The following is a 461,373-nucleotide window of genomic DNA, read 5'->3' as shown; positions in this document are numbered from 1 at the left end:
GGCAGTGCTAACCCGGGTAAATAACCAAGAGTCGTTTGTGCGCACGCTAAGCTCGGTGGGCGGGCCTACGCGTAACTCGTTAACGACGCGATTGACTTTTTCAATTTTGGCAATGCGTTGGGCTGCCGCGAGTTTGTCGGCTTCGGTGGGAACATCGCCCGTTAATAGCACGAGCCCGCCATACGAGGAGGTGTTAATACGCCCTTGTTTGTTTTCCAGCAGCTTGCGGTTTTCGGAGCCGGCTTTCATGACAATGGTTTTGTCATCCACTTGTTCGCCCGCTGTGCGCCGGTCAGTGGCTACGAGAGCTGTTGTGGCAGCGGTGCCTCCAACTAACAATAGCCCGCAGGCAGATAAGGTGCTAACAGTAACGCCAGCTAAGGCGGCCATTAAGACATAACGTGGCAGCTTGGTGCTCATAGGGTGTCTCCGAGTAAGAGCGCATCAATACCGTCGCACATGGCGTGCAAAAGAATGATGTGTACCTCTTGGATACGCATGGTTCGGTCATGGGGCACACAGAGATGGATATCTGTGTCGGATAAGATTTCAGCAATTTTGCCGCCGCCTTTGCCTGTGAGTGCAATAACGACCATATCGCGTTCGCGGGCTGCTTGTATAGCCTTGATGACGTTAGGAGAGTTGCCACTGGTAGAAATGGCGACGAGGATGTCACCGGTGTGGCCTAGGGCACTGACTTGACGCTCAAAAATAGCATCGTAACCGTAGTCGTTGCCAACTGCCGTTAAGATGGCGGTATCGGTATTCAGGGCAATGCCAGCCAAGGGTAAGCGATCGCGTTCGAAGCGGCCTACTAGCTCGGCAATAAAATGCTGCGCATCGGCAGCTGAGCCCCCATTCCCACATGCCAAAATCTTACCGTCGTTGGCTAATGTGGCGAAAAGCAGCTCTACGGCGCCCGCCAAGGGTTCAGCCAGTTCGCGTGTGCTGGCTTTGATGGTGTCGACTGAGTCGTCGAAGTGCGAAGTCATTAAGGCTATTAGGTCCATGTCCGCAATTATCGCATGGAGTAAAAAGGAGTGGGTTGACTGTAGAGTTTCAAACGTAAAAAAGCAATCTATTCTGCAAGATTCGGACAGTTTTGTTACGAGAAGGTTCCTAATTCTGTGACATAGCCACTTTGTTTTGTTATTCGCTTACAAATGCGTGACGTATCCAAGTGATGGTTTCGCCTTGTATGGCGACTACGTCGAAGCGGCAAGGGGGGCAGGCCGGTAACGCTAACTGTGTGGGCAGTGTATTGAGTAAGTATTGCGCGGCGCGAATGAGCTTTTCTTGCTTATTACGATCTACACTGGCGATTGCCCCACCAAAACGTGAGCTACGGCGTGAACGCACTTCAATAAACAGTAAAGTGTGATGATGCCAGGCCAGTAGGTCTATTTCGCCTAAGCGTGTATGTAGGTTCTGTGCCAATATTTGCACGCCTTGCGCCGTTAGATAGCGTGCTGCTCGTTGCTCGGCGGCGCGTCCGCGCTGTTGTTGTGCAGATAGGCGCGGTACACATTGACGTGGTAGGACGGTTTTGGCGCGGCGGCGACGTATGGCTTTTTGCTGGGCGCGGCGGGCGACATCAAAAGCAAACTGAGACATGAAGCGAGCGGCTCGTGTTGTTAAGGATATGGGAATGAGCAATCAGGGACAGCAGGAAACGTGGGCGTTATTAAGCGAAAAAGTGCAGGCGCAAAGTTGGCCAGCGTCATGCCTTTACGTGGTAGCCACACCTATAGGAAACTTGGGCGATTTGAGTTTGCGCGCTTGGCAAACCTTATTGCGCTGCGACATTATCGCCGCAGAAGACACGCGTGCCAGCCGTCAGTTATTACAGGCTTGGGGGGTAGCCACTCCCCTAATGGCAGCGCACCGGCACAACGAGGCAGCGGCTGCCCAAGCCATCATTGAGCGCCTACACCAAGGTGAGCGTGTGGCCTTGGTGTCCGATGCTGGAGCTCCGGCGGTCAGTGATCCCGGTGCGCGTATTGTGCGGGCGGTGCGTGATGCGGGTTTTCAAGTCGTGCCGATACCCGGCGCTTCGGCGGTTATTACAGCCTTAATGGGCAGCGGCGCTACTAGCGACGAGAACCCTGCTTTTTGCTTTGCGGGTTTCGCCCCTTCCAAGGCGCAAGCGCGTCGTAAGTGGTTGCAGCAATGGGCACAACAGTCCATGCCTGTGCTGTTTTTTGAGTCACCACACCGTGTGCTTGATACGGCACAGGACTTAGCCCTGGTGTGTGCCGACCGACAGGTGACGATCGCACGTGAACTCAGTAAACGCTTTGAACAAATTCACACTTTGGCGGCGGATCAGGTGGTCGAGTGGCTGCAAGCAGATAGCCATAGGCAGCAAGGCGAGTTTGTGCTGATTTTGCATCCGGCCACGCCTAGCGCGCTAGACGACGAAGACATTCCTGCCGATACTCAGGCGTGGATGCGTGCGTTACTTGAACATATGTCGGTGCGTGATGCGGCTCGCTTGGCCAGTAAGGTCAGCGGCATCAGCCGTGATGTGCTGTATAACTGGGCCTTGGCGCAAAAGGCTTAACGTACGGCTAAGCTGGGTTTTTCGCCTGTGTGTTGTTGTATGCGCAAGGCAGCGTTAACGGCTTCGGTACGGGTTGGATAAGGGCCTATTTGCACGCGGTACAGGGTGTTGACGGCCTCGACTTCAGCACTACGTACTTCAATACTGCGGATTTGCTGATTCAAGCGTGAAGCAAGGTTAGAGGCATTTTGTGGGGCTGAAAAAGCACCAAATTGCAGATAAATGCCGGTTCCGTTGGTAGAACTGGGCCTGTCAGATGGGCGGATCGCTAACTGTTGATCTTCTTGGTTGCGGCTCCAGCTTGGCGTATTGTCGGTTTCTTCAATGAAACTATCATCGGTTTGGGCCGTGTCGCTCACGGCAGAGGCGGCGATTAGTGCCTCAAGGCCGTGTTGGTCGCGATCAGGTTCTAGGTGTAAGCCATTGCCAGCAGGTTTGGGTGGGGGCGCCTCGGGGGCAGTGTTGTTGCCGTAGTTGCCGGCTCTTATTTCGTCGGGGGTAATGGCTTGCACCACCACCGTACCGCTTCCCGGGCCAATTAAGCCTAGTTTAGCGGCCGCCACGTACGATAAATCAATGATTCGCGAGCTATGAAATGGCCCTCTGTCGTTGATGCGTACGATGACCGACTGACCTGAGCCTGGCCGAGAAACCTTGGCGTAGCTGGGTATAGGTAAGGTAGGGTGGGCAGCCGTCATGGCGTACATATCGTAGGTTTCGCCATTGGCCGTTTTTTGACCGTGAAATTTGCGCCCGTACCATGAAGCGGTACCGGTTTGACGAAAGCTGCGGTGGTCGGTTAGCGGAGTAAAACTTTTGCCCAGTACGGTATAGGGGCGTGTATTGGCTTTGGCTAACGGTTCTATGCGAGGTACTGCATTAGGGATAAGGTGTATGTCTTTTGGAGGGGAGCTGCCCGGGCCATCGTCTTTATAGTAACCGCCGCCTTGTGTCGTCACGACGCGCCCACCGCTGCTTTTGCGCGGGCCGCTGGAGCAGGCGGCGAGTATGGCGCAAGCAAGTAAAAGGGCAGGAAGCAGGTAAAGGCGACGGCGTAGGCTCATAATACGGGATCAACTGCAGGCTGGTTGCGATGCCGTATCAGTAGCGGTGAGTGGTCGGCAAATTGTATGGCCAGTTGTTCGCACACATATACCGAGCGATGTTGTCCGCCGGTGCAGCCAATGGCTACGGTTAAGTAGTTGCGCGTGTCCTGCATATAAAGCGGTAGCCAACGACGGATGAAGGTGGCGATGTCATCGATCATTTTTTCTACCGAGCCAAATTGCTGCAACCATTGAGCCACGGGCTCGTCTTTGCCTGTTAACGGGCGTAGGGCTTGGTCGTAATGCGGGTTGGGTAAGCAGCGTACATCAAACACCAAGTCAGCGTCTCCGGGTACCCCTCGCTTATAGGCGAATGACTCGAAGGTTAATACCAGTTGCAGTCGGTCGGCTTGAACGAGATCACGTACCCAAGCGCGTAGTTGACCGGGGGTAAGGTCAGTGGTGTCGATGACATGTTCTTGCTCGCGCAGTTCGGCGGTGATTTCACGCTCTACGCGTATGCACTCTTCCAGCGATGGGGCGCGTCCGTCAGTGCGTAGACGTTCTGTTAGTGGATGGCGTCGGCGTGATTCTGAGTAGCGCTGCATGAGCGCGTGATCGCTAGCATTTAGAAAAATGACGCGCAGTGGATAGCCTTCATCGCGCAGTTCACGAATCAAGGCAGGTAGACCGTGTAGGTCGTCTAGGCCTCGTACGTCGATGGCCACAGCGACGCGTTCTTGGCCCTGAGCAACAGAGTGTGCCAGGAATTCAGACAGAAAGCGGGCAGGGAGGTTGTCTACACAGGTATAGCCTGTGTCTTCTAGTAAGCGTAGTGCTACGGATTTGCCTGAGCCGGAAATGCCGGTAATCAGTACGACTTTCAGCATAGAAGTATCACTTAGCGTGGTGCGACCTACCGATGACTGGGGTAGGTTGCGGGTTTATGTCGGGCCCTGCTTAGTCTTTACGATTATTCATAATGGCCAAAGCTTGGCGTTCTATGAAGTCGCCCATGGTATCAATACCACGGAAGGTTAATATCGTATTGCGAACCGCCGCCTCAACCAGTACGGCTAAGTTACGGCCCGCAGCCACTTGCAGCATGACGCGAATAATAGGGATACCCAGTATATCCACGGTCTCGTTTTTTAGGGGCAGGCGCTCGAAGTTTTCCGGATTGCTGCGCACCAAATGTACGATGAGCTTAAGCTTCATTTTACGCCGTACAGAGGCTTCGCCAAATATGGTGCGTATATCGAGTAGGCCTAAACCGCGGACTTCGAGCAGATTTTGCAATAAAGGTGGACACTGGCCTTCAATAATATTGGGAGCCGTGCGTAATAATTCGACTGCGTCATCGGCCACCAAGCCGTGCCCACGTGAAATAAGCTCAAGAGCCAGTTCGCTTTTCCCTAGGCCAGATTCGCCTGTAATTAACACTCCCATGCCTAGTACGTCCATGAAGACGCCATGCAGGGTGGTTTTTGGAGCCAGGCGTTTACCTAAGTAAATACGCAATAGATCAATGAGCTGAGCCGCCTCGATGGGGGTGCAAAGTAATGGCACCCCATTTTTTTCGCAAAAATCTCGCAGATCATCGGGGGGCTGCTCGTTGTCGGCAATAAAAATGCCGGGCACGCCACCTTGCCGCAGCTCATCGAGATGGTGCAGCTTGCGTTTAAGATCAAAGCGGTTGTAGTAGGACACCTCGGCTTCACCAAACACCTGAATACGGGCCGGGTGAATGAGGTTGAGATGGCCAATTAAGTCAGCAGCCGATGTGCCGTTAGCGAGGATAACGCGATCACTGGCGTTTTTCCCCGCCGCCCATATCATGGGGATTTTGTCGTGGTTGTCACTGACTAGTTCTTGAACTGTCAACATGACTGTCATCCGGTTGAGCTGCTTGGGGATTGGTCAAAATGTGGTGTATGAGCGCGGGGTCGGTTTCGCTTGATAACTGATGGCGTATTTCCGGGTCGGACATGAGCCTGGCAATTTCGGCTAGTAGGTCTAGGTGAGTTTGCGTGGCGGTTTCTGGCACCAGTAGAAAAAACAGCAGGCTGGCGGTGCGGCCATCACTGGGGTCAAATCGAACGGGCTCAGCAAGACGCATAAAGACGGCACAGGGCTCTTTGAGATCTTTGATGCGGCCATGCGGCACGGCAACGCCGTGACCTAGTGCGGTTGAGCCTAGACGTTCACGGGCAATGAGGCTGTGGAAAACAGTAGTACGGGCGATGCCGTGCTGATTTTCAAAAATTAGCCCAGCCTGCTCAAAAGCCCGCTTTTTGCTAGTGGCTTCTTGATCCAGTACGATATTTGCAAGAGGTAGAATGCGCGACAGGAGATTCATGACTGCTATTATAGGGGGGTTGCAGGGGTCCTGAACACATGACGAATGGCAGTAGTGTGCCATAAAACACAAAGCCCCGTCCTTATTGGTAGCGGGGCTTAGTTTATTACAGAAAAAAAACAGTACGTCCGTTAGGTAGCAGGGATCTCTACACGCTTCAGAGGCTCATGCACATGGTTCTGTGTTTTCTGTTTGTACTTAATGACCTGACGATCAATTTTATCTGCTAGCAGATCAATCGCAGCATACAGGTTTTCGTCTTCGGCAGCACAATGTATGTCTTTGCCTGGTACGCGTACCGTGATTTCTGCGTTGTGTCGTAGGCGGTCGATGGAAAGCATCACCTGGGAATCGACAACGTTATCAAAATGCTTATTGATACGGCCAATTTTTGTTTTTACATAATCGCGAATGGCGGGGGTGACTTCGAGGTTGCGACCACTGATATTAAGGTTCATATGGGCTCTCCAGTTGAAGATGTAACAATGACGTTTTAAGGCGTCGGTGTGAATACTGAACAGGCTCCTTGTGTAGTCTTGTTAAGTTCAGTATACCCATATGTCAGAAAAATGACATGACTTTAATCAAAGAATTGGTCGCTAGTGCTTTCCCTTAGTGAGTGTATTTGGCTACTGTTTACATACGGAAGTCGCGGCCTAAATATACTTGGCGCACGGCTTCGTTATGAATGATTTCGGAGGGGTGTCCGCTGGTAAGTACCTTGCCTTCGCTAATGATGTAAGCGCGATCACAAATACCCAGGGTTTCGCGCACGTTATGATCGGTAATCAGTACGCCAATATTGCGATTTTTTAAAAACTGCACAATGCGTTGAATTTCAATGACGGCAATCGGGTCTACACCGGCAAAAGGTTCGTCTAGCAAGATAAAGCGCGGATTAGTGGCTAGGGCACGCGCAATTTCTACTCGTCGCCGTTCGCCGCCTGATAGCGAGATGGCATTGTTGCGTCGGATATGGCCGATTTGCAGTTCTTCGATGAGCTGCTCAAGTTGTTCGTGGATAGCCGGCGCTTTGAGTTTATGTCCGCGATCATCCAGTTGTAGCTCAAGGACTGCGCGTATGTTCTGCTCTACGGTAAGGCGCCTGAATACTGAGGCGTCTTGGGGCAGGTACGATAGCCCCAGGTGTGCCCGTTTATGCATGGGCAGGGCAGTGATGGGGGTGCCGTCGATACTAATACGCCCGGCATCGGCATGCACAATGCCTACAATCATGTAAAAACTGGTGGTTTTACCTGCGCCATTGGGCCCAAGCAGGCCAACGACTTCACCGCTGTCTACGGACAGTGAAACATCTTGCACAACGGTGCGCTTGCCATATGTTTTACGTAAACCTTGAGCAATCAGGCTGCCTGATTGGGTGGCCTGAGCGCGTACAGCGTGATGGGTAAGGGAGGTCTGTTGCATGGTAAGCGATGAGCTAGTTTTTGGATTTGCGTTGGCATGTGGCGATAGCAGCATCGGCCTTGCTGCGAGGGCGTGACACTGAGCGCACGCGGCCATCACGGATAGGTGATTGGGCGCCACCAAAGGCTTGATAGGTGCTGGTTTTTTGGTGGTAAATAATGCGTTCGCCTTGCATGGTATCCAGTAGCTCGCCGCAAATATAGCGATTCACAATCGCTTGTCCGATGAGTTCTATGGCATCGTCTTGGCCGCTGTACTTTGCCTGAAGACCTTCTGCGGTAACTAGTTCGTAATTGCTGGGGTCTTCTTGGCGTATGCGTACGCGCGGATTTTGCTTCATGGTGGCCAATCCGTGCTGATTACCTGCTTCATCTTGGGTAACGGTGAGCTCGTCAGACAAGAGGGTTAAATTGCCTCGTGTCAGGATGACATTGCCAGTGAACGTGCTTTTTTTGGTTACGTCGTCGTAATTTAAACTGTCAGACAAAATAGAGGTGTCGGGCTCAGGTTCGCTTTGTGCGTGCGCGGGTAGCGACAAACTGCTTACCCCCAGCGCCAATAAGGTAGCGGATAAAAGTGGCAGTAGGCGTTTCATGGTTGTTGTTCCTTGTTTTCTTGGCGTTGCCTGGATTGCTGAGTTTGTTCGCCTGAGATAGTAACGTCTGTGGCTGCATGCACTTGTAGCTGTCGGTTACGGTTATCGTAGCGCATACCCTTGCCACGCATCGTGGATTTACCGTTGATGACTAAAGCGGGTTCGTTGGTGTAAATCAGATCGGCTTCTGGCTCTATGATAAGCACTTCGCTTTTGACATCTAGCATTTCGTCGTTGTCCGAAGGTAGCCGGACCGCATGTGCGTTACCCAACATAGTAATCGTTTCGGCCCCTTCACTGACGATAGCTGTGTTTGACGTGGCGATGGTCATGGGGTTGCCAACACGATTGGCGATGGCAACAGGGTCGATGATTTCGTAAGTGTCATCGTCGGGGTAATGATAAAACTTTAAGCCTTCTAAGCGGTTAGCGGCGTAGCCCGCAGGGTCGGTGCTGACTATAGTAAAGACATCGCCCCAGGCGTCGGGTTCGTGTGTCACACGTCGTGGGGGGTCCATATTTACTGAGCTTTGCGTATGGTCGACAGCCCATTTAGTGGCAAGCACTAAAAGAGCCAGCAGCAATATCGCAATGATAGAAGGTAGTCTTTCACGCATAAGGGACTTTATTGTGCAGCGGCGGGAGATTTTAAACTAAGGCCATTAATATAGTGGCCCAGACGTCCGCGTGCGGCTAAGATAAGATCACAGCATTCGCGCGCGGCGCCTTGCCCACCTGGCAGGCATGACACCCAATGAGCCCGTTGGCTGACGTAGCTGGGGGCATTGGGCACACTGGCTGCAAAGCCAACTCGTTGCATGGTGGGTAAGTCAATTAAGTCATCGCCCATATAGCCTATTTCGCTCAGGGTAATGTGCTGCTGCTGTGCAATTTCTTGAATGAGCGCGAGCTTGTCACGCACGCCTTGGTGCACAATGGATATCCCTAGCTCAGCACTTCGTCGGCTAACGATGGCGCTTTCACGGCCTGTCACGATAGCCACTTTTATGCCGCTTTCGTTCAGTAAACGCAAGCCATGGCCATCTAGGGCGTGAAAGCCCTTAAATATTTCGCCGTTTTCACCGTACCAAAGCTTGCCGTCAGTAAGCACCCCGTCTACGTCAAATACCATTAAGCGCAGACGTTGTAAGCTTTGCTGCACGGCCTGGGCAACCTTGGCTAAGATTAAGGCTTCCGCAGGATGGGTGAGAGAAGAGGGGGTGTTCATCATGGTCAGATTACCTTCGCAGCTAAAAGATCATGCATATGCAGAGCCCCTAATAATAGCCCGTTTGCGTCCCTTACCAGCATTTGATGTATGCGGTGCTCATCCATAACACGTGCTGCATTCACGGCTAAGGCATCAGGGCTAATGCTACGAGGGTCAGGTGTCATGCCGGTTTTGACAGGTAAATGACGAATATCACCGACTTGAGCAATTAAGCGTCGTAAGTCGCCATCGGTAAAAATCCCTGTGGCTTGTCCCTGAGCATTATTGATGATGATCATGCCCATGCCTTTGGCGGACATAATAGATAGTGCGTCGGGAATCAATGTGTCTTCTTGTACGATGGGTAGGGCGTCACCTGTACGCATAATGTCGCGTACATACGTAAGTAGGCGCCGGCCTAAGGCTCCGCCCGGATGTGAGCGGGCAAAATCTTCGCGGCTAAAACCACGTGCTTCGAGGCAGGCCACGGCGAGTGCGTCGCCTAGCACTAAACAGGCAGTAGTGCTGGCAGTAGGCGCAAGGTTTAGCGGGCAAGCCTCTTGTTCTACGTGAACATTTAGGTGCAGGTCTGCATTGCGTGCTAGTTCGGAATTGCTATCGCCTGTAAAGGCAATTAAACGCGCGCCAAGACGTTTAATGGTATGCAAAGAGGTGACGAGCTCTTGGGCGGTGCCCGAGTAGGAAATGGCAATAACGATGTCTTGGCCCGTAATCATCCCTAGGTCGCCATGTATAGCTTCGGCGGCATGCATAAAAAAAGCAGGCGAGCCGGTAGAGGCTAAGGTTGCGGCTATTTTTCGCCCTACGTGGCCTGATTTACCGATTCCCGTGACCACGACGCGGCCGGTGCAATGCAAAATCCACTCGCAGGCCAAACTAAAGTTGTGGTCCAGACGTAAGCTCAACGCTTGTAAAGCCTCGGTTTCTATACTGAAAGTGCGCTGAGCCGAGGCTAGCGCCTGCTCGTGCGTAAAGTGTGCCTGTGCGTTCATGCTTGGATTGTAAAACGGAAGTGATGGACGGTAATAAATGTCGCGCTTTAGCATTTTAATCCAGACACTGTTGAGCACGATGATTTTGGGAGTATGATAGTGTTTTCTCTGATTTCAGTAATTACTGAAAATTCAATACATCATGAATCTTGAGCCTCAAGTAGAGCGGTTTGTCCTTCATTTTGGTGAAATGGGGGGGCGGTGGGGGGTGAATCGCACCGTAGGGCAAATTTACGCTTTGTTGTTTTTATCGCAAGAGCCCCTGCATGCTGACGCAATCGCCGAAACCTTAGGTATCTCACGCTCTAACGTTAGCATGAGCTTACGTGAGCTACAGTCTTGGCGACTCTTACAACAGTCTAGTCGTATCGGCGATAGGCGTGACTATTATTCGGCGCCGCAGGATGTCTGGTTAATTTTTCGCACCTTAGTAGAAGAAAAGCGTAAGCGTGAAATTGATCCCACATTAAGTCTGCTCCGCAGTACGCTAATGGAAGCCCCTCAGGATGAAAATGAAGCCTATGGGCAAAAACGTATCGCCGAGATGCTCGAGCTTATTGAGCTTTCTTGTTCGTGGTTTGACGAGGTACACGATTTGCCACCCGAAACATTGCAAAATTTGATGCGTCTGGGTAGCAAAGTGCAGAAGGTGTTAGGGTTCGCTGGAAAATTTCGTAAGTCAGATTTGATTAGGGGTGATCATGATAGATCTTGACGTAGTTACGTTATCGCGCTTGCAGTTTGCATCGACCGCGATGTTTCACTTTTTATTTGTACCACTTACTTTAGGTTTGTCGTTTTTGCTGGCCATCATGGAAAGCGTGTATGTCATGACGGGCAAAGACATATGGCGCCGCATGACTAAGTTCTGGGGCGTGCTGTTTGGTATTAACTTTGCGTTGGGGGTGGCAACGGGTATTGTGATGGAGTTCCAGTTCGGTATGAACTGGGCCTATTACAGTCATTATGTGGGTGATATTTTTGGTGCTCCCTTAGCGATTGAGGGCCTAATGGCTTTCTTTCTCGAGGCCACTTTTGTCGGCATATTCTTTTTTGGCTGGGACCGTTTGTCTAAGGTAGCCCACCTCTGTGTGACCTGGTTAGTAGCTATAGGTACTAACTTATCCGCTTTATGGATTTTGATTGCGAATGGTTGGATGCAAAACCCAGTGGGAGCTGTGTTTAATCCAGAAACCATGCGGATGGAAATGACCGATTTCGCGCAAGTTATTTTCAATCCTGTTGCGCAGGCCAAGTTCGTTCATACCGTCAGCGCAGGCTATGTGTTGGCCGCTATTTTTATCATGGGTATCAGCGCCTGGTATTTATTGCGTAACCGCCATATAGACTTAGCCAAGCGCTCCATGACGATTGCCGCTAGTTTTGGTTTGGCTTCGGCTTTATCGGTTGCGGTGTTGGGTGATGAAAGCGGTTACTTAACAACCGAACATCAAAAAATGAAGTTGGCTGCTATGGAGTCCATGTGGGAGACCGAGCCGGCACCTGCTAATTTTAATTTATTTGCCATTCCCGACCAAGAAGCCCGGAAAAACAGTTTCGCGATTGAAATCCCTTGGTTGATGGGCTTAATCGGTACGCGCTCTGTCGATACTCCCCTTGAGGGCATCAACGAGTTGGTAGCGAATGCAGATAAAAAAATACGCAGTGGCTTAGTGGCGTATGAGGCGTTACAAACTGTCCGTGCTGATCCCGCGGACACGGCAGCGCGCGCCGTGTTCGATGAGCATTGGCAAGACTTGGGTTATGCCTTGCTGCTAAAGCGTTATGACACTGACATTCGTCAGGCAAGCGATGCACAAATTGCTCAAGCCGCTTGGGATACCGTGCCTCAAGTCGCTCCTTTGTTCTGGGCTTTCAGGCTGATGGTCGGCTTGGGAGTGTATTTTATTCTGTTCTTTGCCGTATCCTTTTATTTAGCCTCGCGTGATCGCTTAGATCATCATCCACGCTTTTTAAAGTTGGCTTTATTTAGTATTCCCTTGCCATGGGTAGCGATTGAGGCAGGTTGGTTTGTGGCTGAATTCGGACGTCAACCGTGGAGTATTGAAGGGGTATTGCCTACCTTTTATGCTGTCTCGGGTTTATCTGTGGTCGATCTAGCGATTAGTTTAGCGATCTTCGTCTCGCTGTATACGACCTTGGCAGTTATAGGTGTAAAGGTAATGTTGCATGCCATACGTAAGGGGCCAGACGAGCCTAAAGGTGCACCGACACTACCCGCCTTGGATTTGGCTTCTCGTCACGCGCCGTTGTTGCGTCACTAAAAGGGAGAATCAGCGATGAGTTCTTTAATTTTGCTCGATTACGATACCTTGCGCATTGTTTGGTGGGTGCTGCTTGGTGTATTGTTGGCAGCTTTTGCCATTATGGATGGGGCCGATTTAGGCGTAGCGGCAATCCTGCCCTTGGTGGCCAAAACAGATGACGAGCGGCGTGTGCTCTATAACGTCATTGGCCCCGTCTGGGAAGGTAATCAGGTTTGGCTTATTACCGCGGGTGGCGTGGTGTTCGCTGCATGGCCCTTGCTGTATGCCATGGCGTTTTCCGGTTTTTATTTAGCCATGATGCTTTTGTTGGTGGCCCTAATTGTGCGGCCCGTGGCAATTAAGTATCGCGGTAAGTTAAGCTCCCGACGCTGGCGTCGTAACTGGGATGCCATCTGGTGTGTAGCGGGTATTGTTTCGGCATTGGTGTTTGGTGTGGCCATTGGTAACACTATTTTGGGCGTGCCTTTTACCTTTGAAGCGACTACCTTACGCCCCATGTACGAGGGTGGGTTTTTGGGTTTGTTCCGTCCGTTTGCGTTGCTAGCCGGTTTACTCAGCGTGACCATGATTGCCTTTCAGGGGGCGGCGGTATTGGCCTGGAAAGCGACTGACAACATTGCGCGTCGTGCTAAGTCGTGGGCAATGGTGTTTGCCTTAATCTCTGTCGTGCTGTTTGCGGCGGGTGGGTTTTGGGTCACTGCCTTAGATGGTTTTCATATGGCATGGCCAGAGGTGGCAGGGCGCTTATCGAATCCCTTAAACAAAACGGTTACCACGGTTCAAGGTGGTTGGCTGCATAACTACCAGCAGTGGCCTGCGTTGTGGGCTGCCCCAGCGGTAGGTTTTGTAGGTTTTATTGGGGGGGCTTTACTAGCAGGCCGCGGCCGGGGCCTTTTAGGGCTACTGTTTTCTTCACTTGCCTTGGCAGGGGTGATCTTCACCTTTGGCTTTGCTGTGTTTCCGTTCTTGTTGCCGTCGTCGTTAACCCCCAGTGCGAGCCTAAGTTTATTTGATGCCTCAGCCAGTCATCTGACTTTATGGATAATGCTGCTGGTAACAGTGGTATTCTTGCCCTTGATTATTTTGTATACCTCTTGGGTATATAGTGTCATGCGCGGTAAGGTAACGACTAAAAGCGTTTCTGAAGCGTCTCATTCTTATTAAGGAGGCTAGCCATGTGGTATTTCTCTTGGGTATTAGGTTTGGGTTTGGCGTGCGCCTTTTCAATCCTGAATGCAATGTGGTTTGAGTTGCGTGCAGCCTCCTTAAAAGAGCAGCAAGCTGCCGCTGGACAGTAAATTAACGGGCAGTGAAAAACTCACTTAATCATGTAGCGGCCGCCGATTGGATGCGGTCGCGTTCGCGCTGGGCCCGTAGCAAATTGCTGTGGGCCTGGTTGGCGCCAGTGCTGGCTGCAGGGGTGTTTGTTTGGCAGGCTTGGCTTTTAGCGACGGTGGTGCAGTCAATTGTCGTCGACCAACTCCCTTGGCGAACGCAGCTTCCCGCTTTGGCGGGTATTGCCTTGTTTTTAGTCTTGCGCGCGTTACTGTTAATTAGCGCAGAGTGGGCGGGTAATCGTTTAGCCGAACATATCAAGCTGGATTTACGTCGTAGCTTGTGGCGACGCCTCTTGGGCTTGGACTTACTCACATTAAGGCAAAAGCTCAGTGGTGAGTTATCGGCATCGGTGGTGCAGCAGGTTGAAGCTCTAGAGGGCTTTTTTGCTCGTTATTTGCCCGCCATGTATGTGGCCGTGCTGATTCCTTTGTTGTTGCTGGCCTTTGTCATGCCTGTCGACTGGATCGTGGGCCTATTGTTGTTGTTTAGTGCCCCCATGATACCCGTTTTCATGGCCCTTATTGGTTGGCGAGCGCAAGTGGCAAGCGAGCAAAACCAAAAAATGGGTTTGCGGTTATCTGGCTTTTTTGCTGATCGCTTGCGGGGTATTTTTACCCTGGCTTTGTTAGGGCGCCGCGAAGATGAATTAGCGCGCGTGCATCAAGCCAGTAACGATCTAAAAACTAGCACGATGCGTGTCTTGCGTATCGCATTTTTGTCATCGGCCGTACTAGAGCTTTTCGCCGCCTTAGGCGTGGCTGGTGCAGCGGTGTACATAGGTTTGGGTTATTTAGGTTATTTAGGCAGTTTTTTTACTGGCCTAAGTTTGCAACAGGGTTTGTTTTGTTTATTGCTCGCGCCCGAGGTGTATCAACCGTTGCGGCAGTTGGCGGTGCATTATCACGATAGGGCCGATGCTAAAGCCGCGCTTGAGCAACTTGAGCGTTTGTGGGGGCCCTTGCCATTAACCGCCCCTCAGGCTCCCCTTGCGCCGCTAGCCGCGCCACCCGCCGATATTGCTGCTGGATTAGGCCTAGATCAGGCATGTTTATTTCTTCCGGGCAGCGAGTATGAGCTACTTAGGGTAGAGCACCTGCGTTTTGAACCAGGCTGCAGTTATGCCCTAATGGGCGAAAGCGGGTCGGGTAAAAGCACTTTGCTTGAGACCTTAGTAGGTTTGCGTCCCCTGCCTCAGGGGCAGCGTCACTATGCAGGGCAAGTCTTGCAGCATGAATTGCTAAGTGTCTCCCAGGGGGTGGTGTTACAGACTCAACGTCCTTTTATGGCTGCCGGTACTGTGGCTGATACCTTACGTGTTGCCAACCCACTGGCCACCGAGGCTGAGCTATGGCAAGCCCTAGAGCACAGTCAAGCCGCTCAGTTTGTGCGGGCTTTACCGCAGGGCTTACAGACGGTGTTAGGGCGTGGAGCCTTTGGGCTGTCTGGTGGGCAAATCCAGCGTTTAGCGCTGGCTAGGGTTTTTTTGAGTCAAGCTAGCTTTATTCTGCTGGATGAACCAACGGCGCATGTGGATGCGCAAACACGCGATTTAATTATGCAGGCCTTATTAACGTGGGGAGCGCAGCGCTGTCTTGTGATTGCTACCCATGATCAGCAGGTGGCGCAACAATGCCAGCAAATTTGGCAGATTGAACAGCAGCAATTACAACGGGTGGTTGGACTATGAGTGCGTGGTGGCGGTTGATGTGGCCTGCTTTACGCTTGCGTCGTGCTTGGTGTGTGGCTGCTTTGTTGCTGGCTTTAAGTACTCTGTTGGCCGGGGTGGGGCTTTTGGCGGTAGCTGGTTGGTTTTTAACCGCAACCTTTTTGGCCGCCGGGCAAATTATGTTTAATTTGTTTGTGCCCTCTGCGCTGATTCGCGGGCTATCGCTGGGACGCATTGTGTCGCGTTATGGCGAGCGTATTGTTGGGCATATTGTGACGCTAGATTTGCAAACTGACGTACGCACCTCAGTGTTCGCGCGTTTGTGCCAGTTTAGTCAAGCCAGGTTGGCCCGTTATCGCGAAGGTGAGTTAAGCCAGCGGCTGGTTTCTGATGTAGCCATGCTGGACACGGTTTTTTTACTGATCTTAAGCCCTTTGTTTAGCGCACTAGGCGCTGGTTTATTGTTTAGTGCCTTGCTGGGGCAGTGGTTGCCTCAAGTGGCTTGGGCGGTATTGTTGTGTTTGTTGTTTGCGGCCTGCCTAATTCCTTATGCCTTGGCACGTATGTCGCGGCAATCGGCCCGGCAGTTACACCAAGCCGAAACAGATATGCGTGCCTTAACGCATCATGCGGTAGCCGGCTTTGCGGATATTCAAGTCTGGGACGCCAAGGCAAGTTTGGATCAGGCTTTTGAGGCCGCTAGTCAGCGTATTGCCAAGGCTCGGGCTCGAGTGCAGGGTTTTGGCTTATTAGGGCAGTTTTGTCAGCATGTCATGATGGGGATGGCGTTGGTGCTGTGTGCCGTATGGGGCGCGCAGGCTGTTGCCAGTGGCCAGCTAAGCGGCCCTATATGGGTGGGAGCTTTGCTGGCAATTCTTGGCTTGTTCGAGGTCGTGGCGCCCATGATGCGTGGCGCTGCACGCTTAGGTGGTGTGCAAAACGCCGCGGATCATTTGCTCGAGTTATTGGATGAGCCCACAGACACCAGCGAGGCACAGGCGCAGCCTTTAGCACCAGATCAGGCGCCAGAGCTTAGGCTACAGGGGCTTAGCTTCGCGTACGCTGACCACACTGTGCTACAGGATATTAGTTTGACAGTGGCCCCAGGGGATAAGGTGGTGTTAACCGGCCCCAGCGGCTCGGGTAAATCTACGTTGTTACAGGTATTGATGCGTATCCTGCCCGTATCTCAGGGACAATATTTGATTCAAGGGCAGGCTGCGACGCATTGGCAAACAGCCAGTTGGTTTAATGTGTGCACGTTATTGGCACAAGACTCCCCTTTGTTTCTTGGTACTGTGCGCGACAATTTATTAATGGCCAACCCAACGGTGGATGACGCACGTTTGTGGCAGGTGCTGGAACAGGTGCAATTAGCAGAAAAAATTCGTGATTTGCCACAGGGGCTCGAGGCGTGGCTAGGCGAAGGAGGGAATCAACTTTCTGTGGGGCAGGCAAGACGCTTATGTTTGGCCCGCACTATTTTGACTGATGCTCACATCTGGTTTTTAGACGAGCCATGCGCCGGCCTAGATGTGTTAACGGCCCAAGCTTTATTAAATGACATTATGTTGGCGGCGAAAGATCGCACGGTTATTCTAGTAACGCATGGGCTGGTGCCTGAACATTTATTTCAACACCACTGGCAGCTTTACGAGGGACGTTTGCAAGGTTAAGTCTGTCTATTGCTTAGCAAGCAAGCTAGGCGTAGTCTATGCGCAACGCTTGTAAAGTTTATGGGAGATTCCCTATTTACAGGGATACGATTGTGTACACTTGCTGGCGTGTCTGTGTTTTACAGGCTTCTGTTTTTACTTTGAATTTGCCCAAAATACTATGCGTATAGATCCTGCTGCTTATGTCCGTCAAACCATACGTAATGTGCCTGATTGGCCCAAGCCTGGTGTGACTTTCCGTGATATTACGCCAGTGTTGCAGGACCCCCGTTCGTTTCGAGTCTTAATCGATCTATTCGTTTATCGTTACATGGGGCAAAAGTTAGATTTAATCGCCGGGGTAGATGCCCGAGGCTTTATTGTAGGCTCCGTGTTAGCGTACGAATTGAATCTAGGGTTTGTGCCTGTGCGTAAACAAGGCAAGTTGCCTTTTAAAACGGTCGCTGAAGAGTATTCCTTAGAATACGGGAATGCTACCGTGGAAATGCACATGGACTCTGTGCGCCCTGGTCAGCGCGTATTGCTGATTGATGATTTGATCGCTACGGGTGGCACTCTTATGGCTGCGACGCGTTTATTGCAACGCTTAGGTGCCAATGTTATTGAAGCGGCGGCTATTATTGACTTACCCGAGCTGGGTGGCTCTCAAACTATCGAAGCCACAGGCTTGCCGGTTTATACGGTGTGTAGTTTTAACGAGTCCGATCGCTAGGCGTCTGTCTCTATAAAAAACCCAGGTTAATAGCCTGGGTTTTTTGTGTAAGGGGTCAACCTTTATGCTTGTTTTTGATGCGCTTGCAGCAGGCCAGGCAAGGCCAACAGAGCGCATAGTATGGCCATCTCGCGCTGTGCATCACCAATGCTGTCGTAGGGCATCAGAAAGTTAACGGTGCCTAAGCATTGTTGCCTGAACCTTACGGGTACATTAATAACAGAACGTAGCCCCAACTGTTGAATCAGCACATGGTCGTCAAACGCCCAGCGTAGTGCTTCTGGGCCTTCTCCTATATAAACTCTCCCTTGTTGTAGGACATGCGCGCCCCAAGGCACCCCTTTTTTGTTCTTGCTGCCCCCGATGGGATAGGCTTGCGTATTCGAGCTGTATAGTCGCGTGAGTTGCTCTAGTGGGGCCTGGTACAGGTTAATCGTTAATAGCTGGTGCTGTAGTACGGCGTGCGCGCTGTGGTCCAGCAACTGAAATAAGGCCTGCGGGTCTTCCCCCCCGCTTGCCTGGGCAATGGCGCAGGCAGTATCTAGGGGGAAATGTGCACTTGTGATACGACTACTTGTGCTTAGGTTACTCAAGGCGTATACCTAGCTCTTTGATTAATGCATCGTATTTGATGGCATCGCTTTGTAGATCTTGTGCAAACTGCTCGGGTGTACTGTCCAACAGTTGTACGGCCATGGATTCCATTTTTGCAATCACATCAGGTTGTTGCAAGGCTGCATTAATCTCGTGGTTCAGTTTTTTGACGATATCGTCAGGCATACCAGCAGGGCCGAAGAATCCATACCATACGCTTAGCTCATAGCCGCTTACGGTTTCCGCCACAGTGGGTACGTCAGGAAGGCTTGGGGCACGTTGATCTTCGGTGACAGCAAGCAATTTGAGCTTGTTTTCTTTGACAAAAGGTAGGGACTGCGTGCCTGCGGTAAATAGCAATTTAGTTTGATTACCCACCGTGTCCAACACAGCGGGTGCACCACCACGATAGGGAACGTGTAATAGGTTAATGCCGGTTGCTTTTTCAAACATCGCGGCGCTCAGGTGGTTGGTTGAGCCCGGGCCCGCGGACGCATAGGCAATAGCATCTGGGTTGGCTTTCGCGTAATCAATGAACTCTTGTACGGTGTTAACGGGCAGGCTAGGGTTGACGACCATGGTATTGGTCACCAAAGCAACTTTAGCAATCGGGGTGAAATCCTTCACGCCATCAAATGGCATGGTGGGATACATGGCTTGGTTCATGGTGTGGGTGCTCATCGATCCCACTAATAAGGTGTAGCCATTGGGTTTTGCTTTGGCCACTAAATTGGTGCCTATATTGCCCGAGGCACCTGAGCGATTTTCAACAACGAAAGGTTCGCCTAATGACTGGCTTAGTTTTTCGGAAATGACACGGGCTAAAATATCAGTGGATCCCCCTGCGGCCCAAGGCACGATAACCGTCACGGCTTTATCTGGATAGGATGACTGAGCTTGTGCACCGAGCGCCGAGGTCAGTAGAAGGGAACCTGCTAAGCAGGCGGTCAGTAAAGGTTTAAACATGTTGTACTCCTCTTGGTTTTTGCTTATTGGGTGGCTTATCGACCAACGGCATACGATTGCATGCCGCGCGGGTTGGCAGCCGCTTTCAGCAGTCGCCTCCCAGAACTGGTTATTTCTTGGCTACAGGCGCTAATCCGGCCTTCAGACCAAGGTTGACCAATATGTAGGTCATGGCCTCGTTGCCTTAGCTCTTCCTGGGTGTGAGGCGGCAGGCGAGATTCAATAACAAGCCGGTTGTAGCGTACGTCTCGTGGCCAAAAGGAAGCAGGAAAGTGCTCACTATGCCAAGCGGGGGCGTCAATGGCTTGTTGTAAGTTCATACCAGCATGGCAATGCCTCAGTAAAAAGGCGAGGGTCCATTGATCTTGTTGATCACCACCGGGGGTGCCGAACGCAAGGTAAGGCTGACCATCGCGTAACGCCATGCTGGGCGATAAGGTGGTGCTGGGGCGTTTACCAGGCATCAAATAACCCGGGGAGGCAGGATCCAGCCAGGTCATTTGCAGCCTGGTATTTAAAGAAAAGCCCAGCTCAGCGATCGTGGGGCTGGATGAGAGCCAGCCCCCTGACGGTGTGGCTGAAACCATATTGCCTTCTTTATCAATAATGGCTAAATGGCAGGTGTCGCCCACAAACACTTCTTCATCACGCCAGGTGTCCAAAGGAGGTAGGGTAGCGAAGGTAGGTTCACCACTGCCATACTGCAGTTGGGCTTGCGCCAAGGTGCGTTGTGCGATCTGCAGGTCAGGCATATACGCTGTTTGGCCGCCAGGGTTGCCTGGACGTAGCTCAAGGCTTGCTTGTAGGCCAATGCTGGCTGCGCGTTGGCGGTTGTAATCATCCGACAACAACTGGGCAAGCGGCACGTTAACAAAATTTGGATCACCATACCAGGCTAAGCGGTCAGCCATGGCAAGCTTACTCGCCTCGGTAAGGTAATGGACAAACTCGGGTGAACTGGGATCTAAATGGCTGATTGGGCAGTGTTTGAGTAGCGCCAATTGCTGGAGGAAAACCGGGCCTTGTGACCACGCCCCACATTTGGCAACAGTGTGATGGCCGTAATCATAATAAATCGGGTCTTCATAGCTGCTTTGCCATTGAGCCATGTCGTCATACCGTAATAGGCCGCGATTTTTTTCTCCTGTGCAGTCCCATAAGTATTCGTTTTGGTAAAACTGATCTATCCTCTTGGCTACAAAGCCTTGATACCACAAGCGTAGTGCCGCATCGATGCGGGCCTTGCGGTCGGTGCCTGCGCTGGTGGCTTCTTGGGCAATACGTTGATACGTGTTTGCGAGGGCGGGGTTTCTAAATAGAGAGCCTGGCCGCGGGACGCGTTGATTGGGCAACCAAACGTGGGCAGACTCCGACCATTGCTGTTGGAATAAATCCCGTACCGCGAGTATGGCTTGTGTAGTGCGGGGCAAAATGGGGAAGCCATCACGGGCGTATTCAATCGCGGGACGTAAAATATCGTCTATTTCCCATGTGCCATAGTCGCGCAGCATCGTTAGCCAGGCACCGAAGGCACCCGGTACGGTAGCAGGTAACATGCCCACGCCAGGAACTAGCTCTAGCCCTAACTGCTGGAAATAGCTGGCGCTCGCTTGTGCTGGAGCGTATCCCTGGCCACATACTACGCGCATTCTTTGTTCTGCTTGGCTCCATAGCATAATCGGTACTTCCCCACCGGGGCCATTTAGGTGCGGCTCGACGACCTGCAAGACAAAACCAGCGGCGGCCGCGGCGTCGTAAGCATTTCCCCCACGCTCTAAAACACTCATCCCCACTTGTGAGGCAAGCCAGTGGGTGCTCGACACGACACCAAATGTGCCAATGATTTCCGGACGTGTAGTGAATGAATTGCTCATGTGTAAGCTCCGTGCGTGCCTAGGGTAGGTTTTAGTATAGGAAGTTTAGATAACTGCAAATTCGTAATAATTGATATATTCATAACCTTATGGTTATGAATGCTTGGGGTAGAAATGAGCCATTCCGTTTTACTGAGTCGTTTAAAACTACGTCATTTATCCTTGTTGCAAGGTATTAAGCGCTGGGGGACGTTAACTCGTGTGGCAATAGAAATGGGTATTAGCCAGCCCGCGGTGACTAAGGCCTTATCTGAGGCCGAGGATATTTGCGGCGGGATGCTTTTTGTCCGAACGGGCCGAGGCTTAGTGGCTACGCGTCTTGGTGAGCTGGCAATTGCTAAAGCGGAACTTATTTTGCAAGAGCTCGAGGTTTGGGGTGCGCAAATACAGGCCGTGCAACACGGCTACGCGGACAGGCTGCGCATTGGCGCTATGCCTTATGTGTCCGTTGAGTTATTAACTCAAGCGGTTCAGTTGTTGTACTCACGGCATGGGATTGCCAGCAGTATTACGCAATTGACGTCTAATTTTTTAGTACAGGCCCTGACTAAACGTGAGCTTGATTGTGTCATTGGCCGAGCGACGGCCTTAACGGGCTTAGAGGGAGTGAGTTATGAGATTTTATATGAGCAGCAGGTTGCCTTAATTGCCCACCAACAGGTGGTGCGACGCTTGCAACATCGACAAATAAGCTTGGCTGATTTTGTAGATATGCAATGGATATTGCCATCAGAACAAACACCTGTAGGGCGCAAAATCGCTGAAATGTTTCATAAGGCCAACCTGACCTTACCTGTGCCGGTGGTGGAGACTTATGACCCTGGCATTATTTTGCGCATGCTACGCCATAACGAGCGCTTGCTGGCGATTGTGCCACTAGATTTGGCGCATGACTTAGAGCGCCGCGGCGGTGCAGGCATCGTGCCTTTAGCGTTTGATTGGAACTTGCCCGCCATTAGTTTAATACGTCGCACTGATAGCAAATTGCCCTCTTCCGAAGAGTTATTTGCCCAGATTTTACGAGAGCTTAGCGCTGCGCAGATCTGGTCAGTGTGATGCAGGTAGGGTGCTGCACGACTGCTACAGCATCTAGCATCTAGCATCTGCGAGGTAGCCCAAGGGTACCGGCAACAAACGGGACGTATCTACGGTTGGGACACTATTTGTTCAAACTTAAATATTATAGTAGGCAAGATAAGGGAAAACCCCGCGCAACGGCTATTGACCTGAGTCGGCGAATGCTTGAAGATTCTCTAATCAGAGAATTCTCAATACAGAGAATTCTCGTTTACGGGAAATTAGAGGTAAGCAGAGGAAATGGCAGGTCAGGATATATACGATTTCGTCGTTGTCGGCGCTGGTATGGCAGGGGTTTCTTTAGCTTACCGAATTGGGGGTATGGCGCGCACGTTAGTGCTAGAGGCCGAGACTCAACCAGGATACCACTCGTCCGGGCGTTCGGCAGCCATGTTCATGGAGACCTATGGCACCCCGACTACCCGTGCCTTAACTCGCGCCAGCCGTCGCTTTTTTACTCAACCGCCGGAGCAGTTTAGTGAACATCCTTTATTAACGGATCGCGGGGTGTTGTACCTAGTACGAGAGGGGCAGGAAAAACTCAAAGAAAATTTTCTGCTGGACGCGCGTGATTCGGGCAATCGCATCCGAGAGATTAGCGCGGAGGAGGTGCTGCGCCGTGTCCCTTGCGTTCAAGCCGAGGGTTTATTAGGTGCGGTCGAAGAGCTGGACGCTAAAGACGTGGATGTGCATGCTTTGTTGCAAGGTTTTTTACGCGGCGCCCGCCAGCAAGGTGTGGAGTTCTTATTTAGTACCAAAATTACGCATAGCCTTCGTGAGAATGACCTATGGGTGTTGCAACTTAGTAACGGCACGGAGGTACAAGCACGTACCGTGGTTAATGCCGCCGGCGCTTGGGCTCAGGAGGTGGGGGCGCAGTTTGGGGCGTTAGAGGTAGGCTTGCAGCCAAAGCGCCGCAGTGCTTTTACCTTTAAGGCGCTGTGCAATGGCAATTCCGAACCTATACCCGCAGCAGAGTTTGAAGCCTGGCCTGCGGTGGTAGGTATTGATGAGTCTTATTATTTTAAACCTGATGCAGGGCAATTGATGGGTTCGCCCGCCAATGCCGACCCCGTGGATGCGCATGATGTGGTGCCTGAAGAGTTAGATATTGCTATTGGAATAGATAGAATTACTAGCGCCACCACCTTAGATATTCGTCGGCCTACTCATACATGGGCAGGCTTGCGCTCGTTCGTAGCAGATGGTGATTTTGTGATCGGGTGGGACCCTCAGCTAAGCGGTTTTTTCTGGTTAGCAGGTCAGGGGGGGTATGGCATACAAACAGCGCCTGGGGCCTCACTCTTGGCCGCTAATATTCTCTTAGAGCAAGAGCTGGACCCGGTCTTAGTGCAAGAGCAGGTGGAACCCGATGCGTTGACACCGAAACGATTTCAGACTCAGTCGGCCCTATAAATTAAGGATGGAAACCATGACTATTGAACGTTACCCCTCCCCATTGGGATTGCCTTTTTCTCGCATGGTAAGGGCCCAAGGCTTTGTGTTTTTTTCTGGGCAAATACCCATGGATGAACAAGGTCAGGTTGTACGGGGGGATATACGCACCCAGACGCATGCTGTAATGGGCCGATTGCAAGACAGCTTACGTGAAGTGGGCTTAGGGTTTGGGGATGTGATTAAGGCCACCGTGTGGTTAAGCGACTTGGCTATGTTTGCGGATTTTAACGACGTATATGCCAGCTATTTCAAAGATGGCTTACCCGTCAGGTCTACCGTGCAAGCTCAATTAGCCATGGGCGTAGATTTGGAAATTGAAATTCAGGCCATTGAGCGCTAGGAGAATCAGATGCGATTATTTGCTGCTGGTTTATCCACAGAAACCAACACGTTTTCACCTATTCCTACTGGCATCAATGCCTTCAAAGAGCGGGGCTACTATCCTGCAGGCACGCATCCAGACAGAATGTTGCAGTACTCAGGCCCACTATGGGCGGCACGCCAGCGCGCGCAAGAGCATGGCTGGACGCTGCACGAAGGGGCGGTAGCAGGGGCGGTGCCCGCCGGCTTGACCACCCGTTTAGCGTATGAGGCCTTGCGTGACGAAATCCTTTCTGACTTGGAACGTGCAGGACCCGTAGATGTGGTGCTGTTGGGCTTGCACGGGGCAATGGTGGCCGAAGGCTATCCCGATTGCGAGGGCGACTTAATTAGCCGTGTCCGTGCCATGGTGGGGCCAAATGTCATTATTGGGGCAGAGCTGGATCCACATTGTCATATGACGGCTGAAATGTATGAGCAGGCCGACTTTTTGGTGTGTTTTAAGGAGTATCCACATACCGATATTCTGGAGCGTGCTTACGAGTTGGTGGATCTGTGCGCAGCGAAGTACCAAGGAAAAATAAAGCCAACCTACGCCTTGTATGACTGCCAGATGATTTCGATCATGCACACTAGCCGTCAGCCTATGCGTAGCTTTGTCGATCATTTGTTTGAACTAGAAAAGCAAGCGGGGATTTTATCGATTTCTGTGGTGCATGGGTTTCCTTGGGGAGATGTGCCTGGAATGGGTAGCAAGCTGCTGGTGTATACCGATAACGATGCCGATGCAGCCGCCCAATTGGCCGAGCGTTTAGGGCAGCAACTTATTGCGTTGCGCGACGACTTGCAGGCAGAGTATTTACCTCTAGAGCAAGCCTTGGCTAACGCCGATCAAGAACAACAGTATCCCGTGGTGTTCGCAGACTCTGCCGATAATGCAGGGGGTGGCGCGGCCAGTGATTCCACGTTCGTTTTGCAGTACCTGTTAGAGCATGGTATTACGGACGCCGCTATAGGCCCGATATGGGACCCCGGTGCGGTGGGTTTGTGTATGAATGCCGGTGAAGGTGCTGTCTTGGATTTACGCATCGGTGGTAAGGTGTCGCCCGCCTCAGGGCAGCCAGTGGATGCGCGATGCACGGTGCTGGCCATACGCGAAGATGCTTATATGACTGGGCTGGCTAATACTCGCGTGTCTCTCGGTGACACAGCAGCGGTGGAGGTCAATGGGATTGTTTTAATTCTGACCAGTAATCGTAATCAGGCCATTAGTGCCGATTTGTTTACGCAATTTGGGGTCGATTTAGGGGCGCGTAAATACATAGTGGTCAAGTCATCACAGCATTTTTATGCGGACTTCTCGACTGTGGCCAAGCGTGTACTGTATTTGAGTACCCCGGGCTCGGTCAGCCCCGATATTACGACGCTACCTTATCAGCATATTGTTTATCCCAAGTGGCCTTTGAGCAATCCGGCCTAGGTTTTAATTTTTCTCAGGATTTTAGAGCATGAGTTCTTTTTCCGTTTTTACGCCCAAACGAGTATTGGCCGCTGTGCTAGGTAGTGTATTTCTGGCCATCGCCGCTCCTTCTGTCAGTGCCAAGAGCACCTTGCGTCTTGCACCCACGGCTGACTTGAAAACGCTAGACCCTTTGTTTAATACGGCCTATATCACTCGTAACCACGGTTATATGGTGTTTGATACCTTGTTTGGGCAAGACAGCAAAGGTATGCCACAGCCGCAAATGGTCGAGAGCTGGACCACTTCAGATGATGGGTTGACATGGCGTTTTACCCTACGCGACCAGTTGCAATTTAATGATGGTACGCCCGTGACTTCTGAGGATAGCATTGCCTCGATTCAGCGCTGGGCTAAAAAAGACACCTTGGGCAAATTGCTTATGCAATATGGCGCAGCCTTTAAGGCCATCGACGATAAAACGTTTGAGCTCACCCTAGAGCAACCTTTCGGGTTAGTTTTGGAGGCTTTGTCCAAGCCCTCGGGTATGCCTCCTTTTATTTTGCCTAAGCGTCTGGCCGAGACCGACCCTAACGAACCAATTACCGAAATGGTAGGTTCCGGTCCCTTCCTTTTTATGCAAGAGGAATGGGTGCCAGGCAATAAGGTGGTGTACGAGAAAAACCCGAATTACGTTCCTCGTAGCGAGCCTGCAGACGGGCTAGCGGGTGGCAAACATGTCAGCCTGGATCGCGTGGAGTGGATTTACATTCCGGATGCTAATACGGCTGTCGCTGCTTTGCAAAACGGCGAAGTGGACATGATTGAAAGCGTAACGCCTGATTTTCTACCTGTATTGGAAGGGAATAGTGAGGTAAAGCTGACTCCAACGGTGGCCTCGCAGGGCATGATTGTGCCTAACTTTGCGAACCCGCCCTTTAACAACCCACTAGCGCGCCAAGCTCTATATCACTTGGTCAATCAAGAGGAAATGTTGGCTGCGGTGGGCTATAGCGGTGATTACGCCACTCAGTATTGTCCTTCTATGTATACCTGCAGCTCGCCATTGAGCACGGATGCCGGTGCAGCTCCTTTTGCAAAAGTTAATATCGACCGTGCGAAAGAGTTGCTGAAAGAAGCAGGCTATCAAGGTGAGAAAGTGGTGATTTTATATCCTACTGATAACGTGAACTCGCCTGCGAACTTGGTGTTGAGCGAAGCCCTAAAGAGTGCCGGGGTGAATGTGGATTTGCAGGCGATGGACTGGGCGACAGTGGCGTCGCGTCGTTTGAAGAAGGACTCCGTGGCGGATGGAGGCTGGAATATTTTCATCACTCATGGTGGTTACTTTGATGCAGGCACGCCTGTGACTAATCCGTGGCTGTCTGCACCATGCGGTAACGGATTGCCAGGCTGGCCATGTGACGAAAAGCTGGATGAGTTGCGCAGTCAGTGGATTGCAGAAGGGGATGCCCAGAAGCGTATTGAACTTGCTGCGGACATTCAGGCGCGTGCCTATGAGTCCGTGCCTTATGTGATGTGGGGTGAGTTCAAACCAGTCATGGCCACGCGTGGCTTGTCCAACACAGACCTGCTGCAGTTTGGTATTCCAGTAATGTGGAATATCAGCAAGTAAGCATTGTGCTTTCGGAAGCGAACGGGGAGTTGATTCCGTGTTTTATTTAGCTCGACGTGTGGCGGCCACCATCCCTGTGATGGTGGTTGTTGCGATTTTTGTTTTTATGCTGGTGCATTTGACGCCTGGCGATCCGGCGGCAGTACTAGCAGGGGAACACGCAACGGTGGAAGACGTACAAAAGATTCGTGCCTCCATGGGTTTAGACAAACCGCTAACGGAGCAATTCTTTAGCTGGGCGGGTGGAATCGTGCAGGGTGATCTAGGTGTCTCAACCTCTACTAAAGTTAAGGTGAGCACACTTATCCATCAACGTATGGGCCCTACGATTTCTATTGCTCTGTTTACCATCGTCTTTGCCGTGCTGTTCGCTATTCCTTTGGGGGTAGTGGCGGCCTGGCATGCCGGAACGTGGGTAGATCGGCTGATTATGTTCGTTTCCGTGTTGGCATTTTCTGTGCCTGTCTTTTTGATCGGGTATGGATTGGTCTACGTGTTTTCGATCAAGTTAGGCATGTTGCCGGTACAAGGTTATCGCCCTTTATCCGAAGGCTTACTCCCCTATGTGCGGCACCTTATTTTGCCCTGTATTTCTTTAGGTCTTGTGTATATGGCCTTACTGACGCGCATGACACGCGCCACGATGCTAGAGGCGCTGTCTGAGGACTACATTCGGACGGCGCGCGCCAAAGGGTTGGGCTCACGCAAGGTGATTTGGCATGCTTTGAAAAATGCGGCTAACCCTATTATTACCACCGTAGGCGTAGGGGTGGCGATGCTCATAGGAGGGGTAGTGGTCACCGAGACTGTTTTTGCCATACCGGGTTTAGGTCGCCTGACTGTCGATGCTGTACTGCGTCATGATTACCCCGTGATCCAAGGCGTTCTCTTGATCGCTTCTGGGGTCTATGTATTGATTAATCTCCTGGTGGACTTGAGCTACAGCTTGTTTGATCCACGGGTAGAAGGCTGATGGAAAGGCAGAGTCATGATGAAGCGTAGTAAGCTCTGGTACCGTTTTCGTCAGCAACCGCTGATGTTTATTGGTTTGGCCGTATTAGTGGTCTTAGCGTTGATGGCCCTTTTAGCGCCGTGGATAGCCACCTATTCGCCCACGAGTATTAATCCTTTGGCACGTATGAAAGCGCCTAGTGCACAGCACTGGTTCGGGACTGACGCTTTAGGCCGTGATGTGTACTCACGTGTTGTGTGGGGCGCGCGGGTCTCGCTGGTAGTGGCCTTGGCAGTATCTGTCGTTAGTTTGTCTGTCGGTACGTTGATCGGCATTTTGGCAGGTTATTTCCGCAAGCTGGATATGGTGCTGATGCGCATCATGGATGGCCTCATGGCGATTCCTAATATTTTGCTGGCGATTGCATTGATGGCCGCTTTTAGAGGCGGTCTGTTAACCGTGATTATCGCTATCGTGATCCCAGAAGTGCCACGTGTTGTGCGGTTGGTGCGCGCCTTGGTGTTGGGTTTGCGTAATCAACCTTATATGGAAGCGGCCTATGCCTTGGGTACTCGCACGCACAAAGTGCTGGTCTTGCATGTGCTGCCTAATTTGTTTGCGCCCTTAATGGTGCAAGCCACTTTTATCGCCGCTTCGGCCATTATCACGGAAGCCGTGTTGAGTTTTTTAGGCGTGGGTATTCCTCCCGAAATGCCTAGTTGGGGCAACATCATGGCTGACGGTAGAAATTTCTTATCCTTAGCATTTCATATTATTTTGTTTCCCGGCCTTTTCTTAGCCATGACGGTGTTGGCAGTGAATATGGTGGGAGATGGTTTACGCGATATGCTGGATCCTAAACTGGCCGGTAAGCTGTAGGTGAGCCATGAGAGAACAAGAAATCTTATCAGTGCGTGACCTGAGTATTCAGTTTCGAGGCTTCGAGCGTACTGTGCAGGCGGTCAGTGGTTTGTCGTTTGCGGTACGTGCAGGCGAAACGCTGGGTATTGTGGGTGAGTCAGGGTGTGGGAAAAGTGTTAGCTCCTTAGCCATTATGGGCTTATTAGCTAAGACAGCACGTATTACTCAAGGGCAAGTCTTATTTGAAGGCCAGGACTTACTTAACATGCCAGAAAAGCGCATGCGGCAAATTCGGGGTAATCAGGTTTCCATGATATTTCAGGAGCCCATGACCTCATTAAACCCCGTCTTTACGATTGGTGTTCAAATTGCCGAGTCTATCCAGTTACACCAAGGTAAAAGCCGGCAGCAAGCTTTGCGTGATGCGCAGGATTTGCTGGAGCTGGTGCAAGTGTCTGATCCGGCAAAACGCTTAACGCAGTACCCGCATGAACTGTCAGGTGGTATGCGTCAACGGGTGATGATTGCGATGGCCTTAGCTTGTAAACCCAGGGTATTGATTGCGGATGAGCCTACGACGGCTTTAGATGTGACCATACAAGCTCAGATTTTGCAGATCCTTAAAGACATACAGGTCGAACTCGGGACGGCAATTGTCTTGATTACCCATGATTTAGGGGTAGTGGCAGAAACGTGTGACCGCGTGTTGGTAATGTATGCCGGCTCAATGGTAGAGGAAGGAGCAGTGGCAGATGTGTTGTACCGCTCTCGTCACCCTTACACGCAAGCACTTATTAGGTCTTTGCCCGGTTTCGTGGATGCGCAAGGGGAAACGGGGCAACGTCTGGCCGAGCTGCCTGGCATCGTCCCGATTAGGTCACCCGATGCACAAGGCTGTGCTTTTGCGTCGCGTTGTGTCGCACGTATCGAGCAATGTGAGCGCGAGGCACCGCGTATGCTGACGGCCGAGACAGGGAGTCGTTACTGGTGTCGCTCTGGCGTTTGAGGGCGGCCAACGTCCGAACGGAAAAGATATGAAAGAACTCAATAGTGATGTGCTCGATGGCTCAGTACAACTGCAGGTGCAGGGGCTCAGTAAGCATTTTGATGTGAAGCATCAAAAGCGTAAAGCCACTTTGCGAGCGGTGAATGAGGTGTCTTTTGAGGTGCGTAAAGGCGAAACCTTTAGCGTGGTGGGTGAGTCAGGCTGTGGTAAGTCGACGCTAGGGCGTTGTATTGCGCGCTTGATAGAACCTAGCGCGGGTAAGGTTTTTTTTGAAGGTGAGGATATAGGTGGTTTGCGCAGTAACGCTTTGAGGCAGTTGCGCAAGCGAGTACAGTTTATTTTTCAGGACCCTTACTCGTCCATGAATCCACGCATGAGGGTCAGAGCCATACTGTCTGAACCCTTGCGTAATTTCGACCATTCCGAAGAGTACATTGAGCAACGCTTGCTAGAGTTGTTGCAATTGGTCAGTTTGCACCCTGACGCCTTGGATAAGTTTCCCCATCAGTTTTCAGGTGGGCAACGGCAACGCCTTGTGATTGCGAGGGCTCTGGCTTTGGAGCCCAGCTTTATTGTTTGTGATGAGCCTGTTTCAGCCTTAGACGTATCCGTACAGGCTCAGGTGATTAATTTGTTAGGTGATTTGCAAAAAAGCTTGGGGCTCACCTATTTGTTTATCTCTCACGACTTAAGTGTGGTCCGACATATCAGCCATCGGGTGGCTGTGATGTACTTAGGGCGCATTGTTGAGCTAGGCACTAGTCAAGAATTGTTTGCTAACCCTCAGCATCCTTATACCCAAGCGCTGATGGCAGCTGTGCCACGCTTTGAGGAAGGCGCGCGGGGAGCGCCGATCGGTGAGCGCTTGAAAGGGGAAATTCCCAGCCCCTTGAATCCGCCGTCGGGGTGTGCTTTCCGTACTCGCTGTCCGCGGGCGCAAACCATTTGTGCCCAAACGGTTCCTCCTGTGGTGCGTTTTAGTGACGACCACAGCGCTGCTTGCCATTTATTATAAATTTTGTGCCCTATGCTGGGCGCAAACCTCGGTTATATTCAGGAGTAGACATGTCAGTAGACACTCGTGCATTTGATTTGATCTTGGCAGGGGGGACGGTATTAGATGGTACGAATGCCGAACCATTTAAGGCTGATGTGGCCATACTCAACGATAAAATTGTGGCAATCGGTGAGTTTGCGTCAAGTGATGCACGTGAGTTTATTGATATTAGTGGCAAGGTGCTTGCGCCTGGTTTTATCGACTCGCATACGCATGACGATAATGCACTGTTGCGTACGCCTGAAATGACACCTAAAGTGTCGCAGGGGGTCACGACCGTTATTACCGGCAATTGTGGCATTAGCCTAGCGCCTTTGAAGCATATCACTCCTCCTTCCCCCTTAGATTTACTCGATGCAGGGGGGAGCTATGTGTATGGCAGCTTTGCTGAGTATTTAGAAGCGGTGCGTGATGCCGAGCCTACCGTTAATTGTGCCTGTATGGTGGGGCATTCCACCTTACGCGCAGCGGTCATGGGTGAGTTAGATAGGCCTGCCAACGAGGATGAAATACAGGCCATGCGAGCCATGGTAAGTGAAGCGCTAGAGGCCGGAGCCATTGGTGTGTCTACGGGCACTTTCTACCCCCCTGCGGCGGCGGCCAGCACGGCCGAGATCATTGAAGTGTGCCAGCCCCTGAGCCAAGCTCAGGGTGTGTATGCCACTCATATGCGTGATGAGGGCGACGAGATTGTTGCAGCGCTAAATGAAACTTTTCATATTGGCCAAGCCTTGCAGGTACCGGTCATTATTTCGCACCATAAACTGATGGGGCAGCAAAATTTTGGACGTTCGGTTGAAACGTTGGCTTTGATTAGCCAAGCTATGCAGACACAGTCCGTATCCCTGGATGCCTATCCCTACGTGGCAGGCTCGACCATGCTAAAAAAAGATCGCGCCTTGTTGTCTGCGCGTACCATTATCACGTGGTGCACACCATTTCCTGAGTACACGGGTAAAGATTTGGATGAGATTGCCCAAGAGCGGGGTAAGTCGCGTTGGGACGTGGTCGACGAACTAATGCCAGCTGGGGCGATTTATTTCATGATGGACGAAGAGGATGTGCAGCGCATTATGGCTTTCCCCGACACCATGATCGGCTCAGATGGTCTACCGCATGATACCCATCCGCATCCTCGTTTGTGGGGTACTTTTCCTCGAGTGCTCGGGCATTACAGCCGCGATCTGGGTTTATTCCCCTTACATACGGCAGTATGGAAAATGACTGGGTTGACCGCGCAGCGATTTGGCCTACAAAACCGCGGTGTGATTGCTGTTGGTGCATTTGCTGATTTAGTGGTGTTTGACCCTGCCACCATCGCCGATGTAGCCACTTTCGAGGCGCCTATGGCCCGCTCGAAGGGAATCCATCAGGTCTATGTGAATGGTGTTCAGGTATGGACTGAGGGGGGCGCAGCCACAGGCGCTCGGCCAGGGCGCGTGCTTGAGCGTCAGGCCACACATTAATGGATATTAGGAGACAAACCAAATGAAAAGAACATTACATTTAGCGGTGGCGCAAACAGGCCCCATACAAGCACACCATAGCCGCAAAGAGGTGGTGGCTCGTTTGTGTGAGTTGTTAAAAGAGGCAGCTTCACGAGGCGCGCGGTGGGTTGTCTTTCCCGAGTTAACGCTGACCACCTTTTTCCCTCGTTGGAGCATGGACGACCCTGCACAGGTACGCTCCTATTTTGAGGCAGAGATGCCCAGCCCGGAGACATTGCCACTTTTTGAGCTGTCGCGCGATTTGCAGGTGGGTTTTTATCTTGGGTATGCCGAGTTGGCCGGAGAGCGCCAGTTCAACAGCAGCATCTTGGTCGATGGTGGAAAAATTATCGGTAAGTATCGTAAGATTCATATTCCCGGGGATGCCCAAGCACAAGAGAACTATCCTGTGCAACACTTAGAGAAAAAGTATTTTGAAGTGGGTGATTTGGGCTTTCCGGTTTTTGATGCGGGTGAGGCGCGCATCGGAATGTGTATTTGTAACGACAGGCGCTGGCCGGAAACGTACCGAGTCATGGGGCTGCAAGCGGTTGATATTGTGATGGTGGGTTATAACACGCCGGTGGCATACGGCCGCTTAGGGGAGCCAGCCCATTTGCCCGCTTTGCAAAATCAATTGCCGCTTAAAGCGTCTGCCTATCAAAACACGTGTTGGATTGCAGCGGCAGCCAAAGCAGGGGTAGAAGAGGGTATACCGATGATAGGTGGTTCGTGTATCGTAGCCCCCACCGGTGAGATTGCGGTACAGGCCTTATCAGAAGATGATGAGGTCATTAACTACGTGTGCGATCTCGATTTGGCGAACGGTTATCGGAATAATATTTTCAACTTTGCTCGTCACAGGCGCCCAGAGCATTACAAGGCGATTGTGGAGCGCACCGGCGCAGACACGACGCCATTGTAATAAAAGAGGGAGTATGACCACTGGTGTGAAAGGTTCTCCACAGCCCGGCATTGTCTCTAAAGATGCAGTGGGCGCGCGTCTGCGCGCCCTGCGCAAGAGCAAGGGATTTACGCTCAAACGCCTCTCAGAGGCTTCTGGTGTGCCTGTTTCAACCTTATCGAAAATTGAGTTGGCTCAAACCGCTCTGAGCTACGATAAGTTTCGGGCAGTGGCACAGGCCTTAGAGGTAGATATCGCCGAGTTGCTGCAAGCCAAGAACCATCAGGCTGAGCAAGCTTTTGGGTCTGGTTTAGTGCTTAAAGCCAGTATTGTCGAGCATGATGAGTACACGTCTGATAATTATCAGCATAAGTTTTTGTTTAGCGAAACGCGCGGCAAGGATATGACGCCTATTGTGGCGACGGTGAACTCACGCGAGGTGAATGACTTTAGCGAGTTTATTAAGCATCCTGGCCAAGAGTTCGCGCTGGTGTTGGCGGGTGCCGTGCGTATATTATTTGAAGACGGCACCTCTATTCATCTGAAGCGCAATGAGGCCGCTTATTTTGATAGCTCAGTTGGGCACGTGTACTTGAGCTCTAGTAAAACTCCGGCACGGGTTTTGGCCGTTTGCAGTGACCGCTAAGCCTGTGGCTTAGTGGCTAATTTGCCGTAAGGTTGCTAAGGCCTGCTCTAATGTTAAGGTGCGTGCGGCGCCAAAGCCTGCTATTTGGCGTACCCGTATGGGTTCTAACAGCACAAAGTGGAAGTCGGTAAATTCCGTCATGAAGGCGGCCTCGGGAAAGCGAGCCAGATAACTGTCGCGCGCGGTTAACCAAGGTGTTGAATCGCGTTCTAGCTGGTATGCCTGGGTTTGCAGTGTCACTCGGGGCAGCTCATGGACCGCTTGAGTCGCTTCGGGGCTTTGACAAATCATCAGAGAGGAACGCGGGTCGCGCTGTAGCGCCCGTGTGTGCGCAGCCAGCTCACTAATATGAATAATCAGACCCGCGCTAGCGCGATCTACGGCATACGGCACCATACTTACTGCTGGCCAGCCCTGCTGGCTCAACGTGCCCAGCGCGGCATGTCGTTCGGTATGTAAGAGTTTCTCTAGGCTACGCAGTAATGCTAAGTCGCCAGACATGATGCTTCCTGATAAGGCTTAGGCGGTGTAATGCTTATCTTCGTTTCGAATGGATTTAGGGGCTTAAGCCCCGCCCCAGCAGCCCATCTGAAACAGATGAGCTGCTTTTTTGGTGCTTCTACAAGCTTATACTAATACGCGTTCAATACCGCCGTTGTTGGCGGACTTGACGTAGTCAGGCATCCAGTTCTCGCCCAGTATGTGCTTGGCCATTTCAACCACGATGTAGTCGGCCTCTAGGCCGGTATCGCCTTGATAACGGGCTAAGCCTTGCAGACAAGACGGACAGGACGTCAATACTTTGACCTCGCCCTGATGCCCACTTTCTTGTACGGTGAGTTGGTTTTTTTGCAACTCTTCGTGTTTACGAAAGCGAATTTGGGTAGAGATGTCGGGGCGACTGACGGCCAAGGTGCCCGACTCGCCACAGCAACGGTCGGTTTTAATCGTGCTATCGCCCACCAAGGACTTCACTGTCTTCATGGGGTCTTGCAGTTTCATGGGCGTGTGGCAAGGGTCGTGATACATGTAACGTACACCTTGCACATCGTCCAATTTCAAGCCTTTTTCCAGTAGGAACTCGTGTATGTCGATGAGCCTGCAACCGGGGAAAATTTTGTCGAATTCGTATCCGGCTAATTGGTCGTAACAGGTTCCACAGCTAACGACTACGGTTTTGATGTCGAGGTAGTTCAGCGTGGTTGCCATACGATGGAACAAGACACGGTTATCAGTGATGATTTTTTCGGCTTTGTCATTCATGCCGTTACCGCGCTGAGGGTAGCCACAACACAAGTAACCAGGAGGCAATACGGTTTGCACCCCTGCATGCCATAACATGGCTTGGGTGGCTAAACCTACTTGTGAGAACAGGCGCTCGGACCCGCAGCCTGGGAAGTAGAAAACGGCTTCGCTGTCTACGGTAGTCGCTTGTGGATTGCGAATAATGGGTACGTAGTTAGCGTCTTCAATGTCCAGCAGTTTACGAGCCGTTTGCTTGGGTAGGCCCCCAGGCATTTTACGGTTAATAAAATGGATGACTTGTTCGCGTATGGGAGCTTTGCCGGTGGTAGCCGGAGGGGCGCTGTTTTGCTTTTTCGCGGGTGCAGCCAAGATGTCGTGAGCTAAACGCTGCGCCTTATAGCCTACCTCTATCATGGCTTTACGGGTGGTTTTAATCACACGCGGGTCTTTAGCATTCAGAAAGAACATTGCCGCGCTGGTGCCCGGATTAAACGATTTCTTACCCATGCTGCGCAATAGAGAGCGCATCTGCATGGATACATCACCGAAGTCGATGTCGACGGGACAGGGGTTATAGCATTTGTGGCACAGTGTGCAGTGATCGCCGATGTCTTCGAACTCTTCCCAGTGTTTTAAGCTAATGCCACGGCGGGTTTGTTCTTCGTACAGAAAGGCTTCAATGAGTAAAGACGTACCCAGGATTTTATTTCGCGGCGAATACAATAAGTTGGCACGCGGTACGTGGGTAGCACAGACAGGTTTACATTTACCACAACGCAGACAGTCTTTAATAGCATCGGCGATAGAGCCGATTTCACTGCGTTGCATAATGAGCGACTCATACCCCAGCAAGTTAAAACTGGGTGTCCACGCCCGGCTAAGGTCAGCGCCAGGCATAAGTTTGCCCGCGTTAAAACGGTTTTCGGGGTCGATTTCGCGTTTATAGTCTTGGAACGGTTGTAGTTCTTCTTGGGTTAAGTATTCGTACTTGGTCAGACCAATACCGTGTTCACCCGAGATGACGCCGTCAAGACGCCGTGCAATCTGCATAATGCGTGCAACCGTGGCGTTGGCTGTTTGCAGCATTTCGTAGTCGTCGGAGTTAACGGGGATATTGGTGTGTACGTTGCCGTCGCCTGCATGCATATGCAAGGCCACAAATACTCGACTTTTTAGCACGCGGTCGTGAGTCGCTTGAATTTCAGCGAGTACTGCCGCACAGTCGGCACCTGAAAAAAACTGCTCAAGGTGAGAGCGGATTTCTGTTTTCCAAGAGGTGCGCAGGGTGTGATCTTGCAGCAGTTGCAAAATCGTGACGTCTGGCTCTTGGGCTAGTCGCGCCTGCTGTTCTTCAAGAGTATAAGGAATTTGCAGGCGAGCAATATCCTCACTGGCTTGAGCTAAGGGTAGCTCAAGGTTATCTACTAACCATTGCCAGCGATCCCGTACGCGATGAATAAGCTGTAAGGCATCTTCCCGGCGGGACTCTAGAATTTCTTCACGGGTATGGCTGGCATCGGCCGCATCTTGGCTTTTGCCTACGGGTAAGTCGCCGCACAAAAACTGTTCTAGTTCACGAGTTAACCGTAGCTTATTGGCCGCAGACAGTTCAATATTGATGCGTTCGATCTCGTCGGTATACTCGCCCATACGATTTAAGGGGATGACCACGTCTTCGTTAATTTTAAAGGCGTTGGTATGGCGAGCAATGGCCGCTGTGCGCGCACGGTCTAACCAGAATTTTTTCCGGGCTTCAGCACTGACGGCGACAAAGCCCTCACCAGAGCGGCTGTTGGCAATGCGTACGACTTCTGAGGCGGCAGTGGCAATGGCGTCGGGGTCGTCACCGACGATATCGCCAATAAGAACCATTTTAGGTAGGCTGTTGCGTTTGCTTTTGGTGGCATAGCCTACTGCGCGTAGATAACGCTCGTCTAAGTGTTCTAGGCCGGCCAAAACAGCGCCTAGCTGTTTTCCTGGGCCGTTCAGGTAGTCGATGACCTCAACGATAGAGGGAACGGCGGTTTTGGCTGGTCCGAAAAACTCCATACATACGGTGCGAGTGTGCGCAGGCATACGGTGCAGCACCCAACGAGCCGATGTAATCAGCCCGTCGCAACCTTCTTTTTGGATACCCGGCAGACCAGAAAGGAATTTGTCGGTAACGTCTTTGCCAAGGCCTGCTTTACGGAATTTACGCCCTTCGATTTCCAGGGTTTGGCTGCGCAGTGGACGCTCACCCGGAGCGTATAAGCCATCGGACCATTGCAAATCAAAGCGTGCAAGGTCTACATCGTGAATTTTGCCCATGTTGTGACCAACACGGGTGACTTCCAGCCAGTTGCCTTGGGGGTCTACCATGCGCCACCAAGCGAGGTTATCGAGAGCGGTACCCCATAGCACCGCTTTTTTACCGCCGGCGTTCATTGCAATATTTCCGCCTATGCAGGAAGCATCGGCAGAGGTTGGGTCGACTGCAAACACGGCACCGGCCGCTTCTGCGGCATCGGCCACACGTCGTGTAACCACGCCAGCGCCGGTATGTATGGTGCTGACTGGGCTATCTAGGCCAGGTAGTAGTTGGCTTTCTACAGAGCCAAGGGTATCGAGTTTTTCGGTATTAATGACCACCGAGCGAGGCGTGAGAGGAATTGCTCCACCCGTGTAGCCTGTGCCACCCCCGCGGGGGATGATAGTGAGTTTTAGCTCTATACAGGCACGTACTAAGGCGGCGATTTCGCCTTCACGGTCGGGGGTAAGTACGACAAAAGGATATTCAACACGCCAGTCGGTGGCATCGGTCACGTGCGAGACACGGGATAGGCCGTCGAACTTAATATTGTCTTTTGCAGTGATTGCGCTTAGCTTGCGCGTGACTTCAGTGCGTAACTGATTCGTTTCGGCAAACTCACGCTCAAAAGCGGCGACCGCCTCGCGAGCTGCGCGTAATAAATACAGAACTTTGGCATCGCGCTCGGGAATGTGCGTATCACGGCGTTTATCAATTTCACCTAGCCGATGGTTTAAGGCTTCGATGAGTTGATATTGTCGCTTTGGATTATGCAGTAGGTCATCTTGCAAATAAGGGTTGCGCCGGACGACCCAAATATCGCCCAGCACCTCAAACAGCATGCGGGCCGAGCGGCCTGTTCGACGTTCAGTGCGTAATTCAGACAGTTTTTCCCACGCCTCGGTGCCCAACAGGCGCATCACGATCTCGCGGTCGGAGTAAGAGGTGTAGTTGTAAGGAATCTCGCGCAGACGAGGTGCGTCGGCGTTAACTGTTTTAGAGGCCAGATACTGACTAGCGATGGGGGCGTTCATAATGTGATATCAAACTTACCCTGAGAAGGGGCTCTGCAAAGAGCTGGATGCAAAAAAATAGTGTAAACGAAACTGGCTGCTAAGGCGCTATTTGCCTGTCTGTGACTAAGGACACAAAGGCGTAGAGTGTCGTTTATTGGAACCCTAGATACGGGTAAATCCATACTAATAGGGCAGTTAACGTGAGGTAACGTAAAAATTTGCCAACTGCCATATAAAACACGCTGGGCCAAAAGCTAAGTCTGAGCCAGCCTGCTACCGCACATAGGGGATCGCCCACCACCGGTAACCATGATAATAACAGGGCGGGCGGCCCAAGGCGGGATAACCAGCGTTGGCTTAGGGCATGCCAGCGGCCAGCCGCTTTTTGCTTTAGGGCTTCGCCTTGCTCGTCAGACTCGTGCTCTGGCTGGCTGTGACGCCACTTTTCGTAGGCTTTCTCGGCTCCTACCCCCATGGCATAGCTAATCGCTCCGCCTATGGTGTTGCCAAGCGTTGCGACAATAATGGCGACCCAAAACATATTGGGAGCTAGTTGTACGTAGGCAAATACGGCTGGCTCTGAGCCCATCGGAAGCAAGGTGGCCGATACCAGGCAGACGATAAAAATGGCACTTAAACCTACCTGAGGCAAGGAAAAAGCGTGTAAAAAAAGCTGAATAGATTGTTCGAGCCAGATTTCCATGGTGTTAAAGCCTGTAGAAGCAGAAACGCTGCTGTTCTGTAGCGTAGCTATGGTATTCTTTTTTGAGTAGGTTTGCTGCCGCTTTGATGGCGGCTTTTTTCTTCTTGATCGCTTGTGGCGGTCTTTTTTGTATAGTGCACGGAATTATGTCGAACGATTATCTGAAGCGAGTCCTGACCTCGAAAGTTTACGATATAGCGGTTGAAACCCCCCTAGAACAGGCTCCACAGGTATCGGCACGAATTAGTAACACGGTACTGCTAAAGCGAGAAGACTATCAACCTGTGTTTAGTTTCAAGCTGCGCGGTGCCTACAATAAAATGGCGCACATGAGCGCGGCTGAGCTTAAGCGTGGCGTAATAGCTGCATCAGCGGGCAATCATGCTCAGGGTGTTGCTATGTCAGCGCGTCGTTTAGGTTGTCGAGCGGTGATAGTCATGCCCACTACCACGCCACAAGTAAAAGTGGAGGGGGTAAAAAACTTGGGTGGTGAGGCCGTCCTGTTCGGTGATAGCTATTCAGATGCTTACCAGCATGCCTTAGAACTAGAGAAAGCCCAAGGGCTCACGTTTGTGCATCCCTTCGATGACCCTTATGTGATTGCTGGCCAAGGCACCGTGGGAATGGAAATATTGCGTCAACACACTGGTCCCATCGATGCTATTTTTGTACCGATAGGTGGCGGTGGACTGATTGCAGGGATAGCGGCCTATATCAAGCAGCTACGTCCGGAAATTAAAATTATCGGTGTGCAAACCGAGGATTCCTGCGCCATGGTGCGCAGTATAGAAAAGGGACGGCGCGTTAATTTAGCGGATGTAGGCTTGTTTTCTGATGGCACAGCAGTAAAGCAAGTGGGCAGCGAGACCTTTAAGTTGGCGCGTGAGTATGTGGACGACTACGTCTTGGTGGATACAGATGCGATATGTGCGGCAATTAAAGACGTATTCCAAGATACACGTAGTGTGTTGGAGCCTGCTGGTGCGCTGGGTTTGGCGGGTGCTAAGCGCTATGCGGCCTTGCATAAGTTAAAAAATAAAACATTGGTGGCGATTACGTCGGGCGCCAATATGAACTTTGACCGTTTGCGTATGGTGGCTGAGCGCGCCGATGTCGGCGAGTTCCGCGAGGCGCTTTTTGCGCTGACTATTCCTGAACGACGTGGTAGTTTCTTGCGTTTGTGTGAGGCTTTAGGTAATCGCTCGGTGACGGAGTTTAATTACCGTATGAGCGATGCTGAGCAGGCTCACGTGTTTGTGGGCATGAGCATTGCTGCCGAAGCAGAAATGACCAAGTTAGAAAATAGCTTTGTGAAAAAAGGCTTTTCTACGCTGAACCTGACCGGCGATGAAATGGCCAAAACTCATCTGCGCTACATGATAGGCGGGCGCTCAGCGTGTGCCGACAATGAAGTTCTATTACGGTTTGAGTTTCCCGAGCGTCCCGGTGCTTTACGCCGCTTTTTGAGCTCCATGAATCCCGAATGGAATATCAGCCTGTTTCATTATCGCAATGAGGGCGGCGATTACGGGCGCATTTTGGTAGGTATTATGGTGCCCCCCGCCGACAAAAAAGAGTTCCGATTGTTTTTGGATACCCTTGGGTACCCTTACTGGAATGAAAGCGAGAACCCAGCCTATAAGTTATTTCTGTAAGGCTGGATAATCCCTTTTATGGCCCAGTTAGTTTGCTTAATTGGGCCCGTAAGCTTTCTAGGCTACTCGATAAACGTTGCAAGGCCGACTCGCGTTGCTGATCTAGCTGGGCGGCTTGCTCTGCTCGAATCAGCTCAAAGCTGACGTTGGTTCCAGGTAATAGTTGAGCTAGCTGGGGTAAATCCACCGCCGCTATTTGCCCTATTTTTGCGTAACCGCCCGTGGTTTGCCTATCGGCCATCAAAATTATAGGTTGTCCATCGTTGGGTACTTGTACGGTACCAAAGCTGGTGGGGGCCGACAGCAGTTCAAGGTCATGTTGGCGAAATAGTGGTTTGCCTTCTAACCTGTAGCCCATGCGTTCAGAAGAGGTGGCAATACGATAGTTTTGCCCAAATAAACGTTGCTGCGATGAGGCCGCAAAAAGACCTAGGTGCTCACCGGGTATCAGACGAATTTGATCGCGCGCTGCCGGGTTTAAGGCGGCGGGCATATAAATACGCTCAGCCCCTAAAAACTCTTCCAGTTGCTGTTGCGAACCAGGCGTAAGGTGTAACGGTGTACGCACGGGCACTTGGTCATCGCGCTCTAGCTTACGTCCTTGCCAGCCGCCAAACTTGCTGCGCAACAAGGTGGACTGACTGCCAAGCACAGGTTCAACGGCAAAGCCTCCGTGCACGGCTAAGTAAGCGCGCATGCCCGATAAGCGACCTTTAAAGCTAAGAGTGGAACCGGGTAATGCCAGAATGGGACGTTTGCTTGGAATGGCTTGATCATTCAAGCGGGCTTGGAGATCCGCGCCGCATAGGGCAAACAAACAAGCTTGTTCAAAACGCAGAGTGGGGCCTTGGAGCGTAATTTCTAGGCTAGCATAATCTTGCGTATTACCTACCAGCAGGTTTGCCATGCGATGGGCGAGCTCATCCATTGCCCCACTGGGTGATACGCCCAAGTGTTGGTAACCGAAACGACCACGATCTTGCAAGCTAGTACATAAACCAGGTTTCAGGACAGTAATACTCATGTCGGTGCAGGCCAGTTCTGAAATTGTTCGGGGCTGATTGGTACAAAGCGCACTTGATCTCCTGGGCCAAGGAGGGTGGGGGGAGTTTGACCGGGTTGAAATAAGGTCAGGGGAGTGCGCCCAATGACATGCCAGCCACCGGGGGATATATTGGGGTAAATAATTGATTGGCGGTTGGCGATGGCCACCGAGCCAGCAGCAATGTGGGTGCGTGGTGTAGCACGCCGTGGCACGTCAAGCTCTGGTTCGTGGATACCCATATAGGGAGCGCCTGGGGCAAAACCAACCATAAATACAAGAAGCGGCTTTTGGCTATGGAGTTGTATGACTCGTTCCTGACTGACGCTCAGCAGTTGAGCCAAGTCTTCTAGGTCGGGGCCCCATTCCTGACCATAGCACACCGGAATGTCTACGATCCTAGGTGTGGGCAAGTTAGCTGTCTTAGAAAACACATGGAGCAGTACTTGCTCAATATGTGTTTGTAGAGCAGCCTGTGAAAGCTCACCAGGTAGGTGATGCACGACAACGGCATTGAAGCTGGGCACGATATCGACGACGCCCGGCAGGGCGCTGTCACGTAGGGCTTGGGCTGCTTGTACACACAGTTGGCCGATCTCTTGCTCGATGACTTCATGGTCTGAGAAGCGAATCAGTAGGCTGCGGTCCCCTTGTGGGAGGTAAGTCCATTTAATATGAGCGGGAACAGACATAGTAACTACTTGGCAAACAAGGAATCCAGATTGTGAAAGGCTTTGAACTCCAGAGCATTGCCGGAAGGATCTAAGAAAAACATGGTGGCTTGTTCGCCGGGCTCGCCTTTAAAGCGTATGTAAGGCTCTATGACGAAGTCCGTTTTGGCTGCGACTAGGCGATCAGCGAGTGTCTGCCAGGTGTCCATATCAAGGACTACGCCAAAATGTCGCACCGGTACATTGTGGGCGTCGACCGCACTAGTGCTGCTGGTGCCGCACTCATCGGGTGCTAAATGAGCCACAATTTGATGGCCGTAAAAATTAAAATCTATCCACTGGTCCGAGGAGCGTCCTTCTGGACAACCCATGCGTTCACCGTAAAATTCGCGCGCCGCTTTTAGGCAGTGAACAGGAAAGGCCAAATGAAAAGGACGTAAAGAGGGGCTGCTCATGATTGTCTCCGCAGTAAACATGTCATTTTACTGTCACTGTAGAGCGTTTCAGTCGCTAAGGCTAGCAGTATACGTTTCTGACGTGTGTACTAGGGCTAGCCGTACTAGAAAGCTAACGGTAGAAGCTTTTAGCTGGAGCAAGGCATAGCGCGCACTCTGCTGGCGGGGAAGCGAAGTGAGAAGCGGCTTCCCGCACCTAAGCGGCTTTGGATTTGCAGCTCGGCGTTGTGGCGCATCATGATATGTTTAGTAATGGCTAGACCTAGGCCCGTGCCACCTGTAGAGCGTGAGCGTCCTTTATCGGCACGGTAAAACCGCTCGGTTAGCCGAGGAATATCTTGTGGAGCAACCCCTATACCGGTGTCTTGCACCGTGTAATAGGCGTCTCCGTTAGCGCTGCTTTGCCAACTGACAGTAATTGTGCCGTCTTTGGGGGTATAGCGGATGGCATTGGTGAGTAAATTGGAGATAGCAGAGCCTAATTCGCTTTCTATGCCCACAATGCCTAAGTTGGGGTCAATATCTTGAATAAATTGATGCTGACCACCTGATAGGGCCTGGCCTTGGTTCAGGGCGCTATGAATGAGATTGCTAATGTTGACCGGCTCACCCTCTATGGTGGGGGTGGACTCAAGGGTAGATAAGGTGAGCAAGTCGGCCACAATGGCTTGCATGTGCTGAGTTTGCTCAAGCATCATTTCTTCGTAGCGCAAGCGTTGCTCAAGGGAAATGCTTTCAGCGGGGATATCACGCAAAGTTTCTAAAAAACCAAGTAACACCGTAAGTGGAGTGCGCAGTTCGTGTGACACATTGGCGACGAAGTCTTTACGAGTAGTTTCTAGTTTTTCTACTTGAGTGATGTCGCGAGTGACAAGTAGATACTGCCCTAAACCGTACGGGGTTAGTTGCAGTTGTACTGTTTTGCTAAGGCCGTCACGATTAATGTGCATGATTAACGGAGCGTCCCAACTGCTTTGCTTTGCATAGGCTACTAGGGAAGGGTCGCGCAAAATATTAAAGATGCGTTGGTGCCTATCAGTGGCCAAATTTAAACCTAGATGTTCACAGGCCGTGCGGTTGCACCATTGCAACTCCATGTCTGCATTCAAGGTTATGGCTCCGTCGGGCAGGGCTTCGGCGGCCATCATGATGGCGCTGACCTGACGGTCTAGTTCGATTAGCTCTTGCCGGTCGCGTCGGAGTTGTCGATAAATGGGCGATAAAATGTTGTCCCATGGCCCTACTGAGGGCGGTGGAGGCTGCTCTAAATTGCCGACCCAGCGTGCAATGCGGGAAATATGTAAACCGCTAACCAACACCATAAGCAGTAAACCAAATGCCAGCACACCCAAGCCTGCAGCAGGGCCTAGCCACCATCCTATTAGTGAGGCCGTTAAGGCCCAAAGGCCGATGGATGATAAAGTGCTGAGCATAAGGCTTAATTAGATGAGATTTTTTCTACAGGGGTGACGGCGAAACGATAGCCTGCTCCACGTATGGTTTCAATATGTTTATCGTGTTCTGTTGGTTCTAGGGCTTTACGCAAACGGCGAATGTGCACGTCAACGGTGCGTTCCTCGACAAAGACGTGATCCCCCCACACTTGGTCTAGCAACTGCGAGCGTGAAAAAACACGTTCAGTGTGCGTCATGAAAAAATGTAATAGGCGAAATTCAGTAGGGCCTATATTAAGCGCCATTTCATTGCCAAAGACCCGGTGCGTGCTGGGATCAAGCTTGAGCTGACCGATGGAAATGACATCGTCGGTAAGCTGAGGGGCCCGGCGACGCAACACGGCTTTAATGCGAGCGATGAGCTCTTTGGGAGAAAAAGGCTTGGTGATGTAATCGTCAGCGCCAGATTCCAAACCATCTATTTTGTCTTGCTCTGCGCCTTTGGCGGTGAGCATAATAACGGGGATATGGCGTGTGCGCTCATCACTGCGCAGTTTGCGTGCAAGGTTAATGCCTGATGTGCCCGGCAGCATCCAGTCTAATAAAATGAGATCGGGTAGTTCAGCTCGGATCAGGATCTGTGCTTGCTCTGCATCGAAAGCACGTAGCACTTTGTGACCAGCAAAAGACAGGTTAACGGAGATGAGCTCCTGGATAGCTGGTTCGTCTTCAATAACTAAAATACTTGTACTCATGAATATATATGCTCAGATAAGGGTTGGCGACGGTGTACCCCACAATAGGCATCATCATATGGAACTAATGTTGCAAGTATGTGAAAGTACACAATACTGCAATATGTCTTTTGTTTTTCAGATTAGGGCAAATTGAGCTACGATTACACCATCATGCAAAATACCGATCATCGACCTGAATCTACTGGGGAAGCCCAAACGCATTTTGGCTTCCAAACTGTCAAATCCGAGCAAAAAGCCAGCAAGGTGGCTGACGTCTTTCACTCGGTGGCCCAAAACTACGACATCATGAATGATTTGATGTCTATGGGGCTGCATCGCGCCTGGAAAGTGTTTACTGTTGCTCGGGCCGATGTGCGCCCCGGCATGAAAGTGCTAGACATTGCCGGGGGAACAGGCGACTTAGTCAAAGCGTTTGCGAAGCGCGCCGGTTCAAGCGGCGAGGTGTGGCACACTGATATTAATAGCTCCATGCTGCGTGTGGGGCGTGATCGTATGCTGGATTTAGGTATTTTGACGCCCTTGGCAGTGTGTGACGCTGAAAAGCTGCCTTTCCCCGATGCTTATTTTGATCGCGTTTCGGTCGCGTTTGGCCTACGTAACATGACCCACAAAGATAAAGCTTTAGCGGAGATGCGGCGGGTGTTAAAGCCGGGTGGTAAGTTATTAGTGTTGGAGTTTTCTCAGGTTGCTAAGCCCTTGCAGGCCCCCTACGACTGGTACTCCTTCAATATCATGCCAAAAATTGGCAAATGGGTGGCTAAAGACGAAGAAAGTTACCGCTACTTGGCTGAGTCCATACGCATGCACCCCGATCAAGAAACGCTGGCGCGGATGATGCGCGAAGCTGGCTTAGAGCGCGTGAATTACTTCAACATGACCGGGGGCGTGGCCTGTTTGCACGAAGGTGTTCGACTAGAGTAAAACGCGGTTGTCTTATTGATTAGCGTGAATGTCAGCATTTTTGTTCAGGAAAATGTAATATTTGTAGTCGGATAGGCTGAGTCATGATAATGTTCAGCTTTCCGTAAGCTAGTATTGCGCGCTTGTCGAAAAATGAAAGTCGCGCTTGCTTGATGGTTGTTGTTTCAGCCTGGAGTCTGAATTTATGTCTCGACGTTTATCCCGTCTTTTTTTAGTAGCAGTATTGTCTTTTAGTACGACAGCAATGATGTCCCTGTCTTACGATGCAGAAGCTAGACGCAGCATGGGCAGTAGTATGGGTCGTCAGTCCTCTAATGTCACCCAGCAGCGTGCACCAGCGCAAGCTCCGGCAGCCAATACTACTGCGCGTACTAATCAAGCAGCCGCTCCAGCAGCAGGTGCTGCGGCAGGGGCCGCTAAAAGTGGCATGTCACGTTTCTTAGGACCTTTGGCAGGGATTGCTGCAGGCTTGGGAATTGCCGCCTTGCTCTCTAGCCTAGGATTAGGCGGTGCCCTACTAGAGATGCTCTCGAGCATGCTCCTAATTGGTATTGTGGTGTTTGCCGTAGTGTTTTTGGTACGTCGTTTGCGCGGTGGCAGTGCCCGTCCAGCTACCCAAGCTGCCGGTGCTCAGCCCATGATGCGTAATCAAGAGCCCGCCGCGGCGTGGAATCGTCCTGAAAACCCAGCTCCTAGTGCCGCCTTTGCGGCTGCTCCCGCCGAAGTACCGGCAGCGCCTGTGGACGAAAGCTGGTTTATCCCAGGTGATTTTGATACGCCTACTTTTTTGGCCAATGCCAAGCAGCAGTTTGTGGAAGTGCAAAAGCTGTGGGATCGCGGTGACGTAGAACAGATGCGTAATTTCCTTACCGACGATTTGCTGGCCGAAGCGGCTCCTCAGATTGAGCAGCGTGGTGGCGAGGGCTATACCGAAGTTGTCTTGCTGAATGCCGAGTTATTAGGCATAGAGAAAGTGGCTGATGGACACTTAGCTAGCGTACGTTACTCGGGTATGCTGCGTGAGGAACCCGGTACTGAGGCATTCCGCTTCGAAGAGGTTTGGAATCTATTCAAAGCTGATGGTTCGGGCTGGTTGCTGGCCGGTATTCAACAAATCCCCGTTGACGCTGCGAGCTAACCTCAGGGGCAGATGTGCTGCCTGTGCAATAATTTCAGGCACAGGCAGGCTCTGCACAAAAAAGTGTTAGGTTTTAGCTTTCTAGTTCTATGCATCGAACTATGGCTGTGTCGGGTTAAACTGGGTGTTTTCATTTAACGGCTTGTTGCCTCAAGCAATGAGCATACCGATGCGCATGTTTGCTCTCCCTTTGCTTCCGCAGCCCACTCAGGTAGCGGCCCGTCTGTTGAACGCATTGTTACGGCGTGAAGACTGGGCCAGAAGCCGCTTATCTGATTATTCAGGTAAAACGGTGTGTCTAGCGCTCGGTAATTGGCCTCTTTCTTTGTCGATTGCGCACGATGGCTATGTACAGGTATCTGACCCTGCCGTACGTGCTGACGTGGTATTGAGCTTGGCTGCCGATAAGTTGCCCGATTTACCTAGCTTGATACGAGGCGGTGACTTTAGCCAAATCAGTGCGTTAATGCATGTTCAAGGCGAAGCTGGTTTGGCCAATGTGGTGTCTCAGCTAGCGCGCGACTTACGTTGGGACTATGAAGATGATTTAGCGCGAGTGGTCGGCGACACCTTGGCTTTACGCCTAATTAGTGGTGTGCGCACCCTAGGCCACGGCGTGCGGGCAGCCGGAGATCGTTTGCTAGAGAACGCTGGTGAGTTTCTGGGCGAAGAAAGTGATATGCTGCTGTCGCAGTCTATTATGCGACGTGGGGTGCAAGAGCTTGAGCAAGCGCAGCAGCGCTTGCAGCAACTTGAGGCGCGAGTTAGCCGCTTGGAGGCAACGCGTTAATGTTTCCGTTCTATCGTCTGTTTACCATTGTTGTTGTCGTGTTGCGTTATCAGCTAGACGAGCTAGTCTTATCTGGCATGAATCATCGCTGCGCACGATTTTTACTCAAAGTGGTGCGTCTAGGGCGTCAGCCTAAGTTAGCCCGTGGGGTACGCCTGCGTTTGGCCCTAGAGACCTTAGGCCCCATATTTGTAAAATTTGGGCAGGTCTTATCTACTCGACGAGATTTAATCCCCCTGGATATTGCCGAGCAGCTGTCTTTACTGCAAGACAGGGTGCCCTCTTTCCCCTCTGCCATTGCGGTGCAAACGATAGAAAAAGCTTTGGGGGCGTCGCCTGATGTGCTTTTTAAGCAGTTTTCCATGGAACCCATCGCTTCGGCCTCGATAGCGCAGGTGCACTTTGCTCAGTTGCACGATGGGCGTGACGTAGCAGTGAAGGTGTTGCGCCCAGGCATGCTCAAGGTCATCAATAAAGATTTGGCGTTAATGCGTATTTTAGCCTCCTGGGTAGAGCGTTTGGCACCCGATGGAAGGCGCCTAAAGCCACGCGAGGTCGTCGCTGAGTTTGATAAGTACTTGCACGACGAGTTAGATCTTGTGCGCGAGGCGTCTAATTGCAGCCAGTTGCGGCGTAATTTTGAGCTAAAAGATCGTGCCGGCTTATTGTTGGTGCCAGAAGTAGTGTGGGAATACACTGCCTCCACGGTTTTTACTATGGAGCGTATGCAGGGTATACCTATTAATCAGGTCGAGCGCTTACGTGCCGCGCAGGTGGATTTAAAAGACCTTGCCCGTAAAGGGGTGGAAATATTTTTTACACAGGTGTTTTCGGATGGGTTTTTTCATGCCGATATGCACCCAGGTAATATTTTGGTGTCGGAAAAACCAGAAAGCTTAGGCCAATATATAGCTTTGGATTTCGGCATAGTGGGTTCTTTGTCAGAGTTCGATAAGAACTATTTGGCACAAAATTTTCTTGCTTTTTTTCGCCGTGATTATCGACGTGTAGCACAATTGCACATCGAGTCAGGCTGGGTTCCAGCAGACACACGCGAGGAAGAGCTGGAAGGGGCCGTCAGGGCGGTATGTGAGCCGTACTTTGATAGGCCGTTGTCGCAAATCTCTCTGGGGCAGGTTTTATTGCGCTTGTTCCAGACGTCGCGCCGATTTAACGTGGAAATTCAACCACAACTCGTATTACTGCAAAAAACCTTGCTTAATGTTGAGGGTATGGGAAGAGATCTAGACCCTGAGCTCGATCTCTGGGACACCGCTAAGCCTTATTTGGAAAAGTGGATGTACCAGCGTATTGGCCCTAGTGGCCTATATAAGCGCATGAGCCAAGAGGCTGGCCAATGGGCTCAGCTATTGCCTCAAATCCCACGTTTGATTGTCAGTAATCTAGATAGGCCCGACCACTCCGTACGTCTTAATCAAGAACTAACACAGCTCAGACAGGCTTATCAGCAGACGAATCGTTTGCTAACCGTCTTGTGTGTCATTTTGCTCTTGGCGATCGGAGTCGTGCTCAAAGCCATTTGGTAAGGCGATTGAGCCAAAGCGCAATAATAACGAGTCATTCTGCACGAGCAAAATGACATATTTTTTGATCAACGCAGTAAAGCAGTACGTTAGTTTTGTAAGAGATTGCCAATGGCCTAGGCCTTTTGTCAGTCATCAGTGCGGACGAGTTGCTTTGCTGTCTAGATTTCTCTTGAGGAATCGTTATGCTTTACCACGAGTTGTTCAAGTCTATGGAGTCCGTCCGCTGGAATATGTCACATGACATTCCTTGGGACGATTTTGACGGTAGCAAGCTTACTGATGAGCAAGCCTACACGATAAAAATGAACGCCATCACTGAGTGGTCGGCTTTGCCCGCCACAGAAATGTTTTTACGCGACAATAAAGATGACAGCGACTTTTCCGCTTTCATGTCCGTATGGTTCTTTGAGGAACAAAAACATTCATTGGTGCTAATCGAGTATTTACGTCGCTTTCGTCCCGAGTTGATGCCAACCGAGGAAGAGCTACATAACGTACGCTTTGAGTTTGATCCGGCGCCTCCGATGGAAACGCTGATGCTGCACTTTTGTGGCGAAATTCGTCTTAACCATTGGTACCGTCGTGCTGCAGAGTGGCACACAGAGCCTGTGATTCAAGCTATTTACAAGATTATCGCCCAAGATGAAGCGCGTCATGCCGGTGCTTATTTGCGTTATATGAAGCGTGCACTGACACAAAAAAATCAAGATGTTGGGCATCAAGCACGTATCGCCTTCTCTAAAATTGGCGTGCTGATGGCCTCGGCTAATCGTACCGCACAAGCTTTGCACCCCACCAATCTGCACGTTAATAAAGCATTGTTCCCGAACGATACCGTGCAGTCTAAATTGCCCTCACCCGATTGGCTAGAGAACTGGTTGGATACGCAAATTCTTTTTGATAAAGAATGGGAGCAGAAAGTGTGCACGCGTATTTTGCATAATATGTCGTTATTGATGGGTACTGAGTTTTCCTCGGCGCAGGAGCTCAACCGTTACCGTAAAGAACTCATCAAAAATGCGCCTATGCAAACCACCGAGTCTGGTATTTTGTTGGCCTAATATGACGGCTCGCTTCGAAAGCAAAATCATGACGCCAGCGCAGGCGCAAGCAGCGCTGGCGGATGGGCGGCTGCCCAGGCCCTTGGTTTTTACGAATGGGGTGTTTGATCTACTTCATCGTGGTCACGTCACTTACTTGGATGAGGCTGCCCAGTTGGGGGCAAGCCTTATTGTAGGCGTGAATAGTGATGCTTCCGTGCGGGGGCTCAATAAGGGGCCAGAGCGGCCGATTAACTCTGAGCACGATCGAGCGGCTTTGTTAGCAGCCTTGGCCAGTGTCAGCGCGGTGGTTATCTTTGGTGAGCATACGCCCGAGGCGTTGATCGAGGCGTTACGCCCCGATCTTATCGTCAAAGGGGGCGATTATGATATGGAATCCTTACCTGAAACGGCGTTGGTACGCAGTTGGGGTGGGGATGCTAAAGCTATTGCTTTTGAGTTCCAGCGCTCTACTACGGCGTTGGTCAAGCAACTGCGTCAGTGAGGCGGACAAGGGCTGCCTTAAGGGGCAGCCTCTAGCATGTCATTGACAGCCTGCAAATCCGTTTCGTTTAACGCGCCGGTGCTGGCTTTTAGGCGTAGCCCATTTAGCACCGTGTCGTACCTAGCTTTAGCAAGGTCTCGCTGTGTTTGATAAAGCTGCTGCTGTGCATTGAGCACATCGATATTGATACGCACCCCTACCTCGTAGCCTAATTGGTTCGCTTCGACGGATAGCTTGCTGGAGTGTTCTGCAGCTGCTAGCGCTTGAATGCGCGCGAAGCCAGTATGTAGCCCAGAGTAATAGCGTTGACTGTCCTGAATGGCTTGTAGCCGGGCTTGCTGGTGTTCGTGTCGCGCTTGCTGCATACGCGAGCTTTGCTCTCGTATGAGGGATGAGGTGCGACCACCTGTATAGAGGGGGATACTAAGTTCTAGACCGACAGAACTGTTTAATGAACGCGAGCCGCCTTGCTGCCCATATAAGGCTTGATCGCTAGCACTGCCTGTTTGCGCCTTTAGGGCAAGGGTAGGTTCGTGTTCAGCCGAGGCTGATGCGAGCTTTTTAGCGCTTGCCTCGGCCAGCAATGCCCGCTTGTGAACTTCTAAATTATTCAGACTGGCTTGCTCTGTCCAGGCGACGACATTATTGGGTTCGGGCTGAGGCAATACTGCTTCGGAGCGTAGCGCAGCCAAATTTTGGGCAGGTTCTTGCGTTAGGCTTTGCAACGTATCCTGAGTGATACGAAGCTCGTTTTCGGCATGAATGATTTGCGCTCGAACCAGATCTAACCGAGATTGTGCTTCGTAGGTGTCGGTAATTGTTGAGCCGCCCAACTCAAACATTTGTTCCGCTGCCCGTAATTGAGTCAGTATGGCGTCGCGCTGTGCATGGAGCGTTTGCAGGTTGTCTTGCGCGGCCAATACGTCAAAATATGCTTGGCTAAGCGTGAGCATAAGGTCTTGACGGGTTTGTGCTAACTGTACGTCTGCAGCCTGCGCCTGAAGCTGTGCCTGGTCTAAGGTATACCAAGCAGAGCGATCCACAATAGATTGGCTAAGGCTTAATGACCACGTGGCTCGTTGACTATTATTATGTTTCGAGAGCTTACTGGTTTGCCGGCGGTCTAGTTGTTCGCCACCTGCCTGTGCTTGTATTTGGGGCAGTAGGTTTGAGCGTGCTTGGGGAACTTGCTCTTGTTCGGCTTGACGCCCCGCCTGTGAGGCCGCATACGAGGGCGCGCGCGCCTCGGTTAAGTTCCAGGCTTGGAGTAAGTCCAGCGCCTGTGCTGGGTGGGATAGCGTTAGCGCTATAGCTAATGCACCCCCTACACGCAACAACAGTCGCTGGCTAACTTTGGCCATAAGAAAGTTTAGAACTTGAATTGCGAGACAGCTGTGCCACGCAGTGGTTTGATTGAGGTATCAAACAATGGAGTGGTTTCAAAGCTTGCCGCGCTACTGCGGGTGACACGTACGGCCGTCATGACTGGGTTTTGACCTACGACGATAACCAGACGCCCACCAATACAGAGCTGATACTTGAGCGAGTCAGGAATAACCGGCACAGAACCAGTGACCAAAATGGCATCATATTCGGAGGTGCCCCATCCTTTATGTGCATCGCCCACTTCTACTTTTACATTACGCACATTGTTGCGTTGTAGGTTCTCTTGGGCAAAGGCTGCTAATTTGCTATCGATTTCGATGCTCGTTACTTGCTGTGCCAGATGAGCGAGCAACGCGGCTTGATAACCCGAGCCAGTACCAATTTCAAGTACATCGTCAGTGGGTTTTAGTTGTAGCTCTTGTGCTAGCTTAGCTTCCATTTTAGGAGCGAGCATGGTTTCATTCGTGTTAACCGAGTGCACGGTTAATGGCAGTTCGGTGTCCGAAAAAGCCATGGATTGCAGATTAGCGGGTACATAGCGTTCGCGTGGCACCACCATTAGGGCTTGCAGTACGTTTTCGTCAAAGACGTTCCAAGGGCGAATTTGTTGTTCGACCATGTAATAGCGTGAGCGCTCAAGTTCAGACATCGCAGTGATGAAGTTCATAGCTTTCAGAAACCAAAATCTTCGGAAGAGTCGATTATAAGCCAGGACTGTGGTTTGTATCCGTCCTGGTCGTGGTAGTCGCTGCCTCTGGTTGAATAAACGGAACCATGGCGTGTAGCAAAGCGCTTGCGTTGCGCGCCGCGATGGTTAGAAACTGTTGGAAATCAAGTTGGGCAGCATGGTTGGCCTGGTCAGAAATAGACCGGATAGCAATAAAGGGTATCTGGTTAAGACTACAGACCTGAGCTAGGCTAGCGCTTTCCATTTCGCAAGCCAACGCTTGAAACGTGTGTGCCAACCTTTGTATTTTATCGTTACAGGCGATAAATTGGTCACCAGTAACAATTATTCCGGTGTAACTACGCTGAGCGGTAATGCCGTGCGCCGCCTGTTGGGCTAATTGCAGTAGTTGGGGATCAGCGTCATAAGCCAAGCTGGGCATACGAAACATATGTCCTGGAGCCAAACCTAGGGCTTGGAGGTCTACATCATGTTGAATGAGTTGGCCGCCAATGACAATGTCACCCATCTGGAGGTGGCCCTGTATTGCCCCGGCTACCCCTATATTGATCATGTGGCTGATGTGAAACTCTGAAATCAGCAACTGTGCACAAGCCGCGGCATTGACTTTGCCCACCCCGCAGACCACTACCACAACGTCTTGCCCTAAGTAGGTGCCTTGATGAAAACACATGCCAGCACGAGTGACGGTTTGAGCTTGTTGCAGTTGAACGAGGATCTGTTCCTGTTCCTCTTGCATGGCTACGACGATCGCCAGACGAATGTGAGAGACCGTCGTGGTCTTGTTTTCAGCTTGTGCAGGCATGTTGTTCGGTGTTATTTCCATACATTATGGAAATGGTGCACGGGGCCATGCCCACTGCCTACCGAGAGTTCGCCCGAGCGGGCGATGGCGGTGTACAGGTAGTTTTTCGCCGCTAGCGCTGCATCCGGCACCGCACTGTGTTGCGGTAGCAAGGCCGCTAAGGCCGCTGACAGCGTACAGCCCGTACCGTGAGTGTTTTTGGTCGCGATACGTGGTGCTGGCATTTCTATCATGCGGTCGCCGTCGTGTAGCAGGTCTATGCATTCAGAACCCGGTAAATGGCCCCCTTTTAAAAACACCCAGCAGTGTTTAGAGTCATTCATGAGGCGGCGTAAACGTTCAGCAGCCTGACGCATTTCTTTAACGGTTTCTACTGGGCGTGCATCCAATAACACCCCCGCCTCGGGCAGATTCGGGGTGATCATGGTGGCTTGGGGCAGTAGCGCTTCACGGAGTGCACTTACCGCGGAACGTTCGAGTAAGTGGTCTCCGCTTTTGGCGATCATGACCGGATCGAGCACTAAGTGTTGTGGCGCGAAGTGAGCCATGCGATTTGCCACCACCTCGGTGACGGCCTCTTGGCCAAGCATGCCAATTTTGACCGCATCGATGCGTACATCCGCAAAAAGGGTGTCTATCTGGAGTTTTACAAACTCAGCGGGAACTGGCGAAATGCCCGTTACGCCTTGAGTGCTTTGAGCCGTGAGCGCAGCGACCACCGCGTTCGCGTAGGCACCTAAGGCGCTCATGGTTTTGACATCGGCCAGTATGCCGGCGCCGCCGGAGGGGTCAACACCGGCAATAGTCAGGGTATTAGGAATCATGGAGGATCAAGATGAACGAGAGTGAATCAGCCCTTCAGTGGGGGAGCTGGGGTCGGCATCGTAGTACTTGCGCGGCACACGGCCTGCCAAATAGGCATTGCGGCCAGACTCTACGCCTTGTTTCATGGCCAAGGCCATACGCACAGGATCACGAGCGCCTGCAATAGCGGTGTTCATGAGTACTCCGTCGCATCCTAACTCCATGGCGATGGTGGCGTCAGAGGCTGTGCCGACACCTGCGTCTACCAGAACAGGCACTTTGCTTTGGTCTAGTATGAGACGTAAATTCCATGGGTTGAGGATGCCCATCCCCGAGCCGATTAACGAGGCCAAGGGCATGATGGCGACGCAGCCTATGTCTTCGAGCATGCGTGCTTGGATAGGGTCGTCAGCACAATACACCATGACCTTAAAGCCGTCATCCACTAAAGTTTTAGCTGCCTTGAGGGTTTCAGGCATATTCGGGAATAGGTTGCCTGGGTCGCCCAGTACTTCTAGCTTAACTAAATCGTGGCCGTCGAGAAGCTCGCGCGCCAGACGTAAGGTGCGTACGGCGTCATCTGCGCTATAGCAGCCGGCGGTATTGGGTAGCAATGTGTACTGGGATGGCGGTAGGTAATCGAGCAGGCTGGGTTCATTGGCATTTTGCCCAATGTTGGTACGGCGTATGGCGACAGTAATAATTTCAGCGCCGCTCGCATCGATGGCAAGACGTGTTTCTTCGAAGTCTTTATATTTGCCTGTACCGACTAATAAGCGTGATTGATAGGTTTTACCGGCAAGTACGAATGGGTCGTGTTGGCTAGTGAGAGTCATGATAAAACGGGTAAGCGTAAAAGCAATAATGACTGCAAAGCAGTCTTCGAAGAGGAATGCTACAAGGATAATCTATTTCTACCCTGAGCGTCTTTCTTGTTTCGCTCCCAAGAGCGCTAAGGCTGATTAAGCCTATATTGTTGCAATCGATCGCACAACTGATCAACGGCCTTTAGTAGTCTGGGGCCAGGGCGGTATAGTTCATCGGGGTTAAAGTTAATGACGGCCGTAGAGGGTAAGTTCAGCTTGTTTTGCCAAAATTGCTGCCGTTGGGCGATAAGGGCTGGGTCTTTATGTGCCGTAATAATCAACTCTGGCTTTTTGCTGAGTACGTCTTCTAAGTTCACCATGGGGGCGGCTATTGCATGTTGGGCGTACACATTATGAGCCCCACAGGTGTGCATGACATCGCGAATAAGTAAGTCGTTGCCGATTGTATATAAAGGCTCTGTTCCTGCTTCAATGAATATCGTGACAGGGCTTTGCTGAGGGTACCGTGCCTGTAAGGCGTTGAGTTCGGATTGAAGGGTATCGGCATAGGCTTGTGTAGCGGCGCCTAAATGAAACTCCTCCCCCGCTAGACGTACCGCGGCCACGATGTCTTGCAGTGACTCAGGGGAGATAAATCTAACTTTGCTCCCTAGGCGGTTGAGTTGTGCGACTAAGTCGGGTGCTAGTTGCTGGGGTTGCCATGCCCACACGATGTCAGGACGCAGTGCTAACAAGGTCTCGTGATTGATCTGTAGAGCATTGCCCACTTTGCGCTTGGATCGTGCCGCCTCGGGGTAGTCGCTGTAGTTATCCACCGCCAAGATATGTTCCTGGGCTCCGGCGGCATACAGGATTTCGGTAGTATGCGGAGCCAAGCTGACGACATTGGGGCGTGGAGTATTGGCAGGAGTTGCCCCGGCGGTAAAGCAGTAGCCCGCTAGTAGCAGGCTGCCCCACCTTTGTAAGGCTGCCCTCCATAGCGAGGTCAGGCTAAAGCAGTGCTTCAGCCTAGGTTGCGCCTGTTGTCTACGCGTCAACGGCCGCTCCTTGTTACATGCGCCAGGCTAGGTTAAGAAAGATGTTAGAGCGCTCGGTGTTATAACCTTTCACGTATTCGTAGCGTTTATCAAGTGCATTGTTCCAACGTAACTGTGCCTCTAGGCTAGAGGTAATAGGCAGAGATGCCGTTAGATTGAGCAGACCATAGCCCCCCAAGCGTACTGTATTGTCTGCGTCGCTATAACGGTAGCTAGAGAACTGATACTCAGCGCCCAGCGTGGCATGTTGAAAGGTATGCTCTACACCCACTTTGTATTGCTGCTTTGCACGTTGCGTCAAGAGCTTACCTGTCTTGGTGTCTTTAGGGTCTTTAAGGTCTAGACTGGCATAGACACGAGTTTGCTCTAGGCTGTGTGATCCACTGAGGGTTAAGCCACGGATGCGTGCACGCTCTGTGTTGCTGGTTGTGCAAGGATAGCTGGAACAGTCATACGTGTTGATTAAATCTTTAATGGTATTTTGATAAACAACGAGACCGACGTTCGTGGTGTCGTCGGCATAGCTTAGGCCCGCCTCGACGTTACGTGACTTCTCTGGTTTTAGATGCGGGTTGCCCTGAAATCCCCAAGCCAAGGGATAGTACAAGTCAGCAAAAGTAGGTGTTCTAAAGCCTGTGTTACCTGCTATGCCTGCTGTCCAGTGATTATTGAGATCGAAATCATAGGCTAGGCCACCGGTAACCTTATTACCAAAGCCGGAGATATTGTCGTTACGCACACTGCCCTGTAAATGGTGCGGGCCCATATCGCCACGGTAAAGCAGACCCACAGCATTGGTGTTACGTTTGTCGTGGTTATGTAGTGATGCGCTGGTCATACGCTCCTCTAGGCGCTCAGCAATCAGAGAGAGGCGTTGCCCGGCGATAATGTCCACATCGTTTTGCCAGCTGTACTGACGTTGGATAAAGGCGGTGTCAGTGGAGCCGGGGCGTATTTCCAGGCCATTTTTACTAAAGCCTGCTGAGAGTTTACTCGCCCAGTGCTCAGTGATTTTATTGGTGCTACTGACGGTATAGGCCTGTTGACGCTGCAAGGCGTGCTCCACGCCCAAGGAGAAAGGCCCTACATAAGCACCATCAATATAGGTATCAGAGCCACTGAAACCTAGGTGTTGATCCTTAGCCCACTCATAACCTAAGGTGCCGCTGACGCCATGCTGTGTATAGCCAGTGTTGGGAGTACCAGGCTTATCGAGGCTGGCAAAGCCATCGCTATCGGCGTAGCTACCGCTGAAACTATAGTCCCAGCTATCGCTTGCGCCACTGATGCCCGCGCTGGATTTAAAAGTACTGTAGCTGCCGAAACCTACGTTTGCCCAGGCGCTTATGGGACGCTCTTGAGCGCCTTTTTTGGTGATGATATTAATGACACCACCGATGGCGTCAGAGCCATACAGGCTACTGGCTGCACCACGCACCACTTCAATGCGTTCAATTAAAGCCGGGTCGAGTGCCGCCCAAGCTGTCGAGCCAGTAGCCGCATTGTTGATACGCATGCCATCTATCATGACGCGTGTATGTTGCGGATTCGTGCCACGCAGGTAGATACCCGTGGTGTTTTGAGGGCCGCCGTTGGTATAGATTTCAATACCCACTTCGCGCGCTAGTATGTCGGCGACGCTATCTTTGCCTGCCTTGTCTAACTTCTCTTGACCAATAATAGTGACATCACCAATAGCGCTATGTAAGGGTTGCGCGCCACGTGCCGGGGTGACCACGATTTGATCTAACTGATTGACGGGTGTTGTTTGAGCGTGAGCCATGAGCGGCAAAGCGCCGGCTACAGCGACCAATACAGGTCGAAGGTAAAGTGCAGACATCGAGTTTCCTGTTAGATATGCGTCCCCGCATATCGAAAGTACAGCCCTTGTAAAGTACAAGGACAAAGGAGGCAGGTTGGAGTAGGGCTGGTGTCGGGCTCCGCGATGTAGCGGGTACCGTTGCGGGGGCAGCACGATTGAGCTCATAGGCTTTGTCGTTTCCCATTTAACTTGTGGCTTAAGGCTGGTTCAGAGGCCTGTTGGGCGCACAAGCACCTTTTCCGAGCGACAATTGTTACATGGCTGTGGCGTAAAGGCTAAGGGTTTGCGGCAGATTAGGGGCACAAAGCGCTACAATTGTGGCGTGAATCCACCAAACTAACGGTACTGCTGTGCACCGTGCCGTGGACAGTCTTTTTACTAATTTTGGGGTTTTTAGTGTCTTATCCTGCCTTGCCTTATCCTATTGCTGCTTACACGCGGGGAGGTGAATTTGCCGCCCGTTTGGGCCGCCAGATTCTTATCTTGGATGGTGCCATGGGCACCATGATTCAACGCTATAAGTTGGGCGAGGCAGATTTCCGCGGTGAACGCTTCAAAGACCATCCTAAAGATGTCAAAGGCGATAACGAGCTGTTGTCTTTGGTACGTCCTGACATTATTCGTCGTATTCATGATCAGTATTTGGAAGCGGGCGCAGACGTTATTTCCACTAATACGTTTGGTGCGACCGAAATCGCTCAAGGGGATTATGAAATCTTCGGTTTGGCCTACGAGCTAAATCTTGAGTCAGCCCGCATTGCGGCGGCCTCACGTGATCAATACAGTACGCCTGAGTGGCCAAGGTTTGTAGCGGGCGCTTTAGGCCCGCAGCCCAAAACGGCATCTATCTCCCCCGACGTGAATGATCCGGCCGCCCGTAACGTTACTTTTGAGCAGTTACGCCAGGCTTATACCGACCAGCTCAATGGTTTGATCGACGGCGGCATTGATATTGTGCTGGTCGAAACTATTTTTGATACCTTAAATGCCAAGGCCGCTATTTTTGCTATCGAATCCGTCTTTGAAGAGCGTGGTGTGCGTTTGCCCGTTATGGTGTCGGGTACCGTTACTGATGCGTCGGGTCGAATTTTATCTGGCCAAACAGTCGAGGCTTTTTGGAACTCGGTCCGCCACGCACGCCCTATTACCATAGGTTTGAACTGTGCCTTAGGCGCTGCCTTGATGCGCCCTTATGTGGCTGAGCTGTCCAAAATCAGTGATACCTATGTGTGCGTATACCCGAATGCCGGTTTACCCAACCCTATGGCTGAAACGGGCTTTGATGAAGCTCCGGCTGATACGTCGGGTCTCTTGCAAGAGTTTGCACAGGCCGGTTTGGTGAATATGGTGGGGGGGTGTTGCGGTACCACTCCTGAGCACGTCGCGGCCATCGCTGCTTTGTGTCGTCAACTGCCCCCACGGGTAGTGCCTGATATCCCCGTTATGACTCGCTTGTCTGGTTTGGAAGCGTTGAATTTTGATCGCGATACGCTGTTCATTAACGTGGGTGAACGTACCAACGTGACGGGCAGTAAGGCCTTTTTACGTTTAATTCGTGAAAATAATTACGAAGAGGCTTTGTCGGTGGCGCGCCAGCAAGTAGAAAACGGCGCGCAGATTATTGATATCAATATGGACGAGGGGATGCTGGATTCGGCGGCGTGTATGCACCGTTTCTTGAACATGATTGCCTCCGAGCCTGATATTGCGCGTGTGCCTATCATGATTGACAGCTCCAAATGGGATGTCTTAGAAACAGGCCTGCGTTGCGTACAAGGTAAGCCAGTAGTGAACTCTATCTCCATGAAAGAGGGGGAGGCAGAGTTTATTCGACACGCCAAGCTGTGCCGTAAATATGGCGCAGCGGTGATTGTGATGGCCTTCGACGAAAAAGGTCAGGCTGATAATTATCAGCGTCGCATCGATATTTGTACTCGCGCGTATCGTTTGCTAGTGGATGTGGTTGGTTTCCCGCCCGAAGACATTATCTTTGACGCCAACGTCTTTGCCGTTGCAACCGGCATCGATGAGCACAATAACTACGGTTTGGATTTCATTCAGGCCGTGGGCTGGATACATAAAAACCTTCCCCATGCGCGTACTTCAGGGGGTATCTCTAATGTGAGCTTCTCGTTCCGCGGTAACGAGGCGATGCGTGAAGCGATTCACACCGTATTCCTGTACTACGCCATTCAGGAAGGCTTGACCATGGGCATTGTCAATGCCGGTCAGCTTGGGGTGTACGCGGACATTGATGCCGTCCTGCGCGACTTAGTCGAAGACGTCATACTGAACCGCGATGAGCCGGTGGGCAAGAAAGAGGACGACGATGAGCGCAGCAATACTGAGCGCTTGGTTGAAATGGCCGAAAACGTGAAGGGCTCGGGCAAGAAGAAAGAAGAAGACTTAAGGTGGCGTGAGGCCAGCGTCGAAGATCGGCTCATTCACTCATTGGTGCAGGGCATTACTACTTTCATTGTCGAAGATACTGAAGAGGTCAGACAGAAGATTGCCGATCAGGGCGGCCGTCCCATTAGCGTGATTGAAGGCCCGCTCATGGATGGTATGAACGTCGTAGGCGACTTATTTGGCCAAGGCAAAATGTTCTTGCCTCAAGTGGTTAAATCGGCTCGGGTAATGAAGCAGGCCGTTGCCCATTTAATACCCTTTATCGAAGAAGAGAAGCGTCAAATTGAGTTAGCCGGCGGCGATGTACGCTCTAAGGGCCGCATGGTGATTGCTACGGTGAAGGGGGATGTGCACGATATCGGCAAAAATATTGTGACCGTGGTGATGCAATGCAATAACTTTGAGGTCGAAAACATGGGGGTCATGGTGCCTTGCGCTGAAATTTTGGCTAAAGCTAAAGCAGTAAATGCAGACATCATCGGCTTGTCCGGTTTGATTACTCCTAGCTTGGAAGAAATGAGTTATGTGGCCTCGGAGATGCAGCGTGACCCGTATTTTCGTGAGCGCGATGTGCCTTTAATGATAGGCGGGGCCACCACGAGTCGGGTCCACACGGCTGTAAAAATTGCCCCTCATTATGATGGCCCTGTAATTTATACCCCCGATGCCAGTCGTTGCGTGGGGGTGGCCACGACCTTAATGTCAGATAGGCGCGATGAATTTTTGGCAGAGTTACGTGACGAGTACGAGCTGGTGCGTCAGCGGCATGCCAATCGTAAAGCTACGCCGTTAATTAGCTTAGAACAGGCGCGTGCAGATCGCCCCAAAATAGACTGGGCCAACTACACGCCTCCTCGTCCTAAGTTTATTGGTCGTCGTTTATTTAAAAACTACGACTTAGCCGACATAGCACAATTTATCGACTGGACACCTTTTTTCCAAACATGGAGTCTATTCGGACGCTTCCCTGGCATTCTGGACGATAAAGTGGTGGGAGAACAGGCTAAAACTCTGTACGCAGAGGGGCAGGCGATGCTGAAAAAAATCATTGAGGGGCGTTGGCTGACGGCCAATGGCGTGATTGCTTTTTACCCAGCCAATACGGTGAATGATGAAGATATTGAACTCTACACCGATGAAAGCCGTAGCGAGGTTTTGTTCACCTATCGAAACTTGCGCCAGCAAGGAGTAAAGCGTGAGGGGGTAGATAGCAAATGTTTGGCTGACTACATTGCGCCCAAAAGCTCAGGTGTGGCCGATTACATCGGTATGTTTGCAGTGACCGGTGGCTTGGGGATGGAAAAGCATTCAGAGCGTTTTCAAGCGGCGGGTGATGATTACTCTGATTTAATGATAAAGGCGTTGGGTGACCGCTTTGCGGAAGGTTTTGCCGAGTGTTTGCACGCCCGGGTACGGAACGACTTATGGGGTTATGTGCACAATGAGCAGTTGAGTAATGAAGAGCTCATCGACGAAAAGTACCAAGGTATTCGGCCCGCCCCTGGCTATCCGGCCTGCCCCGAGCATGTGGTCAAGCACGATATGTTCCGTGTGTTGCAGTGCGAGGAAATAGACATGCATATCACTGATAGTTTTGCCATGATTCCAGCCTCTAGCGTGTCAGGTTTTTATTTCAGCCATCCTCAGTCGCAGTACTTTAACGTGGGCAATATAGGTGATGATCAGTTGCAAGACTACATTCGCCGTAGTGGCCGTAGCGAGGAGGATGTGCGGCGTACGTTAAGCTCGGTCTTGTCTAGCTAATGAGTCCAGCTAGCCAACAAGCTCATTTGATGCCTGATGGAGGGCAAGCTGCACTTGCCTCTCGTCGTCAGGCGTTAGGGCATTTTTTGCGGCAAGCTCGAGAGCGCACCAGCCCGGAATCTGTGGGTCTGCCCGCCGGAGTGCGGCGGCGCACGCCCGGCTTGCGCCGCGAGGAGCTGGCGCTGTTGTGTGGCATCAGTACTACTTGGTATACCTGGATAGAACAGGGACGTGAGGTGACGGTTTCTGCCCAAGTATGTGCCAGTTTGGCTGAGGTACTGGGCTTAGGCAGGGCGGAAAGGCAGTATTTATTTGAGCTAGCTGATTTGGCTGATCCCTACCACGGCATGGCGAACACCCAGGCTTTGCCCCCAGGGTTAAGTGCTTGTGTGGACAGCATTCAGGGGCCCGCGTATATCCTTGATCGTAGCTGGCATGTTTTAGCGCGCAATGATGCCTTGTTACGTTTGTTTGATGGCTGGCCCGATCGCAGTGAGCGAGCCAATTTATTGCGTTATATTTTTCTGGACCCTCTGGCGCGTGAACTCGTGGTCGACTGGGAACAACGCGCTAGCCGCGTAGTGGCAGAGTTTCGCGCCGACGTGGGAGCTCATGCGGATGAGCCTGAAATACAGGCTTTGTTGCAAGAGCTGCTACAAGATAGTAGCGTTTTTGCGTATTGGTGGGGGCGGCAACTGGTAGTAGAGCGTGAAGGGGGGCGGCGCGAGTTTCGCGATAGCCTCGGTCACATTAGCGCTTATCAGCAATTTACGTTTCGCTTGGCGATTAGGCCGGACTGCAAACTGGTGATGCTTTTAGCGGATACGACGGGCTCACCGCAATGAGCCCGTTAGGATGGGTTACTGCAGCCCTTGACCGTCGTTGGCTTGTAAACGCATAAAAGACAGTGCTGAGGCACTGGTAATTACGCCTAACACAATAAAACCCCACATCACATCTACGCTACTTAATTCCTGAGCCTGACGCAGGCTCATGCTGATATGTAGTGTTACCGCCGCGCAGGCCACCCCTAAACTGATGGCTAGTTGTTGGGCCATCGAGGCGAAGCTACTGGCGCGGCTCATGGCTTTTTCATCAAGATCGGCATACGTAAGCGTATTGATTGCGGTAAATTGTAATGAGCGGAAAAAACCGCCTAAGGTGAGCACGCTAATCATGATCCAGATGGGAGTTTGGGCTTGAAATAACGCACACAGGGCAATGAATAAACCGGTGAAAAAAGCATTGTAAAACAATACTTTCCGGTATCCAAAACGGCGAATAATTGGCGGTGCAACGAGCTTCATGAGCAAGGCTCCGATGGCACCGGTAAAGGTAATCAAGCCTGCATTCAGCGCACTCATACCAAAATTAACTTGTAATAATATTGCGAGCAAAAAGGGTGCGGCGCCCAACGAGAAGCGACATAAGTTACCGCCCAACACCGAGATGGCAAAGGTTCGAGTACGTAATAACGATAAATCTAAGATGGGGTAAGGGGTGCGTTTGGCGTGCCAGATATACCAAAGCCCAGACACCACCCCTACAGTGACCATCGCAGCTAAGGTGCGCCAGTCAAAAGTGCCGTGCCCCATGTTTTCAAAGGCGGTCACTAGGGTGGCTAAGGCAACTGCGCTAAGTAGGAAGCCGCGCCAGTCTAAGGGGGTGGGATCCAGTGGGTAATCTGAGCGTATGTAGCGCAGTACCAGCCATATTCCCAGTAGGCCTACAGGTAAATTAATCAGAAAAATCCAGTGCCATGAGGCATAGGTAACCAGTACACCTCCTACGGGTGGCCCTATAATAGGCCCCATTAAGGCGGGTAGGGTGAGCACTGCCATGGCTTGTAGAAGTTGGTCTTTCGGTACGCGGCGCAGTAAAATAATGCGGCCTACGGGTACCATCATGGCTCCGGCCATGCCCTGTACTACGCGTGCTAGCGTCAGTTGTAATAATGTTTGTGAGGCGGCGCAGGCAACAGAGCTGGCCGTAAAGAGTAAAATAGCCGCTAGAAAAATGCGACGAGCACCGAAACGGTCTGCCGCCCACCCACTAATAGGTACGAATACCGCTACAGCCAGTAAATAGCTGGTGATGATCATATTCATATTGATGACGTTCGTGCCCAGTGAGCTAGCCATTTGCGGTAAGGCAGTGGCAACCACGGTAGAATCTAACATCTGCATGAATAGGGCGCAGCCGACGATATAAGGTATCATGCGCGCAGCGCGTTTTTCTCGTGTAGATAGTTCTGTGGATGGGGGCGGTTCGGGTAACTCGGCGTCATTCATGCAGTCAGGCTCCGGCCTATCAGGGGCATTACGTTTAATTAATGGTGTAGTCAACTAATTGGGCATATAGGTATTATGACAAAGAATTACGAGTCCGAAATTACTCAGTTCATTAAGCAATACAAAGATGAGCACCCCGAAACCGACGCGAGTCAGCGTGATGGGCGCAATCGTTTGTGGGATAAGCAGTTAGATGCTGAGCAGCAAGAGGGCTTTAAACAAGCTCGTGTGCCTCAAGCTCCCTATGTTTATTACCAAAACGATTAATATCTTCGCAGGCTAATGACCGATAAATCAGCGGTCGCTGCTAAGCCAGAGCTGCATCAAGACACAGCCACCTCCGCCGCCGAGGTGGCTTTGGCACGTCTGTATGGTGAGCCTTTATTTACTATACCCCAAGACTTATATATCCCCCCCGAGGCACTGGAAATTATCCTGGAAGCATTTGAGGGGCCATTGGATTTGCTGCTCTATCTGATTCGCAAGCAAAATTTCAATGTGTTGGATATCCCCATGGCTCAAGTGACCGCTCAGTATTTGGCCTATGTTGAGCAAGTACGGTTACATAATCTAGAGCTAGCCGGCGAATATTTACTGATGGCTGCGGTGCTGATTGAAATTAAATCCCGCATGTTGTTGCCAGTGCGTAAGTCAGACACCGGTGAAGAGGTGGAAGATCCACGCGCTGAGTTGGTGCGGCGGTTGTTAGAGTACGAGAGAATTAAGTCGGCGGCGCAGCAGATCAATGAGTTCCCACAGCAGGGAAGGGATTATTTAGTTGCAGCCGCTCATCTTGAAATTGTGATGGAAGAGCTGTTGCCAGAGGTTAGCGCAGATGATTTACAGCAAGCCTGGCTCAGTGTTATAAAGCGCGCTAAATTGCATGCCAGCCATAAAATTACCCGCGAACAGTTGTCGGTTCGAGACCACATGACACAAATTTTACGCCGCTTGCAAAGCGTGCGTTTTATGGAGTTTACCGAGCTGTTCATGGAGAGGATCGAGCATGGCGATGGTGCTGCGATCTTGGTTGTGCACTTTTTGGCCATGTTAGAGCTGGCGCGCGAGTCGTTGTTAGACATTACACAGGCTGAGCCTTATGCCCCGATCTATTTACGTCTCAGTTATGATCGGGCTTTAGTTTGAATTGGCATAAGGATATGCCGCTTCCACGTGGAGATTTTTTTGAAAGTCGTCGATAACATTCAAGAATTACGCGACCAGCTTCAAGGACAATTGCGGGTGGCGTTTGTGCCTACTATGGGTAATTTACATCAAGCCCACTTGTCATTGATGAAAATGGCGAGACAGCACGGTGACCCCTTAGTGGCTAGCATTTTCGTTAATCGTTTGCAGTTTGGTCCCAACGAGGATTTTGATCGTTATCCTCGCACCTTGCTGGATGATATAGCCAAGATGGAGCAAGAGCGCGATGTTTATGTGTTATTTGCGCCATCGGAAAAAGAGCTTTATCCCGAGCCCCAGAGCTTTCGGGTGCAACCACCTGATCATTTAGGCCGTATTTTGGAAGGCGAGTTTCGCCCAGACTTTTTCGAAGGGGTCTGTACGGTGGTGTTAAAGCTGTTTTCTTGTGTGCAGCCTAAAGTGGCCGTATTTGGGAAAAAAGATTACCAGCAACTTATGGTGGTGCGCAGCATGTGCCGGCAGTTTCAATTGCCCGTTGAGATTCTGGCGCATGAAACCGTGCGTGAAGAAGATGGTTTGGCGATGTCTTCCCGCAATCGCTTTTTAAGTGCGGAAGAACGTGCCGAGGCACCTGCCTTGTACCAAACATTGCAACGCATGCAGCAGCAAGTGCGTGAGCAGGTCTTAGATGCCCATCAAATTGAAGCCCAAGCCTGTGAGCATATGCGCGCACGGGGCTGGGATGTGGACTATATGGCCCTACGCCGTCAATCAGACTTGCTCGAACCCACAGCCGAGCAATACGCTCAAGGCGAACCCTTGGTCGCCCTGGCAGCAGCACGTATAGGGGCAACGCGCTTAATTGATAATCTGGAAATTTAGGCTCGCTTTATCCGCAGGTAAAACCTAGGGTGTAGTAGGTTCATTTAGACCTCCCTATCGTGACAGGGTAGGGGTGAAAACTGATACTTTTAGCAGCCGTCAGTTCAGTAGTAATTAGTAATAATTGAGTTTTACCTACTGAATGAGGTGTCTGATGGCTACTAACTGTACCTTAGGGGTGGTTGATTTACTTCAGCGTTTAACGCCGCGTGAGCAAGATGTATTAGCGTACGTGGCGTTGGGCAAACCTAATAAAATTATCGCAGCAGAACTAGGCGTCTCTACACGCACTGTAGAAGCACATCGGGCGCGTATGTTTTATAAAATGCGAGTACGCAATGCCGTGGAGTTGGCGCATTGCGTATTGAATGAACCCGAGCTAATGAATAGTATCAGTGCACGCGCTTTATGTTTATCGGATGGCTCACAGGCTTCTGGATAACATCAAGAGCAAGCAGGTGCTGCGCTAGTGTCTAGCTCGTCAATAGGGTCGATGTCCGCTTGGCGAGTTAGGCTAGTGCTTAAGGTAGGGCGCTGCTGGTTATAGCTGTTTACGAGCAGCACATTGTTGTTGCTAAAGCTTAGGTCTGCCATAACAGTGTCTTGGGCATTGAGCAAAATAATACGGCGCGGGCTTACGGCGGTGCTTACCCAGCATCCCATGCTGCTTAGGCCCGACTCAGATATCGTTTGACCTTGCGCATCAATGGTTTGAGCACGTAAACGCCATTGTCCTGTGGGCGCTAAGGTAACCGTGAGTTTTTGTAAGGCACAGGTATCAGCCCCTGCGCAAGGTAAGGTGCCCAAAAACGTTTTTGCCTCTTTGAGCTCGGGAATGAATGTATTAGTGCTTGTTTTGGCGAGCTGCTCAGACTCTAGGGGCTTGTCTTGCTTATCTAGGCCAAACTGTAGCTGAGAGTTCGCCCGCAGCGCATCGCGTCCTTGTGCTATTTTTAAGGCATCGGTTTGGGTGCTGCCGCGCCCGCTTTGGGTGTCACTAAGCGGACTCTGCGCGCAGGCCGTTAGCAGTACTGCACTCACGCTAAGTGCGAAAAAAACTGGAGTACGAGCAAAAGTTCGTAGGATGAGAGACATGGTCGGGTTCCGTCTACAGATAGAGCTTAGATTCTACGCATTTCGCGGCCAATAAGTAATAGTTACAGGCGTTTGAAACGCCCCCCTAGGGCTTAGGGATCAATTTACTGCTATTTTTCCGTAAATAAGTACAAATTTGTAGTGTAGTGGTGGCGATAAACCTTGAGCTTGCGTTAAAGTGCAGTTTTCAAGGCTACATAAATCATATGCTAAAGATAGGACTAACTGGTGGAATAGGCTCAGGTAAAAGCCAAGTTGCCGATTTTTTGCAGGCTTGGGGGGCTGCTGTTATCGATACGGATCGTATCGCTCATCAGCTCACCTTGCCCGGTGGGCGTGCCATAGCGCCTATTGCTGATGCGTTTGGTGCCGACTATATTCAGGCTGATGGCGCTTTGGACAGGAATAAGATGCGTGAGACGGTATTTAATGACCCCTCTGCGCGACAAAAATTAGAGTCGATTATTCATCCTCTGATTACAGTTGTCACAAACGCACAAGTACAGAGTGCTCAAGGGTGTTATCTTGTCATTGTCGTGCCGTTGTTGATTGAGTCAGGACGCTGGCAAGAGCGTGTCGATAGAGTATGTGTGGTAGATTGCGATCCCGAGACACAAATTCAGCGGGTACAACTGCGCAGCGGCTTAAGTGCCTCGACAGTGACCCAAATTATGGCGGTACAGGCGAGTCGTGAGCAACGCTTGAGTGCCGCTGATGACGTGATTTTGAACGATATACATACTACTTTAGATGACTTAGAGCGACGTACTAAGGTTATGCACGAACGTTGGCTCGCTCAATCCTCTTTAGCTTAAGGGTAGTTTCTTAAGTTAATTATTTTGTTTTTGTACCTAATAAGGCTGCATTTCGCGTGACATTGTACGAATACCCCTGTAATGAACGTGTTAGAGCACTGCTCCGGGTGGAATATCTGTTTGAGCGTCTTTTTCATTTTGCCCGCCACTCGGATGTGCATTCGCATCAGGTCGCTGTCGCAACGTTATTTGATTTGCTGGATATCTCTGATCGCACCGATTTACGTGGCGCGGTATTACAAGACTTAGAGCGCCAGCGTACCGCCCTGGCGGCATTGCGTGAGCACCCCGGAGTAGCAAAGCATACGCTGGATGAAATGCTAGCGGAAATTTCTGCCGCAAGCCAAGGGCTGGCCGGGCAGGGGCGTATTGCACAAGGCCTACGCGAGAATGACTGGTTAAATAGTTTACGTGGCCGTGTGGCATTACCGGGCGGCACATCGCCTGTCGATATGCCCTCTTACTACTCATGGCAATTGCGTAGCGATGCTGAGCGGGACGAGGATATTCGACGCTGGATAGAGCCCTTTCGTCCTTTATACCGTGGGTTAGGGGTGATTTTGCAACTGTTGCGGCGCGCTGGCGATGCCGTTGAGTTGATAGCGCGTCAGGGCGCCTATCAAGAAATGCTGGCAGGCAAGTCGTTCCAGTTATTAAGGGTTTGGGTGCAGGAAGGAGCGCGTATCTTTCCGGAAATGAGCGCAAATAAGTATGTGATCTGGGTACGCTTTGCTAAGCAGAACACTGAACTTAAACCTCAAGCGATTACCGATGATGTGTCATTTCGTTTGGCACGCTGCAATATAGGGTAAAAAATCTTGCTGTAGTCTGTGTCGACTGACTAAGCGCATTAAATATTCATCACGGGTTCAGATAAGCAATTATATACTTTGCATGCTCGTATTAAGCTGCGTGTTATGTACCAGTCTGGTGTTTACGTAGTGTTGATCGTGCAGTGGCGCGAATATAATTTTGCTTTTGTGGAGAGTATGCATGTCTGAGCCCGGCGCTATAACAAAAAATCGCAACAAAAAGTGGCGTTGGTGGGTGGTCTTTCTGCTGTTGGCGGTGGGTGCTTACTATTGGTGGGCCGCAGACACGGATAACACTGCATCCGACACGCGAGCAATCGGTTGGAATGCTAAAGTGCCAGTGCGTACGGTGAGCGTGCGACAAGGCGATATAGAGCAAAGCTTGACGGCCATCGGTACGGTCATACCGCTTAACACAGTGGCTGTTCGTAATCAGGTTGATGGTGAGCTGGTTAGTGTGTTGTTCCGCGATGGCCAAGCGGTGAATGCGGGTGACGTATTGGCGTTAATTGACCCCCGTGCTTATCAGGTGCAGCGTGATCAAGCACAGGCACAGTTGCTACAAACACAGGCACAGCTCAAAGGCGCCCAAACGGAGCTGCAACGACACAAGGTATTGTTTCAGCAGAATTCGATTTCTCGTCAGGCTTTAGAAATCAAAGAAACAGCCGTGCAGCAGTTGAGCGCTCAGGTGAAAGCGAATCAGGCAGAGGTTGCCCGCACACAGCTACAGCTAGACCACACGCGTATTACTGCACCTATTAGTGGTCGCTTGGGTTTACGACGGCTAGATCAAGGTAATTTAATTTCTGCTGCCAGCACAGATGGTTTAGTCACGATTAGTCAGTTGTCGCCCATAGCGGTAGAGTTTTCCGTGCCACAAACCCAATTGGGTTTGTTAAGTCAGCGTTTACGCCATAGCGATAGTCCGATCTCGGTCACGTTAACGGATCAGTTGGGTAAGGATTTAGGCGCGGTGGGGCAGATTGTGGCGTTGGATAACCAGATTAACGTAGCAACGAGCTCTTTACGTATCAAAGCTGAATTTCCTAACCAAGATGAGGTTTTATTTCCTAATCAGTTTGTGAATGTGCGCGTTTTGTTAGGGGTTGAGCAGGGCTTGTTAATTCCTTCTTATGCGGTGCAACGGGGCGCGGTTGGTACTTTTGTATACGTGGTGAGTGATGACAATAAGGTGCGTGTACAGCCTGTCACGCTAGGTATTTCTAATAGCGACACCACGCAGCTTATCGATGGAGTGCAAGCTGGCGAGCGCATTGTGGTTGATGGCGTAGATAGGTTGCGCGAAGGATCTACCGTGGAACTTGTGGAGCACGATGGGCAAGCGCAGGAGCCTTCTGCTGCCAGTGAAGCCACTACAGGTGAGCGCAAACCTAGATCCCCAGGAGCTGCACGCAGTCCGAGAGCGGGGCCGTAAGCGTGAATATTTCTCGGATTTTTATTTTACGCCCTGTGGCTACCACCTTAGCTATGTTGGCGTTGCTAGTAACGGGGTTGTTGGGCTATCGCATGTTGCCCGTATCAGCCTTGCCGCAGGTGGACTACCCCACCATACAGGTAGTAACTCAGTACCCTGGTGCGAGCGCGGATGTCGTGGCGGCGCTCATTACCTCACCCTTAGAGCGTCGTTTTGGCAGTATGTCGGGCTTAAGCCAAATGAGCTCTTCAAGTTCGGGTGGTGCATCGCGTATAACCTTACAGTTTGAGTTAGGTTTATCGTTGGATGTGGCGGAGCAAGAGGTACAAGCTGCGATTAGTGCTGCGCAAAATATGTTGCCTAACGATTTGCCCGCACCGCCCATTTACAACAAAGTGAATCCGGCAGATACCCCGGTTTTAAGTTTGGCGATTAGCTCGCCGACCATGCCTTTGCACGAGGTGCGCGACCTGATCGACGTGCGTGTCGCGCAAAAACTTTCCCAGGTTACCGGGGTGGGTTTGGTGAGTATCGCGGGCGGCCAACGGCCTGCTGTACGTATCCAAGCGGATCCCACCGCTTTAGCGGCCAGCAATTTAACGTTGTCTCAAGTACGGCAAGCGGTGGTTGGTGCCAATGTGAATCAACCTAAAGGCAGTCTAGATGGGCCGCAGCGATCCACCAGCATTAGCGCTAACGAGCAGTTAAGCTCGGTAGAAGATTATGAAAAACTCATCATCGCTTATAAAGACGGGGCGGCCATACGCTTGGGGCAGGTGGCCACGGTATTGCGTGGAGCCGAAGATATACGGCAGGCGGCGTGGGTGGGAGGCCAACCAGCAATATTGTTGAATATTCAACGTCAGCCTGGTGCCAACGTTATCCGTGTTGTGGATAGCATCACTGAACGTCTTCCCGAGCTGCAGCGCGCTTTGCCTACAGGTGTTGAAATTAGCATTGCTAGCGACAGAACACACACCATACGCGATTCCGTGCGTCACGTGCAGCAAGAGATGCTGATGGCGGTGGGGTTGGTGGTGTTAGTCACCTTTGTGTTTTTGCGCACCTGGAGTGCTACGCTAATTCCCAGTATCGTCGTACCGATTTCCTTGATTGCCACGTTTGCTGTCATGCATATGTTGGGGTTCAGTATTAATAACCTCACTTTAATGGCGCTGACTATCGCTACAGGTTTTGTGGTGGACGATGCGATTGTCATGATGGAAAATATTTCGCGCTACATAGAGAAAGGCGAGAAACCTTTGCAGGCGGCCTTAAAAGGGGCTGCACAGATAGGCTTCACTTTGCTGTCGTTGACGATTTCTCTGGTGGCGGTACTGATTCCTTTGCTGTTCATGAGCGATGTCATAGGACGCTTATTCCGCGAGTTTGCCTTGACCTTAGCCGCGGCGATATTGCTGTCTTTGTTTATCTCTCTCACCTTAACGCCCATGATGTGCGCACGGATGCTGAAAAGTGCAGAGCAAGAGCGTCCAGGACGTCTGGCCCTGTGGTGTGGCGCGCAGTTAGATGCCTTGATTCATCAATATGATCGCGCGTTAAAGTGGGTGTTACGCCATCAAACGCTGACTTTACTGGGTGCCGTAGGAACGTTTGTGTTCACGGCCTTGCTTTACATCATGGTGCCGAAGGGCTTTTTCCCGCAACAAGATAGCGGCATGATTCAGGTTATTACTCAGGGGCCACAAACCGCTTCTTTTAGCGCCATGAGTCGCTTGCAGCAAGAGGCGGCCGAGGTGATTGTGGATGACCCGGATGTAGCGGCGGTCACGGCATTTATCGGGGTAGACGGCACCAATACCACGTTAAACACGGGGCGTTTGCAGATCGCTCTGCACGAGCAAGGTAGTGGCCGGGCTTCAGCTGGCAAGGTGATTGAGCGTTTACAAGAAAAATTAGAAAAACTGCCAGGCTTGCGTAGCTATATGCAGCCAGTGCAGGAACTGACGGTGGACGATCAGGTCAGTTTGTATACCTATCAAATGGCCTTGTCGGACCCTGATTTGGCTGTGTTGCAAGATTGGGTCCCCAAGTGGCTTACTATTTTGCGTGATTTGCCTGAAATTGCAGCCGCTGGTAGTGATATGCAAACTCAAGGTTTGCAGGTCATGCTCGATATAGATAGGGATGCCGCCGCACGTTTGGGTGTGACAAAAGCCCAAATAGATGATGCTTTGTATGACGCTTTTGGTCAGCGTTTAATTTCGACTATTTATACGCAATCAGCCCAGTATCGCGTGGTATTAGAGGTTGACGAGCGTTTTAGGCAGCAGCCCAAAAATTTGGGTGATATTTATGTGGCGTCTAGCTCGGGCGGCGTTATTCCGTTAACCACTTTAGCGCGGGTAGATATTTTACCTGCCACCTTGTCCATAGAACGCTTAGGGCAGTTTCCTGCGGTGAATGTGTCTTTCGATGTGGCTCAGGGCTATTCGTTGTCCGATGCCGTCGAAGCGATTGCCCAGGCACAGGTAGAGCATGATTTCCCACCGTCTATCGATATGCGTTACTTGGGGGCTGCCAAAGCGTTTACCGCCTCCTTAAGTAATACCTTGTGGTTGATGTTGGCGGCGGTCATGACCATGTATATCGTGCTGGGTATTTTGTACGAAAGTTACATCCATCCCATTACGATTTTATCGACCTTGCCTTCGGCCACTATAGGCGCTCTGTTGGCCTTGATATTGGTGGGACGCGATCTCGACATGGTGGGCATCATAGGGATTATCTTATTGATTGGTATTGTGAAAAAAAATGCCATCATGATGATAGATTTTGCACTCGAGGCTCAGCGTACCTTGGGAGTGTCCGCACAGCAGGCCATACACGAGGCGGCATTGTTACGTTTTCGTCCGATTCTTATGACGACCTTAGCGGCTTTGTTTAGCGCTATCCCTTTAATGTTTGCCAGTGGTTCAGGAGCAGAGCTACGGCAGCCCCTGGGGCTCGTCATGGTGGGCGGTCTGGTGTGTAGTCAGGTGCTCACTCTTTTCACCACACCCGTCATTTATCTTTGGTTTGATCGTTATAACCGGCGCAGTACGAGTGCAGGGCAGGTGCAGCAGGAGTCTCTATGAGGCGTTTGCTTAGCTTGTTTGTTTTTCGTCCTGTAGGCTCAAGCTTGCTATGTCTGGCCATGGTGTTAAGTGGCGTGTTGGCCCTGCGTTTGTTGCCGGTTGCCCCCTTGCCCGAAATGGAATTTCCGGTTATTGCTGTCACGGCTAGTTTGCCGGGGGCCAGTCCGGAAACTATGGCCTCTAGCGTAGCGACCCCGCTAGAACAGTCGTTGGGATCTATAGCGGGTATTTCTGAAATGAGCTCGCGTAGCAGCGAGGGCTCGACGCAGATTATTCTGATATTTGATCTTGACAGAGATATCGAGGCGGCTGCTCGGGATGTGCAAGCGGCAATTAACCAAGCACGTCCTATGCTGCCTTCGGGGATGTCAGATGTGCCCACCTACGAGAAGGCGAACCCGTCGTCCGTACCTATTATGGTGCTCGCGCTTACTTCGCCTACCTTAACCCAGGCGCAGCTCTATGATATGGCTAGCGCGATTGTGCAGCAAAAGCTATCGCAAATCAGTGGGGTAGGGTCGGTGGATGTAGGGGGCGGCTCGTTGCCGGCGGTGCGGGTAAGCGTTAATCCTAAGGCTTTATCGGCTGCTGGTATAGCCTTAGATGATATTCGCACGGTTATCAATGGTGCTAACAGTTTGCGCCCCAATGGCTATCTTGAAGACCAAGAGCAACAGTGGCAACTGAACTCGGGACGCCAGTTGAGTCGAGCACAGCAGTTCGAGCCGTTGGTGCTACGCGCGCAAAATGGCGATATTGTCCGCTTGCAAGATGTCGCTCGGATTGAAGATTCAGTCGAAAATTTGCACAGTTTAGGTTTTTTGAATCAAGAGCCTGCCGTGTTGTTGATCGTGCGACGGGAGGCACAGGGCAATATTATTGACACCGTCAATACTATTCACGAGCAATTGGAGTCCATCGAGGCGATGCTGCCGGGCGATGCCCGCCTATCCGTGGCACAAGATCGTACGCCTAGTATTCGTGCCGCCTTACTTGAGGCGCAGAACACCTTGCTGATTGCCGTTTTATTGGTTGTCTTGGTGGTGTTGTTATTCCTGCGTGATTGGCGCGCAGCGCTTATCCCCGCGATTGCTGTGCCAGCTTCGTTGATGAGCACCTTTGCCTTCATGTACTTTTTTGGCTTTACCTTAAATACCATTTCTTTAATGGCCCTGATTGTTGCCACGGGTTTTGTAGTGGACGATGCCATTGTGGTCTTAGAGAGTATTATGCGCTACCGCGAACGCGGCCTAAGCCCCAAGAGATCGGCTTTACGAGGTGTGCGTGATGTGGGGTTTACGGTGACGGCGATGAGCTTGTCGTTGGTCGCTGTTTTTATTCCTTTATGGCTAGTGGGCGGGCTAGTCGGGCGGCTGTTTATGGAATTTGCTGTCACTTTGTGTACCGCTGTATTGGTGTCGCTGGTGATTTCCTTGGTGTTGACTCCAATGATGTCGGCGTTATTATTGCGCGACCCTAAAGATCAGCAGCGCCGCGTTTCATACGTGGAGCGAGGCATTATGCTAGTAGGGGGTTGGAGCGCGACGGCGTATCGGGTCACCCTTGAGTGGGCCCTACGTCACCATCGCATCACGCTATTGTCTTTAGTGGCCACCATCGGGCTGAATTTTTACTTGTATGCCGTGGTTCCCAAAGGCTTATTTCCTCAGCAAGACACCGGTCAATTGATGGGTTTTTTTCGTGTTGATCGCGGTATGTCGTTCGAGGCAATGACGCCTAAGCTAGAGCATTTTCGCTCGATTATTACCCAAGATCCGGATGTGAAGTCTTTAGCTGTCTTTGCCGGTGGGCGTGGAGGCAGTACCTCTTCTTTTATGTTGGTGGAACTGACCCCTTTAGGTCAGCGCGAGGCCTCAGTTACGGATGTGGTTAATCGTTTACGGGATAAGTTTAATGATACACCCGGCGCGCGATTGTTCCTGGTGCCCCAAGGGGATATTCCCACAGGGGGGGGAGGTGGTGGGCGTGAGGGTTCCTATGACTACATGCTGTTGGGTAGCGACATAGAGTTATTACGCCATTGGGCTCCTAAGGTGCGCCTTGCTATGTCTGAGTTGCCTGAACTCGTGGATGTGGATGATAGTCGAGAGGATCGCAGTGGACGCGTAGAGCTTGAAATTGATCGAGATAGAGCGACTCGTTTAGGGGTGGACATGGCCTTGGTGGCTTCAACTTTAAATAATTCGTTTAGCCAGCGTCAGGTCTCCCTCATCTACGGTCGGCTCAACCAGTACAACGTGGTCATGGGTGTCGAGCCGGAGTTTTCCCAAGATGTTCAGGCTTTAATGGAACTCGAGGTGATTACCCGTGATGGTAACCGCGTGCCATTAGCGGCATTCACTAGTTTTAAAACTGGAGTCTCGCCGCTTAGTGTGAACCACCAAGGTTTGATGGTGGCCGATTCGGTATCATTTGGGCTGGCGGATGGCGTTACCTTGGCACAGGCTGAGGCGGCAATTGAACAAGCTGTCGCTCGTATTCAACTGCCCACCCGAGAGATTCAAGCCGGTTTTGAGGGCAACACGCGCACGATGAGTGATGCGGTGGCTAAGCAGCCACTTATGTTTTTGGGTGCGTTAGTGGCCTTGTATATTGTGTTGGGGATGTTGTATGAAAGCTATATGCATCCCTTAACTATTTTATCGACTTTGCCGTCCGCCGGTGTCGGAGCCTTGCTGGCCTTGATGTTAACAGGCGGAGACTTTAACTTTATTGCCATGTTGGGCATTTTCTTACTCATTGGAATTGTTAAGAAAAATGCCATCATGATGGTGGATTATGCTCTGCAGCTTCAACGGCGCGACGGGCTAGATTCACAGGCCGCTATTTATCAAGCCTGCTTAGTACGCTTTCGCCCCATTATGATGACAACCTTATCGGCGATATGTGGCGCATTACCCTTGATTTTTGCTTCTGGGGCTGGGGTGGAAATGCGTCAACCGTTAGGGGTTACGATTGTGGGTGGATTGGTGTTAAGTCAATTATTGACACTCTATACCACGCCTGTCGTCTATCTTTATCTAGACCGTTTGCGCTTGCGCTTTGGCCGCAAATTTTTTGCTACTTCTTTGTCACAGTGATGAACATGCCCTTGTTACCTGCTTTCGCTTTGCGCGGCGCGGCCGTATCTGCTTTAGTGCTTTTGTCTGCTTGTGCGGTAGGGCCAGACTATGTGCGTCCACAAGTGGATGTAGGTAGCCATTTTTTGCAAACGCCTACGCAAAGCTCAGCGTTTGGCACATGGCAGCAAGTACAGGCCCAAGGGGCCGTTCAGGTGCCAGATACCCACTGGTGGCGGATATTCCAAGACGCTGAGCTGGATCGTTTGATGCGGGCCTTGAATGACTCTAACCCTAGCTTAGAACAAGCGCAGGCACGTTATCAGCAGGCGCAAGCTAATTTACGGCAAACGCGTTCCACACTTTTTCCTCAGCTAGATCTGGCCTCTAATACCAGCCGAGCCGGGGAGCAAAGTAGGGTCGGTAATAGCTATGGCCTGAATGCCAATGTTTCGTGGGAGTTAGATGTGTGGGGGCGGATACGACGGCAAACGGAGTCGGGTGCTGCCGCTGCTCAGGCCAGCCAAGCAGATTTGGCCGCCATACAATTGAGCTTGCAGGCTAATTTAGCGCAAACCTATTTGAGATACCGCGCCCACGAGGCCACCGAACGTTTGCTCGAGCAAACTGTGCAGGCTTACCAGCGCAGCCTGGAAATTAACGAAAGTCGTGTCGCAGCCGGCTACTCGCCGTTAAGTGACGCTGCATCAGCATTGAGCCAACTTGAAAATGCTCGTACAAGCTTATTGGCCCATGCTCGTCAAAAGGCGCTGCTTTTTCATAGTATGGCGGTGCTGACTGGGCAAGTGCCAGCTGATTTTGTCTTGCAAGCCGGGGCAAGCTGGCCGGAGCAGCCTAGCATCCCCGTGTCCTTACCATCAGTTTTATTAACTCAACGTCCTGATGTCGCTGTCGCTGAGCGAAAAATGGCTCAGGCTAACGCAGAAATAGGGGTAACCCAAGCGGCCTGGCTGCCCAGTTTTAGCTTCTCCGCCACGGGCGGCTATCGTGCAGCGCACCTAAGCGACTGGCTAACTGCACCGTCCCAGTTTTGGTCTTTAGGGCCGGCCCTAGCACTAACGCTATTTGATGCTGGTGGACGAGCCGCACGGGTAGATGCGGCCAAAGCGGGGTATGCGCAGCAGGTAGCGGCATATCGTGAAGTGGTGCTGACGGCGATACGCGAGGTCGAGGATGCCCTAGCCGAACTCTATGGTTATGAGCAGGAGCAGCTTAGTAATGCACGTTCTTTGAAAGCAGCGCGCGAGTCTTTGGTGTTGATGAGAAATCAGTTCGAAGCAGGTCAGGTCGATTACTTAAGTCTGGCGCAAGTGGAGACGAATCAGTTGTCAGTAGAACGTACCGCTCTAGACTTAGCTTCTGAGCGTATGCAGGCAGCGGTACGCTTATTGGTCGCTTTGGGGGGAGGCTGGCAAGAAAGCCTGCTTGAGCAGGATCCTGCCAGCTAAAACTTGTCCAAGGGGGTTAATCGCTTTGCATCCAGCTTAGCAAGCCATCTACCCATGAACGGGTTGCGAAACCCCAAGCTTGTTCTAATTGTGCTGCCCGTTCATACAACACGTCAAAATCTATGCTGGGGGCCTGTTTGAAAGCGATGACGACAATATTGCCGTCATGTGTTTCGGGTAGCCAGACAACGGCGTCAAAGTGCGCTTGTAGGGCCTGAATATTGCGTGCGTGAACAAACGAGCTACCTAGCACATTGACCGTTAATATGCCGTCCTCGGATAAAGCATGTGAGCAGGCCTGGTAAAACGCTGAAGACTCTTCAGCAGGGTGGTCAGCTTGATCTGAGTACAGATCCACCTGCAACACATCCAGCGATTTTCCCTCTTGAGCGAGTGTGGTTAGCCACGTGTGGGCATCGGTCTGCAGTACGTGTAGACGACCGTCATTGGGTGGTAGCTCGAACAGGAGATGACAGGCACGTATCACTTCGGGGTTTAGCTCAATGGCGCTGATTTGAGCCTGAGGGTAATGCTGGTAGCAGAACTTAGTGAGACTGGCCGCACCAAGCCCTAATTGGGCAATGTGACGCACATCTTGGCGAAATAAACTCCAAAGCATCATCTGCTGTATATATTCTAGCTCCAGTTGCCACGGGGTCTCGAGGCGCATGGCACCTTGTACCCAAGGAGAGCCTAAGTGCAGGTAACGTACGCCTTCATGTTCCGAAATAGTCGCCTGAGGTAAGGTCATGCTTGGCCCACTAGGTGACGAATGCCCGCAATGCCATGGGCACCATGCGCTTGAGCAGTGGCTAAGGTCGAGGCAGACTGCCCCCCTATTGCGTATACCGGACAGGCTGCATGCTGTTGCTGCTGTTCAAATTGTTGCCATCCCATGCCGGCCAAGTTGGGGTGCGAGGGGGTATCCAGCACGTGCCCGAGCACAATAAAGTCCGTGTTGAGTGCGCGGGCTACTTGTATGTCTGCCTCGTTATGGGTGGACATAGCCAGTAAGCCCTGCCGTTGGCTTACGTCATGACTAAAACGACTCTGCCAAGCGCTCGCATCGTTGCTACGCAGATGCAGTCCATCGGCTTGTGGCCACCAGGCCTCTGGGTGCACGCTATTGATCAGGCACAGAGCTTGATAGCGATGGCAAAGGCTCAGGACTTGTTGGAAGGCGGCATGGATCGCCTGGTTTTGTCCGGTCTGTGCGGCCCAAGCAGGCTCGCGAAATTGCACCATACGCAGCCCCGACTGTAGTGCTTGCTCCAGCTTTTGTAAGTAGAGGGGGAGCTGCTCAGCCTCACCGATGGAGGTGAGCAGATACTGCTCGGGTAATTGCAGCCAGCGTAATGGGGGTAAGGCCGCAGGCAATAGGGGGCCACTGGTAGAGGGGTTACGGGGGTCTACCCATTTAATTTCTTGGCCTTCTAGGCCACGCGGTTCACCTTGCCAATTATGAATACGATAAAAATGCAGCCGCACGGTGTTTTTAGGATATTCATGGGTGTATATCACCCAAGGTTCGGCGTGCGTGACGCTAATATCCAGCTCTTCTTTTAATTCTCTAGCCAGGGCTTGGAGCACGGTTTCGCCTGCCTCGATTTTGCCACCCGGTAGCTCCCACCAGCCTTCCCAAGGTTTCCCTGCGGGTCGGCTGCCCAGTAACACATGGCCATCGTGACGCAGAATAACGCCTACCGCGACCTCTAGGTGGGGTTTAGACATGGCGTGCAGTCCAGTCGCGGGCGAACTGGCGCGCTACCCGGCCTGAGCGTGAGCCGCGTTCAAGTGTCCACTGTAGCGCTTCGGTACGCGAGGATTCGATATGCTCAGCAGGGCAGCCCAACTCTTTGAGCCAGTAGTACACAATGTCTAGATAATCGTCTTGGCGGAAGGGGTAAAACGACAACCACAGGCCAAAGCGTTCGGATAAGGATATTTTTTCTTCTACCGCTTCACCTGGGTGAATCTCACCATTGGCCGACGTGCTACTAGACAGGTTTTCTTGCATGTACTCAGGCATTAGATGACGGCGATTAGAGGTGGCATAAATTAGTACGTTGTCCCCGGGAGAAGCTATCGAGCCGTCTAGCGCAGATTTTAAGGCTTTGTAGCCGGCCTCGCCTTCTTCAAACGACAGATCATCACTAAAAATGATGAATCGTTCAGAACGTGTTTTGGTGAGATCAATAATTTCGCCCAAGTCTCCGAGGTCATCTTTGTCGACCTCAATAAGGCGTAAGCCTTGATCGGCATATTGCGTCAGCATGGCTCTGACTAAAGAGCTTTTCCCTGTGCCTCGTGCGCCAGTCATCAAAACATTATTCGCAGGCTTGCCCTCTAGAAAAAAGCGGGTGTTGCGATCTAATATGGATTTTTGGCGGTCGATGTGTTGCAAGTCTGCACTAGCTATGCTGGCCACATTGTGAACACTTTCCAGCCAGCCGCGTGCACCAGTCTTGCGCCAACGAAACGCATGAGCATCCCAGTTAATGGCTGGAGGGGCGGCAGGCAACCATGCCTCGAGTTGGGCTAGCACGCGTTCGGCACGTTGAATTAGGTTGCTTAGGTCTGGGGTATTCAAATGAGTCTCCGTGTAATCAAGCGATAAAAACGTTATTATCGCCAATTTAGGTCTGAAGCAGAGCGATTAACGCAGAGTGGATGTGCAGATTGGGGCCCAGTAAGCTGTGCAAACTCGTATAATTCAGGCTTGTGCATAGACCGAACTATTTTTGGTCAGGCAATTCTTGTGTGGAAAATTGTTTTGAATCTCTCAGACCTGATTGAGCCCATAGCCGACGACATGCGAGCACTTGACGTCGTCATTCGTGAACGCCTGGATTCGGATGTAGTCTTAATACGAACTATAGGTGAGTACATAGTCAGCGGGGGAGGGAAGCGCATGCGGCCCGCTCTGTTGTTGTTAGTTGCTAAAGCCTTAGGGTATCAGGGCAGTACCCATCATCTATTGGCAGGGGTGGTGGAGTTTATCCATACCGCCACCTTGCTGCACGATGACGTGGTCGACGACTCAGATATGCGACGTGGGCGCCAAACCGCTAATGCGGTATTTGGTAATGCAGCCAGTGTTCTGGTTGGCGACTATCTTTATTCGCGTTCGTTCGAAATGATGGTTGAGTCCAACTCTATGCGCGCAATGGCTATTCTTTCTGGGGCCACCACAGTCATTGCTGAGGGCGAGGTGCTGCAACTGCTGAACGTGCATGATCCAGATGTCTCGCTAGAGCGTTACTTGCAAGTGGTTCGTTATAAAACCGCCAAACTTTTCGAGGCGGCGGCACAAGTCGGGGCCATTGTAGCGGGTGCGTCATCCGAGCAAGAGCAGGCTATGGCTGCTTATGGTCGTCATTTAGGTACGGCCTTCCAATTGATTGACGATGTACTCGATTACACCGGTGACGCTGACTCCTTAGGTAAGAACGTAGGTGATGACCTGCGGGAAGGTAAGCCTACCCTGCCATTGATTCGTGTCATGGAGGTCGGAACTCCTGAACAAGCACAATTGATCAAAAGTGCGATCGAAACAGGCGAGGGCGATTTTGATGCTGTTGCTGAGGCCATCAGGCAGACCGACGCACTGGCCTACACCCGTCAGGCCGCCGAGGCCGAGGCACAGTTAGCGTTGGAAGCGTTGGCAGGCATACCGGCAGGACCTTATCAGCAGTCTTTGTTACAGTTATGCCATTTTTCTGTGACGCGAGACCGTTAATTTGTTACGTACAGTGTGAGGCCGGGATATATGGGGTCAGATACTCCCCATAAAGGTAACGGTAAGGTTAGCGTCAGCTTAGGTGGGTAGTCTCGTCTTCTTTCGTTTTTTAGTAGGCGCTTGTTGACCTGTTGATGTAGCCTTGTTGTGCTAACAGAAAATTAAGAGCAGGCGTAGCTCGCTAGGAGAAGAGATTGGTGCTGATTGAATTAGATATGGCGCAAACATTTGGCGTTGCGGCCGTATTTTTGGTGCTGGGTGAGTACATTAAAAATCGCGTTAGCATACTGTCACGCTATTTTATCCCCAGCCCTATTATTGGTGGCTTAATTGTTTCTATCATTTCCCTGATAGGTTATTTAAACAATACGTTCACGCTTGAGTTTAATGGCGATATACGCGATTTTCTACTGATCATATTCTTTACCACGATAGGTTTTTCAGCGAGCTTCGAATTGCTGAAAAAGGGTGGTGTGGCTGTTGGTTTATTTCTAGGCTGTGCGGTTACCTTGGTCGTTTTACAGAACTTGCTGGGTGTCAGCTTGGCAACGTTATTAGGAGCTAACCCTTTAATTGGACTTGCAGCAGGCTCTATTTCCATGACTGGTGGGCATGGAACCTCTGGTGCGTTTGGTCCTATGCTGGAAGCTGCTGGCGCGGTAGGTGCGTTGCCAGCCGCAATGGCTGCTTCCACCTGGGGTTTAGTCATGGGTTGTATTATTGGCGGCCCTTTGGGTTTACGCTTAATGCGTCATTACAAAATCGTGTCGCCGCGGAAAGCCCGGCCTCATATGCATTTTGGCGCAAAGCACGCTCAAGACTCCTCAGATGCCAGTATCATCGATTCGACCGATGAGCCTAAGAAAGGTGAAAACAGTGCAGACATGGCCCTGTATTCAGTTGTGCTTCTGGCGGTCTGCGTCGGCATAGGCAGTGTGTTGGTGTCTTATTTAGCATCGCTAGGTACGGTTTTTCCCCCTTATTTAGGGGCCATGCTGGTGGCGGCCATAGTACGTAATATTATTGATGTAAAAAAATATGCTTTGCCCGCTCGTCAGTTTGAGATAATGGGTGAGGTATCCTTGGCCTTCTTCTTGGTCATGGCTTTGATGTCCATGAAGTTATGGGAGCTAGCCGACGTGGCTGGTCCATTATTGGTCATTTTGGTAGCCCAAACGGTGTTAATGTTTGCCTTCGCCTACTTGGTGACGTTCCGCATAATGGGCAAAGATTACGATGCGGTGGTGATTTCTGCCGGGCATTGTGGTTTTGGTATGGGTGCTACGCCTAATGCCATGGCTAATATGCAAGCCTTTACGGATAAAAACGGCCCCTCAGCCAAAGCTTTTTTTGTGATTCCATTAGTGGGTTCGCTTTTTATTGATTTTTTCAATACCGTTATCATCACCGGTTTTTTCGACTATTTACGTCCTTAAATCTTAGTGAGTAAAGCTTTAAAAGCCTTCAGAAGCTACCGCATTATGCGGTAGCTGGCGTGGCAGGCGAGCTTTCTATGGGGGCTAAATTGTCTAAAAAGCCTTGGCTAGTTTGGGACCATGAAAACTGCTTGGCGTAATCCGCGGGAATACTACGCGGTATCTTTAACGCTTTAATACAGGCGGTACGTAAGTCGTCGTCAATGTGCCCTGCGCCTGAATTGCCTAAGACATACTGCGTTGATACGGCAGGTAAGGCTGCTACAGGGCAGCCACAAGCCATAGCTTCAAGTAGCACTAGACCGAATGTATCCGTTTGGCTAGGAAAGACAAAAACACTGGCCATACGATAAAAATGGGCAAGTTCAGCATGCGTTTTTGCCCCTGCAAAATATACTTCGGGATAACGTTTTTCCAGTTTTTCCCTTAGTGGTCCATCACCTACCACCCACTTCTTTCCGGGTAAATCCAGTTTCAAAAAAGCCTCTATGTTTTTTTCTATGGCTAATCGCCCTGCGTATAAAAAGACAGCCGACTCGCCATCATGGGCAGGCGTACAGGTTTGGGTTTCAGAGTGCGGATGGAAAAGCTGCGTATTCACGCCCCGAGTCCATAAGACTAGCTTGCTGGCATCGAAGCTTTGCCTTAAGAGGTCGGAGCGAACTCCGGGCGAGGGAACTAGAGTGCGAGTGGCTGCTCCGTGAAAGCGCCTAAGCCAACAATAGCTCAGGGCTGTAGGCAAGCGTAGGCGAGCATGCAGGTATTCGGGAAAACGGGTGTGATAGGCAGTGGTAAAGTTTAGGCGATGACGGGTCGCATAGCGCCACGCTGCATAGCCTAATGGCCCTTCCGTTGCAATATGTAAGGCATCCGGTTTGAATTGGCGTATTGCCGCGGCAACTTGACGCCCCGCGCCAATAGCTAGCCGAATCTCCGCATAACCGGGGCACGGCATGGTGCGGAACAAGCCCGGATGAATGATCTTTACATCGTGCCCGAGCTGAAGTAGCTGTTGGCTAACTTGTTGCAAGGTAACCACGACACCATTGACCTGTGGTGCCCAAGCATCGGTGATAAGCATAATTTTCATAGGCGGGGGGAGATTAGACTCCAGTCAAGAATTTCCAATTGACCATCATGGTGTTCAACTAGGGCAGTCAGGCTTTCTACCCAGTCGCCATCGTTGCAGTAGAGTATGCCGTCCACTTCACGCATTTCAGCTTTGTGAATATGACCGCATACCACTCCGTCATATCCGCGGCGGCGAGCCTCGTTAATCAGTACTTGTTCGTAGGTATAAATGAATGCCACAGCGTCTTTGACCTTGTGCTTAAGGTATTGAGACAAGGACCAGTAACCCAACCCCATACGATTGCGGGCACGATTAAACCAGTGATTCAGCGCAAGAATAAAGGTATAGAGTTGGTCGCCAAGATAGGCTAACCACTTGGCGTATTGGATGACGCCATCAAATTGATCGCCATGTGTTATCCATAACCGTCGACCATCAACAGTGGTGTGTTCCGCCTCAAGACGAACTTCGATGCCACCGAAAAACTGTTGATCGAATTGCCGTGCAAACTCATCGTGGTTACCAGGTATATAAATAACCTTTGTGCCTTTCCTGACTTTACGCAGCAATTTTTGCACGACGTCATTATGTGCTTGAGGCCAAGCCCAACGTTTCTTCAGACGCCAGCCGTCGACGATATCGCCCACTAGATACAGGGTGTCCGCATCATTACGTTGTAGGAAATCGAGTAAGTGCTCAGCCTTGCAGCCGGCTGTGCCTAAATGTATGTCGGAAATCCAGATGGTTCTGTAGTGGGTGATAGGAGACGTGGTGGGCATAGAAGGGCGGCAACGAGTCTATCGAGTGGTAGCTTGTATTAAGCCATCTAGGTGTGACTTTCATATGTATGTGATATGACTAATCGATGACATGAGATAGTTGCCATCGTCTTGTCATGCCTGCCACGTAGCCTTGGCTTAGCGTTAAGCAATCAGCCTAAAGGAGCGTTCAACGATGAAAATAGCGGTGGTAGGTACGGGTTACGTAGGGTTGGCAAATGCCATGCTATTGGGCTTGCAGCACGAAGTGATTGCCCTAGATGTCATACCCGATAGGGTAAAGAGTCTCAATGCAGGCCGATCGCCCATTCAAGATCAAGACATCGTCTCCCACTTGGCTAAGCCCGAGCTGCGGTTCAGCGCCACGTTAGACCCCGTGCAGGCTTATACGCAGGCCGATTATGTCATTATCGCTACACCTACTAATTACGACCCTCATACCAATCGCTTTGATACCAGCAGTATTGAGGCCGTTGCCCAAGAGGTCATGCGTATTTGTCCTAGTGCTGTCATGGTGATTAAATCTACCGTGCCGGTAGGGTACACGCGCAAATTGCGTCAGCGCTTGGGCACGCGTAACTTATTTTTCTCGCCCGAGTTTTTACGCGAGGGCAGCGCTTTACGAGATAATTTGTATCCGTCCCGTATTGTGGTTGGGGAGCGTTCGGCACGTGGCATGCAGTTTGCCAAGCTGATGCAACAAGGAGCATTGAAAGCGGATGTGCCGGTTTTATTGACCGGTTCCACCGAAGCGGAAGCCATTAAGCTGTTTGCTAATACGTATTTAGCTATGCGGGTTGCGTATTTCAATGAGCTCGATAGTTTTGCCGAAACCCACGGTTTAAATACCCATCAGATTATTTCTGGAGTCGGGTTAGATCCGCGCATCGGGCAGCATTACAACAACCCTTCTTTTGGCTACGGAGGGTACTGTTTACCTAAAGATACACGACAACTTCTAGCAAATTATGACAAAGTGCCCAGTAATTTAATTCGCGCTATTGTCGAGGCGAACAGCACGCGTAAAGATTTCATAGCGGCGTCTGTATTAGCGCGGGAGCCTAAGGTAGTGGGCGTCTATCGCTTAGTCATGAAAAGCGGGTCGGATAACTTCAGAGCCTCTGCGATACAAGGGGTGATGAAACGCATTAAAGCTCGCGGCGTGCCTGTAATTGTGTATGAACCCAGCTTGCAGCAAGCGCTATTTTTTAACTCCGAAGTCACTCATGATTTAACTGATTTCAAAGCGCGCAGCGATGTGATTCTTGCTAACCGTCCCACCGCAGATCTGGATGACGTACGAGACAAAGTTTATACGCGCGATCTATTTGGACAGGACTGACAGGAGGACATTTTTGTGTCACTTTCTAAGATATGGTGTCATTTTTACCAATAGTGTCATTTTGTTTCGAGTAGTAATATTGAGGCGTATTCTCTCTGTTATTCCAGTTAAGGAGTCAGTAGTATGCGTTTCCACATTGATTGTGCTTTGCTAGCCGCCAATAACGACTGGGCTGAACATTTAATTAAAAGCTCCGAGCCTTGTGAACGTTTGCGTTTACAAGTATTACCCTTACCGGATAGCAGCCTCGAACACTCTTATCTTTTTTTGCAGCGTCAAGTGTCCGTATTGCAGCGCTATGATGCCTGTTTGCTGCCTATTAGCACGGCTAATTTAGTTTGGGTACGGCGCGCATTAAGTGCTTGCGCTGGGCAGTTGAAAGTGCCCGTGATTGGTTTAACTCATCAGCTCAAAGCCGCTGCATTGTCCGATTTGTACGCCCTAGGCCTATCCGATTACTTGCGCGCTCCGTTGTGCTTACAAGATCTGCGTGCGCGTATATACAAAATACGCTTGCCCACGATGCAATTAGTGCAAGAAGTGGGAGCAGGTACATTACAATATGGCTCGGCTTATGATTATGCCCGTACCCCGCAACCTAGGGTGCAGGCTTTAGGCGAGCACCATGGGCGACCAGAAGATAGCAGTTTAGATGCTTACGCACAGTCAGTAGCCTATCGTTATGCTACTGAGCATGCTTCTTTCAAAGAGGCCAAGGGACAAGTGGTGGCTCGTTTTGAACGGGCGTATTTGTGCGCTGTGCTGGATAGACATCGAGGCAATATTGCCCAATCGGCACGGTTCGCCCAGAAGCACAGGCGGGCTTTTTGGGGGCTAATGCGCAAACACCAGATTGATGCAGATAAATTTCGCTCTGGTGGCGCCAGTCTTCCATCAATCTTAAACGGTACCGAGCCATAACATGCTGCAAACAGTGTGGTTCCTGTGCGTTACCTGTGCAGCTAGGCGGGCTCGGCTACACTATAGGGCTGGGCGCGTTAATCAAATAAGCAAAGATGACCGTTCCTCTTGTGGTTAATCAAGCTCGGGCAGAGATAACCCACTATCAGTTGGTTAGAATCTACAGGCACTTTTGAATAGGGATTGCTGTGTCTTTACCTCAACTTAAAAACGATACTTTACTCCGTTCTTTTTTGCGTCAAAAAGTGGACTACACCCCAGTCTGGCTAATGCGCCAAGCAGGGCGGTATTTGGCTGAGTATCAGGCCACGCGCGCTCATGCGGGTTCATTCATGGCGTTGGCACAAAACCCTGAGTTGGCTTGCGAGGTTACCTTACAACCGCTGCGCCGCTTTGATTTAGATGCTGCCATTTTATTCTCCGATATCCTGACTATCCCCGACGCCATGGGCCTAGGGCTAGACTTTGTCGCAGGTGAAGGTCCTCGCTTTGCGCACCCTGTCCGCACTGAGGCAGATGTGATGAAGCTCAGTGTCGCCGATATGTCTAGGCTACAGTATGTGTTTGATGCGGTATCGTTAATCCGCAAAGAGCTGGACGGTAAAGTACCGCTGATTGGGTTTGCGGGCAGCCCTTGGACGATTGCTTGTTATATGGTCGAAGGTCAGGGCTCTGATGATTATCGTTTAGTCAAAAGCCTCATGTATTCTCGCCCCGATTTAATGCATCGTATGTTAGAAATCAACGCGGAAACCACCGCTCTTTACCTGAATGCTCAAATTCAGGCAGGAGCTCAGGCGGTCATGATTTTCGACAGCTGGGGGGGGGTGTTATCCGACTCACTTTTCCAAGAGTTCTCCTTACCTTACACTAAGCGTGTTGTTGATGCCTTAATTCGTCATAACGATGGACGCCAGGTGCCTGTGGTTGCCTTTACTAAAGGGGGCGGTCAGTGGCTGGAAGATATAGTAACTTGTGGTGCCGATGCGTTAGGTGTTGACTGGACGGTTAATCTTGGTAAGGCGCGTCAACGCGTCCAAGATACGGTGGGTTTTCAAGGCAACCTTGACCCCATGACTATGTTTGGTGGCGAGCAAGCGATACGTAGTCAAGTACGTCGTGTGCTTGACGACTTTGGGCCTGTTGGAGCGGGTGGCCACGTGTTTAATTTTGGCCATGGTATCTCTCGTTTTACGGATCCTGCAGCCGTCAGTATTTTGGTGGATGAAGTCCATACATACAGTCCTCAGTTCCACACGCCTTAGTTTATATAGGCTTAGAAGGCAGCCAAACTGTCCACAGGCTGCCTTTGTTATGCACAGAACGAGGGCCAGATTTTTTTCTTTATGCTTTTATAAATAGCTTGCGCTTATCCTTGTAGGTCATTGATTTTTAATGATTTATTTGTTTTGGCTAAGAGTGTGCAATTATTTTGTATCTGCACTTGCTATTTTTTAAAACTTGTCCCTAGGCTTTTCCCCAAAGTTATCCACATGCTGTGCGTCTAAGCAGTAGCTTATTATTTTGACTACTTAGTGCCTCAAGGGTCTCATGAGTACATCTGTTTCGTTGAGCGTTACTTTGCCAGCTGAGTCCAAAAATAGCGGTTCAGAGCACCATTGGCTGCATGTCGCCCTCGATGTACCCCTAATGGGTGTATTTGACTATAGTCATACCCAGCCGGTAGCTGTAGGCATGCGAGTGATAGTGGGGTTTGGGCGTCGTAAAATGGTGGGGATAGTGGTGGCTAACCCTGCTGTTCCTGATTACCCTGCTGAGCAAGTGAAAGCCATTGACGCGGTGTTAGACGACCTACCGCCCTTACCTGCAGATTGGCTACGCATGGCTCACTTTGCAGCGGCCTATTATCAACGCCCTTTAGGCGAGGTTATGTTACCTGCTTTGCCAGGGCCTTTGCGTAAGGTGGCCGCTTATCAGGGTAAGCGTTCTGCCGGTGGGCCCGTGATGCGCCTAGAGCGTCGTAAAGCACCCAAAGCAGTTTTGGCCTCAGCGGATACGTCACATGAGCTCAATGCCGAACAGGCACATGCGGTAGAACAAATAAGTCAAATACAAGGTCACACAACAGTATTGTTGCATGGTGTCACGGGCAGTGGAAAAACCGAAGTGTATATGCGTGCTTTGGTGCAGGTACTGGAAGCAGGCAAGCAGGTCTTGTTCATGGTGCCAGAAATTAACCTGACACCACAATTTGAGCAGGTGTTGCGAGCACGCTTGGCCAGTGTGGCGCAGGGTGACGTATTGGCCGTATTACATAGTGGGCTGGCCGATGGTGAACGTTTACGCAATTGGCTGCGTACCAGTCGAGGCGAGGCGCGCGTTTTGCTGGGCACGCGCCTATCTATTTTTACGCCTATGCCAGACTTGGGCTTGATCATCGTCGACGAGGAACATGACACGTCGTATAAACAACAAGACGGCTTGCGGTATTCAGCGCGTGACTTAGCTATTTGGCGTGGGCATGATAGACAAGTGCCTGTCGTTTTAGGCTCGGCGACTCCTTCTTTAGAGTCATGGAATCACGCCCAGCAAGGGCGTTACCACTTACTTAGCTTAACCCAACGCGCCCGAGCAGTATCGCTACCCCGTATCCGTTTGGTAGATACGCGCTATCTGCGTTTAGAGCAGGGTTTCTCACCTCAGTTACTCGATGCCTTAAAAGAGTGTTTAGCACGTCAAGAGCAGGCCCTAGTGTTTCTCAACCGGCGTGGTTATGCTCCGGTATTGCATTGCGTGTCCTGTGGTTGGCTCTCTCGCTGTCCCCGTTGTTCGGTGTATGCCGTGTTGCATCGGGTTAACCAAAAGCGGCATTATTTGCAATGCCACCATTGCGGACATCAAGCGCCTGTGCCGCGTGCCTGCCCTGATTGTGGCGATCAAGACTTGCAGGGTATGGGAAGGGGAACACAGCGAGTCGAGGAATACTTGGCTGAGCATTTCCCGCAGGCACGTATTATGCGTATTGATGCAGATAGCACACGCTTGAAAGGAAGTGCACAGCAACTGTTTGAACAGGTGCATGCGGGCGAAGTGGATATTATGGTGGGTACCCAGATGGTGGCGAAAGGGCACGACTTCACACGCTTAAGTGTGGTGGGGGTGCTCAATGCCGATAATATGTTATTTGCCCACGACTTTCGAGCCCCAGAGCGTTTATTTGCCCAACTGATGCAAGTGGCAGGGCGAGCTGGGCGGCACACTGAGGGAGCGGACGTTATTATTCAAACCGCCTATCCTGAGCAGCCCCTGTATCAAAACTTAATTCGCCATGACTACATAGGCTTTGCCCAAGCAGGCTTGGCCGAGCGAGAGTCTATAGGCTTGCCCCCGTATGCGTATCAGGCGCTGTTAACCGCCGAGGCGGGCCAGTTAAGCCAAACCTTGCAGTTTTTGAGCGCTGCACGCCAATTGCCCGAACAGTCAGCAACGCCCTTACCTGGAGCAGAGCACGTGTTTCTTTATGACCCGGTCCCCTTACGAGTGGTCAGGGTTGCTCATGTGGAGCGAGCACAGTTGTTGGTAGAAAGTGCGCGTCGTCCTGCTTTACAAGCTTTTTTACAGGCCTGGGAGCCTGCATTGGCGTTATTGGCTAAACAAAATAAAGTTCGTTATACCGTTGAAGTGGACCCACTGGAGATTTAATTCTTATGGCTGGCTCAGCATCTGAACTAACGCCTGGTTACACCGTCGATCCGTTGATGAATGCGATGCAAAGGCAGGCCGTCTTGTACATGGATGGGCCTTGTTTAGTGTTAGCGGGGGCGGGTAGCGGTAAAACACGGGTAATTACGCAAAAAATAGCCTACTTAATTCGTGAGTGCGCGTATCAGGCGCGCCATATCGTGGCATTGACGTTTACCAATAAAGCAGCGCGTGAAATGAACGAGCGCATTCGGGCGCTCGTCGAACCGCGTCTGCTACGAGGCCTTACGGTTTCCACTTTTCACTCCTTGGGCTTACGCATATTACGAGAAGAGTGTGCTTTGGTGGGGCTGAAACCTAGCTTTTCCTTATTGGATGCCAATGACGCTTTGGCAATTATTCAGGAGCTACTAGCAACCACTGATAAAGCACGTTTACGTGCTGTACAACAAGAAATTTCGCTCTGGAAAAATGCCCTGATTGAGCCCGAGCAAGCAGAAAAATTGGCCATGACACCCAGCCAAATTGAGGCGGCCCATGTATATCGCAGTTATGCTGCCACTTTGGTGGCATACCAGTCGGTAGATTTTGATGATTTGATTCGTTTGCCTGCCTTGCTTCTTGAGCAACACCCGCCAGCGCGTGAGCGTTGGCAGCGGCGCGTACTTTATTTATTAGTAGATGAGTACCAAGATACCAATCAGTGTCAGTATCGGCTATTGCAACATTTAGTGGGTGAACGCGCTATGTTCACGGCGGTAGGGGATGATGATCAGGCCATATATGCTTGGCGTGGCGCAACAGTAGAAAACCTAGCCAAGCTAACTGAAGACTATCCTTCTCTTAAGCTGATCAAACTAGAACAAAACTACCGTTCGGTGCAGCGGATTTTGCATGCGGCCAACAATGTTATTGCGCATAACCCAGTGGTATTCGGCAAAAAACTATGGTCAGACTTAGGGGCCGGTGAGGCCATACAAGTACTTCCTATGGACGATGAGCAGTCTGAAGCTGAAGGGGTGGCGATTCGGTTGTCGGCGGAGCGTTTTGAGCGCCAGGCCCAGTGGCGGGATTTTGCGGTGTTATACCGTGGTAATCATCAAGCTAAAGTATTTGAGCAAGCTCTACGAAATTTGCGTATACCCTACACCATTTCAGGCGGGCAAAGTTTTTTTGATAAGGCCGAGGTACGTGATATTTTGGCGTATTTGCGTGTGGTGGCCAATGCAGAAGATGACCCCGCATTTATACGGGCTATCACCACACCACGACGCGGTGTAGGGCAATCCACGTTGGCCGTCTTAGGTCAGTTTGCCGCCGAGCGGCAATTGTCTTTATTTGCCGCTACGCAATATATAGGCAGCACACAATTGCTGGCCGAACGCCAGTTAGAGCCCCTACTAACTTTTGCTCATTTTATTGAGCGCTTGCAACAGCGTGCAGATCGAGTGAGTTCCGATCACCCCGATTATGATTCGGCTGCCAGTGAGCTTTTAGATGAGTTGTTGCGTGCTATTGAGTATGAGCGTTATTTGTACGAGATGTTCGACGAGCGCCCCGCGCAGGTGCGGTGGGAGCATGTCTTAGAGCTGGTTACCTGGCTCAGGCGTAAAGCAGATGAAGAGCAGTTAAGTTTGAATGAGCTAGTGCAGCGGGTAGCCCTCATTACCATGCTAGAGCGCAATGAGGAAGAAGATCCTGATGCGGTCAAGCTCTCTACCTTGCACGCGTCTAAGGGCTTAGAGTATCCGCATGTTTTCTTAGTTGGGGTCGAGGAAGGCCTTTTGCCTCATATAGGGCGCGACGATGAAGACATTGACCCAGAAAAAGAAGAAGAGATACGCATACAACGTATCCAAGAAGAGCGTCGACTGATGTATGTAGGCATTACGCGAGCTCAGCGTAGCTTGCGCCTAACATGGTGTAAAAAACGACGTCGTGCGCGAGAAAATCTTGTGCGTGAGCGATCAAGGTTTATTGACGAAATGGCGCTAGAGGATCGTCGCACACAAGCGCTGCCTCAAGACCCCAGCTTAAGCCCTAAGCAGAGGCTGGACATGCTGAAAAACTTGCTAAAAAAGCCGTCCGCGCAGTAAGCAACCTGGGCCTAGAGGGTAGGGCACTATGAAAAATAAAAGCCTGCAACAACTATGCAGGCTTGTGGTTTGAGGGCAATGCTAGCCCTTACTTCATACGGCTGGAGCGACGAATTACTTTATTACCAGTAGTAGTAACCGACTTGGTGCGCGTTTTCTTTGCGTGCACGGTGCAGATGCTCTGTAACGTCTTGTAGATAGTTGACAGCAGCGCGAGCAATACGATGAAACACTGTTTTGCCTTTATCCTGGTCTTTGCTACTGACCGACACTGGCTCCCAATTTTCTTGAGCCTGTTGCGTTACATCATGCTCAAGTACGTCACTCCAGCGTATGTATTGCGTATAAGTGGTCATGGTCGACATGCGATTTGCCTTTTTAGGTAAATAACTGACTAGGAACCTTTATTATAGGGTTTACCCTAGCCCATAGCAAGGGTAAACCCTAGTATTTGCCTAATGCACGGCATATCGTCGCTTTCAAGGGAAAACCCTAGTTTTTTGCTTTCTTCACCACACCGAGGGCCTGCCTACGCTTTCCTTCCAGCTAGGTATACCCGCTCGGGTGATTTCCATGTACAGTTTCCTATGCCAATCTAGATATAGGGCATGTTTTATAGCGTTAAAAAATAGAATCATTAAGCAGGAGGGGCCGATGGTCCGTGGGTGAGTCCGCTAGCCGGTCATAAAAGTGTTGATCGGTCACGCATAGTGCCAAGCAGCGTACTCTTTTATATAACTTATTCTTTACCATGAAACGTATGACTGAACCTATGATGGAACGTACCGCTCCTTTGGCAGGTATTCGAGTATTGGATTTAACGCGTGTCTTAGCTGGCCCTTGGTGCACCCAGAATCTAGCGGATCTGGGCGCCGAGGTCATTAAGATAGAACGTCCGGGCAGTGGTGATGATACGCGAGGCTGGGGGCCGCCCTATGTACGCGATGAGCATGGGCAGGACACCTCTGAGGCCGCTTATTACAGTTGTGCTAACCGTAATAAGCATTCTGTAACGGTTGATTTGGCTAGCGAACAAGGTGCAGAGGTTATTCGGCAGTTGGCACGGCACTGCGATATTTTGGTGGAGAATTTTAAGGTAGGCGGATTAAAAAAATATGGTTTGGATTATGAAAGCTTGAAAGCCATCAATCCAGCCCTTATTTATTGCTCTATTACCGGTTTTGGGCAAACGGGTCCTTATGCGCAGCGCCCGGGTTACGACTTCATGATTCAAGGCATGGGTGGCCTAATGTCTGTAACAGGCGAGAAGGACAGCATGCCTGGAGGTGGGCCACAGAAGGCCGGAGTGGCCGTGGTGGACTTGATGACAGGTATGTATGCCACGGTAGGCATATTAGCCGCCCTGAATGAGCGGCATCGCAGTGGACTAGGGCAGCACATTGATACAGCCTTGCTAGATTGTCAGGTTGCCATGATGGCGAATCAGAGTTTGAATTACCTAGCCTCTGGACAAGCTCCTGTGAGGGCCGGCAATGCACACCCGAATTTAGTGCCTTATCAAGTGTTCGCTGCAACAGACGGGCACTTGATTGTTGCAGTGGGCAACGACACGCAATTCAAACAGTACTGCCGTGTTTTGGGATGCCCAGAGCTTGCTCTAGACGTCCGCTTTGCCACCAACGCTGCCCGAGTCAGGCACCGTAGCGAGCTTATTCCCGTATTAGAGCAATATATGCTGACTCGCGGGCGAGATGAGTGGCTGGACGTGCTTGAGCAGGCAGGTATTCCGGCTGGGCCTATCAATACTCTTGCGCAAGTATTTGAGGATCCCCAAGTGCAAGCCCGTGGCATGCAACTGGCCTTGCCTCATCCATTGGCAGGTACTGCTCCCGCGGTAGCCAGCCCTTTACGTTTTTCTGCTACTCCGGTGCAGTATAAAAAGGCTTCGCCTTTGCTGGGCGAGCATACGTACGAAGTCCTAGAGCGTATTTTGGGTATGGATAAGGCGGCGGTAGACGCGTTAAATCTATCCTGAGCGAAATGTGTTTTTGGTTAAAAAGAATGGAGTGAGACAAAGTAAATGATGAAGCACATTCAGTCTGTGGGGGTAGTGGGTGCCGGGGCCATGGGCCAAGGTATTGCCCAAATTGTGGCGCAAGCGGGTAAGCGGGTTTATCTGTACGATGTTCAGGCTCAAGCGGCCCAAAAGGCCGTGCAAGCATTGCAGGCAATATGGCAACGTTTGGCCGATAAAGGGCGGATGACGGCAGAACAGGTGCTGGCAGCGACGCAGGCCGTAACCGTTGCCGATTCCTTAGAGCAGTTGTATCAGGTAGATCTGGTCGTGGAGGCCATCGTTGAGCGCCTAGAGGTGAAGCAGCAACTGTTTGTGCAGTTAGAGCAGGGCGTGGACGATGATTGCATACTGGCTTCCAATACGTCGTCATTGTCCATTACCAGTATTGCGCAAGCTTGTCGTCTGCCAGCCAGAGTGGTGGGATTTCACTTTTTTAATCCCGTGCCGCTAATGAAAGTCGTAGAGGTGATAGAAGGTTTGCGCACCGCTACGCACACGGCTGATGCCTTGATGGCGTTGGCGCGAGAGTTAGGGCACACACCTGTGCGCGCTAAAGATATGCCTGGTTTTGTGGTGAATCATGCGGGGCGTGGTATGAATATAGAGGGGCTCAAAGTAGCTCAAGAATGCGTCGCCCCTTTTTATCAAATTGATGCCATTATGCGCGATCAAGCGGGCTTTCGCATGGGGCCCTTTGAGCTCATGGACTTAACTGGTCTGGACGTTTCGCATCCCGTCATGACCTCTATCTACGAGCAGTTTTTTGATGAGCCGCGTTTCCGACCTTCACCGATTACCGCCGTGCGTCAGGCAGGCAAATTATGGGGGCGTAAAACCGACGCTGGTTTTTATACCTATGATCAAGCGCAGAAAATAATCCCACCTCAGCCCGAGGTACCACCCCTCACGCCTCAGGTGCCTGTTTGGCTGGCACATTATCATCAGAAGGGCTACGAGCGTGCAGCAGCCTTGTTAAGTGCTCTAGGAGTGACTGTTGAGACGGGGAGCTCGCCCAGCGAAGAGGCGCTGATTTTGATCACGCCATTCGGGCAAGATGTGGCAAGCGTCGTTGTTGAGCATCAGCTCGATCCTGTACGTACGCTTGCCTTAGATACTTTATTTGGCTTGGAGCCGGGTAAGCGCCGCGTCCTCATGTGCTCGGTGGCAACAGGACAGAACTGGCGTGATCAAGCATGGGCTTTGTTGGCCAGTGATGGGACGCCGGTCAGTGTGATCGAGGACTCTAGTGGGTTTGTTGCTCAGCGTATCGTTGCGACTATTATTAATGTGGCGGCCGACATTGCCCAACAACAGATCGCCACGCCTACCGACATCGATAATGCTGTGCGTCTTGGTCTTGCTTACCCGTACGGGGGGCCACTTTCCATGGGAGACCACTGGGGCGCTGATCTTATTTTAGAGATTTTGAGCAATATGTATGCGAATACTGGTGATATGCGTTATCGTTCCAGCCCATGGTTGCGTCGACGTGCGCAATTAGGTTTGTCCTTATGCGCTGAAACCGCATGCGCGGCGCAGTAGAGTAAGTCAGTGAGCCAGTTATGTGGCCTGCTGACGTGCAGGCCACATTATCTGAGTGGGTGATCTGGTTGTGAGGCAAGGCAGACCAATATTAATAATTTATGCTTTGGCCTCTGGGGAGTGGTGGTAGGTGTCCGTTTTAGCTATTTTTTCTTTATCCGCCTTCGTGGTCTTTACCTCTTTTCTGTCCGGCGTGTTCGGTATGGCAGGAGGTATGGTATTGATGGGCGGCTTAGTGTTTTTGCTGCCTGTTGGTCATGCGATGATTTTGCACGGTTTTATCCAAGCTTTCGCTAATGGTTGGCGTGCTGTGATGTGGCGTAAGCATGTGCAGTGGGGCATTGTGCTACGTTTTGTGTTGGGCCTTGTCGCAGTGACAGCTGTCATGAGTTGGGTCAGTTTTAGTCCTGCGATGAGTGTGGTGCTTATTGCTTTGGGTATCGTGCCATTTCTGGCCCTGTCTATTCCTAAGAAATGGGTACCGCAAGCCACGAGTCGTGGCGGGGCAGAGTTGTGCGGTGCTTTGTGTACGTTCTTTCAACTGCTTTCGGGGGTTTCCGGCCCAACGTTAGATGTGTTTTTTGTACGTGAAACGTATAATCGCCATCAGGTTATTGCCACTAAGGCAGCTTGCCAACTGTTTGGTCATTTAGGCAAACTTATTTATTTTGGTCTATTAGTAGTAGCCGTTCCCGATGAGTTCCCAGTAGCGTATTGGACTTTATGTTTATTTGCGCTCTTGGCGATTTGGGGCACATCGCTAAGTAAGGTCGTACTTGAACGCTTAACAGATCAGTCGTTCAGAAAGTATACACAATGGATCGTTGCCGCTATTGGAACCGTGTATTTAGTACGTGGCTTGAGCGCCTACTTAGGCGCTTGAGGCTTGTTCGATTCGGTAAGCAATGGCTTGGTGCCAAGAGGTCTATAAAGAAACGAGTCATCGTATAGACGTCAAAAAGCCAGCTAGGTAAGCACCTAAGCTGGCTTTTCTGTACTTAGTGGGGCGAGTGATTACTTGGCTGCGTCAACCATGTACTGCACGGCAGATTTGATTTCTTCATCTGACGCTTGTGACCCACCACGCGGGGGCATCGCTCCGACACCGTGGATGGCTTTTTGTACCATCGTGTCTAAACCGGTTTCGATATAAGGCTTCCATGCGGCTTGGTCGCCGAACTGGGGGGCGCCAGGTACTTTCGTGGCGTGACAGGCAAAGCACACGCTGTCGTATAGTTTTTTGCCAGCCGCTAAGTCAATGCTGGCGTCTACGGGTGCTGTAGCGCCTGCGCTTGGCGTGGTGGCCGCAGCATCATTGGTAGGAGCAGGCTCTTCTTTGGGTGTGTCTTCTTTAGCTGCTTCGTCAACGACGGTAGGGGCTTCGAATGTGGCGCCAGCTTGGTTTGCCATAAAGGCTACTGCACGGGCAACTTCGATATCGTCTAAGTTGGGATTGCCACCCCGAGCAGGCATACCGCGGATACCATTGATGGCGGCGTGTACAAGCTCATCGTAGCCTAGCTGAATGAGAGGTTCCCATGCACCTTTGTCACCTGTTTTAGGTGCGCCGGCTATCCCTGTGCCGTGACAGGCAATACAGGTGCTTTCGTAGACTTGTTCACCTGTTTTTAGTTCGATGACTGCGTTAGCGTCAACGAGCTTAAAGCCAGCAACGGGTTGAATACGTTCAGCAATAGCGTCGAAAGACATGGCATCAGAGCCTGCACCTGAGCTCATCGTGGCGCTTACGAGCTGTGCCAGCATGATGATAACGGCAACGGGCACGATAAAGGCCAGAGCCACGGTGACGAGCAATTGCTGTGGGGTTTTAATCATGGCTGGACGCCCCTGGAGATTTTCTACCGGTTTTTGTTCCGTGTTGCTCATTATCGGATCCTGCAAATGCATACAAGAATGAATGTAGGACCAAGGCATGCGCTTTCGCCTGAACGGCACGACGGGTACTTGGTTTCTACTCTTAAACCTGCGTGATTAATTACTTTGCGCCATTTTACACGGCCACGCAACCTGTGATTATAGCGAACTGCGCGGCTCTTGTATTACTCAGTTTGTAGTAGATACTGTGCTCGGCGTAAATAGGGGGTGAATTAAATCTGTATTCACGCTAAAATCTGTGGCTTGGCGCCCGTAGTTCAATGGATAGAATTAGAGTTTCCGAAGCTCTCGATACAGGTTCGATTCCTGTCGGGCGCGCCACAGCCTTCATTTATAGCCTATCTGGCTTTGCTTACATTTAGTGCACACTACGCACTTCGTAGATAATGACTTATTCAACGTGGCTCAATTTACATGGGCTCAGCAGCGATGACATAGTCATAGCCGTGACGTAGTCCGCCTTCTGCCTCACTAAAAGACAAAGAACGGCGTCGCAAGTGCGCGATATGTTCACTCATGGCCACGGCGAGCGTACGATCCTTAAAACGTTGCGTACGCTGCATGCACATATCAAGCTGACTGTTAATAAAACGCTCTCCGTAGCGTATGGCGAAACGTTGAGCGTCAAGGCAGCGCAAGCCTGCTTGGCGTAAATGTCGTAACACCCAGTCCATTGGATATTCACGATAGGGGCGCTCCCCTGCCAATAATAAGCAGGCGTCGCGCAGACGCCCTATCTCTACGACCAGGGTTCCTGCCGGATCAGAGCTTGAGTATGGCACATAGGGTTCGAGACCAATAAGGTAAAAGCGTTGTTTTACTAAGGGGCGTAAACGACCAAAAAGTAAATCTTGTGCATAGGGTGAGAAGCCGTCCATGGCACCCAGTAAGTAATCGGCAAGGACTGTCTCATAGCGTTGCCCGGCGAGTAGTTCGGGGTCGCTCCAATTGCCTACCAGTAGTTTATCTTGGGGGCGTTGCCTGTTACCGAACTCTCGTTTGACCTGATCAGCCATACTTTGTGCACCGGTCACTGCAGTCCAGCTAGTCGTGTGCAGACTCAGTAACCAGTTCATGGAACTACGCCCTGTTCCTGCATCGAGCACATTGCCCCATGGGCGATCGGCCTGCATATCGGTGATAACTTGAAAAAGGCGGCTATCTGTGTGGATTTTAGGCGTACTCAAAACTCGATCCTTAGCCCAGCGGTGATGTTGCGACCTTGGAATGGTGCGTGACGGGAGATAAATGAGGTGTGGTTATAGGCCAGTTTATTCAGTAAGTTACTGCCTTTCAAGTAAACCGTGTAGTCGGTTTGAGCGACACGATGGGTATAACTAACGCCCATGCTTAACATGCCAAATGAAGCGGTATCACGCTCGAACTCAGCACTTCTATGTTGCGCCAAGGTTTGGGTGTAGGAGACATAGGCTGCCCAGTTTTGCCAGTTCAGATCACTGCGTACCCCTAGGCGTGCAGCAGGCATACGGGGTAAGGCCCGATCGGGGTGAAGCAGTTTGCCGCGCACTAGATCGCCATATACGCTGAGACTCACCGCCGAGGTTAAAGGATAGGAGGCCTGTGCCTCTAGCCCCCAGAACTGGGCCTCATCTTGACTGTAGCGAATTAAACGAAAGTCTTCAGATTGGTCAAGCGTACGCGCATAAATATAATTTTTGTTGCGGTTATAAAAGGCGCGTGCTTCGAGCCGCAGATCGCCTGTGTGTTTGCTCACACCGATGTCGATGTTATTGCTGGTTTCACGCTCAAGATGCGGGTTGCCTTGTTCATAAGTAAGTGTTGCAAAATGTACGCCTTTAGCAAAAAGCTCTTGGGCGTTAGGCAGTCGCTGAGAGCGAGAAAGGGACAGGCTGGCTGAGTACTCTGGTGCGAACTTCCAGGTGGTTCCAACGGATAATGAGTTTGCTTGGCCTTTATGTCGGCGCAGTGTTTGACTATCGGGTGTAATGGTTTGCCATTCATGGCGAGCGCCGAACTCCACCCGCCAGTTGTCCCACTGTATATGCTCCAGTAAAAACAGGCCTTGATTACGAGTGCGAGTTTTAGGAATAAAGTTCTCGTGGCCATCTTTAGAGGCAAAGTCAGACAAAGACGTTTGTAGCCCCACTACACCTTTTAATTGACCGATGGGCTGATGGCTCAGTTCTAAACGAGTGTCATAGCCGCGATTGCTAAAGCGTGTGCCCGCTTGGCCATTTTCTTTTTCTACATGGTGATAGTCGGTATAGGCGGCACGTAGTCGAGCGTACTCGAATCCGGGCAAAGGGTCACGTAACTCTCCCCGTAGGTCAAAGCGTTGATGGCGTAAATGGGCGGAGGCATTATGCTCGTCATGTTCGTGCTCATGCTCATGCTCATGTTCGTGTTCATGCCCATGCCCGCCGCAGTGAAGCGAAGAACCATGCGGATGGCAGCTTTCGTACTCGTGGGTATGCCCAGGTAAGCCATAGGTGTCCTCTCGGTACGAGTAGGCCCCCCCTAAATAGCCCTGATCACCGATGAAAGACAAACCCAAGCTCATTGCATCACTGCGTGAGCGTGAGTCGTTAACATGACTATCATGCCACTGAGGAACACGATAATCTTTGTTTTTGTGATGTGAGCCCTCTATGTGTAGGGCAATATTATCTGCCCCGGTGGTTAATTCGACCGCGCTGGCACGCCCTTGGTCTACGCTAGAGCCTTCAACGTGTAGCGCGCCTTCTGGACGGTCGGGTATATATGTGGGCACTTTGCGATCAATTACGTTGACCACCCCTCCGATTGAACTGCCACCAAACAACAAGGATGCCGGGCCACGTAATATCTCTACGCGCTCGGCTAGCCAAGTATCGATCGTAATAGCGTGATCAGGCGAGACATTGGATGCATCCATAATTTCTGAGCCATCGCTTAGCACTTTTACGCGTGGTGCTGTTTGTCCTCGAATTACAGGACGGCTAGCCCCGCTGCCGAAAGTGTCTGAGTGTATGCCGGGCTGAGACCCTAGTAGCTCGCCCAAGCTAGGAGCGCGATTCAGGTTTAATTGCGGGCCTTGCAAGATGGTTGCGGGCGATACCATTTCTTGAGCGCTTACATTAAAAGGAGAAGCCGAGATACGGATGGGATCTAGCATCTGTGCAGGTGAAGACGCATATACAGGGGTCACCAGAGCGACGTTTACTGCCCAGGCAAGTGGGGATAGGGACAATTTCATGACAGATAGAAATAGATTAAACATGTTATGTTATAACATTACACGTTTGTGTGTCATATATTCTTTGCTCGTGTTTGTCGCAGGGTAAGCACGCAACAAAAAGGCCACACATGGTGGCCTTGAGAAAGGGGCAGAAAAATTTAGCTACGTAGCGCTAAGGGAGGGGTGAGGTTGCGTTCATAGCGGGCTACGTATTCAGCGAAGCTTTCACTGGGCGTTGCTTCGAGAACTTGTTGCGCTTGAATAGAGGCACTGGCAGCACGTTCGTATTGTTGCAGTCGTTCGGCACTTAAAGGGCTTGCGAGCAAGTGCTGTTGGTGCTCTAGGCTGCTTTGTAAGGTAAATGCCTGAAAGCTTTGTTGTGTGCTGCGCAGCAACTCATAGAGCTGAGCTGAGGGGGTGTGTTCGGCGTTCTCGAGTTTGGCATACTGAGCTTGCACAGCTTCTTGATGGGCCGTGCCCCCAAAGGATTCGTCGAGCAGTTCAGCGTAGGCTTGCATGCCATCCAGAATAGAGCGTCCCCACGCAGGCAAGGAAACCGTTTCTTTATGCTGATTGATCAACGTTAGCCCTGGTTTTCTGCCCTCTTTTACCACACTGGCAAAGTTGGTTTTGCTGTCTTGGCAAAAGCCGCCGTCAGGGAAATAGGGGCTGTCTTCTACCGCACAGTACAGTAAAAAAGTGTCGAGGAAGTGGCAGGTCTGGGCTGAAATACCCAACGGCGCGGTCGGATCGATATCCATGCAGCGCACTTCGACGTACTCTACGCCACGCTCGGCCAAAGCGGTAGCAGGGCGTTCGCACGGCCCTGTTGTGCGCTTAGGGCGTATGCTGGAATAGTATTCGTTTTCAATTTGTAGAATATGCGTATTGAGCTGAATCCACTCGCCATCCCGATGTGTACCTATTGCTTCATAGGCAGGCCAGGGCGTTACCGCAGCGTGGTACATACGCATGATAAACGTGTCTAAGTCGTTGTAGCAAAGTTGCAATTCAGCCTGAGCTTCTTTGTTCTGGTAGCCTAAGTCGCTCATGCGTAAACTCGTTGCATACGGAAGCGCGAGTGTGTCGGGCGCAATTTGGCTTAGTTGACTGCTAGCGCCCTGTAGGAAGTTTTTGGAAATGGCGGGAGAAGCGCCAAACAAATACATGAGCAACCACGAATAGCGAGTGAAGTTACGTATTAGAGACAGGTAGCCCTTAGATCGTTGCTCTTGTAAATCTTGGCCGCACTGTCCCAGCACACCCCACATTTCATCGGGTAAAGAAAAATTGTAATGTACGCCTGCTATGCATTGCATGGTTTTACCGTAACGTTCGGCTAGACCACGACGGTAGACATGTTTGAGCATGCCTGTGTTTGAGCTGCCGTACCAGCCTATGGCGATGTCTTTTTCGTCTGGTAATAGCGCTGGCATGGACTGATTCCAGACAATTTCGCCCTGTAGCTTAGAGCCTACAAAGGTATGCAGCTCTTGCAGTTCGGTGAGTAAACCGGCAACCGTATCATGTGGACTGGTGATGAGCTCCAGCAAGGCTTCGGCATAGTCCGTTGTTACGTGTTCATTGCTTAGGGCTGAGCCTAATGCACTGGGGTGGGGCGTCTGGGCAAGCTGTCCCTGCTCATTGACGCGTAGGCCCTCTTTCTCGATACCACGCAAGATAGAACGCAGTATATGGGGGTGTGCGCGTAACGCGGCGAGACGGTGTTGGCGAGTAGTCATCTACTGTATTCCAGTAAAAAATCGTCACCTAGGATGTAGGTAGAATGGTTAGGCAGCTTACCCGATAGTGGGCGGGTAGTGCCAGTGTTATTGGAGTTATCGAGTGTTTTATAACGATAGGTCTAGGTCGCGAGTATAAAGCCAGGTTTACCGTATAGCGGAAGAAACATTAAAGAAAACACTGTTTTTTACTTACGCGATACTTCACTATTACCCTTAAGGTGCTTTATGGCGTTTCTCGAACGCTTTCCGACAGCCTTTAAGAGATGGGTGGCATACCGCTAATTCTGCCCTCTAGTAGGGCTTTCGCGATAGCCGCTTGGCGTTTTCTGACTCCCATCTTGCCACAGGCATTTTGAATGTGAAAATTCACTGTACGCGCTGATATATTCAATATGAGACCGATTTCAGTGCTGGTTTTACCTTGAGCAACCCAATTGAGACAAAGCTCTTCGCGTGTCGTTAAGTGCAACATGGATGATAGCCTTAATGGAGAAGGAGGAAAGGAAGAAGTAGTCGTATTGTGCCTATGCTTTGTCTGAAACTAAATGATACAAATCAAAGGCAAGTGGTTTAGCTGCTTTTATAGAGAAAACCTAAGTTGCGCAGGAAGATTTTGGAGTAGGCATGGATTCGCTTTCGCTAGGGTGCTAAACTACAGCTGTTTTGCGCCGATTTGCCTGATCCGCTTGCGGGCGCTCCTATAAATCCAGCTAAAGAGGTCCGTATGGTCACTTCTTCTATTAAGACCCTAGAAGGGTCTATTTCTTGTTCTCCTGAGCTACCCCAAGGATCGGTGGGTTATGTCAGGCCACAGTCCCTGTTTTTTGATGAGCCCTTGCCTTTGAGCAGTGGGCAGGTGCTGCCTAGCTATACATTGGCATTTGAAACCTATGGGCAGCTTAACGCCGATGCGTCCAATGCCGTGTTGATTTGTCATGCCTTAAATGCTTCCCATCATGTGGCAGGCTTGTATGAGAATGAAACGAAAAGCACAGGCTGGTGGGACAATATGGTGGGGCCGGGAAAAGCGGTGGATACCGACCGCTTTTTCGTCATCGGTGTGAACAATATTGGTTCCTGCTTTGGCTCTACAGGGCCAGCCAGCCCACACCCTATAACCGGCAAACCATGGGGCGCTGAGTTTCCGGTGCTTACCGTTGAAGACTGGGTTCTTGCCCAAGCTCGTTTGGCTGACTATCTTGGGATAGAAAAATTTGCAGCCGTCATGGGTGGTTCTTTAGGTGGAATGCAGGCGCTTAGTTGGGCGATCAGTTGCCCCGAGCGGGTAGCCAATTGCGTTGTGATTGCCAGTACCCCCCGATTAAGCGCTCAAAATATTGCGTTTAATGAAGTGGCCCGTAGCGCTATTTTGTCCGATCCTCAGTTTCATGGCGGCAACTATTACGAGCATGGTGTTGTCCCTCAAGCGGGGCTAGCGGTAGCGCGTATGGTAGGACACATCACCTATCAGTCCGATACTGTTATGGCGGAAAAATTTGGTCGTACGCAACGGGCACCGGCTGAAGATGGCGGGTACCATTATGGCTACGGTGTGGAGTTCGAAGTCGAATCTTACTTGCGCTATCAAGGGGAAAAGTTTTCGCGTTATTTTGATGCAAATACCTACTTGATTATCACGCGTGCCCTCGATTACTTTGATCCTGCGCGCCCCTATCAAGGCGATTTAAATAAAGCTCTTGAAGGGGTTCAGGCAAATTTTCTGGTGGTTTCTTTTACTACAGATTGGCGCTTTTCTCCGGAACGCTCACGCGAAATTGTGCAGGCCTTATTGAAGAACAAGCATCGCGTCAGTTATGCCGAAATTGATGCCCCGCATGGGCATGATGCATTTTTACTCGAAGATGCGCGCTATCATGCCGTGGTGCAAGGCTATTATGACCAGATCGCCGCAACTTTGGGGTTAGGTACGCGTCAAAGAACCACAGGAGTGCTGGCAGCATGAGTTCGGCTGTACAAAAACCGATAAGCTTACGACAAGATTTACAGCGTATAGCGCAATGGATAGAGCCTGGTTCCAGAGTGCTGGACTTAGGGTGTAGTGATGGCGAGCTATTAGCCTATTTGCGCGATCATAAACACACCGATGGAACCGGCGTTGAGCTTGACGATTATTCGGTTATTGCTAGTGTAAAACGCGGGGTCCCCGTTATTCAGCAAAACTTAGAAGAAGGGTTAGCCTTATTTGCCGACCAGCACTTTGATACGGTGGTACTGTCTAAAACTTTGCAGTCAATGTTGCACACCGAACATATATTGCGTGAAATGGCACGCGTCGCGCATTATGGCATCGTTTCTTTCCCCAACTTTGGTTATTGGCCTCATGGTTGGGCAATCTTGCGCGGACGCATGCCCGTAACAGGGGAAATGCCGTATCAGTGGTATGACACGCCCAATATTCATTTGTGCACATTGAAAGATTTTCAGGACTTGGCTGCTTCCTTGGGCTTGCGCATTACGCATCGGGCTGCCTTTAATGACAAGGCCGAGGTATCCTTTATGCCTGGGTGGCGCAGTACGCTGGCCGTCTACCGATTTGAATCACCGTATTTTAAAGCGGCGTAAGGCTCTTTTACTGTGTCCTTTGTTTATTTCAGCCCCCGCGTATTTCCTTTGTTGGTGCTGGGTTTTGCCAGTGGCCTGCCGCTGGCATTAGTCAGTGGCACGTTGCAGGCGTGGTTAACCACAACAGGCTCGCCTGAAGAGCAAATTGGTTTGCTTACCTTGGCGGGCTCTGCTTACACATTGAAGTTTTTGTGGGCCCCCTTGATCGATAGGTATTGCTTGCCTTTCTTGGGCCGCAGGCGCGGCTGGATGCTGCTAACTCAAGTTTTATTAGCCATCTCGCTATTGCTGATGAGCCGCTTAGATCCAAGCACACAATTGGGCTTGGTCTTTGCCTTAGCGTTTTGGATCGCTTTTCTTTCCGCTACTCAAGATATCGCTTTCGATGCGTATAGCACCGATGTGTTGCAAGCGGATGAGCGTGCCGCCGGTGCGGCTGTGCGAGTCACGGGTTACCGCATAGGTATGATTATGTCCGGTGGGTTGGCCATGGTCTTGGCCGCGCAGGTTGGTTGGGAAAATACCTATGCCACGATGGCTGCCATTATGGCCTTGATGACCTTGGCGACTCTTAAGGCGCCTGAGCCAGAAGTACAGCGCCGCGCTCCACGTAGCTTGTACGAAGCCGTGCAAGCTCCCTTTACAGAGTTTTTCTCCCGTCGTGGCGCCTTAGCCATGCTTTTACTTATCGTGCTGTATAAGTTGGGGGATTCTTTCGCCAGTGCGTTGTCCACGACTTTCCTGTTGCGCGAAGCGGGTTTTTCGTTAGAGGCAGTGGGCTATGCGAACAAAGTAGTCGGGCTGGCTGCGACGATATTGGGTGCTTTGCTTGGGGGCGCCTTAATGGTGCCTTTGGGCTTATATCGAGCGTTATTATTGTTTGGCGTGCTGCAAGCGGTATCTAATTTTGGCTACTGGTATTTATCCATCCAACCTGAGTCGAGCATTTGGCTGATGGGCGCGGTGATTTCGATTGAAAACCTATGTGGTGGTTTGGGTACAACGGCCTTTGTCGCGTTAGTCATGGCACTATGCAATCAAAGCTATTCTGCGGCACAATTTGCGTTGCTCAGCGCTTTGTCAGCCGTAGGACGTACGTATTTAGCGGGACCGTTAAGTGGCTATATGGTGAAGTCATTTGGTTGGCCAAGTTTTTTCCTTAGTACGGTGCTCATAGCCCTACCGGGGCTAGTAATGCTTTGGCACTATCGTTCTGTGATACGTGATTTAGACCTAGGTACGCGAGACTCGGGATGATCATATTACTCATGTATTTAATTGCTATCACCGCCGAGGCGATGACAGCGGCGTTGGCAGCAGGCCGGCGTGATATGGATTGGATTGGGGTATGTATCATTGCCTGTATTACTGCTTTGGGCGGGGGCTCAGTGCGTGACGTGTTGTTAGGTCACTATCCGTTAACTTGGGTAAAACACCCCGAGTATTTATGGATGACGGCAGGAGCAGCGATTATTACCGCCTTAATTGCGCCGGTGATGCGACGCTTGCACAGTTTGTTTCTCTTGCTGGACGCGATGGGTTTAGTCGTGTTTACCGTTATCGGCTGTCAAATAGGCATGGAAATGGAGCTGCCGATCACCATCGTGCTGCTCAGTGGCATGATCACCGGCTGTGCTGGGGGAGTCTTACGAGACGTCTTGTGTAATGACATTCCTTTATTACTTCGCAAAGAAATGTATGCCAGTGTCTCTATGCTAACCGGTGCCTTGTACTTAGGGGCTTTGCACCTTGAGTTAAACGAAAACGTAGCAGTACTCGGCCCGATGGCAATAGGTTTATGTTTTCGTATGCTGGCATTGCGTTATAACTGGCAAATGCCCCGCTTTGTCTATAGAGATGAATGGCGTTAAGCCCTTAAGGGCATGCCACTCATTACTATGACAGCACCCCTAAAAAAGCAAGCAACAAAGGCAGCAAGGGCATCAACATAGCCGTTAAGATGCCGTTAAGGCCCATGCCCAAGGCCGCAAATGCACCTACTTTTTCATGCACTTGTAAAGCACGTGCGGTGCCAATAGCGTGGGCGGTCACACCCAAAGCAAAGCCTCGGGCGGCAGGGTGTTGAACTTTAAATAGTTTGAGCAATGGATGGGCAATAATCGTGCCGCTAATGCCGGTTAAGGCAACGGCGACAGCAGCCAACGATGCTTGTCCGCCGAAGTGATCCGCCAAGGCCATAGCAATAGGCATCGTTGCCGAACGCGGTGCTAACGATACGATGGTTTCTAACGAGCCCCCTAAGGCCCATGCAATGAGCGTTGTGGACACAATAGCCGTGACTGAGCCAGCGATTAAGGCGATGCACACTGGGCGCCATATTTTCTTCAGTTGCTGGAGTTGTCCATATAAAGGAATAGCTAGAGCAACGGTTGCTGGCCCTACCATGAAGTGTATGAATTTTGCCCCGTCAAAATAAACGGGGTAAGGGGTATCGGTCAGCAGCAAGATACTGACTAGCGCTAGCACCGATGTCAGGACGGGGAGCAGAAAAGGTGTTGAGCCAGCCTTACGATAAAGTGTCACCGAACCAGCATAGATAGTTAGGGTAAGGGTGAGCCATAACAAAGGTGAGCTAGCCAGAAATACCCAAATTTGGAAAATGCCGTCTTTCATGCTTGCTCCTCCTTGTTCAGCAAGTAATTGAGCACCACGCCCGTAACCACTAAGGTCAACACGGTACCCCCTAAGGTGGCCAGCAAGAAAGGACGCCACTCACTGGCTACGCGCTCAAAGTACATCATCACCCCAGTCACTGCAGGGATAAATAAGAGCATTAGGTGTTGAAGTATATGGTTAGCGGTGTTTTCTAGAGGTTCCGGCACTTGGTTGCGGATGAACAAGGCTACTGTTAACAACAACATTCCTGCTAAGGGGCCGGGCAAAGGTATGCCCAAGAGTTGTACTAGGACTTCGCCCAGTAATTGAAAAATAAAAAGGGCGGTAATCGCAAAAATCATGGTGGTGCCTGTATCAGTAAGCAAGACGTAGACAAGAGAGCTACGCCTAAGAAGGCTGGGACTGACCAGAGGGAGATTCTCTGGCTAATCGGCAAGTTTGCCATATTTATACCAGCTAAGGTATTGGGTAGCTCATATGGAGTTAGTTATACCTGTGGGAGCTGAACAGGTGGTTTAAACGTATTCGTCTAGCCATGCTTATACTAGTATGTAAAGGATGCTTTATTTTTCTATAGGTTCTAGTACTTGCTCATCTTAGTCGCTGTAATTTTCCATGGACGACAGAAAAGGCTAACTACCTATCAGGGATTAGGGTAAACGGGGGGTATAGGGGTATAAAAATGTTTATTTATTCCCATGCCTTTACCTATTGAGATTGAATTAGTGATAGTTTTATGGTCAAAGTGTAGAGTTAACAAAAAGTGCTAGTACTCGTGCTAGTTGAACATCCTCGGAGGAGAAAATGTTAGATGGGTTTTTGCAGCATGTTGATCAGCAAAGTAGCTTAGCGTTAGCCGACGGCGTTTTATTACCTGTGCAGGCACAAGAGCGTCATGTTTCAGAGAAAAATATGCGGTTTCTTGTACGTTGGGTTTCTAATCTTGCTGTGAAGGATGCCAGTAAGCAGTCTGTGCCCGGAGGGCCTCGCGACCCAAATTTTAATCCGTTCCTGCCGCCGGACCCAGCCTTAACAGTAGGGGATTACTTCGCCACTCATAATACCGTTTTAAATAAGTTCGCGTTAAGTGCTCAGCATTTAGTGCTCGCAAGTAAACAGTTTGCTGAACAACTGGAACCCCTGAGTCTGGCGGAGTTTACCGTCTTGTCCAAGATATTAAATGCTTATGGTGGCTTGGGTTTCTATAATGGAGGCGAAGCCGGAGGAGCGAGCCAGCGACACAAGCATGTGCAATGGATACCTGACTTAGATAATAATCCATCGCTGCGCTTGTATTTAAGCGGGCTGCCTCAAGTGGCTTTGCCGGGTGAGCGTCATCAGCACACAGGCTTAGACTTTGCCCATATTTTTATTCGCTTGCCTTATGACTCCCTGCAAGGGTGGGGCAATGCGGATCACTTAGCTGCCGCTTTACTTCAGGCTTATGAGACCGCTTGCGTCGTCTTGGGCCTGCGGCCAGATGCCTCGGGGTTGCTCCCTGCGCATAACATTTTAATAGGGCAGGGATGGATGTTACTGGTGCCCAGACAGCAAGAAATGGCGTATGGAATCTCGATTAATGCCTTGTCTTATGGGGGCTGTATCTATGTCCGTGAGCCGGAACAGTTAGATCTAGTACAAAAGCAAGGGCCTTTGCATATATTGGCTCAAGTGGGCGTGCGGGCTTAGTGGTTATCATTTCTTAATAACTGAAGTAGTAAATCTGTGAATTTCTAAATTTTTTATATGCATAATAATTGTGTTAATTATGCGTTATTTGTAATATTTGCAGAATTTGTTGCTTTTTTATTCGATATGTCAGCACTAAATTCAAAAATAACACTATAGTTGTGTAGTGTCAGTGATGTTAAAAGTTTTTCATCGCTTTCACTGTAAGTATGTCCTGGTAATAATTATTAACACCTCGATAGTTCAAGTTGCAAATTATAAAATACATGCTAAGCCGGGGGGCAACTATTAGTATGTTTCGGAGTGCCATTGGTTTGGTTAATAGAGTTTGTCGGCTTCTGTGCTGAATGGCACTAGCTGCATGACTCCGGGGCGGTAGTTGAGAGCTTTTTATAAGCATAATGCTATGCCGCCTTGCTATTGTTAGCATATTGGGAGGCACAATGTTAGAACGCGTATATATGATTTACGAGGAAAAGGAGAGTGTGGCTCAGCTTTCCAGACACCTGCAACGTTGGGGCATACAGTTACTAGAGGTTTCCTCATTAGATGAGTGTATTAAACAGGGCGATCAGGGACATAATAATTCAGTCACTTTATTACGTGCAGAAACCGCTTCTTTGTTTTTGGTGATAAGTCAGTTACGGCAATCGTTTCCCGTGGCGGGAATTTTAGTATTACAGGCCTTATCGGAGAATGATTTACGTATAGGGCATGTATTATTATCTGGTGCCGATTCTAGTATGGATATCAGCGTTCCCATCCCTGTTATCGTGTCGGCGATTCAAGCGCTTCAGCGTCGGGGGCAAGCATTTAAGAGTTGGGCATCGCAACAGTCCTCGGCTTTGGATAGCAACGTTTCTGTGCCGGGTTCAGCCTCATCATCGTTAACTACCGCTTTTGGGGAAAAATTGTCGTCTCGGCCTTGGCAACTGCTTGATGATGGTTGGAGCTTGTGCGCACCCGATAAAAGCACGTTTAGGTTGACGCGTGGTGAGCGTTTTGTTTTGCAAGCTTTGATATCTTCGGCTCCTGAGCCTGTCGATAGAAAAGATTTAGCTCCCGAGCACGATAGCACTGGGAGGGCGGTAGATGTATTAATTAGCCGCCTGCGCCGTAAAGTAGGTCGTATCGGCGAAGATTTGCCCATACGCTCGGTAAGAGGGGAAGGTTATGTGTTTGTGGGAGCGGGATCTAATTAGTGCGGGATAACAAGGCGACTCACTGTTGCAGAAACGAGCAGTAGTCACTTTGTTCGCACTAGACCCCTTGATCTAGCATGACTAAACCCGCGGAGCGGGGCGTTGTTAATAGGTAAGCATATAAGCGCTATGCCTTAGCATGAGAGCAAAATGGATGTTGCTGTCATCTAGACCTTCGTGTCATATACCGTTATACTAGCCAACAGAAAATATAATTTAGTTAAGTATCAATGGCTTATGGCCTTTGTTATTTAGGCTATTCACTTGGCTGCGCACAGCGGCCCGACTTTGAATAAAGTCGAAACACCCATACCCGGCCCAATGGTCGCGGAACAATTAGCTGGTTAAGCATTAACCAGCCAGCATGCGTTTGCATTGATGCATCACCATCGCCTGGTCTCTGTTTCAATGCAGCCAAGGTACAAAAAGGTGCCTATCTTTATGCCATGAGTGGCAGCGCTAGTCTTTTATGAAGGCAGGTGGAACTGCGCGTGTGCGATGTCTGGGTATCGGTGTTTCGGCAGGTTTTTGAGGGAAGCGTCGCCCTCGTCAGTTTGGCGAGATGACGCTTATAACATTATTCATGCTGTCTTGGTGGGGCGTTGTCAACGCACGAGCAGCAGAAAATAAAGGACGACAAAAACATGCAGGAACCAGAGTTTTTTCAATTGTCAGGATTAACGGCCATATTGCTGTTAGTAGGTTTTTATGGGGCAACTTTTATCATGTCCCTATTCATAGGTAAAAAGAGGGAGAACGTAGATGGGTATATGGTCTCCAATAGCTCAGTAGGTTTTGGCTTGTCCGCCGCCAGTATGATAGCCACCTGGATCTGGGCTGCTTCTTTTTACGCCAGCGCTACCTCTGGATATAAGTATGGCTTATCAGGGCCGTTACATTATGGTTTTTGGGGAGCCTTAATGATTTTATTCATCTATCCCTATGGGCGCCGGTTCCGTAAATTAGCTCCGCAAGCACATACCTTAGCTGAGGTCATTCATGCCCGCCATGGCACATCCAGTCAAATGATCATGGCCATTTCTAATATTGTAGGTAGTTGTATTAGCTTGATGGTGAACTTTACCGCAGCGGGAGCACTGGTATCGGTGTTGAGCCCCTTAAGTTTCATTCAGGGTGTGCTCATTGCTGGCTTTGGTGTGTTGTCCTACACCCTTTGGTCCGGTTTTAGAGCCTCGGTGATGACGGACTTTGCGCAGTTGGTAGCGATGATTTTGGCGGCTGTCATTATTATTCCCCTGATCTTCTTTAATGCTGGTGGCACGGAGATGCTGCATAGCAATATGTGGCGGTTAGATAGTGAGCAAGCCAACTTTTTTTCTAGTAAAGCAATTTTAGAGCAAGGAGCGCCTTATTTCGTCGCCGTTTTAGCGTATGCAATTGGTAATCAAACGATTGCCCAGCGTTTATTTGCTGTTCGTGAAGATTTGATTAAGCCTACCTTCCTAACGGCGACGATAGGTTATGGAGCCGTGGTGATCGGCTTAGGCATGTTGGGCTTATTGGCGCTATTTACGGGGCTTGAGCCTGTAGATGGCAATATGAACAATATTATTCCCCAGATGGCGTCCACGTACTTGCCTCCGGTAGGTATCGCCTTATTCTTTATCTTGGTCGTGGGCTCTTTATCGTCTACCGCCGATTCTGATTTAGCTGCTTTGTCTGCTATTTTTATGACCGATATCTACGCTAAGAATATCGCTCGTGGTCGACCCAATCCGCAACGCATGTTGTGGTGGGGTCGTGCATGCATGGTGTTGGCAACGATGCTAGGTGTGGTGTTTGCTAGCTTGCGTTTAGATATTTTGGTGATGTTGGTGTTTGTCGGGGCGCTGTGGGGGGCGATCGTTTTCCCAGTGATTTCTAGTTTTTATTGGCACCGTGTTTCTAATCGTGCCTTCACCACTTCCGTGATCAGCGCAGTGATTTTGTTTACTATCGTGCGTTTTGAATTGGTACCTATTACCGGTGTGATTGCCGTGTTTTTTGAGGTTTGTTCGGCCATTGGCGGTGGTGTAGTCATAGGCTTAATGGCTTTTGCCTTTTTGCGTGCACGTATTGCCATTGTAATTGGTGTGATCGCCGCTTTCGTGATGTTGCCTTTCTTTATTGGTCAGTTGCGAGACTATTTAGTGCTTGCTGGGTCGTTAACGGCGTATGGCGTCAGTACGGTGCTGTGTGTGGTATTGAGTTTGCGTGATAATGAAAACTTTGATTTCGATTTGTTGGCTAAACGAGTGAAGTCGTTCGATTATGAGCCTGCTAAGGTCAAGGGAAAAAGCGTAGGCATGCGTCCGGCTCGGGCTTAATTGATCAAGGAGAAAATGATGCTGACAGTGTATTTTTTAGTATGGCCGGTGATCTCTGCGGGCATCTTGTTGATGCTGATCGTGTCGCTGGTACGTGATATAAGTGATGCCCGTAAAACGGGCAAGAAGATGCTCTAACCTTACACCCTGTGGGTTATTTTTCAAGCCCCTATTGCTGTTAATGGTGATAGGGGCGTTTGCTTTTTAGAGCGGTAACCCAACTAGCGATTAGCCCGCCATAATACATCAGGTTGACCTGCACTGCGGTTGAGGTAGCGTGCCAATACAAACATCAGGTCAGATAAGCGGTTTATATAGTGCCTAGTGGCTACTTCTATGGGTTCGTGCTCGTGCAAAGCCAGTATGCTGCGCTCTGCTCTGCGAGCAACGCTACGAACAATATGTGCGCTGGCTGCCGCCGCTGTGCCGCCCGGTAAAATGAATTCCGCTAAGTTCCCTAGTTTCGCATTGTAGTGTTGTAGGGCCTCGTCTAGGGCTAAAACATGTTGTTCGGTCAGCGCCTGGTGGCCAGGTATGCACAGTTCTGCCCCCATATCAAATAAGTCATGTTGAACGGTGGATAGTAATTGATCAACATTGCTAGGCAGAGTTTCTGAGCGCAACTGGCCTAGAAAACTATTGAGTTCATCCACATCTCCAAGAGCATGAATGCGTAAGGCGGTTTTGGGCACCCTTGTGCCATCGCCTAGGCTAGTAGTACCTTGGTCGCCTGTGCGAGTGCTGATAATGGAAAGACGTGTAGACATGGTTAGCGTAGTAAATTCAAAGAGCCAGAAGTTAGGAGGCTAGTTTTTGTAAGGCATCACCGGTGACGCGCACGATTCGCCAGTCTGGTAGTATTTCTGCCCCATGGTGCTCATAGAAGTCGATAGCATTCTGATTCCAGTCTAGTACTACCCATTCAAAGCGTCCGCAGTTGTGGGTAAGGGCAAGATGAGCCAGATGCTTTAATACGGCAGAGCCTAAACCTTGTCCGCGGTGTGCGGGGTCGATATAGATATCTTCCAGGTACAGGCCGCGCTTATCCAGAAAGCTTGAGTAGTTAAAGAACCACATTATGTAGGCAATGGGTGTGTCGGGTTCAGCGTCGCTGGTAATAACCAAACAATTTGCACTAGCAGGTTCCGCAAAGAAGCTACGTTCTAATGAAGAGGGCGTCGCTTGAAAAATATCGGTGAGTTTCTCAAACACTGCCATGTCCCACATGAGCTTGTGTATGCCAGGTAGGTCAGATTTTTTAGCAGGTCTTAGTTGATAACCAGAAATAAAAGTGTTCATGTTGCTACGGGTGGTTTTGCGTTATGCTTAGTTGCATAGTAGCAGCTAAGCGGGGCCGTCGTGACGCCCTTACAGAAAAAAGCAGGAGTCGTATTATGTTTGCAGTGAATACCCGCCATATTGCCGCCGCTGTGCTGGCAGGGTTAGGCATGGTGACCACGATTAGTGCGCAGGCACAAGAAGCACGTGCTAAAGGTGAAGTGCGTCGCATTGACGCAGCGAATGGGAAAATAACCATTAAGCATGGCGCTATCGGACAGTTAGAGCTACCCGCCATGACGTTGGTGTATTTAATTGAGCCTGCGCTGTTGGTAGGTATTGCGCCGGGTGACACGGTAACGTTTGTGGCTGCCCGTAAAAATGATCAGTATGTGGTAGTCAGCATCAGTAAATAGCCAGTGGGAATACTGATATGAAAACAACCCGGCCAGTGTAGATTGGCCGGGTTGTTTTGTTCTTATACTAAAAGCAGGCTTATAGTACGTAGCGTGCCAAGTCTTGGCTGGCGACGGTTTCTTGCAATTGTTTGTTCACGTATTCTGCGTCAACGACAACATGCTGTTCACCACGGCTGCCTGCCTCAAAGGATAAGTCTTCCAGCAGTCTTTCCATGACGGTATAAAGCCGGCGGGCACCTATGTTCTCGGTGCGCTCGTTAACTTCAAAAGCCAACTCGGCCAAACGTTGAATACCTTCTTCACGGAAGTCCAAATGCACACCTTCTGTGCCCATCAGAGCGGTGTACTGTTTCGTCAATGAGGAGTCTGTTGTGGACAAAATCTGCACGAACTCTTTGGCCGTTAAGGACTCTAGCTCGACACGAATGGGAAAGCGGCCTTGTAGCTCAGGAATAAGGTCTGAGGGGCGGGACAAGTGAAACGCACCAGAGGCAATAAACAAAATATGATCTGTTCGCACTACGCCGTATTTGGTTGTTACGGTTGTGCCTTCCACTAAAGGCAGCAAGTCACGCTGTACGCCTTGGCGTGAGACATCACCGCTGCTAGAGTTCTCGTGGCGGGTAGTGATTTTATCGATTTCGTCCAGAAATACGATACCGTTCTGTTCAGCATTCGCCACGGCAGCTGCTCGTAACTCATCTTCGTTCACGCGCCGCGCTGCTTCTTCTTCGGTAATTTGCTTAAAAGCTTCTTTGACCGAAATTTTACGTGCTTTGGTTTTGTCCTGATTCATGCCCGAGAACATACTACGTAACTGCTCGGTCATTTCCTCCATGCCTGGAGGCGCCATTATTTCCATACGTGGCATTTGCTGCGACATTTCGATTTCGATTTCGGTATCGTCGAGCTGGCCTTCGCGTAGACGCTTGCGAAATACTTGTCGTGTACTACTTTCCTGGCGCTCGGGTAGGCCATGGGCATCACGAGCAGGCGGCAATAACGCATCTAAAATACGCTCTTCTGCCGCTTCCTCTGCTTGGGAGCGCACACGGCGCATTTCAATTTCGCGCGTTTGCTTAACAGAGGCATCTACGAGGTCGCGAATAATCGTTTCTACATCGCGGCCGACGTAGCCGACCTCGGTAAATTTGGTGGCTTCCACCTTAATAAAGGGTGCATTGGCCAATTTCGCTAAACGGCGGGCGATTTCTGTCTTGCCCACGCCGGTAGGCCCAATCATAAGTATGTTTTTCGGAACAATTTCGTGGCGGAGCGGTTCAGCCACTTGCTGACGGCGCCAACGATTACGTAGGGCTACGGCCACCGAGCGCTTAGCTTTGGCTTGTCCCACGATGTTTTTGTCCAGTTCGGAGACAATTTCTCCTGGAGTCATGGTGCTTGCTGACATAGTCTTGGTCGTATGCCTGTTCAAAGGGTTTCTATAGTGTGATGCTGGTTCGTGTAAATACACAGATCACCCGCTATTTCCAGAGACTTTTTAACAATCTCGGCAGGACTGAGTTCAGTATTTTCGAGTAGGGCACGTGCGGCAGATTGAGCAAAATTGCCCCCAGAGCCTATAGCGGCTAGGCCGTGCTCAGGCTCTAATACATCGCCATTTCCCGTCAGCACTAAAGTGTGCTCTTTGTCGGCAACTAAAAGCATGGCTTCAAGGCGACGCAATACTCGGTCAGTACGCCAGTCGCGAGTAAGCTCAACGGCAGCGCGCAATAGATTTCCTTGATGCTTTTCAAGCTTGGCCTCAAATCGTTCTTGCAAGGTGAATGCATCGGCGGTCGCTCCGGCAAAGCCGGCCAAGATGGTGCCGTTGTACAAGCGCCGAATTTTGCAGGCCGTACCTTTAATAATGGCGTGGCCCAAGGTAACTTGGCCGTCGCCGCCTATGGCGACCTGATTGCCGCGGCGTACACAAACTATAGTGGTAGCGTGAAATTGTTCCATGTGTGTCCTTCCTTTAGATCTAACAGGTGGGGATGAGTCTAGATCTTTCAAGAGGCGGTTTTTGCTAAGACAAAAAAAACCGCCTGAAATAATCAGGCGGTAGTCAGACTAGAGAGTGTTAGTCGCCAAACATTTTCTGGCGTTTTTCTCGCCGCTCTTGGGCTTCAAGGGAGAGCGTGGCGGTAGGGCGAGCCAGCAAACGGAGTAAGCCTATGGGCTCGCCCGTTTCTTCACACCAGCCATATTCGCCTGAGTCAATCAAGGCAATAGACTGCTGCACTTTCTTAAGTAATTTGCGCTCGCGGTCGCGCGTGCGCAATTCTAGGGCGTGCTCTTCTTCGATGGTGGCGCGATCGGCAGGGTCAGGCACGAACTGAGTTTCCCTAAGGTTCTCAGTGGTCGCACCCGCATTTGCCAAAATTTCTAATTCCAGAGTGCGCAACCGGTCTTTGAAGAACTCCAATTGTACGGAGTTCATGTAGTCCGACTCGGGCATCGCCAAAAGTTCCTGCTCAGTCGGCAGCTGAGTTGTACTGCCATTCGACTTTGTTGTCATGATGGTTCCCTCTTGTTGACGTCTTGGAGCCCGTAACTCTCGTCACGCGCTGTCGCTCCGCATATGACTTGTTGCGTATGATTTTCAGACCAGGCAGTTCTCCAGGCCTTGAGTGAAAATCTCTTGGGGTAAATGACGGCCAATAAAAACCATCTTGCTACCCTTTTTATCTTTTGCTAGCCACGCTTTGCCTGGCTCAGCACTCATTAGCATATGTACGCCTTGAAAAAGCATGCGGCGATTGATGCCTTTGAGATACAAAATGCCTTTGTAACGCATGAGGTCCGGACCAAACACTTGCACGATGCCGGAAAGAAAATCTTCTAGGCGCTCGGGGTCGAAAGGTCGGTTCGAACGAAATACAAACGCACCGATGTCATCACTGTGCGCTTTGTGGTGGTGCTCATGGTGTCCGCAGGCTGGACTGCAGTCGCCATCATGCTCATGCGCGTGCGCGTGCGCGTGATCATGACTATGGTCGTCTGCGGCATCCGGGTGATCGCTTTCTAGGAAGTCAGGATCTACATCCAAGATTGCGTTCAGATTAAAACCGCTTACGTCTAAGATGGACTGTAAGTCGGTTTCGCCGAAGTTTACCGGAGTAATCGTTGCACGGGGATTAATCTTGATCAAACGGTGGCGTAATGTTTGGTAATCAGCTTCGTTAACCAAATCTTTTTTGGATATTAGCAGGCGATCAGCAAAGCCAACTTGTTTTTGAGCTTCTTCTTGTTGATCTAGAGTGGTCATGCCGTGCTTGGCATCGACGATGGTGACGACAGCATCAAGACGATAGTAGTCGGCGATGTCATCGTCCATGAAAAACGTTTGGCAAACGGGGCCTGGGTTAGCCATGCCAGTGGTTTCAATAATGACGCGTTCAAAGTTCAGCTCGCCTGCTTGGCGGCGTTCGCGTAGGTTGTTTAAGGTGCGCATTAAGTCGCCGCGCACTGTACAGCAAACGCAGCCGTTATTAAGCTCGACAATCTCTTCGTCCAGATCCTGAACGAGCAGGTCGTTATCGATACTTTCTGGGCCAAACTCATTTTCAATTACGGCAATGCGTTTGCCGTGATATTCAGTAAGAATACGTTTGAGTAGAGTGGTCTTACCAGCTCCTAGAAAGCCAGTCAGTATTGTGACAGGTACCATGGACTTGGCATTTAAGTCGGCATTCATATTTCGCCTCGCAAAAACGCTGGTAGAGGACGGGCTTTGAGGTCAATAGGCGCTTCTACCGCGTGCAAAAACAAGCAGCGATTACATCACAGCCTAGCGGATAGGGCAAATGGCTTTTGACGTATGCTAGCAACTGTTCGTTAGCAGATCGCAAAATATATACTGATTAGCTAAAAAACGCTATTTTTTGCTACCTTTTTCAGGGTTTTCATGGTCCTGACATGTACTGCAGATAGCACGTAGCTCAATTTCGTGGTTACCCATGGAAAATCCAGCGTCGGCGACATAATTGGCCAGTTTGTGGCTTAAGGCCGGTGCGCTGAGTTCGGCAACCGTTCCGCATTGGGTACATACCACTAATAAATCATGGGGATGACCCCCGGCATCGACGCAGGCCGTCCATGCATTGACCGCATCCAGTCGGTGGATCAGGCCTTCTTCAGTCAGAAAGTCTAGGGCACGATAAACAGTGGGCGGCGTAGCGCCGGGTAAGGTGCCGCGTATCATGTCAAGGAGCTCATAGGCTTTCAGACTACGCTGGGCACGTAGCAGAATTTCCAATACATGCTTGCGAATGGCAGTCAGGCGTTTACCACGCTCTAGGCACAGCTTTTCCGCGGTAGCAAGTTGCTGCTCAATTGCTAATGGTGTAAGAATGTGAACGGGCATAGTGCAATGAGCCTTGGCGGCGAGGATTGTTATGTTATAACATATTGAAAAAACAGCCTGTGTTGCTGTGCTAACTCTTATTATCGCTCATTCATGTCCTGCCCTCAATTTCCACCACCGTCCCCAAGCGCCTACCGAGGCACCATACTACTACGTTCAGCGTGGCGACGTTTTGTTTTTGCATTGTTGATTTCTGCTGCGTTGTGGAGCTTAACAGCCTACGCCATAGGGTGGATTGCCTAATGGGGGTGCCTTTAATTAGTCTAGATCAGGTGTTTCTAGGCTGGCGTGACAAAATTGCTGTGCGCAATATAAGTGGTGTTTTTACTCAAGGTTCACTCACCGCTGTCGTGGGGCCTAACGGGGCCGGAAAATCGACCTTATTTAAAGGCTTAACCGGACAAATCAATCCTTTGCGTGGGCATATCCATATAGCACGAGAAGTCGAGGCTCGAATGGCCTTATTGCCACAGATGGGTGATATTGATAAAAGTTTCCCGATTTCGGTGTATGACATGGTCGCCATGGGGGCCTGGCGGCGGGTAGGGGCTCTGGGTGGTTTCTCGCAGCAAGAGCATGTTTCGGTGGGAGTGGCCTTAGCGCAGGTGGGGTTAAGTGACTTTGCTCGTCGCCCTATCGGCACCTTGTCAGGGGGGCAGTTGCAGCGTGCTTTATTTGCACGATTAATTTTGCAGCAAGCGGATGTGTTGTTGTTAGACGAGCCTTTTGCTGCCGTAGACAGGGCGACAACGGAAGATTTGATGCGCTTGATCTGTCAATGGCATGAACAAGGTCATACGGTGATTACCGTTTTGCATGATTTGGATTTGGTACGGGAGTTTTTTCCGCAAACATTATTGCTCGCGGGGCAGACGGTTGCGTGGGGGCCTACAGACTCAGTGCTGACTACAGAGAATTTGCACATGGCCAGACATCTTTGTGCTGGGGATTATCTATGAGCGAGCTCTGGCACTATTTAGCCCAACCATTTTTCGAATACAGCTTTATGCTGCGTGCGCTGGCAGGCTCGTTTGCTTTGGCTGCGGCTGCAGGCCCCTTAGGTGTGTTCTTGGTGTTGAGACGCATGAGCCTGATGGGGGATGCGATGGCACACGCCATTTTACCGGGAGTCGCGGTCGGTTTTCTCACCGCAGGCTTGTCGTTGGGGGCCATGGCATTAGGCGGTGTGATTACTGGGATTGTGGTGGCCTTACTAGCAGGTTTAGTAGCTCGGATCACCCCCTTGCGCGAGGATGCAAGCTTTGCAGCGTTCTACTTAGTATCTCTAGGCCTAGGTGTGTTGCTCGTGTCCATACGCGGCTCGAATATGGATTTACTCCACGTTTTGTTTGGCACGGTATTAGGGTTGGATGACGACTCGCTCTTATTGGTGACGGGTGCTAGTACCTTAAGTTTGCTGGTGCTGGCCGTGATTTATCGACCGTTGGTCATGGAGTGCTTGGACCCTATCTTTTTGCGCACGCAACGAGGGGGTGGATCGTTAGCGCATATGGGTTTTTTGCTTTTGTTAGTCATCACCCTAGTGGCGGGCTTTCAAGTGTTAGGGACTCTGATGGTAGTAGGAATCATGATGTTGCCCGCGGCCTCTGCCCGCTTCTGGGTGCATTCTGTGGCGAGCCAAATGTCGGTATCAGGCGCACTCGGCATGCTGAGTGCTTATGTCGGTTTGTTGCTGTCTTATCACTATGATTTGCCTGCCTCGCCAGCCATTATTTTGGCGGCTGGTCTATTTTATTTTTTATCTCTTGGCTTCGGCCCCCATGGCGGCTTGTATCGGACGATATTGGCCATGAAAAGCCGTCGACGCCGTTTGACCTCAATATTGGAGCAAGACTGATGCCTACCCCCTCACTGCAAGGTTTCGTGTGTAATGGGCTGCTGATGGCTATCATGGCAATACCCGGAGCCGCTCAGGCGCAGGCTGTTGAGCCTTTACGGGTGGTGGCTAGTTTTTCCATTTTAAGCGATATGGTTCAAGAAATAGGTGGAGACAAAATTGCTTTAAGCACGATAGTGGGTCGTGACGCCGATGCCCATACCTTCGAGCCCACACCCAGTGACACTAAGGCCTTAACACACGCCCAACTGCTGATAGTGAATGGCCTCGACTTTGAGGCTTGGATTCCTCGTTTGGTGCAGTCATCAGGCTACCAAGGCCCGCAGTTAGTCGCCAGTGCAGGGATCACACCTTTAGATTTTGAACATACCGCCGATAATAACCACGACCACGACCACGACCACGAGGATCACGACCATGGCCATTCGCATGGGCAACACGACCCTCATGCATGGCAGAGTTTGCAGCAGGCCCAAGTGTATGTAAAAAATATTGCCGTGGGCCTGGCACAGGCTGATCCGGCAAATGCCGATTATTATCAGGCTCGTGCGCAAGACTACGCCCAACGTATGCAAAGTCTGGATCAACATTGGCGTGCACAGTTTGCTAGGGTGCCATCTGACAAACGGCGTGTGATTACGTCGCACGATGCGTTTGCCTATTTTGCTAAGGCTTACGACATCCAGTTTTTGCCGCTTTTAGGTGTGTCGAATATGGCTGAGCCTTCGGCCAAAGAGATGGCTACTCTTATTAAGCAAGCTCGCGATGAACATATAGCCGCTATTTTTACGGAAAATGTGGTCAGCCCAAAATTGGCTCAACAAATGGCTCGTGAGGTCGGCACTAAGCTGGGGGGGGTACTGTATTCAGATGCTTTAGGCCCAGAAGGTAGCGAGGCAGGGACTTATTTGGGCATGATGGATTGGAATGCTAAGCAGGTTTATGAAGCATTACAGCCTTAGTCGGTTTTTTTACGGCGGGCTCGTGGATGAGCCTGATCGTATACGTGGGCGAGGTGCTGAAAATCTAAGCGTGTGTAGATTTGGGTAGTGGAAATATTGCTATGCCCTAATAACTCTTGTACTGCGCGTAAGTCTTGCGAGGACTGTAATAGGTGACTGGCGAAGCTGTGGCGTAAGCTGTGCGGGTGTACTTGCATGGGAAGGCCGACTTGCCGTGCCATGTTTTCTAGCCGCTGTTGCACAATACGAGGATGAATGCGCGCTCCGCGAGCCCCTAAAAACAGAGCTGCATCGGCGTCCGGGTTAGCTTGTTGGCCGGCGAGTTGAACGCGCACTGCTAACCATTGTTGCAATGCTTTTACTGCCTGTTCGCCTATAGGCAATAAGCGGCGCTTACCCCCTTTGCCGTGCACCGAGAGTTCCCGCGAATCTAGTATCAGCCAGCTTTGTGACTCATAGTGTGGGCTTTTGCGGTAATGCATATCTAGGCTGACAAGCTCTGCTAAACGCAGACCGCAAGAGTAAAAGAGTTCGAACATGGCCTGATCACGCTTGTCTTGAGCATGATCGGGTGCGGGTAGGCCTTTACGGTCTAGAAGCGCTTGGGTCTGATCGATAGATAGCGCCTTGGGTAACGATTTGGGACTGCGTGGTGCTTTAAGTGCACTAGCCGGGTTGCGTGGCCAGTGTTCTTGCAGACTACGCCATTGGTAGTAGCTGCGCCAAGCCGACAATATACGCGCTAGGCTACGGGGCGCCATGCCTTCTTTGTGTAGTTGTGCCAAGCCTTGCCGCAGCTCAGCCTCTTGCAGGGTGTCTGGGTGAACGTGTGGGAATAAGGTCACGAGTTGACGCAGATCACGGTGGTAGTTGCTTAAAGTGTGCGGTGAATAGCGCTGGTCTTGCTCTAGATGCACTAGCCACTCTTGGATGCTGCTGGGTAAGCTAGGGTTAAGAGGTTTGCTCATCAGTGTTTGCTGGCAGGCGTTGCAATGTGGCGCTACAGATTTGGCCAATTTGCGTTAAAAAAGTGGTATCCATGTCGCGTGTAAAGCGAGTGGCATCATTGGCGCCTAGCAACAGGACGCCACGCAGTATTTCGCCCTGAAAGAGGGGGATAGTAGCCACGGAGAGTGCGTTATCTTGTAGATCTTGCCAGCATGCCTCGCTGTGCGCGGGGCCACAATAGACGCGGTTGTGCTCTTGTATATGCTGCCGTAGCTCGGCGTAGTCAGTGGTTTGGTCCCATAGCGCGAGCTTGCATATCGGTAGTTCAAAGATATCTTGTAGGCTATGGCAAATATGTGTGGGCAGAGCCTGCTCTGAGGGCTCGGCCAGCATACGGCAATACCATTGATGGAGCAGTTGATTGATTTTTTCATTGCGCCGGGCATTGTGTAGCAGTGTATTAAGTTGCTTGTCCAAGTACTTATTTTTTTCGCGGAGCACTAGTATTTGTCGCTCACCCAAAGAAATGGCTTTAGCGTGCTGGGGGTGGGGTACCGTCATGCCGGCAAAGATATCGGCATACTGTTGAAAAAAATCGGGCTGAGTTTTCAAGAACTCAGCGATTTGTGTAGCGCTTAAGGTCGGTGCTGTATCCATGACAAATCGCTTTCCTTTTAACAAGATGAGGCGGTGAGACGTGCAATATCAATTTGACCGCTAAACACAGTGGCTACCGGACCACTCATGGTTAATTTGTTGTCTTCCCATTGTACGCACAGAGTGCCCCCACGCGTTTGTACTTGGACTGGGCTTTGCAGTAAACCTTGTCGTATGCCTACGAGTACAGCGGCACAAGCGCCCGTGCCACAAGCCAAGGTTTCCCCTGCGCCCCGTTCGTAGACGCGTAAGCGAATGTGATGCAAATCTAGAATTTGCATAAAGCCTACATTCACCTTTTGTGCAAAACGAGGGTGAGATTCGATATAGGGGCCTAACTGCTCCACCTTGGTGTGCTCGGTATCGCGAACAACCATAACCGCATGAGGATTAGAAATAGACGCTAAGGAGATCGCTAGTGTGCCCAACTCAGGGCTGATGGGTAATTCCCAAAGGGTATCTTGTCCTATCGCGGTGTAGGGCAGGCCTTGGCAGTCAAAGTGCACAGATTGCGGGGTAAAAGCGCAGGGGCCCATGTCTACCCATACGCCTTGCCCAGCGTGGTCGTGTAGTTGAATTAAGCCGCCGGCAATTTCAGCTATCAGTGGATTGGCCGTTGACAAGCCTTGCTCGTGTACAAAGCGTACAAAACAGCGAGCTCCATTCCCGCAATGTTCAACCTCTTGGCCGCTGGCATTAAAAATACGATAACGAAAGTGCGCTTGAGGGTGTTGGCTGGGCTCAACCAGTAGAATTTGATCCGCTCCTATTCCCAAGTGTCTGTTGGCTAAAGCTCTAGCACGTTCAGGCGTTAGCTTGATGGCCTGCCGTACTCCATCAAGCACGACAAAGTCATTTCCTGCGCCGTGCATTTTGCTAAAACGCCATATCTGGTTCATAGGAGAAGAATGGCTCATGTTAGTAAATGCGTTCCTCGCCCTCTGGACGGGTTTTAAAGCGTCGGTGTACCCAATAATACTGGGTTGGGTCGACGCGTATGCAGTCTTCAATTAAGGAGTTAATACGCGCCGTCGCTATTTCGGGGTCTGGCCCAGGAAAGTCCTCTAATGGAGGCATGACTTCCGTGGTGTATTGCCCAGTTTCTATATTAAGGCGACCTATCACCGGGATGACGACGGCATCTTGCTTGGCCGCTATTTGGGCCGTAGTGAGCAAAGTGGCGGCGGGTACACCAAAAAAGGGTGTGAATATACTGCCTGCGATTCCAAAGTCCATATCGGGTAAGTAAAAGACCGGTGCCCCTTCATGCAGGGCGCGTACGAGCTGACGTATGCCTTTTTTTCTGTCCATAAGTGGATAACTGGTAAAGCGACTGCGGCCTTCAAAGACAAGCCTGTCTACATCAGGGTCAGATTGGCGAGCAAAAAAACACGCCAATGGATCGATAGACATAGACAGGCGAGTGCCGACGGCGTCCATGCTAACGAAATGTGGGACGAGTAGCAGCACACGCTTGTTAGCCGCCAATGCTTCTTCAATATGATGCAAGCCTTGAAGTGCGACGGTGTTGAGAATGGTGGATTCTAGGCCGAACCATAATAAACCTCGATCTATCAGTGATTGCCCCAGCAAACGGAAGTGCTTTTGTTGCCATCGATCACGGGTGTCTTGGTCCACCTCGGGAAAACAGAGGGCTAAGTTAGTGTGCACAATTTGTGCTCGACGACGAGCTACGCGTGGGATTAACCAGCCCAGTGCAGCTCCCCAGCGTAAACGAGTCGCAGTGGAGCAGTGGCCGAAGTAACGAAACAGTCGTTTTAAGAGGGGGTATTTATTCAGTTTCATAGCGTTGTACGTCAGGGAGGGGCGGCGCATCGTGAGGCACCTTGTAGCGGTTATAGCTCCACAAATACTGGGTAGGAAAACGGCGTATCAAGATTTCCATGGATGCATTAATGAGTGCTGCCATGGCGGCCTGGTCTTTAGGGTAGGGCTCAGGCAAGCGCAAATAATGTATGCGCCAGCCTTGCCCCTTAGGTAAGCGCTCACCCGCTGTTAGTACCACCGGCACTTGCGCTTGTAAGGCCAGTTTTCCCGCTAAAGTCATGGTAAGAGCAGGCCGCTTGAAAAAAGGGGCCCAAGTGCCGTCCCCGCCACTAGGGACTTGGTCGGGCAACATGCCTACTGCTCGCCCCTGGCGCAGAGCTTTAACAAACTCGCGTACGCCGCGCATGTTGGCAGGAACGGCATGTAATTGAGGCAATTCCCTAGCGGCAACCATCACCGGTTCGAGAAAAGCTTGTCGAGGCGGCCTGAACATCACCGTTAAGGGGCCATGTTTGAGCAAAAATCGGGCCGTGATTTCAAAGCTTCCTAAGTGAGGTGTCAGGTACAAAATTCCGCGATTTTCTGCTAAGGCTTGATGCACAACCGCCTCATCGTCACTCTGACAGAGCGCTAGACTGTCTTGCGTACGCAACCAGATTTTGGGAGTTTCCATAATCATGGCGCCTGTTTCGGCAGCGGCTTGACGAAAGAAAGCCGGGGAGTCGTAGCCGGCTTGCTGACAGTTTTTTTGCAGACGTTGGCGGTATTTGCCGGGAAATGCGTATACTAGCAGGCCGATAAGGCGTCCTATCCGGTGCAATAACGATAACGGCAGACGGGCAATTAGTCGCAATAGTAGTAGCAACATGAGGCCTCAGCACTCCCAGAAAAGTGGTTACTCTTAAACTAAACGCTATTTTCGCTTAAAATGCATTGTATCGCTGAGTTAAACGACAACTTGCGGAGCGATGGGCTAGGCCCGTAAATACCGCTAAAGCGTCGCGCCCCGTATCGACTTTTAAATTACGTTGGTGGTCCCGAGGTGCTACGCCATTTTTAATTAAACAAGCCTGCCATGAAACAGGCATGCGTAAAGGTGCACCACTGTGATTAATAATGACTTCCTATTCACTTCTGAGTCTGTCTCTGAAGGTCATCCGGATAAAGTGGCTGACCAAGTCTCTGATGCGATTTTAGATGCCATTTTTACTCAAGATCCTCATTCGCGAGTAGCAGCCGAAACCCTATGCAATACTGGATTAATTGTACTCGCTGGTGAAATTACCACCACCGCCAATGTGGATTACATCCAAGTGGCTCGCGATACGATCAAGAAAATAGGCTATGACAATGGCGATTATGGTATTGATTACAAATCGTGCGCGGTATTGGTAGCGTACGACAAGCAGTCTCCTGATATTGCTCAGGGTGTAGACCGTGACGAGGCGGAAATCCTCAATCAAGGCGCTGGCGACCAAGGGTTGATGTTTGGTTATGCTTGCGATGAAACACCTGATTTAATGCCAGCTCCCATTTGGTATGCTCACCGCTTAGTCCAGCGTCAAAGTGAGTTGCGCAAAGATGGTCGCTTGAGCTGGTTGCGTCCGGATGCCAAGTCTCAGGTCACTTTTCGCTACGTCGATGGACGGCCGGTGGAAGTCGACACCATTGTATTGTCTACTCAGCACGCGCCTGAGGTTTCTCAAGAAGAAATCCGGGAAGCGGTGATCGAACATATCATTAAGCCAAGTATTCCAGAGGATTTGCTGGGCGCTAAAACCCGCTTTTTAGTCAATCCTACGGGTAAGTTTGTGATTGGTGGGCCGCAAGGTGATTGTGGTTTAACCGGCCGTAAAATTATTGTTGATACGTACGGTGGCGCTTGCCCTCATGGGGGGGGCGCTTTTTCGGGTAAAGACCCTTCCAAAGTTGACCGTTCCGCTGCCTATGCCGCGCGTTATGTGGCAAAAAATATTGTCGCCGCTGGTTTGGCACGTCAATGTCAAGTGCAACTGAGCTACGCAATCGGCGTGGCTGAGCCTATCAATATCACGATTTATACGGAAGGCACCGGGGTGGTTTCCGATGAGCAGCTTGCCCTGCTAGTGCGTGAGCATTTTGATTTGCGTCCTAAAGGCATTATCAATATGTTGGATTTGCTGCGTCCGATTTACTCCAAAACGGCTGCTTATGGTCACTTTGGCCGCAACGAGCCGGAGTTCAGTTGGGAAGCTACCGACAAGGCGCATTTGCTGCGTCAGTCTATTTAACTACTACGGTTTTTCGAAGGCTGCTGCCCCAGTGCGGGTGTCGGCCTTTTTTCATCTTGGGTACAAGGGTTAAGCACAGGCTTTGGGTAGAGGGGTGCTATGATTGATTTATGTCTAGAGTATTGATGTCCTCCTTGCCCACCGCTGGCGAAGATTATAAAGCCACGCGTCGTGATTCGCCTTGCGTAGCGGTCTGTTCGACCCTGTATGACGATGTTTGCCGCGGTTGTGGGCGTACCGCAATGGAAGTGGCGAATTGGGTATTTATGAACCAAGACGAAAAAGATCTGGTGTGGGAGCGCATTACCGAGCAGGGCTATCCACGGCGTAATAAATATTAGGATATGTGTTTTTCTTACAAGGGCTGCTCCCATTTGTAGGTGAAACGAGTACAATACCTAGCATTATTTCAACGTCCCTGAGGAGCGTTGCGACGAATCAATACGATGTTGATTTGCCAGGCTCAGGGCGCGTCAGGTTCATTACCTTTACAAACTACGCTCGCCATTACTTGCATAGCAGGCTGACGGCGGGTGTTATCTCTCTAGCAGTCTGTGTGCCGTTTTACCGGAGCTCAAACTGTGACGACTTTTTCCGATTACAAAATTGCTGATATTTCTTTAGCTGACTGGGGACGCCGAGAGCTTGCCGTCGCTGAAACTGAAATGCCAGGCCTGATGGCAACACGGCAAGAGTATGCTGCCTCTCAGCCCCTAAAGGGCGCGCGTATCGCCGGTAGTTTGCATATGACGATCCAAACAGGCGTGCTCATCGAGACGCTAGTGGCTTTGGGTGCCGAAGTGCGCTGGGCTTCATGCAATATTTTCTCCACTCAAGATCACGCGGCTGCAGCAATTGCTGCACGCAACATTCCTGTATTTGCCGTGAAAGGCGAAACCCTAGCGGAGTACTGGGAATACGCCCATGAAATATTCAATTGGCCCGGCGAACAGGCCAATATGATTTTGGACGATGGTGGTGACGCCACGGTGCTATTGCACTTGGGCGCCAAGGCAGAGAAGGACCTAAGCGTATTAGACAACCCTAGCAGCGAAGAGGAGCGTGCTTTGTACGCCTCGATACGCGCACGCCTGCAAACTGACGGTAGCTGGTACTCCACTCGTTTAGCGCAGATTCAGGGCGTAACCGAAGAAACGACCACAGGTGTACAGCGTTTGTACCAAATGGCGCGTAAAGGCGAACTGGCCTTCCCAGCGATTAACGTCAATGACTCAGTAACGAAGTCCAAGTTTGACAACCTGTATGGGTGCCGCGAGTCCTTGGTGGATGGTATCAAGCGTGCCACTGACGTTATGGTGGCAGGTAAAATTGCGGTCGTTTGCGGTTTTGGCGATGTCGGTAAAGGGTGTGCCCAGGCCTTAGTGGCGTTACGTGCGCAAGTATGGGTGACTGAAGTGGACCCCATTTGCGCCTTGCAGGCCTCTATGGAAGGTTATCGTGTAGTGACCATGGAGGAAGCCGCCGATAAAGCCGATATTTTTGTTACCGCTACGGGCAATTACCATGTCATTGATCGCTCGCACATGGAACGCATGAAAGATCAGGCTATTGTTTGCAATATTGGTCACTTTGATAACGAGATCGACGTGGCGTCCTTGGAAGATCTAGAGTGGGAAGAGATTAAGCCGCAGGTTGATCATGTTATTTTCCCTGACGGCAAACGTATTATCCTGCTCGCTAAAGGTCGCTTAGTGAACTTAGGTTGTGCTACTGGGCACCCTTCGTTTGTGATGTCTGCATCATTTACTAACCAAACCATTGCACAGATCGAGCTATTTACGCGTGGTAATCAGTATGAAACAGGTAAAGTATATGTTCTGCCTAAGCATTTAGACGAAAAAGTAGCTCGTCTGCATTTGAATAAGCTAGGCGTGAAGCTGACTACCCTTACCCCAGAGCAGGCCAATTATATTGACGTGCCTGTTCAGGGGCCATTTAAGGCAGATCACTACCGTTATTAAATCGATGTGCACCCACACACTTTAGGAGTCATACCATGGCCTCATTACTACTCATTTGGATCTTGAACGCTGTTGCTTTACTGGTGGTTGCTTATGTGTTGCCCGGCATTACCGTGGCATCGTTTGGTTCAGCACTGATTGCCGCGATTTTATTGGGTCTGTTGAATGCCTTGGTCAAGCCCATCTTAATTGTGCTGACTTTGCCCATTACCATCGTCACCTTAGGTCTATTCCTGTTTGTGCTCAATGCCTTGGTATTTTGGCTCGCAGGGTCGATTATTAAAGGCTTTGTCGTCAATGGTTTCTGGTGGGCTGTGTTGGGTGCCATTATTTATAGCCTTGTTTCGGGCTTATTGATTGGGCTTGTACAGAAATGACAACAAAGCAAACGCTGAGTCTCGAGTTTTTTCCCCCGCGTGATACAGAAGCGCAGGAAAAGCTAGTGCGCTCAGCGAAAACGTTGCAAAGTTTGCGCCCAGCTTATGTCAGCGTAACATTTGGAGCGGGGGGTTCTACCCGCTCCGGCACCTCTGGTACCGTGCGCACTTTGCAAAACTTAGGTTTTGATGTGGCTCCGCACTTGTCCTGTATGGGTGCTGGCCGCGAAGAGCTGACTCAGTTGTTGGATGAATACCAGCAGGTCGGGGTAAAACGTATTGTTGCCTTGCGAGGAGACTTGCCTTCCGGGATGGGGGGCGTAACAGGTGAGTTACGTTACGCGAGTGATTTAGTGAAATTTATTCGTGAGTATAGCGGTGATACTTTTCACCTCGAGGTGGCCGCTTATCCTGAAATGCATCCCGAGGCCAATAGCTTGGCGCAAGATATTGATCACTTTGTTCACAAGGTGAAGGCTGGCGCAAACAGTGCGATTACTCAGTACTTTTTCAATGCGCAAGCTTACTTCGACTTTGTGGCCAGGGTGCAAGCCAGAGGGCTGGACATTCCTATTACCCCAGGCATTATGCCCATTACTAATTCGACCCAGCTATTGCGATTTTCCAATATGTGCGGCGCGGATGTTCCACGCTGGATTCGGCAACGGCTGGCTGACTTTGGTGACGACAGGGCTTCTATCCGTGCGTTTGGCATTGATGTTGTTAGCCGGCTATGCCAAGACTTGCTCGATGGTGGAGCGCCCGGTTTGCATATGTATACCTTAAATGGCACCGAGGCCAGTTTGGGGATAGTCTCAGGCTTAAGCTGGCGGTAAATGTAGCCGGTGCCCGTAGGGTTCCGGCTGGGTAAGCTGGCAAAGGAATAAAAACCTTATAGTTCAGGAGCAGGTACTGCCCAGCCTTTGTCTGTCAGGATGGCATCTAGGCGTTGATCATGCGCAGCGGGCTGGTAGTCGGTGCCGCTTAGGTCACCTACCGCCCAAGCGATGCCCAAAGCAATAAAGTGGTGCCCCTGCTCGCGCCATTGAGCCAGCGTACGATCGTAATAACCTTTGCCGTAGCCCACGCGGTCTCCCTGTCGGGTATAACCTAGGGTCGGTACCAGGACGATATCGGGCAAACTAGTAACGGGCTCCGATTGTGGCACGTCTATTCCATATTTACCGGTTTCCATGGGCGTTTCAGGCGTCCATTGGTAAAATGTTAAGGGGGCCTCATCAGTGGTGACCACGGGTAGGGATAATTGCAACCCTTCTTCCTCTACCCATTGGTTTAATAAGGGAAATAAATCAGGTTCGCCCGCCATAGGATAAAAAGCAGCAATATGGCGCGGTACTGGTTTCCCCTGTTGGAGCAGACGGGTGCGGTTGGTCGCAAACCAAGTAAAGAGCCTGCCGCGAATCAGTAAAGCGCCGCGATTGGTCTCTATAGTAGCTTGTTGTGCGCGCAGCTCTTTTAGTCGCTTGCGCAGGTCGTCTGCGTTATGCTTTACGTTGTGATTCATGGTGTTTTTTATGGGCTCGAAAACGATGGTAATTAAACAGCAACAGTGCGTAGTGATGCAAGAGCAGAGGCGATTCTTATCGCACAAACGTAGCGTAGGTGCTGTGCTGCTAGCATCGTTGAGTCTGTTCGCTTGTGCCTCTGCTAATACGCCTGAACAGCAGGTACAGGTAAAGAGTGTAGCCGCAATAGCACCACAAGCCCAAGCCACCGATATGCGTCCCGCCTTAGAACCTGTTCGGCGCTGGACAAGTCTGCCTGCTGTGCCTACCGTAGCACGTGATTCGTTGGTGCAAGCACGTGAGGCAGTGAATAAAAAGCGCTGGGCTGAGCTGGGGCGTCTAGTGTCTGCGGCAAGTGCTGATCCTGTGCTAGGCGCCTACGCCCAGTATTGGCAACTACGTCGCATGCTTCAAGATGCCACGCAAATTATTCCACGTGATCAGCTACGCTCTTTTTTAGCCAATAATCAAGATGAGTATTTGAGCAACCGCTTAAAGTCAGACTGGATCCTAGCTGCGGCACGACAGTCTGACTTTGAACAAGTCAATCGCTTATGGCCAGTGGTGAATCCTAGCTCTCAAGTTCGTTGCGCTTATTTGCATGCGCAGTATGTCACCGGCCATAAAGTTCTGCCCGAACAAATTATTGATGCCTTTAGCGCTGGGCAGGCGTGTTGGTCGGCACTGGATCAGTTTTACAGCAGTGGCGTCGTCAGCTTTGTGCAAGTGCGCGATTTAATGCGTGACGCCCTAGAGTCCGCGCGCACGGCAGAAGCCCGTCGATTAGCGGCAATTATCTTTAGTGCGGCGCAAATGCGCGATTACACTGCCCTGATGGCAGATCCGCGCAAGTGGCTCAATGCACAAAGCTCGGCACAGGGGCAAGGAAAAACAGAGCTGATTACCTTAGCCTTGTCACGTTTAGGCAGAGGAGATCGCCAAGCCAATGCCGCTTATATAGAAAACCAGTGGGCGAAAAAACTACCCAAAGCTGATATGGATTGGGTGTGGGGGCAGTTCGGTTTAGTCAGTGCCTTACGAGTCGATCCTGATGCTGCGCGCTGGTATCGTAAAGCAGGCAGTACGCCCATGACAGATTACAACCATGCTTGGCGTGTACGTGCCGAGCTGCGTGAAAATAATATTGATTGGAAACACGTGCAGGCCGCGGTGGAAAAAATGGGTGCCTCCCAACGCGCGGAACCGGTCTGGGTGTATTGGCACGCCCGTGCCTTGCAAGCACAAGGTCAGCAAGAGCAAGCGAAGGCCGAATTCGAGTCTATTACGAACGATTTGAATTTTTATGGGCAGTTAGCCATCGAGGAGCTGGGGCGTACTCCTAGCCTACCCCCTACGCCCAGCCCATTAAGCACTGCTGAGATGCAAGATATACGTACCCACGCAGGGCTATTGCGTGCCATCGAGCTTTTTAAGTTGGGGTGGCGTCCTGAAGCGGTGGGAGAGTGGGCTTTTGCTTTACGTGGTATGAACGACAGGCAACTGCGTGCGGCAGCTGAACTGGCCCGTGAGAATCAAATCTACGATCGAGTCGTCAACACCTCTATGTTGACTAAACAAGAGGTCGATTTCAGCCAACGTTTTATCGCTCCATTCGAAGGTAGAGTAACGGCGCAAGCGCGCAATATTGCCCTAGATCCCGCTTGGGTTTATGGCTTGATTCGCCAAGAGTCGCGATTTATTACCGATGCGCGATCTGGAGTAGGCGCATCAGGCCTTATGCAGCTTATGCCGGACACAGCTCGTCATGTGGCCAAGCGTATTAATATGCAAAACTTCACGTTGAATCAAGTCAATGACTTTGAAGTTAACACCATATTAGGCACAAACTATTTGAATATGGTGCTTCAGCAATTAGATGGTTCACAAGTATTGGCTTCGGCCGGTTATAACGCTGGGCCAGGGCGTCCCATTAATTGGCGTTCCCGCCTGGGCAACCCCGTAGAAGGGGCTATCTTTGCAGAAACCATCCCTTTTACTGAAACCCGTTTATACGTGAAAAACGTATTATCGAACGCCACCTACTACTCTATGATGTTTAGTGGTCAGCCGCAGTCGCTCAAAGAGCGTTTGGGTACGGTAGCACCTAAGTAAACAAGGATACTGCAGTGACCACCACAGCACAGTTAAGCGATCAGCAACAGCAAGCCTTACAGCAATTACTCAGCGTTGCTGATCGTACTGATCCTTTATTGGACGGGCTAGAAGTGTATATTGTGGGTGGAGCGGTACGTGATGCGCTCCTTAACTTGGCCGCCGGCGATCGAGACTGGGTTGTGGTGGGGGCTTTGCCTGAGGATCTTGCTCAGCGCGGCTTTATCCCCGTCGGCGGAGACTTCCCCGTGTTTTTGCATCCCCGCACGAAAGAAGAGTTCGCTTTGGCGCGCACTGAGCGTAAATCAGGCAAAGGTTATAAAGGCTTTACCTTTTATACTGGGGTAGATGTTTCCTTAGCCGATGACCTGAAACGCAGAGACTTAACGGTGAATGCCTTAGCCTACAGTTTAGATGGGCGACTGTGCGATCCTTTAGGTGGTTGGGCGGATATACAGCAGCGGTGTTTGCGCCATATAGGGGCTGCTTTTAGTGAAGATCCCGTGCGACTTTTACGCTTGGCTCGTTTTGCCGCACGCTTTCATGATTTTTCGATTGCCGCTGAAACATTAGCACTGGCCCGAGACTTAGTGCGCCTAGGAGAGGTAGACGCCTTGGTTCCTGAGCGTGTTTGGCAAGAGTTTGCTAAGGGCTTATTGACAGCCGCTCCGGGGCGGATGCTACAGGTGTTGCAAGACACGGAAGCCTTAGCGCATATTGCTCCAAGCTTGTTGTATACCCCTGCCTTAGACTCTGTTTTGGCATGGGCGAGTAAGCAGAATCTACCATTATCAAGCCGTTACGCTCTGTTGTGCTCGCAATCCCCCGAGCTGGACAGTATTGCCAAAGCGTTGTGTAGCCCGCGTGAGGCGAAGGATATGGCACGTTTGCTACAGCTTATGCTGTCTAGTTCAGCCTTCAGCCTAGGTGCAGGGCCAGAGCAGTATTTAGAACTGTTCGAGCAGTGTGATGCCTTGCGTCGCCCAGATCGTTTTGAACAGTTACTGCATGCTGCGCAAGGTCTTATTACGCTTGATGAAAAAACATGGATGGGGCGTTTGGAGGCAATACGCCAAGTAGATGCCACAGCCATAGTACAAAAGTATAAAAACCAGGGCCAGCATATTAAGGCGGCCCTACGCCTGGCGCGGTTACAGCGCCTAGGCTCGGTGTGATCGATACGTTTTTACAGTCTATCGCGTCGGTCACCGCTACTAAAGCCTAGCAGAGGCGGGTCTATATCTTTACCCAAGGCGATGACCTTAAAAAGCTCGCCCATTTCTGCTTCAGAAAGCAGTTTTTGCGCCTGAGAAATCTGCTGGTTCCAGGCTATGGCACTGGCGCTATTATCGCGGCTCTCTGCGTCAGGGCTAGCAGCGGCTAATAAGCCCGGTAGTCCGCAGTTCATTAAGAAGCGAGCCTGCGAGGTATAGCCCAGCACATCTAAGCCGCTCTCTAGCGCGGCGTCGGCCATAGCGGTGAAGTCCACATGAGTGGTGATGTCTTGCATGCCTGCCAGTATCAAAGGCTGAGCATGGGCTAAATGGCGAAAGTGGCACATCAAGGTGCCTTCGGCACGTTGCTCGTGATAGTACTCGCGTTGTGGGAAGCCGTAGTCGATGAGTAACGCCGCCCCCTTGTGTAGCCATTCCCCCATACTACGTACCCACGCCTCAGCATTCAGATTGAGCTCGGATTGATAGGTGGGCAGACGGGGAACGCGCTCTAGCACCAATTGCTGTATATGCTCTGGGGCGGGACGGGCCGCCAAGACAAAGGGGGCTGGCAGCCCCGCAGCAATGTCGTCACTAGCCGCCTGCACGCCCAGCTCCATAATGTTGAGGTCCTCATCAATATGAAACAAGACCGCAGGCATAGCGTCCAGCACTTCATTTGCCAGCACACAGCCGACGAATTGAGTGGGTAGCTCGTCCAGCCACACCACATTGGCCTGTAGTGCGGTAAGGCGCTCTTGTTGGCGTTGACGCAGGTCGGGGGAGAGCTCCAAAATTTGATAATGAGGTTCTATCCCAGCACTGCGTAGGGCTGGAATGAGGGTTGCGGCAAGTGCGCCACTACCTGCGCCGAATTCGAGCACGGTGACGGCATCGCACTGTTGTAGTATTTGAGCCACCTGTCGGGCCAAGGTTTGACCAAATAAAGGGCTTAATTCGGGTGCTGTGGTGAAGTCCCCAGTGGGAGTGTTGCCACCAAACTTGGTGCTTCCTGCCGTGTAATAGCCTAGGCCGGGAGCATATAAAGCGGTTTGCATCCATTGATCAAAAGGCAAGAAACCATATGCTGCCTCGATTTGAGCGTGCAAATACTGGTGAACTTTAGCCTGATGCTCAAGCAAGGCCGCCGATAAGGGTGGGAGTCCATGCGGTAAAGAGGGAATAGCAAGTACAGTCATAAGTTCTACTCAGTAGGGTCGTCAGGGGGTTGGCGAGTAGCCTGTGCTTGAGAAAGTTGATACAGACTACGCAACATACCTATCAGCATGCCAATGAGGATGGCACTGATCAGGGCGAGAATAAAGTTGCCGATGAGTATCCATAGCGGCAGCAAAAGCAGTGCCATGACTAATAAGGGTTTTTGTAGCAAGGCTTTCATAAACACAAGCAGAGTCAATCGGGTAGTGTGTTCGATTGTACTGTAAGGGGAGGCGTGACCGCTTGCTAGAGCTTGGGCAATAATAGTGTTTTATGGTGGAACAAAAGGTAGGGTATGCCAGAAACAGCAAGCGTAAGTGAGTGGGTAGCACGCTGGGCGCATTTGCTCGTAGTGCCTGGTACGGTGTTAGATGTGGCCTGTGGGCGAGGGCGCCATACACGTTGGCTGGCGCAGCGGGGCCACATTATGATAGGCGTGGACCGTGACCCAGAGTCTGTCGTAGCGAGCAGTCCGTACGGTGAGATCGTTCAGGCTGATATTGAGAATGGCCCTTGGCCTTTTGCTGGCCGTCGCTTTAACGCTGTGGTGGTCTGTAACTATCTATGGCGACCGTTATGGCCCGTGATTCTTGATAGTCTTGAGCCGGGCGGTATGTTGATTTACGAAACCTTTGCTCAAGGCAATGAAATGTTTGGTCGTCCCCGGAACCCTGAATTTTTACTGCAACCGGGTGAGTTACTAGAGCGTTGCCAGGGAATGCATATCATTGCGTATGAACATGGCTTATTGCCAGGGCCCGAGCGGGTGGTACAACGCATTGTGGCACAGCGTCCCGATTTAACTGGGCCGGCGTTTTCCTCGTTAACAGCCTAGCTTGTTAAGCGCTTAGACTTTTGATCAGTAGGATGACGGCTACCACTGCAGTGAGTATTGAAAAGCCTTGTTGCAAGGTATGTGCAGGGATATGACTGGCAATAGCTCGCCCGAATAGCATCCCCAGCAACGCCGCCCCGGTAAACAACCAGCCTAGTGTAGGGATATGTGCACCGCTGCTCAACGCCACGGCGGCACCGCTTAGCGACACCAGAGCAATGAGTAAAAGCGACGTGGCTACGATGCTATGCATGGATAAATTACTATAACGACGCAACGACGGAACGATAAGGAATCCGCCGCCTACCCCCAACATCCCCGAGAACAAGCCTGCACTGGCGCCTATAGTGGCCAGCGTGGCACTGCTGCGTGCTGTCCAGTGAAAACGTCCTGTTTCAGGGTTCAATAGGCAAGGTTTTGTGTGTGGGATAGCTTCTTTTGCAGCACTGCGCAGCATCTTAGTGGCAATCCAAAGCATGAGCAGGGCAAAGGCGATCAGCAAGTAGCGTTCAGGCAAATGATGACCTAACCATAAGCCCATTTTTGTACACAGCGCCCCTACTGCCGCCATAAACAGGGCGGCACGGTAGCGCACAATATGTTTTCGGAGTCCATCGACAGCGCCAAGTAAGGCGGCGCAGCCTACGGCTAGTAAAGCAATAGGGGTGGCAGTGCTAAGGCTAAGCCCTAAGCCCAAGACTAAGGCAGGGATGGCCAGGATGCCACCGCCTGCACCTGTTAAGCCTAGGCTGAGGCCAGTCAGCGCCCCTAAAAGTAGAGCAAGCATACAGTTAACTCAAAAAGGGAAGTCAGACTGACTGCCAAGGCAGCCAGTCTTTTTAATCTCTTTTAGAAATTAACATATATCTTGAAGTAATAACAGGGGGATGTTAGCCAGAGTTACGCAGTCCCGCTGCAATACCGTTAATAGTTAGGTGAATAACGTGTTCGCTATTGACGCTATTGGCCGCTTTTTTACGTGCTTTAGGGGCACTGCTGTCCCGATAGCGACGTAGTAGCTCTACCTGCAAATGATTGAGTGGATCAATGTAGGCAAAGCGTTCGGCCAGAGCGTCTTGCAAGGCTTGGTCTTTAGCGAGTAGGTCGTGGCCGCAGATTTGTTTGAATAGGGCGACGGTGAGTTCGTATTCGGCTTTAATTTGCTCAAATACGCGTTCGCGTAGGGCGGCGTCCGCAACGAGATCGGCATATTTACTGCCAATGTCCAGATCTGTTTTGGCCAGCACCTGTTCCATGTTCGACAGCAAGGTGCTAAAGAACGGCCAATTTTGCGCCATTTCCTGCAGTTGCTGCAGACGTTGCTCAGGGGTGCTTTGGTCTTCGCCCGTGCCGTATTGCAGATACTCGTTTAACGCTGTACCTACCCCATACCAGCCTGGAATAGGCAGGCGGCACTGAGCCCAAGAGAACCCCCACGGTATCGCCCGCAAATCTTGTATGCTTTGCGTGGCTTTCCGAGAGGAAGGACGCGAGCCAATATTGAGCTGTGCAATTTCTCGGATGGGCGTTGATTCAAAGAAGTATTGATCAAAGCCGGGCGTACCGTACACCAGATCTCGATAGCTGTGTTCGGCTTTGGCGGACATCCAAGCCATGGCTTTACCATACCGACTACTATGTGCTTCGTCTGTTTGAGCAGCCTGCTTGGGGGCGGCTAAGCTGGCCTCAAGGGTGGCTGAAACAAAAAGCTCTAGGTGCCAGCGGCCCACCTCGGCGTCTTTGTACCGACCTTGAATCATTTCGCCTTGCTCGGTCAGACGGATCTGCCCGTTTACGGTGCCGGGGGGTTGGGCCAAAATAGCATCAAAACTGGAGCCACCCCCACGACCTACGGAACCCCCTCGGCCGTGGAACAAGCGCAAGCGAATTTTGCGACGACTAAAAACCTTAGCAAATTCGCGTTCAGCCTGATAGAGAGTCCAGTTAGAGGTGAGATAGCCACCATCCTTATTGCTGTCTGAATACCCCAGCATGACCTCTTGAACGCTACCATGTACATCACGAATACGGTGTCGGATCTCTGGCAAGTCTAGCCAGCGAGTCATAATGCCGGGCCCACGTTCTAAGTCAGGTATCGTTTCAAACAAGGGCACCACCATCAAGCCGGTTTCATTAGCCTGCTCTGAGCCGGGCACGATGAGACCGGTTTCCTGCTGTAGCACCAGCACCTCCAGCAAGTCACTCAGCGTTTCAGTATGGGAAACAATACTTTGTTCGATAGCACGCGCGCCAAAACGAGCGCGACACTGAGCTGCCATGCGTAAGATAGACAGTTCTTTTTCGGTTTCAGGGCTATAGCGATACCACGGTGATACGAGGGGGCGGCGATCTTTCAGCTCTTGGCGTAAGAGCGTAATACGATCTTCCTCGTCCAGCTTATGGTATTGCACCAATTGGCCCTTGTATTCGGTACCGGCGACCCGGAACAACTCATCTAGCACTCGTTCATGTACATCCGAGCTTTGACGTAAGTCTAGGGTAGCTAAGTGGAAACCGAAGACCTCTACGGCTTGTATTAGCGGTTGTAAACGCAGGTCTGCAATGGCACCGCCATAATGAGCAGATAAGGAGTCCGAGACGATTTTCAGGTCGGCCAGCAATTCTTGGGGGGTGTGGTAAGGCTGGGTGTCGTAAGTAGTGCGCTCGGCCAGTTGGCGGCCCAGCAAATGTACAGAGGTGGCTGCTAAACGGGCATAAATGTGGATCAGACTACGACGGTAGGGTTCGTCGATGCGGTGCGGAGAGGGGTCTAGACTGGTTTGCGACAACTTGCGCAAATCCGCGCTGACTTCTGTTAATCCGTCGGAAACAGAAATTTCAGTGGCGAGTGCCTTGACCTCTTGGAGATAATGGCGCAAGGCATATGCACTTTGGCGCTGCAAGGCCTCTTGCATGGTGTGTTGATCCACATTGGGGTTACCGTCACGGTCGCCCCCGATCCAACTGCCCATGCGCAAAAACGGTGGTAAAGCAGGGCTACTGGCTTCTAACGGAGACCGGGTGGGTTTGGACAGTAAAAGATCTAAGTCCTTGTAAACTTGAGGGATAGACGGTAAGAAGGTGGTGTTGTAGTAGGCTAATGCATTATCAATTTCATCTAACACATTCAGCTTATGATCACGCAACATGCGTGTTTGCCACAGTAGCGCCACTAAGCCGTTCAGACGCGCTTGGGCTTGGTGATTGCCTTGTTTGTGCTGGCTGGCATCAAGCTTGCGTAGTTGCTCGGCGATAGCCATATGCACGGCCAATGTGCTTTGACGCTGCACCTCGGTAGGGTGGGCGGTGAGCACAGGCATAACACATGCCTCTTGCAGATAGCGACGAATGCGGTTGGCACTTAGGCCTTGATCTAGCAGGGTTTTGACTGCATGTTGCAGGCTGCCGGGAGTATCTTCTGGATGTGCCGCATGACGACGGCGGTTTTGGTCGCGGTCTTCAGCTATATTAGACAAATGCAGGAAGTAGGCGAATGCGCGGGCGACGGAACGGGCTTGGGTATCAGAGAGCTTGGGAATGCTTTTTTCTAGAATCTCTGCCATAGCCGGGTCGTGTTCACGACGAAAGCCCACCGCAGAGCGGCGTAACGCTTCGATCATATTAAATGTTGCGCGACCTTCCGTTTCGCGAATCACATCGCCCAGAGCTTTGCCTAGAAAACGGATATCTTGACGTAGCGGTGAGGATACCCCGTTTGCCTTGTCCTGCATGTGGAACTCCTTGCTAGAGTTGAGTAAATCGTTCAATGTATGAGATATAGTCGTAGTATTACAGGAAAACTCGCATAGGTAGCAGTGATGTTCTGCACATAAATGCGCTTACCCGATTATCATAATCGTCTTTACATCTTTTTTTGGCCAGAGATTGCAATGCCTCAGTATCGTTCTCGTACGTCCACGCATGGGCGAAATATGGCCGGCGCGCGTGCCCTGTGGCGCGCAACCGGCATGAAAGATGATGATTTCAACAAGCCTATTATCGCGGTGGTGAACTCATTTACGCAATTTGTGCCCGGTCATGTGCATTTGAAAGACATGGGGCAGTTGGTTGCGCGTCAGATTGAAGCAGCCGGTGGGGTTGCTAAAGAATTTAATACCATCGCAGTCGATGATGGTATTGCCATGGGGCACGGCGGTATGTTGTATTCGCTGCCTTCTCGCGAACTGATCGCTGATTCCGTCGAATACATGGTGAATGCACATTGTGCCGATGCCATCGTGTGCATTTCGAACTGCGATAAGATCACCCCCGGTATGCTGATGGCCGCTATGCGCTTGAACATTCCGGCGGTGTTTGTGTCCGGCGGCCCTATGGAGGCCGGTAAAGTCTATTCGCCAGACGGCAAAACCGTCGTACAAAAGTTGGACTTAATCGACGCCATGATTCAAGCCGCTGATCCTAACATCAGCGATGAGCAGGCCGCTGAGGTAGAGCGCAGCGCCTGTCCTACCTGTGGTTCGTGTTCCGGTATGTTTACCGCTAACTCCATGAACTGTTTGACTGAAGCTTTAGGCTTAGCGTTGCCAGGAAACGGTTCCATCGTTGCCACGCATAAACGTCGTCAAGGTTTATTCGAGCGTGCAGGGCACTTAATTGTGGACTTGGCTAAACGCTATTACGAGCAGGATGATGAGTCGGTGCTGCCCCGTAGTATCGCCAGTTTTAAAGCATTTGAAAACGCCATGACACTGGATGTTGCCATGGGTGGCTCCACCAATACGGTGTTGCACCTGTTAGCGGCAGCTCAAGAGGCCGAGGTGGATTTCACCATGGCCGACATTGATCGTATCTCGCGTCGTGTGCCGTGTTTGTGTAAAGTTGCACCAGCTACGCAGCAGTATCACATGGAAGATGTACACCGCGCGGGTGGCATTATGGGCATTTTGGGTGAATTAGGTCGTGCGGGTCTGCTCAATCTGGACGAGGGTAACGTTCATGCCGGAACCTTAGGCGAAGCGATACGCCGTTGGGACGTGATGGGTGAGAACGTGAAAGCGGTGAGCGATTTTTATCGTTCTTCCCCAGGTGGTATACCCACACAAGTGGCCTTTAGCCAAGATCGCTACTATGAAACACTCGACACTGATCGTGTGAATGGTTGTATTCGTGATAAGGCCCATGCTTATTCGCAAGACGGCGGGTTGGCGGTGTTGTACGGTAACGTCGCCATCAACGGATGTATCGTGAAAACCGCTGGGGTGGATGAAAGTATCCTCAAATTCACCGGTAAAGCCCGTGTGTTTGAAAGTCAGGAAGACTCGGTCAGTGCGATCTTAGATGGCGTCGTTCAAGCTGGCGACGTGGTGATTATTCGCTACGAAGGCCCTAAAGGCGGGCCAGGCATGCAGGAGATGCTCTATCCCACCTCGTACCTCAAGTCTATGGGTTTAGGTAAAAGCACCGCTTTACTAACCGACGGCCGTTTTTCCGGTGGTTCCTCGGGCTTGGTCATCGGGCATGCCTCACCCGAAGCCGCTGAAGGGGGCAACATCGGCTTGATTCAAGACGGTGATACGATAGAAATCGATATCCCTGCACGAACAATTCACCTTGCGGTAAGCGATGAAGAACTAGCGCAGCGTCGTGAGCAAATGCAAGCGCGTGGTCGTGACGCTTGGAAACCAGTAGGCCGAGAGCGTGTGGTATCACAAGCTTTGAAAGCCTATGCCGCCTTAGCCACTTCTGCAGACCGTGGTGCGGTGCGCGATATTAGCCAGCTAGATCGTTAGCGCTGGTAAGTTGATCTGCAATACCCCGACAGCGCAGTGCTGGCGGGGTGTTTTTCTTTCAGGGTTACAACTTTATTCCTGTCCGTCTTTTACAATATTGTTGTATGTCACTGTCTCTATGAGTAGCTTATGACTGAAGACCGCCTTCGTGTGCAACAAGAAATCCGCCAAGATTTAGGCGTGACCGAAGAATTTGATGTTCAGGCTGAGTTGGATAAACGCATTGCGTTTTTGCAAACAGCTATGCGCAACACGCGTTGTTTTACCCTTGTTTTAGGGGTAAGTGGCGGCGTTGACTCTTTAGTGGCGGGTTGCTTAGCGCAACGCGCAGTCGCTGGGTTGCGTGCCCAAGGGCAAGCGGCGCAATTTATTGCGGTGCGCTTGCCGTATGGTGTACAGGCCGATGAGCAAGATGCTCAAGGTGGATTACAGGTCATACAGCCCGATCAAACCCTAGTGGTGAATGTGCAGCCGGCAACTGATGCGATGTTGGTCGAATTATTACATTCAGGTTTACAGTTTCGAGATGCGGCTCATCAAGATTTTCTCGTGGGTAATATTAAAGCTCGTCAACGTATGGTGGCGCAGTACGCGATTGCTGGCGCTCACGCTGGCTTGGTCGTGGGAACGGATCACGCTGCTGAAGCCTTAATGGGCTTTTTTACTAAATACGGCGATGGTGCGGCGGATCTAATGCCCTTAGGGGGCTTAAACAAGCGTCGTGTACGAGCTTTGGGTACCGCCTTAGGGGCAAGTCATGCCTTGGTCTATAAAGTGCCCACGGCCGATCTAGAGTCTTTAACTCCCCTCAAACCAGACGAAGAGGCTTTTGGCGTAACCTACGAGCAAATTGACGACTTCCTTGAAGGTAAAGCAGTGCCCAACGAAGCGGCTGAGATTATTATTCGTACCTACTATGCGTCGGCGCATAAACGGGCGGTGCCGCCAGTTCCCTAATAGCGTCACGGTGTGAGCTAGCTTGTTTTTTAGTAGGTTTACAGGCTTGCTTGATGGTTTTTTAGTTAGGCGGGAAGGTCTGTCCCGTGCTATGGTCAAAACCTACTTCCTGACAGTTAGTTGAATCCCCCCATTATGCAGCCTGTACTTCCCGCATATTTAATTGCTCGCTGGCTACTCATACTAGTCCTGTTGGTCGGTCTTTATTTTTTGAGCGGCTTTCTCGTCCCGGTATTAGCCGCTCTCATCATAGGCTTGGCTTCATGGCCAGCTTATAAACGCTTATTAGTGCATTGCAAAGGGCGCACGGCCTTAGCGGCCAGCATTTCGTTGGTGCTCATCGTCGTCGTATTGATTGTGCCCTTGTCATTGGCGTTGTCGTTTGCCATTAAGGAAGCCAGTGGGTTTATTACTTGGGCCTTAAGTGTGAACCGTTTTGGCGCTCCCGTTCCCGAGTGGATTAAGGCCTTACCGCTGGTGGGCGAGCGCTTAGGTGAGTATTGGCGTCTTTACCTCGGTGAGCCGCACGCCCTAGGCGAACTGGTGGAAATGGTTAGTGGCCAACATTTGGGTAATATTTATCGTATGGTTTTATCTGCCACCGGTAACGTTTTCCACTTGTTGTTAACGGTTCTATTTATGCTGATCACCTTGTTCTTTATTTATAAGGACGGTGATCGATTGCTAGGTCAGCTAGATATTGTGGGCGAACGCATCTTGCCTACACGCTGGCAGCGCTTCTCGCGTGTCGTGCCGGCAACGATTAACTCTACCGTAACAGGTATGGGCTTAATTGCCTTGGGCGAGGGGGTAGTGCTAGGCATTGCTTACTGGATAGCCGGAGTCCCTTCCCCCGTATTGCTGGGTGTTATTACTGGTTTTATGGCATTGATTCCAGGCGGCGCACCCTTGTCCTTTACCTTAGTATCAATCTACTTGCTAGGCTCAGGCCAGGCCGTAGCCGGAATTGCTCTGTTCCTATGGGGCTCTATCGAGCTTTTCATTGTCGACAAGACCCTACGACCACGGCTAGTAGGCGGGCCGGTCAAACTTCCTTTTTTACCTACCTTTTTTGGCCTAGTCGGTGGTGTTCAAACCATGGGGCTGGTGGGTCTGTTTATAGGCCCTGTGCTGATGGCTTTATTAGTGGCTATTTGGCGCGAATGGATACGGAACGGGCGTAGTGTAGACGAGGAAGAGGCCGAGGCTTGGCAGAAAGAATAGAGCGATAGCAAGTCGAGGCGTTAGCATGTAAAGCAAACAAGGGCCTGTTAAACGGGCCCTTGTTGTTTTGTTTACAGCTCCCATAGTCATTGACTCTGGATTTGACCTGACAGCTCACACTGCCTTATTCGTATCGAAGCGTGTATAGATAGCTTAGTTGATCGTTACCGTTTACAACTAGAAATCCCGAGTAAAGAGTAAAGAGGGCATAGTCGAAATAACCCTGTCAGTAAGGGTATGATCCCGATCCACCCCCACCAGCCTATGGTTTGGGTAGACACCAAAATGAGCAATATCAAGCCCACAGCTATGCGCAATACTCGATCCAAACCGCCAACATTCGCCTTCATACAAACCCCTTGAAATCATCATGGTAGACAGTCAAACTAGCGTGCTTATTATCTCCCACCTATACAGTTGCTGGGCGTACTGAGCAAAGCACTAGTATTAAGCATGAGATAGCGCAAAAAAGACATAAAATATTTCCACAACGTTAAAATTTTATGTATAATAATTTTCTTTCTTACCACACCCTAGTTAAACCCAACTACGGTGTCGCTTCCCCAGCCCGGGTGGTGAAATTGGTAGACGCAGGGGACTCAAAATCCCCCGCCGCAAGGCGTGCCGGTTCGATTCCGGCCCCGGGCACCACTCAAAAATCCCTAGTGTTCACAAGCACTTAGCGCGATTCAAGCCATAGCCCCAATACTGGGGGATTTTCCTCAACGTTCGTTTCGTTACACTGACGCAGCGCAATGCGTAGCGGCATCACGTCTTATAAAACATAGACAAGAACTGTGATCTGGCTACCGGCGGCTCAATCAATGCTAAGTGACGTGCACCGCTGGTGCCATTTTGTTTATCGAGGTGAATCTTTCCCTACGCTTTGCTTGGGTAACATCTTTGGTTGCATCCCGCATCTACTCTTGCTTGACAGGTTACATGGTCTCCAGGTGCGTTAAGGGTGAAGGGGGGCACGGCGATCGGGACCGCAACCCCTACCTCAGAGGCACCCGCCGGTGAGGGTAGAGAGCCTAGTGAAGCAAAACCTCTTTGGGAAGTGGCCATCATGGATGGCAGCCAATACTGCCGCAAATCGGAAAATCTAGTGATAGCCACAAAAACAAGGCAATTTCTGCGTGAAACCTTATTTGCTGGTTTTCCCTACAAATCAAGTACGCTCATCCCTGTTCTACACGGCGTTACATTCGAAGAAGTCAAAGAGTACAGCGGAATTCTGACCGATCTTGCTGAATTTACTACAGCAAGGGACTCTATCAATGTGATTGCTGAAAAAATTGCAGCGGTAGTTCAATAGGTTCTGGACGACATCTAAATCTATTTAATAGCCAATACACAACGATGAGCGAGATCAACTACCGAACAAGCCTCAAGCTAGTACTGTACCGAAACTTAGGTACAGTACAGGTACAGTGACCAGTTTTCACCAATTCAGGTGAAATTCTCTAACTAACTGATTTGAAACTGGTTTTACCTATTTCAACCTACACTAGAATTGACTCTATTTCCCCGTGGAAACGCTGTAGATCACCGACTCAAAATCCCCCCGCAAGGCCTGCCGGTTCGATTCCGGCACCTTCAATAGCTTGTTCTAGGCAGGTTCAAGCAGCACAAGTTAATAATAAAATCTTGCGTTGCGGGTAGTTTGGAAACTTAAGCCATGAGATCTCATCGGATTTCAACAAGGCTTAAGTTTACGCGGCCTCCAATGGGTTTTCTGATTGATCTTAGAATACGCGCGCCTATTTTTCCGTTGATTAATTGACGCTTAAAACACGTTATAAACCTCGCATAAAACGCGACGAATATGTTTGGTAATCGCCGCGTGGTTTTAGATAGTCGGGATATTATTTACCGCCTTGCTACGCCTCTGTAAAAGAGTCGGTTCAGCATATAGAGCCTTCAAATACTTGCCTGGCTGTGCTACATATCGTATAAGTAGTATTACGCATATGGACTGGCACCCGTGACCAAACAAAAAGACGCTCCGCAAACAGAACCCCTTATCGACGTAGCTCCTTTAAGTCGCGCATTAGAAAAATTTGCTACAGACCGCGACTGGGCACAATTTCACTCTCCAAAGAACTTGGTTATGGCACTGACGGGAGAGGTCGGCGAGTTGACGGAAATTTTTCAATGGATGACCGAGGAGCAGTCGCACACGGCGGGCATTAACCCTGAGACAGCACAAGCGGTTAAAGAAGAGCTAGCAGACGTACAACTTTATCTTGTCCGCTTGGCGTCTGTGCTTGGAATTAACCTGAACGAGGCCGTTGAGCATAAGCTTCAAAGAAATGCCGAAAAGTATCCTGCCGACAAAGCCAGAGGTTCGAGCAAGAAATACACCGAACTCTAAGATCGGCTACTGCCAGGGAAAACAACAATGATCGTCTACGAAGCCGATAAAAAACAATTCCTACAACAGTCTGACTACGACGATATTGAAAACATCATTCTTGCGAGCTTCAGGGCAGCTACTGGTAGGCGCGTTAATGACTCAGAAATCCGATCATGGAGAGAGTCCCTACGCCATGTTGCCATGGTACTGCGCGACGATGAAATCCCCAACGAAATGGGGATTGCGGTTGAGCTACACATTCCACAATCATCGAAACGAATTGATGTCACGCTAACAGGCAGGGACGACGCTGGAAACAAGAACGCCGTCGTCATTGAGCTCAAGCAATGGGAAAAAGTCACTGCGACCGATAAAGACGCCATCGTGGTGACCTATCTGGGAAAAGGACAAAGAGAAGTCGTTCACCCTTCCTATCAGGCATGGTCATACGCCTCATTGCTCGAAGGCTTCAATGAAGCTGTATACGATGGTGGCATCTCCATCAAGCCCTGCGCCTACCTGCATAATTACGATCGCGACGGTGTGATCGATGCGCCCCACTACTCCGGATACACACTGAAAGCCCCGCTGTTTCTTAAAGGCGCACAAGAACGCCAGCAACTTCGGGATTTCATCAAGAAGCATGTCAAATATGGCGACTCTAAGGAGGTTTTGTATGAGCTTGCCAATGGCCGTATACGACCATCCAAGGCTCTAGCCGATGCCCTTAAAGGCCTTCTCACAGCCAAACCAGAGTTTGTCTTAATCGACGAACAGAAAGAAGTATTTGAAGCCGCTCAGGCATCAGCTCGGACAGCTTCACCACAGTTACCGAGAGTCGTTATTATCGAAGGAGGTCCGGGCACCGGTAAGACGGTACTAGCCATCAACCTTTTGGTGCGTCTGACTAGTGCAGGGTTGTTCGGCCAATACGTTTCGAAAAACGCGGCGCCCCGTGAGGTGTACCAATCTAGGCTGGTTGGAACCCTCACCAAGACAAAGTTTTCAAGCATGTTTACAGGCTCAGGAAGCTTTTGTAACGTAGAGCCCAATACCTACGACTTTTTGGTGGTTGATGAAGCCCATCGCTTGAACGAAAAAAGTGGTCTGTACGGAAATCTGGGAGAGAACCAGGTCAAGGAATTAATCAACGCCTCGGCATGCACACTATTCTTCATCGACGAAGACCAGCGCGTAGCACTGGCTGACATCGGTACGAAGCAGGCAATTCGCGCCTTTGCTGCCGAGAGAGGAGCACAGGTTGAAGAGTACGAACTAGCATCGCAATTTCGGTGCAGCGGCTCAGACGGTTATTTGGCATGGCTGGATAACGTACTTGACATCCGTCCGACTGCGAACCAGGAGCTTGATACAACAGCATATGATTTCCAAGTGTTCGATTCGCCACAAGCACTGCATGAGGCGATCGAGGCTAAGAACGCGCAAAATAAAGCACGAGTCGTTGCTGGCTATTGTTGGCCCTGGCTAAGTAAGAAAAACCCCAAGGCAGACGATATCGTGATTGGTGATTACCGTCGCCAGTGGAACTTGGACAAGGATGGCAGTCTCTGGATTATTGCACCGGAGTCCATTGAACAAGTAGGCTGCATCCATACTTGCCAGGGCCTGGAGGTGGATTACATCGGCGTAATAGTTGGCCCAGACCTCATCGTACGTGACGGTAAACTTATTACCGTTCCCGAAGAGCGAGACCGTCACGACAAGACGATTCGCGGATACAAGAAGCGTCTGAAAATAGATCCTGAGCAGGTACGGGCGGAGGTTGATCTACTCATCAAAAACACTTACAGGACGTTAATGACCCGAGGGATGAAGGGGTGTTATGTGTACTGTACTGATGAGGAGACCTCAGAGTATTTTTCTTTAGCCACTAGCCAATCATCGTAAGCTAACGTGCTAAAGCACAGCAGGTCTGGCGTTGTAAAAATTTGATCAGCTTAAGATTCTTTTGCGCATCTGGCTATCCATAAGGTAGCAGCTGAATGGTGCAAGCTAGCTTCCTGCGCCTCCCCGTCTGTTTAGACGGTGCGTGAATGACTCGGCTCTGATTATAGTGTCTGAGCATTGCAGCACCTACTTCAGGAGAAATCATGAGCTCGACACATACGGTTGGCGTACTAGCTTTGCTGGCAGCCCTTTTATTTGGTGGCCTTCAGAGTGCGCAGGGTCAGGAAATACCGCCGCGCAAACCCGGCTTGTGGAAGCAAACTCAGCATGAGAGCCAGAATGGCGGCTCGGAGCAGGTAGAGGTGATTTACCAATGTGCAGATCAAGCTAGTGATAAGAAGATGCATCAACTTGCAAGGGAGATGGGCTCTTGTACTGAAGAGCCATTGAAACGCAAGGGGGAAACCTTGGCCGGTCGAAGTGTCTGCAACTTGATGGGCTCAAAGGTTGCCGTGGATTACGTTATCACGGGTGACATGGATTCAGAGTATAGGGTTGAAACGCGCAGCAAGATCGAGCCCCCTTTGTTTAATCAGTCAGGTGGTCGCTCCGTGTTAGTGGCTCAGTGGCAAGGCCCGTGCAAACCGGGCCAAAATCCCGGTGACATGATCGTGCAAGGCGACGGCGGTGAAGAGACTCTTAATATGAACGCATTAACGGATGCTAAGGGGATGGAGGCAGCGAAGGAGCTGATGCAGTCGCAGGGAATAGGGCAAATGATGGAGCAGTTGCAAAAGCTGCAGGGCCCAGGGTCTGGCGAGGCAGTCGACATGCAAGCAATCCACAACATGCTGGAACAGCTAGGTCAACAACAAAAGCCACAGAAGTAATGTGGGGTAGCCGCCGTGCAGGCAAGGTGAAAGTGATGAAGAACTGGCTTCGAAACTACTGCCGAGTGGGTCTGGCTTCGATCTTCCTTGCAGGTACGCACTTATTAGGTGTTGCTCAGCCTATCGTTCACGATGTCGAGCCTAACGACACCCCCGACACATTCCAGCCGATTTCAGGTGATGTCAAGATTATGGGGCTTATGCCATCGGGGGACCAAGACGGATTCTTGTGGACGGTCGAAGAGGAACAAAGCTTGCTGCCTTGGACATTCACGCTTCAAGGCATTCCTGGCGCGTTGACAATGGTTGATGTATTGCAATTGCAGTATGCTGAAGACGGCCAAACCCTCACAGGCACCAAAAAACTCTTTATGCTCGGGTCGCGTGACGGTTCGCGACCTATTACCCAGTCTGGCTTATTGTTTGAGCCCGGCGAGTATGTGCTGGGATTTGCTCGTGCTGGTGGCGATGGTACGCGCCCGCCGTTGGTCTCCGGTGCCTTTGCCACAATGGGTGAAGCCTTTGTGGGAAAGCCAGAAGAGGTACAGCCTAACCCTGTAAGTGGCCTGTCACCCGATGAAAATGAGTCGGCCCACGCACCAAACTTACTTGAGGAGCAGCCGCTGCACGCCAACGGCTATCGGTTGAACATTACTCAGGCAAGAGCTTTACGCTTAAATCGTGCTGGCTCGACCGATCCCACACGCGAAGCCCCCTTGAGTGTTCGACTTAACAGCCCCGAGGCCTGGCTGGCACCCGCGAAAATCAGTTGGTATCGTTTCAAACTTAACGAAGCAGATGCGCAGCAACGATGGAACATTTCTATCGGCACCCCCCTTGGGCAAGTTCTTAAGGCTAGTCTGGAAGACGCTGCTGGGAAGCAACTGGCTTTTGTCAGCGTAAATGCCTTGGGTCAGGCTGAGCTTGCTGATTTGAGTCTCCCTGAAGGCGAGTATCTTTTACGGCTCGAAGGTGAGCTAGACGTCTTGCAGCTTATTGCTGTAACAGCAGCCGGTCTGAAGGTAAAAGGGGAAGAAGCCGAGCCCAACGATAAATGGAGTTCAGCCAACAAAGTGGATCTGTTCGAGGGAGTAAGCGGGCGCTTCCAGGTGGATCGTGACGAAGATGTTTATCGCTTCGAGTTATCTGAGGAGCAGGCAGATCAGCGCTTAGCCTTACGCTTGGACACCAATATTGCAGAACCTTATACCGTCTGTCTGCTTGATGACGCAGGCGCCAATATCCAGTGTCGCGAGCCTAATGGTGACTGGCTCATGGAGGGCATCGCATTGGAAGCTGGACGCTATGGTGTCAAGCTCTTGCGTGGCAAAACGGGTATGCAGTATCGCCTAAGCTTGCAAGGCGATGGCAAACATGACCACAACGTAGAGGCAGAGCCCAACGATGATTTGAATTGGGCCACGACTATCAAGCTTGGTAAGCGCCTGCGCGGTGAGTTTGACGCCAGCAACGATCACGACTTCTATCGCGTGGATGTCGAGGGAACCCCTCAGATGTGGCGCTTCCAGGTCAATGGCGACACGATTAAGGAAATGTCGTATTACGACGGCCGCGGTCGTCGCTTGCAGACCACGCACGCTAATAGTCACGCTAAACGTCTCATGCTGGATCGTTTGTATCTCGTCCCTGGGACACATTACATTTCTGTTCGTGGCAGCGATAAGGGCGACTACGTACTATTGACTCGTGCTCAAGGCATGCCCGATCCGAATGCGGAAAGCGAACCCAATGATAGCGAGCAAAACATGCTGGGGCTCAGAACCGGCCAGACACGTACGGGGGGCTTTCATGATGCCAAAGACAAGGACATGTATTACTTTCAGCTTGCTAACTACGAGCATATACGTTTGACGCTTAAGGCGCCGCTGGATGCGGACGTAAAAATGCGTGCCGTGTTGGCGTGGGAAAACAGTGTCTTGAAAGAACTGGATCTGGGCGGTAAAGAAGAAGTTAGTTTGCAGGGAGTATATCCCCCAGGTAGTTATGTCCTGACCTTGTTCACTAACCAGCCTACAGAAGACCAATATCAGCTAAGTTTGCAGCGCCTGCCCCGATATAGTTGTGATGTGGACTGTGAGCCCAATCATAATGCCGCATTTAGCAACTCTTTGCCGATCGACGGATATATCAATGGGCGTGCTGACCCGACGTTGCGGGGAGATATCGATTGGTATCGCCTGCCGGTTCAAGATCAAGCGACGGACTGGCATTTTGAAACGACGTCTCCAGCCCAACTGGCCATACATATTGAACAAGACGATAAAGAGCATCGCTTAAAGCGAGAGTCGTCCGAGCAGCCCTATCGCTTCAGTGTCCCTGCGGGCGAACAGGGCTATTTGGTCGTGAAGACAAATGCAGACTATCAGATTCAGGCGCGGCCTGATGGAGGCGGGCTGAGTCAACCGCCCTTAGTTGAACTGGATGAGGTGTCGATGTCCTTGCATTTACCTGTGAACCAGTTTGCCGCCTACGCACAGTTAGGGCAACACGTTGCAGGCACGATCCGGCTACAGAACGCAGGCTCCCAAGACGTCACCTTGAACGTAGATGTCGTCGCTAGCGACCTTAACTGGCAAGTGACCCCTGAAGAGAGCATGGTTGAGCTGCCGAAAGGCGAAAGCCGGGAGATTGCGCTCAACATACGCGCGCCGGCCGATCTACGTGCTATACCGACACAAGTCAGTGCCCGTGCTGCGCATGCGTCCGGTGCGTTCATCGCTGCAGAGATCGCAATCGACGTAATGTCCGACGCGGCACATGTTGGGCCTGAGGCGCACTGGAGCGTGCCCTTGGCCGTGCGAGGTGGTCTGAACTTGGCGGCTGCTTCGCTAGGGGGCAAGGTTCTTGCCGGAGAGCAAAGCAAACTTTACCGTAATGTAGACAGCCTGATTGACGGCATGCACGGAACAGCCCACGATTTCGAGTGGCGTCAGCAGTCTTTGCCCTATACGGCTAGTGTTACGGTTCAGTTAGCCGGAGACGGAACACAAGCCATTGCTGGCTTCGGCCTGAATGCGCACAGTCATGTGGTCATGCATAGAGCGCCGCAACATTTCAGCGTGGAGCTATCTGATGATGGCAATCGCTTCGAGACCGTGTTACGAGGAATACTTGAGCCGATAAGGCACACTCAATACTTCGTGATGGAGACGCAGCGTCCCGCGCGGTACGCTCGGCTCATTGTTCATCAAAATTACAATGGCGACTGGGGGGGCAACACGGCGATTGGTGAATGGCAAGTTATCGCCAAGCCCGGCACAACAGTGGACGAGCAGCCCTTCAACCTAGCCGCACCGCGCCATGGGGGGCACGTCGTACATGCTCAACCCACCGCAGGACGCAATCCATCTTGGATCGACCCAGAAGTCAAAACGCATTCCGGAGGGGGAGTTGTTGATGTCAGCCCCAAGCAGCAAGCATATTGGGTCCTTGGCTTTCGAGACAACCGTGCCGCTCGAGTCGATCGTATCGTGTGGGAAAAGGCTCGTGAAGATAAAAGAGAGTCATTCGACGATATCGACGTACAGATCAGTTTGCAAGGCCCAGTCGGACCGTGGACGTCCGTTGGGCGGATTCAGCCCAATGTGGATCAAGACGTCGAATTGCAACTGCCCGAACCGGTATGGGCACGGTTTATTCGCTTTGAGTTGCTGCCGGTCGCCGATACCCGCCGACGCGTTGCTGCGCCGAAATCCGTGCAGGTCTATGAAGCACAAACCAACGAGCAACACCTTACTACTCTGGGCGTATGGGGTGGAGGGCCGGAAGCAATTTATGAGTCGCTCTATCCCGACCCCATTACTACCGACATAGCCTCAAGCCCATCGTATGGCAGGCGTGAGACACCCAAAACACTAGAGCTAGGGCATCCGGTTGAAGCAAGAGTGCAACTCGCTGTCCAAGAGCATTGGTATCGAGTGCGTGTCCCTGAGGGCAATAACCAGCTTGATCTTCATCTTTCTGATCCTCATTACCTTAAGGCGGCCTTGTCAGTGGAAACACCCGACGGGGAGCCGGTGGCCCTGGTGGCAGAACAAGCGCAGGGTAACCAGCGACACTGGATAGTATCGGCAGAACCGGGCTCAGAGTTATTAGTCAAAGTTTTTGAGCCACCCCGTAACGTTATTTTTGCCTGGGACACAAGTGGTAGTGTCAGGGCCTACCGCGAGCAAATCCGCAATGCAATGAGTGAATATGCTCGCGGTTTAGTACCTGGACGCGATATGGCCAACCTATTGCCTTTCGGCGGAGCATTACAGTTACAGCAGTGGAACAGCGATCCCTATTTGATGCTGCAGGCGCTCAATGAGCACACTGATACGGATTCCAGCAGCGCCGAAAGTACGCTTCACACGGCGAGCCAGGCGTTGGCTAAACGTAGCGGAAGTCGAGCCGTGATCTTGATTACGGACGCCGAAACGCCTACTGACCCGACTTTGTGGCCAGCATTAGAGCAAGGGCAACCGCAAGTTATTGCTTTAGGGCTGGGCGCTGCACAAAGAAGCATCCATGGGAATTCGAAGCTTGAAAAGCAACTGATGCTGAACTGGTCATTGGTCAACGGGGGGTACTACAGTAAAGTCCACGATATTAATGACATGGCTCATGCATTTGAGAGAACCTCGGTGTTGTTGCGCCAACCTGCGAGCTATCGCCTGCAGGTTGATGCGACGTTCGTGGAGCCACCAGCGCACGGCACCTTAAGCGTGGTTGCTGCGTCAGTGCCTAAGAGTCCCAAGCAGACTGCCCGTCCCGGTCCGGCGACGGCTATTATTTTGGATGCTTCGGGGTCCATGTTGCAGCGCCTGGGGGGCGAGCGTCGTATCGAAATCGCCAAGCGCGGTCTATTGCAGGCGGTATCGCAGAAAATCCCACCTGGTACACCTGTGTCATTAAGAGTATTCGGACACAAAGAGGCGGGCAGTTGCCGCAGCGACCTTGAGTTGCCATTGAAACCGCTCGATATTGGCGCCGCGCGCCAAATCATCAGCTCAATTCAGGCCCGAAACCTCGCTCGAACGCCCATCGCCGACTCCTTGGCGTTGGTTCGGCAGGATCTGGCTCAGGCAAAAGGGCCGCGCACCATCGTATTGGTCACCGACGGTGAGGAAACCTGTGAAGGTGACCCCGAGGCGGTAATTCGTGAGTTAATTAGCGAGGGGTTTGATGTGAGGTTGAACATCATTGGTTTTGCTCTCGATGACCCTGATTTGGAGCAGACTTTCGGTAAATGGGCGCGTTTGGGTGGTGGTGAGTATTTCAGTGCTACAGATAAACAGAGTTTTGATCTTGCCGTTGCGAAGGCATTACAGGTTGCCTACACGGTCATTGACGCAAGCGGCACGGCGATTGCGCATGGCAATATGGGCGGTGATCCGGTTGCCTTACCTCCGGGGAACTATCAAGTCAGAGTAGGGCTTACGCCTGAAGTGGTGTTAGACGCTGTGCAGGTGAAACCGGAAGAGGCCACTGTTGCTGAAGTCCATTGAGTAAAGCGGGCAGGGCCGGTGGGGCACAGCCCGCCGACCGCTACAGGTCCGCGCGATTGAGTATAGCCGGGCCGAGTTAAGGCATGGTGGTACACATGCCCAGCCTTAACTACGGAAGCAACTTGGAAGAGAAACGGGAAGGTTACTGGTGGCAGGATGTGTGGCTAGCGTCCCGACTACACCAACACCCGAAAAAAGAGCCCCCCATATTGTTGGACCTAACGCGGCCCCCGCGGCACCGGCACCGGTAACGATGCCAGAAACAACCATCGCGGTTCCAAGACACTCTGCGAAGCTGCACGAGTTATCGGAGCCATAGCAAAGGGCCGTGCCAGCAATCGCTGAGGTACTGAAAGCCGAAACAGTGAGAGCATGCTGGTACTCTGACAGTGCTTGACCACGCCCATCAAGAGCTCTACCCAAGGTTTCACCCGTTTGCGGTTGAATGCGCCACCAAACCATGGGAACATCGGCAGCAGGGGCCTCAGCCAGCACGACGTACCCTCTACTTAAGTCCTGCTCCAACGCAATACGGGTTGGCTCGTCTACGGCGGTAGTGAGTAAGGTCGTAGCATCTGTCGGTGTTTTCAGTAGAAGGGGTGTTTTTGTCCCTTCCGTTTGATACATGCGATTAGCGGAGATAAACTTGGTAGACGGGCTGGAGTGCCAAAAAGACTCACGTGCCTGCAACTCTACTTGTTCGACGATGGTATCCCACACGCCTAATCGTATCGCCTCGGTCGGATCGAACTGCACCCGGGATGCACCAACATATAGCACCGTACGGCGATTGTGCAGAATATCTACGTCCGCAAAGCTGACTGGACCGTTTGGAGTGGTACGCAGCCCATGGCGTGTTACGACGATGGAGGGCTCGGCACGATACGCTAAGTACAGGTTCTGATCAGAATGAACTCCCGCATCAAACTGACTCAGGTATGCCAGTTCAGGGAAGCCTGACCACTCAGGTGGGGTAGCGGGTCGATTGGCTGGCGAGTCATCGACCGTGCCATTTTTGGATTGCAGCGCCCAGCGCAGAATAGGCTCAAAGGATTGCATCCGAGATAACTCCATATCCAGGAGATAGCTAGCGGGATATTCAGACGTCGCCACACCGATACCATGCGGGGTCGCTAGTTCCCACAGCACCGTGTTCGGGGCAGGCGACACCGTTTCGGGCATTAGCCAAAGTGTGCGCTCATCGACACGCTCGGTTCCATTTGGATGAATGCTGGTGTATTCCAGCCAAACGCGTCGCAAACTGAGCGCTGTCAGCGTTACTTCATCATTCTTGGTTTTGCCAAAGCTTAACCCCGCCAGCGCATCGGCAGCGGCCAAGGTTTGGTCGCCGACAGTGCGGAACAACTCTGCTGCCCCCATGCCATCCATTGCGAGCGTACTCAATGGAATAGTTCTGCCTCGGAGGTCGAACACCAGTGCGCCCGGCGCAGGCGCATCATTTAGCGTGGGCAAAAGGAAAGTTGTACTGGCTTCAATCATGCTTAAGTCATTCAGATCCTGCAATGAGCGAAAGCCGTTGGGCCTGTTGGCAAAAGTCAGACGTTTTCCGGTCAAATTGGCCACGGGTCGTTCCCACGGGTCCATCAAGTCAATGGTTTCGGGCTTGCCGCTAACTAGCCGCTCGAGTCGAACCCTAAGCCGCAGGCGATGCTGCATGGACTCGGGAATGTGGTCAGAGAAGTATTCTGTGGCTGGCAAGGTCTCTGCATTAAAAACGTCGCCAGAAGCGACCACATGCACTCGCTGCCACGGGGCGGCTGCCCCATCTTTAAACTCCACCCAGAAGTAGTCAGTAGATTGCCGCGCCAACTCTGCTTCGGCGTCATGCCGTGCCAGAGCAGCACCGGCTTTATTGCCAAGCTGCGCCATGAGATAGTCGCGGCCAGCCACAGCGCTTGTCCATATAGGGAGTTCTTGCGCCTTAGGGGTGGGCTGGAGTGCTTGCATGACGCTTTGTGCCTGCGGGCCTTGCAAGCCGGCAGCGCGCACGAGCTTTTGCAGTGAAGGCTCGAGATCAGACAAGCTGTTTTCGGCGCCGTATACTGTTTGGCCGCGCAGCGAGCGGACAAGCATGGAAGCTTGTTCGTGATCAAGCGTGCCACGAGCCAGACGCGCCTCAAGGCCTGCTTCTTTAAGTAGTAGGGCAAGCAAAAGCGATTGATCAAGCGTATTGCCCGCACGGCCCATCAAGGTGCCTTGGGCACCACGCAACAAGCCTTCGTAGGGTTGGAAGTGTATTTCATCGCGCACGAAGTCAATAATTGCTTCCGGATCGTAATCCAGCGATTCTATTAAGGCTTCAATATCGAACTGTGTTTTATCTAGGGCTTGACGAATGTCGGCAACGGCAGCTAGGGCCTGGGTCAGGCGCTGTTCTGCGGGCGCCTGGTCGTTTAACTTTTGGTTGAGTCCTTGCGCATTTGCAGCATAGTTGCCTACAGGTGGCACTAGACCAATCCCTAAGCACAATGCCATCATCGCCAAGGTCATACGTGTGATCATCGACATTTATAAGAGCCCTTTCTGGACAGAACGAAAAACCCTAGCATTTTCCGGCCTATAGAACCGCTTATTATATTTCTCATTGGGGTGCATCACACCGTCTAGATGAACGGGCACCTGCACATCATTGGACCATCCCGTCTGTTCAGACGGTTATTTCCCGTCTCAGTTCACGTACTATCAACCAATAGGTCTAGGTAAGCCGAGGATCTGACATGAACCAAAGAATCTTTGGAACGGCAAGGGCCTTGGACACTCAAGACAATATTTTGCAGACTCATATCAGCGTAAGGAAATACAACGATGAAAGCTCGAGTTATTGCGGGTGCAGCAGCTTTATCGCTGCTAGGCGGTCAAGCACTCTCCAACAACATCCATCAACAGGCCCTTGTTAAGCTGGAGACCAACGCACTGGCTTTTAGTCGAGCGCCAAAGTTTCAGCCCGTTGCCCCTGAATCGTTGACTGGTGAGCATTACTATTCAAAGAAAAATTTCCCTGGAGCCCAAGAGTCTGTGTCGCTCCGATTACCGGACGCAGAGGTGGATCCCTTGACCAAGTCTATTCTTGTTGTCGATGCTAACGAGACTCCTTTGCCACATGTACGCTACCATGTTGAGTACAGCATGGACGTACCAGTTGACGTGCCTGAGCTGCAGCAAGCCTACGTGCAAATTACACGCTATAACGTCGGGCCGACGCGACTTGATGCTGTGCGGGCGACCGTTCCAGACGGTGTCGCGGTGGGGGCGACGGAGTTTGGTGTGGGGCCTCATGTGGCTTGGCGCTTTGTTTTTGCGCCAGTCATGGGGATGAGAGCGGATATCTTGCACGCTGGCCGAGCCGAAGTTCTTCATGCACAAGCGCAAGCGGCTGACTGTTTGGGCGCGTCTTGTCTCTCACTTGAGGATCCAACGGGGCCAGCACAAGGCTGGCAGGCATTCACAGCACCCGTATCCGAAACGCCCACCTACGCTAGCGTGAAGGAGTATGGCGTTGCAACGGCGGCATTCACCATGCAGGAGCTTTGGGAAAACATCACAGCCGACGGCATGGACCCTTTGCAGTACTTGCCCGAACAGCCCCATTTTGAGGTGGTGGTTTCAGTGAATGTGGCGGGCCAAGAGGCGGGAACGAGCGGACTCGTCAAACAGGCCGTTGTTATGGATGACACAGTAGCTGAAATTTGGACGCGGCGTCTGGACATAGCGGAAATACCTGCAGAGCTTTCAAGGCTGCAGGTAAAGCGTTGAGCCATTGACTGAAACACTAGTGCTTCATTGAGTCGTGCGGCATACTCGGTGCCCCTGCGTCTAGGTGTTGCAATATTCTAAAAAGTGGTACTGTTTTTGACATTCATAAATCTGTCATAAATGATGGGGATACTGCCTACGTAACGTGTCTCTCTACATCGAGTGTCTGCAGTGGCCTATTTTGTTTCTGTTGTGCTGTACTTTTTAATTCAGTACCGATTAGTTAGCTTTTTCAGCTTTATCTTGATAGTTGTTCTGCTGACCGTTTACTTGTCCAAGAAATATAAGCGCTTTTCTATACCGCTTTTCGTGGTGCCTGCTAGCTTATTGGGTATGGCTTTTCTGTTTTTTGGCCCGATGCTCAATGCAGCCTTTTTAAATCAGTTTGGGAGCACCGCTTCCGCCGTTATTACGTCGTCTAGGCAGACCAGCTCGCGCCTTAATGAGCAATATATATGGGCGTACGAAGTGCTTGTACAGACAGCGCAGGGTGAGGATGTCATCAGCGGCTTCGACACCATGTCTGCCAGCATATGGCCGCTTCGTAATCAAATTTTGATCCCTCCTGAGGGGGAACGTTTCATTGTGAAGCATATCGCCTCTTTCCCAAAAAACCTCGTTATTCTCAGTGATGAGTCCGAGTACGGCCGACGGCGTTTGCTACGGGAAGAAATCGGACCCATAGATCAAGCACGTCAGCGCTATAAAGCTAGCCCTAGCAATGCAGAGTTCAAAGAACAGTACATAGAGTTGCTGCGGCAGTTTATTACTCGGCACGAAGGCGGCCAAGATTTACTGACTATCCAGAGCTTTAAGAAAGAGTTGAAGCAACTTGAGCAGTAATGGCGCCACTCACATCACGATGACACGTACCTGTGTGCCTGCATGAGAAACGGCACCGTTGTAATCAGTCAAGACGTTTATTGGCGCTTAAAGATAAGCCCCTTTCATCTGCTCTTTGTCTGCTAATCGCGCACTGACAGACTATATATGCTTTTATCGTTGTATTTTTCGGCATAACATGCTGAAACGACCTTAGTAAGACCTGCACTTTGACAGCACATGCTTGAGCTTTTTCTGCAAAATGGAGATCACCTTATTCCATTTCTTGTGCTCAGGTTTTCTTATGAATGCGCCACTTTCTTCTGCCCTCTACACGCTTACCCGTCAACACTCAAGCGATGATGCTGATCCGCTTGAAACTGCCGAGTGGCGGGACGCTTTTTGGTCTGTGCTGGGCACCCAGGGCCCGAAGCGCGTCAGCTTTATTCTCGGTGAGTTAGAGCGCTTGGCGTCGGAGTCTGGGGTGGCGTGGAATGCGCCTTTGGGTACGCCGTATGTCAATACGATTGCTGCTGACCAGCAAGCCCCTTTTCCTGGCGAGCTTTCACTGGACGAGAAATTAGGGGCAATCATGCGTTGGAATGCCTTGGCCATGGTTGTGCGGGCGAATGCGGCTTATGGCGAGCTGGGTGGCCATATTGCTAGTTACGCCAGCGCGGCAGATCTGTTTGAAGTAGGGTTTAACCATTTTTTTCACGCACGCGATGAAGCCGGATCAGGGCACCTTGGCGACTTAGTGTTTTTCCAACCGCATAGTGCGCCGGGTGTTTATGCGCGTGCTTTTCTTGAGGGGCGCCTGACACAAGCAGATCTGGAGCATTATCGACAAGAGCTGGGCGGACCAGAGGAAGGTGCACGCGGCTTGTCCAGTTATCCGCATCCGTATTTGATGCCTGATTTTTGGCAGTTTCCAACCGGTTCGATGGGCATAGGCCCGATTAGTTCTATCTACCAGGCACGATTCATGCATTACCTAACCGATCGAGGTTTAGTGAATTGCGAGGGTCGAAAAGTTTGGGGGGTGTTTGGCGATGGGGAAATGGATGAGCCCGAGTCCATGAGCGCCCTGACGCTAGCAGCCCGGGAAAAACTCGACAATCTGGTGTGGGTGGTGAACTGTAATCTGCAGCGTCTGGATGGGCCTGTCAGAGGGAATGGCCGCGTGATTGATGAGCTGGAGAAATTGTTTCTCGGCGCGGGGTGGAATGTTATCAAAACCCTTTGGGGTAGCGACTGGGACGGACTCTTTGCTCGAGATAGCACTGGTGCGCTGACCAAAGCCTTATCAGCGACGGTGGATGGTCAAATGCAAACGTTTGCTGCGAAAGATGGGCGCTACAATCGCGAGCACTTTTTCGGCCAAAACGAGGAGCTTAAGCGTTTAGTCGAAGGCCTGAGTGATGAGCAAATCGATCAGCTACGGCGTGGTGGTCATGATGTCGTCAAAATATACGCCGCCTACGCTGCAGCGGCAAAGCACAAGGGGCAACCCACGGTTATTTTTGCCCATACTAAAAAAGGTTTCGGTATGGGAACCGCAGGGCAGGGGCGCATGACCACGCACTCACAGAAAAAACTGGATGCGGACGATTTAATCGAGTTCAGAGACCGCTTCAAACTGCCTCTGACTGATGAGCAAGTTACGGCATTGGAATTCTATAAGCCGCCAGCAGATAGTCCTGAAATGCAATATCTGCATCAGCAAAGGCGTGGCCTAGGCGGTTATTTACCGGCTCGCTATACCCATTGTGAGCCAGTGAGTGTGCCTGAATTTGAAAAGAGCGCCCGGTTCTATGCCGGTAGTGAGGGACGCGAGCTTTCAACCACGATGGCGTTTGTGCGTATGTTAGGCAGTCTGCTCAAGGACAAAGAGTTGGGGCCGCGTATCGTGCCCATCGTGGCCGATGAAGCGCGTACCTTTGGCATGGCGAATCTTTTTAAGCAGGTGGGTATTTATTCCAGTGTTGGCCAATGCTATGAGCCGGAAGATATCGATTCCATTTTGCATTACCATGAGGCGAAAGACGGACAAATCCTTGAGGAAGGGATTAGCGAGGCTGGCGCGATTTCAAGCTGGGTGGCAGCAGCCACTAGCTACAGCGCCCATGGCGTGGCCATGTTGCCGTTCTATATTTATTACTCGATGTTTGGGTTTCAGCGTATCGGTGATCTGATCTGGGCGGCAGCGGATCAACGTCCTCGCGGGTTCTTAATCGGTGCTACTTCAGGTCGTACCACCTTGGCCGGTGAAGGCTTGCAGCATCAGGACGGTACGAGTCATTTAGCGGCTGCCACGATACCCAATTGTCTCGCTTACGACCCTGCTTTTGCTTGTGAACTCGAGGTTATTATTGACCAAGGTATGCGCGAGATGATGGTCGAACAAAAAGATGTCTTTTACTACATCACGACCATGAATGAAAACTACGCGCAACCAGCACTTGTTCCGGGCTCAAGAGAAAACATATTGCGTGGGGCCTATGTCTACGCGAATTTTCCTGTTGAATCGTATACCGAGGACGCCGCTCGGGTCACATTATTGGGCTCGGGGGCGATTTTGACTGAGGTGATTAAAGCAGCAGAGCGCTTACAGGAGATGGGCATAGCTAGTGATGTAATCAGCGTCACCAGTTGGAGTGAACTGGCACGTGATGGCGAGCGTCATCAATGCGCGCGGCTGCAAGGGCAGGCTTTATCGTCCGATCCGTTTATAGCTGATGTGTTGAGTACCACTCAGGGGCCCATGATAGCGGCAACCGATTATGTACGCTTAGTCCCCGAGTCGATCAGGGCCTATTTACCTTCTTCACGCAGCTACTTGACCCTAGGGACGGATGGGTTTGGCCGCAGTGATACGCGTGCACGATTACGTCGATTTTTTGAAGTGGATGCACAGGCGGTGGTGAATGCGGCTTTGGTGAGCTTAGGTCGACTCTGATTTCCTCTGGTGAGCAACTAGACCGATTACTGGTATCTCACTCCATGCTTTTGAGCATGGGCATACTTGATTCTTTTTTCTTGGATAGAGCAGGAAAGGCGCTTTGGCGCCTTTTTTTTTGGGCACATTTGCACTTGTTTGAAGACTCAAGGTTGTGGGCTATGTGATGAGAAAAAGCGATACGAATCAAGGCCTTTAATTCGCTTTCTCTTTCCTAAACGCTATGCGAAAGTATTTCTGAGGGCTTCTGTCATGCATGTCAAAGCACTATCCATAAGTCTTGGTTACAAGAGACCAAGAGTAGAAATATAACCATGACAAAAGAAGCTCCGATTGCCAAAACCTAGGAGACAAGACAATGAAATGGTTAAAAACCACACTGATATCGGCGGCCATCACCTTCCCCTTCACCGCTTCTATTGCAAAACAAGAAACCTGGCCAACGACGACCGTTAAGCTCGTGGTTCCCTATCCGGCAGGCAGTAGTAATGACTTGCTGGCGCGCCTGTTGGCACCCCGTTTAGAGAAAAAATATGGGCAGACCTTTATCGTTGAGAATAAGCCCGGTGCCAGCGGCGCGATAGGAATCTCTGAGGTAGCGCGCGCTAAACCAGACGGTTACACGATTTTAGTTGTTTCCAATAGTATGGTTACGAATCTGGCGATTCCTGACCAGGTAAAGTACGACGTCTTTAGAGATTTTGAGCCGATTAGCCAAGCGGCAGTGATGCCGGTGGTGATGGTAACGAATCAGGAACTACCCGTTAAAAACGTGAGCGAGTTGGTGACACTGGCGAAATCCGAGCCAGGTAAGCTGAGTTTTGGATCTTCGGGAGCGGGTGGGCCACACCACCTGACCGCTGAGTTGTTTCAGTCAGTCACGGGAACAGAGTTTTTACATGTGCCTTATAAAGGCCAAAGTCCCATATTGATGGACTTACTGGCAAACCGTATTAATGCAGCATTTGTGACGCTTGGCCCCGCTCTTCCTTATATACAGTCGGGTCAATTAACCAGCATGGGGGTAATTGGTAAAGAGCGCAGCTCAATAGCTGCCGATATCCCAACCCTTGCCGAACAAGGGGTAGAAGGTTTGGATTTGAGTTGGTGGCTAGGGGTTTTTGTACCCAAGGGAACACCGGCGTCAATTGTGGCATCTTTATCTGAATCTATGGCGCAATTTAACGACGAATCCGACTTGCAGCAGCAACTCAATAGTAACGCATTGAATTACGTTGGCGACTCTCCGGCAGAGTTTTCCGATGAGCTGGGTCGGGAAATCGCGATGTGGAAGAAGTTGGCAAAAGAAATTGGTTTGACACAAGGAGGCGATCATGTCAGTGGAAAATAAGCAAGATATTCGAGCGCAATTAAAGGCCTACGGAGACAAGCTATTAGGTCTTATTCCCGCAGAAAAGATTAAGACGCTGAGCCAAGAGCGTGTGGCGATGGAGATTGTGGAACGGTTTAAGGCCTTACCCGATCTGACCTCGACGGTAGCTGATATTCTGGATACCTTAGGCATCGACACCATCATTCCGGCCACTGAGCTCAAGCCTATTTCAACGGGCAGGGTAGTAGGCTCGGCACTGACTTTGCGTTATATACCCACTCAGGAAGGTATCGGGGCAAGCATCGCCAAAGGGCATAAGGCTCCCTTACTTGGTGGCAAGGACATTATCACGCTCAGTCAAGCGGGCGATGTGCTGGTGATTGAAAGCAGGTGTCAGTATGCCGCCTCGGCATTCGGTGGGATTATGGCAACCGCGGTGCAAGAGGCAGGCATCGCCGGTGTGGTGGTCGAGGGAAATATACGTGACGTGGCCAATATGCGTGACATTGGCTTGCAAGCATGGTCTCGGGGTATTACGCCACGCACGGGTAAGCATCGCATCGAATTAGCTGAAATGAATGGCTCAGTAGAATTGGCGGGTGTACATGTGGCCGCGGGCGATTTGATATTGGCTGATTCTGATGGCGTGGTGGTTGTGCCAGTGCGTTATGCTCTTGATGTGTTGCAGCGTGCTGAGCGTGCTGTACAGACCGAAGGCGAGTTAATTTCAGCTTTGCAAAAAGGGGCGAGCTCGCAGGAGGTGGCCAACATACTTTCTCCAGATAGGTGGTAAATCATGGTTGATACACGTTCCGTGCCTTGCATTGGGTTTATCGGTATGGGGCAGCTAGGTTATGCCTTGGCTACAGGGCTATCCGGCCAGAGCTTAGCACGCGTGCTGGTTTTTGATCCTTACTGCCATGCACAGCGCCAACAGCAAGCGGTGGCTGCCGGAGTCGAACTGGCAGGGCAGGCACAAGCACTTCAGGAGGCCGATTTCATCTTGTCGGCAGTCACAGCCAAAAGCGCACTGCAAGCGGCTCACACGGGGGCCGAAGTCCTGTCCAAAGGGGCGTTGTTTATTGACCTGAACTCGTTGGGAGAGCAGCAGAAAAAAGAGAATGCTCAGCTCTTCCAAGTACACGAGGGTAGCTTTATCGACGCGGCGGTATTGGGCCCGGCCGCCGATGGCATTCGCGTCCCCATTATTCTTTCCGGCCCTAGGGCACAGCAGGCTAGCGTGGCCTTAAATCAGATCGGTTTGAACACGCGTGCGGTGGGCCAAGAGCCGGGTCAAGCCTCGTCCATCAAGATCGTGCGTAGCCTGTTGGCAAAAGGGCTTGAGGCCCTTTATGTCGAGGCTTTGGTGGTTGCTCAACGGCTGGGTATTGAGCACGAGGTGCTGGGTACCTTTGCAGAAATGCTAGACGGCCGGTCAGCGGAGGGTATGGCGGAATTATTGGTGACGACGCATGTCTTGCACGCAGAACGCCGGATGGATGAGATGGAGATGTCTATTGAGGCTATCGCGGCAACTGGGATGGAACCGAATATGGCCCAAGCTGCCTATCGTGTACTGGCTCGCACGGCTCACTCACCTTCTTTAGCTCAGCAGGAAAAACAACTACCCCAGACATGGTCGGCGGCCATTGAGTTGTTGGATCATCATTATCAGGCCGATGAGCTGTCCGACGAAGCCAAGCATATTCACAGCCGAGGTAACGATGAGTGACGATCTATTCGAGCTGGACGGTGCGTTGGGCGAGTTAGCGGGGATTTCCAGCTCCGAGGCCAGCGACGCCATGTATATTTTGGGCCTGCCTGACAGCGTGCTAGATCCATCTGTCCGTTTGCTTTGCGGTCAATATCTACTGGGAAGAGCGGTCACGATTGGCCGTGTCCCCTTACCGGAAAATGCCAGCGTGGCGGATCAGCACCCTGAGTTTTCCTTGGCCATACAAGAGGTGATCGACACCGCCCCAAGGGGGGCTGTGCTTGTGACCGCTGTGCAGGGAGTAGGAACTCACGCCAACTGGGGCGGGAATCAAGCCTTAAGAGCAAAGCAAGTGGGCATGCTGGGGGTCGTGACAGATGGGGCTGTGCGTGATATTGCGGCAATGCCTGAATTGGGAATGACCGTGTTTGCTCAGTCTTGCTCGCCACGTTCGGGGCAAAATCGGTTTGCCACCACAGTTAAAAATCAACCCGTGGTGTGTGCTGGGGTTGTCATCCGGCCAGGTGATATTTTGTTAGGCGATGCCGACGGCGTAGTTGTGATTGCGCCCCAAAATGCCCTCGCCGTGGCGGAAAAGGCAAAGGATATCGCCTTATCCGAGAAAAAAATGCATGCCCATATTAACGCCGGAGGCACGCTTAAAGAAGCCGTCCAACGCTATAAAGTGAAACGCTAAATGTAGTTCACTCTGCAGCATATTTACAGCCCTTTTACAGGGCTTTTTTTTATTTCCGCTCATTCCAAAAAGTGATCCATATATACAAAAATAAGTCGCTTTTGCGCTAGGGTTAACTATGGAAGAATAAGTTTCATACCAACAAGATGAAGTATGGCAAGGAAGAAAAATGAAAATTGAGCGTATTGAAACTTTTCTGTTTCATCCAGCGAGCGGAAAGAATTTATTGTTTTGTCGCATCGAAACAGACGACGGTTTATATGGGTGGGGCGAGGCATATGTTGGCGTCAAAAAAGAAAAAGTAGTGGCCGAATACATTACTGGCATGGCGCCTTTTTTAGTCGGACGCTCCCCTTTTACCATTCGCCATATGGGGCAAATCATGTTTGACGATTTCGCTATTCGTCGAACCTCTGTAGACCACCTGTGCGCATGGAGCGCGATTGAATTAGCGCTTTGGGACATTGTGGGTAAAGCCAGCGGCCAGCCGGTCTGTAATCTGCTTGGTGGTCAAGTGCGTGACAAGGTTAGAGTGTATGCCAACGGGTGGTGGTATGGAGCCAATACGATCGACAGTATTGTCGCCAACGCCGTGAAAACCTGCGAGCTGGGGTACACCGCGATCAAGTGGGACCCTTTCCCAGGCCCATGGCGTACTTTCATTAGTCAGGCAGAAGAAAATTATGCGGTCGATTGCGTACGTGCCATGCGAGAAGCTGTCGGGCCTGATGTTGATTTATTGATTGATGCCCATCGTCGCGTGGCGCCGCATCATGCCATACGAGTTGCTAATCGTATCGAGCAGTACAACATTTTTTGCTACGAAGAGCCTTGCCTGTCGGACAACATAGACTTGGTTGCTGAGGTGCGTGGGAAAATCAATATTCCGGTGGTGACCGGTGAAACGCTGTACACCAAAGAGCAGTTCACTCAGGCACTCAATAAACGGGCAGCGGATATTCTTAATCCGGATATTTGTGCGGTCGGGGGCTTAATCCAGATGATGGATATCGCCGCTTTGGCGCACCCGCATGCGGTGGCTATTAGCCCGCACAATTACAACAGTACCTTGGTTGGGCTGGCAGCCACCGTTCACTACTCCTCCTTAATTACCAACTTCACCATCGCCGAATGCTTCATTAATTTAAGTGAAGCCTGCGACAGCTTTACTAAGCAGGGCATCCATATTGAAAATGGTTGGGCGGATGTGCCTACAGCGCCAGGCTGGGGTATTGATATTGATTTAGATGCGCTTAAAGCACAGCCCTATAAAGATTTCCCCCACCGTGAGATGCGCCAGTACTGGGAAGAGTTCCCGCGTAAAAACTACACCTGGGGTGTGGCTAACGTGTCTCAGTAGTACGCAGCGCGGTGTTGTTATTTATTTTTCATGAAAAGGAAAGCGAATGAGCCAATCATCCACCAGTACACCCTCTTTGGAAGAGCAAGTACAAAAATACGCATCCATTAGCGCTGCGACAGCCCACGAGGCCATGGGTCGCATGGGCGCTGTTGACTCTGCCATTAAGCCTTTGCGGCTGGGCATGAAGTTGTTGGGCATTGCATTTACGTGCCGTAGTCATCCGGGCGATAACTTCACTTTGCATGCTGCTCTCAAAATGGCACGTCCTGGCGAGATTATCGTATGTGACTCGGGCGGCTTTACTGAGCAGGGCGCCTTTGGCGACGTGATGGCCAGTTGCGCGATCGGCATGGGTATTAAAGGCTTATTGATCGATGGCTCAGTACGAGATTCTGAAGAAATGCATCGCATTGGTTTCCCCGTGTTTTCCCGCGGGGTCAGCATTAAAGGCACCGTTAAAGAAACCTTCGGTACGTTAAAAGAGCCTGTTTGCATAGGTGGGGCAATTGTCCACACCGGCGATTTGATTATCGGTGATGATGATGGTGTCGTCGTTGTGCCTGCGGCTCAAATACCGACCCTATATCAAGTGTGTGAAGCCAGGGAGGAAACTGAAAAACGTTTTAGAAAAGAACTGATGGAAGGTAAAACAACGTGGGACATGCTGGGCTTACAGGCTTTAGCAGAGAAAAAAAACATCAAGATCACGTTCTGATTTTTTAGACAAACAGGAGAGAGACAATGCATATACCACAAGCAATAAAATATGAAGCGGCTAACGAGACTGTTAAAAAAGTGTATGACGATATTAAAGCCACTCGTCAAACCGATTACATCAATAATATTTGGCTATATTTGGCCAACGATCCAGCCCTCTTAAAGCGCACATGGGAAAGCGTGAAGGAGGTCATGGCCCCAGGTGGAGCCCTAGATCCACTGACCAAGGAGTTAGTGTATTTGGCCGTCAGTATTAGCAATAATTGCGAGTACTGCATTGCCAGTCATTCCAGCGCGGCGGCGAGTAAAGGAATGACACCAGAGATTTTTGGCGAGCTCATGAGTATCGTGGGCATGGCGAACGAGACGAATCGCTTAGTGGCGGGCTATCGCGTCCCCACAGACGAAATTTTTGCGCCTCAAAACAAATAAATCCTCTCTGCTTGGCAAGGACGGTTATGAAAAAACTCTCAAGCTTATCGCTTGTGCTCAGTGCGGCTGCCTTTTCCTTGTGTGGCCCCGTTTTAGCGCAGTCATCGTATCCTGAAAGAGCAGTACGTCTTATTGTTCCCTTTTCAGCAGGAGGAGGGCAGGATATTTTTATGCGCCACGCGGCGCCCATCATCTCAGAGCATTTGGGTCAGACGGTTTTTATCGAGAATAAGCCGGGGGCGGCAGGCGTGATAGGAGCCAATTACGTCAAGGCTTCCCGGCCCGATGGCTACACCCTGTTAGTGGGGACGGCAGCCACACATGGCATGCTACAGGCAATGACTAAAGATTTGTCTTTTGATGCTGAAAAAGACTTTGAACCCATTGGCCTGATCGCCAATGTACCTTTGGTGCTAGCGGTCAACAATAACGTGCCTGCCAACAATGTTACTGAGCTAGTTAATATCTTGCGTGACAAACCCCAAGATCATCCTTACGCCTCGTCAGGCACAGGGGCGCCTTTGCATCTGGCGGGAGAGTTGTTCAAGAAAGAGACTAAGGTGGAGTCAGTTCACGTTCCCTACAAGGGGTCAGGGCCGGCCATGCAAGACTTAGTGGCAGGACGCATTAGTTATATGTTTGACACCTTCGCGGCGACCAACCCGCATGTTGAGGCTGGAACTTTGAAACGCTTGGGTATTGCGAGCGAAAACCGCTTTGCAGGGGATCCCGAGTTGCCGACGCTAAAAGAGCAGGGTTATGACGTAGTCGCTAACTCTTGGACGGGGATATTTGCACCTGCAGGTACTCCTAAAGAGGTGCAACTGAAAATTTTAGACGCCTTGCAAAAAACGATGAATGATGAAGCTCTGGGTAAAAAGCTGCTGGTCATCGGCTTTGAGCCAAACACCCAGATCGACTCTGAGCGTTTTAGACAGTTTGTTTCGAATGAGCTGAAAAAGTGGCAAGAGGTTGTCACAGTGGCTAAGATCGAAAGAAATTAGGGCCTTGTGAGCGAGATGGCCTAGCGGTAGCGTTGGGCCATTCTCGTTAACTAACTCTTTTTGAAGAAAATCATGAAAGCACTTATATTGAAAGAAACAGGGACAGTCGACAACTTTGAGTATGTCGAGATAGAAAAACCAGCCATTAAGCCTGGTTATGTGTTGGTCGAGGTACATGCCAGCTCTATCAACCAGATTGATATTAAAATTCGGCAGGGTTTGCCCATAGGACCCGCATTGCCGTCCCCTCTGGGGTGTGACATGGCAGGCGTGGTGACCGAGGTTGGAGAGGGGGTCACTGGGTTTAAGGTGGGTGATGAAGTCTATGGTTGTGTGGCGGGAGTCAAAGGCAATTCGGGCGCACTCGCAGAGTTCATTCTCGCAGACGCGGATTTACTGGCGCACAAACCTAGCAATTTGAGCATGAAGCAGGCGGCTGCCATGCCATTGGTAGCTATTGCTGCGTGGGAAGCACTAGAGCGAGCGCAGGTTAAGGCGCAGGACCATGTATTAATTCAGGGAGCCCTAGGCGGCGTTGGACATATTGCGGTACAACTGGCTGTGCAATTAGGCGCAACGGTATCAGCAACAGTGTTAGGCGAGCACGACGACACATTCCTGAAAAATGCTGGAGTGGCCAACGTTATTGACGTTTCTCAGGCTAGTGTGCAAGAGTACGTGGAGCAGTATACGAACGGGAAAGGCTTCGACGTGGTGTTTGATACGGTGGGTGGCGCTAACCTAGACCGTGCATTTGAAGGTATAGGCTTAAATGGACGAGTGGCCGCGATTGCCGCGCGTAGCACCCATGACCTGTCTCCTTTGCATGCCAAAAGTGCCAGTCTGCATGTGGTTTTCATGCTTTTGCCTATGCTCAATGGTGCCGGTCGTGCGGCGCACGGTGTAATTTTAAAGCAGTTAACAGAATTAGTAGAGGCGGGTAAAGTACGTCCTCTGGTGGACGATCAACACTTTACGCTGGCTCAGGGTGGACAGGCGCAAAGTTACTTAGAATCAGGTAAGGCTCACGGAAAGGTGGTCGTATCTATTAAATAAAGTCGGAGACAAAGACATGCCACACCAACAATCAGGTTTTTTATGGTGACGTTAAAGCAGATAGAAGCCGTTTATTGGGTGCATGTCTTGTCGGGCTTTAGGCAGGCTGCAGATAAATTGAATACCACGCAGTCGGCGATCTCTAAGCGCATTATCGACTTAGAGAGTGTTCTGAATCTTGAGGTGTTTGAGGCTAAAAACCGTACCCAATTAACCATAGCGGGGCGGGAGCTTATTAAAGATTTTGAAGAAATGCTCGCGTTAAGGCAAAAAATCACAGATAAGTATCAAGATCCTCGTTCTTACTCAGGGTATTTCCGTCTTGGGGTCACAGAAATGGTGGCCTTGACGTGGCTACCCGAACTAATAGCCGCTATTAAGGCACGTTACCCCAAGATTATTCTTGAGTCTAATGTTGCTTTGGCTAAAACTTTGTCACGCAAAATAAATGCTGATTTACTCGACATGGTTATTGGCCCCTGCGTTGAAGACACGGGTAGCACCTTGGTGTCTACTTACGTTAGCAGCATTAATCATGATTGGATGATTAGCAAAAACTGTGCAGTGGGCGACCCCCCCTTTGATTTGAAAACAGTGTTTAGCTTTCCGTTGCTGATGCACTCTGAAGAATCTACTTTGTATAATGAGCTGCAAAAAATGCTCACTGATCACCGCATACAACCCAAAGAGAAAATATATTGTGGCAGCATGACGGCTTTAACTGAGTTGGCTAATAATGGTTTGGGGCTGGCGTATTTGCCTTCTGACCCCTTTATTTCTTTTCATCAGAAATTTAATAATTTGATGCGCGTTGATATTCCTTTAAAGCTTCCCGCCTTAAAGTACTATGCCGTCCATCGCCACGATAGTCTTTGCACCGATATCGTGAATATGGCCCGCCCTATTTTCTCCGGTAAAGGTCGGTCTAATGCTTGACGCGATCGATTTACGCATCTTGGCTGAGTTACAAGCAGACTGTAGCCTGAGTAACGTGGAACTGGCTAAACGGGTACATCTTACCCCTTCGCCCTGCTTGGCCCGAGTCAAAGCACTGGAGCGCCAGGGTATCATTACCGCGTATGTTGCTTTGGTTGACTCACGAGCCATAGGTCTAGACTTAAATGTATTTATTTCGATTAGCCTAACGTCGCAGTCGAAATCGGCCTTAGCCGATTTTGAGCAGCGCATCGCTCAACAAGAAGAAGTTATGGAGTGCTATCTGATGACAGGCGACTCCGATTACTTAATCCGTGTGGCGGTACCTAATATTCAGGCTCTAGAGCGTTTTATTCAAGACCAACTGACTTCTATTCCAGGTATCGAAAAAATTCGCTCTAGTTTTGCCTTAAAGCAAGTGTCATATAAAACGGCGTTGCCATTAGCGCGTGGGCAAGCGTAAAGAATGGTGAGCACGCTAGAAATATGCGGTTTTTACGATAAAATGGCCACGAGTCGGTTATAAAACTTCTGGGGCGAATATATTTCGCCCGCGCTAAGAGCGCCCTGGCACGTGATGAGTGATGATGAGTTCCGGCAAGAATTTTATGGTCTCGTTCCTGCTAGCGAGCATTCTCATGTTTTTCTTAATGTCAGCACGCAAGGCGTGCCTGGTGCTGAGCAATACGATTACTGGACAAGCTCGGTTATTTACAATTTCGATGTCGATCGGCCCAATAAAGTACAAAGAAAAGGTTTTGATGCAAGTATTCAAACGCTTGCCAGCAAAACAGGCGAGCTTCACGACGTACGAGCAGATCCTTTTACAGGCGAGCGTAGCCAAAAAAAATAAACGCCGATGGTGCCGCCGAGCTCAGCATTATGTACTTGTTAGAAGGAGAAATATCGGGTCACTATGAAGGTGAGCCTGATTTTCTTATTAAACCGAATGAGTTTTTTCTGTTTGACGCGACAAAACCTAGCCGCTTGCGGTTTGATAAAAACCGCATGATATTATTGGATTTGCCGCGTTCGCAGATGCAGTCCTTATTTACAGGTTCTACGCCATCGCCTGTCCTTATTGGCAAGGCTTTGTCTCACTTTAAGTTAGCTCCCATGCTAAGAATGCAGTTAGAGCAGTTTTCCAAGCTGGCGGGGGATTTGAACGATAAAGAAAAGCTCACTTTGCTTGATGCGACAGAAGCCTTCGCCATGACCATCATTGAGGGGGCCTGTGCGGATATACAGAAAAATTACCAAGGCAGCCATCAAGGCTTGGTCACGGCAGCACGTCATTATATTCAGTTAAATCTGGGTGATCCCAACCTCAATGCCCAGCGGATAGCCAGCGCACTGGGCTGTTCTCGAGCGACGCTTTATCGTGCTTTTTTTCAGTTCGATTTGTCCATTGCCGAATTTATTCGGGAGTTACGCCTGCGCCAATTGCAGCGTTTATTGCTAGATCCAGAACAACACTTAACGATTGCTCAGTTAGCTTATCGCTGCGGCTTTTTTGATTCTTTTAATATTCACCGACTTTATAAAAAGCGGTTTGGCATAACACCATCTGAGCAACGAAAGCGAGGATAAGGCCGCTCTTATAGGTAGTAGTTTCTCATCACTGAGACGTAATGAGGATACATATGAGACGAAATGATGACTTGTGTTTAAGCAAATAAAGTATCATTTTGGATGGTTTTGGCACCTCTTACGGGCTAACGCCAGTGAAAACGTATTGCCAGCGGTATCCGCTGCGTTTCTTTAGGTACGACGATGGCCCTGTGTATTAAACGTTTTTTGGTGATTGCGCTTAGCTGCGTTTCCTTATTGCATTTGGTGCCAGTGCAAGCCGCAGAAGGTGGCTCGGGCTTTTATCTTTTAGGAACGCGCAGCCAAATGGCGGGCATGAGTCTGCCTGTGGGCATGTACGTACAAAATGATTTGTACTTCTATTCTGGCAAATCACGTACCGATCTAGACGTACCCTTGGCTGGTGGCGCTTATCTTGGGGTTGATGCGGTCGCTTATGTTGATCTTCACACCTTAATTTGGGTGCCTGGAACTCATATAGGGGGTGCTCGCCTGACTTTGAACACGACCTTTCCTATAGGATATAAAAAAGTATCGGCCTTCGCCGCTTTACCCGCTATGGGGGTAGGGGCGGAAATAAGTGACAGCACGATTCGCATGGGAGACCCCACAGTGGGCGCTAGCCTGGGGTGGAGCCACCAAAAATGGAATTGGAGCGTCGCGAGAAGCTGACCAAACTAGAACCCTTCGCAGACATTGCCGAACTCGAAATAAGCGATGAAGAAATTTTACAAGCGGCTAAAAATAGCGATATTGGATTATTGGCTATTGGACGCAACTCGGCCGAAGAACATGATTTGAAGCTTGAGAAGGACTATCATTTACGAGATGCAGAGCTAAGCTTGCTGCATCGTTTGTCGGATGCATTTCATCAAGAAGGTAAAAAGCTGATTGTTGTTTTGAATATACCGTCGGCCATTGATACCCATTGGGCTGATAAAACCGATGCAATATTAGTTAGTTGGTATGGCGGACAAGAGGGCGGAAATGCGGTAGCCGATGTTTTGAGCGGGGTCGTCAACCCTTCTGCCAAGCTAACACAAACTTTTCCTAAACAATACGCTGATGTGCCGTCAGCCGATAGCTTCTTTGGTCAACCTAAAGACAATCCCACTGACATCAGTTATACCGAGGGGATTTATGTAGGCTATCGTTATTTTGATCGTTTCAATATAGAGCCTGCCTATCCCTTTGGTTTTGGGTTGTCCTATACAGATTTTGATTACTCCGACTTGACGCTTGGCTCACCTCAGTTTCAGGATACTATGCAGGTGACTGTCAAGGTGACCAATACCGGTAAAGTGGCTGGTATGGAGTCGGTACAGCTTTATCTGCAGTCCCCTTCAGGCAGCATTGATAAGCCAGTGAAAGAACTCAAAGCGTTTGCTAAAACAGAGCTGTTGCAGCCTGGCCAGAGCGAAGTGTTGACGATGTCCTTGGATGCTAAGGCGTTAGCTTCTTTTCACACGGCATCTAGTCAGTGGGTTGCAGATAAAGGGGAATACGCTGTGCTTATTGGCCGTTCGAGTCGTGATTTTCCTCTGAAAGATCATTTCACCCTTCCTGATACATTGGTTGTGGAACAAGTACAAGCGGCGTTCACTGAAAACTTGCCTTTTACGGACTTAGTACCTCAATAAAAACTCTGCGTTGGTAGCGTCTTGCTAAAGCTCGGCGGCCTTCTGGCTGCCGAGCTTTTTTGCGTCTATCGGGTGGGTGATGCCCTAAGGTGATAAGGCCAAAGAAGTAAGGTCATTATTTGCTGATTACTGTAAAAACATACGGATTCCTATCCTGTTTCCTATAATATAGGAAATGAATCCCATATCTTGATCTGTTTAAAAAACGTCGATATAATTAATTTGAACAGGCATTTCTAGCCTGCCCTATATGTCTGCTGCATTTTTATTGTCGCTATGGATAAGACTCTTTTAAAAGGCTTACGTGTACTCGAGACGATCAATGAACTGGATGGCCAGGCATTGACGATCGAGCAACTTGCCCTACAAGTAGGGCTGACTCGTAGCAATACGCACCGAACTTTGCAGTCTTTGTCGCACGCTGGTTATGTCTATCGAGATCCCGTTTCGGGGGGGTATCGCTGCACACTAAAACTATTTGAAATGGGTGCGCGGCTTCTTTTTTCTTTAGATGTACGCAGCTTAGCGGCTCCTTTCATGCGCGAGCTTGCCGATCAAACAGGGGAAAGCGTGCATCTATCCGTGCTGGAAGGCATGGACGTGGTGTATATCGACAAAATTGATAGCCCGCAGCCTATCCGTGCTTATTCCGTCATCGGTGGCCGAGCACCCGCTTACGCCGTGGCGACGGGGAAAGTACTGTTGTCTTTTCAGCCTGCCGATTACCTCGTGCAATACCAAAGCGTGTTGCAGCAGCACACGGCTTCTACGCATATTGACCTAGCCTTTCTACGCAACGAGTTTCGTCAAGTGCAATTGCGTGGATATGCTGAAAACCATGGTGAGTGGCGTGAAGGGGTGGGAGGGCTGGCTGCCCCGTTATTGAACGGACTTAACAAAGTGGTAGCGGCTTTAGGAATTTCCGGGCCTTTAGATCGCTTAAGCCCTGAAGCCATGACAAGGATGGCCCCTTTGGTGTTGCGCAGCGCCCAGGCGTTGTCCAGTCAACTGGGGTATCGGGGCGAATATTTTGATTTACCTAAGGAATGAGACAATGAGCAAACAAGCCAGAGCATTGAGCGGTATTAAAGTCATTGAGATCTGTAATGTGGCCGCGGGACCATTTTGCGGCATGCTGTTAGCAGATATGGGTGCCGATGTAGTGAAAATTGAGCAGCCCGAAACGGGCGATACGCTGCGTAGTTGGGCACCCATCACTGATGGTTTTAGTGAGAACTTCGCCTCCCTGAATCGCAATAAGCGTTCAGTGACCTTAAATCTTAAAAATGAGCAAGATAAGCAACTGGCCTTGAATTTGATTTCCGAGGCCGATATTTTGCTCGAAAATAATAGACCCGGTGTCATGGATAGGCTAGGGCTAGGTTATCAAGCGCTTAAAGCGCGGAATGCGCGCTTGGTGTATTGCTCTATTTCTGCTTACGGCCAGTCTGGTCCGCGTAGCCAAGAAGGCGGCTTTGATCTCACTTTGCAGGCCATGAGCGGCTTAATGAGTGTGACAGGTGAGGTTGGCGGTGCTCCAGTGAAGTGTGGCGTACCGGTATGTGATTTCACCGCGGGGTTATATGCCGCTTTTGCGATTGTTTCCGCCCTGCGTAGCGCTGAACGTGACGGGGAAGGCGCCCACGTGGATATTTCCATGCTCGGCGCAACATTAGGTATCGCTGCTTTACAAACCTCTCAATATTTTGGCACGGGGAAAGACCCAGAAAAGCTCGGTTCAGCACACCCCCGGAACGCGCCGTATCAGGTATTCCGCTGCAAAGAGGGATATTTTGGCATGGCGGCGGGAAATAACTCCTTGTGGAAATCCGTATGCGAGGTAGTGGAACGTCCTGAGCTGTTCGATGATCCACGCTTCACATCACCTACTTTGCGCGCCGAAAACCAAGATGCTTTGCGCGAAATTTTGGAAACGATCTTCGCTGATCAGCCCGCTCAGGTATGGCTAGAGGCATTCCGTGCTGCCAAGGTGCCTAGCGCCCCCATAAACACCTACTCTGAAGTGCTCGTTGATCCTCAAGTTGAGCATATGAATTGGGTGCAGGACTTAAGCTTGCCTAATGGTGCGTTGACTCGCACCTTTGCATCACCCATTCGTTTTGACGGGCATACGGATACGATTCACCGCCGGCCTCCCGCTTTAGGTGAGCACAACGACGAAATTCTTGGGCAATGGCGTAGCGACATAGAGGCTTGATATGAGTAGTGATAAAACACTTACGTCAGATGCCGAGTTGATCATTGAGCGACAAGAGCAGGCTTGGACATTTATTTTGAACCGTCCGGATAAAAGGAACGCGTTGTCTGCTGAACTTGTCGAAAGCTTGATTGAAGGTTTAGATCAGGCGCATGCCGAGCAAGTGCCTGTGCTTGTATTTCGGGGGCACGGTAAGAATTTCAGTGCTGGTTTTGATTTTAGCGCTTACCAAGAACAGTCCGAGGGTGATTTGGTTTTGCGCTTTGTTCGGCTTGAAACTCTCTTGCAGAAAGTAGCAGCTTCCCCTGCTTTTACTATTGGCTTAGCGCACGGCCGCAACTTTGGTGCGGGCGTTGATCTATTTGCGGCTTGTAAGTATCGGATATGTGAGCCCACAAGTAGCTTCCGTATGCCAGGACTCAGGTTCGGGCTGGTTCTGGGGTCACGTCGCTTTGCTCAAATTGTGGGACGAGAAAAAGCCGCCTATATTTTGGCAAGTACGGCTACGTTCGAGGCCGATCAAGCCGCCTCGATGGATTTTGTTCACGACCTTGTCGAGTCAGGCAACTGGAGTCAGAGTATCGCTTCGCTAACGGCCTCTATGGGCTGTTTAGCACACACCACCCGCAGCACTTTGTTTCGTGTGCTGGATAATCAACATCACGATGCTGATTTGGCGGACTTGGTGCGATCAGCTTCTGCGCCCGGGCTTAAAGCCCGCTTGCAGGCTTACCTGAAAGGGGATTAGTTAGCTAACGATCGTTCTTTCATTCAAAAATAAGACCGCCTCCTGTTTAAGTAGAAATGTTGTGCCGTTCAAGCAGGCAGGGGTCAGTGCGCTCCAAATTATCGATAACGTTTGATCCTGCGTTATCGAGAAAAACAAAGGGATTACTCTACAACTAGGAGACAGACAATGAGCAGCACCTTGAAAAAAGTAGTAAAAAAGACCTTCCAGACGCGCCTACATACAAGTTTATTGGCGGCGGTATGTTTGGTTGTGCCCTATGCAGTCAACGCGCAAACACCGTACCCGACGAAGCAAGTCAATATGATTGTGTCGTATCCGGCTGGGGGGAGTGTGGATGTGGCGGCTCGTATTCTTCAGGAGCCCATGAGTAAACTGCTGGGGAAAACTGTAATCGTTGAAAACCGAGGGGGAGCGGGGGGCACTATTGCTACCAGTATGGTGGCACGTAGCGCACCAGATGGACACACCCTACTGATGACCTTATCGTCCCATACGATTAATCCGGCCATTTATAGTGGCTTGCCATTTGATACAGAAAAAGATTTTAAGCCGGTGTCTTTGGTGGCGTCGGCGCCGCAGGTCCTAGTTGCTCACCCTTCCTTCGGTCCTTCTAGTATTGCTGAACTCATTGAGTATGCGAAGCATTCGCCTGATGCAGTTCCTTACGGAACAGCGGGTACAGGCTCACCTAGCCACATCGCTGGGGAGTTATTTCAGCAAATGGCTGGGGATATAAATCTCTTGCACGTCCCGTATCGAGGCGGTGGCCCGGCCACCATTGATGTGGTCGGCGGCCAAATCCCTTTGCTCTGGGTGTCGCTTCCGTCAGTGACAGGTTTTATTAAAAATGGCCAACTTAAGGCCTTAGCTGTCTCAACGGCGCAGCGTACGCCGGTAATGCCGGACATTCCTGCTGTTGCTGAGGACCTAGAGGGGTTTGATGTGGACTCTTGGTATGCTCTTTTTGCTCCCGCCAATACGCCTGAAGCGGCCGTACAAAAAATTTCAGAGGTGGTCAAAACGCTGAGCGGGCGCAAAGAAATTCAAGAGGCTTTTAACGCGCAAGGCGCTGTTATCGTAGGAAGCACACCCGCCGAGCTCGACGAAATCGTCAAACGTGAAATTCCTATGTGGAAAGAGCTCGCGACCAAGGCCGATATCCGCATTAATTAAAACTTATCTCTAGGGATTTGGTACAGCTTTTTATGAACACAAGGCAGAGCGGCCACACGACGTGGGCCGCTCTGCCTTTTTGTCATCGGATGTTTGTTTTTCTTTCATGCCATTGTGGCATGTCATGTTGAACAGTTTTGGTGGTGCTTACTGTTTAGCGTGAGCATTGGCCTCGGGGGCAGGGTGTGTCCAACTAGCAGCCTTATCTTTTAGTTGCCCAAATTGACGTGAGACACCGTCGAGGCGTGATTCCCATACAGGGTCAGGCTCTTGGCCTTCGATAGCGCGGAAGTAAGCTTGTAACAAACAGGCAATGGCAAAAGGCTCAATGATGGCTGCCTTGATAGCCCAGGCCAGCACCAGCGCAATAATCACGCCCCCAGCGGACCAAGCGCCAGGCATGATATAGACTAGGGCTGCAGCGGGCGCGAGTAGAAAAAGAAACAGGACAAGCGTAAGACCATACGTAAACAGTGTTAGCCATGCCGCATTTTTTAGTAAACCTTTCGCATTTTGTCCGTACAGCACCAGTGCGGAGCGAGCAGAGCCCCATGGATTGTCACTTTCTGTGCGGATAGCGTAAGCCAAAATAATCTCATCCACCAAACCCACCGCTACGCGCAGAAAAGCGCGCACTAGGTTCATTAGTGCAGGAATGCCTGGAATGGGAAGTAGTGTGCCAAGTCCTTGTATCAGTCCGGTGATGGAGGTCACGGCTCCTTTGATGAGTTGATCAAGCACAAACAACACGTTGGCTTGAGCGAAGCGTGCCTTGACCACTGAGTTGGCTTGTTCTATTTGCGACTTTCCAGCGGCAAAGGGTTTACCATCTAGTAAAGAGACCATGACCGCGATATGCCCTGCTTTGACCATATAAAGCAGGTATTCCCTCAGTAAATAAACGACGCCGGCTGTTAGGCCTAGGCCGATGGCCCCGCCCCAAAATGCGGCACTGGCTTGAAAGCCCTCGCTGCCTAAACCGCCGACGCCCCAGCCTATGCCCGAACCTATGCCAGTAATCAAGATGTAGGCTAAGGTAATGCCGAAATAGACTGCGCACCGTAGTACGATAAAAGGCATGGTCTGAGCCATTAAAGCCAAAGAGCGTTTAATACTGAAATCCCACATGTTTTTCTCCGAACCTCTTTGCTTAAGGGGCCACTGCCCTTTGAATGTTTATCGAGCATGCTATAGGAAACGAGGGAGAAAGAAACCGTGTCAATGAACGGGGGAGTATGCTTTGAGTATCACGTTAGCGGGCTGGCAGTGCTAAACAGTTAGGTGGCGTGCCTTTGAAGCGCCGTACAGAGCCTTTTTATCAGGCCAGCAATAGTTTTTCCCCTCTAAATGAACGGCGCTAAAGCAAGGGCGAGGGCGTAACATAGACCGTCTTTGATGGGCTGGTATGTTTCGTATTACCTGATTGTTTTTAGGAGTTCGCGTGTATGTTTAGTATCAAACGTTTTGCGCTTGCGCTGACTATCTTGGTTTCTTCTCTTGGCCTGAGTTCCTTGCTTCACGCCCAGCCGCTGACCTCCGATCAGGTTGAGCGTTTCATCAGCAGCATGCCCGACTCCTTAGAGCTTGGTCGTAAGTACGATGATAAAAAGCCCCGTGATATTGACCCCTCTAAACCGATGACATCGGGCTTGGCATTAATGGACAAGAATAGTCCAGAGTATGCCGACGTCAGCCAGCTTGCTTTGCGTCATGGGTTTGCTAATGCCGAACAGTGGGCCCAGGTGGGTGATCGTACCGTTAGCGCGTATATTGTTGCTAAAAGTGGTTTAAGCTCGCAACAAGTTGAGCAGGCGTACCAAGAGGCGGTTAATAATATTCAGAAAAACCCAGCGTACACTGAAGAGAAAAAACAGGCCATTTTGGCGGGTATGAGCAAAGGTCACCAAAGAAACATGTCACTTAGACAGAACTCAGATCAAGATGTGCCAGCCTTGACACCGCATATGCCTACGCTTGATAAGTTATTTGAATAATAAGAAGACCCCTGAACGTTGGGCTTTTGGCGGCCCGAGGGGGTAAATTTTTATGGCGGGATACGATGAATAATTCTAATTGCAGATGTCCTGCACGCTATAAACAGGGTACACAGGGCTCAAATAGGTAGTGCAACGGTATCTGGTTGAGCGTATCCGCAGCCCACATGTCGGCGTCCTAAGAGTGGTCATCGTTTGGTAGTGGTTAAGCTGCTTAAGGGACAGTGATTTTTATTGCAATTGGCTGAAAACGGCAACTGTCGCTTTCAGCCAATTGCTTTAGGCTTTAAGTACGGCAGTCACACCTATTTCCACGGTGTATTGTGGGAAAGCCAGTTTGGACTCAACGCACGCCCGTGCTGGCGTGTGGCCTTGTGGTACCCATGCATCCCATACGGAATTCATTTCATTGAAGGTAGCGGCATCGGCGATCCAGATGTTTGCGCTGACGATATCTTCTTTGGAGGCGCCCGCTTCGGCAAGCAGACTATCGATTTTGGCAAGAATCTGTTCTGTTTGACCAGCAACATTGGCACTAGTGTCGTCCGCTACTTGGCCTGACAAAAATATAAAGCCATTAGCGATGACCGCGGCGCTCATTCTGGCGTTGGACTGTATACGTTGAATACTCATGCTGGAACTCCCTTTGTTAAACCGTAAAAAATGTGTTTCACTAATGTATCTACATAAGTGTCGACACATTGATAATAAGAAGTATATTGGTGTCTATCCATTGAAAGTATTAGGGATTTTCCTAGTGTAAAAAATAAGCACGATCTTCATAATGGTTCCTATGTATCGAAGTGTCGACAATCATGCTGACAATAATTCGATCGACAATAAGTAGGTGCATAAAGTGGAGACCAGCATGACATTAAAAGTCGTTCAGCTTGATGATAAATACACCTTGAAGAAAGGGCGTGTTTTTATTACCGGAACCCAGGCCTTGGTGCGCCTGCCTATGACGCAGCATTTGCGTGACGCGCAGGCGGGCAAAAGCACAGCTGGCTACATTACTGGGTATCGCGGTTCACCTTTAGGTGCATTGGACGATCAGCTAGATAAAGCCAAAAAATTTCTGAATGAACACAATGTGATATTTCAGCCTGGCGTAAACGAGGACTTAGCGGCCACCGCCGTATGGGGGTCGCAACAGGCTGAGGCTAGCGGTGAAGGGCAGTACGACGGCGTGTTTTCGATTTGGTATGGCAAGGGGCCGGGTGTTGATCGCACGGGTGATGCGTTTCGCCACGGTAACTTAGCGGGCTCATCCAAGCACGGTGGTGTGCTGGTACTGATGGGCGATGACCATACCTGTGAGTCGTCTACCACGTGCCATCAAAGCGAATTTGCAATGGTTGACGCGATGATTCCTGTGCTTAGCCCATCCGGCGTACAAGAAATTCTGGACTACGGCGTTTTGGGCTGGGCGCTGTCGCGTTACAGCGGTTGTTGGGTCGGCATGAAATGCGTCAAGGACACGGTCGAAGCAACCGCCTCGATTGATGTGGATGTCGATCGCGTTAAGATTGACTTGCCCAGCGACGTTGATTTTCCGTCGGATGGGTTGAACCTGCGCCAGCCAGATACCCCGCATGCCCAAGAGGCGCGCTTGCATCGTTACAAGCTGGGCGCAGTCAAGGCGTTTGCGCGTGCCAATCATATTGACCGAATCGTAATGAGTGGCGATGCACCCACCTTGGGGATCATCACTCATGGCAAAAGCTACTTGGATGTATTGCAGGCTCTTGACGAGTTAAATCTTACTGAAGAAGCTGCTGCAAAGATGGGTTTGCGTGTCTACAAAGTTGGTATGACATGGCCATTGGAGCCGCAAGGCGCGGTGGAGTTCGCACAAGGTCTACAAAAGGTTCTGGTTGTTGAAGAGAAGCGTAGCCTGCTTGAGTTCCAACTGAAAGAGTTGTTATACGGTATGCCGTCAGCGCCTGCAATTGTAGGCAAACTCGATGAACAGGGTGATACGCTGCTGCAGTCGGAAATGGCATTGGATTCCAATCAGATAGCCATCGCTATTGGCGAGCGGCTGGTGGAGTTGGGGCATGGCGACACACAGACGTTGCGTGCGCGGGTAGAGGAACTGCGTGGTTACCGTGCCCCCAAAGGCGTAGTGGACGTGCTGTCGCGTAGCTTCTACTTCTGTAGCGGCTGCCCGCACAGCTCTTCTACGGTCTTGCCCGAGGGTAGTAAGGCATATGCCGGTATAGGTTGCAGTTGGATGGCTCAAGCCATGGAGCGCTCAACCACTGGTTATACGCAAATGGGTGCAGAAGGCTTGTCATGGGTTGGCGAGGCGCCTTTTTCAAAGCGCAAGCATATGTTCCAGAACTTAGGGGACGGTACATATTTTCATTCTGGCTTGTTAGCAATCCGCGCTGCAGTTGCCGCCAAGACGAACATCACTTATAAAATTCTGTATAACGATGCCGTGGCAATGACGGGTGGACAGCAGCACGATGGGCCGCTAGATCCACCTACCATTGCGCATCAAGTATTTGCCGAAGGCGTCAAGCGTGTGGTTGTCGTAACCGATGAACCCGACAAGTACCCAGCGGATGTGGTTTGGCCAAAGGGCACTACGATTCATCATCGTGACACGATCAACGCGGTGCAAACGCAGTTGCGCGAAATCGAAGGCACCACGGTGCTGATTTACGATCAAACATGTGCCGCCGAAAAGCGCCGCAGGCGCAAGCGAGGCACCTTTCCTGATCCCGCCAAGCGCATTGTGATTAATGATCTTGTGTGTGAGGGCTGCGGGGATTGCGGTGTTAAGTCAAACTGCGTGTCAGTGCAACCGCTTGAAACCGAATTAGGTCGCAAGCGTACTATCGACCAATCTTCGTGCAATAAAGACTTTTCGTGTGTTAAAGGCTTCTGCCCTAGTTTTGTGACCGTGCTAGGCGGACAGTTGCGCAAACCTGAAAAAATCAATAGCGGCGACGGTGTTTTCCCTGTTCTGCCCGAGCCCGTGTTGCCTTCGTTAGATAAAGACGTCTACAGCATTCTGGTGACGGGCATGGGTGGGACCGGGGTGGTAACTATAGGCGCCATTCTTGGGATGGCTGCGCATCTGGAAGGGCGTGGTTGTGGCTTGTTAGATATGGCTGGTTTAGCTCAAAAAGGCGGATCGGTCTGGAGCCACTTGCGTTTTGGTAAAACGCCAGAGGCCATTAAGACGATACGTATTGCCCCTGGCGGTGCTGATTTGGTCCTGGGGTGCGACATGATTGTTGCGGGCAACTCCAAATCTCTGGCACTGACGCACAAGGGCAAGACGCGCATGCTGGTCAATACACAAGAGACCATGCCAGGTGATTTTGCGCGCAATGCTGACATGCAGTATCCGTCCGGCAGTTTACGCAAAAATATTACCGATGCTGTCGGTGAAGATAATGCTGAGTTCGTGCAGGCAAGTCGTATTGCAGTGGCACTGATGGGAGACACTATTGCCGCCAATATGTTCATGATGGGCTATGCCTACCAGCGCGGGTTGATCCCGATTTCAGCGGACGCTATTAATAAAGCGATCGAACTGAACGGGACGGCGCAGCAAATGAATAAAGATGCTTTCTTGTGGGGGCGCCGCGCCGCTGTGGATGCCAAAGGGGTGGAAAAGCTCTTGCTGACACGCAAAACCAGTGATAAAGCAGCGCTATCTCCCGCGCCGATGAAAGACATGGAGCAGGCCATAGAATGGCGTCGTAACTTTTTGGTGGATTACCAGGATACTGCTTACGCCCAGCGCTATCTGGCATTGGTCGAACGTGTTCGTAAGGCCGAGCAGGCCAGCTTCCCTGGTCAAAGTGAATTGACGCACGCTGTCGCTAAGTACTATTTCAAGCTATTGGCTATTAAGGACGAGTACGAAGTGGCTCGCTTGTATGTGGATAGCGGATTTCTGGACAGCGTTCAACAAAGCTTCGAGGGCGATTACAAATTGGTCTTCAATATGGCGCCGCCCTTTCTATCCAAGCCTGACGCGATCACAGGAGAGCCAAGCAAGAAGGAATTCGGTGCCTGGATCATGCCTGCATTGCGTTTGCTTGCCAAGATGAAAACGTTACGCAATACCGCATTCGATGTGTTTGGTTATACCCAAGAGCGTCGTTTAGAGCGCAAGCTTATTACCGATTACGAGCAGACTATAGCCATGATCCTGGAGAAGCTGAACAGTCCTCGTTTGCCTGCTTATGAAAAGATCGTCGCGTTGGCTTCGCTCCCAGAGGATATTCGGGGTTATGGGCATGTACGAGAAAAAAGCATACTGCAAGCGCGCAAGCAGCAAGAGAAGTTATTGCTTGAGTTAGATAGCAAGGTGATTCAAATCAAGAGAGCGGCTTGACCCATCGGCACGCTTGTGACACAGCGGCCGGCTCACACGAGGCGTGGCGGCATGCACGGTGCACGCTGCTAAAAGAATAAGGGAAATACATGAACTTTGAATTGTCAGATGAACTGAAAGCATTGCAGAGCAAAACCAGAGCTTTCATCCGGGATGTGGTGATGCCACTAGAGAATGATCCGCGCAAGGACTCGCACGGCCCGCATGAGTCATTACGTAATGAGTTGGTCGGCCTAGCACGTGACGCCGGTTTGTTGACCCCGCATGCATCGATAGCGATGGGAGGGTTGGGCCTTTCGCATATCGCCAAGGCTGTGGTGTTCGAAGAGGCAGGTTACTCATGGTTAGGTCCGACCGCCATGAATATTCATGCGCCCGATGAAGGCAATATCCATTTGATGGAAGCAGTAGGCAGCCCCGCTCAACAAGAGCGTTGGCTCAAGCCTCAGGTGCAAGGCCATATTCGTTCGTGTTTTGCCATGACAGAGCCTGCTCCCGGTGCAGGCGCTGATCCCTCTATGCTGCAAACCACAGCAACCCGCGATGGGAAAGGCTATCGTATCAATGGCGAAAAGTGGTTTATTACTGGTGCCGATAGGGCCAGTTACGTCATTATTATGGCCAAGATGGAAGACGGTTCGGCCACCATGTTTCTTGCTGATATGGATCAGACGGGCATAGTGCTCGAACGCAATATGGACGCCATGGATAGCTGTTTTACCGGTGGCCATGGTGTATTGCGATTTGATAATTTGTACGTCCCCGAAGAAGATATCTTGGGCGAGGTAGGCAAAGGATTTCGCTATGCGCAAGTGCGCTTGGCGCCCGCTAGGCTGACGCACTGCATGCGCTGGTTGGGGCAAGCGCGTCGTGCACACGATGCCGCATTGAACTATGCCAGTCAGCGTATGGCGTTCAATAAACCGCTGGCCGAGCACGAAGGGGTCGGTTTCATGCTGGCTGACAACGACATGGATATGCATACCGCGCGCCTACATATCTGGCACACGGCCTGGATGCTGGATCAGGGACATCGCTGCAATTTTGAGTCTAGTCGAGCCAAAGTAGTTTGTTCTGAAGCGGAATGGCGCGTGGTCGACCGGAGTGTGCAGATACTTGGCGGGCAGGGCGTGACAGCCGAAAAAGAAGTCATGCGTATCTTTTGTGATATGCGCGCGTTCCGAATTTATGATGGTCCCAGCGAGGTACATCGCTGGAGTATGGCTCGCAAGCTTGTTCATGCCGCTCAGGCAGCCAAGGAGCAGGTATGAAGCCGACCGCCATAAATCGTTTCGCGTTGGATGGCAAAGTGGCCCTAGTGACAGGAGCCTCTAGCGGGCTGGGGCGCCATTTTGCGCAATTGTTGTCACAGTCGGGCGCACGTGTCGTACTGGCCGCTAGGCGTGTTAGTAGGCTGGAAGAGGATGTGCAGACCATTGAAGGTTTAGGCGGGCAAGCGCGCGCCGTCGCGATGGACGTTACGAATGCCGCCAGTGTGTCGGCTTGTTTTAACCAGTTGGCCGATTGGGGGCAGGACTGGGCTGTACCTGATGTATTGGTCAATAACGCAGGCGTTACCGTTACCCGTTCCCTGTTAGAGCAGACCGAGGACGACTGGGATCAGGTGATGAACACCAATCTAAAGGGTAACTGGCTGGTGGGTACAGAAGCTGCTCGGCGTATGGTGGCTGCTAAGAAGGGAGGGGCAATCGTGAATGTAGCCTCTATTCTGGGCATGCGTGTAGCGGGCGGTGTCGCGCCTTATGCCGTTAGCAAAGCGGGGGTGGTGCAAGCCACTAAAGCCATGGCGTTAGAGCTGGCGCGCCACCAGATTCGTGTCAATGCCTTACTGCCTGGTTACATCGCTACTGATTTGAATAAGGATTTTTTAGAAAGTGAGCTAGGAGAAAGGCTGCGCGCGCGCATACCTAGCCGGCGATTTGGTGTGTTGACGGATCTGGATGGGCCACTGTTGTTGTTGGCCAGTGATGCGGGCGCCGCTATGTCGGGGGCATGCATTGCCGTGGATGGTGCACATTTGGTGAGCTCGTTATGATCAAGCCAAATACTCCTGCCCCGTTCGACGTACAGCGCTTAGAGCATTATATGGAAACGTTAGGGCTCGCTGATGCAGATACGGTTGTTGTAACTCCGCTGACGGGTGGACAGTCCAACCCAACTTTTCGTGTGCAGGCAGGACAGCGCCAGTATGTGTTACGCACCAAGCCTGGGGGCAAACTATTGCCCGGTGCTCATGCGATAGATCGCGAATATAAAGTCATGAATGCACTGCGTGATTCGGCTGTTCCAGTGCCTCATATGTTGGAGTACTGTGACGACGTCTCCATCATAGGCACCTCGTTTTATTTAATGGAATGGCTGGAAGGGCGGGTGATGATTGATCAGTCCTTGCCTGGCATGGACAAGTCAGAGCGTGCCCAGATATATGCAGAAATGAATCGTGTCATCGCCGCTTTGCACACGGTTGACCCAGCTGCTGTTGGCTTGGCTGACTTTGGCAAACCGGGCAACTATTTCGCACGCCAAATCAGCCGTTGGTCCAGACAATGCTTGGACTCTAGCTTACCCATGGGGGATGCCATGCGTCAGCTTATTGAGTGGCTACCTCAGCATATTCCTGCCGGCGATGAAACCACAGTGGTACACGGAGACTTCAGGCTAGATAACCTGATGTTTCATCCCACTGAGGCCCGTGTTATTGGCGTGCTGGACTGGGAGTTGTCTACCTTGGGCCACCCCTTAGCTGATTTTTCTTACCACTGTATGAGCTGGCATATCCCGAGCACGCTGTGGCGTGGTATTGCTGACTGTGACCTAGCTGCTTTGGGCATTCCTAGCGAACACGACTATGTGCAGACCTATGCTAGGGCGACTGGCCGCGATCCTGCGGAGCATTGGGATTTCTACATGGCCTACAACTTGTTTCGCATGGCAGCCATATTACGCGGTATTGGACAGCGAGCGCTGGATGGTACTGCTGCTGCAGACGACGCCGTAGAAACGGCAGCCAAGGCGGATCCATTAGCTGAAATCGGTTGGGCCTGCGCCCAACGTTATCGCAAGTAATAACGACTAAAAAGAGGAATGCCATGAAAACCATCGTAATGGGGGCGGGCTTGGCGGGGGTGACTACAGCGTGGTACCTGGCGGCACAAGGTCGGCAGGTGACGGTCATTGACCGTCAAAGTCTGGCGGCGTCCGAGACCAGCTATGCCAATGCTGGGATGATCGCTCCGGGGCATGCTTATACTTGGGCTTCTCCTAGGGCCCCGGGTATCCTGTGGCGCTCGTTGCGGGATGATTCACAGGCCTTGTTATTAAAGCCTAAGCTAGATCCGCATATGTGGGCGTGGCTAGTTAAGTTTTTACTTAACTGCACCGCCGAAAAAGCACATAACAATACCGCGCGTAAGTTGGTGTTATGTCGCTATTCACAGAACGAGTTACGTACATTGACTCAGTCTATTGGGCTGGAATATGACCTGCTCAGCACCGGTGCATTGTACTTATACCGTAATGAGGCTTTGCTTGAAAAAGGCATTGCCAACATGCGGATTCTGACAGATGGCGGTATGACGCTGCGTGGTATCTCACGCGAAGAGGCGTTAAAGCTTGAGCCTGCGCTCGTCAATAGCCAGTTTGCCGGAGCTATTCACAGCCCTACCGACGAAAGCGGTGACGCCAGAATGTTTACTCGCAACCTGGCGCAAAAGTGCGCTGCTGCCGGGGTGGAGTTCATGATGGACACTGCGATTCAACGCATAGAAGCCCAAGGCGACCGTATCGTCGGCATTCATACTAACAAGGGGCTGGTGACAGGTGATGAGTATGTGCTGGCTATGGGATGTGACTCACCCCTGATATCGCGCTCGCTGGGCTATCACCTGCCGATTTATCCCGTCAAAGGGTATTCGGTGACCTTTCCCATCCGCGAGGACGATGAGGCTCCCAGCATGTCGGGCGTAGATGAGCAGGCTCTGGTGGCTTGGGCGCGATACGGCAATCGTTTGCGCCTTACCTCGACGGCTGAGTTTACGGGATACGACCGCAGTCATACCCCGGTTAACTTTGCACCCATGCTGAAAGTGGCTAAGCAATTGTTCCCCAACGGAGCGGATTATAGCCAGCCTGACTATTGGGCTGGCCTGCGTCCAATGACCCCAGAGGGCACACCCATACTGGGCAAAAGCCGTCACCGCAATCTATACCTGAACACCGGCCATGGGCACATGGGCTGGACTATGGCCTGCGGCACCGCCCGAGTGGTGACCGACATTATGCAGGGCAAGCAACCTGAAATTGATATCACTGGAATGACATTGAAATGACAGACAATCAGAGCACACCTTACGAGATTTTGCCGTTCACGATGGACGCAGGCGTCATGTCACGGGCCGCTATAGGCTTGGTGGTACTTGCTACCGATCAGACGATGGAGTACGAGTGGCGTAAGATCATCGATATTCCGGGCGTGGCTTTTTTTGAGGCACGCATGCCCAGCCCAGCCAGTATCACCCCCGAGACACTGGCTGCCATGGAAAAAGATATTGGTGGAGCAGTCGAAACGATTTTACCCGGCGTCGAGTTGAAGGTCGTGGCCTTTGGTTGTACCTCGGGTGCGATTGTTATCGGCGAGGATAAGGTTTTCGAAGGTATACGTAAGGTAAGGCCGGGCGTTGCATGCACCAGCCCCATTACCGCGGCCAAACAGGGATTTGAGAAACTGGGTGTTAAGCGTATAGCGCTACTTACCCCCTACGTGAGCTCTCTCAATCATTTATTCAAGGATCATATCGATGCAGCAGGGCTGCAAATTACCCGTATCTCTACGTTTAATCATGCCGACGATTCCGAAGTGGCGCGTATTGATGCGGCATCACTAAAAAACGCCATCCTGGACGTAGGGCGTCATGATGATGTGGAGGCCGTTTTTGTTTCTTGCACCAGCTTGCGCATGTGCGAGCTGACCAGTGAGGTTGAACAGTTATTAGGAAAGCCCGTGGTGTCTAGCAACAGCGCCATGGCTTGGCATGCCTTGCGACTGGCTGGGGTCAATGATCCACAGCCGCAGTGGGGTAAGCTTTTTGAACTTTGAGCGTGTAGCAGAGCGCGAATAAGGTGAGTAGGGCAGCATGATGGACAAGTAGAGTATTGCTTAAAATTTTTACGAAAAATTCAGAATAACTGAAGGAGACAATCATGAAAAAACGCAATTTTCTTTCTTTTTGCGCAAGCGTCTTAGTGGCGAGTTATTGCAATACTGCGTTCGCGCAGGAAACAATACAAATCGGTGCAGTATTGCCACTGACAGGCCCGTCGGCCACTGTGGGGGAGGATATACGTCGTGGTATTCAGTTGGGGGTTGATCAGGTAAATGCCAACGGTGGCGTGTTGGGCAAGAAGCTAGCTGTAGTCGTTGAGGATTCGGCCAATAACCCAACAACAGCGCTGACTGCTGCACGCAAACTGACCTCAGTTGATAAAGTTCCGGCGGTGATGGGGGAGTACTCGTCCAGCATTACCTTACCGATGGCGCAATATCTCGTTAAGGAAGGCGTGACCCATTTCAATATTGGCAGCAGTAGCAGTAAGGTTCGCCAGCTGGGGGATTCCGCTTTCAATATTATTGGTCTGGAAGACGCTGGTAACCGCTACGCTGCTAAAGATGCTTATGACATGGGCTGGCGCAATATTGCTGTTATTGCTCCCAACAATGCCTATGGACAAGGTGTAGCCCATGGTTTCAAAGAGGAGTTTGAAAAGCTGGGCGGTAAGGTCGTGACAGAGGTGCTGTACACGGGTGGGCAATCTACTTACAGAAGAGAATTGCAGCAGCTCGCACGTAGTCAGCCTGATGCCTATCTTTACACTGCCTACGGGCACGAGGCCTCGGCTATTAACCGTGAGGCCAAGGAGTTAGGCCTGCGCAGTCAGCCCTGGTATGCGTACATTATGAGTATGTCAGTGTCTGATACCCCAGCCGAAATCGCCGAAGGGCAGGTTGGTATGGAGTTGGGCTCAGTCAAAGGCGATTTGGGCAAGGCATACGAGCAAGCCTTCACCAGCAAGCATAACGAAGGTTTCAAGACGGCGTTTAATGGCTATGGCTACGATGCGGTAATGATGATTGCCGCCGCGATGAACGATGCTGGTGGGAGCTCCTCGGCGGATATTCAGAAAGGCCTTAAGAGCGTCAGCGAAAAAGGCTTTATGGGGGTGACAGGGCCGATCAAATTTGATGCTGAAGGTCAGCGCATCGATCCTCCTTATGACAACTTGAAATACGCAAACGGCAAGCTGGTAGCTCGCTAGGCTTGATTGCTGGACCAACTGCCGCGGTGTGTGTACTGCACCGCGGCCCACTGGAGGGGGAACTGCCGTGTTGCAATTCTTACTAGATACCTTACTACGTACTGCCGATCTGGCATTGATCACGTTGGGGCTGAGCTTGCTGTATGGGCTGGTGAAGTTTCCTAATATCGCCCATGTGCAATATGCCATGGTGGGGGCATTCCTATCGTATGCATTTTTCAGTTACGGCGTGCCGCTTGTTGGCGCGCTGGCGCTAAGCGCCTTGCTTACCGGTGTGATCACGTTGGTAGTGCAGTTGCTGGTGTTTAATCGTCTACTTAAAAGCGGCCCGGCAATTGCTATGATTGGTTCGTTGGCGGTCTCCATGCTGATGATTGCCTCCGTGTTGGGCATATCGGGCTCCTTCCCGCATATGTTTTCGCTGCCTTACACCGACCCGATTGCTATTGGTGATGCGGGCGTGTCAAAGACTCAACTTTGGTTCATGTTGACCACCGCTGCATTACTAATCATTTTCGTGTTGTTGCTGTTTTACACCCAGGTGGGGCGTGCCATGCGGGCGTTGGCAAGCAATCCGGCTCTGGCGGATGCTTCGGGGCTCAACGCTGCGCGCATTACCAATGGTGTAACGCTGCTTAGCGGAGCCTTAGCCGGGCTGGGTGGGAGCATGCTAGCGCTTTCCGCTGGTGCTCATGTGAACTTGGGAAATGACTTGCTATTACCCGTTTTTGCGGCCGCTATTCTTGGTGGGCTAGGCAACCCGTTGGGGGCCGTAGGGGGGGCCTTGCTGATTGCCTTTACTGAGACAGTGGTGACGAATATTGATTTTGGCTTTATATCAGGACGAAATCTGGTGTTTTTGCCTGTGTCCTACATTAGCGCTGCATCGTTCTTAATACTGTTGCTGGCCTTGTTGTTTAAGCCGCATGGTTTGTTTGACCGGGAGGTACGTCGTGTTTGATTTTATTCTCTCTGTCATAACGATAGGCGGTATTTACGGCATCATGGCGCTGGGTTTGAATATCCAGGCGGGGTACGGCGGGCTGCTGAACTTCGGTCATATTGCTTTTGCTGGTATTGGGGCCTATGCCGTCGGGGTAACGCATATGCAAGGCTGGCCTATTTGGCTAGGCATCCCTTTGGGCATTGCGGTCGCTGTTGTGCTTGGTTACGCGGTTTCCCGCCTTGGACGCAGGTTAGCAGCTGATTATTGGGGTATTGCAACTTTAGCGGTAGCGGAAATTCTGCGTACCGTAGCAATTAACGAAGATTGGCTCACCGGTGGTGCGAACGGCATTGCGACGATTCCAAGTTTTTTCGAGTCGGTTGCTCGGCCTTGGAATGCCGTATATACCATGCTCCTGGTTTTGGTTTTACTTGGCCTAGTTGCCTTGTTCTCAGCTCGGTTGGGTGATGGACGTTTTGGCCGAGCTCTGCGCCTGATGCGTGAGCAGCCCTCTATGGCTATGTGCCTAGGCTATAACCTTCCTTCATTGCGGGCGCGTGCAATCATGAGCGGCGCAGCGATAACGGCACTAGCAGGCGGTATTTACGCTCATTATTTCAGCTTCGCTGCTCCCGAGTTCATGTTGGCAGGGGAAACCTTTGTCCTATGGACCATGGTCATGATAGGGGGTATGGGCCGTACGGCGGGCGTCTTGTTGGGCGTAATACTGGTTCAGGCTGTGTATGCCTTTGTTCCGTTCATCAAAGATATGTTTGGATTTGGCTCCGACCTGGCGGGCGCATTGCGTCTAGGCTTGATCGGCCTGATGCTGCTAGGTTGCCTGTTGTGGCGTCGTGACGGTCTGTTGCCCGAGAAGTTAAGGAGTTCGACATGACGACAGGAGTAATGCTCAAGACGACAAGCTTGGATACGACGGTCGATAACAAACAGCTGTTAGACGATACGATCCGAGAAGCAGCCCGCAAACAGGAGGCGCCTAGAATGAACACTGCTGCAATGCTTGAAGTTAAAGGGGTCGCCAAAGCGTTTGGTGCCAACAGGGTGCTAGAGGGGGTGAGCTTTGAGGTAGGCCAGGGGGAAATCGTGGGTTTACTGGGGCCCAATGGCTCGGGGAAAAGCACCTTACTGAATATCGCCAGTGGTTTTTTAGATCCAGATGTGGGAGATATCCGTTTAGCTGGCAAACCTATTGCAGGGATGCGCACGCACGCTTTGGTTCAAGCTGGCATGACGCGAACTTTCCAGTTGCCTATCATGCCGCAGAAAATGTCGGTGCTGGAAGTGGCGATGGCAGCGGCGACCGAAAACCATGGTTTGTTCTCAACGGTGTTCCGAACTGCTGCTGATCGCGCAGCGGAACGCTCCTCTCGTGAACGCGCCATTAGCTTGTTGGACGAATTGCTGCTTACGCCAGTGGCACACCTGCCCGCATCGGCGATTTCAGGGGGCCAGAAGAAGTTGCTGGGCATTGTTTGTGCGTTGATGGCTAAGCCGCGTCTGCTGATGTTGGATGAGCCTACCGCAGGAGTGCACCCAAATTTACGCCGAGACATTGTTACCGTTTTGCAGCGCCTTAATGCAAAAGGAATGACGCTGGTTATTGTCGAGCATGACATGCATTTTATTCGTGAAGTCTGTAATCGGTGTATTGTGCTTGACCAAGGTGAGATCGTGGCCAGTTGCCGGCCCGATGAGCTGGCATCGAATAAGCGAGTCGTAGAAGCCTATCTAGGTGCCAGCGTAGCGGGGGGAAGGCCATGAATGCTTTGGTCAGTGTACAGAATGTGGTGGCCGGTTATACCAAAGAGGTCGATATTCTTAATGGAATTTCCCTACAGGCGCATCACAAGGAAATTGTTACCTTGCTTGGTCCTAATGGTTGCGGGAAGTCGACACTGTTAAAGACGATCTCGGGCTATTTACGCCCCAGAAAAGGTAGCTTGCATCTGAATGGTAAGGATGTAACCACCTTACCGGTGCACCAAAAAATTCGGCATTGCAATCTGGGATTTGTGCCTCAAACAGAAAATATTTTTACTGCTCTGAGTGTGCTGGAAAACTTGTTAATCGGTGGTTATTACCAAAACAAAACCGAGCGCATGGAGCGGATCGAGCAGTTGAGCGAGCTCTACCCTGTTTTTAAACGTAAATTGCACGCCCCTGCAGCGTCTCTGTCCGGTGGCGAGCGACAGATTCTTGCCTTGGGTCGAGCACTAATGCCTAGGCCGCAAATCCTTTTGTTGGATGAGCCGTCGGCTGGGCTTTCGCCCAAGGTACTGCATGAAGTGTTTGACGCCATCGTGCAGATTCGAGATCAGGAAGACGTCACGATTTTGATGGTTGAACAAAATGCCATGGAAGCGATGCGTATTTCGGATCGAGCCTACATTCTTTCCCAGGGTACGGTGGCGCTCACGGGCTACACCAAAGAGCTGCTGCATGATCCTAAAGTGCGCGAACTCTATATGGGCGGACGCGTAGACTAAGTGGTATGCATATGATTTTTAAAGACAGATTTATCTAGGGAGTTGTATGGCTGTTCTTATTACAGGCAGTATTGTCGCCTTGGTGACCCCACTGCAAGAAAATGGTGATATTGATTATGCTGTATTGCGTCGCCTGATCGATTGGCATATCGAGCAAGGCACCCGTTGCATTTGCGTGGTAGGTACGACGGGTGAATCGCCGACAATAACCATTGAAGAGCATCATGAAGTCATCCGCGTGGCCGTGGAATATGCCGCAGGGCGGATTCCCATTATGGCGGGCTGTGGCGCTAACTCTACCGCCGAGGCTATATCGCTAGCACGACATGCGCAAAACGTAGGTGCTCATAGCCAACTCCAGGTGGCGCCTTACTATAACAGGCCTAGTCAAGAAGGCTTATACCAGCATTTTCGCGCCATTGCAGAAGCCACGCCAGATCTCCCCATGGTGCTTTACAATGTGCCTGGGCGTACCGTCGTCGACATCCAGCGCGATACCGTATTGCGCTTGGCTGAAATCCCCAGCATAGTCGGTATCAAGGACGCCACCGGCGACATAGCGCACGTGCAGTGGTTGATTCGCGACGTACCCAAGGACTTTGCCGTGTACTCGGGTGATGATCTTTCTGCCGTAGCCCTGATGTTATGCGGCGGCCACGGCAGTATCAGCGTAACCGCTAACGTGGCGCCGCAGGACTGCGCACGCTTGTGTGCGGCCGCAATTAAAGGTGATACGCAAACAGCCAATGCTCTTCAGCACCAGTTGTTGCCGCTGCATGAGGCCTTATTTGTGCAAGCCAACCCCATTCCGCTCAAGTGGGTGATGGGTCGATTAGGTTTGTGTGGGCCTACTTTGCGGTTGCCATTGACACCACTGGATGCAGAATACGAGCCTTTGCTTGAGCAGGTACTCGGGTGTGTAGCGCTAACGAAATAAGCCTGTTTAAAGGAAGATGACCATGCAACCAATTATGCCACCAGCGTCTCATGGTCTATGGGGGGCAACGGCGAGTCCGGCTCCCAAGACCCAAGCATTGAAGCAAAATATAACGGTGGACATCGCCGTGATCGGTGCCGGGTTCACTGGGCTTTCCACGGCACTCCATTTGGTGTCGTGTGCTGATCCTGCCGTTGCCGTGTTGGAGGCGTCGGATATTGGTTTCGGTGCATCGGGAAGAAATGCAGGGATGGTGAATGCAGGCGCCTGGCTCGAGCCTGATGAACTCCCAAAACGTTTGGGGCAGGACTACGGGAATCGCTTGCTTACCCTTTTAGGAGAAGGGCCTGATTTGGTCTACGACCTTATCCGGCGTTATGGTATTGAGTGTGATGCGGCGCAAAACGGTAATCTGCATTGCGCCGTGGGCGCTAAAGGTTTGGCTAGCATTACGGAGCGTGCGCGGCAGTGGCGTTCCCATGGCGTCGATGTCGAACTGTTAAGCGCTCAGCGCACGGCGCAATTGGTGGGTAGCGAGGCTTATACAGGCGCTTTGTTAGACCCGCGCACCGGAACGATACAACCGCTAAGCTATGTTAGGGGGCTGGCAGCGGCAGCTCAGTCCAAGGGCGCAAGCATTTTTACCCAGACAGCCGTGGTTAACGCAAAGTACGAAAACCAGCTTTGGAGCCTGTCGACCTCTACCGGGCACGTGGTCAAAGCGCGCCAAGTGGTCGTGGCTACTAATACCACACAGGGCCCTGGCCCTGATGCTTGGCCTGAACTGCAACGCGACTTGTTACGCCTGCCGTATTTCAATGTGGCAACTGAACCTTTATCTGCATCCAGCCTTGAACGAATTCTGCCTCAAGGGCGTGGCGCTTGGGATACCAAAACTATTATGTCATCCTATCGGCTTGATGCAAGTGGGCGTTTGGTTTATGGCAGTGTAGGGGCTTTGGGGCCGAGCGAGCGTTATGCCCATGTAGAATGGGTCAGGCGCTCCATCACACGGCTCTTTCCTGAGTTGCGCGGTGTCCAGATCCAATACCAATGGCATGGATGGATAGATACCACTGCAAATAACTTGCCGCACTTACATGAGCTTGCGCCAAATGCTTGGGCGTTGAGCGGTTACAATGGGCGTGGCATTGCTCCGGGTACTATTCTTGGAAGAGACTTGGCAAAAATGCTGCTTGGTATCTTGAAACCCCAGGAAATGCCACTGCCTGTGACTGGAATCACGCCCATAGGGTTCAAGAGCTTGCGTGAGACGTACTACAAAAAGGGCGCAGTGATAGGTCACGCATTGAGCAATCGTTTGTAGGTTTGCATAATATGGCTATCGTTATTGGAATGGCTTATGTCGTCAGCATCACAACAATCTAGCAGTCAACGGTATTTTTCTGAGGCAGAATTATTAGCGTTCGCGCAGCAAACCTGCTTGGGCTTGGGCCTAACCTTGCCGCATGCCCAAGCTATTGCTAGGGTCGTGGTAGCGGGGCAGCGCGACGACTGCCAGTCCCATGGACTATACCGATTACTCACTGTAGCGCACACCATTCAGGTAGGCAAGGTCGTGTTAGATGCCGTGCCCGAGCTGACCGTCCAAGGTGCGTCCACTATTCGAGTCGATGCCAAATTTGGTTTTTCGCCCTTGGCATTTGAACGGGGTTTGCCAGAGTTAGTCAAAGGGGCCCGTCAAGCGGGTGTCGCAGCCTTAGTCATTAATCGATGCGTACATTTCTCGGCACTGTGGCCCGAGATTGAAGCGATTACAGAACAAGGCTTGGCAGCATTGGCATTAACTCCCTCGCATGCTTGGGTGGCGCCAGCCGGCGGTAAACGCCCAACCTTAGGCACCAATCCTATTGCATTTGGTTGGCCGCGTCCCGGCCCTTTCCCCTATGTATTTGACTTTGCCACTAGCGCCATTGCACGGGGCGATCTGGAGCTTCATTCCAGGGCCCAAACGTCGCTCCCACCTAATTGTGGCGTTGATGCAAACGGCCTGCCCACCACCGATCCTGTAAAAGTCGCACAAGGCGCGATGCTGACATTTGGTGGTTACAAAGGTTCAGCTTTAGCGACCATGGTGGAAATTATGGCGGGAGCGTTGATCGGTGACTGGAACAGCCTGCAATCTCTAGACTACGACAACGGTGCGAATGCAGCGCCTACCCATGGGGAGCTGATACTGGCTTTTGATCCGGCCCGCTTGGGCGGCAAGACCCTCGCAGAGCAGCAAGAAATGGCCGAAGGCTTGTTTGCTACGATTGTCGACCAAGGTGCTCGTTTGCCCTCGGAGCGCCGTTATGCCGCACGCCTTCGAAGTCAGCAAGATGGTATCGCAGTACCTACTACCTTATATGAGGAGATAGTTGCGCTAGTGGACCAGCGCGGCGCAAACATCTTATGACAAATACCCGTATCCCTGTCAGTAGAAAAATAAGTAAATCCCCTCCCAAGCCCAGAGAAGAGAGCTCGGTCGAGCGCTTGTATCTTGATTTGCGTGATCGAGCAATGCGCTACGATTTTCGTCCCGGCACCCGAATCAATGAACAGGCTCTGGGGCGGGAGTTTGGCGTCAGCCGAGCACCCCTTAGAGAGGCCTTGAACCGACTGGTCTCCGAGGGTCTGTTGACCTCTGTCATGAATAAAGGCTTTTATCGCAAGAGTATTAGCGTGGACGAGGTCCTAGATTTATATCAAATTCGGATTGCTCTAGAACGGCGCGCTGTATTTCTGGCCATACAACGTGCAACCGATGCGGAAATACAGTCTGTTCAAGAGTATTGGAGCAGCGTTATGTCCAATTCTGCACGTATGGCGCCCGCAGATTACCTATTTGCAGACGAGGAATTCCATCGGCGTATGGTGGCGATGGCAAAAAACAAAGAGCTCAGCAACTTTTTAGAGATAGTCAGCCGCAGAATACATATCGCTAGGAATATTGATATTGAGCAGACGGTATGGAACGCTAAGGCCTTCGATGCGCACTATGGTGTTCTTAAGTATATGCGCGAGCGTGATACCGAGAAGGCCTTGGCGTGTATCACAGAGCACATAGACATGAGTCTGAATCGCGCGGTTCAGATAACCCGCGAAATGGTTGCCAAGTTTTTTCTAGTCGAAAGCGAGTCATTGCTAGAGCCGCAAAAAATAGGTCGTGCAACAGGAGTGGAGCCGGAGTCTGAGTAAGTGTGAGACGTAGCCGACCCACTGTATACGGTCGGCACACTGAAAGACGTCGCCATCAACGGTACACCAACTTGCGCCCTTGCGGGTGAATCGGCTGACCTTGTGCAGCCGATTGTCGTTTCTGTTGTGGCAAGTCAGCCCTAGGTGGGCATGCCACGATGAAGATTGCCTGTGCCGTAAACAGTTGCAAAGTGAGAGTCGATACAGTGAATGAATATATCTAATGTTTCGATGAGCTTAATTCACTCACTCTGTTTGTGATCCATCCTAAAATAAATGTAGATTTTATCTCCACAATTAGGGTTTTAGATCACAATGAACAAAAAATTTGACTTCGTTGTTAAAAGTATTTCTTTCGACGAAAACTATCAACCCTCAGACAGCACACGCCTGACGACTAACTTTGCCAATTTGGCTAGAGGTGAGCATCGTCAAGAAAATTTGCGTAACACCTTAAGAATGATTAATAATCGGTTCAATGATTTGGCCAATTGGGATAATCCTAAGGGTGATCGTTACTCTGTTGAGCTGGAGATTGTCTCTATTGATATGGACGTTGAAGGGAAAGGTAATTCGTTTCCAATTATTGAGATATTAAAAACTAATATCATAGACCGGATAAGTGGAAGTAAAGCAGAAGGGATAGTCGGCAATAACTTTTCCTCTTATGTGCGTGACTATGATTTTAGTATTTTGCTGGCAGAGCATAATAAAAACAAAAATTCATTTAGCATGCCAGACGACTTTGGTGAGTTGCACGGAAAACTATTTAAGTGTTTTTTGAATTCCGATGCTTATAAAAATAACTTTAAAAAACTTCCAGTAATTTGCTTGAGTGTTTCTAGTAGTAAGGTTTATAGAAGAACCGGTAATCAACATCCTATATTGGGAGTTGAATACGAGCAGAATGAATTTTCATCTACTGATCAGTATTTTGAAAAAATGGGTTTAAGGGTGCGTTATTTTATGCCACCCAATAGCGTAGCACCTTTCGCATTTTACTTCTCTGGTGATTTGCTTAACGATTACACAAATCTAGAGCTGATTAGTACTATTAGTACAATGGAAACATTTCAAAAAATATACAGGCCAGAAATTTATAATGCTAATAGTGAGGCAGGTAGTAGTTTTCAGCCTAGCTTGAATAATCAAGATTTTTCATTAACTAGAATTGTTTACGATAGAGAAGAGCGTAGTCGTTTAGCTACTGAGCAGGGAAAATTTACTGAAGAGTATTTTATCAAACCCTATAAGGCCCTACTTGAGCAGTGGTCTGCTAATTACGCACTTTGATGCACAAAAAGTATAAGGTTATTTATTATGAAAAAATTATTACCCACATCGACAGCAGGCAGCTTACCTAAACCTTCCTGGCTCGCCGAACCAGAAAAACTCTGGTCACCTTGGAAGTTACAAGGGGAAGAGTTAATTGAGGGTAAACAGGATGCATTGCGTTTGGCCTTACAAGAGCAGCAGGTAGCAGGTATTGATATTGTGAGCGACGGTGAGCAAACACGTCAGCACTTTGTAACCACCTTTATTGAGCATCTAAGCGGTGTTGATTTCGAGCAGCGTGAGACAGTAAGAATTCGTGATCGTTATGATGCAAGCGTGCCGACGGTGGTCGGTGCTGTATCTCGTGAGCGACCCGTATTTGTTGAAGATGCCAAGTTTTTACGTTCGCAAACGAAGCAAGCTATTAAATGGGCCTTGCCGGGTCCTATGACGATGATCGATACGCTTTACGATAGTCACTATAAAAGTCGTGAGAAACTTGCTTGGGAATTTGCCAAAATACTGAATCAAGAAGCCAAAGAGTTAGAAGCGGCCGGTGTTGACATCATCCAGTTTGATGAGCCTGCATTTAATGTTTTTTTTGACGAGGTCAATGATTGGGGTGTAGCCACTTTAGAGCGGGCGATTGAAGGTCTTAAATGTGAAACTGCCATACATATTTGCTATGGTTACGGCATTAAAGCCAACACAGACTGGAAAAAGACGCTAGGGTCAGAGTGGCGTCAATATGAAGAGTCTTTTCCAAAACTACAGCAATCAAGCATTGATATTATCTCCTTAGAATGTCAGAACTCTCATGTTCCTATGGATCTCATTGAGTTAATTCGGGGTAAGAAAGTGATGGTAGGGGCGATTGACGTAGCGACCAACACCATCGAAACGCCTGAAGAAGTCGCCAATACTTTACGCAAAGCCTTAAAGTTTGTGGACGCCGATAAGCTGTACCCGGCCACTAACTGTGGCATGGCACCCTTACCTCGCGCGGTGGCACGTGGCAAGTTGAGCGCTTTGAGTGCGGGTGCTGAAATCGTCCGCCGTGAGTTAACACGCTAAGTGGCTATATAGCGTTGGTGGCGCGCTGCCAAGGGTAACTTAACCGCCCAAAGGTTTTGTCTGTTCGTTCCCTATGGCAGACAAGCGAGGTTATGAAAGACCAAGCTCGACATTCTGTTCGACTTGGTCTTTTTGCATTTAAGGCTCAGATAATGTTCATATGAACATTCTTGAGTAACGAAATATTCATATGAACGTCATGGATACTTAATATGCGTTTTTTACACTGCTCAGTATTCAAATGAAAACTGATGCTGTGTTATGAATCTTTCCGTTCGCCAAAGCAGTATTGTGGATTTACTGCGCCTCCAAGGCTTGATGTCGGTTGAGGCTCTAGCCACCTATTTTGGGGTTACGCCACAAACGATACGCCGCGACCTAAACCATTTATACGAAGCAGGTCTAGTGCGACGTCGTCACGGTGGAGCGGAACTCAATGTGCTTGAACATAACGTGTCTTTTCAGGCGCGTCGTATTACGCAACTCCATGCGAAAGCGCGCATCGGCATGGTGGTGGCCAGTTTAATACCCTCTGGTGCCAGTGTGTTATTGGGGTTTGGTACCACTCCTGAGCAGGTGGCCTTAGCCTTAGCCGATCATCAAGATCTTACCGTAGTCACCAACAACCTTAGTGCAGCCTTAGCGTTGGCACATAATATGAGTCATCGAGTGGTCTTGGCCGGTGGTCAATTGCGCCATCCTAACCCTGAAATACTCGGTGCTGACGCCGAGCGTTTGTTTAATAGTTTTAAAGCAGACTTTGGTGTGTCAGGGGTAGGAGGGCTAGATTCTGACGGCGCTTTACTTGACTTTGACATGGCCGAGTCTGATTGCCATAAAGCCCTAAGGGGCAATGCTAGACGCCAGATATTAGTTTTAGACCATACCAAATTTGGACGACGTGCACCGGTGCGTAGCGGCTCTTTAGAAGACGTTGATATTCTCGTTTGCGATCAAGCGATACCTGAGCCTTATCGTGAGCATATTCCGTCCAGTGTACAAGTTCTGATAGCTGACGAGGTGCTGTCATGAGCTCTACCGCGATTGAGCTACAGGGGATTTCGAAGTCTTGGGGTGAGCAAACCGTGCTTAAGCCTATGGACTTATCGATTGCCGAAGGAAAGTTAACGGCCTTGTTAGGACCCTCCGGATGCGGAAAATCCACCTTATTACGCATTATTGCAGGCTTAGAGGTGCCAGATCACGGACGTTTGCTGATTCATGGCCAAGATGCGACTGAGCAAGAACCCGCGCAGCGGGGCTTGAGTATGGTGTTTCAATCTTATGCTTTGTTTCCTCACCTTAGTGTCGCGGACAACATTCTCTTCGGTTTAAAGGTTCGTAGGGCTAGCGCTCAAGAGCAGCAGCAGCGCTTAGCAGAAGCGCTTGCGCTAACGAATCTTCAAGGCTTAGAGGCTCGTAAGCCAGGACAGTTGTCAGGAGGTCAACGGCAGCGGGTTGCTTTGGCGCGCAGCATTGTTTCAGGACATCGTATTTGTTTGATGGATGAACCTTTGTCTAACCTGGATGCCAAGTTGCGACACACCGTTCGTCATGAAATTCGGGCTTTGCAACAAAGGTTAGGTTTGACAGTGGTCTATGTGACACATGACCAAACTGAAGCTTTGGGTATGGCTGACCACGTGGTGTTACTGAATGCGGGCCGCATTGAGCAACAAGGTACTGCACAAGAATTGTACGGTGAACCGAATAGTGTCTTTACGGCTGGGTTTATTGGCAGTCCACCCATGATGATGATTCACAGTGATTTGGTTCCTTTAAGTCTGTGGCCTAGTCGCCAATGTTTTGAACGCCCGCATGAAATTCTGATTGGGATACGTCCAGAGAATTTACGCCTGCAAGAGGCGGGCGCAAAGCGTGTGAGCGCAACAGTCGTGCACCACGAGTATCAGGGGGCTGATGCTTACGTGTATGTGCGTTTGAAAAACAAGCAGACTCTGATAGTGCGGGCGCCGCATCACGTATGTATTCAGGCGGGGGCAACATATGGTTTAGCGTGGGATCCCGCACACGCTTTTTATTTCAATCAGGATAGCGGTGTGCGTCTTCAGGCGCCAGCTTCCGCTGTCGTTGTTTAACTACTGCGAGTTTACTCATGTTTAAGAACTATTTGATTGCTACTTCCAGCGCTTTATTGATGGGTATGGGCGCCAGCGCATACAGTGCAGTGGAACTGACGATGTATTATCCGATTTCCGTGGGCGGTCCACTTACGGAAGTGGTGGATGGCCTCATTAAGGATTTTCACGCTCAGAATCCGGATGTGAAAGTGAATGCGGTTTATTCGGGAAATTATGATGAAACCCGAGTCCGAGCGTTATCGGCCTTGCGTGCAGGCGAACCCGTGCAACTATCCGTATTGGGTGCTTTGGATACGCATGATTTAGTCGAGCAGGGCCTAGTAGAGGCTTTTAGCGACGTTGCACAAGATGCTGCTAGCCAAGAGTGGTTAAAAAGTTTTTACCCCGCTTTGATGGCAAACGGCACGTTGGAAGGCAAGGTATGGGGGATTCCGTTTCAACGTTCAACCATCGTTATGTTCTACAACAAAGACATGTTCCGCGAGGCTGGCCTAAACCCCGAGCAAGCGCCTAAAACATGGGATGAAATGGTGCAGACGGCAAAAACGCTCACTACAGATAAACGTCACGGCCTCATGATTCCCTCCACTGGTTACCCATATTGGATGTTTCAGGCTTTAGCCTTACAAAATGGCCATCAGTTGATGAACGAAGAGGGCACTGAGGTCTATTTAAATGACCCAAAATCTGTTGAAGCATTAGCGTTTTTTCAGGATTTGGCTAATAAACACAAGGTGAGCCCAAGTGGAACCATAGAGTGGGGCACTTTGCGTCAAGCTTTTGTGCAGGGACAAACGGCCATGATGTGGCATACAACAGGCAATCTGACTGCAGTTAAAAACGAAGCAGGCTTTGACTTCGGAGTTGCCATGTTGCCGGCCAAGGAAAAAGCTGCTTCGCCTACAGGTGGTGGTAACTTTTATCTGTTTAAAGGCGCGACGGCTGAGCAGCAGCGTGCAGCGCTCGACTTTGTTCGCTGGATGACCGCGCCTGAACGTGCCGCTCAATGGTCGATGGCGACAGGTTATGTGGGGGTAAGCCCAGCCGCATACGAGGAGCCCGCTTTGGTGGAGTATGCACAGTCTTTTTCCCAAGCTTTGGTAGCACGTGATCAACTCGCCCTAGCATATCCAGAGTTTGCTACGTATGAAACAGCGCGTGTACGCGAGTTACTTTCCAATGCAGTGCAGGCAGCCTTAACAAATGGCAAGACGCCGCAAGCGGCTTTGGATGAGGCTCAAGTAGCCGCTGAACGTTTATTGCGTCCGTTTAAATAAATAGGTGTATGTATGGCTCAGCCATTACGTGTGTTGCGTAAAGAGTGGGTGTTTGCATATTTATTGTTAACGCCGTTGTTTGTCTTATTAAGTGCGTTTGCAATCGTTCCTACGTTCTATACGTTTTGGTCTAGCCTTTATAGCAAGGGGACGGCTCGCCGTCCCGCGCAATTCATCGGTTTAGATAATTACGATGCTATGTTGGCGGACCCTACGTTTTGGCTGGTGCTTAAAAATAACCTTTGGTATGCCGCCATTGTTATTCCGGTATCAATGGCCTTGGCCTTGTTAATGGCGCTGTGGGCCAATCGCGCGATGAGTATGCGCGCTTGGGTACGTTGTGCTTACTTTACGCCAACGATGTTACCCATGATAGCGGCCGCTAATTTATGGTTATTTTTTTACACCCCCGATTTAGGCTTGCTGGATCAAATAACGGCTTTATTCGGTGTTGCCAGTATTAACTGGTTAGGTCAGCCCAACACAGCATTAGGTGCTGTGATGGTGGTCACGATTTGGAAAGAAGCGGGTTTTTTTATGATTTTTTATCTTGCCGCTTTGCAAACCATCCCTCCTGATCTACGCGATGCCGCACGCTTAGAAGGGGCAAGCCGTTGGCAGTATGGGCGCCGCGTATTATGGCCGCTATTAGCACCTACCACATTATTCATTTTGATTAACGCCTTAATTAATTCTGTTAAGTTGGTAGATCACCTTTTCATTCTTACTAAAGGTGGTCCCAACAATGCTTCTAAGTTGATGCTCTACTGGATCTGGGAGACTGCTTTTGCGTATATGGATACACCGAGTGCGGCCGTGCTGACTGTCGTGTTGTTATTGGGTCTGGGCTTGGTGGCTGCATTTCAATTTCGCTACGCTGAACGGCGTGTGCATTACCAATGATAGTCATGGATACTGTATCGACTACTTCGTCGCGCCGCTCAATCTCTTTGCCTTCCTTAGACAGTCTAGGTGCACATGTTCTAGCCCTGCTTTGGATTGCCCCGTTACTGTACGCGTGTTGGGCCGCCTTTCGTCACCCATCGGATGCATTGAGTTTTGATTGGACAGTGGGTTGGACTTTTGCCAACTTTAGTGCCGCGTGGGAGCGAGCGCCTTGGTTGCGTTACATCGCTAATACGACACTGTTAGTAGCAACAATCTTGATTGGACAGTTTGTTCTTTGCACGTTGGCGGCTTATGCCTTTGCACGCTTTCGCTTCTGGGGAAGCCAAGTATTGTTCATGGTGCTGTTATTGCAATTGTTTATTTTGCCTGAAGTGCTGATTGTAGAAAATTACCGTGTGGTCGCCTTGTTAGGGTGGACTGATACGGTGTGGGGCATGGGGGTGCCTTATATGGCCAGCGCCTTTGGCGTGTTCTTGTTGCGTCAAGCCTTTAAGCAGGTACCACGAGAGCTAGATGACGCCGCACGCCTAGAGGGATGTAGCCGTCTTGGTGTGTTGTGGCGCGTGTATGTACCGCTCGTTAAGCCCGTGTATTTAGCGTATGCGCTGGTTTCTGTTTCTACGCACTGGAATAACTTTCTTTGGCCACTGGTGATTAGTAGCTCCGATCAGACCCGTCCATTAACCGTTGGTCTATCACTTTTCGGGGCGCCAGAAAGCGGTGTGAGTATTTCACTGATTAGTGCCGCAACATTGATGACCATTTTGCCGTTACTACTTGGGTTCTTGCTGTTTCAAAAACAGTTTATGCAAGCGTTTCTGCGTGCAGGGTTACGTTAAGGAGTTGCCATGAAGATTATTCAAATTTCAGACTTGCATATTACGCCAGCAGATCATTTGCTGTTCGGTTCGGATCCGCTACGTCGTTTGCAGCAATGTGTGCAGCATATTAATCGTCATCATGCCGACGCGGACCTGTGCGTGCTGACAGGAGATCTCACCCATGCTGGGCACCCCTTAGCCTACGAGCGTTTGCACGCTGGACTGCAAGACTTGATTCCTCCAGTGCGTTTGATGATGGGAAACCACGATAACCGGGCCGCATTCCGTCGTGTTTTTGCCCAGGAGCGCACTGAGCTATCGGATTTTGTGCAATATGCCGAAACAGTCCAAGACTGGCGCCTTATTTATCTAGACACCTTACAAGATGGTTTTACGAATGGTTATCTCTGTGAGCTAAGGCTTAGCTGGTTGCAAAACGAGTTAGCCCGACACTCGGGGCCGGTGATGATTTTCTCGCATCACCCATTCCCTAACTTGCAGTATCCGGCCATGGATTGGTTGCGCTTAAGTAATGCAAGTCAGATATTACCTATGTTGAAAGCCCATCCTGCACCGCTGCATTTATTTGCAGGCCATGTGCATCGTTGTGCGTCAGGTATCTGGAACGGTCTTCCCTTTGTGACAGTCAGTGGGACGAATCATCAACATGAGTTAGATTTGGCGCATGAAGGTGCAGCCACCTCTACTTTCGAACCGGCTAGCTACGCAGTAATTTTGCCTAACGCCGAAGGATTAACCGTGCATTTCCAGCCCTTTGACTACCTTGAACTGCGTTTCCCCTACACCGGTGATTTGGGACAGTTGCGATGCATGTAATGGGGGCGCATGTTTTGCTTATTAGCTGCCTCATGTCGAAGTGGCTCAGCTGGCAGTAGTAGGCATGCTAGCGTTTTCTATTTAGCGTTTCTGCCTTACCTGAGCTGTATGCCGATCCAAGCGCCATATATGAACAGTGGAATAAAACCAAAGCTCGAAGCGACTGAAATAGTGAATAGGACCCCTCGGCCTTTAAAATGTATCTCTATCATGGAGCCTAGTACCGTGGTAATCAGGATGCCAAGCCAGCCTATGAGGGTGCTAAAAAAAAGTAATCCCATCATGAACAAGAAGCCTGGCCATACGCGCAACTCGTCCAGGTTAAAGGTGGGGTTCAAGGCAGGAAAACTATTGAGTAATAGGATGAGGGCAAAACCACTAAGCACGAGAGTTTGCAACATCGGTACACGAATGAGCAGCAACAAATAAGCAGCGAGAATCAGTTTACCCAGCAACAGTAGTATTTTCACTGGCTCGTGTTGAAGCAGTTGCCAGGGTAAAGACCAGGCGGCTTGATCAGATTGCCCCAGAATAATGGGTGCTAGCGTGATGATGAACACCACCAGAGCAAAGGCTTGGAAAAGGGGCAACAGCACCATATAAATAATCAACGTGGAGTCTGTTGGCGTACGGTTCCTATTGATGGCAGGCGCGATAACGAGTAGCGGACTTAGGCTAAGAGCAAGATATAGCAAAGTGGCTAAATAGGTTTGCCAATGGGCTAAAGTCCCCATGCCTGATTTGACGGCTTCCCAAAACATACTTATCCCAACAAGAAATCAATATTTTGAAGCACTCCGAGGGAAAGCAGCAAGGAATAATGGTGGGCTTGATGAGTGTTGCAACGCATTGTCAGCGTTGCTGCTTGATAAAAGTCGCTTCTAGCGGCGTCTGCCTTTCATGAAATCATCAAAGTAGTTGTCGTTGGGCATGCCGGGAGGTTTACCGTTACTATAGGTGCCAGATTCAAAAATACGTTGATGGCGCGCGTGCTTACTCGGGTTTCTGGGATCGTTGCTGACTGTAAAGTTGAAGTTGCCGTTAGACGTAGTGACTGAACTACCATCGCTTTTGCGCTCGGTCACTTTGAAGTCATTCGAGATATTGGAGTCCTTGCCAAAAATAGTCCCCATTTTCTTTTCGGGGCTTGCAGGGGAAAGCTGTGGCGTAGGCTCAATGCGAGTAGCCGGCGGTAGATTTTTGAACTTAAAACGCTTATCAAGCTGCGTTGCTTCGCCCTGACCAGCAGGAGGGTCGCAATTTTTGCAAGGTTTAAGAGAGTCAGCGTAAGCTAGATTACCTAGCTGTAAACTAATTATAGTGAGGCCAGTTGTTATCCAGGGATGATTCATTGTCTGCCCTCACGGATGCATTGTTGACAAGGTTTTGAACGATTTTTAGTGTACTGTTCGCTCAAGAAAAACGCTAGTCAAAGTTATGCTGTAGTTGGCTAAATGAATACTCCTTCTACTAAGCAGCATTAAACATCGTAAAAGAATCGTTTGAGCAAACAAATAAGTAGACATTTACGCTGGTATTGCGCAGTATGCATCCCATGCTGGCACATGTTTTGGGCATGCGTAGCCTACTTTTTCCAAGTGGGCATGCCAAGCTTTTAATGAATTCTCTATGAAACGTACTGATCTTGAAAAAAACCAAGCCCTGAAGCTCATGGGTAAGATGAAAGCGGCAACCCCTCCTACTCGATTTGCAGGCGAAGCGGTCGTGCCAGATAGACGTGAGCAAAGGCGCTTAGATCAAGCAGCAGGCCTAGTCGCTTACCCCGTTAAGCTGACGCGTCCCGTTATTGATGCCTTAAATGCCCGCGCCGCCGCCCAAGGGATGACTACAAACGAGTTGATCAATGGCTTATTAAGCCAGTCTTTGGAGCTGTAGCCTGTGCATATTTGGGTGGATGCTGACGCCTGTCCGGTGGTGATCAAGGAGATTCTTTACCGTGCTGCACAGCGTTGGGAGCGCCACTTAACCTTGGTGGCAAATCAGATGTTGCGCACTCCACCTTCTCCGTGGTTACATGCTGTACAGGTACCGCGTGGGTTTGATGTCGCGGATGACTATATTGTTCAGCATGCCAAGGCAGGCGATTTAGTGATTACCGGCGATATCGCCTTAGCCGCGCAGCTTTTAGCAGGCCAAGCTTTAGTGCTAACACCTCGTGGCGAGCGCCTGGATGCGGGGTCAATCGGAGAGCGCTTAGCCATGCGGGATATGTTGGAAGAGTTGCGTGGTGCAGGCATAGAAACGGGAGGGCCGCCTCCATTAAATCAAACGGATAGGCGTGATTTTGCCAATGCCTTAGATCGATTAATGGTGGCGTTAACGCGCTAAAACGTCACTCGGTTTACTTAGCTGCATGGTGCTTGTATGTTATGCGGCTTTTTTGTGGTCGGTTACCGCAACGTGTGCTAACGCGCTAAACACTCTATTCTTTTCCTACTTTATTAGGTGACATTGTGGGTATCTCTAACGTCTCTGAGCATATAGTCATACTTGATGACTGGGAACAAGCGCTGGCTAGGTTGTTGCCTAAGGAATACTTGCGCAGCAAAGCGAAACTGAGTATCTATCACCATCATTTAGAGGGTGATGCGTTAGCCACCGCGCTACGGCCAGCAACAATTTTAATTTTAACGCGCGAGCGTTGCGCTATACCGAATACCTTGCTGGATCAATGTGCTGGCTTACGGCACATTATATTCACGGGACAGCGTAACAGCTTACTGGACGTCGAGCATGCTAAAAGCCGAGGTATTACGGTTAGTAATACAGGCGGCGGGCCAGGTAAAGCCTCTACCTGTGAATTAACTTGGGCACTGATTCTAAATGCATGTAAGCGCCTAGCGGAGCGTCGTCTCGATAGGAATCAACGAGCTTGGCGCTCAGGCGAAGCTGAGGTTTTACCTCCCATATTGTCTGGCAAAACTTTGGGGTTGATAGGGCTCGGTGAAATTGGTCAACGCGTAGCAGCCGTAGGGCAGGCTTTTGGGATGCGTACCCTCACTTGGAGTCCTAACATGACCGCTGCCCGCGCAGAACCGCATGGTGTGTTGGCAGTGAGTTTAGAGGAACTCTTGAGTCAGTCGGATGTGGTGAGTTTGCACTTGGTACCTTCAGCAGCGACGCACAAGTTAATGAACGCAGAGCGACTCGCATTGATGAAGCCTGATAGCTTATTAGTAAACACGTCACGCGCTGCTTTAGTGGATGAGCAGGCTTTGCTCGAAGCTTTGCAGCAAGGTCGGCCTGGGCTGGCCGCATTAGATGTTTATATGGCTGAGCCTATTGATGATACGCATCCCTTATTACAACAACCCAATGCATGGTTAAGTCCGCATTTGGGGTTTGTCGTGGAACCTGTTTTCTCCCAGTTCGCTCACGATTTGTCAGAGAGTTTGCGTGCAATTTTTGAAGGCAAGCCCGTGCCCCGCAAGCTTTAGGCAACAGGCCCGGCCAGCGTTATTATTAAAGGTTTAATAGCTGAGGAATAACAGTACTTTTCGTCTTTGTACGCACAGCGTATTAACTTATAAAGAGTACAATATTAAAGGTTAAACCTTTAATTTCTTAGATCATGAAAACCTTTAGTCGTACACTTTTGGGCGCTAGCTTTGCCCTGATGAGCTTGGCTCCTATTTACGCCCAAGCTTCAGATTGGCCGGCAGGTCGACCCATTAACGTTATCGTTCCTTACGCAGCGGGTGGCTTTGCTGACACACGTATGCGCATGCTGGGCCAAGAGTTGGCCAAGGAACTGGGCACGACAGTTATTGTTGAAAATAAAGCAGGTGCAGGCGGTGTAATTGGCACCTCCGAAATCGCGCGTGCTAAACCAGACGGATACACCATTGGTACGGGTAACTTAGCACCCTTATCAGTGAATCCGACCTTGATGCCTAAAAACGTGAACTACAATGTCAAAACCGACTTGATTCCCGTTATTCTGATTGAAGAAAGCCCTTTGTTCCTGAACGTGAGCACACAGGTTCCGGTAAAAGACGTGGGTGAGCTGATTGCCCTGGCCAAGAAAGATCCGGGCAGCCTGACGTATGGCTCCTCGGGTGTAGGTGGTGCGCACCACTTATCTGCGGCATTGTTTGCACGCGATGCCGACGTTGAACTGACACATATTCCGTATAAGGGTGGCGCGCCAGCAGCAACCGACTTGATGGCAGGGCACATTAACATGATGTTCGAAATGGGCTACGCGGCCTTACCTGCTATACAGGCTGGTAAAGTTCAGCCTTTAGCGGTGTCGAGTGCAGAGCGTTTGCCTTTGCTGCCCGATGTGCCTACATTAGCTGAGGCAGGTTTACCGGGTTTTGAGTCATACAACTGGCAAGGTATTGTGGTGCCGGCGGGTACGCCTGATGAGGTAGTGCAGAAGTTGAACACGGCCTTTAACAATATCTTGAAAAAACCAGAGGTGATCAAAGCTTTTGAAGATACTGGTGGACAGATTGCCGGGGGTACTCCTGAGCATTTCGCCCAGTTCATCGAGAGTGAGACCACGAAGTGGGGCGATTTAATTCAAGCCGCTAATATTACAGTTGATTAAGTGGCATTTTTTTCAGCTCTATAGCTAAGCAGTAAAAAGGGCAAGACTACACAATGTGGTCTTGCCCTTTTACTTGTGCATGTGCAGCCCTAAGCGCTAGTCCAACCGTACCAAGCATCGGTGAGTTCGCTACAAGAGGCTTGTTCAATCTCAGCTTGCTCTTGTAGCCATTGTTGTACCGCGACTCTATCTTCCTCGGTGGGGGAATGACGTCCCGCGGCAAAAATGATGCCCTCAGTTTTTTCTTCTGGAAATTGACCTCCTAAAGCACCGACAAAGAGCTGGCGCGATTCTACATAGGCAATAAACAAACCTAAGAAATTTTCGAACGCTGTAGTGCTCAGGGCTTCTTTGAAGGAAATTTGCACTTCAAATACATGCTCTTGGAACTCGCCCAGATGCATTTTTTTTCGTTGTCGTGCGTTCAGACGGGCCAATTTACGGGGGGAAGGTGTGCGCATGAGGGTGATCCAATAGGCATTAAAAGGTACACGTGCTTTGCGAGCTCACTGTGTGGCTCTGATAGAGAAAGCGTGGACGAGAGTGTAGGGCGTGATTAGCGCTGCGGGCAAGGAGTTATTGTATAAGTTTAATGGCAGAGGTCGCTTTAAAAAAACCTGTTTACAATGAGTTTGTCCGTCATATTGCTGTGTAATGCTTATTTTCAACCCTGAATATAAGAAAAATAAAGCACAGGGGTTGGCGGTATTTACGGTGCGCTACACTGTCAGCCTTATATTGTCGTCTCCTCTGCTTGACTGGGCAGTAGTCATAGAATCTAGTACCTAAGCGGCAGTGGGGATTTTTGATATTTATCATGCAAACCCAGCACCTTAGTTATAGCCGTGTACTTTACTTAGCCGTCCCTATTATTTTGGCAGGCCTTACACAGCCTTTGATGTCAGCGGTGGATACCGCCATTGCAGGACATTTACCCGGACCTCATTATTTGGCTGGTGTGGCGGTAGGCAGCTTACTCTTTAATTTGATTTTTTGGGCTTTTGGCTTTTTGCGCATGGGCACCACGGGCGTGGTTGCCCAGTACTTTGGTACCGCGCAGCCTATGGCTGCTTTGCTGACCGTCTGTCGCGGCATAGTGATGGCGCTTTTACTGGGGTTGTTAATTTTATTTGCCCAAGGTCCTTTAATTCAAGGGGGGCTTGCCTGGTTGGGGGCCTCCCTCGAGGCAGCAGAACAAGCCCAATTATACGCTTATGGACGAGTGTGGTCTGCGCCGCTGGTATTGGTGAATTATGTGATTTTAGGCTGGTTGCTTGGATGCCAGCGCGTTAAAACGGCTTTATTGATTCAGTTATTGATTAATGTAGTGAATTTTTTGGCTGTTATCACTCTCGTTTACGGGTGGGGCTGGGGGGTGCAAGGTATAGGTGCTGCGACAGCTGTAGCCGATTTAAGTGGTGCTAGCGTGGGGGCTGTATTATTGTGGCGTCAGTATCGTCAACAGCTTAAAGATATGCGTTGGTCGGCGGTGTTTGAAGCCACCGAGCTTCGACGCCAAATCCAAATTAATAGCCATATCTTCATACGCACGGCCTGTTTGCTTGCCACAATGAGTTGGTTCACGCATCTGGGGGCCAAGCAAGGTGATGTGCTATTGGCCACAAACGCCATTTTATTGAATTTTTTGAGTTTTACCTCGTATGGCCTAGACGGGTTCGCCCATGCCGCAGAAACCCTAAGCGGCGCGGCAGTAGGGCAAGGTAAGCCTAAACAGTTGCGTCGGGTTGTGCATGTTTGCTTAGTGTGGGGACTGGTAGGAGCTCTGCTTTATACCTTGGTGTATAGCCTGTTTGGCGGGGCGTTGGTGCGTTTACTTACGGATCAGTATTTGATCGTGCAGTCCGCCGAGCAGTATTTAATCTGGTTAGTCTTAGCGCCGCTAATCTCTATGCCGGCGTATTTATATGATGGCGTGTTTATGGGCGCCACGCGTACGTATTCGCTGATGCTTATTATGTTAGCGTGTTCCTTCAGCTTTCTGTGCTTGTCCTGGCTATTGCTACCGCTATTTGGAAATCATGGTTTATGGATTTCCTTCTTGGTGTTTAATGCAGCGCGGGGGCTAGGCTTGGCGGTAGCCTTCAAACCTATAGTGTTACGCCCCTTGGCTCGAGCATAGCTATTGGCAAGAGCAGGCCATCATTATCGGTAGTAGGTAGGGGTAATGTGTCTAGTAGCGAGGGCCAGTATACAGCGGGCAGCGTTTTAAAATATCGAGAAGACGGGTTAAGCGGTTATGCTTAACCCGAACATATTAAGCGCGCCTCTCTTATTTAGGGAGTAGCTGGCCCAATGAACGATTTGGTGCTATATAAAGTATGGTCGAGACGTTGCAACGAAGGGAGCCCGCTGGAGTCTGTGGTCAAGCTATCAATATAGGTCTGTAGTACATCGGCATCTTGTACTCCTACATCAAAGCGACGCTCTGCCGGAACTTCTTTTAAGGTGTGGTAGCCATCACCACCGGTAGCATTAAAGCTTAATACGAAAAGGCTATAAACACGCTTTTCATCTAATGGGGTCCATGTGGCTGAAGCAGGATTAAAGACTTCAACATTGCTGGCACGAGAGCCTTTTGCTTTGTTGACGTTAACATCCCAGCGTAGGCCTCCAGAGTAGGGGTAAGGGCCGGTGCTACCGCCTTTCTTGTAGACAGCATCTAGACCGTCTTCGATCATGGCTTTTGCTTCGGCGCCCGTCACCATAAGTTTCCATAGCTTATTGTCAAAAGGCAGGACACTGATCACATCGGCTGCAGTGATACGGCCTTGTAGAGGTACGCGCACGCCGCCACCACTTTGTAGCGTGAAATCGGCACCGCCGTACTGTTGATTAGCCACGTCTAAGTAGGCTTGTGCTACCAGTTGTTGTATATCACCTCCCCTTACACTCACGCTCCCCTCGGCATTACATGCTTCGCTGGAGCGCCCATAGTCGGCTGAGCCTGGGCCGCCAGGAACGCGGCGTGAGCACAGTTCTACTGGGGCATTGGCGACTTCTGTTTTTTTGTATATCTCGATTTTGTCTTGATAGGGCTTAAGAATAGCAGCGGCTTGAGTGTGTGGGGTTGTGATACGCAGAAAACCACTGGCTTGGATATCCGCTTTGAGCGCTTGTAGGTCAGCAGTGCTGACCGGAGTGTTGTTGATGGCAAAGTTATCGCCGATCAGCACATGAGGCGTGCCTTGACACGAGGTAACGCGGCCGTCTTTGTCAAAACTTACCTTAAGCTCGCCCACGGCTTGCGAGTACTCCCAAGCATGTGCAATACAGACGGTATCACCATCTCGGTTTTTAAGTGCTTCGCCATAACGACCACTGGGTGTACCAACCCCGTAGGTCTCCAGGGCCTCAGGCCCTAGCAGAGTATGTGAGTCTCCGCCTATGACAACATCGACTCCTGAGAGTTGGGCTAATAATTGTTTATCGTTTTGATAGCCAATATGGCTGAGAATGATAATTTTATTAATCTGTTGTGCCGTTAATTCGTCAATAGCACGTTGTGCAGCCTTGACCTCGTCCTCAAATAGGGTGTCTGGGTCAGGACTAGATGAGGATTTGGTTTTATCGGCGACGGTTAAGCCCACAATACCTATCTGTTGGCCTTCGCGTTCAATGATATGGTAGGGCTGCACCAATCCAGGGGCACGGCTAGGGTGCAAGCTTGATGTTTCGCCGAACTGGACGTTAGCACTTACTACAGGAGTTTGGCACTCGTCTGAATTAAGTAGGTCTAACCAATTTTTAAGTTCGGTGTCTCCTTTATCGAACTCGTGGTTACCCAGCGTGAAAGCATCAAAGCAAACCGTGTTCATCAACGCTGCGTCTGCTTCGCCGATTTGGCCTACGCGGCTGAAATAGAGTGTTCCGGTTAAGGCGTCTCCCGCATGCAGTTTGATCACGTTTTTAGACTCTGCCGCCAAGTCATTGAAAGCAGTCGCGACACGAGCGAACCCTCCTGCATCAACGTTGACTTCAACGCGCTGGCCCACTGCATTAGTGAGCTTCAGTTTTTTGTTTTGGCTGTCTAGGTTAGAGTGGTGGTCGTTGATGTGTAGTAGCGTGAGGTCTAAGGGGTGCGCTTCAGCGGCCGGAGGAGTGGGGGTTTTTTTGTTGTCGTCACTCGTGTCTGTTCCTCCACCGCAGGCGCTTAAAAGGCTGGCTGCTAGTAGTGTGAGGGTACCAATATGCAGACGGCGTAACATGCAAGGCACGCCACTTATAGGATGGGTATTACCGTTCGGGTTCATGCGTTGATTTCACTATAAAAGTTGTAAGCTTTTATTATTCAACCTTCATATGACTCCCTTATTAACCGGTTTAGCAATAAATAACGTCTTATATCGCGGCTCAAGTCGTTTTAGCCTTATCCGTCTTTTATATACCGTGTTCGTGGGTTATATGTTCTTTTTGTATGGATTAAGGCCTTCGCATGGTACAAGCTCATAGACATCGTTTCGGTGTTCACTATATGATGCAATCACATTGAGTTCCGATGCTCATCATTACAAAAAATACGTTCGAAAACACTATCCTTACAAAAAAGGAGAAGCTTATGGCTGGGGGATTTAGTCGACGTGATTTCATCAAACTGGGAACGTTTGCTGGCATCACGGTCACCTTAGCGCGCTTGCCGTTAGCGCATGCTATTGAGGTTCACTCTGGTTTAGGAGCCTCTGGGTGGATGGATAAGGAAGGCCAGGCGCGCTATCGCTGGGATGCAATCCGTAAAGTAACGGGGCAAAAAGTATTTGCACGTGATTTCCGTGCAATGAATTTGCCGGGGTGGCCGAAACAACAAGCACATGCCTTTTTTGTAAAAGCAACTCAAGCAGATAAAGTTTTCGAAGGGGTGGCTCTAGAGCGGCTTAGTAAAGATTTGCAGCCTGATAGGGTACTGTTTCACGAGGATATGGAGCGTGATGGCATAACGGTTCCCCAGCCTGCTGATTTAGGAGCCGATTTTTATGGTCAGTATTTCCTCACCCCAAAGGGCACCACGCCGCCGATGTTAGGACATCCAGTCGCTTTGCTTGTGTATAGCGATTTCGATAAGTTTGAGGCCGCGAAGCGGCAATTGCGTTTTGATACTGAGTTTGTGCTGTATGGTAAAACCACCGGGCCCAAACCTCCACCCAACTTTGGTGCTGCACGCTATGTGCGGATAGCAGGAGCTGATCCAAAAGGAGAGCCAGAATACTCGCCGCTACAAGATGCTGTAATTTGGGGCAGCCTTGACGGGGCAACGGCTGTATGGCCACCCGCTGATAGCAAGGGCATGTTTGTACCCCAGTCAGTCATGCATAAGCATCGCGGTGGTGGAACAGGGAATCGTGATCCTAAACAGGTGGCTGATGAAACTTACGAACCCATGCAACGTGGGATGGCTGCCGCGGCTGCAATAGCTCAGGATATTGAGGCAGCGCGACAAAATCCTGAAAAAATTGTGCTGGAACGGCATGGCTACTCGCCGTCAATCGATCCATCAGCGATGGAACCTGACAACGGTAATGCCTGGTATGACGCGAGTACGAAAACCTTGCATTTACTGGTGGCCGCACAATCTCCTTATGAGGTTGCCCGTGTGGCGGCTTTTATGGTGAAGGATAATAAGCGCTTTCCTGTTGAGCATATTGAAATATTGACTGGCACTACAGTTGGTTACGGCTCCAAAGATCATTCTATATTCCCCTTCTATGTGGTGGCGGCCTGTTTTTATGGCGATGGTTTGCCAGTGCGTTTAGCGAATGACCGCTATGAACAGTTTCAAATGGGTATTAAGCGCCATTCTTTTGATATGGATGTAAGCATTACCGCGGATAGGAAAACGGGTAAGTTCGAGATTATGAAAGGCCAGTACACCTGTAATGGCGGTGGGCGTGCGAACTTCTCTTTTTCTGTGGCGCAGGTGGGGGCTACAGCGGCGCAGTCTATTTACTATTTCCCTAAATCCGACTTAGCGAGTATTGCCCTGTCCAGTCGTGCAGTAGAGGCTGGCTCCATGCGGGGGTATGGCACGATCCAAACCATGACCATGACAGAGCTCATGGTAGATGAATTGGCTGAAGAGTTGAATCTGGACGCGATTGAGTTGCGACGCCGGAACGCATTGCTGCCCAATTATCCCAACACGCAAGGCGCAGTACAACTAGGCGAGCCTAGGTTGGTGGAAATGCTCGATAAAGCGATCAAACATCCCTTGTGGGTAGATAAGGATCAAGCTAAAGCTAAGTTTGACGCGGCCAATCCAGGTAAAAAGTACGGAGTGGGATTTGCTCAGGTACAAAAAGACTATGGGACAGGAGCCGACACTAGCGCCTTAGTGTTGGAGTTCGATGCATCGGGCAACATTACGATGCGTCATTGTTTACAAGAAATTGGTACCGGTGCCACAACTGCTCAGCAGGTAATGATTCAAGATATCTTGGGGCAAGCGCCAGAGACGGTGGAGTTCGGCGTGACGGAGTTTGCTCAGCTGCCGCTAGTCAGTAATTGGTCGCCTTACACGACTACTCAAGATCAACAAGATAAATTGGCTGAGAACCCGTACTGGGTTCCCTTTCTTTTACCCGCCATGAGCGCTTCCAATAGCGTTTATTTCATTGGATTTGGCACTCGTCAGGCGGCAAACTTTTTGTTAGAACACAGTTTGTGGCCGGCGGCTAAAGCGATTTGGAGCGATGGTCCTGGTGGTGGGCAAATTGCCGCAGGACAGGTCTCCTTGGCAGATTTGCGTGCCTACCCGGGTGGTTTAGGGGGGGCAGGCATGAGCCCTATTCCGTTTGCTGAGTTAGCCCGTAAAGCTCACGAAATGGGATTGATAACGGGTGTAGCCCTGCACTGCTTTAGTCGCTGGGAGTGGGCGCGCGGCAGCTTTGATATTCCTGGCGTGGGTGAGCGGACTTTGCCGGTTGATGCTCTAGCGGTGCGTTATGGAGATAAGGCTTCTGAAGCGCTGAAACAGCGCATGACTACCGGTGGTTATGATTACTTGAAGCGTAGCAAAATTGTTTACCCACCAGTGCAACGTAATAACGCCGGCGTGACAACCTACACCCCGGCTGCTTGCCTGGCTGAGCTTAACGTCAATACCTTTACCGGCGAGGTAGAGGTCATGCGCCTTCATAGTCTGATTGACCCAGGGAAAATAGTAGTGCCTGCTTTGGTGTCAGGGCAGCAGCAAGGGGGGCTAGCAATGGGTATTGGCCATGCCTTGATGGAAGAGCTCCCGTTGTATGAAGACGGTCCAGGAAATGGCACGTGGAACTTTAATCGCTATACCTTGCCTAGGGCGAAAAATGTGGCCGTTTGGAATCAAACAGTGGAGTATCTAGCACCACTTTCCGATACGTCACCGCCTAAGGGCATGGCTGAGGTGGTCATGATCCCAATAGTATCGGCGATTGGTAACGCGGTTGCCCACGCAGTAGGTAAGCGTTTTTATGAACTCCCGATCACTGCTGAAAAAATTAAGGAAGCCTTAGCATGAGCCTAGAAAAACAAGCCCTGACCGTGACGATCAATGGTAAGAAAATCGGCCCAGTAGAGGTTCCGGTAGCGATGCCCATGATCGACTTTTTGCATGAGTACGTTAACTTAACGGGTACTCGATTTGGTTGCGGACAGGGCGTATGTCACGCCTGTACCATCGTAGAGGTACATCCCGACGGTACTACCACCGAAAGTCGTACCTGTGTGTTGGGGGCGCATTATTTTAATAACAAGTCCATCATTACGATTGAGGGGCAAGCGAAGTACGACAAACTGGGCCAGCTTGAGCAGTTATCCCCTATTCAACAGGCCTTTATTGATCATTTTTCGTTTCAATGTGGATACTGCACGCCTGGTTTTGTCGCGGGGGCGACGGTATTTTTGGATGGTTTGAAACGTCAGCCTGTCAAACGGGCTAACCTTGAAAGCGCCATTGAACTAGCCCTTAACGATCATATTTGTCGTTGCACCGGTTATGTACGTTATTACGAGGCGGTGAAAGAAGTTGCTCTTTCCACCCCTGGCTACGTGATTGATTAAGGAGGCAATATGTTACGCAAAATCATCATTGCTGTGATTGTGGTGCTGCTGGCGCTTTGCCTTGCTATTTTATTGGGAGCATTTCGCTCTACCAGTGTAGCGGCTAATGTTGAGCAAGCCCTGAGCGCAGAGGAAATGCAACAGTTGTTGCCCCGCGGACGCGAGTTGGCGATGGCAGGAGACTGTTTTGGCTGCCATTCTCAACCACAAGGGCCTAAGGGGGCGGGCGGCGTGGCCATAGGTACGCCATTTGGAACCTTATACTCGACCAATATTACGCCTGATCCGACGCATGGAATTGGTCAGTATACGCGCGCTGATTTTCATCGCGCCTTGCGTGATGGTATCAATGGAGCAGGTAGCAATCTTTATCCTGCTATGCCATATATTTTCACGCATATTACTACGCCTAATGATGTGGATGCCTTATACGCTTACTTAAAGAGCATTCCTCCTATTGCCTTGGCCAACGAAAGTAATACCGGTGTGTTTGCTTTGCCGGTACGCTCTTTCATGAACTTTTGGAATCTATTGAATTTCCCTGATCGTAGCGCTCCTGCTAACCCAGATCGTTCAGAGCAGTGGGTACGGGGGGCGTACCTAGTTCAAGGAGTAGGGCATTGCGCAAGTTGCCATACACCTCAAAACTTCATGATGGGTGTAGATTTCGACCGTGACCTACAAGGGGGCGAGATCAACGGGTGGGCGATTCCCGACATCACGGCCGCGGCCCTTAGTAAACGTGGTTTTGATGTGGCTATCTTGACGCAGTACTTGAGTACAGGCATCGCGCCGCAAGGTACCTCTTTTGCCGATATGCACACCGTTACGCACTTTTCTACCAGTGCAATGGAGCGTTCCGATGTGGAAGCGGTGGCAGAGTATCTGCTGACGGGGCCCGATGGGCGCATTGCAGCGCCTGCGGCGGCCCCTAAGCCTTTGCCCGAAGCGCTTGATCCCGCTCCAGACAGTGACATGGATATAGGCAGACGTACCTATTTAGCAGCCTGTGCTGGTTGCCATGGCGTTCAAGGCGAGGGGATTCCTAACGTCGCGCCCGCCATGCATGGTAACTCTATCATTGCCATGGACTCGCCACAAGATTTGATTCGTGTCGTGCTCAATGGAATTCCTACGCAAACCTTCACGGGTAACCAGCGTATATACGCGATGCCGCCCTTCTCACATGACTTAAGTGACGTAGAGGTAGCTGATTTAGCCTCATGGATGCGTGCTGAATGGGGCGGTCAAGGGCAGGCTGTTGGCATCGAGCAGGTGCAAAAAGAGTCTCGCGCTGTTCATTAACTTTGATGCACTGCTCGGATTAGTTAGGCTGAGCAGTGCAGAGCCTTCCCATGCTTCAGTTAGGTATTTTATTAGCGGCGGGGTTTGGGCGTCGTTTTCAGGCGCAGCAAGCTAACAGTAATAAATTATTGATGTGTTTAGCGCCTGGCCAGAGTGTAGTGGGCACAAGCCTGAATAACTTGCGCCAACACGTGGATGAAGTCTGCGTTGTTATACGCCCCGCTAGTACCGCCTTACAGGCCGAGCTTGCTCGGCACTCATGCTGGGTGGTAGAGAGCCCTTTGGCGTACACAGGTATGGGAGCTAGCCTTGCAGACGCGGTGCATGCGGTATTGCATCGCTATACTCACGCTCCTGTGGGAAGTGTTTTAATCACTCTGGCTGATATGCCATGCATTACGGCGGCCAGTATGCGGGCCGTGCAACAGGCGGCCCAAAGGCATGCCATTACGGCTCCGGTCTATCAAGGGCAACGCGGCCATCCCGTTGGATTTCAGTGGCAGTTAATGCCCGAATTGGCTCGTTTGAGTGGGGAGCAGGGCGCCCGTCAACTTATTGCACAGCATGGTATTGAACTGTTGGCCGTAGACGATCCGGGTGTGTGTTTTGATATTGATACGCCTGACGATTTACAGCATCCATTGCTTTCCCAATTCATCAGTTGTGAGGCCCGCAAGAGTCAAAATAGTGCTTCTTAGGGCTCAGCGTTGTTTTACTCGCACATCCAGTTACTAGGGGGTGGGCTAAGTGGGTTTTTAGCTCGGCATTCCGTTTAGAATACGCATTTTAGGGGTTACGCCAACGTATCTAGGCAAAACTATCATTGCGGTTTCGGACAAGCTAGTAAGGAATAATAATGAAGACTATCGCTGTATGGGGAGCTGCTTTGTGTATAGCAGCCTTGGCGGGTTGTGCCACAGTGCCTAGTGGGGCGCCTGAGTCTACTCAGCTTGGTGAGATGAAGCGTTGGTACACGCCGGGTGATACCCAGAATGTGAACCTTGCAGAGGCGATAGCGTTATTAAGACAGCCTGCCACGCCCGTTAGTGTGCGAGTGCGGATGGGCGCAGCAAACGAGGCGGTTACGTTTACTGTAGAGCAAACACGCCTGTGGCGCCGATTGATTGAAGCTAATACCTTTCATCAGCATGTTACTGAAAAAAACACTAATGAAGGGTTAGTTTATACCTTTTTCTATACCTTTGATCCCGTGAAAGATGCGCCCACCGTAGGTCAGTCTAGTCGGTATCGCGCAAACTTGTATCTGACTCACTACTTTGAGGATAAGAGTCAGTTCAGCCTAGGGTCTGCATCCATGATTATGGATAGTGCCTGCTTAGATCTTGATGTCATTCAGTTGACGATGGCTCGAGAGCTGATTGGCTTGTTAGACTCAGAAGTAACAGGACGTTCACCTCATTTGCCTGGAGACGACCCCGAGTTCATCTCGGTGCCTTGGGACTCTGAGCGTATCCAAGCTGATTGTGCCGCTGGCACCACGGCTGACTCGCCGTTCGCATCGCCCTTGTAGCAGCGCTGCCTGTACTCATTCAGTAGCAAGTATTGCTTTACGCTGTTGTCAAAGAAGTGCTAGTGTGGTTGCCAAGGGGTGGAGGTAACGAATTTAGCGAGAACAGCTTATGGCTACTACTAAGGAAGAAAAGCGGCAACGTATGCGCGCCTTACATGGGCAAGAGAATGTGCTGTTGTTGCCGAATCCCTGGGATTTAGGCAGTTTGCGGTATTTTGAGCTACAAGGCGCCAAGGCGTTAGCGAGCACAAGTGCTGGGTTTGCATGGACGATAGCTAAGCAAGATAATGAAATTCGATTAGAAGAGTCTCTCGCACACTTGTACCAGTTAGCCAGTCATACCGAGCTGCCTATTAATGCCGATTTCGAGTCTGGGTTTGCGGCTACCGAGCGCCAATTAAATGGTGCCATCGAACGTTTAGAGCAAACAGGCGTAGCCGCTTTTTCTATCGAGGATCGCCTAGATGATGCGCTCTATGAAGCCAGTATAGCCGTGCGGCGGGTGGAGCAGGCCAAGCAGGCGGCTTTACGTTATGGTGGGGATGACTTTATGTTGGTCGCCCGTTGCGAGGGCTTTTTAATGGGTAACGCCTCGTTAGAGCAGGTAATAGAACGTTTGCAAAACTACGTAATGGCGGGAGCAGACGTGGTGTATGCGCCCGGATTGCGTGAACAAGAACACATACTGCGCGTAGTAGAGGCAGTAGCGCCTATCCCGCTCAATGTATTGTTATGGTCAAACGGCCTTAGCGTGTCAGAGCTACAGGAGCTAGGGGTTAAGCGCGTCAGCACGGGTTCCAGTTTAGCCGCTGCTGCACGGCAGGCGTATGAACACGCTAGTCGTGTTTTATTTGAGCAAGGGCGCTTACCCTAGATGCCTACGACAGCAATAGCTTATTAATTGTTTATTAACGATTGATGGGTTCGTTTAAACATACCTAGTGTTTGAGCGAGCATATAAACCTATTTTTTAATGATTCTTTGTGTGATAATTCATTTGATATTTATTCTCATTATCATTTGAGGTTTGTGGTTTCTATTATTCACAAGGATTGATATGCTGCACCGCTCTTCACAAGCGCTACTATGTAGTGCTTTAGTGTCGTTGGGCCCGTTTGGTAGCCTTCATGCACAAGACACGACTACTGCCACCTTGGCGCCAATTACTATAAAAAGTGGGGAGCCTAAACCCGACGGTAGCTATCTGGCTCGGGGTAGTAATACGGCAACCAAGACAGGTACCCCCCTTATTGAAATACCCCAGTCTATTTCTGTTATTACGCAAGAGCAGTTGCGTCAACAGGGCGCACACACGTTAAATCAAGCTTTGCGCTACACCTCTGGGGTAGCAGTGGAAAGCCGAGGTGCGGTAGCCTCGCGTTTAGATCAATTTACGATACGTGGATTTTCAGCAACTTCCTTGCTGGATGGACTGCGCGTCTTTGGTTCACGGGATGCCTTACCGCAAATTGACGCCTATCGTTTAGAACAGGTAGACGTGTTGAAGGGCCCGTCATCGGTCATGTTTGGGCAGGGAGGGCCCGGCGGAGTGGTGAATCAGGTCAGTAAGCGTCCGCAAGCCGAGCGGTTGAATGAAGTTGAGTTACAGGCGGGGAATTTTAAGTATAAACGGGCGAATGTGGATTTTACTGGCGCCTTGGATGAAGATGAGCGCTGGCTGTACCGCCTTACTGGCGCAGCCTATAAGGCTAACGGTCAGGTGGCGCATACTAAAGAGGAGCGTTACTTTATTGCGCCGGCGCTCACGTGGAACATAGATCCAGATACACAACTGACCTTATTAGCTAACTTGCAACATGACCCCCATATGGGCTCTTATGGCAGTATGCCAGGATTGCGTACGGTGTTTGAGGCCAGTGACGGTATTAGATTAGATCCCGACTTTTATGATGGCGATGTCAATTTCGAAAAAAGTGATAGGAAACATCACTCTGTCGCGTATGAATTTGAGAAAAAGTTTAACGAACATATAACCATACGCTCAAAGGCGCGCTATCTGCATTCCGAGGGTGTGTATCGGAGCGTATATAGCAATGGTTTCAGGGCGGGCTCTGAGCGCATTTTAAATCGTAATAAAGGTGGCACCAATGCCAAGATGGATAGTTACGCTTTAGATAACCATGCCGTATTTACAGTGGATACAGGTCGTGTGTGGCATACCGTGTTAGCTGGAGTGGATTTCGCTAAGTTAAAAACGGGCACCCTGAATAGCAGTTGGGATGCCACCTTGCCGTTAGATGTACTGCGCCCCGATTACTATCAGGATCACGGTGATCTTAACTGGGTCAGTTATGGGACAGGCCATCAGTACCAAACAGGGGTGTACTTGCAGGATCAGATGCAGTTTGAGAAGCTGTCGATTTTAGCAGGTGGGCGTTACGACTGGTCTCGCAATATGTCTAGTGCGCGTAGTCTAAGCACTGGAGTTGACACGAGTTCCGCCACCCGAGCTAAGGCTTTTACGGGGCGCTTAGGGGCTATTTATAATTTTGATAACGGACTAGCACCTTATATCAACTTTTCACAGTCCTTTGAGCCTCAGAGCGGCACAGATCGAGACGATAAGCCTTTCGATCCGTTACGCGGAGAACAGTACGAAATCGGCATGAAGTTTCAACCACCGGGTACTAGCTCCTTATATAGCATGGCTTTGTTTGATATACGCAGGAAGAATCTGCTTACAGCTATACCTAATTGCGTAGGGTCTAAATGCCAGGAGCAGACTGGCGAAATACGTACACAAGGTATCGAGCTGGAGGCGCGTGGACAAGTGACGGAACAGCTCAACTTGATTGCTAATTACTCGCTGATCACCAATGAATACACCAAAGACAATGCTAGCGTCTCGCGGCCTAGTTTAGTTGGTATGGCTCAAGCGGGTATACCGAAGCATCAAGCCTCGCTATGGGTTCATTATCAACTTCCTCATGACACCATGCTGGCCGGTTTAGGTGTGGCAGCTGGCCTGCGATACCGCGGTAGCAGTTTTGGTGATACCCAAGAGGGATTCAAGGTTCCAGGCACTACCCTAGTAGACATGGCCGTAGACTATGACTTAGCGCATGTACATCCGCAACTCAAAGGCGCGCAAATCGCCGTGAATGTGAGCAACCTGTTTAATCGCAGAAATGTGAGTTCATGCTCGTCGCAGTCTTGGTGCTGGTATGGCTATCAACGTAGTGTGCAGGCAAGTTTACGTTATCGTTGGTAAAGGGTTTTGCTGCTCTCTGAAAGTACAAGCTTGAAGAGAGCTTGCTTTGCAGTTAAGGCGTAGCGTTCACGGATGTTAGGGGCGGGCGTAGGGCGGGTGCGACGTTGGGTAAGTAAGGTATTTGTGCGTATAATGCCTTACTTTATCGCCCATGGGTTCCCTAACCCCATCCATCAAAAAGGCTCTATATGACCTCGCTATCTCTTCCGCCTTCGCGGACGTCACTCTATCTTGCTGTACTGGTGGCGTTTCACGTTTTTATTATTATTGCCAGTAATTACTTGGTGCAGTTGCCTATAGACCTGTTCGGTTTTCACAGCACATGGGGGGCATTCAGTTTCCCTTTTATTTTTCTCGCTACTGATTTAACCGTGCGTCTTATAGGTAAAAATGAAGCACGCAGTGTGATTGCACGTGCGATGATTCCAGCTCTGTTCGCCTCTTACATCGTTTCGGTGTTGTTTCATGAGGGGCAGTTTAATGGTTGGAACGCGTTGACTGAGTTCAATAGCTTTGTCTTTCGAATTGCATTTGCCAGCTTTGCCGCGTATGTTTTGGGGCAGCTACTCGATGTTCAGGTTTTTGACCGTATTCGCCAAAGTTATAGCCAATGGTGGCTAGCCCCCGCAGCAGCATCTGTATTTGGACAGGCCCTCGACACCTTAGCTTTTTTCGGTATTGCCTTCTGGCATAGCAGCAACGAATTTATGGCCGCCCATTGGACGGAGATTGCCGTCGTGGACTACGTGATCAAACTCTTAGTTAGCTTGCTGTTTTTTGTGCCAGTGTATGGCGTTGTACTCAATGCTATTGTGCGGCAAATGAAGCGTCAAACAGTTCAGTTAGCCCCATGAGTGCATGATGTCCGTGCTGTACGGGAGTATAAATAATGGCGCCATGCTTAGCCTATATGCTCCGTTAGGGCAGCTTGACTTAGGGCATCGATATAAGCATCGTTTATATCGAACGACTGCAAAGATTGTTGTAATTGCAAAAGATAGTCTAAGTTGCTGCCCAAAATACCCTGTGCTTGCAAGATAATGGGCACGGTGGTGTCTATGCTGGCGTCTGCAATAAATTGTACATGCTCGGGATTGGCGACAAAAACAATGCCAGGTACGTGTTCGCCGTTGGCTAATTCTAACGGACACCATATCGGCAAGTAGCTGCCATATACCATTTCTCGTGCCCAAATAAGCCAGAGCTCATCCAGCAGATTATCTTCGTTTAGCTTGAAAGCGACACCTTGTGTACTGCCGCCTGCTTGTAAAGCGAGCATCCGTCCAGGTTTTTCGGGTGTGCCCCGCCCTGCGTTTAGCTTGATGCAAAAGCTACGATGCCAGCCCTGCAACCGAGCGGCCGTTTGCGTGGAGTAATGGAAAATGGGATTCCAGATTAACGAGCCATAGGCAAATACCCAAACCGGTCCAGCACTATGTTGCGCTAAGGTGTCGAGCATTGATTGTCGGATCTGTTGCTCCGTCCAACGAGGTTGGCCGGGTAGATCCTGAAAAGACGCTAAATATGCGCCGGAGAGTAATAGTTCACGTGTAAGCATGGGAACGCTATTCGGGTACAGTAAGAAAACAGTATAAACAGTAGTATTTATGCCTGCTGATTGACGCGTTGCAAAGTTCTATATCAACCGTACAGTTTTTGCCTAATTCTAGAAACAGGGGATGGCTCTCTTGTTTTATCATGGATACTCCCTTGAAGTGGCAAGCTAGTTCCACAGAGTATGGGCATAGGAGCGGAATGTATGTGTGACGGAGAGCGTTTTAACGGGTATTCCCATTTGGTGGGTGCCTCCTTGGCGGTCATCGGAAGCATACTATTAATTGCATTGGCTGCTCAAACGGGTGGCTCATGGTGTTTTATGTAAATGACACGCGCTGGCGGCACGCCCATGGAGTGTCGCGTTTATTCGTGCTGGGTGGCAGTGCGTGTCACTACTACACCATATTGCGCTATGTCGCGTTGATATAAACCTACGGTTAGCATAGGCAGACACACAGTAATCGGCGCCCTACAGGGCGCCGATTTTATTATTTACTCGCTTGCTGATCAGGCTTTGTGCTTGCTAGGGCCTGATCGAAATAATGCAGGATGTGCTGCACATAATCTTGCTCGGTCACACTTAGCGGCTCGCCACGCTGGCTAATATCGTTAAGAAGCTCTCTAGCTGACTGCACTTGTTGCTTGTCCGCTTTGGCTAAGAGTGTGGGAATACCCGCCAGTGACGCAGGCAGGTCATGATGGAGTAATAAGGCCTGTTCACGCATAAGAGCTCGGAACTGCCGTAAACGTCCTGAGTGTGTTGCAGCGCTCATGTACGGTTCAATGGCTTCCCAAGCATGTTGGAAATGACGTTCATCGGCCTCGCCGCGCTCGTAAAAAATATAGCTTAAGCTGCGCGCTAGTGCCTCGCTCAAGCCGCCAGACGTTTGTTGGGTGGCAAATTTAGCCAGTTCGGTTTGAATGTGGTGTTGATGCCCAAGCGTGTTGCAGGGGTGTGGGCGAGCTGGCTGCTGCTCATCACCGCTAAAACCTGCAATGGCTTGTATAAACGGGGAGCCGTAAATACTATAAAAGCTGGCTTCGTAAACGGCATCACGGCAGTCACGATATAAATCCAAGCTTTTAATAAGGTAATTAGAATACAGCTCTTGCAGTTGCCAGAAGGGGTTGCTAGTGTCGCTAGCGACGCGATGCTTTTTTACTTGTTCAGCACTGGCAGCTACAGCACTAGCGTATGGGTGCTTGTCTGACCATACGCTAAAACCCAGGCGTAATGGATGAAGCGAGCTAAGCAGCTGAGCGGACTCTTTTGTTGAATAAGTTTTTACCCAGGGTTGTAAAAATTGGCGATATAAGGCCAAGTTAATATTGGATACCTTGGCTGCGGCGGCAAAGGCGCGGTCGGAACTGGGGTTAGGCTTAACAATGTCTCTGATGTCGTCAAGAGTGCTGCGATGTATGGAGAGTAAAAAAGGATCTTGAAAGTCGGAGGGCCCATCACTAGCCTGGTAAGGGTCAATGGTGGCATGAAACAAGCCAGCCGGTAGGGTGTCGATTATGTCAATATTCGCGGCAAATTTACGATGCTCTTTGCGCCCTACATTAGAGGATACGAAAATACCTAAATGCCCAATGTTTTCGTGGGTGGCATAAACAATAGTTTGATCGTGCCCTAATAAGTCTTCTTGGGTTTGGTACAGGTCGGTGATCCAGCCTAAGGCCTGCGCGGGGGGAGTAATATTGTCACCGTAGGAACAAAATACGACGATAGGCGAACGAATATTACGTAAATCTATGCGCTGACCGCTCGAGGTGGAGAGTTCTCCTGAGGAAAGCTTATTGCCAATAAATAGATTATCGACAATATATTGGATCTCCTTGTCTTCTAGGTAAACCAGGCCGCCCCAATACTTCTCAAACTCTAGGTAGCGTGGCCCCTCAGTGTCTACCTTGGCATACACATTATATTGCTTTGTCCAAATGGTATTAGCGGGGTTCAGATTTTCAAAGTTTTGGACTAGCCAAGCACCGTCAAAATGGCCGTGGCCAATATCACTGCTTAGTGCGGTAAGCCAACTTCCCCCTAATAGTCCACCAGCATACCGCATCGGGGTGTCGCCAGCCCAATATGACACTGGAGAGCCCGCTAAAATAAGAGGGCCGAATAGCTCTGGCCATAGTGCCGCAGCCATCAAAGTTTGCCAACCTGCTTGGCAGTTGGCGATTACTGCGGGTTTGCCTTCGCTATCGGAGTGGCGTTCGTGCACCGCACGCACAAATGCAGCTTGTGCTGCTAGAACATGCTCTATGGTTTGTCCGGGCACAGGCATGGGTAGGAAGCCTACAAAATAGCAGGGGTGCCCGGCTTGCAGCGCAGCACCAATTTCACTATCGGGTTTGAAGCCGCCAATGCCTGGCCCGTGACCGGCTCGGGGATCTACAATAATGAAAGGGCGTTTGGACTCGTCAGTAGGTTGATCGGCTGACGGCAAAATTCGTACTAAGCCGTAGTTAACTGGATCGGGTAGGTCTAAACCCGACAAAATAACTTCTGCGGGAAAGCTCAACACATTGGGAATGCTCTCTTGCATGTGAGCGCGGTATTGATTGCCACGCTGTCGAGCAATGTCGGCATAGAGTATTGAACGTTGCCATGCATCGGTGGCATATTGGGCAGCCTCTTGCAGCAGCCTAACCGGGTTTATGAAGCGATCGATGTTAAGGGGACTGTAACGATTCATACTATTGAGCCTCCATAATGTGTGGCGGGCATTATTTGCTAACGCTTGGGCGCCACCTTGTTAAGTCTGTACAGATAGGCAGTAGTGGGTATAACACCTTAGTATGACAGTACTATGTGTCCCTTTAATGTTAACGCTTGTGATGGTGGCGTAGGGTGCCTAGATACCAGTGCACGAGTTATGGCGCTTCGAAAGGGGCGACCTGCCGTGCAGAACGGCAGGTTGAAGACAGGCGTTCTTTTAGGAAAGATGTTGTTTGCGTTGTCTAAACAGGCTTACGCCAAGAAGCACCCAAGCCAGCAGCATTAACCATTCTTCTAGCACCAAGGCTGACGGACTAAGTGGCAAGTACATGTAGAGCATAATAGCACTGCCCAAGACAGCCAGAATACCTATTGGTAGACCGCCGCGTACTTTAAAAGGACGGGGCATATGAGGTTCACGAATGCGTAGCGTAATAAAAGCCAGGCACACGAGTAAATAAGCTAACACGATAGCTAGACTGCCGGCATTGACGAACCATAGCAAGGCTTTTCGGCCTAACAGAGGGGCAAAAAATGTTACTCCTCCTATGAGTAAAATGGCACGCGTTGGGGTTTTGTATACGGGGTGAATATAAGCCAGCCAGCGAGGCAGCATACCGGCTGTCGCTAAAGAGTAAATGGCCCGGCTGCCGCCGATAAAGAAGGCGTTCCAGCTTGTGACAATACCCGCTAAGCCAGCTAGCACCATCACTTTTCCTGCCCAAGGGCTGTTGAACACAGCCTCCATCGCTTGTGGGGTCGTAAGTATGTCGGGAGACATTTTTTCGTGCGGTAGAGCATAGCCGACAGCAAAAATAATGGCACAGTAAAAAAGCATCGCAGCAATGACTGAGATCACCAGTAGTTTGCCTATCATGGCTTGCGGGACATTGATCTCAGCGGCTGTTTGAGGGATTACGTCAAAGCCCACAAACATAAATGGCACCACCATGAGCACAGGTAACATGCCTAATAGAAAGGATGGCAGCGCACTATCTTGGGTTATTGTATTGTTAAAGAGCGGTTCCATATTTTCAGCTGAACCCTGCACGCTTGCGCCCAGAACGAAGACCACTCCGACCACCACAATGACGAGCGTGACGGCTTTTTGAAAGGAGCTGGCATTTTCAACCCCTTTATAGTTGAGCCACGTGACCAGTGCCGTACCTGCCATGCCTACTAAAGCCCACGTTAAATAAACGTCCCAGCCAGCGACGTTCCAGAGGAAAACAACTTGGTAGTCGGTGGTAATGTGATCAAGAACGGTAGGTAGCGCGACAGCCTCAAAGGCAACGACGGATACGTAGCCTAGTATGAGTGACCAGGTGCAGACGAACGACGTCATTGGCCCAAAAGCTCGTGCAGTAAAAATTTGAGCTCCACCAGTTTCGGGCATAGCTGCGGCGAGTTCTGCATAGCTCAGCCCAATGAAGATGATAATAATACTGCCCAGTGCCATGGCCAAAATAGAGCCAGCACTGCCTGCGGCAATCACCCAGTCTCCGGTCAGAACGATCCAGCCCCAACCTATCATCGCGCCGAATGCGAGAGCCAGTACGTCTTTGCTGCCTAGGACTTTTGAGAAGCCTTGTTCATGCATGGTTGTCTCCGTGTAAGGATAGCGCTTATGGAGCGCGTTATAGTCGTTGTTTTTACTCGTTGTGGTGATGGTGAAAAGTGTGGGGTAAGCAGGGGGCTCTGCCTCTTAGGGCAAGGTATGATTTGCCCCAGAACCCCCGCGCCGTGGTATAGGCTTGTTAGCCGCGTAGTGCCGACTCTAGTATGTCCAGCGCTTCGTCCATGACGTTGTCGGGAATGGTTAGTGGAAAGAGGAAACGGATGACGTTTCCTTCTGTTCCGCAACTGAGCAGTAATAGGCCCTTTTCCAGTGCGCGCGCTTGTACTGCTTTAACAAACTGGCCATCGGCCGCCCGAGTCGTTGGGTCGCGGAACTCAACGGCGACCATTGCCCCCAGACCTCTAATATCAGCAATAATGGGCAGGCTGGTAGCGATGTCCTGCAAACGGTTTTTCAGGCGCTGGCCCAGTGTTTGGGCACGATCGAGTAATTGCTCTTGCTCGATGACCTCAAGTACGGCTAAAGCGGAGGCTATCGCTAAGGGGTTGCCCGCGTAGGTGCCACCCAGACCGCCCGGTGCAGGAGCATCCATAATCTCGGCGCGACCACATAGGGCGGATAGTGGCATGCCTCCCGCTAAACTTTTAGCCATGGTGGTGAGATCAGCGGACACGTCGTAGTGTTCCATAGCAAACAGTTTGCCTGTGCGGCCAAAACCGGTTTGCACTTCGTCGGCAACCAATAAAATGCCATGTTCGTCACAGAGTTGCCGCAGAAAGCGCATAAACTCTGGGGGGCAGACGTTGAAGCCGCCCTCGCCCTGGACAGGCTCTAAAATAATAGCGGCAACTTTATTGGGATCAAGCTCATAGGTGAATAAGTCGCGCAAGGCACGCTGGGCGTCGGCAACTGATACATCCGCTTGTTCATTGGGGTAGGGGACGTGGTATATATCACCAGGAAACGGACCGAATCCTAATTTATAGGGGTTCACTTTTCCGGTGAGCGCCATGCCTAACAGTGTGCGACCGTGAAAGGCTGCGTTAAAAGCTACGATAGAGGGTCTACGGGTGTACGAGCGGGCAATTTTAATCGCATTTTCTACTGCCTCAGCTCCGGTGGTGAAAAAGGCGGTTTTTTTCGCACCAGGCCCCGGTACCAAAGCATTAATTTTTTCGGCTAACTCGATATAACTGGTGTAGGGAACGACTTGGTAGGCAGTATGGGTAAAGCGGCCCAGTTGTTCTTCTATCGCCTGTATGAGTTTGGGATGACGGTGTCCAGTGTTAAGGACAGCGATACCAGCGGCAAAATCGATATATCGTTTGCCGTCTAAGTCCCAAATTTCAGCATTTAGAGCACGATCAGCATAAAAATTGCACATAACTCCTACTCCGCGTGGAGTGGCGGCATTTTTTCGTTGTTGTAATTCACTGTTGTTCATCTTATATCTCCTTTAGGGCTAGCGGTCCCGCTACGGTGTTGGTGGTCAGAAGGGTTTCACGTAGAATATCCCTACTTTGGTATGTTCAAAAGAGCCATTTGCATCCAATCATAGGGGGCCACTTATTGTCGATAGTGGGCACCATGAGCAAAAATTCCTCGAACCTTAATTTTTTCTTGTCTTCTTCAAGGAGTCGTGATGTTAGAAATAGTCTTGCATGAGAGTCTGTTGCAACACTTGGATCGTGACTCAGACGAAACGCTCGTGCGGCAGATTTATCGCGCGTGTAGCCGTTTGATCTTAGAGGGCAGCTTGCCAGCAGGCACAAAGTTGCCTGCCAGTCGTGCTTTGGCGCGAGATATGCAGGTTTCACGCAATACTATTTTGAACGCTTATGAACAGTTGCATGCCGAGGGGTACGTGGTAACACACACAGGGAGCGGGACTTACGTGTCTAACCTTGCCCCGAGTTTATCGCGCGGATTAAAGCCGCCACCCATGCCAATAGCTAGTCCCACCGAAAGCAACATATCCGGACGAGGGCGGCGCTTATTAGGTAATACGTTTGCTGCCAAGCGCCAATGGGGGCCATTCGTGCCAGGTGTGCCTGATGTCACTTTATTCCCAAGTAAGGTTTGGATGCGATTACAGCGCCGTTATTGGAATACGCTGCCTCCTTCCTTACTGACTTATGCGCATGGTGCCGGTTATTACCCATTACGGCGGGCGGTAAGTGAGCATTTACGTGTGGTTCGGGCAGTCGTGTGTGAGCCCGAACAGGTCATTATTACCTCTGGTATTCATCAGTCCATCAGTGTCTTGACGCATTTATTAAGTGATGTGGGAGACAGAGTCTGGATGGAGAATCCAGGATATTGGGGAGCCAGTAGCATGTTGAGAGCGGGTGGTTTACAGCTAGAGCCTGTAGAGGTCACTGTTGAGGGTATGTCACCCAGTGCAGAACAGTTGCAACAACCGCCACAGCTTATTTTCGTTACTCCTTCGCATCAGTATCCGTTGGGTCATGTGATGAGTTTGCCGCAACGCTTGATGTTGTTGGAGTATGCGCAGCGCCATCAGTGTTGGATTATTGAGGATGACTATGACAGTGAGTTTCGTTTTGACGGGCGTCCTATTCCATCGTTACAAGGCTTAGATCAATATGGCCGTGTGCTGTACCTAGGAACCTTTTCTAAAACCTTGTTTCCAGGTATGCGTTTAGCGTATATGGTGGTGCCTAAAGCATTAACAGACTGGGTTGCACGCGCATTGTCGGAACTGTATCGGGAAGGTCGCCTGCTAGAGCAAGCTACCCTGACGGACTTTATTGCTGAAGGCTATTATGCGCAACATATACGCAAAACAAAAACGGTCTACGCACGTCGACAAAGTATATTGCGTGAAGCCTTGAGCCATCATTTTGGGCGCGACTGGCCTATGTCTAATCATGAGGCAGGCTTGCATTTAGTGTTACATTTACCGGCGTATGTTAATGACGTAGCCTTGGCTAACGCCGCTCAAGCTCAAGGTATTTGGGTGCGGCCGTTATCTAGCTATTACGTTGCGGATGCAAAGCCCGGATTGTTGTTTGGCTATGCTAGCGTCAGCGATGAGCAAATACTGCCCAGCTTGCAGCGCCTGTTACCGCTCATTGATCGTGCTTTGGCTACAGCGTGAATGGGCGGTGTTCTAATCGCTCAGCCCCAAGCCTAGTCGCAGACGCAAAGGCTGCGGCATATCGGCCGGAGGGGGCTCACTGAACTCCGTTGAGCTAAGTAGCTCATGCAAAGCTTGGTTAACGGCAGCGTTGGTAAGAGGGGCAAACTCAAGTTGTGAAACACGACCATTAGGCTTGATCCATATAGCGACCACAACAGAGCGTGTTACATCTTGGCTTTTACGCAGCCAGTCTTGAAGCTGTACTACGTGTGCTTCTTCGGTGTTGCTGAGCCTGTCTTCTAACTGTTGGCTGGCTAATGTGGCGTAACCAATCCAATGACTGGGTACAGCATCGGCGTGAGCAAGAGGGGTGAATACTCCTGATAAGCCTAGACAGAGGACTAAAGCTGCGCGAGCCAGCAAGGGGCAGAACGAAGCTTGAAGACGGAGGAGTTGAAAGAGAAAGTGCATGGTTATTGTGGTTCATGACAAAGTATGCCTACTGCCAAGGTGGCAGCACGAGGCGCTTGAGCCTGTAAATGGCCTAATTGCGCGGCATCACTTTCTTGAAACGGAATGTGATGCTGGCGCAGAAAAAGTTTAATGTCATCAGCCGCTACGGCTCGTACACGAGTAGCGGCTTGCTCATCAAGCTGACCAGTCGGGCGGCTAAGCATAATTTTTCCCGCGGGGCGGGGAGCCACTATATGGCGTTCTACTACCATCCCGAGTAGTAAACCAGATGCCCCTAAAACAGCCCCGCCACTGGCTCCGGGACGCACATCAGAGAGCATAGACAGTTCTCTGTCAGCAGTAATAACAGCGTTATAAAGAGTTTGGCCACGTTTTTCCATGCGTTGCAGTTCGCTGTATGACTGCGTGAATACAGGCTGTCCCTTTTTTAAGGACCCGGCCGCTTGCATGAACGTAGCACTGACGTAAGGCTGTAGACTAGTTTGTAGCACCGCTAGGTCGTGGCGCTCGTGATGGGCGATGAGCGTGGCGGGGACCACTTGGCGGTATTTGATAGTGGATATAGAAGTGCAATGTTGTACGGCGTGATAGGCCGTTAGCACATCCCCACGGGAGTTCAGGAAAACTCCCGTGGCGTGAGTTTGTAGGCTGGCCGCCGACGGAAGTTCGGGGGCGGCCATGCTATAGCTAGATAGGCTGCATAGTAGCACTGCGACATGGGTACAGCGCAATGCTGCGCCCTTTACAGGACGCCATGAGTAATAGCGACGCATCATGAAAAAAATAAAAATAATTGCTTATCTTAAGTAAAGTTCATGACGCCACGATGGCTAGTCAAGGATAAGTCGACTTATTATTACTCTAAGGACAACCCAGTTTCTTTGACAAAGTTGTCCCAACGTTGAAATTGCTCCTGTGCATAGTTATCGACGGATTGCCCGTCTGTGGCCATGACCTCGAAACCTAAGTCTTCTAGACGGTCTTTGACTTGGGGGGTGTTGAGAGTTTTGGCAAAGGCGGCCGTTAGCGTATTAATGGTGTCATTGGGTGTGGCAGCCGGTGCAAAAATACCTATCCATGAATAAGCTTCAAAGTTAGGGTAGCCACTTTCCTTGACAGTAGGTACATTCGGCAGGTCACGTAAACGCTTATCGCCGGAAACTGCCAATGGTTTAATATTGCCACTTTCAATTTGAGACTTCAGCGCAGCATAACTGAGGAAAGTAATATTGCTTACGTTGCTGAGCAAAGCTTGAATAGCCGGGCCACCACCACCGTACGGAACGTGCAAGATATCCATCCCAGCTGCACGCTTGAGGTCCTCAGCGGCCAGATGGTTCAACGAGCCAGCGCCGGTTGATGCATAGCTGTACGTGTCAGGAGCTTGTTTTGCCGCAACAATAAACTCCTCTAGGTTATTCCCCGGGGTTTCTTTGGATGCCCCAATAACTAAGGGAAAGCGTAGTGCAAACGTGACGCCACGGAAGTCTTTGAACGTATCGTAGGGCAAGGCGCCCGGACGAACTACTGGGTTGATGCTGTGACTATCGAAGCTGACGAGTAAAGTATTGCCGTTAGGTTTGGATCGAGCGACATAAGAGCTGGCAATTTGCGTTGCCGCGCCAGGCTTGTTTTCAACAATCACGGTGCGGCCTAAATGCTCCGACAATACGGGTTGAATAATTCGTGCTGCAATGTCTGTGCTGCCTCCGGGGGGAAAAGGTACGATCAGGCTAATAGGGCTATCGTCTACGGCGTAGGCTACCGAGCCTAGCGCCATGGTGTAGCTGATGCCTAATGCTGCTAGACCTTTAATGCTTCGTGACCATACGGTGTTCTGCATGGGGGTTCCTCCTTTGTTGGTTAAGACTTCTTATTGTATGTTTGGTACTAGACTTAGCCCATCCACTGACTTACGGGTGCTGCGCTGTCTTGGAGAGGTTGAGAAATGATATCAATCAGTGCAGGGCCGTCGTGTTTTAGTGCGGCTTGTATGACTTGATCTAACTGGCTAGGGTCTTCTACTCGGAATCCTTTGACACCAAACGCCTCTGCTACTCTTACATGGTTAGTGCGATTGAAATCAACGGAGAAGTAGCGCTCATCGTAGCCTGCTTTTTGACTGGCTTTAATCCAACCGTAGCTAGAGTTCGAAAACACGATCATTTTCAGCGGTATTTGGTGGCGCACAATAGTTTCGAGTTCACCGCAGGTAAAGCCAAAGCTACCGTCGCCCATCACAGAGACCACGGTAGCATTGGGGCGTCCGATTTGTGCTCCAACGCCGGCCGACATGGAGAAGCCTAAAGCGCCATGAGCTCGGTTAGTGATGAAATGACGTCCCGCTTGTGGCGCGTTAAAGTACGCCGAGAAGTAGGGGCATGGTGTACCTGGGTCGGCCACTACCACGGCATCGGCAGGTAAATGACGGTTTAAGCTATCCAATACGCGCTCAGGGCGGATAGGGGTATCTAACGACTGCGCCAGTATATTGAAAGCGTCCCACTTCGCGGTGCGCGACTGCGCCACAACTTTAGCGCCATTCACAGCATCGCTAGGACGAAATTTCAAGCGTTCGGTAACGGCGTCATTAAGGGCTTGTAGGCTGATTTTTGCATCGCCCACCATCCCTACATCCGTGGAGTAGTTCGTGCCCACGACCATTGGGTCAGCATCCAAATGAATAATGGTTTTGTTGCTGTCAGGGAAACGCCAGTGCTCGGTAGTAGTGGAGCCAGCACGGCAGCCGATGAAAAAGATCAGATCTGCTTGTTGTACGACTTCGCGGGTTGCTAACACGCCACCATTTGATCCTACCACTCCCGCATTTAATGGGTGCATATCGGCTAGCGAGCCCTTACCACTAACGGTGGTGCAAACTGGAGCATTTAACGCATTAGCGAGGGTTTCAAGTTCAGCGCAGGCCGAGGACAGTACGACGCCGCCACCGCAAATTATGATAGGAGCACGAGCGGCAATCATTTTTTCAGCTGCACGCTCAATATCGGCAGGGGCCGCTGCAGAGCGCATAGCAGGGAATTGCGCATGCTCAGGTTGCGCCCACAAATCCGCTGCTTCTACTGCATGTTTTTGTACGTCGTAAGGCAGGCAGATATGAGCCGAGCCAGGCTTGCCTGTGGTCATGGCGCGAAATGCTGCACGTACCGCACCAGGAATCTGGCTGGCTAGGTCAATGGTGGTATTCCACTTTGTTAAAGGACGGTATAGCGACTGCTGATCTAACTCGGTTAAGGGGTACTTCCCCCGTGATACCACCGATACGTCAGAGGTGATGCCTAGTACAGGAATTGAAGACTCGTTGGCCTCCACCAAGGCGGGTAATAAATAAGTCGCACCGCCACCACTGGGGCCTTCGCACACACCTACCTTGCCCGTGACGCGGGCGTAGGCATCTGCCATATATCCAGCGCTGCGCTCATCGCGGGTCAAAATATGCTCCATACCGTGATCGAGCCTAGCCATAGCGTCGTAGAACGGTAGGCTGGTGTCACCGCACAAGCCAAAAATATGCTTGACTTCGTTGAGTTGCAGCATGCGTACAAAGGCTTCGGCGCCGTTGATTGTGGACATAAAGGTCTCCAGTAAGATGAGATCAGACGATATACTTTGGTTAAGTATACTTTTAAGTATACTGGAAAGCATACTAGGGGAAACCAAGGCTTCATGCGATAATTTAGCCTTCTCTATAAGACTCTTATTGTGATGACAAACTCAGCAATTTCTATGACACGGGGCCAGCGCGGGGAGGACGTTTTGTCTCGGCTGCGTGATATGGCGATTTTTTATGAGTTCAAGCCAGGTGAAAAACTAAATGAAACCGAGCTTGCCCAGCAGCTAGGGGTCAGCCGTACCCCCGTGCGCGAAGCCTTAATGGCCTTAGCTTACGAAGGCTTTTTAGAACCTGCTGGGCGTGGGTATGTGCGTCGCCGCCTAGATGTACAAGAAATCAATGACTTGTATGAGCTACGTTTAGGCATAGAAAAAAACTGCTGTAACCTAGCTGTGTTGCGAGCCACTGATACACAGATTGCCGCGTTACAAGCCTACCTCGACCATAGCCGTTCGGTGCCCAACGAGGTCACCGCGACCGAGCTGGTAAAGCTGGACGAGGGTTTCCATCTGCGTTTGGCGGAAATGTCGGGGAATGCTGAACTCGTCAAGTTAATGCAGTGGATCAGTCAACGGATACGTTTTATTCGTTGGATTTCCATGGATATCACGGTACGAGCGTCTACCCAAGAGCAGCATCAAGAGCTTTTAAACGCGCTGAAAAGTCGTGACGCTGAAAAAATGTTGGCATTGATCGGCGGCCATATATCGCTGCGTCAAGAACAAATTTTAGCGGCAGTGACAAAAGGCCTAGCCCATATTTATCTGTGATGTCACGGCGATAAATGCGTGTTAAAGCGTTGCAGGGGTTGCGAGGCATAGCCTAATACCGCGTGATCAATTACCGCCTGTTTCTCAGCAGCGAGACTGCTGCTAGCTTGCAGGTGGAGTGTGCAATTATCTAACGGTAATAGCCATTCATTATTCACGTGCTGATGTGCTAGGCCGCACAGTTGGCTGAGCTTTTTAGCGGTGGTTTGGGGGCAAGTTGCTTTTAATACGATGCTGTGTAAGTGGGTGGCACCATTAGCATGCTGTTGGGCAGATCTATGCCAAGTAAGCTCTGGGCGTAGATGCTGGCAGAAATAAATGCGTAGGCCGGGTATAGGTTGAGTGGCAAAGCGTACCGTATCGAACTCGACAAGTTGGTCGTGTGCCAGATCGTGCACAGGACGAGTTAAGCGTTGCACTGGATTGACGTCAAAACCTAAAGTTTTTAGGCGTGTATAAGTGGCTTGTGCATCGTGTGTTTGTAGCACTAAAGCATCTAGACCTAGGCTCTGTTGCGCAATTTCTTTGCGTTGCGGGGCAGTGCCTGTGGGCCAGCCAAGTAGTTCTATATACGTACTGTCCAACGTAATCAGACGATTCATTGAGCCCAAGTTGTGGGTGGCATAAGGGGTGAGATGAAAACGATCCTGCTCATACAGGGTAGAGAGGGATTCGATTTGATCTCGTAGCATTAACACTAAATGATCAAAGCGTATATGTTCTGTGGCTAAGCTAGGCATGAAGGTAGAGCACATAAGCAAGGCAAAATGAATCAAGAGGTAGACAAGTAGAGTGTGCAGGGTAAAACACTTGGGAGCAGGCGTCTAGGGAGTGCATATGGCTGTCATCTGTCTTTGTTATCTTGTGGGCAGTCTTTGTACCTATCTTTGCTTGGAGTAGCAGGTGTTTTTCAGGTTCTGCCACGTTATGTGGCTACTATTGCTATGATTTCTTTGCCGTTTAAAGCTTTCTTGCTAGTGGCACAGCACGGGAGCATTACCTATGCCGCTCAGCGCTTAGCCTTAAGCCAACCTACCATTACAAATTATATTCGGCAGATTGAACAAGAGTACAAAATAGAATTGTTCTATCGTCAAGGAAAAGGCTTGGTGATTAGCCCAGAAGGGCGTGCCTTGTTACCGCGTATAGTGCATTTGCAGCAAGAGGCGACACAGATAGAGTTTATGCTGCGCGACTACACCCGCCTGTTGGATGGGGAATTGCGCATAGGGGCCACAGGGCCTTATTACATTATGGGACACATACAGGCTTTTAAACAGCGTTACCCTAGTGTGCAGATGCATTATTGGCAAGGTAACTCAGAGCGCATTCTAAATGCGATCCGCCACTACGAACTAGAGATCGGTACCTCGTCTGTTATGGTGGATGATGATGCTTTAGAGCGTACCGTGCTGGCACGCGATGAGTTGTATTTTGTTTGCCATGTTAACCATCCTCTAGCAAAAGCTGCGCGCCTACGCTTAGCGCAAATTCAGCCGCATGCTTTTTTGATTCGTGAGCCCGGCTCTATGACGAGACAAGCGGTGGTTGAAGCTTTCAGCCAAGCTGGCCTGGCATTACCCGCGCTGACAGAAATGAGCAGCCGCGAGGCAATACATTGGGCGTTAGTCCAGGGTATGGGGTGTACCTTATTGCCCAGTCAGGAAATACCGCCGCTACCTAATTTGTGTCAAATTGCTTTAGCTGACCACGCCGAACCCATGTATGAGTATCTGTATTACTTGAAAGAACGTAAGGATACCGCGGTGTTGCACGCATTTGTTCAAAGCCTACCAAATAAGGGCGTATAAATTTTTGATAGGCCCATCAGAAATTATCGTGTTCTTGTCATGGGCTTATCACTTCCACTATTGATACTTAAAGTGTTTCTTGCCGGACGCACTCTGCGTCGTCATGCAAGCAAGGAGTAGATCGGGTAAATCTGCATCTACTGACTGTAACGTCATCAATAGAAGCACAATCATGGAATATATATATCGAGGGGAAAAGTGCGGTTGGCGCGTCGCTCAACTTGCCCTGGCCGCAGCACTAGTGTCCTTGCTTGCCGCCTGTGGCGGTGACAGTGGCAGTGGTTCCAGTACGACAACAGGGCAAGCTCAGCCCGAAAAAGCCGAACCGCAACATGAGTTCAAAGCATTGGGTGGCCACAAGACATTGTTGGTGCAGTTAGATGGAGTGGCTCCCGAGCAGATTAAAAAAGTGCAACAGGAACAGGCCGCGTGGAAGTCTCTGGGCTCATTGCGCCTGCTGCGCAGTGGTGGCTATGAAGGCACTGACAGTGAGCAAATGACACTGCCCCTGCCTAGTTGGGCATCGCTACTGACAGGTACGTGGGCAACAGAGCATGGAGTGGCGCTGTCTACCTATAGCGAGCAGAGTGCCCTGCAAGTACCCAGTATTTTTCAGTGGCTCAAGCGCGCACACACCGAGACAGTAAGTAGCTTAGCGGTCAGTAAAACTGATTATAGTCAGGTGCTTACTGCTGAGCATCAAGCTGGTTTCATAGACCATTTTACTGTTTGTGAGCAGGCGGATGAGTGTGTGACACGGGCCACTGAACAGGCTTTGTTAGACGGGTCAGATTTCATTGTGGCGCAGTACTCGGCAGCAGACAACGCGGCGCGCGAGCATGGCCTGGCATCCTCGCAGTACCAGCTAGCCGTGCAACGTAGCGTGCAGCAGATCAGTGAGTTGCTAAGCGTAGTGAGCGCTCGACAGCAACAGGCTGATGATGAGCAATGGCAATTAGTGCTCGTGAACAGTTATGGGCTCGATGAGTTTGGCACCGCTACCGGAGCTCAGTTTACCCCCAACAAAACCGGCTGGTTGTTAAGCAATATTGAGTACGGCGCAGCGATTCCCGAGCAGCCAGTCCCCCCATTAAAAGCTTTAGACTACGCCACGATTGTTGATGTAACGCCTACGGTGCTAGCTGGCATGAACGTGCCCGCAAACGATAGCTTTGCCTTCAATGGCAATGACTTACGTCAGGATGTGCAGCTTAGTCAGCTTAGATTTAACTATGATCCACACACCTATGCTCTCACGCTTAAGTGGAGAGTGTTAGCCGGTAGTGCAGGACAAGATCCCGTGCAAATTTATCGTAACGGAAATCTGCTAGCGACGTTGGATAGCAGTGTGCGCCAGTATTTGGATCGAGATGTGCCAGCAGGGCCTGAGGGCACTCTCATTCCCTTGCGTTACGAGTTGCGGGTAGGTCAAGGGCGCGCGAGTGTGAATGCGCAAGTGCTACCACCACCTAGTTTGTACGCATCGGTGCTAGATGGATTACGCATCTATTACCCATTTAAAAATGGGCAGGCTAACGATGTGAAACAGGTCTCTAATTTCAGTGCCTGGAATACGACTCACTCTGGTGCGACCTGGGTAAGTGAACCGGCTCAGCTACCTTTTAGGGAGGCGGATGGCACGCAGGCCTTAGTGTTGGATATGGGTGTGCATCAGCATGGTGGTAAAGCTGGCTACAAGCTAAGCATGCCAAACTCCGATGTGACTTTAAATCCAAATGTAGACGCCTTTACGATTGGCTTCTGGTTCAAAAGTAATGGTGTGTGCATAGGCAGTGGTAGCGCACTCATCGCTAATAAAAACTACAACAGCGGCAATACCAATGGCTTGGCAATCGGCTTGTTTGGTGGTTGCGAACTGCGCTTTAACACGGGCGGTGGTGGTGGTCGTGATGAGCTCGGTGGGATGGGCACTACTCCCGACGAATGGGTCTATGTAGCGATCGCGGTAGATAAGAAGAATAGTCGTCTGTACGCCTATGCGATGGATCCAATATTGGGCATGCAAACCAAACAGATGGCCATGGCACCGGCACGTGTGGCAGCGATTGGCGGCTCCGGTCAGCAACTCATGGGGTTTGGCGATGATACCACTGGTGAATACTCCTCCCGATACAACTATTCAGGTGTCAACAGCTTTGCTGATCTGGCGATCTGGGATCGTGTGCTTAGTGTAGATGAGGTGCGCAGCCTGTTTGCCTCTCGTCATCCTATTTCTTCCTTACTTCCTTAAGGTTTTATATGCAATTCGGTATGACTTCTCATTTCACCTCTTTGCGCTGGCGCTTGCTGGGGCAAGCAGCCGTTGCCGCACTGTTTTGCTTAGTGCTCGCTGCATGCGGTGGCGATGGCAGCAGTACAGGTGTTAGTGGCTCAGACAGCAAACCTGGTGCTACGCCTGAACAGCCTGAAACCGCTAAACCCGCAGATTTGCATTGCGCCCCTTAATTTCAGTTTGAGTAGATAGTTATGACAGTCTCTAGAAGAAATTTTATTCGTGGTATGGCCGGCGGCAGTATGGCTGCGACGGCGCTGGCGGCTTTTCCCCCCAGTATACGTAAGGCGTTAGCGATTCCGGCCAACAACCGCACAGGCACCATTAAGGACGTTGAGCATATTGTCGTGTTGATGCAAGAAAACCGCTCTTTCGACCATTACTTTGGTACCTTGCGCGGTGTGCGTGGATTCGGCGATCGTTTCACTATCCCTGCGCCCAACGGACGTAGTGTTTGGGAGCAACATGATGAGAACGGCAAAGAGATCGCCCCTTATCATTTAGATAGTGCCAAAGGGAATGCGCAGCGAGTAAATGGTACCCCTCACTCTTGGGTGGATGGCCAGTTAGCGTGGGATCATGGTCGTATGACTGAGTGGGCGCGCCATAAGCGTGCTCATTCCATGGGCTATTTCCGTGAGGAAGAGATCCCCTTCCAATTTGCGATGGCTAATGCGTTTACCCTGTGTGATGCTTACCACTGCTCTATGCATACCGGCACCAATTCGAACCGTCTATTTATGTGGACGGGTACCAATGGCCCGACCGGGTCAAACCAGGCAGTGGTCAATAACGTTTGGGATAGCATTGGCTCATCGGCCGTAGGTTTTGATTGGGTGACCTATCCTGAGCGCTTAGAGCAAGCAGGAGTGACTTGGAAGTTGTATCAGAATATGCCTGATAATTTCACCAACAACTCTTTGTCTGGGTTTAAGCAGTATCGGCGTGCCAATGAACAATCAGGAAAGCCCGTAGGTGGCGGTACGTCTAACCCTGCCTATCACCCGGATGATAACGCGGGTAATCCTTTATATAAGGGCATTGCGAACACCATGCCAGATGGTGGTTTCTTGGCTCAACTCCGTGAGGATGTGATCAATAATGAGCTGCCACAAGTAACATGGATAGTTGCTCCCGCGACCTATTCTGAGCATCCTGGGCCTTCAAGCCCCGTACAAGGTGCGTGGTATACCCAAGAGGTGTTGGACGCTTTAACGGCTAACCCCGAGGTGTGGAGTAAAACCGTACTGTTAGTAAACTTTGATGAAAATGATGGTTTTTTTGACCATGTTCCATCACCCTCTGCGCCTTCCTACCAAGCGGACGGCAGCTTAGCGGGTAAAACTACTTTAGATGCGCAAAGCATGAGTTATGAATACTATACGCATGCGAATCCGCCAGGGATTAACCAACCTGCTCAAGACCGTAAGGTGTATGGTCCTGGAATTCGTGTGCCTATGTATGTCATTTCTCCTTGGAGTCGAGGCGGATGGGTGAACTCCGAGGTGTTTGATCACACTTCAGTGATACGGTTTATAGAGGCTCGCTTCGGGGTTCAGGAACCTAATATCAGCCCTTTCCGTCGTGCAGTATGTGGTGACTTAACTTCGGCGTTTAACTTTGCCTCGCCCAATGATGAGCCGTTACCCTACTTGGAAGGACGCAAGACGCGGGACGAGGCGGATACGATACGCCGCGAGCAAGAACTCTTGGCTCAGGTGCCGCGGCCTAGTATTCCTAAACTACCCGCGCAAGCCTTGGGAAGTCGCCCTTCACGTGCCTTGGCGTATCACTTGCATACCAGTGCACGCTGCGATCCTACCAAAGGCGTACAACTTATTTTCGCCAATACAGGAAAGTTAGCCGCGGTCTTTCATGTGTACGACAAGTTTAATTTGGATCGTTTGCCTCGTCGTTATATGGTGGAACCTGGTAAAACATTGGAAGATGTTTGGAATGTGGTCAAAGACAATATGGGGCGCTATGACTTATGGGTCTTGGGTCCAAATGGCTTTCATCGCCACTTCAAAGGGAATGTGAGCGTATTGGGTGCGCAGCAAGCTAGCCCAGAAATACGTGTTTGTTATGACGTTGCCAACGGTAAAGTGTCGGTGGAACTGATGAACGGTGGCCAAGTGGATGCTGGCTTTACAGTGCAGGCCAATTTTTATCGTGAAGACGGGCCCTGGACTGAGTCCGTCAAGGCGGGTCAGATGCAAACCTTAAGTTGGGATCTGGATAAAAGTGGTTATTGGTACGACTTCAGTGTCACTTCCAGTACTGACAACAACTATTTGCGTCGTTTTGCTGGACGTGTCGAGACAGGGCGGCACGGTGTGAGTGATCCGGCATTAGGTCTGCTGGATTTCTAGAGACCGATTGAAGTGGGCAGTGTATAGGGCAGATGTCACCATCTGCCCTATTTGTTGGCTAGCCAACAAGGCTTATTGAATAAGCTGGTTCAGCTCAATAATGGGTAGCATCACGGCCATGACAATCAGCAGTACAAATCCGCCCATGAATAGAATCATCAATGGTTCCATCAGTGCAGTGGTACGTGTGGCGCGTTGCTCTAACTCGTTGGCCAATGTTTGTGCGGCCCGTTCTAGCATGATGTTTAAGCGCCCGGTACGTTCGCCACTTTGTACTAAATGCACTAATAAGGGTGGAAAACAGCCTTGGGCACGCAGGGTGGGTGCTAAGCTTGCCCCTTCTTGGACATTAAGCCGCACTCGGTGTAGTGCCTGTTTCAAGTAGGTATTGCGCACGGTGTTTTGTGCTGCTTGCAATGCGGACAACAGAGGAACGCCGCTGCTATTGAGTATGGCTAACGTAGAGGCAAATCTGGCAATGTCCATGCCTTGCAGATACGCCCCTAATATCGGTGTTTTCAGTAGTTTGGCATCCCAACTTAAACGCAAGCTGGGGACACGCATGGCTAAACGCCATATCATCAGCAAGCTGACGATAAAAATAAGCATGAGCCACCCCCATTTACGCACGCTGTCGCTGAGCCAAATCATCACTACAGTCAGCGTAGGTAACTCGTTTTGAGTCTGGGTGAATGCGCTGACCACCTGAGGCACCACATAACTGAGCAAGAAGATAATGATCAGTACCGAGACGATACTGACTATCACAGGGTAAATCAGGGCATTGCTAATTTTATTACGTAACAGATTGCGTTTTTCCATGTGGTCGGCCAGTCTCACCATCACCTCATCCAACTGCCCAGTTTGTTCACCTGCGTCAATGAGAGCGCGGTAAATAGCAGGGAATACAGTGGGGAAGGCCGCTAATGCTTGCCCCATACGTTGTCCGGCTCGTATGTCTTGCAAGATTTGTCGTAATACATAACGGCTGGTAGCGTGTTCGCTTTGCTCTATGACTGCGCTGATCGCCGCTTCCAGAGGAAGCTGAGCTTCCAGCAAGCTGGCTAATTGGCGTGTTAGCCAGCTTAGCTCTTTGTCGCTGAGTTTGAGTGGGCGTAATAGACTGCCGTGACGTTGTGAGCGTGCTTTGATTTTTAGTACTAACAAGCCTTGTTGGGCAAGTATGCTTTGCGCCTGCTCCAGATCGTCGGCTTCGAGGGTATCTTGCTGTGCGTTACCGCTGGCATCCATTGCGTGATAGTGAAAATAAGGCATGAGGTCGCTTCCTTAGTCTTCTCTAGTGATGCGCTCTAGCTCTTGGAGAGAACTGACGCCTGTATCGATCCAACGAAGTCCATTTTCATACAGGGTTTGCATCCCTGCCGCGCGTGCCAGTCGACGAATCTCATGGGTGTTACTGTTTTTACTGATTTCACTGCGCAAGTCGTCGGTGATAAGCAGTAATTCGTGTACGCCTGTGCGACCAGCATAACCGGTGTGGCCACAGTGCGTGCAGCCTTGCGGGTTCCACTGAGCGGGCCCGTCAGCCTGATCTGGTACCTTGCAGTGTTGGCACAGGCAACGTATCAGGCGTTGGGCTAGCACTCCTTGCAAGGTGCTGGCCAATAAAAAAGGTTCTACTCCCATGTCGATTAAGCGAGTGGGCGCTGAGGCTGCATCGTTGGTGTGTAAGGTCGCTAGGACTAGGTGTCCGGTGAGAGACGCTTGGATAGCGATTTGAGCCGTTTCTAAATCACGAATTTCCCCTATCATGATGACGTCAGGGTCTTGGCGTAGGATGGCGCGTAGCGCCGTGGCAAAATGCAAGTCTATGCGCGGATTCACTTGAATTTGTGAGACCCCCGGCAGATCGTATTCAATCGGATCTTCGACCGTTAAAATATTTGTACTATTAGCATCCAGTCTATCTAGCGCAGCGTATAATGTGGTGGTTTTCCCGCTGCCCGTGGGGCCGGTAACTAAAAAGATACCATGTGGCCTGCGTATTAAGGCTTGTAACTGTTGCTGATGGTCATTGGATAGGCCCAAGGCTTGGAGCGTTAGGCGGCCCGCTGACTTATCCAGCAAACGTAATACGGCTCGTTCCCCGTGGCCAGTAGGTACGGTGGAAACACGTACATCAATCGCTCGCCCTCCCACTCGGACGCTAATACGGCCGTCTTGTGGAAGGCGTTTTTCGGCAATATCTAAGCGTGCCATGATTTTAATGCGTGAGATCAAGGCATTGTGTAGGGCGCGGCGCGGACGCACGATATCACGCAAGGTGCCATCAATGCGGTAACGCACGATGGAGTGCTGTTCGAATGCTTCTATGTGTATATCGCTAGCGCCCTGATTCGCAGCTTGTGTGAGTAATGCATTAATCATGCGTATGATAGGTGCATCGTCGCTGGCCTCAAGCAAGTCCTCAATTTCGGGGATATCGTGCATCAAAGTATCGAGGTCAATCTCATTGCTGGCTGCATCCATGACGGCCGCGGCATTGTCCTGTTGACCATACGAGTTATTCAACCAGTTTTCTACCTCTAGGGCAGATACTTGTTTAAAGCAGGCCTCTCGATATTGACGCCGAATTTCGTCCAGCGCCCAGGCGGGTGTTTGTTCACAGTAGTACGCATGCCATTGTCCTTGTTCTTCGCACAAGACAACACGTTGGCTCTTGGCCCAAGCGTAGGGCAGCATTAGGAGCTACTCCTTAAGTCCATGGCGGGCTCTTGCAAGCTTTTTATTTCTGGCAGCGCAGGCCCAGAATCCTTGGGACCAAACCAGTTATCAATAACGGGTAATTGATTTTGTATGGTTTGCATGTAGTTATAGCGATCTAACGTAAGGCGGCGGCTGTCTTGGCTATTGCGCACGATATGTGGGCGTAGAAAGATCATCAGATTGGTTTTGGCACGACGCTGCGTGTTGTAGCGGAACAGATTACCTAATACGGGAATATCTCCTAACAACGGCACGGAGGACACACCGTCTTGAGCCCGGTCTTCCAGTAAACCACCTAGTACAATAATTTGCCCGTCATCCACTAACACATTGGTGCGTAAGGCACGTTTGCGAGTCACTAGGCCTGCAGCACCATTTGATACGTTAGGATTAAGGCTGCTGACTTCTTGGTATAAAGCTAGCTTAACGGTGCCACCTTCAGATATTTGCGGTTTGATGCGCAGCGTAAGGCCGACGTCTTCACGCTCTATGGTTTGGAACGGGTTGCTGGCGCCGTCGCCCGAAGTGGTGTATTGACCTGTCACGAACGGTACGGTCTCACCCACAATAATGCTGGCCTCTTCATTGTCTAAGGTCAGTAAGTTAGGGGTGGATAAAATGTTAGCGCCACCCTTGGTTTCTAAGGCACGTGCTAATACACCTAAATTAATAATTTCCGTTCCCAAGACATTGACGGTTCCTTTGACCACTCCCAGGCTTAGGCCTTTACCTAAAGCGTCTAAGGTGGTGGCTCCTTGAACAGAGTTGCTCACTCCACTACCGCCCAGGTTAGCGCCGCCAATAAACCCGTTGCCTCCCTGACCTAGATTGTTGGCACCGGCCATCCACTGAATACCAAACTCGGTGGCGTTATCGGCGTTGACTTCAACAATTAGGCTTTCTACCAAGACTTGCGCCCGGCGCTGGTCAAGCAAGTCAATCACCTCGCGTATGCTGCGATACAGTGGCGGGGGGGCAGAGATAATGAGCGTGTTGGTGCTGGGGTCCGCTTGTATTGTGGCTCCGCCTGCCGAAATACTGACGGTACCGGCCGGGTTGTCAGTAGATAATACCGACTGAGCCAGGTCTGAGACGCCCTGGTTTGACGTGGCTTGATTTGAGCTTGCCGCAGGTTGATTGATAGTTTCTTGGCTGGCGCTACTGTTATGCTGACTTTGTGGATTTAATCCTTCTAAGGCTCCTTTTAATACCTGTGCCAACTGAGTGGCCTGGGCATTTTTTAAATACACGACATGCAGGTTGTTAGGCTGTGCATGAGGCGAATCTATTTTATAAATCAGCTCCTTGGCCATTTCTAGTCGCGTAGAACTGCTAGCTCGTATGATGATAGCGTTGGTGCGCGGGTCAGCCACAATCTGAGTGCGTGCGTAAGGGTCTTGATTATCATCGTCTAATAGTTGTTTTGCCAAGGCGGCGACATCTAAGGCCACTCCATGCTCGATGGTGATCAGTTCTGTGTTGAGACTATGTGCAGTGTCTATCCTGGCGATGACATCTGCCACGCGGGCGATATTGTCAGCGTAATCGGTAATCACCAAGGTATTGTTATTGGCATAGGCGGTAATAGGATTGTTAGGGCTGATCATGGGACGCAATACGTTGACCAAATCATTGGCTTTCTCATATTGCAGCGTAAACACTTGTGTCACGATCTCGCCTGCTAGCTGACTTAACTCCAGTGGGGTATAGCTCACTGCGCTAGCGTGCAGTTTGGCCTCACTTTCTGGTATGACTTTACTTACGCCATTACTATGTACCACCGCAAAACCTTGTAAACGCAGGGCGTTTAACAACATACTGTAAGCATCGCGTGGGCTGACAGGCACTTCTGATACCAGCGTTAATTGTCCTTTAACGCGTGGGTCTATTAGGAAATTACGCTTGGTGAAACGAGCTAAGGTATGAACCACCTGCTCAAGGTCGGCATCCACGAAGCTCAGGGCTAAGGGCTCCTCATCCTCTGCCTGTTGTAAGGGGGCGGGGGGTGAGACACGTGTCACTTGCGGATTCAGATTACGATTGCTGCGAGGACGTGAGCTGGCTCTAGGGGCAGGCGTACTGCTTGAGTTCGATACGGCCTGTGGTTGCGTTGCTTGATCCTGAGCGCTCGATTGTATGGTCAACGTGCGTTGCGGTGCAGGTGCGGTAACGCTGGCGCAGCCTTGTAAAATAAGTAAGCTGCTGCACAGTGTTAAAGGAAATGTTTTATAGATACGCATCATAGGATGGGAATAAAAAATCAGTACGCAGACTGTAGTTTGAGCTTTACTTGCCCCTGCTCTACAGGGCCTAGAAAACGCAGAAAATCGTTAAGTTGTTCTAACTCTGGGCCACTGGCCGAAGCGCTACCCGTAAAGACAAAGTTTTGTCCGGCAGGCGCTTGACCGCTCCCTTCTAAAATGAGTGGGCCAGATTCAGTGCTAAGGTTGATACGTAAAGGTTGCCATTGCAGTTGTGCTTGATAACTGCCTAACGGCTTAATCGGGCTGATGGCCGCGCTGGCTTGACGCCAATGTAAGGTGACGTTGGTACCGGCCTGTCCCAATGCTAAGGTGGGCCACTCTAGGCTTAGCTGGCCTTCTGGTTTTAGACTATTAAATAAGGGGTGTAGGCGGTGTAAGGTGCTAGCGGGAAGTTGCAAGCGGCCCTGACTTAAGCGCCAGCCATTACCTTGCCAGCGAAGGTAAACGGCTTGACTCAAGTCCTTACTGCTCAGTTCAATTTCAGGCCAAGGGGTGAGTTGCCAGCGCCAGTGCAGCCTATTTGGTAAGGCTTGTACTTGGTCTGTCTGCACAAGCAACTGAGCGCTGCCCTTCCATACGGTGCCCGTTGGCATATTGAGTTGTAGTACAGAAGGTAATAAACGCTCCAGCCAGGCACTAGGCGGAGCATAAAGTAGACCGATTAGAAAGCCGGCAATGAGCACACAGGTAAAGAGCACTTTGCGTATCATTGGTTGACCTGCTTGGTTGTGTCGGCGTCGTTTGGCAGCAATAAGGCTGAACCGTTGATGACACCGGCTTGTGGGCCCAGCTCTCCACGGTGGCGTTGTAGCGTGAGGGTATGAGCCTGTAGCTGTATTGTTGGGGGCGTATGCAGCAACCAGCGACTCAGCTCTAGGGCAGGGGCTTGTTTGAAATCAAGGGCGATGCCTGATGTGGCCGGCTGTTGCTCAACGAGTATGACGTGCTCCTTTAAAGAAGCAGGCAGGCTGTTAATGAGCGCTTGTGCCTGTTCAGCGCTTGCTAAGGCCACAGTAGGAGCATGACTGCTTTGTGCTTGACTGATCAGTTGTTGCAACTGCTCTAGTTCAGCCTGCGCTTCAGAGTATTGTTGACGCAGAGCATGCCGCTGTTGCCATTGATGTTGTATGCCGTAGATCAGCAGTAGCAGGGGTATGCATAAGCTCAGCAGCACAACACGCTGACGTTGTCCGGCTTGCATCTGGCGCCATTGAGCTTGCAGCGGCTGTAATGTGGGGTGCAGCCAGCGCTGTAAAGCTAGCAAAAAGTGTGGATAAGCGGGTTTACTCATGAGGTGTAAACTTAATTTGGAGTACGTGTTGCGGCGCGCTGGTGTCGAGTTGCATGGAGTAGTCTAGGCTGTTCGTTTGCAGAGCCTCCTGCAGAGCCTGTTTATCCGTTTCGGCGTGGTCGGCCAAGGTAAGGCTGAGCAACTGATCCTCCCAGTGCAAATCCAGTATCTCTACGTTTAAAGGAGCCAGCTTTTCCAATGCAATTTGAATGGCGTGTATAGCATCCGGACGAGTGTGATCTTGCCCTTGCTCTTGCAGCGCACGGCGTGCTTGTGCTAACGGGGCGATAACGGTTGGGATGGATGGCCACTGTTTTTGTACGGCCATTACACTCGCTTGCCGGGTTTGCGCTACTTGGGCTTGGAGCGTAGAGGTTTGAATCGATAAGACCAACCACAGACAGGCACTTAACAACAAGCTCAGTACAGCCAATTGATAAAGCTTGTTGTACAGCGGCGAGTGCTGAGCGAGTTGACGCGCAAAATTAAGGGCTGAGACAGGGGTGTAAACCTGCCCTTGTGCTGTGTTCTGGTTCGGACTAGCGGCTAACGCCTGTATATGAGCGTTCAATACTCCGGCATGTTGCAACTGTTGTTGTAAGCGTTCTAAAGGAGCACGGGCGGTCCAAGTTGCTTGGGCATTTTGTGGAGCGACAATTTGGTAGCACAGCACATGCTGGTTTAAAGGGCCTAATAACATTTGTTGTACGCGACTTTTAATAAAGTTGTCGCGCTGGCTTTTTTTTACCAAAGGAAAGTTAAGCGTCGTGCACACTGTGTCTGTAGCAGCGAGGAGCAAAAACCAGCGGTAGCGGTTGTATTGTTGTAGTAGTTGCGCCCAGCTTAAGCTTCCCTGATGAGACTGGTTACCATTGACTAGACTGTAGTCAAGTATTGAGTCTGAGCTTAATGTGCTCAGTTCGGGTAAGAGTATTTGTATGTAACGGCGCATATCAGAGTATCCAGCGTATATGGGTTTTGTTCGCGCCACGCTCTAGCAAAGCCTGGAATCGTCGTTGAGTTTGGTTTAGCTCCAGTTTGCCGTGAGCACTGAACCATTGGCTTTTCACCTGTAAGCGGGGGGTGGTCGCTTGCATTCCAGTGGGTAGTAAGGCATTGAGGTCACTCACTTGGCGAAACCATAATCCTTGGTCACGTGCTGCCACAATACGCAGAGCATCAGCGAGACTGAGCTCTTCTATATAGGCGCTCAGCACATAGGCACTCGCGGTATTAATGTTTAAGCCTGTTTGCTCAGGTAATAAGGTGGTGTACTGATTTAGCATTGCCTGTTGAGTGGGATCTAACGAGCGGGCCGCTGTCAGCTCAGAAGGCAGTCGCGCTCCTGCTTGCGAGGCTTTTTTATCTGAGCTAGCCTGCATTGCCGCCACCTGTAAGGCAATTTCCGAGGCAAGCTTTGGTGGTAACTGTATGGCCTGCAGTAAACCTTGTAGTTGTGTGACGGCCGCTGGGTTTACTTGGCCCTGTCGTTGTAGACGTAGTAAGTTGTATTTGGCCTGTTCATCTTGCAAATAGCCGGAAAAATACGCCGTGCTGCGTTCATCACTAATGGGTAAGCGTTCAATGACTTGTGCCCAAAGTCCGTTGCGCACAGTAATCGCTGAGCCCCGTGCGTCTTCAGCTAAAAGCTGAGTCGTCCAATCTAGGGCGCCCGAGAGCAACCAATAAGCCTGAGTGGCGTCGTGCTCAGTGATCAGTGCAGTGCTTAAACGAGTTTGACGTTCAATTAGCGCGGTGGCGATGATGCTCGTTGCCAATACGATCACCAAAGCATTAATCACCGCTAGGCCGTGCTGAGAATAGGGGCGCCGGCTCATGGTAATAGCACCACTTTGCGGTAGGTCACTACGCGTTCACGCTCAACTCTTTCTACACTTAGCTCTATGCCTGTGGGAGCGTGCTTGGTATCTCTAAGAGGGAGGTCTTGCCATCCGCGTGCGGGTATCCAAGCGCGAAAATGCACTGCTTGCACATCATCTAGTACCACTTGCTTGGTTTGGGGGAAAGTGAGTGGTAAGTGGGTGCCGCTTGAACCAAAGTCGCGAAAAAGCTGTTGCTGGTTAAACGACCAGCGCACCCACCGTGTACCAGCTTGCCCAACAGGAGCCGCCTGCAAGATGCTCAGCGCGCTACCATTGGCCTGAGCTTCCCAGTGTAAGTAGCGGTGGGGGTGTTCGGGATTCAGTAAGGCTTGGGCGTTGGCTTGATGCTGATCCAGTAGTAGGGTTTTATAATGTCGTTGTATATCGTCTTCAAACTGCTGTAGCACGGCATGAATGCTCAGGTGCTGCGATTGGGCTTGATCCAATTGCGTTTGCGTGCGTTGTATGTAGTCCAGCGCACGCCATGATAAAACGCTCAAAATACTCATAATTAACAAGGTCACCATTACCTCTAGGAGCGAGAAACCCTGTTCGGTCATGTTCGGGCTTTTCATGAGCGGCGCATGAGTATGCCGTGTAAGTAAGCATGGTTATGGGCTTGCTTATCTAACTGTACTCGGATGGTGATTTGCCTGAACTGACTATGCTCTGTGGCCTTGCTTTGCACCTCGCACACGAACTCATAGTGACCAATGGGGCAGGGCGTGTGGCGTATGCCGGGGCTAGGAAATTGCCCCTGCAGTTTGATCTCTGCCATTAAATTGCTAGCGGTGTGCAAGGCCAGGCTGCGCATGGTATTACGACGAGCGCCTTGGGTGCTGAGTTGTAGCGTTTGCAAAATAGCCATAAGCGCCACGCTAATAATAGCTAGAGCAACCAGAACCTCAATAAGGGTGTAGCCTGATTCGGTTTTTGAGTTCATGGCATTATCTCGAACTGACCATATGGGGTCCTTGATAAGGTAATACGATCTACGCCGTTGTCCAAAATAATCGACAAAGGGGAGTGGAGCCACGCTGCCTCCACGAGCACCTGGGCCTTAGGCTGCTGTTCGACCTGCACGGGCAAACGACTATGCCAAGTGGTTTGCCGTAACTGCACGGGCAGCGTGGCAGCCTGAGGTTGTATAGGTCTAAAATCGTAATGCTCACCTTGTGCCTGCCAGCTTAACGACTCCCGATGCTGAAGTGCATATTGGCGCGCCAACTCAAATCGTTGACTAAGTTGGCGTGCGTCCTGATACAGGCTATTGGTGTTACTTTTAGGCATATAACGTATGCCTGCCGTGGCACTAATACCAATAATGAGCAGGACGACGATGATTTCTAGTAAGGACAGACCGTGTTGCGGGCGGACAGACTTACTGCCAAGAACCGATGTCTGCATTGGTCCCTTCGCCTCCAGGTAGGCCGTCTGCCCCGAAAGAAAAAATATCGATTTCGCCGTGTACGCCAGGATTAAGATATTGGTAGCTATTGCCCCAAGGGTCTTGGGGAACCTTGTCCAAGTAAGCTTGCCAGTTAGGGGGAATCGGCGCCGTGGTGGGTTTTTTTTGCAAGGCGTCTAATCCCTGCGTATTGCTAGGGTAGCGGCCATTATCAAGGTGATATAGCTTGAGCGCTTGCATAATGCCGGCAATATCCTGCTTGGCGGCGACGGCGCGCGCTTGGTCTGGGCGACTGAGTAAATTAGGCACCACTAAGGCGGCCATAATACCCATAATAACCATGACTACCATGATCTCAATAAGCGAAAATCCTCGCTGTTGACGGCAGGTAGAGCGAACTGTAGGTTTAAAAGCGTGTGTCATACTTCCTTCATTTATCCATGCCAGACTCTGTTATTTAACGCTGTAAAAATAGTAGCTATTTAAATATTTTATGAGTCGCATATTTAGTGTAACGACGGGATATGTCAGTTTTATGGCGGACGTCGTGATTAAGCTGTTTGTATTGTTACTTGTCATATTTTTGGCCTATGCCCTCGCTCAGGTGGCAGTGACACCGACCATACGCTATGCGCCGATGGCTGCTGAGTCTCCCGTAGCACAGGGGCAGCAAGCGGTTGCCATGGCGTCATGGTTTGGTCAAGCAGGCGGTCCGCTCCCTATACAATTGTTGGGGGTAATGAGTCGAGTGCAAGCCCAGCAAGGGGCTGCTTTGTTGAGTATTGGCGGTGCAGCCCCTAAAGCGTATCGCAGTGGTGACTGGATCACTCCCGAGCTGAAGCTGATTCACGTCGGCGAACGCTTTATTGATATCGAGCAACAGGGAACTGTGCAAACGGTGCAGCTACCGACGACTGGTTCGCGGGTGCTGGAAAATGCAATCCGGCCCATCAAGCCATAGCAAGCGCTATCGCACAGGTAAAAAAAGGCCAGCGATGGCTGGCCTTTTTAGCTAGAGCAGTAGATAAATGTTAGTCGGCGCCTCGGTAGCGTTTGTAGGGCAAGACGTTCCAAATACGCTCATTGAGTGCTGCGGTGTCGGTGGGGCTAGGAATATCCGCTAAAAGCCTTAGGGCGGATTCCAGTTCACGCTCTACCTCGGCCTTATCTTGATACATGAACTCATCCGATGTCTCGTCCTGAGATTGACGTAATTTTTCTTCTAGGTCATTAATAATGCGTTCCTGCTGCGCGCGCAGATTGCCCCGAGCTTCGTCCAGCCAGCGGGGATGCAGATTACGATTGTGATCCACGACGGCAGCGTATTCTGCATATACACCGTGATAAATGTCTTGGGAGTGCGTGCGAGCATCATGATTGGCCAGTTCTAAATCTCGTATGCTCAGATCTTCTGGCTTAAGTGGGGTGGTGCGCGGCGCTCCGCCTAATCGGGTGTAGTGCAGGTAATACGGAAACATGCTTTGGATAACCTTAGCGACGGGTAAGGTGCCATGGCCATCATCGGGGCATATGCCTTTGGGTTGTACTCCTTGCATGGCGGCTAAAGCAGACTCTGGTCTTACCACCTCCTTGGGGGGCATAATGCCATGCCGTAGCATTTCCCTTATACCCGTACCAGAAATATTCAAACGATAGCGCTCGTCGTGTGGGCAGGTCTGTGATGTGGCATGATTTGCACAGCGAGTGCAATAGAATACTTCATGAAATAAACGAACCTCGATGCCCATCTCTTCTGGGCTAAATTCGTCAAAAATGCTGTGGCTGGCATATTTATCATAGTAGCTACCGATGCCAGCGTGGTCGCGGCCAATTAAAGCATGCGTACAACCATAGTTTTTCATAATTAAGGCGTGCAAAATGGTTTCGCGCGGGCCAGCAAAAATATATGTTACACGTAGTGGCGATAATATCGAACGGTCTTTAGGATAATAGGTATCTAAGACATTACGATACGCGAGCATCCGGTATTCGTGCCGTACGTATTCGCGTTTAGCCATTTCTACCAGTGGTTGCAGTAGCAGCCCATCAATACCTTCCAGTGCATTACGGTGTATATACTCGTGACCACGGTGCAGAGGGTTAGCGCCCGTAATAAAGCCGGCAACGGAGTTGAACTTGCGCTGTTCGTAAAAAAGTTGCCAAGTATCTTTAGGCTCACGGCGCAGTTTTTCGAAGGGGCCCCAGTCTACGCGCTGCAATAAGCTGAGCTTGCCACCTAATGACACATCACCCATGCGGCGATGTACCGAGTCGACACCAGGGTGATTACGATCGGTAGTACCGAATAATTGTTGGGCACGCTCTTGCTTGTCATAGTCGAAAATATCCTCAATCGCTAAAATCGCGATGGGGTCGTTGTTATGATCCGTTAGAGCAACTTCGTCACCTACTGATAGGTTTTTAATAGTTTGTTGATTGCGTTCGCCTATTGGAGCAAAACTTAATGGCACAGGCCAGATCAAACCATTTGCTAAGCGCCCTGTTTTTAATACTGAGCGATAATCATCTTGATTCATGAAGCCTTCATTAGGCGACAGCACACCAGTGGTAATCATTTCTATGGTGATGGCTGCCTCCAGATCGACACGAATATTAGGCAGGGTGCGAGCACGGGCGATTTCTGCCTCCCGCTGCTCTTCTGCCACCACTCGTTGTATAAGCTTTCCGCCATGGGGCTGTTGCGGATAGCGTTCAAAATGCAGGGTATGCTCCATATATCCTCCAGATAGATATAGTTTTAAATTGTTAGATTTACTATTTTTGTTATAAGTGCCATAGCTGTTATTCGCACAGGCACGTTAAGTGTGTACGACGCCCTTAGTTTTAAATGGCTTTGCTCCGCGCGTAAATACACCTTTAGGCGCACGGGAGGGGGTAAATCGTGAGAGATGAAAGCAGTTAAGGGGCGTATAAGGCAATTGCTAACGATAGTATAAGTTAGTCTAGTGCTGTCTGGCGTTGCCCAGTATCAGCACTAAACGTATCATAATTTAGCGCTAACTGTGGCGTTCATGCAGTTTCTGACCGCTTCAGTATATAAAAGAGGAGACGCACCCCATGGTGCCTGCCTGGGTAATTCTAGCTTCGCTAGTTTACGCTGCCATATTATTTGCCATTGCATGGATAGGTGACCGACGTCCCTTGTATCCGCAGCGTGGCTGGCTACGACCGTTGGTATACAGCTTGGCGCTAGCCGTCTATTGCTCATCGTGGACCTTTTATGGTGCGGTAGGCTCGGCCATGCGCGACGGCATGAGCTTTCTGCCTATTTATCTAGGCCCCATCCTGATGTTTTTGTTTGGCTGGCGCATTCTAGAGCGTTTGGCGTTGGTGGCGCAAACTCAAAAAACCACATCCATTGCCGATTTTATCGCGAGCCGTTATGGACGGGCGCAGCGGCTCGCCGCGCTGGTGGCTTTTATGGCTGTTGTTGCCGCGGTGCCTTACCTAGCACTGCAGTACAAGGCCGTCACACTCAGTTTACGGGTCATGACGAACACCCCTATGAATGGCGGAGTGCTGGGTGACCCAGCCTTATATGTGGCGGTGGGGATGGCTTTGTTTTCGATTCTTTTTGGTACTCGCGTGGTGGACGCCACTGAGCATCGCCCTGGATTGATGTTAGCCGTGGCCTTTGAGTCTTTAGTCAAGTTGCTTGCCTTAATCGCGGTGGGCGTATTTGCTATGTTTTGGTTTCAAAAGAGCCAGTTAGACCTAACAGGAGCAGTACAGACTTTTCTGGATAACTCACCTCGAGCGGGCTTTGTCAGTCAAACTTTACTGGCGTTTTTAGCCATAATTTGTCTGCCCCGTCAGTTTCATGTGGCGATTGTGGAGTGCGCCGACGTGAGGGATATTCGGCGGGCGCGTTGGTTGTTTGGTGGGTACCTTATTATCGTTAGCTTAATGGTGTTGCCCATTGCCACCGTGGGCATGTCGTTTGTTACGGCACAAGGCACCGCTCCCGACACTTTCGTACTGGCATTGCCCTTGTCTGAAGGGCAGCTGGGTTTGGCATTGGCGGTGTATATAGGCGGTTTTTCCGCGGCAACGGGCATGGTGATTGTGACCAGCGTGGCACTGGCCACCATGGTCAGCAATGATTTGATTATGCCTTTGTTGCTCCGCGCGCGGTGGGCACAGAAAAAACAAGGCAATATGGCGGCTACCGTGTTGTGGGTACGCCGGGTCGCTATCATGGTATTGGCTGGAGCCGCTTATGGTTATTACCGCATTAGTGGCACGGATACGGCGTTGGCTGCTTATGGCTTGATGGCTTTTGTGGCGGTAGCACAATTTGCTCCAGGCTTAATTGGCGGTCTGTACTGGCGGGGAGCCAGTCGCCAAGGTGTAGAGGCAGGGCTGTTGCTAGGGTTTGCCATTTGGGTCTACACCTTGTTTTTACCCACTGTGACCGAAGCGGGGTGGCTTGATGATTATTGGCTGCATCACGGCCTATTCGGGGTGAGCTGGTTGCGTCCGCATCAGTTGTTGGGGGTGGACGGGTTAGATCCTCTTACGCATGGCACCTTTTGGTCTTTAGCCTGCAATATTGCTGCTTTTTTATGGGTTTCATGGCGCCGCCAACCGGGGCTGGGCGAACGCTTGCATGCCGAGCCGTTCTTGAACCCCTATGCACAGCGCCAGACACTCACGGCGCAGCAGTGGCAGGGTAGCCTAACGGTGGGAGATCTGCTGACTCTGGCGAGTCGTATTACGGGTGATAAAACTGCTTTACGTGCCTTCCAAGCGCATGCCCTAACTCAACAGGGGCAAGCCTTATCGCCAGAAATGAAAGCCGATACGGCATGGGTGCAATTTACCGAGTTGCTGTTAGCTGCGGCAGTGGGTGCGGCCTCGGCTCGTTTAGTGATTACGAGCGCCTTACGAGGCTCGGGTATGGAACTGAACACGGTGGTGGCTGTCCTGGATGAGGCAGGCCAAGCCTTACGCTTTAATCGCGATATTTTGCTCGCCACCCTGGAGAATATAGATCAAGGAATTAGTGTGGTGGATGCAGATATGCGTTTGCTCGCTTGGAATCAAAGTTATCAGTCTTTATGGGAGTATCCGGTTGGGATGCTGTATGTAGGACGCCCTGTTGAAGACTTATTGCGTTTGAATGCATCGCGTGGGGAGTTGTTTGGGGCCGATGAGAACGAGGTAGAGCAAGCGATTCAGCGCCGCTTAACCTTAATGCGCGAGGGTAAAACCTATATTAAACAACGCATTTTAAATGACAAAAAAGTTATTGAGTTGCGTGGGCGCCCTTTATCGGGAGGGGGGTATGTCACCAGCTATAGTGACATTACGCATTATAAAAATGCGGAGCGTGAACTGCGTGACATGAATGAAACCTTGGAGCAGCGCGTGGCGGAGCGCACCCAAGAAGCGGAAAAAGCGCAAGAGCTAAGAACAAAGTTTTTAACTGCCGTCAGCCACGATGTCTTGCAACCCATTAACGCGGCGCGCTTGTTTGCTTCTGCTTTAAGCGAGACGCAAGAGCCGCAGGAGATGACACGCTTAAGTGAGCGTATCGATACGGCCTTACGCTCAGCCGAGGAGTTGCTGGATGGTTTGTTAGATATTTCTCGCTTGGATGCAGGGGTCTGGCATCCAGAGATAGAGCAAATTTATGTCCCTACCTTATTGCATAACTTGGCAGACCAATATGCACCTATCGCCGTGCGGCGAAACATTCAGCTTGCTGTGCATGCCCCCGCAATATATGTACGCAGTGACCCTAGATTGTTGCGACGCGTATTGCAGAACTTTTTGGCCAATGCTTTGCGCTACACGCGCTCGGGACGAATTATATTGGGTGTACGGCGTCGAGGTGCCGAGTTGGAGTTTCAAGTTTGGGATTCCGGTCAAGGTATACCCGAGCAGCACATACAACAGATTTACTCTGAATTCCATCGCTATGAACAGCCCTTTGATTGGGATGGGCGTGGTTTGGGCATGGGGCTGTCTATTTGTCAGCGTATTGCTTCTTTATTGCACCACCGTTTAAATGTGGCTTCGCAGGTCGGGCGTGGAAGTATGTTTTCGATCTGGGTGCCTAGAGTGAGTAAGCCAGTGCTGGCCATGACCCCAGCTACCTCCGAGCCAACCGTGGTGTCCAGCTTAGAAGGCTTGCGTGTCTTGTGTCTAGACAATGATCCAGAAATTATCGAAGGTATGCTGGCATTGTTGTCTCGTTGGGGGATTAACAGCCAGAGTGCCACGACCGTAGACCAAGCCTTAGCGCAGGTGAGCCCAGACGTGGATGTCTTATTGGTGGATTACCACTTGCACGATAGGTTAAATGGCCTTGAAGCCCTAGAGCTATTAACCAGTCAGTTGCCCCACGTCCGCGGTGCGCTACTGACTGCTGATGGTAGTCACGAATTGAAAGCAGCGGCGCGTGAGCGTGGCTATCCGGTATTAACCAAGCCTGTTAAGCCGGCTTCGCTAAGGGCCTTTCTGTTAATGAAACTGGAGGAGCGCAATTCGGCGGTCGGGGTATAAATATAACAATTTAAACAGCTTGAGAGAAAGCCGCAGTGTCTGTGCTAGGTAAGCCGAGCTCATTGGCGATGAGCACAGCTTGTGTTCTGTTAGAGGCGCCAAGCTTGCGTAAAATAGCGGTCATGTGGGCTTTAATGGTGGCTTCAGAGATTCCTAGTTCATAGGCGATTTGTTTATTCAACTGACCTGTCCCCACCATCTGTAATACCCGAAACTGCTGTGGTGTCAATTGACGCACGCGTGCGGCTGCTTGCTTTTCTTCTAGGCCTGCCCCGGGGGTCGACTGGTGTAATGAAGGAGCCCAACTATTGCCATCGAGAATGTCATTGAGCGCGATAGCCAGTGTCTTGGAGTCCGCCGATTTAGGTATATAGCCTGCCGCTCCATGGTCTAAGGCTCGGCGTATTAGTTGTGGGTCTTCGTGGGCCGAGATAATGACAATAGGCAAAAAAGGATATAGCGCACGCAGGTGCACCAGAGCACTAAAGCCTATGGCCCCAGGAATATTTAAGTCCAGTAAAAGCAGATCTGCATCAGAGTGCTGTTCCGCTAAGTCATAAAGATGAGCAATGCGCTCAGCTTCGCGGATAGTGCAACCTGGGAAGAGCTTTAGTATCACCCCGCGCAGGGCTTCGCGAAATAGCGGATGATCATCTGCAATCAGAAATTCTGTCATTGGATCAATGGCCATGTTAGAAAAAGGATGCAAGAAGCACCTAGTTTACACGGCTGCGCAGAGTACGGTAGTACCCTGCGCATTAGGTGCCGCGTAGGTGTTAGTGCTGGCTGGCGGAAGCTGCGCCTATACCTGTTTGACTGCGTACGGTGACAGCATCAAAGCCTTCACGTTCTTTTTTGGCTTGTGCGCTGTTGTCTAGGACAGAAAACAGCCAAATAGCAGCAAAAGCCAGTGGGATAGACAGGATTCCTGGGTTGGGGAAGGGGGTAATGGGCTGGGCAAAGCCAAACACATCCACCCACACAGTAGAGCTTAAGATCACCCAGCCGGTTGCCACGACTAAACCTAAGAAGCCGCCTATGGTCGCGCCGCGTGTGGTGCAACCTCTCCAAGAGATGGAGAGCACTAAAACAGGGAAGTTAGCACTGGCTGCAATGGCAAAGGCTAGGCCCACCATAAAGGCGACGTTTTGGTTTTCAAAGATAATACCGAGCAAGATGGCCAGCACGCCCAGCACAATAGTGGAAATACGAGAGATGCGCATCTGGTTCTTTTCGCTGGCTTGGCCTTTAGCAAAAACGTTTGCATACAAGTCGTGCGAAATAGCGGCAGCGCCCGCCAAGGCCAACCCTGCTACGACAGCAACAATGGTGGCAAAGGTGACGGCAGCCAAAAAGCCCAGCAACAGGTTGCCACCTACAGCATTGGCCAAATGTACGGCCACCATGTTGGTACCGCCGATGAGGTCTTTCAACATATTGAAGCTGCCATCTGGCCCGCGTACGAAGTACTCGGGATGCTGTACCAGCATGACAATGGCACCGAAGCCGATGATGAACGTGAGCAGATAAAAGTAACCGATAAAGCTACTGGCCCAAATCACTGATTTGCGGGCTTCTTTGGCATCCGCTACGGTAAAGAAACGCATCAGAATGTGGGGTAGACCGGCTGTTCCAAAGGCGAGTGCAATACCCAGTGATAGGGCATTTAAGGGGTTCGCACTAACTTGCGAGCCGGGAGCAAGAATTTTTAGACCATCTGGGTGGGTGGCGACCGCACGGGTCAAAATTTCATCAATGTCCCAGTTAAAGGCGGCCAATACCAAGCCTGACATCAGCGTTGCGCCAAACAGCATGAGTACTGCTTTAATGATTTGTACCCAAGTGGTTGCGGTCATGCCACCGAAAGCCACGTAAATCATCATCAATGCACCCACAATGACGACAGCGGCATTGTAGTTTAGGCCGAACAGTAGGACGATTAATTTTCCTGCGCCCACCATCTGAGCAATCAGATACAAAGCAATAATGAGCAAGGAAGCGCTGGCGGCCAAAATACGCATAGGTTTTTGCTTTAGTCGGTATGAAGTGACGTCAGCAAAGTTGTAGCGACCTAGGTTGCGTAGTCGTTCGGCAATTAAGAACATCACGACCGGCCAACCAAATAGAAAGCCTGTAGCGTAAATCATGCCGTCAAAACCGGACACGTAAACCATTCCGGCAATGCCTAAGAACGAAGCAGCGGAAAGGTAATCCCCAGCGATAGCTAGGCCATTTTGAAAGCCCGTAAGCCCCCCTCCCGCTGTATAAAAGTCTGAGGTAGTTTGCGTGCGTTTTGCCGCCCACCAGGTGATAACCATGGTTCCAGCAATAAAAACCAGAAACATGACGATGGCTGAAGTGCGTGAGGCACCTTGTTCTGCAGCCAGAGCTGTTGAGCTAAATAAGCTCAGCAGCGCCATTAGTAGTAGCTTTTGTCTCATTATTTTATGTCCTTGATGATCTGCGCTAGCAAGGGGTCGAACACTTTGTTAGAAATCCAGACATAGATGGCGATCATAATGACTGCGCTGAACACGACAAGCGTGGCGCAGAAGATGCCGATAGACATGGTCAGGTCTCCAAGGGGCTGACCAAATAGCACTGGATCAAAGGCTAGCGTGAGGATGAAGCCTGCGTAAATGCAGATGGCAATCACGAAGAACAGCAAGCTGAGGCGGTTTCTACGTCGCAGCAGTTCCTGATACGCAGGATGCTGCATCACCGCGGACACGACATCTTGAGATGAGTCCATCTTTGTCTCCTAAGAATAATTGACACATTAGTTGTGTACTTTTGAATGACTTGAATAGCCAGTTTTCTACGGTTCTTTGTAGGCAATATAGAACGAGAAGCTTGAACGCCATACGCGACTTTGGTTGTATGGCCGTAACAAGAGGGGCGAAGTCAATGCGCGTCAGAGCAAGAGAAAAGAAGAACAGGCGACCAAATGGAGCGCCTTGGGCGGTGAGAGCAGTAGGAGCTAAGGTAGAGACTGTATGCAGTCTTAATTCATGTGCTTAGCTTGTTGGGCCTTTGGATGATGAGTCCAACGCCCACCGTTGAGAGCAAAATTCCACCTACTGTCCAGAGAGTAATGGGTTCCGCAAAAAGTACCCAAGCCATGACGGCAGTCGTGGGTGGCACCAAGTAAAACAAGCTGGTAACAGAACTGGCTGCTCCGCGCAGGATGAGTAAATAAAGCAGTGAGCTGCCTCCTAGCGTCAAGCCTAAAACGGACCAAGTCAAGGCACCTATTAACTCTAGGTTCGGGCTATGTTCGGGAAGCAGCCATTGCATGGGCTCAGTCTCCACGTAGGCAAAGGGCAGTGTCACCAACAAGGCAGCCATAAGCTGGATCGCGTTGGCACTGCGCACATCTTTGTGGCTGACAAAGCGTTTTTGGTACAGCGTACCGATGGTAATGCCTAATAGTGCAAAGATAGCAACGCCTATATTTATACCTGTGACCTCACCTTGTCCTAACTTTGTCCCCACAACCAAAAGTAAACCAGTCAGTCCAAACCCCAAGCCTAGCCACTGACGAGCTTGTATGCTGCCCCCTGTGCCGGAGATCCACAGCGCTGTCAGAATGGGTTGCAAGCTGACTAACAGCGCTACCATGCCGGCTCCCATTCCAAGCTTGACGGCTGTCCACACGCCTCCTAAGTAAGCGGCTTGCAGCAAGATACCCGTCATTGCTAAGTGCAGCCATTGAGATTTCTGTTTGGGCCAGGATGCCGTGCTGAAATAAGCCCAGAGTAAAAAACAGAATACTGAAAGTGCATAGCGTAACGCTAAAAAACTCATGGGTGGGGCGTAGGGCATACCGTAGCGCGCCACAATGAATCCGGTGCTCCAGATCAACACAAAGATCAAGGGGGTGGCGCGTATCCAGAGCGTAGAGGTAGACATGGCAGAAACCAAGTAAGGTGTTAAAAGCTACAGCTAGGCTGTCAAGCTATCACAATAATGAATTCAACGGATTTCGGACACATCGACAGGATCAAAGTGCGTGGTGACATCTAAAACGGGTTCAGCCTGCATCACTCGTCGTTTCGCTTCGCTGGCAATAGCATGGCCTTCAGCGATGCTTAGGGTGGCATCCATTTCGATGTCCACCTCCACCCAAATCATGTCACCCAATTTTCGTGTGCGTAGATCATGTATGCCTTGCACTCCAGGGGTGTTGACCAACAAGGCATGGATACGAGCTTCAGTAGCAGTATCAATCGCCTTATCAGTGAGATCGTGAAATGCATTAATGGAAAACTTCCATCCCATGCGAGCCACCATTAGCCCGACTAAAGCAGCCGCCAAGGGATCAGCAAGGGGAAAACCGCATAAATTGGCCAGTACCCCTAGGCTCACAATCAGGGATGAGGCAGCATCGGAGCGCGCATGCCAGGCATTCGCCACTAGCATGGTTGACTGCACCCGTTTGGCTACCTTGAGCATGTAGCGAAATAGCAGCTCCTTGCTCAGCAAGGCAATACAAGCCACCACTAACGCCGCCGGATGTACTACAGCAATCTGATCGGGGTTCTGTAAGCTGCCTGCTGCATTCCACAGCATACCCAGCCCTACACCGATAAGAATGACGCCTATGGCTAAGGTTGCGGCCGTTTCGTAGCGTAAATGCCCATAGTGATGGTCATCATCTACCCCTTTGCTGCTGTGCTTATTCGCTACTAATACGATGAAATCAGAAATAAGGTCGGACAGCGAGTGGATAGCGTCCGCTACCAGCGCTTGAGACTTGGCTATAAAACCTACAGTCAATTGCAGGACAACCAGCAGTAAGTTGACGCCTACGCTGATCCATGTGGAGTGCTTGCCGGCTCGTGAGCGTTCTTGGTGATGAGTTTGATCTGCCTTCATGCGTTTTTGCCTATGCTTTCGAGGTGTAGCCCTATTGTAGGGACTAAAAAGCCAACAGCCCCATTCTTTACGATATGGGGCTGTTGTTTTAAGCGCAAGCAAAGTCGGACTTAGCGACGTGGATCAAAACCTATAGTTAGGTTAGCGTGACGATTTACATCTTTGTAGAGCAAGTAACGGAAGCGGCTTGGGCCGCCCGCGTAACAGGCCTGTGGGCAAAAAGCGCGTAACCACATGAAGTCTCCGGCCTCTACCTCTACCCAGTCTTGGTTTAGGCGGTATACCGCTTTACCTTCCAGCACGTATAAGCCGTGCTCCATGATATGCGTTTCCGCGAACGGAATGACGCCACCCGGTTCAAAATTGACAATGTTAACGTGCATGTCGTGGCGCATATCGGCCATATCAACAAAGCGCGTGGTGCTCCAACGGCCTTCGGTATCGGGCATTACTAAAGGTTTAACGTCTTTTTCATTAGTGACGAACGCCTCTGGGGCATCTAAACCTTCTACACGCTGATAGCGTTTGCGGATCCAGTGAAAGCTTGCTAGATCGTGGCTGCGGTTGTGTATAGACCACTTGGTGGAGGGAGGAATAAATGCGTAGCCTCCTTCTTGCAAGGTGTGCTGAGTACCGTTCAGGACCAGCTCTACTTCGCCTTTTACAACGAAGATAACTCCTTCGGCCTCGGGATCGTTTTCGGGATTGTCGCTGCCGCCATTCGCGCTGAGCTCCACAATGTACTGTGAGAAGGTTTCAGCAAAACCAGACAAAGGACGTGCCAATACCCACATGCGCATATTGGTCCAGCCCGGTAAATGGCTGGTCACGATATCCTGCAGTACGCCTTTAGGAAGGATAGCGTAGGCTTCCGTGAACATCGCACGGTCAGTCAATAGTTGTGTTTGTGGAGGATGGCCGCCAGGAGGGGCGTAATAGCTCACATTAGACATGCTTTTATCTCGATAAAATCACAGTACTCGGGTCGGCCGCAATCCTTATCTGTGTGCCAGCTTATGTAGACATGGCCTATGCCAAGGGGTAGCGGTTCTTGCCCACTACAATAACGATACTTTTATATATTTACAAATTAAATGTATTAATTTAAGGTATTTGTTTTATGAATAGATGCGGGAGTCTACACGATGCGCAAACTGTCGTTGGAGCTTGATCTGTTACAGGCGTTTCTGGCGGTTATCGATTGTGGTGGCTTTACCAGTGCAGCTCAGCGTTTACACTCCACTCAGTCTACCGTTAGTCAAAAAGTGCGACGTCTGGAGGATCGGGTAGGGCATAGGTTGATAGAACGTAATAGTCGTAGCGTGCTCTTAACGGAGGCAGGGCAAATAGTATTAGCGTATGCGCGTCAAATGATCAGTGTGCATGATCAGTTGCTTGAAGCTTTATCAGGCGCCTTGATAACAGTGATTGTTCGTCTCGGAGTGCCCGAGGATTTTGCAGGGGGGAAAACCACTCGTGCTTTGGCCACATTTGGCCACCGTTATCCCCAGGTAAAGCTAGAGGTCACCAGTGGTTTGAGTAGCGATTTGATTAGTGCCTACGACCAAGGCGATTTAGATTTAATCTTGATTAAGCAACGTCAATATAGTCGCGATGCGGTGGCTCGCTTACCCGAAAAGACGGCGTGGGTAGATAGTGCTAAACACCCTGCCTTTGATCAGGATCCTATCCCCTTAGTGACTTTTCCGCGGCGTGGCGTCTATCGTGAAGAAATTATTAGCGCGGTGGAATCGTTGGGGCGACGTTGGCGCATTAGTTTTACGAGTTCTAGTTTACGTGGCATACAAGGGGCGGTAGCGGATGGTATGGGAATCAGCTTGTTGCCTCGGCGAGCAGTCGGTGCGGAGCACATTGAATTAGGCGTAGAGCAGGGTTTGCCGGTGATCGATGCCTTTGAACTTGCGTTGTGTCATAGGCCTAACGCCGATCCTTTGGTGATTGCTTTATGCCAGATGCTAGTGCAAATGCTACGTTTGGAAACCGCTGAAGATAGTCTATAGCAACAGTGTTGCTCCACAGCCTATATAGGGTTTGAAGCGTTCTTTGTTTTTAATTGAAAATTGCCCACCTGTTAGGTGGGCAATGATAGGCGTTTGTTTAATTAATGCGCATACCTGGTTGCGCTCCTGGCCAAGGTTCCAAGATATATATACCGGAGTCTACCTTGTCATCAGCATGGCTAGCAGCCAATACCATGCCTTCGGAAACACCAAAGCGCATTTTTCGTGGTGCCAAATTAGCGACTAGTACCGTTAGTTTGCCCACTAACTCATCGGCTTGGTAAGCAGATTTAATACCAGAGAAAACCTGACGTAAGCGACCTTCGCCGACATCAAGGCTAAGACGTAAAAGTTTATCTGAGCCGTCTACCGCCTCGCATGCAACGATTTTGGCAATGCGTAAATCCACTTTTGCAAAGTCTTTAATATCAATAGTTTCTGCAATCGCTTCGCCGCCCGGCTGCACCACTGGGGCAGCAGGTGCCTCAAGCAAACTGTCCATCAGCTTGGGGTCTACCCGCTGTAGCAAGTGTTTGAAGGGCGCAATATGAGTCGGCAGTTCATGGATATCAGACCATATAAAGTCGCGTTCCATACCAAATAATTCTCGCGCTACCTTATTACCTAAGACAGGTAGTATGGGGTTAAGCATGACTGAAAGCGCTTTAAAGCCCGCTAACGTGCGCGAGCAAATGTCTTGTAAAGCAGCCTGTTGTTCGGGGCTTGCAGTACTAAAACCTTTTGCCATTACCCACGGCTGGGCCGAGTCAAAAGCTTGGTTGATGTGGTCGGCGTGCGCCATGATGGTGCGCACGGCGCGGCTATACTCACGATCTTCAAGGTCTTGACGCACTTTCGCGGCGGTCGTGGTAGCGAGCGACAATAGTTCATTGGTGTCGCTATGATAAGCCAGCGCTCCATCAAAATAACGGCTAATAAAGTTGGCTGCTCGGCTGGCGATATTGACGTACTTACCGATTAAGTCGCTATTAACGCGGGCGATGAAGTCATCGGGGTTGAAGTCCATGTCTTCGACATGGGAGTTCAGCTTAGCGGCGATATAGTAGCGCATCCATTCAGCGTCCATGCCAAGCTCTAGGTATTTCAAGGGAGAAATACCGGTGCCGCGGCTTTTGGACATTTTTTCGCCACTGACAGTAATAAATCCATGCACATTCAAGGCATCAGGCGTTTTACGGCCTGAGAATTTCAGCATGGCTGGCCAGAACAGTGCGTGGAAATACACAATGTCTTTACCGATAAAGTGCACTTGTTCGGTATCGCCAGCGGGGTCTAGCAAGGCATCAAAGTCTATTCCTTGTAGAGCACAGTATGACTTCAGAGAAGCTAAGTAGCCCACGGGCGCATCTAGCCAGACGTAAAAATATTTACCGGGTGCGTCGGGAATGGGAATGCCGAAGTAGGGCTCGTCACGCGAGATATCCCAATCATTCAGCGAAGCCTCAGCATCTTGGCCAGTACCTAGCCATTCGCGCGTCTTACTCAGTACCTCAGATTGTAAGCGCGGCTTGCCTTGGGCATTTTTACCGTTGGTCCACTCTTGTAGGAAGGCGACACAGCGCGGATCAGAGAGACGGAAGAAAAAGTGCTCGGAGCTTTTCAGAACCGGGGTGGCCTTGGTGAGCGTAGAGTACGGCGCGATCAGTTCAGTGGGAGCATACACGGCGCTACATACTTCGCAGGAGTCGCCATACTGATCAATAGCATGGCATTTGGGGCACTCGCCTTTAATGTAGCGGTCCGGCAAGAACATTTTCTTGACGGGATCGTAAAACTGCTCGATAGTGCGTGACTCAATAAAGCCAGCATCTTTAAGTTGCAGGTAGATTTCTTGCGCTAAGGCAATATTTTCGGGCGAATTGGTCCGGTGCCAGTGGTCAAACTTAATGTGAAAGCCCTGTAAGTACTTAGGGCGTTCGGCCGCAATGCGTGCCACCAGTTCCGAGGGGCTGATTTTCTCGCTTTCGGCCTTGAGCATGATGGGCGCACCATGAGCGTCATCGGCTCCCACAAAATGTACTGTGTGGCCCGACATTCGCATAGAGCGTACCCAGATATCGGCCTGGATGTATTCCATGATGTGACCGATGTGGAAGGAGCCATTGGCGTAAGGTAGCGCTGTCGTAACAAATATCGTGCGTGACATGAATATGGTAGGTAAGGGTTAAACAACTAAAAGAAAGATTTTAAGCGGTATTGGCAGTTTTTGCTGCGTTTCAGTGCATGGCGTAGCGTGAGGTACTAAAATTAAGTGCCCTCACCTAACCAAGGTGAAGTTCGTATCAATAGGAAACAGAGCGTAAAAATGCATTTTCATTCGCGCATAGGCAAACTGGTGAGCGTTAAGCTGGCTTAACGAATCTCCCGCATTTCTATGTCGGTGACATCATTTTTGCTGTAGCTAGGCCCTTTGGTCATGGGGGATACAGTAGGGCGACGACGTTGTTGCCAGTAGTTCTTCACTCCAAATGGACGCCCGCTAATACGGGCTACGATGTATAAAATTCCGATTGCGATAGCTGTGGAGACCATGAAAACAACGGCCATCAACATGCCAAAAATGGTCAGTAAAGCAAACAGGGCTGTGCGGATAATCTGGTTAAATGTATTCATAGGGTTAGTATGACACTATCAGTTGAAAAAAAATCCCTTTGTTCCGCATTTCTTGTGCATACAGGGTATTGTTTTATCTATTTATAACAAGGTTTCGGCCAGATGAATGTAAATATCGATCGAGTGCTGGCGTTGCTGTCTACAGTAACCGACCCACATACTTTTAAAAAACTGAGCCTTAGCGCGACGAGCTGTGAAGTTATAGAGCGCGATGGTCAGTTGGAAATTAGCCTAAAATTACCATATACCGCGTACGACATTAAAGGCGAGTTGCGCCAACGTATTGCCCAAGCGTTGCAGAGCGATGGCTTGACCTTAGGTCGTTTGCATTTGCAGCCGCATATCACCAGCCATGCTGTGCAAGAAGGGCAACGGCCTTTACCCAACGTGCGTAATATTATTGCCGTGGCGTCGGGTAAAGGGGGCGTAGGAAAAAGTACGACCTCGGTTAACCTAGCCCTAGCCTTACACATGCAAGGAGCGCGTGTCGGGCTGTTAGATGCAGATATTTATGGGCCTAGTGTGCCCATCATGCTGGGTTTAAGTGGCAAGCCAAAAGCGCTTGAAGGCAACATGATGGAGCCCTTAGTAGGGCACGGCTTACAGGCAAACTCAATCGGGTTCATCATCGAGGAAAATGCGCCTGCTATTTGGCGTGGCCCTATGGTGACGCAAGCGTTGACTCAACTGCTTACCCAGACGCTCTGGAACAATCTTGACTATTTGATTATTGACATGCCTCCCGGGACAGGTGATATTGCATTGACACTAGCACAAAAAGTGCCTGTGACTGCTGCCGTCATTGTCACGACCCCGCAGGACTTAGCGTTGGCAGATGCAAAGCGTGGCTTGGCCATGTTCCAGAAAGTGAATATTCCTGTGTTGGGGATTGTAGAGAATATGTCTGTGCATATTTGTAGTCAGTGTGGCCACGAAGAAGCTATCTTTGGACAGCACGGTGGTCGCGATATGGCTGCAGAATATAATGTGCCATGGTTAGGAGCGTTGCCCTTAGCAATGAGCATACGGAGTCAGACAGATTCTGGGAATCCTACTGTTATTGCTGCGCCTGATAGCGCAGAGGCTCGCCTGTATCAAGAAATTGCTACGCGAGTATCGGCCAATATATCCGTGCTGCCGCCAGATACTTCGGGGCAGCGTCCTAAAGTTGTACCACGTCCTTTATAAGCATCTATGTTGAAACGGGGTGTTTACCTGATCGTCAGCCTTAGCGCGGCAAGCATAGTGCATGCCGCGGGCCCTGAAGTGGTGATTGATCCTGGCGGTGTCTCGCCAGAAGCCTTGAAACAGATTCGCCAAGCTGTGCAAGCCATTACGCGCTTGGCAGACGATCAAGACTTAAGCGAGGTGACGCGATTGCGTCGACGTGCTTATGATGCAACCGTTTCAACTCTAGAAACTCAAGGGTATTTTGATGCCGTCGTCACGTTAGAAGTTGGCGAAGATATCGGGGGAGAAACCTGGGATATTATTATTGAGCCAGGCAAAGTCACTACGGTAAATAAGGTCGATATTGGCTTTGAAGGCCAAATTGCCAAACCCGAGTTCCAGGTGCGTGTAGAAGGCTTGAAGGCTGATTTCCCCTTGCGCTTGGGTGAACCTTTTCTGAATAAAGAATGGTCGGCCGCAAAAACGGACTTATTAGATAAGGTGCGGCGTAAGGATTTTTATTATGCCCGTTACTTAAGTACGCGTGCGGTAGTGCATGCTGATGAGTCCAAGGCGGATTTGTCTTTGCAGGTACGCAGTGGGCCGCGGGTTCGTATGGGCAGCCTCTATACCTCTGGCTTGAAGCGGGTCCCGCGTTCTCTGGTCGAGCGTTATGTCAGGTATCAGCCCGGCGAATCTTATGATCAGGACAAACTGGATGAATGGCAGCAGGCATTAGCGGCGACCACTTTTTTTCGTGGTGCTTTTGTCACGCTGGATGATAGCTCCAGCGATCAGCGGGTACGCAGTGACGGAGAAGTAGAGGTTCCTGTGTTGGTGCGTGTAACTGAAGCTCCTGCTCGACAGTTTACAGGCTCGTTGGGGGTGGACAGCGATCACGGGCCTCGTGTCGAGGCTTTGTTTCGTCAAAATATTGTATTTGGTCTTCCTGTCTGGACAGAAACCGGTATAGGCGTAGACCCTAAACGCCAGAAAGCTTTTTACGATGTGCACTTAGCGCCTACGCTGCAAAACTATCGTCATAGTTTTGGTGTGCTCTATGATCATGCCGATATCGAGGGACAAGACAACACGCGCGCTGCCTTAGGCTGGAAACTGCGTCATCATCGTTTTTCAGCAGATAATCCGCGGGTGGATTATGAGAACGAGTGGGGCGTGTTGGCGGCTTGGGATAAAACCAAGATTGAAGGGGCCGAGACCTATGAGATTCCCTCAGCAATTGTGAATTGGGGCTGGTTGCGGCGGGATGTGAACGATAAGTACGATCCGCGCGATGGTAACTTGGTTAATCTAGATCTGGCCGCGGGCTTTCCGTTAAACAAGGAAAAGCCCTTTTATCGTGCCAGCCTGCGCGCTCAGCAATGGTGGCCCATGGGTAAGTGGGATGTGCTTTCTTTACGAGGGGAGGTAGGACGTGTGTGGTCTAAGTCTACGTTAATACCTCCCGATTTTGGTTTTCGTACTGGGGGGGCACGCAGTATTCGCGGGTATAAATATCAAAGCATAGGTCTTGCACGTGGTCAGGCGACCATCGGTGCCCCTTATCTGGCGGTGGCAAGCATGGAGTACACCCATTATTTTACTGAAATGTTTGGTATGACGAGCTTTGTCGATGTGGGGGATGCTGCCGAAAGTTTTAGTGGAATGAAATTGGCGTGGGGATATGGCGTAGGCGCGGCGATACGTACCCCAGCGGGGCCTTTTAATATTGATCTGGCTTGGGCGCAGCGCGATAAAAAATTGCGTTTAAGCTTCTCCATGGGTATAGCGTTCTGATGCGTTTTTTCAAGGCTTGGCTGCGCCGTTTCCTCCTTTGGGGGATTCCGTTCATCGTTTTGCTGCTGCTCTTGATAGCGGGTTTTGTCTACTGGGTGGTAGCCAGTCAGCCCGGAACACGGTGGGCGTTGCAAACGGCGCTGCCTTATGCACAAGGCAGCGTACAAGGCGTACAAGGAACGATTTTGAAGGGGCTACAGCTAGAGCGATTGAGCTTGAGCCTTCCTGATACCCAGATCAATCTTGAAGGGGTGCGGCTACAGGTCGCTTGGCGTGAGCTGTTAGAGCGACGCCTCCACGTGCGAGAGTTATCGGCGCAACGCTTGGACGTGGCGCTGACCACGCCTGCCGAGCCCACAGTTGTCAGTGAAGAACCTTTTTCACTGCCTGAGCTGCCCGTTAGTATTGCTGTAGATAAAGTGGCCTTAGGGCAGTTTTCATTGCAGCAGGATGGGCAACGGCTACCGGTGCAGGTGGGTGATTTGTCGGCAGCGGTTTCTTTAGGCACTGCAGGTGGACAGTTGCGTTTGTATTCACTTGCAGCCGGCTACGAAAATATACGCGCAAGCCTTGAAGGTGATTTGGATTTGGCCAGCCTACAAGCGCCGTTCCCTGTCCAGACTCAGTTACGCTTGCAGGCGCATGCCACCGACGCTTCAGCCCCATTATGCGCCGACCATTATTTGCCTACTTTGCGTGCGCCCACTAAGCAAGCTGTTGTGGCCGCTGATTCGGCTCCGGCTAGTGCTGCCCTGACTGATGATGCCCAAGCGTTACAGTGCGCCTTACAGGCTACGTTGGATCTTACAGGCTCCCTAGAGGCAGCGAAGGTTAATCTTGACGCTCAGGGGCAAGGGATAACTCTGCATGCTAACGCCCAGCTAACTCCCCAAGCCTTGGCACCACTTCAAGAAGCAATGGTCAGTATCACGTTGCCCGACGAATCAGGCTTGGATGCTCAACTGCACTGGGACGTTGAGCAGCAAGAAGGCATGACGCATGACCATGTGCGCGCTCAGTTTGAAAGCCGTCATTTAAACATCGGTAAATTAGCAGGTAACTATATTGAGTTGCCTGAAGCCTTGCTTTTGGGGTCGGGGGAGTTGGACGCGCAGCTTATCAATCGAGAGCAGGTGCAGCAGTTCAGTGTCAACCTAGCGATACAAAAAGGTAGCCGTTGGAATCAGCAAGATTTACAAGGGCAAGTACAGCTACAGGCAAGCAGTCAAGCCGAGCCAGGGCAAGCTGATTGGTGGCAAAGTTTCCAGTTGGCTGATAGTGTCATTGATCTACGCTTAGGTAAAAACCAACTTAAGTTGGATGGTGGTTTTGGGCAGGTGGACAGCCGTTTGTCCGTGTTGGCACAGGTGCCCGAAGCCAGTGCTTTTTGGCCCGGCTTAGAGCTTGGTAAGCTATCTGCTCAGGCGACAGTGCAGGGCAATATTGCACAGCATACTCTTAAACTGCTTGCTGACTATGACCTAGGCGGTGCAGCCGGAGAGCAAGTGGGGCAAGGTCCTGTGCACGCCCAATTGCAGACGCAGGGACGGTGGTCCTTTGCGCAGCATGATAAAGCGGCTTCCTGGCAAGGCAGCGTGACAGTATTGGACATTAAACATGCCGGTTTCGGTGCTCGTTTGGAGTCTGCCTTACCTATTGTTTTTAAAGACGATTCGCCTGCTCCGTTAAGATCAGCGCCAGATCAGTCAGTGGCCCAACCTCAAACAAGCCCTGCCGTGGAGCCATGGTCGGTACAGGTAGGGGCGGCTAAAGTTGTTACGTTTATGGCCGATAAGCCTTGGGTGACGGTGCAGCACGAGCGTAGCCGTTACCAAAATGGTCAGTGGCAGACGCGTGGGGGCATCAACGAAATGGTGCTTTCTGAAGCTAGGTTGACTGCACTAGAAAAGCGTTTAGGCTTGCAGCAGGAGACTGAAGAAAAAAAGGGAGGCATTAAAGTGCGCTCCGCCGAGCAAAGCAAACCCGTGGAAATTGATTTGCAGGCAAACTGGGATTTGGCTTTTGCTGGTGCGTTAAAAGGTAGCGTTGATATTGCCCGTGTTAGCGGCGATATCATGATTCCTGCAGATCCTCCGTTCCCGCTGGGCTTAGACCAGTTAGGTGTGCGTTTACTCGCTATTCCTACCCAAGGTGGGCGTAGTCGCCTAGAGGCGCAAGTCAATGTCAGTACGAAAGAAATGGGCTACATCGCCGCCAAGGCTGAGACGTTGATCCATGCAACGCCCACAGGCGGCTTAGCATTGCGTGATCAAGATCCCAAGCTTATCGAGATCAATGCGCACATTGATGACTTAGGATGGACGAGCTTGTTTTTGGGCGATGCGATGGAGTTGGGTGGGCAGCTGGACGCCAACTTACGTATCGATGTTGGGGCTGACTGGAAGTGGACCAGTACGGGCAGCATGAATGGGCAGAATCTGCGCTTTACCATGCTGGACGAAGGCGTGCGTCTTTTAAATGGCACGCTGCAGGCCAGTTTTGACAACGACATCTTCAAACTCGACCGTTTGTACTTCCCTGCAGTACTTCGTGTTGAGCCCCAGGAGTGGCGTACAGCGACTTGGGTTAACGAAAACCCCGATGCTAAAGACGGTGGACTGACGGTTACCGGACAATGGGATTTAAGTAATCAGCGCGGTCAGTTCGAAACCGACATTTATCGATTTCCTATTTTGCAACGGGCCGATCGTTACGCCATGATCTCTGGCAAATTGACGATGAATCTGAATTTGCCCGAGGTGATGATACGCGGCAAAATTACGGCGGATGCGGGTTGGTTTAATCTAGACATGCTAGGCGGTATTCCCACTTTAGACAGCGATGTTATTGTAGTACGAGGCGATTACAAAGAGCCCGACCAGCAGCCCCCCAGCGTCGTTGACTTAGGTATGGAAATTGAAGTGGATTTAGGGCCACGCTTTTACTTGACCGGTTATGGGGTGAACTCTGGTTTGGTGGGTAGTTTAAAAATCTCCATGATAGGTGGCCAATTAACGGCGATCGGGGTATTACGCACCCGCGGTGGCCGTATCGAGCTTTACGGGCAGAAGTTGCTGCTGAGACGCGGGATGATCACTTTCCAAGGGGATATCACCTCGCCTATTTTGGACATCGAGGCATTACGTACGGGCTTGCCTGTACAGGCCGGAGTCAAGGTGGCCGGCACAGCCAGGCGTCCTCGTATTGACTTGGTTTCTTACCCCGAGGTGGATGAGTCAGAAAAGTTAAGCTGGCTTATTTTAGGACATGGCTCAGATAGCGGAGGGGGCGATATTGGCCTACTCTTTAGTGTGGGTACCTCTTTCTTGGGCGATGCAGGCAGCGAGCCCTTCTACCGTCGATTTGGTATCGATGAGATGACGATGAGTTCAGGCGACTTAGGCAGTGTGGGTAGTATTTTGCCAGTTGAAACTGTAGCGCCTAGCTTAGAGGAAAGCACCAGTGACGTAGAACGGCGATTTGTGACTATTTCCAAGGCGTTGTCCAGCAATATCACCTTGAGCCTGCAGCAGGCCCTGTCGGATACGGGTACGGTAGGTCGGGTCAGCTATCGTTTGGCTCGGGGCCTGACGGCCGACCTAAGTGTGGGTACAGTAAATGGACTAGCCTTGATTTATCGGTGGTTCTCTGCTGATTAATATGAGGACACTGTCGTATTTGTGCCCTGTTAATAACTTTTTATTGTGTAAACGATAAAATACGCGCTTATCGAATAAAGGCGACTGCTATGAGTATCAAAAGTGACCTGTGGATTAGGCGGGCTTCCGCTGCGGGCATGATAGAACCGTTTGAACCGGGTCAAGTACGTACGGTTAATGGCGAGCGTATAGTGAGCTACGGCACCAGTAGCTACGGCTATGATGTGCGTTGTGCCAATGAGTTTAAAATTTTCACCAATATTAATTCCACCATTGTCGATCCGAAAAATTTTGACGAAAAATCATTTGTTGATTTTGTCGGCGATGTCTGCATCATTCCGCCTAACTCGTTTGCGTTAGCTCGCACGGTGGAGTATTTCCGTATCCCCCGTAATGTATTGACGATGTGCGTAGGGAAAAGTACTTATGCGCGTTGCGGCATTATCGTCAACGTCACACCACTAGAGCCTGAATGGGAAGGGCATGTCACGTTAGAGTTTTCTAACACGACTCCTTTGCCAGCCAAAATTTATGCAGGTGAAGGTTGCGCACAAATGTTGTTTTTTGAAAGCGACGAAGTGTGCGAAGTGTCTTACCGTGATCGCGGCGGTAAGTATCAGGGACAGCAAGGTGTAACGCTACCTCGTACTTAGGAGTACAGGAATGAAATTTCGATTTCCTATCGTCATTATCGACGAGGACTACCGGTCTGAGAATGCTTCAGGTCTAGGTATCAGGGCTTTAGCAGCGGCTATCGAGGCCGAGGGTGTAGAAGTACTCGGGGTCACCAGTTATGGTGACCTTAGTTCTTTTGCTCAACAGCAAAGCCGAGCCAGTGCGTTTATTTTGTCGATAGATGATGAGGAGTTTGACGTGGGCTCACCCGAGGGGACGGCCCACGCCATCGAAAACTTGCGTGCCTTCATTGGTGAGTTGCGTTTTCGTAACGATGAAATCCCCATCTATTTGTATGGCGAAACACGCACCTCGCAGCATATTCCCAACGATATTTTGCGTGAACTGCATGGCTTTATTCATATGTTTGAAGATACGCCTGAGTTCGTGGCGCGTCATATCATCCGGGAAGCTAAGTCTTATTTGAATAGTTTGGCACCACCTTTTTTCCGGGCCTTAGTGAACTATGCTGTCGATGGTTCTTATTCTTGGCATTGTCCGGGGCATTCAGGTGGGGTGGCTTTTTTGAAAAGCCCGGTAGGGCAAATGTTTCACCAGTTTTTTGGTGAGAACATGCTGCGCGCCGATGTGTGTAACGCGGTTGATGAGCTAGGGCAGCTATTGGACCATACTGGGCCTGTCGCTGAGTCTGAGCTAAACGCCGCACGCATCTTTCACGCCGATCACTGCTTCTTTGTCACTAACGGCACCTCTACATCGAATAAAATTGTTTGGCATGCCAACGTAGGTAACAACGACATCGTGGTGGTGGATCGAAACTGCCATAAGTCTATTTTGCATGCCATTACCATGACAGGTGCTATCCCTGTCTTTTTACGGCCTACGCGTAATCACTTGGGGATTATCGGCCCGATTCCGCGCAGTGAGTTTGACCCAGAGAATATTCGCCAAAAAATTGAGGCCAACCCCTTTGCCCGTAAAGTCAAAAATAAGCGTCCACGTATTTTGACGTTGACCCAAAGTACCTACGATGGGGTGATTTACAACGTAGAAATGATTAAAGAGTCGCTAGACTCTGAAATAGATACCTTGCACTTTGATGAAGCCTGGTTGCCGCATGCTGCTTTCCATGACTTTTATCATGATATGCATGCCATTGGCGCTGATCGTCCGCGCAGCAAAAACACCATGGTGTTTGCCACCCATTCCACTCACAAAATGCTGGCCGGCTTATCTCAAGCTTCGCAGATTACGGTACAAGATGCAGAAAGTCGTCAGTTAGATCGTAATGTATTTAACGAAGCCTATCTGATGCATACGTCCACCTCACCGCAATATGCGATTATTGCGTCGTGTGATGTGGCTGCTGCGATGATGGAGCCGCCAGGGGGGACTGCCTTAGTCGAGGAAAGCATCAGTGAGGCGATGGATTTCCGTCGTGCTATGCGTAAGGTGGCCACTGAGTACGGTGAAGACGACTGGTGGTTCCGTGTCTGGGGGCCAGACAAATTACCCGAAGAGGGCATAGGCAGTCGGGAAAGTTGGATACTCGAGTCGGGAGCAGAGTGGCATGGGTTTGGTAAGTTGCCCACTGGCTTCAATATGCTCGACCCTGTTAAGGCCACGGTGATTACTCCAGGACTAGATATCTCCGGGACATTTGCCGAACAAGGCATCCCTGCCGCGTTGGTGTCTAAGTTCCTGGCAGAGCATGGGGTAGTGGTAGAAAAAACCGGTCTTTATTCCTTTTTTATTTTGTTTACCATCGGCATTACCAAAGGTCGTTGGAATACCTTGCTGACCGCGCTACAGCAGTTTAAAGATGACTACGATCGTAATCAGCCAATGTGGCGTATATTGCCGGACTTTTGCAAAAAACATCCTACTTACGATAAGTTGGGGCTACGCGACCTTTGTCAGCAAATCCACCAAGCGTACAGAAAATATGATTTGGCGCGTTTGACGACCGAAGTTTATCTCAGCGACATGGTGCCGGCGATGAAGCCTGCGGATGCGTATGCCAAGATGGCTCATCGTGAAATTGAGCGGGTGGGCATCGATGACTTAGAAGGGCGCGTGACAGGGGTCTTGCTGACTCCTTATCCTCCTGGAATTCCTTTGCTGATTCCTGGTGAGCGGTTTAATTCTCGAATCGTCGAGTATTTGCAGTTTGCACGCGAGTTCAATGCGCGCTTTCCTGGGTTTGAGACGTATGTACATGGTTTGGCGCAGGACATTGGCCCAGACGGTCTCTCACGCTATTACGTGGATTGCATACGTGAAGAGCAGGTTCAGCAGGATCAATCAGAGTGAATCCAGTGTTTGATGTCGCCATTTTAGGCGCGGGGGCAGCCGGCATGCTGGCTGCTAGTATTGCAGGGCAGCGGGGCCTGCGAGTGGTGTTGATAGACCATGCGGAAAAGCTGGGCGAAAAGATACGTATCTCCGGGGGCGGGCGTTGTAATTTCACTAACATTCATACCTCTCCGGCTAACTTTGTGTCGGAAAACCCGCATTTTTGTCGCTCTGCTTTAACCGCTTATACACCTAACGACTTCTTAGAACTGGTGCGCTCCTACCGCATTGGGTACCACGAGAAGCATAAAGGGCAATTGTTTTGCGATGACTCAAGCGAGTCTATTATTCAGTTGCTGCGGCAAGAGTGTGTGAAAGGTCAGGTCTCTTGGCGTATGCCTTGTCGTGTAGAAACGATAGAGCATATAGATAACGGCTTTTTGTTGCATACGTCTCAGGGCACACTATCCGCTATGCAACTTGTGATGGCAACCGGCGGTATGGCGATACCGCAACTCGGATCTACCGATTTCTCGCTACGCATTGCGCGTCAATTTGGGTTGAAAGTTATCGAGCCTAGGCCGGCTTTGGTGCCACTTACTTTTGATGCCCAGCAATGGCGACCTTTCTCAGCGTTAAGCGGCCTTGCTTTAGAAGTTGAAGTGAGTACGGGTGAGAATAAAAAAAATCATCAGGCGTTCCTTGAAGATTTGCTTTTTACCCATAGAGGGTTATCTGGACCGGGGATTTTGCAAATCTCTAGCTATTGGACACCGGGTACTCCCATCCGGCTTAACCTAGCACCAGGCCAAGACATCGCAGAACAACTGTTGACTCTGAAGCCGGGCAATAAACAGTTGTTAGTAAACGTTTTAGCCACCTTATGGCCCAGACGGTTGGTGGAGCAGTGGTTGCATGAGGCACAGGTCTTACCCCCTGAGATAGGGCAACAGCGTTTAGCTGACATGCCTGATAAGCTGATACGGCAGGTAGGGCAGGTGATTCATGCTTGGGAACTTTCCCCCAGCGGCACAGCAGGCTATAAAAAGGCAGAGGTGATGCGGGGAGGAGTCGATACCCGTGAGTTAAATCAAAAAAGCATGGAAACCAAAAAGGTGCCTGGTTTGTACTTTATTGGCGAAGCTGTGGATATCACAGGTTGGCTGGGAGGGTATAACTTTCAGTGGGCCTGGGCCTCAGCGGCTGCTTGTGCTCGCGCGCTACGCACAGCCTAGTTTTATTGTTATTTTTTGGGGGGCTTATGCAATTACCAGACGATAGAAAGTATCTCGCTACTCATGAGTGGGTGAAGAAAGAGGGTGACTTACTAGTGGTGGGAATTACGGATTTTGCTCAGGATCAACTGGGTGATCTCGTGTTTGTAGGCGAGTTTACAGTGGGTAGCCAGCTCGCCGCAGGCGATACGGCAGGTGTGGTTGAGTCGGTGAAGGCCGCCTCAGATATTTATGCGCCCGTTGCGGGACAATTGGTCGAGTTCAACACCAAGTTAGAAGACGGACCAGACATGCTCAATGAGGTACCGTATGAAACATGGATTTTCAAACTCAAACCGGATAATGCCGCTGACTTTGAGCACCTACTGAGCGGTCAGGATTACGCCGCACAGCTAGACTAGATCTCAACCATCAAGCCCCTAAACCAAGGGGCTTGTGGCGGTAAGGCTGCTTATACTGCCTAGAGGCGTTGATACAGCACGAAGTCGTAGGTAAGCCCATTTTCTTCCGCCTGCGCTTCACGCCTGATCTCTTGCCACTCGCTGGCATTTAACTCGGGGAAAAAAGTATCACCCTCGATATGCGCATGGATTTCTGTCGCATACAGATCCTTTGCCAAGGGTAGGGCAAGTCGGAAGAGTTGTTCGCCGCCAATAACGCAGATGTCTACCTCGTCCTGGCAGGCCGCGATAGCTTCTTCTAGGCTAGCGTAAACGTGAGCGCCTGGAGCGTTATAGCTAGTTTGACGACTAACCACCAAATTAGGCCGCCCCGGTAAGGGTCGTCCTAGAGTTTCCCATGTTTTACGGCCCATAATAATAGGCAAACCCATCGTGACCTGCTTAAAGTGCTGCAGATCGTTAGGAAGATGCCATGGCATGTCTTGGTCTTTTCCTATGCAACGATTTTTGGTATAGGCGACAACAAGACGAATACGAGGAGTGGTCATACGGCGACAGGAGCTTTAATGTGAGGGTGTGGGTCGTAATTGATGATTTCAAAATCCTCGAGCTCATACTCGAACACGGAGGCAGGCTTGCGTTTGATGAGTAGCTTCGGATAGGGACGCGGCTCGCGGGCTAACTGGGTTTGCACTTGTTCGAAGTGGTTACTGTAGAGATGACAGTCACCGCCTGTCCAGATAAAGTCGCCGACTTCTAGGTCGCATTGTTGTGCCACCATATGGGTTAACAATGCGTAACTGGCAATATTAAACGGCACGCCTAAAAAAATATCGGCGCTACGTTGATACAACTGGCAAGATAGCTTTCCTTGGGCCACATAAAATTGAAATAAGGCATGACAAGGGGGTAAAGCCATACTCTTGACCTCAGCGACGTTCCACGCAGATACCAACAAACGCCGTGAGTCAGGCTGCTGACGAATTTGCTCCATCAGTTGAGAGATTTGGTCTATGTGCTGACCGTCTGGAGTCGGCCAAGAGCGCCATTGTACGCCGTATACGGGGCCTAGTTCACCGTTGTCGTCGGCCCATTCATCCCAAATGCTCACACCGCGCTCTTGCAGCCAACGTACATTCGACTCGCCTCGTAGGAACCAGAGCAGTTCAATAAAAATGCTGCGAGTATGTAGTTTTTTGGTGGTGATTAAGGGGAAGCCCTGGCTAAGGTCAAAGCGCATTTGATGTCCGAAAATCGAGCGCGTACCCGTGCCTGTGCGGTCAGTTTTGTTGACCCCGTGGGTGTAGACTTCGCGCATCAAAGCTTCGTAGGGGAAAGAACTCATTAGGCTTCCTGTACTTCAAATGAATGCGTGATGGTGGCAGTGTGGGCCAGCATAGCACTGGCTGAACAGTATTTTTCGTGTGAAAGTTTGATCGCGCGTTCAACGGCAGCTTTAGGCAGGTTTTTGCCTGTTACCACAAAGTGAAAGTGAAGCTGGGTAAATACTTTCGGGTCTGTGGCGGCACGCTCTGCTTTCATTTGTATTTGGCAGTCCTGAACATCGTGTCGTCCACGTTTCAGTATCAAGACGACATCGTAGGCAGCGCAGCCTCCCGTGCCAAGCAGCAACATTTCCATTGGGCGAGGCGCAAGATTATGGCCGCCGCCCTCGGGAGCGCCGTCCATGGCCACGACATGACCGCTGCCAGTACGCGCTACAAATAGCATGCCTTCGGGGCCGCCCCAGTCGATTGTGCATTCCATTTGAATGTCCTTGTCTTTACTATGGCGCCACCTACGAAGGTGGCTCATTATCTTTGTAGGGAGGGTAAATTGTACGGCAGCCGGCGGCTAATGGCGCATATTTCCCTATTCGAGCTTAGGCATGCTGAACCGGCTTGGCTTACATCAAGAGTAATGTCGGTTTCTGAATACATTCCCACGGCGGCTTGTTTGCATAGATTGAGCAAATCGTAACAAACCCTATATCTAGGGCAATCTGGGGTCTATAATTACTCAAGCTGCTATAGCAGATAATTTTATATTTGTATTTGTTCTTGCTCAATAAACCATGTTGTTAGTGTGGGCTTTGTCGGGCAAGGCATTGTGGATGTTTTAAGATGGCGGCTCTCACGATCACATCGGATCGTGATTTTTTTGTGTCCGCTCTTTTTCGATCTGCAAAGCGTCGTGAGCTGTTCGCAGCCTACTCTTAACCAGGCCTGGATCATTGTGAATACCGTTTCAATACTGCTTCTCGCTTTTGTTTTGTCCGTTACCGGACTATTTGTCTTCATCTGGTCATTGCGTCGAAATTTTTTCGACCCTAACCCAGCCGCAGCACGTGAAATATTCTCCACTGGCGAGGTGGGGCGTGTTGACGACCCCTCTGCAACTCCTGAACAACATCAGGCTTTGCAGCAGGAAATGGGAGAACCCGCTCAACGCTCTGCATCAGTGCAGCAAGCACTCGACTCCGAGTTGGTGGAACGCATTGAGGCGGACAGATCGTCTGCTTATGTCGCGTTCATGTTCTTGGCCTGTTCGGTGATATGGTTGATCGTGGCTTCTACAGCCGGTTTGATCAGCTCTATTAAACTGCACGAACCCGACTTCCTGGCACAGCATGCATGGATGACCTTTGGACGTATGCGAACTCTGCATTTGAACGGGGTCGCATACGGTTGGGCTCCTATGGCTGCGTTCGGCGTCGCCATGTGGATGCTGCCTCGTCTGCTAAAAACTCCGCTTATGGGCGCTCGATATGCGATTGCAGGGGGCGTGCTCTGGAATATCGGTCTTGTGGCTGGTTTGACCAGTATCGCTGTAGGCGTTAACGATGGTATGGAGTGGCTGGAGATACCCTGGCAGATTGATATTTTGCTCGTTATCGGCGGAGCCTTGTTGGCATTTCCTTTAGTGTTCACGCTGCAAAACCGTAAGGCACACCATCTATATGTGTCTGTTTGGTACATGGGCGCTGCCTTATTCTGGTTCCCGATTTTATTCTTGGTTGGGAATTTGCCTTCGGTGCACATTGGTGTTGAGCAAGCAACCATGAACTGGTGGTTTGGACACAACGTATTAGGCTTGTTCTATACCCCTATGGCTTTGGCCTCGGTGTATTACTTCATGCCCAAAATTATTGGTCGTCCAATTAGCTCTTATAACCTGTCTTTGATTGGTTTTTGGGGGCTGGCGTTCTTTTATGGGCAGGTAGGGGGTCACCACTTGATTGGTGGGCCGGTGCCAGGCTGGATGGTGACCTTGTCCATCGTTCAGAGCATGATGATGATCATTCCTGTGTTGGCCTTTACGATCAACCTGCAGTTCACCATGAAGGGCCATTTCCGTACATTGGTTTACTCCCCAACCTTGCGTTTCATCGTACTGGGTGGCTTCATGTATACCATCAGTTCCATTCAAGGCTCCTTTGAAGCATTGCGTTCTATCAATACTATTACGCACTTCACACACTTTACGGTGGCACACGCCCACATTGGTTTGTACGGCTTCTTTACCATTGTTATGTTTGGCGCTATCTACTACATCATGCCGCGCGTGATGTCGTGGGAGTGGCCTTTCCCCAAACTGATCTCCTTGCATTTCTGGCTAGTGGCAATCGGATTTACCATTTATGCGGTGGGTTTGAGCATAGGCGGTTGGTTGCAAGGTATGTACATGTTGGATGCAGCTAAAAGCTTTATGGATTCGGTGACCGTGACGATGCCTTACTTGCAGTCGCGTTCTATCGGTGGTGGTTTAATGACCTTAGGCCACTTGGTTTTTGCTTTCCACTTCGTCGCTATGGCTTTACGTTATGGTAGCCGTCGCGTGGGTCCTGCGCTGTTTCATCAGCCTGCAGTAGCAAGCAAATAGTGGAGATCTGATACAGTTATGGAAAACGAATACAAACTACTGGGCGGGGCCATGGTGACCATCGCCCTCGCAATTTCAGCATTGGTTGTCATCCCTTACATTCAGGTTGAAAAAGTAGAGCCTTCACCCGGACTTAAACCCTACACCTCTGAGCAGTTGCGTGGTCGTGGTGTTTATATTTCTAACGGTTGTGTGTACTGCCACTCGCAACAGCCACGTAGTCAGAGCCAAGCGCCCGACTTTCAACGTGGTTGGGGACGTGCTTCGGTAGCGGGTGATTACTACTACGATACTCCTCACTTGTTAGGCACTATGCGTACGGGGCCCGATTTGTTCAACATCGGCGCTCGTCAGCCTAGCGTGGACTGGCACTTGGGTCACTTGTATCAGCCACGAGCCTACGTTCCAGGCAGCAATATGCCTTCCTATCCGTTCTTGTTCGACATTAAAGACAAGGCTGAAGAAGGCGATAAAGTAGTTAACTTACCTGGTAACTTTGCCCCCGAAGGTAAAGTGGTAGTGGCTAAGCCTGAAACGATGGACCTGGTGGCGTATCTGTTGGCTCTGGATCATACCTATCCGGTAGACCCTCAAAGCGTTCTTAACTAAGAGCGCCTCGTTGCGCGAGAGTATGCCCCTTGCTTAGGGGCAGCGGAGAATTTGATGACTGATAATAGGAAATACGAAGCCCAGAAACGCGAGTACGAGGATCCACATGAAGATGTGGCTCCAGTACCTTGGATCTTGCTGTTAATCATTGCAGGTCTGTTTAGCTGGGGAGCGTTTTATATTTTTAATACGCATTTTCGTTATGCGGCAACGGTAGGTGATCACCGTGTACCAGCAGACTTTGCGGTGCCCGAAACAGAGGGCGGAGACATTGATGGCCATCAGTTATATGTGGCTCAATGTGTTGCCTGTCACCAGGCGACCGGTGCAGGTATTCCGGGCGTCTTTCCTCCATTGGTAGGCTCGGAGTGGGTGCTGCGCAAGCCTGAGGTGTTAGTGCAGATATTGCTGCACGGGATCAGCGGAGAAATTACTGTCAAAGGTAATAAATACAACGGCGTGATGCCTGAGTTCCGGGACAAGTTTAACGATGCTGAGTTGGCCGCGGTGGCTACCTATCTGCGTACCGAGCTGGGCGACAATAGTGTTGACCCTGTGAGTGTAGATTTGGTTAAGGCTGAGCGTGAAAAAACAGCCGATAAAACTGATCACTGGAATGGCGATGCCGATTTGGCTCCCATGGAAGAGTAAACGACAGGGCAGACCATGAGACTTCTGGTTTGCCTTTTAGTGGTGGGCGCCCTGGGGTTCGGGGCGCTTTCTCACCTTACTGTCGGCTATACTGCGCTCACCACTGAGCAGGCTCGTCGCAATGATGTAGCCAAGCACCCACGCCAAGTGTCTGACGTGACAGTGCTCACTCCAGGCGCCGCTCAGGTCAGTCTGCTAGACCTGATGCAGCAAGATGGACGATTCCTCCTAGTCAATTTCATCTACACACGCTGTATTACTTTATGTTTAGCCATGGGCGCTGAAATGCAGCAAATCCAAGAGGCGATTATTGCTGCAGGGCAGGAAGATAAAATAGGCTTGTTAAGCATTAGCTTTGACCCTAGTGATACCCCTGATCGATTGCAACGGTACATGCATTTGATGAAAGCCAAGCCAGGCGTATGGAATTTTGTCACCATGGAAAATGGTGCTCAGCGCGAGCAGGTGCTGGATGATTTTGGCATTATCGTTATTCCTGCCCCTTACGGAGAGTATGAGCATAACGCTGCCTACCATGTGGTGGATGCGCAAGGTAAATTGCTGCGTATCACGGACTACGGCGAGCCCGGCCTTGCGCTATCTGCAGTACGCGAGATTCTGGCAACGAGTAGCGCGCAGGACGCTTCGTAATGGGCAAGGGTTTAATCTCATCCGTCAACACCATGGCGTGGCGCCCTTATGTTGGCAGCCTATTGGCCATGGCATCCGCTTTGCTTTTTGCTGCGGCTGCTTTTTTTGATTATCCTTTAACGCGGCTAATGAGCCTACACATGCTGGTGCAGATCCCTATGCTGGTGTTGTCAGGTGCTTTATTGCAGCGGGCACTGGTGTATCAAGGGTGGGGAAACCGGCCAGCGTTTCAGCCTTTTTTGCGCCTTTATTATCACTGCAATGAGTTAGGGCTGCCGGGGCTTATATTGGTCAGCTTTGTGGGGGCCTATTGGATGATTCCTAAAGCCCTGGACGATGTTCTGCTTTCGCCATCGTTGGCGTTAACCAAGTATATTGGTTTGGTGCTGGCAGGTATTGTTTTTCAAGAGTCTTGGTCACGTAGTCATTTGGTTATTCGTTTGTTTTTTATGGGTAACTTATGCTGGATGATGGCCATTGCTGGAATCATTTATCAAGAAAACCCCGAACGCTTATGTAATTTCTATCTACAATCGGATCAAGAAATAGCCGGCATAGGGCTAGTGGTTATGGCTTGTGTGCTGCCAAGTCTATGGTTTTTGTCCGAGATCAAAGCCATCATGCATTTTTTGAGACAACAATAAGGTTTTGTCGATTTACTCAGGAGTAGTATGAACCCGTCCTTGAGCACACCCACTCGTCTACAGCGACGCAAGTCGCTTTTCGATGATTTGTTGGGGGAAGTCAACCAAGCTTTGCATGTATTGAGCCGTTCAGCGGTGGCAGGACGCTCGAATCCTGCCGGGAAGGTGCGCAGTGACGATCCCGCTTTGAGTCCGGCAGAAGCAAAGCATGCCGCCGGTTTAATGCGTATTAATCACGTGGGTGAGGTATGTGCGCAGGCTTTGTATCGTGGGCAGGCGTTAATGTGTGACGATGCCAAAATTAAGGCCGTTCTTTATCAAGCCGCCTCTGAGGAGGTTGATCACTTAGTGTGGTGTGATGACCGCTTGCGCGAGCTAGGCAGCCGCCCTAGCGTCCTGAATCCGTTATGGTATGCAGCGTCACTGGGGCTAGGGGTTGTCGCCAGCAAAGCTGGTATACCCTATAACTTGGGTTTTATGGCTGAAACAGAACGCCAAGTAGAGCAGCATTTAGATCAGCATCTTGAAATTCTTCCCCCCCAAGATGTACGCTCGCGCGCCATTGTGCAGCAAATGAAAACCGATGAGATTGAACATAGGATGACGGCAGAGCATCACGGAGCAGCTAGTTTGCCGGCACCAGTTAAGGCGCTCATGCGTGTCATGTCCACAGTCATGACCACTACGGCGTATCGTATCTAATGACTTGTGTTGTTAATGCAACATAAAAGCTCGTTCATAGGGTAATTGCTGATATATCTTGCATCGCACCATAATTCTGTATAAACTTTAGTTATTGGATGTCGAAATGAAAGCAAAGCAAAACGCAATAGGTATAACCCTTAGCTTTCTGGCTCAATCTTAGTATTTAGTAGCCCGACTTGCCACGATTGTCTCCTCCACCCTCCTCCTTTGGTGGATTTGCCCGAGATCTACAGATCTCGGGTTTTTTTTTGTGCATGGCAATAATTTTCCAGCAAAAAAATCCCAGCATGCTAACGCTGGGATGATGGGCTTGGTTAACGGCCTTAGGTTTGGGGAATGGTGGCCACGTGCAGCAAGTTAGTGCTACCACTGGTGCCGAACGGCACACCAGCAATAATGACAATGGTGTCGCCGCCTTTGGCAAAGCCATGTCGAGTCGCAACATGGGTAGCGTGTTCCACCATTTGTGTCACGTCATGTACGTGTTCACCAGCAACCGGATGAACCCCCCAAGCAATGCTCAGGCGACGTGCCGTTTGAATTTGTGGTGTCAGAGCCAAAATAGGGGCTACTGGTCGTTCTCGGCTTGCTCGTAGCGCACTAAATCCGGTAGTGGTGTAAGCAACGGTAGTTGCTGGCTCTAAGATATTCGCGACGCGACGTAACGCACAGCAGATCGCATCAGGAGTCGTTGCTTCAGCTGTACTGTGGTTTGCTTCAATGACTGTGCGCCAATTAGGGTCGGCTTCAATTTCACTGATGATGCTATTCATGAAGCTGACTGCTTCAAGTGGAAACTGGCCGGAAGCAGATTCTGCGGATAACATCACTGCATCGGCACCTGAGTAAATGGCGGTAGCGACGTCGGAAGCTTCCGCCCGTGTGGGCACGGGTGAGCTGATCATAGACTCTAGCATCTGTGTAGCAATCACGACAGGACGCCCTGCAGCCCGAGCAGCACGTACTATTTGCCGCTGTATCACTGGCACGCGCTGGGGTGGGACCTCTACCCCCAAGTCACCTCTAGCGACCATAACTCCGTCACAGAGATCGATAATTTCGTCCAAATAGTCCAAAGCTTGGGGTTTCTCAAGCTTGGCCATGATCCAAGCCTGATTGCCAATAATGGCGCGTGCTTCGCGTATGTCTTCTGGCCGCTGTACAAAGGACAAGGCAACCCAATCCACACCCAGATCCAAACCAAAACGCAAATCGTCTAAGTCTTTTTCTGTAAGAGGGGAGATGGGGAGTACAACGCCCGGCACATTGACGCCTTTTCTATCTGAAAGAGGACCACCCACCATGACAGTGGTGTCTGCATGCTCCGCACTAAAGCTGTCAACACGCAGACGTAGCTTACCGTCATCCAATAATAAGTCAGTGCCTTTTTCCAAGGCAGCAAAAATTTCTGGATGGGGTAAGTTCGCTCGAGTAGCATCGCCTTGCATGGGGTTTAGATCAAGACGAAACTTCTGGCCTGCTTGGAGCGTGACTTTACCGCCTTCAATTTTACCAATACGCAGCTTTGGGCCCTGTAAGTCCATCAGTATGCCAATGCTGCGGCCGGTTTCCTTTTCCAGATCGCGGATAGCCTGGTAGCGCGCAGCGTGATCTTCTTGGCTGCCATGGCTAAAATTTAGGCGAAATACGTCGGCACCAGCCTCGAATAGTTCGCGAATACGTTCTGGAGTGGAGCTAGCCGGCCCTAAGGTAGCTAAAATGCGGGAATGTCTCGCTCGTCTCATGAGGGTGTCCTTGTGCTATTTAGACTTGTAACGCGCTGATTCCAGCACGTGCTATTTGGGCGTCTTCATTGGCTTTAACGCCAGAAACCCCGACAGCCCCGATAACTCGGCCGTTAACGATAATAGGTTCGCCGCCTTCTAGGGGGCTAATAGGCATGGCTAAGGCAGCGGTGCGACCTTGATTGACCATGTCTTCAAACACTTTACTGGGCTTGCCACTGAGTGCACTGGTGCGTGCTTTTTCTGGGGCTACGCTTGCGCTCATGAGAGGCGCTCCATCCATGCGTACCAAGCTCAGAGCGTGGCCACCAGCATCACAAATAGCGATGCTTACCGCCCAGTTGTTGCTTTGCGCTTCTTTTTCAGCAGCCGCTGCAATGAGCTTCGCATCGTCAAGAGTGAGTACTTTTGTATCTATCATTTCTATTCCTTAGAATGTGCGTTAAACGCTGTTAGGTAAAATCAGGATGGCACGAAAATCGTTCACGTTAGTGAGCGTGGGGCCTGTTATTAAGGCATCCCCTAATGCTTCAAAGAATCCGTGCCCGTCATTATTGTCTAGGCTATCTAGGGGCCGTAAGCCTAGATCCCATGCTCGCTGCAAACTGCTAGGGTCAAACAGAGCACCGGCTATTTCTTCCTGGCCATCTACGCCATCGGTATCGCCAGCTAATCCATAGATGCCGTCTGCCCCATTCAGGGCAATGGCGACAGAAAGTAAGAACTCGACGTTGCGCCCACCACGGCCATTGCCTTTTAGGGTGACGGTGGTTTCCCCGCCAGAAAGCAAAACGCAGGGGGCCGTAGCAGGCTGACCGTGCTGTTTAACGCTTAAGGCAATGCCTGCCATCACTTTAGCGACATCGCGGGACTCGCCTTCGATGCTATCGCCTAGTAGCACGGGTTTTACCCCGGCTTTTTCAGCAATTTTAGCAGCGGCCAGTAAGGCAAGTTGTGGAGTGGCGATCAGATGTGTTGTGACTTGGGCCAGGCGAGCATCATCGGGTTTGATTGTTTCGCCTTTACCGCTAGTGAGCAAATCGCGTGCAGCGTCGGGAATAGTAATGTCATAGCGACGGATAATGTCTAGCGCTTGTTCACACGTGGTGGGGTCAGGTACGGTAGGGCCGGAGGCGATATCCATAGGGTTATCACCGGGGACGTCAGAAATAATCAGATTAACTAAGCGTGCAGGCGCACAAGCGGCCGCCAGCCGCCCGCCTTTAATGGCCGATAAGTGGCGGCGTACGCAGTTCATTTCACTAATTGAAGCGCCTGATCTTAATAAGGCTTTGTTAATCGCTTGTTTATCAGCCAAGGTGATGCCTTCTGCAGCAACGGGTAGCAATGAAGAGCCTCCACCAGAGATTAAGCATATCACTAGGTCGTCTTCAGTAAGCTGGCTCACCGCCGCTAAAATCTCATGCGCTGCATCCTCGCCTGCCTGGTCGGGGACGGGATGGGCCGCCTCCAGAATTTTGATGTGCTCACAGGGTACTGCGTAACCATAACGGGTTACCACTACACCGCTGATCGGGCCTTGCTTCCAATGTCGCTCTAGGGCTTGTGCCATGGCAGCCGACGCTTTACCCGCTCCGATAACGACAGTTCGACCACGGGGGGCTGTGGGTAAATAGGGGGGGATGCAGTGCTCGGGCTGAGCCGCATTCACGGCTGCCTTAAACATATCGGTGAGTAAATCCTGTGGCTTCAAATTCATGATCATATAGGCACTAAAAGGGCTAGTAAACAGGCTGGGATAGAGCTAGTGAGCAGATTTTTTAATGCTCAGGAAGGCTTGTTGCCCAGTCTTCTTTTTATATTGTATAGAGATGGGGTAAAAAAGGCGGGCTAATAGCCCGCCTGTATGGTTTGCCTATTGACCGATTTCGTGATTAGCCATGATTTCCAAGGCGCGCACTAAAGCCGAGTGATCTTGTCCTGCGCCACCATGAGCGGCACAAGTGTTGAACAGTTCTTGAGCAATCGCTGTGCTAGGTAATGCAACACCCAGCTGTCGGGCGGTGGTTAACGCTAGATTCAGGTCTTTCTGGTGTAACTCAATACGAAAGCCCGGATCGAAAGTGCGCTTGACCATACGCTCGCCATGCACTTCCAGAATGCGAGAGTTCGCAAACCCGCCCATGAGTGCCTCACGTACTTTGGCGGGGTCAGCCCCTGCTTTCGACGCTAAAAGTAAGGCTTCTCCAACGGCCTCGATAGTGAGCGCAACAATGATCTGATTAGCTACTTTAGTGATTTGTCCATCACCGTAGCCACCTACCAGTGTGATGTTTTTACCCATCAATTCGAATAATGGCTTTACCTGATCGAAAGCGGCTTGCTGCCCACCAATCATAATGGTGAGGGAGGCTGCTTTAGCACCTACTTCGCCGCCGGAGACAGGGGCATCTAAATACTCGCAACCTAGCTCGGTAATGCGTTGAGCAAATTCCTTGGTGGCCACAGGCGAGATAGAGCTCATGTCGATAACGATTTTGCCTTTGCTCAGACCCGCAGCAATGCCATTCTCACCAAACAAGGCTTGTTCTACATGGGGGGTGTCTGGAACCATAGTGATGATGACATCAGCGTTACGGGCCACCTCGGTTCCGTTGGCACATACCGTTGCGCCTGCTTCGATCACGCTTTTAGGTGTTTGACTGCGCGTGAAAACGAATAGCTCGTGGCCACCTTTGAGCAGGTTCACCGCCATCGGTGCGCCCATAATGCCCAACCCTACAAATCCGACTTTAGCCATTATTAATCTCCTAAGTTATATGTGTTGATGGATACTAAGCAGTCAGAGCTTGAATCCAGCCTAGTCCGTCTTTGGTGACACTTGCAGGTTTGTACTCACAACCAATCCAACCATCAAAACCCGTGTTGTCGATATATTTAAATAGCCATTGGTAGTTAATTTCACCTGTGCCTGGCTCATTGCGGCCAGGGTTGTCAGCCAGTTGAATGTGGGCAATTTGCGGTAGGAATTTTTTAATCGTATTGGCCAGTTCTCCTTCTTCACGCTGTGCGTGGTAGATGTCATACTGGATAAACAGGTTGTCTGAGCCCACCTCGCTGAGTATCTGCGCGGCTTGGTCTGTGCGACGAATAAAAAACCCAGGGATGTCAAAATTATTGATGGGCTCTATTAACAAGCGTATCCCTGCGGCATGTAGTTTTTCTGCTGCAAACTTTAGGTTGTCGACTAATGTTTGTTGTGCTTTTTCAGCGCTTAAGTTTTCTGGCCGTTTACCTGCCAAACAGTTTACTTGTTTGCAGCCTAGCGCCCTTGCATAGTCAATCGCACGGCCCACACCGTCTTGAAACTCACCCACACGCTCTGGGAAAATAGCAATGCCTCGCTCACCTGCATCCCAGTTGCCAGCTGGCAGGTTGTGTAAAACCTGCGTTAGGCTGTGCTGCTGTAGACGATCGGCAAGCTCTTGCTTGTCGTAAGCATAGGGGAACAGGTACTCCACACCTTTGAAACCAGCATCGGCAGCAGCTTGAAAACGATCTAAGAAGTCGTGCTCGTTAAACAACATCGTTAGGTTAGCGGCGAACTTTGGCATTATTTACTCCAATTTAAATCAGTCATTAGTCCAGCAGTGAAATGGCGGTAGGTGCGTCAATACCTTTCTTGGCCAGTTCCTCAAACTCAGTCACATTAGTCAGCTCTGTGCCCATAGCAATGTTAGTCACTCGCTCTAGTATCAGCTCAATCACTACAGGGACGCTGAACTCTTGCATCCAAGCCCGTGCTTGTGCAATCGCTGCTTGGATGTCCTCGGGTTTGTGTACACGGATGGCTTTACAGCCCAGCCCTTCAACTACGGTGACATGGTCAACGCCATAGCCTTCTGTTTCAGGAGCGTTGATGTTATCAAAGGCCAATTGTACGCAGTAGTCCATTTCAAAACCTCGTTGAGACTGGCGAATCAGGCCCAAATAGGCGTTATTAACAAGTATGTGTAGGTAGGGCAACTTGAACTGCGCGCCCACGGCTAACTCTTCAATCATGAACTGGAAATCGTAGTCACCGGAAATGGCAACGATTTCGCGATTTCGGTCGGCAGCCACTACCCCCAGAGCGGCAGGAATCGTCCACCCTAATGGGCCGGCCTGACCGCAGTTAATCCAGTTTCGGGGCTCGTAGACGTGTAGAAATTGTGCCGCAGCGATTTGTGACAAACCGATGGTGCTGACGTAGCGGGTCGATTTGCCGAACGCTCGATTCATCTCTTCGTAAACGCGCTGAGGCTTCATGGGTACGTTTTCGAAACTGGTTTTGCGTTGCAAAGTCCGTTTACGCGCTTGGCAGTCTGCTACCCATGCTGAGCGATCTTTCAGTTTGCCCGCAGCTTGGTATTCTTTGGCTACGTCAATGAATAAGTCCAGGGCGGCGCCTGCATCCGAGACAATACCTAAATCGGGTCCAAACACACGACCGATCTGAGTCGGCTCAATGTCAACGTGGATAAATTGACGACCTTCTTTGTAAATATCCACCGAACCCGTGTGACGGTTAGCCCAGCGGTTACCGATACCAAAAACAAAGTCCGATGCCAGCAAAGTTTGGTTGCCATAACGGTGCGAGGTTTGTAAGCCAACCATACCAGCCATTAGCGGGTGATCGTCAGCAATAGTGCCCCAGCCCATTAAGGTGGGGATAACGGGAACACCGACTAATTCCGCAAAGGCCTGGAGTTTGTTAGATGCGTTGGAGTTGATGACGCCGCCACCGGAGACGATAAGCGGACGCTCGGACGTATTCAACATTTCGATGGCTTTCTCTGCCTGAGCGCGGGTAGCGACAGGCTGATAAGCAGGCAAAGGAGAGTAGGTGTCCAGGTCAAACTCGATTTCGGCCATTTGTACGTCAAAAGGCATATCAATCAAGACGGGGCCTGGTCGGCCAGAGCGCATGAGATGGAATGCCTGTTGAAAGACGCGCGGAATCAAATCAGGCTCGCGCACGGTGACCGCCCCCTTGGTGACGGGTTTAGCAATAGATTCAATGTCTACCGCTTGGAAGTCTTCTTTGTATAAACGTGCTCGTGGTGCTTGGCCAGTGATGCACAGAATGGGAATAGAGTCAGCAGAGGCTGAGTACAGGCCCGTGATCATATCGGTGCCAGCAGGGCCCGATGTACCGATACATACACCAATGTTGCCCGGTGCCGCACGAGTATAGCCTTCGGCCATGTGGGATGCGCCCTCTACGTGGCGAGCTAGAATATGCTCAAACCCACCTTCTTGACGCATGGCCGAGTAAAAAGGGTTGATAGCGGCGCCAGGCACACCAAATACAGTGCTTACGCCTTCTTTGCGCAGAATTGCGGCAGCGGCGTCTACGGCTCTCATTCGGGCCATTGATGTCTCCTAAATCATTGGTTGACGAAATTACATAGAAAGATAATAGAGAGTGATGGCCTCGGTTTGAATTGGTGGTACGATTGATTCTATCGATACTTGGAGTATTGAATGAGCCGATATACAGAAATTCGTAGTTTCGTTTTGGTGGCCGAAAAAGGCAGTTTTGCGGCTGCTTCCTTAGTCGAAGGAGTCACCCCAGTTGTGATGGGAAGGCGCTTGGATGCATTGGAACAGCGTTTGGGGGTACGGTTAATGCACCGCTCTACCCGTGGGTTGACGCTGACTGATCTCGGTGAGCAGTTTCTTGAGCAGTGCAGACAGATACTTAGGGACTTCGAAGAGGCCGAGGCTAGTATTAGTGCTCAACGTAAGGTCGTTCGGGGGCACTTAGTAGTGTCTGCTCCGGCTGCATTTGGCCGTCGTCATGTGGCGCCGCATGCTATTAGTTTTAAGCAACGCTATCCTGAACTTAAGCTTTCTTTTAACTTTACTGATAGCGTGGTGGATTTGGTACGCGAGGGGTACGACATGGCCTTGCGCATTGGCGAGGTGACTGATCCCAACTACGTGGCTGTACGCTTGTTTCCTAACCGTAGGGTAGTGTGTGGAACCCCTGATTATTTCGAACGCTATGGCCTGCCCAAGGTCCCCGAGGACTTGGTGCGCCATAATTGCTTGGCATTTAACCTACAAGGAGGGCAGCAGCGTGGCTGGACCTTCCTGCGTGATGGGAAGCCTTTTGCAGTGCGCGTGGACGGCGATCTGGATTGCAACGATGGTGAGCTTCTGTTCAATTGGGTAAAGCAGGGTTGGGGCATAGGATGGCGCTCTACTTGGGAAATTCAACCTGAGCTCAAGCGCGGTGAGTTAGTAACCGTACTAGATGGGTTTGAGCTGCCTAGTTACGATATTCAAGCCGTATATCAGCAGCAACGCTATCTGCCAGCCAAGGTCAGACGCTTTATCGACTATTTGCGGGCTATTTATAATACCCCCGGATACTGGGATGGAGAAGCTATTCTCTAGGCGCCCTAAAATGTCCCCATGTTGTTATGTGTTCGGGGTTACCGCTATACAAGCGCGATTGACTTTCTGATGCCCCTGCTCAACAGGGGCTTAGGGCAGTAAAAAACGTCAACGCTTTAAGGGGGAAGATGCCAGGTCGTTCTCTGCTTCAGAGGCTTTCTTGCTCGAACCCACCTCGCTCGTGTGACCCACGGGCGTTCTCATGCCGTTAAAGAACAGGTTCAAGATAATGGCGGATACAGCGGCTAGCAAAATCCCGCTATGCAGCAAAGGCTGTAACGACTCAGGCATTTTGCTCAGTAAGCCCTCACTCACTAGTGGAATCATGCCAAAGCCCAAGCTGATAGCAATAATGTAGGGGTTGTAACGATTCTTGCTTAGGTCTGCTGACAACAAAATTCTGATCCCTGTTGAGGCAACCATACCGAACATGACTATGCCTGCACCACCCAATACATAATGAGGAATAGAAGCGACGACAAAGGCCATTTTGGGGAACACGCCCAGCAAGATGAGAAACACACCGCCCATCACGCACACCCAACGACTACGTACCCCCGTTACGCTAACTAGCCCTACGTTTTGTGAAAAGGAGCTGTGCGGGAAGGTATTTAAAATACCGCCTACTAGTGTACCTAGACCGTCGGTACGCAAGCCTCGTACCAGATCCTCGCGAGTAGGATGGCGGCCACAAATAGAGCCTAAAGCCAAAAACATGCCAAGTGATTCCACCATGATAACGATCATGATGAGTGAAATGACGGCAGCAGCGCTGAAATTAAAGGTCGGGTAGCCAAACTCGAATGGCCTAACAATGGCAAACCACTTAGCCTCATCGAGACCATTAAAAGAAATTTTTCCCATGGCCAGAGAGGCGAGAAAGCCAGCGAGCAAGCCAATTAAAACGGCAACGTTAGCCACAAAGCCGCGTGCAAATTTAGTGATAACTAAGATAAGCACCAGCACGCCAATGGCGATGAGCAAGTTATCGGGTGAGCCGAAGTCAGGATTAGGGATCATTTGTCCAGTCGTGGTGTCTTTGGTCAGGGGGCTACCTCCACCCGCCCAGTTCAGGCCGACGCGCATGAGCGTGATGCCAATGACAGTAATAATCGTCCCAGTCACCACGGGCGGGAAAAGTCCCATTAATCGGCTAAATATGGGTGAAATCAGGATACTGAAAGCACCGGCTAAGATACATGCGCCAAATATGCCTGTGATGCCTAGCTCGGGGTTTTGACCAATGGCGATCATAGGAGTGACCGCCGCGAACGATACACCCATCATGACTGGTAAACGAATACCAAAAATACCTACGCCCCATGATTGAATGATGGTGATCAGGCCGCAGCACAATAGGTCAGCCGTAATGAGTAAAGTAATTTGATCTTTGCTCAGATTGAGCGCCGCGCCAATAATGAGAGGAACAGCGATAGCTCCCGCGTACATGACCATGACGTGTTGTAGGCCAAGTGTAGCAAGGCGGCTAAACGGCAAAACTTCATCGACTCCACCTTGTTCGTAACGAGGATTGGAGTTTGCCAAGGTATTAGCTGACATCGGAACAGTCTCCTTAGTGATACGTTGTTGACGCCGGTCGCGCAAAAAGTGAGCAATTGCGTGGCACGACAGAGGCGGGCCGCTTACGCAGGATTTTTACTGTCTAGGTGTGCTATTTAGCAGCGAAGTGAGCGGCCACGCTACGATGTCTGGTAGCGTGAGCATAACGGTAAAGGATGGGGCGGTATTACAGGAAGCGCCCTAGCATTGATAAGTGGAATATCAAAAAACATATAGCAAGTGCACATTACGCGCTGTCCGTCCGTACCCCGCAAGTTATAGTGGCCTTGGTTTGTAACGGTTTATGGCCACATAATTATTTTTGGCTCTCGGGGAATTTACTACCTGTTTTTTTGCTAGCTACTATGTTAATAATTTTTGGCGAGTGTTGGTTTTAGCTGAGCTGTATGGTTTTTCACCTAAGTAGCCTTAACCATTATAGGTTCGAGAGAGATAGCCTGAATAGAGGACGACCTGCATAAAGCAGGTCGCACTTGAGCTTAGTTGAGGTGGTGTTATTTCTATTTATCGGACCACAGCTCACCAGCGCGTGCCCAGTCAGAACGCTTGATATCAGTGAAAATAATGTCGACAGCGTCTTTGCCACAGCCCAATACGCGACAAGCCTCTGCAGTAAGGGCTTGAGCAAGTTCACGCTTTATTTCTGTGCTGCGACCCTCAAAAAGCTGTACGTTGATTAAAGGCATAGGATGCTCCTTAGTTAAGTTAAAACGGCTTGTAATAGAGCATAAGATCTTACTGGTTTGCTCTAAAGTAGGTATGTTAGTAGCTTGCAGTTAGGCCCTCTCAACCCTGACACTGGGCGGGCAGGGGCTTTTTTCTTAGATGGGCTGTGCCCGCATCTGCTCATCACAAAGCTTCAATGATCGCGTGCTCTTCTAGCTGGATGACATCACAATTATCGCCTGGCCCCTTCCGATCAATCACAATAAAGTCCCCTATCTTGTTTAGTGCCATCAGGGGGTGGTGCCAAACACCCGTTGCGTAGTTCACTCCCTGTGTGCCTTGTGCTAAAAATAGCCGCAGTTCGTCAGCTTTCGGAGCTTGTCCTGCGGGGGCCACGATGACGAGGTACGGTTCCCCATTAGTAGGAATAAAGGCTTGGCTAGCTTTGGGATGACGCTCCATCATCTCAACGGTAAAGGGCAAAGTGCGCGGTAAGCCTCGGAAAATAGACACGATAGCTTTGCCATCTTGGCCTGGCTCGATATTGGCCAGATCATGGTAACGTTCGGTATTGCCATCGTTAATAGTGAAATGCTGCACCGAATCAGAAGCTTCAATGACATCGCCAAAGGGTTTGAATGCTTCTGCGGTCAGTGTTTCCAGTTTTAAAGTGATAGTCATGACAATCCTTATACAAAAAAGCGTGTCAACCTAGATTGGTTACACGCCATAATATAGAGCAGCCAGAAACAAAGGGCACGTATTTGGCTGAGGATGCCAAATACTGCCCCTTGGGTAGACTAGCTGAACGTGCTTAGCGATCAGTTTGGCGAGGCAAACAGCGCATCCAATCTGAAGCGGGCAATTTTGCCGATTTCTTGCAAGCAAGTACTAAACTCAGTCTCTGTGTCATTGTTCAGGCGAGCGTCTACTTTGTCCATAATCTGATGACGCGTCAAGCCTTTTACAGCGATAACAAAAGGAAAGCCAAAGCGTTCACGATAGCGAGTGTTTAAACTGCGTAGACGCTCAAGCTCTTGCACGGTGCACTGATCTAAGCCAGCTCCTTTTTGCTCACCTGTGGAGTGTGCCGTTAATGAGCCTTCTTCGGCTTCTTTACCCGCTAATTCTGGGTGAGCGCAGATAAGCGCTTTTTGCTCCTCATGGCTGGCTTGATCTACCACGGTAAGCATTTGCTTGTGTAGCTCGTCTACAGTGTTGAAGGGGCGCGCATTCCAACTGCGTTCAGCAACCCAAGGCGAGTGTTCAAAAATACCGTCTAAGTACTGCACAAAAGCGGCTTGATCTAGTTCGGTGAGATCGCTCAGAGAGCGGGAGGATGTAGTCGATTGGCTCATAGTGATTCCCGTGGTGTTGTCAGAAGTAAAGCAACAATGAGGCTCGCTCCTGAACGCTTGCAAGCACTGAGTCTAGGTAGGTTTTTACTTCAGGCCTAAATCACAGGGCGCGTGGCTAAGTAGAAAAATGTCTCCAAACCTAAGGTTCTTGTTCTGATAACTGCTCAGTTTAAGATTTTTGTTCATAAATAAAATAGAATTAGCCTTATAACTGATATATGCCTAGGCGTATTCTGGCCTTATGCCATCATGAAGCACAGCAATGATCTTGAAAGGAGATGATTAATGGCCGCTAGACGTGGCGATAATCCTATGGATACCTACCTGCTCCGGGTATTTTGTTTATTGGTGACTGAGCGTAGCGTATCGCGTACGGCATTTAAAATGAATCAGTCGCAGCCGGCGATTAGCGCTGCCTTGCGGCGTTTGCGCGACATCATCGGAGATCCTTTGCTGGTACGTGAGAAGGGCGGCATGGTGCCCACCGAGCGAGCTATTTCACTATTGGCTCATGCTAAAGGGGCATTGGCCGAGATTGACTGCATGGTTAATGCGCCAGACACTTTTGATCCCCAAGTTAGTCGAAGCGAGTTCCACATAGGAGCACCTGATTATTTAGCCCCTGTTTTTGTGGGTAGTGTCGTGGAGCGGCTCCGCCGTGAGGCGCCGGAAGCGCGTCTAAGTTTGCATTCCTTAGATGCTAGCTATGACTTTGAGCGTTCGCTTGCGGAAGGTGATTTGGATGTTGTGATTGGAAACTGGCCTGAACCTCCCGACCGTATGCATTTATCGGTATTGATCGAAGACGAAATCGTGTGTTTGGTGGCGGCAACTCATCCGTTGGTACGCAAAGGGATGAAGCTAGAGGATTATTTACGTGCACGCCATGTGGTGCCCATGCCGTATTCGTTAAACCAGCGCGGTGTCGTAGATATGACACTCGCAGGTATGCGTATACAAAGAGAAGAAAGCGTGGTTGCACAATCCTTTGCATCCGCTCCTTATCTGTTACAAAATACGGATCTGGTCTTTACCACTTCTCGTCATTTTGCCGAGTTCTACTGTCGGCTTTTACCCTTGGCAATATTGAAATCGCCCATTGAGTTCCCTCCTATGCGGTTTTATCAACTATGGCACGAGAGAAACAGACATTCGCCCAGTCACCGTTGGCTGCGCCGTTTACTGACAGAGTGTGGCAATGAATTACAGTCAGCGGAAAGTTTCGCGTCGCTTGGTAGTGAGGCATTAATGGTTTAAGCATTGAGCGAATAGGGTGGCCAAATAAAGTAGGCTAAACAGGTAAGCTTAAGTTTTGGTTTAGTAACAAAAAAAGCGACTGGTCACTGCTTCTTGTGCCAGAGATGATCATAATAAAGATTGTTTTTTATAAGGTTTGGCTGTGTCTATGCCTCAAATGGGGGAACCCTTAACCTGGCTGTACATTGGTGTCGTCGCCTTTATGGTGGGTGGTTTAATTGTGTTTTCGGAGCGCTGGCATGGCAAGTTGACCGGCGACTTTGATCTCACTAAGCCACAAGCCACGCATAGCAGAGCAACGCCACGGGTGGGCGGCTTGGCGATTTTGGCCGGTAGTTTTGCCGGACTCATGGTGCTCGGGCCTAGCAACATGACGCTAACTTGGTTGTGGCCCGTACTTTTTCTCGCGGCTATGCCCGTCTTTGTTGCAGGCTTGGTCGAAGACATCACTAAAGATGTAGGTTCGTTAAAGCGTTTGCTTGCGGCTTTTTTATCCGCCGCCATTGCATGGTGGCTACTGGGAGGCGTATCGCGCGTCGGTGTAGCCTGGGCTGATTGGATTTTGGCCTACTGGCCGGTGTCGCTGTTCTTCACCATGGTCGCCGTAGGCGGCTGTACCCATGCATTGAATATTATTGATGGCATGAACGGCCTTGCTGGCATGATTGCCACCTTAATGGCTTTGTCGTTGGCATTGGTAGCCTGGCAGGTACAGGATTATCCTATTTTTCTGATTGCTACCTCGCTGGCTTCTGCCACGTTAGGGTTCTTGGTCTGGAACTTCCCTTTTGGGCGTGTATTTCTAGGCGACGGTGGGGCCTATTTTCTCGGTTTCATGTTGGCAGAGCTGGCGGTGCAGTTGGTGGTGCGCAACCCTAGTGTGTCGCCGTTTTATGCTTTGGCGGTATTGTTTTATCCGGTGTTTGAAACACTTTTTTCTATATGGCGCAGACGCTTCAAACGCGGTGTACCAGTAGATCAGCCAGATGCATTACACTTGCATCAATTAGTATTTCGACGCTTAGTAAGAGTAACGTTTAGCCGTGGACAGCGCGGCGCCTTGCCAGCCTTGTGCAATGCCATGACCTCCCCCTACCTGTGGGTGTTAGCCTTGATAGGCTTGGTCCCAGCTACCATCTGGTGGGATAACGCCTGGATACTGTCTGCCAGCATGTTGATGTTTGCACTGGCTTATATATGGCTGTACTCGCGTTTGGTGACGTGGCGCCGTCCCTCTTGGTTATTGTTGCCCTCATTAAGGCAGCGTGTTGATCGTGATTAGTGGTTGGCTTTTCTTGCCCTTACTGAAGGAAAAGCCAGATTCGTTTATGTCTTTGGAGAAAGATTTTGAATCTTGAGAATGTCAAGCTAGCCGTTGTTGGCTTAGGTTATGTCGGTTTACCCCTCGCCGTAGAGTTTGGTAAGAAGCGTCCTGTTATTGCTTATGACATTAATGCTCGCCGCGTGGCTGAGCTCAAGGACGGAGTGGACCACACCCTAGAGGTGGAGCCGGAAGAGTTGCAGCAGGCGCAGCATGTGCAGTACACCAGTGAAGCCACCGATTTGGCCGCCGCAAACGTGTATATTGTCACCGTGCCCACCCCTATTGATGATTATAAGCAGCCCGATCTGACCCCCTTGATTCGTGCTAGTGAAGCCTTGGGCAAAGTATTGAAGCGTGGCGATATCGTTATTTATGAGTCTACAGTGTATCCGGGCGCCACAGAAGAAGATTGTGTGCCAGTGCTGGAAAGCGTTTCGGGCTTACGCTTCAACGAAGATTTTTTCGCCGGTTATAGCCCCGAGCGGATTAATCCCGGTGATAAACAACATCGTTTGCCCACTATTCGTAAGGTGACTTCTGGCTCTACGCCCGAAGTAGCAGACCTAGTAGACCAACTGTACGGCGAAATTATTGTGGCGGGTACTTATAAGGCCAGCTCTATTCGTGTAGCAGAAGCAGCCAAGGTCATTGAAAACACGCAACGCGACGTTAACATTGCATTGATTAACGAACTGGCATTGATTTTTAACCGTCTCAATATTGATACGCTGGAAGTGTTAGAGGCGGCCGGTACAAAATGGAATTTCCTGCCATTCCGGCCAGGCTTGGTGGGCGGTCACTGCATTGGTGTTGATCCCTACTACCTAACGCATAAAGCACAGTCTATCGGTTATCACCCTGAAATCATTTTGGCGGGACGTCGTCTCAATGACTCCATGGGGGCCTACGTGGCATCGCAGCTTGTGAAAGCGATGACTAAAAAGCGTATTCAAGTACAAGGTGCACGCGTATTAATGTTGGGTCTAACATTCAAAGAGAACTGTCCCGACTTGCGTAACACACGTGTGATCGACATTATTCAAGAGTTAAAGCAATACGATGTTCAAGTGGATGTGTACGATCCTTGGGTCGATGCCGAAGCGGCTCAGCGCGAGTACGGTATTACTCCGGTCCAAGAGCCTGCGCAAAGCACTTATGATGGCATTGTGATAGCCGTAGCACACAGCGAGTTTGCCGCACTAGGCGCTGATGGCGTGCGCAAGTTGGGTCGTGACGAGCATGTCTTGTATGACCTGAAGTATGTGTTCGCCAGCAAAGACTCTGATTTGCGTCTATAAGGTAGGGATGAACGATGGCGCAAGCATTTGATACATTAAAACAGCAGCTTATTGCCGAGCCGCGTACTTGGTTAGTGACCGGGTGCGCAGGTTTTATTGGCTCTAATTTGATCGAGGCGCTCTTGCGGCTAGGTCAACAGGTAGTTGGCCTAGATAATTTTGCTACCGGTCATCAACGCAATTTAGACGAAGTGCGTGACTTGGTCGGGCCTGAGTGTTGGAGCAAATTTAGATTTATCGAAGGCGATATCCGTGATTTAGCTATCTGCCAAGCTGCTGTGCAAGGGGTAGACTATGTCTTGCATCAGGCGGCCTTAGGCTCAGTGCCTCGTTCATTAAATGATCCTGCCACCAGCAATGAGGTCAATATTAGTGGCTCGTTAAACATGATGCTGGCTGCTCGTGATGAGGGAGTGCGTGGGTTTGTGTATGCGGCCTCTAGCTCCACCTATGGTGATCATCCTGCCTTACCTAAGGTAGAGGAAAATATAGGCAAACCCTTATCGCCCTATGCAGTTACTAAATATGTGAACGAACTATACGCCGATGTTTTTGCACGCGCCTATCAGTTTGGCAGCGTAGGTTTGCGCTACTTTAATGTGTTTGGTCCTAGGCAAGATCCGAACGGTGCGTATGCGGCCGTCATACCCAAATGGTTAGCGGCCATGATAGGGCAGCAGACGGTGCAAATTAATGGCGATGGTGAAACCAGCCGTGACTTTTGCTTCATTCAAAATGTGGTGCAGGCCAATTTGTTAGCAGCAGTTAAACAGCAGGCAGGTCAAGCCGAGGTGGTTAATGTCGCTGTGAATGATCGCACAAGCTTGAACCAACTGTTTCATTATCTGCAACAAGAACTGGCGAATAACGGGGTGTCATACGATATCCCCGCTCACTATGCTGATTTCCGCGCGGGTGATGTGCGCCACTCACAGGCCGACATTAGTAAAGCCGGGCGCTTGTTTGGTTATCAGCCTACTCAAAACATACAACAAGGTCTGGCCCTAGCCATGCCTTGGTACATTCGGTTCTTGCGTTGAGTCGCCTAGGTTTCAAGCAAAGGCTACAAGGCTTACACCACGATCATAGGCGTATTGCAGCGGGTGCGTTACGCGTTGCTTTCTTTTTGTTATTAGGTAAGGCTGCCGGGGCCTTCAAAGAAATGGCGGTGGCCTACCGCTATGGCGTCAGCGATACGGTGGATGCCTACCAATTTACTATGGTGATGGCTAACTGGCTGCCCGTGACATTGGTAGGTGCTTTGTCGGTGGTGCTCATCCCCGTATTGGTTAATTTGCGCAAGCACTCGCAAGCGGAACGTCGCTTGTTTCTTGAGCAACTGCTGGGTTGGGCGCTAAGTTTAGGGGCTGTGCTGGCTTTAGTGATTTACGCTGCTTGGCCTTGGGTGTTGCAGATGATGGGCAAAGGTTTAAGTCCATCTGTGCAGCAGATGAGTCAAGAGTTGCTCTTTGCTTTTGCGCCCGCGGCCTTGCTGACGGTGAGCATAGGGGTAAGTGCTGCTCGTTTACGCGCACGTGAGCGGCACATCAATACTTTGCTTGACAGCTTGCCAGCATTCATGATTTTAACCATGGTCTTGCTAGCGGGTGCATCGCCAGGTGTAGGCCCCTTGCTGTGGGGAACCATAACCGGTATGTTCTTGCAGGCCTTACTGCTGTTTGCCTTGGCTTGCCGAGCAGATCAGTTATGGTTACGGCCCCGTTTGGGCTGTAGTGCGCAGCAGTGGCCGGCCTTGCTTAAGGCCGCCAGCGTCATGTTAATTGGTCAGGTGGCAATGAGCTTTGTGGGCCCTATCGATCAATATACAGCGGCCAGTTTGGGGTCGAATGCGAACGCGACCTTGGGTTATGCCACCCGCTTAATTTCAGTTGTCTTGGCGATTGGGGCGGCCTCTGTTGGGCGGGCAGCGTTGCCTGTTTTGGCAGATATACAAAGTCAGGGAGAACAAACTCGTGCCCGCGCCTTATCGCTTAAGTGGTCAATGTTGATGCTGCTGGTAGGCGCTGTGGTCATGGCGGTTGCTAATGTATTAGCCCCATGGGGAGTGGCTTTGGTGTACGAGCGTGGAGCTTTTACGGCTGAAAACACCCAAGCCGTCACGCATATATTGCGTTGGGGCATGGTCCAAATGCCGTTTTATTTTGCTGTACTGATACTTGTGCAGTTGTTAGCCAGTCAAAATCGCTACCGTGCTATGGCGGCAGTGGCCATCGCTAACTTTCTAGTGAAAGCGCTGCTGAATCCTATTCTATCGGCTCGTATGGGCCCGGCAGGTATTATGGTCGCCACCAGTTGTATGTATGCGAGTTCTTTTTGTTGTTATTTCATACTGGCCTTAAAGCGTGTGCCAGTGGTGTTGCCTACTTCTGAGCAGGAAAATTAATTGCTTCGTCATTCTCCCCCTCATGTCATGATCGTTATCCATTCTTTAGCTGGCGGTGGTGCCGAGCGTGTGGCGCGTGACCTTAGTGCAGGCTGGTTGGAGCAAGGGTATAGCGTTAGCCTGGTGACTCAGGCGGATCGTGACGTGGACGCCTATGTACTGGCTCCAGGTGTGCAGCGCTATGTCTTGAATACCGCGGGCACGAGTGCGCATCGCACGCAAGCTTTATGGAAAAATTGGTTACGCCTGCGCCGTTTACGTGCACTGATTAAAAAGCATAAGCCAGACATTCTTATAGGCATGATGACCACTTCATCGGTATTGTGTATCAATGCCGCTCGTGGTTTGCCGTGCAAAGTGATTGCTACCGAGCATACTCATCCTCCATCTCAATCCTTATCGCCCTTTTGGTTGAAAGCGCGTGTACAAACTTACCCTCAGGCAGCACAAGTGGTGGCGTTAACGCAGGGAACGGCTGATTGGCTGCAGGCGCAGATACCGAGCTGTAAGGTCAGTGTTATTCCCAATGCCGTTATGTGGCCCATGCTATCGGCGGAGCCGGTAGTGCCTGTACCACCTCGTCAAGGCAGGCAACGTTTACTGGCTGTGGGGCGCTTACATCCAGTAAAAGGGTTTGATGTGCTACTGCAAGCTTTTGCATCCTTAACGAACTATTTTCCTAATTGGGATTTAGTGATTTTAGGTGAAGGGGCTTTGCGGCCAGAATTAGAGCAGGCAGTAGAAGACTTGGGCTTACAAGATAGAGTCAGTTTGCCGGGCCGAGTAGGTAATGTGGTTGACTGGTATCAAGACTCGGATCTGTACGTGCTGAGTTCTCGAATGGAAGGTCTGTCCAATACATTATTAGAAGCTATGGCTACGGGCCTGCCTGCGGTGGCTTATGATTGTGATACGGGGCCGCGCGAGATCATACGTCCTGGCATAGACGGTGTATTAGTGCGGCCTGTTGCTGATGTTGAGGCGTTAGCGGCTCACTTGTCTGACTTTATGGCGCATGCTGATAAGCGCCACGCTTATGGTCAACGCGCAGCCGATGTGCGTGATCGTTTTTCCTCCGCACGAATTTTTGCCTTGTGGCAACAATTATTGGAGCAATGTTTGTTGCGCCCGTAAAATAGTAGGGTGCTACGACACTAGGATCCTATTCAGCGTAGCGGAGGCCATGTGAAAATTCTGTTTTTTGTCAGCTCTTTAAATGCCGGCGGCGCTGAGCGGGTTGCGGTGACACTGGCGAATGCCTGGGGGCGGCGAGGTGACCAAGTGTGCTTGGTGCCCGCCTACAGTAAAGGTAGTGGTAACAGTTTCTATGAGCTTGATAGTCGTGTAGAACTGGTGTGGTTATCACACCGTATGCGTCGTACTTACTTGCCCGGCCCTTTAGCGAAAATCCGCGCGATGCGTGCACTGGTGCAAGAAAAGCAGCCCGATTTGATTGTGTCGTTTTTGACCAATGTAAATGTGACGGTGTTATTAGCATTGCAACACAGTGGTGTGCCTATCGTCGTTAGCGAGCGTACCAACCCCATGTTCAGTGACAGTGCGGGGCGGGTATTAAAGGCCTTGCGCAAGCGTTTATACCCTAGGGCTAAAGTGGTGACTCTACAAACTCAATCTAGTGTGCCGGCTTTTCAGGCTATGGTACCGGGCTTGCCTGCAGTGGCGGTGGTGCCTAACCCTTTGCCGCCCGAGTTACTAGAGCTCTCTCGCGACGTCAAAGTATCGGAAAATAGGCATTGCACCTTGATTGCGATGGGGCGCATGGTGCAAAGCAAACGTTTTGATGTGCTCATACGCGTGTTTGCTAGTTTAGCCACTCAGCATCCTGAATGGAAACTGTGTATTTGGGGTGATGGCCCATTGCGGGCTAGTTTGCAAGCCCAAATTATGCGTCTTGGCATGCAGGAAAAAATTAGTCTGCCTGGCCGCACGGCGACACCTTGGCAAGAGCTAGGCCGAGCTCACGCTTTTGCGATGACTTCCGAAGTGGAGGGGTTCCCCAACGTGTTGCTCGAGGCGATGGCAATGGGTTTGCCATGTGTCACGGTAGACTGCCCCAGTGGCCCTCGTGAAATGAGTTTGAATGGACATGCCGCTCGGCTGGTTCCTTTGGGGGACGAGCCTGCGCTTAGACAAGCCTTAAATGAAGTCATGAGTGAAGGAGTGCTGCGTGGCGCCTTAGGCAGTCGGGCAGCCCAGTCAGTGCGTGAGCGCTATGTTTTGGCGCAAGTGTTGCAGGCCTGGGATCATGTGTTTGATATCGCACTCGGTAATGCACAACAGGGAGCAGCTCCATGTCAGAGCAGCAAAAAACATCAATGCGAGTAGTCCATATTATTTCAGGCTTGGGGCAGGGGGGCGCTGAAACCGTCCTTTATCGTCTTAGTACTGCGCCAGACCAAGACATTGAACATATCGTTATAAGCTTGGGCGATGCTGATGTTTTTGGGCCGCGGCTACAGCACGCAGGGGTGGTCGTCTATTGTTTGGGAATGAAGTCCCCATGGCGTTTCCTTAAGGGGGTGCGTAGCTTAGTGCAACTTTTGAAGCAGTTACGTCCCGATGTCGTGCAAACGTGGATGTACCACTCAGATCTTGTTGGTGGTTTAGCTGCCAGGGCCGCTGGGATAAAAGCGGTTTCATGGGGAATTCGCAACTCTGGCGCTAACCTCTATCAGGGTAGTCCCAAGTCTCGTTTCGTCGCGTGGTTGTGTGCACGTATTTCACAGCACGTGCCGCGTTTGATTATCTCTTGCGCAGAAAATGCTGCTCGACGTCATAAGCAATGGGGATACAAAGCCGATATTATGAAAGTTATCCCTAATGGGTATGACTTGAGCCGTTGGCAGCACGATAGCGCTGTCCGTGAGCGTGTGCGCGCAGAACTGCAAATTAGTGTAGACACGCCGCTGATTGGTAGCGTAGCACGTTGGAACCCTTTGAAAGACCACGCTAATTTGCTATCGGCAGTGGCCCGCAGTGTACGTCAGCACCCAGAGTTGCGATGTGTATTGATTGGCGAAGGGATGCATGAGCGCAATGTCGAACTCATGCGTTTAATTGCTATGCACCAGTTGAGGGAGCATGTGCTTTTGCTAGGGATTCGCGAAGATGTCCCTGAGCTGATGAATGCTTTAGATGTGCATGTTTTGTCTAGCCACGCAGAGGGCTTTCCTAATGTCGTGTGCGAGGCCATGGCAGTAGGCGTTTCGTGTGTTGTGACCGATGTAGGGGATGCGGCGCTGATTGTAGGCAACGAAGGCTGGGTGGTACCACCGCGTAATGCTGAAGCCTTATCGGGTGCGATTAACAGTGCGATCCAAGAGTTAGGAAGCACCAGTTGGCGTGAGCGTCATAAACATGCTCGTGAGCGTGTGCAGCGTTTATTCAGTTTGCAAAGCATGGTTCAAGCCTATGCTCAAGCGTGGCATGAACTAAGTCAAAGCTATCCCACCAAACTGGGGTTAGATTCTCCTCAAGCACCCATTACCCCCGCTTCTTTACAGGCTCAGCGTGCGTTAGAGCGTCCAACGCGCTTATTGTTTTTGGTCAATAACCCTGCCTTTTTTCTCTCGCATCGTCTGCCCTTGGCCTTAGCCGCGCAGCAGCAAGGTTATGAGGTGCACGTGGCCACTATGCCAGGGCCCAGCGTGATGCGCATTACAGATTATGGTATTGCACATCATGCCCTGCCGATGACGCGTAGTGGGAAAAACCCGTTGACCGAGTTAAGAACCGTTTGGGCCATATATCGTCTATTTAGAGAGTTACAGCCGGAAGTGGTGCATGCCGTTACGATTAAGCCTGTACTGTATGGTGGTATTGCAGCAAGGCTTAGTCGAGTGCCGGGCTTTCTCGCTGCGATTTCAGGATTAGGCTATATTTTTACCCGTCAGAAAGGGTTTGATCCTGTGCGTCAGGTGGCGTTAGGCTTGTATAAATTAGCCTTAGGCCATTCCAACAGTAAAGTTATTTTTCAAAACACAGCCGATCGCGATGTATTGTTAGCGGCAGGGGTACTGCAACCCGAGCAAGCGGTGCTGATACGTGGGTCAGGCGTAGACTTAGAGCGCTGTAGCATGACGCCAGAGCCTCCCGAACCCATAGTGGTGGTGATGGCGAGCCGTTTATTGTTCGATAAGGGAGTACGGGAATTTGTCGCTGCAGCGCGTTTGTCACGTGAGCAGGGCAGTGATGTGCGCTGGAAGCTGTTCGGTAGCCCTGACTCAGGTAATCCGGCGAGTGTGAGTGTGGCTGAACTGAGCAGTTGGCAGCAAGGCGGGGTCATTGAGTATGGGGGTGAGCAAGAGGATATCGCTCAGGTTTATGCTCAGGCTCATGTGGTGACCTTGCCGTCTTATCGGGAAGGCTTACCTAAATCGCTCATCGAAGCTGCGGCGTGTGGTCGAGCTGTGGTTACCACCGATGTACCAGGGTGCAGAGACGCTATAGAGCCCGGTGTTACAGGGGTTTTAGTGCCGGTGAAGGATGCCCAAGCCTTGGCAAGGGCGGTGATCGATTTGGCTCATGACACAGAGCGCCGCCAAGCGATGGGGCGCGCAGGCCGGCACTTGGCTGAGCAAGAGTTTGATATCAAACATGTCTGTGCGATTCATTTGCGCCTGTATCAAGAGCTAGGAGGTGCTGCTGTGCGCAAGGCCCCTAGCTCTTAAGTACTTAAAAGGGCAAAGAGGCATCCGCCTTAAGGGCTAAAAGCGCAAGGCGGAATTCTTGTTGGATGGCAGCTAGAGCTTCATGGGTATCTGCTTCAAAGCGCAAGACAATAACAGGCGTGGTATTGGATGCGCGGGCTAGGCCAAAGCCGTGGGGGTATTCTGCCCGCACGCCATCGATAGTATTAAGCTCGATGGCGCTGGGGAATTTTCCCTCTTGCTGCAAACGCGCAATCAGGGCGTGAGCCTCACCCTCGGCCAATTCTAGTTTTAGCTCAGGTGTGGAAACGTCTTGAGGAAGGCTCTCTAGGACGGCACTGGGGTCAGCATGGCGTGAAAGTATTTCTAATAAACGTGCGCCGGTATACAGACCATCGTCGAAGCCGAACCAGCGCTCTTTGAAGAATACGTGCCCACTCATTTCGCCTGCCAGGGGGGCACCGGTTTGGGCTAACTTGGCTTTAATTAACGAGTGTCCTGTTTGCCACATCAGCGCTTGGCCACCTGCCGCTTTGATTTCCTTGGCAACATGGCGGCTACATTTCACATCGAAAATAATAGTGGCTCCAGGTTGGCGCTCTAAAATATCGCGTGCGTATAAAATGAGTTGACGGTCCGGCCAGATAATCTGCCCTGACTTGGTGACTACGCCTAAACGATCCGCATCGCCATCAAAGGCTAAACCTAGTTCACAGTCACTATTTTGTACATGCTTGATCAGGTCCTGCAGGTTGGCGGGATCGGCCGGGTCAGGATGATGGTTGGGAAAGTTGCCATCCACCTCGCCATATAACATGTCAATGTCACAGCCCAAAGCACGGAATAGCTCTTCGGCCACTACACCTCCTACGCCATTGCCGGTATCTAAAGCAATTTTCATTGGGCGTGATAAGGTGACATGGTTACGAATGTAAGCGACATAGTCAGGCAGTAAAGCGCGTTGTTGGCGTGCGCCAGCTTGAGCAGCCGGTTGAGCTTGGTCGAGCATGAGATGCTTGAGGGCTTGAATATCGTCGCCGTGTAAAGTTTTTCCGGCCATCATCATCTTGAAACCGTTGTAGTGAGATGGGTTGTGACTGCCGGTAATCGCCACCCCTGATCCAGTATCAAGCGTGTGTGCTGCGTAATACACGACCGGAGTAGGTACCATACCTAAGTCTATTGTATTAACGCCGCCTGCATTAATCCCGTTTTGTAGGGCTTCTGAGAGTTCGGGGCTACTGTGTCGTCCGTCGTAGCCAACGACTAAGGTGGTAACGTTATTGGCGCGAGCGCTGTGGGCTAAGGCCAGGCCCAGTCGGTAGGCAAAGCCTGCGTTTAACTGTTCTGGAACCGTACCTCGGATATCGTAAGCTTTAAATGCAGACTCTGGCAAAGAAAAGGGCGTGACCACAATGGTTTCCTTTTTAAAACGCGACAAAAAAGAGTAATGCCAGATCATAACCTGAGCGGACGTATCTGCCTTAAGGAGATGACTGATTTACAATAGTTATACTTTGGTCATGACTTCCAAAAGGAGAGATATGTCCCAGCTTGAACATTTATATACCGTGCTTGGTCAGAATAATGTTTTGACCGGCCCAGCAATGAGCCCCTATCTAGAGGATTGGCGTGGTCGTTATACGGGAACAGCGTTAGCGGTGGTACGTCCAGGCTCCACTCAAGAGCTTGCACAAGTTGTGCGATGGTGTAATCAGCAGGCTGTACCTATCGTGCCACAAGGGGGTAATACGGGCTTGTGTGGTGGGGCGACGCCCGACAATAGCGGCAGGGCGATTGTGGTGTCACTGACGCGTTTGAATCAGATTCGTAGCATTGACACAGACAATGACACCATGGTGGTTGAAGCCGGTTGTATTTTGCACAGCGTGCAGCAGCAAGCCCGCCAAGCGGGACGTTTATTTCCCTTGAGCCTTGCGGCTGAGGGAAGTTGCACTATCGGTGGAAATTTGGCGACCAATGCCGGTGGCACGCAAGTTTTGCGTTACGGCAATATGCGTGATCTATGTTTGGGTCTAGAGGTAGTGACTGCCGAAGGCGAAGTATTACATGGTTTGCAAGGGCTACGTAAAGATAATACGGGTTACGATTTGCGAAACCTGTACATAGGTTCCGAAGGCACGTTAGGTATTATTACGGCTGCCACACTGAAGTTGTATCCCTTGCCTAAGGCCACCTGCACGGCTTTGCTGGCATTGGACTCCATACCGTCCGCAGTTCAGGTTTTGAATATTGCTCGTAATGGCTTAGGCGCTGCCTTAACGGGCTTTGAACTGATTGCGAATAACTGTTTGCAAGCGGTGACCCATTGTTATCCGGACCAGCGCCTGCCGTTCCAAGGGGAGTCGTCGCGCTTGCCTTGGTTTGCTTTGCTTGAATTGTCAGATAGTGAGAGCATGGAGCATGCCCGAGAGCAGTTTGAAGCCGTGATTGCAGAAGCCTTAGAGTTGGGCGTAGTCCAAGACGCTGTCATTGCAGAAAGCTTGGCCCAAAGTCAGGCGTTGTGGCACCTACGTGAAAGCATCCCCTTAGCGGAAAAAGCATACGGAAAAAGTATTAAACACGATATTTCTATCCCGGTGTCACGAATCGCCGAGTTCGTACAAGAAACAAATACTGCCTTGCAAGCTCAATTCCCTGGCGTAGAGCATATTATTTTTGGTCATTTAGGTGATGGTAATTTACATTACAACTTGGCCAAAGGAAGCGCGTTCAGCGAAGATGAACTCTTAGCACTGCAGCCACAGGTTTATCACATCGTTCACGGTAACGTGCATCGGTTTGCGGGGTCTATCAGCGCTGAGCATGGCGTGGGGCAATTAAAGCGTAATCTGTTGCCTTTATATAAAGATCCGGTGCAGTTGGCGCTGATGCAACGCATTAAAAAAGCGTTAGACCCTAACGCGATTATGAATCCGGGCAAAGTCTTACCCGACACAAGTCAATAGTAGTGTATGAACGTTCGGCCTCTTTTTAAGTACAGTATTGTTATTTTTTTATTAATGGCTGTGTTGGCTCGCATAACACAGCAGTCAGAGACAGATATCGCACTTAGCCAGTTGTTTTTTGACTCCAGTACAGCCACTTTTCCTTACCAGTATCAAACAGGGCTAGACTTTTTCGGAACCAAGCTGGTTTGGTGGATACCTTTTGGTGGCGCGGTGCTCATGGCTTGGAAGGCTTGGAGTTGTCAGCGTGGATCACAAGACCAATGGGCTTGGTTAGCAGGGGCTGTTTTATTGGGCAGCGGCCCATTACTGGCCGGAGTCCTCAAGCATTTAACGGCTATGCCTAGGCCGATTCATGCAGAGATCTTTGCGGGCGCGCAGGCTATGCCTACTTATTTTTGGACTAAAAGCTTACAGGCGGCAGGCAATGCATTGCCAAGCGCCCACGCATCGGCTGGTTTTGTTTTGATCGCCTTGTTTTTTGTTGGTAGCTTAACGAACAACCGACGTTTGATGTGGGGGGGCCTAGGGATAGGTCTGTTGGCGGGAGGAGTGTTTGGTTTGATGCGAATTGTTCAAGGCTACCACTTTCTTAGCCAAGTGTTATGGTCATGCTCTGTAATTGGCCTATACGCCTGCCTCATTTTCTCGTTAGCCGATTGGGGGCATCGCAAGTACGTGCAACACTGATGTATCCAGCGATAGCGTGGTGCTATGCCGGATAGGTTTGATATTGTTTGGCAAGGGGGCGCAGACTTAGCGCCGCTGACAGCTAGAGCAATAATAGGTGGAGCGTTGACCTTGCGTCATACGTTTGATTGGCCGCAGGCAGCGATGACAAGCCTGACCTTCACGTTCATACACATGAGCATGTAATTCAAAGTAAGCGCCAGGCCCTCCGCTTGCATTCACATAATCTCGTAAGGTGCTGCCTCCTGCTTCTAAGGCTGCCTTTAATGTTTGTAAAATAGCTGCATGTAGTTTGTGGGCCCTATGCTTAGAGATCGCCGCCCCAGGTAGTTCGGGGTGTATACCTGCCAGAAAAAGTGACTCGCAAGCATAAATATTACCCACTCCCACCACAATTTTCCCCGCTAGTAGTATTTGTTTAATAGCTTGCTGACGTCCTTGTAAATGGGTATAAAGGTAAGCAGGTGTAAAATCAGGGTGGAAGGGTTCTATTCCTAAATGGGCCAATAAAGGGTGCGCGTTAATCGGCCCGTGGCGATTGTCATGCCATAATATGGCACCGAAGCGTCGCGGGTCATGCAGTAGGAAACGAGCCTTAGCAAAGATCCATTCAGCGTGGTCGTGTTTGCGTCTAGGCTCATTTAACGGCACGCTGCGCAACGAGCCTGACATCCCCAGATGAATAATCTGGGTGCCGTGCTCAAAGTGAATCAGTAAATATTTTCCTCGTCTATCACAGGCTATTACCCGTCGATTTCGCACGAGCGTGTTGATCTCGTCAGGCACTGGCCAACGTAGGCGTTTTTCATGGATGCGAAACTCCTGTAGGATTTCGCTTGTCATTAACGTCGCAATTCCGCGACGTGTTGTTTCAACTTCTGGCAGTTCAGGCATAGTAGGGTGCTACCATCATCAAATCCGATAGTCTTATTTTGCCATCTGATGCTCAGATTTGTGCACGGCGGACCTGGTTTACCTGGATGAATTTTTTTATCTCCCCTATTACATTAGCAGGCTCTTTATTATTGGCGGCGGCCGCTCCTGCACAAGGACTGTCTGACGGCGGTGCTATGGCCACGCCAGAATACACCGAGCATGTAGAGTTACGTGCCGGACAACTGCCTCTGGTGACGCTGACTCCCGATGTCTTGTATCGTGTCTTGCTCGGAGAAATTGCTGCCAATCGTAACGACTACGAAGCGGCTAGCCAAATATTTCTAAGTTTGGCCGTAGACACCAGCGACCCGCGATTTGCTCAATACGCGTTCCAGTACTCGATGGCGGATAGAAACTTAACCCGTGCTTTGCGTTCCGCACAGCAATGGGCATTACTGGCTCCTCAGGATCCAGAAGCTAAAGCTACCGCCTTGGCGCTAGAGGCCTCTAATGGTCAAACTGAAGGTTTGGCCGAAGCCTTGTGGATACGCATCGACAAAGCCCAAGATAAAGAGCAAGCGATTATTCAAGCCATGAGCATCGTCAGTAAAATGATAGATCGTCATTTGGCACTTGAGGTCTTGGATCAAGCATTAAAGCCCAGTGTGCGCAATATTTCTGTGGCGCATCTGGTGTTAGCTGATGTGGCTTGGAATGCGGAAGATGAAGGGCGGGCCTATGAAGAGTCGTTACTTGCTCTTGATTTGGAGCCTGACTCTGAACTGGCGATTCAGCGTGTGCTCGAATATGGCATGGTAGTGGACGCACACTCGGCGCTGGATCGAGTGCGTGCTTACCTGAAAAATAATCCCGATAGTCGTAATGTGCAGTTGCTATTAGCTAGCCGCCTCGTTGAGCGCCGTCAGTTTGATGAGGCCTTGCAATTGGTACACCAATTGCAGAAACGTGCCCCAGAGGATTTCGATCTGCTGTACACAGAGGCTGAAATTCAAAGTCGAGCCGGCCACTATGCCGAGGCACGGCAACTGTTGGAAAACTATATCCAAGTACAAAGCCAACGACGTCAAACTGTCAGTGATCAAGTCAGCACGGCTTTGGCAAGTATTTCTGAGGCCCGTTTATCGTTAGTACATATTGCTGAGGCCGAGAATAATTTAGATGAAGCAATACGCCAACTGGATTTAATTGAAGAAAGTGGCTTGCGTTTCCAAGCCCAGGTTCATAAGGCGGTTTTACAAGCCCGTAAAGGTGATTTGGCCGCTGCACGACGCACTCTCGAGCTATCGCGCCCGGATACTCGTGGAGATCATGTCGTGGTGGCCTTAACGTACGCATCCATTTATCAGCAAGGTGGGCGTACTGATCAAGCGGTGACTGTATTAGAGCGTGCAGATAGTGAGCTGCCAGATAGCCCAGAGGTATTATATCAATTGGGTATGTTGTACGAGCGTCAGGGGCGCACCCAAGATTTTGAACGCTTGATGCAGCAAGTTATCGATTTGCGTCCTGATGATGCGAATGCATTTAATGCACTAGGCTACACCTACGCAGATCAAAACCGTCGTCTGGATGAAGCTCAGGACTTACTCGAGAGAGCAATGGAAATAGAACCGCACAATCCATATATATTGGACAGTGTAGGCTGGTATCTATACCGCGTAGGCGACTATCAAGCCGCCTTGGAATATTTGCAACGCTCCTACGAAAAGCTTCCAGAGGCCGATGTGGCAGCACATTTGGGTGAAGTCTTGTGGGCCAAAGGGCGCAAGCAAGATGCCATTAATATATTTCGAGCGGCACTCAACAAAGATCCTGATAGCGAAGTGCTGCATGAAACCTTGCGTCGACTAGAGTTAAGCTTGCCATGATTAAAGCAATGCGTGGGGCAGCTATAGGCTTATCGTTACTTCTTGTGTTGCAGGGCTGTAGCGGCCTGCCTGCTAACAGGGATGGCGCGGCTGTTAGCCCCGTTCGGCAATCTCACCTAGAGCGTTCCGGGCGGTTTGCGCTTAGTGTCACTCATAGCAGCAACCAGCAAGAAGCTGTACAAGGTGGCTTTATCTGGCAGGAAGCAAATGGGCGTTTGCAGTTAGACCTGCGCAGCCCTATGGGTAGTACCTTAGCGCGAGTGTATGCCGAGCCTAGCCGAGCAGTGCTGGAATATAGCGATGGCCGTCAAGAAGTCGCCGCTTCGCCCGATGCTTTGGTCGAGCTTGTTTTAGGAAGCCCAGTGCCTGTTTCTGGGTTACGTGATTGGATGCAGGGCATTACCGATGACGCTGTGGCTGTTTCCGCACAACGCTACGATGAGCAAGGTCGTTTAAGTCAATTTGAGCAAGCAGGTTGGCGGGTGAGTTTGCAACGCTATGACGAGCTAGGCCCCAAATTATTGCAATTAAATCGTCATGAAGCCTCACGCTCAATTAGTGTGCGTTTGGTAATCGATAACTAAAGCGCGTAATTATGGTTTTGTATGATGTGCCAGCACCGGCCAAAATAAATTTGTTTTTGCATGTTACAGGGAGACGAGCTGACGGCTATCATCTGTTGCAAACGGCTTTTCGCTTTATAGATGTGCAAGACTATTTAAGTTTTGATCTTCGTAGTGACGGCCAGATTGTTCGGGAGCAAGAAACCTTAGCAGGATTAACGGCCGAGAACGACTTAATCATGCGCGCGGCGCATGCACTTCAGCAGGCAACAGGGTGCTCGCTTGGAGTGCAGATACATTGCCAAAAAAACATCCCAGCGGGGGCTGGTCTTGGGGGGGGCTCTAGTGATGCGGCAACCACATTGCTAGCCTTAAACCGTTTATGGTCGCTAGGTTTGCGACGTGATCAACTCATGGCAATAGGCATGCAGTTAGGGGCCGATGTCCCCGTGTTTATATTTGGACAGGCTGCTTTTGCCCAAGGGATAGGAGAGTTGTTAGAGCCTATACAGGTGCCGTCGCATCACTATGTCTTGATTAAACCACCGCAACACATTTCCACCGGTGATGTTTTTCAACATAAAAGCTTGACACGGGATGAGGGGCGAGTTAAAGTTACTGACTTTACTACTTGGCAAGCAAATAACACGGCTTACTTTGGTAAAAATAACCTGGAAACGCTTGTTAGCCAGATGTATCCTGAAATTGCTAGTTTAAAAAATCACTTGCATGTTTTAGGAATCAATGCTAGAATGACAGGCTCAGGCTCATGTTTTTTTGCCGAGGTTCCAAGCAAGCATGAGGCGCTGCTTACAAAGCAGCAAATTAGTAGTAAAATATCGCAGGTCGCGGATACGGCAGGTCTTATAGAACAAACATGGGTTTGTTCTGGTTTGCAAGATCACCCTTTGCGATATTGGATATGACAAGTTTTTGGGGAATCGCCAAGCTGGTTAAGGCACTGGATTTTGATTCCAGCATGCGAAGGTTCGAATCCTTCTTCCCCAGCCAAATATGCAGGCTTTATCCTGCACCACGTAAAGCTGTTGAGTCGTCGCCTTATTGGGGTTTCGATCAACAGCTTTGCTTTTCATGCTTCAAAATCTATCTCCATTCATCATGGCACAAGACCGATTCATGATCTTCACCGGGACAGCTAATCCTCGTTTAGCTGTTGATGTTGTCAACCACCTTGACATGTCGCTCGGGAAGATGACTGTGGGTCGCTTCTCCGATGGAGAAGTTATGGTAGAAATTAACGAGAACGTGCGTGGACGCGACGTTTTTGTTTTGCAGCCTACCTGCGCTCCCACAAACGATAATTTAATGGAAATCATGGTCATGGTGGATGCGCTGCGTCGAGCATCTGCTGGCCGGATTACCGCCGCTATTCCCTATTTTGGTTATGCACGCCAAGATCGTCGTCCACGCTCTGCGCGTGTGTCGATCTCTGCTAAGGTTGTGGCTAATATGCTGCAAGTAGCAGGCGTAGATCGCGTCATGATGATGGATCTACACGCTGATCAAATCCAAGGCTTTTTCGACATCCCTGTCGATAATATCTACGCTTCCCCTATTTTATTAGGCGATATTTGGCGTTGCAATTACCAAGACCTAGTCGTGGTGTCGCCCGATATCGGTGGTGTGGTGCGCGCCAGGGCTTTAGCTAAGCAACTCGAAGCCGACCTTGCCATTATTGATAAGCGTCGCCCGCGTGCCAACGTGTCCGAGGTGATGAATATTATCGGTGATGTTAACGGCCGTACGTGCATCATCATGGATGATATGGTCGACACCGCCGGTACCTTATGCAAGGCGGCCGAAGCACTGAAAGAGCGTGGCGCGGGCGCAGTTTATGCTTACTGTACTCACCCTGTGTTATCCGGTGAGGCAGTAGAACGTATTAGCAACTCACAACTTAACGAGCTTGTCGTTACCGACACAATACCGTTATCGGCTAAAGCTCGTGAGTGCACGAAAATTCGCCAGTTATCTTGTGCCGCCTTATTAGGTGAGACCATCTTGCGAATTTCTAATGCCGAGTCAGTGAGCTCATTGTTTATTGATTAAATTACCGCGCTGCTGCTGGTCGCGGCAAAAGCGCATTGTGCTAGGTTAACTAGCTTTTTGGGGTTTTCCCCTTATTGGAGTTTTTCATGAAATTCACAGCTACTACGCGTGATGTACAAGGTACGAGTGCGAGCCGCCGCCTGCGTCGCGCTGGCCGTGTACCTGCCATTGTATATGGTGGTAACGCTGAGCCTACCGTTATCTCTCTAGATCACAACCAGATTTTCCACGATTTACGTAAAGAAGCTTTCCACGCTTCTATTCTAAACATGGATTTGGACGGTAAAGTTGAAAGCGTATTGTTGCGTGCTGTTCAATGGCACCCATACAAGCCTCTCGTATTGCACGTTGACTTCCAGCGTGTTGTTGCCAGCCAGGCTTTGACCACTAAAGTTCCTCTGAACTTTATCAATGGTGATTTGTCCCCAGCGGTTAAGTTGCACGGTCAAGTTATTAGCCACGTTCTAACTGAGCTGGAAATCACTTGCTTACCTGCAGATTTGCCCGTAAACATCCAGGTAGACCTAGGCGCACTAGATGCGAATGCTAACTTGCACCTAGACGCTATCAGTATGCCTGCTGGTGTTCAGTACGCTGGTAACGAAGAGAACCCATTGCTGGCAGCTGCTCTGCCTGTAGGCGGTGGCTCTGCTGGCGCTGAGGAAGGTGATGGTGCTGAAGGCGAAGAAAGCGCCGAGTAATACGGCCTTACAAGCTCTATTATTACTATAGGGCTTGGCGAATAACCCCTGACCGCTTATGCTGGCAGGGGTTTTCTTTTTTTGGGTGGTGTGAGCTGCCCATTATGAGTCATTACAAACATGTCTGTACCTATACGACTTATCATCGGTCTGGGAAATCCAGGGCCAGAGTACGAAGCAACGCGTCATAACGCAGGTTTTTGGTTGGCGGATCATATCGCCGACGACCTCCATGGACGATTCACCCTTGAAAAGGGATTTTTCGCGGAGGTAGCGAAAGTACGCTTCGAGGGGGAAGTATTGCTGATTGCAAAGCCCAGTACTTTTATGAATCGCTCAGGACAAGCGGCTGGTGCCTTAACCCGCTTTTTTAAGCTGACACCAGAGCAAGTGTTGGTATTGCATGATGAGCTGGATCTATTACCGGGGCAGGTTAAGCTAAAACAGGGTGGGGGGCATGCTGGCCATAATGGATTGCGTGATATTCAGTCCGCACTAGGTAGTCCTAATTTCTGGCGCTTGCGTTTAGGCATAGGTCACCCGCGCTCCTTAGGCTTAGCGCAGCAAGTTGCCGCATTCGTACTAAGTGCTCCAAGGCAAACGGAGATAGATCAAATATCACTCGTAATAGACCGTTGCCGAATTGCCTTGCCTGCCTTATTGCAAGGGGATATGACCAAAGCGAATCGGCAATTGCGCGAGCCCGTGAATGAGTAAACGGCCCTCTGGTTTAAGGCTTAGTGTGAAGGCAGAGGTTAAAGACTTTTTTGCCTTTGTACGCGCCCCAAGCTTTTCACCGCGTTTACCCGCAAAACGTGCGGGTGACGGCTGGTTGATCGACTGGTTTGGACCATTGCCCGTCGGGCGGCTAGTCCTATGGGCAGTCTTACTCTGGTTGGTGAATTTATTCGTGTTGGCGCCTATTGCTATGGCAGCAGTTGGAGCGGGCGGGGCTCAGCATCGTTTGAATTTGACCTACTTACCGTGGATTCAGATTGTGTTTTGGGCGCCGCTGATCGAAGAAATGGTATTTCGTTATGGTTTGCGTCGACCAAGCCAATTATTTTTGCTTTTACCTATCAGCATAGGATGCCTATTTATAGGCCCTGAATGGTATATACAGCTTCTTTTGGCTCTGAGCTTGTATTTGTTGATTAGCCGTAGCGCCTGGAGCGCTAGCGAGCGTCTCCCTCGGGATGCCAGTGTTGCTGCCTTCTGCTGGGCTTTAGTGCGCGGCGCCCCGTGGCGCTGGGCTAGCTACAAACGCTATAAACGTTGTTTTCCCTGGATATTCTATGGTGCGACCCTAGCTTTTGCGGCCTTACATTTATACAATTTCAAATTGAATCAGGCTCCCTGGTATTTGTTGCCCTTATTTGTACTACCCCAGGCCGTGACCGGCTTGGTGTTAGGATGGGTACGCATACGCCGTGGAATAGGGGCCGCCATCTTTTTACATGCTATTTTTAATGCAGGTCCCTTATTAGTGCTGATCACATTGCTTAGGCTGGCGCCAGATCTGACGACTTAAGGCTGACAAGGCTACAATAGCGACATTAATGATAACTGACTGAATTTTAGGATACACATGGCTCTGCAATGCGGCATCGTTGGCTTGCCCAACGTTGGTAAATCCACTCTGTTCAACGCTTTGACCAAGGCCGGCATTGCTGCCGAGAACTACCCATTTTGCACAATTGAACCCAACGTGGGCGTGGTTGAAGTACCCGATCCTCGTTTGGCCGCCTTAGCGCAGATCGTTAATCCCGAGCGAGTATTGCCTGCTGTAGTGGAGTTCGTGGATATTGCCGGTCTGGTAGCAGGGGCGTCACAAGGCGAAGGGCTAGGGAATCAGTTTCTGGCAAACATTCGTGAAACGGATGCCATCGTACATGTGGTGCGTTGTTTTGCTGATGATAACGTGGTGCACGTTGCCGGTAAAGTTGATCCATTAGCTGATATTGAAATTATCAACACCGAGCTTGCTTTGGCCGATTTGTCGATTGTTGAAAAAGCCGTACAGCGTAATCAAAAATTGGCTCGATCTGGTGACAAAGAAGCGGCTAAGCTAGTGACTTTGTTAGAACGTATCCAGCAAGCGCTGGGGCAAGGTAAGTCCGTGCGTTCTTTGCAGTTAGACGCCGAAGAGCTACTGCTTATTAAGTCGTACGGATTTATCACTGCTAAACCTACTATGTACGTGGCTAACGTGAAAGAGGACGGCTTTACTAACAATCCCCACCTAGAAACTGTGCAACAGTACGCAGCAGCAGATGGAGCACCTGTAGTCGCCGCATGTGCCGCGATAGAGGCCGAAATTGCTGAGTTGGACGATGACGATAAAGTCGAGTTTTTGTCTGATTTAGGAATGGAGGAACCTGGCCTAAATCGAGTTATTCGCGCCGCATACCATCTTTTAGGGTTACAAACCTACTTTACAGCAGGGGTAAAAGAGGTACGCGCCTGGACGATAAAAGTCGGTGATACGGCTCCTCAAGCAGCCGGAGTCATACACACCGATTTTGAGCGTGGTTTTATTCGTGCTCAAACCATCGCGTATGACGATTTCATTAGCTACAAAGGTGAGCAAGGCGCTAAAGAAGCCGGCAAAATGCGCGCCGAGGGTAAAGAATACATTGTTAAAGACGGCGATGTGCTGAACTTCTTGTTTAACGTTTAAGTAATAGTTTCCCTGGCAGGTAAGTTTGCTGGCTCTTTCAGCCAAGCTTGCCTGTTTAGTTAGCCGCCTTCTGTCGCATGATAGGGGCGGCGCAGGTGTCGGGATTCTCCGCTAGTGATACAAACTGCATGCTCGCGCCGTCGTAGGCTTGTATGCTACCCGTACCAATATCATATACCCATCCATGTATGGTCAGTGTCCCGTCTGATAGGCCTAAGCGTACAGAGGGGTGCGTTTGTATATTAGCGAGCTGCGCGATCACGTTTTCTCTCACCATAGAGGCGACACGATCTTCTTCACTATTATGTTCACGTGATTCGTTAACCAAGCGGGCTGAATCGGCGTAGCGTAACCAGTGCTCTACCGCAGGCAGGTGGTCTAAGCATTGACAACTGGCAATGGCTCGCATCGCACCGCAATCAGAGTGGCCACAGATCACAATGTCTTTGACTTTTAAAGCAGCGACGGCGTACTCCACAGAGGCGGTAACACCGCCAGGCTCAGGTCCATAAGACGGCACAATATTACCTGCATTGCGAATCACAAATAAATCGCCAGGCTCACGTTGTGTAACCAGTTCAGGTACTAAGCGGCTATCTGAACAAGAAATAAAAAGGGCTCGAGGCTGTTGTTGGGTGGCTAAGTTTCGAAAAAGATGGGCTCGTTTGGGATAAGCCTCACGTTGAAACTTGAGAAAGCCTTCAATAATGTCCTTCATTTCGTATCCTTCAGACTACCTGTTTAATTATGAGTAGCTTACTCTTGCTGATCCATAAGGTAAAATACTCATTTGTGATAGTTTTGATTGGTTTTTCTTATACTTGATGCTGCTCAGACACTTACACTACTTCCAAGCCGTTGCCCAATACAATAGTTTTACCCGTGCGGCGAAGGCCTTGCATGTTTCTCAACCTGCTTTATCACAGCAAATACGCCAGCTTGAGGAGCACTTGGGGGCTCAACTATTTGATCGACAGGGACGCACTGTGCGCCTAACGGATGCTGGTGAAGTGTATTTGCGCTACGCTCGGCAGGCCTTGCAAGACCTAGAGGCGGGGCGTAGGGCTTTGCATGACGTGAGCGACTTAAGCCGAGGTTCGCTACGCATTGCGGTTGCACCAACATTTGCATCGTATCTACTCGGTCCTTTAGTGGAGGCTTTTTATCGTCGCTACCCTAACGTGACCCTTACTATTCAAGAAATGCTCCAAGAAAGAGTGGAGACGCAACTGCTCGAAGATGAGCTCGACATCGGTATTGCATTTGATCGTCCTACGTCCAATGCGGTGCAATTTAGGCCACTGCTCGTGGAGACCTTAGCCTTGGTGGTAAATCGCACGCATGCTCTGGCCGAGCGTAAGACTATTGACCGTAGCGCGCTTGAGCAGGAGTCCTTAGTGTTACTCACACGTGAGTTTGCGACACGCAGACAAATTGATCGTTATTGCCATGAGCATGACTTAGCATTACACGTGCAAATGGAATCTAACTCGTTAAATGCAATTACCGAAGTGGTTCGGCGTACGGGTTTAAGTACCTTATTACCGGCTGCAATTGCAGCCAATAATGAGTATTTACTGGCGCTTAATCTAGAGCCTGCGGCACCTCAGCGCAGCGCTATTTTAATGCAACGTAAAGGGGCTTATCAGTCTGCCGCTATGAGTGCGTTTATAGAGTTGGCCCTTAAGCATGGTGCGGCATCCTGACAGGGTGAAGAGTTAGGTCAGGGCGCTTCTTGGAGTAAATGAGCGATAAATCGCTCATTTTTTAAATCTAATACCGCCCCATCGAACTCCCGAAAGCAAAGTGTGCAAACTTTTTGTCCAGCCAGCCAACCGCCGACAATAAAGTTATTGCGTCCAGTAACTTGGTACGGAGGCAGATAAGCTTGATAAACCATGCTTTCGCCCTGATACTGGCCACCTGTTTGTAGGGTAATGGCGTCTTGTTGGTGGATGGTTATGTTTTGACTTAATCTGCCTATCGCGGGCTTAGCAACGTAATCTTGACCCGTTTGCAAGAAGTAATCAGGGCTTAGCTCGGTGCGCAAGTGCGGTAAGTGCTGCCACCGCTCGCGAAAGCCACTATCGTTGTCCATTAAGTGGCTAACCCAGGCTAACAGGCCTTTGTGGGACATAAACCAACGCCAAGCGGGCTCAAGAAATTGCACATTTTGTTGCCAGCTAGGCCAGTGAGCCAGTATGTCTCGGCCAGAGACCCACATTTCCTCCCACGGCAGCATCATGAAAATAACATCGGGGCGCGCTTGTACGCCATCAATAGTAAAAGGCTGCTCGAGCTCTAAGACAGAGTGGTTTAAACCTTCGAGTGTGGTGAAATAGACCTGCGCTTCTACTGACTCAAATAGTTGAGCAATGGTTTCAGTGGTTGACGCGTCTTCTATAAAAGACACATCGCAAACCACAGCAATATTTTTACCTTGATAGGCAGCGAAGTTCTCTTGGGCATGGAGCCACCAGTCGTTGGCTTGCTGTTCTTGTTTGCCTAACGAAGTCGCGATGAGGTTTTGCAGATTAACCGACTCAAACAGCATGACGGGGGTGTCGCCGTTGAACTCATAGATGCCAGCTAATTTGCCGCTATGCGGCTCGACGACAGCATCGAAGCGTCCATATATAGTGCTACTAGCCATGGTGTACGGTGTTTGACGAAAAAACTCATGACGAGCGTATTCATAAAACTGTACAAAGGATGGGTCTGCACTGGCTTTACAGGTGAACCACTGGCGCGCTGATTGTATATCTAGTTTTAGTATCTGGCGTAATGCCGCCAATAACATGGCGTAGTATTCGGTCATCTGTGCCATCAGATTATCGGCACAGGCCTCTGTAATGCCGTACATGGGCAACTGTTGTTGATGCTCTATGAAGAACTTAAGCCAGTCTTGTACATCAGTGTGTAACTGCTCTTGATGTGTATAGAAAGCATGTACGTAGGGGAGCTCGTCGGCGATAACTTGCGCAGCACTTAGCGCGCTTAACTTTTCTTGGATAGGAAAGATGCTGTCGCTCATGGGCTTAACCGCCGCTGCTGTAGCTGCCTGAACGCGTGCCAGAGCCAGAAAACGAGCCTCCGCGAGAGCTGCCTAGATTACGCGATGGTGAGGACAAAGAGCGTGCCATGGAAGATTGGCGCTGTTTGTTGGAGACCGAGGAGGTGTAAGCGTTGTTGCTCATCGTGCGTTGGCGTTGATGAGCCTCGCGTGAGGCCGTAACTGACTTGCCTGCGCTACGCGAGAACATATTGCTGACCATATAGGCCGCTAGGAGGCCACCCAGCATAGGCATAAGCATGGAGCCAGCACTAGCGGAAGGGGAGTCTTGAAGTTGCTGATCGGTTTGATTTAACAGCTTTTCAACATCTGCCGGATCCGCTTGCCAGGTTTCTACATCGCCGTTAGGCAGATTGCGCGCCACGGTGATGGTGCGCTCACCATTATCACCTAGGCTGAAATACAACTCAGAGATAGAAGGGTCGAGTTTTTGCAGCTCGGGCAGCGCAGCAGCCAACATTTCTTTTTCTTGGTTGAGTTGGTCGAGTGTGGCTTTGGCGGCTTCTTTGTTGATGAGCTCTTGGTCAACATTGCTAAAATCATCAGGTGCTTGATTACAAGCGGCGACGCTGATAGACGCGATGGCAGCGGCGAACAAAAGTGGGGTGGGGCGTTGGCGGCTCAAAGCAATATCCTTCAAGGTAAGTCCTCAAGCACTCACTATAGCCTTGGCAGTAGGATGCAATCAAGCGCTTAAGCCCTTACTGGTGGATGACATCGCTATAGAGAGGCGACTAAGCGTTGGAGTTCACTTTGCCGACTACAGTCGGTTTTTTTGAAAATTGAAGCCAAGTGTTTACGTGCGGTTTCTGGGGCAATATTGAGAACTTCCGCGACATCTTTCAGTGTTAAGCCGGCCACAACGTAATGACAAATCTGGGCCTCAGTAGGGGTAAGCATAAAAAACTCACGTAATACCTCGGCGCTGGGGACTTCAAACACGCTGCGGCATTCTAGTCGTAACAGCAGCAGTTGGCGAAAACCGTAACTGTAGCGTTCAGGGGCAACTGAAATGTGGAGGCGATACGAGCGACCCCAATCATCGGGTATGAGTAATAGTTCAGTTAATCCTGTTTTCAGGACCGAGGTCATGCTGGACTGTAGACGTTCCTGCCAGGTTTGAAGGCGGTGGCACAGCTGTTGTTGATGGATGTGTAAGGAGCCGCCGTGATTCAGTTGTTCGAAACTGCGTTTACTATCTTGCAATAGCTTACCGGCTTCATTGACGACTAACCAGCAGTGCGTTTGGGGCTGTAGCAACGTAGCGATGTGATGGAGTTCTGTTTGAGAACGCTTCGAGTAACTGGAGAAAGCCTGATGAATAGAAAAAAATAGGCTTTTTTCCCGTAAGGTGATATCTGCGGTTTGCTGCAAGATTTGTTCGCGTAAAAAGCTGATGGACACGACATAACGCGAGTCGCTATAGATGACAAACCCTTGTAGATCTTGTACTCCATGAGGATGTAAAAAATCGAAGACAAACTCGTGATCGTCGACTTCGTGTTGACTGACCACCTTATTAGTGATGAAGCGAGTACCAGCGGGAGTATGGCTAAGCTTTCGTGCCAGGCAGTCGCGGTCAGCATAGTATGTGTTGTAGGCGGCTAAGGCAGTTTCAGGTACATCCACAAACTCTGCGGCAATCACTTCACGGCTATGCTTATCGCGCCAAAGAATACAGGCCGAGTCGGCATGCATAAGCTTAGCCGCATGCGCGGCTGCCTCCCGCCACGTTGCGACGCCTTCGCCTGCGGCAACCATAGTATCGTTCGCGGAATGTATAGCGGCTGTAGTGCTAGGACCCATGAAGGCACTCCAATGCATAAGGTGGTGAACTAGTGCGTTGCCTAGAAGGAATGTAACATTTTTTCAGTGTTGCAAGAATAATAATAATTTTTTCGTCTGGGTGCGCATGCTGTAGTACAGAGGACGGTATCTTTGTTGCTTAGGGCGCACAGAAGTTTCGCTGAGAATTGCGCATAATACAGTCGCTAAAGCGGCATTTCTTTGTCTTGTATCAAATGGTGTAACAAAATTAAACGCTACTATAACCTTGTTGCTAATAGGGTTACCCCATTGCCCCTGCTAGTGCACTTGCCTCACTCTGCGGTTATTTGTTTCACAAGGAAATGCTATGAAAGCCCGCCTGCTTACTCTGATTCTTAGCTCTACTTCGTTGTTGGTCTCTGCTCAAGCGTGGGCCCAGCGCAATGAGCCAGTACAAGTCATCCCGCCTGTTCAGGTTGATAACCCCGCCATGGTAGAGCTGGGTAAAAAGCTTTTTTTTGAACCTAGACTATCGCGTTCTGGTTTTATCTCGTGTAATTCCTGCCACAACTTAAGCATGGGGGGAACCGACAACATCAAGACTTCTATCGGTGATCGTTGGCAGGAAGGCCCTATTAACTCACCTACCGTCTTGAACTCCAGCCTGAACGTGGCCCAGTTTTGGGACGGGCGGGCAGCAGACTTACGAGAGCAGGCGGGCGGGCCTATCGCCAATCCTAAAGAAATGGCGTTTACGCACGAGTTGGCTTTAGAGTTTTTGTCTTCTGTGCCTGAGTATAAGGCAGAGTTTAAGCAGGTTTTTGGCACGCCAAGCATTGGTATTGATCAGGTGACTGAGGCAATCGCTGCGTTTGAAGAAACCTTAGTGACCCCTGATGCGCGTTTTGATTTATGGTTAAAGGGCGACGATAAAGCCATAACCGACCAAGAGCTCGCGGGTTATCAGCTCTTTAAAACTAGTGGCTGCGTGGCGTGCCACAATGGACCAAACTTAGGCGGCAGTTCATTTCAGAAGATGGGTTTAATAGAGCCCTACGTGACGGATAATCCAGCGGAAGGTCGGGTAGCGGTCACCGGTAAAGACGCTGATCGTTTTAATTTTAAAGTTCCAACCTTACGGAACGTTGAGCTTACCTATCCGTACTTCCATGACGGGGCCGTCGATACCTTAGGGGAAGCAGTCGATATCATGGGACGTCTACAGTTAGGGAAAAAGTTTAGCGCTGAGGAAAACGCTCAAATTGTTGCGTTTCTAAAAACCTTAACAGGTAAGCAGCCTGAAATTGTTTTGCCGATTTTACCTGCTTCGCGTGATGACACTCCGCGTCCAGTTCCTTTCGGCTCATAAATAGTTGATGTAGCCCCTTGCTTAGGTAAGGGGCTTTTTTTTAGGGGCTAGCCCTACAGGCTTTCGGACTCTACAGCGGGAAAGAAAAAAAAATAGTACCATTTATAGACTAATTGATTTTTCTGGAATTCGCCCATGAGCCGTATTGTCTTGTTTGAAAACATCAATCCTAGCGCACAAGAGGTTTTTGCTGCGGCTGGTTACACCGATATTCAGACTTATCCTGCTGCATTAACAGGCCAGTCCTTATTTGACGCCGTAAAAGGGGCAAGTATTATCGGGATACGTTCACGCACTCAGTTTGATGCCAGCGTGCTCGCTCAGTCCGATTGCTTACGGGTATTGGGATGTTTTTGTATTGGGACAAACCAGGTCGACTTAGATGCCTTATCACTGGCAGGCGTTCCCGTTTTTAATGCGCCCTTTTCTAACACCCGCTCTGTGGCAGAATTAGTGTTAGCAGAAGCTATTTTGCTGTTGCGCCGCATTCCAGAAAAAAATGCCCGAGTACATGAGGGGTATTGGGATAAGTCAGCGGAAGGCGCTTACGAGGCGCGCGGGAAAACTCTGGGCATTATTGGATATGGAAATATTGGCTCTCAGGTAGGCACTTTAGCCGAGCTGTTGGGAATGCGAGTGCTATTTCATGATGTGGAGTCAAAACTACCGTTAAGCAACGCTCAGGTTTGCCCAGACTTGCAACGCATGCTGGCTGAAGCTGATGTGGTGACTTTGCATGTGCCCGGAGGCACTGCTACGGATAATATTATTAATGCAGCGGCCTTAGCAGCCATGAAAAAAGGGGCGATTCTGATTAATGCCTCCCGAGGCAGTGTGGTGGATATCGACGCTTTGCATGCAGCATTGGCGTCGGGTCATCTTGCAGGGGCCGCTCTGGATGTATTCCCTGTTGAACCTAAGGGAGTCAATGAGCCTTTGCAAAGCCCTTTGCGCGGGTTGAGTAATGTCATTTTGACGCCCCACATTGGCGGTAGCACCCAAGAATCGCAAGCCAATATTGGTCGGGAAGTTGCCGAGAAGTTGGTGAGTTTTGCTAAGTATGGCGCCACTAAGGGGGCGGTGAATTTTCCCGAAATTTCGTACGCGGCGAGCTCAACACAAGTACGTTTGTTGCATGTGCACAAAAATATGCCAGGGGCGGTGAGCGCCTTGAATAAGCGATTGGCTGATCTTGGTCTTAATATAGTCAGTCAGCAGCTTCAAACGCAAGGCGAGTTGGGTTATGTCTTAATTGACATTGATAGGCTGCCAGATGAGGCAACTCTAGAAAGCATACGTTCCGATCCTGCCACAATACGTTGCGACTTGTTGTAAGCAAGAGTTTTTACTGCTTAGGTAGTAAAAACACGCTTTGTTCCCCCATTGCTGACTGACAGCGTGGGGGGAGTAGATCTGCCAGAGTGTATTGATCCAGATGCTGTAAAAAATGCTGTAAGGCTTGATTTAAAATACCTGTTAAGCGGCATTGCCCACTGAGTACGCATTGAGTTTGCGTACCCAAGCACTCGACCACGGCTAAGTCACTTTCCATATAACGTATTAATTTACCCAGATTAATGTGTGTGCTGGGCTTGGCTAACTTCATTCCGCCATTTTTTCCTCGTTGGGTAATTATCCACTCTCCTTTAGCGAGTAAATGGGTAATTTTCATTAGATGCGCTTCAGATATGCCATGATAACTGGCGACTTCTGCAATGGTACAAAGTCGCTCCGGATGTTGATCAAGGTACATCATCAAGCGCATGGAATAATCGGTCAGGCTAGTAAGGCGCATATTAGGGTAGGGTCAGATCACTGGCGACTTTGATGGGATTATGGTGGAACTGATAGTTCATCCAAAAGCTGCGTGCAATACGTTGTGCATACTGCAACGCTTGCTCTCCCATGGCAAGATTTTCTCGTTCGGCACAGGTTTGTTTAAATAAGCGTAACCACTGCTCAAAGTGAGCAGCCTCTAAATGGTCTAAGCGCATATGCTTGGCCATAGGAGAGCCTTGATAGCTGGCTGTTTTTAATAATAATGAAGACCAAAAGCGTTCCATGATGCCTAGATGTTCGTCCCAGTTATGAATGTGGGCCGAGAAAATAGGCCCGAGCATCTCGTCAAGGCGGATGTGGTCGTAAAAGTCCGAAACCAAAGATTTGATTTCAGCTTCAGTGCAAAGAGGAGGCGCTGCGTCCATCGTACTTTTCTCGCTTAAAGGTATATTTAAAATAGATCTTATTGGGTATAGTGCTGGAGGTCAAGTAGCGGGAACTGTGGAACGGATGGAGGTACTAACTGGCACGGGGCGATGGGGGTGACTATACTATTGCATAAAACAACGTATATTTCACGGCGCAGCGCTACAATTTGTTAATTGTTGTTCCGGAGCAGCGTAAGACTCATTCAATATTAGAGCTTTCGCCCAACTGACCTTAAAACTCGATTTGTATTAGTGGACATTTGCCTAAGCATGCGACATGCCTCAACGTTAACTTGTATTGTGCCTGGACTTAATGAAGCCGAAAATATTCCATTGCTTTTGCCAGTGCTGGTGCAAGAGTTACGCAAGTTAAAGTTGGCGTTTGAAATCATCATTGTGGATGATGGGAGTACGGACAACACCGAGACCGTCACAAAGCAATTGCTGCAACACTATCCCGAATTGGTTTATATACAACTGTCACGTAACTTTGGTAAAGAAGCGGCCTTAACGGCTGGCTTACAGGCCAGCCAGGGCGATGTGGTGGTGTGCTTAGATGCTGACATGCAACACCCCCCTAGTTTAATTCCTGAAATGCTGCATATGTGGCAAGGGGGATTGGACATGGTTTATGCCGTGCGTGCGAGTCGCGATGATGAGGGCTGGGGCAAACGCATCGGTACCGCCTTGTTTTATAAGCTGATGCGCACTTCTAACGGCTTGCGCGTTCCCCGTGATGCGGGTGACTTCCGTTTATTGGACCGCAATGTCGTTCAAGCGTTACTGGCTCTACCCGAACGCAGCCGTTTCATGAAAGGCTTATTTGCCTGGGTGGGCTTTCAGTCTGGTCCTATCTACTACACACCCGCCGAACGCGCACATGGTGTCAGTCGTTTTAAGCCAGGTAAGTTGTTACGTTTTGCGGTGGATGGGCTCACTGCTTTTACGACTTGGCCATTGCGTTTAGTCAGTTTGCTGGGCACTTTGCTCGCCTTGCTCTCGTTTTCTTACGGTTTATTTGTGCTGTTGAAGTACTTTGTGTACGGCGAGCAGGTACGTGGATGGGTTTCATTGATTACGGTTGTACTCTTTTTCTCAGGGGTTAATCTCATGTCCTTGGGAATAGTTGGTGAGTATATTGCTAGTATTTTTGTGGAAGTCAAAGACCGTCCGTTGTATCTGGTACGACAGCGCACCGGTAAAGGTTTGCCCGACTCCCAATCGCCCAAATCCGAATAAAACATCAATCTGCAGGCCGTTCTGCTGCAGAGTCAACTAAAGTCTAGCTCCCCCTCCTTTCTTCATGTCAAGAGTCCGTGTTGTTGCGTACTTAAAACGCCATTTTACGTCTTGGCCTAGCCTATTGTTAACGCCGTGGGCATGGCGTTTCAGTGAGTTTTTAGGAGCTCAATCGAGCCTGGTTATTATGGTATTGATGCTAGGGTGGTATGTGCCCACCCTAGGACTGTATCCTTTACTTATCCCCGATGAAGGCCGCTATGTCGGCGTGGCCTGGTACATGATACAAAGTGGTGACTTCTGGGTACCTAGATTGGACGGTCTGCCTTACTTTCATAAGCCTCCCTTGTTTTATTGGCTAACAGCTTGTTCATTAAAGTTATTTGGACACAACGCATTAGCTGCCCGGCTTGTCTCAGCCTTATTTGCTAGCTTATTGGTTGCTGGCATGCACGCTTTCTGTAAAAAGTACCAGTCTTTAAAATTGGCGGGAATACAGACCTTATTTCTTGCAGTCACTCCTTTTTTGTTTGGAGGAGCTCATTACGCCAATTTGGATATGACGATAGGGGCATTGTTGGTGCTGACAGTCTTGGCGGCTGCACATAGTGTTTTTTCTTACGAAGCAGGTCAAGCTTATAAACGTTCTTTGTGCTTGGCGTATGCGCTGCTAGGCATGGGGTTTTTAGCAAAAGGTTTAATTGGTATTGTTTTACCTGCAGGAGTAATGTTTTTTTGGTTAGTTGGGCGCACGCGTTGGGATAGCCTAGCGCGTTTACTTTATTGGCCAGGCATTGCTCTTTTAGTTGTCATAGCCTTGCCCTGGATGCTTTCTATGCAAAGTTATTATTCAGGCTTTTTCGACTATTACATTGTTTATCAGCACTTTCATCGTTTCTTAGAAAGTAGCTTTAATAACGTTAATCCATTTTGGTTTTATTGGTTGGTGTTGCCAGTGGCTTGCCTTCCGTTTTCGGGTCTGTTGGGCCTACGCTTGTGCGCATGCCGGCAGGCGTCTACGGTGGGTAGTGTACAAGGGCTGATGCTTACGCTGTTATTAACGGTTGTAGTGTTCTTCTCGCTCCCTAGCTCCAAGCTGATAGGGTATGTTTTACCAGCAGTAGCGCCTTTTATTTATTTTATGGCCGAGGGGTACCTGCTCTGGGTCCAACGCAATAGTGCAGCAAAAGCACAGCGTAGTTTAAATATATTGACCCTGATTGGAATCGGCGTGTGCGGCACTGCTGTGGCAGGAGTGATATTGATGCCACCGTCTACTAGCCGGATGGTAGCGAGTGTTATTGCTGCCGCACGGCAACCGTCTGATCAGCTTGTTTATTTAGATTTATATCGTTTTGATTTAAATTACTACTTAGCGGATAAAATGCCAACTGTCGCGGTAGGAAGTTGGTCTGAGCTTGGCCGACAGCGTGTCGATACGTGGCGACAAGAGTTGTATGATGCCGCCCAGTTCGAGCCTAACAATATGAACATGCAGCTCATAGAAGAGTCAGACTTTGTGACGCGTCTATGTCAGGCTGGGCAGGCCAGTAATAATTATTGGTTGCTCAGCAGTCCTGACCATGTACAGGGGCTTTCTTGGTTGGAGCCGCTAAAACCCAGTTACCAAGATAAACGTCTGGTTTTATACCATGTTGCCAGAGAGCAGATTCAGGCTATTTGTGCGCAAAGGCCCACACTCGACTTAAAACAAAGGTGACAAAAGCCATCGCTACTAATACCACGGCGAGCAGATACTGATAGGAAAGCGAGCTGTAATGTAGCAAGACAGCATAGGCACTTTCATTGACTCCAAAGCCTAATGCAGACACTAGGAAAAAACGCCGCAGCGCGGTAAGAAATGGAATGCTATGCTGGGTGAACGTTAAGGTATAGTGGCCGCCGAACGAGACGGTGAAAGCAGCCAGCCAGCCTATCAGGTTGGCCCATAGGGGAGGCACGTGCGCATGACTGACCAGCAATACAACAGCGCCCCAATGAACGCCAGCCGCTAAAGAGCCAATTAAAATGAAGAAAAATAGCTGTCGTGGCATGTTATGTAAGGATAAAGATGGGCATGCGAAAAGTAATTAGTATTTGTGCTGACGATTTCGGTCAAGATCAAGCAATCGATAGCAGTATTGTAGAGTTGTTAGCCAGTAAAAGATTGAGTGGTACGTCTTGTTTAGTGGATGGCCGCTCGTTCCAAGTGTCGGTGCCAAGCCTACGCCAAGCTCCAGGTCAAAAGGGGCTGCATCTGAATTTTACGGAACGCCTGAGCGACTCCTCTCAAGCTATTTGGCCACTAAAAAAACTCATCGTGCTCGCCTATCTACGGTGCTTGCCCATAGAAAAAATAAAGGCTAGTATCGCGCACCAATTAGACTTATTTGAACGGCATATGCAACAAGTGCCGGATTATATTGACGGCCACCAACATGTGCACCAACTGCCGCAAATACGCGAGCTTCTGTTAGCGCAAATAGAGCAACGCTATGCCGCGAATCCGCCTTGGTTACGCTATACCGGTGCAGAACGCATCAATACACCAGAAGGGCGCAGTAAAGCCACAGTTAAGCCGCGTATCATCGCCGCCTTAGGGGCAACTGAACTGGCTCGTTTGGCGATCGCTAAACGCGTCACCATGAATGCAGCCTTTACCGGAGTCTATGATTTTTCTGGTGGGCGTGAGGCTTATGCTCAGTGGGTGCAGTATTGGTTAAGCTTAATGCAGCATGGTGACACGATGATGTGTCATCCAGCGACACAGAGTGTCGAGGGCGATGTCTTAGGGGCGCAACGGGTAGCCGAATATGAGGTGCTGAAAAGCGCACAGATGCGGCAGTGGTTAGCGCAGCATGAGTTAACCTTGGCGTAGAGCAACTGAATTCAATCCTCAGGTGTGGGTGGTGTGCTATTGCCAGCCCCTAAAGCGCGTTGCATAAAGACTACGTCTATCCATTGTTGAAATTTATAGCCTGTGGCTACTTGGGTGCCTGCGTGAACAAAGCCTAATGCTCTATGCAAACCGATGGACTCATGTTTGTCATGACCAGCAATCACCGCTATCATTTGGCGCCACGGGCCCTGTTCGCAACGTACTAGCAGCTCTTTTAGCAGGGCCTTACCCAAGCCCTTGCCAATTTGGCCGCGAGCCAAGTAGATCGAGTCTTCTAGAGTGAAGCGGTAAGCCGCTCGAGAGCGGTAAAGACCCGCATAGGCATAGCCTACGATTTGTTCATTCAACACCGCGACCAAGTAAGGCAGCCCTGCTTGCTGTATGTCATCGTAGCGGTGTCGCATCTCTGTTATCGATGGTGGGACTTCTTCAAACGTAGCGGTGCTATGCAGCACGTGGTACGCATAGATAGCTTGAATTTGTTCGAAATCTTCGGCTTGTACGTCACGTATCAGCATGGTTTCAGAGGTGAAGTTAGCAGAAAGGGAGTGTGGATAAGTTACTTGCATCGTCGTGCTACTGGTCATACTATTTTTCCTTTACCACTGTAGTGTAATTGCGAATTTGGAGTTGTTATGTCTATCCCCTACAAGTCTTTGTCTGAAAACTTTGCTGTGTCGCCTCAGTTGACGGCTGAAGATATGCAAGCGGTTGCTGCCGCCGGTTTTAAAAGCGTTATTATTAATCGTCCTGATTTTGAAGGCGGGGCCGAACAGCCTTTAGCAGCAGATGTCATGGCTGCCGCTGAGGCGGTGGGTTTACAGGCGTGTTATCAGCCGGTAGCAGGCAATGCAATTACTGCAGCAGATGTGAATAATTTTGCTGATCTACTCGAAACCCTGCCTCAACCCGTGCTAGCCTATTGCCGCAGTGGTAATCGCTGCTCTATTTTGTATCACGCTACTCAAACTAACTGATGTTAATCAAAGGTGATGTGAAACGGGCTTGGTTTCTCACCACTCAGACGTTAAGCTGTCTATAGTCTATTTCAAAGGGGGTATTGCATATGTTTAAGAAGATTTTAATCCCTACCGATGGTTCGGTATTATCCGCTCAAGCAGCCAACAAGGGCGTTACATTTGCCCGTCAAATAGGTGCTGAAATTGTTGCTCTACACGTTACGCAGCCCTTTGCTGCTACTGTTGGCTTCGATGGTATGGCTGCCGCGTACGCCATCACCGATGAGGACTACGACAAAACAGCGCGCGAGCAATCAGAAAAATATCTGCGTCAAGTACTCGACCGTGCTGAAACCGCGGGCGTCAAAGCAATAGGCAAATCTGTTTCTAATTTCAACGTGGCCGATGGCGTGGTTCAGGCGGCAGACGAAGAAGGCTGCGACTTGATTTTTATTGGTAGTCATGGCCGTAGTGGCTTGTCGCGCTTATTGCTAGGAAGCGTCACAATTAAAGTCCTTAACATGGCTAAAAACACCGTGTTGGTCTATCGCGTTAAAGAAAACGACTAAGCATTGGTAGGTGAAAAAGCGGCTCTTACTGAGCCGCTTTTTTTATCTCTACGATTTTATGTTTTAGGTTGTAGTTGCGCGGCATGGCTTTGTACTGCCTCTAGCACGATTGGACTCAGACAGCCCTCAGGGCCTTGACCATCTGGATGCAACTCGATAAAGCTCAGTAATGCGCTGCGCATTCGAGGATCCCAAAAACTACGAATGTGATGAGCAATTTCTTGCATACCTTGCTCGCGATTGCGCATGGTTTCAAAAAACTCACCAATTCGGTTAGCCATGGGAATAAGAGGTTCTATATTCATACTGTGCTCGGTAGTGAAAGAGGAGTATCCCGCTGTAGATAGTGCGGGTGGCTATATAGCGTAAAACCGCTGTGACGCGCAAAAGCAGCCAGCATGACTCCTAGCTCTTGTGCTAGTTGCAAGGCGAAAGAAGTCGGGGCCGATACGGCCACTAAAAAAGCAATGCCCATAGCAGCCGTTTTTTGCACCATTTCAAAACTGGCTCGGCTTGATATCAGTACCATGCCTTGTTGTAGGTCTATATGGTGGCGCAATAAATGCCCATATAGTTTATCTAGGGCGTTGTGACGACCTACGTCCTCACGCACAATCAGTACTTCACCTGCTAACGAGCACCAGGCGGCGGCATGCGTTGCTCCCGTGAGCAAATGCAGTGCCTGTTTATCACGCATTTGGTCCAAGGCGTGAAAAATAGCCTGTGTGGTAGGGGCGTGTTGTGGAGGCCGCACAGCAGGTAAGTCCCTACGCACCTCGTCTAGACTTTCTAAACCACATAAGCCACAACCTGTTCGGCCGGCCAATTGACGTCGACGAGCTTTAAGCTGATGCATGCAAGCATTAGCTATCGTTATTTGTAATAAGTAACCGTGCTCACCCTCTTGGAGTTGTACATCGAGGATGTCATCAGCGTGACGTATGATGCCTTCCGTGAAAGAAAAACCGTAGGCTAAATCGTCTAGATTGTCTGGGCTGGCTAATAGGGCGCTATGACTGATGCCGTTGTACTCTAAAGCCACGGGAGACTCTACTGCCAAACTGTCATATTGCTCGGCTAGCGCGGGCGCAAGTTCGTCAGGCGCAGGCCTGGATTGACGCCACACCAGACCGGTGCTGTGCGAGCGTTGATAGGACGGGGCAGTAGACTCAGTCATATTAGACCTGTGGACTTAGTTCGGGTTGCAACACCGTGTCAGAGGTATTAGCCTCATCAGTCAGAGACTCACCTTTTAGCAAGCGTTGCTGCTTGTGATCAAAGTCACTCCAACGCTCTTGCCAATCGGACTCCTGCGTGACACGTTGAATCTGTACCGCTGTTACCTTGTACTCGGGGCAGTTGGTTGCCCAGTCTGAGTTATTGGTGGTGACAACGTTGGCGCCAGACTCAGGAAAGTGAAAGGTAGTGTAAACCACTCCAGGCTGCACACGCTCGGTAACGGTGGCACGTAAGGCGGTTTCCCCGGCGCGACTTTTTACTGAAACTCTATCACCACTGCGTATGCCACGATCTTCGGCGTCTTGGGGATGTATTTCCAGTAGATCTTCGGAGTGCCAGGCCGTGTTGGAGGTACGTCGAGTTTGAGCGCCAACGTTGTACTGGGAAAGGATGCGGCCGGTAGTCAGCAGCAATGGGAATTTGCGATTGCTACGCTCCTCGGTGGGCACATACTTAGTGGGAATAAAGCGTCCTTTGCCGCGTACAAACTTGTCAATATGCATGGTGGGGGTGCCTGCAGGAGCTTGCTCGTTGCAGGGCCATTGAACGCTCCCCCCTAAAGCATCAATATGGGTATAGGAAACGCCCGAGAAGGTGGGGGTAAGGCGTGCTATTTCATCCATGATCTGACTTGGGTGGTCGTAATGCATGGGGTAGCCCAGGGCTTGAGCCAGCGCGCAGGTGGTTTGCCAGTCAGCCATGCCCGCTTTGGGTTCCATGACTTTGCGTACACGTGAAATGCGGCGTTCCGCATTGGTGAAGGTCCCATCTTTTTCGAGGAAGGAGGAGCCCGGTAAAAAGACATGGGCATACTTGGCGGTTTCGTTCAAGAACAAGTCTTGTACCACTACACACTCCATGGCCTCCATGGCGGCGGCGACATGCTGGGTATTAGGATCAGACTGCACGATGTCCTCGCCTTGGCAATACAAACCCTTAAACGAACCACTGAGCGCTGCATCAAACATATTCGGGATGCGCAAGCCTGGTTCAGACTGTAGAGAGACGTCCCAAGCCTGCTCAAACTGAGCCCTTACTGCATCGTCGGACACATGACGATAGCCTGGGAACTCATGAGGGAAAGAGCCCATGTCGCAGGACCCTTGCACGTTATTTTGTCCACGCAAGGGGTTGACACCTACGCCTTCGCGCCCAATATTTCCAGTTGCCATGGCAAGGTTAGCAATCGCCATAACGGTAGTCGAACCTTGGCTGTGCTCGGTCACGCCTAGGCCATAATAAATAGATCCGTTACCCCCCGTGGCATATAGACGGGCCGCGCCTCGTATATCTTCAGCGGGTACACCACAAATTGGCCCCATGGTTTCTGGCGAGTTTTCTGGAAGACTGACAAAGTCTCGCCACTCGTTAAATGCCTCTGGCTCACATCGCTCGTTAATGTATTGTTGATCGAGCAGACCTTCGGTTACAACCACATGTGCTAAGGCTGTAAGCAAAGCGGTATTGGTTCCCGGCGTTAATGGCAAGTGATAGTCTGCTTTAATATGCGGGGAGCTAACCAGTTCTGTTTGGCGTGGGTCGATAACGATGAGACGAGCGCCTTGGCGTAAGCGCTTTTTCAAACGGGAGGCGAACACAGGGTGGGCGGCGCTGGGATTGGCACCAATAACGATGACGACGTCTGTGTGCTCGACTGAATCAAAAGTTTGGGTGCCTGCCGACTCACCTAGAGTGGTTTTAAGGCCGTACCCCGTGGGCGAGTGACATACACGCGCACAGGTATCGACGTTGTTGTTTCCAAAAGCAGCACGCACCAGTTTTTGAACTAGATAGGTTTCTTCGTTAGTGCAGCGAGACGAGGTAATTCCGCCAATGGAGTCGCGACCATACTGTTGTTGTATGCGTTTGAACTCAGAGGCGGTATAAGCGAAGGCTTCGTCCCAACTGACTTCTTGCCATGGGTCATGAATGCTTTTGCGTATCATGGGCTTAAGCATACGGTCTGGGTGGGTGGCATAGCCCCATGCGAAGCGCCCCTTTACGCAAGCATGGCCACGATTGGCTTTACCGTCTTTCCAGGGGGTCATGCGGATCACTTGATCACCTTTCATTTCCGCTTTAAACCCACAGCCCACGCCGCAATAAGCGCAGGTGGTGATGACGGCATGTTCTGGTTGACCCAGCTCTATAACAGACTTTTCCATCAACGATGAGGTGGGGCAGGCTTGTACGCAAGCGCCGCAGGAGACACAATCACTTTCTAAAAAGTCTTGATTTTGGCCGGCTGCAACGCGAGAGCTAAAACCGCGGCTATCTATTGTCAGAGCAAAGGTGCCCTGCGTTTCTTCGCAAGCTCGAACACAACGATTGCAGACGATACATTTACTTGAGTCGTAAGCGAAATAAGGGTTGGAGCTATCCGTGCTGTCTTCTAGGTGGTTAGCTCCCTCATAGCCATAACGCACCTCGCGCAGTCCTACCACTCCGGCCATATCTTGCAGTTCGCAGTTGCCATTAGCGGGGCAGGTTAAACAGTCGAGCGGGTGATCGGAGATGTACAGCTCCATCACGTTGCGGCGTAGTTTTTGCAAGCGATCATTTTGCGTCTGTACCACCATGCCAGCTTCAACAGGAGTAGTACAAGAAGCTGGTGTGCCGCGACGCCCTTGAATTTCCACCAAGCATAAGCGACAGGAGCCAAAGGCTTCTAAGCTATCGGTGGCGCATAGTTTAGGAATATGAATGCCCGCGATGGCGGCGGCACGCATTACAGAGGTGCCTACAGGCACTTCGAGTATCTGACCGTCTATCGTCAAGCTGACGACTTCAGTATGTAGGGATTCTGGTGTGCCGAAGTCTCGGTCACGGATCAATACGGTTTCTAGCATGGCAAGCTCCTTGTCAGGCGCTGGTCTGGGTTGTTTCTGCTTCGGCAACAGGCAGGCCGAAGTCTTGCGGAAAGTGATTGAGCGCGGACAAAACTGGGTAGGGGGCCATGCCGCCTAAGGCGCACAGTGAGCCGGCCATCATGGTGTCGCATAGGTCACGTAATAACTCCACTTGAGTCTCTGTCTGCTCGCGACGACGAATTTTTTGTAGGCTTTCTACGCCTCGTGTAGAGCCTATACGGCAGGGCGTACATTTTCCACAGGACTCTATGGCACAGAACTCCATGGCATATTGCGCTAACTGGGACATGTCTGCGGTGTCGTCGAAGGCGACTAAGCCACCGTGCCCAACCATGGCAGAAATCTGCATGTAGGATTCGTAGTCAAGCGGCACATCCCATTGATGCTCGGGTAAATAGGCACCTAGTGGTCCGCCTACCTGAACGGCACGTAGGGGGCGTCCGCTGGCACTGCCACCACCATAGTCATAGAGCAGCTCGCGTAGCGTCACACCGAAGGCTTTCTCGACCAAGCCGCCCTGCTGTAGATTGCCGGTGAGTTGAAAGGCTAGGGTGCCACGGGAGCGACCCATACCATAGTCGCGATAATAGTCCGCACCTTTAGCAAGAATAATCGGAATCGACGCTAAGGAAACGACGTTATTGACTACGGTAGGTAAGCCAAATAGTCCCTCAATCGCAGGCAGAGGGGGTTTGACGCGTACTTCGCCCCGTTTGCCTTCCAGGCTATCGAGCAGTGCGGTTTCTTCTCCACAAATATACGCGCCGGCAGCTTTGCGTACTTCTAGATCAAATTCTTTCCCCGAGCCTTGAATGTTTTTCCCTAACCAACCGGCTTCACGAGCGTTGCGAATCGCGCTTTCTAGTGCCTCGATAGCGTAAGGGTATTCAGAGCGCACATAGATATACCCGTAAGTAGCTTGAACCGCTAGGCCAGCAATCGTCATGCCCTCGATCAGACAATAGGGGTCGCCCTCCATCAACATACGATCAGAGAACGTTCCCGAGTCACCCTCATCGGCATTGCAGACTACGTATTTTTGTACGGCTGATGTGTTGAGAACGGTTCGCCATTTAATGCCCGTAGGGAAAGCAGCCCCTCCTCGCCCACGCAGGCCGGAGTCGGTCACCATGTCTACAATGCTGATGCTTTCCATACTCAGGGCTCGGGATAGCCCTGCAAAGCCACCATGGCTTTGGTAGTCGCTCAAACAGGTGGGGTCGGTAATGCCGACGCGCGCGAAGGTTAGACGCTCTTGTTGGCGTAAATAAGGGATGGCCTCAGTGAGTCCAAGAGCCAGTGGGTGCGGTTGCCCGTTTAAGAAGCCCTGGTCGAATAAGGAAGGAACATCGCCTGGGTCGACCGGGCCATACGCGATACGGCCTTCGGGTGTTTCCACTTCGACCAACGGCTCAAGCCAAAGCATGCCACGTGAGCCGTTACGGATAAGCTGAATGCTCATTCCACGCTGTTGAGCCTCTTGCTGTATTTGAGCAGCGACAGTATTTGCCCCAACCGCTAGGGCAGCAGTGTCTTTAGGGACATACACTTTAATAGTTTGGCTCATTTTAGGGCTCCTTGTGCTTGTAAGAGCGCATCCAGTTTTTCTGGCGTCATGCGGGCATGTGGTTCGCCATTGAGCATCACTGCCGGTGACTGTGCACAGAGACCTAAGCAATACACAGGCTCTAAGCTGACACGACCATCACTGCTTTGAGCGTGAAAGTCGCAACTCAGACGACGTTTAACGTGGTCGGCTAAGGCATTGCCTCCCATCGCTTGGCAGGCTTCAGCTCGGCAAACCTCAAGGATGTTCGCGGCGGGAGGCTGAGTACGAAAATGCGCATAAAAACTAATTACGCCATGAATTTCTGCGCGGGATAGATGTAAGTGCTCAGCTAGGCAGGGGATAACCCTATCAGGTATATACCCTAGGCTGTCTTGAATGGTGTGCAAAATGGGCAACAGAGGGCCGCGCTGCTGGGCGTGTTTTTCCACAGCTTGCAAAGCGATATCAAGGGCGGCATCAGGGCCGTGCCCCAGTTCATGCGGGTTAGAGGGGATATGCATAGTAGTATCTAGCAGACTGTGAAAACAGCCGTACGTCTCCGTGTTTATATGTAATTTTTTACATATAGTGATTCTGCGCTATATGCCTAATCTACAAAGGAAAACCGACTTTTTCAATAAGCTAAATTTCACATATATAATGAAGGCAATATGCTTTAACAAGCATGTAAATCGAAAACACATTACTACCAACGCAGACCATGGCTAACTTCAAATATAAAGCCAGGCTACGCTCGGATTGGTTGCTTGAGAACGCTGACGGCATAGAAATGTCGATGGCTGACGTATTGCGGCTGCTGAGTGCAATTGAATCACTGGGACACCTTGCTGGTGCCAGTAAGGCCTGTAATCTCTCCTACCGTCATGCTTGGGGCTTGTTACGCGAAGCAGAAAAGCAGTTTGAGGCAAGTTTGTTAGAAACTTCGCGACGTAAGGGCACTAAGCTGACCGAATTCGCGCGGCGTTTGCTTTGGGCAAACCGCCGCCTAGAGGCACGCCTTACACCCACTTTAGAAAGCTTTGCCTCGGAACTGCAAGAAGAACTAGCACGTTTGTACAGTTCTTCCATTGAGCGTTTACGTTTGCAGGCCAGTCATGGCTTTGCCGTAGAGGGCTTGATGCGCTTAGCGAACGAAAAAGAGGCGCTGCCCTTAGAGTTGCGCTATAGAACAGCCGTGGAAGCCTTAGCCTCGCTCCAACGCGGCGATTGTGATGTGGCAGGCTTTCAGTTGCCCAAGGGGCAGCATGAGGCCTGTGTGTTACGCGCCTACACGGAGTACTTGTCGCCAGAGCATCATCGGCTTATTTATCTTTCTACTCGTAATACGGGTTTGTTTGTCGAGGCGGGTAATCCTAAGGGAATTGAAGGGGTGGCTGATTTAGTGCGTCCTGATGTACGGTTTGTAAATCGTCAGATGGGATCTAGCACACGTTATTTATTAAGTGCTATTTTGCAGCAGTTGCAATTAGACAGCGGCCAAATCTTGGGCTTCGAAACGACGGAACTCACGCATATGGCTGTGGCTGCTCATATTGCCAGTGGCATGGCTGATGTAGGTTTGGGGGTGGAAACAGCCGCTTGGCGCTGTGGCTTGGACTTTATACCCTTGGCACAAGAGCGTTATTTTTTCGCTTGCCATATTGAGCGCATAGAAAGTGGTGCGCTAGAGCCGTTATTGTCGCTCATTACGAGCCTTGCTTATCGCGATTACATGGACAATTTAGTGGGTTATGACGCACAAGGTATAGGGCAAGTGCTTACCTTGCAGCAAGCACTGGCGACATCGTGGTCCTCCACCTTGGAATAAAAATTATGTATAAGCAAACATATTTCAGCTATCAGTTAGCGGTGAGTACGACGAATGGTGACTAAACAGCCTAAATCCGCTCCTAGCGTGCGAGCCAATACGGGGCAATTGGTACAGCCTTTAGATCAATGGCACCGTCCTTTCAGGGATCTGCGGATTTCATTAACCGATAAATGTAACTTTCGTTGTACCTACTGTATGCCGCGAGAGGTGTTTGGGGCAGATTATCAGTTTATGCCTCAGCGTGAATTGCTCACCCTAGAGGAAATTGAACGTGTAGCCATACAATGTGTGGCCTTAGGTGTGCGAAAAATACGGCTAACGGGTGGGGAGCCTTTACTACGCAAGAACATTGAACAGCTCATTTCGCGTTTAGCCTTGTTGCGTACACCTGAGGGTGAGCCGGTAGAGTTGGCTCTAACGACCAATGGCACCTTGTTAGCAAGCAAGGCGAAAGTGTTGAAAGAGGCAGGGCTGCATCGGGTCACTGTTAGCTTAGATGCATTAGAGGATGTCCGCTTCACCCACTTAAGTGATAGTAACGTGACCGTACAGACGGTGCTTCAGGGAATTGATGAGGCTGCCGCGGTGGGTCTGGCCCCGGTGAAAGTGAATATGGTGGTGCGCAAAGGCCTAAACGATGACCAGATTTTACCTATGGCGCGTTACTTTCGTCATAGTGGCCATATTCTGCGTTTTATTGAGTATATGGATGTAGGCAGCTCCAATAACTGGAATTGGGATGAAGTGATCACGGGGCAAGAAATTGTTGGCCGTATTGGTGCCGAGTTTGCGCTGGAGCAGGTCGACGCTCATTATCGCGGGGAAGTGGCTGCGCGGTGGCGCTATAAAGATGGCGGCGGTGAGATTGGTGTGATTACCAGCGTCTCGCAGCCTTTTTGCGGTGACTGTACCCGTATACGTTTGTCACCCGAAGGACAGCTTTATCTTTGCTTATTTGCCTCGCAGGGATACGATTTACGAGCCATGATACGTGGCGGCAGCACGGATAGTCAGTTAGCGGCCTACATTCATGGGGTCTGGTCAAATCGTCGTGATCGCTATTCTGAGCAACGCGGTACAGAACAGGTGGCGCGGCCAAAAATTGAAATGAGTTACATAGGTGGCTGATGGAGACATTATCGGCAGCGGGCATTATCTTAGCTGGGGGGCGGGCAAGCCGTTTTGACCCTACAGGGCAAGTCGATAAGGGCTTATTGAGACTGGCTGGGCAGCCCTTGGTGGCGCACACGGCGCAGCTGTTGCACACCTATACTCAGCAAATATTGATTAGTGCTAATCGTTATCTTAACGAGTATTGTGTCTATGGCGCAGTGCATGCAGATGAGCCGGATTTGGGCGTTTACCAAGGTCCGATGGCGGGCTTGGCCACGTGCATGACGCATTTGTCACACCAATGGGCCTACGTTGCACCCGTAGACCTGCCTTTGATATCAGGCGCGGTGTATGCCCGCTTATCGAGTGCCGCCCAGCATGGCTCTTCGGGTGTTGCGTATGTGCAAGCGGCTCGCATGCATCCGTTGTGCATGGTCATTCATAAGGATTTAGCGCCAACCGTGCGCCAGTATGTACTGGAAGGTGAGCGTAAAGTAATGCTGTTTTTACAGCAGGTGCAGGCTCAGGCGGTAGATTGTGCTGATCTGGACGAGGGCGTATTTTTAAACGTCAATACAGGGGCAGATTTGGCGCAAGCAGAGCGTATTCTTGCCTTGCGCCAAAGACAGCCTATTTAGTGGCGCCAGTAGGCGAAGTCGTAATAATCCACCAAAGTGTTGGTGTGTACTTGTACCCCAGAAGGCATGCGGGCTAAGCCGCTTGCCCAAGGTAGCGAGCTAATGACTCCCGAGCCCTGATTGCGAAAGGGTTGCAACAGCAGTTGACCGTCTGGTGCATAAGTGGCTTGAACGCGAATAAAGTCCTCGCGCTCGTTGAACCATGGCTTATCTAGCTGTATTTTCCCTTTAGAAAGGCGCGCATGACGCTCGTGTCGCCCTTGGAGGCCGCGAATAAGTGGCGAGACCATCAAGGTAAACACAGCATACGACGACACAGGGTTACCAGGTAAGCACACCATAGGTTTACTATTCAAATACGCTAAAGCCAGTGGCTTGCCTGGCTTCATTCTGACTTTCCATAAATCCAGCTTTCCACCAGCAGCCTCGATAGCAGGCTTCACAAAGTCTTTATCGCCTACAGACACGCCACCTACAGTGAGCACCATGTCACAGTTTGTGCTCAGTGTTTGAAGAGCGTTTTGTATGCTTTCTAGGCTGTCACTAGCATGCAGGTGATCCGTTTCGTGCACCCCCAGATCGGCTAGTTGGGCTTGCAGCATGGCAGCGTTAGAGTTGTAAATATGACCTGGCGGTAGCGCTAAACCAGGGGCGGTAAGCTCATCGCCGGTGGTTAGTATGCCTACCTTGAGCCTAGGATAGACAGTGATGCTGGCAATACCTTGAGCGGCAAGCTGGGCGATATGGGCAGAGTGCAGGACGGTTCCTGCAGCAATAAGTGGCAGGCCTGCTTGCATATCTTCACCGCGGCGGCGGATGTTGACGCCTTGAGGCGAGGGCTCATTGATAAGGACGTGCCCGTTTTGCTCGCTACAGTTTTCTTGCATGATGACTGTATCAGCGTTGGCAGGTATCGGTGCGCCGGTAAAGATTCGTATGGCTTGTCCACGGATCAGGGCGGGTGGGACATCACCAGCGTAAACGCGTGCTTGAATAGGAAGGCTAGCGCTGGCTTGTAAGTCTTCCCAACATACCGCGTATCCATCCATGGCACTGTTATCGGCCGGCGGCATATCTAGCCGAGTAATAATATCTTGTGCTAGCACGCGGCCAAGAGCAAGGGTAAGAGAGCAAGTTTCGTGCTGCTTAGGGGCTGTGCCTGCGTCGGTTAGGCGAGCCTGAGCAAGATCAAAATCAATCATGTAAGCCAGTGTAGTAAGTGAGTCTTAGGCAACAAAGTGAGAGGCAAAGTTGCAAGGACGGTAGGTGCTGTTGAGCTGTTCGTGCAAAATGCTTTCCCATGCAAGTTGGCAGGCTTTGGGCGATCCAGGAAGACAAAAAATAAATTTGCCATTGGCCGTTCCCGCAAGTGCATCAGACTGTAGTGCGGCACTGCCCACTTGGGCATAAGAGAGCTGGCGAAAGAGTTCACCGAAGCCTCGTATAGAATGATCTAACAAAGGGCTAACGGCAGCAATCGTGGACTTATTATGACTGAAACCAGTGCCACCATTTGTGATAATGACGTGCAATTGATCGTCACAAATCCAATTGCTCAGTACGCGTCTTAGCTCATATAGATTGTCGGGGCTAATGGCACGCTGTAGACAGTGATGACCAGCGGTGAGAAGTTGCTCGTGTAGGTAGTCGCCCGCTGTGTCATCGGCGGCTGTACGTTTATCTGAAACGGTTAGTACGGCGATGTTGAGACGTGCGGGGGGGAGATCAGTTTTTGCTTTAGCCATAATGAAACTCGCTTGTATTTAGGCCAACCAATAGGCCGTTTTTTCTGCATCGCTATCACGCTGTTCAACCCAGAACTGTTGACCGTCTTTGAGAGTTTCGCGTTTCCAGAAAGGTGCCTGTGTTTTCAGTGTATCCATAATGAACTCGCACGCATGAAAGGCAGCTGAGCGATGTGCGCTGCTCACCCCCACATACACAATTTGATCGGTAAGCTGAAGCTCACCAACTCGATGTACCACTACAGTATCAAGAATGTCCCAGCGTTGCTTTGCGTGAGCGCAAAGCGCATGTATTTCGCGCTCGCACATGCCAGGATAATGCTCCAGATAAAGACTGGCTGTTTGCATGTGTTCGGCGTGGTCACGCACGTAGCCGATAAAGCTTACTTGTGCGCCAGCGCGTCCGGCACTCAGTTGCCGCAAATGCTGGTTAAGTAAGCCAGAATCGAAGTCCTCTGTTTGTATGCGTACCAAACTCATAAATTATCCTCCGGTGACGGGCTCAAACACAGCGACCTCGTCGCCCGCCTGGATTAGGGTGTGCGCGTTGGCATATTGCTGATTGACCGCCACCTTCAAGCGACCACGTATCGTGGCAGTGATAGGATGGCGCTGATATAAGTTTTGCAGCCATTGATCAACGTTAGCGTTCTCGGGCCAGTCCCAAGACTCTTGGCGTATGCCAAGTTGTTCCGCAATCTGAGCAAAGTACAACACGGTGATTTGTTTGTTCATTAGGGTCTCCAGTTGCACCAGATAAAGGGGTTAGAGGGTTGCGCGCCAAGTGCCACTTTTACCGCCTGTTTTTTCGAGCAGTCTAGATTGCTCTATCACGATGCCTTTATCGGCCGCTTTACACATATCGTAAATAGTTAATGCCGCAATATTGCAAGCAGTCATGGCTTCCATTTCTACGCCAGTGGTATAGCGAGTCTTGCATGTGGCTGTGATATGAATGACTTTTTGTTCGGTATCGCTACTAAACTCTATACCAATAAAGTCGAGGGGCAGGCTATGGCACATAGGAATGAGCTCAGCGCAACGCTTGGCAGCAAGCACGCCTGCCACACGGGCCGTATTAAGCACTTCACCTTTGGCATTTTTTTTGGCATCCAGCAAGTCAAAGGCGGCTGCGCTAAGTCGTACCGTACAGATAGCCGTAGCACTACGGCTGCTTAGGGCCTTACCGCTCACATCCACCATGCGCACTTGGCCATGCTCGTCAAGATGGCTGAGTTGTAAGTCTGGTTCGGAAGTAGTGCTGGGAGCAGAACTCATCGTGTCTCCTGGTAAGGTCGTTGGGCTAAGTATTTTACGCTTAATATTATATACAGCCCGACTGAGGGGGGGGGTGTAATACCTCATTCATCATTTCTGTGGTATCAGTAAAGGGGTAGAAAATTTGTTCGACCCCTTTTTTGCTAGCACGACACATTTTTATATATATCGCTACCGTCGGGCACTTTGGTGTCGAGCGGCTTATCGGTATCATATGGTTTTGGAAGTCGCTGCATAGCAGCTTTATTATTTGACATGGAGACCATATGTCTATCAAAGTTGGTGATCACGTACCTGATGCTAGCCTGGGTGAATACATCGAGACGGCTACTGATACCTGTGCAGTAGGGCCAAATACATTTCAGGTCTCAGATCTGGTCAAAGGTAAAAAAATAGCTGTTTTTGCCGTACCGGGCGCTTTTACTCCTACTTGCTCTGAACAGCATTTACCTGGCTTTTTAGCTAAAGCAGATGAGTTTAAAGCTGCGGGCGTCGATGAGATTTGGTGCGTTGCCGTCAATGACGCCTTCGTTATGGGCGCATGGGGCCGCAGCCAAAACGTCAATGGAAAAATTCGTTTGTTGGCCGATGGCAGCGCTGACTGGACTCGTAAGCTAGGACTAGAGTTTGACCTAAGCTCCAAAGGTTTAGGCGTGCGTTGCAAACGTTTCTCCGCCTTGTTGGATGACGGTGTGGTAACGTCTCTCAATATTGATGATGGCGGTGGACTAGACAAAAGTGACGCTGCTACTTTGCTTGCACAAGTAAAAGCGTAAACTACTAATAGGCCTATATGGCCTAATACCACCGTTTGTTGCAGAGCCGGCTACGTGCCGGCCTGTTTGTCTCTGCCCAAGGTTGATCTATGTCTGTATCCATACGGGGTTTTTCTTCGCTTTATTTCGCCACCCTCGTGTTGTTGATGAGTTCGGGCCTATTTAACACCTATATGGGTGTACGTTTGACGGCCATCTCAGTATCTGAGGTGTGGGTGGGCGGTCTGATTGCGGTGTATTACCTGGGGTTGGTGTTTGGTGCTCGAATGGGGCACAGGCTGATTATGAGTGTGGGGCATATACGTGCTTATACCGCCAGCGCCGCCATTGTTACGATCTGTGTGTTGGCCCAGATATTGATTAGCCCTATGTGGGTGTGGCTCATTTTGCGTTTCCTGGCCGGGGCTGCCATGGTTGTGCAGTTTATGGGCATAGAGAGCTGGCTAAACGCACAAACAGATAATCAGCAGCGCGGGACAATTTTTGCCATTTACATGGTGTTTTCTAGTTTAGGAACAGTTTTAGGGCAGTTATCACTCACTTTCTTCCCTTATTTGAATTTTGAACCGTTAGTGTTTGTGGCGATTTGCTCGGCCTTTAGTTTGGTGCCTGTGGCCCTGACACGTCGTAATATTCCGCCTTTACAGGTACCTGCGCCTATTAATGCTAAGTACTATTTAGAGCGTGTCCCGTTGTCCATGATGGTGTTGTTAGTGGCGGGTATGCTCACCGGTGCTTTTTATGGTTTAGCCCCGGTGTACGCCGTACGCGTTAACTTAAGTAACGAGCAAGCAGCGATGTTCGTGGCGGTATCGGTAGCCGCTGGGGTGCTAGCACAATGGCCGGTGGGTTGGTTGGCGGACAGAGTCAATCGGGTGTTGTTAATTCGGTTGAATGCAGCGTGTGTTTTGGCGCTGGCAATACCGCTTTGGGGTTGGCTTACCGTGCCTTATTGGGGATTATTGGTGTTTTCTGCTTTGTTTGGAGTGCTGCAGTTTACGCTTTATCCCTTAGGAGCAGCTTTTGCGAACGATAACGTTGATCCCGATCGTCGCGTCGGCTTAAGCGCCATTTTATATATGGTATATGGCTTAGGGGCTTGTACGGGCCCCTTGCTGGCAGGCCTTCTCATGAGCTATTTAAGCAACGGTTGGTTCTATGTGTTTGTGGCGGCTTGTGGCTTAGCATTAATTTTGCTGGTACGTCCACAAAAAATATTGGGTGACCACCTAAGTCAAGATGCACCAACGAATTATGTACCTATGCCCGACAGCTTACAGAGTTCTGCCGCTGCCGTGGCACTGGATCCTAGGGTAGACATAGTCTCTGACGTTTCACATGACCCTGTTTTTGACGACCTTCCTCCGTTGGAGGAAAGGCTGGCGGCGGTAGAGCAGGCGATAGCGGACGAGCATGCAGAGATGCCCGAGCCGCCTGTCGAAAATATTGCGGCTGTCACGCCTGAAGAGAAAATAAAGACTGAGTAAAAACCAGACCTAGTTTGCAGCCAAGTTAATGGGCTTTCGTTCTAGTAGCTAGCCCATTCAAGCGGTATAGGAACGCGGACGATAGTTAACACCAAAAAACCTATATTGCTGTGGGTTTCAGTGGTTTTGCAGCGGCCCAACCACCGTTGATCCGCTATGAAGAAAGCCACCGATTTGCCGTGCTATTAGCGCGGAATAAGCGCTAATACGGCGACTACTGCTAAGACGACACCAATGATATTGGCGATCGAGAGTTTCTCTTTGAAAAAGCCCGCTCCCACTAAAGCGCCTAAAGAAATCACCCCAATATTCATGGCTGAAAACACCAATGTTGGATTCTCTGGGTAGGTTTGGTGAGCTCGGATATAAAAGTAAATATTGCCAAAGTTCAACAATCCTAGCACTAGGCCAGCAAATAGGCTTTGTTGGTTCCACTGGGTACGCTTATAAAGCAAGTAGGCAAACATGAGCACGCCAGCTAGACTAAAAGTCAAGGCTAAGCTACTGGGGAAAGCGGCTCCACTTTTAGATAACTGCTTGAATAAAATATCAATGACCCCGTAGCCTACCCATACCAGCAGTAAGCTCATTACGCCGGCCTTAGTGTGGCCTGTCTGTTCGTGTTGCGAGGATTTGTGTAGCAGCAGTAACAAAGCACACAATGCTAGGGCAATCCCTGTGAGCTTTTGTGTTCCCAAAGCTTCGCCAAATAAGACAAATGAGGCGATAAGAGGAATAAATAGTGACAGGCGTTGAGCTGCATCGCTTAGAACGATTCCTGCATGTTTAACTGCGGCGGCCATGGCAAGAAAGATGCTGGGCAGTAAAACGCCTAAGGCAATGAGTATCCACCACGGAGTAGCTGGTTGAAATAACGAGAGGGGCTCTGCTTTGAGTAAAAACATAGCTAGGCTGACAGCAACCAGGTAGTTCACTGCAATGGCTTGAGCCACGTCAATATTGCGTTGTCGAGCGATTTTCAGCAAGATGGAGACCGCAACACTGCAACTGATACTGCTAATGAGTGTAAACATAATAAATGCTTAAAGAGTTTCTAGCGCGGCCTGATAAGTGCTGGGGCGCGCTGGGGCAGTGGGGGGTGTGTCTTTTTCCAACGTAGTCTGAGAGTGTAGACCCAGTCGCTGGAAGAGCGCTTGATCGGCACTAAATTGTGGATTGGCGGTAGTGAGCAGTTGCTCGCCATAAAAAATAGAGCTGGCTCCAGCCAAAAAACACAGTGCTTGTGTACTGTCGTCCATGTTTTCACGGCCTGCTGAGAGACGAATAACGGCTTTTGGCATCAGGATACGGGCAACGGCAATAGTACGTACAAACTCAAAAGGATCTAAGTCTTCTGTTTCCGCCAGTGGTGTACCAGGAACTTTGACCAGTTGATTGATAGGGACAGACTCAGGGTAAGGTTGTAGGTTTGCCAATTGGCTTAACAATCCGGCCCGTTGACGCCGCGTTTCTCCCATTCCCAAGATACCACCGCAACAGGTATTGAGCCCAGCATCACGCACGCGCTCCAGTGTCTCTAATCTGTCTTGATAGGTTCGGGTACTGATGATCTGCCCATAGAACTCAGGGGATGTATCAAGGTTGTGGTTGTAGTAATCCAAACCGGCGGCTTTGAGTCGTTCAGCTTGTCCGTCTTTTAGCATACCTAGCGTAACGCAGGTTTCTAGCCCCATATTTTTTACGGCGCTAACCATTTCAATCACTTGATCTAATTGGTGCTCGGTGGGTGAGCGCCACGCAGCCCCCATACAGAATCTACTGGCTCCCTGTTCTTTTGCCTGTTGAGCGGCTTGCAACACAGTAGGTAGATCCAGTAGTGGCTCTTGTTCTAGTTCAGTATTATGTTTAGAAGATTGAGGGCAATAGGCGCAATCTTCTGGGCAGGCTCCTGTTTTGATGGATAACAGGCTAGATAACTGCACGTGATTGGCGGGGTGATTACTGCGGTGAACAGTTTGAGCTTGCCACAGTAGATCCATAAACGGTAGCTCGTAAAGCGCTAGGACTTTATTGATTGTCCAATTATTAGTAGGCAGATGCATAGGTGCTCCTTAGACGATAAGAAGCATGCTATGTAGGCCACCGTCGAATGACAAAAAAAGAAACGCGATCGACACGACAGTTTTATTCTTTGTTACGAAATGAAATCAATGGATTAGGCTAATTTCCACTATTTACCTTTTAAGTGTGCCTAAATGGCAGTATCAAATGGTTACTTTAATTAGCGTGTCTAAATGTTTCTGTGATGCTGTGTTGTGAATAAAACGACTTCGTAGTAGGCATGGAAGTCTTTCTAAGGAGTTTGTATAGAGGGCTCTGAATGTAATGTTGTACGAGAATGCCTTAGCCTAAGGAGACTGATGGCCAGCCTCAATTACTAATAGGTGTTGTGTTTTGTTTAGCGCACGCCCATCTAGTGTTTCAGTGCGTTCACTAGGGGCACTGCTGTTTCAGTTTGCGGGAGGGCGGCATTCTTTTTGCTAAAACTAGGCATATGTTGCTGGACGAAGTTTAGCTTGGGTACGGCGCGTGGCCCTATGCTCACAAAGGCTAATTGTCTAAATCGTCTTGCCAGCCAACGAGCTTGGTCTACAGTGATCCCCAAGATCATAATACTAGGCTCAGCAGGCCAGCCTCCACTGGGGTCGATGTTAACAGCGGGCCACCACGGTAGCTGTAGTGCTTCAACTGCTTGCAAGAGAGTGCTATGAGCGTGACGATTTAAGTTGTCACCGGTTAGTTGTGCTTGAGGATTGTAAGCGCTGATAATAGCGGCATGTTTAATACCTAAAGCTTGCATGTGTTTGCGCAAGCTACCAGACACTTTCCCTATTCGTAGTTCTACTAGGTCAACTGGGCTGTGTACTTGATAGATAGCCTGCTTAAATGCGCGTGACATAGCGGGAGGCTGATTTAATTTATGCTGCATAAGAACCTCCCGTAAATAAGATAATGATAAGAAACATTATTTACATAAAAATTAGAATCGTGCAAGGTTTAGGTACTTGTTACCGTAATTTTGTTCCAAATAGCATAAAGACTAGGTAAAAAAAGTAAAGTTAATAGAGTTCCGACGGTTGTCCCGCCTATGAGAGTGATGGCCATAGATCCCCAAAATACTGAAAAAGAGAGCGGTATAAAGGCTAGTACAGCAGCTAATGCGGTTAGCACAACAGGGCGAGCACGTTGTACGGTAGCTTCTATCACGGCATCGTAGGGACTAGCACCAGCCTGGCGATTGGTATTAATTTGCCCGATTAAAATTAAGGTGTTGCGCATGAGTATTCCTGCTAAGCCTATCAACCCGAGTATGGCAGTAAAGCCAAAGGGTTGTTGGAATAACAGCAATGCAGGCACAGTACCAATCAGACCTAAGGGTGCAGTAAGAAAAACCATTATCATGGCTGAGAGCGAGCGTACTTGAATCACAATGACCAATAGCATCAGCACAATCATGATGGGGAAAAGAGGTGCCAAGGCCTCATTGGCCTTATCAGACTCGGCCGTAATGCCTGCTAGTTCTAAGCTGTAGCCGTCTGGTAAGGAGGTGATAAAAGGCTGAAAGTCTTGGAGTAATTGATGGGCAACACTTGAGGCTTGCACGCTATCGTCAATATCGCCCCGAACAACCATAGTGGGAATGCGATTGCGCCGCTGCAATAAAGCCTCTTCGGACTCCACACTAAGCTGCGCAATGTGCGACAGGGGGGTTTTTTGCCCCCGCTTATTAGTGATACTAATGTCGGCCAAGCTCTCAGTAGAGTGCTCAAGATGTTGTGCGCTGCGGACCACAATAGGCATATGGCGTATGCCTTCTCTGTATTCGCTAACAATTAGGCCTCCGCTATGTACGGAAAGCTGTTGAGCCAAGGCGGTGCGATCTAGGCCTAGTGCTTCTAATCGTGCTTGGTCTAGTTTCAGGCGTAACGTAGGTGCTTGCTCACCCCAGTTGGCATTGATTTGCCGCATGGCTGGGTGTTGCCGCATCAGCGTTTGCACTTCTTGCGCAAGTTCGCGTAATTTTTTTGGGTCAGGCCCTTTCACTAAAAACTCAATCGGGTAGTTCGTCGCAGGGCCAAATACTAATTGACTAACTCGCACTCTAGCTTGGGGCGCTAACCCTTGTGCGATAGCTAGTCTAAAATTATGCATCAGCGTGTCGCGCTCTGCGTGCCCGGGGGTGAGCACCACTATACGGGCAAACGCCGAGTCCCGTAGTTCTGGATTGTAAGAAAGGAAAAAGCGTGGGGCACCCTGGCCAACGTAACTGGTTTGTAAGGTGGTTTGGCTTTGTTGAGCCAGCCAGTCTTCTACCGTTTTAGTGGTAGCTAGTGTGTTGGCTATGCTGGTCCCCAGAGGGTGTTGAATTTCTACTAGGAGTTCGGGGCGATCAGAGGTAGGAAAAAACTGCTGTTGTACCAGACGCATGCCAACAGCCGACAACACTAAAGAGACCAGCACCACCGCGCTGACTAGATATTTATGTTGGACCGACCACGCAATAGTGCGGCGTAAGCGTTGGTAGTTACGGGTATGGTAAAGAGCATTCGAGCCCTCGGGGTGGGGAGTGATATTGGGTAGTAGCTTTACTCCCATATAGGGGGTGAAAACCACCGCTACTACCCAAGATGCGAGTAAAGCGATGGCCAAAATCCAAAAAATATTACCAGCGTATTCGCCCGAAGAGGAGCGCGCGAAGCCAACTGGTAAAAAACCAATGACAGTGACTAAGGTTCCAGACAGCATGGGCGCTGCGGTGTGGTTCCAAGCATAGGCGGCAGCTTTAAACCTATCTAGGCCAGACTCCATCTTTACCAGCATGATTTCAATGGCGATGATAGCGTCATCCACTAGTAAACCTAATGAAATAATGAGTGCGCCTAAGGTGACGCGATCAAAGTCTTTGCCTGTATACAGCATGATAATAAAGACGATGGCCAGAGTGAGGGGTACGGCTGCCGATACTACGATGCCTACCCGCCATCCCATGCTGAGCATGCTTACCAGCATGACCACTCCTAAAGCGGCAAAAAACTTGAGCATAAACTCATCGACAGCTTGTTTGATATTGACAGACTGATCACTGACGGTCTGAAGGCTGAACCCTACAGGCAACTGGGCATTAATATTTTTTTGGGCTGTTTGCAGGGACTGGCCAAGCTCTAGGCCATTCCAGCCAGCCTTCATAATAATTTCTAGTATTAAAGCTGAATCTCGTTGATAGCGGGTGACGTAACTAGCGGGATCAGCGTAGCCACGTTCAACATGAGCAATGTCGCTCAGCCGCAGGCTATGTTCTCCAACTTGCAGGGTGAGGTTTGCGATATCCTGAACATGCTGCAGACCGCCATCTAGGCGAATTTCTATTTTCGGCCCATGAGTTTGTAACGTGCCGGCGGCTTGAATATTCGCATTGTTTTGTAGGGTTTGGATCAGCGCACCTAGGTCTATACCTAAAGCATGCAGTCGTGCCTCATCTAGATTAATGTATATTCTTTCGGCTTGTTCGCCCAGTATATTGATCTTTTGTACGCCTGGTATGCGCAACAGCTCTGAGCGTATTTGTTCAGCCTGTCGACTCAGTAGTCGATCAGGATACCCGGGTGCTTGTAAGGCATATAGTCCAAAGGCGACGTCGGAGTATTCGTCGTTAATAAATGGCCCCTGTACACCCTGAGGCAGTAAAGGTCGTTCGTCCTGCAGCTTTTTACGCAGTTGGTAGAACTGGTCTTCTACCTGTTGCGGTGGCATAGAGTCTTTAAGTAGCACCACCATCAAGTTAAGGCCTGGATAGCTATAACTGTCTACATGATCTAACCACTCTAGTTCTTGGGTGCGCTTTTCCAGTGGCTCAGCGACCAGGTCCTGCATTTCCTCAGCGGTGGCACCGGGCCATTGGGTCGTTACCGTTAATACCTTTACGGTGAAAGCGGGATCTTCTGCTCGCCCTAATTTAAAGAAAGCATAGATACCCGACAGGCTAATCGCGATAATCAGAAATAGGGTAATAGCCTGTTCGCGTACCGCCAAAGCGGATAGGTTTGGTATCTTCATGGACGCACCGCTTGTTCTGCTTTGGGTTGTACAAGCTGCCCCTCATGCAAGAGCGCTGCTCCCACCGCCACAATGGAGGCTGAAGTATCAGGGCCTTGGCTTAGGTAGGCATGTTCCACGTCCATGCGCACGATCGTTACGGGCTCAAAACGCACTTTGTTTTCAGCGTCTATCCGCCACACGCCAGGCCCTGTTCCTGAGTCATAGATAGCAGTGAGCGGCACCCTATATTCAGTTTGAACCGGATGCATAGCGAGGTCTAGCCACATGCTGGATCCCAAGCGCGGCGAGTGTTCCTTGTTTGTTAACGTAAAACGTGCCGTATAACTGCGAGTTTGTGGATCAGCTTGTTGAGCTAGCTCAGTGAGGATCGCTGGGTAGCCGTGTTGTGCGGTATCGTAAGCAAGGGCTTGGCTTCCTATGGGGACTACTAAAGACTCTGGTAGGCTGACTTCAATTTCCCGAGGCCCATCTTGCGCCAGTACGGCGACGGGCTGGCCCGCAGCAATAACTTGACCCACATCCGCTTGAATGCTACTGATCAGTCCATCTGCATGAGCATGTAACAAGGCATAGTCACTCATGTTTTGAGCAATCTTCTGCTGTGCTTGTGCGGCACGTAGGTTGGCGGCTGCACTGTTTGCTGCTTGCACGCTTTGATCATATGCCTGGCGCGAAGTGGCACCCTCTTTGACTAATATTTCCTGACGTCTACGCTCAGCTTGGGCTTGAGTGTTTTGTGCTTGAGCGGCCTGTACAGCAGCTTCTTGGGCCCGTTGTTGTTGCTCTAGGTCTTTAGGGTCAAGACGCATTAGAAGTTGTCCTTTGTGCACTCTGTCGCCATTTTTTATATGACGCTCAAGAATTTTTCCTGAGGCCTGAAAGCTGAGTGGGCTTTCAGCATGGGCATGTACTACGCCTAATAGCCGCCGTTGTGTTGCAGTGTTTGCTTGTGCTGTGGTGGTCAATACCGTGTTGACTTGTGCTCGTGGGTCAGTGTCTGTGGTGGGCTTTGAGCACGCGAGTAAAACGGTAGTGCTAAGCAATACGAGCAGGGCCGGTAGGTAACGGGAGGAGGGCATTGAGTAGGCTCTTTAGGTTACGGTTTTTTTAAAAAGTAACTTTTTAAGGCATAAGGCTACGCAAGATGAGTTGCGTAGCAAGCACTTGGCTGTGCTGCGCCTCTTGGGCACTTTGTAGTTCAAGTAGGGCAGGGTGCAAGCTTGCGCTCAGCGCAACCATAGCGCCTAACGCGACCTCATCAATTGGACAGCGGCGTTCAAACTCGCCACTTTGCCGCCCGGAGCGAATGAGCTCAGTCAGCAGGCGCTCTAGATCACGTTCGTATTGCAGTACCGCAGGCCATTTTTGTGAAATGGCCTCTAGTACTACCTCTTGCATTCGTCCTTCGTTAAGGAATAAGTCAATGCTAAGGTCTAGAGCAGTTTGAGTGAAGCCACGTAGACGTTCTATAGCCGTTCCTGAACCGTACACAACCGCTTCAAGCTGCGCCGTAATATTCTCTAGTACAGATTGGCAAATGGCTTGGCCGATGCCTTGCTTAGAGTCAAAAAAACGATACAAGTAGGCACTGGATACACCTATATTTCTTGCTAGGCTGGCGACTGAGGTCTTGCGATACCCATAGAGCCGAAAGTGTGCATTGGCTTGAGCAATGATTTGTTGCCGGCGGTGATGATCACTGGGGCCGCGTTGGCCAGTAAGTAAGATGGAATCAGACATGTCTGCTCAGTCTTCTTTGAGTTACGCTATTGCTAAAGCATAACCTGAGTAGCCGAGCAAAACAAAAAATGGGCATGTACCAACGGTTTTGAAGAAAAGGCATAAAAAAACCCGACGAAAATATCGTCGGGTTTTTGAATTTGTTGGCGGAGCGGACGGGACTCGAACCCGCGACCCCCGGCGTGACAGGCCGGTATTCTAACCAACTGAACTACCGCTCCGCAGCATATGCCACAAATAGGTGGCGTCCCCTAGGGGATTCGAACCCCTGTACCCACCGTGAAAGGGTGGTGTCCTAGGCCTCTAGACGAAGGGGACTTAGGACTGCTTGTGAAACACTTTTTTCAAGTCTTTCAAATAAAAAGGGTTAGTGCGTTGTTGCGCTAACCCTTTTCAGGAATTTGTTGGCGGAGCGGACGGGACTCGAACCCGCGACCCCCGGCGTGACAGGCCGGTATTCTAACCAACTGAACTACCGCTCCGCAGCATATGCCACAAATGGTGGCGTCCCCTAGGGGATTCGAACCCCTGTACCCACCGTGAAAGGGTGGTGTCCTAGGCCTCTAGACGAAGGGGACTGTACTTTACTGCTATTCTTCGTTTTGGTGGAGGTAAGCGGGATCGAACCGCTGACCTCTTGCATGCCATGCAAGCGCTCTCCCAGCTGAGCTATACCCCCGTTTTAAGGTGACTTTCTAAGTGTTTAGTAAGTTGCCTTGCGAAGAAATAAGATTATGACCCATGTGTTTTTTTTATGCAAGCCTTTTCTCTAAAAAAGTTGAATTAGCTGCGTTTTTTTCCTCAAAAAGTGTTTTTCCTTAGTTTTCTCTAGATACATCGAGTTTGCGGCCGTTTTTTCCAAGACGTATAGGTGAACACCACGACCTAGGTTGCGGTGATAGTTATTATGATTATGGCCTTCCTGGTTTTCGTGACCGGAAGGCGGGCCGGGTGTAACACACCTGGCATTTTTTGCAGGCGTTGTCATGTTTTTTATCTTCTGTGGCTTATGGATCCTAGTCTCTGATAAATACTTAGGGCATAGTAATCAAGGGGTAACGGCGTACATTGAAGCTTGAGATTTAAATTGCAAAAATTACGTTTTGTAGCGTTCTGTTGTTACAATCAGTTCGTCAAGCATTTCATTTTTACAGGCGCTATGTCTGCTAAGTTGTGCTCAAGCCCGATGAGCTCCCCTCTTTTAGAAGCACCTCAGCGTATCAGCATGCAACGCTTGCTAGTGCTGGTCTTTTGCGGGCTGCTAATACTGTTTAGTGTGACGTCTTGGGGGTTGTACCAGCAGCAGCGCTCCCAAGCCATCACTAGGGCAACCTCTGTGGTGCTCAATGAGCTTTTATTGATCAGTGAGTCATATGTAAGTGGGGGGACGATACCAACCAGTAATGGCGCAGACCGGTTTGCCAGCCTAATGAACTTGTTGCGCTCTGGAGGGGACACTCCCAAGGGGTATGTTCCTGCGTTGGCTCCACATTACCAACCCAGCTTATTGCGATTAGAGAAAAGCTGGGCCACCAATCAAAAAAGTGCTGCAGATGCTATCGGAGTAGAAACAACGCATCTAGAGAGTCGCCAGCACACCAACGATTTCTTGCAAGTTCATCAAGCTTTTCAGCTACTGCTCTCTTATATCTATGATCGCGATCAAGTAGAGCAACGTTATGACTGGTGGCTTAACTTTTTGCTCATCCTTAACGGTATGGCTCTGTTAGCTGCTTTTGCTGTGCTATGGAGACATATGGTTCGTCCCATGATGAGCTTAGATCAACAGGTTAAAAAAGTGCTTGATGGGGGGGAGTACCAGGCAATTGCTTCTGCTCCGCGGCTTAGCGAAATGCAAGGGCTAACGAGGCTGTTGCAGCAGTACGTTACTCGTTTACCACAGCTTGAGGCTCAGCGACACACGTATAAAGAACAGCTCGATCAACTGCAAAAAATATATCTCAAACTTAGCGCCAATCCGCTGTTGGGTATATATATTACGCAAGAAGATCGGTTCAGTTTTGTGAATAGCAAGTTAGCGAAAACCTTGAAGTATAAGCGGCATGCTATGTATGGCTTAACTGTGGCAGAGGTGTTTTTAACTCCTCGGTTTCCTTCGCTCTCGACAGTAATCCCTGGGGCAATAGCTAGCGATGAAAGTAGCAGACGTTATGAAACCCGGGCTATGCGTGGTGATGGCACACAGATAGATGTTGAGGTTTGTGAGCAAACCATCCTGCGTGACGGGGCTATCAGTACCGTTGCTTTGGTACAAGACATTAGCGGGCGTGTTCGGAATGAAGTGAATAGTCGTTTGGCCGCCGTGGTGTATGAAAACACCAGCGAGGCTATAGTGGTCACTGATCGCTATGGCGTAATCGTTGATGCCAATCCTGCTTTAAGTCAAATTAGTGGCTATAGCTTAGCTGAAGTGCGCGGTCAGCCCTTAAGTATCTTGGGTTCTACTCGACAAACTGAAAAGTTTTATAAGACTTTGTGGAAGGAAGTGCTCGAAACAGGACGTTGGCAAGGGGATATTTGGAGTAAACGGAAGAATGGTAGCGAGTACGCTGAGCGGCTCACCATTAGTACCGCGTGGAATCCCGATGGCACGGTGTATCGGTTTATAGGATTGTTTACTGACCTTACCTCGCACAAAGAACGTGAGGTGCGAATGTGGAAGCAAGCTCATCATGACCATCTTACCGGTCTACCGAATCGCCAGATGTTTCAAGATAGGCTCAAAGGCGCCATGGAGCGCTCTCGTAAAACAGGGCTGCCTTTCGCTTTGATTTTTATGGATCTGGACTTTTTCAAAGACGTTAATGACACGTTGGGGCATAAAGAAGGCGATTCGCTTTTACAAGAAGTTGCTCGGCGATTACAAAGCTGTGTACGGGAGTCGGACACGGTGGCCCGCATTGGAGGGGACGAGTTTACGGTGATCGTGCCGGATATTAATAACGAACAAGTCGTAGACAGAATTTGTGAGGATATGCTGCGGTATATTGCTCGGCCTTTTGTGTTGGGGAATAATATGGCCACGGTATCTGCTAGCTTAGGTGTTACTTTATATCCCGAAGACGGCAATGATGCTGGCGAGCTATTAAAAAATGCCGATATGGCTATGTATGCGGCTAAAGCATGTGGGCGTAATCAGTATTGCCGCTTTCTTCCTGCTATGGGTGAGGCAGTGCAAGCCCGGATACATTTTTCCCAAGATTTGCAAGCCGCTATTCAAGGCCAGCAGTTTCGACTTTACTATCAGCCAGTGCTCAATTTGAAGACCGGTCTAGTGACCAAAGCCGAGGCGCTGATTCGATGGGAGCACCCACAGCTAGGTTTGGTGCCACCCTCAGAATTTATCCCATTTTCAGAGGACACTGGGCTTATCGTCGAAATTGGTCAGTGGGTATTTGAGCAGGCGGCGCTGCAGGCAGCTTACTTGCGTCAGCATCTTGACCCCAATTTTCAAATTGGGATCAACGTGTCAGCAGCACAGTTAAAGTTGAACAGTACTTGTGTTGATGATTGGATTCAGTTTATGCATCAACGCAATATCCCTTGCGAGTCCCTAATTATAGAAATTACCGAGCGCTTGTTGTTAGACAACCAAGAGCAAACGATGGGCCAGTTGCGTAAGTTGCGTGAGCATAATATCGACGTAGCATTAGATGACTTTGGTACGGGCTATTCATCGCTCTCGTATCTAAAGCGTTTTGCTATCAGCCTGCTCAAGATAGATCATGCTTATATACGCAATTTGCATGTGGGCTCAGAAGATATGGCTTTGGTTCAAGCGATGGTGGTTATGGCACACACCTTAGGGCTAGAGGTAGTGGCAGAGGGCGTGGACAAGATAGAGCAAATAGGGCCATTGCAAGCGATAGGCTGTAACATGCTACAAGGCTACTGGTGTTCGCCACCTTTACCGGCAGATGAGTTTGAGAGCTGGTGCCGAGACTGGAACGAGAATAGAACACATGAGCTATTTGCCGCAGAACAGGTGCAGCAGTAGTAGAGCAGGCATGGCTGATCATGCTTAATCAGCCATTAATGTGTTTTACGCTCCAGTACGAACATTTCTGCGTAAACCTAGTCCTAGGGCTAGCGCTAACCATATTCCTATTAGCATCAGGGCCGGTGTGTCTCCCCAGCGTACATAAGGGGTAAGGCCTGCTCTTCCTTGTACCTCGGCATCTAAAACGCCCGTAACCATGGGGGCTAAGCTTGCTCTTACTTGTCCGCGAGCATCAATCACAGCGGTAATGCCTGTGTTGGTCGCACGCAGCATCGGTCTGGCGGTTTCTACCGCCCGCATGCGCGAAAATTGTAAGTGTTGATAAAGTGCTTGAGCACTCGCAAACCACGCCAAGTTACTAACGTTGACTAAAACATTAGCCCCAGGGCTAGTGCCATTGGGGAGCACGGATTGGCGAATCTCGTTGCCAAATACGTCTTCGTAGCAAATGTTAGGGGCCACTTGTGCCGATTGCAAGGTAAAGCTGCCTTGGGGTAGGGGGCCACGCTGGAAATTTCCTAAGGGGATTTGCAGCATGTCGACAAACCATTTAAAACCAACAGGAACGAACTCACCAAAGGGGACTAAATGGTGCTTGTGGTAGGCTGGAATTTGGGCTTGAATAATGTCTTCTGCCTGGGTGTTGCTGTCAATCAAAATCACGCTGTTGGTGTAGGTGCTGCCTGTTTCGGTTTGTCGAATTAAGGGCACGCCCAGGAGTAGGTCGGCCTTGAGTTGTTGTGCCAACGCGATCCATTCTTGCCAGAAAATAGGGTCGAAACTATCCTGAAACATGGGTAGTACAGTTTCTGGCAATACGATTAAGCTTGGTGCAGCTTCGGGCTCTTTTGGGGCAAGCGCGGTCAACTCACGATAACGTTGTATCCCTTCCAGCATGGTGTCTGGGTCGAATTTCTCAGCCTGAGGGATATTGCCTTGGACTAGACGTGCAATGAAGGGCGCGCCATCGGGGCGTGACCAAGCCACTTGATTGAGCACTATGCCGATCAGGACCAACGCTAAGGCAACTCCTAAGCTGGTAAAGGAGGCTTCAGGCTGGAGTTGATCTTTGTAAATAACCAGCGTCGCAATCGCCGCGCTACCAAAGGCTGCTATCCAAGCTAAGCCATAGGCTCCCACTACAGGAATCCAGCCAGCCAAGGGGCTATCTATATGTGCGTAGGCGATATTTAGCCATGGAAAGCCAGTAAAAATAATGCCGCGTATCCATTCACCTAAGGTCCAGCAGCTTGCCCAAATAGTGCTTAATAGTAACAAATGGCTGAGTTGATGAGACAAGGCGGCGCGTTGTCGTAACAAAGCAAACAATAGGCAGCTTAAAGCGGGCAGTAGCGCGAGGAATGCAGCAAATAGCGCTACTGCGCTAATGGCCAAGAACGCGGGCATGTGACCATACACATGCATACTGTTATACAGCCAGTGTATACCTGTGAGCAAAAAGCTAAAAGAAAATACCCAGCCGCGCAGAAAGGCCGAACGTTTGGTGGGAGCACGATACACATAGACGGTAAAGGCACTAAACAGGGTAATTTGGGCAAAAGGTAAGAACCATGCCGGCAAGGTACCTAAGGCGAAGCTGAATGCATGCATGCCCCCCAGGAGCAACAATATGATATATGTGCCGATGGAAGGGTTAATGTTGGTCTGGGGGGGTGTCGTGGGCGTCGTGTGCATTCTGTCGTTGTACGTGTAACCAAAGTGCTCGCTTAGCGTCAGCGCGCACTACTGTAATGCTAATAGAGCCTTGTTGTACAACATCGCCACGCCGTGGGATGTGTTCAAGGCGCGAAGCTAGCCATCCACCGATGGTATCGAAGTCGTCATTGGGCAGCCGAGTATCAAAGGCTTCGTTAAAGTCAGGGATTTCAGTTAACGCCATGACTCGCCAACTGTCGGGGCCTGCTTGAAATATGGTTTGTTCGGCTTCTTCGTCGTATTCATCCTCGATGTCACCAACGATTTGCTCCAGCACGTCTTCCATGGTGATTAGGCCAGCTGTGCCGCCGTGTTCATCAATCACCATGGCTAAGTGATTGCGACTGCTGCGAAACTCATGCAGCAGTACATTAAGCCGCTTGGTTTCAGGAATAAATACGGCAGGCCTCACTAACGGACGCAGATCGATAGCGGGGTTAGCGACCGAAAGCAGTAGATCTTTGGCTAATAAAATGCCCACGATATTGTCGCGTTCGTTTTCATAAACGGGGAAGCGTGAGTGTCCTGTTTCGATAATATAAGGCAGTAACTCGCTTAGCGGTTTACTGATGTCCAGCATATCAATTTTTGAGCGGGGCACCATGACATCAGCCACTGTTTTGCTGGCCATATCAAGGGCGCCACCAATCATGGTGTAGGACTCATCGTCGATAATGCGGCGTTGATGAGCCGAATCGAGTATTGATTTGATATCTTCCTTGTCCTCAGGCTGGGAGCGCCGTGAAAAAAACGCCGTAATGCGTGTTAATGGGCTGGCGCTAGCCTTAGCTGAGCGGGAATCGGGGTCGGGGGCTGAGTCTGACATTGTCCGTAGGACGAGTTAAAAGAGGAATTAGCATAACCGAAAATTGCACTAACTACAGCGAATCGTGTTGATAAGGGTCAGGAATACCCAGACGAGCAAGAATATCTTTTTCTAAGCCTTCCATATGCTCAGCATCCTCCTCGTCTTCGTGGTCATAGGCAACAGCGTGCAGGCAGCCGTGAATAAGCAGGTGAGCAGCATGGTGCAATAGCGGCTTTTTTTGCTCGGCAGCCTCGGATTGCAAGACAGGTAAGCACAGTACGATATCGCCATGCCAAATCATATCGGGATCTGCTCCGTATTCAAACGTTAGTACGTTAGTCGCATAGTCTTTTTGACGGTACTCACGGTTTAGGGCTTGCCCTTCTTCTGCATCAACAATACGTAATGTCAGGCTTAGACCATGAAGCTCACCACCGAAAGCTTGCCATTCTTCGGCAATGACTTGGGTAGCTACCTTTGCCCAGCGGCGTAGACGCCAGCGGGGCAGCATGTCACAGGGGGTGGCGTATTGAACGCTGAACGAAAAATTAGGCGTCGGCTTTGTCATATGCGTCGATGATGCGCGCGACTAGTGGGTGACGTACCACGTCGCGACTAGTGAATTGAGTGATGGCGATGCCGGAAACGTTTCGTAATACGTGGGTGGCATGGCTTAAGCCACTACCTTGTCCACGGGGCAAGTCAATTTGGGTCGGATCACCATTAATAACAGCTTTGCTACCGAAGCCGATACGCGTGAGGAACATTTTCATTTGCTCAGGCGTGGTGTTTTGAGCTTCGTCCAATATAACAAAGGCGTGGTTTAGGGTACGCCCACGCATATAGGCTAGGGGAGCTATTTCTATGGTTTGTTTTTCAAACAAACGCTGAACCTTTTCAAAACCCATTAAATCATACAAGGCATCATATAGCGGGCGTAAATAAGGATCGACTTTTTGCGCTAAGTCTCCGGGTAAAAAGCCTAAACGCTCTCCCGCTTCGACGGCAGGACGGGTCAGGATTAAGCGCTGTACCGCCTCACGCTCTAGGGCGTCAATGGCACAGGCAACGGCTAACCATGTTTTCCCGGTTCCAGCGGGGCCTACCCCAAAGGTAATGTCATGGTTAAGTATGTGCTCTATGTACTGCCCTTGCCGGGGGGTGCGAGGACGTAAATCACGTTTGCGCGTACGCAACAAAATATTTTCTTGTCCTGGCGGAGGTAATTCAGGCAGAGTGTCGGGCTCAATCTTACTTGGCGAAGCTTCATCGCCTACTTGCGCTTGACTGGCTCCTAATTCTACTAAGCCTAGCTGTATATCTTCTACATTAAGGGCTTGGTGCACTGCACGGTTATGGAACCACTCCAAGGTGCGAGCGGCTTGTTCCGCTCTAGCCCCTTCGATTGAAACATGGCTGCCACGACGACGTAATTGTACGTCGTAGCCCATGGCGATCTGCTTCAGGTTTTCATCCAACGGCCCGCACAGGTTCAGCAGATGCGTGTTATCGCCGTCTAATCTGACGCTGACGGGTAGTCTGTGTTGAGTCATAGAGAGCCGCTCGTATGTTCGGTAGTGATGATCTCACCGCGCAGCGTGTTGGTTAATACGCCAGTCACGCGCACATCTATCATTTGCCCGATCAGACGTTCTTGGCCGGGGAAGTTAATGATGCGGTTGTTTTCGGTTCGTCCCATCAGTTCAGTATCGCTTTTTCTTGACAGACTTTCTACTAGAATACGTTGGGTGCTACCTAGCATTTCCGTGCTGATGGCCTTTGCTTGCTCATTGATCAGTGCCTGTAGACGATGCAGACGGTTGAGTTTTTCTTCTTTGCTGGTAGTGTCTTCAAGGTCGGCTGCGGGTGTACCGGGGCGTCGTGAGTACACAAAAGAGAAAGACTGGTCAAAGTTAACGTCACGAATCAACTTTAATGTTTTTTGGAAGTCTTCTTCTGTCTCACCAGGAAAGCCCACGATGAAGTCCGACGACAAGACGATGCCAGGACGTGCTTCGCGTAAACGGCGCACAATCGATTTGAACTCTAGCGACGTATAGCCGCGTTTCATCGCAGCCAGAACGCGATCGCTGCCTGCTTGTACAGGCAAGTGTAAGAAAGGCACTAGCTTAGGCAAATTACCATGAGCCTCAATCAGCCGGGTGGTCATTTCTTTAGGATGAGAGGTGGTATAGCGTATACGCTCTATGCCTGGAATTTCGTGCACATACTCCAGCAACATCGCAAAGTCAGCGATTTCATCGCTGTCTGCGCCCATGGGCCCACGATAAGCGTTGACGTTTTGTCCCAATAAGGTGACTTCACGCACGCCCTGATCCGCTAAGTCGGCCACTTCCATTAGCACGTCATCGAAGGGGCGGGAAACCTCGGGGCCTCGCGTGTAAGGCACGACACAGAAGCTGCAGTATTTACTACAGCCTTCCATGATGGAAACAAAAGCGCTGTAGCCCTCTACGCGAGCAGGGGGGAGGGCGTCAAATTTTTCAATTTCTGGAAAGCTGATGTCTATTTGAGGGCGGCCTCTTTCACGGCGCTGTTCAATCAGCTCTGGTAAGCGATGCAATGTTTGTGGACCAAATACTACGTCGACGTAAGGTGCCCGTCGTACGATCGTGTCCCCCTCTTGACTAGCAACACAGCCGCCTACCCCTATTACTAGCTTCGGGTTGAGTGCTTTTAAGTGTTGTACCCGACCCAAATCCGAGAATACTTTCTCTTGTGCTTTTTCGCGCACCGAGCAGGTATTAAACAAAATAATGTCGGCTTCTTCGGGGTTGTTCGTCAGCTCTATAGGGTGTTGCTCATTGAGCACATCAGCCATTTTGTCTGAGTCATACTCATTCATTTGGCACCCGAAAGTACGGATAAACAGTTTGCGTGGGGCAGGAGTGTCGTTGCCAGTGCTGGCTAAGTGTGTAGTGGTATTGGTATCAGACATGATGTGGCCGTGGCGGGTGTATATCCCGAGGGCAAAAAGAATAATTGGTAAGTATAACGTTCAATAGCGCTCGCATCTAGATTCTATCGCTTGAACGTTGATGCCAAGAGCGAGCATACAAAACTGAACTGCCCCCCAAGGTATATACCGTGGAGGGCAGTTCACACGTCACAAAAAGCTTTTTAATGAACTTCGCCTTCTACGACTTCACCTTCATCTTTCTTGATTGGTTTGACCAAATCTTCGCGTTTCACACCGAGCCACATAGAGATCGCGGCAGCAACGAAAACGGAAGAGTAGATTCCGAACCAGATACCAATGGTGAGTGCTAAGGAAAAGTTGTGTAAGGTAGGGCCACCAAAGAAGAACATGGAAAGCACCATCATCTGGGTAGACCCGTGAGTGATGATAGTGCGGGAAATGTTCTGTGTAATAGACAGGTCAATAATGCCCGCTGTATCCATTTTCCGCTGCTTGCGGAAGTTTTCACGGATACGATCCATAACTACAACGGATTCGTTCACTGAGTAGCCCAGTACTGCTAATACCCCTGCCAGCACAGAGAGAGAGAACTCCCACTGAAAGAAGGCGAAAAAGCCCAAAATGATGACCACATCATGCAAGTTTGCAATGGCGCAGGCTAACGCTAACTTCCATTCGAAGCGGAATCCGAGATAAATAAGAATACCAGCCACAACAAAAGCAAGGGCTTTTAAGCCGTTCTCTAATAGCTCACGGCCTACTTGAGGGCCTACCACCTCTACACGACGTAGCTCAGCATCGGGATGGGTGACTTGCAAAGCCTGCATAACTGATTCGCTTTGCACAGTACTATCGTCGCCCTCATGGGCTGGTAAGCGGATAATGATGTCTTGTGAAGTACCAAAGTTTTGTACTTGAAAGTCACTGTATCCTAAGCTCTGTACCGCTTGCCTGACCTGATCGGCTTGTACACTTTCTTGGTAATGTACTTCCATTACCGTGCCGCCAGTGAACTCGATGGACAGATGGAAACCGCGCAGCACAATAAATGCGACCGCTGCTGCAAAGGTTAAAAAACTAATCAGATTCAGCACCAACGCATGGCGCATGAATGGGATAGTGCGGTGTATACGAAAAAATTCCATGATACTTATTTGCCTGTAAGAGACCCGCACTAAGCACGTTTTAGGTTGTGCTTAGGCAGATCGTTGCATGCCCTATTTGGTGTTTTCAGGTTTCCAGACTTGTCCAATGGAAATGTGCTGTAAACGACGCTTATTGCCGTAACGTAAATTGACCAGAGCACGTACGCCGACCACGGACGAGAACATAGAGGTCAGGATGCCCAAGCAATGCACCACTGCAAATCCCCGTATCGGGCCAGTACCAAACGTGAGTAAGGCAACACCGACAATCAGACTGGTTAGGTTGGAGTCAAAAATAGTGGCCCAAGCGCGATCGAAACCAAGGCTAATGGCCTGTTGAGGGCTAGCTCCATTGCGCAATTCTTCGCGTATGCGCTCGTTAATGAGTACGTTAGCGTCAATCGCCATACCCAAGGTTAAGGCAATCGCAGCAATGCCTGGTAAGGTTAAAGTAGCTTGGAGCACCGAGAGTACGGCAAGTAGCAACAGCACGTTGAACGTGAGGCCGATGGTGGAGAACACGCCCATCAGGTGGTAGTACACCATGATAAAGATGGCAATAGCGATAAAGCCGTAAAGCGTAGAGTCAAAACCTTGTTTGATATTCTCGGCTCCTAGGCTCGGGCCAATGGTGCGCTCTTCAATGATACTCATTGGAGCAGCCAGAGAGCCTGCCCGTAATAGCAGGGACACGTCGGCTGCTTCTTGCGCTGTCATGCTGCCGCTAATTTGTACCTGTCCGTTAGGAATTTCTGAACGGATAACTGGAGCTGTTACGACTTCACCTACGCCGTTTTCCACTAGTACGATGGCCATGCGTTTACCGATATTGTTACGGGTAACGTCGCGGAAAATGCGCGAGCCTTTACTGTCTAAGGTGAGGTTAACAGTAGCTTGTTGGGTCTGCGAGTCGCGGCCAGGCTGGGCATCTTGGAGGTTTTCACCCGTTAAGACAACTTGGCGACGCAGCAAGAGGGGTACGCCATTGCGTTCTGTGTAGCGCTCAAGCCCAAAAGGTACTGTGCCGCTATTTAACGCCGCTGTGGCACTAGGAGAGTCTTCGACCATGCGAATTTCCAGCGTGGCGGTACGACCCAGGATTTCTTTGGCTTTAGCGACGTCTTGTACGCCGGGAAGTTGGACAATAATTCTGTCACTGCCCTGCTGCTGAATAATGGGCTCGGCAACGCCTAGCTCGTTAATTCGGTTGTATAGGGTGGTGATGTTTTGACGTACTGCATTATTTTGTACCTGGATGACCGCGGTTTCATTTAGCTTCCCTATGAGGCGATCAGTGCCTTGAGAAGTGAAAGTCAGGTCAGGCATTTGACGGCGTAGCTCAGTAAATGCTGCGTCACGCGCTTGGCTAGAGCTAAAGTCTAGTTGTAGGCTTTGGCCTTGGCGCTCAATGCGCTCCAGAGGCATTTTTGCATCACGCAACAGAGTGCGTGCATCGGCCGTCATGCTATCGTAGCGCGCTGTTAATGCCCCTTCCATGTCCACTTGCAGCAAAAAGTGCACACCACCACGCAAGTCCAGACCTAGGTGCATAGGGTGGGCCCCTAAGGCAGTGAGCCAGTTGGGCGAGGCGGGAATGAGGTTCAGCGCTACCGTGTATTCAGGGTTGGCCGGATCCGGGTTCAGGTTGCGCTCAATCAGGTCTTTGGCCTTGAGCTGGGCATCGGTGGAGGCAAAACGCACTCGAGCCGTACCCACTGAGCCAGTTTGTTCAAAGTAGGCGCCTGTAGTGGGGAGGTCATTGCTTTGCAGCAAAGTCTCTACCTGTCTTAATAAGGCAGGCTCAACGCGCACGGTGGACTTTGCCCCAGATATCTGTACGGCAGGTGACTCACCAAAAAGATTAGGCAAGGCGTACAGCAGGCCGATAAGCAGGGCCGCCAGTACGATGAGGTATTTCCAGATTGGGTAACGGTTCATGGGTGTTTACGGCAGGTGCAGATAAGCAAACCCCGGAATAGTATCCGGGGCATGAGACTGATCAGATCGCTTTGATTGTACCTTTGGGAAGTACAGAGCTGACGGAGGCACGCTGAACCAGTATCTCCACTGGCTTGTCGGCTAAGTCAGCGACTTCTACGCTGAGGTAGTTATCGTGAATTTTAGTGATTTTGCCCAGAATGCCACCCGCTGTGATGACCTCATCACCTTTGCTAAGGTTGGAAACAAGATTACGGTGCTCTTTTTGACGTTTCATCTGTGGACGAATCATCAAGAAATATAGCACAACGAACATTAAGATCAGGGGCAGCATGCCCACTAGTGGGTTACCGTCAGCGGTCTGAGCAGGCAATATGGATAAAATGTCAACGACGGACATGAGGAGCTCCTGTGTATTTATTTGGATAAATTCAAAATTAGACGGTGTATTGTAGCGGTACTTTCGAGCTGTGTTCTAAGCTGCATATTAATCTATGCCACGAGCTCGATCGGCATGGAACTGCTCGCGCCATTGATTAAAGCGTTTTTCCTCAATGGCAGTGCGCATTTCTTTCATTATCTGCAGATAAAAATGCAAATTATGCAAGGTGTTCAAACGTGCTCCCGTGATTTCGCCGACGCGCTGTAAATGATGCAAGTATGAACGTGAAAATTTTTGGCACGTGTGGCAGGCACAGCTAGGGTCGAGTGGACGAGTGTCGTCTTTGTAGCGTGCGTTCCGTATTTTTATATCACCATAACGCGTAAACAGCCAGCCGTTGCGGGCGTTGCGGGTGGGCATGACGCAGTCAAACATATCCACGCCTTGGCTGACGCCTTCCACGAGATCCTCCGGTGTGCCTACGCCCATTAGGTAGCGTGGCGCCATAGCAGGCATTTTTGGCGTTGTATGCGCCAAAATACGCATCATGTCTTCTTTGGGTTCACCAACAGACAGGCCACCGATGGCATAGCCTTCGAAACCGATATCGACCAAGCCCGCTAATGATTCATCGCGTAAGTCTTCATACATGCCCCCCTGAACGATGCCAAACAAGGCATTCGGGTTTTGCAGTTCAACAAAGGCGTTGCGTGATCGTCGTGCCCAACGTAAAGACATGCGCATCGAGGTGGCTGCCTCTTCGTGCGTCGCAGGCCGATTGTTGATCATGTAGGGTGTGCATTCGTCAAACACCATGGCGATGTCAGAGTTCAGCGAGCGCTGAATGCGCATGGATTCTTCAGGCGTCAGGAATAAACGTTCACCGGTAATAGGCGAAGCGAACTTAACACCTTCTTCGGTAATTTTACGCATGCCTTGCAGGCTAAACACCTGGAAACCGCCTGAGTCGGTCAGGATGGGTTTATGCCATTGCATAAATTCGTGCAGGCCACCGAATTTATCCATGATCTCGGTGCCGGGGCGTAGCCAAAGATGGAAAGTATTGCCCAAAATGACTTGCGCGCCATTTTCATCCAACTCATGGGGCATCATGGCTTTAACGCTACCATAAGTGCCTACGGGCATAAACATAGGGGTTTGCACCACACCATGGTTAAGGCTGATTTGGGCACGTCGGGCAGCACCATCTGTGCCCAGTAAGGTAAATTTCAATCCGCTCATGATTTGAAAGACTCAATAAACATGGCATCGCCATAGCTAAAAAAACGATACCGGGATTCTACCGCGTGCTGGTAGGCACGCTGTATGGGTTCTAAGCCAGCTAAGGCGGACACCAACATGAGTAAAGTAGATTGCGGTAAGTGAAAATTAGTGATTAAGGCATCAATCCCGTGAAACTGATAGCCAGGAGTGATAAAGAGTCGAGTGTCTCCTTCGATGCTCCCGTCAGCCAGTACCTGACCTTGGGTTAATGCAGGTTGAGCGGCAGATTCTAAGGCTCTTATGCTAGTGGTACCTACGGCAATAACGCGCCCACCTTGTGCATGGCAACGCTCGATTTTTTCGCGCGTTAACGCTGGAACACGATAACGCTCAGCGTGCATGATATGTTCGGCGATATTTTGTACGCGCACCGGCTGAAACGTGCCAGCACCGACATGCAAGGTGACAAACGCTTGTTGTACGCCTTTGTTGGTCAGTTCTTTTAATAGGGACTCGGTAAAGTGTAAGCCTGCTGTGGGGGCTGCTACAGCACCAGGGTGTTGCGCATAAATAGTCTGATAACGCTCTTCGTCTTGGCCATCGGGCAGATGTTCAATATACGGGGGCAGTGGCAGACGCCCATATTGATCTAAAAGGTCCAAGATGGGTGCTTGAAAGGCTAATTCGAAGAGTTCGCCGATGCGCCCTTTGCATTCAGCATGCACTTGTCCGTCCGCCAGCCACAACTGTGTGCCCAGCTTGGGCGCTTTGCTGGAACGTATATGAGCTACTGCAGTGTGGGCAGACGTAATACGCTCGATGAGCACTTCAACGCGTCCGCCCGTACTTTTTTGTCCAGCTAAGCGGGCTTTGATCACGCGTGTATCGTTAAAGACCAGGAGATCATGTTCATTTAGCAAGCTAGGCAGGTCTTGGAAAGTAAGATCATGCAAGCAGCTTCCTGCGTCCAGATGTAAGAGGCGGCTGCCTGTACGCTCTGCGCTAGGGTGTTGGGCAATGAGTTCTGGGGGAAGTTCGTAATCGAACTGTTGTATGTCCAGCTTAGCGTCTACGCTCATGGTATATAAAAGAGAGGCTCTGGAATATAAACCAGGCCGTAAATATGGGGCAAACAAGCATTTTAACGCCTAAGTGCTTATTTACCGAGTTTTACTCCCTGAAAGCCTATTTTTCTTGCTCAAGTTTCGGGTATGCTTGGCGTTTGTGTACGTCAGTAAGGTGGAGATCTGCATGCAAGCAGTCTTAAGCGGGTGGTCGTGCCTGGGTCGTGTTGGCACGGCTTTGGCTCTGTTTGTACAAATGAGTACAGTGGTTTGGGCGCAGGCGCTCCCGGCAGAGCTTGCAGCTGCTTGGAAAAACACCCGATTACCAGAGAGCAGTTTGTCTTTAGTGGTACAAGAGGTTGATGGTAGGCGTTTAATAGAGGTAAACCCGCAAGTTCCGCGTAACCCCGCCTCGGTCATGAAGTTAGTCAGTACTTGGGCAGGGCTAAGTGCCTTGGGGCCTGAATATACTTGGCGCACTAATTTTATGGCAGTGGGTGGTCTGCACGTAGATGAACAGGGTACCTTAAAAGGGCCTTTGTATATTAAAGCAGGCGGTGACCCTTTACTAAGTGTGCCCGAGCTTTGGGATGCTTTGCGCCAGTTGCGGTTGCGCGGGGTAAAAAATATTTCTGAAATAGTGGTGGATCGCAGTGTTTTTGGTTCGGTAACGATTAATCCCCATGCTTTTGATTCGGCCGGTGACCGTCCCTATAACGCTAGCCCCGACGCCATGATGGTAGGACTAGGAGCCTCACGTCTAGTTTTCCAGCCTGATACGCAGGCTAAAAAATGGATTGCCATGATAGATCCGCCTTTGCCCGGCGTGCGCTTACAGGGCGAGGTGCAGTGGGTGGACGCAGTGTGTCCAGGTTCGCCTGCCGTAGGCACAGAGATTCAAGCCGCGGGCAATGAGATTAACATTCAACTTAGTGGTAAGGCAGTGGGCTCTTGCGGAGAGTTCAGCGTTTACCGTTTAGTGCACAGTCAAACTGATTTTTTTTCAAAACTGGTACTGGCGTTGTGGCGTGACCTAGGTGGCACGTTGGCGCGCGGTATTACCGAAGGGAAGGTGCCGGCTTCTGCACAAAATATAGTGAGCCATGAATCGCGTAGCCTAAGCGACCTGATTCGCGTCATTAACAAACAAAGTAACAATGTGATGGCGCGCACTATCCTGCTCACCGTGGGCAAAGAGTTGCAAGGCGAGGGGGCAACAGTGCGCACTGGGGAACAAGCGGTCATGTCTGTTTTAGCGCAACAAGGCGTCGACACCAGAGGTTGGGTAGTGGATAACGGCTCAGGGCTGTCACGTAATGGCCGCATTACCGCTGGAGGGATGGCACAAATGTTGAGTGTCGCGTGGCATTCCACCCTTATGCCTGAGTTTGTTTCCTCGTTAGCTATCTCGGGGGTGGATGGTACGGTACGACGTCGTTTGCGTGATGACGAAGTACAAGGACGAGCTCATTTAAAAACTGGTACCTTGCGCGATAGTCGTGCTTTAGCGGGTTATGTCTTGGGTGCTAGTGGAAAACGTTATATTCTTGTCAGTATTGTGAATGATGACCGTTCTGCCGCTGTGCGTCCGTTTGATGACGCGGTAGTGAAGTGGTTAGCAACACAGTAAATTATTCCCGATTTTTTGCAGTCCTTGCCCTATGGGCATAATTATTGAACCTTACAAGCAGTCTGCCATGCCTATACATGAAATCCGCCATCCTCTCATTCGTCATAAATTGGGACTGATGCGCAAAGCTGAACTAAGCACCAAAAATTTTCGCGAAATGTCGCAGGAAATTGCTGCTTTACTGACTTACGAAGCGTGTAAAGATTTACCGCTTGAGCCTGCCGAATATGAAGGTTGGTGCGGCACGGTAAAGGTAGAGGCCTTAGCAGGTAAAAAAGTAACCGTAGTGCCCATCTTGCGTGCTGGTATAGGGATGCTCGATGGCGTGCTAAGTCTTATACCAGGCGCAAAGGTAAGCGTAGTGGGGATCGCTCGCAATGAAGAAACTTTGCAAGCGCAAACCTACCTGGAGCGCTTGGTAGGGGAGTTGGATCAGCGACTAGCACTTATTATCGACCCTATGTTGGCAACCGGTGGCTCATTGGTAGCAACGATAGACATGCTTAAAAAAGCAGGATGTAAAAATATTCGTGCCTTAGTGTTGGTGGCTGCCCCTGAAGGTATTGCTTATGTGGAAGAGCATCATCCCGATGTGCACATTTACACCGCTTCCATCGACAGCCACCTAGACGAGCACGGTTATATCGTGCCCGGCTTGGGGGACGCAGGTGATCGCATTTTTGGTACACGCCAAAAAGATTAAGGTTAGGTGTACGCAGCTTGTAGGCTTGTTAACAAAATCTAGCTTTTTATATAGTATGGGTACAGTAAAGATGGGGTAGCATGAAGATGCGTAATACAGTTCTAGTGGGTGTGAATGTGCGAGCTCTATGTTGTAGTGTGCCTTTTCTGTTCTTGATGCAGGTCGCTCAGGCTGGTCTGTGCGATGTGCCTTTTATGCACGAGGGTGGAGCGGTACAGTTACAAGGCAGCGGTTTGTTGGCCTTAGGGGCTGATCTGCGTTTTTCCGAGGTGCAGCAGCAGGGCGGTGACCAATGTAGTGCTCGAGTTCAAGGTCATGCGCAAATAGCGCTGGCTGGCTTGCCCGCTTCTAAACCACGCATCGATTATTGGATGCAGGTGCGTGACGGGCGGGCCCGTTTTGAGCGCGATAATGGTCGTGGTGGCCGTGAGCCAGTGCAAGGCTCTTTCGACCTTCGCTTATTAGGTCTGTTTGCCTACGAGGGCATGGCTCATCAAGAAGGGCAAAAGTTTGCGGCTCAACATTTCGAAATTCAAGTCGATCGCAAAGCACAGCAGACAGATCCGTTACGTATACATACCGGAGAAAAACAAGTAGGGGCTGCGCAGCAGGTGCAAACCGCCCTAGGAGCCCAAACTTGTTGGCCGATACGTTATACGCGTGATATTTCTCCTACCCAGGCCAGTTTTAATGGCATACGCTTACCCGTACCTGGCATGAGTAGCGATGTAACGGATTGGTTTTGCCCAGACGCTAATATGGTGTTGAAGCAAGATAGTCTGCAGCAAGGTGTACGTTCTACAATAGAAGTGACACGCATAGAATAAGGTATCCGAGCCTGAGATTTCAGGTTTTTCTTGGTAAGTAGTTAGGCTTTATATTTTAAGGAGCTTGATAATGGTAACAAGACGACGCGTTAAAGCAACTGAAGATGGTTTCATTGATGAGCTACGCAACAGCCTGGACGAAGCGGAAAAGTTATTGCGTGAGGCCGCCGATGCCACAGGAGACCAAGCCACAGAATTGCGCGAGCGAGCAGCGCGTTCGTTGCGCATCACGCGTGACACTCTTGCTGACGCTCAAGAAGCAGTTGTGGAGCGAAGCCGACAAGCAGCAAAGGCAACCGACCATTACGTGCATGACCACCCTTGGCAAGCTATTGGGGTGGCGGGCATAGTGGGATTGATGTTTGGCTTACTCATGAGCCGCCGTTAATTTGTAGTGCAAAGCGGGCGTTTGGTCACTTAAGGGGCGGAACGCTCGCATTAAAAAAAGGGGGGGTCATGGCGCTCAGGCACACCGTCAGCGAGTTAGGTGTCACACTTTTATCGGTTGCGCGTACACGCTTAGAGCTCTTTGCTCTTGAGGCAAGTGAGCAAAAAGCCGGGCTGTTGTCGCTGGTAGGCATGCTCTTTGGGGCATTGCTGTTTTCCACCCTTGCGGTGCTGGTTTTCACCCTGCTAGTGGCCTTGTATTTTTGGCCAACTGAGTACCGCTATATAGCCTTAGGCTTAGTCGTTGTTTTGTATGGCGGCTTGGGTTTAGGCTTGTTCTTGGGAGTACGCAAAAGGCTAGAGGACGGCCCCATGCCCTTTTCTGCTACCCTCGAAGAGTTGGGGAAGGATGCGGCTTTTTTAGCCCGACTTGGCGATGATGCCGCACCACCTTATAACGGGAGGCGAGAATGAGTCGACACGCCAAAGCCCAGAACAGAGCAATCCGAATAGAGCTATTACGTGCCCGCGCGGCGGTAGAAAGGCAGGCGTTGTGTCAGCAGTCGCAAGACTTAGCACAAGACTTACAGCCCCGTAATTTACTCAACAGCTTTACGCCCGCCTTTACCGCGCACAACATGAGTAATTGGGTAGGTAGTGCGATGCGCCTTAGTCGCCGCTATCCCTTCTTGTTATCGGGCGCATCTACTGTATTAAGTATGTTTGGGGGGCGGTGGGTGAAGTTTGCGGCCGCTGGGTTAGTAGGCTGGAAGCTATTTAGCAATTACCAAGACAGACGACAGTTTCAGCCAGAGAACGAACAGGCATTGGCTGAACATAGAAAAGAACGCGTTTATTAAAATACACTTAGCCTGCTTGCATACAGGCTAAGTGTTAGTTTATGGCTTACAAGCCAAGGTCTTGCCACATTTGATCTACTTTGTGTTTGACCTCTTGTTCCATGACTATCGGGCGCCCCCATTCGCGATTCGTTTCGCCCGGCCATTTGTTGGTAGCATCCATGCCCATTTTGCCACCTAAACCTGAAACGGGTGAGGCGAAATCCAGATAGTCGATAGGGGTGTTTTCTACTAGTAGAGTGTCTCGTACGGGGTCCATGCGGGTCGTCATGGCCCAGATTACTTCTTTCCAGTCGCGAGTGTTCACGTCCTCATCAACCACCACAATGAATTTGGTGTACATGAATTGCCGCAAAATACTCCATACCCCAAACATGACCCGCTTTGCGTGTCCGGCGTATTGTTTGCGTATTGACACTACGGCTAAACGATAGCTGCAGCCCTCTGGGGGTAAATAAAAATCAACAATTTCAGGTAGTTGCTTTTTGAGCAGTGGTACGAACACTTCGTTCAAAGCTACGCCCAGCACGGCAGGCTCATCGGGCGGTTTGCCGGTATAAGTGCTGTGATAGATGGGCTTACGACGCATAGTAATGCGCTCAACGGTAAAAACGGGAAACCAGTCTTGTTCGTTGTAGTAGCCGGTGTGATCGCCGTAAGGTCCTTCAAGTGCTATTTCGTAATCACTGGCAGCTACAGGGTGGGCACCTTCTACCGCCTGGGGTGGAATAGCGTCTGGGTGGTCGGCCGGTAAGATGTGTCCTTCGAGTACGATTTCAGCCCATGCTGGCACGGATAGGTCGCTGCCCAGTGCCTTGGCCACCTCCGTTCGAGAGCCCCGTAATAGCCCAGCGAATTGGTATTCAGAGAGACTGTCGGGTACGGGAGTAACTGCGCCTAAAATAGTGGCTGGGTCAGTGCCCAAGGCAACGGCAATAGGAAAAGGTTGGCCTGGGTGGGCAATAGCGTGGTCACGGAAGTCTAGGGCACCACCACGGTGGGAAAGCCAGCGCATGATCAGCTTGTTGTGGCTAATTTGCTGCTGGCGATAAATACCTAGATTTTGACGTTTGGCGTTAGGGCCACGGGTAATGACTAAGCCCCAGGTTAATAGGGGGGCGACGTCCCCAGGCCAGCACATTTGTAAGGGAATTTGATTAAGGTCTACATCCTTGCCTTCTAGTACCACCTCTTGGCAGGCGGGGCTGCGGATGTTTTTAGGACTCATGTCCCAAAGGGCCGATTTGAGCATAGCGACTTTACTGAACGCATCCCGTAGACCGCGTGGTGCTTCAGGCTCTTTAAGGGTGGCAAGTAGTTCACCCGTTTCTCGCAGAGCGCTCACGTCATCTGCCCCCATACCCCATGCAACACGTTTAGGCGTGCCAAACAGATTGGTCAGTACGGGCATACTGCTATCGTTACCCCGATGTTTGGCGTTTTCAAACAACAGTGCAGGGCCTTCCGCACGGAGTACGCGGTCGCTAATTTCCGTCATTTCCAAATGCGTAGAGACGGGATGGGTAATGCGTTTGAGTTCGCCGTGAGCCTCTAACTGGTTCAGAAAGTCACGTAAATCACGGTATTTCACAGTTAAATATAGTTCCTGTTACAAAAAAGCGAGCCATTAGGGTTAACATTTCAGCCAATTTGGAAAAATAAGGATGGCAGAAATGGGCGTCCATAATTTCGATCGTGCGCTAAGCCATTCGGCTCGCAGCATAGTGTATCGGGTTAATGAGTTTGTACATGTATGTGCCATGTATCTAGGTATTGCTGCGTTGGTGACGATTGTCGCCTGCGCAGTGGTGCCTTCTATGCGCGTACAGTTTAACCAGCTTTACACCTCTATCGTACAAGCTTTACGTCCAGAAGTGATGCGCGTGGATGCACAAGGGCAGATTATCTGGCCGGACGAAAGTGTGGTAGAGAGCGCGCAGCAAGAGCAAGTCCCCACAGATATGGCTGAGCAAGAGTTACGTAAGGTGTCTACGTATCAGGGATATATGCGTGCGTTACGAGCATCCGTGGCTGGCGAGCCTATCGACGGGGCGACTCCAGCTCAGGTGCAGGCATTGCGTAGTTATATTGCACGCAAATATAAGGTCGCTCACAATGTAACCGGAGCCTTGATTTACATGGCCTTCCAAGTAGGTAAGGAAAAAAACCTAGATCCTCAACTGATTTTGGCCGTTATCGCCATCGAGTCTCGGTATAACCCTTATGCTGAAAGCCATGTCGGGGCTCAAGGGCTTATGCAAGTGATGACGAGAGTTCACCGAGCTAAGTTTGAGAATTATTTGGAAGGCACGTTGGCCGTATTAAACCCCGAGGCGAATATTCGTGTTGGGGCTCAGATTCTATCGGACTGTATACGTCGCCGAGGCTCGATAGAAGGGGGACTTGCTTGCTATGTAGGAGCCACTGGGCCTGGAGACGGCGGTTATGGCGCTAAAGTGTTAGCGGAGCGACGTCGGATAGCCCTAGCATCAGGTATCCCTACACGCCGCTCAGGCTAAGCTGTTAATAGGCTTTTGATAAAAATGTCTGCAAACGTGCAATGACTTGCTCAAGTTTTTCCATTTGTGTGGAGTAAGCCAAGCGCACCATTTTGTCTGCGTGAGCGGGGCCAAAATCTAAGCCGGGTACGACAGCGACCCCCGCTTCATGCAGAAGGCGATGAGAGAAGTCGCTGCTGCTTGGGCTAAAACGACTGATATCGGCGTAGATGTAAAACGCCCCATCGGGCTTGGCCGGAACATGCAGTCCTAACTCTTCTAGGGCGGGTAGTAAAAAGTCGCGCCGCGCTTTAAAGGCCAGACGCCGCTCTTCGTAGATTTCCATAGCAGGACTATCAAAGCAGGCAAGGGCAGCATGTTGTGCCAGAGCCGGGGCGCAGATAGCTAAGCTAGCCGCCATGCGTTCGGTGGCCTCTAGCATGAACTCGGGCAAAATCACCCAGCCTAAGCGCCAGCCTGTCATGTGAAAGTACTTAGAAAAGCTATTGATAATAATGATGTTATCGTCAAGGCTTAATGCGCTTTTTGCTTGGTTTTCGTAATGCAATCCTAGGTAGATTTCATCCATAATGATGAAACCATTACGCTCTCGAACGGCTTGTATTAAAGCCTGTAGCTCAGTGCGACTAATGCTGGTACCAGTGGGGTTGCTGGGCGAGGCAATTAGAACGCCGCGAGTGTGGGGGCCCCAATGAGCCTGTATGTCGGCGGCGGTGAGCTGAAAACGGTTTTTAGCTGAGCAGGGTATCAAACGCGCTTGGCCACCCGCAGCGGTGATAAAGTTACGGTTGGCTGGGTAACAAGGGTCAGGCATGAGCACTTCGTCACCAGGGTTAATCAGTGCCATGCAGCTTAAAGACAAAGCCCCAGAGGCACCCGCTGTGATTAAAATGCGTCGGGGGCTAACATAGGCGCCAAACTGTTGCTCGTAATATTGCGCAATTTTTTTGCGCAAGGCTGGTATACCTGCAGGCGCCGTATATTGGCTCAAACCTTGTTCTGCTGCTTTTTGTAAAGCGCGAACCACGGTGTCTGGGGCAGTAAAATCGGGCTCACCTATCCCTAAACTAATGATGTCACGACCTTGAGCTTGTAAGGCGCTGGCCTCTTTGAATAGTTCGACAGCATGAAAGGGAACGGTTTGGGTAGTGCGATCAGCTAGGCGGGACATAAGGCAAATCTCGGTGTTAATAAATTCAGCATGATGCAGAACAGTAAGCTGCATCGGGTTTTATAGTGTGGTCAAGCATGGTTTCTTCATCGCGTCGAGCATTTCTGTCAGGACGGACAGTATCCCAATCACCATGGGCCGCTTTCTGTCAACGTTTGCGCCGGGATATTCAGGGGGTACTGGTTGAGCTGGATAGTAGTCCGGGCATAGAGCAAGGGCGCTTGCACCCAGGGTCTAGTGCTGATGTAGAGCTGGCTCGCCAGTTGGCGATAGAGTACTCGGTACAGCTAGCCCTAGACGGGCTACCTATGGCGAACCCATATCATACCGGAGCAGTCCTTTATTTGGCACCTGATCATCGCATGGCTCGTTGTGAGCGTCTCGATGCTGCCTCATCGCTGTGGTTTGTGCAGCCAGGATGCTTGATGGGTGAGCTTGAGGCGCAAGGGTTTTCAGGCCTTGCCGAGGTAAACCCTGGCTTAACAGTCGCCGCCTGGTTAGCTGATCGGCGCCATCATATGTGGCCGCAGGGCTTTACTCAGTTATCTGGGGTGGAGCATGCCTCCATTTTATTGGCCGATGGGACGCGCGCTAATTTGGGCCCTTTTGGGGCTAATAATAAAAACCCATTAAATAGTATGCGTTTGCAGCAGATGATTCCTGCTCTATTTCAGTTGCAAGCGACTTGTCCTGCTCATCCCGAGCATTACTGGACCGCTCGGTACCGCCTAGATGCTTTGCAGCCCGATGCTGCATATGGCATCAATTTGGCGCATTTGTTGCTTGGCCACGGGGGCGATTTAGCGTGGGTCGATTGGCTGGTATTGGATCAGCACATGCATGCTTTAGCTGTACCGCAGGACTGGCAGTGGCCTATGCCACAAGACACAGATGTCATTGCTACGCAGGATCTAGACGAGGCAGTGCGGCAGTGGTTTGATCCGGCAGGCTTGTTCTCTTACCCAGGCCAAGAGCTCTAAGATGCTGAGCCTGCTGATAGCAGGGGCGTTTCCCCCGATTTGTTTTTCAGGGGCTAGAATGGTTCATACAGATTTTGATTGATTATTTTCTTTAGGTAGGAATATGGATCCCAATTTTCGCAAAGCAGCGCTCGAATATCACGAACAGGGCCGCCCAGGCAAACTCTCAGTGACGCCGACTAAGCAACTGTCGAATCAACGGGATCTCGCGTTGGCGTATTCGCCCGGAGTGGCGGCAGCGTGCGAGGAAATCGTCAACGATCCGCAAAACGTCTTTCGCTATACAGGACGCGGTAATTTGGTGGGCGTAATAACCAATGGCACCGCCGTTTTAGGGTTGGGGAACATTGGTCCGCTGGCCTCCAAGCCTGTTATGGAAGGTAAGGCCGTATTGTTTAAGAGTTTTGCGGGTCTAGATGTTTTCGATATTGAAATTAATGAAAGTGACCCAGATAAGCTGGTCGATATTATCGCAGGCCTAGAGCCTACTTTTGGTGGAATCAACCTAGAGGACATCAAAGCGCCTGAGTGTTTTGAAGTTGAGCGCAAGTTGCGTGAGCGCATGAGTATTCCCGTGTTTCATGATGATCAACATGGAACAGCTATTTGCGTAGTGGCTGCATTTTTGAACGGCTTGACTGTCGTTGGCAAGGAAATCAGCGCAGTCAAACTGGTGGTTTCTGGCGCCGGTGCGGCAGCATTGGCGTGTATGGATTTGCTCGTCGATATGGGCATGCCATTAGAAAACATTTGGGTCAGTGACATTGAGGGCGTCGTTTATAAAGGTCGTGTAGCGTTAATGGATGCGGCCAAAGAGCGTTTTGCTCAAGACACTACGGCTAGAACTCTAGATGAGATCATCGATGGCGCAGATGTGTTTTTGGGCTTATCTGCCGGCGGCGTACTTAAGCCCACCATGCTTAAACGCATGGCGCCACGTCCGCTGATTCTTGCTTTAGCGAACCCTAATCCTGAAATTTTGCCTGAAGATGCACATGCGGTGCGCGATGACGTGGTGATTGCCACCGGTCGCTCCGACTACCCGAATCAGGTTAATAACGTTTTATGCTTTCCTTACATTTTCCGTGGTGCTCTGGATGTGGGGGCGACAACGATTACGCGAGGCATGGAAAAAGCAGCGGTATTGGCTATTTGCCAATTAGCTCGCGAAGAGCAAGATGAAGGAGCAGCTGCGGCTTACGGGCTAGAGGAAACGACTTTCGGGCCGAATTTTTTCATTCCGCGTCCGTTTGATTCCCGCCTGATTGTGCGTATTGCGCCAGCCGTGGCGCGTGCGGCCATGGCCGAGGGGGTCGCAACACGCCCCATTCAAGATTTTGACAGTTATATCTATCAGCTACAGCAGTTTGTGTATAAATCAGGTTCTTTCATGCAGCCTGTATACGCTTTGGCTAAAGGCTTGGTGCAAGACGGCGCTAAAGCTCGTATTGTCTTTGCCGAGGGCGAGGATGAGCGCATTTTGCGAGCAGTGCAAATTGTGGTGGATGAGGGGCTGGCTAAGCCTATTTTGGTGGGCCGTCCCGCCGTCCTGCAGCAGCGAATTGAGCGTTATGGCTTGCGTATACGTCTGGGCATAGATGTTGAGGTGACGAATCCGGAACAGGATGATCGCTTCCATAAATACTGGACGGCTTATTGGGAGATCATGAGTCGTCGTGGGATTAGTAAAGAAATGGCGCGGGTAGAGATGCGTCGTCGTATGACGCTGATCGCCGCCATGATGTTACGAATGGGTGATGCAGATGGCATGATCTGCGGCACGGTTGGTAACTACGCTAACCATTTGCAGTTAATTGACCAAGTGATCGGCAAGGCGCCTGGTGTTGATACCTATGCAGCCATGAATATTTTGTTGCTGTCTGAGCGTACGGTGGCTATTGCCGATACCCATGTGAACGAAGACCCTGATGAGCACCAGTTAGCCGAAATAACCTGCGCCGCCGCCAAGAAAATGCGTCAGTTTAATGTAGAGCCAAAGGCCGCTTTGTTGTCTAGTTCTAATTTTGGTACCAGCAATTCGAGTGCTGCACGCAAAATGCGTGCCACGTTAGCCTTGGTGAAAACCGCGGACCCTAGTTTGCAAATCGATGGTGAAATGCACGGAGATTGCGCCTTGGATGAGCAAATGCGTGCGCGAGTCTTACCGGGGAGCCCCCTAGAGGGGGAGGCCAATCTGTTAGTTTGTCCTGATGTCGAGGCAGCTAATATTTCCTATAACCTATTAAAGACAGCGGCGGGCGGTAATGTAGCGATTGGCCCATTTTTATTGGGAGCCAATGCACCCGCGCACATCATGACGTCCACGTCATCTATTCGGCGCATCGTGAACATGACGGCGATTACCGTCGTGGATGCGAACGTGAACGCCGACGTGTCATAGCCTATGGATGCGGGCCTACAGACCTCGCTGGCCTTAGTATTAACGGGTGGCGGCGCACGGGGAGCTTATCAGGCCGGTGTTTTGTCGGGCTTATTGGATATTCTCGACCCCGATAGACAGGAGGGGTTTCAAAACCCCTTTGGGATTATTTGCGGGTCTTCAGCGGGCTCCATTAATGCCGCCGCTTATGCTTGTCGGGCAGATCACCCCCACGAGGCGGCAGATCGTATTCAGCACCTGTGGGCCAATTTGTGTACGCAAGACATTTTCTATGCAGACCCTATTTTGTTAAGTCGTACCGGTATTAACTGGATGGGGGCATTGTTGCTGGGCTGGGTCGCGCCTGCATTGCGTCGTCATATTCCGCACTCGATGCTGGACAATACGCCTTTACGCACTTTGCTGCGTACCCATCTCGAGTTTGATCGTCTTCAACCCAACCTAGAGCAGGGGGCATTATCAGCCTTAGCAATAACCGCTGCGGCGTATACGTCGGGTGAACACCTTACTTTCTACCAGTCTAAAAACACGATTAAACCGTGGCGCCGCAGTTTGCGCCGAGCAGTGCCTGGGCGTATAGGGGTCGATCACTTAATGGCCTCTAGTGCTATTCCATTCGTATTTCCCGCTCAATCTATGTTGGTGGGTAACAACACTATCTGGTGTGGTGATGGTACGATGCGACAACTGGCGCCAATTAGCCCGGCAATCCATTTGGGGGCAGAAAAAGTGCTGGTTGTTGGGACCGGGTATAACGATAATACCTACCACAGCGAGCCTGATACAGACCCGCCATATCCAAGTTTGGCACAAATCGGCGGCTACGCACTGTCTAACATCTTTTTAGATAGTGTGGCGATGGATATTGAACGTACCGAGAGCATTAATACTTTGCTTGCCTATATGCCCGCAAATGGATTAAAAAGCCAATCGCTGCGTCCTGTCAGTACCTTCGCGATTTCGCCTAGTCGCTCTTTGGACGAAATAGCAACCAAACACATCAAACAGATGCCTGCCGCCGCTCGAACTTTATTTCGAGTGCTTGGGGTTTCAGCTAAGTCTGGCCCAACTACAGGTGGTGGATTGATCTCGTACTTATTATTTGAATCAGGCTATACCCGAGAGCTGATCGAGTTAGGAAAAACCGATACTATGAATCGACGTGAAGAAATCAGAGCGTTTTTTATGGAGACGCCTTAATGAGTCAACAACTTTTAGAGAGCGTGATGGCCGCTGGCGGCCAATTAGATACCAAAGGTATTAAGCAAGCGATCTTTACCCAGGTTGCGAATAATCAAGGGGTAACCCCTGTGATAGTGGATTGTGACCGCGCGCGTAATCGTTCTGCTGTGTTACGTGCCGTGGTCAAAGCGGTCGATTTTCCCGAATTTTTCGGTGGTAACTTAGATGCCCTATATGATTGCTTGTGCGACACCGTGCTCGATCAAAAAGAAGGGCTAGCGTTATGGTTTGACAAATTGCACTCGGGTGATCCAGCACTCGAAGCGGATGCTGCCGCAATTTTGAGCGTATGCGAAGATGTCTACCAGTGGGCATCAAACAATGAGCGGCGTTTTATTTATGCGGTGGTACATGCGGGTAAGCACCCTGATCCTGAGCCAGGCGTAGGGCCAACACCGTATTCGGGAAGCGATGCGAAAGACAGTGCTGGTTACGACGAAGAGTAAAATTTATTCCCAGGCCTGAAGCGCACTAATCGCAGCGCTTAGGGCCAGACCAGCGGTTTCTGTACGCAGTACACGGTGCCCAAAGCAGATGGCTTGGGCACCTGCTTTGAGAGCTGTTTGTTGTTCATCCTCGGTCCAGCCACCTTCGGGCCCTACTAGTAAAATAATATCTTCGTGCTGAGGGGTGAGCAGATCTTTTAACTGTAGCGTAGCTCCCGGGTCACAAAATAATAGCAAGCCTTTTGGAGGCGTGCGAAGATAGGCCTCTAAGGTGCAAGGCTGGGCCAGTTGCATAAGGCGGTTGCGGCCGCATTGTTCACTGGCTGCTTGGATAATGCCTTGCCAGTGAGCTAATCGTTTGGCTTGGCGCTCAGGATTCAGTTGCAGTACGCTTTTGCGTGCACGTATCGGTACTACTTCATGCAGGCCTAGCTCGACGGCTTTTTCTATTACCCAGTCCATTTTGTCGCTGCTGGCTAAACCTTGAGCCAGAGTGATTTTTCCTTTTAGCTCGCGGCACACGGTTTGTGCAGCACCTAATTGTGCAAAGCTACGTTTCCCATCGATTTCCAAGATAGCGGGGTATTGCGCGCCCGAACCATCAAATAAAATAATAGGGCTTTGGTCTTTTAAACGTAAAACGCGGATGGCGTGGTGAGACAGCTCGGTGGGTAATTCCACACGGGTGTGGGGGGCAAGTGGTAGGGAACAAAAAAAGCGTGCGTAGCTCATAGTAATTAGCATTGAATCCTTGGCGATTCAAGCATACCTTAGGCAACTGAGCTTGTGCGGCGCGTATTGCCCATAGCGATGTTAAAATGCTAACTTTTACAACCAGTTTTTTGATGCGTTATGGTGTTTTGCAGTACTAAAGCACTTTTTGCGTCACTTATGAGCTTCTCATGGATCTTGCGTCAGTCTCTGATAAAACCTTAGCCAATGCCATTCGAGCTTTGTCTATGGATGCCGTACAACAGGCAAATTCCGGTCACCCCGGTGCTCCTATGGGTATGGCAGATATCGCCCAGGTTTTGTGGTCCAGGCATTTAAAACATAATCCTGCCGACCCTGCTTGGTTCAATCGTGACCGTTTTGTGTTGTCAAATGGACACGGTTCTATGCTGATCTACGCCCTGTTGCATCTTAGTGGCTACGACCTGTCCATAGACGAAATTCGTAATTTTCGACAGTTGCATTCACGCACACCCGGCCACCCCGAAGTTGGCTATACCGCAGGTGTAGAAACCACCACGGGGCCTTTGGGGCAGGGGATCAGTAATGCGGTGGGTTTTGCTTTAGCCGAAGCCTTATTGGCGCGCGAATTTAATCGTGATGGCCATAAACTGGTGGATCACCTCACCTACGTGTTCGCGGGCGATGGTTGTTTGATGGAAGGCATCTCGCACGAGGTTTGCTCTTTAGCCGGTACATGGAAGCTATCTAAACTCGTCGTTTTTTACGACGATAACGGTATTTCCATTGATGGCAAGGTTGAGCACTGGTTTGCCGATGATACCCCTGCACGTTTCGAAAGTTATGGCTGGAATGTTATCCGTGCAGTAGACGGACACGATGCTCAAGCGATTGAAACAGCCATTGAGCAAGCTAAGCAGAATGCTGTTGCCAACTCGGGGCCCACTCTTATTTGCTGCCGTACCGTCATTGGTAAGGGAGCACCAAATGCTGCAGGCTCAGAAAAAGTACACGGCGCTCCTTTAGGTGCGGCCGAGATTGCTGCCACGCGTGCAGCGATAGGTTGGCCTCATGCTGCGTTTGAAATTCCTGAAGAAGTGGCAGCAGCTTGGGATGCACGTCAAGCTGGTGCTCAGCGCCAGCAGGCATGGCAGGAACAGTTTGCTGCTTACGAAAATGCGTACCCCGAGCTTGCTGCTGAATTTACGCGTCGTATGCGAGGCGACTTACCAGCCGATGCGGCGCAGCGTATCGCTGAATTTGTACAGCAAACTGCCCAGAAGGCCGAAACGGTAGCGAGCCGTAAGGCCTCGCAGCTAGCCATTACAGCCCTGGTTGAGATGCTACCTGAAATGCTGGGTGGTTCCGCCGACTTAACTGGTTCTAACTTTACCGACTGGCCCGGTGCCGTGGCAGTACGTGCCCAGCAAGACGGTGTTCACGCTGGACGCCACATTAACTATGGCGTGCGTGAGTTCGGTATGGCCGGCATTATGAATGGCTTGGCCTTGCATGGTGGTTACTTGCCATTTGGCGGCACGTTCCTGACATTCTCCGACTACTCGCGTAATGCCATTCGTATGGCGGCTTTAATGAAGCAGCGCGTAGTACACGTCTTTACGCACGACTCCATCGGCTTGGGCGAAGATGGCCCTACACACCAGTCTATTGAGCATGCAGCAAGTTTACGTTTAATTCCGAATCTGCATGTTTGGCGTCCTTGTGACACTACTGAAACAGCTATGGCCTGGTCGTGTGCGGTACAGCGTCCTGCTAGTTTAGGGTTAGATGTGCGTGACGGCGGCCCTAGCGCCTTGCTGTTATCACGTCAGAATCTGCCCTTTGTAGAGCGTGACCAAGACACCATCGCAGCGATAGCTCGCGGTGGATATATATTGCGTGATACAGACAATGCACAGGCCATTATTATGGCCACCGGTTCAGAGGTGGCGTTGGCACTCGAGGCGCAAGAAGCACTAAAAGCACGTGGGATAGCAGTGCGTGTAGTGTCTATGCCTTGTACCAATATTTTTGATGCCCAAGACTTGTCGTGGCGCGACAGTGTCCTGACCCCCGGTCTACCACGAGTAGCGGTTGAGGCGGGAGTAACGGCGGCTTGGTACAAGTATGTGGGCTTGAACGGTGCTGTGGTAGGTATCGATACCTATGGTGAGTCCGCGCCTGCTGCCGACTTATTTAAGCATTTTGGCCTGACTACCGAAGCGGTAGTTGCGGCTGTTGAACGTATTCTGTAATTGGAGTTCTGACATGACGATACGCGTCGCTATTAATGGTTATGGTCGTATTGGACGCATGATTTTGCGTGCCCATTACGAGTACGGAAAAAAACATGATATTGAGATTGTGGCCATCAATGCATCCGGTGGTGCAGACATCAATGCGCACCTAACGCGCTACGACTCTGTACATGGCCGTTTTAACGCCGATGTACAGCTAGAAGAGGATCATCTGGTTGTTAATGGTGACCGTATTCGCTTGTTGAGTCAGCGTGATGCCTTGACCTTGCCGTGGGCCGAACTTGACGTTGATGTCGTGCTTGAGTGCACAGGTGCATTTACTACCAAAGAGCAAGCTAGCCAGCATATTCAGGCGGGTGCCAAAAAAGTAATTATTTCGGCGCCGGGCGGTAAAGACGTCGATGCTACGATTGTGTATGGTGTGAACCACGATATTCTCAAAAGCACCGATACCGTCATTTCCAATGCCTCCTGCACCACCAACTGCTTGGCACCGCTTGTGGCGCCGTTACACAAAGAGCTAGGTGTAGTGAGTGGCCTGATGACTACTATTCACGCCTACACCAATGACCAAGTGCTCACTGATGTACGCCACAAAGACATGCGCCGTGCTCGTTCTGCTACCAGCAGTCTGATTCCTACAAAAACAGGGGCAGCTGCCGCGGTGGGCTTGGTCCTGCCAGAGCTCAACGGTAAGCTAGATGGTTATGCAGTACGTGTGCCCACCATTAATGTGTCGATGGTCGACTTGACTTTCGTGGCGCAACGCGACACTTCGGTAGAAGAGGTGAACGCTATTTTGAAAGCTGCCGCGGATGGTTATCTGAAAGGTGTGCTTGAATATTGCACCGAGCCTTTGGTGTCTATCGATTTTAACCACTCTACTGCTTCCAGTATTGTGGATTCGTTGCTCACTAAAGTTACCGGTGGCAACATGGTGAAAGTTGCTGCTTGGTACGATAACGAATGGGCTTTCTCTATCCGTATGCTCGATAGTACTATTGCACTCATGTCTGCCAAGTAAGCTTTTGGGTAACAAACAAGGGCGGGATTTCCCCGCCCTTGTTGTGTGTTTGCCTAGTTCCTAAATAATGATCATGTCTACTCAAATTAAGACTTTATCTGCCCTAGCAGACAGTGACGCGCTACGTGGGAAGCGCGTTTTTATTCGCTCGGATTTAAACGTTCCGTTGCAAGATGGAAAAATAAGCGAAGACACCCGAGTACGAGCCTCTGTGCCGGCTATTCGCATGGCTTTAGATGCTGGTGCAGCCGTCATGGTGACCTCGCATTTAGGCCGTCCCACCGAGGGTGAGTTTAGCGAGCGAGATAGCCTGGCACCTGTTGCGCAGCGCCTCTCTGAGTTACTGGGTATGCCAGTAGAGCTGCGTCGTAATTGGCTGGATGGCGTTGTGGTTGAACCAGGGCAGGTTGTCTTGTTAGAAAACTGCCGCTGTAATGTGGGTGAGAAAAAGAATAATTTGGAGCTCGCGCAAAAAATGGCGGCTTTATGCGATGTCTATGTGAATGATGCCTTTGGCACTGCACATCGCGCCGAGGCCACTACAGAAGGTATTGCTCGTTATGCTCCGGTTGCCTGTGCGGGCCCCTTGTTACAAGCCGAGTTAGAAGCCTTAGGGCGTGCGTTGCATGAGCCCAAGCGACCCTTGGTGGCCATTGTGGGTGGAGCTAAGGTGTCCACTAAGCTCAGTATTTTGCAAGCTTTAGCGGACAAAGTGGATCAGCTTGTAGTCGGCGGTGGAATTGCCAATACGTTTATGTTGGCCAGTGGCCTGCCTATCGGTAAATCCTTGGCTGAGCCAGCGCAAGTTGACGAAGCCAAAGCGGTGATTGAATTGATGAAGCAACGTGGTGCTGAAGTACCCGTCCCCATGGATGTGGTGTGCGCGACGCACTTTGCTGAGGATGCGCCGGCAAGTACTAAAGCGGCTGACCAAGTCACTGCTGAAGATATGATTTTGGATGTAGGGCCACAAACGGCGGAGCAAATTGCCGACATTATCCGGCAGGCAGGCACGGTAGTGTGGAATGGTCCTCTAGGCGTGTTTGAGTTTCCGGCGTTCGCCCATGGTACGGAAGTATTGGCTAAAGCCATTGCTGAGTCGGATGCTTTTTCTATTGCGGGTGGGGGCGATACCCTGGCAGCGATTGCTCGTTTTGGTATTGCTGAACAAGTTGGCTATATCTCCACGGGCGGTGGTGCTTTCTTAGAGTTCCTAGAGGGTAAGCGCTTACCCGCCGTTGCTGTACTACAAGATAGAGCATAAATTAGGATGCAATAGCATCACAACCCGCTCTGTGTAAAGCAGAGCGGGTTTTTTTATGAGCCTTGCTTGATGAGCTCGGCATATGCCACAAGAGAATCTGGATGCTCTAGGGTAAAGCCGCTATTTAAGAGTCTTTGATTGCTCAAGCGCTTCCCACCTTCCGCGTAGTCTTTACGGGGTGGGGGCGGTGCCTGTAAGAGCTTAGCCAGTTCGTCATAGAGTTCAGCCAAGGGGTAAGGATGGCTGTCGGTGCCGATATAACAGGGAAAAGGGGCAGCAATATTGAGTAAATGCCAGACGGCACGGGCGGCATCATGAATATGGATACGATTGGCATAATGCGCTGAGTCAATAGGAGCGTAAGCCTTGCCCTGACGCAATCGTTCGAGTAGCTGTGTGCGATGCGGACCGTACAGACCGGATAGTCTGAGGCTAATTGCTTGAGAGGCAAGCGACTGAGCTAGTAACTGTTCGGCCTGTAATAGTGTCTTACCGTTAAAGCCTTGAGGATCAGCACGTGAATTTTCGTCTAGCACTTCGGTGCTAGGGCCGTAGACGGCTGTTGAGGAAATAAAAACAAATCTCTGCAAATGGTCTAGGGATAGCGCAGCAATTAATTGTTGCAAGCCGTGGATAAAGATTTTTTCATAGGCTTCGGAGGTACGCTCATCGGGGGTGGCTGCGTAGACCACATGCGTAATAGGGCGATGTTTTAAGCGCAAGTCTGCACGTTGGCTAAGATCCGCCTGCACCCACTCAATATCCGCACGGCCGTGGTGGGGCGGCTGTCTGCGTAATGCGATCACAGTCCATTGATGATCCGCTGCTTGTTGCGCGACGCGCAGCCCTAGATCGCCCGCACCAGCCACAAGTAAGGTAGGGTTTTCAGCATTCACAGTATCGAGTCCTTGGGTAGAATGTTCTCAATAATTGTACACACTTAGAAAACAAGAGAACGGGAGACGGATATGGAGTTGCGTAATTGGCTGGATGGGAAAAGCCTGGGCGCGGAATCTGGGCAGACATGGCCAGTGGTAGACCCTTCCAATGGCGAACGTTATGCTCGTTTGGCGCGCTCTAGCGAGGTGGACATTAACTGGGCTGTGGCAGCGGCGCGCCGCGCCTTAAGCGGCCCATGGGGCGATATGAGTAGTGCGGCTCGTAGTCAGCTACTATTTCGATGTGCTCGTTTGTTATCAGATGCGCGTGAGGAGCTCGCTAGAATAGAGTCGCGTGACACGGGGAAACCGTTAAAACAGGCTCAGGCGGATGCCACCGCTTTAGCGCGTTATTTTGAGTTTTATGCCGGAGCGGTGGATAAGCTGCACGGACAAACCATTCCTATTTCTAGCAGCATGACAGCGCTGACGTTGCGTGAACCCCTAGGAGTAACTGCCCATATAGTGCCTTGGAATTATCCTATGCAAATTTTCGGACGCAGTGTTGCAGCGTCCTTAGCGGTTGGGAACTGCGCTGTAGTGAAGCCCGCAGAGGATGCCAGCCTTTCAATTTTGCGTGTCGCTGAAATATTACATGAAGCTGGTTTGCCGGCTGGAGTATTAAATATTTGCACTGGGCTAGGTGCCGAGGCGGGTGCTGCTTTGGCGGGGCACCCCGATATTAATCATTTGTCGTTTACGGGGTCGCCTGTTACTGGTCGCGTGGTGGCGGAATTAGCTGCCAGAAACTTCGTCCCCGTGACTTTAGAGTTAGGGGGAAAGTCACCGCAGATCGTTTTTTCAGATGCTGATTTGGATGCGGCGATTCCGGCCATTATGAACGGCATTATTCAAAATGCGGGTCAAACGTGTTCAGCCGGCAGCCGGGTCTTAATCCAACGCGCTGTGTACAACGATGTGATAGAGCGTTTAGCCGAGCAGTTTCAAGCATTACGAGTGGGGCCTGCCATAGAAAACTTGGATTGTGGTCCCTTGATCAGCGAGCGCCAACGAGATCGAGTAGCGGCGTATTTGGCCCTAGCCGAGAAAGATGGAATACGGCTGGTAGCGCAGGGGAGATTGCTGTCCACCGCTCCCCGCGGCGGGTATTACCAAGTACCTAGCTTACTGGCGGATGTGCCTGCAGATCACGTGTTGGCCCAAGAGGAAATATTTGGTCCAGTGCTTTGTGCGTGGAGCTTTAGCGATGAGGCAGAGGCCTTACGCTTGGCGAATGGTACGCCTTACAGCCTGGTAGCGGGTATTTGGACGCGTGATGGGGCGCGTCAGTTACGTTTGGCTCGGCGCCTGCGAGCAGGCCAAGTGTTCATCAATAATTACGGTGCGGCGGGTGGCGTAGAATTGCCTTTCGGTGGCAGCGGCGAGTCTGGGATAGGGCGCGAGAAAGGATTTGAGGCCCTGTATGCGTTTACAGGGCTTAAAACCTTGGCGATTAAGCATGATTAAAATAGCTTGGCCAAGAAATAATAAAGGAGGTACATATGCGTTTAAAAGATAAAGTAGCCATTGTGACGGGTGGCGCCTCGGGTTTTGGTCTGGGCATTGCACAGCGTTTTTCTAAAGAGGGTGCGCGTGTGCTGATTGCTGACGTGGATGATGAGAGGGGGCAAGCCGCCGCTCAACAGATTCAAAATCAAGGCGGCGTGGCCATCTTTGCGCACTGCGATGTAAGTCGTGGGGATGACGTGGCCGGTTTGTTAGATGTAGCACTGCGCGAATGCGGAGGTTTACATATAGTTGTTAATAATGCTGGCACTACGCACCGCAATCGTCCACTGCTTGAAGTCAGTGAAATGGAATTTGATCGTGTGTATGCCGTGAATGTGAAGAGTATTTACTGGACTGCCAAGCATTTTGTACCGTATTTCCGTGCACAAGGAAGTGGGTGCTTTGTCAATATTGCTTCTACGGCTGCTATTCGACCGCGTCCAGGTCTCACTTGGTATAACGGTAGTAAAGGGGCTGTGGTTACTCTGAGTAAGTCTATGGCGGCTGAGTTGGGGCCTGATCAAATACGAGTGAACTGCGTAAATCCGGTGATTGGGGACACGGCTCTGGTCGAAGAGTTTATGGGAGTGCCTGACACGCCAGAAAATCGTAAGAAGTTTTTAGCTGGCATTCCGCTCGGCCGCTTTTCCACGCCGGCGGATATCGCTTCGGCCGCCTTGTACTTAGCTTCCGATGAGGCGGGGTTTATCACCGGTACCTGCCTAGAGGTTGATGGCGGCCGTTGCGTGTAGTCGTTGTTGTACTGGCGGGTTAAGCCCACGTGTCAAGGTACAATAAGGGGGTGGCCTGTATGGTGGCCCCTTTATTTTTGAGGAGTGTTATGTCTACCGTGGCAGCTTTACAGCGCGAGCATCCCGATCAACTCTTGGTGGGGCTGGTTTCTGTATCAGATCGTGCAGCCAGTGGGCAGTATGAGGACCAGGGTATCCCTGCTTTACGGTCGTGGCTGGAAAAAGCGTTAGTTCAGCCTGCACAGTACCAAGAGCGTTTGGTGAGTGACGAGCAGGCGGTTATATCAGCGACGTTGTGTGAGCTCGTGCAGATGGGCTGTGACTTGGTGTTGACCACCGGCGGTACTGGCCCTGCGCGTCGGGATGTTACCCCAGAAGCAACATTGGCTGTCGCAACCCGAGAAATGCCAGGTTTTGCTGAACAGATGCGTCAAATCAGTTTAAAATTTGTGCCAACCGCAATTTTGTCGCGCCAGGTCGCTGTTATTCGTGAACTGGAGAAACATGCTGCACTGATTATCAATCTCCCCGGACAACCCAAGGCCATACAGGAAACCTTGGAAGGTTTACGTGATGCCCATGGAGACAGTGTAGTACCAGGTATTTTTGCTGCGGTGCCGTATTGTATCGACCTGATTGGTGGGCCATATATTGACACCCACCCCGAAATAGTACGGGCATTCAGGCCTAAATCGGCCATTCGTAGTTAAATATTCGTTTCAGCATAAAATTGAATTCCCCATTAAAATTGGGGTAATCATATTGATTTTATTTTTGTCTTCAGGAGTCTATTCATGGCCCTCGTTTCCATGCGTCAGTTGCTCGATCATGCAGCCGAGCACGAGTACGGTATACCGGCATTCAACGTTAACAACCTGGAGCAAGTCCAGGCCATCATGGAAGCAGCCGCCGAGACAGACAGCCCTGTGATCATGCAGGCTTCGGCGGGTGCACGCAAATACGCAGGCGAAACCTTTCTGCGCCATTTGATTGAGGCAGCCGTTGAATCGTATCCACATATTCCTGTAGTCATGCACCAAGATCACGGCCAGTCTCCCGAGGTATGTCAAGGGGCGATAGACCTAGGTTTCTCTAGTGTCATGATGGATGGCTCGCTGTTGCCAGACGGCAAAACTATTGCTGATTACGAGTACAACGTTGAAGTGACTCGTAAAGTGGTAGATATGGCACATAAATTAGGTGTCACCGTAGAGGGCGAGCTGGGTTGTCTGGGTTCCTTAGAAACCATGGAAGGTGACCAAGAAGATGGCCATGGCTTCGAGGGTAAACTCACTATGGATCAATTGTTAACCGATCCCGAGCAAGCGGCTGACTTTGTTCAGCGTACACAGCTTGACGCTTTGGCCATCGCTATTGGTACCAGCCACGGTGCGTACAAGTTTACCCGTAAGCCTACCGGCGATATCTTATCGATTGAGCGCGTGAAAGAAATTCACCGACGCTTGCCCAACACGCACTTGGTGATGCACGGCAGCTCGAGTGTGCCCCAAGAGTTATTGGCTGAAATACGCCAATTTGGTGGCAATATGAAGGAAACCTACGGAGTACCCGTGGAAGAGATTCAAGAGGCCATTAAATACGGTGTGCGCAAAGTGAATATTGATACCGATATTCGCTTGGCCATGACTGCGGCGATCCGGCGCTTTATGTTTGAGAATCCAGAAAAGTTTGACCCGCGTGAGTACTTGAAACCTGCTCGTGAGGCAGCGAAGCAAATTTGTATTGCGCGTTATCAGCAATTTGGTACAGCGGGTAATGCATCCAAAATTAAAGCGATACCTTTGGATGAGATTGCGCGTCAGTATGCTGTAGGCCAACTCAAACAAGTTGTACAGTAATTAGTATGCAGGTCTTATTGTGTTCAGACCTGCGTTTTGCCGGATTTGCATAGTCTGGCTTATCGTCCCGCGCTGGTAAGGCCAGGCGGGATGTTTTTGTTTTCAAGGAAGACACCGTGCAAGAGCCCTTACATCAATCCAGTATCAAGTCTCTGCCGCTGCTTGCGCGCGGAAAAGTTAGGGATATGTACGCGGTGGATGATGATAAGTTACTTATCGTGGCTAGCGACCGAATTTCAGCTTTTGATGTCATTTTGGATGACTCGATCCCAGGTAAGGGCGCGGTGTTAACGGGCATGACCGAATTTTGGCTCAAGCGCTTAGCCAATATTGTCCCTAACCACTCCACGGGCATACGTCCTGAAGAGGTGGTTACCACTGACGAGCGGAGTCAAGTTGTCGGCCGTGCCATGGTGGTCAAGCGTTTAAAACCTATCATGGTTGAGGCTGTAGCGCGGGGCTATCTGAGCGGTTCCGGCTGGAAGGAGTACCAAAGCAGTGGGCAACTATGCGGTATTGCCTTGCCTGCCGGCTTACAACAGGCGCAGCGATTACCCGAGCCCATGTTTACACCTGCCGCTAAAGCGGATCTAGGGGCACACGATGAAAATGTCAGTTTTGAACATGTGGTGGCTGAAGTAGGACAAGAACTCGCTGAACAAATACGTGCGGTGACGTTGAAGCTTTATAGTACTGCCGCCAGCTATGCAGCTAGTCGTGGCATTATTATCGCGGATACAAAATTTGAATTTGGTCTAGATGATCACGGGCAACTGCACTTGATGGATGAGGTGCTAACACCGGACTCCTCGCGTTTCTGGCCTGCAGATAGTTATGCCGTGGGCAGCAATCCGCCCTCGTATGACAAACAGTTTGTGCGTGATTGGTTGGAGACCCAAGACTGGGATAAGACAGCGCCAGCTCCGCGCTTGCCTGTCGAGGTCATTCAGAAAACCGCATCAAAGTATCGTGAAGCGCTCGACAAACTGAGTGCTTAAAGTGATTATTTGCTTAGCCCTTGCGCAAGTGGGGGCTAATATTTACATGGTGGAAAAATAGAATGTCTAGTCTGCAGCACGGTGATGGTAAGCGTCCCGTAGTGGGGGTTGTGATGGGCTCATCCAGCGATTGGGACGTCATGCAGCAAGCGGTTGCCATACTGGAAGAGTTTGCCGTGCCTTACGAGTGTCAAGTTGTGTCGGCACATCGTATGCCCCTTGATATGGTGGAGTATGGTGCTCAGGCGCCTGCTCGGGGGCTAAAAGCTATTATTGCCGGCGCGGGTGGTGCAGCGCATTTGCCTGGTATGCTGGCGGCCTTAACTCATTTGCCAGTATTTGGTATACCGGTACCATCGCGCTATTTGCGTGGCGAGGATTCTTTATTATCAATTGTACAAATGCCCAAAGGTGTGCCTGTAGCCACCTTTGCGATTGGCGAAGCAGGTGCAGCCAATGCAGCGTTACACGTCATTGCTAATTTAGCGGTACATGACGACTCCTTAGCTGCGCAATTAATCGCTTATCGTGAGCGCCAAACGAATGTGGCTCGTAACATGGTAGTGCCACCCGTATAAACTCGTTTTGAGTTAAAGAAAATTTACATGAATACCTTTATTTCCGCATCCGGCCCTGCCTTGGTTGCTCCGGGCTCTTGGTTAGGGATGGTCGGCGGTGGTCAGTTGGGCCGTATGTTCTGTCATGCCGCGCAAAGCTTAGGCTATAAAGTTGCTGTGCTTGAACCTGATCCCTTAAGCCCTGCTGGGGTAGTAGCTGATTTGCATATCTGCGCTCCCTACGACGATGAGCAAGCCTTGGCAAGCTTAAGCGAGCGTTGTGCAGCCATTACCACCGAATTTGAAAACGTCTCAGCGCAGGCGCTTACTAGTTTGGCCCAGCAGCGTCGTGTCACCCCCTCGGGCGAGGCGGTAGGCATTGTGCAAGATCGCATCCGTGAAAAAGCGTTTATTGCGCAGGCGGGCGTGCCTTTGGCCCCTTATGCGGTCATCGAGTCATTGGCCGATCTAGAGCAAGCGGATGAGGCTCTATTTCCGGGAATTTTGAAAGCCGCACGTTTTGGCTATGACGGTAAGGGACAGGCACGCGTGGCTACGCGTGAGCAAGCACTGCAAGCTTACGAGCAATTTGGTGGTGTCGCTTGTGTGCTGGAAGCTTTGCAGGATCTGGAGTTTGAGATATCAGTGGTTATGGCGCGTGCGTTAGATGGCCAGGTGCAGGCATTCCCCTGTGCGCGCAACGAACACCGAGACGGCATTCTAGCGGTGTCTACAGTAAGTGAAAGCTTACAGGGCAGCACTTGGTGTGAGCAAGCGCGCAGTAATGCCGCGGCGATTGCTGAACAACTAGGCTATTACGGGGTAATGTGCGTCGAGTTTTTCATCTTGCGCGATGGACGCTTGATTGCCAATGAAGTGGCACCGCGCCCCCATAACAGTGGACACTACACGATGGATGCTTCCCTAACCTGTCAGTTTGAACAGCAGGTACGAGTGATGACTGGTTTGCCCCTAGGGAGTCCTACCACCTTATGTCCAGCGATTATGTTGAACTTGTTGGGGGAGCGGTGGTTTGATGAGCAGGGGCAATACCAAGAGCCAGACTGGCAAGCCTTGTTAGCTATACCGGGTGTGTGTTTGCATCTGTATGGCAAGCTAGAGCCCCGTCATGGCCGAAAAATGGGGCACGTGAATATATTGGGCGCCAATGATGAGCAAGTGCATCAACGCGCAGCGCAGGCGGCAGCCGTGTTGGGTATGGCGTTTCATGAGTAACCCAGCTAACTCTGGCTTGTATGACGAGCAAATTGAGTATGCCGCTCAACGTTTAATCGAGGGGGGGCTAGTCGCCTTTCCTACCGAAACTGTCTACGGGCTGGGAGCAGACGCTGAAAATCCTGTGGCAGTTCAAGGCATTTATACGGCGAAAGGCAGACCCTCTAATCATCCTTTAATTGTGCATGTGCACCCCGAGGCTGATCTATCGTATTGGGTTAGTCGTGTTCCCGAGCAGGCTGAAAAGCTGATGGCTGCCTTTTGGCCAGGGCCGTTAACCTTGATTTTGCCGCGTCATCCCCGTATTCCAGATGCTGTCAGCGGTGGACAAGCAACAATAGGGATACGTTGCCCCTCGCACCCTGTAGCCCAAGCGTTATTACGACGCATGGCGGCGTTAAAGCCTAGCGGGCAGGCGGGGGTTGCAGCGCCCTCAGCGAATAAGTTTGGTGCTGTGTCTCCAACACAAGCCCAGCATGTTGCGGCTGAGTTCCCCGAATTGAACGCTGAGCAGCTCTATATTTTGGCCGCAGGCGATGCACAAGTAGGTATAGAGTCCACCATAGTGGACGTATCGCGTATTGATCAGGGTGTTGGCCCGGTTTTATTGCGTCCCGGGCACATCACTGTGGCCATGTTAAGCCAGGTGCTAGGCGTAGAGCCTTTAATGCCCGATCAGCAGGCCCCTCAAGTGTCGGGTAGCTTAAAAGCCCATTATGCGCCGCATACTGAGCTGGCTCTGTTTGATGCGAATCAAGTGGAACAGTTACGAGAGCAGATCCAGCAAAGCGGGGAGCCCCAAGCAGTTTTGGCTTTCCCCGCCTTAGCACCGTTTGTAGCCCCTAATTTGGCTTGGTATGTATGTGCTGATGAGGCGGAGCGTTATGCGCAGCTTTTGTATGCCACCTTACGACGCCTTGATCAGGGGCAATATCAGAAAATCTGGATTCAAGCCTGCCCTAACACCCCTGCTTGGCTAGCGGTAAATGATCGCCTAGGGCGTGCCGCCGCTGCCTTTGAGCAATAGCTTTAGACACCTAAGTGCTGAGTGAGTGCCTGGCTGTTTTCGGCCAGCTCTTGGCTCAGCCCCTGAGATACAATGCGCCCTTTATTCATCACTACGCAGCGATCAGTATGTGCCAACACTTGGCGATAATTGCGATCCACAATTAGCGTTGATACCCCGGTAGCACGTATAGTGGCGATGGTTTGCCAGATCTCAGCAATAATGAGCGGCGCTAAGCCCTCGGTCGCTTCATCTAAAATAATCAGATCAGGGTTTGTCATTAAGGCGCGGCCTATGGATAACATTTGTTGTTCGCCGCCAGATAGTTGCTGCCCCCCATGTTGTAGGCGTTCCGATAGCCTCGGAAAGGTGTGCAGTACCCGTTCGTAGTCCCATTCTTGGCGACCTTTATGGCCCTTACGAGCGGAGACGAGTAGATTTTCTTTGACGCTTAAATTAGGAAAAACTCCTCGCCCCTCGGGAACATACGCTATTCCCAAGCGAGCAATACTATGCGGATTCGCTTGACTGCAGTCTTTACCTTGAATATGAATGGTGCCCTGCTTAGAGCGCAGTAATCCCATCAAACTGCGTATTAACGTGGTTTTTCCCATGCCGTTACGCCCTAGTAAGCCGATCGACTCACCTGCTTGAATGGTGAGGTCCACCCCTTGTAGGATATGGCTTGCGCCATAATAGGCATGTATATCGCGAGCTTCTAATAAACGTTTCATGCCGTCTCCCCTAAATAGGCCTCTTGTACTTGCGGGTTAGCGCGGATGGCCTCAGGCCTGCCACTGGCCAGCATTTGACCATTGACCATAACGGTAATCTGGTCTGCGACTTTAAATACGGCATCCATATCGTGCTCAACCAATAAAATCGCGTGCTCTTGTTTAAGCTTATTGAGTAAAGACAGCATATGTTCGCTTTCTTCCGGCCCCATGCCGGCTAGGGGTTCATCAAGCAATAAAACGCTGGGTTGAGTCGCTAGGCTCATGGCAATTTCTAGCTGTCGTTTACGCCCATGTGAAAGGGTACCCGCGATCAAGTGAGCATCGCTGCTCAAGCCTGCCAGCGATAAGGCGTGCTCGGCGAATGCTTTACTTTGCTTACAGTCGGCGGCTGATTTGCACCAATGCCAAAACTGTTCTTGTTTGGCCTGTGCAGCCAAGCGGCAGTTCTCATAGACGCTGAGCTCGTCAAAAAGGGTGGTGCGTTGATAGCTACGTCCTAAACCTGCTTTCGCACGTTTGGGCTGTGACCAAAGCGTAATATCTTGCTCATTGAGTATGATTTGTCCTTGGCTTGGGGCAAGTTCGCCCGAAATCAGGTTAATCAGGGTGGATTTTCCGGCTCCGTTAGTGCCGATGACGGCATGCAATATTCCGCTCTGTAAATGTAGCGACACGTTATCAATCGCTTTGAGGCCGCCAAAGTGGCGGCTGAGCTTATGGACGCTTAATTGGATATTCATCGCTCTTCCTTCACTGAGGGGGCGGTAGCCAGATTCATACGACGTGTAGCCAGACCTACTAAGCCGTTAGGTAGTAAGGCAACCAGCACAATGATGCTCAAGCCAAAGCTTAGATGCCAATGATTGGCCCAACTGCCCATAATGGCGTTGGACTGGAAAAGCTCCTGAAGCAAGGTGAGCGCTACGGCGCCTGCAATTGCCCCCCATAAGCGCCCCTTACCCCCTAGTATGACCATAAGTAGCACTAGCCCAGACTGTTCCCAGGCTAGTAGCTCTGGATTCACGTAGCCATCGCGCATGGCATAAAGATTACCCGCTAAGGCGGCGATGATGCCTGCTACGATATAGGCCACCCATTTATACTGAAAAGTATGAAACCCATGGGCACGCATGCGTTGTTCATTCAGACGAATACCTGTGAGAGCGGCGCCAAACGTAGAACGCATCAAAAACGATAAAAACAGCCAGCTTAGGGCGAGTAAAGCCAGTGAGTACAGGTAGAAATGGGTCGCGCTGTCTAGGCTTAGCGTGTAGAGATCGCCTAGCCGAAATTCTGGCCGTATATATAAGTAGATGCCATCGCTGCCGCCCCCCATAGAGGTATCGTGAAAAACGTAATACACCATTTGGCAAAATGCGAGCGTCACCATAATGAAGTAAATGCCAGTAGTGCGCAGCACTAAAGCACCGGTTAGCGCGGCATATAAGCCTGCGCACACTAAGGCGGCAGGTAAGACAAAAAACAGATTTGCGGCTTCGTATTCCGGGCTAAAAAGCACCGTGGCGTAGGCGGCGATACCAAAAAACGCGGCTTGCCCTAAACTGACCAAACCAGCCCCGCCCACTAACAATTGCAGGCTTAACGCAAAAATGGCGTAAATCAGTATTTTGTTGGCCAAGGCCAAATAATAGTCATTGAGTAGCCAAGGGGCGCAAGCTAAGACCAGGGTAAGCAGGAGTGGGGGCAAAAATAATTTGTGTGTTGGCATTATGTTTACCCCTGACGAAAGAGCCCATTGGGTTTGAGCAATAGAATAATAGCCATCAGTACATAGATGAAAACACCGGCCCCTTTAGGAAAGAAGATTTGCCCAAATGTGTCAACAAAACCGATTAACATGGCGGCAATAAATGCTCCTTTGATAGAGCCTATTCCACCAATGACGACCACCACAAAGCTGATGATTAAAATGTTTTGCCCCATACCTGGGTAAACCGAGGATACGGGCGCGGCGATGGCCCCCGCCAAGGCTGCTAAGGCCACACCACAGGCAAAAACGATACGATATAGTTGGGTGATGTTGATACCCAGAGCACTGATCATTTCACGATTACTGGCTCCAGCTCGTATTTGCATGCCTAAGCGTGTACGCGTCAGTACCCAATACATTCCAAGGGCGACCAGTATGCAAACAGCAGAGATGAAGAGTCGGTAAGTGGGATAGGTCATGACATCCCCTAACTGCACTGAGCCACTTAGCCAAGCGGGGATACTAACGCCGTGTACATCATTGCCGACGGCTAGGCTACGTAATTCCTCAAAAACCAATATCAGGCCGTAGGTCATCAGTACTTGTTGTAAGTGATCACGGGTATACAGGTAGCTAAAGAAAAACCACTCCATAAAGTAGCCAAGCAATGCAGCTAAAAGTACGCAAGATAGTATGCTAAGAACAAAGCTGCCGCCCAAATACTGCTCAGCAAAGGGTTGTAGAGCGAAAGCCATATAGGCCCCGATCATGTAAAAGCTGCCATGCGCTAGGTTAATAATACCCATGATGCCAAAAATCAGGGTCAGACCACTGGCTAACAGAAACAGTAGTAGTCCATATTGAATAGCGTTGAGGCTTTGAATCAAAAATATGACCGGGTCCATGGTGATGCTCCAGCGTTGCTATTACAGTTTGCAGCCGCGTGCCGGGTCGGCCAGTTTCTCTACTGCTACACCCAAACTGATGTTTTGTTCGCCGTCCACTTGGCGCAAATAGATATCCTGAATCGGATTGCCTGCTTTGGAAAAGGTAAGCGAGCCGCGCGGACTGTCAATGGTGGCGGCACGCATGGCATCACGCATTTTGCCTTTTTGCTGCACATCACCTTCTACGGCCTCTAGGCCTGCCGCCAAGAGTTGGCCTGCGTCATATCCCTGGACGGCGTAGACATCAGGTGCCATATTGGGATAGCGCTGACTATAGGCAGTGCGGAATGCATTATCTTTAGGTGTATTAAGTCCGTCGGCGTAATGTAAGGTAGTGAGCAGGCCTTGAGCAGATTGCCCTTGTGCTTTGAGTGTGCCATCGGTGAGAAAGCCGCTGCCTAGCAAGGGTGTCTTTAAACCAGCCGCGGCATAGTCTTGGACGAACTTAACGGCACCACCACCCGCAAAGAAAGTGAACACCACATCAGGTTTGAGTGCAGCAATTTCTGTGAGTATGGGTTGAAACTCAACGTTGGGGAAAGGGAGTTTGAGCTCCTTCACCACTTTACCGCCCCCTTCTTCGAAGGACTCCTTAAAACCCTCGATAGCCTCGTTACCAGCGGCATAATTCCATGTTACTGATACCGCCGTTTTATAGCCTTTGTCTAGAGCAACGGGCCCCATCGCGAACGCGGGTTGCCAGTTGGTAAACGATGTGCGAAACACGGCAGGATTACATAAGGGCCCAGTCAGAGCGCCTGCACCGGCATTGGCAATAATAAGAGTGGTATCGCTGCCCGTAGCGGCTTTAGCCATAGCCATAGCCACGCCAGAGTGTACGGTACCGATAAGAATATCAACCTGATCACGCTTTATCAGGCGATTAGCGTTGTCTGTCGCTTTGGAAGGGTCAGACTCATCATCGACCTGGAAGTATTGTATTTTTTGACCCGCTAGCGTGCCACCTTGTTCGTCGACATACATCTTGAAACCGTTTTCTATGGCCTGTCCCAATGCAGCATAGGTGCCGCTATAGGGCAGCATAAAACCTACTTTTACATCGGCCAGTGCCGCGTTTGTTCCTAGTGCTAGCGCACAGGCCAAGCTAAGGGTGTGGATCCGGATATGCATAATGTCTCCTGATTATTGTATAGGGTATGGCACTGCTAAGAACGGCGAAGGCTATGCGCTGAGAGCGCTCAAAAATTGTTGTATATGGTTAGTAAGGGCGGCACTTTGGTCGCGATGAGGGGAGTGGCCGCAGTCAGCCAGTATGGCCAGTTTGGTACTAGGTACCAGAAGCTGGATAGTTCTTATTTGTTCCAGAGTGCCGTACTCATCATCTGCTCCTTGTACGGCAAGTATGGGGCAGCTGATTTGGGCCACTTCGGCCTCAATATTCCAACTCTTGAACTCCGGATGCAGCCAAATATCGTTCCAGCCCCAGAAGGCCGAGTCCACATCGAGATGATGACGTGCTAATCGTTCGCGCAAGGGCGTGTTTACGTAGTTTTCCCGTGCCACTGCAATACTGCTCAGCGATACTTCCTCGACAAACAAATGCGGCGCGATGGCGACCAGCCCACGCATGCAGTGGCTATAACGGCTGGCATAAAGTAGGGCGATTGATGCACCATCACTGTGCCCAATCAGCACAGGTTTCTCATTTTTTAGCTCTAAAGCCTCTAGCAGCTTGGGTAATACCTCCCATGCCTGTTGATGCATGAAGTCTGGTAACCATTGCTCGGCAGGCGGCCTAGGAGTGCTGCGCCCATAGGCATAGCGAGAAAAAACCAGTCCACGGCTTTGAGTCGTTTGGCATAGTTGAGCGGGCCAGTCGCGCCACATACTGATGGAACCTAAACCCTCGTGAAGAAAGATCAGCAACGGGCCGTCGGCGTCGGCGTTGAGCCATTGGTATTCCAACTTGATTTCTCTGTCCTGCCACGATAGGGAGATATAGTCGCTGTGACTCATGAAGCACGTTGCTCCTCATGAAGTTGGCGTAAACGGAAACGCTGGATTTTCCCGGTAGCGGTCTTGGGTAGATCCGTTATAAAGCAGATATGGCGTGGATACTTAAAAGGTGCTAATTGACTTTTGACGTAGTTTTGCAGCACCAGCGCCATATCAGAGTTACTAGGTTGACCGGGGTGCAGGACGATATAAGCTTGGGTTTTGGTGAGCCCATAATCATCCTCCACCCCAATGACGGCAGCCTCCATGACCGCCTCATGCTGAATAAGGATGTTCTCAATTTCTATCGGCGATACATACTGGCCGCTAACCTTAATCATGTCGTCTGAACGGCCTGCGTAGGTGTAATAGCCGTCAGCATCACAGGTGTACTTGTCACCGCTGCGCAACCAGTCACCTAAAAACGTTTCCTTCGACTTACTGCGGTTATTCCAGTACAGCATGGCAGCGCTTGGGCCGCGTATGTACAGATCACCAATTTCGCCTTGTTCCACCGCTTGTCCGGACTCATTGCGCAACTGAACCTCATAGCCCGGTACTGCTTTTCCTGTGCTGCCATAGCGTATATCGTCGACTTGGTTGGACAAAAAAATATGCAGCATTTCTGTTGAGCCCAAGCCGTCAAGAATGTCAGCGCCGAATTGCTGCCGGAAGCGTTCGCCTATATCGCGCGGCAAGGACTCGCCAGCGGATGCGCAGATACGGATGGACAGCTGGGCGGCATTCGGTTTATCAGGGTTGGCCAGCATGCTGGCGTACAAGGTGGGGACACCACAGAAAACCGTGGGTTGAAAATCTATTAGCCGCTGGAAGATTGCCTCAGGCGTAGGGCGGCCTGCCATTAATAAGGTGCAAGCGCCCACAGACAAGGGGAAGGTGAGCGCATTGCCCAAACCATAAGCAAAGAACAGTTTAGCGGCTGAAAAGACAATATCGTCAGCTTGAACCCCCAATATTGGTTTGCCATAGAGCTCAGCCGTGTACCAGAGGTTGGCATGCGAGTGAACGACGCCTTTAGGCCGCCCCGTTGAGCCGGATGAATACAGCCAAAATGCGGCTTCATCAGCCAAGGTGTGACAGGAAGTTTGAGCGCCATCTTGGCCTTGAAGCAGTGCTTTCCAGGCTAGCGTATCGTGGCTTGTCGATTCTCCGGCGACAATAATATGACGTACTTCGTGTTCAGCCTGTGCTAAGGCTTCACGTAAAACCGGTAACAGCTCGGCACAGGTAATAATCGCTTGGGCACGGGAGTGTTCAAGCATATAGGCATAATCGGCGGCGGGCAGTAAAGTATTCACCGCCACAGGGATAATGCCCGCATACAGACAGCCCAGGAAGCTAATAGGCCATTCTATTCTGTCTTGCATGACCAGCAAGACACGTTCTTCGCGGCGTATCTGTAGTTGCCCCAGCCCTGCGGCAAACTGTTTGAGTTGCTGCTCTAGGTCGCCATAGCTAAGAGTACCTTGATCATCAATATATGCCGCCTTATCAGGGTGCGGAGCATTGAGTTCGATGATGTGCTGCGCGAAATTAAAGTGTTCTGGACATCCCATGGTTCTGCTCTCCACGCTGTTGCGTTTGCTGCTTAACTTTTTTGGCTTAATGCGGCCAGCATATCGGCGGGGGCCTGTATGGCACAAAGATTGTGATAAAAATGTAGGGCTCTCAGGCCACCTAGCTCAGCCCCACCTCCTGCTCGACCCGGCCCTCCGTGCAAAGATTGCGGCATAACATTGCCATGCCCCGTGTGCTTGCTGCCTGGGCAGACTATGTGTAAACGACCATGTTGCTCGGCCAAGCGGTTAATTAAAGGTAATGCTTGTTCTTTGGTGTCTGCGTACAACGAAGCGACTAAGGACCCGCCGCCCAAGCGTACGAGAGCACTCAGCTCATCCACAGAGTCATAGGGAACCAGTGTGGCAACCGGGCCAAACACTTCTGTATCGTGGACACGAGGGTCATGAGGGCAAGCGGCGGCAGAATATAACACCGGCGCAAGACAAGCGTGCCCAGCGGGGGCTTGTATGCTTAATTGCAACCGGCCATCGAAAACTGGCTCTAGATAGCTGTCCAAAGACGCTAGCTGTTGCTGCACCGTTTGATACTGACTATAAGAAGCCAGGCTTCCCATGGTGACATGGGAGTGAGAGGGGTCACCCACGACGATCTTTGCTAAGGCCGCGCAACAGGCTGTGGCCACCTCTTCCAGCCGCTTGGTGGGAACAAAAATACGCCGTATAGCAGTGCATTTCTGCCCTGATTTACTGCGTAGTTCATTGCGAACTTCTTTGGCTAGGGCTTGAATACTGTCAACTGATGCATCCGGGCATAGGATAGCGCTATTGATACTGTCAGTTTCTGCATTAAGACGCACAGCCCCTGAGCGGATAAGGGGATGCTGGCGTAATTGCTCTGCGGTATCGGCAGACCCTGTAAAAGAGACTAAATCTAGGGCCTCTAGGTGATCCAGCAAGCCGTCTGGTCGACCAGTGACTAAACTGATGGCCCCAGCAGGAAAAATATCGGCTTCAAGTACATCCTTGAGCATGGCATAACTAAGCCAAGCGGTAGCGCTCGCAGGTTTGACCACGATGGGCATACCCGATAGCAAAGCCGCTGCGGCTTTTTCCCACAAGCCCCAAGAGGGAAAGTTGAACGCGTTGATCAGCAAGGCTAAGCCTTGACTACTTACGCGTATATGCTGGGTGGCAAAAGAATCATCTTTCGCTAAGCTGTCGCTACTGCCATCCAGAAGCAGTGTATTGCCTGTGAGCGTTTTGCCTTGATGGGCATACCACGCTAAGGTATAAATACCGCCGTCGATGTCAACAGCAGAATCTGCTTCGGTAGTACCGGAGTTTTTCTGCGCGATCTCAAAATAGCGCGGGCGGTTTGGTTTTAGGATTTCTACCGCTGCTTGGAGTAACTCGGCGCGCTTCGCATAGCTTAGGCTGCGCAATGCGGGCCCACCGACTGTGCGTGCATAGTGGTAAGCCGCGTGCAGATCCAGTCCACTGGCATTAAGGCCTGCCAGCACGGTTCCATGTATGGGATCGCGAAGTTCTTCTTGTGCCTCAGTGGGGGTGTGCCAACACCCTTCAGTATAACTAGCCAAAAGTTGCATGGTTTCTATTCCAGGGAGATTATCACGTTGAGACGGCGGCCTTAACGGGGCTGACGGGTGAACTCAATCGCCCCTTGGGGCAGTAGATATAGCACTAAGGCTCTACCTTCGGTAACCGTAGGCCGATGCGCACTCTCAGGGCCGTAAACAAGCCAGCCCCCTGGGTGTCCATCAAACAAGGCGCCATTGTCTACAGGCATGATTAAATCGATTTCCCCATGGGGGTGACTGTGATGAGGGCCTTGTACATCTTCCATATTGACGACATCAACAGAAAAACCCTGTAGCTCAGGGCAGGGTTGCACAACACGACCGTAATCAATCCCGCCATGGCTGTGCTGACACATCCAGCCTGCCTCAATAGCTTGTAAGCAGCGGCGGTAAATGCTTTGCACTACCTCTCCTTGTGCAGGAAAGTGCTGATTCAATGAGGTTTGCAGTGCTGCATCTAGCCTTTGCTGTCCAATAAAGTCAGTTATGATGCTGATTTGCTGCGTGAACTCGTGCTCCCGTTCCATGGGAAAGTCTCCTTGTCTCGCTTTATGGTTCGGTGTTTATCTGCCCTGATCTTGATTTCAATCATTGTTTTTGCAGCCGAACTGAAATATTCTTCATGTTGGCAAAGTTAGGGCTTTTACCCCGCTTCGTCAAGCACTATAATGCATGTTGTTTTGAAAACTAGGGTTTTTCTGGGTGAAAAATACGACTTCTGAGCCTCTCGCTACTAGCGACAGCGAACTAGACCCCTTCCTTTTGGCCTTGGGCGATCGAGTCCGCCAACTGCGAGCGGTACGCGGCATGACGCGCAAAGAGCTGGCACAAGCAGCGATGGTGTCGGAACGCCATTTAGCGAACCTAGAGTTAGGTGTAGGCAACGTTTCTATACAAGTGTTGCGACAGATCGCGAACGCATTCAACTGCGCATTAGCCGAGCTAGTGGGCGACATCACCACCTCGAGTCCTGAGTGGTTGCTAATACGTGAAATTCTTAGTGGGCGCAGCGAAGCGGAGTTACAGCACGCCCGCGTCGTCTTGGCACAAGAATTTGGTGATAGCCAGACAAAAGGCCGTAATCGAATGCGCCAAATTGCCTTGATAGGTTTGCGAGGCGCAGGAAAATCCACGCTCGGACGCGCATTAGCAGAGCTTTTGGGCTATGCCTTTGTTGAGCTCAGTGCCGAAATTGAACGCGTTGCCGGGTGTGGAATTCTTGAGATCCATAGCCTTTATGGCCCTACAGCGTACAGGCGGTACGAGAAGCGGGCACTGGAAGAAGCCTTGCAGTTGTATCCTGAAATGGTGCTCGCGACTCCAGGCGGTATTGTCTCTGAGCCCGCTACCATGAATTTATTATGGGACCATTGTTATACGGTGTGGTTGAAAGCTACCCCTGAGGAGCACATGCAACGTGTGCTGGCGCAAGGGGATTTTCGTCCTATGGCCGGCAATAAAGAAGCCATGGCCGACTTAAAACAAATTTTAAGCAGTCGCCAGGCTTATTATGCGAAAGCAGATTGGGTTTGTTCCACTTCCGAAGTCAGTTTTGAGGACTGTTTACGTTTACTGGCGACGCATGTGCGTGAACAAATGAGGAATTAGGTACTTATACTTATTTGATGCATTTTGGTGCATCTTTTATTGACGCGTGCAGTTTAGTGCAATATTATGCAGTTAATCGCCTAGGGCTTAGGCATTATTTTTCATCTTATTGTTCGAGGCTGCGCTATGAACGACGCACATTCAATTGTAGATTTTCGTACCGACCCGAGTCAGTATCGTCACTGGCAACTAACTGTTGAAGGTGAGCTTGCTCGACTGGCTATGGATGTGGCCGAGGACGGTGGCTTACGCGAAGGCTATAAGTTAAAACTTAACTCCTACGACTTGGGTGTGGATATAGAGTTGCACGATGCGTTACAACGTATTCGTTTCGAGCACCCCGAAGTGCGTACGGTAGTACTCACGAGCAATAAAGATCGTATTTTCTGTTCAGGTGCCAACATTTTTATGTTGGGCCTTTCCTCTCATGCCTGGAAGGTCAACTTCTGTAAGTTTACCAATGAAACGCGCAATGGTATGGAAGACTCGAGTCGCCATGGCGGTTTGAAATTCGTGGCTGCCGTGAACGGTGCTTGTGCTGGTGGAGGATATGAGCTCGCATTAGCCTGCGATGAAATCTTACTCATTGATGACCGTTCCTCGGCTGTATCCTTACCTGAGGTGCCGTTACTGGGCGTGTTGCCAGGTACAGGGGGCTTAACCCGTGTGACCGACAAGCGTAAGGTAAGACATGATCAGGCTGATATTTTCTGTACCTTAGTAGAAGGCGTGCGTGGAGAACGTGCTAAGAACTGGCGCTTGGTAGATGAAATCTATAAGCCTGCCGTGTTTGAGGCTAGCGTACAGCAACGTGCTGTGGAATTAGGCAAAGCCAGTCGTCGTAACGGAAAGGCAGGCGAGGGCGTAACCCTGACTCCTGTGCAGCGCGAGCTGCTCGATAACAGCCTGCGTTACAAATATGTAGAAGTCACCATAGATAGGGAAAAGCGCCAGGCAGAATGGGTGTTGCATGCACCGCAGGAAGCAGGCCCGACTCAGATGAGCGACATCCTAGCCTTGGGCGATGCCTGGTGGCCATTGCAGTTTAGCCGTGAGCTAGACGATGCAATGTTGCACATGCGCAGCAACGAGCTGGAAATAGGAATCTGGGTATTCCGCAGTCAAGGTAAGGCCGAGCATGTACTGATGGCCGATCAGACCTTATTGGCGCATCAAGATCATTGGTTTGCGTTGGAAACACTGGGAATGTTGCGTCGTACCTTGGCTCGCTTGGACGTCACATCCCGCTCCTTGATTACGTTGTTGGAAGAAGGTTCGTGCTTTGTAGGCAGCTTGCTGGAGGTGGCCTTAGCCAGTGATCGCAGCTATATGCTGGATGACCCCGAGCTCGCTCAACCCGTAACGTTGACATTAGGCGCCATGAACTTCGGCAGCCTCCCTATGGTTAGCGGAGAAAGTCGCCTGGGACGTAGGTTTTATCAGGACAGCGACACCATGCAAACTTTGCAAGACGTCATGGGAGAAGCCATTGATGCACAGCAGGCCGAGCGCAGAGGTTTGGTCACGGCAAGTCCCGATGCCTTAGATTGGGAAGACGAAGTACGTTTAGTGTTAGAGGAGCGGCGTGCCTTGTCGCCCGACTCATTGACCGGTCTTGAGGCCAATTTGCGCTTCTCTGGCCCTGAGAACCTAGAAACCAGGGTGTTTGGCCGTCTGACCGCATGGCAAAACTGGATTTTTAATCGCCCTAATGCGGTCGGTGAGAAGGGGGCGCTCAACGTATATGGCACGGGACAGTCCGCCGCCTTTGATTGGAAGCGTGTGTAAGCGCGCGCCCATAAGCCAACAGCAGATAGGAGATGAGACGATGAGTATCAATTATTTAGATCGCATACCGAACAACGTAAATCTATCAGAAGACCGTACATTGCAACGTGCACTGGAGCACTGGCAGCCTAATTACTTAAAGTGGTGGCAGGAAATGGGCCCAGAAAGCTCACAGGCGCATGAGGTGTACTTACGTACGGCAGTCAGCGTGCAGCCCGACGGCTGGGCTCACTTTGGGCACGTGCGCATGCCAGATTATCGCTGGGGAATTTTTCTCGCTCCTCAGGACGGTCAACGCAAAATGCACTTTGGTGATCATATAGGCAAAGATGTTTGGCAAGAGGCTCCCGGTGAGCACCGAGCCAATCTGCGCCGTATTATTGTTACTCAAGGTGATACCGAGCCCGCTTCGGTTGAACAGCAACGTCATTTGGGGCATACCGCTCCCTCGCAGTATGACTTGCGTAACTTGTTCCAGGTTAACGTGGAAGAAGGACGGCACTTATGGGCGATGGTGTATTTGTTGCACCGCTATTTTGGGCGTGATGGTCGGGAAGAAGCGGATGCTTTGTTAGAGCGTAACTCGGGCGACGAAGATAGCCCACGCATTCTAGGAGCATTTAACGAAAAAACGCCGGATTGGCTGGCGTTTTATATGTTTACCTACTTCACCGATAGAGACGGTAAGTTTCAATTGAGCGCCTTGTCCGAGTCATGTTTTGATCCCTTGGCTCGCACCACCAAGTTTATGTTGACTGAAGAAGCTCACCATATGTTTGTGGGGGAGTCAGGGGTGTCGCGGGTATTGCAGCGTACTGCCGAGGTTATGCGTCAGCGCGGTATCGAAGCACCCGATCAGGTGCGTGCCGCAGGGGTGATTGATCTGCAAACCATACAGCGTTATATCAACTTCCATTACAGCGTCACCATAGATTTGTTCGGCGCAGACCAATCGTCAAACGCCGCGACGTTTTATAGCTCTGGTTTAAAAGGTCGTTATGAAGAGAGTAAGCGCACGGATGATCACCAGTTGAAAGATCGCGCATACTCGATCTTGACGGTCACAAACGGTGAACTCAAAGAAGTCGAAGTGCCTATGCTCAATGCACTCAATGAGGTGCTGCGCGATGACTTTATTCGTGACACGGTCGCCGGGGTGGGACGTTGGAACCGAGTGTTAGAGAAAAACGGCATAGATTTCCGCTTACAAGTTCCCCATAAAGCGTTCAATCGTCAGATCGGGACTTTAGCAGGGGTACGCGTCTCGCCAGAAGGCATTATTTTGTCTGAAGAACAATGGCAGGCCCATCAGGATGAGTGGCTGCCGACCGCCGAAGATCGAGCTTTTGTTGGCTCCTTGATGGGGCGTGTGACTGAGCCAGGCCAGTTTGCTAATTGGATTGCTCCACCGGTTATCGGGATTAATCGTCAACCGATTAATTTTGATTACATACGTTTTAACTAAGTGGGTGCGTGAAAGGCAAGCCCGGTCGGGCTTGCTTGCCAGCCGAGGTACACCATGAATGCAATGACTATGCCAACCGTCATCCAACAACACCTTATTGATCCCGAGGTGTGTATACGTTGTAATACCTGTGAAGAAACCTGTCCGGTGGATGCTATTACCCACGACAGTAATAACTACGTGGTGGATGCCTCTATCTGTAATCACTGTATGGCCTGTGTGCCGCCTTGCCCTACAGGTGCCATTGATCATTGGGTGCCTGTACTGAGCGCGCAGACCTACACGTTGGAAGAGCAGTTTTCTTGGATGGAGCTACCGCCAGCCCAAGATTTGCCGCTAGACCAAGACTTAGCCCAAGAAGACGCGTCGACACAGCAGGAGATGGGGCTGGAAAATACACCGCATACGAGCTCGGGGGCAACGGTTCCTCCTTGGTCAGCGGCTCATCCTTACGTGAACTTGTATACGCACAAGACGCCTATTTATGCCACGGTAGTGGGCAACTATAGATTGACCGGTGAAGACAGCGATAGCGATATTCATCATATTGTGTTGGATTTCGGTCAGCAGCTTTTCCCCGTACTAGAGGGGCAATCGATTGCTGTTTTTCCTCCGGGTAATGACGCCAGCGATCGCCCCTACCACGCCCGTCAGTATTCTATCGCTAGTCCACGCAATGGCGAACGCCCTGGCTATAACAATCTTTCCTTAACCGTTAAGCGGGTGAAAGCTGGGCACGATGGGCATACACATGATGGAATCTGCTCTAACTACCTTTGTGATCTAAAGAAAAACGATCAGGTGCGCTTGATTGGGCCTATTGGTCACACATTTTTAATGCCCAATCACGAGCAGGCTAGATTGTTAATGATCTGCACAGGTACGGGTGCGGCACCTATGCGGGCCATGACTGAGCATAGGCGCCGCTTGCGACAAGCTGGTACGGTGAGTGATAGTGGCCAGTTAATGCTGTTCTTCGGTGCGCGCACCGAACAAGAGCTCCCGTATTTTGGGCCGTTGATGAATCTGCCTAATGACTTCATTGACATCAACTTGGCTCTTTCGCGTCAGGCAGATAAGCCAAAACAGTATGTACAGGATTTGATGCTAGAGCGCTCCGCCGCAATACTGGCGTTGTTGCAACATGCCGAAACGTATATTTATGTTTGCGGCTTAAAGGGAATGGAGCAGGGAGTGGTGGCTGCCTTGGAGCAGATTGCTGTGGAGGCTGGTCTAGACTGGTTTGCACTGCATAAAAATCTTAAAGAGCAGGGTAGGATCCACTTTGAAACGTATTGAGAATGGGTATTAACCAGGCTAGTGTGCAGTTGCCTGTAGGCTCTGGTACACTGGCTGCCTATCTACTTTTTGTTGCGGCACAGCATGAAATTCTACGAGTTTGAAGTAGGTATGGTGATACACCATCCACCTGTAAAAATTACTCAGGCAGAAATGCTAGAATTTGCCCAAAAATATGATCCACAGTTTTTTCATGTGGATGAGGAACGGGCAAAACAAAGCCACTGGAATGGCATCATAGGCAGTGGCTGGCTGACGTGTGCAAAAGTGATGCGTATGGCTGTAGACGCGGCACTACACGATTCAGAGTCTTTCGGTTCTCCTGGGCTCGAGAGCCTGCGTTGGCTATTACCCGTGCGTCCCGGTGATGAGATTCGCCTGGAAGCGGTGGTAACGGCGAAACGGGTCTCTTCTAGTCGTGATGATTTGGGCATACTGCGTTGGATTTGGAATGTCTATAACCAAGATAACCAACAAGTATTAGAAATCGATGCGACGAGCATGTTCGATTTAAAACAGACCTAATAATTAGGTCTGCATTTGGCAAAAAAGGCTGCGTAGTATCGCAGCCTTTTTATTCGTCTAGGGGTAGTATAAGCCTAGAAAAAAGCCTGTATGCCTGTTTGGGCGCGACCTAAAATCAGGGCATGCACGTCGTGAGTACCTTCGTAGGTATTGACTACCTCTAGGTTCACTAAGTGACGGGCAATACCAAACTCATCAGAAATCCCATTACCACCAAGCATGTCACGCGCCATACGGGCAATGTCTAGGGACTTACCGCAAGAATTGCGCTTCATGATAGAGGTGATCTCTACCGCCGCTGTGCCTTCGTCTTTCATACGTCCTAAGCGTAGGCAACCTTGCAGAGCTAAAGTAATCTCGGTTTGCATATCGGCCAGTTTTTTCTGCATCAATTGGGTAGCAGCTAGGGGGCGGCCGAACTGTTTACGATCGAGTGTGTATTGCAGGGCGGTGTGCCAGCAAAACTCAGCTGCACCGAGTGCTCCCCAAGCTATCCCGTAGCGGGCAGAGTTCAGGCAGGTAAAGGGGCCGCGCAAGCCGCTTACCTTGGGCAATAGTTGGTCCGCGCTGACTTCCACCTCGTCCATCACGATTTCACCCGTAATAGAGGCTCGCAGGCCTACTTTTCCGTGAATGACAGGGGCGCTTAGCCCTGGCATGTCTTTCTCTAGGATAAAGCCACGGATCTTGCCATCGTCTTCGCCACCCACCACTTTAGCCCAGACGACAAATACGTCTGCGATAGGGGAGTTGGTAATCCACATTTTGGTGCCACTGATGCGATAGCCTTGTGGCGTTTTGTGAGCGCGGGTTTCCATGGCACCTGGATCAGAGCCATGATTAGGCTCGGTAAGGCCAAAGCAACCAATCCACTCGCCACTCGCTAATTTAGGTAGGTATTTTCTTTTTTGTTCTTCTGTGCCAAATTCGTTAATAGGCACCATAACGAGTGAGGATTGCACACTCATCATGGAGCGGTAGCCGGAGTCGACGCGTTCGACTTCGCGTGCGATTAAGCCGTAGGCCACATAGTTAAGTCCTGCGCCACCGTATTCTTCGGGAATAGTGGCACCTAATAAGCCCAATTCCCCCATTTCCTTGAAAATAGCGGCATCTGTTTGTTCGTGGCGAAAGGCCTCCAACACACGCGGCGCCAGTTTTTCTTGTGCGTAGGCGGCAGCGGCCTCACGCACCATACGTTCTTCTTCAGTGAGTTGGCTATCAAGCAAGAGGGGGTCTTGCCAGTTAAATGAGGGTTGAGAGGACATAGTAGAAATCTCCAGGTAGGTTAATCGTGATGTTGGGCTTGTAACGCAAGCTCTCGAATACGGTCTAGGCTGAGCGAGGGAGTAATAGCTTGAGGGTCAAGCAGACAATGAATAATAGCGGGTTTGCCGCTTTGCAGCGCGCGTTCAAAGGCGGCGGGAAACTGATCGGTATCGTGAACTTGCTCGCCGTGCCCGCCAAAAGCCTGGGCGTAGTGAGCAAAGTCGGGGTTGCGCAGGCTGGTTGCGCTAGGGCGTGTAGGGTAGTCTCGTTCTTGGTGCATACGTATGGTGCCGTACATTTTGTTATCGATAACAATAACAATAATAGGCAAGTCATATTGCACTGCGGTGGCAAACTCTTGGCCATGCATGAGAAAGCAGCCGTCCCCCGCAAAGGCAACCACGGTGCGCTGCGGATATTGCGATTGTGCGGATACAGCAGCCGGCACCCCATACCCCATCGAGCCACTGGCTGGGGCAAGTTGTGTGCCAAATTGGCGGAAGTTATAAAAGCGGTGCACCCAGGTGGCATAATTGCCAGCACCATTACAAATAATGGCGTCATCAGGCAAGCGTTGGCGCAAGTATTCCATGATACGCCCCATTTGAAGCTTACCTGGGATATGCACGTCAGCAGGTTGGCTCCACGCTAAGTAACTGGCACGCAAGGCGCTGACCGTTGCTCTGGCCTGAGTGTTTGGTAAAGAGGTAGGCAGTGCCGCAACGAGAGCGCTAGGGCTGGCGTTGATAGCCAGCTCTACTTGGTACACACGATTCAGCTCATGGACATCGGGGTGCACATGCACAATGCTTTGGCGTGGGGTAGGAATGTCAAAAAGTGTGTATGACTGGCTGGGCACCTCTGAAAAACGTCCTCCCAGCAACAAAACCAAGTCTGCCTGACGGATATACTCGATAAGCTCGGGGTTAGCGCCTAGGCCTAAGTCACCCACGTAGGTCGAATGCCCGCTGGAGCAAAGCATTTGACGTCTAAACTGCACGCTGACGGGTAATTGCATGGCTGCAGCATAGCGCTCAAACTGGGCCACGGCTGGAGCATTCCACCTTGAACCCCCGAGTATGGCAATCGGTCGTTGTGCACCTTGGATGCGCGCGTGCAAGTCAAGAATCTGCTCTGGGGCAGGGTGGGTATCGGTAAGCTGATAGGGGTGTGCATCCTGAACTAGGCTATATTCAGTCAGCATGTCCTCTGGTAGAGCGATCACAACAGGGCCTGGTCTACCACTGGTGGCAATGTGAAACGCACGTGCAAGTAGCTCGGGTAAGCGATCCGCCTGCTTAATTTCGCATGTCCATTTGGTTTGACTGCCAAATACCGCTTTATAGTCCAGTTCTTGGAAGGCTTCGCGTTCTTGCATGGCGCGCGCCACTTGGCCCACAAAAACAATAAGGGGAGTGGAGTCTTGTTGGGCTATGTGTATCCCAGCCATGGCATTGGCTGCACCAGGGCCACGTGTCACCATACAGATACCTGGTTTGCCCTGTAGCTTTCCGTAGGCCTCTGCCATCATGGCAGCACCGCCTTCTTGGCGGCATACAGTTACCTTGATATCGCTGTCATACAAGCCGTCGAGTACGGCCAGATAGCTTTCACCGGGCACACAGAATACCTGTTCAACGCCGTGCAAGCGGAGTTGATCGACAAGTAGGTGGCCCCCCATGCGGGCAGTGTTAGGTGTATGTGTGGTCATATGATATTGAGCATAATGTGCGCATAACGCACAAGGCAATTGATAAAATGTCACAATATTGTGCTTTTCAGGATAACAAGTCCGTGAGCACTGAGTACATACTAGATACCGCAGCCATATGCTGCATGTGGGGATTACCATGAGATACGGTATACCAAGTCTAGGGGCCTTACAGGCCTTTGAGGCAACAGCTAGATTAGGATCGTTTTCGCGTGCTGCGGAAGAACTTTCGCTGACGCATAGTGCAGTATTCAGACAGGTCTCTGGCTTAGAGGAACGTTTAGGGGTGACCTTGTTTACCCGCGTTCGGAGACGCTTGGTGTTAAGCAGCGCTGGGCGTGATTATGCTGGGCGCATACGGCATCACCTAGAGCAAATAGAAAAAGATACGTCAAGTTTGGTGGCACGTGCCAGCGTGGGGCACAGCCTGCATCTTGCTGTGTTGCCGACGCTAGCGACTGTTTGGATGGTGCCGCGCTTGGCCCAGTTTGCACGGCTACAACCGGATATTGCGGTAAGCTTATCGGTGCGTACCTTGCCTTTTCAGTTTACCGACCATCCTTTTGATGCAGCGATTTATCATGCGTCAGGTATGTGGCCGCAAACCAAAGGTTTTAAGCTGTTTGACGAAGGTGAGCTTATTCCTGTGTGTACACCTAGCGTAGCAGCTCAAGGCCCTGTGCAAGAGTTGCTCCATCTGCACATGAGCTCACGTCCTGATAATTGGCGCGACTGGTATCACACTCAGAACGTGACACCCTCCTTAAAGCTGCATGCTGGACCACGATATGAGTTATTCACCATGTTGCTTGCCGCGGTGCGAGCCCATATGGGAGTTGCCTTAATACCTCGATTTTTAGTCGAGGCGCACTTGCAAAGCGGGGAGCTGATCATGCCGGTAGCGCATCGTCTTCAGGTTAGTGAAGGTTATTATTTCAGTTATCCCATCCACAGTGATCCCCCAGAGGCTTTGCTTATTTTTGCTCGTTGGCTCGCCGACAATAAAACAGATACTTTATATGCGTAATAGTCACTTGGTATTGAGAAAAATCGTAGTGGGCGTGGGCCTAATTTGCGGGGTACTGAGTACTGTCCACGCTAAGCAGCCGCTTAACCCGGAAGGCAGTAGTCAGCGCACTGAGCAAGTGGCCGTGCGTAGCCAAGAAATGATGGCAGTGACCGCTAATCCCTTAGCGACCGATGCGGCGATGACTATCTTAAATCAAGGGGGCAGTGCAGCTGATGCGGCCATTGCCGCCCAGTTGGTGTTGAATTTGGTTGAGCCTCAGTCGTCAGGCATAGGGGGTGGAGGGTTTATCTTGGCCTTTCATCCTAAGTCAGGCTTGATAACTTATGACGCGCGAGAAGTGGCGCCGTTGGATAGCCCTGTGGTGTATTTTGGTCAGCCGGGTCACGAACTAAGTTTTAAAACAGTGATGAACAGCGGCTTATCTGTGGGCGTGCCGGGTTTGCTATTGGGGTTAGAGCAATTGCACACCGAGTACGGACATTTACCTTGGGCCACACTTTTTGCCCCAGCCATCACGTTAGCTGAGCAGGGTTTTTTAGTCTCACCCCGCCTTCATACTTTGATTCAGCAATCCAGAGCAGACCTAGCCCGTCAGCCTGAAACTGCTGCGTACTTTCTCGATGCAGAGCAGCAAGCCTGGCCGGTAGGTCATCGACTACGTAATCCACAGTTTGCTGCTGTACTACGTTTGCTAGCTCAGCAGGGTAGCAGCTCTTTTTATCAAGGCGCCCTGGCAAGGGACATGATTGCAGCGGTGCGCAATCAGCCTATTTCAGGCTACCTGACAGAACAAGACCTGCGCGCTTACAGTGTGGTGAAGCGTCCGGCTCTTTGTATGACGCTGAAACAATGGGAAATCTGTGGTATGCCACCCCCTAGCTCAGGTAGTTTGGCTGTGATGCAAATCTTGGGCATATTGCAACATACGCCCATCGCCCAGTATGCTCCCGACTCATGGCAGGCAGTGCATTACTTCTCTGAGGCCAGTCGCTTGGCTTTTGCAGACCGCGACACATGGGTAGCAGATCCTGATTTTGTAGCGGTGCCTGTAGCAGAGCTGCTTAGTGCGGAGTATTTAGCCCAGCGTGCGCAAGGTATTCAGGCAGACCAGGCCATGGGGGTAGCCCTACCAGGTGAGCTTACTCAGTTAACACCACCTGCGCTTGCTCCAGCGTTAGAGCAGGCAGCGACGACGCATCTTGTGGTGGCCGATGCACGGGGTCAGCTTATTTCCATGACAAGCTCTATCGAAGCAGCCTTTGGGAGCAAAATATGGGTACAAGGATTTTTACTGAATAATCAGCTTACTGACTTTTCTTTTGGGAATCAGCAGACAGATGGCCGCATCGTGGTCAATCGGCTCGAGCCGCAGAAGCGCCCCCGCAGTTCAATGGCTCCCATGATGGTATTTGAAGCAGGAATGCCTGTTTTAGCCTTAGGCTCGCCTGGCGGTAGCGCTATTGTTTTATATGTAGCGCAGGCCCTAAGCGCTATGTTTTACTGGAACCTGGAACCGCAGCAAGCCGTGAACCTCGATCACTATGGCAGCAGGAATGGGCCCACAGAGTTGGAAGCGGATAGACCCATCAGCCGTCATCAAGATACGCTTAAAGCTTTAGGGCACGAGGTGCGTTTGCAGAGTTTTCCCAGCGGAACACATATTATTGCCAAGGACAAACAAGGTGTGCTTAGTAGCGGAGTAGACCCTAGGCGCGAGGGCAGCGCTGCAGGCCGTTAATGTGCCCCCTATGCATGGGCTAGCCCCTAGATGCAGAGGGCTAGCGGGAGGTAAGGGGTTGGCGATCTAATTAAAAACGACAGTGCGCTGACCATTAAGGAAAATACGTCGTTCTACGTGCGCACGCACAGCCCGCGCTAACACTAACGACTCTACATCACTACCTACGCGGGTCAGCTCAGTAGGGCTGGTCGCGTGGTTGACGCGCTCGATATCTTGCTCAATGATAGGGCCTTCGTCTAGGTCCTCAGTAACGTAATGCGCGGTAGCACCAATGATTTTTACACCGCGTGCGTGTGCCTGATGATAGGGCCGAGCACCTTTGAAGCTAGGTAAAAAGCTATGGTGTATGTTGATAGCATTGCCAGACAACGCGCGACACAGGTCTGTAGAAAGAATCTGCATATAACGTGCTAGAACAACTAAGTCTATATTCAGTTCGTTACTTAATTGCAAAATTTGTTGTTCTTGTTCGGCACGGGTCTCGGGGGTAACAGGCATATGGTGGAATGGAATGCCATAGGAAGCTGCTAGGCCCGCATGATCAGTATGGTTAGAAACCACTGCTGCAATTTTTACTGGCAATTGTCCACTATGAGCACGGAAAAGTAAGTCGTTAAGGCAATGGCCTTGGCGGCTGACCAAAATCAAAAGTCTGGCTTTTACCGAAGCGTCGTATATGTGTGCCTGCATACTAAATTGGGCAGCGATGCTGGCAAATTCGGCTTCCAGTGTTTTGGCACTGATGGGTTCAGGTAAAGCAAACTCAATGCGAAGGAAAAATCGTTGAGTCTCTTCGTCACCAAATTGTTGCGCTTGAACAATGTTACCGTTGCGTTGTACTAGCCAACCAGAAACGGTGTGGACGATGCCGGTGCGATCAGGGCAAGATAAAGTCAGAATGTAGTGGTTCATTAATGAAAGCAGAAAATTCGAACGGAAAATAAAGAATAATTAAGCATCAAGCAAGAGCGAGCGCCCGTATGCGGCAATCGCCAGGCTAGCCGTCAGGGCAGGAGATTCCATACCGTATAAATTGAGCAGTCCCGCGCAACCGTGCTCAGACGGAGCCGAAAAGTAAAAATCGGCGGCGGGAGCGTCAGGGGCAGTGATTTTTGGTCGTATGCCGCTGTAGGCGGGGGTTAAGCTCGCGTCGGGTAGGCTAGGCCAGTAGCTGCGCACAGCCTGATAAAAAGATTGGCTACGGCTGGAATCCACATCGTAGTGTTCGTGCTCTACCCACTCGGTATCGGGGCCAAACCGGGCTTGCCCTCCTAGGTCTAGGGTAAGGTGTATACCTAGACCAGCTTCATTAGGCATGGGGTAAATAAGGTGTGTAAAAGGCGAGCGTCCAGTAAGAGAAAAGTAGCTGCCTTTGCACAGATAAGCAGGTGGTATGGTGTGTGCAGGTAGCCCTTGTATAAGTTTGGCATTGGCAACCGAATGTAGTCCACCTGCATTGATGAGGTAGTCACAACTGATGCTGAAAGCTTCGTCCCCATCGACCTCTATTGTCCAGCCCCCGTCTTGTAGTAAATGGGCGCCCACAAAACGAGTATGAAAGACGCATTGAGCGCCCGCATTTTCTGCATCGCCTTGTAAGGCCAACATATAGGCATGGGTGTCTAGTATGCCGGTAGAGGGCGACAGCAAAGCAGCGCTACAGCGTAATTCAGGCTCTAGTTGTTGTGCTTGTTTGGCGCTTAAGCGTTGTAAGTCGTGTACTCCACAAGCTTCAGCATTGCTTTGCAAGCGCAATAAGGCCGCTTCTTGTTGTGCACCGTTGGCCACGATAAGTTTGCCCACAGCTTGAGCCTCTACACCATGTTCTTGGCAGTATTGGTAGAGTGCTTGTTTGCCTTGTACACACAGCTTGGCTTTTAAGCTATTTGGCTGATAATAAATGCCCGCATGAACCACTTCGGAGTTACGCGAGCTAACGCCATTACCGATCCCCGCGGTTTGCTCCAACACGATGACGCTTTTTCCGTACTGAGCCATTTCGCGAGCCAAGGCCAGGCCCAGTACGCCTGCCCCTAAAACGATGCAGTCCACATCTTTGCTCATAGTGACCTATTATTGCTTGAAATAAGAGTAGGCGCTTATTTTAGCCTTATGCCTGCGATAGGGGGAGATTGTTTGGCGTGAGGTCAAAATCGCCCGCATGGTATATCAGGGGTAAGTTCGCGGTCCGAGCGCAGTCCTCTACGGCACCGATCAAGACGACGTGGTCGCCCGCGTCGTGCTGGGCATAATGGCGGCAAGCGAACCAGGCGCTGCATTCATCGGCCAACATGAGTAAGCCGCCAGGAGTACGAGAAAGCGGTTGATCAGTAAAACGATCAGTTTGACTGCCATAGGCAAAGCGTCGTGCTAGCTTCACCTGGGCGGCGCTTAATACGTGCACCACATAGCCTTGACTTGCCTGTATATGAGGCAGCGAGCTAGAGCTTTTGGACAAAGACCACAAGATCAACGGTGGCTCTAGGGAGACGGAGTTAAACGAGCTGACAGTCAGTCCGACGGGCTGCTTGTCAGCTGTTTCTGCCGTGACAACGGTAACGCCAGTGGCGAAACGCCCTAGAGCAGAGCGGAAAAATGCAGTATCAAAGTGAGGAACTGTTACAGGCATGCGAGAAAATGTTTAAGGAGCCAGACGATCCATTATCCATTGTTCTTGATCATTTAGCTCATATACCAGTCTATCGTGCAGGCGATTAGCTCGTCCTTGCCAGAACTCGACATGCTGAGGCGTTAGGCGCAAACCGCCCCAATGTTCTGGGCGGGTAGGATGTTCGCCTAGTGTTGCGGCGTAGTGTTCAAAGCGTTGCTCAAGCTCTTGGCGAGTAATAGGTTCGCTTTGTGGCGAGGCCCATGCACCAATGCGTGAGGCGAGGGGACGGCTATTGAAGTAGTGTTCTGACTCGGCGGTGCTAATACGATTAACAGGGCCTTCGAGACGAATTTGACGCTGTAAAGTAGGCCAAAAAAATAACAGGCTGGCCCAAGGGTTATGGTCGATATCCAAGCCCTTGCGAGAATGATAGTTGGTGTAGAAGGTAACGCCTTGCTCGTCATAGCCTTTAAGCAGCACAATGCGGGCCGAAGGCCGGCCATGTTCATCAGCGGTCGCCAGTGTCATAGCGGTGGGCTCAGCCACGTCCCACTCGATGGCTTGCTTTAACCATTGATGAAATTGCTCCCGAGGGTGCTCGGCCATTTCGCTTTCATCGAGCGAAAAACGCTCGTATTCATTACGGATATCAGCTATGGACATAGGGTTCACTTCTTAGGCTTGGTTAGGTGCGATCTGCCCAGTATAACTTTGCAGCAAGTTCACGACATTTTGGAGTCGCTTATCGAGCATTTTAGAACGTTGTAAGGCGGAAGCGGTTTCTAAAACGTATTCGATGCAAGGGCCATTGATACCACGGGCCCGATGTACGACCTGCATTAACTGTTCGTCAGGCATGCGTGGTACATAGGCATCGGTTTTACGGTTCATAGTAAAGACGAGTGCCCGTATGTCGCCTTCTGAGGTGTGGCATCGCAGCCATCGTGGAATATAAGCCCCGCTGGGCATCTCACGTTGCCATAGGGCGTCAAAAGCGTCGGGCACCATAGAGCCAGGAATACGAAAGGCCATACCGCGGCATGATCCACCCACATCGAGGCCAAACACCAAGCCTGGCTCTTCAGGTGTACCACGGTTAATGCGTGACCAAAGGCAAAGGGCACGATGGTAGCCGCGTAGTAGGGCTTGGCGCTGCTCGCTAAAATCGAATTCCGGGCGCCAGATAAGCGAGCCGTAGCCGTAGACCCAAACGTCTTGGCAGGGCGTCCAACCTACTTCACTTAGCGAGGCATGCAAAGACGCTTTACGTTCTGCGTCGGACAACATCCGAAACTGTGTGGGTCGGGGAGTTGGGGCTTGAATCGAAGTAACAGAATTAAGGTTCACTGCTGATCTTGAATGAGAGCGAGAGGTTAACGTCTAGAGAGTAATTGTAAATGACTCCGCTATAACTGTATCGGGCTTTCTGTTTGATAACTAAGGATAAATAATAATTTGCATATAACCGTGTTGCTATTTTGCAGGTTTGCCAACGTGTCCGAGGCGGAAATGTATTTTCGCGTACACTGGCGCTTCATTGGAACGTAATGTACACAGGTTATAAGCATGGAATTTGACGCCGAGCGTCGTTTTGGTGGCGTAGATAGGTTATACGGACAGGGAGCGGTTCAGGCCCTTAATCAAGCCCACGTGATGGTAGCCGGCATAGGCGGGGTGGGCACCTGGTGCGTAGAGGCTTTGGCCCGCAGCGCTATAGGGGAATTGACGCTGATTGATTTAGACCACATTGCTGAGTCAAACATTAATCGACAGTTGCATGCGTTAAGTAATACGTTAGGCCAGTCAAAAACAGTGGCGATGGCTCAGCGGGCCCAACAAATTAACCCCGCTGTTAAGGTGCACTGTATTGATGATTTTGTTGACCCGGACAATATCCAGGCTTTATTGGCATCTGGGCCTACGGTATTTGTCGACTGTACGGATCAGGTGGTAGCCAAGATAGCTATTATTTTGCATACCAAACAGGCGCAAGTGCCGTTGGTGTTATGTGGTGGGGCAGGCGGGAAAACCGATCCGTTAAGTTTGCGTAGCGGCGACTTATCCCTTGCGAAACACGATGCATTGTTGAATCGAATTCGTAGTCAATTGCGCAAACAGCACGGCTTTGCGCGAGCCTCGGATGCTCAAGGAAAAGCCCTAAAACGCACACCGCGTATGGGTGTGCACGCGCTATGGTTTGAGCAGGAAACGCGCTTACCCCAAGCTTGGAGCGCTGGACGGGATGGGAGTTTGCAGGGTTTGGCGTGCGCTGGTTATGGTTCTGGCATTACGATTACCGCCAGTATGGGCATGTTAGCGGCTGATCGAGCCATCAATGTCGTCTTGCGCCAAGCAGGCGTCTTGCCATCCGCGTAAAGCATTGGAAATACGCAGGCCAGTCGCTTGACGTAGTTCTGCCAACGAGATGGCCCGCTCTATCACTAGACCTTGATCTAGTAGTGCTTGGCGTTGCACTCCTGGTAAGACGGCATTGTCACGTAATGGCGGAGTGAGCCATTGTCCGTCGCGTGCTTGAACGTAAATGTTGCTACGACTGCCTTCTAGCACCCACAGTTGTGAATCGGTAAAAATAATATCGAAGTACTTGGGCTGAAGTTGTAAAAAAGCTTGGGCCTCATCGAACCAAGGTCTGTACGTGGTTTTATGGCAAAGCAAGCGGTCCGCGGCTAAAGGTTGGGGGGCTAATGTTAGTGTTACTGGCGTGGCCAACTCAGTTAGGGGAGTTGAGCTGGCGCTGCTGTGCCCGTCAGCATGATGCAACATACGCATACGACGAGCTTGACCAGGGTAGAGGGCGATATGCTGTTGCAGCGTGTCTAGCCATGCCTCTAGATCAAGCCGATAGCCTAGCGCCTGGCAACTTTTTTGCAAGCGTTGTAAGTGCCAAGGGAGTAAAGGTACGCTGCCATCAGGATGCACACGCAAGGTCTCAATCAGGGCGGGTAATTCCATTTATATGCCCTGCGCCTGGATGGTGGTATTTAAGATACGTGCTTTCCACATACACTCCTGCCATTCGTTAGCTGCGTCGGAGTCATGGACTATGCCGCCGCCTACGCCCAATATACCTTGGCCTTGGGCGTCTAGTTCTAGGGTGCGTATGGCGACGCTCAATTGCAGCTCGTCTTCTGGCGACCAATACCCTAACGCACCGCAATAAATTCCTCGCTCATGAGTTTCCAGAGCACGTATTTTTTGCATAGCCGCCAATTTAGGCGCGCCAGTAATAGATCCACAAGGAAACACGGCGTGTAAGAGTTTGGCCAGAGTAGTGTTTGGCTGTAGGCGTGCCTGCAGGCTAGAGGTCATGGTCCATACTGACTCGTAGCGTTCAATATCAAATAAGCTGTCCATGTGCACACTACCTATCTCGGCGATGCAGCCTAAGTCATTGCGCAGCAAGTCGACGATCATTACATTCTCAGCACGATCTTTTTCGCTGTTGGCCAAGGTTTGCGCCGCCGCTTCGTCTTGCTTAGGATCGGCATGACGGGGCATGGTGCCTTTCATCGGACGCATGCCGATATGTAGGCCTTGTTTGTGCAAAAACAGCTCTGGCGAAAGCGATAAAATACGTCGGTTCTCCAGCTCTACATAGCAGGCGTAGGCCACAGGGTGGCGACTAGCTAACGCTGTGTAGAGTTCGCGCGTAGGCATTGGGCTACTAATTTGTAAGGGCAGGGAGTAGTTAATCTGATAAAAATCACCGGCCCGTATATCGGCTTGGATTTCAGCAATATGTTGGTGGTAAATAGCCTCGCTAATAGTAGCTTTAGCCGTTAGGGCAAGCGCGTGGGAGCTGTTCCAGAGCGAGCAGGGGACGGCCTGCTCAAAGACTAGTGCGCTTAGTAGAGGAAAACGCGATCTGCGTGCAAGCAGACGCGGTTCCCATAATTGGGCTAGTTCGTAATTAAGGACGAGACCGATCCAATAACCGTCTTGATGAGCCTGTTCGATGGCCGCAAACGCCGCATTCAATTCCTGAGCGTGACTCGCTTGAATCAGGGCGCGTGGGCCTTGCAGCTCCAAGGCCTTTTGCTTGATTCTGTCTTCAAAGCGAATGTACATGCTTAATCCTTCAAAAACCGGGCAAGCGCTTGTCCTGTATGGGAGGCTTGCACTTGCATTACTTCTTCAGGGCTGCCTTCTACGACTAACTGACCGCCACCGCAGCCTCCTTCGGGGCCCATATCCACGATCCAGTCAGCCTCGGCAATAATATCTAAATTGTGTTCAATCACCACAACGCTATGACCAGCGTCAACCAGACGGTGCAGGACGATAATGAGTTTTTCTACATCGGCCATAGACAAGCCCACAGTAGGCTCATCCAGCACATACAGGGTATGGGGCGCGCGGCTCGCACGTCCGGTGCGGGTCAGCCCTTCGTCGAGACGTGCTTTAACGAGTTCACTAACCAGTTTGATACGCTGCGCCTCACCCCCCGAGAGTGTGGGCGATGGTTGGCCTAAAGTCAGGTAGCCCAAGCCTACATCTTGCATGAGTTGTAAGGGGCGCAAGATTTTTGAGTGGTTAGCAAAGTACTCGACGGCTTCATCCACATCCATCTGCAGCACTTGTCCGATGGATTTTTCGTGCCATGTAATGTTGAGTGTGTCGGCATTAAACCGCTGGCCATGGCAGGCATCGCAGGGCACTTTTACATCGGGCAAAAAGCTCATTTCTAAGGTGCGCATTCCTTGGCCCTCGCACAAAGGACAGCGGCCATCGCCCGTATTAAAGGAAAAGCGACTAGCCGTCCAGCCCCGTAGGCGCGCGTCATTGGTGCTGGCAAAGAGTTTACGGACTTCATCCCAGAAACCGATATAGGTGGCAGGGCAGGAGCGCGGTGTTTTGCCTATGGGGGTTTGATCGACCTCGAGCACGCGATCCAGCGCTTCCCAGCCTAGGATTTGTTCGCAAGCGTGCCAGCTTGGGTTGACTTTTTTACCGACAATACGGCTTAGGTTTTCAAGCAAAACCTCGCGCGCTAGGGTTGATTTACCCGAGCCAGAAACACCGGTCACCACACTTAAGCGCTGCAAAGGGATGTTAGCGTGGACGGCTTGTAGGTTATGAAGGCTAGCTCCCTGAACCTGTAAGAGTGTCGTGTCGGCGTTAACAGGGCGTCGGGCTTGTAAGGGGTGTGATAACGGCTGGCGTAGATAGCGACCCGTCAAAGAGTGGGGGTTGGCTTCTATTTCAGCTAAGGAGCCTTGAGCGATGACCTCTCCGCCTCGTTTGCCTGCGCCCGGACCCATATCAATAATATGCTGCGCTCTGCGTATGGTGTCCTCATCGTGTTCTACCACAACCAGAGTATTCCCATTACCTTCTAAGCGTGCCATGGCATTCAGGAGGATTTGATTGTCGCGCGGGTGTAAACCTATGGTGGGTTCATCGAGTACATAACAGACACCCTGCAAATTAGAGCCTAGCTGAGCAGCAAGACGTATGCGTTGGGCCTCGCCTCCCGATAAAGTGGGGGCGGCTCGGTCTAGAGCTAAATACCCTAGCCCTACCTCCTCCATAAAGTCTAATCGACTGCGAACCTCGCTCAGTAAGTCGTGTGCAATATCTGCCTCACGGTCTTTCATGACTAGGCTACTGAAAAAGGTTTGTGCGGTTTGGACTGGCAAAGCAGCTAGCTCGGCAATACTGCGTCCACGCCAGAAAAAGTGTAGGGAAACGGGGTTTAGGCGCTGCCCATGACAAGCCGAGCAGGGCTGTACTTCGTCTTCATAGGCGGCATTCCAACTATTCTCCTCACCGGTTTGATCGGCATCAAAACCTTTCAGGCTAAGCCCTGTGCCGAAGCAGGAGGTACACCAGCCATGCTTGGAGTTATAAGAGAACATGCGCGGATCAGGCTCTGGAAAGCTAGTGCCGCAGCAAGGGCAAGCGCGCTTTACTGAGAAGTGCTGCTGTTGTGCGAGAGGCGAGGGCCAGCCTTGGCGACGTGTGCTGATATCGACATCGCTTGCTTTTGGAGTGAGCGGAGCCAGTATGCTTAAGGTGCCGTGACCAAGCTCCAAAGCATGTTGCAAGGCGGAGCGCAGGGCTTTTTCATTCTTGGGGTCGACGATAAGGTCGGCGACAGGCAGCTCCAACGTGTGTTCGCTGTAGCGGTCTAAACGCGGCCACGGGTTAACGGGGATGAACTCACCATCTACGCGTAAATGAGTGTAGCCTTTACTTTCTGCCCATTTGGCCAAGTCTGTGTAATAGCCCTTGCGTGCAGTAACTAAGGGTGCCAACACACCGATATGCTCGCCTTTATGCTGGCGCATCATTTGCGCAGCAATTTGATCGGGGCTTTGGGACTCCACGGGTACCTGACAAGTAGGGCACATCTGGGTAGCAAGCTTGACGTATAACAGACGGAGAAAATGGTGAATTTCCGTCATGGTCGCTACCGTGGATTTTCGCCCTCCTCGACTCGTGCGCTGTTCAATCGCTACTGTGGGCGGAATACCATAAATCGCCTCTACATCGGCTTGGCCTGCCGGTTGTACGATGGCACGGGCATACGCATTTAGCGACTCCAGATAGCGCCGTTGGCCTTCGTTAAACAGTATGTCAAAGGCCAAGGTGGACTTACCTGAACCCGATACGCCAGTAACGACGGTAAAGGTATTGCGCGGAATACTGACGGAAATGTTTTTTAGATTGTGTTCCCGTGCATGGAGGATCTCAATATTATTACTAGTGGCTGGCGCAGTGTGGGCGTACGTGTGGCTGGGTTCGGCGAGCATGGATGGGGTACTAGCCATCGTGCCAATAACGTTTTGTTCGTATTCTAGTAAAGCTTGGCCGGTATGCGAGTGGTCAAGCGCCATGATTTCTTGAGGGGTGCCATAACCAACTAGTTGCCCCCCTTGTTCACCCCCTTCCGGTCCTAAATCGATCACCCAGTCCGCGGCGCGTATCAGGTCTAGGTTGTGCTCAATAATCAGTAAGCTATGGCCTGCAGCTAACAACTTACGGAACGCCCGCATCAGGCGTGCAATATCATCAAAATGTAGGCCAGTAGTGGGTTCATCGAATAAAAATAAATTCCCTTTTTTGGCCACTTGAGCTTTGGCTAGACGACTGCGAGACGCTTCGGCTAAATAGCCTGCGAGCTTCAGGCGCTGGGCCTCTCCGCCCGACAAAGTGGGGACAGGTTGACCCAATTGCACATAATCTAGCCCCACGTCGTCTAAAGGCGTCAGTGCATTTTGCACATCGCGTAAACCTTGAAAAAACTCGCGTGCCTCATGCACGGTCATGGCCAGCACTTGGTCAATGGAGGCACTACGCCCCATATGTTCGACTTGTACCTCTAAAATTTCCGGTCTGAAACGTTTGCCATCACAGTCGGGGCAGCGCAGGTACACGTCTGAGAGAAACTGCATTTCTATGTGCTCAAACCCAGTGCCACCGCAGGTGGGGCAGCGGCCTTCGCCACTATTGAAGCTAAACGTGCCCGGTTTATAGTCCCGCTCTTTGGAAAGTGGCGCTTGCGCAAATAATTTACGTATAGCGTCAAAAGCACCGACGTAACTAGCAGGATTAGAGCGCGCGGTTTTGCCGATAGGGGTTTGGTCTACCATGATGACTTCGGCGATTTGCTCGGCCCCTAACAACTGACGATAAGCTCCCGGGCTTTCCGTAGGTTTGCCTTGGTATTTTAACAGGGCGGGGTAGAGGACATCTTGTACCAAGGTGGATTTGCCAGAGCCCGATACGCCCGTGACACAGACCATGCGCCCTAAGGGGATGGAGACCGATACATTTTGGAGATTGTGCGCGTTGGCGCCTTCTAAGAGTAACCTAGGGGTGTTGGCAGCAACCGGTAATGGTCTGGGTGCTTCGATCTTTAGTGTACCGCTGAGGTATTTGCCTGTTAGGGTTGCCGCATGACGTAGTTCTTTTGGCTTACCATCGAAAAGGATCTGTCCTCCTCTTTCGCCAGGGCCAGGGCCTATGTCCATAATACGATCGGCCGCCACCATGACTTGAGGATCATGCTCTACCACGACTAGCGTATTGCCGTTATGGCGTAAACGCTGCATGACCTCCACAATGCGGTGCATGTCGCGGGGGTGCAGTCCGATAGAAGGTTCATCCAGAACAAATAAGGTGTTGACCAGTGAGGTGCCTAAAGCAGTGGTCAAGTTGATCCGTTGTACTTCTCCCCCCGATAGGGTGCGGCTTTGGCGGTCCAGAGACAGATAGCCTAGCCCGACGTCGCAAAGAAAGCTGAGGCGCGCCATCGTTTCTTTGAGTAGCAAATCAATCGCCGCATCACGGCTGTCGCCAAAATGCAGGGCTTTGAAAAATTGACGTACTTGTTCAATCGGCAGGCGCATCAAATCTGGAACGCTAAGCCCAGGCATGGCGTGTAGTTGTTCCTGGCTCCAACGAGCCTGAACCGGCATAAAGCGTGGATAGCGGCCAGCGTCAGGAACGTAAGCATGTTCTTCTTGGCCACCTATGCGCCATAGGCCGGCCTCGGGCTTAAGTCTAGACCCTTTGCACTCAGGGCAAGTGGTGTAGCTGCGATACTTTGACAGCAAAACCCGTACGTGCATTTTATAGGAGCGCGACTCGAGCCAGTCAAAGAATCGCTGGGCGCCGTACCACTGTGTTTTCCATGCTTGATTACCACCTTTCCAGTCCGGTGTGCCGTTAATTACCCAGTCTTTTTCAGCGTCTGTTAGGAGTTTCCAAGGTACTCCCAGGCGCACCCCCGCCGCGGGCGCATAGCTCTCCATTTCCTGTTGGCACTCTTTGTAGCTAGCCGTTTGCCACGGACGTACCGCACCTTCGAGCAGGCTTTTGTTTTCGTCCGGCACCACTAATCCATAATCGATTCCCATGACACGCCCAAAGCCACGACAGCTTTCGCAGGCACCTAGAGGCGAGTTAAATGAGAAAGTGCTAGGTAGTGGGGGGGTATAGCTAATGTCACACGGGGCACAGTGCAAGCCTTTGCTAAAGCGCCAAACACCCTCAGGTGCATCCGGGCCTGCTGAATGGAAGACGTTTAGTTTCCCTTGCCCGTGGCGTAAGGCGGCATCGATCGCCTCCATTAAGCGTTCGGGCTCTGTGTTGCTGTAACGAAAACGGTCTTGAATAACGTGCAAGAGGCGTAATGTTTGTTGTTCTTCTTTTTGTCGCTTGCCCGTTCCTTTACTGACTGTGACCGTGTGGCTATCTTCTTTGTGTATCCGGGTATAGCCTTGTTGTTGCAGAAGCTGCTCTACTTCGGCTTGGCTAAAGTTAGCCGGAACGGTGACGGGGAAAGTAATGATGAGTCTAGGATCGGTCGCCGCGCTGAGTTCGGCCAGTGCTTGGGCAATACTTTGCGCGGTGTCAGGTCGTACGGGCTGCGAGCAGTTGTAGCAGTGCAGTTCACCTAAACGGGCATACAGAAGCTTGATGTAATCGTTAAGCTCCGTCATGGTGCCCACGGTACTACGTGAATTACGCACAGGGTTGATTTGATCTATCGCAATAGCAGGCAAAATCCCCTCAATACGATCTACCTGAGGTTTGTCCATGCGATCTAGAAATTGACGTGCGTAAGGCGAGAAGGTTTCTACATAGCGTCTTTGCCCCTCGGCGTACAAGGTATCAAAAGCTAATGAGCTTTTCCCTGAGCCTGACACCCCGGTTAGCACGAGTAGCTCCCCCGTGTTGATGCTGACATCAAGGTTTTTTAGGTTGTTTTGGCGAGCGCCAAAAATACGAATTTGAGAGCTCATGGCAGGTGGGGACAGAGACAGGAAAATGGGGTGGACGCAACGGTCGCACATTCATTTTGTATCTTAACGCGGTTTACGGTAAAATTTCTGGTTGACTTATAAGGTGAGCTTGCACTTTGCGAGCTTAATGTAGGTATCGGAGATTATCATGGCAGAAGTCAAACGCAATCGTCGTAACACTTTGGAGCGTCGTTGCCTGGGTAAGGCCTTCAAACGCTTGTTTGTAGGTTCCCCTAAAGGCGTTTTCAAAATGCTGGAAAAAGTAAAGCGCGCGTAATTAGTGACGCTGTTTATACAGCTGAAACACAAAACGTGTATTAGGGCTCTTGCCCCAAAAAAGCCACAGTCATTGTGGCTTTTTTGCGTATTGCATCGTGCAATATTTTGTACCTAAGAGCCACGGTTTTTTCTGTGTAATAGGGTATATACCGAATGAGGGAGGGCAGTAGAAGCAAGGCAGCCATGCTAAGGTTGAGACTTGCTTTACTGTTGCTGGTCACGTTGCTTGTAAAATTTATCATCAAATTAGGGTCTGGCATGGAACAGTGGCAACATCTTTTCACCGTACTGACGCCCACGTACAATCGTGCGCACACTCTGGAGCGCGCGTATTTGTCATTGTGTGATCAAAGCTACAAAGATTTTGAGTGGCTGATTATTGATGATGGCTCCACGGACAATACGGCTGTTTTGGTTCAGCAATGGCAAAAAGAGGCCTGTTTTCCAATTCATTATCATTGGCAAGAAAACAAGCACAAGAAGGCCGCTTTTAATCATGGGGTGGCTAAAGCCAGGGGCGAGCTCATTGTTGCCCTAGATAGCGACGATAGTTTAGATACCAATGCCTTGTTTGAAATGGCCCAGATTTGGCAGGACATTCCCGCAGCAGAGCGACCGCGATATGCGGGAGTGACAGGCTTGTGTGTCAATCAAGCAGGGGCAGTGGTGGGGGATATGTATCCTCAGGATGTACTGGATATTAGCGCACTGGACCTAACCTTTCGCTATAACGTACGCGGGGAAAAGTTTGGCTGCTTAAGCACCGCCGTGTTGCGACGTTTCCCCTTTCCCGAGCATATTCCTGGATTTGTGCCCGAAAGCATAGTCTGGCGTGCCATTGCGCGCGCAGGGTATGTGAATCGTTTTGTAAATAAAGTATTTCGTGTCTATTACGACAGCCCTGATTCTTTATCGGTGCAAGGGCGTAGCAGCCAGCAACACGCTTTAGGCTTATGGTTGTTAGCACAAGATACGGTGGTGAACTGCTTACCTTGGTTTCGCTATCGCCCTAAAGCATTTTTATTAGCGGCAGCGCGTTACACACGTTTTGAAATGCACTTGAAGGCCGCTAAAATCAGCCAGCCTGCAGGGTATGAGTTACGTGGTCTGGCCGCGCATGTGTTGGTCGCGTTGATGGCACCCGTAGGCTTGCTGCTCTACTGGCGAGATCGCCTACGTTAAGTAGGCTTAGTGGTGCGTAGGAGATCCAGGAAGTGCGCACATAGGAGGCTCGTCGTCGGTATCCTCGTCGTCCTCCTCCCGTTCATCCAAAATGGGCTCTTGAACTTCAAAGGGTAGAATTTCACCTAGTGTGTCGGTCCAGCCAACTTCATCCCCTTCATCGTCTACTTTTATGTAGCGCACGCCTTCCAAAGGAGATAGCTGTATCATCCACAGGCATTGGCAGTCATAGATTTCGTGGTCATCGTCAGCTAGGCCCCCACGATTGCCTAATAGCCTTGCGGACTGTCCGCCTAGTTGTACGATGGTGAATTGTTCGGCATCGTCGTTCACGTCAAGCGGTATTCCAAATATCACCCATTCAAACCCGGTTTCTTCCGCATCAACCACCTCGGCTAGCACGGGCTTGCCCATAAAGGCGGTCATGGCATCGGCCGTGTTGCCAAGTAGATCTAGCTCTTCGGCGGTGAAAATAAGCTCTGCAGCAGCGTCACTAGACATGTGATTCTCTTTAGGTAAACTGGTTAGTCCGTAGTTTAACGTAAGCCTGCGCAGGACTTCTATGCTTAGCGCAGCATATTTGGCGATAAATGGATTTTTGCGGCTATCACGGCCTACAATTGCGCTTTATCGTTCGCCTTGTTTATTCCACATAGGTTTATATGGCTCAATACGTTTTTTCCATGAATCGTGTTGGCAAAATTGTGCCTCCTAAAAAGCAGATTTTGCGCAACATTTCCCTTTCTTTTTTTCCCGGCGCCAAAATTGGTGTCTTGGGTCTAAATGGTTCCGGTAAATCTACTCTACTTAAAATTATGGCTGGGGTGGATACGGACATTGAAGGGGAAGCCATTCCCATGGCCGGCATTAAAATCGGCTATTTGCCCCAAGAGCCCCAGCTCAACCCCGAGTCTACCGTCCGTGAAGAGGTGCAGGCTGGTTTGGGCGAGGTGTTTGAGGCGCGTCAACGTTTAGACGAGGTGTATGCTGCTTACGCAGACCCCGACGCTGACTTCGACGCCTTAGCGGCCGAGCAGGCACACTTGGAAGCTGTTATCGCTGCCGCCGCCACTAGCGGTGCAGATGATACCGACACCCAGATGGAGATCGCCGCCGACGCGTTGCGCCTACCACCTTGGGATGCCACCGTAGGTCATTTGTCCGGCGGTGAGAAACGCCGTGTGGCGCTATGTAAGCTGTTGTTGTCCAAGCCTGATATGTTGTTGCTCGACGAACCTACTAACCACTTGGATGCAGAAAGCGTTGAGTGGCTGGAAGTGTTTTTGCGTCAGTTCCCAGGCACGGTGGTGGCCGTGACGCACGATCGTTATTTCTTGGATAACGCCGCCGACTGGATTCTTGAGCTAGACCGTGGACATGGCATACCTTGGAAAGGTAACTATACGTCGTGGCTAGAGCAAAAAGAAGACCGCCTGAAACAAGAAGAAGCGTCGGAAAGCGCACGCCAGCGTACCATCAAGAAAGAATTAGAGTGGGTGCGTCAGAACCCTAAAGGGCGTCAGGCTAAAGCGAAGGCGCGTATGGCCCGATTCGACGAGCTGTCTTCGCATGAATACCAAAAACGTAATGAAACCCAAGAGATTTTTATTCCTGTGGCCGAACGTTTAGGCAATGAGGTCATTGAGTTTGTTAACGTAAGCAAAGGCTATGGCGACAGGCTGTTGATTGATGACCTGAGCTTTAAAGTGCCCCCGGGCGCTATTGTCGGGATTATCGGTCCCAACGGTGCAGGTAAATCTACTTTGTTCCGCATGTTGGCAGGCAAAGAACAGCCCGATTCAGGCACAGTGAAATTAGGTCAAACCGTACAGTTAGCTTATGTAGATCAGTCGCGTGAATCGTTACCGGATGAAAAAACAGTATTTGATAGCATTGCCGATGGGGCTGATTTAATTACGGTAGGACGTTTCGAAATGTCTTCCCGTGCTTATTTGGGGCGCTTTAACTTCAAAGGTGCCGACCAAAATAAACAAGTAGGCAATTTGTCGGGTGGAGAACGTGGCCGTTTACACTTGGCCAAAACGCTCATTTCTGGGGGTAACGTCCTGCTGCTTGATGAACCCTCTAACGACTTAGACGTGGAAACCTTGCGAGCATTGGAAGATGCGTTGCTTGAGTTTGCCGGCTGCGTTATGGTCATCAGTCATGATCGTTGGTTCTTAGATCGTATCGCTACCCATATCTTGGCCTTCGAGGGGGATTCGCAAGCCATTTTCTTCGACGGTAACTATCAGGAATATGAAGCCGATAAAAAACACCGTTTGGGCGAAGAAGGTGCTAAACCTCGTCGTATACGCTACAAATCCCTGAAATAAGGAGACCCTATGTCCGTGCTTAGTGCGCATCAATCCACCTTGCTAGTCGTCGACATGCAAACTGGCTTATTGCCAGCCATTCACGATTCAGACGCTTTATTGCACCGAGCCGGCCGGCTCGCTCAAGCTGCACGTTTATGTAAGGTTCCGGTTATTGCCACTGAGCATTGGGCACAGAAAATCGGGCCCACACACCCCGAGCTTGTAGCGCACATTGATCAGGTGCTCCATAAAACTCACTTTGATGCAACACGGGAACCCGATTTTCTACCTTCTTTGCCTAAGCAGCGGCCAAAAGTGTTGTTAATAGGCACGGAGGCGCATGTTTGCGTGTTACAAACTGGTTTGGGCTTAAAAAGACAAGGGTATGAACCCATATTAGTCACTGATTGTGCAGGCTCACGCAAGCCTTCCGATTGGCTGGCAGCCCAAGCGCGTTGGGATCACTATGGTTTAGAGCGGATAACTGCTGAGATGGCAATGTTTGAGTGGTTAGACACACCGGCTAACCCCGTATTTAAAGCCGTTTTAACGCTGGTCAAATAAGCTTCAAGGCCAGGGTGTTTACAAATGTAGTGTTACCTAACAAAACACTAGCGTGTTCGGTGACATACTGAGTCGTAATGGCAGTATGGTAGAAGTATCAATCGCTATTTCACGGAGAGTTGGATTATGAAATTAGCCACATATACTAAAGTAGGTTTAGCCAGTTTGCTTATTTTCACCATGAGCGCGTGCTCCTCTTGGGACTCGATGAGCAGACGAGAGAAAAGTGCAGTCACGGGTGCTGGCTTAGGTGGGGTCGCTGGCGCCGTGATTACAGGCGGTGGCGTTTTGGGCACCGTAGGTGGCGCTGCCATTGGTGGTGTAATCGGCGATCAAGTCGGGAAAAACCGCTAGTACTTTATTGCTAGGCTTGTACGCCTAATACATGATTTATCTTGGCCGTTCAGGTATTTAAAAATCCTGAATGGCCATTTTTATGCTCGCTTTAGGCTTATCAGAAACGAAAAACACTTTACTTTTGCCATTGTCAAGCTTGTGTCATCGTGACGTCACAGTGTGCTGTCTACAATGCATTAGCTCACTCTTAGAGCATAAACATCTTGTTTTTATATAAGTCCTATGGCCCAGTTCGCGATGTATGCACTGGCCTGTTTGGCTGGTCTACTTATGTTTAATCATGCAGCGCAGGCCAATAACGTAACGCACTCTTTGTTGCAGTCCCCAGAAAGGCTTACGCTGGCTTTACCTAGCCAAAAGCTGCACCAAGCCTTGTCTACTTTTAGTCACCAAACAGGTCTTTCTGTCTTGCTAGATAGCCAGCATGCTCACATCACTGTGCAGTTGGCGCGGGGTGAATATACTCGCCAACAGGCTTTAGCTCAACTCCTTGAAGGTACTGGTCTTGCCGCTTATGTGGTGAATCAGCGCTCTATTGTTGTCCGTAGCCTAGAAAACCAAGACTTTAACGTGGAGCAAAGTTTGCAGGTATGGCAAATATCTGGGGTGCAGCAGGGGGCAATTGATCACAGCGCGTATGTGGCTAGGGTGCAGTACGCCGTTAGGCATCGCTTATGTGCACAGGCGAATACGCAACCCGGGGATTATCGTCTTGCTATGCAAATGTGGCTAAACGCTCACGGTTATATTGTCAGAGTCAACTTCTTGGGTTCTACAGGCCAAGCTAAACGCGATATCGCTATTTCTCAAGCCCTGCAAAATTTACCCATAGGCCAGGCTCCTAGCCCTTATATGCCTCAACCTGTGATCTTATTGCTTAAGCCTACGGGCAGCAACAACGAGTGCTCCTCGCGGGCTAACAGGTAAGTCATCTATGTCAGAGCTCTTGCGTCGGCGTTTGCGTCAAAGTTTATTGGCTCGTTACGAGCAGTTGCGTACGCGCTTAGAGCGCGTGCTGGGCTCACCTGAAGATGCTGCCGATGCTCTCCAAGAAACGTGGGTACGTATTGAAGGCATCAGCTCGGCGAGTGTGGTGCATAATGACGATGCCTATTTATGGCGCATGGCTAATAATATTGCTGTGGATGCACATCACAAGCGGTACAAATTATTGACAACTGTTGAGCTAGATGACCTTGTCCATATCGTGGATGAAGGGGCTGACACGTTGCAGCAGGTGGCGGCTAAATTAGAAATGCAGCAGCTTTTAGCTATGCTACAGGATATGCCTGAGCGTCCCCGTTTGGTGTTGTTGGCGGCGCGAGTCGACGGTTTAAGCTATGCACAGATTGCGCAGCAGCATAATATGTCAACTGCCTTAGTAAACAAAGAAATGTGTCGCGCCCTTGCTTACTTGCGTAAACAGCTAGCCAGCCGATTAAACAACTAGCTTGCGCATTATTATTGCCATGACCACGTCCTCTTCTCCTCACCTGAACGTACACCAGCAAGCTGATCAATGGTGGGCGACCTTGCATTCAGGGCAAGCAACACAAGCTGATGCCGAGAATTTTAAGCATTGGCTAGCGTCAAGCACGGCAAACCAACAAGCATGGCGCGAACTGCTTACCGTGATGCAAACATTTTCTCCTGCGTTGCAGCGTACAGCCGCTCAGCCTGTGCCTGCTGTACAGAAGCTCTGGCATCGGCGTCACTTTTTAATGGCTGCGGCCACCGCTTCGGCTGCAGGTGTCGGTGCTTTGGCACTGTATCCACCATTAGGTTTGTGGCCTGCTTTATCTGATTTTAAAGCCGATTACCGCACTGCAGCGGGTGAACAGCGGACCGTCCAGTTCGGTCAAGACGTTGCTGTGCTGATGAATACAAAAACGCAAATTAACTACGTGGGTACCACTGGCTTAGAACTATTGACAGGAGAAGCTGAAATACAGGTGCAAATGACATCGGAGCACCCATTTTCAGTGCAAGTAGGGCCTTGTCGCATGCAAATTTATGCGGCTAACGTGACGGTGCGTTACGTAGAGGACAAACTGGAGCTTGCCTGTCTAGAAGGGCATGTAAAGCTCGATATGCTTGAAAATCTAGAGTTGGGCCCAGGGCAGGGCTTGTTGTATCGCAGCCCAAGTGACTGGGCTATTCAACGCTTGAATCCCGAGTCAAGCAGCACCTGGCGAAAAGGTTACTTGAACTTTAACGGTGTCCCGCTAAAACAAGTCATTGCAGAGCTGAATCGTTATCGCTCCGGGCATATTTATTTACGCCAAGCACATTTGGGCCAACGAGCAGTACACCTGCAACTCGCTTTAAAGGATATGGATTTGGCGCTTGATATGTTGCGTGCTTTACCTGGAGTGAAGGTGCAAGAGCTTCCGGGTGGGGTAGCATTGTTAAGTGAAGCGTAGTTACAAATAGTTTCAATATAGATGTCATTGATAGTGAGTCGAGAGGGGTCTTGTAAGTAGGGGCTGCGTTTTTGCGCAGTCTATTGGCTGTTTAGCCTAAGGCTCACTTCATACACTTCGTGCGGAAACTCCTATCATGCCAGCTCGTTCAGCTTGTTTGCTTGCTCCAGTTCTACCCAAAGCCTCTAGCGTTCGCCGCCCAGAATTGCGCAGTAATTTAACCCCTTTAGCTGCAGCGTTGATGCTGATAGTCGCTGGCAGTTTACCCAATACTGGACACGCCCAACTGCGCGGCGCCTGGTTCACCCAAAGCAATGCCGCTCAGCAACACCAAAACGCCAACAATAACCATGCTATACGCGCTGCCCAGCAGGCGGCCAGCATGCAGCAACAACAAGCCGCTGCTCGGGCGCAACTATCGCACTCGCTGGACAACCTAAACCGTACCGCCAGTGCCATTGCGGCCCAACAAGCCGCCCAAAACGCTGCCCGCTTAGCGGCACAGCAACAAGCCAGCAACGTAGCCGAAGGCTTAGCACAGGGTGGCTTAGAAGTGGCCGTGGGTGATAAAGCCCAATGGTTAGGCGCTGAAGCACCGGTACATACTCAGCAAAACGGCCAGCATCATGTAGGCATCAAACAAACTAACGCTAAAGCCATCCTGAACTGGAACCGCTTTGATGTGGGCCGTAATACGACAGTCGAGTTCCAACAAAAAAATACCGATGCGGTGCTGAACCGTGTCGTGGGCGACCAAGTTACCCCTAGCCAAATCCAAGGAAGAATCAAAGGCGACGGCACCGTGATGGTGGTTAACCAGAACGGGGTGGTGTTCAGCGGCACATCGCAAGTGAACGTGCGTAATCTGGTGGCCGCTGCCGCGAACATCAGCAACGAACAATTTTTGAAAGGCGGTTTGTACGTCAACGCGGAAGGCTCTTTAGCCACCCTTACCGATGCCTTGGGCAAGGTGGAAGTTCAGGCCGGTGCGCAGATTCAAACACATGCGCCCAATCGTTCCGTTGATGGCGGCGGCTATGTGCTGCTGATGGGGCAAGAGGCTCACAATGCTGGTCAAATTCATACACCTAAAGGGCAGGCTGTATTAGCGGCTGGCGACACCTTTTACATACGCAAAGGGCAGGGCACGGACGGTAACGCCCAATCTACTACACGTGGCAACGAAGTCGTCGCGCACCGTAAGGCTGATAGCCAGGCCGGTCTAGTTAGCAACAGCGGCCTGATCAGCGCCGCCAACGGCGACATCACCTTGACCGGACACGACGTGCGCCAGGCCGGCGTGCTGGTAGCCACCACATCCACCAGCCAGCGCGGCACCATCCACTTGTCCACCCGCCGCAGCGATGCGGACGGGCGCGTCACGCTGGAATCGGACAGCACCACTGCTATTCTGGTGGATGCCGATTCGCCCACGGCGCTGGATAGCCAGCGCGAGGTCCTGATGAACAGCGCGGGGTATGGCGCCAGCACTGCCATCTTCGATAATTTGGGCCAGACACCCAGCCCTAATGCCTTGTCGCGCATCGACATCGTAAGTGGCAAGACGGTAGATTTTCAGGGCAACTCCCTGACCCTGGCCACCGGCGGCGAAATCACCACCCACGCCGAACACCGCAGCCTGCTGCGTCGCGGCGCAGAGCTGGACGTGGCCGGCCAGGTGGGCGTACGCGTCGCCATGGACAGCAACCAGTTGCTGATCAACGCCCAGGGCAATGAACAACGCGACGCACCCATCAACCGCGACAGCAAGAACCTGAACAATAAAGACATCTGGGTGGACCGCCGCCTGCTGGTCTTCGTGCCCAAGGGTACGCAGGGCTACGAGTCCGACCGTTGGTATACGGCCGGCGGTCTGCTGGAAGTCAGCGGCTACCTGAATACCGCCCCGCACACCATAGACGAATGGCTGGCCCAGGGCGGTACCATTACCGCCACCGGCAAGGACTTCGTGTCGGAAGCCGGATCGCGCCTGAACCTGTCCGGCGGCACGCTGGACGTGCAGTCCGGCAAGATTAACCTGAGCTGGCTGCGCGGCGATGACGGCCGCCTGTACGAAGCCAGCCGCGCCCCCAGCGATTTGCTTTATCAAGGTATCCATACAGGATGGGAGTCTGTACATGCCCGTTGGGGCTCACCGGCCACCCGGATATTTAAGACCCCTTTATTAAGTCCTGATTATCGCTATGAGACTGGCTATACAGTAGGTCGAGACGCAGGCAAACTGGTCCTTTCCACCCAAAACGTTCTGTTGCGTGGGGATCTGATCGGTGAAGTCTACCAAGGCCCGCGCCAGATTCTGGCCGCGCAAGCGGGTCTGGACGGCTACCTGCAATCCCAGGCTGCCGTGGCGCGCCGTGCAGGGTTGATTGCCGGGCGTCTGCCCCACGGCGATCAAAGCACGCTGCCTTTGCTGAAGCAAATCCAGATACAAGAACAAAACCAAAGCATCTTGGCCGACCTAGACGAGCAAGTCAGCGAAGACCGGCAGTCCATCCTGACCTTGCCCAGCGACTGGCTGAACCGCAGCCGCTTGGGAAAACTGGAGCTGTGGGCGCAGCAAACCATTAACCTGGACCAGGCGCTGGAACTGGCGCCGGGCGCTGAACTGACCCTGTTCGCGCCTTCCATTGACGTCAATGCAAATATCATCGCCCCCTCGGGCACTATTTCCGCCGGTTTTCTGGGCAACAATCCCGCCGGCAACGACCTGCCCGCAGACATCGAGCGCGGCCTGCGCGTGGCGGATGGCGTCAGCATCAGCGCCGCCGGCCTGCTGACCGACGCCCGCCGGAATTCCTATCAGTCCGACCAGCAAGCCTATATCGATGGCGGCCGCATCACGCTGGAAACGCCGGACTCCTTACGTCTGGGTCAGGACAGCCTGCTGGACGTCAGCGCTGGCGCCTATGTGCGTGACATCAATAAGTGGCAGGGCGGCAAAGGTGGCTCCATCCGCATCGCAGCTGGCTACCTGAGCCCCGAAAACTCCCAGGCTCGGCTGGAGCTGCTGGGTCATGTCCGCGGTTATGGCTACACGGGCGCCGGCACCTTGGACATCGATTCGCGCGCAGCCCTGTCCATAGGCGGCGATCTGCAGATTGAAGACGGCTGGCTGCAGGCTGGTGGACGCGCCAATGGCGACTTGATTCTGCTGAATGACTATGAGGTTAAAGCGGGAGAAATCCTTCCTGTACCTTATGCCATTGAGCGCACACATACCTTGCCAGGGGAGTACATCGCAAATCCTTCAGGTACATACTTATTTGCTCTGCAAACCTTCACAACCCAAAGTGAATGGGTCATAGGCCCCGAAAATGGCGGTGCTAATATTAAGTTTGACGGTTTGACTTACTATTATTACGGCAATAGTTACGGCAGCAATAGTTATTCCTATTTTAATGGAACAGAGTTTGTCGATCATAAAGGCCCTTTAGTCATCCCCGCCGGAAAAGCAGTAGAGATTAGCTACATCGACCATTTGACGGTTGATCCAAAAGTATTTCCTGCCGGTCTGAAATTCCGTACTCCCAAGAAAGACATTTTACCTATAGGCGCAACGGCTCCGGCAAACTTTGTCGTCCCTAAAGGAACAGTCTTCCCAACCGGCACTCAACTCCCCCGCCGTATACAAACAGCCAAGACCAGTAACATCGACCTGGCCCCCTTCAACACCGGCTTCGCCCAGTACCAGCTACGCGGACAGAACGGCGTCTATATTCCCCGAAACATCCAGATCGATCTTCACCGGCCCATTCAGCACCTGAACTTTGTCGGCGCCAACGGCCAATCCCAGGTTCAAGTCAACACGATCCTGCCCCCGCTGTTTCAAGTGTCGGCCGACGGGCGCACAGTACAGCAACGCGCCGGGGCCAGCCTGAGGCTGACTTCCGGCTCCACGCTGTCCGAATGGGCGGCGGGTGAGCCACGCAGCCTGATCCTGGAGCAAGGCTCCAGCCTGCGGGTCGATCCCGGCCAGGCCATCCGGCTGAACAGCACCGGCGACTTGTGGGCGCTGGGCGCTTTGCATGCGCCGGGCGGAACTATACGCCTTATGGGCGCGCGCGAGCTCTCAGTTACGGGAGACATTCACTCCAACAAAGCCGACAAGCAAGCCCACCAGCGTCAAATTCTGATTGGCGAACAGGCGGTTCTGGATGCCTCCGCCGCTGCCTGGACGGGGCAGAACAAGCTGGGCCACACCCTGGGGGCTGTCAGCCGGGGCGGGGACATCATCATAGGCGGGGAATTCCTGGACAATACGACCAGCGCCCCTAGCTCCGACGCTTTCGTCGTACTACGGCCCGGCAGCCGTCTGGATGCCTCGGGCGCAGAAATTTACATCGACCCCGAAGGACGCGGCGCTTATGCCCTGGCCAGCCATGGCGGCTCCATTACGCTGGGCTCGTCCGCGGGCTTGAGCCTGCACGGCTCCATGACGGCTAAGGCGGGCAATGCCGCGGCCCAGGGCGGCCGCCTGAACGTGCTGCTGGACGCGCCCAACTACGAAACGGCCAATATCCACAAGGACGTGCTGGCGCCCAGGGAACTGCTGGTACTGAATCTGCAAGCCGCCTATACGCCCGATGCAACCTTGCGCTACGGCCGGGCCAGCCTGGGCCTGGATCAGATCGACGCCGGCGGCTTCGATGACTTGCTGGTCTACAGCGGCGGGCTGTTGGGCTTTACGGACAACACCCGCTTGGCCGTCAAAGGCCAGCTGCATCTGGTATCGGGCATGCTGGGGCTGAGCGCCGAAGCGCCGCAAGATTCGCACATCGAATTGTCGTCCCAGTATCTAAGGCTGGCCGGCCTGAGTGATCTTACCGTGAAGGATAGCCACAAACGCCCTACGTTCAACGGGGTGTCCATGACGCCGCCGACAGGCACAACACGCCTGACGGCGACAGTGGAACATCTGGACATACAGAATACCGTCAACCTAGGCGGCACGATCGGCACTTTCCCCACCGTAGGGCCCGATGTCAAGCTGCGCTACAACGGATTCGCCCATACAGACATTATGTCCAGCGGCGACATCCGCTTCCTGAAACAGACCGCGACCGGCACGCCGCTCAGCCAGATCGTCGGCGATACAAACCTGACACTGCAGGCGCGCCAACTCTATCCGGACGTAGATGCCAAAGGCGGGCTGCAAAGCAATCAGTCCCTGACCATTCTGCGCACACCGGGTTCCACTCCCTATGCGCCCTATTCCCTGGGCGAGCTGATCTTCACCGCGCCGCGCATTCAACAGCACGGCGTCGTGCTGGCGCCCGGCGGCCAGATCACCTTCAGAGCGCAACGTGTTGATAATGGAGGCAGCTTGCGCTTTGAAGCCGGCGATTCGTCCATCGACTTTGGCCCTGGCAGCATCACCTCCATCAGCATGGCCGGCTTGCGCCTGCCCTACGGCGGTACCGTGGATGGGCTGGACTACCTGTATCACGGCGCCTTGATCCGCGAATTGGCTTCTTCCCTATTCGATCCATCCAAGTCCATGCACCTGTCAGCCCACGACATCAAGGTGCAGGAAGGCGCGGTGCTGGACTTGAGCGGTGGCGGCGACTTGCTGGGGGCGGGCTTTGTGGCCGGTCGCGGCGGCTCCGTGGATGCGCGTCTGTATCCGCTGATGCAAGTGAATCGGCGCGGTGGCGGCTTTACCCTGCCTTCCTTGAAGTCCAACCCCGTCTACGCCATCGTGCCCGGCCACCAAGCGCCGTACGCACCCGGCGGAAAAGGGGAAGGCGCGGTCGCGCCCGGCTTGGGTCAGCAAATCACCTTGGAACACGGATTGCCCGGACTACCCGCCGGCACCTATACGCTATTGCCGTCCAGCTATGCGCTGCTGCCCGGCGCGTTCCGGGTGGAGTTGAACGGGGCTCAAGCCCAAACACTTAGCCACGCTGCTCCGGCCCCCCTGCGCAACGGCTCCTGGGCCATGCAAGGCGCCGTCCACAGCCATCAGGCAGCGCCCCAGGCCGGCTTGATGCAGCCCATGATCATCAGCAGCGCCGACACCGTGCGCCGTTACAGCCAGTACAACGAGACAAGCTTCAGCGATTTTGCCAGACAACACGCGGCGCGCAGCGGCAATCCGCGCTTGCCAACGCCGGAAGATGGCAAGCAGTTGATCGTGGACCTGAGCGGCGTGGGTGGTTCTGTGATCAAACCCAGCCCCGCTCGCTCCTTCAGCTTCAAGGGGGAAGCGAAGTTTGAGGCGGCTCCCCAGGGATACACCGGCACGGTCGCCATCAAGAGTTCATCGGGTCATCTGCACGTTGTAACCAGCCTGGACCAGCCAGGACTGCCGGCGGATGCCGCTCGCGTCGATGCGGCCAGCTTGAACCGACTGCAAGCCGGACGCCTGGCCTTAGGCCAGGAATCCAGGGTCTCGGAAAACCGTTTGATGTTCCATAACAGCGCAAATGTCAGCGACACCCATGGCCTGACCATTCATTCAGGCACTTATCTGACCGCGCCTGAAATCGTGCTGGCCGCTACAACCATGACGCTGGAACCTGGTGCGGTGCTCAGCACCCTGAGCCAAGGCCCCGCCCCGCTGGGATTGGAGCAAGGCTACTACACTCAAGGACACAATTTTGTATTGCTGTCCAATAATCAGCATCTGGCCCAAAGCGTTACGCCTTCAATCCACACCGTGGGTTCTATCCGAATCGGTGTCTGCGCCACTGAGCCTTGCGATGGGGTCACCCGCCTTTATTCAGACGCCAACCTGACCATAGGCACTAACGGCTCCCTGGATCTGAGCGAACAGGCCCGCTACGGCACCCGTCACCTGAGCCTGGCCACCAGCAGCATTAACGTGGGCAGCGAACAAGCCTTGGACGCCGCCCGCGCCCAAGGGATACTGCCCGCCGGCCTGACACTGAACCAAGGCATTCTGAACCGCCTGCTGCAAGGCGACACGTCCTGGGGTGCTCCGGCTCTGGAACAGCTTAGCCTGACCGCTGGCCAGTCCCTGAACTTCTGGGGTAATGTGGCGCTGGACACCACCGACCCGGCCACAGGCCGCAGCCGCATGGAACGCCTGGTGTTGCGCACCCCCGCCATCTATGGCGCCGGCCAGGCAGGCGAACAGGCCTATCTGCGCACGGGCGACCTGTACTGGACGGGCCTGATGCAGGCCGCGCCCGCCCCCATGCTGGGCGGCGCCGGGCACGGCCAAGGCACACTGCGTATTGATGCCGAACAGTTCATCCTGGGCTACGACCCGTTCAGCCGGCCCAACAATACCGACCGGCCCGAACGCCTGACGCTGGGCTTCGATACGGTGGACGTCACCGCCCGCCGCGCCTTTACCGCCAGCCACGAAGGCAGCCTGAAGGTCTACCAACGCTGGACCGGCGAAGACCAGAACGGCTCGCTCTACGACGGCGGCCATCTGCTCATCCGGACGCCCTTGCTGACCGGCCGCTCCGGCTCGGCCTCGCACATCACGGCGGGGGGCGCCCTGCGCGTGCAGGGCCTGCCCGGCGCCACCGCCGATGCATTCCTGGCCGGCATGGGTTCGGAAATCCGCCTGGCGGCCCAGCAAATCAACGTGGACACCCGGGTCGTGCTGCCCAGCGGCCAATTCCAGGCCCATGCGCAGCAGGATCTGATCCTGGGGCCGCAGGCCAGCCTGAACCTGGCCGGCAAGACCACGACCTTCTTTGATGACGAAGAAGCCACCCAATACAGCTGGGGCGGCGACATTACCCTGGCGTCCCAGCACGGCAATGTCATTCTGGATGCCCAGTCCCTGATCGACGTGTCCGCCATCAACAACCACGCGGGCTACCTGACGGTGCAAGCGCCGGAAGGCCGCGTGGCCCTGCAAGGCCGTGTGCTGGGCGGAGCCTCCGGCCAGTATGACGCGGGCGGCACCTGGGTGCCCTACCGCCACGCCCAACTGGAACTGCTGGCGAAACACTTGGGCCTGACGGGCGCGCTGTCCGAACAATTCGCACTGCTGAACCAGCGCCTGGACCAGGGCGCAGTCTGGGGCGCGCGCCAGTTCCAGTTCGGCGAAGGCGATCTGCACATAGGCGGCGCCGTGCGCGCCGGCCAGATCGGCATCGCCCTGGACCGGGGCCATCTGACGGTAGACGGCCTGCTGGACGCCAGCGGCGCGCAAGTAGGCCAGATCCGCCTGAATGCCAAGCACGGCTTGACGCTGACCGGACGCGCCGTGCTGGACGCCCATGGCCGACTGCTGCGCGTGGACAGCTATGGTCAGGTCATTCACAGCCCCAACCGGGCCGTAGTGGAACTGAACAGCGGCCAGGGCCGGTTGACCTTGAGCCGCGGCGCGCGCATTGACTTGCGCCACGGCACCGATACGCCTGAACGCGACCCCGAGGCCCGCAGCAGCCTGTGGCTGTACGCGCCGCGCCTGGATGCGGCGGACTCCGGCCGCATGGCCGTGCAGGCCGACACAGGTCTGGACATTGCCGGCGCGTGCCGGATCGTGCTGCATGCGGTGCAGCAGTATTTCGATGCGTCGGCGGGCACGGACGCCGCCGCCAGCGGCCGTCCGTACCAGGTCATCACCCAAGGCTGGCTGGACGCCAAGCACACGGAAAGCACGCGCTTCATCAACAATGCCCTGGCCAATACCGGCCTGATCCAGAACCAGTTGGCCGGCCTGACCGCCTACCGCGACGCCTTCCACCTGCGTCCCGCGGTGGAAATCCTGAGCGCGACGCCCGATGGCGACCTGGTCGTGCAAGGCGACCTGGACTTGTCCAAGTACCGCTACAACAGTTTGAACCCGCACAGCCCCCTGACCGCCGTCTACGGCTCGGGCGAAGCGGGCGCCCTGGCCATCCGGGCCGGCGGCGCCCTGGCCATCTACGGCAGCATCAACGACGGCTTTGCGCCGCCGCCCGCCACGCCCGATGACGACGGCTGGGTGCTGGTGCCCGGCAAGCAGCCCTTCGGCGGCGATGTGATCGTGCCCATTGCCGGCGTCAAGCTGGAAGCCGGCACGCAGTACCCGGCCGGACGGGCGCTGAACTTCGATCTGCCCGCCGGCAATGTGACGCTGCCCGCCGGTACGCGCCTGCCCGTCGACGTGACCCTGGATGCGGCCTACACCCTGCCCGCCGGCAGCGTATTCCGCGCCGACGTGCATGCGCCGGACGGCAGCCTGCTGCTGCCCGCCGGCACCCCCGTGCCCGAAGGCGGTCTGGCCTTGCCCCAGAACGCCAAGCTGGGCGCTGGCCTGCACTTGCCCGCCAATTTGACGGTACAAAACATCACCTGGCCCAAGGGCGTCGCGCTGCCTGTAGCCATGAATCAAGCTAAACAGATCGACTTACCCGTAGGAGCTCTGCTGCCAGCAGACACGGATATCAAGTTGGCTGACGGCCTGTTCCGTGTACCGCTGCGTCCGCTGGACGGAGACCGTCAGGCCTATAACTGGGCGCTGGCGCCCATGCTGCCCAGCGGCTCGCAATCCTGGAACATACGGCTGGTGGCCGGCGCAGACACCGCCGCCGCCGACCCGCGCAGCCTGCGCGGCGACGCCACCCACGGCAGCCTGGTATTGGGCGACACGCATTACGGCATGGAAAAGGAATACAAGGCGGCTGGAGTCTGGGTATGGGCGCCCGACAACTGGATGGGCGAGCCGGCCGGACAAGCTGTGCCTGCAGAATCCCTGGAATATTGCGAAATGGACCCAAGCCTGTGTGTCCTTCAAGCCCCCCCGCCTCAGTACGTCTGGGCCGAAGGCAACTGGATGGGCGAACCGGCCGGAGAAGCTGTGCCCGACGAATCCCTGGAATATTGCGAAATCGACCCAACTCTGTGCACATACGTTGATACAGGTAAAAAAGAACTGGCTGGCGTCCACGCTCGCCAGCCTAACCTGAGCGTATTGCGCACCGGTACGGCAGACCTGGAACTGGCTGCCCGCCATGACCTTTCCATGCGCAGCCCTTATGGCATCTACACGGCTGGTACGCCAGTTCTGCTTGGAAACGGATTGGACAAGCAATATGACGCCGAGCGCGCCATAACCGAGGACGGCAAAGTGCTGGGCAACACCGCCGGCAACTATGAAAATCTGGTCAGCGGAAACGACAGGGCCAGTCAGAATTGGTATCCGGACTTTGGCGGCAATCTATCGCTGCGAATCCAAGGCGATCTTACCGGCGATGCCTGGGCAGCCACTTCGCCTGCTTCAGGCACGTCCATCAATAGCACGGACGTGCATAATTGGCTGTGGACGCAAGGCAACGACGGTGCCGATACCTCCCGCATCCCCACCGCATGGGCCCTTCATTTTGGCGACTATGTCGTCAATCACGATGTGCCAGGAACTATCAAGCGATGGCCTCGCCAGGTTGGGTTCAGCGGCTTGGGCACGCTAGGCGGAGGCAATGCGCTTGTTCAGATCGGCGGACGAACGGGCATAACAAGCATACGTGCGCAAAGTGAGCCTCGCAGCCAGGGCTTGACCATTGCCATCGCCAGCAATGGCCGTGTCCTGCCAGATGGCCGAGTCCTGATTCAAGGAGGAGGCGATTTGCGCTTGCGCCTGTCCGGCGGATGGAACCCCGAACTCGACGCCCTGCAGCAACGATCCTCGCTGCCCTTTAACGCCCATGCCTTGCTCGGCGGCATCGTAAATTTACGCGGCCAGATCCAACTTTCCGCCGGGCAGATTGGACTGATGAAGCAATATTATGAAAGCAATCAAAGAGATAGCCGGGACAGCCGGCCTCATAACCCCTATCAATCCTCCAAAACCCAATCGGTAGGCGGCCTTGTACTGACTTTGGGCGACGCTGCGGCAGATATTCAAAGCCAGCGCAATCTGGTCTTGTCCGCCGTTGCTGACGCCACCAGGCCATCGGCGCCTTACGCTAGGGCTGACTCTCGTGGCCAGGGCCAGACCTGGTTCAGCTTGTGGACGGATCATACCGCTGCGCGCGCCTGGTCTGCCGGTTCCCATTTGACCGGCGACACGCGCATTTCAGAAGAACTGAACCCTGGCGAAGGCCATGCGCTGAACCCCCATCGGCCAAGCGATGGCGCCTTTACCTTGCCAGGCTCGGTTTCTCTGATCGCGACAGAAGGCAATATTTACCAAGGCACGTCCATGACCCGGATCTCCTCGCCTCTGGAGGCTCCTTTGCTGCTGGCGCCCTTAGGCCCACGCCAATTGACCATATTGGCCGGTGGATCCTACTTTGGCGGCGGACAGATCATCGCCTCCTCGGGCGCGGGCAGCCAGAGCATCTCGACTTTCCTGCGTCCCAGCTATCGTGTTCACAGTGCTGGAAACCCCGTTGGGCGTAACACACCAGAGGAAACCTCTTTCTTTACTGGCGATGTGCTGCATGCATGGTCGCTCAACACCATACAGAACGAGGTTAACTATCGTCCCCATCCTTCGACCTCTACCCGGGTCTATAGCCGCGATGGCGACATCATCGGTCTTTGGCTGGGCGCTCAAATCGAGCACTCCCTAGGAGACTACATGCGCACTGCAGCCTGGTATTGGAGCAGCGGCGCCGCTCAAATCCGAGCAGGGCAGGACATTATCTGGACTGGACAAAGAAAGGACGAAGCCCCTAGGTATCTCCCTGTCATATATGGCTCTTCACCGACGGGGAACTTCATCCTGCACACCCACCCCAACGACGTCTCCACCATCATTGCCGGTCGTGATATCCGCTACCTGAACCTGAACGTGGCCGGGCCGGGTACGGTGGAGATCACTGCCGGGCGCAACATCATCCAGGAAGACAAGGCCAGCATCGTCAGCCTGGGGCCGGTGATGGCGGGCGATACCCGTCCGGGCGCCAGCATAGCTTTGCAAGCCGGCATGAACAACAGTACCTATGCAGGTCTGTTGCAGCAGTACCTGAACCCGGCCTTGCGCGCTGACGCCGGCAAATCCCTGGCCAGCCAGCCAGGCCGCGTGGTGCACAGCTATGAAGGGGAGCTGATGGACTGGCTGCGGGAACGTTACGGCGTGACTTTCAGCGGCGACGATGCCGTGCCGTCCGCCCTGGCGTACTTCCAGGCGCTGCCCGCCGCCCAGCAGCGCATTTTCGCCCGCGATATTTACTTTACGGAACTGCGCGAAAGTGGGCGCGAATATAACGACCCTGGCAGTGCACGTTTTGCAAGCTATGTGCGTGGCCGTCAAGTGATTCACACCTTATTTCCTGATGTGGACAGCCATCAGCAGCCTATTCTGTACCAAGGCGATATTCTCATCTTCGGTGGGGGAGGGGTGCATAGCAACCTGGGTGGTGACATACAAATGTTGGCACCCGGTGGTGGCTTAACCTTTGGTGTGGAAGGTCCGCAGCCACCGTCTACCGCCGGTGTAATCACTCGTGGACTAGGCAATATACAGCTTTACTCTTTAGACAGTATTTTACTGGGGCAAAGCCGCATCATGACCACTTTTGGTGGCGATATACTGGCTTGGTCTGCACAAGGTGACATTAACGCGGGTAGGGGATCCAAAACCACTGTGGTGTATACCCCGCCGCGTCGCGTTTACGACAGTGTGGGTAACATCACTATTAGCCCAGACGTCCCCAGCACCGGGGCCGGTATTGCTACCTTAGCCCCTATTGCCGAAGTTCCAGCGGGTGATGTTGACCTCATCGCCCCCCTAGGCACCATCGACGCAGGCGAAGCCGGCATCCGCGTCTCCGGTAACGTTAACCTCGCCGCCTTACACGTGGTGAATGCCGACAACATTCAAGTCCAAGGCGAATCGAAAGGCATGCCGATTGCGGTGTCTGTGAACGTAGGTGCGTTGACTAGCGCCAGCAGTGCGGCGTCATCGGCGGCTACCGCTGCCCAAGAAACCCTCAGCCGCGCTCGCGACGCCGCCCGCAGCACTCAGCCGTCGCAGATTCAGGTGCAGGTGTTAGGGTTTGGCCAAAGTGGGGGGACAAGTTCCTCGGCAGGTCCAGACACGAGAACACAAGCCGCTCTTACGCCGTATCGTGCCGATAGTGCCGTGCAGGTTTTGGGGTTGGGAACTCAGCCGGTATCGGCATTAGAGCGACTGACGCCATCGGAGCGTAGCCATATGGTGATGTAAGGATTGGGTGTGTGATGGGTAAAAGCAAGGCGCTTTAAGCGCCTTGCTTGTTATACCCGGTACTTACGCTTTATCGGCACTCGCCGAGTTAGCGTCAACTTGAGGCATCTCGATTTTTACTTCCAACACTTCCAGTGAGTCTTGGCGATCAAGGTTGACCTTGATATCGTCGGGATTGATGCTGACGTAACGAGAGATGACCTCGATGAGTTCTTTCTGCAGTCGGGGAAGGTAGTCGGGTGCAATCCCCCCGCGTCCGCGTTCGTTAATTAAAATAAGCTGCAAACGATCTTTGGCGACAGAAGCAGATGTTTTTTTATGGCCCAGTAAAAAGGACAGGAAAGACATATTACTTTCCTCCAAAGAGACGTTTTAGAAGCCCCGGTTTTTCGTAATCGACATAGCGCAGGGGACGTTCTTCACCTAGATAGCGGGCGACGATATCGTCGTACGAGCGCGCCACATTGCTGTCACGTAGGTGAATGACAGGTACCCCTTGGTTAGAGGCCTGTAATACCGTTTCAGACTCGGGCGTCACGCCAATGAGCTTAATGCGCAAAATGTCTTCAACATCTTTTAGCGATAGCATTTCCCCATCTGAAACACGTTTGGGGCAGTAGCGAGTCAAGAGCAAAAACTCTTTAACGGGATCTTCGTTACGCTCGGCTCGTCGAGACTTCGC

General features: G+C 50.9%; 405 protein-coding genes, 8 tRNA genes, 1 pseudogene and 1 riboswitch (2 of these 415 running past the window's edge). Of the genes and pseudogenes, 234 read left to right on the top strand and 180 right to left on the bottom strand.

Features of this window, described 5'->3' with window-relative positions:
- The 3 genes from OSH01_RS02600 to OSH01_RS02590 all read right to left on the bottom strand — a co-directional run.
- Positions 1-420: the 5' portion of a BON domain-containing protein gene (locus OSH01_RS02600; protein WP_266122480.1), read on the bottom strand. Its footprint begins 285 nt before the window's first position; the window shows 420 of its 705 coding nt (coding positions 1-420); it begins with the start codon at positions 418-420; its stop codon lies beyond the left edge, outside the window.
- Complete coding sequence (locus tag OSH01_RS02595) at positions 417-1,010, bottom strand: phosphoheptose isomerase (protein WP_266122479.1); 594 nt, start codon at positions 1,008-1,010, stop codon at positions 417-419. The genes OSH01_RS02600 and OSH01_RS02595 overlap by 4 nt, the downstream gene beginning before the upstream one ends.
- A gap of 139 nt (positions 1,011-1,149) precedes the next feature.
- Positions 1,150-1,614, bottom strand: coding sequence for a YraN family protein (locus tag OSH01_RS02590; protein ID WP_266122478.1), 465 nt, complete (start codon positions 1,612-1,614; stop codon positions 1,150-1,152).
- A gap of 34 nt (positions 1,615-1,648) precedes the next feature.
- Between OSH01_RS02590 and rsmI the strand changes: the two genes are divergently transcribed.
- Positions 1,649-2,563 (top strand): 16S rRNA (cytidine(1402)-2'-O)-methyltransferase, encoded by a 915-nt coding sequence (gene rsmI / locus OSH01_RS02585; RefSeq protein WP_266122477.1) that lies wholly within the window; start codon positions 1,649-1,651, stop codon positions 2,561-2,563.
- Here the strand turns inward: rsmI and OSH01_RS02580 are convergent.
- From OSH01_RS02580 to OSH01_RS02535, 10 genes are all read right to left on the bottom strand, one after another.
- Positions 2,560-3,627, bottom strand: a complete 1,068-nt coding sequence (locus OSH01_RS02580) for a septal ring lytic transglycosylase RlpA family protein (protein ID WP_266122476.1) — start codon at positions 3,625-3,627, stop codon at positions 2,560-2,562. The two genes, rsmI and OSH01_RS02580, sit on opposite strands and share 4 nt — an antisense overlap.
- Positions 3,624-4,499 (bottom strand): RNase adapter RapZ, encoded by an 876-nt coding sequence (gene rapZ, locus OSH01_RS02575; protein ID WP_266122475.1) that lies wholly within the window; start codon positions 4,497-4,499, stop codon positions 3,624-3,626. Before rapZ ends, OSH01_RS02580 begins: the two co-directional genes overlap by 4 nt.
- 70 nt (positions 4,500-4,569) lie before the next feature.
- Complete coding sequence (hprK, locus tag OSH01_RS02570; RefSeq protein ID WP_266122474.1) at positions 4,570-5,496, bottom strand: HPr(Ser) kinase/phosphatase; 927 nt, start codon at positions 5,494-5,496, stop codon at positions 4,570-4,572.
- Complete coding sequence (locus OSH01_RS02565) at positions 5,468-5,968, bottom strand: PTS sugar transporter subunit IIA (protein ID WP_266122473.1); 501 nt, start codon at positions 5,966-5,968, stop codon at positions 5,468-5,470. The genes hprK and OSH01_RS02565 overlap by 29 nt, the downstream gene beginning before the upstream one ends.
- 131 nt (positions 5,969-6,099) lie before the next feature.
- Complete coding sequence (gene hpf, locus OSH01_RS02560; RefSeq protein ID WP_266122472.1) at positions 6,100-6,426, bottom strand: ribosome hibernation-promoting factor, HPF/YfiA family; 327 nt, start codon at positions 6,424-6,426, stop codon at positions 6,100-6,102.
- A gap of 178 nt (positions 6,427-6,604) precedes the next feature.
- Positions 6,605-7,396, bottom strand: a complete 792-nt coding sequence (lptB, locus tag OSH01_RS02555) for an LPS export ABC transporter ATP-binding protein (protein ID WP_266122471.1) — start codon at positions 7,394-7,396, stop codon at positions 6,605-6,607.
- A gap of 13 nt (positions 7,397-7,409) precedes the next feature.
- Positions 7,410-7,991: a lipopolysaccharide transport periplasmic protein LptA gene (lptA, locus tag OSH01_RS02550; protein WP_266122470.1), complete on the bottom strand. Its 582-nt coding sequence runs from the start codon at positions 7,989-7,991 to the stop codon at positions 7,410-7,412.
- Positions 7,988-8,608 carry an LPS export ABC transporter periplasmic protein LptC gene (gene lptC / locus OSH01_RS02545; protein ID WP_266122469.1) on the bottom strand — a complete coding sequence of 207 codons (621 nt, stop codon included), beginning with the start codon at positions 8,606-8,608 and terminating at the stop codon, positions 7,988-7,990. The genes lptA and lptC overlap by 4 nt, the downstream gene beginning before the upstream one ends.
- Positions 8,609-8,616: 8 nt before the next feature.
- Positions 8,617-9,219: a KdsC family phosphatase gene (locus OSH01_RS02540; protein ID WP_266122857.1), complete on the bottom strand. Its 603-nt coding sequence runs from the start codon at positions 9,217-9,219 to the stop codon at positions 8,617-8,619.
- 5 nt (positions 9,220-9,224) lie between these two features.
- Entirely contained in the window at positions 9,225-10,214 is a 990-nt protein-coding gene (locus OSH01_RS02535; protein WP_266122856.1) for a KpsF/GutQ family sugar-phosphate isomerase, read from the bottom strand.
- 142 nt (positions 10,215-10,356) lie between these two features.
- Between OSH01_RS02535 and OSH01_RS02530 the strand changes: the two genes are divergently transcribed.
- From OSH01_RS02530 to OSH01_RS02500, 7 genes are all read left to right on the top strand, one after another.
- Positions 10,357-10,929 (top strand): GbsR/MarR family transcriptional regulator, encoded by a 573-nt coding sequence (locus OSH01_RS02530; protein WP_266122468.1) that lies wholly within the window; start codon positions 10,357-10,359, stop codon positions 10,927-10,929.
- A complete protein-coding gene (locus OSH01_RS02525; protein ID WP_266122467.1) occupies positions 10,916-12,499 on the top strand; it encodes a cytochrome ubiquinol oxidase subunit I in 1,584 nt (527 codons plus the stop codon). The genes OSH01_RS02530 and OSH01_RS02525 overlap by 14 nt, the downstream gene beginning before the upstream one ends.
- Positions 12,500-12,514: 15 nt before the next feature.
- On the top strand, positions 12,515-13,666 hold the full coding sequence (gene cydB / locus OSH01_RS02520) for a cytochrome d ubiquinol oxidase subunit II (RefSeq protein WP_266122466.1): 1,152 nt from the start codon (positions 12,515-12,517) through the stop codon (positions 13,664-13,666).
- Positions 13,667-13,677: 11 nt separating this feature from the next.
- Complete coding sequence (cydX, locus tag OSH01_RS02515; protein WP_266122465.1) at positions 13,678-13,800, top strand: cytochrome bd-I oxidase subunit CydX; 123 nt, start codon at positions 13,678-13,680, stop codon at positions 13,798-13,800.
- Positions 13,801-13,811: 11 nt separating this feature from the next.
- Positions 13,812-15,527, top strand: coding sequence for a thiol reductant ABC exporter subunit CydD (gene cydD / locus OSH01_RS02510; protein ID WP_266122464.1), 1,716 nt, complete (start codon positions 13,812-13,814; stop codon positions 15,525-15,527).
- Entirely contained in the window at positions 15,524-17,182 is a 1,659-nt protein-coding gene (gene cydC / locus OSH01_RS02505) for a thiol reductant ABC exporter subunit CydC (protein WP_266122463.1), read from the top strand. Before cydD ends, cydC begins: the two co-directional genes overlap by 4 nt.
- Before the next feature lie 160 nt (positions 17,183-17,342).
- Entirely contained in the window at positions 17,343-17,894 is a 552-nt protein-coding gene (locus OSH01_RS02500) for an adenine phosphoribosyltransferase (protein ID WP_266122462.1), read from the top strand.
- A gap of 62 nt (positions 17,895-17,956) precedes the next feature.
- Here the strand turns inward: OSH01_RS02500 and OSH01_RS02495 are convergent, their stop codons facing one another.
- Genes OSH01_RS02495 through OSH01_RS02485 form a run of 3 tightly spaced genes read right to left on the bottom strand, consistent with a single transcriptional unit; the run spans position 17,957 to position 21,328 of the window.
- Positions 17,957-18,487: a GAF domain-containing protein gene (locus OSH01_RS02495; RefSeq protein ID WP_266122461.1), complete on the bottom strand. Its 531-nt coding sequence runs from the start codon at positions 18,485-18,487 to the stop codon at positions 17,957-17,959.
- Entirely contained in the window at positions 18,480-19,454 is a 975-nt protein-coding gene (locus tag OSH01_RS02490; protein WP_266122460.1) for a Bug family tripartite tricarboxylate transporter substrate binding protein, read from the bottom strand. Before OSH01_RS02490 ends, OSH01_RS02495 begins: the two co-directional genes overlap by 8 nt.
- 35 nt (positions 19,455-19,489) lie before the next feature.
- Positions 19,490-21,328, bottom strand: coding sequence for a gamma-glutamyltransferase family protein (locus tag OSH01_RS02485; protein WP_266122459.1), 1,839 nt, complete (start codon positions 21,326-21,328; stop codon positions 19,490-19,492).
- Positions 21,329-21,442: 114 nt separating this feature from the next.
- Between OSH01_RS02485 and OSH01_RS02480 the strand changes: the two genes are divergently transcribed.
- The 12 genes from OSH01_RS02480 to OSH01_RS02425 all read left to right on the top strand — a co-directional run bounded on the left by OSH01_RS02480 (position 21,443) and on the right by OSH01_RS02425 (position 34,192).
- Positions 21,443-22,384 (top strand): LysR substrate-binding domain-containing protein, encoded by a 942-nt coding sequence (locus tag OSH01_RS02480; protein WP_266122458.1) that lies wholly within the window; start codon positions 21,443-21,445, stop codon positions 22,382-22,384.
- 261 nt (positions 22,385-22,645) lie between these two features.
- Positions 22,646-23,821 carry an NAD(P)/FAD-dependent oxidoreductase gene (locus tag OSH01_RS02475; protein WP_266122457.1) on the top strand — a complete coding sequence of 392 codons (1,176 nt, stop codon included), beginning with the start codon at positions 22,646-22,648 and terminating at the stop codon, positions 23,819-23,821.
- Positions 23,822-23,837: 16 nt separating this feature from the next.
- A complete protein-coding gene (locus OSH01_RS02470; RefSeq protein WP_266122456.1) occupies positions 23,838-24,203 on the top strand; it encodes a Rid family hydrolase in 366 nt (121 codons plus the stop codon).
- Between the two features lie 9 nt (positions 24,204-24,212).
- Positions 24,213-25,664, top strand: a complete 1,452-nt coding sequence (locus tag OSH01_RS02465) for a M81 family metallopeptidase (RefSeq protein WP_266122455.1) — start codon at positions 24,213-24,215, stop codon at positions 25,662-25,664.
- Positions 25,665-25,692: 28 nt separating this feature from the next.
- Positions 25,693-27,279 carry an ABC transporter substrate-binding protein gene (locus OSH01_RS02460; RefSeq protein WP_266122454.1) on the top strand — a complete coding sequence of 529 codons (1,587 nt, stop codon included), beginning with the start codon at positions 25,693-25,695 and terminating at the stop codon, positions 27,277-27,279.
- Between the two features lie 37 nt (positions 27,280-27,316).
- Positions 27,317-28,252, top strand: a complete 936-nt coding sequence (locus OSH01_RS02455) for an ABC transporter permease (RefSeq protein ID WP_266122453.1) — start codon at positions 27,317-27,319, stop codon at positions 28,250-28,252.
- A 15-nt stretch (positions 28,253-28,267) separates the two neighbouring features.
- The gene (locus OSH01_RS02450) at positions 28,268-29,110 is read left to right on the top strand and encodes an ABC transporter permease (RefSeq protein ID WP_266122452.1); all 843 of its coding nucleotides are present in this window, start codon (positions 28,268-28,270) and stop codon (positions 29,108-29,110) included.
- A gap of 7 nt (positions 29,111-29,117) precedes the next feature.
- Positions 29,118-30,098, top strand: coding sequence for an ABC transporter ATP-binding protein (locus OSH01_RS02445; RefSeq protein WP_266122451.1), 981 nt, complete (start codon positions 29,118-29,120; stop codon positions 30,096-30,098).
- 28 nt (positions 30,099-30,126) lie between these two features.
- Positions 30,127-31,113 carry an ABC transporter ATP-binding protein gene (locus OSH01_RS02440; RefSeq protein WP_266122450.1) on the top strand — a complete coding sequence of 329 codons (987 nt, stop codon included), beginning with the start codon at positions 30,127-30,129 and terminating at the stop codon, positions 31,111-31,113.
- A gap of 50 nt (positions 31,114-31,163) precedes the next feature.
- Positions 31,164-32,621, top strand: a complete 1,458-nt coding sequence (locus OSH01_RS02435) for an N-acyl-D-amino-acid deacylase family protein (RefSeq protein WP_266122449.1) — start codon at positions 31,164-31,166, stop codon at positions 32,619-32,621.
- Positions 32,622-32,643: 22 nt separating this feature from the next.
- The gene (locus OSH01_RS02430; protein ID WP_266122448.1) at positions 32,644-33,567 is read left to right on the top strand and encodes an N-carbamoyl-D-amino-acid hydrolase; all 924 of its coding nucleotides are present in this window, start codon (positions 32,644-32,646) and stop codon (positions 33,565-33,567) included.
- 13 nt (positions 33,568-33,580) lie between these two features.
- Positions 33,581-34,192, top strand: coding sequence for a helix-turn-helix domain-containing protein (locus tag OSH01_RS02425; protein ID WP_266122447.1), 612 nt, complete (start codon positions 33,581-33,583; stop codon positions 34,190-34,192).
- Positions 34,193-34,201: 9 nt separating this feature from the next.
- On the opposite strand, the gene OSH01_RS02420 is transcribed toward OSH01_RS02425, so the two are convergent.
- The 3 genes from OSH01_RS02420 to OSH01_RS02410 all read right to left on the bottom strand — a co-directional run bounded on the left by OSH01_RS02420 (position 34,202) and on the right by OSH01_RS02410 (position 39,446).
- Positions 34,202-34,693, bottom strand: a complete 492-nt coding sequence (locus OSH01_RS02420) for a HugZ family pyridoxamine 5'-phosphate oxidase (protein ID WP_266122446.1) — start codon at positions 34,691-34,693, stop codon at positions 34,202-34,204.
- 126 nt (positions 34,694-34,819) lie between these two features.
- A complete protein-coding gene (locus tag OSH01_RS02415) occupies positions 34,820-38,761 on the bottom strand; it encodes an FAD/FMN-binding oxidoreductase (RefSeq protein ID WP_266122445.1) in 3,942 nt (1,313 codons plus the stop codon).
- A 133-nt stretch (positions 38,762-38,894) separates the two neighbouring features.
- The gene (locus tag OSH01_RS02410; protein WP_266122444.1) at positions 38,895-39,446 is read right to left on the bottom strand and encodes a YqaA family protein; all 552 of its coding nucleotides are present in this window, start codon (positions 39,444-39,446) and stop codon (positions 38,895-38,897) included.
- Between the two features lie 146 nt (positions 39,447-39,592).
- Here OSH01_RS02410 and ilvA point away from each other — a divergent pair, with 146 nt between their 5' ends.
- Complete coding sequence (ilvA, locus tag OSH01_RS02405; protein ID WP_266122443.1) at positions 39,593-41,101, top strand: threonine ammonia-lyase, biosynthetic; 1,509 nt, start codon at positions 39,593-39,595, stop codon at positions 41,099-41,101.
- 16 nt (positions 41,102-41,117) lie between these two features.
- On the opposite strand, the gene OSH01_RS02400 is transcribed toward ilvA, so the two are convergent.
- From OSH01_RS02400 to phoB, 5 genes are all read right to left on the bottom strand, one after another.
- A complete protein-coding gene (locus OSH01_RS02400) occupies positions 41,118-42,125 on the bottom strand; it encodes a 5-oxoprolinase subunit C family protein (protein ID WP_266122442.1) in 1,008 nt (335 codons plus the stop codon).
- Entirely contained in the window at positions 42,122-42,835 is a 714-nt protein-coding gene (pxpB, locus tag OSH01_RS02395; protein WP_266122441.1) for a 5-oxoprolinase subunit PxpB, read from the bottom strand. Before pxpB ends, OSH01_RS02400 begins: the two co-directional genes overlap by 4 nt.
- Before the next feature lie 5 nt (positions 42,836-42,840).
- On the bottom strand, positions 42,841-43,269 hold the full coding sequence (locus tag OSH01_RS02390; RefSeq protein ID WP_376918081.1) for a VOC family protein: 429 nt from the start codon (positions 43,267-43,269) through the stop codon (positions 42,841-42,843).
- 128 nt (positions 43,270-43,397) lie between these two features.
- Positions 43,398-44,702, bottom strand: coding sequence for a phosphate regulon sensor histidine kinase PhoR (phoR, locus tag OSH01_RS02385; RefSeq protein WP_266122440.1), 1,305 nt, complete (start codon positions 44,700-44,702; stop codon positions 43,398-43,400).
- 5 nt (positions 44,703-44,707) lie between these two features.
- On the bottom strand, positions 44,708-45,418 hold the full coding sequence (gene phoB / locus OSH01_RS02380; RefSeq protein ID WP_266122439.1) for a phosphate regulon transcriptional regulator PhoB: 711 nt from the start codon (positions 45,416-45,418) through the stop codon (positions 44,708-44,710).
- A 153-nt stretch (positions 45,419-45,571) separates the two neighbouring features.
- Here phoB and ubiE point away from each other — a divergent pair, with 153 nt between their 5' ends.
- The 6 genes from ubiE (at position 45,572) to rfaE2 (ending at position 51,362) form a co-directional block, all read left to right on the top strand.
- A complete protein-coding gene (gene ubiE, locus OSH01_RS02375; RefSeq protein WP_266122438.1) occupies positions 45,572-46,342 on the top strand; it encodes a bifunctional demethylmenaquinone methyltransferase/2-methoxy-6-polyprenyl-1,4-benzoquinol methylase UbiE in 771 nt (256 codons plus the stop codon).
- A 184-nt stretch (positions 46,343-46,526) separates the two neighbouring features.
- Positions 46,527-47,480: a Tim44 domain-containing protein gene (locus tag OSH01_RS02370; RefSeq protein ID WP_266122437.1), complete on the top strand. Its 954-nt coding sequence runs from the start codon at positions 46,527-46,529 to the stop codon at positions 47,478-47,480.
- Between the two features lie 169 nt (positions 47,481-47,649).
- Complete coding sequence (locus OSH01_RS02365; protein ID WP_266122436.1) at positions 47,650-48,270, top strand: ubiquinone biosynthesis accessory factor UbiJ; 621 nt, start codon at positions 47,650-47,652, stop codon at positions 48,268-48,270.
- On the top strand, positions 48,270-49,817 hold the full coding sequence (gene ubiB / locus OSH01_RS02360; protein ID WP_266122435.1) for a ubiquinone biosynthesis regulatory protein kinase UbiB: 1,548 nt from the start codon (positions 48,270-48,272) through the stop codon (positions 49,815-49,817). The genes OSH01_RS02365 and ubiB overlap by 1 nt, the downstream gene beginning before the upstream one ends.
- Positions 49,818-49,999: 182 nt before the next feature.
- Positions 50,000-50,878 (top strand): ferritin family protein, encoded by an 879-nt coding sequence (locus OSH01_RS02355; protein WP_266122434.1) that lies wholly within the window; start codon positions 50,000-50,002, stop codon positions 50,876-50,878.
- Between the two features lies 1 nt (position 50,879).
- Entirely contained in the window at positions 50,880-51,362 is a 483-nt protein-coding gene (gene rfaE2, locus OSH01_RS02350) for a D-glycero-beta-D-manno-heptose 1-phosphate adenylyltransferase (RefSeq protein ID WP_266122433.1), read from the top strand.
- A gap of 17 nt (positions 51,363-51,379) precedes the next feature.
- Here the strand turns inward: rfaE2 and OSH01_RS02345 are convergent, their stop codons facing one another.
- The 7 genes from OSH01_RS02345 to OSH01_RS02315 form a co-directional block, all read right to left on the bottom strand.
- On the bottom strand, positions 51,380-52,723 hold the full coding sequence (locus OSH01_RS02345) for a TolC family outer membrane protein (RefSeq protein WP_266122432.1): 1,344 nt from the start codon (positions 52,721-52,723) through the stop codon (positions 51,380-51,382).
- An 8-nt stretch (positions 52,724-52,731) separates the two neighbouring features.
- Complete coding sequence (locus tag OSH01_RS02340) at positions 52,732-53,415, bottom strand: protein-L-isoaspartate O-methyltransferase family protein (protein WP_266122431.1); 684 nt, start codon at positions 53,413-53,415, stop codon at positions 52,732-52,734.
- Positions 53,416-53,449: 34 nt separating this feature from the next.
- Positions 53,450-54,241 (bottom strand): 5'-methylthioadenosine/adenosylhomocysteine nucleosidase, encoded by a 792-nt coding sequence (locus OSH01_RS02335; protein ID WP_266122430.1) that lies wholly within the window; start codon positions 54,239-54,241, stop codon positions 53,450-53,452.
- Between the two features lie 11 nt (positions 54,242-54,252).
- A complete protein-coding gene (gene thiD, locus OSH01_RS02330) occupies positions 54,253-55,065 on the bottom strand; it encodes a bifunctional hydroxymethylpyrimidine kinase/phosphomethylpyrimidine kinase (RefSeq protein ID WP_266122429.1) in 813 nt (270 codons plus the stop codon).
- Between the two features lie 6 nt (positions 55,066-55,071).
- Positions 55,072-55,881, bottom strand: coding sequence for a thiazole synthase (locus tag OSH01_RS02325; protein WP_266122428.1), 810 nt, complete (start codon positions 55,879-55,881; stop codon positions 55,072-55,074).
- A gap of 116 nt (positions 55,882-55,997) precedes the next feature.
- The gene (locus tag OSH01_RS02320; protein WP_266122427.1) at positions 55,998-56,909 is read right to left on the bottom strand and encodes a helical backbone metal receptor; all 912 of its coding nucleotides are present in this window, start codon (positions 56,907-56,909) and stop codon (positions 55,998-56,000) included.
- A 13-nt stretch (positions 56,910-56,922) separates the two neighbouring features.
- Positions 56,923-58,749: a TonB-dependent receptor domain-containing protein gene (locus OSH01_RS02315; RefSeq protein WP_266122426.1), complete on the bottom strand. Its 1,827-nt coding sequence runs from the start codon at positions 58,747-58,749 to the stop codon at positions 56,923-56,925.
- A gap of 378 nt (positions 58,750-59,127) precedes the next feature.
- Between OSH01_RS02315 and metH the strand changes: the two genes are divergently transcribed.
- Together metH and OSH01_RS02305 are read left to right on the top strand one after the other, a co-directional pair.
- Positions 59,128-62,904: a methionine synthase gene (gene metH, locus OSH01_RS02310; RefSeq protein WP_266122425.1), complete on the top strand. Its 3,777-nt coding sequence runs from the start codon at positions 59,128-59,130 to the stop codon at positions 62,902-62,904.
- Between the two features lie 29 nt (positions 62,905-62,933).
- On the top strand, positions 62,934-63,749 hold the full coding sequence (locus OSH01_RS02305) for a helix-turn-helix transcriptional regulator (RefSeq protein WP_266122854.1): 816 nt from the start codon (positions 62,934-62,936) through the stop codon (positions 63,747-63,749).
- A 15-nt stretch (positions 63,750-63,764) separates the two neighbouring features.
- Here the strand turns inward: OSH01_RS02305 and OSH01_RS02300 are convergent, their stop codons facing one another.
- Positions 63,765-65,123, bottom strand: a complete 1,359-nt coding sequence (locus tag OSH01_RS02300) for a DHA2 family efflux MFS transporter permease subunit (protein WP_266122853.1) — start codon at positions 65,121-65,123, stop codon at positions 63,765-63,767.
- A 147-nt stretch (positions 65,124-65,270) separates the two neighbouring features.
- Here OSH01_RS02300 and OSH01_RS02295 point away from each other — a divergent pair, with 147 nt between their 5' ends.
- From OSH01_RS02295 to OSH01_RS02280, 4 genes are all read left to right on the top strand, one after another.
- Positions 65,271-65,462 carry a DUF3460 family protein gene (locus OSH01_RS02295; RefSeq protein WP_266122424.1) on the top strand — a complete coding sequence of 64 codons (192 nt, stop codon included), beginning with the start codon at positions 65,271-65,273 and terminating at the stop codon, positions 65,460-65,462.
- Positions 65,463-65,477: 15 nt separating this feature from the next.
- Entirely contained in the window at positions 65,478-66,341 is an 864-nt protein-coding gene (locus OSH01_RS02290; protein WP_266122423.1) for a segregation and condensation protein A, read from the top strand.
- Positions 66,342-66,380: 39 nt separating this feature from the next.
- Entirely contained in the window at positions 66,381-67,223 is an 843-nt protein-coding gene (gene panC / locus OSH01_RS02285; protein ID WP_266122422.1) for a pantoate--beta-alanine ligase, read from the top strand.
- Between the two features lie 154 nt (positions 67,224-67,377).
- Complete coding sequence (locus OSH01_RS02280; RefSeq protein WP_266122421.1) at positions 67,378-67,665, top strand: response regulator transcription factor; 288 nt, start codon at positions 67,378-67,380, stop codon at positions 67,663-67,665.
- 2 nt (positions 67,666-67,667) lie between these two features.
- Here OSH01_RS02280 and OSH01_RS02275 read toward each other — a convergent pair whose 3' ends face one another.
- Positions 67,668-68,318 (bottom strand): hypothetical protein, encoded by a 651-nt coding sequence (locus OSH01_RS02275; RefSeq protein WP_266122420.1) that lies wholly within the window; start codon positions 68,316-68,318, stop codon positions 67,668-67,670.
- Positions 68,319-68,524: 206 nt separating this feature from the next.
- Between OSH01_RS02275 and coaE the strand changes: the two genes are divergently transcribed.
- The 6 genes from coaE to OSH01_RS02245 all read left to right on the top strand — a co-directional run bounded on the left by coaE (position 68,525) and on the right by OSH01_RS02245 (position 79,030).
- The gene (coaE, locus tag OSH01_RS02270; RefSeq protein ID WP_266122419.1) at positions 68,525-69,133 is read left to right on the top strand and encodes a dephospho-CoA kinase; all 609 of its coding nucleotides are present in this window, start codon (positions 68,525-68,527) and stop codon (positions 69,131-69,133) included.
- Between the two features lie 56 nt (positions 69,134-69,189).
- Complete coding sequence (gene zapD / locus OSH01_RS02265) at positions 69,190-69,945, top strand: cell division protein ZapD (protein ID WP_266122418.1); 756 nt, start codon at positions 69,190-69,192, stop codon at positions 69,943-69,945.
- A gap of 181 nt (positions 69,946-70,126) precedes the next feature.
- Positions 70,127-71,383: an efflux RND transporter periplasmic adaptor subunit gene (locus OSH01_RS02260; RefSeq protein WP_266122417.1), complete on the top strand. Its 1,257-nt coding sequence runs from the start codon at positions 70,127-70,129 to the stop codon at positions 71,381-71,383.
- A 2-nt stretch (positions 71,384-71,385) separates the two neighbouring features.
- Complete coding sequence (locus OSH01_RS02255) at positions 71,386-74,481, top strand: multidrug efflux RND transporter permease subunit (protein WP_266122416.1); 3,096 nt, start codon at positions 71,386-71,388, stop codon at positions 74,479-74,481.
- A complete protein-coding gene (locus OSH01_RS02250; protein WP_266122415.1) occupies positions 74,478-77,582 on the top strand; it encodes an efflux RND transporter permease subunit in 3,105 nt (1,034 codons plus the stop codon). The genes OSH01_RS02255 and OSH01_RS02250 overlap by 4 nt, the downstream gene beginning before the upstream one ends.
- Before the next feature lie 5 nt (positions 77,583-77,587).
- Positions 77,588-79,030, top strand: a complete 1,443-nt coding sequence (locus tag OSH01_RS02245; RefSeq protein WP_266122414.1) for an efflux transporter outer membrane subunit — start codon at positions 77,588-77,590, stop codon at positions 79,028-79,030.
- Positions 79,031-79,046: 16 nt separating this feature from the next.
- Here OSH01_RS02245 and OSH01_RS02240 read toward each other — a convergent pair whose 3' ends face one another.
- The 3 genes from OSH01_RS02240 to OSH01_RS02230 are packed head-to-tail and all read right to left on the bottom strand — an operon-like array spanning position 79,047 to position 81,620.
- Complete coding sequence (locus OSH01_RS02240) at positions 79,047-79,781, bottom strand: spermine/spermidine synthase domain-containing protein (protein WP_266122413.1); 735 nt, start codon at positions 79,779-79,781, stop codon at positions 79,047-79,049.
- A complete protein-coding gene (locus OSH01_RS02235) occupies positions 79,778-80,761 on the bottom strand; it encodes a Nudix family hydrolase (protein ID WP_266122412.1) in 984 nt (327 codons plus the stop codon). The genes OSH01_RS02240 and OSH01_RS02235 overlap by 4 nt, the downstream gene beginning before the upstream one ends.
- A complete protein-coding gene (locus tag OSH01_RS02230; RefSeq protein ID WP_266122411.1) occupies positions 80,754-81,620 on the bottom strand; it encodes an ATP-binding protein in 867 nt (288 codons plus the stop codon). The genes OSH01_RS02235 and OSH01_RS02230 overlap by 8 nt, the downstream gene beginning before the upstream one ends.
- A gap of 183 nt (positions 81,621-81,803) precedes the next feature.
- On the opposite strand from OSH01_RS02230, the gene ispB reads away from it, so the two are divergent.
- Both ispB and gltS read left to right on the top strand, forming a co-directional pair.
- Positions 81,804-82,769, top strand: coding sequence for an octaprenyl diphosphate synthase (gene ispB, locus OSH01_RS02225; protein WP_266122410.1), 966 nt, complete (start codon positions 81,804-81,806; stop codon positions 82,767-82,769).
- A 197-nt stretch (positions 82,770-82,966) separates the two neighbouring features.
- A complete protein-coding gene (gene gltS, locus OSH01_RS02220; protein ID WP_266122852.1) occupies positions 82,967-84,205 on the top strand; it encodes a sodium/glutamate symporter in 1,239 nt (412 codons plus the stop codon).
- 43 nt (positions 84,206-84,248) lie between these two features.
- On the opposite strand, the gene OSH01_RS02215 is transcribed toward gltS, so the two are convergent.
- Both OSH01_RS02215 and OSH01_RS02210 read right to left on the bottom strand, forming a co-directional pair.
- On the bottom strand, positions 84,249-85,295 hold the full coding sequence (locus tag OSH01_RS02215) for a glycosyltransferase family 4 protein (RefSeq protein ID WP_266122409.1): 1,047 nt from the start codon (positions 85,293-85,295) through the stop codon (positions 84,249-84,251).
- Positions 85,292-86,056: a UDP-2,3-diacylglucosamine diphosphatase gene (locus OSH01_RS02210; RefSeq protein WP_266122408.1), complete on the bottom strand. Its 765-nt coding sequence runs from the start codon at positions 86,054-86,056 to the stop codon at positions 85,292-85,294. The genes OSH01_RS02215 and OSH01_RS02210 overlap by 4 nt, the downstream gene beginning before the upstream one ends.
- Positions 86,057-86,231: 175 nt before the next feature.
- On the opposite strand from OSH01_RS02210, the gene OSH01_RS02205 reads away from it, so the two are divergent.
- The 5 genes from OSH01_RS02205 (at position 86,232) to OSH01_RS02185 (ending at position 94,078) form a co-directional block, all read left to right on the top strand.
- Entirely contained in the window at positions 86,232-87,398 is a 1,167-nt protein-coding gene (locus OSH01_RS02205) for a nucleotide sugar dehydrogenase (RefSeq protein ID WP_266122407.1), read from the top strand.
- A gap of 123 nt (positions 87,399-87,521) precedes the next feature.
- Entirely contained in the window at positions 87,522-88,319 is a 798-nt protein-coding gene (locus OSH01_RS02200; protein WP_266122406.1) for a hypothetical protein, read from the top strand.
- A gap of 188 nt (positions 88,320-88,507) precedes the next feature.
- The gene (gene hemE / locus OSH01_RS02195; RefSeq protein ID WP_266122405.1) at positions 88,508-89,584 is read left to right on the top strand and encodes a uroporphyrinogen decarboxylase; all 1,077 of its coding nucleotides are present in this window, start codon (positions 88,508-88,510) and stop codon (positions 89,582-89,584) included.
- Positions 89,585-89,870: 286 nt separating this feature from the next.
- Positions 89,871-91,982 carry a primosomal protein N' gene (locus OSH01_RS02190; RefSeq protein ID WP_266122404.1) on the top strand — a complete coding sequence of 704 codons (2,112 nt, stop codon included), beginning with the start codon at positions 89,871-89,873 and terminating at the stop codon, positions 91,980-91,982.
- Positions 91,983-91,987: 5 nt separating this feature from the next.
- Positions 91,988-94,078 (top strand): UvrD-helicase domain-containing protein, encoded by a 2,091-nt coding sequence (locus OSH01_RS02185; RefSeq protein ID WP_376918082.1) that lies wholly within the window; start codon positions 91,988-91,990, stop codon positions 94,076-94,078.
- 122 nt (positions 94,079-94,200) lie between these two features.
- Here OSH01_RS02185 and OSH01_RS02180 read toward each other — a convergent pair whose 3' ends face one another.
- Positions 94,201-94,443 (bottom strand): hypothetical protein, encoded by a 243-nt coding sequence (locus OSH01_RS02180; RefSeq protein WP_266122403.1) that lies wholly within the window; start codon positions 94,441-94,443, stop codon positions 94,201-94,203.
- Between the two features lie 407 nt (positions 94,444-94,850).
- Here OSH01_RS02180 and OSH01_RS02175 point away from each other — a divergent pair, with 407 nt between their 5' ends.
- The 3 genes from OSH01_RS02175 to OSH01_RS02165 all read left to right on the top strand — a co-directional run bounded on the left by OSH01_RS02175 (position 94,851) and on the right by OSH01_RS02165 (position 98,541).
- The gene (locus OSH01_RS02175) at positions 94,851-96,074 is read left to right on the top strand and encodes a CaiB/BaiF CoA transferase family protein (protein WP_266122850.1); all 1,224 of its coding nucleotides are present in this window, start codon (positions 94,851-94,853) and stop codon (positions 96,072-96,074) included.
- Between the two features lie 48 nt (positions 96,075-96,122).
- Entirely contained in the window at positions 96,123-97,658 is a 1,536-nt protein-coding gene (locus OSH01_RS02170; RefSeq protein ID WP_266122849.1) for a 3-hydroxyacyl-CoA dehydrogenase, read from the top strand.
- A gap of 130 nt (positions 97,659-97,788) precedes the next feature.
- Entirely contained in the window at positions 97,789-98,541 is a 753-nt protein-coding gene (locus tag OSH01_RS02165) for a sulfite exporter TauE/SafE family protein (RefSeq protein ID WP_266122402.1), read from the top strand.
- 131 nt (positions 98,542-98,672) lie between these two features.
- Here the strand turns inward: OSH01_RS02165 and OSH01_RS02160 are convergent, their stop codons facing one another.
- Positions 98,673-99,545, bottom strand: coding sequence for a c-type cytochrome (locus OSH01_RS02160; protein ID WP_266122401.1), 873 nt, complete (start codon positions 99,543-99,545; stop codon positions 98,673-98,675).
- A gap of 255 nt (positions 99,546-99,800) precedes the next feature.
- Between OSH01_RS02160 and OSH01_RS02155 the strand changes: the two genes are divergently transcribed.
- Positions 99,801-99,875: transfer RNA gene (locus OSH01_RS02155), tRNA-Arg, on the top strand.
- A gap of 89 nt (positions 99,876-99,964) precedes the next feature.
- Here OSH01_RS02155 and OSH01_RS02150 read toward each other — a convergent pair.
- From OSH01_RS02150 to OSH01_RS02135, 4 genes are all read right to left on the bottom strand, one after another.
- Complete coding sequence (locus OSH01_RS02150) at positions 99,965-100,741, bottom strand: class I SAM-dependent methyltransferase (protein ID WP_266122400.1); 777 nt, start codon at positions 100,739-100,741, stop codon at positions 99,965-99,967.
- Entirely contained in the window at positions 100,738-102,771 is a 2,034-nt protein-coding gene (locus OSH01_RS02145) for a TonB-dependent receptor domain-containing protein (protein ID WP_266122399.1), read from the bottom strand. The genes OSH01_RS02150 and OSH01_RS02145 overlap by 4 nt, the downstream gene beginning before the upstream one ends.
- 140 nt (positions 102,772-102,911) lie before the next feature.
- Positions 102,912-104,495 (bottom strand): glutamate--cysteine ligase, encoded by a 1,584-nt coding sequence (gshA, locus tag OSH01_RS02140; protein ID WP_266122398.1) that lies wholly within the window; start codon positions 104,493-104,495, stop codon positions 102,912-102,914.
- Positions 104,496-104,754: 259 nt separating this feature from the next.
- Positions 104,755-104,970 carry a helix-turn-helix domain-containing protein gene (locus tag OSH01_RS02135; RefSeq protein WP_266122397.1) on the bottom strand — a complete coding sequence of 72 codons (216 nt, stop codon included), beginning with the start codon at positions 104,968-104,970 and terminating at the stop codon, positions 104,755-104,757.
- A 252-nt stretch (positions 104,971-105,222) separates the two neighbouring features.
- On the opposite strand from OSH01_RS02135, the gene metX reads away from it, so the two are divergent.
- The 4 genes from metX to OSH01_RS02115 are packed head-to-tail and all read left to right on the top strand — an operon-like array spanning position 105,223 to position 108,952.
- Positions 105,223-106,461 carry a homoserine O-succinyltransferase MetX gene (metX, locus tag OSH01_RS02130; protein ID WP_266122396.1) on the top strand — a complete coding sequence of 413 codons (1,239 nt, stop codon included), beginning with the start codon at positions 105,223-105,225 and terminating at the stop codon, positions 106,459-106,461.
- Entirely contained in the window at positions 106,458-107,081 is a 624-nt protein-coding gene (metW, locus tag OSH01_RS02125) for a methionine biosynthesis protein MetW (RefSeq protein WP_266122395.1), read from the top strand. The genes metX and metW overlap by 4 nt, the downstream gene beginning before the upstream one ends.
- A 12-nt stretch (positions 107,082-107,093) precedes the next feature.
- Entirely contained in the window at positions 107,094-108,338 is a 1,245-nt protein-coding gene (locus OSH01_RS02120; RefSeq protein ID WP_266122394.1) for an AmpG family muropeptide MFS transporter, read from the top strand.
- Positions 108,335-108,952 carry a trimeric intracellular cation channel family protein gene (locus tag OSH01_RS02115; protein ID WP_266122393.1) on the top strand — a complete coding sequence of 206 codons (618 nt, stop codon included), beginning with the start codon at positions 108,335-108,337 and terminating at the stop codon, positions 108,950-108,952. The genes OSH01_RS02120 and OSH01_RS02115 overlap by 4 nt, the downstream gene beginning before the upstream one ends.
- A gap of 25 nt (positions 108,953-108,977) precedes the next feature.
- Here OSH01_RS02115 and OSH01_RS02110 read toward each other — a convergent pair whose 3' ends face one another.
- On the bottom strand, positions 108,978-109,715 hold the full coding sequence (locus OSH01_RS02110; RefSeq protein WP_266122392.1) for an LrgB family protein: 738 nt from the start codon (positions 109,713-109,715) through the stop codon (positions 108,978-108,980).
- On the bottom strand, positions 109,712-110,059 hold the full coding sequence (locus OSH01_RS02105; protein WP_266122391.1) for a CidA/LrgA family protein: 348 nt from the start codon (positions 110,057-110,059) through the stop codon (positions 109,712-109,714). The genes OSH01_RS02110 and OSH01_RS02105 overlap by 4 nt, the downstream gene beginning before the upstream one ends.
- Positions 110,060-110,522: 463 nt before the next feature.
- Here OSH01_RS02105 and OSH01_RS02100 point away from each other — a divergent pair, with 463 nt between their 5' ends.
- The 4 genes from OSH01_RS02100 to OSH01_RS02085 all read left to right on the top strand — a co-directional run bounded on the left by OSH01_RS02100 (position 110,523) and on the right by OSH01_RS02085 (position 115,074).
- The gene (locus tag OSH01_RS02100) at positions 110,523-111,407 is read left to right on the top strand and encodes an ATP adenylyltransferase family protein (RefSeq protein WP_266122390.1); all 885 of its coding nucleotides are present in this window, start codon (positions 110,523-110,525) and stop codon (positions 111,405-111,407) included.
- Between the two features lie 443 nt (positions 111,408-111,850).
- A complete protein-coding gene (locus OSH01_RS02095) occupies positions 111,851-112,609 on the top strand; it encodes a winged helix-turn-helix domain-containing protein (protein ID WP_266122389.1) in 759 nt (252 codons plus the stop codon).
- A 644-nt stretch (positions 112,610-113,253) separates the two neighbouring features.
- Entirely contained in the window at positions 113,254-114,936 is a 1,683-nt protein-coding gene (locus tag OSH01_RS02090) for a sodium:solute symporter family protein (RefSeq protein WP_266122388.1), read from the top strand.
- Between the two features lie 15 nt (positions 114,937-114,951).
- A complete protein-coding gene (locus OSH01_RS02085) occupies positions 114,952-115,074 on the top strand; it encodes a putative transporter small subunit (protein ID WP_266122387.1) in 123 nt (40 codons plus the stop codon).
- Positions 115,075-115,157: 83 nt separating this feature from the next.
- On the opposite strand, the gene OSH01_RS02080 is transcribed toward OSH01_RS02085, so the two are convergent.
- Together OSH01_RS02080 and OSH01_RS02075 are read right to left on the bottom strand one after the other, a co-directional pair.
- On the bottom strand, positions 115,158-115,703 hold the full coding sequence (locus OSH01_RS02080) for a cob(I)yrinic acid a,c-diamide adenosyltransferase (protein WP_266122386.1): 546 nt from the start codon (positions 115,701-115,703) through the stop codon (positions 115,158-115,160).
- A gap of 31 nt (positions 115,704-115,734) precedes the next feature.
- Entirely contained in the window at positions 115,735-116,235 is a 501-nt protein-coding gene (locus tag OSH01_RS02075) for a GNAT family N-acetyltransferase (RefSeq protein WP_266122385.1), read from the bottom strand.
- A gap of 149 nt (positions 116,236-116,384) precedes the next feature.
- Here OSH01_RS02075 and OSH01_RS02070 point away from each other — a divergent pair, with 149 nt between their 5' ends.
- Positions 116,385-116,630: a copper-binding protein gene (locus OSH01_RS02070; RefSeq protein ID WP_376918099.1), complete on the top strand. Its 246-nt coding sequence runs from the start codon at positions 116,385-116,387 to the stop codon at positions 116,628-116,630.
- Positions 116,631-116,709: 79 nt separating this feature from the next.
- Here OSH01_RS02070 and hslU read toward each other — a convergent pair whose 3' ends face one another.
- From hslU to OSH01_RS02045, 5 genes are all read right to left on the bottom strand, one after another.
- Positions 116,710-118,044 carry an ATP-dependent protease ATPase subunit HslU gene (gene hslU / locus OSH01_RS02065; RefSeq protein ID WP_266122383.1) on the bottom strand — a complete coding sequence of 445 codons (1,335 nt, stop codon included), beginning with the start codon at positions 118,042-118,044 and terminating at the stop codon, positions 116,710-116,712.
- Positions 118,045-118,064: 20 nt separating this feature from the next.
- Positions 118,065-118,598, bottom strand: coding sequence for an ATP-dependent protease subunit HslV (gene hslV / locus OSH01_RS02060; protein ID WP_266122382.1), 534 nt, complete (start codon positions 118,596-118,598; stop codon positions 118,065-118,067).
- Between the two features lie 118 nt (positions 118,599-118,716).
- On the bottom strand, positions 118,717-119,154 hold the full coding sequence (dksA, locus tag OSH01_RS02055) for an RNA polymerase-binding protein DksA (protein ID WP_266122381.1): 438 nt from the start codon (positions 119,152-119,154) through the stop codon (positions 118,717-118,719).
- An 84-nt stretch (positions 119,155-119,238) separates the two neighbouring features.
- Positions 119,239-120,333: a CobW family GTP-binding protein gene (locus tag OSH01_RS02050; RefSeq protein WP_266122380.1), complete on the bottom strand. Its 1,095-nt coding sequence runs from the start codon at positions 120,331-120,333 to the stop codon at positions 119,239-119,241.
- Between the two features lie 180 nt (positions 120,334-120,513).
- Positions 120,514-121,002 carry a Fur family transcriptional regulator gene (locus OSH01_RS02045; RefSeq protein WP_266122379.1) on the bottom strand — a complete coding sequence of 163 codons (489 nt, stop codon included), beginning with the start codon at positions 121,000-121,002 and terminating at the stop codon, positions 120,514-120,516.
- Positions 121,003-121,244: 242 nt separating this feature from the next.
- On the opposite strand from OSH01_RS02045, the gene OSH01_RS02040 reads away from it, so the two are divergent.
- From OSH01_RS02040 to OSH01_RS02030, 3 genes are read left to right on the top strand one after another with little or no spacing between them, the layout of a single operon-like run.
- Positions 121,245-121,961, top strand: coding sequence for a metal ABC transporter ATP-binding protein (locus OSH01_RS02040; protein ID WP_266122378.1), 717 nt, complete (start codon positions 121,245-121,247; stop codon positions 121,959-121,961).
- A complete protein-coding gene (locus tag OSH01_RS02035; RefSeq protein WP_266122377.1) occupies positions 121,958-122,860 on the top strand; it encodes a metal ABC transporter permease in 903 nt (300 codons plus the stop codon). The genes OSH01_RS02040 and OSH01_RS02035 overlap by 4 nt, the downstream gene beginning before the upstream one ends.
- Positions 122,860-123,822, top strand: coding sequence for a metal ABC transporter solute-binding protein, Zn/Mn family (locus OSH01_RS02030; RefSeq protein WP_266122376.1), 963 nt, complete (start codon positions 122,860-122,862; stop codon positions 123,820-123,822). The genes OSH01_RS02035 and OSH01_RS02030 overlap by 1 nt, the downstream gene beginning before the upstream one ends.
- On the opposite strand, the gene xerC is transcribed toward OSH01_RS02030, so the two are convergent.
- The 5 genes from xerC to OSH01_RS02005 are packed head-to-tail and all read right to left on the bottom strand — an operon-like array spanning position 123,819 to position 128,083.
- Positions 123,819-124,790 carry a tyrosine recombinase XerC gene (xerC, locus tag OSH01_RS02025; protein ID WP_266122375.1) on the bottom strand — a complete coding sequence of 324 codons (972 nt, stop codon included), beginning with the start codon at positions 124,788-124,790 and terminating at the stop codon, positions 123,819-123,821. The two genes, OSH01_RS02030 and xerC, sit on opposite strands and share 4 nt — an antisense overlap.
- Entirely contained in the window at positions 124,774-125,427 is a 654-nt protein-coding gene (locus OSH01_RS02020; RefSeq protein WP_266122374.1) for a DUF484 family protein, read from the bottom strand. Before OSH01_RS02020 ends, xerC begins: the two co-directional genes overlap by 17 nt.
- A gap of 17 nt (positions 125,428-125,444) precedes the next feature.
- The gene (dapF, locus tag OSH01_RS02015; protein WP_266122373.1) at positions 125,445-126,344 is read right to left on the bottom strand and encodes a diaminopimelate epimerase; all 900 of its coding nucleotides are present in this window, start codon (positions 126,342-126,344) and stop codon (positions 125,445-125,447) included.
- A gap of 1 nt (position 126,345) precedes the next feature.
- On the bottom strand, positions 126,346-127,233 hold the full coding sequence (locus tag OSH01_RS02010) for a lysophospholipid acyltransferase family protein (protein ID WP_266122848.1): 888 nt from the start codon (positions 127,231-127,233) through the stop codon (positions 126,346-126,348).
- Entirely contained in the window at positions 127,220-128,083 is an 864-nt protein-coding gene (locus OSH01_RS02005) for a lysophospholipid acyltransferase family protein (RefSeq protein WP_266122372.1), read from the bottom strand. The genes OSH01_RS02010 and OSH01_RS02005 overlap by 14 nt, the downstream gene beginning before the upstream one ends.
- 238 nt (positions 128,084-128,321) lie before the next feature.
- Between OSH01_RS02005 and metK the strand changes: the two genes are divergently transcribed.
- The 5 genes from metK (at position 128,322) to metF (ending at position 132,680) form a co-directional block, all read left to right on the top strand.
- On the top strand, positions 128,322-129,485 hold the full coding sequence (gene metK / locus OSH01_RS02000) for a methionine adenosyltransferase (protein ID WP_266122371.1): 1,164 nt from the start codon (positions 128,322-128,324) through the stop codon (positions 129,483-129,485).
- Positions 129,486-129,610: 125 nt separating this feature from the next.
- Positions 129,611-129,826 carry a DUF1289 domain-containing protein gene (locus tag OSH01_RS01995; protein WP_266122847.1) on the top strand — a complete coding sequence of 72 codons (216 nt, stop codon included), beginning with the start codon at positions 129,611-129,613 and terminating at the stop codon, positions 129,824-129,826.
- A 73-nt stretch (positions 129,827-129,899) separates the two neighbouring features.
- Positions 129,900-129,995, top strand: a riboswitch (S-adenosyl-L-homocysteine riboswitch).
- Positions 129,996-130,039: 44 nt separating this feature from the next.
- On the top strand, positions 130,040-131,467 hold the full coding sequence (gene ahcY, locus OSH01_RS01990; RefSeq protein WP_376918084.1) for an adenosylhomocysteinase: 1,428 nt from the start codon (positions 130,040-130,042) through the stop codon (positions 131,465-131,467).
- A gap of 35 nt (positions 131,468-131,502) precedes the next feature.
- The gene (locus OSH01_RS01985) at positions 131,503-131,844 is read left to right on the top strand and encodes a phage holin family protein (protein ID WP_266122369.1); all 342 of its coding nucleotides are present in this window, start codon (positions 131,503-131,505) and stop codon (positions 131,842-131,844) included.
- The gene (gene metF, locus OSH01_RS01980; protein WP_266122368.1) at positions 131,841-132,680 is read left to right on the top strand and encodes a methylenetetrahydrofolate reductase [NAD(P)H]; all 840 of its coding nucleotides are present in this window, start codon (positions 131,841-131,843) and stop codon (positions 132,678-132,680) included. The genes OSH01_RS01985 and metF overlap by 4 nt, the downstream gene beginning before the upstream one ends.
- A 56-nt stretch (positions 132,681-132,736) precedes the next feature.
- On the opposite strand, the gene OSH01_RS01975 is transcribed toward metF, so the two are convergent.
- Positions 132,737-133,369, bottom strand: coding sequence for a 5-formyltetrahydrofolate cyclo-ligase (locus OSH01_RS01975; RefSeq protein WP_266122367.1), 633 nt, complete (start codon positions 133,367-133,369; stop codon positions 132,737-132,739).
- 10 nt (positions 133,370-133,379) lie between these two features.
- On the opposite strand from OSH01_RS01975, the gene OSH01_RS01970 reads away from it, so the two are divergent.
- Together OSH01_RS01970 and OSH01_RS01965 are read left to right on the top strand one after the other, a co-directional pair.
- Positions 133,380-135,482 (top strand): lytic transglycosylase domain-containing protein, encoded by a 2,103-nt coding sequence (locus OSH01_RS01970; RefSeq protein ID WP_266122366.1) that lies wholly within the window; start codon positions 133,380-133,382, stop codon positions 135,480-135,482.
- A gap of 98 nt (positions 135,483-135,580) precedes the next feature.
- Positions 135,581-136,657, top strand: coding sequence for a CCA tRNA nucleotidyltransferase (locus tag OSH01_RS01965; protein WP_376918100.1), 1,077 nt, complete (start codon positions 135,581-135,583; stop codon positions 136,655-136,657).
- Positions 136,658-136,668: 11 nt separating this feature from the next.
- On the opposite strand, the gene OSH01_RS01960 is transcribed toward OSH01_RS01965, so the two are convergent.
- Together OSH01_RS01960 and OSH01_RS01955 are read right to left on the bottom strand one after the other, a co-directional pair.
- A complete protein-coding gene (locus OSH01_RS01960; protein WP_266122364.1) occupies positions 136,669-137,895 on the bottom strand; it encodes a class I SAM-dependent methyltransferase in 1,227 nt (408 codons plus the stop codon).
- A gap of 5 nt (positions 137,896-137,900) precedes the next feature.
- Complete coding sequence (locus tag OSH01_RS01955) at positions 137,901-138,095, bottom strand: hypothetical protein (protein ID WP_266122363.1); 195 nt, start codon at positions 138,093-138,095, stop codon at positions 137,901-137,903.
- Positions 138,096-138,209: 114 nt separating this feature from the next.
- On the opposite strand from OSH01_RS01955, the gene OSH01_RS01950 reads away from it, so the two are divergent.
- Positions 138,210-138,749, top strand: a complete 540-nt coding sequence (locus tag OSH01_RS01950; protein WP_266122362.1) for a class I SAM-dependent methyltransferase — start codon at positions 138,210-138,212, stop codon at positions 138,747-138,749.
- A 4-nt stretch (positions 138,750-138,753) separates the two neighbouring features.
- Here OSH01_RS01950 and OSH01_RS01945 read toward each other — a convergent pair whose 3' ends face one another.
- A complete protein-coding gene (locus OSH01_RS01945) occupies positions 138,754-139,536 on the bottom strand; it encodes a sulfite exporter TauE/SafE family protein (RefSeq protein WP_266122361.1) in 783 nt (260 codons plus the stop codon).
- Positions 139,537-139,639: 103 nt separating this feature from the next.
- Positions 139,640-142,480 carry a phosphoenolpyruvate carboxylase gene (ppc, locus tag OSH01_RS01940; protein ID WP_266122360.1) on the bottom strand — a complete coding sequence of 947 codons (2,841 nt, stop codon included), beginning with the start codon at positions 142,478-142,480 and terminating at the stop codon, positions 139,640-139,642.
- A gap of 159 nt (positions 142,481-142,639) precedes the next feature.
- Here ppc and ilvD point away from each other — a divergent pair, with 159 nt between their 5' ends.
- The 3 genes from ilvD to OSH01_RS01925 all read left to right on the top strand — a co-directional run bounded on the left by ilvD (position 142,640) and on the right by OSH01_RS01925 (position 146,680).
- Positions 142,640-144,499, top strand: a complete 1,860-nt coding sequence (ilvD, locus tag OSH01_RS01935; RefSeq protein ID WP_266122359.1) for a dihydroxy-acid dehydratase — start codon at positions 142,640-142,642, stop codon at positions 144,497-144,499.
- 129 nt (positions 144,500-144,628) lie between these two features.
- Positions 144,629-145,456 carry an ammonia-dependent NAD(+) synthetase gene (gene nadE, locus OSH01_RS01930; RefSeq protein ID WP_266122358.1) on the top strand — a complete coding sequence of 276 codons (828 nt, stop codon included), beginning with the start codon at positions 144,629-144,631 and terminating at the stop codon, positions 145,454-145,456.
- Positions 145,457-145,588: 132 nt separating this feature from the next.
- A complete protein-coding gene (locus tag OSH01_RS01925; protein ID WP_266122846.1) occupies positions 145,589-146,680 on the top strand; it encodes an AI-2E family transporter in 1,092 nt (363 codons plus the stop codon).
- 164 nt (positions 146,681-146,844) lie between these two features.
- Here the strand turns inward: OSH01_RS01925 and OSH01_RS01920 are convergent, their stop codons facing one another.
- Positions 146,845-147,030: a YgaP family membrane protein gene (locus tag OSH01_RS01920; protein WP_266122357.1), complete on the bottom strand. Its 186-nt coding sequence runs from the start codon at positions 147,028-147,030 to the stop codon at positions 146,845-146,847.
- Between the two features lie 216 nt (positions 147,031-147,246).
- Here OSH01_RS01920 and OSH01_RS01915 point away from each other — a divergent pair.
- The 6 genes from OSH01_RS01915 to OSH01_RS01890 all read left to right on the top strand — a co-directional run bounded on the left by OSH01_RS01915 (position 147,247) and on the right by OSH01_RS01890 (position 157,347).
- Positions 147,247-147,331, top strand: a tRNA-Leu gene (locus OSH01_RS01915).
- Positions 147,332-147,749: 418 nt separating this feature from the next.
- Positions 147,750-147,998, top strand: a complete 249-nt coding sequence (locus OSH01_RS01910) for a hypothetical protein (protein WP_266122356.1) — start codon at positions 147,750-147,752, stop codon at positions 147,996-147,998.
- Between the two features lie 669 nt (positions 147,999-148,667).
- Complete coding sequence (locus OSH01_RS01905; RefSeq protein ID WP_266122355.1) at positions 148,668-149,057, top strand: nucleotide pyrophosphohydrolase; 390 nt, start codon at positions 148,668-148,670, stop codon at positions 149,055-149,057.
- A gap of 27 nt (positions 149,058-149,084) precedes the next feature.
- Positions 149,085-150,947 carry a DUF2075 domain-containing protein gene (locus OSH01_RS01900; RefSeq protein ID WP_266122354.1) on the top strand — a complete coding sequence of 621 codons (1,863 nt, stop codon included), beginning with the start codon at positions 149,085-149,087 and terminating at the stop codon, positions 150,945-150,947.
- A 203-nt stretch (positions 150,948-151,150) separates the two neighbouring features.
- Positions 151,151-151,837, top strand: a complete 687-nt coding sequence (locus OSH01_RS01895) for a DUF3617 domain-containing protein (protein WP_266122353.1) — start codon at positions 151,151-151,153, stop codon at positions 151,835-151,837.
- Positions 151,838-151,872: 35 nt separating this feature from the next.
- Positions 151,873-157,347 (top strand): VWA domain-containing protein, encoded by a 5,475-nt coding sequence (locus OSH01_RS01890; RefSeq protein WP_266122352.1) that lies wholly within the window; start codon positions 151,873-151,875, stop codon positions 157,345-157,347.
- 105 nt (positions 157,348-157,452) lie between these two features.
- Here OSH01_RS01890 and OSH01_RS01885 read toward each other — a convergent pair whose 3' ends face one another.
- Positions 157,453-159,876, bottom strand: coding sequence for a hypothetical protein (locus tag OSH01_RS01885; protein WP_266122351.1), 2,424 nt, complete (start codon positions 159,874-159,876; stop codon positions 157,453-157,455).
- A 297-nt stretch (positions 159,877-160,173) separates the two neighbouring features.
- On the opposite strand from OSH01_RS01885, the gene OSH01_RS01880 reads away from it, so the two are divergent.
- From OSH01_RS01880 to OSH01_RS01775, 22 genes are all read left to right on the top strand, one after another.
- Positions 160,174-161,121, top strand: coding sequence for a hypothetical protein (locus OSH01_RS01880; RefSeq protein ID WP_266122350.1), 948 nt, complete (start codon positions 160,174-160,176; stop codon positions 161,119-161,121).
- 243 nt (positions 161,122-161,364) lie between these two features.
- A complete protein-coding gene (locus tag OSH01_RS01875) occupies positions 161,365-161,964 on the top strand; it encodes a hypothetical protein (protein ID WP_266122349.1) in 600 nt (199 codons plus the stop codon).
- A gap of 283 nt (positions 161,965-162,247) precedes the next feature.
- Positions 162,248-164,902, top strand: a complete 2,655-nt coding sequence (mdeB, locus tag OSH01_RS01870; RefSeq protein WP_266122348.1) for an alpha-ketoglutarate dehydrogenase — start codon at positions 162,248-162,250, stop codon at positions 164,900-164,902.
- A gap of 358 nt (positions 164,903-165,260) precedes the next feature.
- Positions 165,261-166,253 carry a Bug family tripartite tricarboxylate transporter substrate binding protein gene (locus OSH01_RS01865; protein WP_266122347.1) on the top strand — a complete coding sequence of 331 codons (993 nt, stop codon included), beginning with the start codon at positions 165,261-165,263 and terminating at the stop codon, positions 166,251-166,253.
- Positions 166,237-167,028, top strand: coding sequence for an RraA family protein (locus OSH01_RS01860; RefSeq protein ID WP_266122346.1), 792 nt, complete (start codon positions 166,237-166,239; stop codon positions 167,026-167,028). Before OSH01_RS01865 ends, OSH01_RS01860 begins: the two co-directional genes overlap by 17 nt.
- A 3-nt stretch (positions 167,029-167,031) precedes the next feature.
- Positions 167,032-167,967, top strand: coding sequence for an NAD(P)-dependent oxidoreductase (locus OSH01_RS01855; RefSeq protein WP_266122345.1), 936 nt, complete (start codon positions 167,032-167,034; stop codon positions 167,965-167,967).
- Entirely contained in the window at positions 167,960-168,646 is a 687-nt protein-coding gene (locus OSH01_RS01850) for an RraA family protein (RefSeq protein ID WP_266122344.1), read from the top strand. Before OSH01_RS01855 ends, OSH01_RS01850 begins: the two co-directional genes overlap by 8 nt.
- Before the next feature lie 169 nt (positions 168,647-168,815).
- Complete coding sequence (locus OSH01_RS01845; RefSeq protein WP_266122343.1) at positions 168,816-170,006, top strand: mandelate racemase/muconate lactonizing enzyme family protein; 1,191 nt, start codon at positions 168,816-168,818, stop codon at positions 170,004-170,006.
- A 46-nt stretch (positions 170,007-170,052) separates the two neighbouring features.
- Entirely contained in the window at positions 170,053-170,724 is a 672-nt protein-coding gene (locus OSH01_RS01840; RefSeq protein WP_266122342.1) for a 4-carboxy-4-hydroxy-2-oxoadipate aldolase/oxaloacetate decarboxylase, read from the top strand.
- A gap of 26 nt (positions 170,725-170,750) precedes the next feature.
- Positions 170,751-171,158 (top strand): carboxymuconolactone decarboxylase family protein, encoded by a 408-nt coding sequence (locus OSH01_RS01835; RefSeq protein ID WP_266122341.1) that lies wholly within the window; start codon positions 170,751-170,753, stop codon positions 171,156-171,158.
- 26 nt (positions 171,159-171,184) lie between these two features.
- Positions 171,185-172,162, top strand: a complete 978-nt coding sequence (locus OSH01_RS01830) for a Bug family tripartite tricarboxylate transporter substrate binding protein (RefSeq protein ID WP_266122340.1) — start codon at positions 171,185-171,187, stop codon at positions 172,160-172,162.
- A gap of 72 nt (positions 172,163-172,234) precedes the next feature.
- A complete protein-coding gene (locus tag OSH01_RS01825; RefSeq protein WP_266122339.1) occupies positions 172,235-173,218 on the top strand; it encodes a zinc-dependent alcohol dehydrogenase family protein in 984 nt (327 codons plus the stop codon).
- A 42-nt stretch (positions 173,219-173,260) separates the two neighbouring features.
- On the top strand, positions 173,261-174,154 hold the full coding sequence (locus OSH01_RS01820; protein WP_266122338.1) for a LysR family transcriptional regulator: 894 nt from the start codon (positions 173,261-173,263) through the stop codon (positions 174,152-174,154).
- Positions 174,147-174,617, top strand: coding sequence for an Lrp/AsnC family transcriptional regulator (locus OSH01_RS01815; protein ID WP_266122337.1), 471 nt, complete (start codon positions 174,147-174,149; stop codon positions 174,615-174,617). The genes OSH01_RS01820 and OSH01_RS01815 overlap by 8 nt, the downstream gene beginning before the upstream one ends.
- A 114-nt stretch (positions 174,618-174,731) precedes the next feature.
- A complete protein-coding gene (locus OSH01_RS01810) occupies positions 174,732-175,007 on the top strand; it encodes a hypothetical protein (RefSeq protein WP_266122336.1) in 276 nt (91 codons plus the stop codon).
- A 29-nt stretch (positions 175,008-175,036) separates the two neighbouring features.
- Positions 175,037-175,744: a helix-turn-helix domain-containing protein gene (locus OSH01_RS01805; protein ID WP_266122335.1), complete on the top strand. Its 708-nt coding sequence runs from the start codon at positions 175,037-175,039 to the stop codon at positions 175,742-175,744.
- A gap of 183 nt (positions 175,745-175,927) precedes the next feature.
- Entirely contained in the window at positions 175,928-176,416 is a 489-nt protein-coding gene (locus OSH01_RS01800; RefSeq protein ID WP_266122334.1) for a transporter, read from the top strand.
- Positions 176,389-177,384 (top strand): glycoside hydrolase family 3 C-terminal domain-containing protein, encoded by a 996-nt coding sequence (locus tag OSH01_RS01795; RefSeq protein ID WP_266122333.1) that lies wholly within the window; start codon positions 176,389-176,391, stop codon positions 177,382-177,384. The genes OSH01_RS01800 and OSH01_RS01795 overlap by 28 nt, the downstream gene beginning before the upstream one ends.
- A 276-nt stretch (positions 177,385-177,660) precedes the next feature.
- Positions 177,661-178,434 carry an IclR family transcriptional regulator gene (locus tag OSH01_RS01790; protein WP_266122332.1) on the top strand — a complete coding sequence of 258 codons (774 nt, stop codon included), beginning with the start codon at positions 177,661-177,663 and terminating at the stop codon, positions 178,432-178,434.
- A gap of 4 nt (positions 178,435-178,438) precedes the next feature.
- Positions 178,439-179,602, top strand: a complete 1,164-nt coding sequence (locus OSH01_RS01785) for a CaiB/BaiF CoA transferase family protein (protein ID WP_266122331.1) — start codon at positions 178,439-178,441, stop codon at positions 179,600-179,602.
- Between the two features lies 1 nt (position 179,603).
- Complete coding sequence (locus tag OSH01_RS01780) at positions 179,604-180,350, top strand: enoyl-CoA hydratase/isomerase family protein (protein ID WP_266122330.1); 747 nt, start codon at positions 179,604-179,606, stop codon at positions 180,348-180,350.
- Positions 180,351-180,518: 168 nt separating this feature from the next.
- Positions 180,519-181,526, top strand: coding sequence for a Bug family tripartite tricarboxylate transporter substrate binding protein (locus OSH01_RS01775; protein WP_266122329.1), 1,008 nt, complete (start codon positions 180,519-180,521; stop codon positions 181,524-181,526).
- A 147-nt stretch (positions 181,527-181,673) separates the two neighbouring features.
- Here the strand turns inward: OSH01_RS01775 and OSH01_RS01770 are convergent, their stop codons facing one another.
- A complete protein-coding gene (locus tag OSH01_RS01770) occupies positions 181,674-182,654 on the bottom strand; it encodes a hypothetical protein (RefSeq protein WP_266122328.1) in 981 nt (326 codons plus the stop codon).
- Positions 182,655-182,971: 317 nt separating this feature from the next.
- Between OSH01_RS01770 and OSH01_RS01765 the strand changes: the two genes are divergently transcribed.
- Positions 182,972-183,520 carry a hypothetical protein gene (locus OSH01_RS01765; protein ID WP_266122327.1) on the top strand — a complete coding sequence of 183 codons (549 nt, stop codon included), beginning with the start codon at positions 182,972-182,974 and terminating at the stop codon, positions 183,518-183,520.
- Positions 183,521-183,799: 279 nt separating this feature from the next.
- Here the strand turns inward: OSH01_RS01765 and OSH01_RS01760 are convergent, their stop codons facing one another.
- Complete coding sequence (locus tag OSH01_RS01760; protein WP_266122326.1) at positions 183,800-184,153, bottom strand: RidA family protein; 354 nt, start codon at positions 184,151-184,153, stop codon at positions 183,800-183,802.
- 235 nt (positions 184,154-184,388) lie between these two features.
- On the opposite strand from OSH01_RS01760, the gene OSH01_RS01755 reads away from it, so the two are divergent.
- From OSH01_RS01755 to OSH01_RS01645, 23 genes are all read left to right on the top strand, one after another.
- Entirely contained in the window at positions 184,389-187,883 is a 3,495-nt protein-coding gene (locus tag OSH01_RS01755) for an indolepyruvate ferredoxin oxidoreductase family protein (RefSeq protein ID WP_266122325.1), read from the top strand.
- An 89-nt stretch (positions 187,884-187,972) separates the two neighbouring features.
- A complete protein-coding gene (locus OSH01_RS01750; RefSeq protein ID WP_266122324.1) occupies positions 187,973-189,154 on the top strand; it encodes an acyl-CoA dehydrogenase family protein in 1,182 nt (393 codons plus the stop codon).
- Positions 189,151-189,939 carry an SDR family NAD(P)-dependent oxidoreductase gene (locus OSH01_RS01745; RefSeq protein WP_266122323.1) on the top strand — a complete coding sequence of 263 codons (789 nt, stop codon included), beginning with the start codon at positions 189,151-189,153 and terminating at the stop codon, positions 189,937-189,939. Before OSH01_RS01750 ends, OSH01_RS01745 begins: the two co-directional genes overlap by 4 nt.
- Positions 189,936-190,970: a phosphotransferase gene (locus OSH01_RS01740; RefSeq protein ID WP_376918085.1), complete on the top strand. Its 1,035-nt coding sequence runs from the start codon at positions 189,936-189,938 to the stop codon at positions 190,968-190,970. The genes OSH01_RS01745 and OSH01_RS01740 overlap by 4 nt, the downstream gene beginning before the upstream one ends.
- Positions 190,971-190,993: 23 nt before the next feature.
- A complete protein-coding gene (locus OSH01_RS01735) occupies positions 190,994-192,232 on the top strand; it encodes a D-amino acid dehydrogenase (protein WP_266122322.1) in 1,239 nt (412 codons plus the stop codon).
- Positions 192,229-192,999, top strand: coding sequence for a maleate cis-trans isomerase family protein (locus OSH01_RS01730; RefSeq protein ID WP_266122321.1), 771 nt, complete (start codon positions 192,229-192,231; stop codon positions 192,997-192,999). The genes OSH01_RS01735 and OSH01_RS01730 overlap by 4 nt, the downstream gene beginning before the upstream one ends.
- 104 nt (positions 193,000-193,103) lie before the next feature.
- On the top strand, positions 193,104-194,216 hold the full coding sequence (locus tag OSH01_RS01725; protein ID WP_266122320.1) for an ABC transporter substrate-binding protein: 1,113 nt from the start codon (positions 193,104-193,106) through the stop codon (positions 194,214-194,216).
- Between the two features lie 67 nt (positions 194,217-194,283).
- Positions 194,284-195,177: a branched-chain amino acid ABC transporter permease gene (locus tag OSH01_RS01720; RefSeq protein ID WP_266122319.1), complete on the top strand. Its 894-nt coding sequence runs from the start codon at positions 194,284-194,286 to the stop codon at positions 195,175-195,177.
- On the top strand, positions 195,170-196,057 hold the full coding sequence (locus tag OSH01_RS01715; RefSeq protein ID WP_266122318.1) for a branched-chain amino acid ABC transporter permease: 888 nt from the start codon (positions 195,170-195,172) through the stop codon (positions 196,055-196,057). The genes OSH01_RS01720 and OSH01_RS01715 overlap by 8 nt, the downstream gene beginning before the upstream one ends.
- A gap of 107 nt (positions 196,058-196,164) precedes the next feature.
- Positions 196,165-196,944, top strand: coding sequence for an ABC transporter ATP-binding protein (locus OSH01_RS01710; protein WP_266122844.1), 780 nt, complete (start codon positions 196,165-196,167; stop codon positions 196,942-196,944).
- A gap of 5 nt (positions 196,945-196,949) precedes the next feature.
- Positions 196,950-197,669: an ABC transporter ATP-binding protein gene (locus tag OSH01_RS01705; RefSeq protein ID WP_266122843.1), complete on the top strand. Its 720-nt coding sequence runs from the start codon at positions 196,950-196,952 to the stop codon at positions 197,667-197,669.
- Positions 197,670-197,715: 46 nt separating this feature from the next.
- Positions 197,716-198,606, top strand: coding sequence for a 4-hydroxy-tetrahydrodipicolinate synthase (dapA, locus tag OSH01_RS01700; RefSeq protein ID WP_266122317.1), 891 nt, complete (start codon positions 197,716-197,718; stop codon positions 198,604-198,606).
- Positions 198,607-198,628: 22 nt separating this feature from the next.
- The gene (locus tag OSH01_RS01695) at positions 198,629-199,933 is read left to right on the top strand and encodes an NAD(P)/FAD-dependent oxidoreductase (RefSeq protein ID WP_266122316.1); all 1,305 of its coding nucleotides are present in this window, start codon (positions 198,629-198,631) and stop codon (positions 199,931-199,933) included.
- Positions 199,934-199,969: 36 nt separating this feature from the next.
- Positions 199,970-201,025, top strand: a complete 1,056-nt coding sequence (locus tag OSH01_RS01690) for an Ldh family oxidoreductase (protein ID WP_266122315.1) — start codon at positions 199,970-199,972, stop codon at positions 201,023-201,025.
- A complete protein-coding gene (locus tag OSH01_RS01685; RefSeq protein ID WP_266122314.1) occupies positions 201,022-201,807 on the top strand; it encodes a GntR family transcriptional regulator in 786 nt (261 codons plus the stop codon). The genes OSH01_RS01690 and OSH01_RS01685 overlap by 4 nt, the downstream gene beginning before the upstream one ends.
- Before the next feature lie 315 nt (positions 201,808-202,122).
- Positions 202,123-203,100 (top strand): DUF1852 domain-containing protein, encoded by a 978-nt coding sequence (locus OSH01_RS01680; RefSeq protein ID WP_266122313.1) that lies wholly within the window; start codon positions 202,123-202,125, stop codon positions 203,098-203,100.
- 27 nt (positions 203,101-203,127) lie between these two features.
- Entirely contained in the window at positions 203,128-204,156 is a 1,029-nt protein-coding gene (locus OSH01_RS01675) for a methionine synthase (RefSeq protein WP_266122312.1), read from the top strand.
- Positions 204,157-204,417: 261 nt separating this feature from the next.
- Complete coding sequence (locus OSH01_RS01670) at positions 204,418-205,188, top strand: DeoR/GlpR family DNA-binding transcription regulator (RefSeq protein WP_266122311.1); 771 nt, start codon at positions 204,418-204,420, stop codon at positions 205,186-205,188.
- Positions 205,185-206,255, top strand: a complete 1,071-nt coding sequence (locus OSH01_RS01665) for an ABC transporter ATP-binding protein (protein WP_266122310.1) — start codon at positions 205,185-205,187, stop codon at positions 206,253-206,255. The genes OSH01_RS01670 and OSH01_RS01665 overlap by 4 nt, the downstream gene beginning before the upstream one ends.
- A 17-nt stretch (positions 206,256-206,272) precedes the next feature.
- Positions 206,273-207,535 (top strand): ABC transporter substrate-binding protein, encoded by a 1,263-nt coding sequence (locus OSH01_RS01660; RefSeq protein WP_266122309.1) that lies wholly within the window; start codon positions 206,273-206,275, stop codon positions 207,533-207,535.
- 12 nt (positions 207,536-207,547) lie between these two features.
- Entirely contained in the window at positions 207,548-208,438 is an 891-nt protein-coding gene (locus OSH01_RS01655) for a carbohydrate ABC transporter permease (protein WP_266122308.1), read from the top strand.
- Between the two features lie 5 nt (positions 208,439-208,443).
- The gene (locus tag OSH01_RS01650) at positions 208,444-209,283 is read left to right on the top strand and encodes a carbohydrate ABC transporter permease (protein WP_266122307.1); all 840 of its coding nucleotides are present in this window, start codon (positions 208,444-208,446) and stop codon (positions 209,281-209,283) included.
- Between the two features lie 9 nt (positions 209,284-209,292).
- Positions 209,293-210,102, top strand: coding sequence for a phosphodiesterase (locus OSH01_RS01645; protein ID WP_266122306.1), 810 nt, complete (start codon positions 209,293-209,295; stop codon positions 210,100-210,102).
- A 95-nt stretch (positions 210,103-210,197) separates the two neighbouring features.
- Here the strand turns inward: OSH01_RS01645 and OSH01_RS01640 are convergent, their stop codons facing one another.
- Both OSH01_RS01640 and OSH01_RS01635 read right to left on the bottom strand, forming a co-directional pair.
- Positions 210,198-210,863: a hypothetical protein gene (locus OSH01_RS01640; RefSeq protein ID WP_266122305.1), complete on the bottom strand. Its 666-nt coding sequence runs from the start codon at positions 210,861-210,863 to the stop codon at positions 210,198-210,200.
- A gap of 120 nt (positions 210,864-210,983) precedes the next feature.
- The gene (locus OSH01_RS01635) at positions 210,984-211,454 is read right to left on the bottom strand and encodes a hypothetical protein (protein WP_266122304.1); all 471 of its coding nucleotides are present in this window, start codon (positions 211,452-211,454) and stop codon (positions 210,984-210,986) included.
- A 277-nt stretch (positions 211,455-211,731) separates the two neighbouring features.
- On the opposite strand from OSH01_RS01635, the gene OSH01_RS01630 reads away from it, so the two are divergent.
- The 4 genes from OSH01_RS01630 to OSH01_RS01615 all read left to right on the top strand — a co-directional run bounded on the left by OSH01_RS01630 (position 211,732) and on the right by OSH01_RS01615 (position 214,678).
- Entirely contained in the window at positions 211,732-211,998 is a 267-nt protein-coding gene (locus OSH01_RS01630) for a hypothetical protein (RefSeq protein ID WP_266122303.1), read from the top strand.
- A 3-nt stretch (positions 211,999-212,001) separates the two neighbouring features.
- Positions 212,002-212,451, top strand: a complete 450-nt coding sequence (locus OSH01_RS01625; RefSeq protein WP_266122302.1) for a YaiI/YqxD family protein — start codon at positions 212,002-212,004, stop codon at positions 212,449-212,451.
- A gap of 125 nt (positions 212,452-212,576) precedes the next feature.
- Entirely contained in the window at positions 212,577-213,560 is a 984-nt protein-coding gene (locus OSH01_RS01620) for a D-2-hydroxyacid dehydrogenase family protein (RefSeq protein ID WP_266122301.1), read from the top strand.
- Positions 213,561-213,694: 134 nt separating this feature from the next.
- Positions 213,695-214,678, top strand: coding sequence for a Bug family tripartite tricarboxylate transporter substrate binding protein (locus tag OSH01_RS01615; RefSeq protein ID WP_266122300.1), 984 nt, complete (start codon positions 213,695-213,697; stop codon positions 214,676-214,678).
- 89 nt (positions 214,679-214,767) lie between these two features.
- Here OSH01_RS01615 and OSH01_RS01610 read toward each other — a convergent pair whose 3' ends face one another.
- Positions 214,768-215,139 carry a YggL 50S ribosome-binding family protein gene (locus OSH01_RS01610; protein ID WP_266122299.1) on the bottom strand — a complete coding sequence of 124 codons (372 nt, stop codon included), beginning with the start codon at positions 215,137-215,139 and terminating at the stop codon, positions 214,768-214,770.
- Positions 215,140-215,495: 356 nt separating this feature from the next.
- Here OSH01_RS01610 and OSH01_RS01605 point away from each other — a divergent pair, with 356 nt between their 5' ends.
- The gene (locus OSH01_RS01605; protein ID WP_266122298.1) at positions 215,496-216,818 is read left to right on the top strand and encodes an MATE family efflux transporter; all 1,323 of its coding nucleotides are present in this window, start codon (positions 215,496-215,498) and stop codon (positions 216,816-216,818) included.
- 154 nt (positions 216,819-216,972) lie between these two features.
- On the opposite strand, the gene OSH01_RS01600 is transcribed toward OSH01_RS01605, so the two are convergent.
- Positions 216,973-218,904 (bottom strand): bifunctional metallophosphatase/5'-nucleotidase, encoded by a 1,932-nt coding sequence (locus OSH01_RS01600; RefSeq protein ID WP_266122297.1) that lies wholly within the window; start codon positions 218,902-218,904, stop codon positions 216,973-216,975.
- 350 nt (positions 218,905-219,254) lie between these two features.
- Here OSH01_RS01600 and OSH01_RS01595 point away from each other — a divergent pair, with 350 nt between their 5' ends.
- From OSH01_RS01595 to OSH01_RS01560, 8 genes are all read left to right on the top strand, one after another.
- On the top strand, positions 219,255-222,188 hold the full coding sequence (locus OSH01_RS01595; RefSeq protein ID WP_266122296.1) for a xanthine dehydrogenase family protein molybdopterin-binding subunit: 2,934 nt from the start codon (positions 219,255-219,257) through the stop codon (positions 222,186-222,188).
- Positions 222,185-222,730, top strand: coding sequence for a (2Fe-2S)-binding protein (locus OSH01_RS01590; protein ID WP_266122295.1), 546 nt, complete (start codon positions 222,185-222,187; stop codon positions 222,728-222,730). Before OSH01_RS01595 ends, OSH01_RS01590 begins: the two co-directional genes overlap by 4 nt.
- A gap of 9 nt (positions 222,731-222,739) precedes the next feature.
- Positions 222,740-224,035 carry a cytochrome c gene (locus OSH01_RS01585; RefSeq protein WP_266122294.1) on the top strand — a complete coding sequence of 432 codons (1,296 nt, stop codon included), beginning with the start codon at positions 222,740-222,742 and terminating at the stop codon, positions 224,033-224,035.
- Positions 224,036-224,085: 50 nt separating this feature from the next.
- Complete coding sequence (locus OSH01_RS01580) at positions 224,086-224,733, top strand: nucleotidyltransferase family protein (protein WP_266122293.1); 648 nt, start codon at positions 224,086-224,088, stop codon at positions 224,731-224,733.
- Between the two features lie 158 nt (positions 224,734-224,891).
- Entirely contained in the window at positions 224,892-225,566 is a 675-nt protein-coding gene (locus OSH01_RS01575) for a hypothetical protein (RefSeq protein ID WP_266122292.1), read from the top strand.
- Between the two features lie 109 nt (positions 225,567-225,675).
- Positions 225,676-226,440, top strand: a complete 765-nt coding sequence (locus tag OSH01_RS01570; RefSeq protein WP_266122291.1) for an isocitrate lyase/PEP mutase family protein — start codon at positions 225,676-225,678, stop codon at positions 226,438-226,440.
- 183 nt (positions 226,441-226,623) lie between these two features.
- Positions 226,624-228,798, top strand: a complete 2,175-nt coding sequence (locus OSH01_RS01565; RefSeq protein ID WP_266122290.1) for a TonB-dependent siderophore receptor — start codon at positions 226,624-226,626, stop codon at positions 228,796-228,798.
- Between the two features lie 188 nt (positions 228,799-228,986).
- Entirely contained in the window at positions 228,987-229,652 is a 666-nt protein-coding gene (locus OSH01_RS01560; RefSeq protein WP_266122289.1) for a 7-cyano-7-deazaguanine/7-aminomethyl-7-deazaguanine transporter, read from the top strand.
- 47 nt (positions 229,653-229,699) lie between these two features.
- Here the strand turns inward: OSH01_RS01560 and OSH01_RS01555 are convergent, their stop codons facing one another.
- From OSH01_RS01555 to gabT, 4 genes are all read right to left on the bottom strand, one after another.
- Positions 229,700-230,356 carry a gamma-glutamylcyclotransferase gene (locus OSH01_RS01555; RefSeq protein ID WP_266122288.1) on the bottom strand — a complete coding sequence of 219 codons (657 nt, stop codon included), beginning with the start codon at positions 230,354-230,356 and terminating at the stop codon, positions 229,700-229,702.
- Positions 230,357-230,843: 487 nt separating this feature from the next.
- Positions 230,844-233,057: a DUF3141 domain-containing protein gene (locus OSH01_RS01545; RefSeq protein WP_266122287.1), complete on the bottom strand. Its 2,214-nt coding sequence runs from the start codon at positions 233,055-233,057 to the stop codon at positions 230,844-230,846.
- A 240-nt stretch (positions 233,058-233,297) separates the two neighbouring features.
- The gene (locus tag OSH01_RS01540) at positions 233,298-234,680 is read right to left on the bottom strand and encodes an APC family permease (protein ID WP_266122286.1); all 1,383 of its coding nucleotides are present in this window, start codon (positions 234,678-234,680) and stop codon (positions 233,298-233,300) included.
- 157 nt (positions 234,681-234,837) lie between these two features.
- The gene (gabT, locus tag OSH01_RS01535) at positions 234,838-236,103 is read right to left on the bottom strand and encodes a 4-aminobutyrate--2-oxoglutarate transaminase (RefSeq protein WP_266122285.1); all 1,266 of its coding nucleotides are present in this window, start codon (positions 236,101-236,103) and stop codon (positions 234,838-234,840) included.
- A 198-nt stretch (positions 236,104-236,301) separates the two neighbouring features.
- Here gabT and pdxR point away from each other — a divergent pair, with 198 nt between their 5' ends.
- On the top strand, positions 236,302-237,780 hold the full coding sequence (pdxR, locus tag OSH01_RS01530) for a MocR-like pyridoxine biosynthesis transcription factor PdxR (RefSeq protein ID WP_266122284.1): 1,479 nt from the start codon (positions 236,302-236,304) through the stop codon (positions 237,778-237,780).
- Positions 237,781-237,792: 12 nt separating this feature from the next.
- Here pdxR and OSH01_RS01525 read toward each other — a convergent pair whose 3' ends face one another.
- The 4 genes from OSH01_RS01525 to OSH01_RS01510 all read right to left on the bottom strand — a co-directional run bounded on the left by OSH01_RS01525 (position 237,793) and on the right by OSH01_RS01510 (position 241,827).
- Positions 237,793-238,233, bottom strand: a complete 441-nt coding sequence (locus OSH01_RS01525; protein ID WP_266122283.1) for a TonB C-terminal domain-containing protein — start codon at positions 238,231-238,233, stop codon at positions 237,793-237,795.
- Positions 238,234-238,235: 2 nt separating this feature from the next.
- On the bottom strand, positions 238,236-238,916 hold the full coding sequence (locus OSH01_RS01520) for a S1 family peptidase (protein WP_266122282.1): 681 nt from the start codon (positions 238,914-238,916) through the stop codon (positions 238,236-238,238).
- Positions 238,917-239,092: 176 nt separating this feature from the next.
- Positions 239,093-240,079 carry a Bug family tripartite tricarboxylate transporter substrate binding protein gene (locus tag OSH01_RS01515; RefSeq protein ID WP_376918086.1) on the bottom strand — a complete coding sequence of 329 codons (987 nt, stop codon included), beginning with the start codon at positions 240,077-240,079 and terminating at the stop codon, positions 239,093-239,095.
- A 53-nt stretch (positions 240,080-240,132) separates the two neighbouring features.
- On the bottom strand, positions 240,133-241,827 hold the full coding sequence (locus OSH01_RS01510; RefSeq protein WP_266122281.1) for a thiamine pyrophosphate-binding protein: 1,695 nt from the start codon (positions 241,825-241,827) through the stop codon (positions 240,133-240,135).
- A gap of 153 nt (positions 241,828-241,980) precedes the next feature.
- Between OSH01_RS01510 and OSH01_RS01505 the strand changes: the two genes are divergently transcribed.
- The gene (locus OSH01_RS01505; RefSeq protein ID WP_266122280.1) at positions 241,981-242,637 is read left to right on the top strand and encodes a GntR family transcriptional regulator; all 657 of its coding nucleotides are present in this window, start codon (positions 241,981-241,983) and stop codon (positions 242,635-242,637) included.
- 2 nt (positions 242,638-242,639) lie between these two features.
- Here the strand turns inward: OSH01_RS01505 and OSH01_RS01500 are convergent, their stop codons facing one another.
- Positions 242,640-243,377: a VOC family protein gene (locus OSH01_RS01500; RefSeq protein ID WP_266122279.1), complete on the bottom strand. Its 738-nt coding sequence runs from the start codon at positions 243,375-243,377 to the stop codon at positions 242,640-242,642.
- Positions 243,378-243,566: 189 nt separating this feature from the next.
- Between OSH01_RS01500 and OSH01_RS01495 the strand changes: the two genes are divergently transcribed.
- The 4 genes from OSH01_RS01495 (at position 243,567) to OSH01_RS01480 (ending at position 249,113) form a co-directional block, all read left to right on the top strand.
- Positions 243,567-244,448: a LysR substrate-binding domain-containing protein gene (locus OSH01_RS01495; RefSeq protein ID WP_266122278.1), complete on the top strand. Its 882-nt coding sequence runs from the start codon at positions 243,567-243,569 to the stop codon at positions 244,446-244,448.
- Positions 244,449-244,620: 172 nt separating this feature from the next.
- Positions 244,621-246,699, top strand: a complete 2,079-nt coding sequence (locus OSH01_RS01490; protein WP_266122277.1) for a LamG-like jellyroll fold domain-containing protein — start codon at positions 244,621-244,623, stop codon at positions 246,697-246,699.
- Between the two features lie 20 nt (positions 246,700-246,719).
- Positions 246,720-246,914: a hypothetical protein gene (locus tag OSH01_RS01485; RefSeq protein ID WP_266122276.1), complete on the top strand. Its 195-nt coding sequence runs from the start codon at positions 246,720-246,722 to the stop codon at positions 246,912-246,914.
- Positions 246,915-246,935: 21 nt separating this feature from the next.
- Positions 246,936-249,113, top strand: coding sequence for a phosphocholine-specific phospholipase C (locus tag OSH01_RS01480; RefSeq protein ID WP_266122275.1), 2,178 nt, complete (start codon positions 246,936-246,938; stop codon positions 249,111-249,113).
- A 72-nt stretch (positions 249,114-249,185) separates the two neighbouring features.
- Here OSH01_RS01480 and gspF read toward each other — a convergent pair whose 3' ends face one another.
- From gspF to gspG, 11 genes are read right to left on the bottom strand one after another with little or no spacing between them, the layout of a single operon-like run.
- Positions 249,186-250,388: a type II secretion system inner membrane protein GspF gene (gspF, locus tag OSH01_RS01475; protein WP_266122274.1), complete on the bottom strand. Its 1,203-nt coding sequence runs from the start codon at positions 250,386-250,388 to the stop codon at positions 249,186-249,188.
- Between the two features lie 12 nt (positions 250,389-250,400).
- Entirely contained in the window at positions 250,401-251,816 is a 1,416-nt protein-coding gene (gspE, locus tag OSH01_RS01470) for a type II secretion system ATPase GspE (RefSeq protein WP_266122273.1), read from the bottom strand.
- The gene (gene gspD / locus OSH01_RS01465; RefSeq protein WP_266122272.1) at positions 251,816-254,083 is read right to left on the bottom strand and encodes a type II secretion system secretin GspD; all 2,268 of its coding nucleotides are present in this window, start codon (positions 254,081-254,083) and stop codon (positions 251,816-251,818) included. Before gspD ends, gspE begins: the two co-directional genes overlap by 1 nt.
- A 17-nt stretch (positions 254,084-254,100) precedes the next feature.
- Positions 254,101-254,814: a type II secretion system protein N gene (gene gspN / locus OSH01_RS01460; protein ID WP_266122271.1), complete on the bottom strand. Its 714-nt coding sequence runs from the start codon at positions 254,812-254,814 to the stop codon at positions 254,101-254,103.
- Complete coding sequence (gene gspM / locus OSH01_RS01455) at positions 254,811-255,395, bottom strand: type II secretion system protein GspM (RefSeq protein WP_266122270.1); 585 nt, start codon at positions 255,393-255,395, stop codon at positions 254,811-254,813. Before gspM ends, gspN begins: the two co-directional genes overlap by 4 nt.
- Complete coding sequence (locus OSH01_RS01450; protein ID WP_266122269.1) at positions 255,388-256,347, bottom strand: hypothetical protein; 960 nt, start codon at positions 256,345-256,347, stop codon at positions 255,388-255,390. Before OSH01_RS01450 ends, gspM begins: the two co-directional genes overlap by 8 nt.
- Before the next feature lies 1 nt (position 256,348).
- Positions 256,349-257,233 carry a type II secretion system minor pseudopilin GspK gene (gspK, locus tag OSH01_RS01445; RefSeq protein ID WP_266122268.1) on the bottom strand — a complete coding sequence of 295 codons (885 nt, stop codon included), beginning with the start codon at positions 257,231-257,233 and terminating at the stop codon, positions 256,349-256,351.
- Positions 257,230-257,853, bottom strand: a complete 624-nt coding sequence (locus OSH01_RS01440; RefSeq protein WP_266122267.1) for a PulJ/GspJ family protein — start codon at positions 257,851-257,853, stop codon at positions 257,230-257,232. Before OSH01_RS01440 ends, gspK begins: the two co-directional genes overlap by 4 nt.
- The gene (gene gspI, locus OSH01_RS01435; protein WP_266122266.1) at positions 257,850-258,221 is read right to left on the bottom strand and encodes a type II secretion system minor pseudopilin GspI; all 372 of its coding nucleotides are present in this window, start codon (positions 258,219-258,221) and stop codon (positions 257,850-257,852) included. The genes OSH01_RS01440 and gspI overlap by 4 nt, the downstream gene beginning before the upstream one ends.
- Positions 258,218-258,685 carry a prepilin-type N-terminal cleavage/methylation domain-containing protein gene (locus OSH01_RS01430; protein WP_266122265.1) on the bottom strand — a complete coding sequence of 156 codons (468 nt, stop codon included), beginning with the start codon at positions 258,683-258,685 and terminating at the stop codon, positions 258,218-258,220. The genes gspI and OSH01_RS01430 overlap by 4 nt, the downstream gene beginning before the upstream one ends.
- Positions 258,660-259,109 carry a type II secretion system major pseudopilin GspG gene (gene gspG, locus OSH01_RS01425; RefSeq protein ID WP_266122264.1) on the bottom strand — a complete coding sequence of 150 codons (450 nt, stop codon included), beginning with the start codon at positions 259,107-259,109 and terminating at the stop codon, positions 258,660-258,662. The genes OSH01_RS01430 and gspG overlap by 26 nt, the downstream gene beginning before the upstream one ends.
- Before the next feature lie 70 nt (positions 259,110-259,179).
- Between gspG and OSH01_RS01420 the strand changes: the two genes are divergently transcribed.
- The gene (locus OSH01_RS01420; protein ID WP_266122263.1) at positions 259,180-259,647 is read left to right on the top strand and encodes a hypothetical protein; all 468 of its coding nucleotides are present in this window, start codon (positions 259,180-259,182) and stop codon (positions 259,645-259,647) included.
- A 70-nt stretch (positions 259,648-259,717) separates the two neighbouring features.
- Here the strand turns inward: OSH01_RS01420 and OSH01_RS01415 are convergent, their stop codons facing one another.
- Positions 259,718-261,421 (bottom strand): sulfate adenylyltransferase, encoded by a 1,704-nt coding sequence (locus OSH01_RS01415; protein ID WP_266122262.1) that lies wholly within the window; start codon positions 261,419-261,421, stop codon positions 259,718-259,720.
- A 343-nt stretch (positions 261,422-261,764) separates the two neighbouring features.
- On the opposite strand from OSH01_RS01415, the gene OSH01_RS01410 reads away from it, so the two are divergent.
- Positions 261,765-265,217, top strand: coding sequence for a hybrid sensor histidine kinase/response regulator (locus OSH01_RS01410; protein WP_266122261.1), 3,453 nt, complete (start codon positions 261,765-261,767; stop codon positions 265,215-265,217).
- A gap of 10 nt (positions 265,218-265,227) precedes the next feature.
- Here the strand turns inward: OSH01_RS01410 and OSH01_RS01405 are convergent, their stop codons facing one another.
- The 6 genes from OSH01_RS01405 to OSH01_RS01380 form a co-directional block, all read right to left on the bottom strand.
- Complete coding sequence (locus OSH01_RS01405) at positions 265,228-265,908, bottom strand: response regulator (RefSeq protein ID WP_456057543.1); 681 nt, start codon at positions 265,906-265,908, stop codon at positions 265,228-265,230.
- An 85-nt stretch (positions 265,909-265,993) separates the two neighbouring features.
- Positions 265,994-267,658: a cation/acetate symporter ActP gene (actP, locus tag OSH01_RS01400; RefSeq protein ID WP_266122260.1), complete on the bottom strand. Its 1,665-nt coding sequence runs from the start codon at positions 267,656-267,658 to the stop codon at positions 265,994-265,996.
- Positions 267,658-267,969, bottom strand: a complete 312-nt coding sequence (locus OSH01_RS01395; RefSeq protein WP_266122259.1) for a DUF485 domain-containing protein — start codon at positions 267,967-267,969, stop codon at positions 267,658-267,660. Before OSH01_RS01395 ends, actP begins: the two co-directional genes overlap by 1 nt.
- A gap of 257 nt (positions 267,970-268,226) precedes the next feature.
- Positions 268,227-269,129 (bottom strand): DMT family transporter, encoded by a 903-nt coding sequence (locus OSH01_RS01390; RefSeq protein WP_266122258.1) that lies wholly within the window; start codon positions 269,127-269,129, stop codon positions 268,227-268,229.
- A 63-nt stretch (positions 269,130-269,192) separates the two neighbouring features.
- Positions 269,193-270,095, bottom strand: coding sequence for a cation diffusion facilitator family transporter (locus tag OSH01_RS01385; protein WP_266122257.1), 903 nt, complete (start codon positions 270,093-270,095; stop codon positions 269,193-269,195).
- Between the two features lie 110 nt (positions 270,096-270,205).
- Positions 270,206-271,048, bottom strand: a complete 843-nt coding sequence (locus OSH01_RS01380) for a bifunctional allantoicase/(S)-ureidoglycine aminohydrolase (RefSeq protein WP_266122256.1) — start codon at positions 271,046-271,048, stop codon at positions 270,206-270,208.
- 192 nt (positions 271,049-271,240) lie between these two features.
- Between OSH01_RS01380 and OSH01_RS01375 the strand changes: the two genes are divergently transcribed.
- Positions 271,241-272,116, top strand: coding sequence for a LysR family transcriptional regulator (locus OSH01_RS01375; RefSeq protein WP_266122255.1), 876 nt, complete (start codon positions 271,241-271,243; stop codon positions 272,114-272,116).
- Between the two features lie 97 nt (positions 272,117-272,213).
- Here the strand turns inward: OSH01_RS01375 and metG are convergent, their stop codons facing one another.
- Complete coding sequence (gene metG, locus OSH01_RS01370; RefSeq protein ID WP_266122254.1) at positions 272,214-274,283, bottom strand: methionine--tRNA ligase; 2,070 nt, start codon at positions 274,281-274,283, stop codon at positions 272,214-272,216.
- Positions 274,284-274,489: 206 nt separating this feature from the next.
- Positions 274,490-274,750, bottom strand: coding sequence for a hypothetical protein (locus OSH01_RS01365; RefSeq protein WP_266122253.1), 261 nt, complete (start codon positions 274,748-274,750; stop codon positions 274,490-274,492).
- A 102-nt stretch (positions 274,751-274,852) separates the two neighbouring features.
- On the opposite strand from OSH01_RS01365, the gene apbC reads away from it, so the two are divergent.
- From apbC to gcvH, 7 genes are all read left to right on the top strand, one after another.
- Positions 274,853-275,938, top strand: coding sequence for an iron-sulfur cluster carrier protein ApbC (gene apbC, locus OSH01_RS01360; protein WP_266122252.1), 1,086 nt, complete (start codon positions 274,853-274,855; stop codon positions 275,936-275,938).
- Between the two features lie 6 nt (positions 275,939-275,944).
- Positions 275,945-277,717 carry an autotransporter assembly complex protein TamA gene (locus tag OSH01_RS01355; RefSeq protein WP_266122251.1) on the top strand — a complete coding sequence of 591 codons (1,773 nt, stop codon included), beginning with the start codon at positions 275,945-275,947 and terminating at the stop codon, positions 277,715-277,717.
- Positions 277,717-281,376: a translocation/assembly module TamB domain-containing protein gene (locus tag OSH01_RS01350; protein WP_266122250.1), complete on the top strand. Its 3,660-nt coding sequence runs from the start codon at positions 277,717-277,719 to the stop codon at positions 281,374-281,376. Before OSH01_RS01355 ends, OSH01_RS01350 begins: the two co-directional genes overlap by 1 nt.
- Positions 281,377-281,465: 89 nt before the next feature.
- Positions 281,466-282,029: a dCTP deaminase gene (dcd, locus tag OSH01_RS01345; protein ID WP_266122249.1), complete on the top strand. Its 564-nt coding sequence runs from the start codon at positions 281,466-281,468 to the stop codon at positions 282,027-282,029.
- A gap of 10 nt (positions 282,030-282,039) precedes the next feature.
- Positions 282,040-284,325, top strand: a complete 2,286-nt coding sequence (locus OSH01_RS01340) for an arginine/lysine/ornithine decarboxylase (protein ID WP_266122248.1) — start codon at positions 282,040-282,042, stop codon at positions 284,323-284,325.
- A gap of 5 nt (positions 284,326-284,330) precedes the next feature.
- Positions 284,331-285,542 (top strand): BaiN/RdsA family NAD(P)/FAD-dependent oxidoreductase, encoded by a 1,212-nt coding sequence (locus OSH01_RS01335; protein WP_266122840.1) that lies wholly within the window; start codon positions 284,331-284,333, stop codon positions 285,540-285,542.
- Between the two features lie 26 nt (positions 285,543-285,568).
- Entirely contained in the window at positions 285,569-285,943 is a 375-nt protein-coding gene (gcvH, locus tag OSH01_RS01330; RefSeq protein ID WP_266122247.1) for a glycine cleavage system protein GcvH, read from the top strand.
- A gap of 59 nt (positions 285,944-286,002) precedes the next feature.
- Here the strand turns inward: gcvH and OSH01_RS01325 are convergent, their stop codons facing one another.
- Genes OSH01_RS01325 through OSH01_RS01315 form a run of 3 tightly spaced genes read right to left on the bottom strand, consistent with a single transcriptional unit; the run spans position 286,003 to position 287,710 of the window.
- The gene (locus OSH01_RS01325; RefSeq protein ID WP_266122246.1) at positions 286,003-286,491 is read right to left on the bottom strand and encodes a dihydrofolate reductase; all 489 of its coding nucleotides are present in this window, start codon (positions 286,489-286,491) and stop codon (positions 286,003-286,005) included.
- Positions 286,488-287,288 (bottom strand): thymidylate synthase, encoded by an 801-nt coding sequence (locus OSH01_RS01320; RefSeq protein WP_266122245.1) that lies wholly within the window; start codon positions 287,286-287,288, stop codon positions 286,488-286,490. The genes OSH01_RS01325 and OSH01_RS01320 overlap by 4 nt, the downstream gene beginning before the upstream one ends.
- Entirely contained in the window at positions 287,288-287,710 is a 423-nt protein-coding gene (locus OSH01_RS01315; protein ID WP_266122244.1) for an OsmC family protein, read from the bottom strand. Before OSH01_RS01315 ends, OSH01_RS01320 begins: the two co-directional genes overlap by 1 nt.
- Before the next feature lie 468 nt (positions 287,711-288,178).
- On the opposite strand from OSH01_RS01315, the gene OSH01_RS01310 reads away from it, so the two are divergent.
- Genes OSH01_RS01310 through coq7 form a run of 6 tightly spaced genes read left to right on the top strand, consistent with a single transcriptional unit; the run spans position 288,179 to position 293,082 of the window.
- The gene (locus OSH01_RS01310; protein WP_266122243.1) at positions 288,179-289,825 is read left to right on the top strand and encodes a cbb3-type cytochrome c oxidase subunit I; all 1,647 of its coding nucleotides are present in this window, start codon (positions 288,179-288,181) and stop codon (positions 289,823-289,825) included.
- 18 nt (positions 289,826-289,843) lie between these two features.
- On the top strand, positions 289,844-290,434 hold the full coding sequence (locus OSH01_RS01305; RefSeq protein WP_266122242.1) for a cbb3-type cytochrome c oxidase subunit II: 591 nt from the start codon (positions 289,844-289,846) through the stop codon (positions 290,432-290,434).
- Positions 290,435-290,488: 54 nt separating this feature from the next.
- A complete protein-coding gene (locus tag OSH01_RS01300) occupies positions 290,489-291,085 on the top strand; it encodes a c-type cytochrome (RefSeq protein WP_266122241.1) in 597 nt (198 codons plus the stop codon).
- Positions 291,086-291,100: 15 nt separating this feature from the next.
- Positions 291,101-291,736: an SCO family protein gene (locus tag OSH01_RS01295; protein WP_266122240.1), complete on the top strand. Its 636-nt coding sequence runs from the start codon at positions 291,101-291,103 to the stop codon at positions 291,734-291,736.
- The gene (locus tag OSH01_RS01290; protein ID WP_266122239.1) at positions 291,736-292,380 is read left to right on the top strand and encodes a hypothetical protein; all 645 of its coding nucleotides are present in this window, start codon (positions 291,736-291,738) and stop codon (positions 292,378-292,380) included. The genes OSH01_RS01295 and OSH01_RS01290 overlap by 1 nt, the downstream gene beginning before the upstream one ends.
- A 27-nt stretch (positions 292,381-292,407) precedes the next feature.
- Positions 292,408-293,082, top strand: coding sequence for a 2-polyprenyl-3-methyl-6-methoxy-1,4-benzoquinone monooxygenase (gene coq7 / locus OSH01_RS01285; RefSeq protein ID WP_266122238.1), 675 nt, complete (start codon positions 292,408-292,410; stop codon positions 293,080-293,082).
- Between the two features lie 326 nt (positions 293,083-293,408).
- Here coq7 and pyk read toward each other — a convergent pair whose 3' ends face one another.
- From pyk to gcl, 6 genes are all read right to left on the bottom strand, one after another.
- On the bottom strand, positions 293,409-294,830 hold the full coding sequence (gene pyk / locus OSH01_RS01280; protein WP_266122237.1) for a pyruvate kinase: 1,422 nt from the start codon (positions 294,828-294,830) through the stop codon (positions 293,409-293,411).
- Positions 294,831-294,849: 19 nt separating this feature from the next.
- Positions 294,850-295,251 (bottom strand): GlcG/HbpS family heme-binding protein, encoded by a 402-nt coding sequence (locus OSH01_RS01275; protein ID WP_266122236.1) that lies wholly within the window; start codon positions 295,249-295,251, stop codon positions 294,850-294,852.
- Positions 295,252-295,272: 21 nt separating this feature from the next.
- Complete coding sequence (locus OSH01_RS01270; protein WP_266122235.1) at positions 295,273-296,550, bottom strand: glycerate kinase type-2 family protein; 1,278 nt, start codon at positions 296,548-296,550, stop codon at positions 295,273-295,275.
- Between the two features lie 156 nt (positions 296,551-296,706).
- Positions 296,707-297,591, bottom strand: coding sequence for a 2-hydroxy-3-oxopropionate reductase (locus OSH01_RS01265; RefSeq protein ID WP_266122234.1), 885 nt, complete (start codon positions 297,589-297,591; stop codon positions 296,707-296,709).
- 34 nt (positions 297,592-297,625) lie between these two features.
- The gene (gene hyi, locus OSH01_RS01260; RefSeq protein WP_266122233.1) at positions 297,626-298,405 is read right to left on the bottom strand and encodes a hydroxypyruvate isomerase; all 780 of its coding nucleotides are present in this window, start codon (positions 298,403-298,405) and stop codon (positions 297,626-297,628) included.
- Between the two features lie 25 nt (positions 298,406-298,430).
- Positions 298,431-300,206, bottom strand: coding sequence for a glyoxylate carboligase (gene gcl, locus OSH01_RS01255; protein WP_266122232.1), 1,776 nt, complete (start codon positions 300,204-300,206; stop codon positions 298,431-298,433).
- Positions 300,207-300,317: 111 nt separating this feature from the next.
- Here gcl and OSH01_RS01250 point away from each other — a divergent pair, with 111 nt between their 5' ends.
- Positions 300,318-301,235 (top strand): LysR family transcriptional regulator, encoded by a 918-nt coding sequence (locus OSH01_RS01250; RefSeq protein ID WP_266122231.1) that lies wholly within the window; start codon positions 300,318-300,320, stop codon positions 301,233-301,235.
- Between the two features lie 108 nt (positions 301,236-301,343).
- Here the strand turns inward: OSH01_RS01250 and OSH01_RS01245 are convergent, their stop codons facing one another.
- From OSH01_RS01245 to uraD, 4 genes are all read right to left on the bottom strand, one after another.
- A complete protein-coding gene (locus OSH01_RS01245) occupies positions 301,344-302,795 on the bottom strand; it encodes a nucleobase:cation symporter-2 family protein (protein WP_266122230.1) in 1,452 nt (483 codons plus the stop codon).
- Between the two features lie 521 nt (positions 302,796-303,316).
- Complete coding sequence (locus tag OSH01_RS01240; protein ID WP_323177979.1) at positions 303,317-303,502, bottom strand: 4-oxalocrotonate tautomerase; 186 nt, start codon at positions 303,500-303,502, stop codon at positions 303,317-303,319.
- Between the two features lie 163 nt (positions 303,503-303,665).
- A complete protein-coding gene (locus tag OSH01_RS01235; protein ID WP_266122229.1) occupies positions 303,666-304,163 on the bottom strand; it encodes an ureidoglycolate lyase in 498 nt (165 codons plus the stop codon).
- 140 nt (positions 304,164-304,303) lie between these two features.
- Complete coding sequence (uraD, locus tag OSH01_RS01230) at positions 304,304-304,840, bottom strand: 2-oxo-4-hydroxy-4-carboxy-5-ureidoimidazoline decarboxylase (RefSeq protein ID WP_266122228.1); 537 nt, start codon at positions 304,838-304,840, stop codon at positions 304,304-304,306.
- 285 nt (positions 304,841-305,125) lie between these two features.
- On the opposite strand from uraD, the gene OSH01_RS01225 reads away from it, so the two are divergent.
- The 9 genes and pseudogenes from OSH01_RS01225 to OSH01_RS01185 all read left to right on the top strand — a co-directional run bounded on the left by OSH01_RS01225 (position 305,126) and on the right by OSH01_RS01185 (position 315,814).
- Positions 305,126-306,097 carry a LysR family transcriptional regulator gene (locus tag OSH01_RS01225; protein ID WP_266122227.1) on the top strand — a complete coding sequence of 324 codons (972 nt, stop codon included), beginning with the start codon at positions 305,126-305,128 and terminating at the stop codon, positions 306,095-306,097.
- A 157-nt stretch (positions 306,098-306,254) separates the two neighbouring features.
- Positions 306,255-307,379: an MraY family glycosyltransferase gene (locus OSH01_RS01220; RefSeq protein WP_266122838.1), complete on the top strand. Its 1,125-nt coding sequence runs from the start codon at positions 306,255-306,257 to the stop codon at positions 307,377-307,379.
- 65 nt (positions 307,380-307,444) lie between these two features.
- The gene (tviB, locus tag OSH01_RS01215) at positions 307,445-308,719 is read left to right on the top strand and encodes a Vi polysaccharide biosynthesis UDP-N-acetylglucosamine C-6 dehydrogenase TviB (protein WP_290459110.1); all 1,275 of its coding nucleotides are present in this window, start codon (positions 307,445-307,447) and stop codon (positions 308,717-308,719) included.
- Between the two features lie 14 nt (positions 308,720-308,733).
- The gene (locus OSH01_RS01210; RefSeq protein WP_266122226.1) at positions 308,734-309,759 is read left to right on the top strand and encodes an SDR family oxidoreductase; all 1,026 of its coding nucleotides are present in this window, start codon (positions 308,734-308,736) and stop codon (positions 309,757-309,759) included.
- Positions 309,756-311,123 carry a murein biosynthesis integral membrane protein MurJ gene (gene murJ / locus OSH01_RS01205; RefSeq protein WP_266122225.1) on the top strand — a complete coding sequence of 456 codons (1,368 nt, stop codon included), beginning with the start codon at positions 309,756-309,758 and terminating at the stop codon, positions 311,121-311,123. The genes OSH01_RS01210 and murJ overlap by 4 nt, the downstream gene beginning before the upstream one ends.
- Positions 311,124-311,150: 27 nt before the next feature.
- Positions 311,151-312,257 carry a glycosyltransferase family 4 protein gene (locus OSH01_RS01200; RefSeq protein ID WP_266122836.1) on the top strand — a complete coding sequence of 369 codons (1,107 nt, stop codon included), beginning with the start codon at positions 311,151-311,153 and terminating at the stop codon, positions 312,255-312,257.
- A 51-nt stretch (positions 312,258-312,308) separates the two neighbouring features.
- On the top strand, positions 312,309-313,469 hold the full coding sequence (locus OSH01_RS01195; RefSeq protein ID WP_266122224.1) for a glycosyltransferase family 4 protein: 1,161 nt from the start codon (positions 312,309-312,311) through the stop codon (positions 313,467-313,469).
- Positions 313,436-314,407: pseudogene (locus tag OSH01_RS01190) on the top strand (glycosyltransferase); the annotation flags it as partial. The gene OSH01_RS01195 and the pseudogene OSH01_RS01190, both read left to right, overlap by 34 nt.
- 219 nt (positions 314,408-314,626) lie before the next feature.
- Entirely contained in the window at positions 314,627-315,814 is a 1,188-nt protein-coding gene (locus OSH01_RS01185; protein WP_266122835.1) for a glycosyltransferase family 4 protein, read from the top strand.
- A 4-nt stretch (positions 315,815-315,818) separates the two neighbouring features.
- Here the strand turns inward: OSH01_RS01185 and OSH01_RS01180 are convergent, their stop codons facing one another.
- Entirely contained in the window at positions 315,819-317,207 is a 1,389-nt protein-coding gene (locus tag OSH01_RS01180) for a phosphomannomutase/phosphoglucomutase (protein ID WP_266122223.1), read from the bottom strand.
- A 130-nt stretch (positions 317,208-317,337) separates the two neighbouring features.
- Between OSH01_RS01180 and OSH01_RS01175 the strand changes: the two genes are divergently transcribed.
- Positions 317,338-318,762: an FAD-binding oxidoreductase gene (locus OSH01_RS01175; protein ID WP_266122222.1), complete on the top strand. Its 1,425-nt coding sequence runs from the start codon at positions 317,338-317,340 to the stop codon at positions 318,760-318,762.
- A gap of 6 nt (positions 318,763-318,768) precedes the next feature.
- Positions 318,769-319,452, top strand: a complete 684-nt coding sequence (locus OSH01_RS01170) for a phosphatase PAP2 family protein (RefSeq protein ID WP_266122221.1) — start codon at positions 318,769-318,771, stop codon at positions 319,450-319,452.
- A gap of 66 nt (positions 319,453-319,518) precedes the next feature.
- Here the strand turns inward: OSH01_RS01170 and mutM are convergent, their stop codons facing one another.
- On the bottom strand, positions 319,519-320,346 hold the full coding sequence (mutM, locus tag OSH01_RS01165) for a bifunctional DNA-formamidopyrimidine glycosylase/DNA-(apurinic or apyrimidinic site) lyase (RefSeq protein ID WP_266122220.1): 828 nt from the start codon (positions 320,344-320,346) through the stop codon (positions 319,519-319,521).
- Positions 320,347-320,432: 86 nt separating this feature from the next.
- Between mutM and OSH01_RS01160 the strand changes: the two genes are divergently transcribed.
- From OSH01_RS01160 to ychF, 9 genes are all read left to right on the top strand, one after another.
- Entirely contained in the window at positions 320,433-322,217 is a 1,785-nt protein-coding gene (locus OSH01_RS01160) for a tetratricopeptide repeat protein (protein ID WP_266122219.1), read from the top strand.
- A complete protein-coding gene (locus OSH01_RS01155) occupies positions 322,214-322,801 on the top strand; it encodes an outer membrane lipoprotein LolB (protein ID WP_266122218.1) in 588 nt (195 codons plus the stop codon). The genes OSH01_RS01160 and OSH01_RS01155 overlap by 4 nt, the downstream gene beginning before the upstream one ends.
- An 11-nt stretch (positions 322,802-322,812) precedes the next feature.
- Entirely contained in the window at positions 322,813-323,706 is an 894-nt protein-coding gene (gene ispE / locus OSH01_RS01150) for a 4-(cytidine 5'-diphospho)-2-C-methyl-D-erythritol kinase (protein ID WP_266122217.1), read from the top strand.
- An 8-nt stretch (positions 323,707-323,714) separates the two neighbouring features.
- Positions 323,715-323,791, top strand: a tRNA-Gln gene (locus tag OSH01_RS01145).
- A gap of 108 nt (positions 323,792-323,899) precedes the next feature.
- Positions 323,900-324,850 carry a ribose-phosphate pyrophosphokinase gene (locus OSH01_RS01140; RefSeq protein WP_266122834.1) on the top strand — a complete coding sequence of 317 codons (951 nt, stop codon included), beginning with the start codon at positions 323,900-323,902 and terminating at the stop codon, positions 324,848-324,850.
- An 86-nt stretch (positions 324,851-324,936) separates the two neighbouring features.
- Positions 324,937-325,551, top strand: coding sequence for a 50S ribosomal protein L25/general stress protein Ctc (locus OSH01_RS01135; RefSeq protein ID WP_266122216.1), 615 nt, complete (start codon positions 324,937-324,939; stop codon positions 325,549-325,551).
- A gap of 120 nt (positions 325,552-325,671) precedes the next feature.
- Positions 325,672-326,268 carry an aminoacyl-tRNA hydrolase gene (gene pth, locus OSH01_RS01130; RefSeq protein WP_266122215.1) on the top strand — a complete coding sequence of 199 codons (597 nt, stop codon included), beginning with the start codon at positions 325,672-325,674 and terminating at the stop codon, positions 326,266-326,268.
- Positions 326,261-327,082 (top strand): CPBP family intramembrane glutamic endopeptidase, encoded by an 822-nt coding sequence (locus tag OSH01_RS01125; protein ID WP_266122214.1) that lies wholly within the window; start codon positions 326,261-326,263, stop codon positions 327,080-327,082. The genes pth and OSH01_RS01125 overlap by 8 nt, the downstream gene beginning before the upstream one ends.
- Positions 327,083-327,139: 57 nt before the next feature.
- Positions 327,140-328,231 (top strand): redox-regulated ATPase YchF, encoded by a 1,092-nt coding sequence (ychF, locus tag OSH01_RS01120; protein WP_266122213.1) that lies wholly within the window; start codon positions 327,140-327,142, stop codon positions 328,229-328,231.
- Between the two features lie 55 nt (positions 328,232-328,286).
- Here the strand turns inward: ychF and OSH01_RS01115 are convergent, their stop codons facing one another.
- On the bottom strand, positions 328,287-328,949 hold the full coding sequence (locus OSH01_RS01115) for a carbonic anhydrase (protein WP_266122212.1): 663 nt from the start codon (positions 328,947-328,949) through the stop codon (positions 328,287-328,289).
- Between the two features lie 106 nt (positions 328,950-329,055).
- On the opposite strand from OSH01_RS01115, the gene cynR reads away from it, so the two are divergent.
- Entirely contained in the window at positions 329,056-329,937 is an 882-nt protein-coding gene (gene cynR, locus OSH01_RS01110; protein ID WP_266122211.1) for a transcriptional regulator CynR, read from the top strand.
- Between the two features lie 17 nt (positions 329,938-329,954).
- Here the strand turns inward: cynR and OSH01_RS01105 are convergent, their stop codons facing one another.
- The 3 genes from OSH01_RS01105 to OSH01_RS01095 form a co-directional block, all read right to left on the bottom strand.
- The gene (locus OSH01_RS01105; protein ID WP_266122210.1) at positions 329,955-331,265 is read right to left on the bottom strand and encodes a glutathionylspermidine synthase family protein; all 1,311 of its coding nucleotides are present in this window, start codon (positions 331,263-331,265) and stop codon (positions 329,955-329,957) included.
- Positions 331,266-331,269: 4 nt separating this feature from the next.
- Positions 331,270-331,929, bottom strand: coding sequence for a hypothetical protein (locus OSH01_RS01100; RefSeq protein WP_266122209.1), 660 nt, complete (start codon positions 331,927-331,929; stop codon positions 331,270-331,272).
- A gap of 95 nt (positions 331,930-332,024) precedes the next feature.
- Positions 332,025-333,110, bottom strand: a complete 1,086-nt coding sequence (locus OSH01_RS01095) for a helix-turn-helix transcriptional regulator (protein ID WP_266122208.1) — start codon at positions 333,108-333,110, stop codon at positions 332,025-332,027.
- Positions 333,111-333,438: 328 nt separating this feature from the next.
- Here OSH01_RS01095 and OSH01_RS01090 point away from each other — a divergent pair, with 328 nt between their 5' ends.
- Together OSH01_RS01090 and serA are read left to right on the top strand one after the other, a co-directional pair.
- Complete coding sequence (locus OSH01_RS01090; RefSeq protein ID WP_266122207.1) at positions 333,439-334,440, top strand: cytochrome-c peroxidase; 1,002 nt, start codon at positions 333,439-333,441, stop codon at positions 334,438-334,440.
- Positions 334,441-334,575: 135 nt separating this feature from the next.
- Positions 334,576-335,775 carry a phosphoglycerate dehydrogenase gene (serA, locus tag OSH01_RS01085; RefSeq protein ID WP_266122206.1) on the top strand — a complete coding sequence of 400 codons (1,200 nt, stop codon included), beginning with the start codon at positions 334,576-334,578 and terminating at the stop codon, positions 335,773-335,775.
- A gap of 10 nt (positions 335,776-335,785) precedes the next feature.
- Here serA and OSH01_RS01080 read toward each other — a convergent pair whose 3' ends face one another.
- Both OSH01_RS01080 and OSH01_RS01075 read right to left on the bottom strand, forming a co-directional pair.
- Positions 335,786-336,235: an RrF2 family transcriptional regulator gene (locus tag OSH01_RS01080; RefSeq protein ID WP_266122205.1), complete on the bottom strand. Its 450-nt coding sequence runs from the start codon at positions 336,233-336,235 to the stop codon at positions 335,786-335,788.
- A gap of 1 nt (position 336,236) precedes the next feature.
- A complete protein-coding gene (locus tag OSH01_RS01075; RefSeq protein WP_266122204.1) occupies positions 336,237-336,644 on the bottom strand; it encodes a group III truncated hemoglobin in 408 nt (135 codons plus the stop codon).
- A gap of 273 nt (positions 336,645-336,917) precedes the next feature.
- Between OSH01_RS01075 and OSH01_RS01070 the strand changes: the two genes are divergently transcribed.
- Together OSH01_RS01070 and OSH01_RS01065 are read left to right on the top strand one after the other, a co-directional pair.
- Positions 336,918-337,886 (top strand): glycosyltransferase family 2 protein, encoded by a 969-nt coding sequence (locus OSH01_RS01070; protein ID WP_266122203.1) that lies wholly within the window; start codon positions 336,918-336,920, stop codon positions 337,884-337,886.
- A gap of 64 nt (positions 337,887-337,950) precedes the next feature.
- Positions 337,951-339,606: an ArnT family glycosyltransferase gene (locus OSH01_RS01065; protein WP_266122202.1), complete on the top strand. Its 1,656-nt coding sequence runs from the start codon at positions 337,951-337,953 to the stop codon at positions 339,604-339,606.
- Here OSH01_RS01065 and OSH01_RS01060 read toward each other — a convergent pair.
- Complete coding sequence (locus OSH01_RS01060; protein WP_266122201.1) at positions 339,563-339,940, bottom strand: GtrA family protein; 378 nt, start codon at positions 339,938-339,940, stop codon at positions 339,563-339,565. The two genes, OSH01_RS01065 and OSH01_RS01060, sit on opposite strands and share 44 nt — an antisense overlap.
- Before the next feature lie 23 nt (positions 339,941-339,963).
- Between OSH01_RS01060 and OSH01_RS01055 the strand changes: the two genes are divergently transcribed.
- Positions 339,964-340,764, top strand: coding sequence for a ChbG/HpnK family deacetylase (locus tag OSH01_RS01055; protein ID WP_266122200.1), 801 nt, complete (start codon positions 339,964-339,966; stop codon positions 340,762-340,764).
- A gap of 11 nt (positions 340,765-340,775) precedes the next feature.
- Here the strand turns inward: OSH01_RS01055 and OSH01_RS01050 are convergent, their stop codons facing one another.
- A complete protein-coding gene (locus OSH01_RS01050; RefSeq protein WP_266122199.1) occupies positions 340,776-341,372 on the bottom strand; it encodes a GNAT family N-acetyltransferase in 597 nt (198 codons plus the stop codon).
- 48 nt (positions 341,373-341,420) lie between these two features.
- On the opposite strand from OSH01_RS01050, the gene OSH01_RS01045 reads away from it, so the two are divergent.
- Complete coding sequence (locus tag OSH01_RS01045; protein ID WP_266122198.1) at positions 341,421-341,762, top strand: TIGR01244 family sulfur transferase; 342 nt, start codon at positions 341,421-341,423, stop codon at positions 341,760-341,762.
- Between the two features lie 89 nt (positions 341,763-341,851).
- The gene (locus tag OSH01_RS01040) at positions 341,852-342,313 is read left to right on the top strand and encodes a universal stress protein (protein WP_266122197.1); all 462 of its coding nucleotides are present in this window, start codon (positions 341,852-341,854) and stop codon (positions 342,311-342,313) included.
- A gap of 56 nt (positions 342,314-342,369) precedes the next feature.
- On the opposite strand, the gene OSH01_RS01035 is transcribed toward OSH01_RS01040, so the two are convergent.
- The 5 genes from OSH01_RS01035 to OSH01_RS01015 are packed head-to-tail and all read right to left on the bottom strand — an operon-like array spanning position 342,370 to position 348,492.
- Positions 342,370-342,618, bottom strand: coding sequence for a formate dehydrogenase subunit delta (locus OSH01_RS01035; protein WP_266122196.1), 249 nt, complete (start codon positions 342,616-342,618; stop codon positions 342,370-342,372).
- Positions 342,615-343,490 (bottom strand): formate dehydrogenase accessory sulfurtransferase FdhD, encoded by an 876-nt coding sequence (gene fdhD / locus OSH01_RS01030; RefSeq protein ID WP_266122195.1) that lies wholly within the window; start codon positions 343,488-343,490, stop codon positions 342,615-342,617. The genes OSH01_RS01035 and fdhD overlap by 4 nt, the downstream gene beginning before the upstream one ends.
- A 1-nt stretch (position 343,491) precedes the next feature.
- Positions 343,492-346,401 (bottom strand): formate dehydrogenase subunit alpha, encoded by a 2,910-nt coding sequence (fdhF, locus tag OSH01_RS01025; RefSeq protein WP_266122194.1) that lies wholly within the window; start codon positions 346,399-346,401, stop codon positions 343,492-343,494.
- A 13-nt stretch (positions 346,402-346,414) separates the two neighbouring features.
- Positions 346,415-347,989 carry a formate dehydrogenase beta subunit gene (locus tag OSH01_RS01020; RefSeq protein ID WP_266122193.1) on the bottom strand — a complete coding sequence of 525 codons (1,575 nt, stop codon included), beginning with the start codon at positions 347,987-347,989 and terminating at the stop codon, positions 346,415-346,417.
- Positions 347,986-348,492 carry a formate dehydrogenase subunit gamma gene (locus OSH01_RS01015; protein ID WP_266122192.1) on the bottom strand — a complete coding sequence of 169 codons (507 nt, stop codon included), beginning with the start codon at positions 348,490-348,492 and terminating at the stop codon, positions 347,986-347,988. The genes OSH01_RS01020 and OSH01_RS01015 overlap by 4 nt, the downstream gene beginning before the upstream one ends.
- A 200-nt stretch (positions 348,493-348,692) precedes the next feature.
- Between OSH01_RS01015 and OSH01_RS01010 the strand changes: the two genes are divergently transcribed.
- From OSH01_RS01010 to mobA, 3 genes are read left to right on the top strand one after another with little or no spacing between them, the layout of a single operon-like run.
- Complete coding sequence (locus OSH01_RS01010; RefSeq protein ID WP_266122191.1) at positions 348,693-349,799, top strand: substrate-binding domain-containing protein; 1,107 nt, start codon at positions 348,693-348,695, stop codon at positions 349,797-349,799.
- Positions 349,800-349,853: 54 nt separating this feature from the next.
- Positions 349,854-350,930, top strand: coding sequence for a GTP 3',8-cyclase MoaA (gene moaA / locus OSH01_RS01005; protein WP_266122190.1), 1,077 nt, complete (start codon positions 349,854-349,856; stop codon positions 350,928-350,930).
- On the top strand, positions 350,930-351,553 hold the full coding sequence (gene mobA, locus OSH01_RS01000; protein WP_266122189.1) for a molybdenum cofactor guanylyltransferase: 624 nt from the start codon (positions 350,930-350,932) through the stop codon (positions 351,551-351,553). The genes moaA and mobA overlap by 1 nt, the downstream gene beginning before the upstream one ends.
- Here mobA and OSH01_RS00995 read toward each other — a convergent pair.
- The 5 genes from OSH01_RS00995 to moaC are packed head-to-tail and all read right to left on the bottom strand — an operon-like array spanning position 351,550 to position 354,576.
- Positions 351,550-352,755 (bottom strand): molybdopterin molybdotransferase MoeA, encoded by a 1,206-nt coding sequence (locus OSH01_RS00995; RefSeq protein ID WP_266122188.1) that lies wholly within the window; start codon positions 352,753-352,755, stop codon positions 351,550-351,552. The genes mobA and OSH01_RS00995 overlap by 4 nt on opposite strands.
- Before the next feature lie 24 nt (positions 352,756-352,779).
- Entirely contained in the window at positions 352,780-353,298 is a 519-nt protein-coding gene (locus OSH01_RS00990; protein ID WP_266122187.1) for a molybdenum cofactor synthesis domain-containing protein, read from the bottom strand.
- 18 nt (positions 353,299-353,316) lie between these two features.
- Complete coding sequence (locus OSH01_RS00985) at positions 353,317-353,778, bottom strand: molybdenum cofactor biosynthesis protein MoaE (RefSeq protein WP_266122186.1); 462 nt, start codon at positions 353,776-353,778, stop codon at positions 353,317-353,319.
- A gap of 3 nt (positions 353,779-353,781) precedes the next feature.
- Positions 353,782-354,033, bottom strand: coding sequence for a molybdopterin converting factor subunit 1 (gene moaD / locus OSH01_RS00980; protein ID WP_266122185.1), 252 nt, complete (start codon positions 354,031-354,033; stop codon positions 353,782-353,784).
- A gap of 30 nt (positions 354,034-354,063) precedes the next feature.
- Complete coding sequence (moaC, locus tag OSH01_RS00975; protein WP_266122184.1) at positions 354,064-354,576, bottom strand: cyclic pyranopterin monophosphate synthase MoaC; 513 nt, start codon at positions 354,574-354,576, stop codon at positions 354,064-354,066.
- A 266-nt stretch (positions 354,577-354,842) separates the two neighbouring features.
- Here moaC and OSH01_RS00970 point away from each other — a divergent pair, with 266 nt between their 5' ends.
- Positions 354,843-355,352, top strand: coding sequence for a peroxiredoxin (locus tag OSH01_RS00970; protein ID WP_266122183.1), 510 nt, complete (start codon positions 354,843-354,845; stop codon positions 355,350-355,352).
- An 89-nt stretch (positions 355,353-355,441) separates the two neighbouring features.
- Positions 355,442-356,839, top strand: coding sequence for an MFS transporter (locus OSH01_RS00965; protein WP_266122182.1), 1,398 nt, complete (start codon positions 355,442-355,444; stop codon positions 356,837-356,839).
- A gap of 185 nt (positions 356,840-357,024) precedes the next feature.
- On the opposite strand, the gene OSH01_RS00960 is transcribed toward OSH01_RS00965, so the two are convergent.
- From OSH01_RS00960 to OSH01_RS00910, 11 genes are all read right to left on the bottom strand, one after another.
- Positions 357,025-357,873 carry an EamA family transporter gene (locus OSH01_RS00960; RefSeq protein WP_266122181.1) on the bottom strand — a complete coding sequence of 283 codons (849 nt, stop codon included), beginning with the start codon at positions 357,871-357,873 and terminating at the stop codon, positions 357,025-357,027.
- A gap of 9 nt (positions 357,874-357,882) precedes the next feature.
- Positions 357,883-358,902, bottom strand: coding sequence for a biotin synthase BioB (bioB, locus tag OSH01_RS00955; RefSeq protein WP_266122180.1), 1,020 nt, complete (start codon positions 358,900-358,902; stop codon positions 357,883-357,885).
- Between the two features lie 371 nt (positions 358,903-359,273).
- Positions 359,274-359,789, bottom strand: a complete 516-nt coding sequence (locus OSH01_RS00950; RefSeq protein WP_266122179.1) for a DUF3293 domain-containing protein — start codon at positions 359,787-359,789, stop codon at positions 359,274-359,276.
- Positions 359,790-359,857: 68 nt separating this feature from the next.
- A complete protein-coding gene (locus OSH01_RS00945) occupies positions 359,858-362,914 on the bottom strand; it encodes an efflux RND transporter permease subunit (RefSeq protein ID WP_266122178.1) in 3,057 nt (1,018 codons plus the stop codon).
- Complete coding sequence (locus tag OSH01_RS00940) at positions 362,911-363,996, bottom strand: efflux RND transporter periplasmic adaptor subunit (RefSeq protein WP_266122177.1); 1,086 nt, start codon at positions 363,994-363,996, stop codon at positions 362,911-362,913. Before OSH01_RS00940 ends, OSH01_RS00945 begins: the two co-directional genes overlap by 4 nt.
- A gap of 43 nt (positions 363,997-364,039) precedes the next feature.
- Positions 364,040-364,657, bottom strand: coding sequence for a TetR/AcrR family transcriptional regulator (locus OSH01_RS00935; protein WP_266122176.1), 618 nt, complete (start codon positions 364,655-364,657; stop codon positions 364,040-364,042).
- Positions 364,658-364,801: 144 nt separating this feature from the next.
- Positions 364,802-364,878: transfer RNA gene (locus tag OSH01_RS00930), tRNA-Asp, on the bottom strand.
- A gap of 21 nt (positions 364,879-364,899) precedes the next feature.
- Positions 364,900-364,975 (bottom strand) — tRNA-Glu (locus tag OSH01_RS00925).
- Between the two features lie 87 nt (positions 364,976-365,062).
- Positions 365,063-365,139, bottom strand: a tRNA-Asp gene (locus tag OSH01_RS00920).
- A 20-nt stretch (positions 365,140-365,159) separates the two neighbouring features.
- Positions 365,160-365,235, bottom strand: a tRNA-Glu gene (locus OSH01_RS00915).
- A 25-nt stretch (positions 365,236-365,260) separates the two neighbouring features.
- A tRNA-Ala gene (locus OSH01_RS00910) sits at positions 365,261-365,336 on the bottom strand.
- A gap of 507 nt (positions 365,337-365,843) precedes the next feature.
- Between OSH01_RS00910 and OSH01_RS00905 the strand changes: the two genes are divergently transcribed.
- The gene (locus OSH01_RS00905) at positions 365,844-368,675 is read left to right on the top strand and encodes an EAL domain-containing protein (protein ID WP_266122175.1); all 2,832 of its coding nucleotides are present in this window, start codon (positions 365,844-365,846) and stop codon (positions 368,673-368,675) included.
- 45 nt (positions 368,676-368,720) lie between these two features.
- Here the strand turns inward: OSH01_RS00905 and lnt are convergent, their stop codons facing one another.
- From lnt to queA, 10 genes are all read right to left on the bottom strand, one after another.
- A complete protein-coding gene (gene lnt, locus OSH01_RS00900; RefSeq protein WP_266122174.1) occupies positions 368,721-370,289 on the bottom strand; it encodes an apolipoprotein N-acyltransferase in 1,569 nt (522 codons plus the stop codon).
- 43 nt (positions 370,290-370,332) lie between these two features.
- A complete protein-coding gene (locus OSH01_RS00895; RefSeq protein WP_266122173.1) occupies positions 370,333-371,220 on the bottom strand; it encodes an HlyC/CorC family transporter in 888 nt (295 codons plus the stop codon).
- Positions 371,221-371,272: 52 nt separating this feature from the next.
- Positions 371,273-371,770, bottom strand: a complete 498-nt coding sequence (ybeY, locus tag OSH01_RS00890; protein WP_266122172.1) for an rRNA maturation RNase YbeY — start codon at positions 371,768-371,770, stop codon at positions 371,273-371,275.
- Positions 371,751-372,755 (bottom strand): PhoH family protein, encoded by a 1,005-nt coding sequence (locus tag OSH01_RS00885; protein ID WP_266122171.1) that lies wholly within the window; start codon positions 372,753-372,755, stop codon positions 371,751-371,753. Before OSH01_RS00885 ends, ybeY begins: the two co-directional genes overlap by 20 nt.
- On the bottom strand, positions 372,752-374,161 hold the full coding sequence (gene miaB / locus OSH01_RS00880) for a tRNA (N6-isopentenyl adenosine(37)-C2)-methylthiotransferase MiaB (protein WP_266122170.1): 1,410 nt from the start codon (positions 374,159-374,161) through the stop codon (positions 372,752-372,754). Before miaB ends, OSH01_RS00885 begins: the two co-directional genes overlap by 4 nt.
- 182 nt (positions 374,162-374,343) lie before the next feature.
- Positions 374,344-375,288, bottom strand: a complete 945-nt coding sequence (secF, locus tag OSH01_RS00875; protein WP_266122169.1) for a protein translocase subunit SecF — start codon at positions 375,286-375,288, stop codon at positions 374,344-374,346.
- 72 nt (positions 375,289-375,360) lie between these two features.
- Positions 375,361-377,226 (bottom strand): protein translocase subunit SecD, encoded by a 1,866-nt coding sequence (gene secD, locus OSH01_RS00870; protein WP_266122168.1) that lies wholly within the window; start codon positions 377,224-377,226, stop codon positions 375,361-375,363.
- Positions 377,227-377,287: 61 nt separating this feature from the next.
- Positions 377,288-377,626, bottom strand: coding sequence for a preprotein translocase subunit YajC (gene yajC, locus OSH01_RS00865; protein WP_266122167.1), 339 nt, complete (start codon positions 377,624-377,626; stop codon positions 377,288-377,290).
- Positions 377,627-377,713: 87 nt separating this feature from the next.
- Complete coding sequence (tgt, locus tag OSH01_RS00860; protein WP_266122166.1) at positions 377,714-378,850, bottom strand: tRNA guanosine(34) transglycosylase Tgt; 1,137 nt, start codon at positions 378,848-378,850, stop codon at positions 377,714-377,716.
- Positions 378,847-379,911, bottom strand: coding sequence for a tRNA preQ1(34) S-adenosylmethionine ribosyltransferase-isomerase QueA (gene queA / locus OSH01_RS00855; protein ID WP_266122165.1), 1,065 nt, complete (start codon positions 379,909-379,911; stop codon positions 378,847-378,849). Before queA ends, tgt begins: the two co-directional genes overlap by 4 nt.
- A 172-nt stretch (positions 379,912-380,083) precedes the next feature.
- Between queA and dacB the strand changes: the two genes are divergently transcribed.
- The 6 genes from dacB to OSH01_RS00825 all read left to right on the top strand — a co-directional run bounded on the left by dacB (position 380,084) and on the right by OSH01_RS00825 (position 384,303).
- A complete protein-coding gene (gene dacB / locus OSH01_RS00850; protein WP_266122164.1) occupies positions 380,084-381,526 on the top strand; it encodes a D-alanyl-D-alanine carboxypeptidase/D-alanyl-D-alanine endopeptidase in 1,443 nt (480 codons plus the stop codon).
- 67 nt (positions 381,527-381,593) lie between these two features.
- Entirely contained in the window at positions 381,594-382,229 is a 636-nt protein-coding gene (upp, locus tag OSH01_RS00845) for a uracil phosphoribosyltransferase (protein ID WP_266122163.1), read from the top strand.
- 86 nt (positions 382,230-382,315) lie between these two features.
- Positions 382,316-383,056 carry a hypothetical protein gene (locus tag OSH01_RS00840; protein WP_266122162.1) on the top strand — a complete coding sequence of 247 codons (741 nt, stop codon included), beginning with the start codon at positions 382,316-382,318 and terminating at the stop codon, positions 383,054-383,056.
- Positions 383,057-383,126: 70 nt separating this feature from the next.
- A complete protein-coding gene (locus OSH01_RS00835; protein WP_266122161.1) occupies positions 383,127-383,444 on the top strand; it encodes a DUF883 family protein in 318 nt (105 codons plus the stop codon).
- 68 nt (positions 383,445-383,512) lie between these two features.
- Positions 383,513-383,917 carry a phage holin family protein gene (locus OSH01_RS00830; protein WP_266122160.1) on the top strand — a complete coding sequence of 135 codons (405 nt, stop codon included), beginning with the start codon at positions 383,513-383,515 and terminating at the stop codon, positions 383,915-383,917.
- The gene (locus tag OSH01_RS00825; protein WP_266122159.1) at positions 383,914-384,303 is read left to right on the top strand and encodes a hypothetical protein; all 390 of its coding nucleotides are present in this window, start codon (positions 383,914-383,916) and stop codon (positions 384,301-384,303) included. The genes OSH01_RS00830 and OSH01_RS00825 overlap by 4 nt, the downstream gene beginning before the upstream one ends.
- A 46-nt stretch (positions 384,304-384,349) precedes the next feature.
- Here OSH01_RS00825 and OSH01_RS00820 read toward each other — a convergent pair whose 3' ends face one another.
- The gene (locus tag OSH01_RS00820; protein WP_266122158.1) at positions 384,350-385,894 is read right to left on the bottom strand and encodes a UbiD family decarboxylase; all 1,545 of its coding nucleotides are present in this window, start codon (positions 385,892-385,894) and stop codon (positions 384,350-384,352) included.
- 73 nt (positions 385,895-385,967) lie between these two features.
- Between OSH01_RS00820 and OSH01_RS00815 the strand changes: the two genes are divergently transcribed.
- A complete protein-coding gene (locus OSH01_RS00815; RefSeq protein ID WP_407652911.1) occupies positions 385,968-386,822 on the top strand; it encodes a transglycosylase SLT domain-containing protein in 855 nt (284 codons plus the stop codon).
- 4 nt (positions 386,823-386,826) lie between these two features.
- Here the strand turns inward: OSH01_RS00815 and OSH01_RS00810 are convergent, their stop codons facing one another.
- On the bottom strand, positions 386,827-387,993 hold the full coding sequence (locus OSH01_RS00810; RefSeq protein WP_266122157.1) for a pyridoxal phosphate-dependent aminotransferase: 1,167 nt from the start codon (positions 387,991-387,993) through the stop codon (positions 386,827-386,829).
- 77 nt (positions 387,994-388,070) lie between these two features.
- Between OSH01_RS00810 and OSH01_RS00805 the strand changes: the two genes are divergently transcribed.
- The 4 genes from OSH01_RS00805 to OSH01_RS00790 all read left to right on the top strand — a co-directional run bounded on the left by OSH01_RS00805 (position 388,071) and on the right by OSH01_RS00790 (position 393,062).
- Positions 388,071-388,973, top strand: coding sequence for a hypothetical protein (locus OSH01_RS00805; protein ID WP_266122156.1), 903 nt, complete (start codon positions 388,071-388,073; stop codon positions 388,971-388,973).
- Between the two features lie 103 nt (positions 388,974-389,076).
- On the top strand, positions 389,077-391,374 hold the full coding sequence (locus tag OSH01_RS00800) for an NADP-dependent malic enzyme (protein WP_266122155.1): 2,298 nt from the start codon (positions 389,077-389,079) through the stop codon (positions 391,372-391,374).
- A gap of 3 nt (positions 391,375-391,377) precedes the next feature.
- On the top strand, positions 391,378-392,574 hold the full coding sequence (locus OSH01_RS00795) for a patatin-like phospholipase family protein (RefSeq protein WP_266122154.1): 1,197 nt from the start codon (positions 391,378-391,380) through the stop codon (positions 392,572-392,574).
- Complete coding sequence (locus tag OSH01_RS00790) at positions 392,574-393,062, top strand: barstar family protein (protein ID WP_266122153.1); 489 nt, start codon at positions 392,574-392,576, stop codon at positions 393,060-393,062. Before OSH01_RS00795 ends, OSH01_RS00790 begins: the two co-directional genes overlap by 1 nt.
- Before the next feature lie 3 nt (positions 393,063-393,065).
- Here OSH01_RS00790 and OSH01_RS00785 read toward each other — a convergent pair whose 3' ends face one another.
- The gene (locus OSH01_RS00785) at positions 393,066-393,794 is read right to left on the bottom strand and encodes a 16S rRNA (uracil(1498)-N(3))-methyltransferase (RefSeq protein WP_266122832.1); all 729 of its coding nucleotides are present in this window, start codon (positions 393,792-393,794) and stop codon (positions 393,066-393,068) included.
- Between the two features lie 170 nt (positions 393,795-393,964).
- On the opposite strand from OSH01_RS00785, the gene tkt reads away from it, so the two are divergent.
- The 3 genes from tkt to OSH01_RS00770 all read left to right on the top strand — a co-directional run bounded on the left by tkt (position 393,965) and on the right by OSH01_RS00770 (position 398,301).
- A complete protein-coding gene (gene tkt / locus OSH01_RS00780) occupies positions 393,965-396,010 on the top strand; it encodes a transketolase (protein ID WP_266122152.1) in 2,046 nt (681 codons plus the stop codon).
- A gap of 13 nt (positions 396,011-396,023) precedes the next feature.
- On the top strand, positions 396,024-397,037 hold the full coding sequence (gap, locus tag OSH01_RS00775) for a type I glyceraldehyde-3-phosphate dehydrogenase (protein ID WP_266122151.1): 1,014 nt from the start codon (positions 396,024-396,026) through the stop codon (positions 397,035-397,037).
- Between the two features lie 73 nt (positions 397,038-397,110).
- A complete protein-coding gene (locus OSH01_RS00770; RefSeq protein ID WP_266122150.1) occupies positions 397,111-398,301 on the top strand; it encodes a phosphoglycerate kinase in 1,191 nt (396 codons plus the stop codon).
- 53 nt (positions 398,302-398,354) lie between these two features.
- Here OSH01_RS00770 and OSH01_RS00765 read toward each other — a convergent pair whose 3' ends face one another.
- Positions 398,355-399,197, bottom strand: coding sequence for an NAD-dependent epimerase/dehydratase family protein (locus OSH01_RS00765; RefSeq protein WP_266122149.1), 843 nt, complete (start codon positions 399,195-399,197; stop codon positions 398,355-398,357).
- A 72-nt stretch (positions 399,198-399,269) separates the two neighbouring features.
- On the opposite strand from OSH01_RS00765, the gene OSH01_RS00760 reads away from it, so the two are divergent.
- The 8 genes from OSH01_RS00760 to OSH01_RS00725 all read left to right on the top strand — a co-directional run bounded on the left by OSH01_RS00760 (position 399,270) and on the right by OSH01_RS00725 (position 407,177).
- The gene (locus OSH01_RS00760) at positions 399,270-400,706 is read left to right on the top strand and encodes an aldehyde dehydrogenase family protein (RefSeq protein WP_266122148.1); all 1,437 of its coding nucleotides are present in this window, start codon (positions 399,270-399,272) and stop codon (positions 400,704-400,706) included.
- A gap of 35 nt (positions 400,707-400,741) precedes the next feature.
- Positions 400,742-401,500: an SDR family oxidoreductase gene (locus tag OSH01_RS00755; RefSeq protein WP_266122147.1), complete on the top strand. Its 759-nt coding sequence runs from the start codon at positions 400,742-400,744 to the stop codon at positions 401,498-401,500.
- An 89-nt stretch (positions 401,501-401,589) separates the two neighbouring features.
- Positions 401,590-402,210, top strand: a complete 621-nt coding sequence (gene mog, locus OSH01_RS00750) for a molybdopterin adenylyltransferase (protein WP_266122146.1) — start codon at positions 401,590-401,592, stop codon at positions 402,208-402,210.
- Positions 402,211-402,294: 84 nt separating this feature from the next.
- Positions 402,295-403,359: a class II fructose-bisphosphate aldolase gene (fba, locus tag OSH01_RS00745; RefSeq protein ID WP_266122145.1), complete on the top strand. Its 1,065-nt coding sequence runs from the start codon at positions 402,295-402,297 to the stop codon at positions 403,357-403,359.
- Positions 403,360-403,475: 116 nt separating this feature from the next.
- Positions 403,476-404,357, top strand: a complete 882-nt coding sequence (locus OSH01_RS00740) for a phosphoribosylaminoimidazolesuccinocarboxamide synthase (RefSeq protein ID WP_266122144.1) — start codon at positions 403,476-403,478, stop codon at positions 404,355-404,357.
- Between the two features lie 62 nt (positions 404,358-404,419).
- Positions 404,420-404,935, top strand: a complete 516-nt coding sequence (gene purE, locus OSH01_RS00735) for a 5-(carboxyamino)imidazole ribonucleotide mutase (protein ID WP_266122143.1) — start codon at positions 404,420-404,422, stop codon at positions 404,933-404,935.
- A gap of 27 nt (positions 404,936-404,962) precedes the next feature.
- A complete protein-coding gene (locus tag OSH01_RS00730) occupies positions 404,963-406,150 on the top strand; it encodes a 5-(carboxyamino)imidazole ribonucleotide synthase (RefSeq protein WP_266122142.1) in 1,188 nt (395 codons plus the stop codon).
- Entirely contained in the window at positions 406,143-407,177 is a 1,035-nt protein-coding gene (locus OSH01_RS00725; protein WP_266122141.1) for an L-threonylcarbamoyladenylate synthase, read from the top strand. The genes OSH01_RS00730 and OSH01_RS00725 overlap by 8 nt, the downstream gene beginning before the upstream one ends.
- Positions 407,178-407,179: 2 nt before the next feature.
- Here the strand turns inward: OSH01_RS00725 and OSH01_RS00720 are convergent, their stop codons facing one another.
- From OSH01_RS00720 to OSH01_RS00680, 9 genes are read right to left on the bottom strand one after another with little or no spacing between them, the layout of a single operon-like run.
- The gene (locus tag OSH01_RS00720; protein WP_266122140.1) at positions 407,180-407,890 is read right to left on the bottom strand and encodes an ABC transporter ATP-binding protein; all 711 of its coding nucleotides are present in this window, start codon (positions 407,888-407,890) and stop codon (positions 407,180-407,182) included.
- Positions 407,887-408,633, bottom strand: coding sequence for an ABC transporter ATP-binding protein (locus tag OSH01_RS00715; protein ID WP_266122139.1), 747 nt, complete (start codon positions 408,631-408,633; stop codon positions 407,887-407,889). The genes OSH01_RS00720 and OSH01_RS00715 overlap by 4 nt, the downstream gene beginning before the upstream one ends.
- Complete coding sequence (locus OSH01_RS00710) at positions 408,630-409,622, bottom strand: branched-chain amino acid ABC transporter permease (RefSeq protein ID WP_266122138.1); 993 nt, start codon at positions 409,620-409,622, stop codon at positions 408,630-408,632. The genes OSH01_RS00715 and OSH01_RS00710 overlap by 4 nt, the downstream gene beginning before the upstream one ends.
- Positions 409,623-409,627: 5 nt before the next feature.
- Positions 409,628-410,509 (bottom strand): branched-chain amino acid ABC transporter permease, encoded by an 882-nt coding sequence (locus OSH01_RS00705; RefSeq protein ID WP_266122137.1) that lies wholly within the window; start codon positions 410,507-410,509, stop codon positions 409,628-409,630.
- A gap of 21 nt (positions 410,510-410,530) precedes the next feature.
- On the bottom strand, positions 410,531-411,682 hold the full coding sequence (locus OSH01_RS00700; RefSeq protein WP_266122136.1) for an ABC transporter substrate-binding protein: 1,152 nt from the start codon (positions 411,680-411,682) through the stop codon (positions 410,531-410,533).
- A gap of 51 nt (positions 411,683-411,733) precedes the next feature.
- Positions 411,734-412,528 (bottom strand): alpha/beta fold hydrolase, encoded by a 795-nt coding sequence (locus OSH01_RS00695; RefSeq protein WP_266122135.1) that lies wholly within the window; start codon positions 412,526-412,528, stop codon positions 411,734-411,736.
- Entirely contained in the window at positions 412,525-414,084 is a 1,560-nt protein-coding gene (locus tag OSH01_RS00690; RefSeq protein ID WP_266122134.1) for a benzoate-CoA ligase family protein, read from the bottom strand. Before OSH01_RS00690 ends, OSH01_RS00695 begins: the two co-directional genes overlap by 4 nt.
- A 32-nt stretch (positions 414,085-414,116) precedes the next feature.
- On the bottom strand, positions 414,117-415,655 hold the full coding sequence (locus OSH01_RS00685; protein ID WP_266122133.1) for a 3,4-dehydroadipyl-CoA semialdehyde dehydrogenase: 1,539 nt from the start codon (positions 415,653-415,655) through the stop codon (positions 414,117-414,119).
- 41 nt (positions 415,656-415,696) lie between these two features.
- Positions 415,697-416,173, bottom strand: coding sequence for a 4-hydroxylaminobenzoate lyase (locus OSH01_RS00680; protein ID WP_266122132.1), 477 nt, complete (start codon positions 416,171-416,173; stop codon positions 415,697-415,699).
- A 175-nt stretch (positions 416,174-416,348) separates the two neighbouring features.
- On the opposite strand from OSH01_RS00680, the gene OSH01_RS00675 reads away from it, so the two are divergent.
- From OSH01_RS00675 to OSH01_RS00655, 5 genes are all read left to right on the top strand, one after another.
- Complete coding sequence (locus OSH01_RS00675) at positions 416,349-417,254, top strand: helix-turn-helix transcriptional regulator (protein ID WP_266122131.1); 906 nt, start codon at positions 416,349-416,351, stop codon at positions 417,252-417,254.
- A 126-nt stretch (positions 417,255-417,380) separates the two neighbouring features.
- Entirely contained in the window at positions 417,381-419,042 is a 1,662-nt protein-coding gene (gene boxC / locus OSH01_RS00670; RefSeq protein ID WP_266122130.1) for a 2,3-epoxybenzoyl-CoA dihydrolase, read from the top strand.
- Positions 419,043-419,082: 40 nt separating this feature from the next.
- A complete protein-coding gene (boxB, locus tag OSH01_RS00665) occupies positions 419,083-420,507 on the top strand; it encodes a benzoyl-CoA 2,3-epoxidase subunit BoxB (RefSeq protein WP_266122129.1) in 1,425 nt (474 codons plus the stop codon).
- A 54-nt stretch (positions 420,508-420,561) separates the two neighbouring features.
- Entirely contained in the window at positions 420,562-421,806 is a 1,245-nt protein-coding gene (gene boxA, locus OSH01_RS00660) for a benzoyl-CoA 2,3-epoxidase subunit BoxA (protein WP_266122128.1), read from the top strand.
- An 84-nt stretch (positions 421,807-421,890) separates the two neighbouring features.
- Positions 421,891-422,331 (top strand): MaoC family dehydratase, encoded by a 441-nt coding sequence (locus tag OSH01_RS00655; protein ID WP_266122127.1) that lies wholly within the window; start codon positions 421,891-421,893, stop codon positions 422,329-422,331.
- 74 nt (positions 422,332-422,405) lie between these two features.
- Here OSH01_RS00655 and OSH01_RS00650 read toward each other — a convergent pair whose 3' ends face one another.
- Positions 422,406-423,599, bottom strand: a complete 1,194-nt coding sequence (locus OSH01_RS00650; RefSeq protein ID WP_266122126.1) for an acyl-CoA dehydrogenase — start codon at positions 423,597-423,599, stop codon at positions 422,406-422,408.
- Between the two features lie 20 nt (positions 423,600-423,619).
- Positions 423,620-425,311 (bottom strand): thiamine pyrophosphate-binding protein, encoded by a 1,692-nt coding sequence (locus tag OSH01_RS00645; RefSeq protein WP_266122125.1) that lies wholly within the window; start codon positions 425,309-425,311, stop codon positions 423,620-423,622.
- 139 nt (positions 425,312-425,450) lie between these two features.
- On the opposite strand from OSH01_RS00645, the gene OSH01_RS00640 reads away from it, so the two are divergent.
- Both OSH01_RS00640 and ggt read left to right on the top strand, forming a co-directional pair.
- Positions 425,451-426,338, top strand: coding sequence for a LysR substrate-binding domain-containing protein (locus OSH01_RS00640; protein WP_266122124.1), 888 nt, complete (start codon positions 425,451-425,453; stop codon positions 426,336-426,338).
- Positions 426,331-428,079, top strand: a complete 1,749-nt coding sequence (ggt, locus tag OSH01_RS00635) for a gamma-glutamyltransferase (protein WP_266122123.1) — start codon at positions 426,331-426,333, stop codon at positions 428,077-428,079. The genes OSH01_RS00640 and ggt overlap by 8 nt, the downstream gene beginning before the upstream one ends.
- A gap of 66 nt (positions 428,080-428,145) precedes the next feature.
- Here the strand turns inward: ggt and purU are convergent, their stop codons facing one another.
- From purU to OSH01_RS00610, 5 genes are read right to left on the bottom strand one after another with little or no spacing between them, the layout of a single operon-like run.
- The gene (gene purU, locus OSH01_RS00630) at positions 428,146-428,994 is read right to left on the bottom strand and encodes a formyltetrahydrofolate deformylase (RefSeq protein WP_266122122.1); all 849 of its coding nucleotides are present in this window, start codon (positions 428,992-428,994) and stop codon (positions 428,146-428,148) included.
- A 39-nt stretch (positions 428,995-429,033) separates the two neighbouring features.
- Positions 429,034-430,146 (bottom strand): NAD(P)/FAD-dependent oxidoreductase, encoded by a 1,113-nt coding sequence (locus tag OSH01_RS00625; protein WP_266122121.1) that lies wholly within the window; start codon positions 430,144-430,146, stop codon positions 429,034-429,036.
- Positions 430,147-430,192: 46 nt separating this feature from the next.
- Entirely contained in the window at positions 430,193-430,711 is a 519-nt protein-coding gene (locus tag OSH01_RS00620; RefSeq protein WP_266122120.1) for a flavin reductase family protein, read from the bottom strand.
- Positions 430,712-430,723: 12 nt separating this feature from the next.
- The gene (pdxH, locus tag OSH01_RS00615) at positions 430,724-431,356 is read right to left on the bottom strand and encodes a pyridoxamine 5'-phosphate oxidase (protein ID WP_266122119.1); all 633 of its coding nucleotides are present in this window, start codon (positions 431,354-431,356) and stop codon (positions 430,724-430,726) included.
- Between the two features lie 12 nt (positions 431,357-431,368).
- Complete coding sequence (locus OSH01_RS00610; protein ID WP_266122831.1) at positions 431,369-431,980, bottom strand: gamma-glutamylcyclotransferase; 612 nt, start codon at positions 431,978-431,980, stop codon at positions 431,369-431,371.
- Positions 431,981-432,259: 279 nt separating this feature from the next.
- Here OSH01_RS00610 and OSH01_RS00605 point away from each other — a divergent pair, with 279 nt between their 5' ends.
- The gene (locus tag OSH01_RS00605; protein WP_266122118.1) at positions 432,260-433,069 is read left to right on the top strand and encodes a tRNA threonylcarbamoyladenosine dehydratase; all 810 of its coding nucleotides are present in this window, start codon (positions 432,260-432,262) and stop codon (positions 433,067-433,069) included.
- Here the strand turns inward: OSH01_RS00605 and OSH01_RS00600 are convergent.
- The 3 genes from OSH01_RS00600 to uvrA are packed head-to-tail and all read right to left on the bottom strand — an operon-like array spanning position 433,007 to position 440,466.
- Positions 433,007-433,666: an aminotransferase class IV gene (locus OSH01_RS00600; protein ID WP_266122117.1), complete on the bottom strand. Its 660-nt coding sequence runs from the start codon at positions 433,664-433,666 to the stop codon at positions 433,007-433,009. The two genes, OSH01_RS00605 and OSH01_RS00600, sit on opposite strands and share 63 nt — an antisense overlap.
- Positions 433,667-434,782, bottom strand: coding sequence for an aminodeoxychorismate synthase component I (gene pabB / locus OSH01_RS00595; protein ID WP_266122116.1), 1,116 nt, complete (start codon positions 434,780-434,782; stop codon positions 433,667-433,669). It lies immediately after the preceding gene.
- Positions 434,783-434,784: 2 nt separating this feature from the next.
- Positions 434,785-440,466, bottom strand: coding sequence for an excinuclease ABC subunit UvrA (gene uvrA, locus OSH01_RS00590; RefSeq protein ID WP_266122115.1), 5,682 nt, complete (start codon positions 440,464-440,466; stop codon positions 434,785-434,787).
- 148 nt (positions 440,467-440,614) lie between these two features.
- On the opposite strand from uvrA, the gene OSH01_RS00585 reads away from it, so the two are divergent.
- Together OSH01_RS00585 and OSH01_RS00580 are read left to right on the top strand one after the other, a co-directional pair.
- Positions 440,615-440,743: a hypothetical protein gene (locus OSH01_RS00585; protein ID WP_266122114.1), complete on the top strand. Its 129-nt coding sequence runs from the start codon at positions 440,615-440,617 to the stop codon at positions 440,741-440,743.
- Between the two features lie 260 nt (positions 440,744-441,003).
- On the top strand, positions 441,004-441,927 hold the full coding sequence (locus OSH01_RS00580) for a glycosyltransferase family 2 protein (protein WP_266122113.1): 924 nt from the start codon (positions 441,004-441,006) through the stop codon (positions 441,925-441,927).
- 6 nt (positions 441,928-441,933) lie between these two features.
- Here OSH01_RS00580 and OSH01_RS00575 read toward each other — a convergent pair whose 3' ends face one another.
- Positions 441,934-442,428 carry a hypothetical protein gene (locus OSH01_RS00575; RefSeq protein ID WP_266122112.1) on the bottom strand — a complete coding sequence of 165 codons (495 nt, stop codon included), beginning with the start codon at positions 442,426-442,428 and terminating at the stop codon, positions 441,934-441,936.
- A gap of 161 nt (positions 442,429-442,589) precedes the next feature.
- Between OSH01_RS00575 and ettA the strand changes: the two genes are divergently transcribed.
- The 7 genes from ettA to OSH01_RS00540 all read left to right on the top strand — a co-directional run bounded on the left by ettA (position 442,590) and on the right by OSH01_RS00540 (position 460,691).
- Positions 442,590-444,263 carry an energy-dependent translational throttle protein EttA gene (gene ettA / locus OSH01_RS00570; protein ID WP_266122111.1) on the top strand — a complete coding sequence of 558 codons (1,674 nt, stop codon included), beginning with the start codon at positions 442,590-442,592 and terminating at the stop codon, positions 444,261-444,263.
- A gap of 9 nt (positions 444,264-444,272) precedes the next feature.
- Complete coding sequence (locus tag OSH01_RS00565; RefSeq protein ID WP_266122110.1) at positions 444,273-444,809, top strand: isochorismatase family protein; 537 nt, start codon at positions 444,273-444,275, stop codon at positions 444,807-444,809.
- 180 nt (positions 444,810-444,989) lie between these two features.
- Positions 444,990-445,163 carry a glycine zipper 2TM domain-containing protein gene (locus OSH01_RS00560; RefSeq protein ID WP_376918102.1) on the top strand — a complete coding sequence of 58 codons (174 nt, stop codon included), beginning with the start codon at positions 444,990-444,992 and terminating at the stop codon, positions 445,161-445,163.
- A gap of 225 nt (positions 445,164-445,388) precedes the next feature.
- Positions 445,389-446,093 (top strand): STN domain-containing protein, encoded by a 705-nt coding sequence (locus tag OSH01_RS00555; protein WP_266122108.1) that lies wholly within the window; start codon positions 445,389-445,391, stop codon positions 446,091-446,093.
- A 7-nt stretch (positions 446,094-446,100) separates the two neighbouring features.
- Positions 446,101-446,616 (top strand): RNA polymerase sigma factor, encoded by a 516-nt coding sequence (locus OSH01_RS00550; protein ID WP_266122107.1) that lies wholly within the window; start codon positions 446,101-446,103, stop codon positions 446,614-446,616.
- Between the two features lie 19 nt (positions 446,617-446,635).
- Positions 446,636-447,589: a FecR family protein gene (locus OSH01_RS00545; RefSeq protein WP_266122106.1), complete on the top strand. Its 954-nt coding sequence runs from the start codon at positions 446,636-446,638 to the stop codon at positions 447,587-447,589.
- A 205-nt stretch (positions 447,590-447,794) separates the two neighbouring features.
- Entirely contained in the window at positions 447,795-460,691 is a 12,897-nt protein-coding gene (locus OSH01_RS00540) for a filamentous haemagglutinin family protein (protein ID WP_266122105.1), read from the top strand.
- 63 nt (positions 460,692-460,754) lie between these two features.
- Here the strand turns inward: OSH01_RS00540 and minE are convergent, their stop codons facing one another.
- Entirely contained in the window at positions 460,755-461,039 is a 285-nt protein-coding gene (gene minE / locus OSH01_RS00535; protein ID WP_266122104.1) for a cell division topological specificity factor MinE, read from the bottom strand.
- Position 461,040: 1 nt separating this feature from the next.
- On the bottom strand, positions 461,041-461,373 hold the 3' end of the coding sequence (gene minD / locus OSH01_RS00530; protein ID WP_266122103.1) for a septum site-determining protein MinD. The gene runs 483 nt beyond the window's last position; only the last 333 of its 816 coding nucleotides appear in the window; its start codon lies beyond the right edge, outside the window; the stop codon is at positions 461,041-461,043.

Source organism: Alcaligenes endophyticus (assembly GCF_026344035.1).
Lineage (GTDB): Bacteria > Pseudomonadota > Gammaproteobacteria > Burkholderiales > Burkholderiaceae_B > Alcaligenes > Alcaligenes endophyticus.
The sequence above is the reverse complement of the archived record's forward strand: the minus strand, read 5'-3'. Positions and strand labels throughout refer to the sequence as shown.

Bases quoted from the DNA above. Each gene is read 5' to 3' on its own strand.
- OSH01_RS02595 (WP_266122479.1), bottom strand. From the start codon at position 1,010: ATGGACCTAATAGCCTTAATGACTTCGCACTTCGACGACTCAGTCGAC.
- OSH01_RS02590 (WP_266122478.1), bottom strand. From the start codon at position 1,614: ATGTCTCAGTTTGCTTTTGATGTCGCCCGCCGCGCCCAGCAAAAAGCC.
- rsmI (WP_266122477.1), top strand. From the start codon at position 1,649: ATGAGCAATCAGGGACAGCAGGAAACGTGGGCGTTATTAAGCGAAAAA.
- OSH01_RS02580 (WP_266122476.1), bottom strand. From the start codon at position 3,627: ATGAGCCTACGCCGTCGCCTTTACCTGCTTCCTGCCCTTTTACTTGCT.
- rapZ (WP_266122475.1), bottom strand. From the start codon at position 4,499: ATGCTGAAAGTCGTACTGATTACCGGCATTTCCGGCTCAGGCAAATCC.
- hprK (WP_266122474.1), bottom strand. From the start codon at position 5,496: ATGTTGACAGTTCAAGAACTAGTCAGTGACAACCACGACAAAATCCCC.
- OSH01_RS02565 (WP_266122473.1), bottom strand. From the start codon at position 5,968: ATGAATCTCCTGTCGCGCATTCTACCTCTTGCAAATATCGTACTGGAT.
- hpf (WP_266122472.1), bottom strand. From the start codon at position 6,426: ATGAACCTTAATATCAGTGGTCGCAACCTCGAAGTCACCCCCGCCATT.
- lptB (WP_266122471.1), bottom strand. From the start codon at position 7,396: ATGCAACAGACCTCCCTTACCCATCACGCTGTACGCGCTCAGGCCACC.
- lptA (WP_266122470.1), bottom strand. From the start codon at position 7,991: ATGAAACGCCTACTGCCACTTTTATCCGCTACCTTATTGGCGCTGGGG.
- lptC (WP_266122469.1), bottom strand. From the start codon at position 8,608: ATGCGTGAAAGACTACCTTCTATCATTGCGATATTGCTGCTGGCTCTT.
- OSH01_RS02540 (WP_266122857.1), bottom strand. From the start codon at position 9,219: ATGAACACCCCCTCTTCTCTCACCCATCCTGCGGAAGCCTTAATCTTA.
- OSH01_RS02535 (WP_266122856.1), bottom strand. From the start codon at position 10,214: ATGAACGCACAGGCACACTTTACGCACGAGCAGGCGCTAGCCTCGGCT.
- OSH01_RS02530 (WP_266122468.1), top strand. From the start codon at position 10,357: ATGAATCTTGAGCCTCAAGTAGAGCGGTTTGTCCTTCATTTTGGTGAA.
- OSH01_RS02525 (WP_266122467.1), top strand. From the start codon at position 10,916: ATGATAGATCTTGACGTAGTTACGTTATCGCGCTTGCAGTTTGCATCG.
- cydB (WP_266122466.1), top strand. From the start codon at position 12,515: ATGAGTTCTTTAATTTTGCTCGATTACGATACCTTGCGCATTGTTTGG.
- cydX (WP_266122465.1), top strand. From the start codon at position 13,678: ATGTGGTATTTCTCTTGGGTATTAGGTTTGGGTTTGGCGTGCGCCTTT.
- cydC (WP_266122463.1), top strand. From the start codon at position 15,524: ATGAGTGCGTGGTGGCGGTTGATGTGGCCTGCTTTACGCTTGCGTCGT.
- OSH01_RS02500 (WP_266122462.1), top strand. From the start codon at position 17,343: ATGCGTATAGATCCTGCTGCTTATGTCCGTCAAACCATACGTAATGTG.
- OSH01_RS02490 (WP_266122460.1), bottom strand. From the start codon at position 19,454: ATGTTTAAACCTTTACTGACCGCCTGCTTAGCAGGTTCCCTTCTACTG.
- OSH01_RS02485 (WP_266122459.1), bottom strand. From the start codon at position 21,328: ATGAGCAATTCATTCACTACACGTCCGGAAATCATTGGCACATTTGGT.
- OSH01_RS02480 (WP_266122458.1), top strand. From the start codon at position 21,443: ATGAGCCATTCCGTTTTACTGAGTCGTTTAAAACTACGTCATTTATCC.
- OSH01_RS02475 (WP_266122457.1), top strand. From the start codon at position 22,646: ATGGCAGGTCAGGATATATACGATTTCGTCGTTGTCGGCGCTGGTATG.
- OSH01_RS02470 (WP_266122456.1), top strand. From the start codon at position 23,838: ATGACTATTGAACGTTACCCCTCCCCATTGGGATTGCCTTTTTCTCGC.
- OSH01_RS02465 (WP_266122455.1), top strand. From the start codon at position 24,213: ATGCGATTATTTGCTGCTGGTTTATCCACAGAAACCAACACGTTTTCA.
- OSH01_RS02460 (WP_266122454.1), top strand. From the start codon at position 25,693: ATGAGTTCTTTTTCCGTTTTTACGCCCAAACGAGTATTGGCCGCTGTG.
- OSH01_RS02450 (WP_266122452.1), top strand. From the start codon at position 28,268: ATGATGAAGCGTAGTAAGCTCTGGTACCGTTTTCGTCAGCAACCGCTG.
- OSH01_RS02445 (WP_266122451.1), top strand. From the start codon at position 29,118: ATGAGAGAACAAGAAATCTTATCAGTGCGTGACCTGAGTATTCAGTTT.
- OSH01_RS02440 (WP_266122450.1), top strand. From the start codon at position 30,127: ATGAAAGAACTCAATAGTGATGTGCTCGATGGCTCAGTACAACTGCAG.
- OSH01_RS02435 (WP_266122449.1), top strand. From the start codon at position 31,164: ATGTCAGTAGACACTCGTGCATTTGATTTGATCTTGGCAGGGGGGACG.
- OSH01_RS02430 (WP_266122448.1), top strand. From the start codon at position 32,644: ATGAAAAGAACATTACATTTAGCGGTGGCGCAAACAGGCCCCATACAA.
- OSH01_RS02425 (WP_266122447.1), top strand. From the start codon at position 33,581: ATGACCACTGGTGTGAAAGGTTCTCCACAGCCCGGCATTGTCTCTAAA.
- OSH01_RS02420 (WP_266122446.1), bottom strand. From the start codon at position 34,693: ATGTCTGGCGACTTAGCATTACTGCGTAGCCTAGAGAAACTCTTACAT.
- OSH01_RS02415 (WP_266122445.1), bottom strand. From the start codon at position 38,761: ATGAACGCCCCCATCGCTAGTCAGTATCTGGCCTCTAAAACAGTTAAC.
- OSH01_RS02410 (WP_266122444.1), bottom strand. From the start codon at position 39,446: ATGGAAATCTGGCTCGAACAATCTATTCAGCTTTTTTTACACGCTTTT.
- ilvA (WP_266122443.1), top strand. From the start codon at position 39,593: ATGTCGAACGATTATCTGAAGCGAGTCCTGACCTCGAAAGTTTACGAT.
- OSH01_RS02400 (WP_266122442.1), bottom strand. From the start codon at position 42,125: ATGAGTATTACTGTCCTGAAACCTGGTTTATGTACTAGCTTGCAAGAT.
- pxpB (WP_266122441.1), bottom strand. From the start codon at position 42,835: ATGTCTGTTCCCGCTCATATTAAATGGACTTACCTCCCACAAGGGGAC.
- OSH01_RS02390 (WP_376918081.1), bottom strand. From the start codon at position 43,269: ATGAGCAGCCCCTCTTTACGTCCTTTTCATTTGGCCTTTCCTGTTCAC.
- phoR (WP_266122440.1), bottom strand. From the start codon at position 44,702: ATGCTCAGCACTTTATCATCCATCGGCCTTTGGGCCTTAACGGCCTCA.
- phoB (WP_266122439.1), bottom strand. From the start codon at position 45,418: ATGAGTACAAGTATTTTAGTTATTGAAGACGAACCAGCTATCCAGGAG.
- ubiE (WP_266122438.1), top strand. From the start codon at position 45,572: ATGCAAAATACCGATCATCGACCTGAATCTACTGGGGAAGCCCAAACG.
- OSH01_RS02370 (WP_266122437.1), top strand. From the start codon at position 46,527: ATGTCTCGACGTTTATCCCGTCTTTTTTTAGTAGCAGTATTGTCTTTT.
- OSH01_RS02365 (WP_266122436.1), top strand. From the start codon at position 47,650: ATGCGCATGTTTGCTCTCCCTTTGCTTCCGCAGCCCACTCAGGTAGCG.
- ubiB (WP_266122435.1), top strand. From the start codon at position 48,270: ATGTTTCCGTTCTATCGTCTGTTTACCATTGTTGTTGTCGTGTTGCGT.
- OSH01_RS02355 (WP_266122434.1), top strand. From the start codon at position 50,000: ATGCTTTACCACGAGTTGTTCAAGTCTATGGAGTCCGTCCGCTGGAAT.
- rfaE2 (WP_266122433.1), top strand. From the start codon at position 50,880: ATGACGGCTCGCTTCGAAAGCAAAATCATGACGCCAGCGCAGGCGCAA.
- OSH01_RS02345 (WP_266122432.1), bottom strand. From the start codon at position 52,723: ATGGCCAAAGTTAGCCAGCGACTGTTGTTGCGTGTAGGGGGTGCATTA.
- OSH01_RS02340 (WP_266122431.1), bottom strand. From the start codon at position 53,415: ATGAACTTCATCACTGCGATGTCTGAACTTGAGCGCTCACGCTATTAC.
- OSH01_RS02335 (WP_266122430.1), bottom strand. From the start codon at position 54,241: ATGCCTGCACAAGCTGAAAACAAGACCACGACGGTCTCTCACATTCGT.
- thiD (WP_266122429.1), bottom strand. From the start codon at position 55,065: ATGATTCCTAATACCCTGACTATTGCCGGTGTTGACCCCTCCGGCGGC.
- OSH01_RS02325 (WP_266122428.1), bottom strand. From the start codon at position 55,881: ATGACTCTCACTAGCCAACACGACCCATTCGTACTTGCCGGTAAAACC.
- OSH01_RS02315 (WP_266122426.1), bottom strand. From the start codon at position 58,749: ATGTCTGCACTTTACCTTCGACCTGTATTGGTCGCTGTAGCCGGCGCT.
- OSH01_RS02305 (WP_266122854.1), top strand. From the start codon at position 62,934: ATGCCTGATGGAGGGCAAGCTGCACTTGCCTCTCGTCGTCAGGCGTTA.
- OSH01_RS02300 (WP_266122853.1), bottom strand. From the start codon at position 65,123: ATGATACCTTATATCGTCGGCTGCGCCCTATTCATGCAGATGTTAGAT.
- OSH01_RS02295 (WP_266122424.1), top strand. From the start codon at position 65,271: ATGACAAAGAATTACGAGTCCGAAATTACTCAGTTCATTAAGCAATAC.
- OSH01_RS02290 (WP_266122423.1), top strand. From the start codon at position 65,478: ATGACCGATAAATCAGCGGTCGCTGCTAAGCCAGAGCTGCATCAAGAC.
- OSH01_RS02280 (WP_266122421.1), top strand. From the start codon at position 67,378: ATGGCTACTAACTGTACCTTAGGGGTGGTTGATTTACTTCAGCGTTTA.
- OSH01_RS02275 (WP_266122420.1), bottom strand. From the start codon at position 68,318: ATGTCTCTCATCCTACGAACTTTTGCTCGTACTCCAGTTTTTTTCGCA.
- coaE (WP_266122419.1), top strand. From the start codon at position 68,525: ATGCTAAAGATAGGACTAACTGGTGGAATAGGCTCAGGTAAAAGCCAA.
- OSH01_RS02260 (WP_266122417.1), top strand. From the start codon at position 70,127: ATGTCTGAGCCCGGCGCTATAACAAAAAATCGCAACAAAAAGTGGCGT.
- OSH01_RS02250 (WP_266122415.1), top strand. From the start codon at position 74,478: ATGAGGCGTTTGCTTAGCTTGTTTGTTTTTCGTCCTGTAGGCTCAAGC.
- OSH01_RS02245 (WP_266122414.1), top strand. From the start codon at position 77,588: ATGCCCTTGTTACCTGCTTTCGCTTTGCGCGGCGCGGCCGTATCTGCT.
- OSH01_RS02240 (WP_266122413.1), bottom strand. From the start codon at position 79,781: ATGACCTTACCTCAGGCGACTATTTCGGAACATGAAGGCGTACGTTAC.
- OSH01_RS02235 (WP_266122412.1), bottom strand. From the start codon at position 80,761: ATGTCTAAACCCCACCTAGAGGTCGCGGTAGGCGTTATTCTGCGTCAC.
- OSH01_RS02215 (WP_266122409.1), bottom strand. From the start codon at position 85,295: ATGAAAATTATGCTTATCACCGATGCTTGGGCACCACAGGTCAATGGT.
- OSH01_RS02210 (WP_266122408.1), bottom strand. From the start codon at position 86,056: ATGCCCACCACGTCTCCTATCACCCACTACAGAACCATCTGGATTTCC.
- OSH01_RS02205 (WP_266122407.1), top strand. From the start codon at position 86,232: ATGAAAATAGCGGTGGTAGGTACGGGTTACGTAGGGTTGGCAAATGCC.
- OSH01_RS02200 (WP_266122406.1), top strand. From the start codon at position 87,522: ATGCGTTTCCACATTGATTGTGCTTTGCTAGCCGCCAATAACGACTGG.
- OSH01_RS02190 (WP_266122404.1), top strand. From the start codon at position 89,871: ATGAGTACATCTGTTTCGTTGAGCGTTACTTTGCCAGCTGAGTCCAAA.
- OSH01_RS02185 (WP_376918082.1), top strand. From the start codon at position 91,988: ATGGCTGGCTCAGCATCTGAACTAACGCCTGGTTACACCGTCGATCCG.
- OSH01_RS02180 (WP_266122403.1), bottom strand. From the start codon at position 94,443: ATGTCGACCATGACCACTTATACGCAATACATACGCTGGAGTGACGTA.
- OSH01_RS02175 (WP_266122850.1), top strand. From the start codon at position 94,851: ATGATGGAACGTACCGCTCCTTTGGCAGGTATTCGAGTATTGGATTTA.
- OSH01_RS02170 (WP_266122849.1), top strand. From the start codon at position 96,123: ATGAAGCACATTCAGTCTGTGGGGGTAGTGGGTGCCGGGGCCATGGGC.
- OSH01_RS02160 (WP_266122401.1), bottom strand. From the start codon at position 99,545: ATGAGCAACACGGAACAAAAACCGGTAGAAAATCTCCAGGGGCGTCCA.
- OSH01_RS02145 (WP_266122399.1), bottom strand. From the start codon at position 102,771: ATGAAATTGTCCCTATCCCCACTTGCCTGGGCAGTAAACGTCGCTCTG.
- gshA (WP_266122398.1), bottom strand. From the start codon at position 104,495: ATGACTACTCGCCAACACCGTCTCGCCGCGTTACGCGCACACCCCCAT.
- OSH01_RS02135 (WP_266122397.1), bottom strand. From the start codon at position 104,970: ATGTTGCACTTAACGACACGCGAAGAGCTTTGTCTCAATTGGGTTGCT.
- metX (WP_266122396.1), top strand. From the start codon at position 105,223: ATGGTCACTTCTTCTATTAAGACCCTAGAAGGGTCTATTTCTTGTTCT.
- metW (WP_266122395.1), top strand. From the start codon at position 106,458: ATGAGTTCGGCTGTACAAAAACCGATAAGCTTACGACAAGATTTACAG.
- OSH01_RS02115 (WP_266122393.1), top strand. From the start codon at position 108,335: ATGATCATATTACTCATGTATTTAATTGCTATCACCGCCGAGGCGATG.
- OSH01_RS02110 (WP_266122392.1), bottom strand. From the start codon at position 109,715: ATGAAAGACGGCATTTTCCAAATTTGGGTATTTCTGGCTAGCTCACCT.
- OSH01_RS02105 (WP_266122391.1), bottom strand. From the start codon at position 110,059: ATGATTTTTGCGATTACCGCCCTTTTTATTTTTCAATTACTGGGCGAA.
- OSH01_RS02100 (WP_266122390.1), top strand. From the start codon at position 110,523: ATGTTAGATGGGTTTTTGCAGCATGTTGATCAGCAAAGTAGCTTAGCG.
- OSH01_RS02095 (WP_266122389.1), top strand. From the start codon at position 111,851: ATGTTAGAACGCGTATATATGATTTACGAGGAAAAGGAGAGTGTGGCT.
- OSH01_RS02090 (WP_266122388.1), top strand. From the start codon at position 113,254: ATGCAGGAACCAGAGTTTTTTCAATTGTCAGGATTAACGGCCATATTG.
- OSH01_RS02085 (WP_266122387.1), top strand. From the start codon at position 114,952: ATGATGCTGACAGTGTATTTTTTAGTATGGCCGGTGATCTCTGCGGGC.
- OSH01_RS02080 (WP_266122386.1), bottom strand. From the start codon at position 115,703: ATGTCTACACGTCTTTCCATTATCAGCACTCGCACAGGCGACCAAGGT.
- OSH01_RS02075 (WP_266122385.1), bottom strand. From the start codon at position 116,235: ATGAACACTTTTATTTCTGGTTATCAACTAAGACCTGCTAAAAAATCT.
- OSH01_RS02070 (WP_376918099.1), top strand. From the start codon at position 116,385: ATGGTGACCACGATTAGTGCGCAGGCACAAGAAGCACGTGCTAAAGGT.
- hslU (WP_266122383.1), bottom strand. From the start codon at position 118,044: ATGTCAGCAAGCACCATGACTCCAGGAGAAATTGTCTCCGAACTGGAC.
- hslV (WP_266122382.1), bottom strand. From the start codon at position 118,598: ATGGAACAATTTCACGCTACCACTATAGTTTGTGTACGCCGCGGCAAT.
- dksA (WP_266122381.1), bottom strand. From the start codon at position 119,154: ATGACAACAAAGTCGAATGGCAGTACAACTCAGCTGCCGACTGAGCAG.
- OSH01_RS02050 (WP_266122380.1), bottom strand. From the start codon at position 120,333: ATGAATGCCGACTTAAATGCCAAGTCCATGGTACCTGTCACAATACTG.
- OSH01_RS02045 (WP_266122379.1), bottom strand. From the start codon at position 121,002: ATGCCCGTTCACATTCTTACACCATTAGCAATTGAGCAGCAACTTGCT.
- OSH01_RS02040 (WP_266122378.1), top strand. From the start codon at position 121,245: ATGGGGGTGCCTTTAATTAGTCTAGATCAGGTGTTTCTAGGCTGGCGT.
- OSH01_RS02035 (WP_266122377.1), top strand. From the start codon at position 121,958: ATGAGCGAGCTCTGGCACTATTTAGCCCAACCATTTTTCGAATACAGC.
- OSH01_RS02030 (WP_266122376.1), top strand. From the start codon at position 122,860: ATGCCTACCCCCTCACTGCAAGGTTTCGTGTGTAATGGGCTGCTGATG.
- xerC (WP_266122375.1), bottom strand. From the start codon at position 124,790: ATGAGCAAACCTCTTAACCCTAGCTTACCCAGCAGCATCCAAGAGTGG.
- OSH01_RS02020 (WP_266122374.1), bottom strand. From the start codon at position 125,427: ATGGATACAGCACCGACCTTAAGCGCTACACAAATCGCTGAGTTCTTG.
- dapF (WP_266122373.1), bottom strand. From the start codon at position 126,344: ATGAGCCATTCTTCTCCTATGAACCAGATATGGCGTTTTAGCAAAATG.
- OSH01_RS02010 (WP_266122848.1), bottom strand. From the start codon at position 127,233: ATGAAACTGAATAAATACCCCCTCTTAAAACGACTGTTTCGTTACTTC.
- OSH01_RS02005 (WP_266122372.1), bottom strand. From the start codon at position 128,083: ATGTTGCTACTACTATTGCGACTAATTGCCCGTCTGCCGTTATCGTTA.
- OSH01_RS01995 (WP_266122847.1), top strand. From the start codon at position 129,611: ATGTCCTCCTTGCCCACCGCTGGCGAAGATTATAAAGCCACGCGTCGT.
- OSH01_RS01985 (WP_266122369.1), top strand. From the start codon at position 131,503: ATGGCCTCATTACTACTCATTTGGATCTTGAACGCTGTTGCTTTACTG.
- metF (WP_266122368.1), top strand. From the start codon at position 131,841: ATGACAACAAAGCAAACGCTGAGTCTCGAGTTTTTTCCCCCGCGTGAT.
- OSH01_RS01975 (WP_266122367.1), bottom strand. From the start codon at position 133,369: ATGAATCACAACGTAAAGCATAACGCAGACGACCTGCGCAAGCGACTA.
- OSH01_RS01970 (WP_266122366.1), top strand. From the start codon at position 133,380: ATGGGCTCGAAAACGATGGTAATTAAACAGCAACAGTGCGTAGTGATG.
- OSH01_RS01960 (WP_266122364.1), bottom strand. From the start codon at position 137,895: ATGACTGTACTTGCTATTCCCTCTTTACCGCATGGACTCCCACCCTTA.
- OSH01_RS01955 (WP_266122363.1), bottom strand. From the start codon at position 138,095: ATGAAAGCCTTGCTACAAAAACCCTTATTAGTCATGGCACTGCTTTTG.
- OSH01_RS01950 (WP_266122362.1), top strand. From the start codon at position 138,210: ATGCCAGAAACAGCAAGCGTAAGTGAGTGGGTAGCACGCTGGGCGCAT.
- OSH01_RS01945 (WP_266122361.1), bottom strand. From the start codon at position 139,536: ATGCTTGCTCTACTTTTAGGGGCGCTGACTGGCCTCAGCCTAGGCTTA.
- ppc (WP_266122360.1), bottom strand. From the start codon at position 142,480: ATGCAGGACAAGGCAAACGGGGTATCCTCACCGCTACGTCAAGATATC.
- ilvD (WP_266122359.1), top strand. From the start codon at position 142,640: ATGCCTCAGTATCGTTCTCGTACGTCCACGCATGGGCGAAATATGGCC.
- nadE (WP_266122358.1), top strand. From the start codon at position 144,629: ATGACTGAAGACCGCCTTCGTGTGCAACAAGAAATCCGCCAAGATTTA.
- OSH01_RS01920 (WP_266122357.1), bottom strand. From the start codon at position 147,030: ATGAAGGCGAATGTTGGCGGTTTGGATCGAGTATTGCGCATAGCTGTG.
- OSH01_RS01910 (WP_266122356.1), top strand. From the start codon at position 147,750: ATGGATGGCAGCCAATACTGCCGCAAATCGGAAAATCTAGTGATAGCC.
- OSH01_RS01900 (WP_266122354.1), top strand. From the start codon at position 149,085: ATGATCGTCTACGAAGCCGATAAAAAACAATTCCTACAACAGTCTGAC.
- OSH01_RS01895 (WP_266122353.1), top strand. From the start codon at position 151,151: ATGAGCTCGACACATACGGTTGGCGTACTAGCTTTGCTGGCAGCCCTT.
- OSH01_RS01890 (WP_266122352.1), top strand. From the start codon at position 151,873: ATGAAGAACTGGCTTCGAAACTACTGCCGAGTGGGTCTGGCTTCGATC.
- OSH01_RS01885 (WP_266122351.1), bottom strand. From the start codon at position 159,876: ATGTCGATGATCACACGTATGACCTTGGCGATGATGGCATTGTGCTTA.
- OSH01_RS01880 (WP_266122350.1), top strand. From the start codon at position 160,174: ATGAAAGCTCGAGTTATTGCGGGTGCAGCAGCTTTATCGCTGCTAGGC.
- mdeB (WP_266122348.1), top strand. From the start codon at position 162,248: ATGAATGCGCCACTTTCTTCTGCCCTCTACACGCTTACCCGTCAACAC.
- OSH01_RS01865 (WP_266122347.1), top strand. From the start codon at position 165,261: ATGAAATGGTTAAAAACCACACTGATATCGGCGGCCATCACCTTCCCC.
- OSH01_RS01860 (WP_266122346.1), top strand. From the start codon at position 166,237: ATGTCAGTGGAAAATAAGCAAGATATTCGAGCGCAATTAAAGGCCTAC.
- OSH01_RS01855 (WP_266122345.1), top strand. From the start codon at position 167,032: ATGGTTGATACACGTTCCGTGCCTTGCATTGGGTTTATCGGTATGGGG.
- OSH01_RS01850 (WP_266122344.1), top strand. From the start codon at position 167,960: ATGAGTGACGATCTATTCGAGCTGGACGGTGCGTTGGGCGAGTTAGCG.
- OSH01_RS01845 (WP_266122343.1), top strand. From the start codon at position 168,816: ATGAAAATTGAGCGTATTGAAACTTTTCTGTTTCATCCAGCGAGCGGA.
- OSH01_RS01840 (WP_266122342.1), top strand. From the start codon at position 170,053: ATGAGCCAATCATCCACCAGTACACCCTCTTTGGAAGAGCAAGTACAA.
- OSH01_RS01835 (WP_266122341.1), top strand. From the start codon at position 170,751: ATGCATATACCACAAGCAATAAAATATGAAGCGGCTAACGAGACTGTT.
- OSH01_RS01830 (WP_266122340.1), top strand. From the start codon at position 171,185: ATGAAAAAACTCTCAAGCTTATCGCTTGTGCTCAGTGCGGCTGCCTTT.
- OSH01_RS01825 (WP_266122339.1), top strand. From the start codon at position 172,235: ATGAAAGCACTTATATTGAAAGAAACAGGGACAGTCGACAACTTTGAG.
- OSH01_RS01820 (WP_266122338.1), top strand. From the start codon at position 173,261: ATGGTGACGTTAAAGCAGATAGAAGCCGTTTATTGGGTGCATGTCTTG.
- OSH01_RS01815 (WP_266122337.1), top strand. From the start codon at position 174,147: ATGCTTGACGCGATCGATTTACGCATCTTGGCTGAGTTACAAGCAGAC.
- OSH01_RS01810 (WP_266122336.1), top strand. From the start codon at position 174,732: ATGAGTGATGATGAGTTCCGGCAAGAATTTTATGGTCTCGTTCCTGCT.
- OSH01_RS01805 (WP_266122335.1), top strand. From the start codon at position 175,037: ATGTACTTGTTAGAAGGAGAAATATCGGGTCACTATGAAGGTGAGCCT.
- OSH01_RS01800 (WP_266122334.1), top strand. From the start codon at position 175,928: ATGGCCCTGTGTATTAAACGTTTTTTGGTGATTGCGCTTAGCTGCGTT.
- OSH01_RS01795 (WP_266122333.1), top strand. From the start codon at position 176,389: ATGGAATTGGAGCGTCGCGAGAAGCTGACCAAACTAGAACCCTTCGCA.
- OSH01_RS01790 (WP_266122332.1), top strand. From the start codon at position 177,661: ATGGATAAGACTCTTTTAAAAGGCTTACGTGTACTCGAGACGATCAAT.
- OSH01_RS01785 (WP_266122331.1), top strand. From the start codon at position 178,439: ATGAGCAAACAAGCCAGAGCATTGAGCGGTATTAAAGTCATTGAGATC.
- OSH01_RS01780 (WP_266122330.1), top strand. From the start codon at position 179,604: ATGAGTAGTGATAAAACACTTACGTCAGATGCCGAGTTGATCATTGAG.
- OSH01_RS01775 (WP_266122329.1), top strand. From the start codon at position 180,519: ATGAGCAGCACCTTGAAAAAAGTAGTAAAAAAGACCTTCCAGACGCGC.
- OSH01_RS01770 (WP_266122328.1), bottom strand. From the start codon at position 182,654: ATGTGGGATTTCAGTATTAAACGCTCTTTGGCTTTAATGGCTCAGACC.
- OSH01_RS01765 (WP_266122327.1), top strand. From the start codon at position 182,972: ATGTTTAGTATCAAACGTTTTGCGCTTGCGCTGACTATCTTGGTTTCT.
- OSH01_RS01760 (WP_266122326.1), bottom strand. From the start codon at position 184,153: ATGAGTATTCAACGTATACAGTCCAACGCCAGAATGAGCGCCGCGGTC.
- OSH01_RS01755 (WP_266122325.1), top strand. From the start codon at position 184,389: ATGACATTAAAAGTCGTTCAGCTTGATGATAAATACACCTTGAAGAAA.
- OSH01_RS01750 (WP_266122324.1), top strand. From the start codon at position 187,973: ATGAACTTTGAATTGTCAGATGAACTGAAAGCATTGCAGAGCAAAACC.
- OSH01_RS01745 (WP_266122323.1), top strand. From the start codon at position 189,151: ATGAAGCCGACCGCCATAAATCGTTTCGCGTTGGATGGCAAAGTGGCC.
- OSH01_RS01740 (WP_376918085.1), top strand. From the start codon at position 189,936: ATGATCAAGCCAAATACTCCTGCCCCGTTCGACGTACAGCGCTTAGAG.
- OSH01_RS01735 (WP_266122322.1), top strand. From the start codon at position 190,994: ATGAAAACCATCGTAATGGGGGCGGGCTTGGCGGGGGTGACTACAGCG.
- OSH01_RS01730 (WP_266122321.1), top strand. From the start codon at position 192,229: ATGACAGACAATCAGAGCACACCTTACGAGATTTTGCCGTTCACGATG.
- OSH01_RS01725 (WP_266122320.1), top strand. From the start codon at position 193,104: ATGAAAAAACGCAATTTTCTTTCTTTTTGCGCAAGCGTCTTAGTGGCG.
- OSH01_RS01710 (WP_266122844.1), top strand. From the start codon at position 196,165: ATGAACACTGCTGCAATGCTTGAAGTTAAAGGGGTCGCCAAAGCGTTT.
- dapA (WP_266122317.1), top strand. From the start codon at position 197,716: ATGGCTGTTCTTATTACAGGCAGTATTGTCGCCTTGGTGACCCCACTG.
- OSH01_RS01695 (WP_266122316.1), top strand. From the start codon at position 198,629: ATGCAACCAATTATGCCACCAGCGTCTCATGGTCTATGGGGGGCAACG.
- OSH01_RS01690 (WP_266122315.1), top strand. From the start codon at position 199,970: ATGTCGTCAGCATCACAACAATCTAGCAGTCAACGGTATTTTTCTGAG.
- OSH01_RS01685 (WP_266122314.1), top strand. From the start codon at position 201,022: ATGACAAATACCCGTATCCCTGTCAGTAGAAAAATAAGTAAATCCCCT.
- OSH01_RS01680 (WP_266122313.1), top strand. From the start codon at position 202,123: ATGAACAAAAAATTTGACTTCGTTGTTAAAAGTATTTCTTTCGACGAA.
- OSH01_RS01675 (WP_266122312.1), top strand. From the start codon at position 203,128: ATGAAAAAATTATTACCCACATCGACAGCAGGCAGCTTACCTAAACCT.
- OSH01_RS01670 (WP_266122311.1), top strand. From the start codon at position 204,418: ATGAATCTTTCCGTTCGCCAAAGCAGTATTGTGGATTTACTGCGCCTC.
- OSH01_RS01665 (WP_266122310.1), top strand. From the start codon at position 205,185: ATGAGCTCTACCGCGATTGAGCTACAGGGGATTTCGAAGTCTTGGGGT.
- OSH01_RS01660 (WP_266122309.1), top strand. From the start codon at position 206,273: ATGTTTAAGAACTATTTGATTGCTACTTCCAGCGCTTTATTGATGGGT.
- OSH01_RS01655 (WP_266122308.1), top strand. From the start codon at position 207,548: ATGGCTCAGCCATTACGTGTGTTGCGTAAAGAGTGGGTGTTTGCATAT.
- OSH01_RS01650 (WP_266122307.1), top strand. From the start codon at position 208,444: ATGGATACTGTATCGACTACTTCGTCGCGCCGCTCAATCTCTTTGCCT.
- OSH01_RS01645 (WP_266122306.1), top strand. From the start codon at position 209,293: ATGAAGATTATTCAAATTTCAGACTTGCATATTACGCCAGCAGATCAT.
- OSH01_RS01640 (WP_266122305.1), bottom strand. From the start codon at position 210,863: ATGTTTTGGGAAGCCGTCAAATCAGGCATGGGGACTTTAGCCCATTGG.
- OSH01_RS01635 (WP_266122304.1), bottom strand. From the start codon at position 211,454: ATGAATCATCCCTGGATAACAACTGGCCTCACTATAATTAGTTTACAG.
- OSH01_RS01630 (WP_266122303.1), top strand. From the start codon at position 211,732: ATGAAACGTACTGATCTTGAAAAAAACCAAGCCCTGAAGCTCATGGGT.
- OSH01_RS01615 (WP_266122300.1), top strand. From the start codon at position 213,695: ATGAAAACCTTTAGTCGTACACTTTTGGGCGCTAGCTTTGCCCTGATG.
- OSH01_RS01610 (WP_266122299.1), bottom strand. From the start codon at position 215,139: ATGCGCACACCTTCCCCCCGTAAATTGGCCCGTCTGAACGCACGACAA.
- OSH01_RS01605 (WP_266122298.1), top strand. From the start codon at position 215,496: ATGCAAACCCAGCACCTTAGTTATAGCCGTGTACTTTACTTAGCCGTC.
- OSH01_RS01600 (WP_266122297.1), bottom strand. From the start codon at position 218,904: ATGTTACGCCGTCTGCATATTGGTACCCTCACACTACTAGCAGCCAGC.
- OSH01_RS01595 (WP_266122296.1), top strand. From the start codon at position 219,255: ATGGCTGGGGGATTTAGTCGACGTGATTTCATCAAACTGGGAACGTTT.
- OSH01_RS01590 (WP_266122295.1), top strand. From the start codon at position 222,185: ATGAGCCTAGAAAAACAAGCCCTGACCGTGACGATCAATGGTAAGAAA.
- OSH01_RS01585 (WP_266122294.1), top strand. From the start codon at position 222,740: ATGTTACGCAAAATCATCATTGCTGTGATTGTGGTGCTGCTGGCGCTT.
- OSH01_RS01580 (WP_266122293.1), top strand. From the start codon at position 224,086: ATGCTTCAGTTAGGTATTTTATTAGCGGCGGGGTTTGGGCGTCGTTTT.
- OSH01_RS01575 (WP_266122292.1), top strand. From the start codon at position 224,892: ATGAAGACTATCGCTGTATGGGGAGCTGCTTTGTGTATAGCAGCCTTG.
- OSH01_RS01570 (WP_266122291.1), top strand. From the start codon at position 225,676: ATGGCTACTACTAAGGAAGAAAAGCGGCAACGTATGCGCGCCTTACAT.
- OSH01_RS01565 (WP_266122290.1), top strand. From the start codon at position 226,624: ATGCTGCACCGCTCTTCACAAGCGCTACTATGTAGTGCTTTAGTGTCG.
- OSH01_RS01560 (WP_266122289.1), top strand. From the start codon at position 228,987: ATGACCTCGCTATCTCTTCCGCCTTCGCGGACGTCACTCTATCTTGCT.
- OSH01_RS01555 (WP_266122288.1), bottom strand. From the start codon at position 230,356: ATGCTTACACGTGAACTATTACTCTCCGGCGCATATTTAGCGTCTTTT.
- OSH01_RS01545 (WP_266122287.1), bottom strand. From the start codon at position 233,057: ATGAATCGTTACAGTCCCCTTAACATCGATCGCTTCATAAACCCGGTT.
- OSH01_RS01540 (WP_266122286.1), bottom strand. From the start codon at position 234,680: ATGCATGAACAAGGCTTCTCAAAAGTCCTAGGCAGCAAAGACGTACTG.
- gabT (WP_266122285.1), bottom strand. From the start codon at position 236,103: ATGAACAACAGTGAATTACAACAACGAAAAAATGCCGCCACTCCACGC.
- pdxR (WP_266122284.1), top strand. From the start codon at position 236,302: ATGTTAGAAATAGTCTTGCATGAGAGTCTGTTGCAACACTTGGATCGT.
- OSH01_RS01525 (WP_266122283.1), bottom strand. From the start codon at position 238,233: ATGCACTTTCTCTTTCAACTCCTCCGTCTTCAAGCTTCGTTCTGCCCC.
- OSH01_RS01520 (WP_266122282.1), bottom strand. From the start codon at position 238,916: ATGGCCGCCCCCGAACTTCCGTCGGCGGCCAGCCTACAAACTCACGCC.
- OSH01_RS01515 (WP_376918086.1), bottom strand. From the start codon at position 240,079: ATGCAGAACACCGTATGGTCACGAAGCATTAAAGGTCTAGCAGCATTA.
- OSH01_RS01510 (WP_266122281.1), bottom strand. From the start codon at position 241,827: ATGTCCACAATCAACGGCGCCGAAGCCTTTGTACGCATGCTGCAACTC.
- OSH01_RS01505 (WP_266122280.1), top strand. From the start codon at position 241,981: ATGACACGGGGCCAGCGCGGGGAGGACGTTTTGTCTCGGCTGCGTGAT.
- OSH01_RS01500 (WP_266122279.1), bottom strand. From the start codon at position 243,377: ATGCCTAGCTTAGCCACAGAACATATACGCTTTGATCATTTAGTGTTA.
- OSH01_RS01490 (WP_266122277.1), top strand. From the start codon at position 244,621: ATGGAATATATATATCGAGGGGAAAAGTGCGGTTGGCGCGTCGCTCAA.
- OSH01_RS01485 (WP_266122276.1), top strand. From the start codon at position 246,720: ATGACTTCTCATTTCACCTCTTTGCGCTGGCGCTTGCTGGGGCAAGCA.
- OSH01_RS01480 (WP_266122275.1), top strand. From the start codon at position 246,936: ATGACAGTCTCTAGAAGAAATTTTATTCGTGGTATGGCCGGCGGCAGT.
- gspF (WP_266122274.1), bottom strand. From the start codon at position 250,388: ATGCCTTATTTTCACTATCACGCAATGGATGCCAGCGGTAACGCACAG.
- gspE (WP_266122273.1), bottom strand. From the start codon at position 251,816: ATGCTGCCCTACGCTTGGGCCAAGAGCCAACGTGTTGTCTTGTGCGAA.
- gspD (WP_266122272.1), bottom strand. From the start codon at position 254,083: ATGATGCGTATCTATAAAACATTTCCTTTAACACTGTGCAGCAGCTTA.
- gspN (WP_266122271.1), bottom strand. From the start codon at position 254,814: ATGATACGCAAAGTGCTCTTTACCTGTGTGCTCATTGCCGGCTTTCTA.
- gspM (WP_266122270.1), bottom strand. From the start codon at position 255,395: ATGAGTAAACCCGCTTATCCACACTTTTTGCTAGCTTTACAGCGCTGG.
- OSH01_RS01450 (WP_266122269.1), bottom strand. From the start codon at position 256,347: ATGCGCCGTTACATACAAATACTCTTACCCGAACTGAGCACATTAAGC.
- gspK (WP_266122268.1), bottom strand. From the start codon at position 257,233: ATGAGCCGGCGCCCCTATTCTCAGCACGGCCTAGCGGTGATTAATGCT.
- OSH01_RS01440 (WP_266122267.1), bottom strand. From the start codon at position 257,853: ATGAAAAGCCCGAACATGACCGAACAGGGTTTCTCGCTCCTAGAGGTA.
- gspI (WP_266122266.1), bottom strand. From the start codon at position 258,221: ATGAACTCAAAAACCGAATCAGGCTACACCCTTATTGAGGTTCTGGTT.
- OSH01_RS01430 (WP_266122265.1), bottom strand. From the start codon at position 258,685: ATGCAGACATCGGTTCTTGGCAGTAAGTCTGTCCGCCCGCAACACGGT.
- gspG (WP_266122264.1), bottom strand. From the start codon at position 259,109: ATGACACACGCTTTTAAACCTACAGTTCGCTCTACCTGCCGTCAACAG.
- OSH01_RS01420 (WP_266122263.1), top strand. From the start codon at position 259,180: ATGAGTCGCATATTTAGTGTAACGACGGGATATGTCAGTTTTATGGCG.
- OSH01_RS01415 (WP_266122262.1), bottom strand. From the start codon at position 261,421: ATGGAGCATACCCTGCATTTTGAACGCTATCCGCAACAGCCCCATGGC.
- OSH01_RS01410 (WP_266122261.1), top strand. From the start codon at position 261,765: ATGGTGCCTGCCTGGGTAATTCTAGCTTCGCTAGTTTACGCTGCCATA.
- OSH01_RS01405 (WP_456057543.1), bottom strand. From the start codon at position 265,908: ATGGCCATTGATCCAATGACAGAATTTCTGATTGCAGATGATCATCCG.
- actP (WP_266122260.1), bottom strand. From the start codon at position 267,658: ATGAGACAAAAGCTACTACTAATGGCGCTGCTGAGCTTATTTAGCTCA.
- OSH01_RS01395 (WP_266122259.1), bottom strand. From the start codon at position 267,969: ATGGACTCATCTCAAGATGTCGTGTCCGCGGTGATGCAGCATCCTGCG.
- OSH01_RS01390 (WP_266122258.1), bottom strand. From the start codon at position 269,129: ATGTCTACCTCTACGCTCTGGATACGCGCCACCCCCTTGATCTTTGTG.
- OSH01_RS01385 (WP_266122257.1), bottom strand. From the start codon at position 270,095: ATGAAGGCAGATCAAACTCATCACCAAGAACGCTCACGAGCCGGCAAG.
- OSH01_RS01380 (WP_266122256.1), bottom strand. From the start codon at position 271,048: ATGTCTAATGTGAGCTATTACGCCCCTCCTGGCGGCCATCCTCCACAA.
- OSH01_RS01375 (WP_266122255.1), top strand. From the start codon at position 271,241: ATGCGCAAACTGTCGTTGGAGCTTGATCTGTTACAGGCGTTTCTGGCG.
- metG (WP_266122254.1), bottom strand. From the start codon at position 274,283: ATGTCACGCACGATATTTGTTACGACAGCGCTACCTTACGCCAATGGC.
- OSH01_RS01365 (WP_266122253.1), bottom strand. From the start codon at position 274,750: ATGAATACATTTAACCAGATTATCCGCACAGCCCTGTTTGCTTTACTG.
- apbC (WP_266122252.1), top strand. From the start codon at position 274,853: ATGAATGTAAATATCGATCGAGTGCTGGCGTTGCTGTCTACAGTAACC.
- OSH01_RS01355 (WP_266122251.1), top strand. From the start codon at position 275,945: ATGTTGAAACGGGGTGTTTACCTGATCGTCAGCCTTAGCGCGGCAAGC.
- OSH01_RS01350 (WP_266122250.1), top strand. From the start codon at position 277,717: ATGCGTTTTTTCAAGGCTTGGCTGCGCCGTTTCCTCCTTTGGGGGATT.
- dcd (WP_266122249.1), top strand. From the start codon at position 281,466: ATGAGTATCAAAAGTGACCTGTGGATTAGGCGGGCTTCCGCTGCGGGC.
- OSH01_RS01340 (WP_266122248.1), top strand. From the start codon at position 282,040: ATGAAATTTCGATTTCCTATCGTCATTATCGACGAGGACTACCGGTCT.
- gcvH (WP_266122247.1), top strand. From the start codon at position 285,569: ATGCAATTACCAGACGATAGAAAGTATCTCGCTACTCATGAGTGGGTG.
- OSH01_RS01325 (WP_266122246.1), bottom strand. From the start codon at position 286,491: ATGACCACTCCTCGTATTCGTCTTGTTGTCGCCTATACCAAAAATCGT.
- OSH01_RS01320 (WP_266122245.1), bottom strand. From the start codon at position 287,288: ATGAGTTCTTTCCCCTACGAAGCTTTGATGCGCGAAGTCTACACCCAC.
- OSH01_RS01315 (WP_266122244.1), bottom strand. From the start codon at position 287,710: ATGGAATGCACAATCGACTGGGGCGGCCCCGAAGGCATGCTATTTGTA.
- OSH01_RS01305 (WP_266122242.1), top strand. From the start codon at position 289,844: ATGGAAAACGAATACAAACTACTGGGCGGGGCCATGGTGACCATCGCC.
- OSH01_RS01300 (WP_266122241.1), top strand. From the start codon at position 290,489: ATGACTGATAATAGGAAATACGAAGCCCAGAAACGCGAGTACGAGGAT.
- OSH01_RS01295 (WP_266122240.1), top strand. From the start codon at position 291,101: ATGAGACTTCTGGTTTGCCTTTTAGTGGTGGGCGCCCTGGGGTTCGGG.
- OSH01_RS01290 (WP_266122239.1), top strand. From the start codon at position 291,736: ATGGGCAAGGGTTTAATCTCATCCGTCAACACCATGGCGTGGCGCCCT.
- coq7 (WP_266122238.1), top strand. From the start codon at position 292,408: ATGAACCCGTCCTTGAGCACACCCACTCGTCTACAGCGACGCAAGTCG.
- pyk (WP_266122237.1), bottom strand. From the start codon at position 294,830: ATGAGACGAGCGAGACATTCCCGCATTTTAGCTACCTTAGGGCCGGCT.
- OSH01_RS01275 (WP_266122236.1), bottom strand. From the start codon at position 295,251: ATGATAGATACAAAAGTACTCACTCTTGACGATGCGAAGCTCATTGCA.
- OSH01_RS01270 (WP_266122235.1), bottom strand. From the start codon at position 296,550: ATGAATTTGAAGCCACAGGATTTACTCACCGATATGTTTAAGGCAGCC.
- OSH01_RS01265 (WP_266122234.1), bottom strand. From the start codon at position 297,591: ATGGCTAAAGTCGGATTTGTAGGGTTGGGCATTATGGGCGCACCGATG.
- hyi (WP_266122233.1), bottom strand. From the start codon at position 298,405: ATGCCAAAGTTCGCCGCTAACCTAACGATGTTGTTTAACGAGCACGAC.
- gcl (WP_266122232.1), bottom strand. From the start codon at position 300,206: ATGGCCCGAATGAGAGCCGTAGACGCCGCTGCCGCAATTCTGCGCAAA.
- OSH01_RS01250 (WP_266122231.1), top strand. From the start codon at position 300,318: ATGAGCCGATATACAGAAATTCGTAGTTTCGTTTTGGTGGCCGAAAAA.
- OSH01_RS01245 (WP_266122230.1), bottom strand. From the start codon at position 302,795: ATGTCAGCTAATACCTTGGCAAACTCCAATCCTCGTTACGAACAAGGT.
- OSH01_RS01240 (WP_323177979.1), bottom strand. From the start codon at position 303,502: ATGCCTTTAATCAACGTACAGCTTTTTGAGGGTCGCAGCACAGAAATA.
- OSH01_RS01235 (WP_266122229.1), bottom strand. From the start codon at position 304,163: ATGACTATCACTTTAAAACTGGAAACACTGACCGCAGAAGCATTCAAA.
- uraD (WP_266122228.1), bottom strand. From the start codon at position 304,840: ATGAGCCAATCGACTACATCCTCCCGCTCTCTGAGCGATCTCACCGAA.
- OSH01_RS01225 (WP_266122227.1), top strand. From the start codon at position 305,126: ATGGCCGCTAGACGTGGCGATAATCCTATGGATACCTACCTGCTCCGG.
- OSH01_RS01220 (WP_266122838.1), top strand. From the start codon at position 306,255: ATGGGGGAACCCTTAACCTGGCTGTACATTGGTGTCGTCGCCTTTATG.
- OSH01_RS01210 (WP_266122226.1), top strand. From the start codon at position 308,734: ATGGCGCAAGCATTTGATACATTAAAACAGCAGCTTATTGCCGAGCCG.
- OSH01_RS01200 (WP_266122836.1), top strand. From the start codon at position 311,151: ATGATCGTTATCCATTCTTTAGCTGGCGGTGGTGCCGAGCGTGTGGCG.
- OSH01_RS01175 (WP_266122222.1), top strand. From the start codon at position 317,338: ATGTCCCAGCTTGAACATTTATATACCGTGCTTGGTCAGAATAATGTT.
- OSH01_RS01170 (WP_266122221.1), top strand. From the start codon at position 318,769: ATGAACGTTCGGCCTCTTTTTAAGTACAGTATTGTTATTTTTTTATTA.
- mutM (WP_266122220.1), bottom strand. From the start codon at position 320,346: ATGCCTGAACTGCCAGAAGTTGAAACAACACGTCGCGGAATTGCGACG.
- OSH01_RS01160 (WP_266122219.1), top strand. From the start codon at position 320,433: ATGAATTTTTTTATCTCCCCTATTACATTAGCAGGCTCTTTATTATTG.
- OSH01_RS01155 (WP_266122218.1), top strand. From the start codon at position 322,214: ATGATTAAAGCAATGCGTGGGGCAGCTATAGGCTTATCGTTACTTCTT.
- ispE (WP_266122217.1), top strand. From the start codon at position 322,813: ATGGTTTTGTATGATGTGCCAGCACCGGCCAAAATAAATTTGTTTTTG.
- OSH01_RS01140 (WP_266122834.1), top strand. From the start codon at position 323,900: ATGGCACAAGACCGATTCATGATCTTCACCGGGACAGCTAATCCTCGT.
- OSH01_RS01135 (WP_266122216.1), top strand. From the start codon at position 324,937: ATGAAATTCACAGCTACTACGCGTGATGTACAAGGTACGAGTGCGAGC.
- pth (WP_266122215.1), top strand. From the start codon at position 325,672: ATGTCTGTACCTATACGACTTATCATCGGTCTGGGAAATCCAGGGCCA.
- OSH01_RS01125 (WP_266122214.1), top strand. From the start codon at position 326,261: ATGAGTAAACGGCCCTCTGGTTTAAGGCTTAGTGTGAAGGCAGAGGTT.
- ychF (WP_266122213.1), top strand. From the start codon at position 327,140: ATGGCTCTGCAATGCGGCATCGTTGGCTTGCCCAACGTTGGTAAATCC.
- OSH01_RS01115 (WP_266122212.1), bottom strand. From the start codon at position 328,949: ATGAAGGACATTATTGAAGGCTTTCTCAAGTTTCAACGTGAGGCTTAT.
- cynR (WP_266122211.1), top strand. From the start codon at position 329,056: ATGCTGCTCAGACACTTACACTACTTCCAAGCCGTTGCCCAATACAAT.
- OSH01_RS01105 (WP_266122210.1), bottom strand. From the start codon at position 331,265: ATGAGCGACAGCATCTTTCCTATCCAAGAAAAGTTAAGCGCGCTAAGT.
- OSH01_RS01095 (WP_266122208.1), bottom strand. From the start codon at position 333,110: ATGGGTCCTAGCACTACAGCCGCTATACATTCCGCGAACGATACTATG.
- OSH01_RS01090 (WP_266122207.1), top strand. From the start codon at position 333,439: ATGAAAGCCCGCCTGCTTACTCTGATTCTTAGCTCTACTTCGTTGTTG.
- serA (WP_266122206.1), top strand. From the start codon at position 334,576: ATGAGCCGTATTGTCTTGTTTGAAAACATCAATCCTAGCGCACAAGAG.
- OSH01_RS01080 (WP_266122205.1), bottom strand. From the start codon at position 336,235: ATGCGCCTTACTAGCCTGACCGATTATTCCATGCGCTTGATGATGTAC.
- OSH01_RS01075 (WP_266122204.1), bottom strand. From the start codon at position 336,644: ATGGACGCAGCGCCTCCTCTTTGCACTGAAGCTGAAATCAAATCTTTG.
- OSH01_RS01070 (WP_266122203.1), top strand. From the start codon at position 336,918: ATGCGACATGCCTCAACGTTAACTTGTATTGTGCCTGGACTTAATGAA.
- OSH01_RS01065 (WP_266122202.1), top strand. From the start codon at position 337,951: ATGTCAAGAGTCCGTGTTGTTGCGTACTTAAAACGCCATTTTACGTCT.
- OSH01_RS01060 (WP_266122201.1), bottom strand. From the start codon at position 339,940: ATGCCACGACAGCTATTTTTCTTCATTTTAATTGGCTCTTTAGCGGCT.
- OSH01_RS01055 (WP_266122200.1), top strand. From the start codon at position 339,964: ATGCGAAAAGTAATTAGTATTTGTGCTGACGATTTCGGTCAAGATCAA.
- OSH01_RS01050 (WP_266122199.1), bottom strand. From the start codon at position 341,372: ATGACCAGTAGCACGACGATGCAAGTAACTTATCCACACTCCCTTTCT.
- OSH01_RS01045 (WP_266122198.1), top strand. From the start codon at position 341,421: ATGTCTATCCCCTACAAGTCTTTGTCTGAAAACTTTGCTGTGTCGCCT.
- OSH01_RS01040 (WP_266122197.1), top strand. From the start codon at position 341,852: ATGTTTAAGAAGATTTTAATCCCTACCGATGGTTCGGTATTATCCGCT.
- OSH01_RS01035 (WP_266122196.1), bottom strand. From the start codon at position 342,618: ATGAATATAGAACCTCTTATTCCCATGGCTAACCGAATTGGTGAGTTT.
- fdhD (WP_266122195.1), bottom strand. From the start codon at position 343,490: ATGACTGAGTCTACTGCCCCGTCCTATCAACGCTCGCACAGCACCGGT.
- fdhF (WP_266122194.1), bottom strand. From the start codon at position 346,401: ATGCTAGAAACCGTATTGATCCGTGACCGAGACTTCGGCACACCAGAA.
- OSH01_RS01020 (WP_266122193.1), bottom strand. From the start codon at position 347,989: ATGAGCCAAACTATTAAAGTGTATGTCCCTAAAGACACTGCTGCCCTA.
- OSH01_RS01015 (WP_266122192.1), bottom strand. From the start codon at position 348,492: ATGCATATCCCCTCTAACCCGCATGAACTGGGGCACGGCCCTGATGCC.
- OSH01_RS01010 (WP_266122191.1), top strand. From the start codon at position 348,693: ATGGCTAACTTCAAATATAAAGCCAGGCTACGCTCGGATTGGTTGCTT.
- moaA (WP_266122190.1), top strand. From the start codon at position 349,854: ATGGTGACTAAACAGCCTAAATCCGCTCCTAGCGTGCGAGCCAATACG.
- mobA (WP_266122189.1), top strand. From the start codon at position 350,930: ATGGAGACATTATCGGCAGCGGGCATTATCTTAGCTGGGGGGCGGGCA.
- OSH01_RS00995 (WP_266122188.1), bottom strand. From the start codon at position 352,755: ATGATTGATTTTGATCTTGCTCAGGCTCGCCTAACCGACGCAGGCACA.
- OSH01_RS00990 (WP_266122187.1), bottom strand. From the start codon at position 353,298: ATGGCTAAAGCAAAAACTGATCTCCCCCCCGCACGTCTCAACATCGCC.
- OSH01_RS00985 (WP_266122186.1), bottom strand. From the start codon at position 353,778: ATGAGTTTGGTACGCATACAAACAGAGGACTTCGATTCTGGCTTACTT.
- moaD (WP_266122185.1), bottom strand. From the start codon at position 354,033: ATGAACAAACAAATCACCGTGTTGTACTTTGCTCAGATTGCGGAACAA.
- moaC (WP_266122184.1), bottom strand. From the start codon at position 354,576: ATGAGTTCTGCTCCCAGCACTACTTCCGAACCAGACTTACAACTCAGC.
- OSH01_RS00970 (WP_266122183.1), top strand. From the start codon at position 354,843: ATGTCTATCAAAGTTGGTGATCACGTACCTGATGCTAGCCTGGGTGAA.
- OSH01_RS00965 (WP_266122182.1), top strand. From the start codon at position 355,442: ATGTCTGTATCCATACGGGGTTTTTCTTCGCTTTATTTCGCCACCCTC.
- OSH01_RS00960 (WP_266122181.1), bottom strand. From the start codon at position 357,873: ATGTTTACACTCATTAGCAGTATCAGTTGCAGTGTTGCGGTCTCCATC.
- bioB (WP_266122180.1), bottom strand. From the start codon at position 358,902: ATGCATCTGCCTACTAATAATTGGACAATCAATAAAGTCCTAGCGCTT.
- OSH01_RS00950 (WP_266122179.1), bottom strand. From the start codon at position 359,789: ATGCAGCATAAATTAAATCAGCCTCCCGCTATGTCACGCGCATTTAAG.
- OSH01_RS00945 (WP_266122178.1), bottom strand. From the start codon at position 362,914: ATGAAGATACCAAACCTATCCGCTTTGGCGGTACGCGAACAGGCTATT.
- OSH01_RS00940 (WP_266122177.1), bottom strand. From the start codon at position 363,996: ATGCCCTCCTCCCGTTACCTACCGGCCCTGCTCGTATTGCTTAGCACT.
- OSH01_RS00935 (WP_266122176.1), bottom strand. From the start codon at position 364,657: ATGTCTGATTCCATCTTACTTACTGGCCAACGCGGCCCCAGTGATCAT.
- OSH01_RS00905 (WP_266122175.1), top strand. From the start codon at position 365,844: ATGAGCTCCCCTCTTTTAGAAGCACCTCAGCGTATCAGCATGCAACGC.
- lnt (WP_266122174.1), bottom strand. From the start codon at position 370,289: ATGCATGCATTCAGCTTCGCCTTAGGTACCTTGCCGGCATGGTTCTTA.
- OSH01_RS00895 (WP_266122173.1), bottom strand. From the start codon at position 371,220: ATGTCAGACTCAGCCCCCGACCCCGATTCCCGCTCAGCTAAGGCTAGC.
- ybeY (WP_266122172.1), bottom strand. From the start codon at position 371,770: ATGACAAAGCCGACGCCTAATTTTTCGTTCAGCGTTCAATACGCCACC.
- OSH01_RS00885 (WP_266122171.1), bottom strand. From the start codon at position 372,755: ATGACTCAACACAGACTACCCGTCAGCGTCAGATTAGACGGCGATAAC.
- miaB (WP_266122170.1), bottom strand. From the start codon at position 374,161: ATGTCTGATACCAATACCACTACACACTTAGCCAGCACTGGCAACGAC.
- secF (WP_266122169.1), bottom strand. From the start codon at position 375,288: ATGGAATTTTTTCGTATACACCGCACTATCCCATTCATGCGCCATGCG.
- secD (WP_266122168.1), bottom strand. From the start codon at position 377,226: ATGAACCGTTACCCAATCTGGAAATACCTCATCGTACTGGCGGCCCTG.
- yajC (WP_266122167.1), bottom strand. From the start codon at position 377,626: ATGTCCGTCGTTGACATTTTATCCATATTGCCTGCTCAGACCGCTGAC.
- tgt (WP_266122166.1), bottom strand. From the start codon at position 378,850: ATGAGCGGATTGAAATTTACCTTACTGGGCACAGATGGTGCTGCCCGA.
- queA (WP_266122165.1), bottom strand. From the start codon at position 379,911: ATGAGCGTAGACGCTAAGCTGGACATACAACAGTTCGATTACGAACTT.
- dacB (WP_266122164.1), top strand. From the start codon at position 380,084: ATGCAAGCAGTCTTAAGCGGGTGGTCGTGCCTGGGTCGTGTTGGCACG.
- upp (WP_266122163.1), top strand. From the start codon at position 381,594: ATGCCTATACATGAAATCCGCCATCCTCTCATTCGTCATAAATTGGGA.
- OSH01_RS00840 (WP_266122162.1), top strand. From the start codon at position 382,316: ATGCGTAATACAGTTCTAGTGGGTGTGAATGTGCGAGCTCTATGTTGT.
- OSH01_RS00835 (WP_266122161.1), top strand. From the start codon at position 383,127: ATGGTAACAAGACGACGCGTTAAAGCAACTGAAGATGGTTTCATTGAT.
- OSH01_RS00830 (WP_266122160.1), top strand. From the start codon at position 383,513: ATGGCGCTCAGGCACACCGTCAGCGAGTTAGGTGTCACACTTTTATCG.
- OSH01_RS00825 (WP_266122159.1), top strand. From the start codon at position 383,914: ATGAGTCGACACGCCAAAGCCCAGAACAGAGCAATCCGAATAGAGCTA.
- OSH01_RS00815 (WP_407652911.1), top strand. From the start codon at position 385,968: ATGGCAGAAATGGGCGTCCATAATTTCGATCGTGCGCTAAGCCATTCG.
- OSH01_RS00810 (WP_266122157.1), bottom strand. From the start codon at position 387,993: ATGTCCCGCCTAGCTGATCGCACTACCCAAACCGTTCCCTTTCATGCT.
- OSH01_RS00805 (WP_266122156.1), top strand. From the start codon at position 388,071: ATGGTTTCTTCATCGCGTCGAGCATTTCTGTCAGGACGGACAGTATCC.
- OSH01_RS00800 (WP_266122155.1), top strand. From the start codon at position 389,077: ATGGATCCCAATTTTCGCAAAGCAGCGCTCGAATATCACGAACAGGGC.
- OSH01_RS00795 (WP_266122154.1), top strand. From the start codon at position 391,378: ATGGATGCGGGCCTACAGACCTCGCTGGCCTTAGTATTAACGGGTGGC.
- OSH01_RS00790 (WP_266122153.1), top strand. From the start codon at position 392,574: ATGAGTCAACAACTTTTAGAGAGCGTGATGGCCGCTGGCGGCCAATTA.
- OSH01_RS00785 (WP_266122832.1), bottom strand. From the start codon at position 393,794: ATGAGCTACGCACGCTTTTTTTGTTCCCTACCACTTGCCCCCCACACC.
- tkt (WP_266122152.1), top strand. From the start codon at position 393,965: ATGGATCTTGCGTCAGTCTCTGATAAAACCTTAGCCAATGCCATTCGA.
- gap (WP_266122151.1), top strand. From the start codon at position 396,024: ATGACGATACGCGTCGCTATTAATGGTTATGGTCGTATTGGACGCATG.
- OSH01_RS00770 (WP_266122150.1), top strand. From the start codon at position 397,111: ATGTCTACTCAAATTAAGACTTTATCTGCCCTAGCAGACAGTGACGCG.
- OSH01_RS00760 (WP_266122148.1), top strand. From the start codon at position 399,270: ATGGAGTTGCGTAATTGGCTGGATGGGAAAAGCCTGGGCGCGGAATCT.
- OSH01_RS00755 (WP_266122147.1), top strand. From the start codon at position 400,742: ATGCGTTTAAAAGATAAAGTAGCCATTGTGACGGGTGGCGCCTCGGGT.
- mog (WP_266122146.1), top strand. From the start codon at position 401,590: ATGTCTACCGTGGCAGCTTTACAGCGCGAGCATCCCGATCAACTCTTG.
- fba (WP_266122145.1), top strand. From the start codon at position 402,295: ATGGCCCTCGTTTCCATGCGTCAGTTGCTCGATCATGCAGCCGAGCAC.
- purE (WP_266122143.1), top strand. From the start codon at position 404,420: ATGTCTAGTCTGCAGCACGGTGATGGTAAGCGTCCCGTAGTGGGGGTT.
- OSH01_RS00730 (WP_266122142.1), top strand. From the start codon at position 404,963: ATGAATACCTTTATTTCCGCATCCGGCCCTGCCTTGGTTGCTCCGGGC.
- OSH01_RS00725 (WP_266122141.1), top strand. From the start codon at position 406,143: ATGAGTAACCCAGCTAACTCTGGCTTGTATGACGAGCAAATTGAGTAT.
- OSH01_RS00720 (WP_266122140.1), bottom strand. From the start codon at position 407,890: ATGAAACGTTTATTAGAAGCTCGCGATATACATGCCTATTATGGCGCA.
- OSH01_RS00715 (WP_266122139.1), bottom strand. From the start codon at position 408,633: ATGAATATCCAATTAAGCGTCCATAAGCTCAGCCGCCACTTTGGCGGC.
- OSH01_RS00710 (WP_266122138.1), bottom strand. From the start codon at position 409,622: ATGCCAACACACAAATTATTTTTGCCCCCACTCCTGCTTACCCTGGTC.
- OSH01_RS00705 (WP_266122137.1), bottom strand. From the start codon at position 410,509: ATGGACCCGGTCATATTTTTGATTCAAAGCCTCAACGCTATTCAATAT.
- OSH01_RS00700 (WP_266122136.1), bottom strand. From the start codon at position 411,682: ATGCATATCCGGATCCACACCCTTAGCTTGGCCTGTGCGCTAGCACTA.
- OSH01_RS00695 (WP_266122135.1), bottom strand. From the start codon at position 412,528: ATGAGTCACAGCGACTATATCTCCCTATCGTGGCAGGACAGAGAAATC.
- OSH01_RS00690 (WP_266122134.1), bottom strand. From the start codon at position 414,084: ATGGGATGTCCAGAACACTTTAATTTCGCGCAGCACATCATCGAACTC.
- OSH01_RS00685 (WP_266122133.1), bottom strand. From the start codon at position 415,655: ATGCAACTTTTGGCTAGTTATACTGAAGGGTGTTGGCACACCCCCACT.
- OSH01_RS00680 (WP_266122132.1), bottom strand. From the start codon at position 416,173: ATGGAACGGGAGCACGAGTTCACGCAGCAAATCAGCATCATAACTGAC.
- boxC (WP_266122130.1), top strand. From the start codon at position 417,381: ATGAACGACGCACATTCAATTGTAGATTTTCGTACCGACCCGAGTCAG.
- boxB (WP_266122129.1), top strand. From the start codon at position 419,083: ATGAGTATCAATTATTTAGATCGCATACCGAACAACGTAAATCTATCA.
- boxA (WP_266122128.1), top strand. From the start codon at position 420,562: ATGAATGCAATGACTATGCCAACCGTCATCCAACAACACCTTATTGAT.
- OSH01_RS00655 (WP_266122127.1), top strand. From the start codon at position 421,891: ATGAAATTCTACGAGTTTGAAGTAGGTATGGTGATACACCATCCACCT.
- OSH01_RS00650 (WP_266122126.1), bottom strand. From the start codon at position 423,599: ATGTCCTCTCAACCCTCATTTAACTGGCAAGACCCCCTCTTGCTTGAT.
- OSH01_RS00645 (WP_266122125.1), bottom strand. From the start codon at position 425,311: ATGACCACACATACACCTAACACTGCCCGCATGGGGGGCCACCTACTT.
- OSH01_RS00640 (WP_266122124.1), top strand. From the start codon at position 425,451: ATGAGATACGGTATACCAAGTCTAGGGGCCTTACAGGCCTTTGAGGCA.
- ggt (WP_266122123.1), top strand. From the start codon at position 426,331: ATGCGTAATAGTCACTTGGTATTGAGAAAAATCGTAGTGGGCGTGGGC.
- purU (WP_266122122.1), bottom strand. From the start codon at position 428,994: ATGAACCACTACATTCTGACTTTATCTTGCCCTGATCGCACCGGCATC.
- OSH01_RS00625 (WP_266122121.1), bottom strand. From the start codon at position 430,146: ATGAGCAAAGATGTGGACTGCATCGTTTTAGGGGCAGGCGTACTGGGC.
- OSH01_RS00620 (WP_266122120.1), bottom strand. From the start codon at position 430,711: ATGCCTGTAACAGTTCCTCACTTTGATACTGCATTTTTCCGCTCTGCT.
- pdxH (WP_266122119.1), bottom strand. From the start codon at position 431,356: ATGTCCATAGCTGATATCCGTAATGAATACGAGCGTTTTTCGCTCGAT.
- OSH01_RS00610 (WP_266122831.1), bottom strand. From the start codon at position 431,980: ATGTTGTCCGACGCAGAACGTAAAGCGTCTTTGCATGCCTCGCTAAGT.
- OSH01_RS00605 (WP_266122118.1), top strand. From the start codon at position 432,260: ATGGAATTTGACGCCGAGCGTCGTTTTGGTGGCGTAGATAGGTTATAC.
- OSH01_RS00600 (WP_266122117.1), bottom strand. From the start codon at position 433,666: ATGGAATTACCCGCCCTGATTGAGACCTTGCGTGTGCATCCTGATGGC.
- pabB (WP_266122116.1), bottom strand. From the start codon at position 434,782: ATGTACATTCGCTTTGAAGACAGAATCAAGCAAAAGGCCTTGGAGCTG.
- uvrA (WP_266122115.1), bottom strand. From the start codon at position 440,466: ATGAGCTCTCAAATTCGTATTTTTGGCGCTCGCCAAAACAACCTAAAA.
- OSH01_RS00585 (WP_266122114.1), top strand. From the start codon at position 440,615: ATGGCAGAAGTCAAACGCAATCGTCGTAACACTTTGGAGCGTCGTTGC.
- OSH01_RS00580 (WP_266122113.1), top strand. From the start codon at position 441,004: ATGGAACAGTGGCAACATCTTTTCACCGTACTGACGCCCACGTACAAT.
- OSH01_RS00575 (WP_266122112.1), bottom strand. From the start codon at position 442,428: ATGTCTAGTGACGCTGCTGCAGAGCTTATTTTCACCGCCGAAGAGCTA.
- ettA (WP_266122111.1), top strand. From the start codon at position 442,590: ATGGCTCAATACGTTTTTTCCATGAATCGTGTTGGCAAAATTGTGCCT.
- OSH01_RS00565 (WP_266122110.1), top strand. From the start codon at position 444,273: ATGTCCGTGCTTAGTGCGCATCAATCCACCTTGCTAGTCGTCGACATG.
- OSH01_RS00560 (WP_376918102.1), top strand. From the start codon at position 444,990: ATGAGCGCGTGCTCCTCTTGGGACTCGATGAGCAGACGAGAGAAAAGT.
- OSH01_RS00555 (WP_266122108.1), top strand. From the start codon at position 445,389: ATGGCCCAGTTCGCGATGTATGCACTGGCCTGTTTGGCTGGTCTACTT.
- OSH01_RS00550 (WP_266122107.1), top strand. From the start codon at position 446,101: ATGTCAGAGCTCTTGCGTCGGCGTTTGCGTCAAAGTTTATTGGCTCGT.
- OSH01_RS00545 (WP_266122106.1), top strand. From the start codon at position 446,636: ATGACCACGTCCTCTTCTCCTCACCTGAACGTACACCAGCAAGCTGAT.
- minE (WP_266122104.1), bottom strand. From the start codon at position 461,039: ATGTCTTTCCTGTCCTTTTTACTGGGCCATAAAAAAACATCTGCTTCT.